Below are 374984 nucleotides of genomic sequence, written 5' to 3'. Positions count from 1 at the left end.
CGTCAAAAAACTTCTCTTGAGAGATAAGGTTGCGTTGTGGGCGCCATGCAGGGGCCTGCCCGGATCCCTGGCGTGGCGCGACCTCGAGCGAGTCCATCTGCAGGCAAAGCTCGACCGTCCGGCGCGAGCGCCGCAGGTCAGATCAGCGATGTCAGAGATGGAGGGATCGCGAGGTCAGCGCGTACTCGGCGCCTCGTCACAGGCGGGAGGGTGGAGGTCGGACTGATCTAGAACGGCATCGCTGAAGTGGGAAACGTGTTTCAATACCGCGTTGAGTCCGTAAGACATGATACCTCCCCGTCCTGCCGTGATTGCTCACGGCAAGGTCCTGCGTGTCCTGACGACAACCGCTCCGGTAATTCCGTCACGGATGCCCTGCCCGTCTGTCCTGTTCGTCCGCTCGACTTCGCTCACCTTGCGCGTCGGGGTAGCTTCGCGACGTCTCTCATTTGCGCCTGGCGCGAGCGGGATGCGAAAGATCCCGCTTGGAGACATTCAGACAAAGAGCTACCGTTCCCATATTGCTATGGGTTTGAACCGCCAATCGCTTGTTGAAGCGTCGCCAACGTGCACATCGCCGCCGATTTGCACGCTCGCCCCGTTTTCCGATACCGCGCTGGTCTCAAGATCGTGGGCGCCGCTGACGACTTAAGGAATACACTAAGCGGAAAGACTCGCAACGAAATTGATTCACACTTGAGGCATCAAAAAACTTGACCAGCGTTAACGCCGCGCGGACTTGTTCACAGGCTTCGAAGCAAGTTTTTGGATTCGTGCACAGATTCGAAAGCGCGGAGCGTCATGTGACAATTCTCGGCCATCGCCAAAAAATTTTTACAAAAGCGTCACGCGCGTGCCGTGTGCGCGAATTTTCCAAATGCTTGTTGATGCTATGTCGATAAGTGATTAGCGAGACATCGTTTTTTGAGTCTCGTTTCACAGGGTAACTCCATCGCGCGAAGCGTCCCGGTGAAATTACGGTGTGCAGAACTCGCACGCGTGGAAATGCGAGTTAGCCCCGCCTCGCAAGGATTTTTCGCACCGCACTGAGAGTTTCCACTGTTGCAAAAACACCCGCAGCTAGAACTACGGGACGCATCATGGTGCGGTGGAGGCGAGTCTTCCAACAGCGAGTGCAACACCGATTGCAACAGCGATTGTCTGTCGAGCGACCGCTTGCGTGAATTGTGACAGCCAACGAAAAGCCCGGCACGAGGCCGGGCTGATGTGACGCGCGCGCTGTCGCTTCAACCGGTCGAATGGATCGACCAGGGAAAGCTGCACCGGTTTACTTGGCGAGCTTGGCGATCTGCGCGGTGAGGCGCGAGACTTTGCGGCTGGCGTTGTTCTTGTGAATGATGTTGCGCTGGGCAGCGCGCATCAAAGCGGGCTCGGCATTCGCCAGCGCCTTCACGGCCGCGGCACGGTCGCCGGTCTTGATGGCTTCCTCGACGGTGCGAACGGCGCCGCGCATCTGGGTGCGGCGCGACTTGTTGACGGCGGTGCGACGGGCGATCTTGCGCGTCGCTTTCTTGGCGGAGGTGGTATTGGCCATGGTCTCAATATCCTTTGCGGTACCGGTCGCGTCTTGGTCGGGTAGCGCCGGCTGCTTGACCGCGGAATCGACGCTCGGATTTAGGGTGTTCGGTTGCTGGGCCGTTCCCGGAACATGAGGCCTCGACGAGCTCTGCGCTCAAGGGGCCTGCAATTGCTCAAAGAACAGCGGCGGCAGGATTGCGCCCACCGCCAGTTGGCGCCCTTATAGAGAGGGTCTGTGGCACCGTCAACGCTTTCCAGGGCTGGAAAACCATCCCCTGGGCGCTCTGAGGCTCGCCGTAACGCCCTGAAGAGGTTGAATTTCTGCCGTCGCTTGGCTATTGGCTGGCTGGCATTATACGGGTCGTCCGATCGGACGATCATCTGGGGTGAGGCATGATCCGCGGCTTTTTCCGACTGATTGGGCTGTTGCTGCTCGCCGGCGGGTTCATCTTCATGGTCTATGACGGCGCCCGCTGGGTGGCCGACCAGACCCTGCGCTTCACCCGCTTCGGCCAATTCTGGAACGACATCAATCAGGCCAGCCAGTCCGCATTCCGGACCTGGGTCGAAGCCAAGGCGCCCTGGCTTTGGACCTCGGTGATCCGCCTGGTGCTGGACCAGCCGGTCTTCGCCGTGCTCGGCATTTTGGGCATCCTGCTGATGATCCTGTTCCGGCCGCGGAAGCCGCTGATCGGGTACTCGCGGGATTGAACTTTCAATTCCCCGACTGAGCGCGGCGCATGCGCCAGAGCAACGACATCGGCACGCAGTACCGCAGCACGGTCTACACTTACTCCGATGCGCAGAAGCCAGCCGCGAACGAGGGTGTCTCTTACCCTCCTCTGGAGGGGGAGGGTCGCTTCGCATGAAGCGAAGCGCAATGCGAAGCGGGGTGGGGTGACGGTCCCTCCACCTCCAACAGTGCCCGAGTGGAGAGATCCACCCCACCCCGTCTCATATCTCGCTGCGCTCGATATGAGCCGACCCTTCCCCTCCAGGGGAGGGTGGCACCGTCACCGCCGCTCAACGCTTTATTAACCATAACCAGTGCATCACTGGAGCTGTCTCGTTTCGAGGGATAGGTCCGGTGCCGGTTGCACGCGCGTTTCGATGGTCGATCTTGGCAGCGTCCCTGACAGCGTCCGCCGCGCTGGCCCTGGGCGGCTGCATGCAGACCACAGGTCCCGTCGCCTACGTGCAGCCGCGTGCCGATCTCGATACCATGGCCTATGGCCAGCCCTACAGCGCACCGCAGCCGGTCGTCGTCGCCAACAGCGGCGGCGGCGCCATCGCCGCGCTCAGCAATTCGTTTGCCGCCTCGCCTGTGCCGATGCCGGTCGGCTATGCCGCGCCGATGGCGCCGGTCCGCTATGACGCCTCCTACCACCTCGACGCCGGCGACAAGCTGCGCGTCGTGGTCTACGGCCAGGAAGGTCTCACCAACAGCTACGCCATCGATGCCGGCGGCTCCATCACCATGCCGCTGATCGGCGCGGTGCCCGCACGCGGCCGCACCACCGCAGGCCTTGCCGGCGAGATCGCCGCGCGCCTGCGTAACGGCTACATCCGCGAGCCTTCGGTCGCCGTCGAGATCGATACTTATCGCCCGTTCTTCATTCTCGGCGAAGTCTCCGCGCCTGGCCAGTATCCGTATGTGCCGAACATGACGGTCGAAAGCGCCGTCGCCATCGCCGGCGGCTTCTCGCCGCGCGCCAAGCGCGATGTCGTCACCGTCACGCACACCGATGCCGGCGGCGCAATGCGCGCCGTCGTCCCGCTCGGCACGCCGCTCGCGCCGGGCGACACCGTGTTCGTCGGCGAGCGCTGGTTCTAGTTCACCGCCGAAAGTCCAGCCGCCCATTCGGAAAACATCCGTCGATGCGTGCCGCATCGACCACGAGGCCGATCCACGGGCGCATGATCGCCGGGTTGGTCAAGTTGATGTACTTCCCGACCAAGTGATTGCCGCTCTCTCGCGCTGCATCGATCAGTCCGTGCCTGCGGCCGCCGTCCCAATCGAATCGCAGATAGATCCGCCCGCCTGCGACACGGACCTCCGCACGACCTTGTTTCCAGGTCTCCGGCGTATCGCCGGGAATGGTCGGATCGGCGCCGCCGTTCCAGCGGCTCGCCCAGGTGCCGTCGAGCGGATCGGACAGCGCCGGGATGGATGCCCAAGGCGTCGCATTGCTGTCCGCAACGTCGCCGGCCAGCGCGGCCGTTATGGCATAGTGCATGACTTCGGAATCGCCGGGCGCCGGGACGTCCATGGTGCCGAACGGGTTGCGGATGACGATGTTCGTATTGGCCTGCTGCATGACGCTCTCCCGGCGTGACTTGGCTTGATCGGCCAGCTCTATCGCCGGGCGGCAGGATGCAGCCACCCGATTCCTGTTTCCGTCATTCCGGGCCTGCACCGCTTCGCGGCGCATCCCGAAATGAGGAAAGGGGAGACTCGCGCGCTACGTCTGCAGATGCTTGGCGAAAAATGCCATGCTGCGCGGCCAGGCAATCTCCGAGCTGGCCTTGTCGTAGCTCGGCCGCTCGTCGCAATGAAAACCGTGCTGCGCGCCAGGATAGACGAACACCTCGACATCCGGCCGCTTCGCCTTGATGGTCTCGACGTCGCTGAGGGGAATGCCGGCATCCTTCTCACCGAAATGCAGCTGCGTCGGCACTTTCGGTGTCTCGTCGGCAAAGCGGACGATGGCGCCGCCGTAATAGCCGATCGCGGCCTTGAGGCCCGACAGCCGCGTCGCCGCGAGAAAGGCGATGCTGCCGCCGAGGCAGAAGCCGATGATGCCGACCGGCCCGACACTCCTTACGGCATCGATCGCGGCCTGGGTGTCGCGCAGCATCGCCTCCCAGTCGGGACTGGCGACGAATTTTCGCGCCTCGGCGATTTCGTTCGGCGTGTAGCCCGACTGGAAGCCCGGCGCGGTCCGATCGAAGATCGACGGCGCGATCGCAACATAACCCTCGCTGGCGAGCCGGTCGCACACCGAGCGGATGTGGTGATTGACCCCAAAGATCTCCTGGATCACCACCACCGCGCCCTTCGGTGCGCCGGCCGGATCGGCGCGATAGGCGCCGAGCCGGAAATTGTCGGAGGCCGTCAGCTTGATGTCCTGTCCCACGCGGGTTGTCCTTCTTGGTTGGTCGTCAATCCACTCTCTCCCCTCATCCTGAGGTGCGCGCCCTTGCGCGCGTCTGGAAGGATGCAAAGGCCGAGATGCAGCAGCGGAGCCTTCATCCTTCGAGACGCTTGCGGCGCAAGCTCCTCAGGATAAGGGAGACAGTCGCACTTCCGCCCTCACTCCCACATCCAGTTCTCGCCGTAATCCTCCTTCCATCCTGCCAGCCGTCCGTGACGGAATTGCAGGAACAGGCGATGGCGGTAGGGGATCAGGCGGCTGCCGCCGATGTTGCGCAGTGCGAGGTAGATCTCATTGCCGGGACGCCCCCGCACATACTGTAGGGGTTGCCCGAGCGCGCGCGCGGTTTGCCCGGCGTCCATGCCGAAGGCGAGCGGTGTGTTGTTCGACAGGGTTTCAACGAAGGGCCGGCGCGGCGGCGTGCCGCCGAAGGGTTCGGCCTGCGCTGGCGCTGACATCGATAGCAACACTGCACCCGCAGCCAACATTGCCCGCTTCATGGCCCGTCCTTGTCCGATCGTCCTATCCCGGCAAGTTCTTCAGGAAAGGCATCACCGCGTCAACAAAAGCCTTGGGCTGATCGATGTTGACGGCGTGGCCGGCCGCGGGGATCACGACCTTTTGTGCGCCGGGGATTTTTGCGGCCATGTAGTCGGACGCGGCGAGGAACGGCGTGTCGTCGGCGCCGACCACGATCAGGCTGGGCACCTTGATGTCGGGCAACAGCTCGATCACGCGGGCATCGCGCTGGGTCAGCATGCCGCGCGCGGCGAGCGCGAGGCCTTTGGCGTTGCGGTGGCTGGCGCTGGCGCGCTCGCGCGTCGCCGATTGCAGCACGGCGAGTCCTTCCTGATCGAGCTTGTCGGCGGTGCCGAGCGCCCGCGCGTTCCAGGCCTCGCGCGCATCGTCCTTCTTGAATCCCGGTCCGGTGTCGATGATCAACAACGCTCGTGTGCGTGTTGGATGGGCGCGGTAGAACGCGAGCGACATGTAGCCACCGAGCGAGAGCCCGCCGATGATGGCGCGCTCGGCGCCGATGGCGTCGAGGATCGCCGCGATGTCGCCGACGGTCAGCGCCTCGCTATAGGCCTTGGGATCGTCCGGATAATCGGACTGGCCGTGGCCGCGCATGTCCCACAGGATCAGCTTGTGGTCTTTCGCGAATGCATCGACCTGGCCATGCCACATCACCGAAGTCGAGGAATAGCCGTGGGTCAGCAGCAGCGGCGGCCCGTCGCCATGAACTTCGTAATAGATTCCGACGCCGTCCCGATCGATCTTCGGCATTGTTTCCGCCCTTTCTTTTTCTCTAGCCGCGATCTCAGTACTTCACCCTCCCTGGAGGGGGAGGGTCGGCTCACATTGAGCGCAGCGAAATGTGAGACGGGGTGGGGTGACAGTCTCTCCATCTCGAACGGTGTTTCTCGCGGAGAGATCACCCCATCCCGCTCGCGCTGCGCGCGATCGACCCTCCCTCCAGGGAGGGTAAGGGTCGCTTGCGGCAGCATTCTAGCGTGCCAAGTTACTTCGAAGAAACTGCCCGAACGCGTTGGCACTCATGTCTGGATGCGCTGCTTGTTGCGTCCACTCGCTGCATCCGCCCCGTTCTCGCAACGCACAACATGCCGCCGCGGCGCTTTCTTCGATCGATTCCAAATTGCAATTGCCTCCGCGCGCGAACGCGATCATGCTTGCGTTCAAGGCAGGCGCCAGCCCGGTGGGCGTCCGCCATTCAAGTGTTGCCGTCGTAAGCGGCTTCATGCACCGGCAGGGGAAGACGCCTATGCCAACTCTCACCATCAACGGGCGGAGTCTGTCCGTGGATGCGGCGAACGACACGCCGCTCCTCTGGGCCATCCGCGAACAATTGCAGATGACCGGCACCAAGTTTGGCTGCGGTGCCGGGCTGTGCGGCGCCTGCACCGTGCACGTCAACGGCGAAGCCGTGCGCTCGTGCCAGACCATGATCGGCGATGTCGCCGGCAAGAAGATCACCACCATCGAAGGCCTTTCCGCCAAGGGCGATCACCCCCTGCAGAAGGCGTGGATCGCCGAGCAGGTGCCGCAATGCGGCTACTGCCAGTCCGGGCAGATCATGCAGGCGGCGTCGCTGCTGGCGAAGAATTCCAATCCGACCAAGGAAGAGGTCGTGGCGCATATGGACGGCAATCTCTGCCGCTGCATGACCTATTCGCGGATCCAGAAGGCGATCATGCGCGCGGCATCCGAGATGCGCACCGCCTCCGCCACCTCCACCGAACGGAGGCCCACATGAATAAGCACGTGAAAACCATCGGCGCCGAGGCGACCGATCTCAGCCGTCGCTCCTTCCTGGTCGGCACCGCCGCGAGCGGTCTCGTGCTCGGCTATGCCGGCGTGCCCGGCATCGGTGAAGCGCTGGCTGCGCCTTCGAGCTTCGAACCGAGCGTCTGGTACGCGATCGCGCCCGATGGTCTCGTCACCGTGACCTGCGGCAAGGCCGATATGGGCCAGCACATCGCCTCCACCATGGCGCAGATCGTCTGCGAGGAGCTGGGCGCGAAATGGAGCGACATGCGGGTCAACCTCGCCTCCAATGATCCGAAGTTCAACGATCCCGTGCTCGGGGCGCAGATCACCGGCGGCAGCTGGTCGACCATGATGAACTTCGATGCGATGAGCCGGGCTGGCGCCGCCGGACGGATGGCGTTGACGGAAGGCGCGGCCGCCGCGATGGGCGTGCCGGCGTCGGAGCTCGTGGTGCGCGATTCCATGATCGTGCATCCGAAGTCGAAGAAGCAGATGTCGTTCGCCGATGTCGTCAAGAGCGGCAAGGCGACCAAGACCTTCACGCCGGACGAGCTGAAGGCGATCAAGCTGAAGACGCCGGATCAGTACGCCATGATCGGCGTGTCGGTGCCGCAGCTCGACATTCCGTCCAAGACCAACGGCACGGCCAAATACGGCATCGACGTGATGCTGCCGGGCATGGCCTATGGCGCGGTGGTGACGCCGCCGGTGCGCTTCGGCGCCACGGTGAAATCGGTCGACGACTCGGCTGCAAAGAAAGTGCCGGGCTTCATCAAGGCCGTCACCCTCGACGACAAGACCGGCACGACATCGGGCTGGGTCGTTGCGGTTGCCAGCACCTATGCCAACGCCAAGAAGGCGGCGCAGGCGCTGAAGATCGCCTATGACGGCGGTCCCAACGCAAAGCTGTCGAGCCAGTCGCTGCTCGATGAAGCCATGCGGCTGCAGAAGCTGGAGGATTCCGGCCAGTTCTTCGTCAAGGACGGCGATCCCAATGCGGCGTTCGGTTCGGCCGCAAAGGTGCTGGAAGCCGAGTACACCACCAGCATCAACATCCACGCGCCGATGGAGCCGATGAACGCCACCGCGGAGTTCAAGGGCGATATCCTGCACATCTATTCCGGCAACCAATTCGCGACGCGCTCCGGCGCGATTGCGGCGGGCGCCGCCGGGATCGATCCGAAATTCGTGGTCATGCACCAGATGTGGCTCGGCGGCGGTTTCGGCCGCAGGCTCGATGCCGACATGATGGTGCCCGCGGTGCAGGCGGCGAAGGCCGTGGGCAAGCCGGTGAAGGTGATCTACACGCGTGAGAACGACATGACGATGGATTTCTCGCGTCCGCTCACCTATCAAAAAGTCAAGGCCGGCGTGGACGGCGACGGCAAGCTGGTCGCGCTCAGCCACGACGTGGTCTCGGCCTGGCCGACCGCGCGCTGGGGAATCCCTGACTTCCTCACGCCCTCGGTCGACAAGAAGGGGCCGCTCGATTCCTTCACGGTGAACGGCGCCGACTTCTTCTACACCGTACCCAACCATCATGTGCGCGCGATCAAGAACGAGCTCGCGCACAATGCGACGCCGTCCGGGCAGCTTCGCTCGGTGGCGCCGGGCTGGACGTTCTGGGCGGTCGAAAGCATGATCGACGAGATCGCGGCTGCGACCGGCAAGGACCCCGCGCAATTCCGCATCGCGCTGCTCGACGGCAAGGGCAAGAACGACGGCGGCGCGCAGCGCTTGCGCAACACGCTGCTCGCCGCGATGGGCCTGTCAGGCTACGGCACCAAGCAATTGCCGAAAGGCGAGGGCATGGGCGTGGCCTGCGTCTCATCGCAGGAACGCGCAACGGCGAGCTGGACGGCGTGCGTTGCTCATGTCGCGGTGGCGCCGTCGGGCGAGGTGACCGTGAAGAAGCTCACGGTCGCAACCGATGTCGGCACGCAAGTGCATCCCGACAACATCCGCGCCCAGGTCGAGGGTGCGGCGCTGTGGGGCCTGTCGCTGGCGCTGTACGAGAAGGCAACGCTCAAGGACGGTGGCATCGAGCAGACCAATTTCGACAGCTACACGCCCCTGCGCATGAGCCAGGTGCCCGAGGTCGCGGTCGCCGTGATCGCCAATGGCGAAAAGGCCACCGGCGTCGGCGAGCCCGCGGTGACGGTGGTGGCGCCCGCGATCGGCAACGCCATCTTCAATGCCTCCGGCGCCCGCGTCCGGGCGCTGCCGATCACGGCCGAGGCCGTGAAGGGCGCGATGAAGGCGTAAGGCGGGTTGAGGGCCGCTTGATACGATCCGCCGGAGGCCAACCTCCGGCGGATTTGTTTTGAGGCCTTCTCCACCATCTCGGTGTCATGCCCCGCGAAAGCGGGGCATCCAGTACGCCGCGGCCTTCCGGCTGCAGCCGCGCCGTCTCGGCGTACTGGATCGCCCGCCTTCGCGGACGATGACAGCGGTGGGCGGGCTTCGAAATTCCCCCTTGTCATCAATGCCTCGCCTACTGTGCATGGGGTTGTTTTCGCCATTTTGACTGGAACCGTCCGCGGGAACCCCAAACCCGTAAAATTGCACTCAGCCCCGCAGGGTTCCATTGAGCACGCCTCTTAAGGGCCGGAGAACCTGATCCGGTTAGGCTGAACCCAAATCCAGTCCCGTGCTTTGGGGAAGCCATGACCGCCTCAGCCAAATCCGCCGCCAAACGCCGGCTTCTGCTCGCCTCCGACCGGAGCGACGGGAGCACCGAGCTCGTCAGCATCCTGAAGGCGGTCGGCGATGTCTCGACGGTCTCGACCGAGGCCATTCCGGAGCAGCCGTCGCGCGACCTGTCCGGTCTCGTCGTCGACATCAATCTGCGCTCGCCCGAGAGCGTGCAGCGGGTGCGCAACAAGCTGCGCGGCGATGCCTATCGTTCGATGCCGCGGCTGTTCGTGCTGGCCGATGCCCTGCACCACGGCACCATGCAGGCCTGGGCGTTGGGGGCCACCGACACCATCTCGCGCCCGCTTCAGCCCGAGGACATTCTCCAGCGCATCCGCGCCGCATTCCCCGATACGGCGGCCTATGACGCGACCGATCGCGGCAAGACGCTCAACCGCGGCGTCGAGGCGGCGCATGGGGTGCTGAAGAAAATGTTCGAGAAGCTGCCGCTCGGCGCGCCCCTGACCTTCGACGACGTCATCGCCGCCGAGAGCAAGATCTTGAAGGCGATCAAGCACTCGTCCTTGCGCGAATGGCTCACCACCGTCGGCTGCCACCATGTCGGAAGCTATCGCCACTGCCTGTTCGTCACCGGCTTTGCGGTCTCCTTCGCCCAGCATCTCGGCATGCGCGAGGATGACCAGCGCCGCCTGACCCGCGCCGCTTTGCTGCACGATGTCGGCAAGGCTTTCGTTCCGTCCCACCTGCTCGACAAGCCCGGCAAGCTCACCGACGAGGAGATGGCCGAGGTCCGCCAGCATCCGCGCCGGGGCTATGACGCGCTCGCAGCTCAAGGCGGCTTCCCGCCGGAGATGCTCGACGTGATCCTGCATCACCACGAATTCCTCGACGGCTCAGGCTATCCCAACGGCCTGTCGTCGAACCAGATCAGCGACATCGTGCGTCTGACGACGATCGTCGACATCTACGCCGCGCTGGTGGAAAAGCGCGCCTACCGCATGCCCTTCACCCACTCGCGCGCATTCGCGATGATGGAAGGCATGGGCGGCAAGCTCGACCAGCAGCTGCTGCAGGCCTTCCGCCCCGTGGCGCTGGGGTCGTTCTGAAGCCGTTGTTGTAATTGTAGAGGCGCGCGACGTACTTACCGTCCCCTGCAGGGGGAGGGTAAGTCATCCCACCATCTTCCTGAGCTCCGCCTTCGCCACCTTCTCCAGTGTCGAGCGCGGCATGTCGTCGATCAGCCTGACCTCGCGCGGCACCTTGAAATCCGCAAGTCCTTTGCGGCAGGCCTCCATCACGCGGTCATGCAGATCGGGTGCAGCACCCGCCACACCGCCCTGCGGGATGATGAAGACCACCGGCACCTCGTCCAGCATCGGATGCTTCTTCGCCACCACCGCGGCCTCGCGCACGCCCGGCACCATCGCGATCACCTGCTCGATCTCGGAAGCCGCGACGTTCTCGCCGCCGACCTTCAGCATGTCCTTGGCGCGGTCGCCGAACTTGATGAAGCCACCTTCCAGCCGCTCGACCCGGTCGCCGGTGAGGAAGAAGCCGTGCTCGTCAAAGCTCTCGCGCGTCGCCTTATCGTTGTGCAAATATTCGGCGAACAGCGACAGGCCGGGGATGCCCTTGATCGCGAGATTGCCGGTGTCGCCGACCGCGGTCGGCCGGCCGTCATCGTCGGTGATCCTGATCTGATATTCAGGCGCGGCGCGGCCGATCGACATCGGGATGTTGGGCTGGTCGACCTCGCCGATGATGCCGTGAGTGATCGTCTCGGTCATGCCCCACCAGCCGATGATCTTGACGCCGAAGGCGGCAAAGGGCGGCGGCTCGTTGACGGCGGTGCCCCACAGGCGGAATTTGTGATCTCCAGGAATCTCCTGCTCGAGCAGCGCCTTCATGCAGAACGGAATGGTCGAGGTCCAGGTCGAGCCATGCTCGCGCGCAACGCGCCAGAACCGGCTCGCGGAGAAGCGCGGCTGGATCACGCAAGTCGCTCCGACCCACAGCGTCGCCAGCATGGAGTAGGCCAGCGCATTGGTGTGGAACAGCGGCAGATAGGTCTGGTGCACATCGCTCGCATGCAGGTCCTCATGCGCGGCGTTGATCTTCGCGCCCCACAGCGCGTTGGCGTGGGTCCACAGCACCGCCTTCGGCCGCGATGTCGTGCCCGAGGTGTACTGCACGCTGCACGGCGCGCGCGGATCGGTCGCGCGCTTCGGGCGATCGGCGCTGTCAGCGAACAGGGATTCAAAACTGTCGCCGCGTGAGACCGCTTGCGCAGGCGCCGCGTCGGCATCATGCGAGGTCACCGCCATCCAGCGGATGTTGCGGCAGTTCTGCGCGACCACGTCGGCATAGGCCGGCTGCGTGATCGCAGCCACCGCGCCGCAATGACCGGCAAAATATTCGATCTCGGCCGGCGCCGAACGGGTGTTGGTGGTCACAGCGATGGCGCCGAGCTCGACACAGGCAAACCAGGCCAGCAGCGCCTCGATGCAATTGTCGAGATGAATGAGCACGTATTCGCCGGGCTTGACGCCGCGCTTGGCGAGCCCGGCCGCGAGCGCACCGACCCGCTCATGAAACTCGCCATAGCTCCAGCGCCGCGGTGGCGCGTCGAACGGCGCCCAGATCAGGAATGGATGATCATGGCGTGTCTCCGCACGCATCCTCAAGAGCCAGGGCACGTCGAGCCCGTCGAACGGTCCTACGATTCCGGTGGCGGTTTGCTGAATTGGCATGGCTCCTCCCCGTGCGCCTGCATCTTGCGTGCGGCCGCCTCTGGATTATTGCGTCTTTCTGCCACCGGATGGCGCGGCGAGCAAATCGGGGAGGGTGTAGCGCGCTCTCCCCGTCATTGCGAGCGCAGCGAAGCAATCCAGACTGTCTCCGCCGAGGTAGTCTGGATTGCTTCGTCGCAAGAGCTGCTCGCAATGACGGTGTTTGGGGGTGGCAGCTGAAGGTCCGACCGCCTCAATCTTCGTACGACGAAATCTCGATCAGGCTGCCGTCGGGATCCCGGCAATAGACCGAGCGCAGCGTGCCGCGCGCGCCCTGCCTCGGGCCAGGCCCTTCCTCGATCGCGACGCCATGGGCCTGCAGATGCGCCACCACCTCGTCTGGCGTCGCCGAGGTCAGGAAGCACAGATCCTCGCTGCCGGCGGTCGTCTGGTCCGCGGTGAACCACTCCACCTTGTCGGTATCGCGCGGACGGACGTTGATCTTCTGGTTACCGAATTGCAACGACGTCCGCGGCGCTTTGCCGCCGCCGGGGTCGAACACCTTGACTTCCATGCCGAGAATCCTGCGGTACCACTCGGCGGTCACAGCGACGTCGGCGACGTTGATCACGAGATGATCGAGTGCGTGAACCCTGACCGTCATGCCTTATCCTTTCGTCCTGGTGCGCCCCCCGCACTTTCCGCGCCCCGCTAGCTTTGTTACAACCGCATCGACGACGCTTTCAAGATATTCGCTTTCAAGAACAACACTGGGAGAACCCTTGAGATGATCACTCGCCGTACCGCGCTGGGCCTGCTTGCCGCCACGCCTCTTGCAGCCAGCCCGCTGTCGAAAGCCTTCGCCGCCGATTATCCGTCCCGGCCGGTGAAGTTCGTGGTCGGCTATCCACCGGGCGGCGCCACCGACATTCTGGCCCGCCTGATCGGGCAGCGGCTGTCGGAACGGCTCGGCCAGCAATTCGTCGTCGAGAACAAGCCGGGCGCCGGCAACAATATCGCCACCGAGTCTGTCGTCAATGCCGAGCCCGACGGCTACACCGTGCTGCTGGTCAATCCGGCCAACTACATCAACAGCACGCTCTACGCCAATCTCAAGTTCAACTTCGTCCGCGACATCGCGCCGATCGCCGCGTTCCAGCGCGTGCCGAACGTGATGACCGTCAACAAGGACGTGCCGGCCAAGACCGTCGCAGAGTTCATCGACTATGTGAAGGCCAATCCGGGCAAGGTGAACATGGCCTCGTCCGGCAACGGCACCTCGGTGCATCTGTCCGGCGAGATGTTCATGGCGATGACCGGCTGCAAGATGCAGCACGTACCCTATCGGGGCGCGGCGCCCGCGATCACCGACATGCTCGGCGGCCAGGTGCAGGTGATCTTCGACAACATGCCTTCGATCATCCAGCACATCCGCTCCGGCTCGCTTCGCGCACTTGGCGTCACCACCGCTCAGCGCTCGCCGCAGCTGCCCGACGTGCCCGCGATCGGCGAGACCGTGAAGGATTACGAGGCGAGCGCGCTGTTCGGCATGGGCGCGCCGAAGAACATGCCCAAGGACATGATCGCCAAACTCAACAATGAGATCAACACGCTCATGAAGGAGCCCGACATGACCAAGCGTCTGGTCGAGCTCGGCGGCGATCCGCTGGTCGAGACGCCCGAGGCGTTCGGCAAGGAGGTCGAAGCCGAGACCGCGAAATGGAAGAAGGTCGTCGAGTTCGCCGGCCTGAAAGTCGAGTAGCGATCTTGTGATGGCTGGAAATGGAGCCCTGCCGTTCGGCAGGGCTTTTTTCTTGCGTCGCCAGTGCGCCGGGCTGGAATAAAACGGCGCCGCGAAACCTGATGAGAGATGGCGCGTATCTCGCGCCGTGAGAAGAGGAGTTGGGATCATGCGCAAGACGCAATTGGCGATGCTGACGCTGGGCGCGACGGTCCTTGCCGGCATCGCGACCGTCACGCCGGCCGCGGCCCGCGACTATCCCTGGTGCGCCCAGGGCGGCGAGTATGACTATCCCGGCGAATGCGCCTACAGCACCTATGAGCAGTGCCAGGCCAGCGTGTCCGGCCGTCTGCTGTACTGCGACCGCAACCCCCGCTTTGCCTATGGCCAGCAACAGCTCCCGCCACCGCGGCCGCACCGGCGCGTGCCGTCGTACTAATCGCACTTCGGACTGATCGCAGCTGATCACGCAGTCGTGCGGACCCGCGCCCACGGGTTCCCGCTTGACGCGTCTCAACTCGCGCCTATACTAAACCGTATGGTTAAGTATCAGGACGAGACGCTGGACCGGACCTTTGCGGCGCTATCCGATCCGACGCGGCGCGCATTGCTGGCGCGACTCGGCAAGCAGGACGGCCTGTCGGTGAGCGAACTGGCCGCGCCGTTTCCGGTCTCGCTGCCGGCGATCATGAAGCATCTCGACGTGCTCACGGATGCGGGCCTGATCGTGCGGGAGAAGACCGGGCGCACCGTCTCCTGCCGACTCACCGCCCAGCCGATGGAGCAGGCGATGAACTGGCTCAGTCGCTACGCGCAATTCTGGTCCGAGTCGTTCGACCGCCTTGCTGCCTTCGTGGAGGAAGACAAATGGCCAACGCTGCCGTCAACACCGATCCCCGCACAGCCGCTGCCCCAACGGAACGTCCAAGCCTCACACTCACGCGCCGGCTCCGCGCCCGGCCGGAAAAAGTCTACGCCGCCTGGACGCAGGCCGCGCAGTTAGCGCAATGGTTCGGACCGCCAAATATGAAGCCGACGACGCTTGAAGCCGAGCTCGACGTCCGCGCCGGCGGCAGCTTTCGCATCAGCTTCACCCGCGATGACGGCGAGTATTTCGAGGCCGGCGGCAGCTATCGCGAGGTCGTGCCGAACGAGCGTCTTGTCTTCACCTGGGCCTGGCATTCAACGCCGGAGCGCGAATCGCTGGTGACGATCTCGTTCAAGCCGGACGGTGCCGGGACCTTGATGGTGTTCCATCACGCCGAATTCTTCGACGAGACCGCACGCGATAACCACCAGCGCGGCTGGAGCTCGTTCTTTGACAAGCTCGATACCTTCGTTGCCTGAAGCCCAGTCAGAGGAGAATGCCATGCAGTCCCATCAGGTCGTCTCACGCGAGCAGTGGATCGCAGCGCGCAAGGCTCACCTGGCGCGCGAGAAGGAGCTCACGGCGGCCCGCGAGCGTCTCGCCGAGGAGCGCCGCGCACTGCCTTGGGTGAAGGTCGACAAGAATTATGTGTTCGACGGACCGGACGGCAGGGTGGCGCTCGGCGATCTCTTCAAGGGCCATCCGCAGCTCGTGGTCCAGCACATGATGTTCGCGCCCGACTGGGATGCGGCCTGCAAGAGCTGCTCGTTCTGGGCCGACGGTCTTGACCGAATGGTGCCGCACCTCGCCGCGCGCGACACCGCCGTGGTCGCGATCTCACTGGCGCCGGTCGCAAAGCTCGAAGCTTTCAGGAAGCGGATGGGCTGGAGTTTCGATTGGGTCTCGTTGGGCGGCAACGAGTTCAACCGTGACTACGGCGTGACCTTCTCGGCGGAGCAGATCGCGACCGGCAAGCCGATGTACAATTTCGGAACCACCGCGATCTACGGGCCCGAGCTGCCCGGCATCAGCGTGTTTTTCCGCAACGAGGCCGGCGAGATCTTCCACACCTATTCCTGCTTTGCCCGCGGCCTCGACATGATGAACGCCGCCTATCAATATCTCGACCTCACCCCGCTCGGCCGTCACGAGGACGGCCTGCCCTACCCGATGGACTGGGTCCGCCTGCGCGACCAGTACGGGCCGCAAGCGAGGGAGACGTGCTGCCACGGGTGAGTTGCCCGCTAGTCGAGTCCACACGAACGGTGTCATCGCCCGGCTTGACCGGACGATCCAGTACTCCGAGACGGCAGTACATGAATCGAGAGGCCGCGGCGTACTGGATTCCCCGCTTGCCGCCTACGCTAAAGCTTCGGCGCCCCTCGATCTCAACCCCGGCGAAGCCTTGGCGTAGCCGGGTCGCGGGGAATGACGGCGGTGGTTGGTGCAGCAGCGTGCGTCAATCGCAAGCTACCGCTTCGCGTCGGCCTGCTCGGTGGCGTTGCACGAGATCAGCATCGTGTAGGGCCGCGCGTTGCCGGCGATGTCGGTGGTCTTAAGCTCACCCTTCGGCTCTGCAGTCTGGTAGGGCACCACGGAATTATCGAGAAAGTCGCGCAGCACGCCCGTCTTGATGGCGAAGTTGATGTTCTCGGGAATGTTGCCGGTCGCAACCGCGATGCGGAGTGCATCGACTTTTCCGGTGACCACGCCCACGACCTGCCCGGCGGCGTCGAACAGCGGGCCGCCGCTGTTGCCAGGCTGCACCGGCGCGCTGATCTGCAGGAAACGCGTGTCGTTGCGCATGCCGCTGAGCGAGCTCACGATCCCGGTCGTCACGGTGAAGTCCGAGGTGAGCATCCCGTGGTAGGGGAAGCCGATCGCGACGACGGAATCGCCCGAGCGGATCGAGCGGTCGCGAATCCGGGCAAAATCCTTGAATGCCGCCGTTGATGGCGCCTGCAACAAAGCAAGATCGTTGTTCGCGTCGCTCGACACGACGCGCAAAGTCATCGCGGCCTCGCCGGTGAGGTTGCCCTTGATGTCGCCGACGCAACCTTTGACGACATGGTTGTTGGTGACGACGTGACCATTGGGACTGACCACGAAACCGGTGCCAAAGAAGGCTCCAGTGCGTCCCTGTTTGGGCGCCGAAGGCGTGCCTTGCTTGTCGCCAGTCACCGAGGGCTTGGCGACAACCTTTGCGAAGTCGCCGGCCTTGTCGAGCCCGTCGGCCTTCACTTTGGTCACGCAATTGGCCAATGCGGCGATCACCGGCCCGGTCGAGGTCAGATCGAAATTCAGAACGGCGCGGCCGGCTGTCGCCACCATCAGGCTCGCCTTCTGGAACGTACGCACAACGTTGAGCGGCATGAGGGCCGTGAGCATGTTGGACCGGTAAGCCGTGGCGAACAGCCTGGCTCGCTCCTGCCCGTCAAAGGTCACGTCGATCGCGGCGTTCTCGCCCTTGTTGAAGCGGTAGCTGGGACTCGCAAAGGCGAGCGACCATGTGCCGGCGGCATTCTGGCTCACGACGAGGATGACGCCGTTCGCATAGGGCGTCGTCGCCGCACAATGGGAGAAGGCGCCCGTCTCGTCATTGCTGAAGGCGCCGCCGATCCAGTTGCCGACATTGACGCTACCGAACGGCCCTGCCGCATGTGCAGCTCCGGCGATGACCACCTGAAATAATGACGCAGCAACAAACGACTTCAGCCACATACCAGCCCCCGGGAATGGTTTTGGTCTCATCTTATCCGGCGGGCCACGCCGAACGCAACCGGCAGTTGCGCTTCCGGCCGATCCCCCGCCGCAACCTTCGCTCTTGCGGTTACTTTGCATTGCTATATACTTTGCAATGCAAAGTACCCGGACGGTAATCCCGACCAGCACGGGCGGAGCGAGGTTTTGGCGTTGCCGATGCGCGATCTCGACAAGGCACTGGCCGACATCGTGGCGATCCGCAGCCAGATTGCGGCCGGCACCGCGTTCCGCGGTTATGGCCCGGCGACCATGGCCGCGACCGGCGCCGTCGCGCTGATCACCGCGATCCTGCAATTCTGGCTGCTCGGCGATCCCACCAGCGAGCCGCTCGGCTTCTTCTTCGGCTGGTTCATCGCCGCCGCGCTCTCGGTGCTGGTGATCGGCATCGAGATGCGCGCGCGCTCGCGCCGCCATCATTCGGGCCTCGCCGATGCCATGATCCACCAGGCGATCGAGCAGTTCCTCCCCGCGGGCGTCGCCGGCATCCTGCTTGCGGTGGTGATGTGGAAGTTCGCGAGCGAGACGCTGTGGCTGCTGCCGGGCCTGTGGCAGATCCTGGTGTCGCTCGGCATTTTTGCTTCCGTCCGCTCGCTGCCGCGCACCGTCGCGCTCGCCGGCGCCTGGTATTTCATATCAGGATTTTCAGTCGTGGTGCTCGCGAGCCGGACCCATACGCTGTCGCCGTGGACCATGGGCCTGCCCTTCGTGATCGGGCAGTCGGTGATGGCGGCCATTCTGTATTTTGCGTCCGGAGACCATGATGTCGAAGACTGACAGCGCGCCCTTCTCCTATGAAGGGCTCGACCGCGTGATCCACGAGAAGGCAAGGCTCGGGCTGCTGACCTCGCTGATGGCACATCCCAAGGGGCTCGCGTTCGCCGATCTCAAGCAGCTCTGCGGCCTCACCGACGGCAATCTCAGCCGGCATCTCGCCGTGCTCCAGGAGGCCGGGCTCGTCGAGGTGACAAAGGGCTATGAGGGCAACCGCCCGCACACCACCTGCCGCCTGACCAAGGCCGGCCGCCGCCGCTTCCTCGACTATCTCGCCGTGCTCGAGCGCCTGGTGCGCGACGCCGCCAAGGCCGCCGGCCGCGAGGCACCGCCGCTCGGCCGCCTCGGCATCGTCTCGACCTGATCCTACCCTTTTTTGACCGGAGACTTTGCAATGCAAAGTAACATGAACGAGAAGCTTCACGTCGGCATCATCATGGACGGCAACGGCAGGTGGGCGACGCGGCGCGGCCTGTCGCGTGTACGCGGCCACGAGGCCGGCGTCGAGACCATCCGCCGCATCGTCGAGGCCGCGCCCAAGCAGGGCATCGGGACACTGACGCTCTACGCCTTCTCTACCGACAATTGGCGCAGGCCCAAGGCGGAAGTCGCCGCGCTGATGACCCTGCTCCGCTTCTATCTCGCCAACGAGGTGCGGAGCCTGGTCAAGAATGGCGTGCGACTTTCCGTGATCGGCCGTCGCGATCGTCTGCCCGACGGCATCGCGAGTGCGATCGCACGCGCCGAGGACGCCACCTCGCTAGGCACCACGCTGCATCTACGCATCGCCGTCGACTATTCCGCGCGCGATGCCATCCTCAACGCCGCGGCGAAGGCGGCGGCGCTGACCAGCCTCACCCGCGAAGCCTTCTCGCAGCTTGTCACCGGCGAGGCCGGCCTTCGCGACGTCGATCTCATCATCCGCACCTCGGGCGAGAAGCGGCTGTCGGATTTCCTGCTGTGGGAAGGCGCCTATGCCGAGCTGCACTTCACCGAGCGGATGTGGCCCGAATTTGATGCCGGCGATCTCGCCGCGGCGCTGGCTTCCTTCCATGGCCGCGAGCGCCGCTTCGGCGGCCTCCAGGCCATCATGCCGGAGGAGGTGCCGAGCCTCTCGCGGGCGTGATCGTGCGGCGGGCCGAGCAAGGGGCTCCGCAGCGCCATCATGCGCGGCGAAGGACGAAGCAAGCCGAGCGCCGCTGCGGGAACTGGACCGGACCACCGAATTCTGATGTCGTAGCGCACCCTCAACGCGGGCATCCGCAATGACCTCCTTCAAAACCATCCGTGCCCGCGCCGAGAAGCGCAAGGGCGGCCCCAAGGCGCTTGAAAAGCTGATGCCCGCCAAGCCCGACCTGAAGGGCCTCGCAAAACTCGGCGACGATCGCATCCTCGCCGAGATGACCAGACGGGTGTTTTGCGCGGGCTTTGCCTGGAGCGTCATCGATTCGAAATGGGATGGCTTCGAAGAGGCCTTCCTGCACTTTGCGCCGGCCAGGCTCAGCTTCCAGCCCGAGGATTATTGGGAAGGCCTGCTGCGCGATGCGCGCATCGTGCGCAACGGCGCCAAGATCATGTCGGTGCGCGACAACGCCGCCTTCGTGCAGGAGATCGCAAAGGAGCACGGCAGCTTCGGCAGGTTTCTGGCGAACTGGCCGCCGTCCAACGAAGTCGGCCTGCTCGATCTCCTCTCCAAGCGCGGCAGCCGGCTTGGCGGTAACACCGGCCAGATGCTGCTGCGCTTCGTCGGCTGGGACGGTTTTGTGACATCAAAGGACGTCGTCGCCTGCCTGCGCGAGGCCGGCCTCGAAATCGCCGAAGAGGTCAAGTCGAAGGGCGACCTTGCCAAGGTGCAGGCGCAGTTCAATACCTGGGCCGAGGAGACCGGCTTGCCCTACACCTATTTATCGCGCATCTGCGCGCTGTCGGTCGGCGAGGTCGCCGAGGCCAGCGAGTAGCGGATCCTCGCGCCGGCCAGATCATGTGCATCCTGTGGCGCTTCTGTGCCGCGAGCGCGGCTGATGAAACTCCGCGATCACGAATTGCATTTCGCTGGAACGTTTGTTTGCAGCGCCTGTTCGGAAGTTGAGCCAGGCGGCACAGGCGCAGGGAACGCTTGCCGCGGCTCAGTTCATAAAACCGGACACGACAGAAACGGAGCAGCCCGATGAAGCTAACGTCCGAACAGGTGAAGCAGACCGTCAATCAGCTCGGTGCTCAGGTGCTGCCCGACGAGCATCCCGCCATGCCACAGCTCAATGGCATGTTCGGCGAGCACACTTTCTTCGTCGATGAGATGGGTCTCAAGGTCCTCGAGCCCACGCCCTCGCTGGGTACGGAGCGGGAGAGCGGCGAAGTCGTCAGCCTCGCCGATTGGGGCGATTCCGACCTGACGCGCCTGATGGCTCATGAGCCCGAGCCGACCGGCGTGATTGTGGTGTTCGAGCATGTGAAGCACTGACCGTCGGCGGCGGTGCGATGGACAGATGGTCGAATGGGCGGATTGCGCTGCGCGATTCCGCTATGAAGCGATGCGCCGCTGCGCTCGAAGATGCGCGGCGGCCGTCAACGCTTGTCCCCGTAGGGTCGAATTCACGCCCGCGTTCGCCCTTGGCGTCTGAGGTTTGCGCGACGCAACAATTGGATGACCTCGGCATCGGAGGTCTGTTCGAAATCCCGATAGTGCATGCCGACGGCAAAAAATGGATCAGGAGTGGTCAGGCAAATGATCTCGTCAGTATCCGCACGCAGGCTGGCAATTGAGTCGCCGGGCGCGACCGGAATTGCAAGCACCAACCACTCGGGTTTCGCGCTCGAAAGGGCCTTGAGCACGGCCTTCATGGTGCCGCCGGTCGCAATGCCATCGTCGACCACGATGACGACGCGGCCGGTGACCTCGAGAGGGGCTTCGCCACTGCGGTAGATGCGACGGCGGCGCTCGATCTCGGCGAGCTGTCGCGACGTTTCGGCCTCCAGATAGGCGCTTGACGGCTGAACCGCGCGAACGATCTCGTCATTCATCACGACCTGCGGGTGGGCGCCGTCCACCATGGCGCCGAGCCCGAGCTCCTCGTGCCCGGGTGCACCGATCTTGCGGACAAGGACCACATCCAGCGGTGCGTTCAGCGCCTGTGCGACTTCGAACGCGACGGGCACGCCGCCACGCGGCAGCGCGAGCACGATGGGGTTCCGGTCCTTGAACTTCGACAGAGCTGGGACGAGCCTGCGTCCGGCTTCATGCCGGTCGGCGAAGACGCTGGACGCGGGGTCCGGTAGCGGCGCGGAGAGGAATCGGTGAAACCATCGTTTCGCATGCTGCACGACTTGGTCAAGCGTGCCGGGTTCTTCGAAGAGGTGGGTCGCTCCAGGGACGACAACGAGCTCCTTTTCGCAAACCAGCTGCGCGAGCGCCGAGCGGTTGAGCGGGATGACCGTTAGATCCGCCCCGCCGACGACCAGCAGCGTCGGCGCATTGACGGCGTGCAGTGCGTCGGCGGCAAGATCCGGACGGCCGCCTCGCGATACCACAGCGGCAACGTCCTGCCGCTTGGCCGCAGAAGCCAGTGCTGCCGCGGCGCCCGTGCTCGCACCGAAGTAACCGATCGGAAGTCTGTCGAGCTCTCGCCTTTTACGGGTCCAGTCGGCGGCTTCGGAGAGCCGTGACGCCAACAGCGCAATGTCGAAGACATTCCGGCGGTCACGTTCCTCCTCTGGACTCAGAAGATCGAGCAATAATGTCGCAAGGCCGGCCTCGCGCAGGCCGGCAGCCACCTGGTTGTTGCGCGGGCTCAGGCGACCGCTACCGCTTCCATGCGCGAAGATCACGAGTCCGGTCGCGCCCTCGGGGACGCCCAGAATCCCTGCGAGTACGTGTGGTCCGATCGAGACTTCGCTGAGTTGCTCTCGTGCGCTTCTCATCCATCAGAATCCGAATGGATAGGTCTCGGCGGCGCCGTAACCGCCCCTCGTCGCAAGCGGGGTGACAGCCCGCGTTTCCTCGAACCAGACGAATGCGTCGAACTGTTCCGGCAGCACCGCTTCGAAATAGTGGCTGAGAAATTCCGTCTCCGGGCGGTACACGACCCCAATGGCCCGTTCGATCCGCGAAGCGGCCAAGGCATCGCTCAGAGCGCTGCGGCCAGGGGTCCGCCAGTCTGTCAACGACCGCGCGAGCCCCGTGCGCCGGAACAGATACTCGTAAGAGTCCTCGCGAGCTGGCCGCACCGACTTGATTTGCATGTCGCCGCCCCAGTCAGTCGCTGCCGCGACCGTACCGCGGTCGGTGCCGAAGCCGATCAACACGGCATCGTCGCCATATGCGTTGCGCGTCAATTCGCCAATGTTGAACTCGCCGGCCCAGCCCATGGCAGTTGCCGCGGCGTTGCCGATATGCGAATTGTGCGCCCATACAACGGCCTTCGCCTTTGGTCCGCGCTGCTTGATCACGTATTGCAGCGTGTCGAACATGTGCCGGTCCCGCAGATTCCAGGATTCCGTCGAACCGCGATACATGATCCGGTAATAGCGTTCGGCCGCGCGCACGATCCGCGCGTTCTGCGCCGCGTCGAAGAACGCTTCGCCATCGCGCTGGGCATATGCAAGCCGATGGTCGAGCAGCTCCCGAAGCTGCGCGACCACGTCACCCTCGCAGGTATCGCGGCCGGACAGGACCGCATGGCCATAGCGGGCCGGATCTGATTGCCAAGGCGTCAGGCAGCCGTAGCGTTCGCGCGCTTCCCGGGCGCGCTCTGGGTCGACGCGATCGAGATAGTCGATCACGGCCGCCATCGAGCTGCCGAGGCTGTAGACGTCGAGACCTCGCAGCTCGACCCGCTGATCCATTGCGCGGCCGTCGTTGTGGATGCGCAGAAAATCGATGAATTGTTTGACCTCCAGATTGCGCCACATCCACACCGGGAAGCGTTGAAATGGCGGCTCCGTGGGCTGTGCGGACGGCAATTGCCGCACCAGATGGTCGAGTGCCGCAACGTCTGGCCAGTCGGCTTCGATTGCCACAATGTTGAACCCATGGCACTCGATCAGCTGCCGCGTGATGGCCGCCCGAGCGCGATAGAATTCCGATGTGCCGTGGCTCGATTCTCCGAGCAATACGATTTTTGCATGGGCGAACCGATCGAAACAGGCCCCAAAGTTCTCCTGTTCGGGCGCGGGAAGGGGCTCGCCCGCCACGTGCAGGAGATCGATCAACTCGCGATCGCTGCTCTCGCGAATGCGCTCGGCGGCGGGCGAAAGCGGCATGTCCAGTTCCTCCAATCATCGCGCGTCGTATGTTGAGCCCGCTGCCAGGCGCTGCAGCCGAGCGGGCCGGGAACAACCGGAGACGGTAATCCACTGTTTGAGGACGCAACTCATGCGCTATTCGGACGTTCCTCCGAATCCACGATGTCGTCATGACCAGCACGGTGGCGGCAACGTGCGCTCGCCGCCCGTTCTTGGTCGCGCGGTGATGTTCACGGAATTCGTTCTCGACGACGGCGCTGGATGCGACTGCCTCGATAAAATCCGGCGCGAAGCGTTGGCGCGGCACACGGTTGCTTTGGCCGAGACTGTGGAAAGGACGCGGCCATGTATTATGCGCTCGAACTTCTGACGGTGATGCTCGCGGCTGTGACCATGAGCCTGACCCTGGCGCATGCGCTCGAACTGCCGGGCAAGCTGCGGCTGAGCCAAGACCAGTACTTTGCGGTTCAGCGACCAACGGCAAGTCAACGGCAAGACAGAAATCGTGCGCTTGCTAGTTCCCGGGCGAGCTGAGGGGCGGGATACGTGACGTCGCCGAGCGCCGGCTGTCAGCCGGTCTTAGTCTCGTCGAGAGGCTTGGCCGAATCTGAGCTGGCGGGCGGCATGAAAGGTCCGGGCGGTCTGGGGCTTGACGAAGAGCGAAACCACCTCGGGATGCTTGGCGCGAATGCGCCGCTCGAGCGCCTCGACACATTGTTCGAGTTCGGGCGTGCGCAGGTTATCGGAAAATTTGAGGCTGAGCGTGACCACGATCTGATCCGGCGCAAGATGAACGGTCAGCGCACCGTTTGCCTTTTCGACACCCGGTTGGTTCGAGGCCAGCGCAAGGATCGAGTTGCTGATCGCCTCGTGGGCGCGCTCGCCGATCAGCAGTTCCTTGTTCTCCCTGGCAAGGATCAGGGCCATGGCGCCGAGCATGCTGCCGATCAGGATCGAAGCCACACCGTCAAGAGCGGGGCTCGCCAGGCGGTCTGCCAAGTAAATGCCAAGGGCTGCGATCGAAATGCCGATCAGGGCGGCTGTATCTTCCAGAAGCACCATAAACGAGGGCGGGTCCTTGCTGCGCCTGATCGCCTCCCAGTAGCTGAGTTCGCCCTTGATCGTCCGGAATGTGGCAAGCGCCAGCAACCATGAGGCGCCTTCGAACAGGGCCGACAAAGCAAGCACGACATAGTTTGCCGTGAGGTTCTCGATCGGGGAAGGGTCTGCGAGATGGGAGATCCCTTCGTAGATGGAAATCCCCGCTCCCAGGGCAAACAGCAACAGCGCGACGACAAAACTCCAGAAATAGAGTTCACGGCCGTACCCCAAGGGGTGCGTTCGGTCCGGCGCGCGGCGGGAGCGGTAATAGCCATAAAGCAGCAATGCCTCATTGCCGGTATCGACAAATGAGTGCGCGCTTTCGCTGAGCATGGAAGAACTGCCGGAGAGCAGGGCTGCCACCAGCTTGGTGACGGCCACCATGAAGTTGCCGAGCACGGCGGCGAAGATGACTTTCTTGGATTTTGCGGATGCGCTGGCGGCCATGGTCAATCACTGGATCGAACGGGCTCGCGTGCGCCCGGTTCCTTATATCCCGCAGCTGTATTTCAGCCGTTCGCCAAAAGCCGGCGAGCAACAATTGTCTAGCCGGTGCGTTCCGCGCGTTTGTGAGGAAGCCAAGTTGATCGTGGCGCCCGCGACCGGTCATGCTGGCGGACAAGACCAAATCCATGCTGCTGTACGAGCTGGCGCGCGCCGCGGCCGATGAAGATGGGCACTATAGCTTCGCTGGGGCACCATGATGTGGCGGCCTCTCACACGCCGTGGGGCGCCGATGCTTGGCTCGCCTCCGAACTTGCGCCATGTCCATGGCATCACGGCCGCCGTTTAGACGGCCTTCGGCGCGCTTGCGGTTTCAATGCGATCGAAAAGCTTGACCGCGGTTAACCGCACAGCGTCTTGCGCGCTTGCCTTTACCGGCAGGAAACGCCGGTCATGTTCCAGTGCCCGGCGACGTTCGCTGGGAGCGCAGACATGGCCATCTTTGGTTTTGGACGACGACGCCCGCCTGACCCGGGAAACATATTGTTCCGCCGGAATTATGGGATGATCCAGAGAACGCTGCGTTTTTCGCGAGGATCGGCGCAAAACCGGATGATCCCAGCAATCTTCGCGTCACGCATGACGATGTGGCGAGGATGATCGAGGAAGGCCGAAAGGCGGTCGACGCTCGCATCCGTCAGGTTCGGACCAAGGCGTTGGCGGAGGGGAACGACAATCTCGATGTGCGGGCGTTGTCGCTCCTTCACGACAATTGCTGGAACGGCGAAGCCGGTGATTTTCTCATCTACCATTTGCGCCTGAACCCATACGACGAATGGAACACGATGCTCGTCGCGGGGGATGTGAGAACTGCGTCCATTCTCGATATGCCGTTCTGTACCGAAGAGATCCTTCAACACCTTGCCAGGACCGGACTGCCCGTCATTCTCGGACTTCGCGACAAGCTTCGCGCGGCGCATGACGAGGTCCAGCGGACGCACGAATTCGGCCGCTTCCAGGAGATCTACGACGACACGGTGACCAGGGTGAAAAGGCTGGGGCAAATGTTCGGGGCCGGTCTCGTCGAGACGTATCAAGCCTGGCGGCAGAGGCAAGCCGATGGTCGGTCCGCGCCTCGTTGAAGAGGCGCGTCGGGCAGAGTGCATTCGATGTGGTCGTTGGCGGCGATATCGGCCGAGCCGTGCAGGAGATGGGACCATGGGACTGAGAAGCTACCTGGCGATGGCACTTTTCATTTGCGGCGCAGCCTGGCTATGGGCGACTGGTTCGCAGCAGGCCGGCGCTCAGAGGCAAGCTGTTGCCTTGCAATACAGTCTGGGTGCCCAACAAATGACCATCTATGACAAATGCATCAGTGCGATGGAGCACAAAGGCCTGCGGGCTGGAGGATCAAAACAGCAGTTTTGTGGCTGCCTGGTGCAACGCGGCCTCAGCAATCTGCAACCGGATGAGTCCGACGTCGTGTTTGGCTGGATCAGAAATGGCACACCCAAGGACGTCATGGTCACGGACCGGCAGAATCGGGTGTTGGCGGCAGCGATGAGCTGCTCCGAAGACGGACGCAGCACGTGGTCGTCGGTCGAAGCAATGCAATCCTGGTGCGCTGAAAAGGACGCCAGACGCGAACTCCCGCAATGCAAGCTCAAGCTGAAATGAGGCCGGAATAGCGACGCTGACCGTGCGCCCGACGAGACGACTAGAACGTCGGGCCAAATTTCGCGGCCAGAGGCGGACTTTGTTAATATTGTTTCACATCACAAACATGCAGACAGGCAATTCTTGGTTTCTCAAGGTGTAGTGTGCGGCGAATTCTCGGCGAGCGGGAGCGCAGCATGGTCGTTTTTGGCAAACGCGGCAGTCAGACCCCGCCCGTGCAACATCTCATCGGGAACGAACATCATCACTTGCTGAGGGCTGTCGGCATTGACCCAAATGGCCCCGAAAACGTCTTTCCTTCACAGCATGATATTGACGAACGCCTCGCCAAGGGACGTGCCGCCCTCGACCGCCGTCTTGAAGAGGTTCACAGAAATCTCGCAGTTCAGGTCGGACCGGAGATAAGCATGCGTCCGTTCTTGCTGATCCCGGAGAGTTGCTGGCAGGGACGGACAGGCGACTTCTTGATGAAGTTCCTGGATTTCAGTCCCTACGACAGTGTGAACGTCGCGTTCCTGCCAGCGGACCAATTGACATCGGCGATCATGGATACGCCATTGCATCCGGGCGCCGAAATTCAGGTGTTTGTCGATGCAGCCAAGACGTTCATCGCCGAATGCGAAAGTCGCGTGGCGCAGGCAGCGTCGAAAGCTGGTCAGACAGGGGAGTTCCAGCTCGTGACCGCCGCCAGGACCGAGGCAAAGAACATGATCATCGCTTTGGCGATGACGTTTGCCGGGAAGCTGCTCGAAGCTCATAAGGCGGCCAAATCAAAGTGAGCGGCAAGAATTACGTCAGGCTACTCGATCACGTCGTCTGCTTGGGCCAAGAGCGTCGCAGGCAGATCGAGCCGACGGCTTTCGCAGCCTACAGATTGAGCACCAGGTTGAACTTGACCCCTGGTAGCTTGGGATGTCCCCGGGATACGCGCCTTTCAGGATCATGTCGATATAGTCCGCGGCGCGGCGGTAGAGATCGGCAAAATCGACGCCATAGGAAATGAGCCCGCCGACATCGACGAAGTCGCGAAATCCATACCGGAGACATGTCCGTGCTCCAGCAGCTTCAGGGCCCCTGGCCTGAGTGCGCGGGAGGACTTTCACCACAGGAGGCGAGCGCAAATGCGACCGCGCAGATCGCTGAGCGCTCCAATCGTTTAATCTGCGACGACCTATGGTCCCGCGCTACCAGTCTGCGGGCGGCACTCTCCCCTGAGATGATCAACCGATGCGCCGGGCGAGATAGGTTCCTATCAGCATAAAGACAATACCGATGATGCGTTGCGTGGTGAGCGAAGACTTCAGCGCGCCAAAAAGGCCGAACTGATCGACCAACGCGGCCGTCACGATCTGCCCGAGCAACACGAAGAACACGGCATTGGCGACGCCAATGCGCGGCGCCGTCCAGGTGATCGACAGAATGTAGAAGGAAACTACTAATCCGCCCGCATAATAGAGCGGCGTCGCCTCGAACCAGCCATGCTTTGGCAGGCCAAGAACAAGCATCGCGATGCCGCAAATGACAGTGCCCAGCACAAACAGGATGAAAGCAGCTGCCCAAGGACTCTCGAGCTCGGTTCCAAGCCTGGAGTTCCACGCGGCCATAATGGGAATGCCTACGCCGGCTGCGAACATGAGAAGCGAAAGAAGAAGAGTGCAAGACGCCGTCATCGCATGGTCCCGTGGAGATATCATCGCATGGCCCTGTGGAACGGCGAAACGATGTTAGTGAGCTTGGCCTTCCAGGGGGCCCTGACTGCCGGGCCAGTTCGTAATTCCGGATAGCCTCGATATTCGATCATTGGTTCAACCTCCTTCGGCATTCCTCCCCATAACGACGACGAGACTGGCCCGTCGTCGGATGCCACGCACCATGCGTATGAGATGCGCCAACCGACCGACCGCCGCAACCGGAAACAGTTCGATCGAAATCGAAGAATAGTCGCTCGATTGATCCTGGCTGGATCCCTATAACATGCGCCATGAGCAGTCCTATCAAACTCGCAGAACTCGGAGGTGTTATCGGTGATCCGGCGCGCGCCGTGATGCTATGCGCGCTTCTCGACGGTCGCAGTCATAGCGCGACCGAATTGTCATTGACTGCAGGCGTCATGCCGCAGACAGCAAGTTGGCACCTAGCGAAGTTGGCAGACGGGCAATTGATCACGGTAGAGAGACGCGGTCGCAACCGGTACTTCCGGCTGACGTCGCCGCTTGTGGCGCAAGCGCTGGAAGCGGTGATGGCGATAGCGATAGCGGGCTCCCGCGCACCACGATCGCATGTCCTTTCGGAGCGCGATCAGGCGTTACGCAATGCACGGACCTGTTACGATCATTTTGCGGGGAGATTGGGTGTCGCGCTGACCGAGGCGTTCATAAAGCGAAAGCTGATCGTCCTCTCGAAGGACGGCGGGCGTATCACCCCACGCGGCGCAAGACTGCTTTCCGGCTTCGGCATCAACCTATCCGCCATGCAACAATCGAAGCGTCCGTTTTGCCGATCGTGCCTCGACTGGAGCGAACAAAAGCCACACCTTGCCGGCGCCGTCGCCGCGGCCTTCGCTACGCGGTGCTTCGATTTGGGCTGGGTGCGGCGTTTACCCGGTACACGGGCTATCGCAATTACGCCCGCAGGCGCCAAGGGCTTCGAGGAGCAGTTCAGCGCGACTGTGTAGAGGTTTTATCTGGCCGAATTGGCTATCCGTACTGTCGCGCACTGCGAGCGAAGGTCTGCTCGGGTCATTCGCGTCGATATTGCCATGTCCGGTGACAGTGCATTCAATTCGACACCTGCGGGTTCGGTCGAAGAACCAGCCAGTTTTGGCGGCGATAGCGTATCTGCGAAGTGGCGCACCCGACACGATTCGAACGTGTGACCTTTGCCTTCGGAGGGCAACGCTCTATCCAGCTGAGCTACGGGTGCTAGCAGGGTTTTACTTAGCCGATTGGCGAGGGGCGGGCAACCGCTTCTCGCCACATCGCGCTAAGCCGATTTTCGGGCGATTCGGCCAGTAGCCGGCTCGCGGCCGGGCCCGGCGAACTCCGCCAGCAGCCGTTCGGCGCTGATGACGCGATTGCGGCCCAGCCGTTTGGCCGCGTAGAGCGCCTCGTCGGCAGCACCCAGCAGCCGGTCCGGGCCGCCGTCGGCTTCGCCCGGAATGTGGCTGGCGACGCCGACGCTGAGGGTGACGTGGTCGCCGGCGCCATCAGCGCCATGGGCGATCCGTAAGCCCGTGACCGCGGTGCGGATGTCCTCCGCGACGGCGCAGGCGGTGTCACAATCCATCTCCGGCAGGATTAGCGCGAACTCCTCGCCGCCATAGCGACTGGCGAGGTCGAGCGGGCGCACGGCATGGCGGCTGACGACGCCAGCGACCGCGCGCAGGCACTCGTCGCCGGTCTGGTGGCCGTGGCAATCGTTGAACAGCTTGAAATGGTCGACGTCGACGAACAGCAACGCCATCGGCTTCTGCGTCCGCTGGGCGCGGGCCCATTCCGCTATCAGCATCTGGTCGAACGCGCGGCGGTTCGACAGGCCGGTCAACCCGTCCTTGGTGGCGAGTTCCTTCAGCGCCATCTCGGCGCGCTTCTGGTCGGTGAGATCGCGCAGAGTTTCGACCACGGCGATCAGATTGCCGGCCTCGTCGTGGATCGGACCGGCATCGATGGCGAGATAGAGCTCGTTGCCGAGCTTCGGCATCACGCACCAGTTCTCCGCGGAAAAGCCGAGCCCGTTATGGCCGCGCGCCGCATATTCCGGATAAAACTCCGGCAGCTGCTCCGGCCGGTCGAGCGCGACGAGGTCGGCAAGGCAAGGGCGTTTTGTCTTGTAGAAGGCCTGCCAGTGCTTGCTGGTGCCGATCACCTCGGAGGCGGCGACGCCGGTCAGCCGTTCGCAGGCCCTGTTCCAGATCACGACCCGGCGCTTCGGGTCGATCACGAAGGTCGGCACCACCAGATGCTGCATCAGCCGCACGGCATAGGAGTCCGCGACGTCGACGACTTTGGTTGAATTTGTCCCCGGCTTCGCCATCACGCCACCGCCGCTATCGGCACGGCCTCGCCCGGGCCGAACAGTTTTCGCACCTCGCTGGCCGGCTTCGGCGCGCTGAACAGATAGCCCTGCATCTCCGTGCAGCCAAGCGTGCGAAGCATCTCGCGCTGGGGCTCGGTCTCGACGCCCTCGGCGACCGTGGTCATGTTGCTCGCGGCGGCGATGTTCACCACCGCCTGCACGATCACCGGCGAGCCGCTCGCTTCCGCGATGTCGGCAACGAAGCAGCGGTCGATCTTGATCTTGTCGAACGGGAAGCGCTTGAGATAGCTCAGCGAGGAATAGCCGGTGCCGAAATCGTCGAGGGCGATGCGCACGCCGATCGCGCGCAGCTGGTGCAGGATCGACAGCGCCGCCTCGTCGTCGCGGATCAGCACGGCCTCGGTGATCTCGAGCTCGAGCCGGCGCGGGTCCAGCCCGGAGGCGGCGAGCGCGCCGGCGATCCGCAGCGCCAGCGTGTCGCATTTGAGCTGCACCGGCGAGACGTTGACCGCGACGCGCACATGCGCCGGCCAGGTCGCGGCCTCGTTGCAGGCGGTGCGCAGCACCCAATCGCCGAGCTCGTTGATGAGGCCGGTATCCTCGGCCACCGGAATGAACTCCGCCGGCGATACCATGCCACGCACGGGATGCCGCCAGCGCAGCAGCGCCTCGCAGCCCGAGACCTCGCCCGAGCGCAAATCGACCAGCGGCTGGTAGTGGATCTCGAAGCCGCCTTTCATCAGCGCCCAGCGCAGATCCTGCTCCATCGCGAGGCGCGCCTTGGCGCTCGCATCCATCTCGGGCTCGAAGAAGCGGTGGGTGCGGCGACCCGAAGCTTTGGCGCCGTACATCGCAAGGTCGGCGTTCTTGATGAGCTGATCGAGATCGGCCCCGTCCTGCGGCGCCAGCGCGATGCCGATGCTGGCATCGGTGGAAAGCTGGTGGCCGAGACAGTGGTAGGGCTGCCGGATCGCCTCGTAGATCCGCGTCACGAAGGACAGCACTTCCGCAGAGGACTGGATCCCGGCCTGGATGACAGCGAATTCGTCGCCGCCGAGCCGCGCGATCAGATCGTCCTTCCTGAGGCAGCCGCGCAGGCGGGTTGCGATCGCCTTGAGCAGCTCGTCGCCGACATGATGGCCGAGCGAATCGTTGATGCCCTTGAATTCGTCGACGTCGATATAGAGCAGCGCGAACTGGCAGCCGCCGCCGACCTTCGCCAGCTCGCGTTCGATCTGCTCGCGGAACAGCACTCGGTTGGGCAGGTCGGTCAGCGCATCGTAATGCGCCATATGCGCGATCTTCTCATTGGCCTGCCGCTGTTCCGTGACGTCATCGATCACGTTGATGATGTAGCGCGGCTCGCCCATGTTGTCGCGGATGCCGATCCGCTTCGAGATGACATGACGGTGACCATCGGTGCGCGTTTTCCATGTCTGCTCCTTGAGCAGCAGTCGATCGGGCGATTGCAGCAGGGCGTCATCGTCACGGGTGACGATGTCGGCGTCCTTTTCCGGCAGGATATCGGCGGCCGTCTTGCTGACGATGGTCCCGCCCGCTTCCGTGAACACGTTCTCAGCAATCCGGTTGACCAGCAGGTAGCGCCGTGTCTGGACGTCCTTCACGGTAATCTGCGAGGGTATATGATCGATGATCTCGCGGAGGAACGTGTAGTTGCGGTCGCGCTCCTGCTCCAGATTGCGCCGCTCGGTGATCTCCTCGATCGTCGCGACCCAGCCGCCTTGCGCCAGCGGCGTGTTGATGACCTGGAAGGCGCGGCCATTGGGCAGTTCATGAAGCCTTGTGGAGACCCGGCCTTCGGCCACGACCCTCATCACGTCGGCGCAAAATGCCTCGACGTCGCCGGTGAACGCTCCCCGCTCCTTGCGGTGCTGCATGGCCTCGTGGATGTGACAGCCGGGCTTGATGACGTCGTGGGACAGGCCGAACATGTCGGCGTAGCGGCGGTTGCTGGTGACGATGTAGCCGCGCGCGTCGTAGAGGATCAGCCCTTGCGACATGTTGTTGAGGGCGGTGTCGAGCCGCTGCCGCTCCGCTTCGATCCGCGCCTGGGCGTCGCGATTCTGCCGGTTGATCTGTCGAATGATCAGATAGAGGATCATCGCGATCACGGCGGCCGACAGCGTCGCGGTCGTGACCATGAAGCCGGTCTGCTGCCGCCAGTCGGCCAGCGCCGCGGCCGTGGTGTTGGTAGCGACGATGACGAGCGGGAAATGCGTCAGCGAGGTGGCCGAGCCCAGCCGCTCCTCGCCGTCGACCGGACTCCTGACGCGAAGCGTGTGCTGGCCGCCCTCGGTCAGGACCTTCTGCATGAGCGGTGCCGTCTTGAAGTTCCTGCCGATCAGCTCCTCGGCATGCGGATAGCGTGCCAGCATCTTGCCTTGGCGGTCGAACAGCGAGATCGCCGTGCCCTCGGCAAGCGCGACCGATGCGAAGTAGTTCTGGTAGCTGTCCGGATCGATCCGGCGGACCATCGCGCCGAAGAAGGTACCGTCGGGGCCGTTCAGCCGGCGCGCGACGATCGTGGTCCATTTGCCGATGATGAAGCTGCGGACCGATTCCAGGATGACCGGCTCGGACATCGGATCGGACTTGAAGGTCTGGAAATAGACGCGCGAGGAGACGTTGATCCTGGGCAGCGGCTGGCTTCGCGACCAGTTGATCAACTCGCCGTCGGCATCGTAGATCGCGATGTCGCCGAGATAGGAGACCGAGCTGATCTTGCTGCGCAGCATCTGGTTCGCGGCGGATCCCGACATGCGTTCGCGGAACATGGCGGCCGAAGTGATCTCCGGCAGGTTCATCTGCCCGATCAGGTCGCCGGCGACGACGTCGGAATCTTCAAACTGCTGGTCGAAGTGGCGCGCGATCAGCTGGACCGTGTTTTCCAGCTCGCGCTCCCGGTTGACGAGGGTCCGCTCGCGGAATTCGCCGACGGCCATGGCGGTCACCGCGAAGATTCCCGTCACCAGCAACACGCCGCATAACGTCAGCCACAGCACCGGCCCGCGCCGAAGCGCCGCCTCCCAACCGCCTCGGGCGGCCAGGGACATTCCGGCTGTGATCCTCGTGAAGACCTGGCGCATTCCCCCTCCCTGAGGAGACAGGAATACACCGCACCAATGGCTTAAACCTTAGCAAAGCCAGTTACCTAAGCATTAATCGGGTTGCGCGGTCACGGTCCTGTGCAGCTGCGCGCGAAGCACGCCGCAGTTGTACGGTTCGCCTGGCAAAAGCGCTGCGCTGCATCACTAATCGCGGCTTAATGCAGAGCGCCTTTGCCGCCGGCATTGCGCAGCCGTCCGACCACACCCGTCGGGAAGAAATAAACACTGGCGATGAACAGCAGTCCCAGCCACAGCAGCCAGCGGTCGGGATGCAACAGTCCCGGCAGCAGCGGAAGGCCGGCTTCGCTCGCCGCCTTGGAGGCGGCGCCCATCAGCGACTGAAGATAGTTCTGGGCGAGGATGAAGATGGTGGCGCCGATGATCGCGCCGTAGATCGTGCCCATGCCGCCGATCACGACCATCAGCAGAATATCGAGCATGATCGAGAAGCTGAGCGAGGTGTCGGGCCCGGCGTAGCGCAGCCACAGCGCGTTCAAGATGCCGGCGCCGGCGGCGACGAGGGCTGCGAGGCAGTTGGCATAGGTGAGGTGGAAGACGGTGCGGAAGCCAAGCGCCTCGGCGCGAAAGCGGTTCTCCCGGATCGCCTGCAGCACGCGCCCGAACGGCGAGTTCACCACGCGCAGCAGCGCGAGGATCATTAGCGCCGAGATCGCGAACACCAGATAGAAGGTCAGGATGCGGCCGTTGACCTCGAAGCCGAAGACGCTTTTCGAGATCAGCACCGTGCCGGGACGGAGCAGTTCGGGCAGCTGGAAGCTGCGGCCGTCCTCGCCGCCGGTGAGCCAGGACAGCTGCGAGGCCAGCACCTGGAAGGCGGAGGCGACCGCGAGCGTGATCATGGCAAAGAAGATCGCGGCGACGCGCAGCGAGAACAGCCCGATCGCGAGCGCGAGCAGGACTGCGAGCGGCAGGCCGACGACGATGCCGGTTGCAACCGCAGCCCAATTCGGGCCCATGCCGTACAACGCGATCGCGATCGCGTAGCTGCCGATGCCGTAGAACATGGTATGGGCGAACGACACCGAGCCGGTATAGCCGAGCAGCAGATCGTAGGAGGCGACGAGGGCGGCGAAGACGCAGATCTTGGCCGCGACGTTCAGCGCCTTGGCGCCAGGAAACAGGAACGGCGTCGCCGCCAGCGCCACGATGATGACGACGAGGAGAAGCGTGAGCGCGCGGCTGCGCGGCGGGTCACCGGAGAGAAGCATCATCGGCTGGTCACCGCATAGAGGCCGCGCGGCCGCCACATCAGAATGGCGACCATCAGCAGGATGTTGGAGACGAGGGCGAGTTTCGGCAGCAGGAAGCCGCCGTAATTGGCGACCATGGCGACCAGGATCGCGCCGATGAAGCAGCCGCCGATCGAGCCGAGCCCGCCGATGATGACGACGATGAAGATCAAGACGGTGAGATCGTCGCTCATGGAAGCGTGCACCTGCTCGCGGTAGAGCGCCCACATCACCCCGCCGAGGCCGGCCAGCGCCGAGCCCGTCATGAACACGCCGAGGAACAGGCGGCGGATGCGATAGCCGAGCGCCTCGACCATCTCGCGGTTCTCGACGCCGGCACGGATCAAGAGGCCGAGCTTGGTGCGGTTGAGCACGAGCTGGATCGCGATGAAGACGGTAAGGCCGATCAGCATCGCCAGCACGCGGTATTTGGCGATCGCGACATCGCCGAGGATGAAGGAGCCGCGCAGCGAGGTCGGCAGCGGCATCGGGATGATCTGCGGCCCCCACAGCGCATAGAGGGTCTGCTCGGCGACGATCAGGCCGCCGGTGGTCATCAGGATCTGCTTCAGATGCTGGCCGTAGACTGGCAGGATCAGCACGCGCTCGACGATCAGGCCGAGCGCGCCTGAGACCGCCATCGACAGCAGCGCGGCCGGGGCCAGCACCGCGAGGTTCGTCCACAGCGAGTCCGCCTGAATGGAGGCCGCGAACGGCGCCAGCACCAGGGTCGCGACATAGGCGCCGACGGCGATGAAGGCGCCGTGGCCGAAGTTGAGCACGTCCATCAGGCCGAACACCAGCGTCAGCCCGGAGGCCATGATGAAGATCATCATGCCCATGGCAAGGCTCGCGGCGGTCAGCGTCAGCCAGGAAGAGGTCGAGCCGATCAGCGGGATCATGAGGAGCGCGAGCGCGACCGGCAGCAGGATCGGCGCGATGTCGCGCTTCGGCTTCGGCAGCGGGTCGGTTGCGGCAAGGTCAGTCACTGATGCGCCTCCAGGCTCAGGCCGAGCAGCCGCTCCTGTAGCGGCACGTCGGCAGCGAGCGCCGCCATCTCGCCGCGATGAACGATGATGCCATTGTCCATCACCAGCACGTTGTCGCCGAGCTCGCGGGCGGCAAAGAAATTCTGTTCGACCAGGAGGATCGTCGCGCCCTTGCGCTTGATCTCTTTGAGGCATTCGATCAGCGCCATGACGATGGCGGGCGCGAGGCCCTTGGTCGGCTCGTCGATCAAGAGCAGCTTGCGCGGGTCGACGATGGCGCGCGCGATCGAGAGCATCTGCTTTTGTCCGCCGGAGAGGCTTCCCGCCCGCGACAGCCAGAATCGGCGCAACGCGGGGAAGAAGCCGAAGATCCAGTCGAGCTGGTTGTCATCGAGCGGCCCGTCGCGCGCCGCCAGCACCAGGTTCTCTTTCACCGTGAGGTCGGAGAACACCGCCATGCTTTCCGGCACGTAGCCGACGCCGAGCCGGGCGATGTCGGGCGTGGCGCGGCGCTCGATGCGCTCGCCGGCGAGGCTGATCTCGCCAGAGGAGGCCTGCCACAGGCCCATGATGGTCCGCAGCGTCGTGGTCTTGCCGGCGCCGTTGCGGCCGAGCAGCATCGTGACCTGCCCCTGCGGGACCGCGAGCTCGATGCCCTGCAGGATGTGATAGCGGCCGATATGGGTGTGCACGCCAGAGAGTGTGAGGAGATCGCTCATGCTGCACTCTCTGCAGTGCTCTTGGGGACGACGCCGAGATAGGCTTCCTGCACAATTGGCGAGGCGATCACCTCGGCAGGCATGCCGTCGGCGACGAGCTGCCCGTTGTGCAGCACGATGATGCGGTCGGCGAGCCAGCGCACCACGTCCATCTTGTGCTCGACGAGCAGAATGATCTTGCTCTTGTCCTGCTTGAGCTGCGCGATCAGGTTGAGCACGATGGGCACCTCGTCGATGCTCATGCCGGCGGTCGGCTCGTCGAACATGAAGACTTTTGGTTCGAGCGCGATCATTAGCGCGACCTCGAGCTTGCGCTGGTCGCCATGTGACAGCGCGGTCGCGGCGACGCCGCGGCGGCTGCCGAGCGCGACCTGGTCGAGGATGCTGTCTGCGCGCACGATCAGATCGCGGCGGACCATCCAGGGCCGCAGCATGTCGTAATGGGTGCCGTTCGCAGCCTGCACCGCGAGGCGGACGTTCTCTTCCACCGTCAGATTCGGAAACAGATTTGTCAGTTGGAACGCGCGTCCGAGACCCGCACGGGTCCGCAGTGGCGCGGAGTGCTGGGTGATGTCGGTGCCGCCAAACAGGATGCTGCCACTGGATGCGCGCAGCTGGCCCGAGATCAAATTGAAATAGGTGGTCTTGCCGGCGCCGTTCGGCCCGACGATGGCGGTGAGCTCGCCCGGACGGAACGTGCAGGTGACGTTGTTGACCGCGACGTGGCCGCCGAAGCGGATGGTGAGATCGCGGGTTTCGAGGGTGAGCGACATAGGGAGTCTGGCGAGTGATGAGATGAGGATGTATCCACGATCACGCTGCGCTCCGTCCCCCGCTTGCGGGGGAGGGTTGGGGAGAGGGTGTCTCCGCGACGGGGACAGTCCCCAAGAGGAGAGAGCCCTCACCCGGCGCTTCGCACCGACCTCTCCCGCTTGCAAGCGGGAGAGGTGAGCCAATCAGCGCTTGTTGCGGATGGGAACGTCCATGTCCTCGATCTTCAGCTCGCGCACCGGCTCGAGGATGGCCCAGGCGACGTTCGGATCGACCTTGACCTTGAAGTGATACATGCTCTGCAGCGCCTGATGGTCCTCTTTGCGGAACACCATCTTGCCCTTCGGCGTGTCGAACTCCATGCCTTCCATCGCGGTGATCAGCTTCTCGGTGTCGGTCGACTTCGCCTTGGTGACGGCGGCGACGACGGACATCGCGGCCGCGAACCCGCCGGCGGTGAAGAAGTCCGGCGGCGACTTGAAGCGCTTCTGGTGCTCGGCGACCAGCCAGTCGTTCACCGGGTTCTTCGGGATGTCGTAGTAGTAATAGGTCGCGCCTTCCATGCCCGGCAGGCTCTTATAGGCGGCGAGCGCCGGCAGGATGTTGCCGCCGGTGGAGAGTTCGATGCCGTAGCGCTTCGGGTCCATGTCCTGGAGCTTTGCCAGCGGGTTGCCGGCACCGGCCCAGATCACCCAGATCACCTTGCGGCCCGGCTTGTCCTTCAGCGCATCGAACAGGCGCTGGCCGACCGCCGTGAAGTCGGTGGTGTTGGTCGGAGCATATTCTTCTGCGGCGAGCGTCGCGCCGGTCTTGGCGAGAGCCTCCTTGAAGGCAGCGACGCCGTCGCGGCCGAAGGCGTAGTCCTGCGCCAGCGTCGCAACCGTCACGCCCTGCTTGCCGATCGCGACCGCGTTCGAGATCGCGTCCTGCGAGGAGTTGCGCGCGGTGCGGAAGATGTAGCGATTCCACTTCTCGCCGGTAATCTGGTCCGCGACGGCGGGCTCGACGATCAGGATCTTCTTGTTCTCCTCGGCGACCGGGAGAATGGCGAGCGCGGCGGCCGACGACGTGGTGCCAATCGCGATATCCGCCTTGTCGTCCTGATAGGCTTCGGCGAGCGCCGCTTTCGACAGGTCCGGCTTGCCCTGGTCGTCCTTGGTGATGATGACGATCTTGCGGCCGTCGATCGTCATCGTGCCCTTGGTGGCGTATTCAAATCCCATTTGCAGGCCGGTCTCGGTCTGCTTGGCATAGGCCTCGAGCGGTCCGGTCTTACCGTAGATCAGCGCGACCTTGAGGTCGTCGGCTCGCGCGGAGGCGCCCGCGGCGAGGGCGAGGATGGTTGTTGTTATGATGAGCGATCGACGCACGATGGTCCCTCCTGATTCAAAGTTTCTCGGCAACAGCGATTTGCACAAGCTTGCGAACATTGCAATTGCACCCTTCGGCGAAGCGCGTCGGCATACGAGCCTGCATCATTTTTGGACCTGCCGCAGCGCGTGGACTGCGCCGGCTCCCTCGAGCTGACGCCAGTCCGACTGCGCCTCGTCCGCGCTCTCGAAAATATGCGGCGCAACACCGCGCTTCTCCAATGCTTCGCCGAGCTTGATGCGCAGGAATCCCGAGGTGGTGTAGCGCGACACCCCGGAATAGAAGCGATCGACCAGGCTGCGGACCATGGCGGAATAATCGTCCATCAGCTCCGGCAGGATGGAAAAGTTGTCATAATTGACGATAGCGTAGACTCGGCGGCCGAGCGGGGCGAGTCTGGCCTCGACGATGGCGGCGATGGTGTCGATTTCGGCCCGGCTGCGCAGGGGATAGCGTTCCAGATTGACGAAGAACAGGTTCTGCTGCTCGTCCAGCGTGAAGCGCTGGTCGAGCGGGATGGTGAGCAGCCGCTCGCGCAGCTCCATCAGGCCGTCGCGGAAGATGCGCTCGTCCATCAGCATTGGATCGCGCGGGATCAGCGGCTTGAAATCCATCAGGCGCAGGATGTCGCGCTCGATGTCGATGCCCGGCGCAACTTCGGTGAGCGCGAGCCCATCAGGGCGGAGCACGAAGACGCAGCGCTCGGTGACGTAAAGCACGCGCTGCCCGCGCGCCGCCGAGACGGCGCCGCTGAAAGTCACGTGCTCGACACAGTCGACGAATTTGCGCGAGCTTGCTTCCTCGAGGATCGACAGCCTGCCGTCGCTCACCGCGATGCGCTGCCGGCCCGCGCCGAAAGTGCCGACGAAGACGACCTCCTTGGCATTCTGGCTGATGTTGATGAAACCGCCGGCGCCCGCCAGCTTCGGCCCGAACTTGCTGACATTGAGGTTGCCGGTCCGGTCGACCTGGGCGAGCCCGAGAAAGGCCGCGTCGAGCCCGCCGCCGTCGTAGAAGTCGAACTGGTAGGGCTGGTCGATCACCGCCTGGGTGTTGATCGCCGCCCCGAAATCGATGCCGCTCGCCGGGATCCCGCCGATCACGCCGGGTTCCGCCGTCAGCGTGATCAGGTCGATGATGCGCTCTTCGTTGGCGACCGAGGCGATGCCCTCGGGCATGCCGATGCCGAGATTGACCACGCTGTTGGCCTTCAGCTCGAAGGCAGCGCGGCGCGCGATGATCTTGCGTTCGCTGACCGGCGTCACCGGCAGCGAGGCGGCCCGGACGCGGATCTCGCCCGAATAGGCCGGATTGTATGGCGTGCCGAACGTCTGCCAATGGTTTTCCGGTTTGGCCACCACGACGCAGTCGACCAAAATGCCGGGAATCTTGACCTGGCGCGGATTGAGGCTGCCGCCTTCGGCCACGCGCTCGACCTGAGCGATGACGATGCCGCCGGAATTGTGCGCCGCCATCGCGATGGCGAGCGCTTCCAGCGTCAGCGCCTCCTTCTCCATGGTGAGGTTGCCGTCGGCATCGCCTGTCGTGGCGCGAATGATGCCGACGTGAATCGGAAACGTCTTGTAGAGCAGGCAGTCCTCGCCGCCGATCCGGATCAGCTCGACCAGCTCTTCGGTGGTGCGCGCATTGAGCTTGCCGCCGCCCTGGCGCGGGTCGACGAAGGTGCCCATGCCGACGCGGGTGATGTGGCCGGGCCGGTGCGCTGCGATGTCTCGGAACAGATGTGTGATCACGCCTTGCGGCAAATTATACGCCTCGATCTGATTTGCGATTGCCAGCTGCTGCAATTTAGGCGCCAGGCCCCAATGGCCGCCGATCACGCGGCGCACGAGGCCCTCATGCGCGAAATGGTTGAGGCCGCGATGCTTGCCGTCGCCCTGACCCGCCGCGTAGACCAGCGTCAGATTGCGCGGCTTGCCTTGCGTATAGGGCGCATCGCCCTCGTTGGAGAGATAGAGCTCCTCCAGCGCCAGCGCGATCTCCTCGGCAAAGCCGATGCCGACGAAGCCGCCGGTCGCGACCGTGTCGCCGTCGCGGATCAGCATCACGGCCTCGGCCGCCGTGACGATCTTGCCCTTCTCGGAATGGGGCAGATACGGCAAGGCAGGATGCTGGCTCACGGCGTTCCCTCCCATGTTTGTCGCGGGGCGCACGCCCCGTCTGTTTTGCTTGGCTCTGCGGCCGTCGCAGGGAGCGGCTCGGCCGCTCCCGCGTGATGATAGTCGCGACTGGCCCTTCAGGGCTATGCGATCTTGCGCGTTTCAGTGGCGAAATAGACCGACACGACGGTGATGAGCGCCAGCACGATCATGTAGAGCGAGACCGGCCAGGTCGCAGGCGCATAGGCCGTCATCAGGCCGGTCGCGATCAGCGGCGACAGCGCCCCGGCGAAGATCGAGGCGAGGTTGTAGCCGAGCGAGACGCCGCTATAGCGCACCTTGGTGCCGAACAGCTCGGACAGGAAGCTCGCTTGCGGGCCGTACATCGCGGCATGGCCGATGGCGAGGCCCAGCACGATCGCGATCCAGGCATATTGCGGGTTCTTGGTCGCCAGCAGCATGAACAGCGGGAACGACATCAGCGCCGAGAACACCGCACCGAAGATGTAGATCGGCCGCCGCCCGACCTTGTCGGAGAGCGCGCCGAAGGCTGGAATGGTGAAGGTCTCGATCGCCGCGCCGATCAGCACGCCGTTGAGCATGTCCTGCTTGTTCATGCCGAGCGATTGCGTGGCATAAGCGAGCACAAAGGTCGCGTAGATGTAGAAGAAGCCGTTTTCGGCAAAGCGCGCGCCCATCGCGAGCAGGATGTTCTTCGGGTACATCTGGATCGCCTCCAGGATCGGCATCTTCACTTCCTGCTTGGTATCCTTGACCTTCTGGAACTCCGGAGACTCCGCGATGGTGAAGCGGATCCATAGGCCGACCAGCACCAGCGCGATCGAGAACAGGAACGGGATGCGCCAGCCCCACGCTAGAAGCTGCGCGTCGGTCAGCATCGCCGACACCACCGAGAAGACCAGCGTGCCGAGCACGAGGCCGAGCGGCGCCCCGAGCTGCGGCCAGCTGCCGTAAAATCCCTTCCTGTCCGCGGGCGCATGCTCGACCGCCATCAGCACCGCGCCGCCCCATTCGCCGCCCAGGCCAAAGCCCTGGATCAGGCGGCAAGAGATCAGCAGGACCGCGGCCCAGATGCCGGCGGTCTCATAGGTGGGCAGGAAGCCGATCGCCGCGGTCGCCGCGCCCATGATCAGCAGCGTCAGATAGAGCATGGTCTTGCGGCCGATCTTGTCGCCGTAATGGCCGAACACGACGCCGCCGAGCGGGCGCGCGATGAAGCCGAGCGCATAGGTTGCGAACGCCAGCAGCGTCCCCATCATGGGGTCGAAGGTCGGGAAGAACAGCTTGTTGAAGATCAGCGCCGCGGCGGTGCCGTAGAGAAAGAAGTCGTACCACTCGATGGCGGTGCCGATCAGGCTCGCGGTGGCGACCGTGACGTGCGAGGGCTGTTTCGCCTGAAGCTGATGGACTGTGATCGCGTCACTCATCCTTGCGTCCTCCCTGGTTTTGCGAATGCGCATGTGCGGCATGCGTCATTGTGCAAAGCGAAGAGCAAGGTCCGCGCCAGTTGCGATGGCCTTGTGCAAAATGGCTGAAAAGCCGGCAATTTCTGCGTCTGGACGGCGAATGGGACGCGACGCGACTCGTCCGGAATCCGAGACTCCAGACAAATTGAGTCTCGAAACTCAGACGGAGGCTGGTCCGGAGGCGAGGCCGAACTTGGCCAGCTTCTTATAAAAGGTCGCGCGCGAGATCCGCAGCATCCGCGCGGCCTCTGTGATCTGGCCATTGCTGGCGGCGAGCGCCTGTTCGAGCGTGTGCTTCTCGAATTCGGCCTCGGCCTCGGCATAGGGCACGACGGCTCCGGCCGGGCGCACCAGTGCTGCGGGCCTGACCTCGGCGCCGACGGGAAGGATGCGGACGAAATCGTCGCCGGTCAGCCGGCCGGAATCGCTGAGGATCAGCGCGCGCTCGAGGATGTTGCGAAGCTCGCGGACATTGCCCGGCCAGTCGTAGCGCGCGAGCGCTGCCAGCGCGCTCGGCGTGATCCTGGCGTTGACGTAATCGCCGGAGGCGCTGATGTCCTCGAGCAGCCGGGCGCAGATCTCGGGGAGATCGTCCAGGCACTGCCGCAGCGGCGGCAGATCGATCGAGAGCACGTTGAGGCGATAATAGAGATCGGGCCGGAACGCGCCGTCGCTGACGCGCTTGCGCAGGTCGACATTGGTGGCGGCGACGACACGCACATCGACCTTGGAGATCTTGTCCGAGCCGAGCGGCTCGATCTCGCGCTCCTGCAGCACGCGCAAGAGCTTGGCCTGCAGCTGCAGCGGCATCTCGCCGATCTCGTCGAGGAACAGCGTGCCGCCGTCGGCGATGCGGAATTTGCCCTCGCGCCCCCTGCGGTCGGCGCCGGTATAGGCGCCAGGCGCGGTGCCGAAGAACTCCGATTCGATCAGCGTGTCCGGGACCGCGGCGACGTTGACGCTGACGAATGGCTTCTCCGCGCGCGAGGAGGCGTTGTGGATGGCCTGCGCCAGCATCTCTTTGCCGGTTCCGGTCTCGCCGGTGAGCAGCACCGTGACGCTCTGCCGTGCGGCGCGGCTTGCGAGCTGCTTGGCCTGCGCGATGCCCGGCGTCGCTCCAACGAAGTCCGAGAAGGTGAAGCGCGCCGCGCGCGGGTTCGACAATTGCCGCCGTGCCAGCCGCAGGTCGCTCTCGAGCTGCGTGACGCGGGCGAGCAGGGGTTTCAGGCTTTCCAGGCGATCATAGAGCACGAAGCCTATCGCGCCGATCACCTTGCCGTTTTCGTCCTCGATCGGCATTCGGGTGACGACCAGCTGCTCGCCGCCGAGCTCCATGATGTCGAGCAGGATCGGCTCGCCGGTCTCGGCCACCTTGCGCATCAAGCTGTTCGGAATGATCTCCTCGATCGGCCGTCCCATCGCCTCGCTGATGCGCTTGAGGCCGAGCGCTGCAAGATATTTCTCGTTGACGTAGACCACCCGGCCGCCGCGATCGATCGCGATCGCGCCCTCGCAGAGGTTTTCCAGCCGCTCGAACAGCGTCTCCATCGCGCGCGCACGAAGATAGGCGGGATCGCGGATGGAGGAGGAAGGGCCAGACATGACATACCTCGGGGAGGTCAGCCTGTGTATTAGCAAAAGGGCAGCAATTTCAAAGGGGGAAATGGGGATTGAGGTGCAGCCACACCCGCCACTGTCATGCTCGGCTTGCCGTCTTCGCTGAAGCTTCGCCGGCCGAGCGTCTGTGTCGGCTCGGCGTAGCCTAGCGGAGCCGGGACCGGGAGCATCCAGTACGCCGCGGCCCATCGATTCAACAACGGCTATCTCTGGAATACTGGTCGCCCGGTCAAGCCGGGCGACGACACCGAGATTGGAGCGGCGCCTTGCCCCTACCGCCGATACCCGCTCGCCCGCGAATAGCCTTGCCGGTTCTGCTGCATCGGCCGGCTGGCCACGCTGCCGCGCGATTCACTCGAGGCGGGCGTTGCGAGCTTCAGCTCCTCCAGGAAGATCGGGCGGGCGAAGTAATAGCCCTGCGCGTAGCGGATCTTGGTCGCGGCCTGGAGGTAGGCCAGCTCCTCGTAGGATTCGAGGCCTTCGGCAATCACGGTCATGCCGAGCGCGTCGCTCAGGGATTCGATCGCGCGCAGGATGCCCTGGCTGCGCGGGCGCTTATGGATGTCGGTGATGAAGGAGCGGTCGATCTTGATCTCGTCGGCGGTGATGTCGGCCAGCGCCGAGAGCGAGGAATAGCCGGTGCCGAAATCGTCGATCGAGATCCCGACGCCGAGCTTGCGGAACATCGGCAGGATCTCGGCCTGGAAATGATTTTTTGCGACGAAGGCGTCTTCCGTCACCTCGATCATGAAGCGCTGCGGAAAGCCGGTGTCGTCGAGCGCCTGCGCGAAGCTGCGCATGAATTCGGGATTGCCGGCCTGCTTGGCGGCGACGTTGATGCTGATGGTCGCTTCGGCGCCAAAAGTATCGTTGATCGGGTCAATCGACTTGACGATCTCGGCCAGCACCAGATGGGTCAGCTCGTCAATCAGCCCGAGCTCGACCGCGAGATTGATGAACGAGCCCGGCGCCTGGATCACGCCTTCGTCGTCGCGCAGGCGCACCAGCGCCTCGATGCCCTTCACCGCCTCGGTGCGGATGTCGACCTTGGACTGGAAGGCGCAGCAGAAGCGCTTTTCGAGGATGGCAAGCCGCAGCGACTGCTCGATCTTCATCCGCGCCAACGCCTCGCGCTCCATGCTGGAGTCGAAGAAGGCAGTTGATCCCTTGCCGTTGTTCTTGATGCGGTACATCGCGATGTCGGCGTTCTGCCGCAGCGTCTCGAAGCTGCTTCCGTGATCGGGATAGAGGCTGACGCCGACCGAGGTGGAGGCGAACACTTCCGAATTGTCGATGAAGAACGGCGCCGTCAGCCGCTCCAGGGTCGACTGCATGAACTCGGCGACTTCCTCCTGGCTCTGGATCGGTGACAGCAGCAGCAGGAATTCGTCGCCGGAGATGCGCGAGAGCATGTCGGAATCGCGCAAGTCGCGGCCGAGCCGCTTCGACAGCTCGACCAGCAGCGCGTCGCCGACGGCGTGGCCGTAATAGTCGTTGATGTGCTTGAAATTGTCGACATCGAGAAAGGCCAGCGCAAAACGCTCGCCACGGCGATCGCGCGCGAGCAGGTTGTTGGCATGATGCTCGATCACGCGCCGCGAGGGCAGTCCGGTCAGCTCGTCGAAATAGGCGGAGCGGAACAGCTGGTCCTCGAAATTCTTCTGTTCGGTGATGTCGGAGGAGGCCGAGATCAAGAGCTCGCGTCCGGCGAGGCGGACGGGACGATGGGTCGTGAGCAGCACCTGCCGCGCGGCGCCCGCGTGCAGGGCTTCTTCGGTGACAACGGCCTGGCCGGCCCTCAGCGCGCGTTCGCAGGCTTCCCGGCGTGGCGCCAGATCGGGCGACGGACGGCTGCCGTCCATGCCGAGCTGGGCGGCCGCGGCATCGTTGACCAGCAAAAGCTTGCCTTCCGCGTCCTGCACGGTCAGGCCGGCCGGCAGCATTCTAACGATTTCCTTGAGAAATCCGAGTTCGGCTTCGCTCGCGCCGTCATATGCGTTGTCGTTCATAGAATTCATGAATCTTGTTGTTTCAGCGCGTCTTTGCAATGGACGCGATCTTGCGCAATTCCATCTTAGGTTTGGTTAAGGGGTCCGCAGAAATACGGGGGTGTTCTCGATGAAACTTGCGGCGATGCGACGCGCGCCCTCGATCGTCATTAACAGAGCGTCAATGCCGCTTGCGAAAGCGCGCGCGCAATGCGCGGTTCGCTTTCGCTTGAACCTGAGTCTAGCCGTTTTGCGGGATGCGGCATTGCATGATGCAATGCAGGCCGGTCTTCAGATAGGCGATCTCGGTCTTGCCCTCGAAGGCGGACAGCGCTGACTTCAGCAATTTGGTGCCGAAGCCCGGCGCCGACACCTCACCGATGCTCGGGCCTTCGGTCTCATCCCAGGTGATGGTCAGGCGATCGCCGTTGACGGTCCACGACACCTGCAACAAGCCGCGCGGCGCGGAGAACGCGCCATATTTGCCGGCATTGGTGGCGAGCTCGTGAAACATCAGGGATAGCGTGACTGCGAGCTTCGGCGGCAGGAACAGCCGGTCGCCGTTGAGGGTGAAGCGGACATGGCCGTAAGGCCCGAGCTCCGAGATCAGGAGATCGCGGATGTCGCAGCCCGCCTTGTCGACCCGCGAGATCAGATCGTCGGTCGCGGCCAGCGAGCGCAGCCGCGGATCGACGCGGGCCCAGACCTGCGGCTGGTCATGCAGCACCTGGTGCATGACGGCATGCACCGTCGACAGCTTGTTCTTCAGCCGGTGCTGGAGCTCGTCGACCAGCAGCTTGCGATAATCCTCTTCCTCGATCAGGCGCCTGGAGATCCGGCGCTGCTCGACCAGAAGCGCGCGGTAGTGCTCGACGCCCCAGATCGTGAGCGCGCAGACCGCCCAATAGAGTGCCAGCAGGGCAAAGCGCGCGCGATCGGCAAAGGCATCGCCGAAATTCAGGACGACGCCGAGCACGCCGCCGGCGATCGCGGTGATGATGCCGATCCGGAAGCCCCCGAACGCGGCGGCGAAGAACACAGCCGGAAAATAGGGCGTGAAGTAGACGTCCGGCCGCACATGCGCGAGACCCCAGCGTGCCAGCGTCGCGAGCAGCAGAGAGGCGACCGCAAAGGTGAGACTCAGAGCGAGCGATGGCGGTGCCACGCCCTGCCAGCCCTTGCGGAATTCGTCGATCAGCTTCCCCATGCGCATCCCGGTCGCGACCTGCGTTCGCGGTGATTGTTACGGATCTGGCCAGCGCAAGCAAAGCTTGCCTCGTGAGCCGGCAGGAACAGTGACCGTCGCGGCACCGACCGTCGCGGCGTCGTCATCGATCGGTGTCCGCCGTTCGGCGTCAATTCATTCGAAAACAGGAACATTCCATCGACAGGCTGGACGGCCAAGTGGCGGTGATCACGGGCGCCACGAGCAGGATCGGATTGCGCACCGCGGAAGTCTTCGTTGCCGAAGGTGCCAAAATTGTGATCGCGGGGCGGCGACTACCGGAAGGCGAGGCGCTGGCGAAGCAGCTTGGAGCCAATTGCATCTTCCGCCAGACCGACGTGACGGTCGAAGCACAGATGCAGCCGGGTGGGCAAAGCGCCTTGTCCGCGCTAGCTCGAAGAGAAGGCGGAAACGCGCCCACCATGTTTTTCGCGAGAAATGATGAGCACGGCGCTTCGCGCCTTTGCCCAAGATATCCAGGTGATTCTCGTGCCCCGGACGCAGCGCAGCGCTTCTTCAGCGGTGCGCTGCAGAGCCGGGGGCCCATCTCTCGAGCTGAATGTTTCTCAAGATTCTGGGTCCCGGCTCGCGCTTCGCGCGTCCGGGACACGAGAGTTGGGCGCCTACACCGCCTTCACCCGCACCCTTAATCCATCCCGCGGCTTGGGAATCGGCCACATCTGCCAGTCCGGCTTGTAGCCTTCCTCCAGCGAGACCTCGATATTCTGCAAGAAGTGCCGCGCGAAGCATTTTGCCTGCATGTAGGCGAAGTGCAGCCCGAGGCACATATGCGCGCCGCCGCCGAACGGCACGAAGGCGAAGCGGTGGCGGTTGCGCTGGGCCTCTTCCGTGAAGCGCAGCGGATCGAAGCGATCGGGCTCCGGCCAGATGTCTTTCATGTGATGTGTATAGAGCGGATTGACACCAACCGCAGTCCCGGCAGGAACCGTATAACCCTTGAAGGTGAAATCGCGCATCGCGCGGCGCGGCATCGAGGGCACCGGCGGCCTGATCCGCAGCGCTTCCTTGAACGCCATCTCCGTCAACTTCATCTTCTCGAAATCGTCGAAGCTGCTCGGCGCACCCGGCGCGAGCCCGAGCGCCAGCACCTCGGCGCGCAGCCTCTCCTGCCAGTCCGGATTCGCGGCGAGCTCGCCGACAAAGGACGTCAGCGACGAGGTCAACGTGTCGTGCGCCGCCATCATCAGAAAGCTCATGTGGTCGATGATGTCCTGCTCGGACAGCAGCGCGCCGTCCTCGTGGGTGGCGCGGCAGAGCTGCGAGAACAGATCGTCGCCGCCGTGATTGCCGCGCCGCAGCGGAATCTGCTCGCGGAAATAGGCGACGATGCGCTTGCGCCCCTTCACGCCGCGCGCCATCTGCGTGCTGGGCAGGGGACGGCGGACCGGCGCGACCGCAGCCGCGACCATGTCGACGAAGGCGCGGTTGATCTCGTCGACCTCAGGCCCGATGTCGGCGCCGAGGAAGGACGCCGCGGCAAGATCGAGCGTGAGCTGCTTCATCGCGGGATAGAGCTGCATCTCGCCAGGGTTCGCCTTCCACTGCGCCACGCGCGCTGAGATGCCGCGATCGAGATCTGACAAATAGGATTTCATCGGCCCCGACTTGAACGCGACCGACAGTGCCTTGCGATGCAGCCGGTGCTCGTCGAAATCCAGCAGCATCAAGCCGCGCGGGAACAGCAGCCCAAGCACCTTGTTCCAGCCATGCGTCGAGGAGAACAGCTTGTGCTGGTCGAACAGCACCAGCTCGTTGGCCTCCGGCCCGAGCAGCACGACATTGGTCTCGCCGAAAATGTGGGTGCGATAAACCGCCCCGTACTTGGCGCCGTTCCGCTCGATATGTCCCTTGGGATCGGCGAGCACCTTGAAGGTCATGCCGATGATCGGCCAGCCTTCATCGCCCGGAATATGCGTCAGCTCGTTGCGCTTGGGCGCGGTGCATTCAAGCGCAGGCGTGGCCACATTCTGCATCGACATGACGCTTGCTCCGGTTGGCTGACCGAACAGCGCGCGAGCGCGGTATGAGCACGGTCCGCGCCAGGCTGATGAGGTCAGCATAGCACAACTGCGGCCAAATGATGTGATGTCGTTCAGGAGCGACGGCGCCGAAAAGTGATGAGTCTTACTTGGTCGGTGCGAGTGAGGGGGACACCTCTCCCGGCTGGGGAGAGGTGAAGCCCGGCCCGCTCGCCGTCAACCCTTACATCGCCTTAAGCTTATCGCTTCGCCGCTTCCTTTTGCAGATCCGGCGCGTTGACGGCGGGAATCGCGACGCGGCCGGGGCCGGTCACCTTCAGCGCCTCGGCGGCCTTCTCGTTCTCCATGATCTTGGCCATCACGGCTTGCCCTGCGCGCTCGAAGATCGCGCGGTTCTCGATCACGAATTTTTGCGACTTGCGCAAGGGCTCGATGTAGCCGTTGATCTCCGGCACGACATAGCGCGCCACCATGTCCCAGCTCCGGCGCGTCGCTTCCGGATTGGCCCAGTCGTGCACGAAGCCGATGATGGCGCCGACGCCGCCGGACACCTGCATCACGTTCTTGATGGTTTTGACGAGGTCATCGGGCGTGCCGATGGTGGAGGCCGCGCCCTCGACGAAGGCGGTCTTGTCCACGGCCTCGTCCGGTGAAGAGAATGCGGTGAGGCCGGGCCGCTGCAGCGTGCCGACATTATATTCGTTGTGCCAGCGCATCAGGCCCGCGCCGGCCTCGCGGCGGGCCTGCTCGCGGGTCTCGGCGATGTGGAAGGTGAGGAGCACGCGCCAGTCGGCGCGGCTTACCGTGGTGCCGTGCTTCTTCGCGGCGTCCTCGGCGAACTGCCATTGCTGTTGCAGCGACATCAGCCCCTGCGTCGTCATCGAGCCGAGCGAGATGATGCCGATGCCGTATTTGCCGGCCAGCGTCATGCCCGACGGCGAGATCTGCGAGGCCACGACGAACGGCATCTCCTCCTGCAACGGCAGCAGCTGGAGCGCGGCGTCGTTCATGGTGAACCAGTCGCTCTTGGCGGTGACGCGCTCGCCGTTGAACAGCCGGCGGATCACGCCGATCGCCTCATCCTGGCGGTCGCGCTGCGTCATCGGGTCGATGCCGAGCGTGTGCGCGTCGGAGGCGAGCGCGCCGGGGCCGGAGCCAAAGATGGCGCGGCCGCCGGTCATATGGTCGAGCTGCACCATGCGCTGGGCGACGTTGAAGGGATGGTGATAGGGCAGCGAGACCACGCCGGTGCCGAGCCTGATCCGCTTGGTGCGTTCGCCGGCCGCGGCCAGGAACATCTCGGGCGAGGCGATCATCTCCCAGCCGGAGGAGTGATGCTCGCCGCACCAGAACTCGTCATAACCGAGCGCGTCGAGCTGCTCGACGAGGTCGAGATCGCGCCGGAACTGGAGCATCGGATGCTCCCCGATCGGGTGATGCGGGGCAAGAAAGGCTCCGAATTTCAGGCGCGCCATGGCGTTCTCTCCGGCTTTGATTTTCTGTTTGTTGATGGCGTGAGGCTACGTGCCGGATGTCGCAAACGCAATCGCGCGATGTCCCGCGCGGCGGAATGCAGGCATGCGTTGGGGTGAGGCGCGATGCTTCGTCTCCCTCTCCCCGTTCTTACGGGGAGAGGGCGGGGTGAGGGTCTCTCTCCACAGACGGGATGTACCCGTGAAGCGATCGTCTCGAAGGATGGCCGCAAAGGAGGTCGGCAATCCCTACCTCCGAGGTAATCGCGCAGATGACGTCGATCTGCGAGCATCGCGTGCAAATAAATCGCGGGAGGTTCGCGCGAAAATGCATCAAACCGTCACCAAGCCTGTCGATTCGACCCGCCGCTGGTGGGTGCTGGCGATCGTCGTCGCCGCTCAGTTCATGTTCGGCGTCGACGCTTTCATCGTGAACGTCGCCATTCCCACCATTGCGGTCGATCTGCATGCGACCCCGGCGCAGATCGAATCCGTGATCGCGATCTATCTGATCGCCTATGCCACGCTGGTCGTCACCGGCGGCCGGCTCGGCGACATCCATGGTACCAAGAACGTCTTTCTCGCCGGCGTGCTCGGCTTCACCGCGAGTTCGCTGTGGTGCGGGCTGGCGCAATCCGGCCTGGAGCTGATTATCGCGCGGCTGGCGCAGGGCGCGACCGCGGCACTGATGGTGCCGCAGGTGCTGGCGACCTTGCATCTGCTGTTCACCGACGAGACGCGCAGCCGCGCCTTCGCCATCTACGGCATCGTGCTGGGGCTTGCGGGCGCTGCGGGCTTTCTGCTTGGCGGGCTCCTCGTCACGATCGATCTCGCCGGCACCGGCTGGCGCTCGGTGTTCTTTGTCAACGTGCCCTGCGGTCTTGTCATTGCCGCTGCCGCTTGGCGCATCATGCCCTCGGTGCCGCGCCGGGCCGGCACACGGCTCGACATCAAGGGCAGTGTCGTGCTGTTCGCGGGACTGCTCTGCCTGATCGGGCCGCTGCTGTTCGGCCACGATGTCGGCTGGGCGCGATGGTTGTGGGCAGTGATGGCGGTCGGCGGGGTGATCCTGTTTGCGTTCCTGAAGCTCGAACATGCCGTCGCGCGCGCCGGCGGCATGCCGCTGATCGACCTGACGCTGCTGGCGGACGCCGCCTTCCTGCGCGGGCTTGGCGCGGCGTTCTTCTTCTTCGTCGCCAATCTCTCGTTCTACCTGGTCATGACGCTGTTCATGCAGCGTGGCCTCAAGATCCCGCCGCTCACAGCCGGCCTGGCCTTCATTCCGCTCGCGCTTGCTTTCGTCGTCGCCTCACGCCACAGCGGGGCGCGTGCGCGGCATCGCGGCACCAAGGTCCTGATCGAGGGCTGCGCGCTCCAGATCGCCGGCCTCGCCGCACTTGCGCTCGTTACTGCCTGTGCCGATGTGCCGACGCCGAGCTCGCTGGCGCTCACCATGATCATCTTCGGCTACGGTCAGGGCCTCGTCATGGCGCCGCTGTCGGGCGCGGTGCTCTCGACGGTCAAACCCGTCGCAGCCGGCTCGGCCTCCGGCGCGTATGGCACGACCGCACAGATCGGAAATGCGGCCGGAGTGGCCGCAATCGGCGCGGTGTTCTTCGCGATGGAGACGCTGCAATCAGCGCGCGCAGGATTTTTCGTCTCGCTCGCACTGTTTGCGGCGTTAATCATGATCTGCGCCGCATTTCTGGCGTGGATGCGCCGCGCATCTGCACGAAGTTGAGGCGGCGCGGTTAATACATGCAGATTTCTGCGGGTGTTTTGCGCGATTCCTTGGACATCGACAGCACACGGCCTTTTTATTTTGCACCGCAGCAACTATTTGGTTTGGGTGAACGTTGAACGTCGCCTGCCAGGAGTTGCCGTGTCGCTCGCCCGAAATGTCGATCTGTTGAGACGTCTGCCAATGGCGGATGGTCTGCGCCTTGCCGAGTTCGGCCGCAGCGCGGACGTGTCCAGCCCGCTGGAAGAAGTCACCGGCTTCGGCAGCAATCCCGGGGCCCTGCGCATGTTCGCGTTCGTGCCGGCGCAGCTGCAGAAGCCGCGTGCGCTCGTCGTCGTGCTGCATGGCTGCGGCCAGACCGGAGCCAGCTATGACCTCGGTGCGGGCTGGTCGACGCTCGCGAGGCACTACGGCTTCGCGCTGCTGATGCCCGAGCAGCAGCGCATCAACAACGGCAACACCTGCTTCAACTGGTTCAATCCGGAAGACACGGCCCGCGACAGCGGCGAGCCGCGTTCGATCCGCGAGATGATCGCGCACATGGTTGAGGCGCATCGCATCGACGCCAGGCGCATCTTCATCACCGGCCTGTCCGCCGGCGGCGGCATGACCTCGGTGATGCTCGCGACCTATCCGGAGGTGTTTGCGGCCGGTGCGGTCATCGCGGGGCTTCCCTACGGCATCGCCTCGAATCTGCGCGAGGCGCTGGACGGCATGTTTCATTCCCCGGCGCGGCCCGCGCGCGCGCTCGGCGACCTCGTCCGCAATGCTTCGGATCATCGCGGGCCGTGGCCGAAGATTTCGGTGTGGCACGGCAGCGCCGACCGCACCGTCAATCCCGGCAATGCCAACGAGATCGTCAAGCAGTGGCTCGACCTGCATGATTTGCCCGAGGTTCCGATGGCCGAGACCAATGTCGACGGCTATCCGCGCCAGGCCTGGTGGAACAAGGACGGCGAGACCCTGGTCGAGTCCTACGCCATCACCGACATGGCGCACGGCACGCCGCTTGGGCTCGCCGACAATGATCAGCGCTACGGCACCGAAGGCGCGTTCCTGATCGAGGCCGGAATTTCTTCGTCCTATCACATCGCAAAGTTCTTCGGCCTCACCGGCTGGATTGCGGACGCGGCAAAGACGAACGCGGAGGCTGCAGCGCCAAAACCGGCGCTGACGCCCGCGCCGCATCTCGCCCGCTCGATCCGCGCCGCCGTCGCGGACCAGCCGACTGAGCCGAAGCGCGAGACGTCCCGCCGCTTCGATCTCGGCCAGATCATCACCCGCGCGCTCACGGCCGCGGGGCTGATGAAGTAGCTGCCGCGAAGAAGGTGCGCCCCCTCTCCCGCTTGCGGGGGAGGGTTGGGGTGGGGGTGTCTCCGCAAGGGACACTTCCGACGACGCGAGAGCTCTCACCCGCCGCTTCGCGTCGAGCTCTCCCGTAAGCTTTGCGGGAGAGGTGAGAAGAGCCCGCGCCAGCTGAAGCGATGGTCTAACCCGCCGTCTGGTCGATCCATTCGATCGGCATCGCCGTCACCTCGCCGCCGGCGACCTTCCGCGTCATCTCCTGATAGTGCTTGAAGAAGTCGCGCGATTGCAGCGCCTTTTGCGCGTCCTCGTCGGTGACGCTGGCGAGATGGAAATAGCTGTTGTCGTCGCGGGCTTTCAGGACGCGATAGCCGATCCGCCCTTTCAGCTCCGGATCGCTATCGACCGTCTTGATGAAGCGGCTGACCTCCCGGTGCCAGTCCTCTGTCGTGCCGGTCTTGAATTGGTATCGGATCATGAAGTGCTTCATGTGACGCTCCCTGTTCGTCGTGTGCGTCATCATCTGCGTGCTGCTGGCGGTCCCGCAAGTATGGACAAAATTGATAGTATGGACTTTTTCGCCGTCGCTCCTAATCTCTGTCCCGCACATGGAGGAGACGACATGGCAAAGATGATTCCGGCGCGGGCCTGTCCAGTCGCGGCATTTCAGAAAATGATCAGCGGCAAGTACAAGCTGCGCATCGTCTGGGACCTCAAGGACGGTCCGCGCCGCTATGGCGAAATCCGCAGCGGCTTGCTGCGCGGCACGAGCGGCAGCGCCGAGATCACCCCGCGCGTGCTCAGCCGCGAATTGAAGGCGCTGACCGCGAGCGGCCTGATCGATCGCAAGGATTTCGGCGAGGTGCCGCCGAAGGTCGAGTATCGCCTGACCCGCAAAGGCAAGAGCTTCGTGCCCGTCGTCGCGGCGATCCGCGAATGGGGCGAGCGTAACTTGAGCGAGGCTGCGGCGTTGGCCGACGCCGCCGAATAGAGCATGATCCGAAAAGTGTGAAGCGGCTTTCCGAACAGATCATGCTCAAACAAAGAGCTACATCTCGCCGGTGATGAACGGATTGGTCATCCGCTCCTGGCCGATGCTGGAGCCGGCGCCATGGCCGCAGATGAAGCCGACATCGTCGCCGAGCGGCAGCAGTTTTGATTTGATCGAGTTGATCAGTGTGGCGTGATTGCCGCCGGGCAGATCGGTGCGGCCAACCGAGCCTGCGAACAAGACGTCGCCGACATGGGCAAACCGCAATTCCTTGTTGAAGAACACCACGCTGCCGGGCGAATGGCCGGGGCAGTGGAAAATCTCGAACGAGAGGCCGCCGATCGAGACGGTCTCGCCTTCGTCGAGCCAGCGGTCCGGCGCGAAATTGCGCACCCCGGTCATGCCGAAGCGCGCGCCGCTCTCGACGACGTTGTCGAGCAGGAACTTGTCCGCGACATGCGGGCCCTCGATCGGCACTTTCAGCGCATCGCGCAACTCCGCCGCGCCGCCGACATGGTCGATATGGCCGTGGGTCAGCCAGATCTTCTCCACGGTGACGCCGGTCTGCTTGATCGCATCGAGAATCTTCGGCACGTCGCCGCCGGGATCGATCACCACGGCCTTCTTGGCCGGCTCGTCCCAGATGATGGTGCAGTTCTGCTCGAACAGCGTCACGGGAACGATGATCGCGCCCGCCTTGGATCGGGTGTCGTTTTGCTCGGTCATGGCAGCACAATGCCGATTTTTGCCATGCCGCCAAGCAAAAGATTCGTGCGGGCGCCCGGGGAACAGTCGCACCAACCGTCACACCGCCGTCCCAATTGCCTTGCCAGTTTGAACCCGGGCGTTCCTGCCGCGTTCTCTCGCGCAGGGCAGAACATCGGGTGGTATCTCCGGCATGGCTCACGGCGGCGAAAACTGGTGGCGCGACGGCATCTTCTATCAGATCTATCCGCGCTCGTTTCAGGACAGCAATGGCGACGGCGTCGGCGATCTCGCCGGCATCTTGCGGCGGCTGCCTTACGTCAAATCGCTCGGCGTCGACGCGATCTGGCTGTCGCCGATCTTCCCCTCGCCGATGGCCGATTTCGGCTACGACATCTCCGACTATACCGGCATCGAGCCGCTGTTCGGCACGATGGCGGATTTCGACGCGCTGCTTGCGGCCGCGCACGACAACGGCCTGAAGCTGATCCTCGATCTCGTGCCGAACCACACCTCGGACCAGCACCCCTGGTTCGTCGAGAGCCGTTCTTCGCGCGACAATCCCAAACGTGACTGGTACATCTGGCGCGATCCCGCGCCCGGTGGCGGCGTGCCGAACAACTGGCTGTCCGAGTTCGGCGGCAGCGCGTGGCAGTTCGACGAGGCGACGGGGCAATACTACTACCACGCCTTCCTTGCGCAGCAGCCCGACCTCAACTGGCGCAATCCGGATGTTCGCGCCGCGATCTACGACGTGATGCGGTTCTGGCTTGACAAGGGCGTCGACGGTTTTCGCGTCGACGTGATCTGGCACCTGATCAAGGACGCCGAGTTCCGCGACAATCCGCCGAACCCGCATTACGTCGAGGGCCGGCCGCCGAACGAAAAAATCCTGACGCAATATTCCACCGACCAGCCCGAGGTGCATGAGGTGATCGCGCAGATGCGGCGCGTCACCGATGCCTATGCGGCGCGCGTGCTGATCGGCGAGATCTATCTGCCGTTGCACCGCCTGATGGCCTACTACGGCAACGATCTCACCGGCGCGCAGATGCCGTTCAACTTCGCGCTGCTCTCGACGTTCTGGAGCGCGCGCTCGATCGAGAAGATCGTCGAGGATTACGAGAAGGCGCTGCCAAAGGGCGCTTGGCCGAACTGGGTGCTCGGCAATCACGACCGTCCGCGCGTCGCCAGCCGCGTCGGGCCCGAGCAGGCCCGCGTCGCCGCGATGCTGCTCTTGACCCTGCGCGGCACGCCGACGCTCTACTACGGCGACGAGATCGGCATGCATCAGCTCGCGATCGCGCCGGAGGACGTGCGCGACCCCTTCGAGAAGAACGTGCCCGGCCTCGGCGTCGGCCGCGACGGCTGCCGCACGCCGATGCAGTGGGACTCGTCCGGCTACGCCGGCTTCTCGGAGTCGAGGCCCTGGCTGCCGCTGCCGGAGGATCACATCCGCGAGAACGTCGTCAATCTCGAGGCCGATCCGCGCTCGATCCTCAGCCTGTACAGGCGCCTGATCGCGTTGCGGAGGACCTCGCCGCCGCTGGTCTCCGGCGACTATCACCCGATCGCTGCGCAAGGCGATCTGCTGATCTATCGCCGCGAAGCCGAGGGTCGGGCGGTCATCGTGGCGCTCAATCTCGGAGCTGAGCCGATCGCGGTGACCACCAGTGCGATCCGCTTCGGCAGCGAGATACTCATCTCGACCTTCCTTGACCGCGAAGGTGAGAAGCTCGAAGGCGTGCTCGATTTGCGCGGCAATGAAGGCGTGATCGTGCAGCCGCTATCGTAGCTGTCGTCGCCGCGAACGCGGGGACCCATACCGCGTGATCTGTCGATTGTAATCGGTAGAAGTACCAAACGACGAGTCTTCGCCACGCTCCTCCCTGTGATTATGGTCCCGGATCTACGCTTCGCTTGTCCGGGACGACAGCGGAGGGTGTTGGTACAGCGGAGTTGTCTGATGAGCGGCTTGTGGAGATGCACCTGCCCCGGCTACTTCTTCCCCCGCACCGTATGCTCGTCGATATCGCTCCGCTTCAACAGATAATCCAGCCCGCCGACGCGGTACCAGCGATACCCGTAGGGCTCCAGCACGACGCGGTGCTGGCCGCGCTTGTCGGCATGGCTGTGGTCTTCGGCGAGCAGATTGATCAGGGGCGCGCCGGCATCGTCCGGCAGCCCGGCGGAGAACGCGATCTCGCGCGGCTTCTCGTCGAGATTGTGCACGAACAGCACCGAATTGTTGCGCCAGTCGTAGCGGATGATGAAGACGGCGGGATCGCGCGTCGAAATCACCGTGAAATCGCCCCAGCCGACCTCCGGCACTTCTTTCCGCATGCGCACGATGCGCTCGGTCCAGTTCAGCATCGAGTTCGGGTCACGCCGCTGCTGGGCAACATTGACGTGCGGATACCCATACGGTCCCTCGTCGATGACCGGGATCGCCGGCTTGTCGCTCCTGGTGAACCCGCCATGCGGCTCGTTCGACCATTGCATCGGCGTGCGCGCGCAATTGCGCTCGGGGAGTGAGAGATCATCCCCCATCGCGATCTCGTCGCCATAGCGGATGACAGGCGTTCCCGGCAGCGTGCACATCAGGCTGTAGGCAAGCTCGAGTCGCCTGCGGTCGCCGCCCAGCATCGGTGCGAGGCGGCGCCTTATGCCGCGGTCATAGAGCTGCATGTCCTTGTCGGGACCGAAGCATTTGAACACGACCTCGCGCTGCGCCTTGGTGAGCCGGCCGAGGTCCAGCTCGTCGTGATTGCGCAGGAACAGGCCCCATTGCGCCGAGGCCGGCCGCGGCTTTGTTGCTTTCAGCGCTTTCGCCAGCGGACGCGAATCGGCCGAGGCCAGTGCATAGAACAGATGCTGGTTGACGTGGAAGTTGAACATCATGTGCATGCGGTCGGCATCGCGGCCGAAATATTCGAGATCGGTTTCCGGCAGCACGTTGGCTTCGGCGAGGATGATGGCGTCGCCCTGGCGCCATTGCAGGAATTCGCGGAAGGCGCGCAGCATGTCGTATTGCTCGACCGGCGTCTTCACCTTGGCGCCCTTGGTGGCGATCACGAAGGGCACCGCGTCCATGCGGAAGCCGGAGACGCCGAGCTGGATCCAGAAGCCCATGATCTTCAAGATCTCGGCCTGCACATGCGGGTTCGAGGTGTTGAGATCAGGCTGGAAATCGTAGAAGCGATGGAAGTAGTACGCGCCGGATTCCTTGTCGCGCGTCCAGGTCGATTTCTGCACGCCGGGAAACACCATGCCCTTGTTGGCATTGGCTGGCTTCTTGTCGGACCAGACATACCAGTCGCGATAGGGCGAGTTCTTGTCGCGCCGCGCCTCCTTGAACCAGTGATGCTGGTCCGAGGTGTGGTTGACGACGAGGTCGATGATGACGCGCATGCCGCGCTGCTGGCAGCCATGGGTGAACTCGACGAAATCGCCGAGCGTGCCGTAGCGGGAATCGACGCTGTAATAGTCTGCGATGTCGTAGCCGTCGTCGTGGCCGGGCGAGGTCTGGAACGGCATCAGCCAGATCGTGGTGATGCCGAGCCCGTGCAGGTAGTCGAGCCGGCGGAGCAGACCCTTGAAATCGCCGATGCCGTCGCCGTCGGCATCCATATAGGTGCCGACCGAGAGACAGTAAAACACGCCGTTCTTGTACCAGAGATCGTCGATCATGCGCGCGCAGCCTCGGTGGTCCCGCCGAGGGTAGCGGCGGCTGCGTGATAAGTGATTTGGGGAGGTGTGGTTCCCGCCTGTTTCCGCACGCTCGCTGTCGTCCTGGACAAGCGAAGCGCAGATCTACCGTGTTGGCTGTCAAGGTGGTCGATCGGCCGTTAGTGTGCGGCATCGTGCTCGGCCGTCAAGGCGGCTTCGCCCCGCCTTGCGGCGGTGGCCTGCGGCCAGCCTTGACGGCCTGTGCGCGCTGCCGCAAGGGCTGCCGTGATCGACGCCTCAATGCACCGCGGCTGCGGTTGAAGCCCGGGCCATTGCGTCCCGCATTTGAGCATTTAGCCGTACCAGCATTTTGCGCATCACGGCGACCATGATCACCTTGCCGGGCTTGCCTCGTGCCCGTAGCCGACCACAGAACTCCTTAATCTGTGGGTCGAACCGCATGGCCGTACGCGCCGGATTGAACAGGATCACCTTGATGGACGTACGCCCGGGCGCCAGTCCCCGGCGCTTGCGAAGGCTTCCGCTCTCATGAACGCGCGGGGCCAGTCCGCCAAGCGCAGTAATCGCCTTGCTGCCGAGCCTGCCGAGTTCGGGCAACTCCGCCAAGAGCCCGCGCGCGGTCTGTTCGGCAACACCAATCTGGCCACATAGAACCTCCTCTCTGAAGGCCAAGTCCACATGCTCAGTCTCGTGTCGGACGAGCTCGGTCGCTATCGCTGCGAGCGCCATGTCAAGATCGGCAATCATACGCTCGATCGAACTGCGGACCGCTTCCAGTGCCGCAGTGGCCAGGCGGCAACTCTCCGCGTGCCGCATGGCCTTGAGCTGCCGCTGCCGCGCCATCAGACAAGCCAGCGTCACGTCTTCCCTGTGCCCAGGCCGCAACTTGCCGGCCTCGAGCCGGTCGCGGCCATAGTCACGCAGCAGCCGCGCGTCGATCCGATCGGTTTTTGCCTTGATCCCTTGTGCCTGGCGGAAGGCTTTCACGCCTTGCGAGTGAACGACGGCCCACGTGATGGCCCTGTCCGCCAGTGCTGCTTCCAGGTTTCGCTCCCAGCCGCCAGTGCGCTCGAACACCACGATATCCCGGGCCGGGTCAAAATGCTCGATCAGCGCGGCAACGCCGGCCGCGTCGTTGTCGTACCGCTGCACACGGTGACGGCCTTCGATCGCTGCATCGAGATACGATTTGCCGATGTCGACACCAATAACCTGCTTGCCGTTCATACCGACCTCCATCATCCTTGAGGGGTCCGGAACGAGCACTGGATTGCAAACGGGCGAATAGCCCTCTCTACCGTTCGTGCCCGGACCCAGAAGCGTCGGCGGGCCTCAAGATCTGCACGATCGTTACGATCTTCCGGGACCGCGAGGTCCCGCCGGCGGCTGACCTTCCAACAGGAAGGCGCCAACAACATGCAATCCGAGATCCATAACCACAGGGAGATGTTTTCCGAAGGCTCGGAGTGACCGGCTTGCCCTGCACTCCGCCCTGTGGTTATGGGTCCCCGCGTTCGCGGGGACGACAGCGAGTGTGAGGCCGCGGCTCGCCTCCATCAAGCAGTGTCCGCCCCAAATGGAATCGGCTATCCTCCCCCGATGGACTACACCGCCCGCAACATCGCCCTCGTTCCGCCGCCCGATCGTCGTCAATCCGAAACCGCGCTCGCCATCGCGCGCGGCACGGCGCGGCTGCTGCGTTCGCTCGGCTTCTCCTGCATCAGCGAACTGCCGCTGCCGTCAGGACGGCGCGCCGATCTCGTGGCGCTGAACGAGCGCGGCGAGATCTGGATCGTCGAGATCAAGTCGTCGGTCGAGGATCTGCGCGCCGACCAGAAATGGCATGAATACCGCGCCCATTGCGACCGGCTGTTCTTCGCCTTCACGCAGGATCTGCCGTGCGAGATCTTTCCTGAAGATACCGGCCTGATCGTCGCCGACGCCTATGGCGCGCACATGCAGTGCGAAGCGCCCGAGCACAAGCTTGCCGCCGCCACGCGCAAGCAGATGACCGTGCGGTTTGCGATGGCGGCGGCCTTGCGGATCAACCGCCTGGTCGATCCGCAGGGCCACGCGGATTTTTGGGAGTAGCGGCGCCGTGCCTCTGCGCTCCATCCGGACCACGAATTCGATCTCGTGTCCCGGACGCGCTGCAGCGTGAAACGCTGCTGCGCAGAGCCGGGACCCAGAAAGACGACAATGTTGTTGAGGCGTGGGCCCCGGCTCTGCAGCGCACCGCTGAAGAAGCGCTGCGCTGCGTCCGGGGCACGAGAGCGTTGAAACCTACCTTGGCGCGCGCTTCGCCAGAATTCGCTGCAACGTACGCCGGTGCATGTTGAGCCGCCGCGCCGTTTCCGAGACGTTGCGGTTGCACATCTCGTAGATGCGCTGAATGTGCTCCCAGCGCACGCGGTCGGCGGACATCGGGTTGGTCGGCAGCTCGGACTTTTCCGCGCTGGTTGAGAGCAGCGCGGCGACGACGTCGTCGGCGTCGGCGGGCTTGGAGAGATAATCGATCGCGCCCATCTTCACCGCGGTCACCGCGGTGGCGATGTTGCCATAGCCGGTCAGCACGATGGCGCGCGCATCGGGACGCTTCTTCTTCAGCGCCGAGACCACGTCGAGGCCGTTGCCGTCGCCGAGCCGCAGGTCGACAACGGCGAATGCCGGCGCCGCCTTGCCGATCTGCGCCAGACCGTCCGAGACGGTGTCGCACGACGTCACCGCAAAGCCGCGTGTCTCCATCGCGCGCGACAACCGCTCCAGGAACGGCTTGTCGTCTTCCACGATCAGCAGCGAGCGGTCGGTCTGGTCGTTCAGTTCGGCGATGGCGTTCAAGGTGTTGTCCTCTCTCCAGCGCGTTGACATATGGCGTCGCAATCGGGCGGTGCCAAGGCCGCAAATAGTCGATCGGGCCTCTCGTGCGACGCAAGGTCGCGGTCTATCCTATTGTTTCTTCGAGTGCCTCGATAGCCTCAAAGCGCTCTCTCTGCCACGTGACCTGGACCACCGCGCCGTGTTCCGGAAAGGTCCGGTTGGTAAACGCGACCTTGGCGCCGGTGCGCTCCAGCAAGGTGCGCGCGATGAACACGCCAAGTCCCAAACCGCTGCGTTCCCCGCCGCCGGCATCCTGGGTGTGCCGCCGCGACAGATAGGGCTCGCCGATTCTGTTAAGGATATCGGGCGGAATGCCGGGCCCGTCATCGGAGATCACGAGCTCGATCGTCTCCTTATTCCACCACGCATTCACCTCGACCGTGGAGCGGGCGAAATCGACCGCGTTCTCGACGATGTTACCGACGCCGTAGAGGATCGCCGGATTGCGCGAGCCGACCGGCTCGGTGGCGGCCGTCACCGCGATCCGCACCTTGATCTCGACGCCGAAATCGCGGTGCGGGGCTACGACTTCCTCGATCAGCTCCGACAGCTTCATGCGGTCGAACGGCGCGCCGGTGGAGGAGAGCTGGGTGATCTTGCTCAATATGTCGCGGCAACGCTGGGTCTGCTCGCGCAGGGTCTTCAGATCGGCGGCAAAGGCGGGATCTTTCACGGTTTTTTCCAGCTCGCGCGAGATCAGGAAGATGGTCGCAAGCGGCGTGCCAAGCTCGTGCGCGGCGGCGGCAGCAAGACCGTCGAGCTGGGTCAGATGCTGCTCGCGCGTCAGCACCAGCTCGGTCGCGGCCAAAGCGTCGGCAAGCTTGCGCGCCTCTTCAGTGACCTGGAACGAGTAGAGGCTGGTAACGCCGATCGCGAGCACGATCGAGAGCCAGACGCCGACCAGATAGATCGGCGGCAGCACCAGCGGATCGTCGGAATCCCAAGGCAGCGGCAGATGGAAGAAGAACAGGATCGACGCGCAGGCGACGGCCAGAAGGCCGAGGCAGAAGGTGAAACGGGCCGGTAGCGCGGTCGCCGAGATCAGCACCGGCGCGAGGAACAGGAACGAGAACGGGTTTTGCAGTCCACCGGTGAAGAACAGCAGGCCGGCCAGCTCCACGATATTCAGCGCGAGCAGCCCGGCCGCCTGCATCGGCTCCAGCCGCTGCATCGGATTAGCCGCGGTCTGAAGTCCCAGATTGAGCGCCGCCGACAGGGCGATGATGCTGACGCAAGGGACGATCTCGACGTTGAACTCCAGTCCCTGTGCCACGATGAAGATCGCGGCGAGCTGGCCGAGCACGGCGAGCCAGCGCAGCCGCAGGATCGTGTCCAGCCGGATATGCCGCTGCGCGGGGCGGAAGTCGGAAGCGGCGATTTCGGTCATATCGGCCAATCGGGCGGTGCCTTCCAAGGTCACAAACGCAAAGCTACAAACGCTCGCTCGCGGAACCACCGGCTTACAAGCCTTGCGCTATCCGCTGCAATAGCAGAAGAACGGCCAGCATGACCGAGAATGGCAAGGCTTCAAGTCCGCCGACTGTCGCGGAGCGCAGCGCCTCCCCGGCGATTGCGGTCGATCATCTGGTCAAGGTCTACAAGCAGACCTGCGCCGTCGACGGTATCTCGTTCTCGCTGCCGCGCGGCAGCATCACCGGGCTGCTCGGCGGTAATGGCGCCGGCAAGACCACGACCATCGCCATGATCATGGGCCTGGTGCTGCCGACCTCCGGCCGCGTCCAGGTGCTCGGCCACCGCATGCCCGAGGAGAGCGCTGCGGTGCTGGGGCGGATGAATTTCGAGAGCCCTTATGTCGACATGCCGATGCGGCTCACGGTGCGGCAGAACCTGACGGTTTTCGGCAAGCTTTACGCGGTGAAGCATCTCACCGATCGCATTGCCAAGCTCGCCGATGATCTCGACCTCACCGATTTCATCGACCGCGCCAACGGCAAACTCTCCGCCGGGCAGAAGACCCGCGTCGCGCTGGCGAAGGCGCTGATCAACCAGCCCGAATTGCTGCTGTTGGACGAGCCGACCGCCTCGCTCGACCCTGATACCGCCGATTGGGTGCGGGCGCATCTCGAGAGCTATCGCAAGGCAAACAACGCCACCATTCTCCTGGCCTCGCACAACATGCTCGAGGTCGAGCGGCTCTGCGACCGCGTCATCATCATGAAGCGCGGCCGCATCGAGGACGACGACGCGCCGGAGGCCATCATGGCCCGCTACAATCGGACCACGCTTGAGGAGGTGTTTCTGGACGTCGCGCGCGGCCGGGTCAACGGCGCGAAGGAGGCGGCGCGATGACCGACATCTCCCTCCACCGCGGCATCTCCGCCCGCCGCATCGGCGCAATGATCCTGCGCTACTGGTACCTGCTGCTATCGTCCTGGCCGCGGCTGCTCGAGCTCTTGTACTGGCCGGCGCTCCAGGTCATCACCTGGGGCTTTCTCCAGCTCTATATCGCACAGAACGCCAATTTCTTCGCCCGTGCCGGCGGCACGTTGATCGGCGCCGTCATCCTCTGGGACATCCTGTTCCGCGGCCAACTCGGCTTCTCCATCTCCTTCCTGGAGGAGATGTGGGCACGCAACCTCGGCAACCTCATGATGAGCCCGCTCAAGCCGATCGAGTTTCTGCTGTCGCTGATGGTCATGAGCCTGATCCGGCTCGCGATCGGAATCATCCCGATGACGCTGCTGGCGCTGGTCCTGTTTCACTTCAACGTCTATGCCCTCGGCCTGCCGCTGATCGCCTTTTTCTGCAATCTGATCTTCACCAGCTGGTCGGTCGGGATCTTCGTCTCCGGCCTGGTGCTGCGGAACGGCTTAGGCGCCGAGAGCATCGTCTGGACCTTGATGTTCGCGATCATGCCGCTCGCCTGCATCTACTATCCGGTCAGCGTGCTGCCGGCCTGGCTGCAATACGTCGCCTGGGCGCTGCCGCCGACCTACGTATTCGAGGGCATGCGCGCGCTGTTGATCGAGAACACCTTCCGGACCGACCTGATGCTGGACGCGTTGGCCATCAACGTCGTGCTTCTGATCGCTTCTTTCGGAGCATTCCTTGCCCTTTTACGCAGCGCCAGGACGCACGGCTCGCTGCTGTCAGGGGGCGAATAGCCTCACTTTCTCGTGGATTCAGGCTGGTTTAAGCGTTCTCGCTACGTAGATGTACGGAACCATGCATTGACGCACTATGACGCATTCGGCAGTATGCTGCGATGCGAAGAGGGATAGAAAATGCCAATTGGTGAGTTCGGCGGCGCGCCGCCCCTGGCTGCAGAAGGCAGTCCGGTCCTGACGACGCCGATGTACTGGATGTACGAGATGGCACAGGCCTCTCTCAATCCGGCGCGTGCGGTCACCGATGCGACCAAGCTGCTGTTTCAGAATCCCCTCAATCCCTGGGCACGCACCGAGATCGGCAAGTCGGTCGCCGCGGCCTGCGAATTGTTCGAGCGCACCACGCGCCGCTATGGCAAGCCGGAATGGGGTCTCGACGACACCGAGGTCAACGGCCTCCGCGTCCCCGTCGAGGTTCGCTCGGTCTGGGAAAAGCCGTTCTGCAAGCTGCTCTATTTCGATCGCAAGTTCGCCCGTCCCTTGCGCAGCCCGCAGCCGCGCGTGCTGATCGTCGCGCCGATGTCCGGCCATTATGCGACGCTGCTGCGCGGCACGGTCGAGGCCTTCCTGCCGGCGCATGAGGTCTACATCACCGACTGGGCTGATGCCCGCATGGTGCCCTTGAGCGAGGGGCGCTTCGATCTCGACGACTACATCGACTACGTCATCGAGATGCTGCACGTCCTCGGCGGCAACACCCATGTCATGGCGGTATGCCAGCCCTCGGTGCCGGTCGTCGCGGCCGTCTCGATCATGGAAGCGCGGCGTGATCCCTTCGTGCCGACCTCGATGACGTTGATGGGCGGCCCGATCGACACCCGCCGCAACCCGACCGCGGTGAACAACCTCGCGCAGGAACGCGGCATCGACTGGTTCCGCAACCATGTCATCACCAAGGTGCCGTTTCCGCATCCGGGCATGATGCGCGACGTCTATCCGGGTTTCTTGCAGCTCAACGGCTTCATCAGCATGAACCTCGACCGCCACGTCGACGCCCACAAGCGCCTGTTCGCCAACCTGGTGAAGGGCGACGGCGATCTCGTCGACAAGCACCGCGACTTCTACGACGAATATCTCGCGGTGATGGACCTCTCGGCCGAATATTATCTCCAGACCGTCGACACCGTGTTCGTGAAGCACTCGCTGCCGAAGGGCGAGATGACGCATCGCGGAACCCGCGTCGATCCGTCGAAGGTGACGCGCGTCGCGTTGATGACGGTCGAAGGCGAGAATGACGACATCTCCGGGCTCGGTCAGACCGAAGCGACGCACACGCTGTGCAGCGCGATCCCCGATCATCGCCGCGTTCATTACGTGCAGAAGGGCGTCGGACATTACGGCGTGTTCAACGGCTCACGCTTCAAGTCGGAAATCGTGCCGCGAATCCATGACTTCATGGTCTCGGCAGCGAATCCGAGCTCGTTGCAAGCGATTGCAGCCGAATAATCGCCGATTTCGGCTTTCCCGTCGAAATTTCAGGTCTGCCGGAGGCTCCGGAAGGCCTTGGTGGGCGCCAGATTCGAGGTATTTAGGTAGCGTTGTAGGAGTGAGTCTGTCCTCACCCCTTGGGGGTGTCGCATGCGTCCAGCGGGGGCGAAAAAACCCGGTTCCAACCCCAGTCTGTAGGGTCTCCCGGACGCCTGACCGCTGTATATTGGGCAAATGATTTGTTTTTGCGCCGAGCGCTTTCCCTGGCGGCGGTTATGGCAGAATCCGGGCGCCCTCCTGCCCCCCGGACTGACAGACATGGCCACACGCGCGCTCCTCTATCGTCGGCCCCACGAACCAAAGACCCTTGTCATCACCCATGGATCGCAATTTTTTGCGATAAGGCTGCGCAGACATCGCCGAGCGCGCCGTTACACGCTCAGAATCCATCCCAGCGACCGCGAAGCCATTCTCACCATGCCGCCGCGCGGCACGCTCGCCGAAGCAAAAGACTTCGCGCAGCGTCACGGCGCGTGGATCGCGGCGCGTCTCGGCCGTCTACCGAAAGCTGCGCCGTTCCAGCCTGGCACAGTGATACCGCTTCGTGGCACGCCGCATCGCATCGTTCATCGCGCGGGTGCGCGGGGCACGGTGTGGACCGAGACGCGCGAGTCCGGTGAGCGCATCCTCTGCGTCGCCGGCGGCCTCGAGCATGTCGATCGCCGGGTCAGCGACTTCCTCAAGCGCGAAGCGCGTCGCGATCTGCAGCGTTCGGCGGAGACCCATGCCGCCGAGCTCGGCGTCAGGGTGAAGCGGCTCTCGATCCGCGATCAGTCCAGCCGCTGGGGCTCCTGCACCTCGGCGGGCTCGCTGTCGTTCTCCTGGCGCCTGATCCTCGCCCCGCCCTTCGTGCTCGACTATCTCGCCGCCCACGAGGTCGCCCATCTCGTCGAGATGAACCACTCGGCCCGGTTCTGGCGCGTCTGCGGCAAGATCTGCCCGTCGATGGAGCGCGCCAAGAAGTGGCTCGACACCTACGGCAATGATCTGCACCGCTATGGGGTCGAGGATTAAGCCTTTAGCTGCTAACGCCGTGACGTGTCATCGCCCGCCTTGTGCGCACTTGCGCACTGGAGCGGGCGATCCAGTATTCCAGAGGCCGTAGTGATCTAATCGATAGGCCGCGGCGTACTGGATTCCCCGCCTTCGCCGGGAATGACAGCGGAGCATGGGACGACGTCAGCGCGGCTCGCTCGATTTTCGCCACACTTCGTGCCGATTGCGCGTCGCGTCGAATTTACCTCACCCCATCAAACGCTTCGCGGCTTCCACCGCGCCTCGCGCGGAAAGCCGTCGGCTACTGTGCATGGGGTTGTTTTCGCAGTTTTGTCTTGAGGCCCTCAAGCAAGGCCTATCTGTTTCCGCCAAACAGCCGGTCCATCAGCCAGCCATCGAGCCCGGCCGCTGCCTCGGGGCGCACATTGGCACGCGTCGGCGGCGGACGATAACCGCCAGCGCTCGCCGGCGCCGGTCCGGGCGCTGCCGGTGTCGGTGGCGACACTTGTGAAGCCGCCTGTGCGAGGTTCGACAGGCCCCAATTGCCTTGCGCGTTCGGCAAGGCCGCCACCGGCACGCCCTCGTGCGCCGTCTTCATGAAGCGCGACCAGACTTCGACCGGCAGGCCGCCGCCGGTCGCCTTCTTGGTCGGCGAGTTGTCGTCATTGCCGAGCCAGACGCCGGTGACGAGATTGGCGGTGTAGCCGATGAACCAGGCGTCGCGGTAATCCTGGCTGGTGCCGGTCTTGCCGGCGGCCGGCCAGCCGGGGATCTCCGCTTTCCTGGCGGTGCCCGATATCAGCGTCTCCCGCATCATCGCGTTCATCATGCCGACATAGCGGGGGTCGATGACCTGGTTGCGCTCCTCGGGCTGGCGCATGTAGAGCAGCTTGCCACTAAGCGTCCTGATCCGCGTCACGACGTGCGGCGCCACCGCGAAGCCGCCATTGGCGAACGGCGCATAGGCGCCGACCAGCTCGACCACCGACACTTCCGAGGTGCCGAGCGCGATCGAGGCGTTGGGCTCGAGCTTGGAGGAAATGCCGAGGCGGTGCGCGGTGCGCACCACGTTCTTCGGCCCGACCTCGAGGCCGAGCCGGATCGCAACGGTGTTGAGCGACATCGCCAGCGCTTGCGTCAGCGTCACCGCGCCAAAATATTCATGGGTGTAGTTCTCGGGCCTCCAACCCCTGACCTCGATCGGCGCATCCTGGCGGACGGTGTCGGGCGTCAGCCCCTGCTCGAGCGCGGTGAGGTACACGAACGGCTTGAACGAGGAGCCAGGCTGGCGCTTGGCGGTCACCGCGCGGTTGTACTGGCTGTCGGAATAGTTTCGTCCGCCGACCATGGCACGCACCGCGCCGTCGGGCGTCATCGCCACCAGCGCGCCCTGGCTGACATTGAACTTCACGCTCTTGGCCGCGAGCTCGTCGATGATGGCGGCTTCCGCGACGCTCTGCAGCTTCGGATCGATCGTGGTCTCGACCGTGATGCTCTCGTCGATCTGGCCGACCAGATCGTCCAGCACCTCGCCGATCCAGTCGGCGACGTAATTGATCGTGCCGGCGCCGGCCGGCTTCACGTTGTAGGAGGGATGTCCGATCGAGGCCTGCGCCTGCGCGTCGGTGATGAATTTTGCATCCGCCATCGCCGCCAGCACGATTTGCGCGCGCGCTTCGGCGCCTTCGGGGTTGCGGTTCGGCGCAAGGCGCGAGGGCGATTTGACGAGGCCGGCCAGCATCGCCGCTTCCGCGACGGTGACGTTCTTGGCCGACTTGCCGAAATATTTCTGCGCGGCGGCTTCGACCCCATAGGCGCCGGAGCCGAAATAGACGCGGTTGAGATAGAGCTCCAGGATCTCGTTCTTGGAATGCTTGCGCTCCAGCCAGATCGCCAGCTCCGCCTCCTGCAGCTTGCGCGCCATGGTGCGCTCCTGGGTCAGGAACAGGTTTTTGGCGAGCTGCTGCGTCAGCGTCGAGCCGCCCTGCGAGACGCCGCGATGGAGCAGATTGGTGACGAGCGCGCGCAGGATGCCGACGGGATCGATGCCGAAATGCGAATAGAAGCGGCGGTCCTCGATGGCGATGAACGCCTTGGGCAAATACGGCGGCAGGTCTTTCAGCGCGACATTGGCGCCGGCCATCTCGCCCCGCTGTGCCAGCATGCTGCCGTCGAGGCCGACGATCTGGATCGTCGGGGGTCGCTTGGGGATCTCCAGCGACTGGATCGGCGGCAGATGGGCGCCGACATAGATCACGACGCCGATCACGGCGATCACGCCCCACAGGCTCAGCACCGCGCCCCAATAGACCAGGCGACCGAGGCCGAAGCCGCCGCGCGCCTTCGACCGACGCTTGGCGCCGCTACGGCCGGCCGGCGCCTTCCGCTCGCGCGGCGGCTCCTCGTCGGACTCGCCGGCTTTGCGCTTGGCGGATGATTTGGCGGATCTTTTCGGCGTGTCCTCGCCGCCGGGGATGCGGTCCGCGGCCGTCAGGCGCAGATCGGCGAGCGCTGCAGGCAAGCCGAACAACGGCTCCTTCCGCCCAGCCTTTTTCTTTCCCCACGCCATACGAAAAACGCCCGGTCAGCCCGCCCCGCCGAGACGCTAGCGGTCGCGGTTTAAGGCCCGGTTACCCCCGGCGTTAACGCGCGATTAGGAGATGCGGCATTCGCCGGCCGCAGTTCCGCTTTCCAGGCTGCAGGGCTAGCATCGCCGGCATCAGGAAGAAGGAGTTCGCATGGGCCACATCGATCCGACCAAGGAGATTTTCGCGCAATTCCGGGACGATGACCGCCCCGGTCCGATCCACATGCTCAATCTGGTGCGGTTGCGGAAAGAGGCGGCCTATCCCGACGGCCGCAAGGCCAGCGGCGCGGAAGCCTATGCCGCCTATGGTCGCGAGAGCGGCCCGGTGTTCGAACGCCTCGGCGGCCGCATCGTCTGGCAGGGCAAATTCGAGCTGATGCTGATCGGCCCGCAGGAGGAACGCTGGGATCATTGCTTCATCGCCGAATACCCAAGCGTTTCAGCCTTCGTCGAGATGATTCGCGATCCCGTCTACCGTGAGGCGGTGAAGCACCGCCAAGCGGCGGTGGAGGATTCGCGGTTGATCCGCCACGCCGTGCTGCCCGTGGGGAAGAATTTTGGGGAGATACCGAGTTGATTCCGGTCGAGCGAATCTTTCTCCACCGTCATGGCCTGGCCTGACCCGGCCATCCACGCATTTTCGCCCCTAAGAACGTGGATGCCCGGGACAAGCCCGGGCATGACGTCGTTGAGACAGGTCAGAGAACTAACCCGCCGGGCCGGCGTCCTCCAGGATCGGGCCGAACAGCTCCCAGCGCTCGCCGTTGAACTTCATCATCTGAAGCTGCTTGTTGACGCGATAGTCGGTGGCTGAGGTATTGGCCTTGATGCCGGGCAAGGCGGTATCGCCGGTGACATCCTTGAGCGAGGCGGCCTGCTTCATGACGTTCTCGCGCGTCAGGTTGTCGCCGCACTGCTGCAGCACGTGGGCGAGCAGCTGGGCAGTGCCATAGCCATAGACGTTGAAGTTCGAGTCCTTGTCGCCGTCTGGATAGTACTTCGCCATGAAGTCGAAATATTTCTTCATGCCGGGATCGTCCTTCCAGGCCGGATCGAGCGGGTCCTTGCCGTAGTTGACGCTGATGACGCCTTTGGCGGCGTCGAGGCCGGCGGGCTTCATCACCGCGCCGACCGAGGTGGCGTTGATGTCGACGATCTGCACCGGATGCCAGCCCATCTCCGCGATCTTCTTGATCGCCTGCGCCGCCTGCTTCGGCGTGGTGGCACTGAAGAACAGGTCGGCGCCGGCGTCCTTGATCTTGAGAATCTGCGAATCGATGGTCGGATCGGACACCTCATACGAGACCTCCGCCACGATCATCTTGGCGGCCTTGTCGCCGAGGCCGGCCTTGATGCCGTTCAGATAGTCCTTGCCGAGGTCGTCGTTCTGATAGAGCACGCCGATCTTGGCGTTCGGATGCTCTTTCAGGATGTACTGGCCGTAGATGCGGCCTTCGACGAAGTAGTTCGGGTTGTAGCCCATGGTCCACGGGAAGTTCTTGGGGTCGGTGAACTTCGAGGCGCCGGTCGCCGCGAACAGCTGCGGCACCTTCTTGGAGTTGAGGTACTTCTGCACGGCCGCGTTGGACGGCGTGCCGATGATCTGGAAGGTCAAGAGCACCTCGTCGCTCTCGACCAGCTTGCGCACCTGCTCGACGGCTTTCGGCGGCGAATAGGCGTCGTCATACTGGATCAAATTGATCTTGCGGCCGTTGATACCGCCCTGGTCGTTGATCATCTTGAAATAGGCAGCCTGGGCCTTGCCGATCGTCGCATAGGCCGATGCCGGTCCCGAGAACGGTACGGTCTGGCCGACCTTGATCTCGGTGTCGCTGGCGCCCGGATCATATTTCTTCTGGGCATTGGCCGCAGAGATCGACAGCGCCAGGGTCAGCGCCGTTGCCGTTGCCAGTTGCAGAACTCCATTCCTCATTCGCAATTTCCTCGGTTTGTTATTGCAGACGGTCTGCCGGCGCGCTGCGCGTCCGATGCCATCGCTGGGGGTGAGTGTGGCGGAACGATTGCTGCGACGCAAGGCGGGCGTTCGTAGGGTGGGTTAGCGAACCGTAACCCACCACTTCTGCGGACGCGGGGGAAAGAGAAGAGGTGGGTTACGCCGAGCAGATGCGCTTTGCGCATCTGCAGAGCAAACCCACCCTACGCAGCCCCTAACCCGACGGTCCGGTATCCTCGATGATCGGTCCGAACAGCTCCCAGCGTTCGCCGTTGAACTTCATCATCTGCATCTGCTTGTTGACGCGGAAGTCGTTCGGCCCGGTGGTGATGGACATGCCGGGCAGCGCAAGGCTCGGTGTATAGCCCTTGATGTTGGCCACCTGCTTCATGACGTTCTCGCGCGTGAGGTCGTCACCGCACTGCTTCAGCACCTGCGTCAACAACTCGGCCACCGAGTAGGCATAGGTGTTGACGGTGTTGAGCTTGTCGCCTTCGGGGAAATATTTGTCCATGAATGCAAAGAAGGCCTTCACGCCCGGATCGTCCTTCCACTGGGGATCGCCGGGGTCCTTGCCGTAATTGGTCGAGATGATCCCCTTGGAGATGTCGAGGCCCGCAGGTTTGAGTGTCGCCGACACCGGGCTCGCATTGATGTCGAGGATGTGCACCGGCGTCCAGCCGAGATCGGCGAGCTTCTTGATCGCCTGTGCCGCGAATTTCGGCGTCGAGGCATCGTAGAACAGGTCGACGCCCATCGATTTCAGCTTGACCACCTGCGAATCCACCGTGGGGTCGGTAACCTCGTAAGAGACTTCACCGACGATCATGCTCGCGGCCTTGTCGCCGAGGCCGCTCTTGAGGCCGGCAAGATAGTCGCGGCCCATGTCGTCGTTCTGGTAGAGCACGCCGATCTTGGCGTTGGGATGCTCCTTGAGAATGTACTTGGCGTAGATCCGTCCCTCGGACACGTAGTTGGGATTATAGGCGATGGTCCAGGGATAGTTCTGCGGATCGTTGAAGCGTGCGGCACCTGTTGAGGCCAGCAGCTGCGGCACCTTCTTGCCGTTGAGATATTTCTGGACGGCGGCATTGGCCGCCGTGCCGATGATCTGGAAGGTAAACAGCACCTCGTCGCCTTCGACGAGCTTGCGCACCTGCTCGACCGTTTTCGGCGGCGAATAGGCATCGTCATACTGGATCAAATTGATCTTGCGGCCGTTGATGCCGCCCTGGTCGTTGATCATCTTGAAGTAGGCGGCCTGGGTCTTGCCGATATTGGCATAGACGGAATAGGGCCCGGAGAACGGCACGGTCTGGCCGATCTTGATCTCGGTGTCGCTCGCGCCGGTGTCGTATTTCTTCTGGGCGAGGGCTGGGCTTACGAAGGCTTGGGTGACAGAGAACGCGAAGGCGAGCGCTGCCGTGGCAGCCAAAAAGGCTCTGCGATTGCTCATGTTGGGATGTTCCTCCTGACGGAATTTTCCGGCCGATGGTCTTTTCCCGTTGGTTGCAACGGTTGCCATCGCTGCCGAAGAGTGTGGAGGAAGGCACGGTGCCGCGCAAGGATCGCGGCGCTGCGCCGAACCGTCTCAGGCCAGGGAACACAGCGTCAGCTTTCGGGTGGACGGTAGCACATGCGGCATGGCACGTGCGATACGTGTTCCGATGCAATGGTGTCGCAATGGCCGCCCGATCAACCAATATGCCTGAACGCTTCGGTCTCGATCGTCTGATGACGCCGATCGGGATCGCGCTGCTGGTCACCGATGCCGAGGGCGCCTTGCGCGCGCTCGACTGGGAGGATTACGAGCATCGCATGCGCGAGCTGTTGCGCCTGCATTACGGGGCGGTGGATCTGCGTAAGCAGCCTGCGCCGGTGGCAATGCGGGCCGCGCTGTCGAACTATTTCGAAGGCGATCTCGGCCAGCTCTTGGCCATCGCGTGGCGCATCGCCGGCACGCCGTTCCAGCAGAAAGTCTGGACGGCGCTCGCGAACATCCCGGCCGGCACGACGATGAGCTACGGCGCGCTCGCCGCCAAGATCGAGATGCCCAAGGCCATTCGCGCCGTCGGCCACGCCAACGGCTCCAACCCGATCAGCGTGGTGCTGCCGTGCCATCGCCTGATCGGCGCGGATGGCTCGCTGGTGAAATATGGCGGCGGCCTTGAGCGCAAGCGCTGGCTGCTGCGGCATGAGGGGGTGGAGGTCTAAGGCCTTCACGCCGCCGGCGCGGCAACCGCCTTGTCGCCGGCCATCACATGGGTCAGCGCGCTCTTGATCGCGGCTTGCCGCGTCGGCGCGTTGATCTGTGCGCCCAGGAGATCGGTGACGTAGAACACGTCGCGGGCGCGCTCGCCGAAGGTCGCGACATGGGCCGAGGCGATGTTGAGATTGAGCTTCGAGATCGCGGTGGTCAATTCGTAGAGCAGGCCGGGGCGGTCGAGGCCAGACACCTCGATCACGGTGTAGCGGTCGGACCACTGGTTGTTGATGGTCACCTCCGGCTCGATCACGAACGGCCGCGCCTTGCTGCGCACGGCGCGCCGCGCCACCACTTCGGGCAGCCGCAGCTTGCCTTCGAGCACGTCCTCGATCATCTCGCCGATGCGGGTGGCGCGCCGGCCTTCGTCCTCGTCGCGGTCGTATTCCCTGGAGATCGAGATCGTGTCCAGCGCGCGCCCATCGGTCGTGGTGTAGATCTGGGCATCGACGATGTTGGCGCCGGCCGAGGCACAGGCGCCGGCAATGATCGACAGCAGCCAGGGATGATCGGCGGCGAAGATGGTGAGCTCGGTGACGCCGCGCACCTCGTCGAAGCCGACATTGATCGCGAGCTTGTGGCCGGCCTGTTCGCTGGAGCGGACGAAGCGGGCGTGACGGATTTTGCGCGCCAGCTCGACCTTGAGCCAGTAGGCCGGATAGTGCCGGCCGATATAGGCGTCGAGCTCGTCCTTCGGCCATTCGGCAAAGGCCATGCGGAACTCGGCATGCGCGGCAGCGAGGCGTTTTCCCCGATCGACTTCCGAGAAGCCGCCGGTCAGCACCGGCTCGGTCTCGTAATACAGCGAGCGCAGCAGCTGCGCCTTCCAGCCGTTCCACACGCCGGGACCGACGCCGCGGATGTCGGCGGTGGTGAGGATCGTGAGCAGCTTCATCTGCTCGACCGACTGCACCACGGCGGCGAAATTCTCGATGGTCTTGCGGTCGGAGAGGTCGCGCGACTGCGCGACCGTCGACATGGTGAGGTGCTCCTCGATCAGCCAGGCCACCAGCTCGGTGTCGGACGGGCTGAAGCCGAGCCGCGGACAGAGCCGGCGTGCGACCTTGGCCCCCGCGATCGAGTGGTCCTCGGGCCGGCCCTTGGCGACGTCGTGCAGCAGTGTCGCGATATAGATCACCGCGCGGTGCTCGGGGCGTGTCTTGCGCATCAGGTCGCTGGCGAGCGTGAACTCCTCGATGCCGCCGCGCTCGATGTCCTGGAGAAAGCCGATGCAGCGGATCAGATGCTCGTCGACGGTGTAGTGATGATACATGTTGAACTGCATCATCGAGACGATCTTGCCGAAGGCGCGGATGAAGTGGCCGAGCACGCCGGTCTCGTTCATCCGCCGCAGCACGATCTCGGCGTTGTCGGAGGTCAGGATCTCCATGAACAGCCGGTTGGCCTCGGGATTTTCGCGCATCTGCGCGTTGATCAGGCCGAGCGAGCGCGTCACGTCGCGCATCGCGTCCGGATGGAAGGCGAGGTTGTTCTTCTGCGCCAGGCGGAAGATGCGGATCAGATTGACCGGGTCGTGCTTGAAGACGTCAGGCGCGGCGACGTTGATGCGGTTGTTGTCGACGATGAAGTCGTCACTCTCGGGCACGCGCCGCTTCGCGGGCGTGGGGCGCAGCCGCGCCATCATCCGGCTCAAGACCGGCGCGGGCTTGGCCTGCTGGTCCTCGAGCTTGGCGCAGAGGATGGCGGTGAGGTTGCCGACTTCCTTGGCGACCAGGAAGTAGTGCTTCATGAAGCGCTCGACGTCCTGCATGCCGGGATGCGAGGTGTAGCCGAGCCGGACCGCGATCTCGCGCTGGAGATCGAACGACAGGCGCTCTTCGGCCCGACCACAGTGGAAATGCAGATTGCAGCGCACCGACCAGAGGAAATCGGCGCAGCGGCGGAAGCTGCGGTACTCCTGCGCGTCGAACACGCCGCGCTCGACCAGCTCGTCGGTGTCGCGCACGCGGTAGACGTATTTGGCGATCCAGAACAGCGTGTGCAGGTCGCGCAGGGCGCCCTTGCCGTCCTTGACGTTGGGCTCGACGAGATAGCGCGATTGGCCGCCGCGGCGGTGCCGCTCCTCGCGCTCGGCGAGCTTTGCGGTGACGAATTCGGACGCCGTGCCCTGCACCACGTCCTTGTCGAAGCGCGCGACCAGTTCGTCATAGAGCGGCTGGTCGCCGGTGAGGAAGCGCGTCTCCAGGATGGCAGTGCGGATGGTCATGTCGCCGCGCGCCTGGCGGATCGATTCGTCGACCGAGCGCGTGGCATGGCCGACCTTCAGCCCCATGTCCCAGAGGCAATAGAGAATGGCCTCAGCCACCTGCTCGCCCCAAGCGGTCTGCTTGTAAGGCAGGATGAACAAGAGATCGATGTCGGACTCGGGGGCCATCAGGCCGCGGCCATAGCCGCCGGTCGCCACCACCGCCATGCGCTCCGCCCCGGTCGGGATCGGCGAGCGATAGAGATGGCGGGTCGCGGCCGAATAGAGGATGCGGATGATCTCGTCCTGGACGTGGCACAGCCGCTCGGCGCAGCGGCGGCCGTGGCGGTCCTTCAGCAGGATCGCCTGCGCCGCCGCGCGCGCCGAGATCAGCTCGGCCTTGAGCAATTGCGCGACCGCCGTGCGGAACGCGTCCTCGCGTCCCTCATGCTTTTCGGCAAGCGCATCGACCGCGGCGGTGATCCGCGCGGTATCGAAGCGATCATCCACCTCTGGCCTGTGCTCAGTCGCGACGCTGTCCATGAATACCCGATATAAGAGGCGCAGAGCGCTGTCACGAAACTTTATTCATGCAGAGATACGTGCCGACCGGCCGTTTTGGAAGGGAGCGCCGGTCCCGGGATGCGTCTATAACGCACTGGATTTGATGTATTTTCAGGCGGTCGCGGCCGCGGTCATAGCAGCCCGTATCAATCATGGGCTGACAGCATCGGGACCGGCCTCTATACCGCTGCCAACCGAGCGAATTTTGGGGAGGAAACGAAAGATGGACGCCACCCAACTGCGCCAGATGCAGGCCCCGATCAAGGAGCGTTACAAGACCGATCCCAAGGCCGCGATGATCACGCTGAAGGCCAAGGGCTCGACCGACAGCGACGGCATCGCCTGCAAGGTCGAGACCGGCCGCGCCATCGCAATGGCCGGCCTGCATCCGGCCACCGGCGGCTCCGGCCTCGAGCTCTGCTCCGGCGACATGCTGCTGGAAGCGCTGGTCGCCTGCGCCGGCGTCACGCTGAAATCGGTTGCGACCGCGATCGAGGTGCCGCTAAAAACCGGCAACGTCTATGCCGAGGGCGATCTCGATTTCCGCGGCACGCTCGGCATCGACAAGGAGACCCCGGTCGGCTTCGCCGAGATCCGCCTGCGCTTCGAGGTCGACACCGACGCGCCGCAGGACAAGCTCGATCTGCTGCTGAAGCTCACCGAGCGCTATTGCGTGGTCTACCAGACCATCAAGAACGGCCCGAAGATTTCGGTCTCGATGCAGCGGATGTGAACTTGCTTACCCTCCCCTGGAGGGGAGGGTCGATCGCGCTCAGCGCGAGCGGGGTGGGGTGGGGTGACGGTCTCTCCACATCGCACGCTGCCCGTGTTGAGAGATCACCCCACCCCGTCTCGCACCGCTGACGCGCTGCGAGCCGAACCTCCCCCTCCAGGGGAGGTAAAAAGAAAAAAATGTCCCCCGATCTCCACTTCATTCTCGTTCTTCTCCTGCGCATGGCTATCGCCGCGGCGTTCGTGGTGTCGGCCTCGATCATCACCGAACGCTCCGGCCCGGTGATCGGCGCGCTGGTGGCGACGCTGCCGATCTCGGCGGGACCGTCCTACGTCTTTCTCGCGATCGACCATGACGCCGCCTTCATTGCGCAAGGCGCGCTGGCGAGCCTTCCGGTCAACGCCGCGACGATCGTCCTCGGGCTCACCTATGTCGTGCTGGCGCAGCGGAACAATCTGCTGGTCAGTGTCGGAAGCGCGATTGCGGTGTGGATCGGCTTGGCCTCCATGATCCGCCTGTTCGACTGGAGTTTGACGGCCGGTCTTGCCGTGAACCTGGTTGCCTTCGGCATCTGCATTCCGCTGCTCGCAAAGTACCGCCATGCGAAGATGCCGCTGGTGACGCGCCGCTGGTACGACATCCCGTTCCGCGCCTCGCTGGTGGCAACGCTGGTCGCGATCGTGGTGTCGACCTCCGGCTGGGTCGGGCCGCGGGTGAGCGGCGTCATCGCGCTCTACCCGATCGTGTTCACCAGCATCATGGTGATCCTGCATCCGCGCATCGGCGGTCCGCCGACCGCCGCCGTGCTCGCCAACTCCGCCTGGGGGCTGCTCGGATTCGGCATGGCGATCGCGGTGCTGCATCTCGGTGCGGCAAACTTCGGCTCCGTGGCCGGCCTCAGCATGGGGCTCGCCACTTGCATCGCGTGGAATCTGACGCTGTGGTGGATGGGGCGGAGGAAGCGGCTGGCGGTGTGAGGTCTCGTAGCCGGCATGAGCGGAGCGATATGCGGGAACAGTCGCCCCGGATGTCGCTCCACTCATTCGGGGTACGCCTCCGTCACTGTTTCGGCAGCTTGGCCTTCAGCGCATAGAGCGCATCGAGCGCCTCGCGCGGGGACATTTCGTCGGGGTGCAGCGCCTTCACCGCGTCCATCAACAGCTCCGCCTCGGTCGGCGGCGCAGCTTCCGCGGCGGCGCGCGAGGGCACCGCGAACAGCGGCAGATCATCGGCGAGCGCGCGGGCGGTCTGGCCGCGGTCCTGCGCCTCTAACTTTGCCAGCACCGATTTGGCGCGCGTGATCACGGCTGGCGGCAGGCCGGCGAGCTTGGCGACCTGGATGCCGTAGGAGCGGTCGGCCGAGCCCGGCAGCACCTCGTGCAGGAACACGACGTTGCCCTGCCATTCCTTCACCCGCACCGTGGCGTTGAACATCCGCGGCAGCTTGGCCGACAGCGCGGTCAGCTCGTGATAATGCGTCGCGAACAACGTGCGGCAGCGGTTGCTCTCGTGCAGATGCTCGATCGCGGCCCAGGCGATCGAGAGGCCGTCGAAGGTCGCGGTGCCGCGGCCGATCTCGTCGAGGATCACCAGCGCGCGCTCGCCGGCCTGGTTGAGGATCGCGGCGGTCTCGACCATCTCCACCATGAAGGTGGAGCGGCCGCGGGCGAGATCGTCGGCGGCCCCGACACGCGAGAACAGGCGGTCGACGATGCCGATCCGCGCGCGCGTCGCTGGCACGAAGCTGCCGATCTGCGCCAACAGCGCAATCAGCGCGTTCTGGCGCAGGAAGGTCGACTTGCCGGCCATGTTCGGACCGGTGAGCAGCCAGAGCTGGCCGGACTTTCGGCCAGGGGCCGGCGACAGATCGCAGGCATTGGCGATGAACGGCTCGCCATTGCGCTTGAGGGCTTGTTCGACCACGGGATGGCGGCCGGCCTCGATCGCAAAGCCGAGCGAGCCATCGACTTCCGGCCGCACATAATTGTCGTCGACCGCGAGTTTTGCCAGCGACGTCGCGACGTCGAGCAGCGCAAAAGCGTGCGCCGCCGCGCGCAGATCGTCGCTGATCTCCAGTGCTTTGGCGCAGAGCCGCTCGAAAATCTCGAGCTCGAGGTTGAGCGCGCGGTCGCCGGCATTGGCGATCTTGGCTTCGATCTCTCCCAACTCGGCAGTCGTGAAGCGCACCTGGCCCGCCAGTGTCTGGCGATGGATGAAGGTCGCGTTCAAGGGCGCCGACATCAGCTTGTCGCCGTGCTGCGCGGTGACCTCGACGAAATAGCCGAGCACATTGTTGTGGCGGATCTTGAGGGCCTTGACGCCGGTATCGTCGGCGTAGCGCGCCTGCATCGAGGCGACCACGAGGCGTGAGGCATCGCGCAGGTTTCGGGCTTCGTCGAGCGCGGGCTCATAGCCCTGGCGCACGAAGCCGCCATCGCGCTTGATCAGCGGCAGCTGCTCGTCAAGGGCGCTGGCAAACTCGGATGCGAGCTCGCGCGATGGGCGCTGCAAGGCCGCCATCACCGCGGCGATCTCCTGCGGCGGCTGCTCGAGCTCGGCAAGACGCGCCAGCACCTGGTCGGCGGCGATGATGCCGTCGCGGATGCCGGCAAGGTCGCGCGGGCCGCCACGGCCGACCGAGAGACGCGCCAGCGCGCGCGACATGTCGGGCGCGCCGCGCAAGATGCTGCGGATGTCTTCGCGCGCGGCCGAGTCGGCAACGAAGGTGCTGACGGCATCAAGCCGCCGCGCAATCGCCGGCGCATCGGTCAGCGGCGCAGCGAGGCGTTGGGCGAGCAGGCGCGATCCGGCCGAAGTCACCGTGCAGTCGATCGCATCGAGCAGCGAGCCGCGGCGCTCGCCGGCGAGCGTGCGCGTCAATTCGAGATTGGCGCGGGTGGCGGGATCGATCGCCATGGTGGCGCCGGAGGCTTCGCGCGCCGGCGGCGACAGCGGCGGGTGCCTGCCGACCTGGGTGCGGTCGACATAGGTGACGGCCGCGGCCGCGGCGGTGGCCTCCAGGCGCGTGAGCTGCGCCAGCCCGTCCATGGTCGCCACGGCAAAGTAGTCGCACAGCCGCTTCTCGGCGGTGGCGCCGTCGAAGATGTCGCGGGTCAGCGGCGTCACCGCCGGCAGTTCGCGCAAGGTCTGTCCGAGTTCGCTGTCACTATAGAGCGCGTCGGAGACGATCGCCTCGTTCGGGTTGATGCGCGCCAGCGTCGCGGCGAGTTCGCCGCCCGAACATTCCATCACGGTGAATTCGGCGGTCGAGATATCGATCCAGGCGAGGCCGAAGCGGTCGCCGCCTGCGGACGAGCGCGCCCGCGCGATCGCCAGCAGATAATTGTTGGCGCGCGCATCGAGCAGCGTGTCCTCGGTCAGCGTGCCCGGGGTGACCAGCCGCACCACGCCGCGGCGGACCACGCTCTTGTTGCCGCGCGCTTTCGCCGCCGCAGGATCCTCGGTCTGCTCGCAGACGGCGACACGATGGCCGGCTGAGATCAGGCGATGCAGATAATCCTCGGAGCGCTCGACGGGCACGCCGCACATCGGGATATCGTTGCCCTGATGCTTGCCGCGCTTGGTCAAGACGATGCCGAGCGTTTTCGAGGCGATCTCGGCGTCCTCGAAGAACAGCTCGTAGAAATCGCCCATCCGGTAGAACAGCAGCAGGCCCGGATGCGCGGCCTTGATCTCGAGGTATTGTTCCATCATCGGCGTGACCCGCGCGGCGGCTTCCGCCGGCGGCGCGGGCGCGTCGTCGGGGGGCGGAGCGGGGATCGGCTGTTGCATCGTCATGGGCGGCGCAACCTACAAAATTTCGGCACCTGCTCCTATCGGTTTGGCCGGGGAGGGCGGGTTTTCCACGCTGTCCGCACCGTGGCATGCGTGGCGAGCGTGCGCGTCCTCCGGAACACGCAGGAAACCGTCAATTGACCTGCCGCGGGCGCCCTCCTAAAACTCCGCGGACATTAAAGAATTTCGGCCGGACCGCGGCATTCAGGGAGAACAACGATGCGTGACGTCTTTATCTGCGATGCCGTACGGACCCCGATCGGCCGTTTCGGCGGCTCGCTCGCGAAGGTACGCACCGACGACCTCGCCGCAGCCCCGATCAAGGCGCTGATGGCGAAGCACCCCAACCTTGACTGGGCGCAGGTGGACGAGGTCTTCTTCGGCTGCGCCAACCAGGCTGGCGAAGACAACCGCAATGTCGCGCGCATGGCGCTGCTGCTGGCGGGCCTTCCGGATTCGGTTCCCGGCCAGACCCTGAACCGGCTCTGCGCCTCCGGTCTCGACGCGGTTGGTGCTGCGGGGCGCGCCATCCGCTCCGGCGAGATTGAGCTTGCGATCGCCGGCGGCGTCGAGTCCATGACCCGCGCGCCGTTCGTGATGGGCAAGGCGCAGGAAGCCTTTTCCCGCTCGGCCGAGATCTTTGACACCACGATTGGCTGGCGCTTCATCAATCCGCTGCTGAAGGCGCAGTACGGCGTCGATGCGATGCCGGAGACCGGCGAGAACGTCGCCGAGGAATTCCAGGTCTCGCGCGCCGACCAGGACGCTTTCGCGATCCGCTCGCAGCAGCGCGCGGGCGCCGCGATTGCGGCAGGTTACTTCACCGAAGAAATCACCCCGATCACCATTCCTGGCGGCAAGGCCGGCCCCGTCACGATCGACAAGGACGAGCATCCGCGCCCCGAGACGACGCTGGAAGGATTGGCAAAACTGAAGCCGATCGTGCGCAATCCCGGCACGGTCACCGCTGGCAATGCCTCCGGCGTCAATGACGGCGCCGCCGCCATGATCCTTGCGTCGGAAGCTGCGGTGAAGAAGCATGGCCTGACGCCGCGCGCCCGCATTCTCGGCCTCGCCTCGGCCGGCGTACCGCCGCGTATCATGGGCATCGGTCCCGTGCCGGCGACCCGCAAGCTGATGGAGCGGCTCGGCAAGAAGATCAGCGATTTCGACCTGATCGAGCTCAACGAGGCCTTCGCCTCGCAGGGCATCGCCTGCATGCGCCAGCTCGGCGTCGCCGATGATGCCGACTACGTCAATCCGCATGGCGGCGCGATCGCGCTCGGCCATCCGCTCGGCATGAGCGGTGCGCGCCTCGCGCTCACCGCCGTGCACGGCATGGAAAAGCGCGGCGGCAAGCTCGCGCTCGCCACCATGTGCGTCGGCGTCGGCCAGGGCGTGGCGGTTGCGATCGAGAAGCTGAACTGACGGTCTCTCCTCTCCCTCGCCCCGTTCTTACGGGGAGAGGGTTGGGGTGAGGGGCCTCCTCCGCGGATGAGATCGCTGTGGGACCTGTACCCCCTCACCCGGATCGCATCTCGCGATGCGATCCGACCTCTCCCCGCAAGCGGGGCGAGGTAAAGAAAGGCAGGGCCGCCAAACCCGCTTCCTCCAATTAGTTATATCCTATAATGATTGGCGGAAGCGTTGCCCGGCCGGACCAAATGGCCGGGGAGGAGTTCGCCAATGACATTCATCTATCCCACCGAGAGCAACAAGGCGCATCCGCTGCCGCTGTCGCCCGACTACAAGAGCTCGATCAAGCGCGCGCCGAACAAGCCCTTGATCCCGATGCGCCACACCCTGTCCGAGCTGACCGGTCCGGTCTACGGCCATGAGACCGTGCGCGAGGGCGACAACGACCTCACCACCCAGCACAGCGGCGAGCCGATCGGCGAGCGCATCATCGTCCACGGCCATGTCCGCGACGAGGACGGCCGCGGCGTGCCCAATTCGCTGGTCGAGATCTGGCAGGCCAATTCCTGCGGCCGCTATGTCCATGTCCGCGACCAGCATCCGGCGCCGCTCGATCCGAATTTCACCGGTGCGGGCCGCACCGTGAGCGATGCTGCCGGCTATTACCGCTTCGTCACCATCAAGCCGGGCGCCTACCCCTGGGGCAATCACCACAACGCCTGGCGTCCCGCCCACATCCATCTATCGGTGTTCGGCCATTCCTTCGTCACGCGCCTGGTGACGCAGATGTACTTCCCGAACGACCCGCTGTTCCCGTTTGATCCGATCTTCAACTCGGTGCCGGACGAGAAGGCGCGGGCGCGCATGGTTTCCTCGTTTGATCTCGAGAACACCCAGCCCGAATGGGCGCTGTGCTACCGCTTTGACATCGTGCTGCGCGGCAAGAACGCCACGCCTATGGAGAACCATTAAGTGCAGGACAATGTGAAGGACAGCGGGATCACGCCATCGCAGACCGTCGGTCCGTTCTTCAAATACGGCCTGACTCCGAACGGCGAATACGCCTGGAACGACGCGTTCACCAACTCGACGTTGACGCCCGATGTCAGCGGCGACCGCATCCGCATCGAGGGCCGGGTGTTCGACGGCGACGGCGTCGTCGTGCCTGATGTCATGCTGGAGATCTGGCAGGCGGACGCGCAGGGCCGCTTTGCCGACCCGCAGGACAAGCGCGCGCTGCCGAACGCCAGCTTCCGCGGCTTTGCTCGCTGCGGCACCGACAAGGATGGCAATTATTCGTTCGACACCATCAAGCCGGGCGTGGTGCCGGATCCCGACGGCAAGCCGCAGGCGCCGCACATCGTGCTCGCAGTGTTCGGGCGCGGCATGCTGCGGCACCTCTACACCCGGATCTATTTCAGCGACGAAGCCGGCAACGCCGATGACCCCGTGCTGGCGTTGGTGCCGGCCGACCGCCGCGCCACGCTGACCGCCGTGCGCGAAGCGGACAGAGCGGTCTATCGCCTCGACCTGCGCCTGCAGGGCGACCACGAGACGGTGTTCTTCGACATGTAACTCCAGTGCCGTCCCGGACAAGCGCAGCGAAGCAGAGCGCTGGTCCGGGAGGAGGGCGGCGGAGGGGCGGGCAGTCCTCCGTATCTGAAGTCACTCGCCCCGACGCCTTTTCCCGTAGTTTTCCGGTGCCCGCGCCGTACAATCTTTGCGTGAAGCAATCCCGTGTTTACCGCAGTCGTTTAGGATCCATTTGGATTTCTGACCGGCACCATTGGATTGTTCCATGAAAATTCGTCTTTCGCTTTCCTCCGCGATCATTGCGTTCGGGATCGTTCTCGCCATCGGCTTCACCGCGGTGGTCTCCACCAGCCTCTATGCCCTGCGCGAGCTCAAGGTCGGCGGCCCGCTCTATTCCGATATCAAGCTCGGCAACGACCTCATCGCCGACATCCTGCCCCCGCCGGAATATGTCATCGAGGCCTATCTCGAGGCCACGCTGGCCATGCGCGAGCCGGACCAGCTGGGGGCCCATGGCGAACGGCTGGTCCAGCTCCGCAAGGATTACGACGAGCGCAAGGCGTTCTGGACCGGCTCCAGCCTGTCGGCCGACCTGAAGACCGCCCTGGTGTCGAAGTCCGACGCCGAGGTGCAGAAATTCTGGAAGGCGTCCGACCAGCTCCTGCCAGCCCTCAAGGCCAAGGACATGGCCGCTGCCGAACGCGCCTATGCGCAGCTCAAGGACGCCTACACCGCGCATCGCGCCGTCATCGACAGCATCGTCGAGAGCGCCAACAAGCAGAATGCCGCCATGGAGAAGCTGGCGGCGGATCGCGACAGTTCGATGCTCTATGTGCTCCTCGGCGTCTCCGCTGCCGTCCTCGCCTTCATTGCCGCGGGCCTGCTCGGCGTTGCGCTTGGCGTGGTGCGCCCGATCGTGCGCATGACGGATACGATGCAGAAGCTCGCGACCGGCGATCTCGCCGTCGAGATTCCGTTCGCGCACCGCCAGGACGAGGTCGGCTCGATGGCGGGGGCGCTCCAAGTGTTCAAGCAGGGGGCGGTCGAGAATTCCCGTCTGCGCGAGGAGCAGTTGCGCAAGGAGCAGGAGGCCGCGCTGGCCAAGCGCGGCGCCCTGCATCAGATGGCCGAGACCGTCGAGCGCGAGACCGGCCGCTCGGTCGACACCGCGAGTGCGGCGAGCCAGGGCGTCGAGCGGGCCGCCTCCAGCCTGTCCGAGATCGCGAGATCGCTGTCCGCGCAGTCGCAGGCGGTGGCGGCGGCTTCCACCCAGGCGCTGGGCAGCTCGCAGACCGTCTCGGCGGCGGCCGAGGAGCTGAGCGCCTCGATCCGGGAGATCGCAACCCAGGTGGCGCGCACCTCGACGGTCACCAAATCGGCGGTCGCCGGCCGCGAGCAGGCGCGGTCGACCATCCAGGCGCTGGCGGGCGCGGTGAAGAAGATCGCGGAAGTCTCCGACCTCATCGGCGGAATCGCCGGCCAGACCAATCTGCTGGCGCTCAACGCCACGATCGAGGCTGCGCGCGCCGGCGAGGCGGGCCGCGGCTTCGCGGTGGTCGCCGCCGAGGTGAAATCGCTGTCGGACCAGACCGCCAAATCCACCGAGGAGATCGGGCGCCTGATTGCCGAGATTCAGGCTTCGACGCAGGCTGCCGTGGATGCCGTCGAAACCATGGGAGGCCACATCGTCGAGATCGACGGCGTGGCGACATCGGTCGCTGCGGCGATGGAGGAGCAGGACGCCGCGACCCGGGAGATCGCCCGGTCGATCTCGGAATCGGCGTCCGCGGCGAAGGAAGTCTCTGCCAAGATCGGCAATGTCAGCCGCGACGCCGCCTCCGTGAACGAGCGCGCCGCGGAGGTCAGGCAGGCGATCGCCGGCATGGCGGCCAATCTCGAACAGCTCCGCTCGGTCGTGGTTCGCACCGTGCGGGATTCGACCGCGGCGGCGTGACGCCGGGCATCGGGCCGTCCGCTGGTGCTGGGACTCGTGATCGTGCAGTATGGCGCGGGGCAGGGGCATCATGGCTATGACACCTCCACGACTGCCGGCCGTGCTTGAGCCGGCCCAACTGACAGCCGCGCTGCGCAAGGCCGGCGTGCTGGATGCTGGTGCCGTCCGAGAGGTGAAGGTGCTGCACCAGCGCGACACCGTCGTGTCGCACATCATCCGCCTCGGCCTCCGCTATGTCGGGGAGTCCTCCGGCGCGCCGCAATCGCTGATCCTGAAGACGGCCCATGCCGCTTTCGCAAAATCGCTTGCCGATGCCGGTCGGCACGAGGTGGCCTTCTACACACAGCTTGCGCCGAGCATGCCGCAGGGGCTCGCGCCGCGCTGCTTCGACGGGAGCTTCGACGAGGAGACCCAGGCCTGGCATCTCCTGCTCGAAGATCTCACCGACAGCCATGTGGTCGCAACCCAATGGCCGCTGCCGCCGTCGCGTGAGCAGGCGATGGCCATCATGACGACACTGGCGCGCTGGCATGCGGCATGGTGGGACCATCCCGGTCTGGGTGACACCGTCGGCAGCTGGGCGAGCGCCGAGGACCGTGCGCAGCACATGGAGACCTTCGCCGGTCATTATGACCGTTTTGCCGATCTGCTCGGCGACCGCCTCGCCGAAGAGCGCCGCACCCTCTATCGCCGCCTGATCGAGCATTCGGCCCGGCTGTCCCAGCGCTATCAGTCACGGCGTCACATCAGCATTGCCCATGGCGATGCTCATATCTGGAATTTCCTGCTGCCGCGCCCGGGCGCCGCAGATACCGTGCGCATGTTCGATTTCGACCAGTGGCGCATCAACGTGCCGACGACTGACCTCGCCTACATGATGGCGATCCAATGGTATCCGGAGCAACGGCAGGCCCTCGAGCGGCCGTTGCTCAATCGCTACCACGAGATGCTGATGGCCAACGGTATCAGCGGCTACACGCGCGGCGCGCTCGATCAGGACTATCGTCTGTCGGTGCTCTGGCAGATCACCAAGCCGGTCTGGCAATGGAGCATCAACATCCCGCCGCTGATCTGGTGGAATAATCTGGAGCGGGTGATGATGGCAGTCGAGGATCTGGGCTGCGAGGAGTTGTTGTAGGAACTCGCGCCCGGTATTCCAGAGACGTTCGTGGGATGCGGAAAGGCCGCGGCTTACGGGATGCCCCGGTGAAGCCGGGGCATGACACCTGTGGCTACTCCAGCACCGCGTGTTCCGGTCCGGCCGCCTGCTTGCGCAGCGTCGCCTTGGTGGAGCCGATCATCAGCGCCAGCGGGATGGTGCAGAGGATGAAGATCATGATGACCTGGTAGTCATGCGCGAACGCGATGATCTGCGCCTGCACGTTCACCATCCGGTCCGCCAGGGCGCGGCCGGCATCGGTCGAGAGGTTGAGCAGGCCGCGGACGTCGGGCATCTGGAGGGCGTGGTTGAACGGGTTGATGTGCTCGGACAGGATCGCGTAGGTCTTGCGCGTGCCCTGCGTCAGCTCGGCAATCACGATGGAGATGCCGACCGAGCTTGCGACGTTGCGCAGCAGCGTCAGCATCGAGGTGCCGTCGGTGCGCAAATGGTTCGGCAGCGTCAGGAACGCCACCGTCGAGAGCGGCACGAAGACGAGGCCGAAGCCGAAGCCCTGGATCACGCTGACGATGACGATCTCCGGAACCTGGGTCTGGTCGGTCCAGCCGGTCATCTGGAACAGCGAGGCCGCCGTCAGCGTCAGGCCGGCGATGATCAGCGTGCGCGCCTCGATGTAGCGCATGATGCGGCCGACCATCATCATCGCGAAGAAGGTGCCGAAGCCACGGCTTGCGAGCAGTCCGCCGGCGGTGATGATGGGATAGCCGATGACGTTCTGCAAGTAAGGCGAGGCCAGCGCCATGGTCGAGTACAGCACGAGGCCCATCACCGTCATGAAGATGCAGCCGGTCAGGAAGTTGCGATCCCGAAACAGCGAGAATTGGATGAACGGCCGCGATGTCGTCAGGGAGTGCGCGAAGAAGTAATAGAAGGCGATGCCCGAGATGATGAATTCGGTCACGATCTCCACCGACTCGAACCAGTCGAGCTGCTCGCCGCGGTCGAGCGCGAGCTGGAGCGCGCCGATCGCAATCGCCAGCGCGCCGAAGCCGAACCAGTCGAACTTGAGGCTGAGGTTCTTCTCGGTCTCGTCCATGAAGACGGCGAGCCCCAGCACGGTGATCGCACCGAACGGCAGATTGACGAAGAACACCCAGTGCCAGGAATAGGTCTCGGTGAGCCAGGCGCCGAGCGATGGACCCATGATCGGCCCCATCATCACGCCCATGCCCCAGATCGACATCGCCTTGGCGCGTTCCTGGAGCGTGTAATAGTCGAGCATCACCGACTGCGACAGCGGCACCAGCGCTGCACCGAACACGCCTTGCAGCAGGCGGAACAGCACCATCTGGTTGATGTCCTGCGCGAGGCCGCACAGCACGGATGCGAAAGTGAAGCCGGCCGAGCAGATGATGAAGATGCGCTTGCGACCGAAGCGGTTGGATATCCACCCCACCGGCGCCGTCATGATCGCGGCGGCGACGATGTAGGAGGTCAGCACCCAGTTGATCTGGTCCTGCGAGGCCGACAGCGTGCCCTGCATGTAGGGCAACGCGACGTTGGCGATGGTGGTGTCCAGCGCCTGCATGATGGTCGCGGTCATGGCGCAGATCGTCACCATGTTCCGGCGCAGGCCGGGCACCATCAGGCTGGCATTGGGACCGGACATCGGATCAGTCCTCCTTGTCCTGAGCCGCTGTCGCCGACAGGCCGAACAGGCCGGCGAGCGAGCGCTTGTGGCCGGTGTCGATGGTGGCATAGACGCTCATGCCGGCCTTCAGCTTCCGCACGTAGTTGTCGGTCTCGTCGAAATAGATCCGGACCGGCACGCGCTGCACGACCTTGACGAAATTGCCGGTGGCGTTCTGCGGCGGCAGGATCGCGAATTGCGCGCCCGTGCCGGGCGAGAGCGAGCCGATCTTGCCCTTGAAGACGTGGTTCGGGAACGCGTCGACCTCGAGGGTGACAGGCTGTCCCTCGGTGACATAGGTGAGGTCGCTCTCCTTCGGGTTGGCGTCGACCCAGGGGTGGGCGGCGTCGATGATGGAAAACACCGGCGTGCCGGCGGCCACGAAGCGGCCGAGCTGGATCTGGTCCACCTGTGTCGCAATGCCATCCATCGGCGCCCGCAGCACAGTGTGGTCGAGATTGCGCTGGGCGTCTTCGAGCTTGGCCTTGGCCTGGACGTAAGGCGGGAATTTTTCCAGCGGCAGCTCGGGGTCGCCGAGCAACTGCGTCTTGGCGTTGGAGAGCTGCTGCTTGATGAACTGCGCCTGCGCGCCTGCGGTCACCAGCGCGTTCGAGGCGTTGTCGAGATCGAGCTGCGAGCCGTAATTGTTCTTCACCAGCGCCTGCTTCCGCTCGACGTCGCGCTGCTTCAAGTCGACGCCCTTCTGGGCGAGATCGAGCATGTCGCCGTAGATCTTGATGTTGGCGATGAGGTTGTCGTAGGTGGTCCGCGCCTGGGCGAGTTGCGCCTTGGCCTCGTCCACCGCGAGGCGGAACGGCACCGGATCGATCTCGAACAGCTCGTCGCCCTGCTTGACCGACTGGCCCTCCTTCACCACGACCTTCTGGATCTTGCCCGAGATGTCGGGCGTCACCAGCACCTTCTGCGCGCCGACATAGGCATCGTCAGTGCCGACATAGCGGCCGCCATTGAGATAGAAGGTGAGGCCGCCGATCGCGACGACGACAGGCAGCACGACCATCAGCAGGAAGCGGCGATAGCGGCGCAGGCCGGCTACGAAGCGGCGGCGCGGGTCGGTGCCGGCCTTCTTGGTCGGCTTGCCGCTGTCGGCCTTCTGCTCGGGCTGAAATTTGAGAACCTGATCAGCCATAGCGCTGCTCCTTACGCGCTTGTTCCGCCCCAGAGGCCTGGATCGCGTTGCGCACGTTTTCCTTGATTGTTTCGAGTTGGGTGAGGAGGCGGTGGGCGTCCGCCGGATTGATGCCGTCGAGCGCGTTCGCCGTGAGCTCGGATTTCAGGCCGCTCATCTTGCCGAGCAACTGCCGTCCGGCTTTCTTGAGAAAAAGGCGGTTGACGCGGCGGTCCTTGGCATCGCTGCGCCGTTCGATCCAGTCGTTGTCACAGAGCTTGTCGATCAGCCGCGTCAGCGTGATCGGCTGCATCTCCAGCAGCTCGGCGAGTTCCGATTGCTTCATGCCCTCGCTGCGCTCGACCTTGGACAGCACCGCCCATTGCGCGCGGGTGATACCGAAGCGCGAGGCCTCCTTGTCGGCATAGACGCGCAGCAGGCGGTAGAGTTCGCCGAGCGTGAACAGGAAGTTCTGGTCGACAGACCCGCGGGTCATAAGCTTGGTCTCCAATGAGCTTGGGATATAATAAGCAAGCTTATGATTATTTCATGGCGGATTAACGCGATGCTGTCCCGCAGCAACAGCATGGCTGGCAGCCGCGCTGCGGTCGCGCTTTGGGTTCCATCGCCAAAATGCTACAACACTGCCGACATGACCCTCGCAAAGCCGGCCTTTCCCGCGCCCGACCATGACCACGGCCGCTGCACTGCGGATGCGCTGGCGCATGCCGAGGCGGTTTGCGGGGCTCGCGCGCAGAAATTCACGCCGATCCGGCGCCAGGTGCTGGGGGCCTTGCTCTCCAGCCACCGTCCGCTCGGCGCCTACGAGGTGATCGACGAACTGGCAAAATCGATGCCGCGGCCGGCGCCGATCACGGTGTATCGTGCGCTCGATTTCCTGATGGCCAACGGCCTCGTGCACCGCATCGAAAGCCGCAACGCCTATCTCGCCTGCGCCGCCCACGACCACGATTCGACCTCGGCGGTGGCGTTCCTGATCTGCGAGCGCTGCGGCCTCGTCGGCGAGATTCCGTCGGGCTCCTTCGCCAAGGACCTCAACGCCGCGGCGCGCAGCTCAGGCTTCGCTCCCAAATTGTCCGTGGTGGAGATCACGGGCGTCTGCACCCATTGCCAGAAAGCTGCATAAAGCAACAACGGCGCAAAGCCGGATCCCAGGAAGACATGTCCGCACCTCAAGCCATCCCGTCCGCCGGTCGCCCCCTCAGTGCCGGCGCCATCGCCCTGATGCTCATGCTGTGCCTGACCTGGGGCTTCAACCAGATCGCGGTGAAGCTGGTGCTGCCGGATGTTCCGCCGATGCTGCAGGCGATGATCCGCTCGATCGGCGCGCTGCCGGTGCTGTTCCTGGTCGGCACGTTTCGCGGCGTCAAATTCTTCGAGAATGACGACACCTGGAAGCCCGGCCTCATCGCCGGACTGATGTTCGGCATCGAGTTCGTGCTGATTTTCCAGGGCCTGCGCCTGACCTCAGCCTCCCGCGCGGTCGTGTTCCTCTACACCGCGCCATTCTTCGTCGCGCTCGGCTCCTACCAGATGCTCGGCGAGCGGCTGGGCGGGTCGCAATGGCTGGGATTGGCGATCAGCTTTGCCGGCGTCGCGCTCGCGATCGGCGTCCCGCAGGCCAATGTGGATACGCACGTTCTGCTCGGCGATCTCATGATCGTCGGTGGCGCGTCGCTCTGGGCTGCGACCACGCTGGTCGCCAAGGGCACGCGACTGCGCTTTGCCGCGCCCGAGAAAGCGCTGGGCTATCAGGTCGCGACCTCGATTCCGATCCTGGGCGCGGCTGCCTGGCTGTTCGGCGAATCCATCACCCACACGCCGTCGCCGCTTACCCTTGGCCTCTTGGCCTTTCAGGCGATCTGGGTGGTGGGAACCACGTTCACGCTTTGGTTCGCACTGGTGAAGACCTATTCGGCCAGCAAATTGTCGGCTTTTACCTTCATCACCCCTTTGTTTGGCGTGGTGGGTAGCTATTTCATCATGCACGACACCTTGAGCCTGGCGTTCGGGGCGGCTGCCGTCCTTGTAATTGCTGGGCTTTTTCTGGTTAACCGTCCGAGTGCGGCCGTTCAGGAGCTCCCTCTCCCGCTGCCGCGAGCTCGTAAGGGAGCGCCTGAACCGGAGGCCGCACTCGATTCATAAGTTCTTGGTATCCTTTTGAATTCGAAGTTCGCTCAGAGGCGCCGCGAGGGAGGCGAACTTCGAATTCAAAGGGATACCGCCAAGTGGCTGCGGCGCCGCGCGATGCATTGCTGAACGCCACCAAAACCTGATATTTGGACCCCATGAACAAGCTCGAAACCTCCATCGATTCCGACCTCGCGGGCCCGGCGCCCCGGCACCAGACCACCCAGGTGAAGGTTGGCGACGTCGCCGTTGGCGGCGGTGCGCCGATCGTCGTGCAGTCGATGACGAACACCGACACCGCCGATATCGACGGCACCATCGCCCAGGTCGCAGCGCTCGCGCGCGCCGGCTCCGAAATGGTCCGCATCACCGTGGACCGCGAGGAAGCCGCCGCCGCTGTTCCGCACATCCGCGACGGCCTCGCCAAGCGCGGCATCACCACGCCGCTGATCGGCGATTTCCACTATATCGGCCACAAGCTGCTCGCCGAGCATCCGGCCTGCGCCGAGGCGCTCGCCAAGTACCGCATCAATCCCGGCAATGTCGGCTTCAAGGACAAGCGCGATACCCAGTTCGCCGACATCATCGAGATCGCCAACAAGAACAACAAGCCGGTCCGCATCGGCGCCAATTGGGGCTCGCTCGATCAGGAGCTGCTGACCAAGCTGATGGACGAGAACGCCGCGTCGCCGAATCCGCGCGACGTGCGCGCGGTGACGCGCGAGGCGATGGTGCAGTCGGCGCTGCTCTCGGCGGCGCGGGCCCAGGAACTCGGCATGCCCAAGGATCGCATCATTCTCTCCGCAAAAGTCTCGGCGGTGCAGGATCTGATCGCGGTCTATCAGGACCTCGCGTCGCGCTCGGATTACGCCATCCATCTCGGCCTCACCGAGGCTGGCATGGGCTCGAAGGGCATCGTCGCCTCCTCGGCCGCGCTCGGCATCCTGTTGCAGCAGGGCATCGGCGATACCATCCGCATTTCGCTGACGCCGGAGCCCGGCGGTGACCGCACCCGCGAGGTGCAGGTCGCCCAGGAACTCTTGCAGACCATGGGCTTCCGCACCTTCGTGCCGCTGGTTGCGGCGTGCCCCGGCTGCGGCCGCACCACCTCGACCACATTCCAGGAGCTCGCCCGCTCGATCCAGGATTTCATCCGCGACGAGATGCCGGCCTGGAAAACGAAATATCCCGGCGTCGAGGAGCTCAACGTCGCCGTGATGGGCTGCATCGTCAACGGCCCCGGTGAATCCAAGCACGCCAATATCGGCATCTCGCTGCCCGGCACCGGCGAAGCGCCGGCCGCGCCCGTGTTCGTCGACGGCAAGAAGTTCCGCACCCTGCGCGGCCCCGGCATCGCCGCCGACTTCAAGGCGCTGGTGATCGACTATATCGACCAGCGCTACGGCCAGGGCGCCAAGGTGCCGGTGACCGCGGCGGAGTGACGTCACTCCGCTAGCGCGACAGCCTCAGCTGTCGTCCCGGACAAGCGCGCCCTAAGCGCGCGCCGATCCGGGATCCATAACCGCGACGTTTCGTGGTCATGGCAGGCTGTCACTCCGAGTCTTCGTCAGCCTTAATCCTGTGGTTATGGATGGCGGATCTGCGCTTGCGCTTGTCCGGGATGACGGCTGTGTTTGCGGCGCAGATTGCGCTTCTGCCACCAAGAGCTACCATGTTCCCAATCAAGACGATCGGGAGACACGCCATGAGCTCACTCGCCGGCAAGCAGGGCCCGCGCTATCGCCACACGGCCGAGGACGGCGCGCCGTATGAAACCATCGCTGTCGAGAAACTGACCCCCGTCATCGGTGCGGAAATCTCCGGCGTCGACATCGGCCAGCTCGTCGATGGCGACGCCCGCTCTATCAGGCAGATGGACGAGATCCATCGCGCGCTTGCCGAAAACCTCGTCATCTTCCTCCGCGACCAGCACATCACGCCGAAGCAGCATTTGGCCTTCGGCCGTAAGTTCGGCGAATTGCATTTCCATCCCGCTGCGCCGCACGAGGATGAAGATCCGGCGCTGATGAAGATCTACGCCGACAAGAACTCGCCGCGCGCCAACGGCGAGGCCTGGCACTCCGACGTGTCCTGCGATCTCGAGCCGCCGATGGGCTCGATCCTCTACATCAAGCAATGCCCGCCGCGCGGCGGCGACACGCTGTTCGCCAACATGTACGCGGCCTATGAGGCGTTGTCGGACCGCATGAAGGCCTATCTCGACGGGCTGACTGCGCTGCATGACGGCGAGCCGATCTATCGCGGGCTCTATGCGAATTACGGCGTCGCCGACCGCCCGTCCTATCCGAGTGCCGAGCATCCCGTGGTGCGCACCCATCCGGTCACGGGCCGCAAGGCGCTCTACGTCAACCGCGGCTTCACCCGCCACATCAACGGCATCCCCCGCGACGAGAGCGACGCGATGCTGGCCTATCTCTACCAGCACGCCGAGAACCCGCTGTTCCAGTGCCGCTTCCGCTGGACCGAGAACGCCATTGCGTTCTGGGACAACCGCTGCACCCAGCACCGCGCGATGTGGGACTACTGGCCGCACACCCGTTCGGGCACGCGCGTGACCGTGAACGGGGAGCGGCCGGTGTAGCAAACAGTGCGGTAGGCTGGCAAAGCGAAGCGTGCCCACCATCCGCAATCTCCGCGAAATCGGTGGACACGTTGCTTTTGCGACTTTGTCAGCCCTACGGTAGATTCTCCGCGTTGACGTCTTCGCGCTGCCGCGCCAATCTTCCCAAAAAATAAATCGGGAGGATCCGCCATGCTCCGCGCCGAGGATAACAAGTTCCTGACCGAGTCCGGTCCCGGGACGGGGATGGGTGAGCTGCTGCGCCGCTTCTGGATTCCCGTCCTGCTGTCCGAAGAACTCCCCGAGCCCGACGGCGAGCCGAAGAAGATCACGGTGCTCGGCGAGGAGCTGCTCGCTTTCCGTGACAGCAGAGGTGTCGTCGGCGTCATCGACCAATACTGCCCGCACCGCGGCGCCAATCTCTGGCTCGGGCGCAACGAGGAATGCGGTATCCGCTGTGTCTATCACGGCTGGAAGTTCGACACCGACGGTCGATGCGTCGACATGCCGACGTCGTATCCGGATCTCAACGCCAAGGACCTGATCCGCATCAAGTCCTATCCGGCGCGCGAATGGGGTGAGATGATCTGGGCCTATATGGGCCCCGCTGACGCCATGCCCGAGCTGCCCGATCTCGAAATGGCGCTGCTGCCGGCCTCGCATCGCCATGTCAGCAAGAAATGGCAGGACTGCAACTGGGTGCAGGCGCTGGAAGGCTCGATCGACACGGCGCATTTCACCTTCGCCCATCTCTCCTTCGACAAGGAGGAGAACGAGATTCTCGACATCAAGAAGCATTTTGTGAATCCGCTCGCGCGGATGTCGAGCGATCACATGCGCTGGATCGCGGAAGACCCGCGTCCCGTGATCAAGATCAGCGCGCACGAGGCGGGGCTGACGATTGCCGGCGGCCGGCTCACCGGTGGCGACAACATCTACTGGCGCATTGCGCAGTTCCTGATGCCGTTCCACGCCTATGCGCCGAGTGCGATGCCGGGCGAGAACATCTTTGGCCAGACCTTCGTTCCCGTCACCGACACCAATTGCTGGATCTACACCTATGCGTGGAATCCGGAACGGCCGCTGACGCAAGCCGAGCGCGACGCATATGACCGCGGCAACGGCGTGATCGCGGAGGTCGACGAAAACTATGTGCCGCTGCGCCACAAGGGCAACGATTATCTGATCGACCGCAAGCTCCAGAAGACCAGGAGCTACACCGGCATCAAGGGCGTCTCTGAGCAGGATGCTGCCGTGCAGGACAGCCAGGGCCCGATCGCCGACCGCACCCGCGAGCATCTGGGCCCGACCGATCTCGGCATCATGCATTTCCGCAAAGTCGTGATGGACCTGGCGCGCGCGCTTCAACAGGGCGAGCCGCCGCCGCAGGCCGCCCATCAGGATCGTTATGCGGTGCGCTCCGGCGCCTGCGTCACGAGCAAAGCCAAGGATCTGCCCGCGGTGATGCTGGAGCGTTTCGGCGATGTCGCGGGCTTCGTCGGCCGTCCCAGGATCGCGGCAGCGGAGTAGCGCTTGAGGCTATCGCGCTGGATCATCGCGGGGCTGGTCGCGTCGATCCTGCTGCCGTCGCTTGTGGCTGTTGATAGCGGTCAAGCCGCTGCGGCGCGAAAGGTTGCGAAACCCAGGCCGAAACCGCAGTCATCGGCCAAATGCGAGATGTCGAAATTCCGGATCGTCGTGGATGTCGGGCACACCCCGGACTCCTACGGCGCATTGAGCGCGCGCAATGATCCGGAATTCGGCTTCAACCTTCACCTCGCAAGACTCATCACGGCCAGACTCACGTCCGAAGGCTTTGCCGCAACCCGCCTGCTCGTCACGGACGGCAAGGCGCGGCCGAGCCTGTTCAAACGCGTCAATGCCGCGAATGACGGCCGGGCCGATCTGTTCCTGTCGATCCACCACGATTCGGTGCCGGATAAATTGCTCGAGACCTGGGAATTCGAGGGCGTAAAGAGCTATTTCAGCGACCGCTTCTCCGGCTATTCATTGTTCGTCTCGCGGCAGAACCCGCACTTCACCACCAGCCTGATGCTGGCGCGGATGATCGGCCGGCAGTTGAAAGAGCAAAGCCTGCATTACGCCAGCCAGTACACCCTGCCGGTGATGGGCCGTTACCGGCATCAGCTGCTCGACAAGGATGTCGGCGTCTACCGCTATGATGGACTCGTCGTGCTGTCGCGGACGCGGAGTGCTGCCGTACTGCTCGAGGCCGGCTCGATCATCAACCGCGACGAGGAGATGGAGATGAATTCGCCGGAGCGGCAGGAGCTGATGGCGCAAGCTGTGGCGGCAGCAGTCGGGGAGTTCTGCGAGAGGCGATAGCTGCTGCTACGCTCGCAATGACGGGCTGCTACAGCGGCGCCCCCCGATACTCCCGGTTTGCCAGGCTCGCCTCCTCCAGATCGAGGTCGCGCTCGATCCGGCGGCGCGTCTCGTCGGTGATCTCGCCGTTGCGCAGGAGATCGTGGATGAATTTGCGCTCGGCGGCGATCAGCTCGCGGGTCAGCGCGGTGCCGGCGGCGGAAACGTCGTGATAGGTGGGATCGAGCGCATCGGGGAGCTGATTGACACGGATCTCGTGGCGCGCGCGCAACAGGCGCATCACCTCGTCGGACACTTCTTTCTCCGCGGTGAGCGCGTCGAGCGATTTCAGTGCGGCGTCGAGGGCCTGGCGGCGCGCGGCGATCTCGGCCTCGTGCTCGGCGACATGCTCGTTGCGCCCAGCCTCGGCGACGCCGAGCCAGTGCACCACCGGCGGCAGCGTCAGGCCGACACCGATCAGCGTGACGAAGATGACGCCGAAGGCGACGAACAGGATCAGGTCGCGATAGGGGAAGGCCTCGCCGCTGGGCAGCGTGAACGGCAGCGCCAGCGCGGCCGCCAGCGACACGGCGCCGCGGACGCCGGTGAATGCGAGCGCGAAGGGCCATTGCCATGGCGGCGAGGGGTCGCGCTCGCGCAGCGACTTGCTGAGCATCCGCGGCAGATAGGTCGCCGGATAGAGCCAGGCGAAGCGGGCGATCACGATGATCAGCAGGACGACGGCGGTCGCGATCAGGACGTCCTCGAGCGGAAACGCCTTCGACTTCTCATAGAGCGCGCGCATCTGGAAGCCGGTGAGCAGGAACAGCAGGCCCTCGATCAGGTAAATGATGAGATCCCAGAAGAAGATGCCTTGCAGGCGCGTCGCCGACGAGATCAGCAGCGGGCCGTTCCAGCTGACATAGAGGCCGCAGGCCACCGTCGCGATCACGCCGGAGCCGCCGACATGCTCGGGCAGCCAGTAGGACACGTACGGCGTGATCAGCGACAGCGTCAGCTCGACCTGCGGGTCCCCGGACCATTTGCGGAAGCGCAGGGAAAGCCAGCCGACGCCGATGCCGAAGGCGATCTCGCCGGCGACGATGAGGGCGAACTCGCCCGCCGCCAGCGGCAGCGAGAAATGGCCGACCATGATGGCCGCGAGCGCGAAACGGTAGAGGATCAGCGCGGTGGCGTCATTGGCGAGCCCCTCGCCCTCGAGGATGACGAGGAGCCGGCGCGGCATGTTCAGCCGGCGCGCGATCGCGAGCGGCGCCACCACGTCGGGCGGCGCGACAATGGCCCCGAGCAGGAAGCCGATGGTCCAGGGCAGGCCGATCAGATAGTGCGTGGCGGCGGCCACCATGGCCGCCGTGAAGATCACCGCGCCGACCGCGAGCAGCACGATCGGGCGCAGATTGTTTCTGAACTCGCGCCAGCTCATCGCGACGCTCGCCGAGTAGATCAGCGGCGGCAGCACCATCAGCAGCACTAGCTCCGGCGGCAGTTCGACCGGTGGCATGCCCGGCACGAAGGCGAGGCCGACGCCGGACAGCATCAGCAGGATGGCGGGCGCGATATTGAAGCGGCGGGCGGCGAGCGCGGTGCCCGCCAGCACCGCGAGCAGGATGAGGAAGGTCTGGAATTTCGCTGCGATCATGGCCTGTCTTGGCCCGGAAGCAATCGCAAGGTCAATGCGGTGCGGCTCACGTCAGCCGTTCGGCCACCATGCGCCCGATGCGTGCGAACACGGCCTCGATCTGGGCCGCGGTCGGCGCCCCGCCCTGGACATAGGTCGCGATCAGGATCGGTGCGTCCGGCTTGGGCCACACGACGGCGATGTCGCCCGCGGCATCCCTGCCGTTGTTGCCGGTCTTGTCGCCGATCTTCCAGCCCGCCGGCAGGCCACCGCGCAGCCGGTTCGCGCCCGTCTTGCAGCCGACCATCCATTCGGTGAGTTGGGCACGCGAGGCCGGCGACAGCGCCTCGCCCACCACCAACCGCTTCAGATTGCCGGCCATCGCCGCCGGCGTCGTGGTGTCCCGGGGATCGCCCGGCGGCGAGCGGTTGAGCTCGGGCTCATTGTGGTCGAGCCGCGAGGTGGCATCGCCGATCGATCGCCAGAACGCGGTGAGCGCGGCGGGCCCGCCGACCCGCGCCAGCAGCAGATTGGCGCAGGTGTTGTCGCTGAGCTCGACGATGGCCTTGCACATGTCAGCGACCGACATCCCGCCGGCCGCGAGATTCTGCTTGGCGACCGGGGCGTACTCCAGCAGGTCGGCCTGGCCGTAAGGGATCGTGGCCGCAAGCTGCTCCTCGCCGCGATCGACCCGCACCAGCACGCAGGCCGCGAGCGAGGCCTTGAAGGTCGAGCACATCACGAAGCGTTCGTCGGCGCGCCAGGCGAGCCTTGCGCCGGTCGCGAGATTTTCGGCGTAGACCCCGACCCGCCCGCCGCTCTCGCGCTCGTAGGACTCGAACTCGGGCCACGCCTCCGCGGCAAGTGCGGGAGACGCGGCCATCCAGCAGAACGAGGCGAGCAGCGAGCGGCGGTCGAGAAGCATGGGGGACTTTCCCTTCTTCGCCTCTCCCCGTTTGCGGGGAGAGGCCGCATCGCATCGGCAGATGCGATACGGGTGAGGGGGACTCTCCGCGAGTCCAATTGTCAATGTGTTCGCGGAAGCAGCCCCTCACCCCAACCCTCTCAGCGCGAGCGAAGCTCGTCGCGGCCCCGTAAGAACGGGGAGAGGGGAGTCGCAGGGCGCCCGCCCCCTCACTCCCTCAGATCATACCGATACGATTTCGACACGATCTGCCAGCCGTCGGCGAGCTTCATCGCGACCAGATAGTCGGTGAAGAAGCGCGGCGGCAGCTGGCAGCGGACCTTGATGAAGGCGGTCTTCTCGTCGGAGCGGTCGATGGTGACGATGAAATCCTCGCGCGGCTTGCCTTCGGCCTTGCCGGAAGGGCGCTTGCGCACCCGGTCGAGCCAGTCCGGCACGGTCAGCACCTGCAGCTCGCCCTTTTCGACCCAGCGCAAATCGGCGGAGGGATGGAAGATGGCGCCGAGCTTGTCGGCGTCGCCCTCGTAGAGGCCGTCAAAATAGGATTGCACGACGGCTTCGACGCTCGAACGGTTCTGGCTCATGGGTCATCCTTTTGCATGATGGCTTGGGACAAACTTAGTCGTACACATCAGAATGCGCTATGGGTGTGTCAGCCATTTGCGCGAAGGCGTCGCCATGCCCGGATCAGAAAATTCGAACGCTCGTATCCTCACCGGCGAATGCTATTGCCGCGCCGTGCGCTTCGAGGTGGCGGATGCGTTCTCCTACGCGATGAATTGCCACTGCTCGAACTGCCGCCGCACCACCGGCTCAGCCTTCAAGCCGTTCGCTGGGATCGAGCAGCACAACCTTCGCCTTGTCCAAGGTGCAGACCAGCGCCTGATCTACGGCGACGACATGACCCATGACGCCCACTGCGCGCGCTGCGGCTCGCTGCTTTATTCCCGGGTCCGCGAGGGAAAATGGGTCCATGTCGCCATGGGAACCCTGGTCGACGCCCCCTCGATCCGCCCGACGGCCCATATTTTCGTCGGCTCGAAGGCGCCCTGGCATGAGATTACAGACAATCTGCCGCAATATCGTGGGCACATCGGCGATTCCTAGCCAGCGGGCCTGTGTCGGCGAACCCCGACCGCGCTGGCGCGACAAACATAGAGGGTCCTTCGGTCCGCTGCCGGCGCCGCCTTCGTGACCTTCATCACAAGCGGTAGCGGCGGGTCCTGCTAAAGCGGCCCCAAAGGGCTCGAACTGCCTCTGAACTTCGGAAGTCGTGTCATGCGCAATCTGCTCAGACTTTGCCCGCTTCTCCTCGCTCTGGCGCTGCTGCTCGGCGCCGGACCCGCTTTCGCCGGAAAGCGCGTCGCGCTGGTGCTCGCCAACTCGGCCTATCAGCATGCGCCCCCGCTCACGAATCCGGTCAATGACGGTGCGGTGATGGCGAAGACGCTGAAGGAGGCCGGTTTCGACATCGTCGAGTCCCGGCGCGATCTGTCGGCGCTCGACACGCGGCGTGTGCTGCGCGACTTCGCGGACGCGACCCGCGATGCCGACATCGCCGTGGTCTATTATGCCGGCCACGGCATCGAGGTCGAAGGCTCGAACTATCTGATTCCTGTCGACGCCAGGCTCGAGCGCGACACCGACGTGTACGACGAGGCGCTCTCGCTCGACCGGATCCTGGTCGCCGTCGAGCCCGCCAAGCAGCTGCGCCTGGTGATCCTGGATGCCTGCCGCGACAATCCGTTCGGCAAGACCATGAAGCGCACGGTCGCCTCGCGCGGTATCGGCCGCGGCCTTGCCCAGGTCGAGCCGACCAGTCCCAACACCTTGATCGCCTATTCGGCCAAGGCCGGCTTCACCGCGCAGGACGGCGACGGTGCCAACAGCCCCTTCACGGTCGCGCTGTCGAAGCATCTGACGACGCCGGGCCTCGACGTCCGTCGCGCCTTCGGCTTCGTGCGTGACGACGTGCTCAAATCGACCGGCAACAAGCAGGAGCCGTTCGTGTACGGCTCGCTCGGCGGCGAGGACGTCCCGCTGGTTCCCGTCAAGGCGGTGGCCGCGGCGCCAGTGGCGCCTGCGCCGAACCCGCAGGCCGACGTTCGCCGCGATTACGAGCTCTCGCTCCAGGTCGGCAACCGGGCGGCATGGGAGGCGTTTCTGGCTCAGCATCCCGACGGCTTCTACGCGAACCTTGCCAAGCTGCAGCTCGAGAAAATCGGTGCCGAGCAGGCCCACGCGGCGGCGACCGAAAAGGCGAAGCAAGCCGAGGCCGAGCGCGATCGTCTCGCCGCGCTCGGCGCGCAGAAGGACGCGCAGGCCAAGGCTGCGGCGGATGCGAAGGCCGCCGAGCAGGCGCAGCTCGTCGCGCAGAAGGCCAAGGAGCAGGCGCAGCAGCAGGCTGCCGCCGCCGAGCAGCAGCGTGTCAATCTCGCCGCGACGGCACCGAGTGCCGCACCAGTCAGCACGGCGAGTCCGGCCGGCACCAATGTCGCCTCGCTGACGCCGGCGACCGCGCCGGCCGATCTCAGCCGATCGGTGCAGACCGAGCTCGGCCGCGTCGGCTGCTTCTCCGGGCAGGCGGACGGCAACTGGAACACCTCCTCGCAGCGGTCGCTCTCGCAGTTCAACCGTTATGCCGGCACCAAGCTCGACGTGAAAATGGCGAGCACCGATGCGCTCGATGCGGTGAAGTCGAAACCGTCGCGGGTCTGTCCGCTGGTCTGCCAGCATGGCTTCAAGGCCGACGGTGACAAGTGCACCAGGATCGTCTGCCGTGACGGCTACGCGGTCAACGACGACAATGAGTGCGAGAAGCAGCGTGCCGCAAAACCGGCCACCAAGCCCGCGAGCGTCAAGCGTGACGACAGCGAAGAGCGTCCCGCGCGGCAGCGTCGTCAGGCCGGCGGCGCAACGGGCCGTTATGGTGCCGCTGCCGGCATCGCGGCTGCCGCCGGTGCCAGCCGCCCCTCGGGTGGCGGGCAGGTCTATTGCAATAACACCGGCTGTCGTCCGGTCAACCGTGGCTGCCATCTTGAATATCGCGGTGGCGGCGGCCCCGGCAACGATTCCAATGCCGAGGTTTGTTACTAGGGGCTAGAAGTCTCCCTCTGTCGTCCCTTCGAGCGCGCGCATTCGCGGGGACGACGATCAGTTCGAGATCGCGCTGGCCGCGATATTCACCGTCAGCGCCAGCAAAGCCGTATTGTAGATGAATGACACGATGCCGTGGGCGGTCGCCGTGCGGCGGATGGTCTTGTCGGTGATGCCGACGTCGGAGACCTGCGCGGTCATCCCGATCACGAACGAGAAATAGACAAAATCCCAATAGTCGGCGTGGTCTTCCTTGTCGCCGCTCGGAAATTGAAGGCCGCCCGCGGGGTGGCGATAATAGTCGTGGGCGTAGTGCAGCGCGAACGTGGTGTGCACGGCGGCCCAGGACAGCGCAATGGTGGTGATCGCGATCGTCAGCTCCGCGGCGCCGCGGTGGGCGCCGAGTTCGGAGACGATCGCAGCGATACTCGCGAATGCGCCAATGGCCGTCACCAGCAGGATCACGAAGCGGCCGTCGTCCTGCATCGCCGCGGCACGGCGGATGTGATGATGATCGTTGCAGAGCATCATCGTGTAGACCAGAACGAGATACACCGCGATCAGCGCATTCCAGCCGAACAACAGCCGCGTCACCAGCCGGTGCGAACCCGGCAGCAGCAGGCAGACCAGAATGCCGACGCCCAGCGAGATGAAGGTCCGCGGCCGCGCATAGATCAGCCGCACCGGCCGCGACATCTGGCGGAAGCGGACGAGGACGGGATCTTCTTTTTCCATGCGGATCGTCCGGTGAGGCCTGAGCGGCATCGCAGGTGCGCTCCCTCCCCCGTTTGCGGGGGAGGGCTGGGGAGAGGGTGTTTCCACAAAGGAGAACCCCCAAGAGGAGAGAGCCCTCACCCGGCGCGCGGGACGATGCTTCGCATCGCCCGGGACGCGCCGACCTCTCCCGCAAGCGGGAGAGGCAAAGGAGCCCGGAACTACTAGCTCTTCCGCTCGGCGACGAAGCGCGCAGCGGCTTGCAGCACGGCGGCGCGGTCGCCGAAGATCGAGACCGCGCTATCGGCGCGCGCGAGCAGGTCGCGCACGCGCTGCTTGGCGCCGTCGATGCCGAGCTGGGTGACGAAGGTGGTCTTGCCGAGCGCGGCATCGGCGCCGGCCGGCTTGCCGAGCGCGGCCGCATCGCCCTCAACGTCGAGCAGATCGTCGGCGATCTGGAAGGCTTCGCCGAGTGCGCGGCCGTAATCGTCGAGCGCCTGATATTCTTTCTGCGAGGCCTGGCCGAGGATCGCGCCGGCGATGCAGCCATAGCGCAGCAGCGCACCCGTCTTCATTTGCTGAATACGTGCGACATCGATCGGTTCATTGCCGCCAAAACGGCCTTCGCCGGCGAGATCCAGGATCTGGCCGCCGACCATGCCGCCGATGCCGGCGCAGCGCGCCAGCGCGCGCGTCAGCAGCAGCCGCACATTGGCGTCGCGGTGGATCTCGTCGCGGGTGATGATGTCGAAGGCAAGCGTCAACAGCCCGTCGCCGGCGAGGATCGCGGTCGCGTCATCGGTCTTCTTGTGCAGGGTCGGGCGGCCGCGGCGCAGGTCGGAATTGTCCATCGCCGGCAGGTCGTCGTGGATCAGCGAATAGCAGTGGATGCATTCGAGCGCGGCACCGGCGAGCAGCGCGGCCTCGCGCGGAACACCGAACACGGCGGCGCTCTCGACCACCAGGAACGGCCGCAGGCGCTTGCCGCCGTTCAGGCTCGAATAGCGCATTGCGTCCATCAGTCGCTTGGGCCGGGCGATCTCGTCGTGCAGGATATCGTCCGACAGCAGGCGCCCGAGCAGGGCTTCGGTATCGTCAGCGGTCTTGTCCAGGCGTTTGGCGAAATCGGACGGGGACGTGCCGGTCATCAAGGAGGGCTCCAGAACCAAAATTCGGCGGACAATCCTTTATGAGCCCGCCCCAGTCAATCGTTTGGAAGGCTCAAAAAGTGCTGGAAAAGGCCCGAATTATCACAGACTTAATGGCTGAGCCCATGGCCGCGTTTCATTTTGCGCCGGAAAGGTTGATTTGCGCATCGTCAAACCCCTTCTCCTGGTGCTCGTGGTCGCGCTGCTCGCGCCTTATGTGATCGCGCCGTTCTATCGCACTGGTCATCCGGTTTCGACGCTGATGGCGTGGCGCAGCTTGCGCGGCGCGCCGATGCAGCGGGAGTGGATCGATCTGGCGAACATGTCGCCTTATCTGCCGCGCGCAGTGGTGGCGGCCGAGGACGCCCATTTCTGCAGGCATCACGGCATCGACTGGGGCGCGCTGCGCGAGGCCATCGACGACGCCAGGGAGGACGGCACCGCGTTCCGGGGCGCCTCCACCATCACCCAGCAGGTCGCGAAAAACCTGTTCCTCTGGCAGGGGCGGGATTTTGTCCGTAAGGCGCTGGAATTCCCGCTGGCGCTGTGGATCGACTTCGTGCTGCCCAAGGCGCGGATCCTGGAGATTTACCTCAACATCGCCGAGCTGGGCCCGCAGGGCCAGTTCGGGGTGGAGGCGGCCAGCGCCTATGCCTTCGGCAAGTCGGCCAAGGACCTCACGCCCCGGGAAGCCGCTCTTCTGGCCTCGATCCTGCCCAACCCGGTCAAACGCAGCGCCCGGACCCCCGGGCCAGGTGTCCGGCGGCTGGCGGCGACCTATATGGCGCGGGGGCAGGCGAGCTCGCTTGCGACCTGCTGGCGTGAAAATCGCTGATTTCGGGCTCATTCCGGGCATATTTTCCGGCCCAAGAGCCTAGCTTTACGGCCAGCCTTCCTCTATAAGCGCGGCCTTGATCGGCATTCAGCTCGCCTCGTATTGCGGGTGCTGAGCCGTCCCGTCGCGGACGATGCCCTGATGACACCAATCCCTAGAGGATATTGAAATGGCCGTTCCGAGAAGAAAAACCTCGCCGTCGCGCCGTGGCATGCGCCGCTCGGCAGACGCCATCAAGAAGCCGACCTATGTGGAAGACAAGGACTCCGGCGAGCTCCGTCGTCCGCACCATCTCGACCTCAAGACCGGCATGTACAAGGGCCGTCAGGTCCTGAAGAAGAAAGAGTCCTGACCTTCAGGACCTTTCTTGGGGCAGGACGATTTGATCTGCCTGATTTCGGCCAATCCATGAGATATGACGGTGACGGCGGCGGAGCCAATGCTTCGCCGCTGCATTGTTCTGTCCGGACATCTTGATCGAGAAGGCATCTTGCCGATGGTCGGCTTCCCGCTGCTCCTGATTCCGCTCGCGGTCTACAACATCATCGCTTTCCTGATGCCGAGCGTGTCCTTCTCGGACGTGCTGTTCAAGGTGCCGATGGTCACGGGCGAGACCTGGCCGGTGACGCTTGCCGATCTCCTGCTTGCGCTCGGCGTGGTGCTGCTGCTGCTCGAGGTGGTCAAAGGCGCGCGGCCCGGCTCGAAATTTCTGATGGATCATCTGCTGTCGCTGATCGTGTTCGGCGCAGCCGCGGCCGAATTCGTGATGTGGCCCAAATTCGGCAACTCCACGTACTTCCTGCTGGTGCTGCTCGCGATGGCGGATTTCCTCGGCGGCATCGCCCAGCGCACGCGTCGCCGTGTCGCCTATGTCACCGAGACGGTGCCGGCGCCACGCAAGGCCAAGCGCCAGGCCGAACCGCCGGTGGACGAGCCCGCGCCGGAGCCCAAGTTCGAGCCGGTGTCCACGCCGCAAGCAGCTCCGGCGGCCCCGCCCGCGTCCTCGGCGCAATCAGTCGCCGAATCCGTATTGATGGACCATCCGGCGCCAAAGCCGGTGCAAGCCACATCCTCGCCGGAAATTCCCTCGCCGCATCTGCAGCCGGGCAACGGCACGCCGTCATCTCCCGACGCGCCGCGCTGATTGAGAGCATCACTTCTGTTACCGCTCCGGCGGTGTGCTCCCTCTCCCGCTTGCGGGGGAGGGTTGGGGTGGGGGTGTCTCCACGGAGGGACTCCCCAAGAGGAGAGAGCCCTCACCCGCCGCGCTCTCAAGCGCGTCGACCTCTCCCGCAAGCGGGAGAGGTGCAGCGAGCGCGAAGCAAGGTTGTCCTTTGGACTGTGTTACGCCACCTGCCGCGTGCGAGCGGTGACGCTGGGAAGCAGGCGCTTGCTGCCATAGGCCGTCTGCGCGTCTTCAGACGACGCGCGGCGGAGCCGGCTCGTCTGGGGAAAATGTTCGGCGTTGGCGATGAGCTGGGCCACGAAACTCGGATCGGGGTGTGGCAGCGGGGCCTTGTTGACCCATTGCAATGTCGGCAGCATCGGCACCAGGGCCGTGCCCGTGCCGTTGCCTGCCTGGTCCGATCGATCAGTACCCAACATCGCCATCACCGTTGATCCGGCGCAGATTGTCGCGTTTCGGGACGCGGCCGCCGGTGCGTGTCATGTACTCGCAAGGCCTATGCCGGGCCGAGCAGTTTGGTTCCGCCGCCCACAGAAACGTGGTTTCCAAATTGTTTATCAACTTTGCCTAGGGTCGGGGGCGAATCTGGCCGTATCCTGTGCCGGCTCAGGACTCCCGCTGTCCCGAAACGAGGCGATTTTGACCCCTGCATTGCCGCAAGCCTCCGACATCCTGGCCGCGCTCGGCCAGGCCGTGTTCGCCTGGGACATCGCCAGTGACGCCATTGCCTGGGGCGAGCAGGTTGGCGCGGTCTTCCCCAACATCCCGGCCGAGCGGCTCGCCACCGGCGCCGAGTTTGCCAAGCTGATCGAACCCGCGCAGACGCTGCGGACGGCCGCGCTGGCGCAGACCTCCGCCGTGCACGGCGCCGACGGCACGCCCTACCGGGTCGAGTACGGGGTGCGCATGAGCGCCTCCGATCCCGTGGTCTGGGTCGAGGAGACCGGCCGCTGGTTCGCCGGCCCCGATGGCCGGCCGGTGCGCGCCATCGGCTCCCTCCGCATCAACAATGAGCGCCACGCCCGCGACGAGGAGCTGACGAGGCTGGCCCGGCTCGATCCGCTGACCGGCGAGCTGAATCGCTCGCACCTGATCGCGGCGCTGGCCGAGGCGATCGAGGAGACGACCCGCTTCCGCTCGACCGCCGCGTTCATGCTGGTCGGCATCGATCATCTCGCCCGCGTCAACGATGCCTTCGGCTTCGACGTGGCCGATGCCGTGATCCTCGATGTCGCCAGGCGCATCCGCGCGCGCCTGCGCGGCGGCGACGTGCTCGGCCGCTTCTCCGGCAACAAGTTCGGCCTGATCCTGAAGAATTGCACCGTCGATGACATGAACGTCGCCGCCGAACGTTTCCTCACCGGCATCCGCGACGAGGTGGTGCCGACCAGATCCGGTCCGGTCTCGGTCACGGCGTCGATCGGCGCGGTCAGCCTGCCCCGCTATGCCCGCAGCACCGATGAAGCGATCAATCGCGCCCATGAGACGCTGGATGCCGCCAAGCGCCGCCGCGCCGGCTCGTTCGCGGCCTGGCGTCCGGATGCCGCGCGCGACGCGCAGCGCCGCGTCAACATCCGCGTCACCGACGAGATCGTCACCGCGCTGAACGAGCGCCGCATCAGGCTCGCTTATGAGCCGGTGGTTGCGGCCACCTCGCGCGAGCGTGCGTTTCACGAATGCCTGGTACGGATGGACCAGGGCGACGGCCAGGTGCTGCTCGCGCCCGACATCGTGCCCGTTGCCGAACGGCTCGGTCTCATTCGCCTGGTCGATCACCGCGTGCTCGAGCTCGTGGTCGCCGAGCTCGCCGCCGCGCCCGGCATCTGCCTCAGCCTCAACATCTCGCCTGATACCACCATGGATCCGGACTGGTGGGCCGGCATCGAATCGCTGATGCAAGCTCATCCCGGCGTCGCCGAGCGGCTGATCGTCGAAATCACCGAGACGGTCGCGATCCAGGACATCGACGACGTCCGCGCCTTCGTCGGCCGCCTCAAGCATTTCGGCAGTCGCATCGCCATCGACGATTTCGGCGCCGGCTACACCTCGTTCCGAAACTTGCGCAAGCTCGGCGTCGACATCGTCAAAATCGACGGCGCCTTCGTGCAGAACATCACGCATTCCGCCGACGACCGCGCCTTCGTCCAGACCCTGATCGACCTTGCCCGCCGCCTCGACATCAAGACGGTCGCCGAATGGGTCCAGGACGAGGACGCCGCCAACATGCTGCGCGACTGGGGCTGCGATTACATCCAGGGCCGCCTGATCGGCCTCGCCTCGTCCGAGCGTCCCTGGGACACGCCGCCGGACAGTGCGCTGCCGGTGGCGGGGTAGGCCCGCTTCATCGCCCCACGAACTTTCCCTTTGAAATCAACCCCCTTTCTACTGTGCATGGGGTTGTTTTCGCGAAATCGAGGTCGGAGGAGGAACAAAGCCCTCACGCCACCTTTCGAACCGCGTTCAGCGTCTCGATGGTGCGGCCGACCTCGGCGGCCGGGCAGGGCTTGCCGAAATAATATCCCTGCACGGCGGTGCAGCCGCATTCGCGGACGAAGTCGAGCTGCTCGATGGTCTCGACGCCCTCCGCCGTGGTCTCGACGCCGAGCACGGAGCCGAGGCTGGCGATGGTGCGGACGATGGCAACGCTCTCCGGACTTTCGCCGAGCGTGCCGACAAAGGAGCGGTCGATCTTGATGCGGTCGAACGGAAATTTGCGCAGATAACTCAGCGAGGAGTAGCCGACGCCGAAATCGTCGAGGCTGACGCGGACGCCGAGCGCACGGAGCTGATGCAAAATCTCGATCGTCGCCTCGCTGTCGTCGAGCAGGGCGGTCTCGGTGACCTCGAGCTCGAGCCGCTGCGGCGGCAGACCGGCCTCGGCGAGTGCGCTCGTGACCATCGCCACCAGCCCGCGCGCGCGGAATTGCACCGGCGAGAGGTTGACGGCGATCGTAACATCCGGCCATGAGGCGGCCGTGGCGCAGGCCGTGCGCAGCACCCATTCGCCGATCGGAACGATCAGCCCGTTCTCTTCCGCGATCGGAATGAATTCGGCCGGCGAGACCAAGCCGCGCGAAGGATGCTTCCAGCGCAGCAGGGCCTCGAAACCGGTGAGCTCGGTGGTGTCGAGCCGCACCTGCGGCTGGAACACCAGATGGAATTCGCTCCGCTCCAGCGCCGTGCGCAGATCGTGCTCCAGGGCATGCCGGCTGCGCGCCTGCTCTTCCATCTCGGGCTCGAACAGCTGATAGGCGCCGCGGCCCTTGGCCTTGGCCTGGTACAGCGCGAGGTCGGCGCATTTCATCAGTTCGTCGGCGTCCAACCCATGATCGGGCGCGATCGCGATGCCGACGGAGACGCCGACATGGATCGACTGGCTTTCCAGCGGCGGCGGGTGACCGATGATCTCGACCAGGCGGCGGGCGAGCTTTTCGGCCGATTGCGGTTGCGGGCCACGCTGAAGGACGGCGAACTCGTCCCCGCCGAGGCGCGCGACGGTATCGTGCTCGCCGACGTTCTCCTTCAGCCGCGCTGCGACCCAGCGCAGCAGCCGGTCGCCGGCGGCGTGGCCGAGGCGGTCATTGACCGTCTTGAAATTGTCGAGGTCGAAGCACAGCACGGCCATGGCGCCGCCGGCAATCGCGACCTGGTTCAGCCCCTCGCCCATTTTCTCGCGGAACAGCGTGCGGTTGGGCAAATCAGTCAGGGAGTCGTGCCGCGCCATGTGCGCCACGCGCGCCTGGGCCTTGTGACGCTCGGTGACGTCCTCATAGGTGACGACCCAGCCGCCGAGCTCTATCCGCTTGTGGTTGAGCTTGATGATGCGGCCATCGCTTAGGTGACGATGCAGCGTGTGCTCGCCCTCGCGCAGCCGTTCGACATAGTCGGCGTAGAGCTTGGCGCCGGTCATGTTCGGATGAATGCCGAGCGAGCAGCTATGCTCCATGATCTCGCGCATCGAGACGCCCGGCTTCACGATGTCGGCGGACAGCCCGTACATCTCGATATAGCGGCGGTTGCAGACGATCACGTGCAGGCTGGCATCGAGCATGCACAGGCCGTGGCTCATGTTGTTCAGTGCCGCGTCGAAGCGACGGTACTGCTCGCTCAGCTCCTCGACCGCCCGTTCGCGCTCGGTGATATCCTCGTAGGTGGCGACGAAGCCGCCGTCGGGCAGTGCGGAGTAGCGCACCGAGATCACGGTGTCGTTGGACATGCGCCGGCGCATCGGCGAAGAGTCGCGATTGACGATCGTCGCGCTGGCGGCTTCCAGCAGTTGTTGCGGACTGTATTCGGACGAGAACGCACCGTTCGCCATGGAGCGCTCGATCAGCTCGGCGAGATGCGTGCCTGGCCTGGTCTCCTCCGGCGACAGCCGGTAGATCTTGCGGTAGGTGGTGTTGCAGACGCGCAGGCGCATGTCGCTGTCGTAAAAGGCGAGCCCGTGCGCCATGTTCTCCAGCGCCGCGTCGAGGATGAAATTCTGCTGCCGTAGCGTCTCCTCGTATTGCAGGCGCTCGGTGACGTCCTCATGCACGGTGACCCAGCCGCCGTCGGGCAGGAAGCGGGAGACCGCCTGCACCATCCGTCCGTCATAGCGCATCACCAGCAGCGTTTTCGTTTTCCTGCTGCGCACGTCCTCCAGCCTGGTGGCATGGAATTCGCCCGCCGGCATGCCCGGCAGATTGCCGCGCGAGAGCCAGTGGTCGATCGCCGTGCTGTGCGCGACGCCCGGTTTCACGACCTCGGGGTCGAGATTGTAGAGGTTCAGGAAGCGTTCGTTGCAGACGACGAGACGGCTGTCGGCGTCATACATGATGAGACCGTGCGACATGTTGGCGAGCGCGTGCTGGCTGCGCTCGGTCTGCACGCGCAATTCCGCTTCGAGCCGGGCGAGGCGGCTGACGTCGTCGCAGATCGTCATCCAGCCGCCGCCGGGAAGCGGCTTCAGATCGAGCGACATGACGAGGCCGCTTGCCAGTCGCTGCTCGGTCCGGAACGGCTTGCCGCCCGAGATCTGGGCGATCCGCGCCGAATACAGCGCGTCGAGCTCCTCTTTGGGAAAGTTGCCGCGGCTTGCACTGTGCGCAAGCACCTCGCGGTAGCTCGTGCCCACCCGCACGATGTCGGCCGACATGTCGAACAGGCTGAGGTAACGCTGGTTCACCAGCACGATCCGGTTGTCGGCATCGTAGACGCAGACGCCCTGCTCCATATGGTCGAGCGCAAGCTGGCTCAGCCCGACCAGGGCCTCCGGGCCCTGCTCGCGGCGTGCACCAAGCTCGTTGTCGCGGATCGACGTCATGGGGGCGGCATGGTCTCGGCGGGCAATACACTTAACGCAACGTAATTCGGCTGCCGAGGCTAGCGAAGAGACGGGAAAATTCCCTTAAGCGCGGTAGTTTACGGAGGGTGACCGGCGATTGCGAAAGGCGTGTGCCGGCACGCGAATGTGGAGGAGCACGCAAGCCAGAGCTGGCCAAGAGCGCGCAGCAAACTCCGCGGTCGTCCCTGCGAACGCAGGGACCCATAACCACAGGGAGAGGTTTGACGAAGGCTGGTCGTGAAGAGGCGTTGCCGCGGTACCAAGACCGGGGCCCACGGACAGATCGCGCGGCATGGGTCCCTGCGTTCGCAGGGACGACAGCTCATTCCTGGCCCGCGTGGCTTCCTACGGCCCGTAGAGCACGAGCTCGGTATCGGTGAGATCGCCGAGCTGCGGCCGGTGCGGGCCCTTGAAATATTTGCGGCCACGTCGCTCGGTATAAATGCCGGCAAGACCGGGAATCGGACCATTGGCGTCGATCGCAACCGAGATCTTGCCGAGCCGCAGCAGCAGCCGGCCGATGCGGCCGGCGCAGGCGGCGTATTCGGCGGCGCTGCGGCAATAGATCAGCTTCATCGCCGGCGGCGCGATGAAGCCGCGGCGGATGCGGACCGGTTGCAGGATGAAGGGGAACGTTCCCTTCGGGGTGCGGCAGACCAGGCTGAGACAGTTGTAGCGCGCATGCCGCGTCAACAGCCCGGTCTCGGCGTCAGAAAGTCCCTCGATGGTCTTGGCGTGCTGCGGAATGACCTCGATCTTGCTCCAGCGCGGGGCGCGCGACAGCGCCGGCACGGAGAAGAAGATGCCGCGGCAATAGGCGCGAAAACCCTGGGTCTCGATGATCGGCCAGGTCCACGGCGCCGGGCTGATGTTGAGATAGGTGACGTCCTTGTGCCGCTGCGCGATCTTGGTCAGCAGCGGCGCGTAGTTGCGGTAGGCCGGATCGACATACCAGCTCGACAGATTGCACTGGACGGCGGTCTCGTCGCCGACCTTCCGCGCCGTGTAGATCAGCAGCAGCACGCCGACCGGCGTGCCGTCATTGTCGAGCATGTAACCGAAGCGCGGATAGCCCTCCGGCACAGGCCGGAAGGCCTGCCGGCGCAGGCCCTGGATCCAATAATTGTGCGAGCGGCCGACGAAGCCGCGCGTCAGCAAGTCCGCGATGGCTTCGACATCGGACTCGGTGATCTCGCGGCATCGGACCTTGGTGTGGATCACGCTCGTCTTGCCCGTGGAAATGGGAGGCCTCGTTTGGTCTATCGTTTCAGCATGATCTTTTCGGAAAACCGCTTCGCACTTTTCCGGATCATGCTCTAGCGCCAGCCTTCGCCGTGAGCGTCAGCCGCAACGTGCGGCTGGAGGCCCATGATGTCCCGCACCTTGGCGGGCCAGGCGGAAAGGTCGGTGCCGTGGGTGTGGAACATGGCGACGGCCAGGCGGTCCATGCCAAAGGCGACGCAGCCGGTATGTGCAGGCTCGCCATTGGCGTCCTGGATGCCCCAGGTCGTGCCGAAATGCTCGCGGTGATAGTTGAAGCTCATGCAGGCGGTCGGCTGCTCTTCCGAGCGCAGCGGGATCAGCAGCTCGAACTTGAGCTGTTGCTGCTTCTGGCTCACCGCCTTCATCTGGCCGACGCGGCCGAAGAAGGGATCGCTCGCATAGTCGACGCGGAAGGTGAGGCCGAGATCGCGGGCGATCGCCTGCGCACGCACCATCCAGCGCTCGCGGAAATCGGCGACATCGTCGGGCGTGCCGATGCAGACATATTCGCGCATCCGGAACGATTGCAGCCGGTCGAGATGCTTTGACGGCTCGCGGCGGAAGCAGTCGGCGGCGACGTCGAAGCGCAGGCCGCCCTTCGGCAACTGGCCGCGGCTCGCCGCGATCGGATAGGCCGGATAGCAGGCGGCGGGCGACAGCACGAGGTCGGCTGGCGAGAGCGAGCTGGTCCAGTCGCCGCCGGCGTCGAAGCGGCTCACCGCGGCATTGATCTCTCGTTCGGTGCCGTGCAGGCCGCAGACGCAGCCGAGCAGGTTCGGAAAGCTCTTGAGATAACCGGATTTCTCCAGCTGGGCGCGGCTCATCACCGGCGGAAAGCGCATCACCTCGGTGCCGGCTTCGCGATGGCTGGTGATCAGCGCTGCGAGCTTCTCGACGACGTCCTCATAGAGCGCGGTGCGGGCGTAGACGCCGTCCGCGCCCATGCGGTGGAACAGCTTGTCGGCGAGATGATCGAGCGGGTCGGCGATCTCAGGCGCGGTCTCGGGTGAGTTGGGGAGGACGGCAATGTTCATGGGATGGTGTCCTGCTATCTCGAAATTGTTCTTGTTGTTTCAGTCATGAAGGCTCGTCGGCACGCCACTCATCAGCGTCGAGGTCGCGGCGTTGGCCAGAATACGGTCGTTATTGATCATGATCGGCGACGACAGCACGTCGCGCAGATGGCGGCCCATGGTGAACTCGCCGTCATTGCGATAGCCGGAGAGGCCAGCGGTGCGCATTGCGTGCATCACGGTCTCGACCGCAAGCTCGGAGGCCTGCACCTTGAGCAGCGTGATCGAGGACTGGAAGTCGAGCGAGCCGAGTGCGCGCTCGTCATGCTCGACGCGGGCAAAGGCATCGATATTCGCGGCGATCAGCGCCCGCAGCTTCGCCAGCGACATTTTTGCGGCCGTGAAGTGCGCTGCGGCCGGCGGCATCTGGCCGCCCGAGGAGCGGGCCGCCTTGCGGATGAAGGCCTGCGCACGCATGACGGCGGCAGCCGCGATGCCGGCCCAGGCCGAGGACCAGCACAGATGCGCGAACGGCGTCATGGTCTGGGCGTGAATCTTGTCATAGGATTCCGGGAAGATGCGGTCGGCGGGGCAGTCGACCTTCAACTCGAAACCGGTCGAACAGGTCCCGCGCATGCCGAGCGTCTCCCAGCCCAGCGTCCGCTTCAGCGAATAGTCGTCCTTGGCGAGCGCCAGCAGCACCTGATCGGAAGCGACGGCATCGGTGGCGCGGCGGGCGATGGTGACGAGGCCGTCGGCCTCGGCGCCGTAGGAGATCACGGTGGCATCGCGCACCAGTGAGACGGTCTCGCCGGTGTGGTCGACCGCAGCCGCGCTGGCGCGGATATTGCCGCCGTTCTGGCCTTCGGTGGTGGAGGAGGCAAGCAGCCACTGGTCGCGCGCGACCCGGCGCATCATGGTTTCCATCCAGGGAATGCCGTGGCCGTGCCTGACGACGCAGGCGACCTTCGTCGTGTGCATCGCGTACACCATCGCGGTCGAGGCGCAGGCGCGGCCGAGCGTGTAGCAGATGTCGGTGACCTCGTGGATCGAGGCGCCAAAGCCGCCGTATTCGGCCGGGATCATGACGCCGAGCAGCTTTTGCTCGCGCGCGACGTCGAAAGCCTTGTGGGGGAAACGGGCGTCGCGATCGACCCCGTCCGCGTCGGCCGCCGCAGCACTCGCGGTCCGGGCGGCGCGCTCGATGAGGGAGGGGCCCTGTTCGAGGAAGCTCGTCTGCGTCTCGTCGACAGTGAGGACTGCTTCACGCACGTTCATGCTCGTCCGCCTCCAGTTTGTCGTTCGGGATCGCCGGCATCATTCGCGATGCCGCGTAAAGCGATCCCCCGACCATCTTTGCTTGTGAGACGAGGCTACGGATTTAATTCAAATTCGTCGATGAAATAGAGGGTAAACAAAGCCCAATTCCGAACGAACAGTTAAGGGCCGGTTGTTTGCATCACCGGGATTTCGGTGATCGCGTTAGGGTTCTGGAAGACCAAGAAATTCCAGACAATCTGAGTCATCGTTTACTAAGAAACGCGAAGTAATGGTGACGCCCATTGCAGGATAGGCGGGCCGTGCCCATCGTAGCAACCGGCCGACCTTTATAGACAGATGGAATCCACCGATGCAGGCCTTCGATACCGATTTGCGCAATCGCATCATCAAGCTGGTGAAGGGCATCCTCGCGCAGAACTCGCTCAGCGCGGACATCACGCCGCAGGCGAAGCTCGTCGACGCCGGCCTCACCTCGATGGACATGGTCAATCTGATGCTCGGCGTCGAAGCCGAATTCGACTTCACGATTCCGCAGTCCGAGATCACGCCGGAGAATTTCCAGTCGGTCGAGACGCTGGAGCGGATGATCGCGACCCAGCTGCGGTTGGCGACCGCGGCGTAGGTCAGGCGCGCCACTCCTTCCCCGGTGTTGTCCCTGCGAACGCAGGGACGACACTGAGTGTGAGGCCACTTTCGCGTCCCTCACACCATCGCCATCTATCCCACCACCCCCGTTCCAAAACCGCCGCAAAACTGGCATAGCTTAACCATGTCGCACGTGGCGAACAGGGTGGAGCAGGCATGGCGCAGGCGGTATTGGGCATCATCGGCGGCTCCGGCATCTATGACCTGCCGGGTCTCGAGGGCGCGCGCGAAGAGGTAATCGGGAGCCCTTGGGGCGAGCCGTCGGCTCCCTTAAGGCGCGGCTCCATCGCAGGTCTGCCGATCGTGTTCCTGCCGCGGCACGACAAGGGCCATCGTCTCTCGCCGTCCGACATCAACTATCGCGCCAATATCGACGTCCTGAAGCGCGCCGGCGTCACGGACCTGATCTCGCTGTCGGCCTGCGGTTCCTTCAAGGAAGAACTGCCGCCCGGCACCTTCGTTCTCGTCGACCAGTTCGTCGACCGCACCTACAAGCGCGAGAGCTCGTTCTTCGGCCGGGGCTGCGTCGCGCATGTGTCGATGGCGCATCCGGTCTCGCCACGGCTGCGCATCCATCTTGCGACGGCGGCCGAAGCCGAAGGCATCGCGATCGCGCGCGGCGGCACCTATGTCTGCATGGAGGGGCCGCAATTCTCCACCTATGCGGAGAGCATGACCTACAAGACGCTCGGTTACTCCGTGATCGGCATGACCAACATGCCCGAAGCCAAACTCGCCCGCGAGGCGGAGATCTGCTACGCGACCGTCGCGATGGTGACCGATTTCGACTGTTGGCATGCCGACCACGATGCCGTCACGGTGCAGGACATCATCCACGTGCTGACCTCGAACGCCGACAAGGCCAAGGCGCTGGTGGCGCGGCTGGCCAAGGATTTTCCGCGCGAGCACGAGCCGTGCCCGATCGGCTCGGACCGCGCCCTCGACACCGCGCTGATCACCGCGCCCGAGGCGCGCGATCCCGAGCTTTTGAAGAAGCTCGATGCGGTGGCCGGGCGTATCCTGCTCGGTTGAAGGGAAAGGCAGAACGCCATGAAGGTCGACGGCAAGCATTTTCGCAGCATCTGGCGCGAGCGTGACGGATGGTCGGTCGGTGCGATCGACCAGCGCCGGCTGCCCCATGAGTTCGTCGTTGCGAAGCTGACCTCGTGCAAGGACGCGGCCGTCGCCATCCACGACATGCTGGTGCGCGGCGCACCGCTGATCGGGGCCACCGCGGCCTATGGCATGGCGCTGGCGATGCGCGAGGACGCATCCGACGCTGGCCTGAAGCGCGCTTATGACACGCTGGTCGTGGCGCGGCCGACGGCGATCAATCTGAAATGGGCACTGGACGAGATGCGCGCGACGCTCGCCCCGATCGATCCGGTCGAGCGGGCGGAAGCCGCCTACGCGCGCGCCGACGAGATCGTCGAGCAGGATGTCGAGATCAATCGCGGCATCGCCGCCAACGGCCTGAAGCTGATCGAGGCGATTGCTGCGAAGAAGCCGGGCGAGGTCGTCAACGTGCTGACCCATTGCAATGCCGGCTGGCTCGCGACCGTCGACTGGGGTACCGCGACCGCACCGATCTATCTTGCGCATGAGCGCGGCATCAAGGTCCATGTCTGGGTCGACGAGACCCGGCCGCGCAATCAGGGTGCTTCGCTCACGGCGTGGGAACTCGGCCATCATGGCGTGCCGCACACCGTGATTCCGGACAACACCGGCGGGCATCTGATGCAGCACGGCATGGTCGACCTCGCCGTTGTCGGCACCGACCGCGTCGCTGCCAATGGCGATGTCTGCAACAAGATCGGAACCTACCTCAAGGCGCTTGCTGCGCACGACAACGGTGTGCCGTTCTATGTCGCGCTGCCGTCGCCGACGATCGATTTCGCGGTCGATGACGGTATCAGGGACATTCCGATCGAGCAGCGCAGCGGCACTGAAGTCACCGACATGACCGGACGCACCGCGGATGGACGGCTGGAGACGGTGCGTATCGTACCCGAGGGATCGCCGGTCGCGAACTACGCGTTCGACGTCACGCCGGCGCGCCTCGTCACCGGCCTCATCACGGAGCGCGGCGTGCTGAAGCCGGATCGCGCCTCGCTCGCCGAAGCGTTCCCGGAGCGGATCGCTGCCGCGGCGGAATAGGCTTGGTCGGCTCTCGTAGAGCAAAGGCGCGTAAGCGCCGTGCCCACCATCTGCTTGTGGTGGGCACGCTTTCGCTTTGCCCACCCTACGGCTTCGCGCCTCGCAACGATGACTTGCCTACCCGAGCTTCAATCCTGTCGCCGCCTCGAGCTCGGCGATCGCCTGCGCACCGCTCGTGACCTTGATCGTGGTCATGCCCATCTCGCGCGCGGGCTTCAGGTTGACACCGAGATCGTCGAGATAGACGCAGTTCCTCGGATCGACCTTCAACGTCTCGACCATCAGCCGGTAGATGCGCGGGTCCGGCTTGCGCAGGCCGATCTTGGCGGATTCGATCACGTGGTCGAACAGCACCATCACCTCGGCGATGTAGAGCGAGCGCCCGGTCATGCTGCCGATGGCGTTGGCCGGCAGATTGTTGGTGATGCAGCCGGTCTTGAACTGCGCCTTGATGCGCTTCAGCGCCTCGACCATTTCCGGCCGTAGATCGCCTTGAAGCAGCGGCAGCACGTCGCGGCCGCGCACTTCAGCGCCAAGAGCAAGCGACTCGGCGGCGAACAGCTTGTCGAACGTGTCGATATCGACCTCAGCACGCTCGAACTTGGCCCAGGCGTTTTCCAGATGATTGGCAGCGTTGGTGCGGCGGATGATATCGACGGGCAACCCACGCTCGGTCTCGTACCGCGCGAATGCCTCGAACGGCGAGCTGGTCAAAACCCCGCCAAAATCAAAGATCACAGCCTCGATCGCCACCGTCCTGCCCTCGTCAATTCCTTTCCAAGAGCGCTAGCATGCGATATCGGCAAGGACCAGTCCGAAGCAATCCGCCGGCCTCATTGCCGCCGCCACAGCGTGTTCCATGAAGAAGCTTGCAACCCTCGTCACAACCGCTCTGCTCGCTACGCCCGCCTACGCCATCGTCGGCGGCGGCACGCCGCAGGTCGACGGCGTTGCACGCGCGGTTGTCACCATCGTCGGCTCGCGCGGCAATTTCTGCACCGGCAGCCTGATCGCGCCGAAGCTGGTGCTGACGGTCGCCCACTGCGTGCAGCCTGGCGCGGACTACAAGATCGTCGATCGCGTCACCGGCGGTCAGCCGCAACTGCTGAACGTGCGCACCGCCGCGATCCATCCGAACTTCAACATGCAGGCGATGCAGGCCCACCGCGCCACCGCCGACGTGGCGCTGCTGCAACTCGATATTCCACTTAAGGGAAAATCGACCGTCGCGGTCGGCGCGCCGACTATTCCGATCCAGGTCGGCGGCCGCTTCGTCATCGCCGGCATCGGCGTCACCGTGCGCGGTGATGGCAAGAGCGGCGGCACCACGCGGGTTGCCGGCCTCGTCGCCACGGGGCAGCCGGGCACGCTCCAGATCCGGCTGGTCGATCCCGTAACCAACGGTGTTCGCGACGGAATCGGCGCCTGCACCGGTGATTCCGGCGGCCCCGTGTTCGAGGACAGACAGAATGGTCCTGTGCTCGTCGGCCTCATCAGCTGGTCCACAGGACCGAACGGCGCCGCCGGCTGCGGCGGCCTGACCGGCGTCACGCCGCTCACGCTCTATCGCGACTGGATCTTGCAGACTGCACGGAGCTGGGGTGCGGCACTGTGATTTGATCGCGACTTGATCTATGCCATCTTGCAGAGAAAGCGCGACGGGCGAGCATGTCCGTCGCGGAGGAAACGCGCCGCCAATCAAAGGCGGCCTGAAAAGACAAGGCATAGAAGCAACAATGAATGTCGCTGTTCGCAGTCACGCCACGGCCAAACAGGCTTCTGAACATTTCGACGTGCTGATCGTCGGCGCCGGCATTTCCGGCATCGGCAGCGCCTATCACATCGAAAAGCAGCTGCCGGACACGAGCTACGTCATCCTGGAGACGCAGGCGACGTTCGGCGGCACCTGGTCCACGCATCGCTATCCCGGCATCCGTTCCGACAGCGACCTCCACACCTTCGGTTACAGTTTCAAACCCTGGGTCGGGCCGCCGATCGCAACCGCCGAGGAAATCCTCGCCTACATGAACGAGGTGATCGAGGAGAACGATATCGCTCGGCATATCCGCTACAAGCACCGGATCAATTCGGCGGGCTGGTCGAGCGAACAGAACCTCTGGACCATCGAGGCGGTGACGACCGATACCGGCGAGCCCAGAACCTTCACCGCGAACTTCCTCTGGATGTGCCAGGGCTATTACCGCCATTCGGAAGGCTATACGCCGGACTGGAAGGGCATGGAGCGCTTCAAGGGCCGCATCGTCCATCCGCAGACCTGGCCCGACGATATCGAGCTTGCGGGCAAGAAGGTCGTGGTGATCGGCTCGGGCGCCACCGCGGCAACGCTGGTGCCGAACATCGCCGACACATGCGCGCATGTCACGATGCTGCAGCGCTCGCCGACCTACTTCCGGCTCGGCCGTAACGCGATCGAGATCGCGGAGGAATTGCGCCGGCTCCAGGTCGACGAGGCCTGGATCCACGAGATCGTCCGCCGCAAGATCCTGTTCGAGCAGGATGCGTTCACGAAGCTCTGTATCTCCAAGCCCGAGCAGGTGAAGAAGGATCTGATCGGCCAGATCAGCGCGGTGCTCGGGCCGGACTACGACGTCGAGACGCATTTCACGCCGAGCTATCGGCCGTGGCGCCAGCGCATCGCTTTCGTGCCGGATGCCGATCTGTTCAAGGGGATCGCCAGCGGCGAGGCCTCCGTCGTCACCGACGAGATCGAATGCTTTGTCGAGAACGGCATCCAGCTCAAGTCGGGCAAGCTGCTGGAGGCCGACGTCATCATCACTGCGACCGGCTTCAATCTTTCAGCGCTCGGCGACATCGCCTTCGAGATCGACGGCAAGCCGCTCGCCTTCGGTGACACCGTCACCTATCGCGGCATGATGTTCACCGGCGTGCCGAACATGGTCTGGGTATTCGGCTATTTCCGCGCCAGCTGGACCTTGCGCGTCGATCTCGTCGCCGATTTCGTCTGCCGGCTGCTCGGCCACATGAAGGCAAAGGGCAAGAAGAAGGTCGAGGTCAGCTTGCGTCCCGAAGACCACAACATGCCGATTCTACCCTGGATCGATCCGGAGAACTTCAACCCCGGCTACATCATGCGCAACATGAACCTGCTGCCCAAGCGCGGCGACAAGCCGGAATGGCAGCACAGCCAGGATTACTGGACCGAGAAGGACGAGATTCCGAAGACGGATCTGGACGACAAGGCGTTTGTTTACGGGTGAGGGTCCGCCATCGTAAGGCGTTCCCCCGCCGGGTGAGCAGTCACCGCTTCTGCTGCTCGGGCCGGCGTGGCGGCCGCGGCGCCACGGGGGTGCCGGCCATCTTGTTGGCGGTCTCGCTGACGTCGAGCAGCGAGCGGCGGATGTCCTCGATGTAAGCCGCCGACTTCTTCCGCATGGTGTCGGCCAGTTCGCGCAGCCCCTGCACCTTCTCGAACAGCTCGTCGGCCTTGCCGTCGACGAAGCCGGGCACCGCGCCCTCGATCTTCGTGACCGCCTTGTCGAACCCCGCAAACGCGCTGTCGACCTTGGCCATGACGGCATCGATCTCGCCGCCCTTGCTCCTGAGATCGGCGGTGGTGGTCTCGAACGTGTGCAGGCCTTCCTTGATCGCGGGAGCGTTGCTCACGATGCTGCGATCGACGCTGTGCAGCGTGTCGACGATGGACTCGGCATCGCTGAGATCGGCGGTCAGCACGGGGATGCCGTCCGAGTCCAGCGGCACCGGCGGCGCGGAGGGCGCGCCTCCGATCAGCGAGATCGCGGCGACGCCGGTGAGGCCCTGGAATTCGATGCCCGCGACGGTGTCCTTACGGATCGGCGCGGTGTTGTCGAGCATCACCAGCGCCACGATCCTGCGCGGACTGTCCAGCTTGATCGACAGGACCTGGCCCGCGGGCACGCCGTCGAAATTGACCGGGCCGCCGCGGCGCAGGCCGCTGGCGGAGCCCCCCTCGAACACCACCCGCAACTGGCTGCGGCTCTGGATGGTGCGCCACTTCTGCACGCCGAGCAGCCCGCCGAACGCCACGGCGATCACCGCCAGCGTCGCGGTTCCGATCACCAGATTGCTCGCGCGTGCCATGAGGCTAAGTCTACGGCCAAAGCGGGCAAGTTGGAAGAAGGCCTCAATGTCCCGCCGCGCGTTTTGCCGCCGCATTGTTCAGCACGATCAGGGCATCGACCGCCACACCCGTCTTCGCGTTGATCAGGAAGGGATTGACATCGATCGAGGCGATCCGGTCGCCGGCATCCGCGATCAAATTGGACAGGCCGACCAGCGCCTTCACCGCGGAGGCCTCGTGCAAGGCCGGCTTGCCGCGATAGCCGCGCATCTTGACGCCGGCCTTGGTGCGGCCGATCAGGAGCCGCGCCTCGGTCTCGTCCAGCGGCGCGCCGGCAAGCGCGACGTCCTTCATCAGCTCGATGTCGATGCCGCCGGTGCCGAACAGCACCACAGGTCCCATCTCGGCGTCGAGCGAGGCGCCGACGACGAGCTCGAGGTCGGCCTTGACCTGCTGCGCGATCAAAATGCCGTCGAGCTTCGGCTTGCCTTTCAGCTTATTCACCCGCGCGGTGATATCGGCGAACGCTTTCTTGACCTCCGCCGCGCTGTTGAGGTTCAGCACCACGCCGCCGATGTCGGATTTGTGCAGGATCTCGGCGCTGACGACCTTCGCCACGACCGGGAAGCCGATCTGTTTGGCGATCTTCACGGCCTCCGCCGCGGTCTGCGCGATGGCTTCCTTCGAGATCGGGATGCCATAGGCCTTCAGCAGCTTCTTCGAGGCCACCTCGTCGAGCGCGGCGCCGTTCGCCGCTTTCAGCGCCTTCTCCAGCACGGCGCGCGCGGCCGGCTTCGAGCTGGAGACGAGGTCGGGGACCTCTTTCCGCAACCTGGCATAGCCGAGCAGCGATTTGATCGCGGTCACCGCGCGGTCCATGCCCTGCATGACAGTGAGATGCGGCAGCGACTTGCGCAAGCCCTTGGTGAACTCGGTGAAGCCGATCGACATCGCGCTGACATAAATCACCGGCTTTGAAGCCTTGCTCGCCATCTCGTTGACGATGCGCAAATTGCGCTCGCGCAATTCGTGCGGCGCCTTTGGCAGCTCGGCATCGATGATGACGATGTCGATATCGGGATCGTCGATCATCAGCTTGATCGACTTCATGTAGACGGAGGGATCGACCACGGCGGCAAAGCCGGCGTCGAGCGGGTTGCCGACGATCGAGCCCGGCCCGAGCATCTTTGCCAGCTCCGCACTGACATGCGGGCTGAGCGGCGCGAAATTCAGGCCTTCGGCGTAGAAGGCGTCGATCAGCATGCCGCGCTTGCCGCCGGATAGCGTGACCGCGGCGAGCCGGTCGCCCTTGGGCACGGCCGAATGGACGAAGCATTCGGTGGTCTCGATCAGCTCATCGAGCCCGCCGACCCGGATCACGCCCTCGCGCGTCGCAATGGCGTCGAAGGTCTCGATCGAGCCCGCGAGCGCTCCGGTATGCGCCATCGCCGCCGCGCGGCCGCCCTCGGACGCCCCGAGCTTGAGCGCGATCACCGGCTTGCTCGCGGCGCGCGCCGCCTTGCAGGCATCGCGAAACGCCTTGGTGTTGCGCACGCCTTCGAGATAGACCACGATCACCCTGATACTCGGATCCTCGGCGAAATAACGCATCAAATCCGGCGTCTCGAGCCCGGCTTCGTTGCCTGTGGTCACCATGTAGCCGACCCCGACGCCGCGATCTTCCAGCGCCTGGCGGATTGCCATGACGATGGCGCCGGATTGTCCGGCGATCGCGACCGCGCCATGTTCCATGGTGACGATGCGGTCGTCGATATTGGTGAAGAGCTTTTCGCCAGCGCTCAAATTGCCGAGGCAGTTTGGGCCGGTGACGGCGAGCCCGGTCTCGCGTATCGCGGCCTGAAGTTCGGCGGCGAGCTTCTGGCTCTCCTCGTCCTGCAATTCGCTGAAGCCGGAAGTGACGATGGTGGCCGAACGCGCGCCGGCCGCCGCGGCGTCGCGGATCACCTGCACGGCAAAGCGCGCCGGCACCAGCACCAGCACGTGATCAGGCTTTTCGGGGAGGCTCGCAAAGTCCTTGTGGCAGGGCACGCCCCAGATGGTCTCGCGCTTGGCGTTGACTGGATAGAGCCCGCCCTCGTAGCCGTATTTGACCAGATTGTTCCAGATGCGCTCGGCATAATTGCCGGGTTTGTCGGTCGCGCCCACCAGCACGATGTTGCGCGGGTGCAGCATGGCGTGGATGCCTTTGACGACATCGCTCGCATCAGGCGGCGGAGCCCATGGCCGGGGAGATGCGGACTCAGCAGATACGCGAGCTTCCATGGCGTGACCTCACCTGTTGTTATTTTTGGTAGCGCGTCACCCCCTTCTATGGCGAGTTCTCTGGAGTGGCAACCATGCGCGTGGAATGCCGCGTGATGGAATGAGCGGCGCATCGCCGCTATCCATCGGCTCCAATCAACACACCATGCAGGACGTAGCGTTGGGGGCCGGACCTAACTGCGTCGAACGGCCAGCACGTGGTGAGCACGAGTTCGAAATCCTGCGCTGTGGCACCGATCCCCGATTCATCGAAGCGGACGACGGCCGAAGCGTCCGCGCGATAGCGGAACCGCCTGCCGTCGCGACGGGTGATCTCGATGACATCTCCGATGGCGACGTTTCGCAGAAAACGGAAATGAGTGTCGCGATGTCCGGCATAGACGGCAATGCCGCGCTCGCCGGCATCGACCGTCTGTTGGATATGGCCGGGTCCGAACGCGAGCGCCTGGCCACTCACACTGTCCAGCACGATCGCACTGGCGCCGATTCGTTTCACCTCGATCCGCGCGACCGGCCACGTGTCGGCCCACGACCACGGCTTGACCATCTCGCCGGTCGCAACGCTGCGGTCGAACGCGCGCTCCAGCAGCACCTGCGCGAGCCAGGCCTTGGCATGGATGTAGGCGCCGTTGCCGAACAGGACGGCGCCGACGATCGCGAGAACCAGGGGCCACATGAGGCGGGGCATTGGTATCTCTGTTCGACATTCCCGAGAAAAAAGGCGCGCGCGGCCGTTGGTGACGGGACGGGCGACCGCGCGCGCTAACAGAGGAGTTCGGGGGGCTCCTCTCTCAAGCAGCGTCGGTGAGCAAGGGCCGACGCCGGTTGAACACGAACAGGATCAGGGCGAGCATGATCAGGATCAGTCCTGCGATCATCTTCAGCTCGGCCGATGTCGCCGTCTTGGGCAGGCGGATCACATCGGGCGCGGCGGGGGTCGGTCGCCTTGTCGAAGGCTGGTTGCGCGCATCCGCATGGCGCTCGCGCAGCTGCGCCGGCGTCAGATGCGGCCGCTCGCCGAAGACTTTCTCGAAATCCCAACCCGCCGGCAGGTTGATCGGCAGCTCGCTGAGCTTGAGCGGCGCGCCCTCGGGGCGGCTCGGCGTCTTGTCGACCGCGATGAGGCTGGTGAGCCGCGTGACGATCTGATGGTCGAGCGCCAGCGCGAGGATCGCCTTGTCGGAATCTTCGGGCGTCATCTCGCGCAGGGTGCGCGCAACTTCGGCATCGCCGATCTTGCGCCTGGCCCAGAGTTTTGACAGGCCCTTGCCTTCGGCTGCGTTTTGCAGCGGCAGCGTCACCGACCAGGGCCGGTCGCCGACGCGGCCCTTGATCTCGATCGAGCCTGCGAGCTTCTCGAGCCTTGCCGCGAGCACCAGCGGTTCGTCGCGATAGACGTCGGGAATGATCGCCGGCGTCACGTCGGCCTTGGCTTCGGAGAATCTGGCGCTGAGGCCGGTGACGGCCGGGTTCTCCAGCTTGGCGAACAGGCTGCGCATGCGCTCTTCGACCTGCTCGACGGAACCGATATGGGTGAAGGCGCCGCGGCCGAGCTCGGAAGCGCGCGTCATCAGATAGGTGTTGGGCGCGGAGCCGATGCCGACCATGAACACGCGCGAGCGGCCACGCATCGCCGTGATGGTTTCGAACAATTGCTGCTCGTTGCCGATCGCGCCGTCGGTCAGGAATACGACCTGGCGGACCATGCTGCTGTCACTGATCCTGTCGGTCAGTGCGGCGCGCATCGCCGGCACCATCTCGGTGCCGCCGCGCGCCTGCAAGGCGTCGACGAACGAGGTCGCCTCCGCGACATGCGCGGCGTCCGCCGGCACGGAGGTCGGAAACAGCACGTCCATGGTGTCGTCGAAGCGGATGACGTTCAAGCGGTCGCTCGGCTGGAGGCGGCCGAGCGCATAGAGCAGGCTGGCCTTGGCCTGCAGCATGGAGGTGCCGCCCATCGACCCGGAATTGTCGATCACGAACACCACTTCGCGCGGCAAGGGTTTCTGCGTCGCCTGCCCGGCGCTCGGCGGCGTGACGAAGGCGAGCAGATAGTCGGCGTCGCCGATATGCTCGCGGAACAGGCCGACCGACGGCGCCTTCTCCGCGGCCGGCTTCCAGGTCAGCTCGAAATCACGGTCGGCGGGGACGGTGCCATCAGCGAGCGTGACGATTCGCGTCGTGTTGTCCGGGCTCTCGATCTTGACGTTGTGGTGGTGGCTCCTGACCTCGCCGACCGCAAAGCCGGCCTTCAGGCGCACCGTGATGCTGGTGGGGTTGACCGGCGCATTCTTGGCCGGATCGAGCACCTGCGGTGAGATGCGGTCACGATCCGCCACGGGGTCCGGCGCCGTCGCGCCCCAGCCTGAGCCGTCCCGGCGGAAGTCGACGCTCTGCACGATCGAGGCCGGATTGTAGCGTGGCGCGACCACCAGCGGCAGGCGCAGCGAATATTCGTCGCCGGATTGGTGCACGGGCTCCTGATATTCGATCTGCACCAGCACGGTTTCGCCGGGACCGATATTGGCCACCGAATTGGTGAAGATGTTCGGCCGCTCCTGCTCGGTGAGCGCGGCCTTCCGGCCGGCGCGGCGCGCCTCTTCGTAGATCACGCGTGCTTGCTGCCGCTCCTTGATGTCGCCGGCGATGATGCGGTCGCCGACCACCATTTTCAGCGTATCGACGGCGCCACCGGCCGCGAGCGGATAGACATAAGCCGCCTCGACCCAGTCTCTGGTCGGATTGCGGAAGATCTGGGTGACGCGGGCGCGCAGCGTCGGGCCTGACACCGTGATGTCGAGGTCGATGCCGAGGCGGATCGCTTCGGTGATGGCGCCATCCTGCTTCAGGAGCAGGGTACCGGACCTGGCATCGGCCGGCTGGAGCAGGCTGGCTTGCTCGGTTGCCGCCGACCATCCGGGCTCGAAGCTCACAAGCAGGGCGACGAAGGCGACCAGCATCACCGCAATGCCCTGCACGAGAAGAAACAATCCGAGCCTGATCAGCCGGCCCAGCATGGGGTGTTCGTCGCTGTCGGCGGTGTCATAAGTGTCCATTTGGCCTGCTCCCGAAGCGTGTTCGCTGGCCCAAAGCATCTGCCGGGAGGGCTTGCCGTCGCGAGCAGAATGATCGGTAATGTTCCGCCGCGGCCGGCCGGCCACGCTGCCGCCGCGGCGACGATGTGCGGTTTTGTGCTGGTCTGTCCGCCCTGCTAGAATGGCGACCCTGGAGCAGGGGCACGATGCAGACGCAGGATAAACTCAACGACAGGCAGCTTTCGGACGAACAGAGCCGCGAGATCGCTGAGACCATTCGCGAGGAACTGGCGAGACGCCGGATCTCCCGGCAGACGCTGGCCGAGCAGGCCAAGCTTAGCCTGTCGACCCTGGAGAAGGTGCTCGGCGGCCGCCGGCCGTTCACGCTGGCGACGACCGTGCGGCTGGAGCAGGCGTTGGGCGTCTCCTTGCGCAAAAACGCCGTCGTGGTGGCGCCTCCGGCCGCGAGCGATGTCGCGCCCGACAGTCTCGGCTCCTATGCGCATCGCGCAGTGACCTGGCTCGAGGACGTCTACATCACGCTGCGTCCGTCGTTCGGCGACAAGGACGCGATCTTTGCCTATCGCACCGAGATCGTCTGGGAGCCGAAGATCTCGTCGCTGGTCTTTCGCGAGGGTGAGCGGACCGATGCCGCCTATGAGCATACCGGCGAGGTTGCGGTGCCGCATCAGTCCGGCTTCATCTATCTCGTCATCATCAAGCACGGCCAGCATCGGGTGATCACGGTGTCGCGGCCGACGGTGAACGGCGAGATGTACGGCATCATCTCGACGCTTCGCGCCGGCCCCGGCTCGCAACTGACCCCGATCGCGGCGCCGATCGCTTACGTGCCGCTGCGGAACATCAACAAGCCGTCGCTGGGGCGGGTCGGGCCCGGCGATGCCAACCACGCATTGTATGCAAAGCATCTGCGGCGCACGGTCGAAGAATCCTTCGCACTGTTCTTGTCAGTATAGTCCGCGCGCAGGAATCCGACGTGCCACCGCATCCGGGGAACGCGTCGCTGCATTCTAAAAAGGAATAGCGGCTGTGCGGCCGCTATTCGACAACTTCAAACGGAAGGTTCGACCGAGCTAGCCTCCGGTTTCGGCGCTGATGATGTCGCCGAACAGCTCCCACTGGCCCTTCTTGAACCGCCACATTTTGAGCTGCTCGATCGGGGCGAAGTCGGTCGGCGAGGTGTTGATCTTGATCCCCGGGATCAGCGTGTCGGGGACGAAGTCCTTGAGACTCGCGGCCTGCTTCATCACGTTCTCGCGGGTCAGATTGTCGCCTGCCTGCTTCAGCACCTGCACCATCGTCTGGGCCGCCGCGTAGGCGTACACCAGATTGGCGTCGGAGATGTTCGCGCCGGGCATGTACTTGTCGATGAAGGCCATGAACTTCTTCATGCCCTCGTCGTCCTTCCACTGCGGATCCGACGCGTCCTTGAGATAGCCGGCCGACAGCACGCCTTCGGAGGCCTCAAGGCCGGCCGGCTTCATCACCGCGCCGATCGACACCGAGACGTCGGTCATCAGGTGCATCGGCTTCCACTCCAGCTCCGCGATCTTCTTGATGGCCTGTGCTGCGAATTTCGGCGTCGCGATGTTGACGAAGACATCGGCGCCGGTGCCCTTGAGCTTGACGATATGGGCATCGATCGACGGCTCCGACGTCTCGTAGCTCTCTTCGGCCACGATCAGCTTCGAGGCTTTGTCGCCGAACACGTCCTTGATGCCGGCAAGGTAATCCTTGCCGAAATCGTCGTTGGCATAAAAGATTGCGACCTTGGCGTCCGGCTTCTCCTTCAGAATGTATTTTGCGAAGATCTGTGCCTCGACCCGGTAGCTGGGCTGGAAGCCCATGGTCCAGGGAAAATTCTTCGGATCGTTCCACTTGCTGGCGCCGGTGGCGAGGAACAGCTGCGGCACTTTCTTGGCGTTGTGGTATTTCTGCACGGCGCTCTGGGTCGGCGTGCCCAGCGCGTTGAAGACCAGGAACACCTCGTCGCTCTCGATCAGCTTGCGGATCTGCTCCACCGTCTTCGGCGGCGAATAGCCGTCGTCATAGGAGATCCAGTTGATCTTGCGGCCGTTGATGCCGCCCTGGTCGTTGATCATCTTGAAATAGGCTTCCTCGGTCTTGCCGATGACGCCGTAGGCGGACGCGGGGCCGGAATAGGCCTCGACATTGCCGATCTTGATCTCGGTGTCGGTGACGCCGGTGTCGTATTTCTTCTGCGCGTAAGCGCCTTGAGCCGAAAGCAATGTCAGAGCCGTTGCCGCGGCGAGCAGGGGGAGTTTCTTGTTCTTCATGGAAATTCCTTTGACTTTCTTTTGAGGTGGGGCAGGCACTTTCAAAACAAAAAAGCGCCCGCGACGGGCGCTTCGATCAGGCGTTGGCGACTTTCTTGTCGATTTCGGAAGGGACCGAAAATTCCTTGCGCAGGGTCGGCTTGTGGATCTTGCCGGTAGCATTGCGCGGCAACGCATCGACGAAGCGGACCTGACGCGGACATTTGAAGCGTGCCAGATTAGCGGCGCAATGCCCGAAGACCTCGGCTTCCGTGAGCCGTTGCCCCTGCTTGACCGCGACGATGGCGAGGCCCACCTCGCCCCATTGCGGGTCGGGAATGCCGATCACGGCAGCTTCCGCGATCGCAGTGAGCTGATGCAGGACGTTCTCGACCTCGGCCGGATAGACGTTCTCGCCGCCGGAGATGTACATGTCCTTCCAGCGGTCGACGATGTAGTAAAAGCCTTCCTCATCGACGCGCGTCGCATCGCCGGTGTGCAGCCAGCCATCGGTGAAGGACGTCTTGTTCGCCTCCGGCCTTTTCCAGTAGCCGGGCGTGATGTTCGGTCCCTTGACCCAGAGCTCGCCGAGTTCGCCAATAGCGGCATCGCTGCCGTCGGGGCGCACGATGCGGACCTCGGTGTGCAGCACCGGCTTGCCGGCGGAGCCTGCCTTGCGCGCCGCATCCTCGCGATCGAGCACCAGCACGGCCGGCGACGTCTCGGTCATGCCGTAGCCCTGCTGCAGCGCGGCGCCCCGCGCCTCCCACACTTTGAGCAGCGGCACCGGCATCGGCGCACCGCCGACACCGCAAACGATCAACCGGGTCAGGTCGGTGGTCGCAAAGGCCGGATGCTGCGCCATGAACTGGTAGATCGCGGGCACGCCGAAGAACACGTTGACGCCCTGCGCCGGATCGTTGATCAGGCCGAGAGCCGTGCCGGGATCGAAAGCGCGCATGATCATCACGGTGCCGCCGGCATGCAGCACCGGATTGGTGTAGCAATTGAGCCCGCCGGTGTGGAACAGGGGCAACACGGTCAGCAGCACCGAGCCCGGCCCGATGCAGGCGGGGCCGCCGAGATTGACGCAATTCCAGAAGGTCATGCCATGGGTGATGGTCGCGCCCTTCGGATGCCCCGTGGTGCCCGACGTGTACATGATGGTCGAGACGTCATCGAGCGTGACCTCTTCAGCGTGGTCGAGCGGCTGCGCGGACGCGATGCCGGCCTCATAGCTGCCGCCGGGGCCGAGCAGCAGGCTGCTCGCGATGTTGCAAAGCTTTGCGACAGCGAGCGCCGTCTCGGCGAGATCGGTGTCGTGGATCATCACCTTCGGCGCGCAATCGCCGGTGATGAACTGGAGCTCGGGAACGGTGAGGCGGGTGTTCAGCGGCACGAAGATCGCACCCAGCCGTCCGCAGGCGAACTGCACCTCCAGCGTATCGGTCGTGTTCAGCGCCAGCACCGCAACGCGGTCGCCGCGCGAGACTTTGAGCGTGTGACGCAGGAATGAAGCGAGCCGCGCGACGCGGGCGTCGAGCTGCGCATAGGTGAAGCGGCGCTCGCTCGCGAGGTCGATGACCGCAGCCTTGTGCGGCGCGCGGCGGCCATGGTGGGCGATCCAGTCGTAATAACGAACGGCCAAAAATCCTCCCTCGGCGGTCTTGCGCCGCCTCGCGTCCCGTTGCCGTGCACCATGCCCGGCATGGCCCTGAGGCCAGCCGGAGTTTGTGTAGTATGTCTTTTTTGATCCGGAGTTGGCCTGCGAGGGGTGAAAATCGTCTTGCGTTGAGTTGCTAGGTCTTGGCCGGCCGTGGAGCGGTTCCTCCGGTCAGCCACTCTGCGCAAGTGAACGTCAAACCTTCCGTCCATGGTGGACGCGACGAAATTCGCCAGCGAGGGGCCAGTTGCGATGAAGAGCCCGTTCTATACCGCCGAGCACGACGCCTTCCGCGACGTCATGCGCCGCTTCGTCGACAAGGAGATCGTGCCGTTCGCCCATGAATGGGATGAGGCCGGCGAATTTCCCCGCGCGCTCTATAGCAAGGGCGCCGGCATCGGCCTGTTGGGCCTCGGATTCCCCGAGGAATATGGCGGGATCGCCGCCGACCAGTTCATGAAGATCGTTGCCAGCCAGGAGCTGGCGCGCGCCGGGGCCGGCGGCGTCAGCGCCAGTCTGATGAGCCACACCATTGGGTCGCCGCCGATCGCGCGCGCGGCGCGCCCCGAGGTCAAGGCGAGGGTGCTGCCGCAAGTACTCGCTGGCGAGAAGATTTCCGCACTCGCGATCACCGAGCCGGGCGGCGGCTCCGACGTCGCGAACTTGAGCACCCGGGCGCGGCGCGACGGCGATCACTACGTCGTGAGCGGCGAGAAGACCTTCATCACCTCGGGCGTCCGCGCCGATTATCTGACTATTGCGGTGCGGACCGGCGGCGAGGGCGCCGGCGGCGTCAGCCTGCTCCTGATCGAGGGCGATACGCCCGGCCTGTCGCGCACCAAGCTGAAGAAGATGGGCTGGTGGGCCTCCGACACCGCGACCTTGCATTTCGACGAATGCCGCGTGCCGGCCGAGAACCTGATTGGCGAGGAGGGCCAGGGCTTCAAGATCATCATGCAGAACTTCAACAGTGAGCGCATGGGCATGGCGGCGAGCTGCACGGCCTTCGCCCGCGTCTGCCTCGACGAAGCCGTCGCCTACGCCAGGGAGCGCAGGACTTTTGGCAAGCCGCTTGCGCAGCACCAGGTGATCCGCCACAAGATCGTCGATATGGCGCAGAAGGTCGCAGCGTCTCAGGCGATGCTGGAGATGCTGGCCTGGCGGCTGGAGCAGGGCGAAAGCCCGGTCGCTGAGATCTGCATGATGAAGAACCAGGCGACGCAGACCATGGCTTTCTGCGCCTCGGAAGCCGTGCAGATCTTCGGCGGCGCCGGCTTCATGCGCGGCATCAAGGTCGAGCGCATCTATCGCGAGGTCAAGGTCAACGCCATCGGCGGCGGCACCGAGGAGATCATGAAGGATCTGGCGTCGAGGCAGATGGGGTTGTAACCCTCGCCGTCATTCCGGGGCGACGCGAAGCGTCGAACCCGGAATCTCGATATTGTAGGACTCATCCCGGCCGCACACTTTCCGGATCATGCTCTAGGGGGAATGCCTGATGATCACGCTCTATCATTGCGACGCCGCGCGCTCGTTCCGCCCGCTCTGGATGCTGGAGGAGATGGGGCTGCCGTATGAGCTGAAGATGCTGCCGTTCCCGCCACGGGTGTTCGCCAAGGAGTATCTCGCGCTCAATCCGCTCGGCACCATTCCCTTCATCGTCGATGGCGAAACGAAGATGACGGAGTCATCCGGCATTTGCCATTATCTCGGCATCAAATACGGCCCGACGCCGCTGATGGTCGGCCCCGAGGATCCCGCCTATGGGGCATTCCTGAACTGGATGTATTTTTCCGACGCCACGTTAACCTTCCCGCAGACGCTGGTGCTCCGATACACCCAGCTCGAGCCGGAAGAACGCCGCAATCCGCAGGTCGCCACCGACTACGCAAAATGGTTCTTGGGGAGGCTGCGCGCGGTCGAGGCAGCGACGGCCAATGCCGAAACCTTGTGCGCGGACCGCTTCACCGCCGCCGACATTGTCATCGGTTACGCGCTCCGCCTCGCCAGCAATATCGGCCTCGCCAGGGATTTTGGGCCAAATGTCGCAGCCTATTGGGCGCGCTTGCAGCAGCGCGACGGTTTCAAGCGCGCGGTTGCCGCGGAGCAGAAGGCCGGCGCCGAGCAGAACGTTGCTCCGCGCATAAGGGCGTAAGGGCGGCTGTCATCTGTCGCCCCCATCTCCAGGTTCCGGTTCGCTCCGACCGACCGCCCTGGAACGACGGCGCATTGCTCCATGACAGCGCTATCGCGCCGTGACAGCGCCCAAATTTCCGCTAAGGTGACCTTCGTCCGCAGCGGCCAAAGAGCCGTGCGAGGAGGATGCCCAATGGAAGATAGCGGTCGCGAATCCGACCATCTGATGCTGATCACGCCGGAGCGGGTATTTTACGCCGGCCTGCTTGGCCGCCCCCGCAAGCGGACCCCGGGCTGCTGCCATGTCTATGTGGCGGTGAAGGGCAATCTGCACCTGACCATCGACGACGTCCTCGCAACAGGCGAATTGTTCGTCACGCTGCCGAACCAGCGGCATTCGATCGCCAGCGATTACCGCACAGCCATCAGCGTGACGCTGGAGCCGGAGAGCATGCCCGATGGCGTGATCGAGGCTCTGGCCCGGCGGCTGATGGGACCGGACCGCGCGGCCTATGCCCGCAAGATTCTCGCCGCCTATGCGCTGCTGCGCCAGCGCCGCTATGGCGACATCACCACCGCCGAATTCGACGAGATGTGCTTTGGCGAGGCGCTGCCGCGCCGCGTGCTCGACCCGCGTGTGATGCGCGCCGTCGCTCGCATCGGGCGCTTCTCCGGCGAGCCGGTGACCGCCGACATCTGCGCGGCCGAAGCGGGCCTCTCCGCCTCGCGCTTCCTGCATCTGTTCAAGGAAGAGACCGGCATCTCATTCCGCTCCTTCCGCGCCTGGAAGCGCGCGCGGCATCTGCTGCATTTCGCCAACCAGGACCTCAACCTCGCCCATCTCGCGCAGGATATCGGCTATCCCGACTCGACCCATTTCAGCCATTCGATCCGCCGCTTCTACGGATTGAAGCCGCGCGCGATCTTCGTCGGCTCGCGCGATCTTGCGATCTATCGCAGCACCGAGACGGTGAGGATGGCCGAGGCGGGTTAGGCTCGCTCTCGTATGGTAGGCAAAGGCGCTCTTGCGCCGGTGCCCACCACCTCTCGGCAACTGGCAAAGATGTGGGCACGCTGCGCTTTGCCGGCCCTACGAGAGCTCGTCTCGAGCTAGCTTCTCCGCGCAAGAAGCCACATGACGCGCATCACATGATCGCGGACGTTGAATTCTCAACGTGCGAGACATTTTTGGCATGAGCGACAAGGCCGTCATCACCTGCGCGCTGAATGGCGTGCTCACCGATCCGAAGCAGCACAACGTGCCCGTCACGCCCGAGCAGATGGCGCGCGAAGCCAAGGCTGCGTTCGATGCCGGCGCGTCCATCATGCACATTCATCTGCGCCAGCAGGCGCCGGACAAGGGGCACCTGCCGTCCTGGGACGTCAGCGTCAGCAGGGAGATCCAGCAGGCGATCCGCGAAGCCTGTCCAGGCGTCATCATCAATCACACTTCGGGTGTCTCGGGGCCGAACTACTCTGGCGCGCTAGATTGCATCCGCGAAACCAGGCCAGAGATCGCCGCCTGCAACGCCGGCTCGCTGAATTACCTGAAGGTCAAAGCCGACAACACCTGGGCCTGGCCGCCGATGATGTTCGACAACGCGGTCGAGAAGGTGAAGGATTATCTCGACGTCATGAACGGCGTCGGCACCATCCCCGAGTTCGAATGTTTCGACGTCGGCATCGTCCGCTGCGTCGGCATGTACACCCAAGTCGGCATGTACAAGGGCCCGCTCGAATATAACTTTGTCATGGGTGTCGCCTCGGGAATGCCTGCTGATCCCGAGCTGCTGCCGATCCTGATCAGGCTGAAGCGGCCCGAAGCACACTTCCAGGTCACCGCGATTGGCCGCGAGGAGATCTGGCCCCTGCACCGGCGCTGTGCCGAGCTCGGCGGCCACCTGCGCACCGGTTTGGAGGACACGTTCTATCTCCCCGACGGCAAGAAGGTCACCTCGAACGGCCAGTTGATCGAAGCGGTCGCCGCCTGCGCCCGCCGCGCCGGCCGCGAGATTGCGTCTCCAGCCGAGGCGCGGAAGATCTTTGGGACAAATAGGTAAGGTATCGCCTCACCCGTCATTGCGAGCGAAGCAATCCAGAATCTTTCCGCTGAGGCAGTCTGGATTGCTTCGTCGCTTCGCGGCTCGCAATGACACGCAGGATCAATTTATGTCCATTCTCGAAAACACCATCTCCCCCGGCAGCACCGTCTACCATGCCAATCGCGACGGCATGCTCGGCCTGATCGACCGCGTGCGTGCGCTGGAAGAGCGCACGCGTGCGGCGTCGGCGGCGGCAAAGGACCGCTTCCACAAGCGCGGCCAGCTGCTGCCGCGCGAACGCGTCGCGCTGGTGCTCGATCCCGGCGCGCCCTTCATCGAGCTGTCGACGCTCGCCGGCTACATGTTCGATGTGGCTGATGCGAACAAGAGCGTGCCCGGCGGCGGCGTCATCGCCGGCATCGGCTTCGTCTCGGGCATCCGCTGCATGGTCAACGCCAGTGATTCCGGCATCGACGCCGGCGCGCTCCAGCCCTACGGCCTCGACAAAACGCTGCGGGTGCAGGAGCTCGCGCTGGAGAACAAGCTGCCTTACGTCCAGCTGGTCGAAAGCGCCGGCGCCAATCTGCTGCGCTACCGCGTCGAGGACTTTGTCCGCGGCGGCAACATCTTTCGCAATCTCGCACGGCTTTCCGCCGCGGGCTTGCCGGTCGTCACTGTGACGCATGGTTCGTCAACGGCGGGCGGCGCGTACCAGACCGGTCTCTCCGACTACATCGTCATGGTGCGCGGCCGCACCCGCGCCTTCCTCGCGGGCCCGCCGCTGCTGAGGGCCGCAACCGGCGAGATCGCGACCGAGGAAGAGCTCGGCGGCGCCGAGATGCACACGCAGGTCTCAGGTCTCGGCGACTATCTCGCCGAAGACGACCGCGACGCGCTGCGCATCGCCCGCGAGATCATGGCAGCGCTGCAATGGGAGCAGCCGGGCCGGACGACTCCGGAGTTCAAGCCGCCGCGCTACGACCAGGACGAGCTGCTCGGCATCATGCCGATGGATCACAAGCGCCCGGTCGACATGAAGCAGGTGATCGCGCGCATCGTCGACGATTCCGATTTCACCGAGATGGCGCCGAATTACGGTCCGGCCACCGTCTGCGGCCATGCCCGCATCGAGGGTCAGGCGATCGGCATCATCACCAATAACGGCCCGCTCGATCCCGCCGGTGCCAACAAGGCGACGCATTTCATTCAGGCCTGCTGCCAGACCCGCACGCCGATCCTGTATCTCAACAACACCACCGGCTACATGGTCGGCAAAGCCTATGAAGAGGCCGGCATGATCAAGCACGGCTCGAAGATGATCCAGGCGGTGACCTCGGCGACGGTGCCGCAGATCACCCTCTATTGCGGCGCCTCGTTCGGCGCCGGCAATTACGGCATGTGCGGCCGCGGCTTCCATCCGCGCTTCTGCTTCTCCTGGCCGAATGCCAAGACCGCGGTGATGGGCGGCGAGCAGGCCGCCGAAACCATGGCGATCGTGACTGAGGCCGCCGCCGCGCGCCGCGGCAAGCCGATCGAGAAGGACAAGCTCGACGCCATGAAGGCTGAGATCATCGGCGTGTTCGACGGCCAGATGGACGTGTTCTCGACCAGCGCGCGCGTGCTCGACGACGGCGTGATCGATCCGCGCGACACCCGCGCTGTTCTCTCTGAGGTGCTCGCGATCTGCCGCGAGGGCGATGCGCGCACGCCGCAAGCCATGCAATTCTCGGTGGCCCGCCCATGAGGAACGGATCAGTGCAGCACCGGCCGTTCTTCAAGATCCTGGTCGCCAACCGGGGCGAGATCGCATTGCGCGTGATGCGCAGCGCGCGGCGGCTCGGCCTCGGCGTCGTCGCGGTCTATTCGGATGCGGATCGCGATGCGCTGCATGTGCGGCAGGCCGATCAGGCGGTGCGGATCGGTGAAGCATTGCCGGCGCAATCCTATCTCAACATCCCCGCGATCATCGCCGCAGCCAAGGCGAGCGGCGCGGACGCGGTGCATCCCGGCTACGGCTTTCTCGCCGAGAACGAGGAGTTTGCGAGAAGCTGCAAGGATGCCGGCCTCGTCTTCATCGGCCCGTCGCCGCAGGCGATCGAGGCGATGGGCAACAAGGCCGGCGCCAAGGAGATCATGAAGAAGGCCGGCGTACCTGTCGTGCCCGGCTATCAGGGCGCAGACCAAAGCGACGACGTCATGCTTGCGGAAGCGAGGAGGGTCGGCTTCCCCGTAATGATCAAGGCTGTCGCGGGCGGCGGCGGGCGCGGGATGCGGCTCGTCACCGACGCTGCTTCGTTCCCGGACGCGCTGCGCAGCGCACGGTCGGAAGCGAAGGCGGCCTTCGGCGACTCCACCGTCATTCTCGAACGCGCGATCCGGAATCCGCGTCACATCGAGATCCAGGTGTTCGGCGACAGCCATGGCAACGCCATCCATCTCGCCGAGCGCGACTGCTCGGTGCAGCGGCGGCACCAGAAGCTGATCGAGGAGGCGCCATCGCCCGCCGTGACGCCCGAACTCCGTGCAAAGATGGGCGAGGTCTCGGTCGCCGCGGTGAAGGCGCTGCGCTATGAGGGCGCCGGCACGCTGGAATTCCTGCTCGATGCGAGCGGCGAATTCTACTTCATGGAGATGAACACGCGTCTTCAGGTCGAGCATCCCGTGACCGAGGCGATCACCGGGCTCGATCTCGTGGAGCTGCAATTGCGCGTCGCGCGCGGCGAGGCGTTGCCGGTGAAGCAGCAGGATATCAAGTTCTCCGGCCACGCCATCGAGGTGCGGCTCTGCTCGGAAGATGCCGCGCACGACTTCATGCCGCAGTCCGGCCGCATGGCGCGATGGCAGGTGCCCGACGGCATCCGCGTCGAGCACGCGCTGCAATCGGGCTCGGAGATCCCGCCGTTCTACGATTCCATGATCGCCAAGGTGATCAGCCATGGCGCGAGCCGCGAGGAGGCGCGAGGGCGGCTGGTCGTCGGCCTCGAGCGGCTCATCGCGTTCGGCGTGACCACCAACCAGGCGTTCCTGATGTCGTGCCTGCGCCATCCCGGCTTTGCGAGGGGCGAGGCGACGACGGCGTTCATCGGCGCGCATCGCGACGAGCTGCTGGCGCCGCAGGCAGACGCTGCATTCGATACGGCGCTAGCGGGACTGCTGCTCTACGTCACCAATCCGCGCGCGCCTGCTTGGCGGAGCGGACGGAGCCTGTCGGCGACGTTTCCTCTACCTGCGAAAATCGAGACTGCGGGCCACACGCATGAGCTCGAAATCACCCGCGAGCGCGACGGCAGCTACACCGTCGTCGCCGATGGCCGGCAAAATAGATTCGAAATCGACCAGCTCGACTCCGACGCGATCCGCTTCCGCCATGACGGCGTGATGGACAGCGCAAAATTCCTGCGCGACGGCGACCGGCTGTACGTCCAGCACCGCGGCATCCCGCTCGCGATGAACGATCTCACGCTCGCTGCGCCGAAAGCTGCCGCAAGCAACGGCCGCGACGGCAAGGTCCGTGCCGCCATGAACGGCCGCGTCGTCGCCGTCCTGGTCAAGCCGGGCGATCGCGTCACCGCGGGACAGCCGGTGATGACGCTGGAAGCGATGAAGATGGAGCACGTCCACAAGGCCGGCATCGACGGCGTGGTTTCGGCGATCGGCGTTGCCGAGGGCGAGCAGGTGACCACGGGCAGGATCGTCGCGGAGATCGAGGCTTAGTCGGCGCGACGAGCTCCGCAATCGTAGGGTGGGTTAGCGAAGCGTAACCCACCACGGTCTAGATCCGCGGATGCGAACAGAGGTGGGTTACGCTTCGCGAACCCACCCTACGGCACCTGCGCACTCCGCCCCGTCCCCTCATTGAGCAGACACGCCACCTGATGCCCATCGCCGGCATCAACCAGCGCCGGCCGCTCCGTCTTGCACCGCTCCATCGCGAACCGGCACCGCGTATGAAATGCGCAGCCGGAGGGCGGATTGACCGGGCTTGGCACGTCGCCATCGACCAGCGGCACCAGTTTCTTCGCCAGCGGATTGGCGATCGGCACGGAGGCGAGCAGGGCCTGGGTATAGGGATGGCGCGGATTGCGAAACAGCTCGTCCTTGTCGGCGATCTCGACGATGCGGCCGAGATACATCACGGCGACGCGGTGGCTGATATGGGCGACGACGGCGAGATCGTGCGCGATGAAGAGATAGGAGAAGCCGTGCTGGCGTTGCAAATCGATCAGCAGATTGATCACCTGCGCCTGGATCGAGACGTCGAGCGCGGAGACCGGCTCGTCGCAGACGATCAGCCGCGGTTCGAGCGCCAGTGCGCGCGCGATGCAGATGCGCTGGCGCTGGCCGCCGGAGAATTGATGCGGGAAATTGCGCATCTGGTCCGGCCGCAAGCCGACCTGCTCGAACAGTTTTGCGACGCGCGCCTCCAGCGCCTTGCCGATGGCGAGGCCGTGCACGGCGAGCGGCTCGCCGACGATGTCGCCCGCGGTCATGCGCGGATTGAGCGAGGCGAACGGGTCCTGGAACACGATCTGCATCGCGCGGCGATGCGGACGCAGTGCCGTCTTGGACAGATGCGTGATGTCCTTACCGCCGAGACGAATCTGGCCCGAGGTCGGCTCGACCAGCCGCAGCACGCTGCGCGCCACCGTCGACTTGCCGCAGCCGGATTCACCGACGAGCCCGAGTGTCTCGCCGGCACCCAGTGAGAACGAGACGCCGTCGACTGAGTGCACGGTGCCGACCTGCCGGCGCAGCACCCCGGCGCGCACGGGGTAATGCTTCTTGAGATCGGTGACTTCGAGCAAAGCCTCGGTCATGCCACCTCCGCAACTTCTTCCGCGCGCCAGCATGCGGCGAGGTGGCCGCCGCCCCAGTCGATAAGCGGCGGATATTCCTCGCAGCGCTTCACCGCGAGCTTGCAGCGCGGAGCAAAGGCGCAGCCTTTCGGCAGCCGCACCAGCGACGGCACGGTGCCAGGGATCTCGTTCAGCCGCTCCTGCGCCGCGACGCCGGACGCTGGCACGGCCGGGATCGAGGCCATCAGCCCGCGTGTATAGGGATGCTTCGGCGCGGCGAACAGCGCCTCGACACTGGCTTCCTCGACCTTCCGCCCCGCATACATCACGATCACGCGCTGCGCGGTCTGCGCGACGACGCCGAGATCATGCGTGATCAGCACGAGGCCGGTGCCGAGCTCCTTCTGGAGATCGAGGATCAGCGCCAAAATTTGCGCCTGGATGGTGACGTCGAGCGCGGTGGTCGGCTCGTCCGCAATCAGCAGCGCCGGCCGGCACGCCAGCGCCATCGCGATCATCGCGCGTTGGCGCATGCCGCCTGAGAGCTGGTGCGGATATTCGCGCGCACGCCGGGCAGGTTCGGGAATGCGCACCAGCCGCAGCATTTCGACGGCGATGTCATGCGCCTGCCTGGCCGGCAGCTTCCGGTGCAGCCGCACCGCCTCGACGATCTGGTCGCCGATCCGCATCACCGGATTGAGCGAGGTCATCGGCTCCTGGAAGATCATGGAGATGCGGTTGCCCCGGATCTTGCGCATCTGCGCTTCGTCCAGCGCGAGCAGATCGGTGCCTTCGAGCGAGACCGAGCCGCCGACGATACGACCGGGCGGATCGGGCACCAGCCGCATCAAGGACAGCGCAGTGACGCTCTTGCCGCAGCCGGATTCGCCGACGATCGCCAGCGTTTCGCCGCGCTTCACCGTGAAGGAGATGTCGTCCACGGCCTTGAAGAGGCCGGAATTGGTGAAGAACACCGTCTTCAGGTTCTTCACTTCGAGCACGAGGTCGGATGTGTCAGCCATCAGCCGCGCTGCCGGGGATCGAGGATGTCGCGCAAGGCGTCACCGAACAAATTGGCGCCGAACACGGCGAGGCTGATCGCGACGCCGGGGAAGATCACTAGCCATGGCGCGGTGCGGACATATTCGGCGGCGGATTCCGACAGCATGCGGCCCCATGACGGATAAGGCTCGGGAATGCCGAGGCCGAGGAAGGAGAGCGAAGCCTCGGTCAGGATGGTCGAGCCGAGTTGGGCGGTGGCGAGCACGATCAGCGGCGCCAGCGTGTTGGGCAGCACGTGATGCAGCGCGATCCGCACCTCGCTCATGCCGATCGACTTGGCGGCTTCGATAAAGGGCAGCTCCCGCAGGGCCAGCGTGTTGGCGCGGGTGACGCGCGACACGGTCGGGATCAGCGGAATCGCGATGGCGATGATGACGTTCGGCAAGGATGGACCGAGCGCCGCCGTCATGATCAGGGCGAGCACCAGCAGCGGCAGCGCCTGGAGGATGTCGGAGACGCGCTGGAACACGAGGTCGACCCAGCCGGAGAGATAGCCGGAGGTGAGGCCGACGATGACGCCGATGGTTCCGCCGAGCGCCGTCGAGCCGATGCCGACTGCGAGCGAGATCCGCGCGCCGTGGATGATGCGGCTGAACACGTCGCGGCCGAACGAGTCCGTACCCATCCAGTGCGCCCAGCTCGGGCGCGCCAGCGCGCGCGCGGCATCGACCGTCAGCGGGTCATAGCGCGCGATAAAATCGGCGAAGACGGCCGTGAGCACGAACACGATGATAATGGTAAGCCCGGCCGCACCCAGCACGTGCCGCTGCGCCAGGAACAGCACGCGCCGCCAGCCGCCGGTCGCATAGGCGCCGGCCCGCCTCAGTTCAACGTCGTAGTCGATTGCGGCCATAGGTCTACCTTCCCCCTCTCCCCGCGTGCGGGATCGCGGCGAGCTTCGCTCGCGCTGAGAGGGTCGGGGTGAGGGGGGCTCTCCGCGAGGGAGGTGGCAGATGGCCTCGCGGAGACTCCCCCTCACCCGAATTTGCGCGTCGCGCAAATTCGACCTCTGCCCGCAAGCGGGGAGAGATGTAGGAGAGCGCACGCGCAGTGTGACCAAAAATCATGCGCCTAGTCCGTGTACCTGATCCGCGGATCGAACACCGCATACAGCATGTCAACGATGAAATTCGCGCTGACCACCACCACCGCAATCAGCATCACGAGATTCTGCACGATCGGATAGTCGCGCCAGCGGATCGCCTCGACCAGGAAGCGCGCGACGCCGGGGATGTTGAACACCGTTTCCGTTACGATGAGTCCGCCGATCAGAAACGCGGCCTCGATGCCGATCACGGTGATGACGGGCAGGATCGCGTTCTTCAACGCGTGATGGTAGTTCACGGCAGCATCGGACGCGCCCTTGGCGCGCGCGGTGCGGATATAGTCCTGCCGCAGCACCTCCAGCATCGAGGAGCGCGTGATGCGCATGGTCAGCGCCGCGCTGCGGAAGCCGACTGCGGCGGCCGGCACGGCGTAGGTCGCGAAGGCCTCGAGCCAGGTTTGCGGATTGGGATTGAAGATCGGCATCTGGCCGAACATTGCCACCGATGCGGTGAGGATGAGCAGGCCGAGCCAGAACGAGGGCAGCGACAGGCCGCTGAGGCTGATGACGCGCAAGGCATAGTCGAGCCGCGTGCCCTGCTTCACCGCGCTGATGACGCCGAGCGGGATGCCGATGGACGCCGAGAACAGCAGCGCGAGGCCGGCAAGGCGTGCGGTGATCGGAATCCGCGGCAGGATCTCCTGAAGTGCGGGCTTCTCCGACACATAGGAGTAACCGAGATCGCCGTGCAGCAGGCCGCTGATCCAGTGCAGATATTGCATCACCAGCGGCTGATCGATGCCGAGCTGCTTCTCGAGATCGACTTTGTCGGCCGGATCGACGTAACCAGCCGCCGCGAACAGGATGTCGACGATGTTGCCAGGCACGATGCGCAGCAGGAAGAAGATGACGACCGAGATCCCGAACAGGGTCACGAGCATCAGGAACAGGCGCCGCACCAGATAGGCAAACATGCATCGCCTCCTGTCGAACCGTCAGCTCGGCGCGCTACTTGTCGAGCCAGACGTCCTCGTAGCGAAAGCCGTTATAGGAGCTGTTCGACATGATCGTGACTCCTTTGACATAGGGCTGCCAGCAGGTGCCGGCGCGTGCATGGAAGATGATCGGGCGGGCGACGTCCTCCTGCAGCTTCTTGTCGATCTCCCAGACCAGCGGCTTGCGCTTGCTGATGTCGGTCTCCTGCGACTGCACGTCGAACAGCTTCTCGATCTCCCTGTTGCAGTAATTGGTGTAGTTCCGCTCCGAGCCGCAGGAATAGTTTTCGTAAAAAGACTGGTCGGGATCGTCGACGGAATTGCCGGTCAGATTGAGGCCGAGCATGTAGTCCTTGCGCGCGACTTTCGGGAACCAGTTGGCGGTTTCCACGACGTCGAGCTCGCCGTCGATATAGATGCTCTTGAGCTGGTCGATCAGGATCACCGCGGGATCGCGATATTCCGCGAGATTGCGCGTCGAGACCTTCACCGCGAGATGCTTGTCCGGACCATAGCCCGCCTTCTGCATCAGCTTCTTGGCCTCCTCCCGGCTCGCGTTCACGTCCGGACCGTAGCCGGGAATGGTCGCCAGCTTGTCCTTGGGCATGCCCCAGATGCCCTGCGGCGGCGGCAGCATGGTGCCGCCGATATCGGCCTGACCTTCGAACAGGATATCGACGAAAGCCTTGCGGTCGAGTGCCATCGCCATCGCCCGGCGAATATCGATGTTGTCGAACGGCGCCGAGCTCGAATTGACGATGATGTTGGTGGAAACGTTGGTCGGCTCGACGACGCAGATCGCGTTCGGCGCCTGCGACTTGATGTCCTTGAGAAGCGGGATGGTGATGTGCGTCGGGAAGGTCATGTCGAACTTGCCGGCGACGAAGGCGAGAATCGCGGTCGAGCGGTTCGTGATGATCGTGTACTCGATGCCGTCGAGATAGGGCAGACCCTTCTTCCAATAGTCCGGATTTTTGGTCAGCTTGATCGATTCATTGGCCTTGAACTCGACGAACTTGAACGGTCCGGTTCCGATCGGGCGCGTGCGCATGTCCGCCGGCGAGACGTGACACGGATAGATCGGCGTGTAACCGGACGCGAGCATCGCCAGCAGCGAGGGCTGCGGCCGCTTCAGATCGAAGGAGACCTCGAATTCGCCATTGGGCGTGACGTCGTTGACTTCGCTGTACCAGGACTTGCGCGGATTCTGCCGCAGCTTCTGCTGCGACTTGCCCATCAGAAGATCGAAGGTGCACTTGACGTCGGCCGATGTGAACGGCTTGCCGTCGTGCCATTTCACGCCCTGGCGCAGCTTGAACGTCAGCTTCTTGTTGTCGCTGCTCCAGGTCCAGCTCTCGGCCAGTTCGGGCCTCAGCGTATCGGGACTGTTCTGCGCGATATGCTGGTCGTAGATGACGAGGTTGTTGAACACCCCCATGAACGGCACGTTGATCGAATAGGTCGCGCCTTCGAGGATGGATGCGTTCGCCGGGCTGTCGCGGTGATACATCCGCAGGATTCCGCCCTGTTTGGGCTCGCCGGCGAGCGTGGCGGTTGAGGCCGTCAGCACAGATAGCGCCGCCATTGCGGCGAGCGCCCACACGCTCCGCATGCTCATCCTCCCTGGACATCGGCCTTTTGTGGCCTGTTTGGTCGGACGATAGCGACGCGAGTCGAGAGAGGCAACCAGTAAGGCCGCACGCGGCCTCGACAATTCGGATGACGGAAGGCCGCAGGGTTTGTGAGAGTGCAGGTGCGAAGGGGCGGTTCCTGTGTGGATGTTGCGGGCAGCCGCATCGACAAACTCAATCCGTCATCCCGGGGCGCGACGAAGTCGCGAACCCGGGACCCATAACCCCGGGGAGAAGTCGCCGCGCGAGCTGCAAACTCCGAGTCTCTGCCAAACTCCTCCCTGTGGCTATGGCTCCCGAATCTGCGCTTCGCGTGTCCGGGACGACAGCCGAGTTTGTTGACTACGCCCTCACACGATCCTTGACGTCTTGTTCCCCCAATACCGGTCCCGCAGCAGCCGCTTGTACAGCTTGCCGGTCGGCAGGCGCGGCAATTCCTTCTCGAAATCGACCGAGCGCGGCACCTTCTGCCGCGAGAGCGACTGGCCGCAGAACGCGATCAGTTCCTCGGCAAGCGCCGGGCCCGGTACCACGCCGGGCATCGGCTGCACCACGGCCTTCACCTCTTCGCCGAGATCGGGATTGGGCACGCCGAACACGGCGGCGTCGGCGACCTTCGGATGGGTGATCAGCAGATTCTCGCATTCTTGCGGATAGATGTTCACGCCACCGGAGATGATCATGAAGGTCGCGCGATCGGTCAGGTAGAGAAAGCGATCCTCGTCGACATAGCCGACGTCGCCGACCGTGCTCATGCTGCCGTCGGGCGAGCGCGCCTCCCTGGTCTTCTCAGGATCGTTGAAATATTCGAACGGCGAGGCCGTCTTGAACCAGACCTGGCCGGGCGTGCCGGTCGGGCACGGCTGCATGTTCTCGTCGAGAATGTGGAGGTCACCGAGCAGCACCTTGCCGACCGTGCCGCGATGGGCCAACCACTCCTCGCTGTTGCAGGCGGTGAAGCCGAGGCCTTCGGTGGCGCCGTAATATTCGTGGATGATCGGTCCCCACCATTTGATCATGTCGTCCTTGACCAGCGCCGGGCAGGGCGCGGCGGCATGGATCGCGATCTCCAGCGAGGACAGGTCGTAGCGCCTTCGCACCTCTTCCGGCAGCTTCAGCATGCGCGAGAACATCGTCGGCACCAGCTGGGTGTGGGTGATGCCCCATTGTTGCACGAGCTGGAGATAGCGCTCGGGGTCGAACGTCTCCATGATGACGACGGTGCCGCCCATGCGGATCGTGAGGTTCACGGCCGCTTGCGGCGCGGAGTGATAGAGCGGGGCCGGCGACAGATAGACCATGCCCTCGCGGTAGTGCCAGAGTTTCGTCAGGAAATCGAACAGCGGCAGATTGTGCTTCGGTGGCTCCTCCGGCAGCGGCCGCAGGATGCCTTTCGGCCGTCCCGTCGTGCCGGACGAATAGAGCATCGCGGTGCCGAGCCATTCGTCGGGGATCGGGGTCGCGGGCAGACCGGCGGTGACGTCGGCAAGCCCGACGATGCGCTCGCTCTCGCCGGGACCATCGGCGACGATGCAGAGCTTGACGTCAGGGCAGGCATTGATGGCCTCACGCGCGATGTCGAGCTTCGCCCTGGACGTGATCAGGATTTTCGACTGGCTGTTGACGAGGAGATAGGCGAGCTCGCCCGGCGTCAGGAAAGAGTTGATGCAGGTATAGTAGAGACCGGAGCGCTCGCCCGCGCCGCAGGCTTCGAGATAGCGCGCATTGTTCTCCATGAAGATCGAATAGTGATCGAGCCGCCTCAAGCCGTGTTTGCGGAACAGATGCGCCAGGCGATTGCTGCGCGCCTCGAGCTCGCGATAGGTGACGGCCTCGCCGGTCGCGGCCATGATGAAGGCGGGCTGGAGCGGGCGCAGGCGGGCGTGGTGACCTGTGTACATCGATCCTCCGGCTGTCGATCATGCGGCGAGAAGCAGGATTTCCCTGACGTCGGCGGGGCCGTCGATCCGGCGCGGGTTGCGCGGAATCCAGTTGGTGCGCATCGCCTGCTCGGCGATCGCATCAAAATTCTCCGGCGAAACGCGCACGTCAGACAGCCTCCGCGGCATGCCGAGCGATCGGATGAAGGCATCGAGCACGTCGGCGGCGTTGTGGCCGGGAAAGCCCATGGCGGCGGCGACGATCATCTGGCGCTCGGCATTGTCGCGCGCGTTCCAGCGCATCACCGCCGGCAGCATGACGCAGGAGGTGTAGCCGTGCGGCACGTCGAAGGCCGCGCCGAGCACATAGCCGATGCCATGACTGGCGCCCATCGGCACGCCGGCCGCGAGCGCGCCCATCGACAGCCAGGTGCCGATCTGCGCATCCATCCGCGCGTCGAGATCAGCCGGGTCCGCTTTCACCCGCGGCAGCGCGTCGGCGAGCATGGCAAGGCCCTTCACCGATTGCGCATCGGCATAAGGATGCGTCTCGCGCGAGCAGATCGCCTCGACGCAATGGTCGACGGCGCGGATGCCGGTGGACAGGAATAGCCATTCCGGCGTGTGCACGGTGATGGCGGGGTCGAGGATGGTCGCGCGCGGCACGGCCAGCGGATGCCGCAGCATCTGCTTCACATGCGTGGCGCGGTCGGTGACGCCGGCAATGGAGCTGAACTCGCCGCCGGCTATGGTCGTCGGCACGCTGACCTGCCGCACGGTTGGTGCCGTCATCTCGGGCGCGACGCCCTTGTGCACGCGGATGCGCTCGATGCCGCCGATATCGTCGATGCCGTTGGCAAGGCAGAGCTGCACCGCCTTGGCGCCGTCGGTGATCGAGCCGCCGCCGACTGTGACGATCAAGTCGGCGCCCACTTCGCGCGCCGCGTTGGCGGCCGCGATCACCGCCTCGCGCGGCGTGTGCGCCGGCATGGCGTCGAACAGACCGGCGCAGCGCGCGCCCAGCGCCTGCTTGATCTTCTCGATTTCATCGGTCTGCCGGTTCAGCGTGCCTGATACCATGAGGAAGGCACGGCGCGTTCCCAGCCGCTCCATCTGCGCGACGACAGCTTCAGCCGCAGGATGACCGAACACGACCTCCTCGATCGCGCCGTAAACGACACGTCCCTTGTGCACGCCTGTCCTCCCCGGACAATTTGTCTTGTTTTGTGGGGAAAGTCTAACCGAGCAAGCCACGTCCGTCATGTGCGAAGACGCTGGCCGCTTACCCTCCCTGGAGGGGGAGGGTCGATCGCGCGCAGCGCGAGCGGGGTGGGGTGATCTCTCCACACGGGCACTGTTCGAGTGGAGAGATCACCCCACCCCGTCTCATGTCTCGCTTCGCTCAACATGGGCCGAGCCTCCCCCTCCGGGGAGGGTGGAGAACGCGGTGCTGTCATCGCCCACCCACATGCACCATCGCTGCCTGGGTGCCCACCCCTCCCTGTCAACCCACCATGCGGCCAGGGCCCCCTCCGTAGCATTGCGCGCGCATTGGTCTTGAAGAGTTCATTATTGCCGCCCATCTTGTGGCGCCGGCCGGTAGGCGGGTAGCCTCTATTTTCTGCGGCTTTGATGCGAGGACCTGGGATGACTGGACCGGACGGAAGCGAGCCATTTGTCAAAACGCACGATTTCGTTCAGCGCCGGCCGTACGCCATCGCCGGCCTTCTCGCCGCTTCATTCGCGCTCGCCAGTTGCGGGCAGCCCGCCTCACAGGCGGCCGCTCCGCCGCCCGCGCCGGTGACTGTCGCCCAGCCGGTCAAGCGCACCGTCACCGATTGGGACGAGTTCACCGGCCGCTTCGAGGCGGTCGAGGAGGTGCAGGTGCGTCCCCGCGTCGGCGGCTTCGTCAACTCGGTCGAATTCCAGGACGGCGCCATCGTGCATCAGGGCGACCTGCTCTACGTCATCGACCCCCGTCCATTCGAGGCATTGGCCGAGCAGGCCGACGGCCAGCTCTCCGATGCGCGCGCCAAGGTGGAGCTGGCCAAGCGGGAGCTCGACCGCGGGTTGAACCTGGTGCAGACCAGCGCGGTCTCCGAGCAGGTCGTCGACCAGCGCCGCCAGGCCTTGCAGGCCGCGCACGCCGCGGAGACGCAGGCTTCCGGCGCATTGAAGGCCGCCCGGCTCAACATCGAGTTCACCCATGTCACCGCGCCGATCACCGGCCGCGTCAGCCGCCATCTCGTCAGCCCCGGCAATCTCGTGCAGGGCAGCGATAACGGCGCTTCGACGCTGCTGACCTCGATCGTGACGCTCGACCCGATCTACATCTATTTCGACATGGATGAGGCAACCTTCATCAAATACAGCAAGCTCTGGTTCGAAGGCCGCCGCCCGAGCTCGCGCGATACCGCGAACCCGGTGCAGGTGACCCTCGCCGGCGAGACCAAGCCGTCGCATGAGGGCTCCATCAACTTCCTCGACAACCGCCTCGACGTCTCGACCGGCACGCTGCGCAGCCGCGCCGTGGTCAAGAACACCGACCTATCGATCCTGCCCGGCCAGTTCGGCCGCGTCCGGCTGATCGGCAGCGCGCCCTATGAGGCGCTGCTGATTCCGGACGCCGCTGTCGCCACCGACCAGTCCCGCAAGATCGTGTTCGTGGTCAAGCCCGACGACACCGTCGAGGCGCGTCCCGTGGTGCTCGGGCCGCTCGACGAAGGCCTGCGCGTGATCCGCGAGGGCCTGAAGGCCGATGATCGCGTCATCGTCAACGGCATCCAGCGTGCCCGCGTCGGCGCCAAGGTTGCCCCGCAGACGGCTCAAGCGCCAGCCGGTGGCAAGCCCGGTGACAAGTCATGAATCTTGGCCGTCTCTCCATCAACCAGCCCATCCTGGCGATGGTGCTGTCGATCGTGCTGCTGATCGTCGGCGCGCTCGCCTATACCACGCTGCCGGTCTCCGAATATCCGCAAGTGGTGCCGCCCACCGTGGTGGTCACCACGCAATATCCCGGCGCCTCCGCGCAGACCGTATCCGACACGGTCGCAGCGCCCATCGAGCAGGAGATCAACGGCGTCGAGGACATGCTGTATCTCTACAGCCAGGCCACCTCGAACGGCCAGCTCACCATCACCGTCACCTTCAAGCTCGGCACCGACCTCGACAAGGCCCAGGTGCTGGTGCAGAACCGCGTCGCGATCGCGCAGCCGCGGCTGCCCGAGGAAGTCCAGCGCAACGGCGTCACCACGCGCAAGAACTCGCCCGACATCCTGATGGTCGTGTTCATGTTGTCGCCCGACGACACCTTCGACCAGCTCTACATCTCCAATTACGCGCTGCTCCAGGTCCGCGACCAGCTGCTGCGCATCGACGGCGTCGGCGACATCCAGATCTTTGGCGCGCGCGACTATTCGATGCGCCTCTGGCTCGATCCCGACCGCATCGCCAATCTCGGCCTGACCTCGACCGAGGTGCTGGCCGCGATCCGGGCCCAGAACGTGCAGATCGCCGGCGGCCAGGTCGCCGAGCCGCCGATCGCCGACCGCGCCTTCCAGCCCAACCTCGTCTTCACCGGACGCCTGAAAGACCAGAAGCAGTTCGAGGACATCCTGATCAAGGCCGGCTCCGACGGCCGTACCGTGCGCCTGCGCGACGTGGCCCGCATCGAGCTCGGCGCGCTGGCCTACTCGACCAACAGCTTCCTGCTGCGCAAATCTGCGGTGGCGATGCTGGTGACGCAGCGGCCGGGGTCGAACGCGCTGGCGACGGCAAAGCACATCTCCGACACCATGACCAAGCTGAAGGAGAGCTTCCCCAGGGGACTCGATTACAATATCGGCTACAACCCGACCGAGTTCATCGCGCAGTCCGTCCACGAGCTGATCAAGACCATCTACGAGGCCATGCTGCTCGTGGTCGTCGTGGTGCTGGTGTTCCTGCAGGGCTGGCGGCCGGCGATCATCCCGATCATCGCGATCCCGGTCTCGCTGGTCGGTACCTTCGCGGTGATGGCGGCGCTGGGCTTCTCCATCAACAATCTCACTTTGTTCGGCCTCGTGCTCGCGGTCGGCATCGTGGTCGACGACGCCATCGTGGTGGTCGAGAATGTCGAGCGCCATCTCGAGCACGGCCTGAGCCGCCGCGATGCGGCGCTGAAAACCATGGAGGAGGTCGGCGGCGCGCTGGTCTCGATCGCGCTGGTGCTGTGCGCGGTGTTCGTGCCGACCGCGTTCCTGGGCGGCATTTCCGGGCAGTTCTTCCAGCAATTCGCCGTCACCATCGCGGTTGCGACCGCGATCTCCTGCTTCTGCTCGCTGACCTTGTCGCCGGCGCTGGCCTCGCAGATCCTGGTGCCGCACGAGGAGAAGCGGCCGCCGGCCGCATGGAACATCGTCGCGCGGGCGTGGGGTGCTTTCACCGGCGTCTTCAACCGCGTGTTCGAGCGGCTGTCGCATGGCTATGCCGGCCTTGCCAATTTCGTGATCCGCCATTCGGTCGTGATGCTGCTGATCTATGTCGTGCTGATCGGCAGCGCCGGCTGGCTGATCGGGACGACCTCGCAGGGCTTCATCCCCGCGCAGGACCGCGGCTACGTCATCATCTCCGTGCAGTTGCCGGGTGCGGCATCGCTGGCGCGGACCACCGAGATTGTCCGAGAGATCGAGCGGATCTCGCTGGACACGCCAGGCATCATCCGCGTCGCCGCCTTCGCCGGCTTCTCGGGCGCGACGCGTACGCAGGCCGGCAATGCGGCAGCGCTCTTCCCTGTGTTCGAGGAGCCCGAGGTGCGGCTGAAGAAGGGCCTGACGGCGAATGCCATCACGGCCGAGCTGCGCAAGCGCCTCGCCGCGATCCAGGGCGCCTTCATCATCGTGATTCCGCCGCCCGCCGTGCCCGGCATCGGCACCGGCGGCGGCTTCACCATCCGCATCCAGGACCGGCAGGGCCGCGGACCGGAGCTGCTGGCATCCGCGACCGACGAACTCGTCGCCGCCGCGCGTAAATCGCCCGCGCTCCTTGCCCCGACGGTGTTCTCGCCGTTCTCGGCCAACACGCCACAGCTGTTCGTCGACATCGACCGCACCAAGGCGCAGAAGCTCGGCGTGCCCATCGCCAACATCAACGACACGATCCAGACCTATTTCGGATCGACCTATGTCAACGACTTCAACCTGTTCGGCCGCACCTATCACGTCACCGCGCAGGCCGATTTCCCGTTCCGGAAAGAGCCGAGCGACCTGTCGCGCCTGCGCACGCGCAACGCCGCCGGCGATATGGTGATGCTCGGCAGCGTGGTCGAGTTTAGGGATATCTCGGGTCCCGACCGTGTCGCGCGCTACAATCTCTATGCGGCGTCCGAGCTCCAGGGCGAGCCGGCGCCGGGCACCAGCTCGACCACCGCGCTCAACGCCATCAAGAAGCTCGCCGCCGACACCTTGCCGAGCGGCTTCACCTTCGAATGGACCGACCTGTCTTATCAGCAGGTCACCGGCGGCAATGCCGGCCTTTATGTGTTCCCGATCTGCGTGCTGTTCGTCTATCTCGTGCTCGCCGCGCAATATGGCAGCTGGACCTTGCCGTTCGCGGTGATCCTGATCGTGCCGATGTGCCTGCTCGCTGCCACCATCGGCGTGCGCATCATGGGACAGGACGTCAACATCCTCACCCAGATCGGATTCGTCGTGCTGGTGGGACTGGCGGCCAAGAACGCGATCCTGATCGTCGAGTTCGCGCGTGACATCGAGCTCGAGGGCAAGCCGCGGCTGGAGGCCGTGATCGAAGCCTGCCGCCTGCGCCTGCGGCCGATCCTGATGACCTCCTTCGCCTTCATCCTCGGCGTGCTGCCGCTGGTGATCTCGTCCGGCTCCGGCTCGGAGATGCGCCAGGCCGTCGGCGTCGCCGTGTTCTTCGGCATGATCGGCGTGACGTTGTTCGGGCTGCTGTTCACGCCGATCTTCTATGTGGTGGTGCGGAACCTGGCCGAGGGGCGGCGCGACAAGAAACCGGAGGTGGTGGCTTAGTGCGCAATTGTGCACTGGCCCGGGACGATGCGGCACGCCGCTTCATACTAACGGCCAACATGCAATGGATGGGCAGGGCCGGGGTTCTTCACTAGTATCCGCGCGATTTCAAAACAGAACACTGCTGGGAGCCAACGAATGAAATCAGCACTTTTGGCCGCTGTCGCAACCTCCGCCCTGCTGCTGGCGGCGCCGGCCTCTGCGCAAGGAACGGGACAAGGCGTCAAGATCGGCATCCTCAACGACCAGTCCGGCGTCTATGCCGATTACGGCGGCAAGTACTCCGTTGAAGCCGCCAAGATGGCGATCGAGGATTTTGGCGGCGAAGTGCTGGGCCAGAAGGTCGAGATGGTCACCGCCGACCATCAGAACAAGCCTGACCTCGCCACCTCCATCGCGCGCCGGTGGTATGATGCCGACAATGTCGACATGATCACCGAGCTGACGACGTCGTCGGTCGCGCTCGCGGTGCAGGAGCTGTCGAAGGAAAAGAAGAAGATCGACATCGTCGTTGGCGCTGCGACCTCGAGCATCACCGGCAATGCCTGCTCGCCTTACGGCTTCCACTGGGCCTTCGACACCCACGCGCTCGCCGTCGGCACCGGCGGTGCGCTGACCAAGGCCGGCGGTGACACCTGGTTCTTCCTCACCGCCGACTACGCCTTCGGCTACGCGCTGGAGAAGGACACCAGCGAGATCGTCACCCACAATGGCGGCAAGGTGCTGGGCTCCGTGCGCGTGCCGCTCAATTCGTCGGATTTCTCGTCCTTCCTGCTGCAGGCGCAGAGCTCGAAGGCGAAGATCGTCGGCCTTGCCAATGCCGGCCAGGACACCACCAACTCGATCAAGCAGGCGGCCGAGTTCGGTATCGTCCAAGGCGGCCAGAAGCTCGCCGGCCTCTTGATGACGCTCGCCGAGGTGCATGGTCTGGGCTTGCAGGCGGCGCAAGGCCTGGTCCTGACCGAAGGCTTCTATTGGGACCACGACGACACCTCGCGCGCGTTCTCCGAACGCTTCTTCAAGCGCACGGGCCGGATGCCGAGCATGATCCATGCCGGCACCTATTCGGCGACCTTGAGCTATCTGAAGGCGGTGAAGGCCGCCGGCACCAAGGATACCGAAGCGGTCGCCAAGAAGCTGAAGGAGCTGCCGGTCGACGACGCCTTCGCCAAGGGCAAGGTTCTCGAGAATGGCCGCATGGTCCACGACATGTATCTGTTCGAGGTCAAGAAGCCCTCGGAATCGAAGAAGCCGTGGGATTATTACAAGCAGATCGCAGTTGTGCCAGGCGATCAGGCCTTCTTCACCGCCAAGGACAGCGGTTGCCCGCTGACGAAGTGACGCTTGTGTCCCGGACGCGCTGCAACGCGTAAGCGTTGCTGCGCAGAGCCGGGACCCATGCTTCTCCAAGTTTGCAGCCAGACTGGGTCCCGGTTCAGCGGCGCAGCGTTACATGCTGCACCGCGCCCGGGACACGAGCACGCGTGATGCCGGCCCTCACACCATCCGCAACACGATCGCCCCCAGCGCGCCCGCCCACAGCGCAATCGCGGCGATGGCCTGGATCGCAAATCCGGGGCCGCGCTTGGCTGTCGCCTGCGAATAGCCGATGAAATAGACGATGCGGCCGATGATCCACACGGCGCCGATCGCGGCTGCAACGGCGTCGCTGATATAGATTGCGAACAGCCAGAGCGACGGCAGGAAGATCGGCATCCATTCCAGCGTGTTCATCTGGATGCGGAAGGCGCGCTCGAAATCCGGATGGCCCGACATCGCCGGCACCTTGACACCGGTCCTGGTGCGCGAGCGCGAGACGTTGATGCTGGTGAAGAAATAAAATGCGATCGCCAGCAGCGTGGCGAGGGCGGTGAGATGATACATCGCGGATCCCTTCAAACAGGTCGCGCTTCAATAGCCGGTCAGTTCAAGATAGCCAATGCCGTCATGCGTGCCGGCAAAGCTGATCGGTCCCTCCCAATAGGAGAAGCCGGTCCCCATCCAGGCCTTCGGGTTGAGCGGCTTGCAGAGGATCGAGAACGAGCGCGAGGGAATCGCGATCTGCCACTCCACCGGCAGCTTGCGTCCGGCGACTTCTGTTGTGGCCTTCGGCATCATCTGAATGTCGCCGGCCGCGATCATCTGCGTCTCCCCGGCAGCATTGATCCAGTTAGCGAACGGATAATCCTTGCCGTCCTTCTGCCGCAGCCGGTACAGCATCAGCTTGTCGCCGGACGACAGATGCAGCGACAGCCAGTCCCAGCCGGTCTGATCGGTGTCGAGCGGCTGGCTGCTCCATTCGCGGTCCATCCACGCCTGCCCTGAGACATCGACCGGTCTGTCGTCGATGGTGAGCGTGCCGCGGGCGCGATAGAACGGCTGGCTGTAATAGTAGGACGCCTGGCCGCGCTCCGACTTGCGGCTGTAGCCGCGGTCGCCCTGCAGCACGACCGGTCGATCGGCCTCCAGCGTCAGCGCGTAGCTGAAGTCGATGCCTGACGCTTTCAGCGTCAACGGCGCCAGGCTGCGATCATCGGTACGCTCAAGACCTTTCATTTCCCAATCGTCGATCCAGGCTGCAAAAGGCTTTGCGGTGACGCCGGCCTGCCCGATCCCGCCGCGTGCAAACACCTCGTTGAAGCGGTGCGTGTCCGCGCGCGTCACCGCGGCATGCGCCATCCAGATCTGCTGATTGGCCCAGCCCTCGCGCTGCGGCCCTGGCTGCGCCGCCTGACGGAACAGCGTCCATTGCAGGCCGCAGGCCGCGCCGCTGCTGTCTGTGAGGTTCGCCGTGAGATACCACCACTCGATGCGAAACTCCGAGTGCGGCCCGTGATCGGCGGGGAAGGCGAACGTCTTTCCCGGCGTGACCTTGGCAAAGCCATCGGCGCTCTCGCCGAGCCCGGCATAGCCTTGTGCGCTCGCACGGCGGGCAGCCGCGAGCGCGGCGATGCCGCCGGCGAAGGCACGCCGCGAGATCTTCTCAGCGCTCATTGGCAAACACCTTGACGAGGCTCGCCGGCTGCATCCGCGCCAGCCGTAGCATCGGCAGCAGCGCAGCAAGCAGCGAAGCGGCCAGCGCCACCGCGACCAGCTCGATCAATTGCAGCGGAAACACGTGGAACGGCAGCCGCCAGCCGAATGCCTTCACGTTGACGATCGCGATCAGGCACCACGCCACCAGCAGCCCGAGCGGCACGGCCAGCAGCGCGGTGAACAGCGCAACCGACAGCGTCTTTGTCAATTCGATCGCGGCGAGGCGCGGCCGGGTGATGCCGATCGCCCACAGCGGCGCGAGCTGCGGCAGGCGCGAATTCGCCAGCGTCAAAAGGCTGGTCAAAAGCGCGATGCCGGCAACGCCGAGCGTGAAGGCATTGAGGGCCGAGGTCACCGCAAAGGTGCGATTAAAGATGCGGATCGATTCCGCTTTCACCGTCGCCTGGTCGGCGACGCTGCGGTCGTCGAGCGCGAACTGCTTCTGCAGCGCTGCGATCAGGCCGGGAATCTTGTCTCGGGGGACAATGAGACCGATCCGTGTCTGCGGCGTCTGTGGAAACTGCCGGATCAGCGCCGCGACATTCACGGCGAGCTGGCCCTTGGGGTTGCCGTAATCGGCATAGATGCCGGCGATGTTGAGCTCCCAGGTGCCGCCTGGCGCCGGTACCTCGATGACGTCGCCGACGCGGACATTCAGCCGCCGGCTCAGCTGCTCGCTGATGAAGGCGGCATTGCCCGGCACCAGCTGGGTCCAGGCGCGCGGCGCGGTCTCCAGCAGTGGCCAGCGCTCACGATAGAGCGCGTGATCGGGCAGGCCGAGCAACTCCACCGGCTGGCCCTGAACCTGCGTCTCGGCGCGACCGCCCGACAGGATCGCCTGCACGTCGCCGCGCTGCTTCAGCCAATTGCGAATCGCGGCGCCTTGCGCATCGTCGGCAGCGCTGATGTAGACGTCGGCGGCGAGCCGCCCGTTGAGCCAGCCGATGAAGGTGCGGCTGAACGTCTCCACCATGGTGGACACCCCGACATTGACGGCAAGCGCGAGCAGCAGCGCCATTAGCGCGAGCGACAGCCCGGAAAGCTGTTGCCGGCTGTCCGCCCAGAACCACAGCGACAGCGGCCCTCGTGCGGTGCGCTGGCCGATCAGCAGGAGGATGTCGAGGAACGCCGGCAGGATCAGCGCCGCGCCGAGCATCAACGCCGCCAGCACGCCAAAGCCTGCGATCAGCGACACGCCGTAGTGAAGCAGCAGCAGCGCGACCGCGAACACGGCGCAGGCGGCAAGGCTTTGCAGGATCAGCCAGCGCCGCTGCCGCTGCTGCCAGGCGCGCGGCTGCGCGGTCGCCAGCACCGGCATACGGATCGCCTTGATCAGGCTGGTTGCGGCTGCCACCAGCGCGCCCGCAACGCTGATGCCGACGCCGGCAAGCCACCATTCGCTGCGCAGCGTCAGCTGCCCAGGGATCTGCGCGCCATAGAGCCCGCGCAGCGATGCCGCGACGTCGGGGAGCAGCGCCGCCGCGATGAAATAGCCGCAGATGAGGCCGATCAGGCCCGCGACCAGCGCCAGCGCCACCAGCTCGATCACCAGCACCGTGTTGACGAGGCGCGCCGAGGCGCCGCAGGCCCGCAAGGTGCGCAGCATCGGCAGCCGCTGCTCGAAGGCAAGGCCGACGGCCGAGTTGACGATGAACAAGCCGACGAAGAACGACAGCAGACCGAAGGCGGTGAGGTTGAGATGGAAACTGTCGGTGAGGCGCTCCAGCTCGGTCTCCGCATTCGGCTCGACCCGCTGCAATTGATCGCCGACGACGCTCGCGAGCGGCGCCGGCTTGCCCTTCGGCTTGCCGATCAGCAGCCGCGACACCTGATCCGGCTTGTTCAGCAGAAGCTGCGCCACGCCGATATCGACCACCAGCACGTCGGGCACGAGCTGCGGCAGCACGCGCAGCGGCGGCAGTCTTGCCCCGCTGCTGATCGGCGGCGCCGCGCCTTCCTGCTCGTGCAAATCGTTCAGCGTCTCCCGCGCCACCAGGGTCTGGCCCGGCGGGGCGACAAAGCTGCTGAGATCGGCGGCGCCGAGGCGCGGCGCGTTGCCGACATCGGCCGGCATCGTCACCGGCTCGATCCCGAGCAGCCGCACCGAGCGTCCGTTGACCTGGACACGTCCTTCCAGCACCGGCGAGACCGGCCAGCCCGCGCGGCGGAGTTTTACGAACAGGCCTTGCGAAAACGTCGCCGCATCAGGCGCCACCAGCATCGCGGTGCGCACGCCGCCGAAGGTCGCGGCGGCGCGGTCATAGGCATTGCGGGCCTGCTGGTTGATCGCCTGCACCCCGCTCCACAGCGCGGTCGCCGCGATCAGCCCGATCAGCAGCGTCGCGAACTGCATCTTGTGACGCCGCCAGTGGCTGAGCAGCACGGCGAGGACCCACAGCGCGCGCCTCATGCGATCCGCCCCGCATGCAGTGTGACGTGGCGATCGAGCGTGCCGGCCAGATGCAGGCTGTGCGTCACCATCAGAAAGCCGCAGCCGGTGCGCGCGACGAGGTCGCGCGTCAGCGCCAGCACGTCGTCGGCGGTGGCTTCGTCCAGATTGCCGGTCGGCTCGTCCGCGAGCAGCAGGAACGGCTTTGTCGCCAGCGCGCGGCCGATTGCGACCCGCTGCTGCTGACCGCCCGACAATTGCTCGGGATAACGCCTGAGCAGACTGCCGAGCCCGAGCCGCTCGATCAGCTCTTTGCTCCAGGCCGCGTCATGCCGGCCGGCGATCCGCGCCTGGAAGGCGAGGTTGTCCGCGACTGAGAGAGACGGGATCAGGTTGAACTGCTGGAACACGAGGCCGATGCGATCGCGTCGCAGCTCCGCGCGCCCCGCGTCGTTCAGCTTGGTGACCTCGGTGTCCGCCAGCCGGATCGAGCCGCCGTCGGCGGTATCGAGACCGGCGATCAGGTGCAGCAGCGTGCTCTTGCCGCTGCCGGACTCGCCGGTCAGCGCGACGCGCTCGCCGGCCTTGAGGTCGAGATCGACGCCGCGCAGCACGTGAACCGGCTCGCCGGCCGAGGCGAATGTCTTGGAGAGATTTCGGATGGTCAGCACGATGAATGGCGCCGGGCGGAATTAACGGAAATGTTGCGTAGCACACTTGCTGCGGAAATGCCCGGGTTGCGTTGGTCTCGCAGCCGTTGTTAGCTCCAAGAAGGCCAAATCAAAAAGTGCCAAAAAAAGACGGGAGACCGATGAGCGCTCAGGGAACGCCCATGGTGGCGAGCAAGACCACGGCATCCAGACAGACGCCAAAGGGCGCCTGGACGGTCACCTTTCTGCTGTTTCTGTTCATGCTGGTGAACTTCGCCGACAAGATCGTCGTCGGCCTCGCGGGCGTTCCCATCATGACCGACCTGAAGCTCACACCGGAGCAGTTCGGTCTGCTCGGCTCCTCGTTCTTCTTCCTGTTCTCGATCTCGGCCATCGTCGTCGGCTTCGTCGTCAACAAGGTGCCGACGCGCTGGGTGCTGCTGACGCTCGCGGTGATCTGGGCGGTGGCGCAGTTTCCGATGGTCGGCACCGTCTCGTTCACCACGCTCCTGATCTGCCGCGTCGTGCTCGGCGCCGGCGAGGGGCCGGCGGCCTCGGTCGCCATGCACGCCATCTACAAATGGTTCCCCGACGAGAAGCGCACGCTGCCGACCGCGATCCTGTCGCAGGGCTCGGCCTTCGGCGTCATCCTCGCCGTGCCTGCGCTGAACTGGGTCATCGTCAACCACTCCTGGCACTATGCCTTTGGCGCGCTCGGCGTCCTCGGCCTGGTCTGGGTCGCGGCCTGGCTCGCGCTCGGCCGCGAAGGCCCGCTGGAGGACACGCAGATTCTCGCGGCCACCGAGGCGAAAATTCCCTACGTCCAGCTGCTCACCTCGCGCACCTTCCTCGGCTGCGTCGCGGCGACCTTCGGCGCTTACTGGGCGCTGTCGCTCGGGCTGACCTGGTTCACGCCGTTCATCATCAAGGGGCTCGGCTTCTCGCAGAGCCAGGCGGGCTGGATCTCGATCCTGCCCTGGGTGTTCGGCGCGACCGTGGTGATCCTCACCGGCTGGATCGCGCAGGTGATGATGGCGCGCGGCTACACCACCCGCGTCGCTCGCGGCGTGCTCGGCTCGGTGCCGCTGGTGGTCGGCGGTCTGATCCTGGCGACGATGCCGCATGTCGAGGGCGCGATCCTCCAGCTTGCGCTGCTCGTGGTCGGCTCGGGCCTGTGCGGCGCGATCTATGTGGTTTGCCCGCCGATGCTGGGTGAGTTCACTCCGGTCTCGCAGCGTGGCGCAGTGCTTGCGATCTACGGTGCGCTCTACACGCTCTCGGGCATCATCGCGCCGAACGTGATGGGCACCGTGATCCAGCGCGCCGGCAGCATGCTCGACGGCTACATGACCGGCTTCACCATCAACGCCGCGATCATGGTCGGCTCCGGCCTGCTCGGCCTGCTCCTGCTCTGGCCGAACACGGAAAAGGCCAGGCTGAGCCGTGGTGTTGCTGCGCAGCCTGCCCCGCTGAAGGGTGCGGTGTCACCGACGTAACGGCGCCCTTTCTTACCCTCCCCTGGAGGGGGAGGGTCGATCGCGCAAAGCGCGAGCGGGGTGGGGTGATCTCTCCACACGGGCACCGTTGGATGAGGAGATACCGTCACCCCACCCCGTCTCACATTTCGCTTCGCTCCATGTGAGCCGACCCTCCCCCTCCAGGGGAGGGTAAGCAGCAACTCCGTGATGTGGGTCCCGGCCCCCGTGCCAGGCCCGGACCACAGTTGAGCTTGCAGCTACGCCTTGCCTTGCGGCCTCCGCTCCGTGAACGGCGACAGCACCACGGTGGCGACCATGAAGATCACGGAGGCGCCGAACACCCAGTGCGGCGCGCTTTGATCCATGATCCAGCCGAACAGCAGCGGTGAGACGATGCCGCCGAGATTGAAGCCGGTGGAAACGATGCCGAAGGCGCGGCCTGCTGCGCCGGGAGGCGCAGCGTTGCGCACCAGCATGTCGCGCGACGGTGCGATCACGCCGGAGAGGAATCCCGCCAGCGTCATCGCGGCGGTCAGGGCCCAGCTGGGCAGTGTGACCAGCGCGATCAGCAGCACGATGGCGGCGTTCACGGCAAAGCAGGCCGCGGCGACCTGGCCGTGGCGCCCGGTGTGGTCGGCGAGGAAGCCGCCCGCGAGCACGCCCGCGGCGCTGGCGCCAAGAAACGCCGTCAGCATGACGTTGGCCGCGGAATAAGAGGCGCCATAGCCGCTCATCAGTGCGACTACCCCGAAATTGTTGATGCCGGCGACCGACAGGCTGAGCAGCATGAACAGCGCGGTCAGCATCATCAGCGCCGGCGTGATCACCGCCTGCTTCGGCGCGTTCTCCGTGCCTGGTTTCTTCTTGTTCGCGCCGGCATCGGGAATGCTCATGGCGATCAGCAGCACCGCCACCAGTACGCCGATCGTGCCCGACGCGATCAGCGCGCCGGCGCCGCCGGACATCGTGACGAGCGCTGCGACGATCGCCGGCGCCACTGCGCCGCCGAGAAAGCCCGCGAATGTGTGCACCGAGAAAGCGCGCCCCATCCGCGCCTCGTCCATGTGCGCGGCGAGGATGGCGTAGTCGGCGGGGTGATAGACGCTGTTGGCGAGCCCGAGCAGCACGGCGCAGGCGATCAGCGCGACGTAGCTGAGATGTAGGCCGAGCAGGATCAGCGCAAAGCCGCCGAGCGCAAGCCCCGCCAGCAGGATCTTGCGCGCGCCAAAATGGTCGACGAGATACCCGGTCGGCGCCTGCGTCAGGCCTGATACCACCGCGAACACGGTGAGCGAGAAGCCGAGCTCGATATAGCCGACGCCGAGCTTTTCCTTCAGGAACGGAAACAGCATCGGCAGGACCAGCAGATGGAAATGGCTGACCCAATGCGCGATCGAGATCCCGGTCAGCGTGCGCAGCGCGCTGTCCGCCTTGCCTTGTTGCGGTGCGGCGAGAACGTCGACCATTGCAGTTCCGTTTCGCGTCCTTCGGGGACGCGCAAACTATCGGCCAGAGCCGTTATTTGTCCATGAACGCAGGCGCATGGCAGGTAGTGCGGGCGGGGCTGCGGCTTCAATGATTGCTCGGGGCACACTGCGCTCCCTCCCCCCTTGCGGGGAGAGGGGTACCACACGGCATACTCTTTCGAGAGTGCGGCGATCCCTTCGCGCCGACGAACGACAGACCGTTTGCTGGGCTACCCCTCTCCCTAACCCCCCGCAAGGGGGGGAACGCACCGTTCGTGCGGCAAGTATCTCGCTCTCACAAAGGCTCGTCATCCGTGCCGTGACGATCCCGCTTCGGCGTGGCGATGTCGCCGTCCTCGTAATGCTCGTCGTCGAGCGGTGGCAAAGGCTTTTTCGCCTTGTTCTCCGCAGGCTTTTTGTCAGTGACTTTGGGCGGCTCGCTTGGCTTGCCGGTCTTGGCCATGGCTGGTCCCGGATGGCGATGCGTCATCCGCTTCTACCCGGGACATATGTGAGGTCCCTGATTTATCTCAAGGCCCTTTATCTCAAGGCCATTGGCGAAGCCGTCAGTGCACCACAGGCCCGCCGGCTTTCTTCCAGGCATCGATGCCGCCGGCGATGTGCGCGGTGTTGGAAAGGCCCGCCTCCTTGGCGGCGGCCACCGCCATCGCCGAGCGTTCGCCGAAGGCGCAGAAGAACACGACGCGGCGTCCCGTCGCGGCCGCGACTTCGCGCAGCATGCCGCCGGGCTTCAGGCTCTCCTCGACCGACGGATAGGGCGTGTGCAGCGCGCCTTCGAGCATGCCGTGCTTCATCCGCTCGTTGGTCTCGCGCAAATCGACCAGCAGGATGTCGGGCCGGCCGAGAATGCGGATCGCCTCGACCGCGCTGAGCGCGCGGCCTTCCTTCTCCAGCTCTTCCTGATGCAGGCCGACATGCATGTTGGCAGGTACCGCCACGTCCATCATCTTCGGATTGGGCAGCTTCAGATTGGCCATCAGCGCGATATACTCGTCGACCGAACGCACCTGGAGCCGCGGGTTGAAGCGCTTCTCCTCGCCGATGGTGGAGACCGTGTCGCCCTTGTAGTCATGCGCCGGGAACACCATCGTCTCATCCGGCAGCTTCAGCAGCCGGTTGAAGATCGACTCGTATTGTGCGCGCGACGAACCGTTCTGGAAATCGGTGCGGCCGGTGCCGCGGATCAGCAGCGTGTCGCCAGTGAAGACGCGGTCGCCCATCAGATAGGAATAGGAATCGTCGGTGTGACCGGGCGTGTACATCACGTCGAGCGACAGGCCCTCGATCGTCACCTTATCGCCGTCGGCAACGCGCATCGCCACCACGTCGGCCTTGGTCTGGTCGCCCATCACGGTCATGCAATGGGTGCGGTCGCGCAGCTCGCCGAGGCCGGTGACGTGGTCGGCATGCAGATGGGTGTCGACCGCCTTGACCAGCTTGAGGTCGAGCTCGCGCAGCAGCTGGCAGTAGCGGTCGACCTTCTCCAGCACGGGATCGAGGATCAGCGCCTCGCCGCCGGGGCGGCTCGCGAGCAGATAGCTGTAGGTGCCCGAAACGCTGTCGAAGAGCTGGCGGAAGATCATGGCAGGACCCGGCGTGGAGTGATTTCGAGGATTCTACTACGGGACGGGTCAGAAAGAGAAGCAACTCACTGTGTGGAGAAGAAAATTTAGAAGAGTTTTGTTGCGCGTGCGGCCGCCACACCCACCGCTGTCATCGCCCTGCCTGACCGGGCGATCCAGGGCGGATTCAACTGGTCGTCGCAACACCTCAGCAAAGGATGTTGCGATGAACAGATGCAGTCGGCGTTCTGATCAGGGTGTGCAGGCAATCCAGCGATTGTCAGGTCGGCGTCGGCAGGTTCTTCGAGAGAATCGTAAGCCGTTCTGGACTGCGATTGCTTCGGGGCGCTCGAGCGAGGATGCTGCGGTTGACGCCGGGGTATCGCCGGCGGTCGGAGTACGCTGGTTCCGGGAGGCGGGCGGCATGCCGCCAACACATTTGTCGCAGTCGTCAAGACCTCTATCAGGGCGCTACCTCTCGTTCGCCGAGCGTGAGGAGATCGCCATCTTGCACGCGCAGGGGCATGGGGTGCGAGCGATCGCTCGTCGGCTCGATCGGCCTCCATCCACGATCTCTCGTGAACTTCGGCGGAACGTGGCGCGCCGCCACGGTGCTCCAGAGTACCGAGCGACCACGGCACAATGGCACGCTGATCGGTCCGCCCGGAGACCCAAGTCGGCGAAGTTGGCAATCAATCCGGCTCTGCGGGACTATGTGCAAGACAGGCTTGCCGGTATGATCGCCAAGCCGAATGGAGAGCCCCTCGTTGGCCCGAAGGTCGTGTGGAAGGGGCGCCGGGCCGTGCATCGGCAGAACCGGCGCTGGGCGAGGGCATGGAGCCCGGAACAGATTTCTCGGCGACTTCGGCTCGACTTTCCCGAGGATGAGACGATGCGCATCAGTCACGAGGCGATCTATCAGGCACTTTACGTGCAGGGTCGAGGAGCTTTGCGCCGCGAACTGACGGCCTGCTTGCGCACCGGGCGGGCGCTGCGGATGCCAAGGGCGCGCGCCCGTAAAGGCAGGAGCTTCATTCCTTCCGAGATCATGATCAGTGAGCGCCCTGCCGAAGCGGCCGATCGAGCCGTGCCGGGACATTGGGAGGGGGACCTTATCCTCGGGCTTGGCAGCTCGGCGATCGGCACGCTGGTCGAGCGGACCACGCGCTTCACGATGTTGTTGCACCTTCCCCGGTTGGCGGGACATGGCGAAGCTCCGCGCGCGAAGAACGGGCCTGCGCTCGCAGGGCACGGGGCCGAAGCCGTGCGCGACGCAATCGCACGCACCATCATCACTTTGCCCGAAGAACTGCGTCGTTCGCTGACCTGGGATCAGGGGGCCGAAATGGCTCAGCATGATCGTCTCAAGATCGATGCGGGTATCCAAGTCTACTTCTGCGATCCGCATAGCCCTTGGCAGCGCGGCACCAACGAAAACACCAATGGGCTATTGCGGCAATACTTCCCGAAAGGCACAGACCTGAGCCTCCATAGTGTCGACGAGATCTCCGCCGTGGCAGCGGCCCTTAATGCCCGACCGAGAAAAACACTGGGCTGGAAAACGCCAGCAGAGGCGCTTGACGCGTTGCTCCCATGAGTCAAAAACAACGGCTGTTGCGACGACCAGTTGAATCCGCCCAGCATTCCACAGAGCTACGTGAGATACGGAGGGGCTGCGGCGCACTGGATTCCCCGCCTTCGCGGGGAATGACACCGAGTGTGGCGAGGCGGCGCGTCCCCAACTCCGGACGGGCTCAGGGCCGCACCACCGTGTACCCGTTCTCCGCCAGGAACAGGATCTGTCCGACCCCGACCTGCACCGGCGTCGCGGCCGGGATGAACTCCGGCCGCTTGCCGGTCTCCCGCTCAATCGTGTCGACCGTGTTGAGGCAGATGTCGAAACGCACGCCCTGTGCGATCAGGCTTTCGACCTGCTTGCGGCGCTCGCTGCCTGACAGCAGCAGATCGATGCCGGGACCGAACGCCACCACCTCGATCGCGACCTTGTCGGGATCGTAGGCTTTCAGGAGATTGTTGGCGACACTGAGCACCAGCGCCTGCTTCTTGGCGTCACTGTCCGAGAGCTGGAGCACGATTTTGTGCTCGGCGAACGGCTTGTCCTGGAGCGGCACCTGCTGCGCAAAAGCGTGCGGCGGTGCAGCCAAAGCGAACAGCGCCAGCAGCAGTGCGGATATGATTTGCGAGCGCATCATCCCTGTCCTGCAATGCCCGGATTGCCCTCGACGCCCTTCAGCGTGACGCCGGTGCCGAGCCGCTCAGGCATCATCCGGCCCGAGCGCAGATATTTGGCGACGATGTCCCACACCGGCGCGCCCTGCTGGCTGTTGACGGAAGCCCACCCGGCGACCTTGTAGCGGTGGTTGGCGCTCAGCAGCTTGCCGTTGTTGAGCTTCAGCTCGGAGATTCGGCTGCCGATCGCAGCTGTCGGCGTGCAGGTGTAGCTGAGCCCGCCGGCGCGCACCATGTCACCGCCCTGCTGGTAATAGGGATCGGCGTTGAAGAGGTTGTCGCAGATGTCTTCCAGCACGTCCTTGATCTCTGCGCCGGTCATCTCCTGCACATAGGTCTCAGGATAGGTGATCGCGGTCTCCGCGAGCACATCCTCCATGGTCAGCGCCTGGCCCGACAGCGCGGTGACGCCCCAGCGGAAGCCCGGCGACAGCGCGATCTCGGCGTCGAGCTCGGTGCGCAGCGCGGTGCAGATCAGCTCGTCGATGGGACCTGCGAAATTGTCGCGGCGATAGAGCAGGCGGTCGGGCGTTGCGATCTTGTCCACCCAGTCGGTCACATGCGGTGCGCGCAGCTTTCCGATCAGTTCGGCCATGGCGGGATCGGGCTTCAGCAGCTCGGAATAAACCGGCAGCAGGTGATATCTGACCTCGCCGACCTTGCCCTTCTCGAGCGCGAGATCGAGCACGCCCAGGAATTTCCCGTTGGAGCCGGCATTGGTGACGAGTGTGGTGCCGCCGGCGTTCTTGACCGGGATCGGCTGCGGCACGGCGTCATGGGTATGGCCGCCGAGGATGACGTCGATGCCGTTGACGCGGCTTGCGAGCTTGAGGTCGACATCCATGCCGTTGTGCGACAGCAGGATGACCGCATCGACCTTGTCGGCGCCGCGGAGGCCATCAACGTGCTTCTGCAGCTCTTCCTCGCGGATGCCAAAGGTCCAGTCCGGCGTGAACCGCTTGGGATGCGCGATCGGCACGTAAGGAAAGGCCTGGCCGATGATTGCGACGCGGCGGCTGCCGAGCTCCTTGATCACGGACGGCTTGAACACGCGTCCGCTCGCCTTGTCGAAGGCGGCGGCATCGTTGAACGCGGCTTCCTCGGTCAGAAAAACGTTCTGCGCCAGGAACTCGCCCTTGAAGCGCGCGAGATTGTCGCGCAGCGCCTGCTCGCCATAGGTGAATTCCCAATGCCCGGTCATCGCCTCGATGCCGAGCAGATTGGCAACCTCGACCATGTCGCGGCCCTGCATGACGTTGGCGAGCCCGGTGCCCTGCCAGAGGTCGCCGCCGTCGACGAGCATGGAATGCTTGTCGCCGGCATCGCTGCGCAGGCGGTCGATCAGCGTCTTGAGATGGGCGAAACCGCCGAGCTTGCCGAAGCGGCCCGCGGACTTCTCGAACTCGACGCAGCTGAAGGCGTAGGCATCGGCGCTGTCGGGCCGAATGCCGAACCGATCGAGAAAGGCGCGCCCAACCAGATGCGGCGGCCGCCCCGCCATCTCGCCGATGCCGATATTGACGCTGGGCTCGCGGACATAGACCGGGTTGAGCTGCGCATGCGTGTCGGTGGTGTGCAGAATCCGCGCATTGCCGAACCGCTCGAGGTCGTAGACGCTCGCGGTCTCGGCGCCGCGCGCGAGCCGGGGCAGGCTGAGCGAGGTGGCGACAGCGGCTGTCCTCTTCAGGAAATCGCGGCGGCGGATGGCCATCCCAGATTCTCCGCGCCTATTCTCGGCTGCGACAGGTCAACGCGCTCAAGCCTACCGGATTTCCATCGCCTTCCAGGCGTCTTTTTCGGACGTCGCCTGGAAGATGGAGGCCTTCGCCAGCGCTTCGGCCTCCTTTGAAGCGGCAATTGCGCGGTCGAAATCGCCGCCGTCGGCCGCCTTCCTGGCGGCCGCCAGCGCCGAGACGGTCACGGTCCACTGGTTGCGCATGCCGGCTGCCTCCTTGGAGGCGGCCTCCGCTGCGGCATAGGCCGCCTTGTAGTCCGCCTCGTTTGCCGCGCGCGCGGCCGGCGCGAAGCTCAGGCTGAGCAGAATGGCAAGGGGAAGTGACGGCTTCATGGCCGCGCTCCCGGGCCGGAAATCGGCAGGCCGTTGGCGACGTACGACAGGAAATATTCGACGTCACGATATTCGTCCGATTGCGGCTCCAGCGGAACCGCGCGGGTCTGGCTGTTGCAGGTGACGAAGCGGCGGCTGATCGTGCCCATGCCGCTCCATTCGGAGCGGTAGATCGGCATCGCGTTCAAGATGCCGAGCGCCGGCGCCAGGATCTCGGCGCGGATGCGCTCGCCCGGGCTCTGTACGTGGCAGCTGGCGCAGGAGAAGTTCAACTGGCCGCGGCGGGTGTAGAAATAGCGCTTGCCATTCTCGAAGGCCTCTAACGCGCGCGGATCATCGGGAATCTTGATGTCCATCGGCTTGCCGCGCGAGGTGTAGGCCATGTACGCCGTCAGCGAGGCCATCTCGTCCTTGACATAGGAGTAGGGCGCTTCGCCATTGGCCTCGCGGCAGCGGTTGAGCGCGAGCTCCAGCGTGACGACCTTGCCCTCCCCAGTGTCGAAATAGGGATAGTTCTGGCGGATGCCGATGCCGCCGTTCGGGAAGCAGTCGGCATAGGTCTTGCCGTTCCTGAACGGCGTCGAAAACATCTCCTTGCCGGCATCGAGCGCGAACTCGTAGGGCGGGAATTCCTCCTTCTCCTGCCACTGCCGCTTCATATCCGCGTTCATGGAATACGGACCGTTGACGAAGTCCTCGTGCTTTACCGTCGGAAACCTCTGGAAGAAAAAGTTCTGGAACGCCTTGGCGTCAGCCACCGGATCGACCTTGTCCGCCGCGATCACGCGCGGCGAGCTCAGCGCGAACGCGACCAGCGCGGCGCTGAGCGAGCCAAGCAGGAGGGCGGAGCGGGCCTTCATCATGCGATCTTTGCGGTGGTCGTGTCCGACGCACCCTTGTTGTCGGTCCAGGAAATCTTGAGCTCGTCGCCCTTCTTGGCGCCCTTGAAGCTGAATTTCACATAGGGGTCCTTGGAGACCGCGGTGCCCCAATTGGCGACGAAGACATCCTTGCCGTTACATTCGAACTTCAGCTTCTGGATGTAATGCGCGGGAATCACCTCGCCCTTGGAATCCTTGACGAGGCCGGTATCCATCGGGTGCTGGATCAGCGCCTGCACCTCGGTGATGTCGCCGCTCGCCGTGGCGCGTACGCGAATGCTGGATGCCATCTTGATTCTCCTAACCGCCGCAGCCGCCGACGGTGACCTTGACCTCTTTGGTCGCGCTGTAGAGCTTGCCGTCGGCTTCCACGATCGCGGTCACGTTGGTGGTCTTGGCCATCTTCAGGCGGTTGGCAACGCTCGGCAGCGTGCCCTCGGGAATCCTGTAGCTTGCTGCGAGCGCGTTCGGATTCTCGGCCACGAACAACGAGATCGAGGTGACTTTGTCGAGCGTCGTCGTCACCGAGATCGGCACCACGCCGCCATTCTCGGCGATCTCGGGCGCGTCAAGCTTGACCTTGTCGGACGGCTCGGCGGTCTTGCCGTAGAGCGCCTTGATCGCGTCGGCCTCGTTCTTCAGCTTGAACGCCTCTTCGGGATATTTGTCGTTCGCCGCCGCGCGCGCAGGCTGGCTGCCGAACGGCAGATTGCCGAGGCCGAGCAGCGCAACGCCGGCTGCGCCCTGAAGGATCAGGCGCCGCGTCGGATGAGGGCCGGTGGTCATGGTCATCTCAAATTCTCCTGGCCGGCCGTTAGAGCGTTTGCAGGAAATCAACGATCGCGCTGATCTCCTGTTCGGTCAAAATCCGGTTCCGGCCGAACGGCGGCATCATGGTCTGCGGGTTGCGCCTGGTCTCGTCGAAGATGATCGCAACCAGCTCGTTGCGATCGGGGTATTTCGACTTGAGGTCTTTCAGCTCCGGGCCGATCGTTCCCGGCAGATCGCCGCCCTTGATGACATGGCAGGTCAGGCAATTGCCCTTGCCGCGGTCGAAAGCCAGCTTCTGGCCCTCGGCGACAGCGGACTGCGCCCGCGCAGGGCCGGCGAGGCCGGCGCCAATGGCGAGCAGGAGGAACAGGACGGGCGTCCGGGGACGAGCGGTCAAGACGTCATTCCAAGGCGTTATGTCGATGGTCGCGTCGCGAAACACACGCGTTCCAAAGCACAAAGGGCCGCGCCTGACAATCAAGACTATGCATGCGACAAATTGGAGTTAATATCTTCCGCATTGCAACCATTGAGACTATTTGTTCGGCAGATACGGCCCGGGGCGCGGGCCTCCAATTTCGAGCGCGTTCGGGCGCTCATCTTGTTTTCATCGCGTTCTCGGTTTTTCAAGGGGACCTGACTTGGCTGACTATGTCGTCGAATTTGGCAAGGATGGCGGACGGATCGAGCCCGATGGGCGGCTCGATGCGCCGGCCTTTCATCGCAATCACGAGCCGCTCTGGGCGGCGCTGGAGAAGCATCTCGCAGGGCTGACGGGCAATGTGGTCGAGCTCGGTAGCGGAACCGGCCAGCATGTGGTCCATTTCGCCCGCCATACGCCGGGCCTGACCTGGTGGCCGAGCGACCTCAACCAGCGGCATCTGAAGAGCATCGAGGCCTGGCGCGTCCATTCGGGCCTGCAAAACATCCGCAGTCCGCTGCGGATCGATCTGACCGATCCCGACTGGTGTCCGGAGATGAAAAGCGGGCAGGCGCCGACAAGTTTTGCGGCCGTGTTCTGCGCCAATGTCATCCACATCGCGCCCTGGAACGTGGCCGAGGGCCTGTTCGCCGGCGCCGGCCGCTATTTGCGTGCCGACGGCAAGCTGTTTCTCTACGGCCCCTTCAAGCGCGACGGCAGGCACACCGCGCTGAGCAATGCCGTGTTCGACACGTCCTTGCGCGAAGGCAATCCCGACTGGGGCGTGCGCGACATCGGCGATGTCGAGACGTTGGCACGAGGTGTGGGCTTGAGGCTCGTCGATACGATCGAGATGCCTGCGAACAATCTGACGCTGGTGTTTGCGCGCTAGGCCACGAAGGCAGTGCGCTCCCTCCCCCGCTTGCGGGGGAGGGCTGGGGACATGGGCGCTAGGTTATGCGTTTGTGTAGATAGTCGCATTGTTTTCTGCGCCGGCGTGGCGGTTCGCAGAAGTGCCGGCGGGCTCGGGTGAAGAGATTACAGAAAGCCTGCCAGAGAAGTGGTCCACGAATGGCGGCACGAACGGTCGCCAGGGCGATCTTCATGAGGCGCCAACGCGATGGGCTTGCTTGTGGTGGTTCCGAACTCAGAGGGGAAAGAGTCCGGGACTTGCCCGGCGATCTGTTCAGCGATGATGGCGACGATCAGTCTGGCGTAGATCCACGCCCGCGCAAGTTCAGGCTTCTTGGCTGGCAGCATGTCGAGCCCGGCTAAGCTCTTGAACCGCTTGAATGCCAGCTCGATCTGCCAGCGGAAGCGATAGAGGGCGAGGACATCGGCCGGTGGGAAGGTGGCGACTGGCAGCGAGGTAAGGAGAAGAATGTACTTCGCCGCCTCGAGACTGCGTGGATCGGGTTGCTTGCCGCGCTTCTTGGCATCCTTGAGCAGGCGCTTTCGCTCGGTTTCGGCCTGCTCCGGCGGCTTGCGTCGCACGACGAGGCGCAGGATCAGCGGCTCCGGCGGTGGAGTCTTTGTCTGGCCCTCGTGGACGCGAACTTGCAGCTCGCTTTCCTGTTCCGACTGAGCCGCGAGAGCGGCAAACAGATCAAAGGGCTCGCCATTGGCCTGCAACAGGCGCAACGAGTTCCAGCCAGTCCGCACGATGAAGTCTGCACCGGCTTCGATCACCGGCCGCAGATCGCGCGGCCTCGCATAATAGCGGTCGCCCAGCACGATATCGCCGTGTGCGTAGGTGAGGCGCTGAAGATTCTCCGCGCCATGCACGTCGGTTAGCTCAAGCTGATCAACCTGACCCGTTGCCAGATCGTAGCCGACGTGCAGCCGCCACGTCGTACGGTCAGCTCCCGGTTCGCAGATCGAGGTTCCGTCGAGTGCACGCAGGCGATACCCAACCCAGCTCCCCGCCGTCATTTTGGCCTGTTCGGCGATCAGCGCAGCCACAATGTCACCAAGCCAGGGCGCGGCTTTACACAGCCGATCGAGCAGTGATGGATCGGACAAACGGACGATGCCGCCGGCTTCCGCCCACACACACGTCTCACGCAGCGACATGCCCAAGCCGCCATAGGCAAGCGCCAACCGCAACAGCGTCTCGGCGTTCTTAATCTCCCGCGCCCGGGTAAAGGCTCCGCGTAACCGCGCCGTGGCTTCCAGGTCGAAGCCTCCCGGAAGTCGCGCACTCACCTCCGGCCAATGATCCAGAATCTCAGGACGAATCTTCATCCCAAGTTTGAATCATATCGAGATTCTTCGTGTCCAGAGCTAAACCTAGCGCCTATGAGGGCTGGGGAGAGGGTGCGTCCGCATCGGGACAATCCCCAAGAGGAGAAAGCCCTCACCCGCGTCGCTTCGCGCCGCGACCTCTCCCGCAAGCGGGAGAGGTGCATCACCAGCACCGCTGATGCTGATTCAACCAAGCGGCCGTCACCTCTCGTCCTTCCACCCGATCTTCTCCTTCAAGAATCGAAAACCCAGCACCTCAAACCCCGCCCGCTCCTTGTTGTCCTTGCCGTAGCCGTGGCCGCCGGCTTCGGGTTCGTAGAACCAGGCTTCATAGCCCATCGCCTGGAGCTTTGCCGCCATCTTGCGCGCGTGGCCGGGATGGACGCGGTCGTCGCGCCGTGTGGTGGCGATCAGGATCGGCGGGTAGGACTGGCCGGGCTTGACGTTGTGATAGGCCGAATACGTCTTCAGCCACTCCCACTCTTCGGGCTTGTCGGGGTCGCCGTATTCGGCGATCCAGCTCGCGCCCGCGACCAGTTTTGTGTAGCGGCGCATGTCGATCAGCGGGATGGTGCAGAACAGCGCGCCGAAGCGCTCGGGGTAACGCACCAGCATGTTGGTGATGAGAATGCCGCCGTTCGATCCGCCCTGCGCGGCGATGCGCTTTGCGCGGGTCACGCCGCGGCGGACGAGATCGGCGGCGACGGCGGCGAAATCGTCGTGCGACAGCTTCTTGCCGGCGAGCCGGCCGGCATCGTGCCAGCGCGTGCCGAACTCGCCGCCGCCGCGCAAATTCGCCTGCACAACGGTGCCGCCGCGCTCCAGCCACAGCTTGCCGAGCGAGGCGTTGTAGTACGGCTTAACCGAATGGCCGAAGCCGCCATAGGCGCTCATATAGACCGGCGCATCGCCGGTCTCGGTCGCGGGACCCGTCTGCACATAGGGAATGCGCTCGCCGTCGATCGAGATCGCCTCGTGCTGCGTCACCACGAGACCATCGGCGGTGAACGTCCTCGGCGCCTGCTTCAGCACAACGGGACTTTCCACGCCGCGCTCGATCAGGAGCAGCGAGGGCGGTGTGAGCGGATCCTGCACATTGGCGAGCAAATCGCCATTGCTTGCGGATTCATGATGATCGAGGCGCCAGACGTCGACCACACCGATCGTGGGAAGCCCCCGCAGCGTCGCGCGGGCCCAGCCGGTCGGCGACGGCGTGCAGACCTCATGCACCGGTCGCAATTCATCGAGGATCGGAAGCACGAGCCTGCCCGCCGTCCAGAACAGGCCCTGCAGCGCACGGCGCGGGCCGGGCTCGAACAGCACGGTGAAATCACGATCGCCTGCGAGGAAGGCCGAGAGCGAGATGCCGAGCACGCTGTCTGCTGCGAACGTCCGTCCTGCAACGGTCCAGGGCTGCCGCAGCTTGATGGCAAACCAGTCGCCGTGTGCCTGCATCCAGATGCCGGTCGGCAGATCCAGCTTCGTGAGCACGCCGGCCGCGTCGCGAAGCCAGATCGCGAAATTGAAGAAGTCGACCTGATCGACAATCCAGGCGCGCGGCTCCAGACCGGTGTCGTCGACGCCGCAATAAACGCGCATCCGGTCGGCCGCGGTCTCGAAGATCACCTCGGCCTGCTCGACCGGCTGGCCGCGCCGCCACAGCCGGATCGTTCTGGCATAGCCTGACGTTGTCGCCTTGTCCGCGCCATAGGCGCTGGAGAGCACCAGCGTATCTGTGTCCAGCCAGTCGACGCTGCCCTTGGCCTCCGGCAGAGTGAAGCCGTCGGCGACGAAACTCTTCGTACCGATGTCGAACTCGCGCAGGGTCACGGCATCGCTGCCGCCGCGCGACAGGCTCAGGATGACATGCTGGTGCTTCGGACTCGAGCTGATCCAGTTCAGCAGCCAATCCTCGCCCTCGCTCGCAGCGAGCTCGTCGATGTCGAGCAGGGTCTCCCAGGCCGGCGCGGGTTTGCGAAACTCCGCAAGTGTCGTGCGCCGCCACAGTCCGCGCGGATGCCCTGCGTCCTTCCAGAGATTGTAGAGATGATCGCCGCGACGTCCCACATAGGGAATGTTGTCGGGACGATCGTAGATCGCCGCGAGGATGTCGCGGTCGTGCGCGAAGGCCGCCCCGCCGAACGCTGCGAGCGTGAGCTCGTTCTGCCGCGCGACGAAATCGAGCGCTTGCTTGCCTTCGATCTCCTCCACCCAGAGCCAGGGATCGTCGTCGGGAGCGCTGAGCGTGGGCCTGTCGTCGACGGACATGAACGAAACTCCCAAGAGAAACTCCCAAGATTCGCGGCGGATAGGATTTGATCGAACGCAAGCCGTCAAGGGCACGTTCCCGTGTCATCGGCGTGATTGCGTCGGAGGCATGGCCCGCGCCCGTTTGCGCCGGTTGCCCGGCCTCCCGCGCCCCTCCATAGTGCCGGGAATCAACGAGACCCTTTAGTGCCCCTGGGCGGAAATGCCGATGCTGGACGTGACGACAGTCAATGAGATCGCCGACGACGCCCGCGCGCGTGCCAATGTGGTGCGCCTTGCCGCGGCGCAGGCGCTGACCGGGGCCAACTCGGCGGTGATCTTCGCCACCGGCTCGATCGTCGGGGCGACGCTGGCGCCGGACATGTCGCTCGCGACCGTGCCGCTGTCGATGTATGTGCTGGGGCTTGCGGCCGGCACCTTGCCGACCGGCGCGATCTCGCGCCGCTTCGGCCGCCGCTGGGCCTTCGTGATCGGCACGGGTCTCGGTGCGCTCACCGGTCTGCTCGGCTCGTTCGCGATCCTGCACGCCTCGTTCGCGCTGTTCTGCATCGCGACCTTCCTCGGCGGCCTCTACGGCGCGGTCGCGCAATCCTATCGCTTCGCCGCGGCCGATGGCGCCAGCGCCGCCTACCGGCCGAAAGCCGTGTCCTGGGTGATGGCCGGCGGCGTGTTCGCCGGTGTGCTCGGTCCGCAGCTCGTGCAATGGACCATGGACGTCTGGTCGCCTTATCTGTTCGCCTTCAGCTTCCTGGTGCAGGCCGCCGTCGCGCTGGTCGCGATGGGCATCGTCGCCGGCGTCGATATGCCGAAGCCCGCGCCGGCCGATCTCCATGGCGGCCGGCCGCTGCTCGAGATCGTCAGCCAGCCCCGCTTCGTCGCGGCGGCGCTGTGCGGCGTCATCTCTTATCCCATGATGAATCTCGTCATGACCTCGGCGCCGCTCGCCATGAAGATGTGCGGCCTTAGCGTGTCCGATTCCAATTTCGGCATTCAATGGCACATCGTCGCCATGTACGGCCCGAGCTTCTTCACCGGCGCGTTGATCGCCCGTTTCGGCGCGCCCGTGATCGTCGCCGCCGGCCTGCTGCTGGAAGCGGGGGCGGCCGGTATCGGCCTCTCCGGCATCACCGCGATGCACTTCTGGGCGACGCTGATCGTGCTGGGTGTGGGGTGGAATTTCTCCTTCATCGGCGCCTCCGCGCTGGTGCTGGAGACGCACCGTCCGCAGGAGCGCAACAAGGTGCAGGCCTTCAACGATTTCCTGGTGTTCGGGATGATGGCGATCGGCTCGTTCTCGTCGGGCCAGCTGCTGGCTAATTACGGCTGGTCCGCGGTCAACATGGTCGTATTCCCGCCGGTGCTGTTCGGTCTTGCCGTGCTCTCGCTGGCATCCAGGGCGCGCCGCCGCAAGGCGCGGCTGGACGCGGCGATGGGCGAGTTCCCGGATGCGATCTGAACTGGCAGGAGCCTGTCAGCAGTGTTGATGCTTCGATCCAGGTCGAAGTGATTTTTGGGTGCGAGATATTAGTTGATGCCTCATGGCCGGGCTTGTCCCGGCCATTCACGTCTTAGGCGCGCGGATCGAAAAACGTGGATGCCCGGCATAGGCGAGCGGAAGCGACGCCGTCCTTCAGACGGCTATGCCCGGGCATGACGGAGTAGGTGGCATGCTCGATAATCCTCAACCGCCCCGGATCGACGAATCCTCCTTCCGCTACGAAGGCTGGCGCATCGTCGCGGTCTGCTTCCTGCTCGCGACCTTCGGCTGGGGGCTCGGCTTCTACGGCCAGAGCGTCTACGTCGCCGAGCTCCAGCGCGCCCACGGCTGGTCGGCCTCGCTGATCTCCTCGGCCACGACGTTCTTCTACCTGTTCGGCGCAGTGCTGGTCGTCTTCGTCGGCGAGGCCGTCAGGAAATATGGGCCGCGGTTCGGTCTGATTGCAGGAACGCTGGCGATGTCGGCCGCGGCGGTTGCGATCGGCGCCGTGCGCGAGCCCTGGCAGCTTTATCTCGCCAATGCGGTGCTCGCCTTCGGTTGGGCCGGCACCAGCCTTGCCCTGATCACCAACATCATCAGCCTGTGGTTCGACCACAAGCGCGGCATGGCGATCAGCCTGGCGCTGAACGGCGCCAGTTTTGGCGGCATCGTCGGCGTGCCCTTGCTGGTGACATTGATCGGCCATATCGGTTTTGCCAACGCGATGTACGCCGCGGCCGGCGCGATGCTGGTGCTGCTCGTGCCGGTGATCCTCCTCGTCGTCGGCCGGCCGCCCGATCTTCATGGCGGCCGGACGGCGGCGAAAGCGAAGCCGCAATCGTCGACTGAGATCCGCAGCTGGGCGCTACGCGACGTCGGCTTCCTCACGGTGACGATTGCGTTCGCGCTGGTGCTGTTCGCGCAGGTCGGCTTCATCGTGCACCTGATCTCGTTCCTCGATCCCGTGATCGGCCGCGAGCGCGCCGCTGTTGCGGTCGCGGTGCTGACGGCGATGGCCGTGGTCGGCCGGGTGCTGTTCTCGCTGGTGATTGATCGCCTCAACCAGCGGCTGGCGTCGGCGCTGTCGTTCCTCAGCCAGGCGGCGGCGCTATGCGCCGTCATCAACCTGCACAACGACTATGTGCTGATCGCGGCCTGCGCAGTGTTCGGCTTCTCGGTCGGCAATCTCATCACGCTGCCGTCGCTGATCGTGCAGCAGGAATTCGACAGCGCCTCGTTCGGCGTGCTGATCAGCCTCAACACCGCAATCAACCAGGTGACCTACGCGTTCGGCCCGGGTGTGGTCGGGGCCTTGCGCGATTGGTCCGGCGGTTATTCACTGCCGTTCTATCTCTGCATCGCATTGGAGGTGGCGGCGGCCGCGCTGATCATGATGCGGGGAAGGCCGCGCGCGAAGACGTCGTAGGTGCGCGACGCTTAAACATACTCCGTCATTGCGAGGAGCCCTTGCGACGAAGCAATCCAGACTGCCGCTGTGGAGAAAATCTGGATTGCTTCGCTTCGCTCGCAATGACGGGGAGAGAGCGGAGTTCACCCCTCCCGCTGCTTCAGCAGCCCATCCACATCCAGCCGCTTCGTGAACATCGCCAGCTTCCCATCCGGCCCGAACGGCCATTGCTCCCGCGGTCTGTCCCAATACAGCTCCACGCCGTTCTGATCCGGATCGCGCAAGTACAGCGCCTCGCTGACGCCGTGGTCGCTGGCGCCATCCAGCGCGATGCCGGCGGAGAGCACGCGATGCAGCGCGTCCGCCAGTGCAGGGCGCGTCGGATAGAGGATCGCGGTGTGAAACAATCCGGTGGTGCCCGGTGGCGGTGGCGAGCCGCCCTTGCTCTCCCAGGTGTTGAGCCCGATGTGATGATGATAGCCGCCGGCCGAGATGAACGCCGCGCCCGAGCCCATCCGCTGCATCAGCTCGAAGCCGAGCACGCCGCAATAGAAGCCGAGCGCGCGATCGAGATCGGCGACCTTGAGATGGACGTGGCCGATCCTGGTGCCGGCGACAACGGCGGATGTTTGCGACATGTGACTGCTCCGTTTCTGAACTCCACTTAAGTCCGGCTTCGGAACGGCGCTACCGGCCCATTCCGAAACCCATCGTTTCCAGATGCGAAACTATGACAGCTCCCGTGCCTCGCCCTCGGGCAGCTCGAACTCGAACGTGTTCAGCGTCATCGACACCATCGTGTAGTAACCGCACAGCCCGATCACCTCGACCACGCCGCGCTCGCTGAGCAGCTTCACTGCCTCGTCATAGAGCCCCTTCTCGACGCCGTGGCCCTCGTGCAGCGACCTCGCGAGATCGTAGATCATCTTCCCCTTGGGATCGTCGAACTCGGGCGTGCGGCGGTCGCGAATCGCGTCGATGATTTTCGGATCCATGCCGCCGGCGATCGCGAGGCGCTTATGCGCATACCATTCGTAGTGCGCAGTCCAGTGCCGCGCCGTCACCAGGATTGCGATCTCCGAGAGCTTTGCCGGGAAGATCGTGTCGTAGCGCAGCACTTCGCCGAGCCGCGTGGCGTGCCGGGCCATGTCGGGGCTGTTGAGCCAGGCCATCATCGGCGCCGGCGGCTTGCCGCGCTTGCCCGCAATCGACTCGTCATAGGTCTGCCGCTGGCTCTCGTTCATTTCGCCAGGCGAAAGGAGTTTTAGGCGCATTGTTGTTTCCTCTTTGTTTTCAAGCTCGCCATGGCGGCGACTATAGCCGAATGCGGGCTACGGAAGTGGTTGAATTCCACCGGGCGATGGCCCAGAGTCGCGTCCAACAAGTCGAATTTGATTGATGGAAACGACCATGAGCGAATCTGAGACCGCCGATCTCGAGACACTCCGCAGCGAGACGCGCGCCTGGCTGGAAGCCAATTGTCCGCCGGAAATGCGCAAGCCCGCAACCTCCGACGCCGACGTGTTCTGGGGCGGACGCAACGCAAAGTTCTCCTCCGAGCCGCAGCGCATCTGGTTCGAGCGCATGCGCGACAAGGGCTGGACCGTGCCGGACTGGCCGAAGGAGTACGGCGGCGGTGGTCTGAATGCCGCCGAGCACAAGGTGCTGCGCGCCGAGATGGCCAGGATCGGCGCGCGTCCGCCGCTGTCGAGTTTCGGCATCTGGATGCTCGGGCCGGCGCTGTTGAAATACGGCAACGAAGCGCAAAAGAAAGAGCATCTGCCGAAGATCGCCGCGGGCGAAATCCGCTGGTGCCAGGGCTATTCCGAACCCAACGCCGGCTCCGACCTCGCTTCGCTCCAGACCCGCGCCGAGAGCGACGGCGACGACTTCATCATCACCGGCCAGAAGATCTGGACGTCGTACGCCAACTACGCCGACTGGATCTTCTGCCTCGTCCGCACCGATCCCACTGCCAAGAAACACGACGGCATCAGCTTCATCCTGTTCGACATGACCTCGAAGGGCGTCTCGACCAGGCCGATCCTCTTGATCTCCGGCTATTCGCCGTTCTGCGAAACTTTCTTCGACGGCGTTCGCGTGCCGAAGTCGCACGTCGTGGGTCAGATCAATCGCGGCTGGGACGTCGCGAAATATCTGCTCCAGCACGAGCGGGCGATGATCTCGGGTATGGGCGAGCGCGGCGTCGGCCGTCCGCTCGGCCAGATCGCGGCCGATTCCGTCGGCACCGATGCGCAAGGGAAGCTCGACGATTCCATGCTGCGCGGCCAGATCGCCAGCTTCGACGTCGATGAAGCCGCGCTCGCGGCTTGCGCCGAGCGCGCCGTCGACCTCGCCAAGGCTGGGCAGGCGCATCCGGCGTTCTCCTCTGCGATGAAATATTACGGCACCGAGCTCAATAAGCGCCGCTACGAGATCCTGATGTCGGCCGGCGGCGTCGATGCGCTGGAATGGGAAAGCGAGCGCTCGCGGCAAGGCGCCCGCCCGCGCGCCTGGCTGCGCACCAAGGCCAACTCGATCGAGGGCGGCACCAGCGAGGTGATGCTCGGCATCGTCGCCAAGCGCATCCTGGATCTGCCGGGGGCATAAAGTGTTCACCTCTCCCTGCAAGGGAGAGGTCGGCGCGTAGCGCCGGGTGAGGGTCAGCCACGGGCACCGAGCGTGTGGCAGACCCCCACCCCGATCCTCCCCCTTTCAGGCGGAGGGAGCCGATGCAATCATCAAATTGACCGTCAAGTTCTGGGATCACCCATGGCCCTCGTCCTCACCGAAGAACAATCGATGCTCCGCGACTCTGCGCGCGGATTGATCAGCGACAAGGCGCCGGTGTCGCACCTGCGCAGCTTGCGCGACTCCAAGGATCCCGCCGGCTTCTCCAAGGAGCTCTGGCACGCCTTCGCCGAGATGGGATTTGCCGGCCTGCTGGTGCCGGAGGAGTTCGGCGGCAGCGGTCTCGGCTTCATGGAGGCCGGCATCGTCATGGAGGAGATCGGCCGCACCCTGATGCCGTCGCCCTTCCTCGCCACCAGCGTGGTCGCGGCCTCGGCCCTGAACCGCGGCGGCAATGCCGCGCAGAAATCGGACGTGTTGCCGAAGATCGCCAGCGGCTCGCTGCTCGCAACGCTCGCGGTCGACGAGGGCGCCAAGCACCGTCCACTGCAGACCAGCTTGCAGGCCGTGCGCGCCGGTAACGGTTTTAGACTTTCCGGCGCCAAGGCGTTGGTGGTTGATGGTCACGTCGCCGACTTGCTCATCGTTGCCGCGCGCACCGCCGGCTCGGCCGGGGAGCGCGAGGGGCTGACTCTGTTCCTGGTCGACCCCAAGGCGAAGGGCGTTGCGATCGAGCGCACCATCATGGTCGATTCGCACAATGCAGCGCGGATCGATTTCGCCAATGTCGAGGTCAATGCCGACAGCGTGCTCGGCGAGGTGGATCAGGCAGCCAGCCTGCTCGATGGCGTGCTCGACATCGGCCGCGGCGCGGTCGCCGCCGAAATGGTCGGCCTCAGCGACGAAGTCTTTGGCCGCACCGTCGAATACCTCAAGAGCAGAAAGCAGTTCGGCAAGCTGATCGGCGAATTCCAGGCACTGCAGCACCGCGCCGCGCAGCTCTACGTCGACATCGAGATCACCCGCGCCGCCACCATGAAGGCGCTTCAGGCGCTCGACGCCGACGTCGCCAAGGCTGCATCAAGCGTGGCCGTGGCAAAAGCCCGCGCCGGCACCACCGCCACCCGCGCGGTGCAGGAGGGCGTGCAGATGCATGGCGGCATGGGCATGACCGACCAGTTCGACATCGGCTTCTTCATGAAGCGCGCCCGGGTGTGCGAGGAATTGTTTGGGGACGCGAATTACCATACCGAGCAGTTGGCGCGGGCGCGGGGGTATTGAGGGTTGACTGTGAGGCGGGAGACGCCACCTCACAGTCAGTGTCGTCGCCCGGCTTGACCGGGCGACCCAGTACGCCGCGGCTTCTCGATTACCAACAACTGTCTCTGGAATACTGGATGGCCCGGCCAAGCCGGGCGATGACAGTTGAGGGTGTAGAGAGGGCTCGCCCCAAGCTCGTCATTGCGAGCGAAGCGAAGCAATCCAGTCTGTCACCGCGAAGGGATTCTGGATTGCTTCGTCGCTTCGCTCCTCGCAATGACGCCGGAGAGAGCCGTTACCGCATCGGCGGCGCGTACTGCACGCCGCCCGCATTCCACAGCTGGTTCATGCCGCGCGGGATCTTCAGCTTGGATTTCTCGCCGATGTTGCGCTCGTACATCTCGCCGTAATTGCCGACATGGCGGATGATGCGGACGGCCCAGTCCTTGGTGAGGCCGAGCTGCTCGCCATAATTGCCCTCGGTGCCGACGAGGCGCATCACCTCCGGCTTTTTCGACTTGAGGGCCTCATCGACGTTCTCCGAGGAGACGCCGAGCTCTTCGGCGTTGATCATCGCATAGAGCGTCCATTTCACGATCATCATCCAGTCGTCGTCGCGCTGGCGCACGACGGGGGCGAGCGGCTCCTTGGAGATCATCTCCGGCAGGATCATGTGGTCGCCGGGCTTACCGAGGTTCAGCCTGAGCGCGTAGAGCTGGGAGACGTCGGCGGAGAGCGTGTCGCACTTGCCGGTGTCGTAGGCCTTCACCACGTCGTCGAGCTTGTCGAACTTCACCTCGTCATACTTCATGTTGTTGGCGCGGAAGTAGTCGGCGACGTTGAGTGCCGTGGTGGTGCCGGCCTGCACGCAGACCTTGCTGCCGGTCAGGTCGAGTGCAGTCTCCTTGTTGCGCGACCGCGGCAGCATGAAGCCTGCGCCGTCGTAATAGGCCACCGCCGGGAAATAGAGGTCGTAATCGAGCTCGCGCGCCATGCTCCAGGTCGAGTTGCGCGAGAGGATGTCCACCTTCCGGCTCTGCAATTCCTTGAAGCGCTCGCTGGCGTCGAGCGGCACGAACCGCGCCTTGCCCGGATCGTTGAAGATCGCAGCCGCCACCGCGCGGCAGAAATCGACGTCGAAGCCGGTCCAGTTGCCCTTGTCGTCGGGAATCGAGAAGCCCGGCAGGCCCTTGTTGACGCCGCACAGCACCTCGCCGCGGCGCACGGTGCGCTTCAGGGTGCGGGTGTCATAGAATTCATAGACGACGGCCAGAACGGCGACCAGCACGGCGACCGCGAGCCCGATCAGCAGGCCGCCTCGAAAACTGCGCATGATGTCTCTCTCTCGAAATAATCGGGAAAAGGAATATTGAAGAAGGGGGAGGACCTAGAGTTCGGGCTTCTGCCGGATCACGACCTTGGTGCCGACAGGGACGCGATCGTAAAGATCGGCGACGTGGTTGTTGACGAGGCGGAAGCAGCCCGAGGACACCTTGGTGCCGATCGTATCGGGACGGTTGGTGCCGTGGATGCGGTAGACGGTGGTGCCGAGATACATGGCGCGCGCGCCGAGCGGATTGCCGGGGCCCCCAGCCATGAAGCGCGGCAGATAGGGCTGGCGCTGGATCATCTCCGGCGGCGGCGTCCAGTCCGGCCATTCCTTCTTGTTGGTGATGGTCACCAGCCCCTGCCACTGAAAACCGTCGCGGCCGACGCCGATGCCGTAGCGGATCGCCCGCCCGCCGGGCTGCACCAGATAGAGGTGCCGTTCGGCGGTCGAGACGATGATCGTGCCCGGCGGTTCGGTGGTGCGGAAATAGACCACCTGCTTCTGCCATTCGGGATCGAGCTCGTAGCTGTCGTCGGCGATCAGGCCCGGCTCGTCGCCGCGGTCCGGCTGCTGGGCGATCGCTTGCGAGGCGGACAGCATCAAGCCGATTGCAGCCACAAGCGTCCCGGTCAGGCGACGAAAATCCGTCATTCAATCTCTCCCCGCTGCCACAGCGCAAATCATTCGGAACCATCTGAACTCAGGGGCAGCTTCGTGGCAAGTTCAAGGCGCGCTCAACTGGTATGTCACGAGAATGCCTTTGGTTTTTTGACGGGCCCCACGCAATGCCACAAACAGGGGATGGCGCGAAAAGCGAAGATTGTCGCGACTGGGCGTGGTGCACTCCCTCCCCCGCCTGCGGGGGAGGGCTGGGGAGAGGGTGTCTCCGCAATGGGACACTCCCCCAGAGGAGAGAACTCTCACCCGCGCCTTCGGCGCGACCTGTCTCGCAAGCGGGAGAGGCTCAGACCGAACTCGCGGTGAGATCAACGTCGACAACTGTCGCGGGATGCCGGCTAGATCCTGTTGCTCTCCGCCCCGATCCCGAGCCGCCGCACGATTTCGGCTCCCACCGCGCGGGCCTCGGGCCGCGAGCCGATGCGGGGGCTGCGAAACCGCCGGCCGGAGTGCAGCCGGATCACGACGATGCAATGCTCGTCCTCGGACCGGCCGCGGCGTTCGACGGTGATCGTCTTCACATCGCGCCCCTCGATATGATCCGTGCGCGGCGTGCCGTCGCCCCACAGGCGTTCGACACGGATGTCGCCCTCGCGGATGATCCAGAACGCGCCGGTCACGAGATTGGCGTATCGATAGACGGCGAACGCCGCGATTGCGCCGAGCGGCAGCAGCAGGATATCGACATGGCTGGGCGGCCATCCGCGCCAGAGCTTATAGGCGTAGGGTACGGCGGACAGTGCGACAGCGATCAGCGCGACGATGCGGATGTCGCGCGCGGAAAACGGCTCGAGCGGCTCGCCGAGATGCATCTCGGGATTGCTGGCATCGAGCGGATTGACGGGTGCCTCGACATTGGGGACGTCGAACTGCGCGGCGATCCGCGCCACGGTGTCGTGGACATGCCTGACGTCGGAGATCGGCGGGGAGGTCAGGCGTTCCCCTGAAGCCAGCGTGAAGACGAGCTGAAAGCGGGCTTTCACCCGCTTGCTGCCGGGGACCTGCAATCCGCTGATGTCGTCCTTCCCGACGACCCGCGTCTGCAGCTTTCCGAACGGACGCTGATGCCCAATCAGGATTTCGTTCGGCGTGATGATCCACACCACCGCTGGCGTCATCATGATGCCGAGGACGAACCCTGCGCCCACGAGCAGCGCGACCACCGAGATAATGATTTCGAGAGGATCGTGCGTGAACAGGCCCGGCGTGAAGCACAGCGCAACCGCGGCCGCAAAGCCGGCCGTGACCAGCCGCTGCGCGATCGAGGCGCCTTCACGAAGGCGGATGTCGGTGCTGGTGATCGCGTCGTCCATTGCGGGCGGCTGATTCCGTCGCCCGCGAAACTCCACGGACGGGTCCGTGGAGTCAAGCTGCAACCGCACGCCGCTGATGCCGCCTCAGCTGCTGGCGTTCAGCAGCTTGGCCACGGTGCGGTCGATCTCGTCGTAACGGCCTTCGCCTGCATGCTGGAACACGATCTTGCCGTTCTGGTCGACGATGTATTGCGCCGGCCAATACTGGTTGCTGTAGGCGTTCCAGGTTTTGGACTCATTGTCCTGCGCCACCGGATAGGTGATGCCGTGGCGCTTCAGCGCCGCCTGCACGTTGGACGCCGAGCGCTCGAACGGGAATTCCGGCGTGTGCACGCCGACCACGACGAGACCGCGGTCCTTGTACTTGGCATAGAGCTCGGTGACGTGCGGCAGCGTGTTGACGCAGTTGACGCAGCCATAGGTCCAGAAATCGACCAGCACGACCTTGCCGCGCAGGTCGGCGAGGCTCAGCGGCTTCGAGTTGAACCAGTTGGTGATGCCGGTGAAGTCGGGCGCGGTCGATTGCGTTGCTGCGGCGACCGTGATCGGCGCTGCGCGCGAAGCTTCGTCGCAGATGCCGGGAATGACGGCGCCGGTCACGGCGATGCCGACCAGGGCGGCGGAGACGGCGAGCAGCTTGAAAGTCATGGACGTGTTCTCCGTTGGGATGCGAGGCGATCAAAGGCCGATCTGGCCGGTGGGATAGAAGCCGGTGAGCCACGCCAGGATCAGCGTGTCGTATTGGAAATAGGCGGCGAGCGCGAAGGCGATCACGACGATACCAAAGCCCTGCTGCAGCCGCGGCGAGAGCCGTGCGAGGCTGCGTACGCGTGTGGTGGCGGCCTGACCGCCATAGGCGATCGCCAGCATCGGGATCGCCGCGCCGATGGCGTAGGCGACCAGCAGCGTGCCGGCCCAGACAAGATTCTTCGAGGTCGCAACCAGCGTCAGGATCGAGCCGAGCACGGGGCCTGCGCAGGGCGTCCACACCAGGCCCAACGTGGCGCCGAGCAGGAGGCCGCCGAGCGCGCCCTCGCGCTTCACGGAGCTCGCAGCGCCAAGATCGAGCCAGCCATTGAGCCGGATCGACAGCCATTCGAACGGCGCCGGCCACAGCATCAGCAGGCCAAAGCCGAGCAGCAGGATCGCGGCCGCCTCGCGCAGCACGTTCGGATCGAAATCGAACAGGCGCGTCAATGCACCGAGCAGCAACGCGACGGCGGAGAAGGAGACGACGAAGCCGAGCGCAATCATCGCCGGCCGCAGTTGCGAGTTGCGCCCGATCGAGGCGCCGAGCAGGATCGGCAGCATCGGCAGCGTGCACGGCGCCGCGATCGTGAGGATGCCAGCGAGGAGAGCGAAGAGGAGGTCGAGCATGGGGCACTCGTGAGGGAGGTCACGAGGATTGTTCGCGATGAACGCTCCGGTCGTTACGCAGCGTCACGTGTTCGTGACGGGAGTGCAGGGCAATGGTGCGCTCCCTCCCCCGCTTGCGGGTAGGGCAATCGCATATGGCGCGGACGATGCGGCGGCATCGGCGCTGGACTCCCTCTCCCGCTTGCGGGGGAGGGCTGGGGTGGGGGTCTCTCCGCGTCGGGATTCCAGGAAATTGCGGAGGACGTCCCTGCGTGGCGAGAGCCCTCACCCGCCGCGCTCTGCGAGCGCGTCGGCCTCTCCCGCAAGCGGGAGAGGCGGGGCAAGCCCGCGGACAGTCCTCGTGAAATCCATATGCGATTGCCCTACGCTTGCGGGGGAGGGCTGGGGAGAGGGTATCTCCGCAACGGGACATCCCCCAGAGGAGAGAACCCTCACCCGCTGCGCGCGGGACGATGCTCCGCATCGCCCGCCGCGCATCGGCCTCTCCCGCAAGCGGGAGAGGCGGGTCCGCCGCGGCCACCGAGGCCCAAAACACAAAACGACCCGGAGGGGGGCATCCCGTCCGGGTCGCTGGAGGTCCTTGGGAGGTTTAACGAAAACCGTATGTGAGCTTTATAGGAGAGAAGTTTTTCCGCCTGATGTTGTGCTTCGTTTCAATTGTTTCGTCGGCGGTAACACTTCCGTGTGGAACAGGCCGGAGTTTCGGCCCTGTCCCATTGAAATCCCTTATCTTACGCAGCGAAACGGTCGACGCCGGCGCCCTTCAGCAAATCGGCCAGTTGCTTGCGGGCATAGAACATGCGGGTCTTCACCGTGCTCTGGGGGATGCCGATGATCCGACCGACCTCCTCCACCGACTTCTCGTGGTAGTAGACGAGATTGATGATCTCGCGATGCGCGGGTGACAGTTTTGCGACGCAGGCGCGCAGGATGGCGCTGGTATCATTGCGGTCGAGCGAGGTCTCGGGCGTGTCGGTATCATCAGGGATCTGGCGCACGTCCTCCTGGTCGATGTCCTCGAAGCGGCGCTGGCGCATTGCGGTCAGCGCCTTGAACCGGGCGATCGAGAGCAGCCAGGTCGAGACCTGTGAACGGCCCTGAAACTGGCCGGCGGTCCGCCACACGTCCAGAAACACCTGGCTGACGAGGTCTTCCGCCGTCGTGGCATCGCGCACGATGCGCAGGATGAAGCGATAGACCCGCACGTTGTGACGGCAATAGAGGATGTGCATGGCCGTCCGGTTGCCGTCGGCAATGCTTTCGAGAAGCATGTCGTCCGAGGTCGCCTGAGCGGCGATGATGCTCTGGCTGGCTTGGGCGTTGATGGCGATGACGTTCGGCATGGACTTGGCTCCCCGTAGCGCCGCAACCGAGCGGCGTTTCCTTGGGCCAAACTGTTAATGAGCCAACGTTTCGGGACGTCTGCACGAAATGCGGAAAATGGTTTCGTGCGGCGCCAAATTGTTTCGTCGCGCCGGGCGCGACGAAACATTCCCGGCAAAAAGTCGTGGAATTTCAATGCACGGAAAATGCGGGGTGGAGATTATCTGGCCAGGGAACGTATTTCGGGGGATTGCGTTTGGTCGCGCGATGCACACCGCCTTTTTGTCCGGAGCGCCCGTCGCCAAGACAGCGGTTTCGTAGGGAAGGCAAAGGCGCGAAACGCCGTGCCCACGATCTTTCGCAGCTTTATCGAGAGACTGGTGAGCACGTCTTCGGCTTCGCCCACCCTACGGCACTTGGACAGGTAGGAACCAATTTCCGGGGCTTGCGTTGCGTGCGCGGCCGCACCTCCGCGGCGCCTTATGCCTTCTCGCCCTGAGGCGAGAATAAATAGCCACCGCCGCGGATGGTGCGGATCACGGCGGGCTTGGTCGGATCGGGCTCGATCTTGCGGCGGATGCGCATGATGCGCAGGTCGACGGCGCGGTCGAAGGCCTCGGCGTCGCGCGCATTGGCAAGCTCGAGCAGGCGTTCGCGCGACAGCACCCGCTTCGGATTGGCCGCGAACACTTTCAATAGCCCGAACTCGGATGCGGTCAGCGGATGCTCGTTGCCTTCGTCGTCGCGCAGCGCCTGGGCTTCGAGGTCGAGCCATTTGGTGCCGAACCGCACCAATTGCTCCTTGTCGGATTTCGCCGCGGCGCTTTCCGCGGCCACGACCTTCACCGGCGCGCTCCGCCGCAGCACCGATCGGATGCGGGCCATCAATTCGCGCAGCTCGCAGGGCTTTGCCACGTAATCGTCGGCACCGAGCTCGAGGCCGACGACGCGGTCGATCGGGCTCGCGGTGGCCGTGAGCATGATGACCGGCACGTTGATGCGGCTCTTGAGGTCGCGGATGATCGAGAGCCCGTCTTCCTCGGGCATGTTGAGATCGAGCACGACGAGATCGGGCATGCTGCCGTCAATCGCCGCGCGCAGCGACTTGCCGCCGTCGCATAGCGTCACGGTGAAGCCGTGCATCTTGAGGTAATCGCCGACCATCTCCCGGGCCGGGGCCTCGTCGTCGACGATCATGATGTGCTGGCTTTGGGTCATGTCACTCAAGTCTTCTTATTCAAGTCTTCTCATTCAGATATTGGCACTTAAATCACGGCGTCTCGGTCGCGGGCAGGGTGATTGTGAAGGTCGAGCCCTTGCCGGGGCCGTCGCTCTCGGCCGTCACCTCGCCGCCATGCATGTCGACAATACGCTTGACGATCGACAACCCAAGCCCCGTCGAGCTCTCGCCCGCGGTCGGCTTGGCGGACAGCCGCTGGAACCGGCCGAACAGGCGGCCGAGGTCTTCCGGTGACAGGCCCGCGCCCTCGTCGCTGACGCGGATGATGGTGTCGCTGCCCTCATGGCTGACGGCGACGCCGATCTTGCCGCCGATCGGCGAATATTTGATCGCGTTGCTGATGAGGTTGTCGATCGCCTCGCGAATGCGGTCGGTGTCGCACATGGTGACGATGTTGGCAGGCGCGGTGACGCTGATCGATTGCTGCTTGTTGACGGCGAGCGGCTGGTTGGCTTCGGTGACCTCCTTGACCAGGGCCGCGACGTCGACCGGCTCGCGGCGGATGGTGATGTCGAAGGCATCGGCCATTGCGTCCGAGATCAGGTGATCGACCATCGTGGTCAGCCGCTTGGTGGCGTCGCGGATGTGGTCGATCTGGGCGACCACGCCGCTTTCCGACGCGCCGGTCGAGATCAGCTCCTTCAGCATCTCGGTACGGCCGAGAATGACGCCGAGCGGGTTCTTCAAATCGTGCGCGACGGTGCCCAGAATCTCGTTCTTGAAGCCGTTGGCGCGCTGCAGCCGCAGCCATTGCGCCGACAGCCGGCGGTTGGCCTGCATCAGCGCCCGGGTGCGCTGGGCGACGCGGTCTTCCAGCTGGGAGTTGGCGTCCTGGAGCTGCTGGTAGAGGATGACGTTGTCGAACGCGATCGAGAGCCGGCTGGAGAAGATCTCGACCAGCGAGCGGTCGGTCTCGGACAGCTCGCGCTCGGCCTGGAGCAGCACCACGACCTCGCGGCCGGATCCGGTGCGCAGGTAAATCACGCTACGGTGGTCGGCGAATTCGTTCTTGCGGCGCTGGAACGCGGCTTCGACCATCTCGCGCAAATCAGGATCGAGCGCCTTCGAGGAGGTGGTGCCGATGAAGCGGCTATAGCAGCCGCTTCCCGCCAGCACCGAGAGCTCGGGATCGACGCCGCCATTGTCGCGCAGCACCAGGATGCCGGCGCAATCGACATTGAGCAGCGAGGCGAGCTGGGTCAGCACGCCCTCGGCGAGCCGCTGCATCGACTTGAAGTCGTACAGGGTCGAGGCGGCGTCAATGATGATCTCGAGTCCGCGCCTCGTCTGCAGCATGCGCTCGAGCTGCTGATAGGAGCGCAGCGCGGCGGTCAGCGAGGTGAACAGCTTGTCGGCGGTGAGCTCGGTCTTGGCCTTGTAGTCGTTGATGTCGTACTGCACGATCACGCGCCGCTCCGGCGCCTGGCCGGGCTGGCCGGTGCGCAGGATAATGCGCACCGTCTCGTTCTTGAGCTCGTTGCGGATATATTCGACCAGCTCCAGTCCGGCGACGTCGGTCTCCATGATGACGTCGAGCAGCACCGCGGCGATGTCGCTATGCGCGGCCATCAGCTTGCGGCCTTCGGCCGCGGAATGGGCGGAGAGAATCTCCAGGCCCTGGCCGTTGAGGGAATAATCCGAGAGCGCAAAACGCGTGCCGTCATGCACGGCCGGATCGTCGTCGATGACGGCGATCTTCCATTTCCGTACGTTCTGGTCCTCCGGTGCGATACCGGTGTCGTCGATCAGGTGGAGGACATCGTCCTGTTCGGCCATTGAGAAGTCCCGTCAGTCTCTGTGCTTTGCGCGCCGCCCCTGGCGACCCGCGGCATGATAATGCGAAAAGTAGTGCCTTGTCCCAGCTTGGATTCCAGCATCATCCGCCCGCCAAGCTGCTGGGTCACGAGGTTATAGACGATATGCAGGCCAAGTCCCGTGCCACCTTCGTTGCGCCGCGTGGTAAAGAATGGGTCAAAGGCCTGGCGCTGCACGTCGGGGGTCATGCCGGCGCCGTCATCGCTGAAGATGATCTCGATGTCCTCGGTGCCGCGCGGCCGCGCCGAGATCGTGATGGTGCCGGCGCGGCCGTCGGCGAAGGCATGGTTGGCGGCGTTGAGGAAGAGGTTGGTCAGGATCTGGCCGTAGGAGCCGGGATAGCCGTCGAGCAGAAGCCCCTCGGGCACGTCGACCTCGAGCGTGATCGGCGAGCGCTTCAGCACGGGCCGCAGGCTGGCGATGATCTGGTCGGTGGCTTCGCTGAGCGAGAATTGCCGCCGCTCGGCATGGGAGCGGTCGACCGCGACCTGCTTGAACGACTGGATCAGCTCGCCGGCGCGGGTGAGGTTGGCGACGAGCTGCTGCGAGGCGTCACGCGAGGACTGCACGAATTCCTCCAGCTGCGAGCGGCGCAAGCCGCCGTCACCCTTGAGCTGGGCCTCGAAGATCTCGGTGCGCCGGGCAAAGCTCGAGGCAACGGTCAGGCTGATGCCGATCGGGTTGTTGACCTCGTGGGCGACGCCGGCGACGAGGCCGCCGAGCGCGGCGAGCCGTTCGGCGTCGATCAGGTTCTGCTGGGCGGTGTTGAGCTCGAGCAGCGCGCTCTCGGCCTTTTCCTTCGACGCCCGCAGCTCGTCCTCGGTCTGGCGTTTCGCGATCGCGTTCTCGCGGAATACTTCCACCGCGCGCGCCATGGCGCCGACCTCGTCGCGGGCTTTGGTGCCCTGCACCTCGCGGTCGAGATCGCCGAGGGTGATGGCGCGCATCGCCGCCATGATCTGCTGCAGCGGCAGGCGGATCGAGAGCGCGATCAGCACGCCGGCGGTGAGGATGATGCCGAGGAAGATCACGGCGATAGAGAGGACGCGGCGAGAGATATCGGCGAGGGTCCGATCAAAAGTCTCCTGCGCTTTCTGCTCGCGCTGGCGCATCTTGGTCGAGAGGTCGTCGATGGCGCCGATCGCCTCGGCCTGGCTGGCGTCGATGGTGTTGCGCAAGAGCTCGGTGCGGTTCGTCAGCTGCTCGGAAAGTTTTGCAAAGCCCTCGCGCAGCGCCGCGGTGCGGGCCCTGAGCTTTTGCAGCGCCATCTTCTGGAGGTCGTTGTCGGCGAGGTCGATCATCACCGGAATGGTCTTCTCGATCGTCTCGGTGTTGCGGCGCGCATCGTCGGCGGCCGCCGGCGACAGCGACAGATAATAGGAGTTGGCCGCGACCAGCATCGCGGTGAAGGCCTCGCGGGACTTGCCGAGCGAGGGCCAGATCAGCGCGTCGCGATGGCCGGTGGCCCCTTCAATGATGGAATAGAGGCCGGCCATGTCCTTGGCCGGGCCCTGCACCTGCTCCTCATAGGTCCTGGCGATGGTGGCCTGCACGCTGCGCAGCTCGCCAAAACCGTTGAGGAAGCGGTCCGTGGTGCGCTCGAGCTCCTCGACCGAGCCCGACAGCATCGGGTCCTTGGCGGCGCGGCCCGTCAGCGTACCCAGCACCGCCTCGCGCAGCAGCAGGATCTCGGCGAACAGGTCCGGGCTCGGCTGGTTGATGTAGCGGTGGATCAGGTTCTGCAGCCGTCCGGTCTCGCTCTCGAGCAGCGCCAGGATCCGGTCGGACTCGCGCACCTGGCGCACGTCGTCCCAGGCGGAGCTCAGCACCTGGGCGCCGTTCCAGATCAGCCCCACCAGCACCACCACCACGGCGGAGTTCAGGGCCGCAATCGACAGGATGCGCCAGCGGATCGGTACCGCGCGAAGCAGGCCGACGAGACGCGCGCGCAGCCGCCCGGCCGGGCCGGGCGCCCGGTCTGCCCGCTCGCTGTGTCCAGGCCTGGGTCCAAGGCTGGGTCCAGGGCTCGGTCCAAGGCTATGTCCAGGTGCAGCCAACGCGGCTCACTCCACCTTGCGAATGCGTTCGATCAGCGCGGCCGCGGCGGGATCGCGGCCGGCCTTGGCGTAGATGCCGGCCATCGCGTCCTCGAACGGCTTGCGGTCGATGCCCTTGATGACGGTGATGCCGGCGGCCTCCGCCTTGCGCTGCGACTGCTCCTCGAGGTCGCGCCACTTCTCGCGCATGAAGCGGCTGGAGCGCAGCGCCGCCTCCCGGAAGATCGTCTGATCGTCCGCGGAGAGGCTCTGCCAGGCCTTGAGCGAGATCACCAGCACTTCGGGGCTCATCGTGTGTTCGGTCAGCGTGTAATAGCCGGCATATTTGTAATGGTCCGTCGTCACGAAGGATGGCCAGTTGTTTTCCGCGCCATCGATCAGACGGGTCGCAAGTCCGGTGAGCACCTGCCCGTAGGGAAGCTCGACCGGCTCGGCGCCGAGCGAGCGGATCATCTCGCTCATCAATTCGGACTGCTGCACCCGGATCCGCAATCCCTTGAGATCGGCGATGCTCCTGACCGGGCGGAGACCGTTATAGATCGACCGCGCGCCGGAATCGTAGAAGGCAAGCCCGACGAAGCCGTAGGGCTCGAAGCTGCCGAGGATCTCGTTGCCAACAGGCCCGTCCAGCACTTTCTGCATGTGCTCGATGGACCGGAACAGGAACGGCATGGCGAGCACGTTCATGGCCGGAACGAAATTGCCGATCAGCGCCACATTGGTCCGGTTGAGGTCGATCGCGCCGGCCCGGGTCTGCTCGATGGTCTCCTTTTCCTCACCGAGCTGGCGGGAGTGGAATACCTTGATCTCGTGCCGGCCATTGGTTCGCTCGGCGATCAGGGCGCCCATGTAGCGCAGCGCCTGGACGGTCGGGTAATCCTCGGTCTGGGTGTCGGCGGCGCGGAATTCGCGCGCAGCAGCGCCCGTCGCGCAGACGGCGAGCAGAAGCGCAACGAAGATCGCCCCGGTCCGCGAGAGTTCGGCACGGTTCAGCACTGGCACACTCAACCCCTCAGTGGTGGAGTCTATGGCGGGACCAAAAGGTTCAATGCAATCTAGCAGATGGTTGAGGGAAGGCCATCCCGCACCAGGCTTGCGTGATGATTGTGCGGCGCGGTCGGCGCTCATTCCCGGTTGAAACCGCAGAGGCCGGGCCTTAAGCAGGGGCGGCCGCTTTGGTCTTGCGATACGGGAAGAGCCATCGTGACTTCAGCATTGCGTCTCATGCAGGCCCTCGCCGCCTCCGCGGTCCTCACGTTCACGTCACAGGCGCAGGCGGCCACCGACATCGCGTGGTGGCACGCCATGTCCGGCGAGCTCGGCAAGCAGCTGGAAAAGCTCGCCGCCGATTTCAACGCCGCGCAATCCGATTACCGCATCGTCCCGACCTACAAGGGCAATTACACGGAGACGGTGACGGCGGCGATCTTCGCCTTCCGCTCGCGCAGCCAGCCCGCCATCGTCCAGGTCAACGAGGTCGCCACCGCGACGATGACCGCGGCCAGGGGCGCGATCTATCCGGTGTTCAGCCTGATGCGGGACATGAACGAGCCGTTCTCGCGCGACGATTACCTGCCCGCTGTCTCCGGCTACTACACCGACGCGAGCGGCAATCTGCTGTCGTTCCCGTTCAATTCCTCGACGCCGATCCTCTACTACAACAAGACCATGTTCCGCGACGCCGGCCTCGATCCGGAGACGCCGCCGAAGACCTGGCCCGAGCTCGGGCTGGCGGCCAAGCGGTTGCGCGAGCGCGGCGCGGCGTGCGGCTTCACGACGTCATGGCCGTCCTGGATCCACATCGAGAATTTCTCCGCCTTCCACAATCTGCCGCTGGCGACGCGCGCCAACGGCTTTGCCGGGCTCGATGCCGAATTGACCATCAACAACCCCGTCGTAGTCAGGCACGTCGCCCAGCTCGCCGAGTGGCAGAAGACCAAGGTGTTCGACTACAGCGGCCGCGGCCAGGCGGCCGAGCCGCGCTTCCAGAACGGCGAATGCGGCATCTTCATCGGCTCTTCGGCGACGCGCGCCGACATCAAGGCCAATTCAAAATTCGAGATCGGCTACGGCATGATGCCGTACTGGCCCGATGTGAAAGGCGCGCCGCAGAACTCGATCATCGGCGGCGCCACGCTGTGGGTGCTGCGCGACCGGCCGCGCGAGGAATACAAGGGCGTGGCGCGATTCTTCGCCTATTTGTCGCAGCCCGGCGTGCAGGCGGCCTGGCACCAGAACACCGGGTACTTGCCTGTTACCCGCGCCGCCTTTGAGCTGACGCGCGCGCAAGGCTTTTACGAGCGCAATCCGGGCACGGCGATCTCGTTCGAGGAGATCACGCTGCATCCGCCGACGGAAAATTCGAAGGGCATCAGGCTCGGCTCCTTCGTGCTGATCCGCGGCGCGATCGAAGACGAGCTGGAGCAGGCCTTTGCCGGCCACAAGATCGCGCAGGCTGCGTTGGAGGCCGCCGCCGAGCGCGGCAACAAGCTCCTGCGCCAGTTCGAGCGCGCCAGCCCGGAGCGGTAGGATGTTGCGTTTAGACATCGCTGCGACTGCGAGTGAGGTGCGCTCCCTCCCCCGCTTGCGGGGGAGGGTTGGGGAGAGGGTGTCTCCGCAATCGAGAACCCCCAAGAGGAGAGAGCCCTCACCCGCGCCTTCGGCGCGACCTCTCCCGCAAGCGGGAGAGGTGCACCGTTTGCTGGGCTTGCGCCGATGACCATCGCTCCATTGCCGGACTTCACCGACGACGAAAGCTTTCGTGCCTTTCGGAACTCGTCCGCGCAATGGCTGCCCGTCGCCATCGACATCGCGCGCAGCCATCGCCTCGATGTCGGCTCGCCACATGTGTTTGCGACCGGCACCAATCTCGTCGTGGGTCTCGGTGAAAAGTTGATCCTGAAGATATTCCCGCGGCTACTCCGCGCGCAATTCGTCTCCGAGCGTGGCTCGCTGACGCAGCTCGCGGGACGTCTTCCTCTGCCGATTCCCGAGATCGTCGCCGAAGGGGAGCGCGACGGCTGGCCCTATCTGATCATCACGCGCCTCGCCGGCACGCTAGGCTCGGAAGTCTGGCCACACCTTCCGGAGGACCAGAAGGAGCGCGTGCTGCGCCAGATCGGCAAGACCATTGCCGCCGTCCAGCGCGCGCCGCTCGGCCCGCTCGCGGAGATCGAGCCGCGCTGGGATGCGTTCATGCGCCAGCAGATGCAGGGTTGCCGCGCCAGGCACACCCGTCTCGGCCTTGCGCCGAAATTTCTGGCCGGCCTCGACGATCTCCTGCGCGATGCGGCCGAGCTGATCCCGATGGATGCGCCGCCCGTGATCCTGATCGGCGAATACATCCCGGAGAACTTTTTGCTCGCCTGTCATGACGATCAATGGTCGCTCGGCGGCCTGTTCGACTTCGGTGACGTCCGCGCCGGATGGCGCGACTATGACCTGCTCGGCCCCGGCGCGTTCATGGCGGCGGGCCGGCCGGGGCGGGTGCGCAGCCTGCTCGAAGGTTTTGGCTATGCGAAGCCGGACTACACGCTGAAGCGGCGCTTGATGGCCCTGATGCTGCTGCACCACGCCAGCGACCTCGACAGCCACATCTGCATCGAGGGCTGGCAGGAGAGGGCGGACGATCTCGTGGAGCTTCAGGATCTGATCTGGGCGGAGTGAGCGCCGCCTTCCGAATGGGCTCTACTCCTTGTCAGCTTATTATTTAGTCAATCTCGCAGCTTTGTATGCAAGCAATAGCATTGCCGCCTCTTGCAGCGTGACGCGAAAATAGGAAAAATAATTCATCATTTCAGTAGCTTGGTGCGAGGATAATGCCTCGTTAAGCCTTGGCACGAACCTTGCGAAGCCAGCTCCAACCAAAGACTTTTGTGTTGGAGCACCTGCCATGAAGCGCCGCGATTTCCTCAAGTCCGTGTCCGGATTGGCCGCAGGCGCAGCGCTTCCGGCGGTGCCGCAGGTGATCTCCTCCGCCTACGCCGACGCGCGCTCGGAGACGCTGCTGATCGTGTCGGAAGGCGGCCCAAACAATCTCGACATCCACGGCGTCGGCACCAACGTGCCCGGCTACGAGGTGTCCTGGAATTGCTACGACCGGCTGATCAGCCATGAGATGAAGAGCGGCCCCGGCGGCGTGCCGTATTACGACCGCGACAAGTTTAGGGGTGAGCTCGCCGAGGACTTTAGGCTCGACGACATGTCGGTCACCTTCAAGCTGCGCAAGAATGCCAAATTCCACGACGGCACGCCTGTCACGGCAAAAGACGTGAAATGGTCGCTCGACCGCGCCGTCAGCGTCGGCGGCTTTCCGACCTTCCAGATGAGCGCGGGCTCTCTCACCAAGCCGGAGCAGTTCGTGGTGATCGATGACCACACCGTGCGCGTCGACTTTCTGAAGAACGACAGGCTGACGATCCCTGATCTCGCGGTCATCGTGCCCTGCATCGTCAACTCGGAGCTGGTCAAGAAGAACGCCAGCGAAAAGGATCCCTGGGGTCTCGAGTTCACGAAACAGCAGACCGCAGGCTCCGGCGCCTACAAGGTGACGAAGTGGACCGCCGGCACCGAAGTGATCATGGAGCGCAACGAGGATTGGGTCTGCGGTCCGCTGCCGAAGATCAAGCGCGTGATCTGGCGCATGGTGCCGCAGGCCGGCAACCGTCGCGCGCTGCTCGAGCGCGGCGACGCCGACATCTCCTACGAATTGCCGAACAAGGACTTTCAGGAGATGAAGGCCAACGGCAAGCTCAACGTGGTGTCGCTGCCGTTCTCCAACGGCATCCAGTATATCGGCATGAACGTCACCAGGCCGCCGTTCGACAATCCGAAGGTGCGGCAGGCAGTGGCCTACGCGCTGCCCTATCAGAAGATCATGGACGCGGTGATGTTCGGCCTCGCCAACCCGATGTTCGGCGCACCCAAGGACAAGCCGACCGAAGTCGCCTGGCCGCAGCCGCACAAATACAACACCGACATGGACAAGGCGAAGGCGTTGATGGCGGAAGCCGGTTACGCCAACGGTTTCGAGACCACGATCTCGTTCGACCTCAATTTTGCCGGCGTCAACGAGCCGCTCTGCGTGCTGGTCCAGGAGAGCCTCGCGCAGATCGGCATCAAGACCACCATCAACAAGGTGCCCGGCGCCAATTGGCGCACCGAGCTGAACAAGAAGGAGATGCCGCTCTTCACCAACGTGTTCTCGGGCTGGCTCGATTACCCCGAATACTTCTTCTACTGGTGCTATCACGGCAACAATTCCGTCTTCAACACCATGAGCTACAAGTCGGCGGAGATGGACAGACTGATCGACGGCGCGCGCGTTGCAGCAGCTGCCGGCGACATGGCGGCCTACGACACCGACGTGAAAGGCTTCATCGATCTCGCCTACACCGACATCCCGCGGATTCCGCTGTACCAGCCCTTCGTCAACGTCGCGATGCAGAAGAACATCAGCGGCTACCAATACTGGTTCCACCGGAGGCTCGACTACCGCGCGATGGCGAAGGGGTGAGGGAACATGGGCGACGTGAGCACGCTCTTCAGGCTCCCTCCCCCCTTGTGGGGGAGGGTTGGGGAGAGGGGTAGCCACGAACTCAGACCTCTCCCGGAGCCACCCCCCTCCCTAGCCCTCCCCCACAAGGGGGGAGGGAACGCAGCGGTGCGTGCGGGGCGGGCGTGCTCACAGACGCAAGGCGGATGGAGCACCGCATGTTCACCATGATCGGCAAGCGGCTGATGTTCGCGATTCCCTCGTTGGTCGGGGTCGTCATCGTCACCTTCCTGCTGACGCGGGCGCTGCCCGGCGATCCTGCCGCCTACTTCGCCGGCCCCGCCGCGACCAAGGAAGCCGTCGAGCAGATCCGGAAAAAACTCGGCCTTGACAGGCCGCTGATCGAGCAGTTCTTCCGCTACACGGGCGATCTCGCCCGTGGCGATTTCGGCAACTCGCTGACCACGGGCCAGCCGGTCGCGGCCGAAATCCGCAATCGTCTGCCCGCGTCCGCCGAGCTGACGCTGCTCGGCCTGATCGTTTCGATCGTCATAGCCATCCCGCTCGGCGTTCTCGCGGCAACGCGGCCGGGATCATGGATTGATCATCTCTGTCGGGTGACGACGACAGCCGGCGTCTCGCTGCCGGTGTTCTTCACCGGCCTCGTGCTGGTCTACGTCTTCTATTTCCGGCTCGGCTGGTCGCCCGCGCCGCTCGGCCGGCTCGATGTGTTCTATAGCGCACCACCGACGGTGACCGGTTTCTATCTGATCGACACGCTGATCGCGCGAGACGTCGAGGCGTTCCGCTCGGCGCTGAGCCAGCTGATTCTGCCGGCGACGACGCTGGCGATCTTTTCGCTGGCGCCGATCGCGCGCATGACCCGCGCCTCGATGCTGGCCGTGCTCGCAAGCGAATTCGTCCGCACCGCACGCGCCAGTGGCCTGTCGCCTGCGACCGTCATCGTCACCTACGCCTTCCGCAACGCGATGCTGCCCGTCATCACCACGCTGAGTATGGTGTTCTCGTTCCTGCTCGGCGCCAACGTGCTGGTGGAAAAAGTGTTCGCCTGGCCCGGCATCGGCTCCTACGCGGTGGAGGCGCTGATCGCGTCGGACTTCGCGCCGGTGCAGGGCTTCGTGCTGACCATGGCGGTGATGTACGTGCTGCTCAATCTCGTCATCGACATTCTCTACGGCGTGATCGATCCGCGCGTGCGGCTGGAGGGCTAAATCATGAGCTCCGTTGCGCCTGCTGTTGAACCTGTCGCTCCCGCCCGCACGTCCGGGCTTGTCGCCATCCTCGACCAGACCCGCTACGTGCTCGGCGAGAACAGGGTCACCGGCTTCGCCTTCGCCCTGCTGATCATGATCCTCATTGCCGCGATCTTCGGCCCCTATGTGGTGCCATACGATCCGCTCGCATCCGACACGGCGGCCTCGTTGAAGCCGCCATCGGCCGCGCACTGGTTCGGCACCGACCAGCTCGGCCGCGACATCTTTAGCCGCGTCATCGTCGCAACCCGGCTCGACACCTTCATTGCGGTCGCCTCCGTCGCGCTGGTGTTCCTGATGGGCGGCCTCGCCGGCATCGCCGCCGGCTATTTCGGCGGCTGGACCGACCGCATCGTCGGCCGTATCGCCGACACCATCATGGCTTTCCCGCTGTTCGTGCTGGCGATGGGTATCGTCGCCGCCCTCGGCAACACCGTGCAGAACATTATTCTGGCCACGGCCATCGTGAACTTCCCGCTCTATGCCCGCGTCGCACGCGCCGAGGCCAATGTGCGCCGCAACGCCGGCTTCGTGCAGGCCGCGCGGCTTTCCGGCAACGGCGAATTTCGCATCCTCTTGGTGCACATTTTGCCGAACATCATGCCGATCATGATCGTGCAGATGTCGCTGACCATGGGCTACGCCGTCCTCAATGCCGCCGGCCTGTCCTTCATCGGCCTCGGCGTCCGCCCGCCGACCGCCGAATGGGGCATCATGGTCGCCGAAGGCGCGGGCTTCATGGTCTCAGGCGAATGGTGGATCGCGCTGTTCCCCGGCCTCGCGCTGATGATCGCCGTGTTCTGCTTCAACCTCCTCGGCGACGGCCTGCGCGATATCGTCGACCCCCAGCGGAGGACGTGATGGCCAATTGCCGTCAAAAAATCCCCAAGGATTCCAAAGCGGTCTCTACTGTGCATGGGGTTGTTTTCGACGCTTTGAGTGGCGGGAGGCCGGCATGACCGCCCAGCGCCTGCTCGACATCCACGACCTCACCGTCGAATTCACCACCCGCCGCGGCATCGTCAAAGCCGTGCAGCACGTCGACATCTCCGTGGGCAAGGGCGAGACACTCGCCATCGTCGGCGAGTCCGGCTCCGGCAAGTCGGTGACGTCCTATGCGGTGATGCGCATCCTCGACCGTGCCGGGCGGATCGCCGAGGGCTCGGTGATGTTCTCGGGCATCGACGTCAAGGCCGCGACCGAAGACCAGATGCGCGATCTGCGCGGCCGCGAAGTCTCGATGATCTTCCAGAACCCGCGCGCGGCGCTCAATCCGATCCGCAAAGTCGGCGACCAGATCGAGGACGTGCTGCGCACCCATGTCCAGCAGGCCCAGGTCGCCGACCACGGAGAGAAAGCGATCGAGGCGCTGGAGCAGGTCAAGATCGCCCGCCCCCGCGAGCGCTACCACGCCTATCCGTTCGAGCTTTCGGGGGGCATGTGCCAGCGCGTCGTCATCGCGCTTGCGCTGGCCTGCAACCCGCAGCTGCTGATGGCGGACGAGCCGACCACCGGCCTCGACGTCACCACCCAGAAGGCGGTGATGGACCTGATCGTCGAGCTGACCAGGCGGCGCGCGATGTCGACCATCCTGATCACCCACGATCTCGGCCTCGCCGCCGCCTATTGCGACCGCGTCGTGGTGATGGAGAAGGGAAGGGTGGTCGAGACCGCGAAGGCCGCCGACATCTTCGCGAGCCCGCAGCACCCCTACACGAAGAAGCTGATGCGCGCCACGCCGCGGCTTGGTGTGTCCTTGCGGGATCTGTTACCAGAGGAGGAGGGCGCTGCCTTCGCCTCTCCCCGCGCGCGGGGAGAGGCCGACGCATCCGGGAGCGCAATTGCGCTCCAGGGTGCGGCGGATGAGGGGGACTCTCCACGCACCGTGCTCGCTGAGGCGGCCCCTCACCCCAACCCTCTCCCCGTGAAGGACGGGGAAAGGGAGAAGAATCAGCAGCCTCTCCTCCTCATCGAAAAGCTCGTCAAGGAATACCCCCGTCAGGGCGCCACCGCGACGCTCGGAAAGCTATTCGGCCGCAAGCCGCCGGCGGAGCCTGACGTCTTCCGCGCCGTCGACGCCATCAGCTTCTCGATCGGCCACGGCGAAAGCGTCGGCCTCGTCGGCGAATCCGGCTGCGGCAAATCGACCACCTCGATGATGGTGATGCGGCTGCTCGACCAGACCTCCGGCCTGATCCAGTTCGACGGCGAGGCGATCTCCGGCATCGCACCTGCCGCCTTCGCCCGCCTGCCGCAGCGCAGCCGTATCCAGATGGTGTTCCAGGACCCGACCGACAGCCTCAACCCGCGCTTCACCGCCGCGCGCGCCATCGCCGATCCGATCATGCAGCTCGGCGGCATCAGAGGGCGAGACGCGCTCCGCGCCCGCTGCGAGGAACTGGCCACGATGGTCGGCCTGCCGCACGATCTGCTGGATCGCTTCCCGCACCAATTGTCGGGTGGCCAGAAGGCTCGCGTCGGCATCGCTCGCGCCGTTGCGCTGCATCCGAAACTCGTCATCCTGGACGAGCCGACCGCGGCGCTGGACGTCTCGGTCCAGGCCGTGGTCCTCAATCTGCTACAGGATCTCAAGCAGCGGCTAGGCATGAGTTATTTGTTCGTCTCGCATGATTTGAATGTGGTGCGATTGCTGTGCGATCGTGTCATTGTGATGCGGACGGGGCGGATCGTCGAAGAGGGCCCTTCCGAGCAGGTCCTCAGCGATCCCAGGGACGACTACACCAAGGAGCTGCTGACGGCGATCCCGCATCCGTCGTTGCCGGTGCACTGATTGTTTGGAAACGTGATGGCCGAGCCGCAAGACAATCATATCCACGACTATATCGACGCCGTATCGAAAGCGCTGGCGCTGCCGGTCGAGGAGGCTTGGCGGCCCGCGGTGCGTGCCAATCTGGAAGTCTCGCTGCGGCTCGGCCGCCTCGTCGACGAATTCGCGCTGCCGGACGAGACCGAGCCGGCGCCGGTCTTTACGGCCTGATGCTGCCATGACCGCCAAGCCAGAGATGACGGGCGCAGAGATCGCCACCGCGGTTGCCGGCCGCAAGATGTCAGCGCGCGATGCCATCGAAGCGGCTCTTGCACGCATCAAGCAGCACGACACCATCCTCAATGCCTTCACCGACGTCACGGCCGAGCGGGCTCGTGCGAAAGCGCGCGCGATCGATGCCGATATCGCCGCGGGCAAGACCGTCGGTCCGCTCGCCGGTGTGCCCTTCGCGGTGAAGAACCTGTTCGATGTCGCCGGACTTCCGACCCGGGCCGGCTCCAGGATCAACCGCGACCTCGCGCCGGCCAAGCGTGACGCCACGCTGATCGAGCGGATGGAAGCGGCCGGCGCCGTGCTCGTCGGCGCGCTCAACATGGGTGAATACGCCTATGACTTCACCGGCGAGAACGTCCATGACGGTCCCTCGCGCAATCCGCACGACACCACGCGGATGACCGGCGGCTCCTCCGGCGGCTCCGGCAGCGCCGTGGGCGGCGCGCTGGTGCCGATTGCGCTCGGCTCGGACACCAATGGTTCGATCCGGGTGCCGTCCTCGTTCTGCGGCATCTTTGGCCTGAAGCCGACCTATGGCCGGCTATCGCGCGCGCGCTCGTTCCCGTTCGTCGCGAGCCTCGATCATCTCGGTCCGTTCGCGCGCTCCGTCACCGACCTTGCGCTCGCCTATGACGTGATGCAGGGCCCGGATGCCGACGACAGCGCCTGCGCGACGCGTGGGCTCGAGCCGACGCTGCCGCTGCTTGGCAATCCGGTTTCGGACCTGCGCATTGCGATCGCCGGCGGCTACTTCCAGAAGAACGTGTTTCCGGAAGCTGTCGAGGCCGTCAGCCGCGTCGCCAAGGCGCTTGGCGCAACGCAGGTGGTCGATATTCCCGAAGCCGCGCGCGCCCGCGCGGCGGCTTATGTCATCACCACCACCGAAGGCGCCTCGCTGCATCTCGATCGCCTGCGCAAGCGGCCGAACGATTTCGATCCGGCGGTGCGCGACCGGCTGATCGCAGGCGCGATGGTGCCGGCGCCGCTGGTCGACCGCGCACAAAAATTCCGCCGCTGGTATCGCGCCCAGTTCGCCGAGATATTCAAATCGGTCGACGTGCTGATTGCGCCGGCGACACCCTGCACCGCGCCAAAGCTCGGTCAGGTGAATTTCAACCTCGACGGCGTCGAGCTGCCGGTGCGCGCCAACATCGGCATCCACACCCAGCCGATCTCCTTCATCGGCCTGCCTGTGGTCGCAGTTCCCGTGCCGCTCGAGCCGCTGCCAATCGGCGTGCAGATCATCGTCGCGCCCTGGCGCGAGGACATCGCGCTGCGCGTCGCGTACACGTTGGAAAAGATGGGCGTCGTCGCTGCGCCCGCGTCGAGAGGACTTTGAGATGGAGGTCGATCTCCCTGACGTGATCGCGGAAGTCAAAGCCGCGTTCGAACGCTATGAGCAGGCCCTCGTCAGCAACGACGTCGCCGTGCTCGGCGAGCTGTTCCGCAATGATTCCCGCACCCTGCGCTACGGCATCGGCGAGAACCTCTACGGCTACCAGGCGATCGCCGGCTTCCGCGCCGCCCGCTCGCCGGTCGGCCTCAATCGTCGCACTGCGAAGACCGTCATCACCAGCTATGGCCGCGACACGGCCGTCGCCTCGACGCTTTTCTATCGCGAGACCTTGCCGGGCAAGGTCGGCCGGCAGATGCAGACCTGGATTCGCTTCCCGGAGGGCTGGCGCGTCGTCGCCGCCCATGTCAGCATCATCGACGAGCCGAAAGAGACCGTATGACGCTTGACGATCTTCCGCGCGGGACGTTGCCGGCCGAGCCGGTGGTGCCACGGGTCGACCGGGCGCAGCCCAGCGTGCACAAGGTCACGCGCGCCGAAGAATTGCGCCTGCAGCTCGCCGACGAGATCGTGCGCGGGACCCTGGCCCCCGGTGCGCCGCTGGACGAGACCGACATCGCGCGCCGCTTCAACGTCTCGCGCACGCCGGTGCGCGAGGCGCTGCGCCAGCTGGTCGCAAGCGGCCTCGTCGAGGCACGGCCGCATCGCGGGGCGGTGGTGGCGCAGCCCTCGATCGAGCGGCTCAAGAGCATGTTCGACGCGATGGCGGAGCTGGAGGCATTGTGCGCCGGCCTTGCGGCCGAGCGCATGTCCGCCGCCGAGCGTCATGGTCTCGAGGCTGTTCACGAAGAGCTGCGAGTTTTGAGCTACGCCGGCAATCCCGATCGCTTCCACGAGGTCAACGAGCGCTTCCACAACGCGATCTATGCGGGATCGCAGAATGGCTACATCGCCGAGATCACGCTCGCCACCCGCGTGCGCGTGCAGCCGTTCCGTCGCGCCCAGTTCCGCAATCTCGGCCGATTGGCAAAATCGCAGGCCGAGCACGACCGCATCGTTGTCGCCATCATGCGCGGCGACAAGCAGGGCGCCGCCGCGGCGATGCGCGCGCATATCGAATTGGTGCGCGGCGAATACGAGATCTACGCGGTCTCGGTCTGAGTTCCGCACCGTTGCACGTTCACCATGAGGTGAAGGCGCGCCGTCTGCTGCCAGGAACCGGGCTTTGCCTCGATTGTTTCCCACCATCGATCCGAAAAGGAGAAACCTCATGGCATCCTCCGAGAAAGATCCTCGCCATCACACCCAGAAGATGAAGCAGCGTCTCCAGGAGACGGTGACGCATCTGCGCGAAGACATCCGCAAGGTCGACGAGCCGCAGCTCGCCGCGATGTTTGAAACCTCGGCCGAAGTCCTGTCCGGCCTTGTCAAGGCATTCGACGATTACGAAAAGAAGAACGAAGCCGCCTGGCGCAAATCGGCGTGAATGAAATCAGTGCCGTAGGATGGGCAAAAGGTGCGAAGCGCCGTGTCCACTACCTATCTCGACGAATGATGAGGGTGGGCACGCTTCCGCCTTCGCTCTTTGAGCTACGGCGGACAAGTTGCTTTGCCCATCCTACGAGACTTGCCTCGCCGCGGCTTCCTTCATATAGGCGCGCCATCCGCCATACGCCGTGATATCGCGGGCGTCACCCAACACTTCCGGCTCGACCAGAAATCCCTTCACGCGGGGGCCATCGGCTAGCCTGATGGTGCCGATCGCCATCGGCGCGGGGATCGCGTTGACGAACTTGCCGAAGGCGGAGGATGACAGTGACCAGATCTCCAGCTCGATCGAGGCGCCTGTCCCGGCCTCGACGCGCAGCAGGCCCGGCTTCGGCGGCGTGGTCTTGAGTGCATAGAGCTTGTAATCGGGGGCGGTCCTGGTCGCTTCGACCAGCTTTGCGTTCAGCGCCGTCAATTCGCCGTTGAGTGCCATGCCGGAGAGATGCGCACCGACCACCGCGATCGGAATTTCGTCGGTGCCCCTTGCTGGCAGTGGCGCGAGCGCAGGTTGCGCCACGCGCTTTGCACCCATGGTCAGCTCCGTATCCGCGTGGAAGACGCGTCCGATGCTGGCGAGCAGCGCATCGCGTCCAGCCGGCGCGAGCAGCGTAATGCCGAACGGAATGCCGTCCGCACGCATCGATGCCGGCACCGCAAGACCGCACAGGTCGAGCAGGTTGACGAAGTTGGTGTAGGTGCCGAGCCGGCTGTTGAGCTCGATCGGATTGGCCAGCACCTGCGCAGTCGTATACGCCGTCGGCGCCGTCGGCAGCACCAGCGCGTCGACGTTTGCGAAGGTGCGCTCGGCGATCTTGCGCAGTCCCTGCAGGCGATACAGCGCGGAGAAGGTTTCTGCGGCCGTGAGCCGCGCGCCCGCCGCGGTGATATCGCGCGTCACCGGATGAATCGAATCAGGCGCGGACGCCAGCAGACCCTTGATCACGAGATAGCGCTCGGCGACCCACGGTCCCTCATACAGCAGCCGCGCCGTCTCGTAGAGCGGCTCGAGGTCGAACTCGACCAGGCCAGCACCGAGCGCGGTCCAGCGCTTCAGCGCCTCGCCATAGGCGGCCTCCGCCGTCTTGTCGCCGAAGAAAATCAGTTGGCCGCTGCGCGGCACGCCGAGGCGCAGGTTCGCCGGAAACGTCGTGATCGCGCCGAGCGGCCGGTCGCGCGAGAACGGATCGGCCTGGTCGGGGCCGGCCAAGACGGAGAGCGCGAGCGCGGCGTCGTCCACCGTCAGCGCGAACACCGAGATGCAGTCGAGCGTGCGGCAGGCCGGCACCAGGCCCGCGGTCGAGATCATGCCGAGGCTCGGCTTCAGCCCGACGATATTGTTGAGCATCGCCGGCACGCGGCCTGAGCCGGCGGTGTCGGTGCCGAGCGACAGCGGCACGAGGCCAGCGCCGACCGCCACGGCGGAGCCCGAGCTCGATCCGCCGGGGATGAGATCCTCGCGGATCGGGTTCTTCGGGATGCCGTAGGGCGAGCGCACGCCGACGAGGCCGGTCGCGAACTGGTCGAGATTGGTCTTGCCGATGATGATCGCGCCCGCTGCGCGCAGCCGTTCGACCGCGGTCGAATCGTGCGTCGGCGTATAGGAGAAGGTGGGGCAGGCCGCGGTGGTGGGAAATCCGAGGGCGTCGATATTGTCTTTCACTGCGACCGGCACGCCATAGAGCGGTAGGCCGGCCGCGTCCTTCGTGGCGAGCTTTTCGGCTTCCGCAATCGCGTCCTGCTCGTCGCGCAGGCTGATGAAGACGGCGGGGTCGTTGTGGTCGCGGATGCGCTGATAAGTCCGCGTGATCGTCTGCGCCGGCGTCATCGTGCCCGCACGATGCGCGGCCACGATCGCGGCGATCGTTTCAGGCTGCTCAGCCCCCATAGCGACAAAACTCCGGCAACTTGTCCTCGCCTGGATTGAAGCAAGCGACGTGCCATTGTGTACATTACCGGGGCAGCGACCAGTGCTCCGGATATTGTCGAGCTATCATGCAGTTATAGGATATTTCGACCAGCCGATGTGTCGCAGCCCTAGCGCCCGTTCGAGGGCATTTGCATATGTTTTGAGCAGCTGGGTCGGGCGGAGCAGGACAGAATCCACAGGAGCTGATCTTGTCTTCGCCCTGCCGGTCGTGTGACGACAACGGTTGCTGTGCTCAACATTACGGCCAAAGCAGCCCGGAACGAGGCTGCGGACGATCCCGGGTCCCGACCGGGCGAGGAGGAAACCCATGACGACGGCCGCCCACCGCGGTGACGCCTCTCACCTGTTCGCAACGCCAAGAACCGTCGCCGAGCACCGCGCCGACGGCAGCATCGTGCTGCGCTCGCCGGAGCCCTTGCGCGAGAGCGCGGGCTGCATCGGCGACTGGCTGGAGCATTTTGCGCGGCAGACGCCCGACATGATCTTCCTTGCCGAGCGCGGCAATGCCGACGCGCCCTGGACCACCGTGACCTATGCCCAGGCGTTGCGGCAGGTGCGTGCGGCTGCGTCCTGGATCCTGGCGCAGGGGCTCAGCGCCGAGCGTCCGCTCGTGATTCTCTCCGACAACAGCATCGACCATGCGCTGCTGGCGCTCGCCGCCCAGCATGTCGGCGTGCCCTCAGCCGCGATCTCGCCGGCTTATTCGCTGATGTCGAAAGACTTCGACAAGCTGAAGAGCATGATCGCGTTGCTCGAACCCGGCGCGATCTATGTCTCCGCGACAAAGCCGTTTGCGGCGGCCCTGGCCGCGATCAAGCCATTCCACAATGCGCAGATCATCAGCGGCAATGCCGATGATGCCGATGCGTTGGCGTTCCGCACCGTCGCGGCGACGCCGGAGACGCCCGAGGTCGCAAAGGCGTTCACCGCAGTGACGCCGGATACGATCGCAAAATTCCTGTTCACCTCGGGCTCCACCGGAACGCCCAAGGCGGTCATCAACACCCAGCGCATGCTGACCTCGAGCCAGCAGGCCAAGGCGCAGACCTGGACCTTCCTCGAGCCAGGCCGCGGCGACCTGGTCATTCTCGACTGGCTGCCCTGGAGTCATACCTTCGGTGCCAACCACAATTTCAATCTCGTGCTGCGCAATGGCGGCTCGCTCTACATCGATAGTGGCAAGCCGGCACCCGGTCTCTTTGCGACGTCACTCGCCAACTTGAAGAGCGTGATGCCGACAGTCTATTTCAACGTGCCGCGCGGCTTTGACATACTGATCGCGGCGCTGCGCGGCGATGACGAGTTGCGTCGCCGCTTCTTCAGGGAGGTGAAGTTCGCCTTCTATGCCGGCGCCGCCTTGCCGCAGAATCTCTGGGACGCGTTAGAGGAGCTTTCCATCGAGACCGTCGGCCGTGCATTGCCGATGGTCTCGGCCTGGGGCTCGACGGAAACGTCGCCGCTCGCCACAGACTGCCATTTCCTGGCCGAGCGCTCCGGCAATATTGGCGTGCCGATTCCCGGCACCGAGCTGAAGCTCGTCACGTCAGGCGACAAGCTGGAGGTGCGGGTGCGCGGCCCCAACGTCACGCCGGGCTATTGGAAGGCGCCGGAGCTGACCAGACAGGCCTTTGACGAGGAGGGCTTCTATCTCATCGGCGACGCGGTGAAATTCGCGGATCCCGTGCGGCCTGAACGCGGGCTGTTCTTCGACGGCCGCGTTGCCGAAGATTTCAAGCTCAATTCCGGCACCTGGGTCAGCGTCGGCACGCTGCGCGTTGCCGGCATCGCCGCACTGGCGCCGCTTGCGCAGGACATTGTTGTTGCCGGCCATGGCGGCGACGAAGTACGCTTCCTGGTGTTCCCGAGCCTTGGTGCCTGTCGGGCCCATGCCGGTCTGCCCGAAACGGCAGATGTGAACGACGTGCTGGCGCATGACAAGGTCAGGGTCGCGATCGCGCAGGGGCTCGCAAGACTGAAGCAGCAGAGCGGCAATTCCTCCGGCCACGCCACCCGCGCACTGCTGCTCGCCGAGCCGCCCTCGGTCGATGGCGGCGAGATCACCGACAAGGGCTACATCAATCAGCGCGCCGTGCTGACACGGCGTGCGGAGGCGGTGGCGCGGTTGAACGATGATGCGGCGGGCGACTGGATCGGTTGCAACGGCTGAGTTGCCTGCTCAACTAATCGCTCCCGTGCCCCGGACGCAGCGCAGCACGCAGTGATGTGCTGCAGAGCCGACCCATCTCTCGTCGTACACATGGGTGCGTGGATCCCGGCTCTGCGTCGCGTCATTTCATGCCGCGCCGCGTCCGGGACACGAGAGCGGCAATGGCCAATAGGCCAGTCAGCCTGCCGCAATATCTTTGTCGATTCTTTTGTTGCCTAAGCAACTAAGTTATGCGAACCCTGCCGGAGAAGAATGACGGCGAAGGAACTGCCGCGTCTGATCTCGGAGGAAACAATGCTCGGTCGCAATGGCACCGTCGGCAGACGCCGGGCCATGCCTGGGAATGAGGGGGGATGGCGCCCGGCGCGCGGCGTGTCAGGCCTCGGTGCTGCCGTCCGTCACCGCGCCGAGATTTTCGTGCAGCCGGCGGAGCAGATCGATCAGCACCTCGCGCTCATCCTTGCTCAGGCACGACAACAGCCGCCGCTCGCGCTCGAACGCCGCGACGATCACCTTGTCATGGGTGGCGCGGCCCTTCGCCGTCAGCGAGATCGAGTGGGTGCGGCCATCGTTCGGATCGGTGCGGATCGACACCAGCCCGCGCTTCTCCAGTCCCGCCAACGTTCGGCTCACCGGGCCCTTGTCGAAGCCGATGACGTGGCAGATGCGCGAGGCCGGGATGCCGGGCTCGATCGCCAGCAGCGACATGATCCGCCATTCCGTGACGTTGACGCCGAACTGCTTCTGATAGAACGCGGTCGCGCTGTTCGAGAGCTTGTTGGCGATGAAGGTGATGAAGGCCGGGACGTAACGGTCGAGGTCGAGCGTCGGCCCTGCCTCGGCAGTCGCAGTTTTCTGGCGGGCTCTGGTCGAAGGCGGCATGTCGGGCTTCTGGCTCGTGGCGTGCCGGCAGACCTAAGGGCAAGCGCCGCCCTTTCACAAGATCAAAATGAGGGAGGACTTCAATGAGCGCATCCGGCTCCCCTGCTTCAGGCGTCCCGCATCTCGACGTCGATCCCTTCGCGATGAATTTTTTTGCCGATCCCTATCCTGTGCATGAGCTGCTGCGGGAGGCGGGGCCGATCGTCTATCTCGATAAGTGGAACGTCTACGGCGTGGCGCGCCATGCCGAGGTCCATGCTGTCCTGAACGATCCCGCGACGTTCTGCTCCAGCCGCGGCGTTGGTCTCTCGGACTTCAAGAAGGAGGCGCCCTGGCGGCCGCCGAGCCTGATTCTCGAAGCCGATCCGCCTGCGCACACCCGCACGCGGGCCGTGTTGTCAAAGGTGCTGTCGCCGACCGTGATGAAAGGGCTGCGCGACCGCTTTGCAGCGGCAGCCGAGAAGCGGGTCGATGCGCTGCTGGAGAAGCGCAGCTTCGACGCGATCACGGATCTCGCGGAAGCCTATCCGCTCTCGATCTTTCCGGATGCGCTGGGCCTGAAGCCGGAGGGCCGCGAACATCTGATTCCCTACGCGAGCGTCGTGTTCAATGCGTTCGGCCCGCCCAACGAGCTGCGCCAGGAGGCCATTGCGCGCTCGGCGCCGCACCAGGCCTATGTCACCGCGCAGTGCCAGCGCGATAACCTCACGCCCGCCGGCATCGGAGCCTGCATTCACGCCCATGTGGACGAGGGTGCGATCACGGCGGAAGAGGCGCCGCTGCTGGTGCGATCATTGCTGTCGGCCGGCCTGGACACCACCGTCAATGGCATCGGTGCGGCGGTCTACTGCCTCGCGCGCTTCCCGGAGCAATGGCAGCGCTTGCGTGCCGATCTCACACTGGCCCGTAACGCTTTCGAGGAGGCGGTGCGGTTTGAGAGTCCGGTGCAGACGTTCTTCCGCACCACCACGCGCGATGTCGAGCTCTCCGGCGCGACGATCGGCGAGGGCGAGAAGGTGCTGATGTTCCTCGCCGCCGCCAATCGCGATCCGCGGCGCTGGGACAGGCCGGACGATTACGACATCACGCGCCGCACCTCCGGTCATGTCGGCTACGGCTCCGGCATCCACATGTGCGTCGGCCAGCTCGTGGCGCGCCTGGAAGGCGAGACGATGCTTACGGCGCTGGCCCGCCGCGTCGCCAGCATCGAGATCACGGGCGAGCCGAAGCGCCGCTTCAACAATACGCTACGCGGGCTGGACAGCCTGCCGGTGACCATCACACCGGCCTGACCGCGGCGGCAAGTCAAAACAGGGGAGGGAGCGATGAAACATCTGAAGTGGACGCTCGCGCTGGCCGCGAGCCTTGCGGCTAGTTCAGCAGGCGCGGAGATTTCCGACAATGTCGTGCGTGTCGGCGTGCTCAACGACATCTCAGGCATCTTCCAGGACACCAACGGCATGGGGTCCGTCGAGGCCGCGCGCATGGCGGCTGAGGACTTCAACGGCGGCGGCAAAGGCATCAAGGTCGAGATCGTCTATGCCGATCATCAGAACAAGGCGGACGTCGGCAATGCGATTGCGCGCAAATGGCTTGATGTCGAAGGCGTCGATGCCATCGTCGACGTGCCGAACTCGGCCGTCGGCCTTTCCATCAACACGCTCTTGCGCGACAGCCGCATGACGTTCCTGGCGTCATCCACGGCAAGCTCGGATCTCACCGGCAAGGCCTGCTCGCCCAACACCATCCAGTGGGTCAACGACGCCTGGGCGACCGGCAACACCACGGCGGCGGCGATGATGTCCCGTGGTGGCAAGGACTGGTATTTTCTGACGGTCGACTACGCGCTCGGCAAGGGCATCGAGGCGGAAGCGCAAAAGTATATCGAAGCGCATGGCGGCAAGGTGCTCGGCTCATCCAAACATCCGCTCGGCACCTCCGACTTCGCCTCCTTCCTGTTGCAGGCGCAGGGCTCGAAGGCGCAAGTGATCGGCCTTGCCAACGCCGGCGGCGACACCATCAACGCGGTGAAGCAGGCCGCAGAGTTCGGCATCCAGCAGGGCGGGCAGAAGCTCGTCGCCTTCCTGCTCTTCATCAACGACGTCCACGGCATGGGCATCAAGGTCGCGCAGGGCCTCCAGCTGATGGAAGCCTTCTATTGGGACATGAACGACGACACCCGCGCGTTTGCAAAACGCTTTGCGGCGCGGCCGGGCATGAATGGCAAGATGCCGAGCGGCAACCAGGCCGGCGTCTATGCCTCTACGCTCGCTTATCTCAATGCGGTCGCGGCAACCGGCAGCGACAATGCGAAGGAGGTCGTGCCCGAGATGAAGAAGTTCAGGGGCAAGGACAAGCTGTTCGGCGACACCACGATCCGCCAGGACGGCCGCGTCGTGCATCCCATGTACCTGTTCGAGGTGAAGAAGCCGGAGGAGTCGAAATATCCCTACGACTATTACAAGCTGGTCTCGACAATACCGGCGGACCAGGCGTTCCGGCCGCTGGCGGAGGGTGGGTGCGAATTGGTAAAGTAAGCCGTGGGCGCGGTCTCCTTCACCCTCCCCTGGAGGGGAGGGGTCGATCGCGCGCAGCGCGAGCGGGGTGGGGTGATCTCTCCACACGGACACTGTTGGAGGTGGAGAGACCGTCACCCCACCCCGCTACGCATTTCGCTTCGCTGCATGCGTAGCGACCCTCCCCCTCCAGGCTAAGGCGTGCACACGATTTTTCTTGCCTTGAGGGAATCGAGTCTGATTCCTTGCGGTGCGGTTTGCAAGAAGGATAACCGCATTGAAGGCAGGAATGGATTGGTCAGTCGGCCGTTTTGGTGACGTTCGACTGGCCAAAAGGGGGCGCTGTTGTTGCAGCGCGCCGTCGAACGCGTCACGATGAACCTGCGCGCAGCCGCCGATGGCCGTGCCGAATGGGTGGGGTTCAGCCGCTGGCTGAACAATCCGAGCGTGACAGTGGATGAGATCGCCGGGCATGGCGCAGAGGTGCTGTCGGAGCGGGTTGCAGGGCTGCATGCGCTTGCGATCCAGGACACGACGGAACTGAACTATGCGAGGCATGCCGGCCGGGTCCGGGGCCTTGGCCCTTCCGGTAACGGGATTGACCCGGGCTTGTTTGTGCATCCGGTATTGGCAGTTGACGCCGGGAGCGGAGCCTTGCTCGGGCTCGCTGGGATGCAGATTTGGACGCGCCGGGGGCCTGCATCGCCTGATTACCGAAACCAGCCGATCGAAGAGAAGGAGTCCTATCGTTGGATCAAGGGCGCTGCGGGCGCCAAGAGTGCGCTTGCTGCGGCGGCGATGATCACGGTGATTGGCGACCGTGAGAGCGACATTTACGAAGAATTTGACCGGATTCCTGACGCTCGGACCCATTTGCTCACGCGCGTCTGTCGCGATCGCGCCTTGGTGGGTGGCGGAAGGTTGTTTGATATTGCCCAGAACTGGCCGGTCCAGCATCGCTTCGATTTGGAGGTTCGGGCACAGCCCGGCCGTCCGGCCCGAACGGCCAAGATCGCACTGCGCTTTGGCGAGGTGACCATCAAGCGCCCGGCCAACTGCAGCGACCGGAAAGCGGCGCATCAATTGACGTTGCGTTTGGTAGAGGTGAAGGAACTCGATCCCTCTGTCGAAGAGCCGATCCACTGGCGCCTTGTTACTACTCATGCGGTGACGACGGTTGAGCAAGCGCTGCAGATTGTCGCTTGGTACCGTCAGCGCTGGCACATCGAGCAGCTGTTCCGCACCAGCAAAAGCCAAGGGCTCGACATCGAGAGCAGCCAGGTCGAGGCGGCCGAGGCGCTGTTCAAGCTCGCCGCCATCGCGGTGATGGCAGCTATCAAGATCATGCAACTCGTCCTCGCCCGCGACGGCACGGTCGACCGTCCGGCCACTGACGTAGTGCCGGCGGACCAGCTGCCGATACTCAAAACCTTGCAGGTCAAGCTCGAAGGCAAAACCGTCAAGCAAAAGAACCCTCATCCCGAGCACTCCATCGCTTGGCTTGCATGGATCATTGCTCGGCTCGGAGGATGGACCGGCTACGCCTCCGAGCGGCCGCCCGGCCCCATCACCATGCGAAGAGGTTGGCACCGCTTCGAGCAGATGGCTCTCGGTTGGAGGCTCCGAGAAGTGTGCACGCCTTAGCCTGGAGGGGGAGGGTAAGAGAAGTCTCGCTACACCACCTTGCTTGATCCCTGCGTGATCAGCCGCGCTGCGCGCTGATCTCGCGCGTAGGTCCACAGCCAGCTCAGCGCAACGCTGAGGCGGTGGCGAAGGCCGATCAGGAAATAGATGTGGGCGATGCCCCAGATCCACCACGCGATGGTGCCGCGCAGCTTGATCTTGCCAAAATCGATCACTGCGAGCCGCTTGCCGATCTGGGCGAGGCTGCCGGCGTGCTTGTAGCGGAAAGGGGCGGTCGGCGCGCCGCGCAGCCGCGCCTTGATCGTTTCGGCGACGTGCTTCCCCTGCTGCTTCGCCGCCGGCGCGATGCCGGGTACCGGCTTGCCGTCCCAGGCGTTGATCGAAATTGTGTCGCCGATCGCAAAGATCTCGGGATGGCCGGGAATCGTCAGGTCGTCCTCGACCTGCACGCGTCCGGCGCGATCGCTTGGCGCGCCCAGCCATTCCGCTGCGGGCGAAGCGCGCACGCCGGCGGCCCAGATCCTTGTCTTCGCATTCAAGCGTTGTCCGCCGAACACGACACCGTCGCGATCGATCTCGGTCACCGCCTGCCCCAGCACGACCTCGACGCCAATCTTCTCGAGCGAGGCCTGCGCATAGGCCGACAGATCATCCGCAAAGCCCGCCAGCACGCGCGGACCGGCCTCGATCAGCACCACGCGCGCCTTGGTCGTGTCGATGTTGCGGAAATCACCCGGCAAGGTGCGGTGGGCCATCTCCGCGATGGTGCCGGCGAGCTCGACGCCGGTCGGGCCGGCGCCGACGATCACAAACGTCAGCCGCGCCGCGCGCCTGGCCGGATCGGTCTCACGCTCGGCGCGTTCGAACGCCACCAGGATGTGCCGGCGCAAGGTGGTGGCATCCTCCAGCGTCTTCAGGCCGGGCGCGAACTGCTCCCATTCGTCATGGCCGAAATAGGCGTGCCGCGCGCCGGTGGCGAGCACCAGCGTGTCGTAGGGCACCTCGCTGCCGTCATCGATCAGCACGCAGCGCCTGCCGGCATCGACGCCGCTAACGGTCGCAAACAGCGTCGTCACCTCGCGCCGATCGCGCATGAGATGCCGGACCGGCCAGGCGATTTCGCTGGTCGCGAGCGAGGCGGTCGCGACCTGATAGAGCAGCGGCTGAAACAGATGGTGGTTGCGGCGGTCGATCAGCGTGATCTCGACCGGCGCGCCCGCGAGCCGGTAGGTCGTCTCAAGCCCGCCGAAGCCGGCTCCGACGATGACGACGCGATGCGGTGTCGTAGTCATGATGCGTCCCCGAATCTCACTGCTGCTCTTACCCATTTAAGTGCGGATTGGCCGCCGCGGTCCAATAGCCGTCATCAATCGCTGCATAGGCCCGGTGTATCGATCAGGCGCGAAAAAGCGCCGCAGGCTTAATAAGGCCTTGGCCGAAGTGAGTAGAATTATATTTCTTGCCATCGGCGATTGGGGCGAAATATGGTGCAGGGGCGGGCATTGAGCCATTGGCGGCGCGACAGATTTTGCGTTCAATAGAGACAGACCCGGGGGCGGCAATCACCCCGTTTCCGGGATCAATAATAAGGAGGGGAGTGGTTATGAAGACAGCATTCTGGCTGGCGGGGGCGGCTGCGCTCGCACTGGCAAGTCCGGCATCCGCCGGCGACACCATCAAGATCGGTTTCGTCTCGACCTTCAGCGGCCCGACCGCCGTGATCGGCAACGACATGCGCAACTCGTTCGAGCTCGCGCTCGATCATCTCGGGCGCAAGATGGATGGCAAGCCGGTCGAGGTGATCTACGAGGACGACGGCCAAAAGCCTGACGTCGGCAAACAGAAGACCGAGAAGTTGGTGCAGTCCGACAAGGTCGACTTCATCGTCGGCTACATCTGGTCGAACGTGCTGCTGGCCTCGCTCAAGACCGCGGTCGACTCCCAGACCTTCCTGATCTCGGCCAATGCCGGCCCGTCGCAGCTCGCGGGCGAGCTGTGTTCGCCTTACGTGTTCTCGACTTCCTGGCAGAACGACCAGACGCCGGCCGCCGTGGGCCTCTACATGAACGCGAACGGCGTCAAGAGCGTGTTCCTGATCGGCCCGAACTATGCCGCCGGCAAGGACATGCTCGCCGGCCTCAAGAGCACCTTCAAGGGCGAAATCAAGGGCGAGGAATATACGGTCTGGCCGAGCCAGCTCGATTTCTCCGCCGAGCTCTCCAAGGCGCGCGCCTCCGGGGCCGAGTCGATCTTCGTGTTCTATCCGGGTGCTGCCGGCGTGCAGTTCCTCAACCAATATGCGCAGGCCGGCCTGAAGAGCACGATGCCGCTCTACACCGCCTTCACCGTCGACGAGCTGTCGCTGCCGCTCCAGAAGGAGAACGCGCTCGGCGTTCCCGGCGCGCAGGAGTGGGTCAACGATCTCCCCAACGAGCAGAACAAGCGCTTTGTCGCCGACTATCGCAAGAAGTATCCTGGCCTGCGTCCGACCTATTACGGCGCGCAAGCCTATGACGCAGCCCAGCTCATCAACAGCGCGGTCGTCGCGGTGAAGGGCGACACCAGCAAGAAGGACGCGATGAAGGCCGAGATGGAGAAGGCTAATTTCAAGTCGCTGCGCGGCCCCTTCAAATTCGGCAATAACCACATACCGATCCAGAATTTCTATTTGCAGGACGTGGTGAAGGGCGCCGGTGGTGAGCTTTCGCTGAAGACCGTTGCCACCATCGTCACTGATGACCAGGACCGCTTCCACGACAAGTGCCCGATGAAGTGAGGTCTCTCCCTCTCCCCGCTTGCGGGGAGAGGGTTAGGGTGAGAGGGAGTCTCCGCGGGGACAGAGCGAGACGAATTCCTCGATGGCTCGCAATGACGTGTTGAGAGAGCGTTGCTCCTAATTGTCATGCGACCCGCGGAGACTCCCCCTCACGCGGAATTCAAGCTGCGCTCGAATTCCGGCCTCTCTCCGCACACGGGGAGAGGCGAAGGCCTACACCCGCGGCATGCTGGCAGGCCGCACCTCGCGGGCCTGTGCTGCCAGCCTGATGCCGGCATTGGCCGCGCCAAAGCCCTGGTAATTCCTGCGCTCGACGATCTCGAAGAAGAACCGCTCGTCGAAGATGTGGGTGTAGACCTGGAAGAACTCGCCGCCGCCTTCGCGGTCGTAGAGGATGTGGTTGGCACGGAGCTGCGCCATCAGCTCGGGGGCGAGGTCGTATTTGGCTTCGATGTCGTCGTAGTAGTTATCGGGGATATCCAGGAAGTCCGCGCCGCGCTTGCGCATCTCCGCGACTGCCACGAAGATGTCGTTGCAGGAGAACGCGACGTGCTGCACGCCTGAACCGAAAAACTCCGAGATGAAGCGCGACGGCAGGGTACGGTTGGCGGAGGAGCCGTTGAGCACGAAGCGCAGGCTCTGGTCCGCATTGATAATGGCCTGGCTCTGCACGAGGCCCCTGGGATCGGCGATCTCCATCTGCGGCAGGCGCTTGAGGTCGAGGATGCCGGTGTAGAACAACAGCCACGACAGCATCTCGTCATAGGGCATCGACTGCGCGATGTGGTCGACGGCGAGCAGGGCGCCGCTGCCGGCAGTGCTGGTGACAGGCTCGAAATCCGTGTCCCAGTTCTTGCCGGCCTGATCGAGGAAATACAGAAGGCTGCCGCCGACGCCGTGGATCGCGGGGATCTCCAGCTCACCCGGTCCGACCGGCTGGTAGAAGGTGCGCGCCTTCAGGGTTTCGGCGCGCTGCATGGCGAGGCCGGCATTGTCGACGTCGATTGCGATGGCGCAGACGCCGGGGCCATGGGTGACGTAGTGCGAATGCGCAAAGCTGTCGGTCTCGCAATTGGTGACGAGCTCGATCTTGCCCTGCGACCAGCGCTCCACCGCCTTGCTGCGGTGCTTGCCGGACTTGCGGAAACCGAGCTGGGAGAACAGGCGGGCGAGATCGCCGGCCTTGGTCTCGTTGACCGCGAACTCGATGAACCCAGTGCCGCCGCTCTTGGCCTTCGGCGCCAGCGGCTCGCCGGCAAATTCCGGCCAGTCCGGCGCGAGCTGGTCCTCCAGCAGGATCAGCGAGCGCAGGCCATCGACTGCCGTCTGTGCGGCCGAGCCGGCGCGGAACTGGTCATTGAATATTTCCAGCGACAGCGGTCCGGCATAGCTGGTCGCTGCGATCGCTGCCATGAACTCGGCGACCGGCAGATCGCCCTGGCCGGGAAAGGAGCGGAAGTGCCGGCTCCACGACAGGATATCGAGTTCGAGCTTGGGCGCATCGGCGAGCTGCACCAGAAAGATCTTGTCGCCGGGGATCGAAGCCATCGCGCGGACCGGGAAGCCGGGCGCCAGCGCGTGAAAGCTGTCGAGGATGACGCCGATCGCGGCATGATCGGCGCGGCGCACGATCTCCCAGGCGTCGCGGTAGTCGTTGACGTGGCGTCCCCAGGCCAGTGCCTCGTAGCCGACGCGCAAGTTACGTTTGCCGGCGCGCTCGCCGAGCTCGCGAAAATCGGCCGCGGCGCGATCGATGCCGCCGAGCGAGTGAGGCGAGACGTTGGAACAGATCAGCAAGAGGTCGGTGCCGAGCTCCTGCATCAGATCGAACTTGCGCTCGGCGCGGGCAAAATTGCGCGCGCGCTGCGGCTCCGGCATACCCTCGAAATCACGGAACGGCTGGAACGCGCAGATCTCGAGATTAAGGTCGCGACAGAGCTTTGCGATGTCGCGCGGGCCTGCGCCGAACGAGAGCAGGTCGTTCTCGAAAATCTCGACGGCATCGAAGCCGGCGGCTGCGATGGCGCGGAGCTTTTCGTCCAAGGCCCCCGACAGAGAGACGGTCGCGATCGAGCGCTTGTTCATGCTGCATTGTCCTCCATGGCGCCGCCGAGGAACAATTGGCCGATGCGTGGATCGTTCAGGATGCGCTCCGCCTTGTCGACCATGCGGGTCTGACCGAGTTCGAGCACGATGCCGAAATCGGAGATTTCCAGCGCCGAGCGCGCGTTCTGCTCGATCATCAGGATGGTGACGCCGCGATCACGCAGGGATTTGAGGATGTCGAAGGTCTGCTGCACCATCAGCGGCGACAGGCCGATCGAGGGCTCGTCGATCAGCACGAGTTTTGGTTCGAGCAGCAGCGAACGTGCGATCTCGAGCTGCTTCTGCTCGCCGCCCGAGAGCGTGGAAGCCTGCTGCGCCGACTTGCGGCGCAGCGCGGGAAACAGGTCGAGCGCGGCTTCGATCCGCTTGGGCAGGTCGAGACCCTTGCCGGCGGCGACGCCGCCGAGCTCGATATTGTGGCGCACCGACAACTCGGGAAAGATGTTGCGGCCCTGCGGCACGTAGCAGATGCCGGCATTGAGCAGCGCGCGCTGGCTCAAATTGGTGACGTCGCGGCCCGCAAAGCTGATCTTGCCCTCGCGCAGCTTGAGCAGGCCGAAGATCGCCTTGAACACGGTGGACTTGCCGGCACCGTTCGGGCCGATGATGGTGGTGATGCTCGCCTGCGGCACGGCGAAGGTCGTGCCGTTCAGGATCGTCATCTTGCCGTAGCCGCCGACGAGATTGTGAACCGAGAGGATCGGGTCGCCCATGGCTCGCTCTCCTCAATGTCCGAGATAGGCTTCGATCACGGCGGGGTTCTTGCGCACCTCGTCCGGCCGTCCCATCGCCAGCACCTTGCCTTCCGCCATCACCATCACGCGCGAGCACAGAGACATCACGAATTCCATGTTGTGCTCGATCACGACGAAAGTCGCGTTCTTCTCGCGGTTGATCGCGACCAGGCGGTCCTTGAGGTCCGCCAGCATCGACGGGTTGACGCCGCCGGCGGGCTCGTCGAGCAGCACCAGCCGCGGCCCGCCCATGAAGGCCATGGCGGCATCGAGCAGTTTCTGCTGGCCGTAGGAGAGGCCGCCGGCAGGTTCGTCGGCGAGATGGTCGAGCTTGAAGAAGCCGATCATCTGGTTGGCGGTATCAGTCAGCCCGGCATCGGAACGGCCGACCAGGCGCGATGCCATGTTGCCCTGGTGCTCCTGGCCTGCGAGGATCAGGTTCTCGCGCACCGAAAGTTTTGGAAACACCTGCAACAGCTGGAAGGTGCGGCTGACGCCGAGCTTGTTGAGTTCGGCGGGGCGCAGGCCCGTGACCACCTTGCCGTCGAGCTTGACCTCGCCGCCCGACGGCGTGAGCTGGCCGAGGATGCAGTTGAACAGGGTGGACTTGCCGCAGCCGTTCGGGCCGATCAGACCGAGGATCTCGCCCTCGCGGACGTCGAAGGAGACGCCGTCGACGGCGCTGATGCCGCCAAAGTTCTTCTTGATGTCGGTGACTTCGAGGACCGCACTCATTGCACCGTCTCCAGGCGTGATTTTGCCACGGCGCGCAAGGCGGACGCGACCTTGGTGCGGCGCGCGGTCATATAGCGGTCGAGGATTCCCAGAATGCCGGTGGGCGACCAGATCAGCAGCAGCATCACCGCAATCGCGTAGAGCATCAGATAGTAACCTTCGGTGAAGCGCAGCCATTCCGGCAGCAGCACCGCGATCATCGCGCCGAGGAAGGGACCGAAATAGAAGCCGGCGCCGCCGACGATCACCATCATCAGGAGGTCGAGCGAGAGCGACAGGTTGAAGGGAACGGGATCGATATATTGCGTCAGTGGCGCATAGAGCGCGCCGGCGACACCGCCGAGCGCCGAGCCGATCGCGAACGCCATCAGCGTGTAACGGCGCGTGTCGATGCCGAGCGATTGCGCGCGCAGCGGATTTTCGCGCAGCGCCATGAAGGCGCGGCCCCAGGGCGAACGGATCAGCCACCACACGGCGACCGACACGATCGCGAGCGAGCCGAGGCAGACATAGTAGAACGGCAGCGGCTTGTTGGTCGCCAGCCCGAAGATGTGCGGGCGCGGAATGTTGGAGATGCCGTAGATGCCGCCGGTGAGCCAGCTCTCGTTGCGGAACACCAGGAAGGCGAGGGTGGAGAAGGCGAGCGTGACGAAGGCGAGATAGTGGTGCTGCACCCGCAGCGCCGGATAGCCGAGCACCCAGCCGACGGCGAAGCTCAAGGCAATCGCGACGACGATTGCCGCCGGCAGCGGCCAGCCATGCGTCGTCATGATCGCCGCCGCATAGGCACCGATGCCGACGAATGCGCCCTGCGCCAGCGAGACCTGGCCAGCATAGCCGAGGGTGAGGTTGAGGCCCATCGCGGCGATGGTCATCACAGCCCACTGGCTCAGGATGAACAGGCCGTAGCGGTTGAAGTTCATGGGGACGACGATCAGGCCCGCGATGACGATGAGGCCGAGCCCGATCTTCAGGGGTTTGGCAAAGCCGGTCATACCGTGCGCTCCTCGGCGCGGCCGAGCAATCCTTGCGGTCGGAACAGGATGACGACGATCAGGAAAATCAGTGGCACTGCGGCGCGATACTGCGTCGAAACATAAGATGCCGCGAGATTGTCGAGCACGCCGATGAGCAGGCCGCCGGCGATGGCCCCGCGCACCTGGTTGAAGCCGCCGACGATCGCCGCGACGAAGGCGGCCTGGCCCAGCACCTCGCCGGAGGAGAACTTTGCGAGATAGATCGGCGTGATCAGCAGTGAGGCCAGCGCGACCAGGAAAGCGTTGATCAGGAAGGTCAGCAGGATCATGCGCTCGACCGGCACCCCGATGATGCGCGCCACCGTTGGATTCTGCGCCGCCGCCTGCATCTGGTGGCCCAGCGAGGTACGGTTGAGCAGCGTGGTCAGGCCGAAGACGGCGAGAATGGCGAGGACGAGCACGCCGATGCTTTGCAGCGAGACCGCGTGGCCGAGGAGGGAGATGTCACCGGTCGGCACGATCGAGGGGAAAGGCGAGGCCTCGGCGCTGAAGAACTGCTTGACGGCTTCCTTGATGCCGATGGCGAGCGCCATGGTCGCGATCGCGAGCGGCAGCACGCCGTGGCGCATCATGGGGTCGACCAGCAGCAGCTTGAAAGCGAGGCCGAGCAGGAGCATCGACAGCAGGATACCGAGGATGATCGCGAGCCAGAACGGCGCGCCGGCATGCATCGCCGCCAGCATCAAGAACGCCGGCAGCATCACGAACTCGCCTTGCGCGAAATTGATGGTCTGCGAGGTCTGCCACAGCAGCGTGAAGCCGACTGCGACCAGCGCGTAGATCGCGCCGGTGGCTAACCCTGCGACCAGAAGATCGAACAGATTGGACATTTTCCCCTCTTTGCTCTTCCCCGCTCCGCTCTCTCGTCGCCCTCTCCCCGCACTTGCGGGGAGAGGGCGGGGTGAAGGGCTATCTCCGCGAATTCAACTGTCACCGCCATTGCGGAGGCGGCCCCTCGCCCCGCCCTCTCCCCGTAAGAACGGGGAGAGGAGATATCTTTCCCCGCATCCACCTTCGCTAAAGCTTCGGCGGGACAAGCGCGGGGAGAGGCGAAGACAGTCACTTCACCTTCGGCAGCACCTGCTTCACCACCTGCTTGCCTTCGACCACTTCGACCAGAAAGCTCTGGCGATCGATGTCGCCGTTCTGGTCGAAGGTGACGTCCATCAGGATGCCGGGCTCGTCCGCGGCCTTGATCGTCAAGCCGTGCAGCGTATCGGCGAATGCCTTGGGATCGACCTTGCCCATCTTCTCGGTGGTGGCTTTCACCATGTAGACCGCGAGATAGCCCTTCAGGCCGTTATGGTCGGGCACGTAATTGTACTTCTTGGAGAACTTCTCGCGGAATGCCTTGATCAGGTCGACCGGCGCGTCGGTGGTGAGGCCGACATGGCCGCGCGCGCCGTTGGCGGCATCGCCGGCGAGCTCGATCACCTTCTGGCCGATCAGCGTGGTCTCGCCCATCAGCGGCGCGGTGACGCCTTGGCGCTTCAGCTCCTTGAGGATGCGCGCGCTCTCTTCCTCGTTGAGGTAGACAAACACGGCATCGGGATTGGCAGCCTTGATCTTGCCGACGTCGGCGGCGAAGTCGGCCTGGCCCGCCTCGGTGGAGAGATCGGCGACGACCTTGGAGCCGAGCCGGTCGAGCTCCTTGACCACGACGTCGCGTCCGCCCCGACCAAAATCATTGTTGACCCAGACCACGGCGACCGTCTTCGCCTTCATCTCGTCATGGATGTATTTTGCGACCTTTGGCATCGAGGATTGCTGGCCGAACGAGGTGCGGAATAGATACTTGTTGCCGGCCTGCGTCAGCTCGGCGGCTTCGCCGCCCATGATCTGGGTGATGCCGGCTTCGGCCGCGAGCGGCGCGGTGACCTTCACCGAGCCGGAATAGCCAGGTCCGAGCAGCACATAGGGCTCGGCATCAAGCGCCTTCTGCACCTGCGCGCGCGCAACGCCCGGGTTGGACTGCGAGTCGGCGTGGGTGACTTCGAGCTTGCGCCCGAGCACGCCGCCCTTGGCGTTGATCTCCTCGATCGCGAGGTCAATGCCGTTCTTCCAGTTGGTGCCGACGGTGGCGCCGCCGCCCGAGAGCTCGGCGACGTCGGCGAGCTTGATCGCCTGCCCGTGAACGCCGGTTGCAGTTGCGAAGGCAAGCAGCGCGCCTGCCAGAATGGTCGATTTCATCGTCTCTCCTCCCATGTCCGTTGATGGTTGTCCGCGGCCTTGTCTCCGGCCGCTTCCGTTACGCTGCGTAATAGGCCGGGCGTCGCGCCGCCATCACCTCGTCGAAAGCCTCTCCCATGATCTCGGTCGACGGGGCAAGGCCGGTGAACAATTCGAAGGCATCGGCGGCCTGGTAGATCGCAAGCTCGCGCCCAGTCATGATCTTCGCGCCGCGCTCTTGTGCCGCCGCAAGCAGCGGCGTGATCAGCGGCGAATAGACGGCATCCGCCACCCACAATTTGTCATGCAGCAGCGCGGCCGGAACCGGCATGCCGCGGTTCGGCAGCATGCCGACCGGTGTGCCGTTGACGAGACCGGTCGCGCCATGCAGCGCATCCTCGACGCTTGAAGCGACACGGGCGCCGCCGCGCGGGGCAAGGAGGGCGGCCAGCGTCGCGGCGCGTGCCGGCTCGCTGTCGAAAATGCGGATGTCGGTGACGTCGCGGCTCGCCAGCGCAAACGCGATCGCCTTGCCGACGCCGCCGGCGCCGATCACAGCGATTGCATTGCCGGACGGCGCCAGCAGCGGCGCCACCGCGCGCGCAAAGCCGGTCGTGTCGGTGTTATGGCCGGTGAGCCGGCCGTCTCTGACCACGACAGTGTTGACCGCGCCCATGGCAGCGGCGCCCGGCGCCAGCGCGTCGAGCAGCGGCACCACCGCTTCCTTGTAGGGATAGGTGACGTTGACGCCGGCAAAGCCGAGCCGCCGCACGCCCTCGAGCATCATGCGGAGCCCGGCCGCATCGGCGCCGGCGACCTCGATGAGCTGGTAATGGCCGCGCAGGCCAAGCGCCTCGGCGGCGCGCTCATGCATGGCGGGGGAGGCGGAATGCGCAATCGGCGCGCCGATCAGCCCGGTCAGGAGTTTCTGGGATGCGGCAGGTCCGCGCTTTGACATGATCGACGATCGCCTGATGGTGAGCGGTGATTTCCGGCCATTAGCCGCGAAATGCGTGCAATTCCAAGGGGGCTTCCAGGTGCGACGATAGCCTTTCCCCTGCCTAACACAATTACCCATTTATCCGGCAAACCTAACACAATGTTATTTCCTCCGTCCGCGCGCCGGGGCGGTCCTGCCGTTGCCGCGGGCCGGTTCGACCGCGCGCATCTCGGCACGCAGGGACTCGATGAAATGTTCGGCATGCAGCGAGAGCGGCGTGCCGCGCTTGACCGCGATGTAGGTGTCGAAGCGCGTCGGCTCGGTGATCTTCAACAGCTCGATTCCGGGATAGCCGCCATGGGCCACCGTGAACTGGTCGATGATGGCGATGCCGAGCCCGGCCTTCACCAGCGCGCAGACGGTGGTGCCGAAGCGCGCGCGGATGGTGATGTTGTAGTCGAGCCGGTTGCGCGCGAAGATCTCGGCCATGATCCGGCCGTAGGGATCGTTGGGATCGATGCCGATCAGCGGGTAGCGGGTGATTTCGGCGGCTGAGACCTGCTTGCGGCCGGCGAGTTCGTGGTCGGGCGGCACGATGCAGTAGAGCTCGCCCGAGGCGAGCGGCATGAAGTCGAGCCCGGAATGCTCGAGACGGTAGCTCATCGCCACGCACTCGCCGCGGCCGAGCATGAGGTAGTCGATCGCTTCCTCGAGCTTGAGGATGTTGATGTCGATGCCGAGATCGGGATAGCGGCGGCGGACCCGCTCGATCGCGCGCGGCACCATCACCTGCGAGATGCTCGGCACCGAGCCGATGCGCAATTCCGACAATCCGCCGCGGCCGATCTTGGAAATGATCTCGGAGAGGTCGTCGACCTTCTTGTAGACGCCGTTGATCTGCTCGAAAATATTCTCGGCTTCCGGCGTCGGGAAATAGCGGCCGTTCTGGCGCTGGAAGAAGCGGATGCCGAGCGAGCGCTCGGTGTATTTGACGAGGCGGCTGATCCCAGGCGCCGAGACATTGAGCAGTTTTGCTGCACCGCCAATGGTGCCCGTCACCATCACGGCGCGGATCACTTCCACCTGGCGCAGCGTCATCATTGTCCTGGCATCCGTTTGATCATCGCGACAGCGATCATCTCACGAGAGCTGCGGTGTCAGCCAGCGACAAGTCGCTACGATCAGAGCAAGGGTGCTTCACCTTCCCTTGGGAGGGGGAGGGTCGATCGCGCGCAGCGCGAGCGGGGTGGGGTGATCTCTCCACGCGAATGGTGCCCGTGTGGAGAGATCACCCCACCCCGCATCGCATTCCGCTTTGCTCCATGCGCTGCACCTTCCCCCTCCAGGCTAAGGCGTGCACACGATTTTTCTTGCCTTGAGGGAATCGAGTCTGATTCCTTGCGGTGCGGTTTGCAAGAAGGATAACCGCATTGAAGGCAGGAATGGATTGGTCAGTCGGCCGTTTTGGTGACGTTCGACTGGCCAAAAGGGGGCGCTGTTGTTGCAGCGCGCCGTCGAACGCGTCACGATGAACCTGCGCGCAGCCGCCGATGGCCGTGCCGAATGGGTGGGGTTCAGCCGCTGGCTGAACAATCCGAGCGTGACAGTGGATGAGATCGCCGGGCATGGCGCAGAGGTGCTGTCGGAGCGGGTTGCAGGGCTGCATGCGCTTGCGATCCAGGACACGACGGAACTGAACTATGCGAGGCATGCCGGCCGGGTCCGGGGCCTTGGCCCTTCCGGTAACGGGATTGACCCGGGCTTGTTTGTGCATCCGGTATTGGCAGTTGACGCCGGGAGCGGAGCCTTGCTCGGGCTCGCTGGGATGCAGATTTGGACGCGCCGGGGGCCTGCATCGCCTGATTACCGAAACCAGCCGATCGAAGAGAAGGAGTCCTATCGTTGGATCAAGGGCGCTGCGGGCGCCAAGAGTGCGCTTGCTGCGGCGGCGATGATCACGGTGATTGGCGACCGTGAGAGCGACATTTACGAAGAATTTGACCGGATTCCTGACGCTCGGACCCATTTGCTCACGCGCGTCTGTCGCGATCGCGCCTTGGTGGGTGGCGGAAGGTTGTTTGATATTGCCCAGAACTGGCCGGTCCAGCATCGCTTCGATTTGGAGGTTCGGGCACAGCCCGGCCGTCCGGCCCGAACGGCCAAGATCGCACTGCGCTTTGGCGAGGTGACCATCAAGCGCCCGGCCAACTGCAGCGACCGGAAAGCGGCGCATCAATTGACGTTGCGTTTGGTAGAGGTGAAGGAACTCGATCCCTCTGTCGAAGAGCCGATCCACTGGCGCCTTGTTACTACTCATGCGGTGACGACGGTTGAGCAAGCGCTGCAGATTGTCGCTTGGTACCGTCAGCGCTGGCACATCGAGCAGCTGTTCCGCACCAGCAAAAGCCAAGGGCTCGACATCGAGAGCAGCCAGGTCGAGGCGGCCGAGGCGCTGTTCAAGCTCGCCGCCATCGCGGTGATGGCAGCTATCAAGATCATGCAACTCGTCCTCGCCCGCGACGGCACGGTCGACCGTCCGGCCACTGACGTAGTGCCGGCGGACCAGCTGCCGATACTCAAAACCTTGCAGGTCAAGCTCGAAGGCAAAACCGTCAAGCAAAAGAACCCTCATCCCGAGCACTCCATCGCTTGGCTTGCATGGATCATTGCTCGGCTCGGAGGATGGACCGGCTACGCCTCCGAGCGGCCGCCCGGCCCCATCACCATGCGAAGAGGTTGGCACCGCTTCGAGCAGATGGCTCTCGGTTGGAGGCTCCGAGAAGTGTGCACGCCTTAGCCTGGAGGGGGAGGGTGCAGAGCGCAGCGCGCTCACAGGCAACGAACTGCGGCGTAACTTCGCGGTCAGCGTGTTTCGACTAAAATCTGCGCGGTCAAATGGAAGGGCGACGGCGCCGCGATCTGCTTGATCGGCGTCGCGTTTGTTGCACCTGCGCTTCAACTCGCCGGTCCCTCCGGCGATACGCTGCCGGGCCGTTCCGCGCGCTCGCCTTGCAGCACCTCGCGCGCGAACTCGATGATCTTCTGCTTGTTCGCCGTATCGCGAACGGCAAAAAACACGCGGTTCAATTCCAGGCCGAGCACGCTGTTGAGGGCGATGTCCTCGTCTTCCATCGTGGTGTTCCCGCTTAGGACGTCTTCAGGTGTATCTTGACGTCACTTCTTCCACAAGTAGATTAAATCTTCAGAGCACACGGCAGCCGGAAAACTACGGGAACGGCGAATTGAGAGTGCCCCCAAATACGTGCTATAGCGGACGGCGAAGGTCAGGAAACGCACTGATGTCCGCCGTCGATTATGGCCGGGAAGCGCTCGACTTCATCGAGGGGCTGGGAGCCTATGCCAGGGTTCCGGACGCCATGAATGCGCTCGAGGGGGCGTTCGGTCGCTTCGGCTTCGAAACCATCATCGTGACCGGCTTGCCGAATCCCGATCAGCGCTTCGCCCAGATGGTGCTCGCCAAGCGCTGGCCGGCTGGATGGTTCAGCCTCTACACCGACAAGAATTACGATCGCTTCGATCCGGTGGTGCGATTGTGCCGGCAATCGGTCAATCCGTTCGAATGGTCGGAAGCGCCCTATGATGCCGATCTCGAGCCGAATGCGGCCGAGGTGATGAACCGCGCCGCCGATTTTCGCATGTCGCGCGGATTCATCGTGCCGATCCACGGGCTCACCGGCTACGAGGCCGCGGTGTCGCTCGGCGGCGTCCATCTCGACCTCAACGCCCGCAGCAAGCCGGCGCTGCACCTGATGGCGATGTATGGCTTCGACCACATCCGCCGCCTGCTCCAGCCGCCGTCCTATCAGTCGACGCGTCTCACTCCGCGCGAGCGCGAGGTGATCGCCTGGGCCTCGCAGGGCAAGTCGGCCTGGGAGATCGGCGAGATCCTGCATATCACGCAGCGCACCGCCGAAGAGCATCTTGCAACCGCTGCGCGCAAGCTCGGCGCCGTCAACCGCACGCATGCGGTCGCGCTGGCAATTCGCCACAAGATCATCAATCCCTAGGCGGCGCACTGGGAAATTTCCCAATATCGAACCCGCCTCTTTTCGCAGATTCTGCCCCCCATTGAGGCTCAATGGGGGTTTTCATGATCCACGCAATTTCCTCGGTCAATCGCCACCTTTACGAAGACGTACTCGAGCAGCACTTCCGGCTGCGCCACGACATCTTCGTCGAGGAGCGGCACTGGGAGACGCTGCGCCGGCCGGATGGCCGCGAGATCGACTCCTATGATGACGAGGATACCGTCTACCTGCTCGCGCTGGAGGGCCGGCGCGTCGTCGGCGGTCACCGGCTTTATCCCACCACCAAGCCTTCGATGATGAGCGAGGTTTTCCCGCACCTGGCGTCGGTTCGCGGCTGCCCCGCGGATCCGCTGGTCTGGGAATGGTCGCGCTATTTCGTCGTCCGCGATCGCCGCGACGGCGCGCTCAATCTGCAATTGATGGCGGCGGTGCAGGAGTTCTGCCTCGGCCAGGGCATCGCGCAGGTCAGCGCGATCATGGAAACCTGGTGGCTGCCGCGGTTCCACGAGGCCGGCTTCGTCGTGACCCCGCTTGGCCTGCCGGCCCTGGTGGAGAACGCTTGGACCATGGCTGCCACCATCGACATTCGTCGGCAGACCGTCGATGCGCTGCATGATCGCATCGGCATGGCTTCTGTCGTGCAACAGGACGGCCCGCGCCTGGACGCCGTCGCCCGTGCCAACCTCTGCGGCCTCGCTGCCGCGCAACGAAAGAGCGCCTGAGATGTCGAACATGATGCGGGACAGCCAGATCATGGCGCAGACCAACGACGAGAATCTCGGCTACATGTCCGACATGGCGCTCGAACTGGCGCAGATGGCGGAGGACTCCGGATTGGCGACGCTGGCTTATCTGTTCCGGATGGCGGCGCTGGAGGCCTCGACAGCCAACAGCGTGCTCGCCGACGCCGATGATCTTCCCCAGCAGATGACGTCGCACTAGACGCATCCTCTCCATTGCAACGACGTTCGCGCCCTCTCCTCGGTTACCGAGGAGAGGGCGATCGTTTGGGTGCGGCAGGTTGCCTCATACCGCCCGGCAACCTTCTTGCAGGGCAGTTCGCGACCGCATGCACCCGCATGCAACAAAGTGCATGTTTGGTGTCGAATCGCTCTTGCCTCGGAACGATACTGCCATTACCCATTTTTCCGCCTTGTAGAGGCAGGGGGGCTCTTTCACTGATGGCGACCGTGTTCGAACATCGGCGCGATTTCGCGTGCGCCTGAAAGAGTTCTGATGCTGCTCGTCGTCGAACAGTTCCTGAACGGATTGCAGTTCGGCCTGCTGCTGTTCCTGCTGGCCGCAGGCCTGACGCTGGTGTTCGGGATCATGGATCTCGTCAACCTCGCGCACGGCTCGCTCTACATGATGGGCGCCTATTTCGCCGCGACCTTCGCGGCGTGGACCGGCAGCTTCCTGCTCGGTGCGCTGCTGGCGTTGGGAGCCACGCTCGTGCTTGGCATCGTGCTGGAGATGAGTGCGCTGCGGCATCTCTACGGGCGCGATCATCTCGACCACGTGCTCGCGACCTTCGGCCTGATCCTGTTCTTCAACGAAGCCGTGCGGCTGATCTGGGGCCCGGCCGGCCTGGCGCTGCCGCTGCCGCCCTGGCTCACCGTGCCGGTGCCGATCCTGCCCGGCATCCACTATCCTGCCTATCGCCTCGCCATCATCGTCGTCGCGCTGATGGTCGCGCTGCTGCTCTATCTCGGCGTGATGCGCACCCGCGTCGGCATGCTGATCCGCGCCGGAGCCTCCAATCGCGAGATGATCGGCGCGCTCGGCATCAACATCAAGCTGCTCTACACGCTGGTGTTCGGGCTCGGTGCAGCGCTCGCAGGATTGGCCGGCATGATGCAAGCGCCGATCCTCACCGTGCAGATCGGCATGGGTGAGAACATCCTGATCCTCGCTTTCGTCATCATCGTGATCGGCGGCATCGGCTCGATCCGCGGCGCATTCCTCGCCGCGATCTTCGTCGGCATGATCGACACGCTCGGCCGCGCCTTCCTGCCCAATTTGTTGCGGCAGGTGCTGAGCGGCGCCGCCGCCTCCACCGCCGCGCCTGCGCTGTCGTCCATGCTGATCTACCTCTTGATGGCGATCGTGCTGGTGGTGCGGCCGGAGGGGCTGTTTCCGGCCAACCGTCGATGAAGGGTTTGAGCGTGAGCAAGGCCGTCACGGCCGTTTTGCTGGCGGGCCTCGTGCTGCTGCCGCTCTATTCGCAGCTCTCTGGCAACATCTTCATTCTGACGCTGTTCACCCGCATCGTCATCCTGGCGCTGGCGGCCGCGAGCCTCAACCTCATCATGGGGTTTGGCGGCATGATGAGCTTTGGCCACGCCGCCTATCTTGGCATCGGCGGCTACGCGGTCGGCATGCTGGCGCAGGAAGGCGTAGGTTCCGGCTTCATCCAATTTCCGGTGGCGCTGGCAGCCTCCGCGATCTACGCGCTGGTGATCGGCGCGCTCAGCTTGCGCACCCGCGGCGTCTATTTCATCATGATCACGCTGGCCTTCGCGCAGATGGCCTATTACGTCGCTTCGGGCCTCGCGCGTTACGGCGGCGATGATGGTCTCACCGTCTACAAGCGCAGCGACTTCTCCGGCCTGATCAATCTCTCGAACCGCACGCAATTCTATTATCTCTGCCTCGCCTGCCTGTTCGCCGTCATCTTCCTGATCTGGCGCATCGTCAATTCGCGCTTCGGCCTCGTCGTGCAGGGCCTGCGCTCCAACGAGCAGCGCATGCAGGCGATCGGCTTTCCCGCCAAGCGTTATCAGTTGGTCTGTTTCGTCATATCAGGCACCATGTGCGGCCTCGCCGGCGCGCTGCTTGCCAACAACACCGATTTCGTCAGCCCGGCGGTGATGTACTGGACCCGTTCCGGCGATCTCATGGTGATGGTGATTCTTGGCGGCATGGGCACGCTGTTCGGCCCCGTCATGGGCGCGGTGGTCTATCTGCTGCTGGAAGAATTCCTGTCGCAGCTCACCGAATATTGGGCGCTGATCATGGGCCCGCTGCTGCTGCTGATCGTGCTGTTCGGCCGCGGCGGCATCATGGGCATGCTGGGGAGGGCTCGCCGTGGCTGAACCCTTGCTCCGCGTCGAGAAGCTGGTGCGCCGCTTCGGCGGCATCACTGCCACGGACAACGTCTCGCTCGACGTTTCGGCCGGCGAGCTGCACGCCATCATCGGCCCGAACGGCGCCGGCAAGACCACGTTGATCAGTCAGCTCACCGGCCATCTCGAACCGCATTCCGGCAGCGTCTCCTTGGGCGGCCGCGATATCACCTATCTGCCGGCCTATCGCCGCTGCGCGCTGGGGCTTGCACGCTCGTTCCAGATCACCTCGCTGCTGCTCGACTTTACCGCCGCCGACAATGTCGCGCTGGCGGCGCAGGCGCATGCCGGCACCTCGTTCCGCTTCTTTGCCAATGCGCGCAAGGAGAAGGGCCTGCGCGACGCCGCCCACGCCGCGCTCGATCGCGTTGGTCTGGCCCATCGCGCCGATGTCGTGGTGTCGAGGCTCAGCCATGGCGAGCGGCGCCAGATCGAGCTTGCGGTCGCGCTGGCGAGCAAGCCGAAGCTTTTGCTGCTCGACGAGCCGATGGCGGGCCTCGGCGTCACCGAGTCCCAGCGCATGGTGCAGCTGCTCCAGGAGCTGCGGAAAGAGGTCTCGATCGTGCTGGTCGAGCACGACATGCCCGCGGTGTTCGCGCTCGCCGACCGCATCTCGGTGCTGGTCTATGGCCGCGTCATCGCCTCCGGCGATCCGGCCGCGATCCGCGCCAATGAAGAGGTCAAGCGCGCCTATCTCGGCGACCAGCATGTGGTGACGCACCATGGCTGACACCTTGCTCGACGTCGACGGCATCGAGACCTGCTACGGACTTTCGCAGGTGCTGTTCGGCTTGTCGCTGTCGGTCAAGGCAGGCGAGATGGTCTCGCTGATGGGCCGCAACGGCATGGGCAAGACCACGACCATCCGCTCCATCATGGGCCTGACGCCGGCGCGGGCGGGCAGCATCCGCTTTGACGGCGCCGAGGTGCGCCAGCTTCCGTCGTACCGGATTGCCAAGCTCGGCGTCGGCCTCGTGCCCGAGGGACGCCAGATCTTCCCGAACCTCACCGTGCGGGAAAATCTCGTTGCGGCCGCCGCCGACCGCTTCGGTAGCCCCAATCCCTGGACGCTGGCCGCGATCTACGACCTGTTCCCGCGGCTGGCCGAGCGCGCGTCCAACATGGGCAACCAGCTCTCCGGCGGCGAGCAGCAGATGCTCGCGATCGGCCGCGCGCTGATGACCAACCCGAAGCTTCTGATCCTGGATGAGGCGACCGAAGGCCTCGCGCCCTTGATCCGCGAAGAGATCTGGAATTGCCTGTCGCTGCTCAAGAGCCGGGGGCAGTCGATCCTAGTCGTCGACAAGAACGTCGACCACCTCGCCCGCATCTGCGACCGCCACACCATCATCGAGCGCGGCAAGACGGTGTGGAGCGGCACTTCGGACCAACTGATGGCTGAGCCGGATCTGCAGCACAAGTACCTGGGGATTTGAGCCCGCGCTCTCTCCCCGTCATTGCGAGCGCAGCGGAGCAATCCAGAATCTTTCCACGGGAATGACTCTGGATTGCTTCGTCGCAAGAGCTCCTCGCAATGACGGGGGAGAGAGCGGTGCGCCTCACTGACAGATCCCGCTGCGGGCCAGCTCAAAATACCTCGAAATACTCCCGGTGCTCCCAATCCGTCACCTCGGACAGGAAGCGGTCGATCTCGGCGTTCTTGATGTGCGTGTAATAGTCCACGAACTCCGCCCCAAGCTTCTCGCGGAAGAACGGATCGTCCTTGAGCGCGCTGACCGCATCGCGCAGCGATTTCGGCAGCAGCGGCGCCTCGGTCTCGTAGGGCGTGTCGGCGGACGGACCGGGATCGAGCTTGCGATCGACGCCGTCGAGGCCTGAAAGGATCTGCGAGGCCATGTAGAGATAGGGATTGGCGGCAGGCTCGCCGATGCGGTTCTCCAGGCGCGTGGCGGCATCATTGGCGCCGCCGAGCACACGGATCATCACGCCGCGATTGTCGCGGCCCCAGATCGCGCGGTCGGGCGCCAGCGAATAGGAGCGGTAACGCTTGTAGCCGTTGATGGTCGGCGTCGTGAACACGGTGGACGCGCGGGCGTGGTCGAGCAGGCCGGCAAGGTACGCCTTGCCGAACGCGCTGAGCGGCTCGGCGCCGTCCTTCGCCATGAACAGGTTTTCGCCGCTCGCGCGCGAGACGATCGACTGATGCAGATGCCAGCCGCTCGCGAACAGGTTCGGCAGCTTCGGCCGGCACATGAAGGTGGCGTGATAGCCGTGTCGGCGGGCGATCTGCTTCACGGCCGAACGGAACAGCACCATATTGTCGGCGGGCTCCAAGCCCTTCTTCGGCGCGAAGGTGAATTCGCACTGGCTCGGCCCGAACTCGACCTCGACGGAACGGAGCGGCAGCCCGAGCGCGACGATGTCGCGGCGCAGGATCTCCAGCACCGGCTCCATCTGGTCGAAGCGCTGCTCGGTGAGATATTGATAGCCGTGGCTAAGCAGGCTCACCGACGGCGGTGTGCCCGGCTGTCCCGCGTCCTCGGCGCGCATATGCGGATCGTCGAGTTTGAAGATGTGAAACTCAACTTCGAGGCCCGCGACGAAATCGTGGCCGCGGCGGCCGAGTTCGTCGAGCACCTTGCGATAGAGCCCGCGTGTCGCAAACGGCACCGGACGGCCGTCGTTAAAATAAAGATCGCACAGCAGCCAGCCCGTCGCCGGCGCCCATGGCAGCACACGAAACGTAGTGGGATCGGCGACCATCAGCACGTCGGCCGCGCCCTCCATCTCCTTCATGCCGAAGCCGCCGCCTGACGTGAACACCGGAAACACCGTTCGGTGCGAGGTGTCCTTGGCAAGCATGGTGGTGGTGATGGAGCAGCCGCTTTCCAGCGACGCAATTGCCTCGGAGGCGATGATGGTCTTGCCGCGCAAAATGCCGTGCTGGTCGGGGAAGGCGAGGCGGATGACTTCGAGATTGTTCTCTTCGACGAGACGGCGCATGCGCGCCGCGGCGTCCTTCTGCTCATCCGACCACAGCGCGTGACGCGCGACGAAAGTCACTTTGCTAGCTCCTTCTCGCTCGATGCAAGCATAGCCCGCGCTGTCATCGTCCGCGACGGCGGACGATCCAGTATTCCAGAGACGGCAACGTATCCACGAAAGGTCGCGGCGTACTGGATGCCCCGCCTTCGCGGGGCATGACAGCGGGGCATGCGGAGCCCTTGTTGTGCCTCGCTGGCAGGATGCGTCACCTTCACTCCGCCGCCGTCAGCCGGTGCACGTTCTCAGCGATCTCCTTCGGCACCGGCGCGGTCCACGGCGCGCCGCGACGGCGCTTGACGTCGACTTCCATCCAGTAGGTTTCCCAGCCCCGAGTCGGGCCGATCCCGTCCATCGTCGCCGGTCCCTGGATGCTGCGCGCATTGGCTTCGTCCAGGAACAGCATCGGCTTCTCGCCGCCCCCGACCTTTTCGATTTCCTGCCGCAGCAGGCGGCGGTACTGCACGATCGCCTTGTCGCTCGAGCCGAGGTGCTCCTTGGTGCGGTCCTGGATCGCGCCCATCGATTCCACCGCCCACTGGTCGTGGACGTTGATGTCGCTGCCCATGCCGGTATAGGTCGCGGTCTGCTGCTCATGCGGATCGAAGCCGTAATCGTTGCTGCGGTTCTTGCGCGACTTGTAATCGGGCAGCTCATAGAGCTCGAGCCGCTGCTCGCGCATCTTCTGCTTGTCGACCGGGTTCGCATAGCTGGTGAAGATTGCGTACCAGTAGCAGTTCTCGTCGTCGATAGGCACGTGCCACTGTGTGATCGTCATCTCCGTGCTCATGGGAATGACGAAGCCGTGCGGGAACAGCTGGTTGGTGACGCGTACGTGCGTGCGCTCCTCGTCGATCTCGCGCAGCGCGATCAGCCGCAGGCCGTATTCGGTGTGCTCGACATTGATGATCGGGCGGTCGTATTCGCGCAGGATCTTCGTCATCGGCAGGTCGGTGCCGGCGGAGGCGCCGCGGAACTGCTTGCCGTAGGCGGTGGAGGTGTCCTCGTCCTCGAAGAAGCGATGCAGATAGGAGGCATGTGCGGGATCGATGCCGACTTCGAGCGCCTGGAGCCAGTTGCAGGCCATGTGGCCCTTGAAGGCGAATGTGTGGGTGCCGGGCGCAACGAAGCAGTCGAGTTCCGGAAACGCCGGCGGCTCGCCTTCGCCGAGATAAGCCCAGAGGATGCCACTCTTCTCCACCACGGGATAGGAGCGCTGGCGGATGTTCTGGCAAAGCTTTGAGTCCTTCGGCTCGGCCGGCGTCTCGATGCACTGGCCGGTGGCGTCGAACAGCCAGCCATGAAAGGCGCAGCGCAGGCCGCCATGCTCCAGCCGCCCGAATGCGAGATCGGCGCCGCGATGCGCGCAATGGCGGTCGATCAGGCCGTAGCGACCGGTCTCGTCGCGGAACAGCACCAGGTTCTCGCCGAGCAGTTTGACAGGACGGATCGGTCGCGCGCCCTCGAGCTCATCGACCAGGGCCGCCGGCTGCCAGTAGCTGCGCATCAGCTTGCCGCACGGATCCCTCGGCCCGGTGCGGGTGATCAGGTCGTTCTGCTCCTGGCTCATCATGGCGAGTGCATCCTTTGTGGAGTGGCGTTTGTTCGCCTATTGAACGAATGGGCGAATTATGACATGCCTTGGAGCGGCGGCAAGCACTATTTTGCAGGAATATCCCGGCACCATGCCCAAGCTGAAGCGGAACGAGACTGACGAGCGCGCGACGGATTTCGTCGAGAGCCTCGATCGCGGCCTGCGCCTGCTGCAGTGCTTCGGCACGACCGCAGGCCCGATGACGCTGAGCGATCTGGCCCGCGCCGCGGACCTGCCGCGCGCGACCGCCCGGCGCATGCTGTTCACGCTCCAGCGCGGCGGCTTTGTTGCCGGTGACGGCAAGTTGTTTTCGCTGACGCCGCATGTGCTGACGCTCGCGGCGTCGTACTTGCGCTCCAACCAGCTCGTCGCCGTGCTCCAGCCTGTGCTCGATCGTGTCGCCACCGCGGCCAACGAAATCTCCTCGCTCGCGGTGCTCGACGGTGACGACATCGTGTTCATCGCCCGCAGCAGCCCGGCACGGATGTTCTCGGGTGGACTCGAAATCGGCTACCGCCTGCCGGCGTTCTGCACCTCGGTCGGCCGCGCCGTGCTCGGCCAGCTCGACGATGCAGACCTTGCCGCGCGCCTGAAAAAGATGAAGCGCGAGGCGCTGACGCCGCAGACGGTGACCGATCCCAAGGCGCTGCTCGCGCGCATCGCCGCCGATCGCGCGCAGGGCTATTCGCTGGTCGACCGCGAGGCCGAGCCGCATTTCCACTCGATCTCGGTTCCCGTCCGCCGGTACGACGGCGTGATCGTCGCCGCGATCAACATGGGCGCCCATGTCGACCGGGTGCCGGCGCAGGAGCTGATCGACCGGTTCCTGCCGCTGCTGCGGGAGGGGGCGGAATCCGTGCGCTCGCAATTGCTGTAGTTCACCCCGCGACCGGCTTCGCTCATCCGAGCGACGGCGCTATAATGCTTAAAACACAGAAATCGAGGAGGACGCCATGCAACACACCATGGTTCCCAGTGATCGCGTCGAGCGGGTCGCCGTTTACGGACGCGACGGAAGCAAGCTCGGCACGATCGAGCGATTGATGCTCGACAAGGTGAGCGGGACGGTCACTTACGCGGTCGTCAAAACCGGCGGGCTGCTCGGCACGCGTCATCATTATCCGGTGCAGTGGGGTGCGCTGAAATACGACCCCAGCCATCAGGCCTTCCAGGTCGCGCTGACGCTGGAGGAACTCAGCAGCGGTCCGTGCGAGTTCGACGGCGACGCGTTCGACTGGGGCGACCGCTCGCAGCCCTACCCGCATCCGAATTACTGGTCGGTCTAGTCATAGGTGCGGCTCAGCCCGGCAGCGGCTCTTCGCCCACCTTGGGCCAATAGGTGCCAAAACTCCAAAGCCCGCCCTCGGGATCGCGGGCTGCGAAATCGCGGGTGCCATATTCGGTGTTGCGCAACTCCATCTCGATTCGAGCCCCGGAGGCTTTAACCTTGTCGTGGAGCGCGTCGGGATCATCGACCGCAAGATAGACCGCATCGGTCCGTCGGCCGCCGAGATCGCCCACGAGCTTGGTGTAGTCGTTGTCCCGATCCTCGCCGAGCATGAGGATCGACGAGCCGAACATCAGCTCGCCGTGGATGACCTTGCCGTCTCTCCGATAGATCACACGCTCGGTGAAGCCGAGCACGTCCTTCAGCCAGGCGATCATGGCCTCGGCGTCCTTGCAACGCATGGTGTGGTAGAGGCGCGGCGCTTCCTTGCCATTCTGCTGGTTCATGAAACTCTCCAGATGGTTTGCGCGACCAAGCTAGTCCGGTTCGCATCGGCCGGCTTGAACAAATGGGACCTAGAGCTTCGGTTCTTCAATCAGAACGGAAGCTCTAGATTCTTGTTTTGACGCGTTTTCTTCACGCGAACCGGCGTCCACTTCGCTCGAAAACGCTTTATCCGCCGGCGTCGCGCAGCAGGCGTGGGTCTGCGCGGTCCAGCCGCGCCGCCCATCCGGTCGGGGTTTCGCCGCAAAACACCCGGAAGTCGCGCGCAAGATGCGCCTGGTCGGCATAGCCTGCGTCTGCGGCGATGGCGGCCCAGCCGTCCAAGGCCTCGGAGCGGGCCAGCCGGCAAGCGCGGTGAAAGCGCAGCATCTGCGCCAGCATCTTGGGCGCCACGCCGATCTCGTTGTGAAAGCGGCGGGTGAAATGCCTGCGGCTCCAGCCGATGTCGGCGGCGATGTCAGCGACCCGCGCCGAGCCCGCGCTTCGCCACAACATGTCGAGCGCCGAAGCAATCGCCGACGACGGTTCATGCACCGCCCGATGCAGCACGAAATCTTCCACGATCTCGAATCGCCGCTGCCACCCCGCGGCCTCGGCCACCTGGGCGGCCAGGCTTTCTCCAGCACGCCCAAGGACGTCGTCGAGGCCGACGATGCGCGCGGTCAGATCCGGCACCGCTCCTCCATAGAAGCGGTAGGCACCGAGCGGGGTGAAATCAACTTGGACGCACTCGGCGCGGCCGTCCGACTCGATCAGGACGGGTCCGGGAAAAAGCCCGGCTGCAAAGCTCGGTCGACCGTCTTCATCCTTCGGCCGGCGGCCAAGCGCGATGCGGAATGGTGTTCCCAGGTTCACGAGCAAGGGCAACGCGAGCGGCGCTGCGTGCCGGAAGCCGGCCAGGCCAACTCCGCGCTCGCGGTAGAACGATATGCTGGACACCAGATGCGCAAGGTGCGCCGATGCCGGCCGGCGGATGACATCGGGAACTACGCTGGCGTCCATCGCAGGTCTCACGGCTTAGGCGCATAACATAGCCATGCGGGCGCGCGTGACCAAGGGGCGCAGAGCGCATGCTGCCTCAGCGATCCGGCGAGGCGACAGCAATCGCCCTACAGCGCCACGCTGCGCAGCCCGAAGCTGCGGGCCTCGTTCTGCAGCACCGGCCGCACCGCGTCGATCAGACGCGCGGCGGCTGCATCGACGCTGAGCCCTGCCGTATCCACCACTGCGGCTGCGCGCGAATACAGCGGCTCGCGGCTGAGCAGGATGTTGCGCAGCTCGGCCATCGCGGAGCGATCGTCGGCCATCGGGCGCAGATCGCCCTGGCGGCGGACACGGGCCATGTGCTCTTCGGGCTCGGCCTTGAGCCAGATCGTGTAGAACGAGGTCAGAATCTGGTCGAAGGTCAAGGGCTCGGAGACGATGCCGCCGCCGGTCGCCAGCACCATCAGCTCGTTGCGCGCGAGCAGCTGTTGCAGCGCCGCCTGCTCCATGCGGCGAAAGCCTTCCTGGCCGTAAAGCGCGATGATCTCGGCGACCGAGAGGCCGTTCTGCTGCTCGACCTCCTTGTTGAGCTCGACAAAACTCCAGCCGACCTTCTTCGCCAGCATCCGCCCAAGCGTCGATTTGCCGGCGCCGCGTAGCCCAATCAGTGCGATGCCGCAGAACGGCGCGCGGCGCGGCGCGGTTGCGCTGCCGCCAGCGAGCAGATCTTTTGCTTGGGCGATTTGCGCGGGCGTCGCCTTGCGCAAGAGATCGCGAAACATTGGCCAATCCGGCGTCGGCTCGTTGCTGGGAAGCAAATCTTCCAGATGCGCGCCCATCGCGTCGGAGACGCGGCGCAAGAGCACGATCGAGACATTGCCCTTGCCGCTTTCGAGCTGCGCGATGTAGCGCTCCGAAATTCCTGATACTTTGGCGAGCACTTTGCGCGACATGCCGCGGAGCGCGCGCATGGTGCGCACGCGCTGGCCGAGCTGTTCGAGAAATCGGGATTCGGCGTCGGGACTTTCGGTCATGAGCCTTCTTTTATAGATTTTTATAGATGTCCTGCGGCGCGCTTTAATGAAACATAATGCCTGCTGGCATTGACAGCAAGCCGCCGCAGTGTCTTTCTATGAATTATAATTCTAAATTCTGGGGAGACGACCGTGAGCGAGGGATCCTACAACGCGGTGACCTGGCTGCTCGACCGCAACGTCGAGGAGGGCCGCGGCAACAAGCTGGTGTTCGACGACACCGTCTCGCGGCTCACCTATGGCGAGCTCCAGCGCGAGACCCGGCGCGCCGCCAACATGCTGCGCCGGCTCGGCGTTCGCCGCGAGGAGCGCGTCGCGATGATCATGCTGGATACGGTCGACTTCCCGATCGTGTTCCTGGGCGCGATCCGCGCCGGCATCGTGCCGGTGCCGCTCAACACGCTGCTGACCGCGGATCAATATGCCTACATCCTCGCTGACTGCCGTGCCCGCGTGCTGTTCGTGTCCGAAGCGCTCTACCCCGTCATCAAGGACGTGGTCGGCCGCATGCCGGATCTCGAGCATGTGGTCGTCTCCGGCGCCAAGCAGAACGGCCACAAGCAGCTTGCGGAAGAGATCTCCGGCGAGAGCGACCAGTTCACCACCGCGGGGACGCATCCGGACGAGCCGGCGTTCTGGCTCTATTCATCCGGCTCGACCGGCATGCCCAAGGGCGTGCGCCATCTGCATTCGAATTTGCAGGCGACCGCGGATACCTACGCGAAGCAGGTGCTCGGTATCCGCGAGAACGACGTCTGCCTGTCCGCCGCAAAACTGTTCTTCGCCTATGGCCTCGGCAATGCGCTGACCTTCCCGATGTCGGTCGGTGCCAGCGTAATCCTGAACAGCGAGCGCCCGACGCCGGCGCGGATGTTCGACCTGATGAACCGCTACAATCCGTCGATCTTCTACGGCGTGCCGACGTTGTTCGCGGCGATGCTCAACGACGAGACGATGAAGGGCGAACGCGGCGGCAATGCTTTGCGCATCTGCACCTCGGCCGGCGAGGCGCTGCCGGAATCCGTCGGCAACAGCTGGAAGGCGCGCTTCGGCGTCGACATCCTCGACGGGGTCGGCTCGACCGAGCTGTTGCACATTTTCCTGTCGAATGCGCCCGGCGACATCAAGTACGGCTCGTCCGGCAAGCCGGTGCCGGGCTATGCGGTGCGGCTCGTCAACGAGGCCGGCCAGGACGTCGCCGACGGCGAGGTTGGCGAGCTGCTGGTCGATGCGCCGTCCGCCGGCGAGGGCTACTGGAATCAGCGCCACAAGAGCCGCCGCACCTTCGAGGGCCCATGGACCCGTACCGGCGACAAATATGTCCGCGACAGCGATGGCCGCTATACTTTCTGCGGCCGCGCCGACGACATGTTCAAGGTCTCCGGCATCTGGGTCTCGCCGTTCGAGGTCGAGAGCGCACTGATCACCCATCCTTCGGTGCTGGAGGCGGCTGTCGTGCCTGAAGCCGATCCTGAAGGCCTGTTGAAGCCGAAGGCCTTCGTGGTCCTGCGCCCCGGCGCGACGATGACGGATCTGCAGGACAAGCTGAAGGAGCACGTCAAGCAGAAGATCGGCCCGTGGAAGTATCCGCGCTGGATCGACGTGGTGGAGTCCTTGCCGAAGACCGCGACGGGAAAGATCCAGCGGTTCAAGCTGCGGGAAGGGGCGAGTTGAGTACGCAGACGGCGGACGCGCTTGCTTACCCTCCCCTGGAGGGGGAGGGTCGGCGCGATCGAGCGTAGCGAGATGCGTGACGGGCTGGGGTGATCTCTCCACTCGGGCAGTGTTCAGTGTCGACAGACCTTCACCCCACCCCGCTACGCATTGCGCTTCGCTCCATGCGTAGCGACCCTCCCCCTCCAGGGGAGGGTGGAGACTTTCTCTGCGGCTAGGAACGAGATTTCGACCATGACCAACCTCACCCCCTCCGGCTTCCTCAGCATTGGCGGCGCCAGCCTCGAATACAAATGGCTCGCGCCGGAGGCCGCCGACGCGCCAACGATCGTCATGCTGCACGAAGGCCTCGGCTCCGTCGGCCTCTGGGGGGATTTCCCGGGAAAACTCCAGCAAGCCACCGGCGCCGGCATCTTCGCCTATTCGCGCGCCGGCTACGGCCAGTCGAGTCCGGCGATGCTGCCGCGGCCGCTCGACTACATGCAGCGCGAGGCGCTGGACGTGCTGCCGAAATTGCTCGATGCGATCGGTTTCAAGCACGGCCTCTTGCTCGGCCATTCCGATGGCGCCTCGATCGCGACGATCTATGCCGGGGCGCACCAGGATCATCGTCTGCAAGGCGTCGTGTTGATCGCGCCGCACTTCATCGTCGAGGACATCTCGGTGAAATCTATCGACGAGATCAAGACCGCCTACGAGACCACGGACCTGAAGACAAAGCTCGCGCGCTGGCACAAGGATGTCGACAACGCCTTCTATGGTTGGAATGGTGTCTGGCTCGATCCAAAATTCCGCGACTGGGACATCTCGGAATATCTCGCCTACATCCGCGTTCCCATCCTGCTCCTGCAAGGTGTCGATGACCAATACGGGACACTGCGCCAGGTCGAGATTGCGCAGGGCGAATGTTACTGCCCGGTCGACGTGAAGATCATTTCAGGCGCGGGGCATTCCCCGCACCGTGAAGCGCCCGCAGCGACGCTCGACGCAGTTGAGCAATTTGCAAAGGCGGCCCTGCGCGATGATCCCGGACTTCAGGGGCGCGCCGCATGACGGTGCGGATGCCAGGAGTTACATGAAGCAAAGTGCATATAATCGCCGTTGAGGGGCTAGACGCGTCCCGCAATATGAATTATTGTGCATTCAACGGTACAACCGAGACAAGCTCAAGGGTGGCCCATGGCCGGGGAAGAACGGCGCCTCGCAGGCGGCGCGACATTCATCGATTTCCAGACCGAACCGTCCCGCTACAAGCACTGGAAGCTGGCGGTCGACGGTGACGTCGCGACGCTGACCATGGACGTCGACGAGAATGGCGGCCTGTTCGAGGGCTATCAGCTCAAGCTGAACTCCTACGATCTCGGCGTCGACATCGAGCTGGCGGATGCGGTCCAGCGCCTGCGCTTCGAACATCCCGAGGTGAAGGTGGTGGTGATGCGCTCGGCCAAGAACCGCGTGTTCTGCGCCGGTGCCAACATCCGCATGCTCGCAGGCTCGACCCATGCCCACAAGGTGAACTTCTGCAAGTTCACCAACGAGACCCGCAACGGCATGGAGGATTCATCCGAGAATTCCGGCCAGCGCTTCATCACGGTGGTGAACGGCTCGGCCGCCGGCGGCGGCTATGAGCTGGCGCTTGCCACCGACCACATTATCCTTGCCGACGACGGTGCTTCCGCCGTGGCGCTGCCGGAAGTGCCGCTGCTCGCGGTGCTGCCGGGCACCGGCGGTCTCACCCGTGTCGTCGACAAGCGCAAGGTGCGACGCGACCACGCCGATTTCTTCTGCACCATCGAAGAGGGCGTGAAAGGCAAGCGCGCGGTGCAGTGGCGCCTCGTCGACGAAATCACGCCGAACTCCAAGCTCGACGCCAAGGTCGCCGAGCGCGCCAGGGAATTTGCAGCCAACTCGAAGCGCAAGGGCAGCGGCAAGGGCATCGCGCTGACGCCGCTGAGGCGCATCATCGACGAGACCAGCCTGCGCTACGGCTTCGTCACGGTCGATATCGACCGCAACGCCCGCATCGCCACCATCTCGATCAAGGCGCCGGAAACAGCTCCCCCGGCCGACATCGACGGCATGATGGCGCAAGGCGCGGCGTTCTGGCCGCTCCAGGTCGCGCGCGAGCTCGATGACGCCATCCTGCACCTGCGCATCAACGAGCTCGAGATCGCCATGCTGGTGTTCAAGAGCCATGGCGACCGCGCCCATGTGCTCGCCTGCGACACATTCCTCGAAGCCAATAAGGCGCACTGGCTGGTCAACGAAATCAGGCACTACTGGAAGCGTGTGCTCAAGCGCATCGACGTCACCTCGCGCACGCTGGTGACGCTGGTCGAGCCCGGTTCGTGCTTTGCCGGCACGCTCGCCGAGCTCGTGTTCGCTGCCGACCGCTCCTACATGCTGATCGGCACGCGCCAGGGCGACAACCGTCCGCCGCCATCGATCGAGCTCTCCGCGATGAATTTCGGCCCGTATCCGATGAGCCACGGGCTGACGCGGCTTCAATCGCGCTTCCAGGCCGATCCGTCCGATCTGGAGCGCGCGGAAGCGACGCTCGGCACCGCACTCGATGCCGAACAGGCCGAAGAACTCGGCCTCGTCACCTTCGCGCTCGATGACATCGATTGGGACGACGAGGTCCGCGTGTTCCTGGAGGAGCGCGCCAGCTTCTCGCCCGACAGCCTCACCGGCATGGAAGCGAGCCTGCGCTTCGTCGGCCCCGAGACGATGGAATCGAAAATCTTCGCGCGCCTCACCGCCTGGCAGAACTGGATCTTCCAGCGCCCCAACGCGGTCGGCGAGGAAGGCGCGCTGCGCCGCTACGGCAGCGGCCAGAAGCCGAAATTCGATATGACGCGGGTTTGATGACTTTCTTGTCCCGGGCGCGGCGCAGCACGAAATGATGCGACGCTGAACCGGGACCCAGACGGATCAGACATAGGTCCCGGCTCAGCAGTGCAGCACTTCGCGCCGCACTGCGTCCGGGACACGAGACCGGAGCAAGGAGCACGGCCATGAACATGAACATCATGAACGTCGACTACTCGACCAAGATTCCGAACAACGTCAATCTCGCCGAAGACCGCCAGGTGCTCAAGGCGCTGGAAGGCTGGCATCCAGGCTACATGGATTGGTGGAGCGACATGGGCCCGGAGGGTTTCCAGGAATCGCTGGTGTATTTGCGCACCGCTTACTCGGTCGATCCGCGCGGCTGGGCCAAGTTCGACTACGTGCGCATGCCCGAATATCGCTGGGGCATTTTGCTGGCGCCGCAGGAAGAGAACCGCGTCGTGCCGTTCGGCGAGCATTACGGCGAACCGGCCTGGCAGGAAGTCCCGGGCGAGCATCGCGCCATGCTGCGCCGGCTGATCGTGATCCAGGGCGATACCGAGCCGGCCTCGGTCGAGCAGCAGCGCCATCTCGGCAAGACCGCACCGTCGCTCTACGACATGCGCAATTTGTTCCAGGTCAATGTCGAGGAAGGCCGCCATCTCTGGGCGATGGTCTACCTGCTGCAAAAGTACTTTGGCCGCGATGGCCGCGAAGAGGCGGATGATCTGCTGCGCCGCCGCTCCGGCGATGCCGACGCGCCGCGCATGCTCGGTGCCTTCAACGAGGCGACGCCGGACTGGCTGTCCTTCTTCATGTTCACCTATTTCACCGACCGTGACGGCAAGATGCAGCTGCACTCGCTCGCGCAATCGGGCTTCGATCCTCTGTCGCGCACCTGCCGCTTCATGTTGACTGAGGAAGCGCACCACATGTTCGTTGGCGAGACCGGCATCACCCGGGTCGTGCAGCGCACCTGCGACGCCATGCGCGAAGCCGGCATCACCGATCCCACCGACATCGCCAAGGTGCGCGCGCTCGGCGTGATTGATCTTCCGACCATCCAGAAGAAGCTGAACCTGCACTACACGTTGTCGCTCGACCTGTTCGGCTCCGAAGTCTCGACCAACGCGGCCAACGCCTTCAACGCCGGCATCAAGGGCCGCTATCACGAGACCCAGATCGAGGATGACCACCAGCTCAAGAACGCCACCTATCCGGTGCTCAAGTTCATCAACGGCGAGATCAAGCTGGTCGACGAGCCGGCGCTGACCGCGCTCAACATGCGCCTGCGCGACGACTACAGCCAGGATTGCGTCAAGGGCATGCTGCGCTGGAACAAGGTGATCTCGACCGCGGGCTACGACTTCAAGCTGACCTTGCCCAACGTCGCCTTCCATCGCCACATCGGCGAGTTCAAGGACATCCACGCTACGCCCAACGGCATTTTGATCGACGAGGCCACCTGGGCCAAGCGCAAGGACGAGTGGCTGCCCTCAACAGCCGACGGCGACTTCATCACCTCGCTGATGCAGCCCGTCACCGAGACCGGCAAGTTCGCCTCCTGGATCTCGCCGCCGAAGGTCGGCATCGACAACAAGCCGGGCGACTTCGAGTACGTGAAGATCGAGTCGTAGGCGACGACGCGGCCTCAAACTCACCTGTCGCGCCGCATGAAAAAACGCCTGGCAACGCAATTGCCAGGCGTTTTGCGTAGATCGGGAGTGGACCGGAGTTGGCGACCGTTATCTTCCCCTAAAGTTCGCCACGCGCCGCTCTTCCGTAGCCTTGACGCCTTCCTTGAAATCTTCCGTCGCGCGCAGGCGGGTCTGCTCGGCGAGTTCGTGATTGGTCGCGGCCATGACGCGATCGGCGAGGCCGGCGCGCATCGTCGCGCGGGTGGAGAGCAGGCCGAGCGGGGAGCATTCGGCAATTTCGGCGGCGAGCTTCATCGCGCCCGCCTTCACCTGGTCCTGCGGCACCAATACGTTGGCGAGGCCCCATTTCACGGCCTCTTCGCCGGTGACGCGGCGGCTGGTGTAAAACATCAGCTCGGCGTTGTTCTTGCCGATCAGCTCCGGCAGCGTCACGGTCAGGCCGAAGCCGGGATGAAAGCCGAGTTTTGTGAAGTTCGCCGAAAAGCGCGCTTCGGGGCAGGTGACGCGAAAATCCGCCGACACCGCGAGACCCAGGCCGCCGCCGATGGCCGCGCCCTGCACGGCGGCGACGATCGGCTTTTTGGCGCGGAAGATGCGCACGGCCTGGATATAGAGATGGTTGATCGGGCCGAGATTGTCGGCGGGATCGCCCTTCTTCTCGGCCTCGCGCGCCTCCTGCGCCTGCCGGGCCGGATCGCCGAAATTGGCGCCGGCGCAGAACGCCTTGCCCTGCGCCGAGAGCACCGAGGCGCGGATCTCGATGTCGCGGTCGAACTCGTCGAGCGCGTCCGCGATCTGGTTGATCAGCGAAATGTCGAAGAAGTTGAGCGGCGGGCGGCGGATCTCGATGGTGCCGACGTGCCCGACCTTCTCGACGCCGATATCTGTGTAGGTGTTCATCTTAGCCTCCAGTATCTCAGTAGCGAAAAACCACCTCTCCCATAGGGAGAGGTCGATTGCGCCAGCAAATCGGGTGAGGGGATCGGCTCTATCGTGGGACCCTAACTCCTCACCCGGCGCTACGCGCCGATCTCTCCCGATGGGAGAGGTGAACGGAGCGTGCGGCCAGGGTCTCGATCCCATCTAGCGCAGGCCCAAGCCGCGGGCGATGATGCCACGCAGCACCTCGGTGGTGCCGCCCTGGATGGTGAGCTTTGGCGCAGTCTTGATGGCGAAGTCGAGCTGCCGCTCCAGGGTCTCGCGGTTGGTCGCGGTCTCCTCGACGAAAGCGGCGAGATCGCGCACGCGATGCGGCAGTTGCTGCTCCCACACCGTGCCGATGTCCTTGACGATGGAAGCCTCGACCACCGGCTCCTTGCCGGCTTCCAGCATGCCGGCCACCGACACCGACATGCGGCGCATGGTGTGGAGCTGTGCGACGAGACGGCCGATACCTTCGGCGCTGCGCGTATCCGGATTGGGGCCGACGGCGCGGACCAGCTCGGTCAAGACGTAATAGGTCTCGAGGAAACGCTCGGGGCCGGAGCGCTCATAGGCGAGCTCGGATGTGGCCTGCTTCCAGGCGCCGTCGACCTCGCCGAGCACGTGGTCGTCGGGTACGAAGAAGTCGGTGAAGACGACCTCGTTGAACTCGTACTGACCGGTGATCTGGCCGATCGGGTTCACCTTGATGCCGGGCTGTTTCATCTTGACCAGGAACTGGGTCAGGCCGTGACGGCGGTTCTCCTTGGTCGGCGGCGAGGTCCGGAAGATCGCGATCATGTAATCGGCGATATGCGCCGACGAGGTCCAGATCTTGGTGCCGTTGATGAGATAGCCGCCGTCGGTCTTGGTCGCGCGCGTCTTCGCCGCGAAAAGGTCTGAGCCGGAGTTCGGCTCACTCATGCCGATCGCAAAGCAGATCTCGCCGCGGCAGATCCGCGGCAGGATCTCCATCTTGATGTGCTCGGGCGCGTATTTCAGCAGCACCGGGCCGCTCTGACGGTCGGCGACGAAGAAGCGCCGCGTCGGCGCGTTGGCGACGCGCATCTCCTCGGTCACGACGTAGCGCTCGAGGAAAGAGCGCTCCTGGCCGCCATATTTCTTCGGCCAGGTCATTCCCAGCCAGCCCTTGGCGCCGACCCGGCGGGAGAATTCCGGCGCGTCGGTGTCCTCGCGATTGGGCTTGTGCGGATCGAAGGTGCCGGCGGCGATTTCCTCGGCAAGGAAGGCGCGCACTTCCTTGCGCAATTGCTCGCACTTTTCGGGCAGGCGGATCGGATCGAAACGGAGGGCAGCAGTCATGTGTTTCGTCTCCCGATTAGCGCGACGCCACGAGCGGCCACAGCTCATCGGCGCCGCGATTTGCAACCAGCTTGCCGAGCTCGACGGCCCAGTGGCTTTCCGAGCCGAAATCATCGCGCCAGGCCAGTGCGCGCAGCGAATAGCGATGCAGGATGTGCTCCAGGGTGAAGCCGATCGCGCCGTGGACCTGATGCGCGATGCCGCCACCCTTCTCGGCGGCCTCCGCGCAGCGGATCTTTGCCGAGGCCGCTTCGAGATAGACCTCGTCGTTGAAGCTTTTTGCGCTGGCGATGGCATCGGCCGCCGAAGTCGCAGCCGCAAGCGCCGCGGCGGATTCGCCGGCAAGGCGCGCGAGATTGTGCTGCACCGCCTGGAATTTCGAGATCTTCTTTTCGAAGGCGACGCGCTCGTTGGAATAGCGCACGGAGATGTCGAGCATCGATTCCAGCGCGCCCGCGATCTGAAGGCTGCGCGCAACGCCACCCATCAGCATCAGATGGCTCTGGTCAAATCCCGTCGGCGCGGCCTTGATGGAGACCGGCTGGGCCTTGTCGAGCGTCACGATATCGCTCTGGTCGTAGCCGACATTGAGTCCGGATTCGATCCGTCCCCTGCTTGCATCGACCAGCGCGATGGAAACGCCGTCTTTGCCATGCGCCAGCACCGCAAAATGCTTCGCCGCTTTGGCAAAGGGTATGCCCCGGCAGCGGCCGGAGAGCGCGCCGTCCGCATCAAGCGTGATGCGATCCTTCGGCGATGCCGGCAGTACCGTCATCTCGCCTTCGGGCGAGGCGATCTTGGCCTGCGCCAGCAGCCAACCGGCAAGCATCGTCTCGGCCAGGGGAACCGCGACCGCGAAGCGGCCAGCCGCGTTGAGCAGTGCAAAGCCGTCGGCCAGGCTGGCGCCGGAGCCGCCGTGATCGTCCGGCACCCAGGACAGCGGCAGGCCGGCTTCGCTCAGCGCCTGCCACAGCGGCGCCTGCCAGGAATTCGTCTTGTCGTTGTTGATGGTTTGCGGATCGGCGAGATCGGCGAAGATTTTCTCCGCGGTCTCGACGACGATATTGTCACTCTCCGCCACAGCGTTCCCCGTGTTTTGCCCTTGGCGCGTCCGGCCCGATGGCGCGGCGCGCAGTGCCTTCTTGCGCCCGATGATCCGAAAAAGCCATGGCTCTGACAAGCGTTGATCGCAGGTCAACCTGCGGCGTGGGCATGGGCGCAAGGGGCAGCAGGAGGCTAATTCCGCTTAGCGGAGTTTGCTCGATTTGCAGGGCGCGGCAAACTCGCTAAACAGGGTGCCAGCAACTGACAGAGGGAAGGAAACACCAGATGGCAAAGGATGGCGTGTGCGCAATCGTGACGGGGTCGGCCTCCGGCCTTGGCGCGGCGACCGCGGAAATTCTCGCGCGCAGCGGGGCGCGGCTTGTCATCAACTATTCCTCGAGCCAGAAGGAGGCCGAGGCGACCGCCGAACTCTGTCGCAAGGCGGGCGCAGCGGACGTGCTGGTCGCGCAGGGTGACGTTTCGAAGGATGAGGATTGCCGCAAGATCGTCGCGGCGGCGAGCGGCTGGGGCCGGCTCGACATCCTCGTCAACAACGCCGGCACCACCAAGCATGTCGCCCATGCCGATCTCGACGGATTGTCGGCGGAGGATTTCCACCGCCTCTACGGCGTCAACACCATCGGTCCTTTCCAGATGGTGCGCGCCGCGCGCAGCCTGCTCGAAGCCGGCGCGAAGGCTTCAGGCCGGCCGTCGGCGGTGGTGAACGTGTCCTCGGTCGCCGGCATCAGCGGCGTCGGCTCGTCGATCGCCTATGCCGCGAGCAAGGGCGCGCTCAACACCATGACACTGTCGCTGTCGCGCGCGCTGGCGCCGTTGATCCGCGTCAACACGGTCTGCCCGGGCTATATCGACACGCCCTGGTTCACCAAGGGCCGCGGCGAAGCCGGCGCCAAGCAGGTGCGCGACAGTGTGGTGGCAAAGGTGCCGCTCAAGGTCGCATCGAGCGCGGAAGACATCGCGCAGCTGGTCTGCTTCCTGGCGATGCCGGCCTCCAGCAACATGACCGGCGAGGTCGTGCGCATGGATGCGGGGATGCATTTGATCGCGTGAGACGCTCCGCTCGTGCGTCAAATCCGGTGTCGTCCCCGCGAAGGCGGGGACCCATAACCACAGGGAAGAATTGCTGCGCGAAGCTGATCACTCCGAGTCTTCGCCAAACTCCTCCCTGTGGATATGGGTCCTGGATCGGCGCGCGCTTAAGGCGCGCTTGTCCGGGACGACAACGGAGTTTGTCGCGCAAGATTCGCTCTTCGCGATGGCAGGCTACCCCTTTATCACGCCGCTCGCCACCAGCCGGTGCCAGATGAACAGCACCACCACCGCGCCGATCGTGGCCATGATGAAGCCGGCGCCCTGGTCGGGGCTGTAGTGGCCGACGGCCTGGCCGACGAAGGTGGCGAGAAACGCACCGGCGATGCCGAGGATGGTGGTGAGGACGAAGCCGCTCGGGTTGTTCGGTCCCGGCGCCAGCCAGCGCGCGATGAGGCCGGCGACGAAGCCGACGACGATGATCCACAACAGGCCGCCGAAACTCATGACAATGCTCCCCTTCGTGAACGTCTAGATCAGAGTTCGATTAAATTCTGGCTGACAGTTCGTTCTCGGTCGGCAGCCGGCCATCGGGCGTCAGATGGTCGACCACCTGCGGCAGATATTGGCTGAGGCCGGAGAGCAGCTCCTCGCCTGACAGGCCGCTCTGGGCGGACAGGCTTTCGATCTGGTCTGCACCGAGCGCATTGGCGAGATCGCCGGGTGCGATCGGCTTGTTCTCGCCCTTGCCGACCCAGGAGTTGGCGGCGTCGCCGTGACCGCTCTGCTGGAGCTGGTTGAGGAGATCGCCGAGCCCGCCGCTGAGCACGGTGCCGGCTGCGCCGCCCGCAAGCAAGCCGCCGAGGCCGCCCTTGAGCAGGCCTCCGAGACCGCCAAGGCCGCCGCTGTCCACGGTGTTCACTGGCGGAGGCGCCGGCGCTGGCGAGGGTTGCGGTGCCGTGCCGGACTGCGTTGCGGTCATGTGCTTGTAAGCCTTCCAGGCGAGCAGCCCGAGCAGCGCCATGGTCATCGGCGACATGCCGCCGGAGGATGGTTGTTCGCCCGTGCGCGATCCATGCGGGCCGTTCTGCATGCCGTTGAGGACGTCGAGTAGACCCATGGTGCTCTCCTTTGGCGTCTCGTTCCGGCGAGCGCTCGCCGCTGACAGCCCCCCGGGGCGAAAACATATGGGGCTCTCATGACGGTTACAAGGCGCATGCGTCGCAACCAATGGGCAGGGGGCGCTACCTCTGCTATCGAAGGCGGGCCGTTAAGGGGAGCAAGCTCTGGTGGTTACGGATCGACCGATCGTGGTGGCCGGCGCGGGCGCCATCGGCTGTTTCGTCGGCGGCATGCTGGCGGCCGCCGATCGCCGGGTCGCGCTGCTGGTGCGGGCACGGGTGAAGACCGAGATCGAGCGGTTCGGCCTGTGGCTGACCGATTTCGACGGCTCCGAGAAAAGACTCGGGGCAGGCCAGCTCGCGCTGTCGGAAGACCCGGCCATCTTCCACAGCGCCGGCATCGTGCTGGTCACGGTGAAGAGCGCCGACACCGCCGATGTCGCGGGCCAGATCGCGCAGCATGCGCCGCAGGACGCCGTCATCGTCTCGCTTCAGAACGGCATCGGCAATGTCGCGGTGCTGCGCGAGCGCCTTGGCGGCCGGCATGTGCTCGCCGGCATGGTGCCGTTCAACGTGATCGCAATGGGCGAGGGGCGCTTCCATCGCTCGACTTCCGGCGACATTCATATCGGAGAGGATGAAGCGAACACCGCCGCAGCGCTCTCGGTGCCCGGTCTCGCGATGCGCGCCAGCCGCGACATCACCGGCGTGCAATGGGGCAAGCTGATCATCAATCTAAACAATGCACTCAGCGCGCTGTCCGACATGCCGCTCGCCGCGCAATTGGCGAACCGCGACTGGCGGAGGCTGTTTGCCGACCAGATGGCGGAAGGTCTGGCCGCGCTGAAGGCCGCCGGCATCACGCCGGTATCGGCAACGCCGATCCCGATGAGCTGGACGCCGACCCTGCTGAGATTGCCAGACCTGATCTTCAACGCGATCCTGGGGCGCACGATGAAGATCGATCCCGAGGCGCGCTCCTCGATGTGGCAGGATCTGAAGCACGGCCGCAAGACCGAGATCGACTACCTTCAGGGCGCGGTCATCGCGCTCGCCGAGCAAAACAACATCGATGTGCCGCTGATGCGCCGCATTGTTGCGCTGATCAAGGAGGCGGAAGCCGCAGGCAACGGCCCGCCCGGGCTGACGCCTCAGCAGATTCGCGGGTAGAGGCTGAGTGCGATGGAGGAAGGCGATGAAGCATTGTCTGATGATCGGAATCACGTTGACCGCGCTCTGCGGCGCTTCCACACTCGCGTATGCGAGGCCGCCGACGGTGATGAACTCGCCCGGCTATGATCGGCGATTGCAGGAGAGCCGGTCGCAGCTGGGTTCACCGACAGTAACGGCGCCGGTGAATCCGCCAGTGGTCAAACCGAAACACAAGAAGAAGCACACGAACTGACGCCGTACTCTCCGCCGTCGTCCCGGATCGGCGCTCCGCTCCAGCAACGCTACGCGTTGTCAGGAGCTGCGCTTGTCCCGGACGACGGCGGAATTTGCGGCGACCACCAGCTCACCCCTTCCTCGCCGGCTTGCTCGGCGTCGGGTTGAACAGCTTCTTCAAGTCGTTGAGGCTTTCCGACAATCGCGGCCATTCGCAGGAGAACGAGCCTTTGGTGCAGGGGGCGCCCTTTCGCTGGCCGACGGTCTGCTGCACCTTCGGCCGCTCCACCGGAATGGGCACGCGCTCGACCTCCGTGCGCATCGCGACGTGTTGGAGCTGCTGCGCCTGCCGCTCCATCTGTTCGCGCTGCTGCCGCGCGGTGGCTTCCGCCGCCTCATTGCTGCGGCGCTGGTTGGCGAGATAGGCGGTGTAGGATTCGTCGATCTTCTTCTGCTCTTCCGGCGTCGGATTGGGGCCGGCGATGTCGAAGGTGCGGTCCTGGAGGAAGTCGTAATAGGAATAGCCGCCGCCCGGCTTGCGGCGGCCGGCGAACTTGGCGTTGCAGTCGGCGAGTGCGGATGTCTTCTCGGCCTTGGTGGCGGCCTTCTCGGCGGCATCGGCGCATTCCTCGAAATCGACCGGCGCGCGCTTCCACCATTGCGCCTGGACATGCGACGGCGTCAGCAGAAGAAATCCTGCTGCGGCAACGAGAAGCGCCGCACGACGCGATGCAACTGCGGACGACATTCTACGAGAGCATTCCCTGCAAAATTCAACCCGAACTGAGTCGGGCCAATTTTTGCCCCTTTATCGCCGGCTTGTCACCCATGGAACCCGGGAATTTCGTGGCTGAAATGCTGACATTTTTTGCTTGACGTGGCCTTGAAGTTACAGCGCCGTAACGGCGCGCTGTTACACTTCGCCGCGCGAGGCGCCTCGTCATGAGGCGACGCCAAGAAGACAAAGTGGGAAACGCCTGATGCTGCTGCCGCTGTCCGATGTGCCGCGCTGGTACGCCGAGCGCAAGCCGAGTGGTACGATTGCAGTCCGTCACGGTGAGGACACGCTGACTTGGGACGAGCTCGAGCGCGGCGCCAACCGGCGCGCGCGGGCGTTCGCCGCGAAGGGCGTCAAGCCCGGCGACTTCGTCGCCATCGGATTGCCCAACAGCAACGCATTCTTCGAGACCTCCTTCGCGGTATGGAAGTGCGGGGCGACGCCGACCTCGCTGTCATGGCGGCTGCCGCGTGGCGAGGCCGCCGCGGTGCTTGAGATCCTCAAGCCCGCACTGGTGGTCGGCGGCGAGGCCGACTGGAATGCGCAGAACCGTTTGCCTGCGGATTTCGCGCCGGAAGGTTTTTCGGACGAGCCGCTCACCCCGCCGGTGGCGCGCTACTGGAAGGCCATGACCTCAGGCGGCTCAACCGGCCGGCCGAAGGTGATCCTCGACCACCATCCGGCCGTGATCGACACCGCTTTTCCGCTGCCGCTCAACATGCCCTTCGGAGTCTCGCTGCTCAATCCCGGTCCGCTCTATCACAATGCGCCGTTCATTGTGTCGCACTACGCGCTGTTCGCCGGCGGCCAGCTCACCGGCCTCGTCAAGTTCGACGCCGAGGAGACGCTGCGCCAGATCGAGCGCGAGCGCGTGCAATGGGTCAACTTCGTGCCGACCATGATGCACCGGATCTGGGCGTTGCCGGAGCACGTGCGCAATGCCTACGATCTGTCGAGCCTTCAGACCGTGTTTCACATGGCCGCTCCGATGCCGCCCTGGCTGAAGGAAAACTGGATCGCCTGGCTCGGGCCCGAGCGGATCTGGGAGCTCTATGGCGGCACCGAGCGTCAAGGCTCCTGCATCATATCAGGCACGGAGTGGCTGACGCACAAGGGCTCGGTCGGCAAGATTGGCGACATGGCGAAGCTTCGCATCATCGGCGAGGACGGCAACGATGTCGCGCCAGGCGAGACCGGCGAGATCTATTTCCTCAACAATGACGGCAAGGACGCCACCTATCACTATCTCGGCGCCGAGCCGAAGCGCCGCTCGGATGGCTGGGAATCGCTCGGCGACATTGGCCGGCTGGATGCGGAAGGCTATCTCTATCTCGGCGATCGTCTTGCCGACATGGTGCTGCGTGGCGGTGCCAATATCTATCCGGCCGAGATCGAGGCGGCGGTCTCCGAGTGCCCCGGCGTACGCTCCTGCGTCGTGGTCGGCTTGCCCGATCCGGAATTGGGCCAGCGCGTGCACGCCATCATCGAGCCGGAGCCCGATGCGGACGGACAGGCGATCGCCGACGGCATGGCGGAGTTCTTGAAGGACAGGCTCAGCCGCTACAAGCACCCCGAAAGCTTCGAGATCGTCAACGTCCCGCCGCGCGATGATTCCGGAAAAGTCCGCCGCACGCTGTTGCGTGACGAGCGCGCGGCGTGGATGAAGGAAGGGCGCGCCTTCCGGATCATGCCGGCGAAGACGCACGCTGAGTAAAGAATTACGGAGGACCTGGGACATGACCATCACCATCGCAGCGAACAGCGTGCCGAAGCCGCCGGCCGGGATCATCGCGGGCTTTCGCGGCGCGCCGACCTCGGTCATCTCGGACAATCTCGCCCGGCTGCCGGGCGCGGTGGGGCTGAAGCCCTATCATCGCGGCGGCAAGCTGGTTGGGACCGCGTTCACCGTGCGCACCCGTCCCGGCGACAATCTCGCCATCCACCGCGCGCTGGAGCTGGTCGGTCCGGGCGACGTCATCGTGGTCGATGGCGGCGGCGACGAGACGCGCGCGCTGGTCGGCGAGATCATGAAGACCATCGCGCAGTGGCGCAAAGCGGAAGGCTATGTCATCGACGGCGCGATCCGCGATGTCGCGGCCTTCGCAGCCGACGACTTCCCTTGTTACGCCCGCGCTGTGATCCACCGCGGCCCCTACAAGAACGGCCCCGGCGAGATCAACGTGCCTGTTACGATCGGCGGCAGCGTGATCTCGCCCGGCGACATCGTGGTCGGCGACGAGGACGGCGTCGTGTCGTTCCCCGCCACTGGTGCAGCCACGCTGCTGGAAGCCGTGCGCGCCCAGATCGCGCGCGAGGAGGAGACCATGAAGGCGATCCGCGAGGGCCGCTACCAGGGGTCTTATGGCAAATCCTGATTGAACAAAAACAAACGGGGAGGGTGGCGTGAGCCAAAAGGACGAATTCCACAATATCGATAATCCCGACGATGGTCTCTTCCGCGAGCTCGCGGCGGGTGTGACCACGCGCATCTTCTCCGGCGCGCAAGCGATGCTGTCGGTGGTGACGCTGGCGCCGCATGCGCAGGGTACGCTGCATCATCATCCCGAGGAGCAATGGGGCGTGCTGCTCGACGGCTCCGCGATCCGCGTCCAGGGCGGCGAGGAAATTCCGGTGACGAAGGGCGATTTCTGGCGCACCCCCGGCAACGTGCCGCACACCATGCGCGCCGGCCCGGACGGCGCCCGCGTGCTGGACATCTTCAGTCCGCCGCGGCCAGAATATAAGAAAGCGGGGTCGGGTTTCGGAACGAGCTAAGCGCCAAAGAGCAAAAGCCGGGCGTAAAAAACAAAGGGAGGATGACCATGACGATCACGCGACGCGCGCTGCTCGCGGCGCCGGCCGTTCTTGCGATGACGCCGGTGAAGGCGCAGGCCTCGAAGATCACGCTGGTGGTGCCGTTTCCGCCGGGCGGCTCGACCGACGCGATGGCGCGGCTGCTCCAGAGCAATCTGCAGACAAAGCTGGGCCGCATCGTCGTGGTCGAGAACAAGTCCGGCGCCGCCGGCGCGCTCGGCGCCGCGCAGGTTGCCAAGGCCCCGGCGGACGGCTCGACCTTCCTGGTCACCTTCGATTCCCATGCGGTGATCCCGTCCATCCTCGACAAGCCGCCGGTCGACGTCGAGCGCGAGCTGATGCCGGTGTTTCTGGTCGGCACCGCGCCTTACGTGATCGCGGCCGGCGCCGGCCGTCCCTACAAGAGCTTTGCCGACGTGGTCGCCGCCTGCAAGGCGACGCCCGGCGCGGTGAAATACGCCTCCGTCGGCATCGGCACGCTCGGCCATCTCGCGATGACCGTGCTCGGCAGCAAGGCCGGCGTCGAGATCATGCACGTGCCCTATCGTGGCGGCGGGCCGGCCATGAACGACGTGCTCGGCGGCCATGTCGATCTCATCGCCGGATCGGCGGCGCTGGTCGCCGCCCAGCTCGGCACCAACATGCTGTGCCCGATCCTGCAGCTCGGTCGCGAGCGCCTGCCGGCGCTGCCGGATACGCCGACCGCGATCGAGGCGGGCTTTCCGGATTTCGAGACGCTGGCCTGGTGGGGCATCTTCGCGCCCACGGGCACGCCGCCGGACGTTGTCTCGGCCATGGCGACCGCGTCCAGGGAAATCCTCAGCGAGCCCGCGACTGCGGCCCAGCTCAAGGAGACCCAGCAGATGACCCTGCTGCTCCAGGACGGCCCCGCCTTCAAAACCTTCTTCGACAAGCAGGTCGCCACTTGGGGCAAGGTGGTGAAGGACAACAATATCAGGGCGTGACCGACCGCCGATTCATGGTCCGCGCAACGGCCGTGCGAAACTGAGCTCATGGCCGTCGGGATCGGTGAGATGGAAATAGCGTTCGCCCCATTCCGCATCACGCGGCGCGGTCGACGGTTGCCACCCGGCAGCGCGGGCCTGCGCGTAAGTCCCGTCGACATCGGCCACGTAAAAGATGACGCGGCCCCACCAGGACCAGCGCTTGTCTTCCGCCTGCGCAGTCAGGTTGAGATAGCCGGTGCCGGCGCGAAAGCTCGTGAAGGCGGCGGCTTCGCCGCCATACAGGAGCTCGAATCCCACCGACCGGTAGAAGTGCACGGCGCGCCCCATGTCATGCGTGCCGAGCGTGATGGCGCTGATGCTTTCGATCATGTGGGCTGCTCCGCAGAGAGGGATCTGGGAAGAGATTGTACAGCCGCTTCGTTCCGCTTGACGACGACTTCGCTCGCGATGCGGCTGGCGAATGGCATCCTGCTCTGCTATGAGGGAGCCGAACCCGCAGCTCCGGGTTCCGCGGTCCCGTAGCTCAGCCGGATAGAGCGGCGGTTTCCTAAACCGTAGGTCGGAAGTTCGAGTCTTCCCGGGATCGCCATTTTTCAGGACCGCGGTTACGGTTTGCCACGCCGGGCGGCGCAAGAATTGCTAGAAGCGAACGACTTCCTTCCTTCCTTCCTTCCTTGCTGGCCGGCTGGCGTGCCCGCTACGCCTGATACCCGATCCGGAGACCATGATGCCTTTCGATTTGATCCTGCGCGGCGGGCGGGTGGTTGACCCCTCCCAGAAGCTCGATGCCGTGACCGACGTCGCTTTCTCCGGCGGCAAGGTCGCCGCGGTGGGCAGCGGGCTCAAGGCCGATCCGGGTACAGCAGTGCGCGACGTCTCGCAGTTCATCGTGACGCCGGGGCTGATCGATCTGCACACCCATGTCTATTGGGGCGGCACCTCGCTCGGCATCGACGCCGAGGAGTTCTGCCGCCTCTCCGGCGTCACCACCGCGGTCGACACCGGCAGCGCCGGACCCGGCAATTTCGCCGGATTCCGCAAGCATGTGATCGAGCCGAGCCAGGTCCGCATTCTCGCCTATCTGCATGTCTCGCATGCCGGCATCTTCGGCTTCTCGCACCGGATCATGGTCGGCGAGAGCGAGGAGCTGCGGCTGATGAACCCGATCGAAGCGGCCAAGGTGGCCGATGCCAATCGCGACCTCATCGTCGGCATCAAGGTGCGGGTGGGCTTGCACTCCTCGGGCACGTCGGGGGCAGTGCCGCTCGATATCGCGCTCGAAGTCGCGAGCGAGGTCGGCATGCCCCTGATGGCGCATATCGACCATCCGCCGCCGAGCTATGAAGACGTACTGGCACGTCTGCGCCCGGGCGACGTGCTCACCCATGCATTCCGTCCCTTCCCCAACACGCCCGCGACCGCGCAGGGCACGGTGAAGAAGGCAGTGCTGGACGCGCGCGAGCGCGGCGTGCTGTTCGACATCGGCCATGGCAAGGGCTCGTTCGCGTTCAAGACCGCGCGCGCCATGCTCGCCAACGGCTTCTATCCGGACACGATCTCCTCCGACATTCACCAGCTCTGCATCGACGGTCCGGCTTTCGACCAGGTCACGACCCTGTCAAAATTCCTGTGCATGGGCATGGAGCTGTCGGACGTGATCGCAGCCTCGACGGTGAACGCGGCGATGGCGCTGCGGCGCCCCGAGCTCGGCAGCCTCAAGCCCGGCAGCGTCGGCGACGCCACGCTGATCTCGATCAGGCAAGGCCAGTTCGACTATGAGGACGTCGTCGGCGAGCACCTGATCGGCGACCGCAAGATCGTGTCCGAAGGCGTCGTCATCGGCGGCCGCTGGTGGCATCCGAATTGAAGCGGCGCTAGCTCTGTTCGGTGCCTCGACATGGGCTTCCTCGACGACAACGCCGAATTCGAAGCGTGGCTGCGCATGCAATGCCGCGTCGTCGAGAGTGATCTCGCCCACAAGCACAAGCGCATGAGGAAGAACGCGTTCATCTTCCTGCGCGCAACCTATTTTCGCTGGGCGCGGCGCATCGAGACAATCTGCCCCGCGTTGAGGTCCGCGCCGCGCGTTCTCTCCGTCGGCGACACCCACACTGAAAATTACGGGACCTGGCGCGATCTCGAAGGGCGCCTCGTCTGGGGCATCAACGATTTCGACGAAGCCGCCGTGATGCCCTATCCGTTCGATCTGGTGCGCCTCGCAACGAGCGGCCGGCTTGCGCAGGACATGGCGATCGACAGCCGTGAGGCTGCGGCCGTCATTCTCGAGGGCTACAGGCTGGGCCTGAAGGAGCCGCGTCCTGCGCTCCTGGACGAGCACCAGACCTGGATGCGGAGCTGTGTCGGCTGCTCCGAAAAAATCCTTGCCGACCTCCGGCCGCGCAAGGCGGATTGGCTCCGCGGCGCGGCAAAGGCCGCGGCCGACGCGGTCGAGCAGGATTTTGCGGAGTGGCGCGCCGCGAGATGAGCGGACGAGACGTGCCGCGCGACAGCGACCTGATCTATAAGGATCTTGCGATCAGCAGCTTCATGATTTCGTTGGTGCCGCCATAGATCTTCTGGATGCGGGAATCGATGAAGATGCGCGAGATCGGGTATTCCTGCATGTAGCCGTAGCCGCCGAACAGCTGGAGGCATTCGTCGGCGGTCTGCACCTGCTTGTCCGAGCACCAGTATTTCGCCATCGACGCCGTGACGGTGTCGAGATCTTTTGCGATCAGCCGCTCGATGCACCAGTCGACGAACACGCGGGCGATCATCGCCTCGGTCTTGCGCTCGGCGAGCGTGAAGGCGGTGTTCTGAAAGTCCAGCAGCGGCTTGCCGAACGCCTTCCGCTCCTTGGTGTACTCGGTGGTGAGCTTGACGGCGCGCTCCATCGAGGCGACGGCGCCGACCGCGAGCGCGAGGCGCTCCTGCGGCAATTGCTGCATCAACTGCACGAAGCCCTGGCCCTCTTCATTACCGAGCAGATTCTCCGGCGGCACGGTGACGTTGTCGAAGAACAGCTCCGACGTGTCGGAGGCGTGCAGGCCGATCTTGTCGAGGTTGCGCCCGCGCTTGTAGCCGTCCGCGCCTGATGTCTCGACCACGATCAGCGAAATGCCCTTGGCGCCGGCCTCGCCGGTGCGCGCGACCACGATGACGAGATCGGCGGCCTGGCCGTTGGTGATGAACGTCTTCTGGCCATTGATGACGTAGGAATTGCCCTGCTTCTTCGCCGTGGTCTTCACGGCCTGCAGGTCCGAGCCGGTGCCGGGCTCGGTCATGGCAATGGCGCCGACCATCTCGCCCGAGGCCATTTTCGGCAGCCAACGCTTCTTCTGCTCCTCCGAGCCGTAATTGAGGATGTAATGGGCGACGATGGCGCTGTGCACGGAGACGCCGGTGGTCAGCTCCGGCACGGTGCTTTCGAGGTCGTCGAGCACGGCCGCTTCATAGGCGAAGGTCGCGCCCAGGCCGCCATATTCCTCCGGCACGCTGGCCAGCAGCGCGCCCATCTCCCCGAGCCCGCGCCAGGCGAAGCGGTCGACCATCTTCTGCTCGCGCCATGTCTCGGCATGCGGCGCCAGATCCTTGGCAAGATATTTGCGGAACTGGTCGCGGAAGACATCGAGCTCTTCGGTCATCCAGGAGGAGCGGTAGGACATGGGTACCTCGGTTGGTGCGGCTTGCCGGCTTGGTAGGCCAGTCGGCCGCGGCAATTATTGTGTTTTCAGGCTGCGCCGGTGACGCTACCAAGGCGGCCAGAAACGCGTCTGTCAGGGTGTCCGATTTTGGCTGTCAAAACTCAAGAGCTTAAGCTCGACATCGCGCGCATCGGTCCAGTCTCGGCAATTCTGATGCAGCCGGCCAATGCGCGCGCCTGCTACGTGCTGGCGCATGGCGCCGGCGCCGATATGCGGCATGCGTTCATGGCGAAAGTCGCGGAAGGGCTTGCGAACCGCGGCATCGCGACGCTGCGCTTCAATTTCCCCTACATGGAGAAGAAGCAGGGCCGCCCCGATCCACCGGCGGTTGCGCACGCCGCCATCCGGGCGGCGGTGGAGGAGGCGGCGCGCCTCTGCCCCGGCGCGATGCTCGTCGCCGGCGGAAAATCGTTCGGCGGGCGCATGACGTCGCAGGCGCAGTCAAAGACTCCGCTGCCAGGCGTACGGGGGCTCGCCTTTCTCGGCTTTCCCCTGCATGCTGACAAGAAGCCGTCGGTCGAACGCGCCGAGCATCTCGCCGGCATCGCAATCCCCATGCTGTTCCTGCAAGGCACGCGCGACGGGCTTGCCGATCTCGGCCATTTCAAGCCTGTCATCGCAACGCTCGGGGCCAAGGCGACGCTGCATGAGGTCGAAGGCGGCGATCACTCCTTCGCGGTGCTGAAAAAGTCCGGCCGCAGCAACGACGAGGCGCTGACGGAGGTGCTCGACGCGCTCGCGGCCTGGATCGATGCACTCGCCTGAGGCGAGCATGATCCGGAAAAGTGGGCAGCGGTTTTCCGAGAAGATCATGCTCAACGAAATAACGTGAAGCGCATCGGGCTTCACGCCGAATAAAGCCCTTTGTCGCGCGCTTTCTGGATCGCGAGCGCCGCGATCAGGTCGAGTGTCGGTGTCGACAGGCCGGCGGTGCGGGCGAAGGCGGCGGGCGCCCTCACCAGCACGTCGATCTCCATGGCGCGGCCCAGCTCGTAATCCTGCAGCAGCGACGGCTTGTGGTTGGGGGCGGGGCCGCTGCGGGTCACGCGCTTGACCTCGGGGATGTAGTGCTGCGCGATGTCGTTGGCCTCGTTCAGCATGCGCGGAATGACCTCGGCAAAAGCGGGGTCGTCGCGCACGCCGCGGGCGGTCTGGCCGGTGAGCAGGCACAGCACCGACAGCGACATGTTGGTCAGCAGCTTTGACCAGATCGCCTCGCGGATCTCGGCGACCGGCGGCGATTCCAGCCGCGCCTCGTTGAGAACACCGCGGAGCTTCGTGATGCGCTCGCAATTGCGGTCGTCGCATTCGCCGATCAGGAGGCGGTTGCGGTCCGGGGTGAGGTTGTGCACCACACCGGGCGCAGTGACCTCGTTGGAGGAGAAGACGACCCCGCCGATGATTCGCTCCTTCGGGATGCAGGCGCGCAGGCGCCCGCCCGGATCGAGGAAGGAAATGTCGGGCGGTGTCGGGTGCCGCGGCGGCAGGCCGATGCCGTACCACCAGGGAATGCCGTTCTGCGCGAACACGATGGCGGTGTCGTCTTGCAGCAGCGGCTTGAGGCTGGAAACCAGCCCGGTCAGCGCGGTCGCCTTCAGCGTCGAGATCACCACGTCCTGCGGGCCGAGCTGGGCCGGATCGCCCGACGCGTTCACCTTGGCGGAGACCTCGGAATCGCCGACGCGCAGCTTGAGGCCATTGGCACGGACCGCCTCCAGATGCGCCCCCCGCATTACGCAACTGACCTCATGACCGGCGCGGGCCAGCCGGACCGCAATGTGGCTGCCGACGGCGCCTGCGCCGAAAATGCAGATGCGCATGGATGTCCCGTCCCTGATCGCCTTGCCTGATCTCTTGGTGCCGTCAGTCGCCAGCATGACACAAGCCGCCATGCGATGGGCGCGACCGCCCTACGCGGAAAGATATGGATCAGGGCCAGCGGCTTCGGCCATAGTGCCCGGCAAACAAATGACCGGAGAATCGCCGATGACCGCCAGCCCCGTCTTGTGGACCCTCGATGAGCGCGGGGTTGCGACCGTCACGCTGAACCGGCCCGAGGTCAACAACGCCTATGACGCCGCGCTGATCGCCGGCGTGCTCGCCGCGATGGACGATCTCGGCAAGAAGCCGAATTTGCGCGTCGTCGTGCTCCGAGGCAATGGCAGGCACTTTCAGGCTGGCGCCGATCTCAAATGGATCAACGCCGTGCGGCCGCAATCGCCTGAGGCGAACCAGGCAGCGTCGCGTGCGACCTTCGAAGCCGTGCAGCGCCTCAATACCCTGCCGATTCCGACCGTTGCGCTGGTGCAGGGCGGCTGCTTCGGCGGCGGCACCGGCGTGATCGCGGCCTGCGACGTCGTGATCGCCGCCGATAATGCCCTGTTCTCGATCACGGAGGTGCGCTGGGGCCTGACCGCCGCCATCATCATCCCGCAGCTCTGCGATGCCATCGGCGTGCGCCAGGTCCGCCGCTACGCGCTGACCGGCGAGCGCTTCGGCGCCGAGGACGCCCGCCGCATCGGCCTCGTGCATGAGGTGGTGCCGCTCGCCGATCTCGACGCTGCCGGGGCCAAGGTCGTCGAGCAGCTGCTCGCCAATGGACCGGAGGCGATGGCCGAGACCAAGAAGCTCGCGCTGGAGAGCTCGTTCGGCGGCATGGCGGCCGACGATGCCGCTTATAGGCGCCTCGTGCAGCTGCATTCTGTCAAGCGCCAGAGCGCAGAAGCGGCGGAGGGGCTGGCCTCGTTCACGGAGAAGCGGGCGGCGAACTGGGGTGGCGCGAAAGGCTAGCGTTGGACTCACAGCGACGTCTTGGGCGGGGTGAGCAGCGCCTGCATGGTGGCCCGGCACGTGCTAGTTCAATCGGGCCCAGCGAGGATTTTCAGGGATAGGACGCGCCATGCGGGCCAATACGATCGAAGAACCAGCGCGCCGCGTGCCGCTCTACGGCGAATATGAAGTCGTCGTCCTCGGCGGCGGTCCGGCCGGCATTGTCGCGGCGGCGTCCGCGGCGCGCGCGGACCGCAGGACGCTGCTGATCGAGCGCTACGGTTTTCTCGGCGGCATGGGCACGGCCGCCGGCGTCACCAATTTCTGCGGCCTGCACGGCAACGTCTATGGCGAGGCCCACCGGCTGGTGCAGGGCATGGCGTCCGATTTGCTGGCGCGGATCGACCGCCTGAACGGGCTCAACACGCCGCATCTGATCCTTGGCAAAGTTTTTGCGCAGGCCTATGACACCGCCGCCTACAAGATCGCAGCTGATCAATTGCTCGCCAGTCACAAGGTGCACATCCTCTTCCATGCGCTTGGCGCCGGCGTGGTGATGGGCGACGACCGCCGTATCGACGCGCTGATGGTCGAGACCAAGGCGGGCCGGCAAGCGGTGCGATCCGAGATCTTCATCGACTGCTCTGGCGACGGCGATCTCGCGGTGTGGGCCGGCGCGCCCTATGAGATTGGCGACGCGGATGGCCATCCGCTTTATCCGTCGATGATGCTGCGTCTGAACGGCATCGACCCTGTCAAGGCGGGCGATGCGTGGCGCACCATCCCGCAATTGATGGAAAAGGCCACCGCCGCCGGCACGCACACATTTCCGCGCAAGAGCGCGATCGTGCGCCCACAGAAATCCGGCATCGAATGGCGGGTGAATTTCACGCAAGTGGCGCGCGAGGATGGCCACGCCATCAACGGCGTCGAGCCCGACGACCTCACCCGCGGCGAGATCGAGGGCCGCAAGCAGGCGCTCGCCGCGTTCGAATTCCTGCGCACCGTGCCGGGCTTTGAAAAGTCCTACATCGTCGATTTGCCGCCGCAGCTCGGGATTCGCGAGACCCGCCGCATCAAGGGCGGCTACCAGCTCAGCGGCGAGGACGTGCTGACTTGCGCCTCGTTCGAGGACTCCATCGGCGTCAATGGCTGGCCGATCGAGGCCCATGTTCCCGGCGATGTCGTCTTCACCTTTCCGCCGATCCCGCAATCGCGCGGCTATAACGAGCTGCCCTACCGGATGCTGGTGCCCGAGGGCGTCGACAATCTCCTGGTCGCCGGCCGCTGCGCCTCGATGACCCATGAGGGCCAGTCGGCGGCGCGGGTCTCCGGTGCCTGTTTCGTGATGGGCGAGGCGGCGGGTTCCGCCGCTGCGCTGGCGCTGTCCGGAAACCGGATTCCACGCGAAATCCCCATTGAAAAATTGCAGGAAACATTGAAACAACAGGGCGCCTTCATCGGGCGGGACCAGCCCGTCCCACAGGGCCTGTAGCGCGCTGCAAGAGAACCACGAGAGGACACGGGATGATCGGAATTGCGCGGCTCGCGATAGCTGGCCTTTTGGCGATCATGACGATGGGCACGGCGCGGGCCGAGGATGCGCTCAAAGCCAGGATCGGCGTGCTCCGCCTGTCGTCGTCCGCGCCGGTCTTCATCGCGCAGGACAAGGGCTATTTTCGCGAGGCCGGCCTGGAGGTCGAGCTGAAATTCTTCGATGCGGCGCAGCCGATCGCGGTCGCGACCACCTCGGGCGACGTCGATTTCGGCGTCACCGCCTTCACCGCCGGCCTCTACAATCTCGCCGGCAAAGGCGTGCTCAAGGTGATCGGCGGCATGAGCCGCGAGAAGCCCGGCTATCCCCTGATCGGCTATTTCGCCAGCAACAATGCCTATGCGGCCGGGCTGAAGACGCCGAAGGATCTCGCCGGCAAGCGCGTGGCGGTGACGCAAGTCGGCTCCAGCTTTCACTATTCACTCGGCCTGCTCGCCGACAAATATGGCTTCAAGCTCGCGGACGTGAAGATCGTGCCGCTGCAATCGTTGTCGAACGCGGCCGCCGCGCTCAAGGGCGAGACCGTCGATGCGGCACTGCTCCCCATATCCACCGCGCGAAAACTGATGGACGAGGGCGGCGCGAAGTTTCTGGGCTGGGTCGGCGACGAGACGCCATGGCAGCTCGGCGCCGTGTTCGCTGCGCCCAAGACGCTGACCAACAAGGCGCTGGTGACAAAATTTCTCGGCGTACTCGCCAAAGCCGATCGCGAATATCACGACGTCATCCTCGCCGCGATGAAGGACGGCGTCGCCCCGATCAACGACAAGACCAAGCCGCTGCTGGACATCATCGCGAAATACACCAATTTGCCGGTCGAGCAGGTGGTCGGTAACTGCGCCTATATCGATCCCGACGGCAAGCTCGACGTCAAGAACGTCGACAACCAGATCAAATGGCTCCAGGAGCAGGGTTTTGCCGACAAGGGCTTCGATGCGGACGCGATCATAGCCAAGGATTATGTGAAGGCGGATTGATGCTGACTCTCGCAGCGAGCTATCCGCCCCCTCCAGGGGAAGGTGAACGCAAGATCGTCTCATGGACCTGATCGCCAACCACATCATCCACCGCTTCGGCGATCTCGCCGTGCTCGACGACGTCTCCTTCACCGTCGGCGCCGGCGAGGTGGTGGCGATCGTCGGGCCCTCCGGTTGCGGCAAGAGCACGCTGCTGTCGATCCTCGGCGGCTTGTTGCAGCCCACCTCCGGCGCACCCGAGCTGCGCGGCGTGGCGCCGGCGGACAGTCTCAATCCGCTCACTTTTGTGTTCCAGGACTTTGCGCTGCTGCCGTGGGCGACAGTTGAGGAGAATGTCGAATTCCCGCTATTGCACACCGAGCTCTCGGCGACGCAGCGCCGCGCGCTGGTCGAGGACGCCCTACGCCGCACCGGCCTCACCGATTTTCGCAAGACGTATCCAAAGCAGCTTTCCGGCGGCATGCGCCAGCGCGTCGGCATTTCGCGCGCGCTTGCGGTCAGGCCTGCGATCCTGCTGATGGACGAGCCGCTCTCGGCGCTGGATTCGCAGACGCGCGAGCTCTTGATGGAAGACTTCGTTCGCCTGCTCGCAGATGGCGGCATGGGCGCGGTCTATGTCACGCATAACCTCGAAGAGGCGGCGCGGCTCGCCGACCGAATCGTGGTGCTGTCGCGCCGGCCGTGCCGCATCCGTGAGGTCGTGACGGTGCCGATGACCCGCGCTGCGCGCGGCGAAACCGCTGAGCGCGAAAAGCTGCTGGCGCTTCAGAACCAGATCTGGTCGCTGATCCGCAACGAGGCGATCGATGCCGAGCGCGAGGTGCAGCATGCTTGATCGCGCGGGTAAGCCCGTGGAGGACCAAGCAACGCGACCCGTTGGCTTCCGCGGCGCCGGCTTCGTGCCGGCCTCGAGCCGCTTCGGCGGCTGGATCGCGCTCGGGCTCGTCATCGCGATCTGGCAGGCGGCCGGCAGCGCTGGCCTGGTCAATCCGCTGTTCCTGCCGGCGCCGTCCGCCATCGTGCGCGCGATCTATCAGCTCGCGATCTCGGGCGCGCTCTGGCAGCATCTTTCGGCCTCGCTCTTGCGCATCGGCGTCGGCTGGCTGCTCGGGACAGCGGCCGGCGTCGCCGTCGGCTTTGCCATCGGCCTATCCAGGCTTGCGCGCAGCGTCGGCATCACCTTCATCTCCGCGTTGTTCCCGATCCCGAAGATCGCGCTGCTGCCGCTGTTGATCCTCTGGCTCGGCATCGGCGAAGAGCCGAAGATCGCCACCATTGCGCTCGGCGTCTTCTTCTCGACCGCGATCTCGGTCTATAGCGGCGTCGATGCGGTGCCGCGCAACCTCATCCGCATGGCGCAGAGTTTCAACGTTCCCTTCGCCACCATCGTGCGCAAGGTGATCTGGCCCGGCGCGCTGCCCGCGATCCTCGCCGGCTTCCGCATCACGGCCTCGGTCGCGCTGCTCCTCGTCGTCAGCGCTGAGATGATCGGCGCCCAATACGGCATCGGCGCGTTCGTGCTCCAGGCCGGCAATCTGATGCAGACCGACCAGCTGCTCGCCGGCGTGGTGATCCTGTCGGTGTTCGGGCTTGCGGTGGGGAAGGTGATCGGCTGGCTGGAGGTCAAATTATTGCACTGGCGGTAAACTCCGCTGTCGTCCCTGCGAAAGCAGGGACCCATACCGCGTGATCTATCGAGGATGGACGGCCGTCGTACCGGCTAAATAGCAAAGGGTCTTCGCCAAACGTCTCCCTGGGGTTATGGGTCCCTGCTTTCGCAGGGACGATACCGATGTGAGGCGCGAACTCCAGATCACGCGTTGCCGCGATCTTCCCTGAACAAATCCAGCTTCTGCTGCACCGGGCGGTCCGAGAAGCTGAACAGCACGGCGTCGTCATCGGCCTCGTGCGTCACCCATTGCCAGCTCGGCACCACGAACAGGTCGCGCGGGCCCCATTCGAAAACGGCATCGCCGATCCGGCTGCGGCCGCGGCCCTCGATGGGACAGAACACGGTGGCGTCGGTCGCACGATAGCGCGCCGTCGTGAATCCCTTGGGCAGAAGCTGGATGAAGGTGCCGATGGTCGGCATCGCGAAATCGCCGGTCTCGGGGTTGCTGAACTTCAGCTTCAGCCCGTGACAGGCATCCCACTCCTGGCTCGCGCGAGCTTTCTCCAGCGCCTCGCGGGTGTAGGCATAGGGATAGCTGAAGATCGGCGAGGTCTTCGAGCTCCGCTTGACGTCGACCGGCAGCAGATTGTGGCCGTAGCGGGCAAAGCTGTCGCCGGCGGGTTTTGTGATCTTCTGCTGGTCGTTCTTGGAGCCTTCCGCGAAGGAGCAGTCGAAGAACTGCACCAGGGGAATGTCGAGCCCGTCGAGCCAGAACATCGGCTCATCCGTCTCGTTGGAATGATCGTGCCAGGTCATCGACGGCGTGATGATGAAGTCGCCAGGCGCCATCGCGGTGCGCTCGCCGTCGACCGCGGTATGGGCGCCCTTGCCCTCAAGCACGAAGCGCAGCGCCGACTGGCTGTGCCGGTGCGCGGGCGCGACGTCGCCGGGCACCACCATCTGCACGCCGGCATAGAGCGAGGTCGTGATCTTCGATTGGCCGCGCAGACCCGGGTTCTCCAGCACCAGCACGCGCCGCTCGGCTTCCTTGGCGGTAATCAATCGGCCGGCTTCCGTCATGTAGTCGCGAATGACATCGAACTTCCACAGGTGCGGCCGGCAGGCGCTCTTCGGCTCCGGCGTGATCAAATCGCCCATCACCGTCCACAGCGCGGTGAGGTTCTCGCCGTCGATCTTCCTGTAGAACGCCTCGCGTTCCGGCGTCTTGGTCACGGCTTCCATGGCGCAGCTCCCGTTCGTTTTGTAGATTGACAGTATACTGACAATCTAGGTAGCGTCAACGTCGCGAACAAGATGAGGGAGGCTATGATGAAGCTGCACGGCTATTTCCGCTCCAGTGCGGCCTATCGCGTGCGGATCGCGCTGAATCTGAAGGGCCTCGGCGCCGAGCACCTGCCGCATCATCTGCGCAAGGGCGAGCAATGCGCGCCCACCTATCTCGCCATCAACCCGCAAGGCCTGGTGCCGGCGCTGGAGGATGATGCGGGTGCAGTGCTGACCCAATCGGTTGCGATCATCGAATGGCTCGACGAAACGCAACCAAATCCGCCGCTGCTGCCGAACGATCCGCTGCGCCGTGCCAAGGTGCGGGCGTTCGCGCTGGCGATCGCCTGCGACACCCATCCGGTGCAGAATTTGAAGGTGCTGGCACGGCTGCGCGAGCTTGGTCTTGCCGAGGAGAAAGTCCAGGACTGGGCCGCGTGGGTCAATCGCGAAGGGCTGTCGGCCTGCGAGACGCTGATCCGGGACGAGCGCGGCCCATTCTGCTTCGGCGATGCGCCGACGCTCGCCGATCTCTGCCTCGTGCCGCAGCTCGCCAACGCGCGCCGCTTCAAGGTCGACGTCTCAGCCTATCCGCGTCTGCTCAAGGCGGAAGCCGCCGCCAAGGCGCTGCCGGCCTTCGCCGATGCTGCACCGGAGAAGCAGCCCGATGCCGAGTAAGCCTCTTCCTCCGATCACGATCGATGCGGTCTATGCCGCGCCGGGCTATCTGTTCCGGCGCATGCAGCAGATCGCGGTCTCGATCTTCATGGAAGAGTGCAAGGCGTTCGATCTCACGCCGGTGCAATACGCGGCACTGATCGCGATCCACACCCATCCCGGCATCGACGCGACGCGGCTGTCGGCGGTGATCGCGTTCGACCGCTCCACGCTCGGCAGCGTCATCGAGCGGCTGCAGGCCAAGGATTTCGTCGAGCGCAAGCCCGCGCCGGAGGACAAGCGGATCAAGCTGCTCTATCTGACGAGGTCAGGCGCTGCGATCCTGCGCGAGATCATCCCTGCCGTTGAGCGCGCCCAAGCGCGCATGCTGGAGCCGCTGAAGCCCGCGGACCGCAAGACGCTGATGGACCTGCTGGCGCAGCTCGTCGATCTCAACAACGAGGCCTCACGGGTGCCGCTGCGTGCCGAGGATGCGCTGGAGCATCTGGGGAAGGCGGGATGAGGGGGGTGCCACATCAGCGCGAGCTTGTCGCCGCGGCCTTTGCCTGGATTGTCGAACAGCACGCGGCTGGCGTTGTAGACTTCCGGAACGGCAAAGCCCTATTTCGCGCGCGCCCATGATGTCGGCGGGCACCTGATCCCGAATCTCGTTGCTCATGCCGGGGTTCCGCCGTTCTTGGCGGACTCGTAGCGCGCCATGAAGGCCGGCGACATCGCACGAAGCCGGGAATCGTCGATGCGGCCGGAGCGGGTGATGTAGCTGTAGGCAAAATCCATCAGGTCGAGCTGCATGTGCTGGGCGAAATGCTCGTACCAGAAGGCGCTGGTGCGCGCGGCGTCGACGAGCTTCTGCACCACCGGCTTGCGCGCGGCCTGGTAGCGGTGCAGCGCCGTCGAGAGGTGCGCATCGGATTCCAGCGCCTTGACCAGCGCGATGGCGTCCTCGATCGCGAGCCGCGTGCCAGAGCCGATCGAGAAGTGCGCCGAATGCAGTGCATCGCCGAGCAGCACCATGTTCTTGAACGACCAGTGCTCGTTCCAGACCCAGGGGAAATTGCGCCAGACCGACTTGTTGGAGACGAGGCAGTGTCCGCCGAGCGTGTCGGCAAACACCTCTTCGCAGACGCCCTTGGATTGTTCGACGTCCTTGTAGGCGAAGCCGTAGGCCTGCCAGGTGGCGTGGTCGCATTCGACCAGGAAGGTGCTCATGTTCGGCGAGTAGCGGTAATGGTGCGCATTGAAAGCGCCGCGGTCGGTCTTCACGAAGGTCTGCGACAGCGTATCGAAGCGCTTCGAGGTGCCGTACCAGACGAATTTGTTGGAGGAGTAGGACAGCGAGGTGCCGAAATCGCCCTCATAGGCGCGGCGCACCAGCGAGTTCAGCCCGTCGGCCGCGACGATCAGGTCGTGGCCGTTGAGCTGGTCGACCGCATGGATCTGCGTGTCGAAGCGCGGCGTGACGCCAACCTCCAGCGCGCGCTGCTGCAGGAACCGCAGCAGCTCGAGCCGGCCGATCGAGGAGAAGCCGACCCCGTCGATGGCGACGTGATCGCCGCGCAGGTTCAGCGTGATGTTCTCCCAGCTCTCCATATGCGGCGCGATCGCGTCGACCGTTTCGGGGTCGTCGGCGCGTAGGAATTCCAGGGCCTGGTCGGAGAACACGACGCCGAAGCCCCAGGTCGCGTCGGCCGGGTTCTGTTCGAACAGGTCGACTTGATCCTCGGGGTGACGCTTCTTCCAGAGATAGGCGAAGTAAAGCCCACCGGGCCCCCCGCCGATCACCGCGATCCGCAACGTCTTCCTCCCTGATTGATAGTATACCTACTATCTAGGGGTGGACTAATGTGCTCCGGCCTCCCCGCCAGCAGAATTATCGGTGCGGCGCGGCATCCCGAAGCCGGCTTCCGGACGCACGTCTTGCGCGTGTCCGAAACGGCCAGCTGCGAATCATAGCCAAACCGCGCCGGCTTGGCTATTCGGGCATCAGACGCAGCGCTTCACGCAGCCCCGTTCCTCGCCCTCTATCGCAAGGAGATTATGCTCGGCTGGTTGCGACGCAACCACGTCAGAGCCTGACCATCCGCTTGCCGCGGTTCTCGCCCGCAAGCAATCCGATCAGCGCCTTCGGCGTGTTCTCCAAACCGTCGATGATGTCCTCCTGCACCTTCAGTCTGCCGGATTTCACCCAGTCCTGGAGGTCGGTGAGCGCGCGGTGGCTGTCCTTCATGTAGTCCATCACGATGAAGCCCTGCATGACGAGCCGCTTCACCACGATCAGGCCGGGCACGCCACGCGGCCCGTGGGCGGAAGGCGCGCCGTCATATTGCGAGATCGCGCCGCAGCAGGCGATGCGGCCGTAATTGTTCATCTGCGGCAGGCACGCCTCCAGAATGTCCCCGCCGACATTGTCGAAATAGACGTCGATGCCATTGGGCGCTGCGGCGCGCAGGGCCTTGAACACCGCGCCGTTCTTGTAGTCGACCGCGGCATCGAAGCCGAGCTCGGAGGTCAGCCAGTTGCACTTGTCGGCGCCGCCGGCGATACCGATCACGCGGCACCCCTTGATCTTGGCGATCTGCCCGACGATCGAGCCGACCGAGCCTGCGGCTGCCGAGACCACGACCGTCTCGCCCTCCTTGGGCCTGCCGATCTCCAGCAGGCCGAAATACGCGGTGAGGCCGGCGATGCCGAATACGCTGAGCAGATGCGTCATCGGTTCCAGCTTCGGCATCTTGGTCAGATGCTTCGCCGGCACTGCGGCAAACTCCTGCCAGCCGGTGTCGCCGAACACGATGTCGCCGGGCGCGAGCTCCGCCGCCTTCGAGCTGACCACCTCGGCGATGCCGCCGCCGGCCATCACGCTGTTGGCCTCGACCGCGGAACGATAGGTCGCGCCGTGCATCCAGGCCCGGTTGGCCGCGTCGAGCGAGATGTAACGCACGCGCAGCAAGGCTTCGCCGTCCTTCGGCTCCGGTATCGCAGCCTCAACCATCCCGAAATGCTCGGGGCCGAGCTTGCCGCTGGGCTTTTCCACCAGAAGAACCTGGCGATTGACGCTGCCGCTCATGACGTTGTCCTCTCCGCTTTCCTGACGATTATTGATGCAGCCGCCGCAAAGAAGACGTGCAGGCCGCATGCGTTGTGCGCTGCATGAAGGCTAGATCGCGGCCTTCCATTTCACAACGGGAACATCCGGCCAACGCGACCACACGCAAAGCGTGTTGCTTCGCCGTCTTATCTGCGACATCATGAAGCGCCGGTGTACGTGGGGGTAAGCAATGTCGAACAGGTTTACGCAATACATTCTGGCGGCGATGGTGCTGGGCATCATCATGGGGGCGGCGATCTTCAACTTCCTGCCCGATACGCGCGCCGACTGGGCTTCCTCCATCAACCTGATTGCCATGATGTTCCTGCGCCTGATCAAGATGATCATCGCGCCGCTGGTGTTCGCGACCCTGGTCGGCGGCATCGCCCATATGGGCTCCGGCTCGAAGCTCGGCCGCATCTTCGCCAAGACCATGGGCTGGTTCATCAGCGCCTCCTTCGTCTCGCTGCTGCTCGGTCTCGTGATGGTCAATCTGCTCCAGCCCGGCGCGAACTTCCCGGGCACGCTGCCCGCGGCAGGGCAATCGACCGGCCTGCCGGTTTCGGCCTTCTCGATCGAGAAATTCCTCACCCATCTGATCCCGACCTCGATCGCGGACGCCATGGCGCAGAACGAGATCCTCCAGATCGTGATCTTCGCCGTGTTCTTCTCGGTGGCGATGGGCTCGATGCCGGAGCGCTCCAAGCCGATCCTGGCGATGATCGACGACGTCGCCCACATCATGCTCAAGGTGACGAGCTATGTGATGCTGTTCGCGCCGCTCGCGGTGTGGGCCGCCATCACCGCCACCGTTGCCAAGAACGGTCTCGGCGTGCTGTGGAAGCTCATCGTTTTCATGGGCGGCTTCTATCTCTCGCTCGCGATCCTGTGGGGCATCCTGGTCATCGTCGGCTTCATCGTGATCGGGCCGCGTTACAGCCATCTCTTGAAGCTGATCCGCGAGCCGCTGATGATCGCGTTCTCGACCGCGAGCTCGGAAGCGGCCTACCCGAAGACGCTGGAGGGGCTGAACAAGTTCGGCGCCTCGTCGCGGATTTCGAGCTTCGTGCTGCCGCTCGGCTATTCCTTCAATCTCGACGGCACGATGATGTACTGCACCTTTGCCAGCATCTTCATCGCGCAGAGCTATCACATCGACATGCCGCTCGGCACCCAGCTCGCGATGCTGGCGACGTTGATGATCACCTCGAAGGGCGTCGCCGGCGTGCCGCGCGCCTCCCTCGTGGTGATCGCCTCGACGCTGTCGCAGTTCGGCATCCCGGAGGCGGGCCTGCTCATGATCATGGGCATCGACACCTTCCTCGACATGGGCCGCAGCGCCACCAACGTGATCGGCAACACGCTCGCGACCTCGGTTGTGGCGAAATGGGAAGGCGAGCTCGGGCCTGAGCACGAGCTGGGTCCCAGCGACGCCGTGCCGGGCGACATGGTGCCGGGCGAAATACCCGCGATGGCCGGCCATTGATGGAGCTGCATCATGCGCCTTTCGATGGCGATACCGGGCGGCCTGTTGCTGGCAGCGTGCCTGCTGGCAACCGGCGCCGCCGCGCAGACCGGCGGCAGCGAAGAAGGGCTTAGCCCGACGCTGTCGGCGATCAAGAGCAGTCACGCCGTGCGGCTCGGCTACCGCGAGAGCTCGCCGCCATTCTCCTTCCTCGACCAGTCGGGTCGCCCGATCGGCTATAGCCTCGAACTCTGCGAGGCCATCGTCGAGGAGATCGGCGTCGAGGTCGACGATCCCAATCTCAGGATCGACTACGTCAAGGTCACCTCCGATGACCGCATCGACGCCGTGCTGCAGAGCAAGATCGACCTGGAATGCGGCTCGACCACGGCCAATGCCGAGCGCGGCAAGCGCGTCGCGTTCTCGCCGCTGATGTTCGTCGCCGGCACCAAGCTGATGGTGCCGAAGGGAGCGGCTGTTTCCGGCGTCGCCGATTTGAAGGGCAGGACAGTCGTGGTGACCAAGGGCACGACCAATGAGCAGGCGATGCACGCCGTCGACAGGAAGCTCTCGCTCGGCCTCAACATCGTGACGGCGCCGGATCACGAGCAGTCGTTCCAGATGGTGAACGACGGCAAGGCGGATGCGTTCGCGACCGACGACATCCTGCTCTACGGCCTGATCGCGCGCCACAAGGCGCAGGAATATTTTCGCGTGGTCGGGGACTATCTGTCCTACGATCCCTACGGCATCATGTTCAGGAAGGGCGAGCCGCAGCTCGCCGCCGTGGTCGAGCGCGCCTTCCGCAGGCTCGGCTCCAACCACGATCTGGTCCCGCTCTACAACAAATGGTTCGTCGCGCGCCTTCCCACCGGCGAACGGCTGAACGTGCCGATCTCGCCGCAACTGGAAGAAGCCTTCAAGGCCATGGACGATTCGGCGAGCGCGAATAACTAGCAGCGGCCTTCCTTACCCTCCCCTGGAGGGGAGGGTCGATCGCGCGTAGCGCGAGCGGGGTGGGTGATCTCTCCATTGAGGCGGTGCCGAGTCGAGAGATCACCCCACCCCGCTGCGCATCCCGCTTCGCTCCATGCACAGCGACCCTCCCCCTCCAGGGGAGGGTAAGACGAGTTGTCCAGACCGGATAGATAGGTAACAGAGTAGACCGGATGGATGGGTGACAGTTCTCTGTCGGCTGGGAGGATCAGCCGATGCCTTGGCGGGAGAGCTGTACAATGGACGAACGAGTTCGCTTCATCTCGGATCAGCGAACCGGCTTGTGGACGATGACGGAGCTTTGCGAGCGCTACGAGATTAGCCGCAAGACCGGTTATAAGTGGCTGGAGCGCTACCGGTTGGAAGGACCTGCCGGGCTGGCGGATCGCTCCCATGCCGCGCGGGTTCATGGACGGGCGACACCACAGCACATCGTGGATGCGATTGTGGGGCTGCGGCTTGAGCGGCCGAGCTGGGGACCGCGCAAGATCGTCAGCAAACTTGAGGCTCGCCAAGGGGACGTCGATTGGCCGTCGGCCTCGACGGCGGGCGGGATTCTCAAACGGGCGGGACTGGTGAGCAACCGTCGGACCCGGCGGCGTGCGCCGCCGCGCATGGGGCAACTGACGGTGCCTCAGCATGCCAACCATGTATGGGCGCTCGATCACAAGGGCTGGATCCGCCTGGGCGACGGATCTCGCGTTGAACCGTTCACGGTGACCGATGGCTTCAGCCGCTATTTGATTAGCCTGGCGGCGACGGGCAGCACGCAACATGCCGAGTGCCAACCGCTGCTGGAGCGGGCGTTTCGCGAGTACGGCTTGCCGCAGATCATCCGCTCCGACAACGGCTCGCCGTTCGCCTCGACCGGAACCACGGGCCTGACGGCACTGTCGGTATGGTGGATCAAGCTTGGCATCCGCCATGAACGGATTGATCCCGGCCATCCACAGCAGAACGGCCGCCACGAGCGTTTTCACCTCACGCTTCTGGAGGCCATGCAGCCGCCGCCGCCGACCCAGGCCGCGCAGGCTCGTCGCTTCGCGGCATTCGTGCGCGACTACAACGAAGAACGACCGCACGAGTCACTTGGCCAGCGCCCACCTGCCAGCGTCTATCAGCCTTCGTCTCGTGCGATGCCGAGGCGGCTTCCGGAGCCGGATTATCCAGCCGAAGCCGCGGTGCGCCAGGTCCGCTCCAACGGCGAGATCAAGTGGCGCGGCGAACTCATTCACATCTCCAGCGCTCTCATTGGTGAGGCCGTTGCCGTCGAGGAGGCCGCCGATGGGCAATGGCAAGTGCGCTTCTTCCACATACCGATCGGCATCATCGACCAGAAAACACGCAGGCTGCGGCGCTGCGCTAGCGCAGCGCCGCAGCCGACCAAACCATGAACGATTGTTACCTATCCATCCGGTCTGTTTTGTTACCCATCCATCCGCTGGACAAGTTGCGGCTCCTAGCTCTCGCCAAACACCCGGTCCAGCGCCGCGTCATACGTCGCTTGCACCAGTTCCGGATGCAGCCGGCCCAGCGCCTCCATCATCACGCCGGAATTGATCTCGAGCACCTTCCACGCGCCATCGACGCAGACCACGTCGATCGACGCAAAGGCGATGCCGATGGCGCTCGCGGCGTCGATCGCGAGCTTCGCGCAAGCCGATCGAACCTCGCCGTCCTCTAGCAGCACCGGCTTTGCGCCGGAATCGAGATTGTGTCGCCAATCCGCGCCACGCTGCTTGCTGTAGAGGACGAGCGGCACGTCATCCAGCAGCACCACACGGACCTCGTCCTCGATTTCGACATAGGGCGAGATCACGAGCCCGGCGCTCATTGAGAAAACCTCGGCAATCGCCCGGCCGAGTTCCGCCTCCGTCGTCACCTTGAAGACGGATCGTCCCGACGTCCCCTCGTTCGGCTTCACCACGACGCCTTGCGGATGCTGCGCGAGCAGGGCCTGCATTGCCTCACGCCCCCCGGAGCCGGCGATATGCACACCCAGCTTCGGATTGAGGAAGAGGTGGTGCGGAATGCAGGGCACGCCCGCGAGCGCCAGTGCCTCGGCGGTGGCCGATTTGTCGTTGGCGAGACGATGGGCGATGGCGCTGTTGAGGCCGATGTCGTAGCCGAAGGCGAAGCGGCGCTCATAGCCCCGGCGCATCGCGATCAGCCAGCCGCCGGGCCGGACATCGACGGCAATGCCGTGGTCTGCGCAATAGCGCCTGATCGCCTGGACGAAGATCCGCTCGCCGCTTGCCATCTGTCTCGATCGTTCCCGCCGCCAGAAGCCGCAAAAATGCGGGAATCCGCGCCAAACGGGGTGAAAATCAGAACTATTCTTAATGAAATTCTCGCGAGCGCGATGGAAATTAAGTGCTGCCATCGAGCCCTGGAGGAAAAAGAAATTGCCCTCAAACAGGGGCGGGCAGCAAAACCGCTAATGATGAGCCCGTTTCTGCCGCAAATGCCGGTTTGACCGGCATCAAATGCATCCGGAACGAGGTTGATTATTGGTCTCAATGGCGTAGATCACACACGCGAAATCCTCCGCCATGACACTGGTGTTCGCCCGTTTTCAGGGCCGGGCAACGCTTTTGTCCTGAAACCGCAATTATTCGGAAAGCGAAAATCATGAGCGCGTTTTACCGAGAGAAGGTTGTTTCCGTCCAGCACTGGACCGACACGCTGTTCAGCTTCCGCGCCACGCGCGACAGCGGCTTCCGCTTCCAGAACGGCCAGTTCGCGATGATCGGCCTCGAGGTCGAGGGCCGTCCGCTGCTGCGCGCCTACAGCATGGCCAGCGCCAACCACGAGGAAGAGCTCGAGTTCTTCTCGATCAAGGTGCAGGACGGCCCGCTGACCTCTCGCCTGCAGAAGATCAAGGAAGGCGACACCATCCTGGTCGGCCGCAAGGCGACCGGCACGCTGATCACCGACAATTTGATCCCCGGCAAGCGGCTGCTGCTGCTCTCGACCGGTACCGGCCTTGCGCCGTTCGCGAGCCTGATCAAGGACCCCGACGTCTACGACCAGTACGAGAGGATCGTGCTGGTGCATGGCTGCCGCCAGGTTTCCGAGCTTGCCTATGGCGAGAAGCTTGTCGCCTCCCTGCGCGAGGACGAGCTGTTCGGCGAGCTGCTCGCGGACAAGCTGGTGTACTATCCGACCGTGACCCGCGAGCCGTTCAAGAACCGCGGCCGCATCACCGACCTCATCAACTCCGAGCAGATCTTCAACGATATCGGGCAGTCGCCCCTCGACATCGCGACCGACCGCATCATGATGTGCGGCAGCCCGGGCATGCTGGAAGAGCTGAAGGTGATGTTCGAAGGCCGCGACTTCATCGAGGGCTCGGGCAACAAGCCCGGCCATTTCGTGATCGAGAAGGCGTTCGTCGAGCGGTAAGCTCCGCTCGCTCAGCTCTCCGTCATGCCGGACTGCTAGTCCCTACCTCCACCGTCGTCCCGGATAAGCGCGCCCAAGCGCGCGCCAATCCGGGACCACAACGGCAGGGAGTGCTCATGCGGGGCCTCGGAGTGACAGCTTTCTCAGCCAGGAAATCCTGTGGTTACGGGGTCTCGGGTCTGCGCCGGCGCTTGGCTGGGCCGACGCCTGAAGTTGTAGCCGCGCCCGGCGGACTCTACTTTCACCTGCTAAACGTCGATTGCATCAGCGCGGGCGGCTGCCCTCGAAATCTCCCGGCAGCTCTGCTGCATTGCAAAACCTGTCCATCGGGCTGATTGATTTTCCTCGGCCGAATTCGCTAGCCTGAAACAATGGCCGCGTCATATCCGTATGACAGGCGCGGGCGTATCGTACCGCCTCATGCCGACGAGAGGATGGGACCGTGGCTGACGACAACAACAAGCAGGAAGCACCCAAACGTCTGGCACTGGCGGAGGAGGGGGTCATGGAGACCCTGCTGCTGCCATTCTCGCCGCGCTTTATCGTGCTGACGATCTGCGCGGTGGTCACCGCGCTTTTGATCGGCATCGGCATCGCCGACCGCAAGATCTTCGACATCCTGCTGGTCCCGATTCTGATCTTCGGCGCCCTGACATTGCTCGGCGTCCGCGATCTGCTCCAGAAGGGGCACGCGGTTCTGCGCAACTATCCGATCTCGGCGCATATCCGTTTCCTGCTTGAAGAGATCCGCCCGGAGATGCGGCAGTATTTCTTCGAGAGCGAGAAGGACGGCATGCCGTTCTCGCGCGACACCCGCGCGGTGGTCTATCAGCGCGCCAAGATGCAGCTCGACAAGCGGCCGTTCGGCACCCAGGAGGACGTCTACCGCGACGGCTACGAGTGGATGCATCACTCGGTCGCGCCGAAGACGCATGCCGAGGAGAAGTTTCGCGTCACCATCGGCGGGCCTGACTGCACCAAGCCCTATTCGGCCTCGGTGTTCAACATCTCCGCGATGAGCTTCGGCGCGCTCAGCCCCAATGCCGTGCGCGCGCTGAACGCCGGCGCGAAGAAGGGCGGCTTTGCGCACGACACCGGAGAGGGCGGTGTCAGTCCCTATCACCGCGAGATGGGCGGCGATATCATCTGGGAGATCGGCTCGGGCTATTTCGGCTGCCGCCACCTCGACGGCTCGTTCGACCCGGATGCGTTCGCGCGCGTTGCCGGCGAAGACCAGATCAAGATGGTCGAGCTCAAGATCAGCCAGGGCGCCAAGCCCGGTCATGGCGGGGTGCTGCCGGCCGCCAAGGTGTCGGAAGAGATTTCCAAGATCCGCGGCGTCGCGATGGGCGAGGACTGCATCTCGCCGGCCTCGCACCGGGCCTTCTCGACGCCAATAGGCATGATGCAGTTCATCGCCGAGATGCGCCGCCTCTCCGGTGGCAAGCCGGCCGGCTTCAAGCTGTGCATCGGCCATCCCTGGGAATTTCTGGCGATCTGCAAGGCGATGCTTCAGACCGGCATCTATCCTGATTTCATCGTCGTCGACGGCAATGAAGGCGGCACCGGCGCCGCGCCGCTGGAGTTCATGGACCATCTGGGCATGCCGATGCGTGAGGGCGTCAATTTCGTCCACAACGCGCTGATCGGCATCAACGCGCGCGACCGCATCAAGATCGGCGCCTCCGGCAAGATCGCCACCGCCTTCGACATGGCGCGCGCGATGGCGATCGGCGCCGACTGGTGCAACTCGGCGCGCGGCTTCATGTTCTCGCTCGGCTGCATCCAGTCGCTGAGCTGCCACACCGACCGCTGCCCGACCGGGGTCGCGACCCAGGACCCGACCCGGGCGCGCGCGCTCTACGTGCCGCTCAAGATCGACCGCGTGCACAATTATCACCACGCCACGCTGCACTCGCTGACCGAGCTGATCGCCGCAGCCGGTCTCGAACACCCGCAGCAGTTGCGCCCGGTCCATTTCAGTCAGCGGACCTCGACCACCAATGTGCAATCCTTCGCACAGTTCTATCCGGCGCTGCGCCCGGGCGAGCTGCTGGAAGGCACCGAGGACCCGCGCTTCCGCGACGCTTGGCGGATAGCGCAGGCAGAGACTTTCCAGCCAGTACTGTGAGGTTCGGCTCCGCCGGATCGATACCGCCGCCTCGTGCGGCGGCGTGAATGCATTGCGCGAAGTACAGAGCTTTAATGTCTGTGTAAGCTTTGGGTGTAAATTGGCCCCATGGACGAGCGACGTGACAGAACCAGACACCGCGTGCTGAAGGCCGGAACCATCGAGTTCGGCGGCGGCGCGATCGACTGCACCGTGCGCAATTTCTCGGACACCGGCGCGGCGCTCGACGTGACCAGCCCGGTCGGCATCCCCGAGCGGTTCACCCTGTTCATCCAGGCCGAGGGAAGGCAGCTGTCGTGCACCGTGGTCTGGCGCAAGGAAAAGCGGATCGGGGTGAGGTTCGGGTAAGGATGTTCCTTCTCCCACAAGGGGAGAAGGGAAGTCGGAGCACGGCCGCCTGCTCACCCCGTTTCCATCTCACTCAGCCGGCTCGCCAGAATCTTGTCGATCCGCCGCCCGTCGAGGTCGACCACCTCGATGTGCCAGCCGCTGAAGTCGAAGGCATCGCCGACATCGGGCAGCACTCTGAATTGTTGCAGCACCAGGCCTGCCACCGTGTTGTAGCGGTGCGGCGGCAGCTCGATGCCGAGCAGCTCGCCGAACTCGTCGACCGGCATCCAGCCGGAGATCAGCAGGGAATCGTCCTCGCGCCTGACATAGGCCGGCTCCGGCGGTCCCTCCTCCGAATGGAAGGCGCCGACGATCGATTCGAGGATGTCGGCGGCGGTCACCATGCCTTCGAACGCGCCGTATTCGTCGTAGACGAGGCCGACGTGAACCGGCGCGGCTTTCAGGATCGCCAGCACGTCGCGGGCATCCGCCGACGCCGGAATGCCGGGCGCCTCGCGCACCAACGCGCGCAAATTCGGCGTGCGGTCGTTCATGTAGGCGATCAGCAGATCCTTGGCCTGGAGCACGCCGATCGGCTTGTCGCGGTCGCCGTCCGAGACCGGAAAGCGCGAGTGCGGGCTTTTCACGATGATCTCGCGGATGGCCTCGGGCGCGTCGTTCAGGTCGATCTCGTCGACGTCGGTGCGCGGCGTCATGACGGCGCCGACCGGGCGGTCGCCGAGCCGCATCACACCCGCGATCATCTCCTTCTCGCCGGGTTCGAGCACGCCGGCGCTTTCGGCCTCGCTGACGAGGTGGTGGATCTCGTCTTCCGAGACCTTCTCTCCGGCCTTGCCGCCGCGGCCGAGCAGGGTGAGGATCAGCTTGCCGGAGACGTCGAGCAGGAACACCAGCGGCAGCGAGATCTTCGCTAGCATGTGCATCGCCGGCGCGACGCGAACCGCGATGCTTTCAGGGTCGCGCAGCGCCACCTGTTTCGGCACGAGCTCGCCGACGATCAGCGTCGCATAGGTGATCAGCGTGACCACGATGCCGACGCCGACGATGTCGGCGATCCCCGCAGACATGCCGAGCTCGGCCAGCCATTGCGTCAGCCGTTGGCCGAGCGTTGCGCCGGAGAACGCGCCCGAGAGCACCCCGACCAGCGTGATCCCGATCTGCACCGTCGAAAGAAACTTCCCGGGATCGGAAGCGAGCGCCAGCGCCCGCGCGGCGCCGTGCACGCCCTTGGCGGCGAGCAGTGACAGCCGGGCCGGGCGGGACGACACCACGGCCAGCTCGGACATCGAGAGCAGGCCGTTGATGACGATCAGGACGACGACGATGACGAGTTCGACCGAGAGCATTGATGTTCCGCGGCAAGGAAATATGGCCGGATGGCAGATCCGGGCCTTGATATAGGCATTTGGCCGGTAAGTGCTGGCGAATTCAGAGCCCTTGGCCGCGAAGCCGCGGCGAGCTGGCATCCCGGGAACTACGGGTCCTGGTGTTGCTTAACGAGGTCTTAGCCGCCCGCCGGCTAGGGTTCCCGGTATTTACGGGATTCGGGGACCAGAATGCGGATTGGGAAGCTTTTCGCGCTGTCGATGCTGACGGTGACGGTTTTTGCGGTCATTCTCGCCGCCGAGGTGCTGGCGCCGCAGACGCGTATCTACGCGGACCGCTCCGAGGCTATCAAGGCGGTGGACGCTTTCGGTGCAATTCTGGTGGTCAGCCAGCACGTTGCGGGCTATCGGGCGCCCTACATCTCGCCGATCTTCCAGGAAAACCCGGCGACGCCGGCGCAGCTCGAAGCCTGCGCGAAGGCGTCGCAGGCGTCGGACACCGCCTTCGAGCATGCCAAACGGGCCATCCTGGCGCTGGACGCCGCCGGACCGCTTTCTGCAGATCTCGACCGCGCCGCGCGCCGGCTGAACGAGATTCGCACGGCGGCGGATCGCGCCATGAGCGTTCCCCTGAGTGCCCGCGACGGCGCTGCCATCAAGGGCTTCCTGCCCGGCATCGCCGAGATCATCGGCATTCTCGAACCGATCATGAACCGGCTCGAAGCCGGCATCGCCAGCGCCGACTCCTCGCTCTCGGCATTGCTGGGTGTAGCCCGGACTGCGCAGGACCTGCGCGTCTCGGCCGGCGGCCGCGCCGCCACGCTGTCTCCGGCGCTGACCGCCCGCCGTACGCTGACGATCGCCGAATTCTCTCTGATGGACCGACTGCAGGGCCGCGTCGAGGCCGATCGCGAGCGCATCGAAGCCGGCATCGACCAGCTCGGCAATCCGCCCCGGATTGCCAAGGCCTTCAAGGACGCTACCGAGGCCTATTTCGGACATGCTGCGCCGGTGGTGGAGAAGGAGATGCCGGCGGCCCGCAGCGGCGGCAAATACAACCTCACCAACGATGAGCTCGCGGCCGCCGTAGTGCCGGCCGTGCAGAAGTTCTTCGGCGTGCGCGACGCGGCGCTGGCGGAGGCGACCGAACGGGCCACGGCGGCGCGCAGCGGCGCGTTGCTGGTGCTCGCGCTGGCCGGCGTTGCGGTGCTGGCGCTGCTCGGCACGCTCGCCGGGGTGACGGCGATGCTGCGCAGCCGCGTGGTGACGCCGCTTGCGAAGCTCGCCGGCGCGATCGGCACGCTCGCCGCCGGCAAGCACGAGGTCGAGATTCCCGCGACCGGCCGCAATGACGAGATCGGCCAGGTCGCCGGCTCGCTGCTGCTGTTCAAGGACTCGCTGATCGCCAAGACTGCTGCCGACGAGGCTGCCGCGGTGGAAGCCGAAGCCAAGCTCAAGCGCAGCCAGCGCATGGACCAGATCGCGCGCGAGTTCGAAGCCATGATCGGCGGCGTGATCAACACCGTGTCCTCGGCATCCGCCGAGCTGGAATCGTCCGCGGGAACGCTGACGAGCACCGCCGCGCAATCGGAGAAGACCACCGCGACCGTCGCGGCCGCCTCCGAACAGGCCTCCACCAACGTGCAGACCGTCGCTGCGGCCGCGGAGGAAATGGCGTCCTCGGTCGACGAGATCAGCCGGCAGGTCCAGGATTCCGCGCGTATCGCCAGCGAGGCGGTGCAGCAGGCGGGCCGGACCAACGACCATGTCGGCGAGCTCGCCAAGGCGGCCGGCCGGATCGGCGATGTGGTCGAGCTCATCAGCCAGATTGCGGGCCAGACCAATCTCTTGGCGCTCAACGCCACCATCGAGGCGGCGCGCGCCGGCGAGGCCGGCCGCGGCTTCGCGGTGGTCGCCTCCGAGGTCAAGGCGCTCGCCGAGCAAACCGCGAAGGCCACCGGCGAGATCAGCCTGCAGATCAGCGGAATCCAGACGGCGACAGAGGATTCGGTCGGCGCGATCAAGGCGATCGGCGATACCATCACGCGCATGTCCGAGATCGCGTCCGCAATCGCCTCTGCGGTCGAGGAGCAAGGCGCGGCGACGCGGGAGATTTCGCGCAACGTGCAGCAGGCCTCGCGCGGCACCCAGCAGGTCTCCGCCAGCATCGTCGATGTGCAGCACGGCGTGAGCCAGACCGGATCGGCCTCCTCCAACGTGCTTGCGGCAGCGAAGTCGCTGTCCGGCGAGAGCAGCCGCCTCAAGGTCGAGGTCGGAAAATTTTTGGACGCCATCCGCGCGGCGTAGAAGGTCATTGTGGAAGCAGGCGGCTTCCCCTAGGCTTGCACCGCTGGGGATGTCGCAGCCTCCCCGTGAAGTGGTGATCCCACGCAAGCGCTGCTCGCTGATCCGTGGAGCGAGCAATGGACGGGATCGAGCTTCCACTTTTCCTTTTGGCCACCTTCGCCGGCGCGTTCGTCGCCGGCCTCTCGGGCTTTGCCTTCGGTCTGGTCGCAGCGTCGCTGTGGCTCTATGTGCTGACGCCGCTTCAGAGCGCCAGCCTGATCGTCGGCTTCGGCCTTCTGGTGCAGGGCTACTCGGTCTGGAAGTTGCGCAACGCGCTCGATTGGCGCCGACTGTGGCCGTTCATGATCGGCGCCGTCGCAGGGGTGCCGCTCGGCGTGTCGCTTCTGACTTGGGCCGATCCGCACAGCGTTCGCATCGCGGTCGGAGCGATCCTGATCGCCTACAGCCTTTATGCGTTATTCCGGCCGCAGCTCAAGGTCGCGACCGTCGTGCCGCCGGCCGCGGACATGATGGTTGGCCTCGTCAACGGCTTGCTCGGCGGGCTGACCGGCCTTGCCGGCATCGTCATCACCATCTGGTGCAATCTGCGCGGCCTGCCCAAGGACATCCAGCGCGCGACCTTCCAGCCGGTGGCGGTCGTGGTGTTCGCCATGGCGGCGCTGCTGCTGGGCGCCAGGGGAGCGCTCACCTTCGAGACGGCCAAGCTGTTCGCGCTCGGCCTGCCCTTCCTGTTTGCCGGCACGTGGCTTGGCCTCAAGCTGTTCGGCCGGATCGACGATGCCATGTTTCGCAAGATCGTGCTCGCATTGCTGTTCGTCTCGGGCGTCGCGCTGCTGTTCTGATCCGATCAGAACTCCCCGTGCAGCCGCCCCGAAAACACCGACACCGGTCCGCGGTCGGCGTTGTAGGCGGGGTTGACGATGAGCTGGTAGTCCGCAGTGAGGGTCACTGCCTTGTTCAACGCGTAGGCATAGTAGGTTTCGAGGATGCGCTCGTTCCGATAGTTGAGCGCACCGTCACCGACGAGCACGCCGAGACCGCCGGCAGCGAGGAAGTCGCGGTAGTCCTGCGAAATCCCGTTGATGGCGCCGCCGACGCCGATCACGTCGTCGGGCCGGCCCCATTTCGTGCCCTTGATCGACAGTCCGGCGGACAGGCTGTGGTTGATGTCGGTGAAGGCCAGCGTTTCGGTCTTGCCGTCGTTCCAGCTCCAGCGCCCGAACAGCCCGAAATCGTCGGTGATCGCCTGCTCGAGATTGACGACATAGCCGACCTTGAGCCGGCCGCGCCGGGTCTGCGCGATGTCGAGATTGAGCGCGGGATTGTCCAGCGTCTCGCGGAAGCTGCCCATGTTGGCGCTGTCGACCCAGCCCATGGTCCTGAGCTTGCCGGGCTGGCCGAGCAGCGAGAAGCGCGTTTCGAGCTCGACCACGTATTGGCCGCGCTCCGGCACCTTGGTGTCGAAGTGGTTTGAATTGGACTCCGCGACCATCAGGAAATAGCCACCGCGCAGCGCCCATTGCTTCTGGTTGAGCTCGGCGGTGACGCCGTAGGTCAGGCCGACCTTGTCGGCCGAATAGTCGAACGCGCCCGGCGCCCACATCGACCAGTTCATGAAGTCCTTGCGGGTGTCCTTGGCGTAGGCATTGCCGTCGAAGATGTCGGTCACCGCGAACTTGCCGGCCTGCACCGTGAGGCGGGATACGTCGACCTTCTGCCCGAACTGCAATTGGCCGCTTGCGAGCTCTTCCTGCTCGCCGCCAAATCCAAATGTCTGGCGCACGAACAGGCGCGAGGTGTTGTAGTGTGGGTAGGGGAAGTTCGACTTCTGCGCTTCGCCATTGGGGAACCCGGCGGCGCCAACGGTGTCGTTCAATCCAAAACCCTGGAGCAGTTCGGGATTGTAGTAGACCTCGCCGCCGTCCCACAGCCGCGCATTCAGGAACAGGCTGTTGCTCCACGTCGCCTTCGCCTGCCTCGACGGCGACAGCGAGTTCGGCCCGCTGTAGAGGGCGGGGAATGACGGATAGCCTTGCGGCAGATAAGTGCTCTGGCCGTGAATCTCCCAGCGATCCGATTCCGGGTCGATCAGGGAGCTTTTCGGATTGTAGCTCGGCATGCCCGGCCAATCGACCTTGCGGTTGAGGCCGAACCTGATCTGCTGGAAGTCGAGCGACGAGGAGCTGTATTGGGCGCCCGTGGAGAAGGCGACATGGGCGCCTTCGAAACGGCTGTAGAGATATTCGAGCCGCGCGCTCCAATGAGGCGCGAAGCCGTATTCGATGCCGGCGCCTGCAATCCAGCCGGGGCGCGTGTTCAGTATCTTCGGCACCGCTTCGCCGGAGGCCGGCGCGTCGAAATAGCGCTCGCCCATCCATGCAAAGCCGCCGGTGGCGTAGAGGAGCCACGGACCGCTGGTGTAGCCGGCGCGGCCGCGCAGGCTTGCGGCGTAGTCCCATTGCTGGGTGACGGTGTTGGCGGGCGTTGCCAGGAAGGAGACGATCGAGTTGGACGTGATGTAGTTGGGAAACGAGAAATCGCCTTCGACGCCGACCAGCCAGCCGGAGTTGAGCCGGTAATTGTAGCCGGCCTGCACGCCGCCGATCATGCCGCTGAAAACGCCGCTGTCGCTGATCCCTGTGCCTTCGTTCAGTGCAACGCGCGACGAACCCCGGCTATAGCCGGCATGCGCGCCGATATAGAGGCCGGTCCAGTCATAGACGGCTTTCAGCGCTGGCGCCTGCAACGGGAGATCGGCCGCGTGGCCGGTGGCGGGAAAAGCCAGCGCGCCCGAGGCAATCGCCGCGGCCGTCCGCAAATACCTGTACTGGTGACCCCTCAACGTCAAAACGCACGCCCCCAAACGCGAATGTATCCTACCCGCCGCGCTATCCCTGCCGATTCGCGGCGATCCTGTCATCAGGTCCTGGTTGTTCACGCAATCGGCCGAGATATCTTGATTCGACGCGATTTCTTCCCAAGTCCTTGTGCCTGCTGCAAACCTTATTGCGATTAATTCGCAATAGCAATTAATGCCGATTGCCGCACAGGATGGTTCGCATCCGCCTGTGACGCGACTGCAACAACATCCCGATGCGCAAAAGAACAGATGGCGGAGGCTTGTCGCGTCCGGTTCGAAAGCACCAAAGGCGCGACCGGCGAGAAGCCATTTCCTGAGCGATTCAGGAGGATCAGAGCTAGCCGAGCGGCCCCTTGGCGAGCCTGTTCACGTCGAATTTATCGACTTCGGCCAGCAGCTCGCAGAAGGCCGTCGCACCCTGGTCGAGCAGTTGCTCACCCTTCTCAGGCTCAGCCAGCGTCGCGTTGCCGACCGCGCCGCTAGCGTTGAGATCCTGCGCCTGCCAGGCGAACGGCGCCGGCCGCTGCGTCGATAGCCAGCGATACTGCTTCTCGATCGCGATGCTGCTCGCGGGAAAATCCGCGATCGCATCCATGCGCACCTGACCCGGATAGCGCGCCAGCATGATCGAGGTCTCGACAGCGCCGCCGTGGATGCCGTGGCGCACTTCCTCGGCCGGGAACAATGTGTCCGCGCCTGACAGCCGCGACCATGACGTCGTCACCACGAACAGCTTTTGGTGCGCGCGCAGATCCTGCGCGACCAGCATCATGGCCGCGCTGTTGCCGCCGTGGCTGGTGATGATGACGAGCTTCTTCACGCCGCGCCGCGCGATGTCCTCGCCGATCCCGGTCCATCGCCTCAGCGCGGCTTCAGTCGGCAGCGTCTGGGTGCCCGGATAGTCGATATGCTCGGTGGAAATCCCGATCCGCTCGACGGGAAGAAAGCTGGCCGGAACGCTTGCGGACAGCAGCTCGCGCACCCGCGCGAGATAAGCATCCGCGATCAGCACGTCGGTCTCGAACGGCAGATGCGGCCCGTGCTGCTCGGTCGCCGCCAGCGGCAGCACCGCGATCCAGCGCGACACATCTGCCGGGGCAGCATCGGCCCAGCGAATCCTGGTCCAGTCGCGGGAAGGCGTCATTGCGATCTCTTTGGAGGTTTCTTTGCCCGAATTTGTCACGTAATTTGGGATATGAGGGGACGCGGGCCTGGCCGGCTCGCGTCCCCTGATATCATGCGGTTTTATCGCGTTGCTTTCATATCGGCCAGCCACGATCGACGGAGTGCCATCATGACCCCCTCTCATCTGCGGCGAGCGTTCATTGCGGGCTTGATGGCCGCTGTGGTGTCGATCCTGCCCGCGCGCGCGGAAAGCCTGGACAAGGTCACCTTCGGCACCAACTGGGTCGCCGAGGCCGAGCATGGCGGCTTCTTCCAGGCGGTCGCAGACGGCACCTACAAGAAATACGGCCTCGACGTCACCATCGTTCCCGGCGGTCCCAACGAGAACAACCGGATGCTGCTGATCGCCGGCAAGATCGATTTCTTCATGGCCGCGAACACGCTGATGTCGTTCGACGCGGTGGCGAACAACGTCCCCGTCGTGACCATCGCCGCGGTGTTCCAGAAGGATCCGCAGGTGATGCTGACGCACCCGGACGTCAAGGTCAGCAAGATCGAGGACCTCAAGCCGCTGACGCTGTTCGTCTCCAAGGAGGGCATGACCAGCTACTTCCAGTGGCTGAAGTCCGAATACGGGTTCAGCGAGAAGAACGTCCGTCCCTACAATTTCAACCCGCAGCCGTTCATCGCCAATCCCAAGAGCGCGATGCAGGGCTACGTCACCTCCGAGCCGTTCGCGGTCGAGAAGGCCGCCGGCTTCAAGCCCAACGTGCTGCTGCTCGCCGATTACGGCTTCAACACCTATTCGACCCTGATCGAGACCCGCCGCGACATCGCCGAGAAGAAGCCGGACCTGGTGCAGCGTTTCGTCGATGCCTCGATGATCGGCTGGTACAATTACATCTACGGCGACAATTCCGCGGGCAATGCCATGATCAAGAAGCTCAATCCGGAGATGACCGACGAGCTTCTGGCCTATTCCGTCGCCAAGATGAAGGAATACGGCATCGTCGATTCCGGCGACTCCCTGAAGAACGGAATCGGCGCGATGAGCGACGAGCGCTACACCTCCTTCTTCAACAAGATGGTGAAGGCGGGCGTGGTGAAGGCCGACCTCGATTTCCGCAAGTCCTACACGCTGCGTTTCGTCAACAAGGGCGTCGGCGTCGAATTGCGCCCGAGCAAGCCGTAGCGCATGCCGAGATCTGATCCAACTGCGGCGGCATTGTCCACCTCTCCCGTAGGGAGAGGTCGCATCGCATCGCCAGATGCGATGCGGGTGAGGGGCTCTGCTCTCTCGTGGGGTCTGATCCCCCTCACCCGCGCCTGCGGCGCGACCTCTCCCCATCGGGGAGAGGTGAAGGACGCCGCCGAACCGAGCCCCACAACAGCCAGCGATCGATGGTAGAGCGCAAAACGTCGTCCGCGGTCGAGACCGGCCTGACGGCGCTCGCCGTCAGCCTGCGCGGCGTGACCAAGGCCTATGACAACGGCGTCATGGCGCTCGGCCCGCTCGATCTCGCCGTGCGCAAGGGCGAGTTCATCTCGCTGCTCGGTCCGTCCGGTTGCGGCAAGTCGACCGCGCTGCGCATCATCGCCGAACTTAGCCCGCCGTCATCGGGCGCCGTGCGGGTGGCCCGTCACGAGAGCGTATCTCTGCCGGGCCATGTTCTGCCAGGTCACGGCATCGGCTTCGTATTTCAGGAGCCGACGCTGATGCCCTGGACCAGCGTGCGCGAGAACGTGCGGCTGCCGCTGAAGCTCGCAGGCGTGCCGAAAGCCGAGGCCCGCGCGCGGGCCGACGCGGCGCTGGCGAGCGTCGGCCTCGCCGATTTCGCCGACGCCTATCCGCGCGAACTCTCCGGCGGCATGAAGATGCGGGTGTCGCTGGCGCGCGCGCTCGTCACCGATCCCGACATCCTGCTGATGGACGAGCCGTTCGCGGCGCTCGACGAGATCACGCGCTTTCGCCTCAACAACGATCTGCTCGCGCTGTGGCGGTCCTTGCGTAAGACCGTCATCTTCGTCACCCATTCGGTGTTCGAATCCGTCTATCTGTCGCAGCGCGTCGTGGTGATGACGGCGCGGCCCGGCCGCATCCAGGCCGACATCCGCATCGACACCGTCGAGCCCCGCGGCGAGGAGTTTCGCACCTCGGTCGCCTATTCCGATTATTGCCGCCGCGTGTCGGCCGCGCTGGCGCCGTCCTATTCGGGGCAGTCGACGCTATGAACGCGCAAGCTGCAATCACGGCAAAATCATCCGGCGTGCAGCGCGCGATGCGTTTCGTGCTTCCTGTCATCGTGTTCGCCGCTGGCCTTGCCGCCTGGGAGCTGGTGGTCCGCATCAGAGAGATCCCGCCTTACGTGCTGCCGGCGCCCTCCATCATCGTGCTGACGCTGGTCAAGGACTGGGCGGTGCTGTCGCAATCGCTCGCCACCACGCTTCTGACGACGCTTGAAGGCTTTGTCGCCGCCAGCATCGGCGGTATCGCGCTGGCGCTGCTGTTCAACCAGTCGAAATGGGTCGAATACTCGCTGTTCCCCTATGCAATCGTCCTCCAGGTGACGCCGGTCATCGCGATCGCGCCGCTCTTGCTGATCTATCTGGAGCAGCAGACCGCGGTCGTGGTCTGCGCCTTCATCGTCGCGTTTTTCCCGGTATTGTCCAACACCACGCTCGGGCTCAATTCGGTCGACCGCAATCTCGCCGGACTGTTCCAGCTCTATGGCGCATCGAGGCCGCAAACCCTGCGTTTCCTGAAGCTGCCGGCGGCCCTGCCTTATATCCTCGGCGGCCTGCGGATCGCCGGCGGCCTGTCGCTGATCGGTGCGGTGGTGGCCGAGATCGCGGCAGGCACGGCCGGCGCCGGCTCCGGGCTCGCCTACAGGATCGCCGAGTCGGGCTACCGATTGAACATACCGCGCATGTTCGCGGCGCTGCTTTTGTTGTCGCTGGCCGGGATTGTCATCTATGGGGTGCTGGCGCTAGTTTCCCACCTCGTTTTACGGCGCTGGCACGAGAGCGCGCTTGGAAAGGACAACTGATGACCACCGGTTCGATTTCGTCCGACAAGATCGACCTTCTGATCTATGGGCCGGTGCGGCCGATCCTCGAGAACGGTTTTTCCGATCATTTCGTCGTGCACAAGGCCGAGACGCGTGGCGATCTCGAGCGGTTGACGCCGGCGATCCGCGAAAAGATCCGCGGCGTGGCGGTGACCTATCACACGGTGCGCGCTGACAAGGACTCGCTGTCGCAACTGCCCGGGATCGAGATGGTGGCGAGCTTCGGCGTCGGCTACGACCATATCGACGCGAAATATGCGGCCGAGCACAACATCATCGTCACCAACACGCCCGACGTGCTGACCGAGGAGGTCGCCGACGTCGCGATGGGGCTTCTGATCGCGACCTTGCGCGAGTTCATCAAGGCCGACCGCTACGTCCGTTCCGGCCTCTGGCAGACGCAAAACTATCCGCTCAGCGTCGGCTCGCTGCGCGACCGCAAGGTCGGTATTGTCGGCATGGGCCGGATCGGCCAGGCCATCGCGCGCCGGCTCGATGCCTCGCTAGTGCCTGTGGTCTATCACTCCCGCAATCCGTCCAAGGACGTCTCCCACAAGCACTATCCTGATTTGATCGAGATGGCGAAGGCAGTGGACACGCTGATGGTGATCGTGCCCGGCGGCGCCTCGACCAACAAGATGATCAATGCCGAGGTGCTCAAGGCGCTCGGCCCGCGCGGCGTGCTGGTCAACGTGGCGCGCGGCTCGGTGGTCGACGAGCCGGCACTGGTCCAGGCGCTCAAATCCGGCACCATCCTCGCCGCCGGTCTCGACGTGTTCGCGGCCGAGCCGAATGTACCGGACGAGCTCAAGACCATGCAGAACGTCGTGCTGCTGCCGCATATCGGCTCGGCCTCGGTGGTGACGCGCAACGCGATGGACCAGCTCGTGGTCGACAACCTCAAGTCCTGGTTCGCCGGCAAGGCGCCGTTGACGCCGGTTGCCGAAACGCCATTCAAGGGGCGCTGATGAGAGCTCTCGGGGTCGTTGCATTCGCCGTCGCAGCCTGCCTGGCCGCGATCGGCGTTGCGCATGCGCAGGATACGTCGACCCTGAAGAAATCGATGCCCGGGCAGTGGGAGCTCTCGACCACCGAGCGCAGCAAGACCTGTGTCGTCACGCTCAAGGCCGACCCGACAAGTGGAGGCTCCAAGCTGGAGCTGGAGCCGGCCTGCAAGGCCGCGCTGCCCTTCACCAAGGACATCGTGGCCTGGAGCGTCAGGGGTCTCGACATCGTCCGTTTGCAGGACGCGACCGGTGAGGCCGTGATCGACTTCACCGAGGTCGAGGCCGGCATCTTCGAGGGCCTGCGCCAGGGCGAGGGCGTCTACATCCTGCAAGACCTCGCCGCCGCGCGCTCGATGGCCAAGTCGATGGACCAGATGATCGGCGACTGGGCCATGGTGCGCGGCAACGGCCAGCCGGTCTGCGGATTGACGCTGACCAACACGGAAGCGGGCCAGGACAATTTCCAGGTCTTCCTCAAGCCGAAATGCGACGCGGCGATCGCGCAGTTCAATCCGACGCAATGGCGGCTCGAGCGCGGCCAGATCATCCTGATGTCGACATCAGGCGAGACCTGGCAGTTCGAGGCCGACGACAACGCGCAGTGGCGGCGCGTCCCCGATACCGCCGATCCCCTGATCATGCTGCGTCAGTAGGCGGAGCCGCAGTTTGCGCGAAGCCATCATGCTCCGGAGCGGAACGGCTTTAGGTTAACTGACGGAGCCGCGGGGTCGGTGCAACCTCTCCCGCTTGCGGGAGAGGTCGGCGCGCCCGGGCGATGCGAAGCATCGTCCCGCGCGCCGGGTGAAGGCTTTCTCCTCTAGGGGGGTCCCGTTGCGGAGACACCCTCTCCCCAACCCTCCCCCGCAAGCGGGGGAGGGAGCGCACCTGCTCCTGGAGAAGCATTCGCGCCTTACCTGTCGCACTACGTCGTCACCTTCGGCGGCGGCGCGGTGCCCTGGGCCCATTTCTCCAGCTTGCCGAGCACGCCCCAGGCGGCGAGCGCCAGCGAGATCGGCATCGCGAACTGGCCGAGGCCCGGCACTGCCGACACGATCGTTCCGAGCAATCCGGCAATGCCTCCGGCGTTGGGGCTCGCCGTCACCGACGACAGCAGCGCGGTGATCACCGAGCCGAAGATGCCGAGTGCGGTCTTCTTGCCGTCGAGCAGCTTGCCGATCGTCTCGCCGAGCGCCCCGTTGACCTGGCCGAGCACGGGCTTGCCGTCCTTGCCGTTGAGCAGGGTGCTGAGCAGGTCGACGACCTGCTTCAACTGATCGACCGGGGCGGGGTTGTTCGGGGTGAGGGGTCCTGGCATGGGTGTTGCTGTCTTGTTGGAGACGAGGGAGAAGAGCCGTTCGAACAGGCTGATCGGATCGTTGGCGGCAGGCGGGATGATCTCCGGCGGAGCGCCCTGTCGCGCGCCGCCGCGCACGATTTGTGCGAGGTCTTCCAGCCGCTTCAGGATGTTGGACAGGTCGCCGGTCTGGCCGCCGATGGCCGGCAGCTGCGCCGCCCGCGTGATGGCGGCAACCGTCACGGTGTCGAGAACGCCGGATTCGGTGATGCCGTGCTGCTGCTGAAACTGCGCCACCGCCGCCTTGGTCTTCGGTCCGACGATGCCGTCCTCGTCCAGCGGAGGATTGGCGCCGAGCTTGTTGAGGCATTGCTGCATCGACAGCGCCATCGACGCCAGCTGCTCCTCGGGCTCGAGATGGCTCAGCATCGCCGGCGCGCCGCCGAACGTGATCGACGCATCCAGCTCCATCATCGCCTTGAGGATCACCGCAGCGCCGAGCTGCGGATCGACCGTGCCCGGCTCGAACGCCCCGTCGCTGGTGAATTTTCCGCCCCTCTGCTCGGGCGGGCCGTAGATGTTCGACCCTGACCAGAGATAGGGCGAGTTGACGCCGCGGCCGCGATAGCCGAAGCCGTTGTACTTCTCCAGCCGGAACATCGTTTTTGCGATGCCCCAGTCGCGGGCGCCGACAAATCCTTCGAGCCTGAGTGCGTCGACGGCGCCTTCGGCGAACGAGGCAAACGGGCCGCGCCCCTTGGGAACGATGGTCGTCACCCGGTTGAGCGCCTGGCCGTTGCCGAGATAGGTGTTGAAGTTGAAGCTGGATTCGCGCGAATGCAGCACCGCCACGAACCACCAGGGCACGTCGGTCTTGGTCTCGATCTCCTTATAGATCTCCTTGTGATTGATGGCCTTGCGCGCCGCCTCGGTCGCGGCGTCGGCGCGCGGCTGCCCGATCCTCATGTTGGACCAGTTTCGTTCGTATTCGTCCTTGATGTTGTCGAATGACACCTTCATGTCCTGCTCCCGTGAAACGATAAAATTGCGCAGATGATGAAATGGCCGGGCGTTCGTGGACGTCAGAGTGAACCGGATGCCGTGAGCACGGCGTGACTTCAGCGTGATCTGGGGCAAATCTGACAGGCCTCGGGCCAAGCGCATGTGAAATGGGTTACAGCCTTGGCGGGAAATGAGCGGCAGGATCGCCATCGCAGCGTGACCGCCCGGGCGGGAACCGGCAGGCCTGTCCATCCGTTACCGACGGAAGCGGTCCGGCAAGGAGGCCTCAATGGCCAAGCGCGTCCTCGCGATCGGCATCGAACCCGGCAATGCGGATTACGGCGCCTTCCCGCAGCTCACGCCGGAGCTCGTGCGCGACTACATCGAGACGCAGCTGCTGCGCCTGCGCGATCTCGGCTTCGAGGTCACGAGCTGCCTGATCGACCTCGACGCGACGGCGGAAGCCGGCGTCACCGCGGCGCTGCGCGATGAGAGCTTCGACTGCATCGTGATCGGCGCGGGCCTGCGCGAGCCCAAGGAGCGCCTGCTGCTGTTCGAGAAGGTGCTCAACCTCGTCCATCGCCTGGCGCCGAATGCGGCGATCTGCTTCAACACTACGCCGGCCGACACCGCCGAGGCGGTGCAGCGCTGGGTCGAGCCGTGACCCCAGCGAGGTCAGCTGAAGCGCGATGACGATTCATCCTGATCTTATCGCGCTTTAGCGGCGGCCAATCGATGCGGGTGCAAAACGTGATCGGCTCTCGGCCGCTCCCTCCTCAGGCGAGGTGGCGCTGCGCTTGACCGTTGCCGCAAGCATCGCATGGACGGGAAACAGCGCCACGCAGGCAATTCCAATCCCGATATGGATCCACCGCGCGGTCTCCCGCGTCTGCTCGCCTCCATAGTAGAGAACGAGGCCAGTCACGGCGAGCAACACAAGCGTGGCAAGCGTGGTGCCGCCGGTCCATCGCTTGCGCCGCCGGTGCCAGCCCGAACGGACGTGCAGCGGCAGCAGCGAGCCCATCACGATCAGCGTTGCATAGGCCGAGATGCCGTGGAGCATCAGCAGCAGCCGTTCGGTCTCGCCGGGCTCTTGCTCGACAAGGTCGTGCAGAACGAACCAGGCGAGGCCAGTCAGCCCGACCGCGGCGATTGCAGTCCAGACGACGCTCTTTTGAACGAGGCTGAGGCGCATGGATCAGGCCGCCACCGATTGGAGATCGTCGACGCTGATGAAGGCCGTCGCGCCAAAGCTGCCGAAGCAGGGATGCCGCGGGTTGCCGGTCTGGACCAGGATTTTCGTCAGCGCGTCCGCGACGACGCAGCTTGGGGCGACGACCGAATAGGCTCGTCTGTCCGGTGGAGAGCCCGGCGACTGGTGCGGCGCTCCGCCGCGATCGATTGTGGCGAGGGAGGAGGAGGTCGCAATGGCGCCGTTGCGCAAGGATCCAACCGGCAGCAGGCCCCCGCCGGGAATGCGCACATAGATCGGCTGGTCGGTGTCGCCCATGACCCGCAGATCGCCGCCGGCATTGACAGTCGCACCTCGGATGCCCGCCGCGCGAAGCGTTGCGATGGCGCGATCCACTGCGTAACCCTTGGCTATTCCGCCGAGATCGATCGCCACTGGCGCGGTCAGGCACACGGATCGATCGGCAGGCAGGCGCACCGCGCCGAAGCCGCCTGGCGAGACATGGTCGAGACCGTCCGCGGGCAGCAGTCCACGCCGTATGAACTCGTGGCCGACCGCGCAGTCGAACAGACCATCGGTTGCGGCATGAAGAACTTCGGCGTGGCGCAGAACGCGCGCCGTCCAGGGATGGACAGTCACGGGTGTACGGAAGGCCGAGCGGTTGATGCGTCCGACGTCGCTATCTGCGTCGTGAAAGCTCATCAGCCGCTGAACCAGCGACACCGCCTCGAAGGCCGCGGCAATCGCCCGTTCGGCAGCAGCTTGCGTGGCCCCATCGACCTCGATCTCGACGAGTGTGCCCAGCAGCGGTCGCGCCCGCCTCATCGCTATTGCCCCTTCAAGCTCTGCGACTGCCCGACGATGCGCCTCACGCCGTCGGTGATGTGCTTGCACGATAAGGTCGCGCCGCTGATGTTCTTGATGTCCACATTGAGCTGCAGCGGCGAACTCGCGTTCTTGCCGACGAATTGCGAACGCCACGAAGCCTCGCGAACTTCGTAGCCATAGGATTCGTTGTATTCGATGATCTCGATGTGCTTGACGGCCCCGCCGGCGGTGATCCCGACGGCGTATTTGATGTATTCGTGCTTGCCGAGCACGCGGTCAATCACGACGATACCGCCAGAGGATGCGCGGAATACGCCGGCCTTCCCGGCGGGCGAAAACGACGCTCCGGGAAAGATCGTCTGCATCGCCTGCTGTTCGCTCATGTACACGGTGGCGCCCGCCGGTGCGATCAAAACGATCGCTGCCGGCGCGGTGAGGAGTGGTGTCCACTTCATGCGTCCTGCCTCGAAATGCCGGAGTTCATTTCATGGCGAACGGTACGCCGAGGCGAAACATCACCTCGTCCCGCGCGTGCTCATCGCCATAGATGCGTCCGTGCTTCACCACCGCGGCCTGGTCCTCATTGTAGGTGATGACCATCGGCAGCTGATGGCGCCAGGCCAGCGTCCACCAGAATTCCTTTTGGCCATAATGGATGACAGGCCCGGCGAAGAATGCGGAATGTTCGGGATTGTTGAACCAGTATCCGGTGAATTCGTTGTGGATGCGCGTTTCGAAGCCGATCATCCAGTTCGGCATCACCAGATACGACATGCCGAATGTCACGTCGATCGGCGAAGCCCTTTCGATCGAGCCGTCGGCGTAGACCTCGCGCTCATGCTTGCCCATGATATTGATAGCTGTGATGAGGCGATCTTCGAGGAAGTTCTTCTGGAGGATGACCCGCCATTCGAGTTCTTTTTCCTTCGGCCCGATCTCGGGCTCGATGTAGAGCGCCAGACCGATCGGATCCGTGACAGGATTCAAGACTTGATAGATCGCCTCGAGCGAGACCGAGTCAAAACGCGTCTTCTCGTAACGCGAATAGGGATCGAACGAGGCATCGAGGAACTGGCTGACGCCGGGACCGCCGGTCGTCCCGTCGAAGCCGTTGCGAAAGGCGTTGGCATAACTCCAGTTGAAATAGCCGGACAGCTGCAACCGGTCCGTGACGCCCCACTCGATCTCCTCTTTATTCTGCAAATAGTGGTATTGGCCCTGCGATTGTCCTGATTGCAGAAACGACTTGTGCTCGTATTCGCCAGTCCCTTGGGGGTGCAGATCGGCGGTGTAGATCCAGCCGAACGGTGATTCTCCAGCATGTGCCTGGCAGGCGCACAGCATCGCAGCTGCCGAGCAGATCAGTCCCACGAAACGCTTCACCGTTGTCCCCATCAAAGAAAAGCCCGGGGTTCGGCTACAGTGAAACACGCCGCTGTGACAATAGGCCTCAGTTCGGAATCGATCTAACGCACGCCAGGCGTGAACCCGGGCGACACTCGACGCGCAGGGCCGACAGTCAGGAAAAATAGGCAGTTAGGCCACAAGACGCCTTGCTCGTCATGCCCGATCCGATCTCTCGGCCTTGAGTGATTCTAATTTCGATCGATTCTAAACAGCGCCGGGACGGTCTCGGCGGTCCGGCTTGCGCGAGCGAACCCTAGATCAAGCGCATCCCGCGCAGGCTGGCGTGGCCATTCTTGCCGACGATGATATGGTCGTGCACGGCAATGCCGAGCGGCTTGGCGATGTCGATGATCGCTTTCGTCATCTGGATGTCGGCCTGTGACGGCGAGGGATCGCCGCTGGGATGATTGTGCACCAGGATCAAGGCGGTCGCCGACAATTCCAGCGCGCGCTTGAGCACCTCGCGCGGATAGACCGGGGTATGATCGACGGTGCCGGTCTGCTGCACCTCGTCGGCGATCAGCTGGTTGCGCTTGTCGAGGAACAGCAGGCGGAATTGCTCCTTGTCTGAGAACGCCATGCTGGAGCGGCAATAGTCGATCACCTCGTTCCAGGACGACAGCGCGTTGCGGCTGTTGACTTCGCCCTTGGCGACGCGATGCGCGGCCGCTGCGATCAGCTTGAGCTGGTTGACCACGGATTCGCCCACGCCCTTGACCTCGCGCAGCCGTGCGACGGGCGCGTGCACGACCTCGGCGAAGGAGCCAAAGGTCTTGATCAGCGTCTTCGCCAGCGGCTTGGTGTCGCGGCGCGGCAGCGCCGGAAACAGCGCCATCTCCAGCAGCTCGTAGTCGCTGAGCGCGTCGGCGCCGGCGCTGTAAAAGCGCTCGCGCAGCCGCTCGCGATGGCCGTGATAGTGCGGCGCGTCTTCCGGCTTGCTCTTGTCGTGGTCGGGCTTGGCGGGCATCAGCCGCCAGCATTGCCGGGGACTATCGCTTTTGCAACCGCCAATTGCGGCGGGATCAGCGGCCCGGCTTCAATCCCGGCACCAGCGCGGCCAGCCGGTCCTTGATCGGCCGGCCGAACATGCCCGCGGGCGGCGGCCCCGGTGGCGGCCCACCACGCATACTCGGCGGCGGCGGAGGACCGGCGTGCCCGACGGTCGCCTCGGCGCGGCGGTCGACGCCGAGCGTCAGCGTCGCGACATAGCGGTCGCGCGCCTCCTTCACCGCGCAGAAGGCGCGGTGCTCGGGGTCGGAGCGTTCGATGACGTGGTCGTTGGCGTTGATCACCATCCGCTGCCGCGCGCGGCCGCCGTAGCCGGGCACGTTGGTGTAGATGAACTCGTTCAGCGCGTCGGGCAGGAAGGTCTGGCCGGTCAGCACCGTGCGCTGGTCGAGAAACACCTTGAAATGGATATGCGTGGTGCGGCCGTCATACCAGCCGGGATAGATGGTGTTGAACATGACCCAGCCGGCCTCATCGCTCATTTGCGTGCCGCGCAGGAATGTCTTGCCGGTCGCATCCACGTTGTGCGCATCGCTCTGGCCGGGGAAGGCGGAGTAGAGCCCCTTGGCGTCGCAATGCCAGATGTCGATCCGCGCGCCCTTGATGGCGGTACAGGGGCCGGCCTCGATCACGCGCAGCCGCAGCGTCAGCGGCACGCCGGGCCTGCCCTCGGCGATGTCGGAGCGAACCAGCTTCGGGTCGGAATAGAACGGCCCTTCCTCGGCCTGCGGCGTCAGGATGCAGGCGGGCTCGCCGTCTGCGACGGCAGCGGCAGCATCCGCGCGGCCCGGCAGCAGACCCGCGGCACTGGCCGATACAAATCCGAGAAAGCCGCGGCGTGTCGATGAGCTCACCCTATCTCTCCTGCTGGTTGCGGGAGATCGTCATCGGCAAACAGGATGGCAAGATCGGGCCGTGAAGATGACCGTCATCGGCCCGGCTGTTTCCAGGTTTGTCGCGCCCTCCGGTCCGGGCGGCCGCCTCGGCAAAAAGGCGGCCGCTGCAGGCTCACTTCGCCGCGACGCACGCAGGACGCTTCAGTTCGACCCGCCGATTCCGGGCGCGGTTGACGTCCGTGGTGTTCGCGACCACCGGCATGGTGTCGCCATAACCGCGTGCCGTGAGCCGATTCGCGGCGACACCATGAGCGATCAGCCAGCCCTTTACGCTGTCGGCGCGATCCTGAGACAGTTTCATGTTGTAGGCGGCGCCACCGACGTTATCGGTATGTCCGCCGATCTCGCCGGCGAGGCCGGTGTCCTGGTGGAACAGCGCGAGCACCTGCTGCAGCACCGGCTCGGAATCGGGGCGGAGATTGGCTTTGTTGAAGTCGAAGTTCACGCCATAGAGCGCGACCTTGCAGGTCGCCGCGAGCTTCTGCAAGCCCGCGCCGGTATCGGCGATCGTGATGTACCAGCGGTCGACGTCGCGCGACAGCTTCGCCCAGATGTCGCGGCCGTTCTTGCCGTAATGGGCATAGAGATAGCCACCGCCATCGCCTTCGTTCTTGTCGGTGACGGTCCAGCCTGCGTTCGTCAGTGCATTGGAATAGACGTTGACGAATTCCAGGTTGGAGATGCCGGGCGGACCGTCATACATCTTCGCCGTATAAGCGCTGCCGACGAGCCGTGGCTCCGAATCTGCGGGCGTCGTCACGTCGAGCGGTCCATCAAAGCTTTGAGTCGTCAGAAGTTTGGCGCCGGGGAGCGGGCTGAGATAGGGAAAATTGTCTTTGTCGCCAAACTTCTCCGGCGCCGCCGTGGGTGGCGTCAACGTCACGCTCAGCGTGGATGCGGCGGTCTGAACGATCACCAGATTGTTGCTGTAGGCGTCGTTGGTGAGGAAGATCGCGACGTAGCTCGTTCCGCTCGCATCCTGTTTGGCGAAGGTGGCATCGACTGAATTGCCTGGATCCTGTTTCAGGTAGACCGTCTTGAAGCCCTGCTGTTCGAGTTGGGGCTTGAGCGCGCGCCATGCCGCTTCGCCGTTCCAGCGTTCCCAGGTCGAGGGCGCCCCAGGCGGATAGAGGCTGGTGGCCCAATGATGTCCCTTGACTTCGCGCTCCTCGTAGTCGTCGCTGTTCGTGCCGCGCGCGATCTTGAAACTGCCGACACCATAGTTCTCGGCCGTCAGCTGGTCGGGATTGACCGAGAACAGCCCTTTGATTGGAAACCAGGCCGGCAGGCTGGGGCCGGTGGCGGCGTTGGCGGAGCCCAGGACGCACGCAAACAGGCCCAGGGCGGCAGTGATCGAAGCAATACGCATCAAAAGTCTCTCCCTTAAAAATGGCTTGGCGCGCACCGCGTGTCGCGGACGAGTTGCGCAACCAAATTGCGGGGGTGTAACGAGCGTCAAAATACGGCGGGGTTTGGGCAGCGACGAGAGGCGGAGCCTCCCGAAGCGGCTGTTGCGCGGCTGCTCGTACGAAAAGCGGAAACGTGCGCTGATCAGCCGGTCTGCTTTTCGCCATGCCGCCTGGATGGCGATGCCGTGACCGCAATCACTCCGGCGAGAATCAGCGCCATTCCGGCAAGGACCGACCAGGTGAAGCGCTCGCCAAGCAGCGCGGTGCCGAGCGCCACTGCAAGGCCTGCGCGCAGGTAGCTTCCGCTGGTGGTCCCGAGCGGGCCCAGCGTTCGGATCAGGCGGAAGTAGATCACCATGGCAAGCGCAGTGCAGACGACCGCGAGGCCGATGACCGCCGCGAGGGCCTGCGCCGTCGGCGCCAGCGTCCAGGGATGCTCGAGGACGGTGGCCGCGGGCAGCATCAGGATGGCGGCGCAGCTCATCGCCCCAGCCGCCGTAACGATGGCGGGAAGGCAGGAGAACCGCTGTCCCCAGATCGGCGCGAGCGCATAGCAGAGACTTGCGCCGAGCACGGCCGCCTGCGCCAGCGGCGCGGCTTCTAAGCCCTGGCGTGCATCGAAGCCGATGGTCAGGATAACCCCGGCCAGACCGAGCCCGACGCCGAGGATTTTCTGGCCATCGATCGTTCGGCGCCCGCGCACCGTCATCATGGCGATCACGAGCACGAAGATCGGCGGGGTCGCGTTGAGCACGCCGGCCAGACCGCTTGCGATATGCGTCTCGCCCCAGCTGATGAGCGTGAAGGGCAACGCGCTTTGCAGCAGCCCCTGCACGAGAAAGGCCAGCCAAACCGAAATTCTGCGTGGAAGGGAATGCCCTTGCGCGGTCGCGATGCAGATCAGGAGAATTGCTGCGATCGTGACCCGCGCGGCAACCATCGTGAAGGGCGGTATCGTCGCGAGCGCCACCTTGATCAGCGTGAACGAGCTGCCCCAGATCAGCGAGAGCAGCAGCAACAGTCCGATCTCCAATGCGAGATCGGTCGGTCCTGGCTTTGCCTGTGCTGCCTGTGTGCTCATGCGATTTGCTCCGAAGCGATCGGCATGATGATCCGGAGCGGCCGGACAGGCTGGCTGAATTCGGACCTCATCGTCCGACGGAGTCCGATTTCGGCTACTCGATGTGCCCAGTGGATACTATTCTTGCCTCATGGCGACAGGCTCGGCGCATCGGCAGACGCTGCCACCGCATCTCGACTGGGAGACCTGCGACCGGGCGCGCCTCGCGCGGGCCCGCGCCTTCGACGGCCTGTTTTTCTCCGGCGTGCGCTCGACGCGCATCTACTGCCGGCCGGTCTGCCCGGTCCGTCCCGCCCGTTCCGAGAACGTCACCTTCTACGCGACAGCAGCTGCCGCCGAGCGGGCCGGTTTTCGCCCGTGCCTGCGCTGCCGGCCGGAAACGGCACCGGGCTCACCGGCCTGGATGGGTACAGCGAGCACCGTCGCGCGCGGGATGCGCCTGATCAATGACGGCTTTCTGGATCGAGCGTCCGTGGGGGAGCTTGCCGAAACCCTGGGTGTCGGGGCGCGCCACCTGCTGCGCCTGTTCATGCGCCACGCCGGCGCGAGCCCGAGCGAGATTGCCGCAACGCGCCGCGTGCAGGAAGCCAAGCGGTTGATCGACCAGACCGATATGACGCTGGCGGAAATTGCGTTTGCGGCAGGCTTCGGCAGCGTTCGCAGATTCAACGACGCTTTTGCCGCGACTTACCGGCGGCCACCGTCGTCATTCAGGCGCCGCGGGTAAGGCGGCCGGCCGCCAATCAGCCGATCTGCTTCTCGCCGTGCCGTTCCGACAGCGTAAAGATCTCGACGCCCGTTGCCGTCACGCCGACCGAGTGCTCGAACTGCGCGGACAGCGAGCGGTCGCGGGTCACCGCGGTCCAGCCGTCGGACAGGATCTTCACATGCGGCTTGCCGAGATTGATCATCGGCTCGATGGTGAAGAACATGCCGGGCTTGAGCTGCACGCCTTCGCCGGGCCGGCCGATATGGATGATGTTCGGCTCGTCGTGGAACATGCGCCCGAGGCCGTGGCCGCAGAAATCGCGCACCACGCTCATGCCCTGCGGCTCGACGAAGCTCTGGATGGCGTGGCCGATGTCGCCGGTGGTGGCGCCGGGTTTTACGGCGGCGATGCCGCGCATCATCGCTTCATAAGTCACCTCGATCAGCCGCTCCGCCTTGCGGGCGATCGGACCGACCGCATACATCCGGCTGGAATCGCCATACCAGCCGTCGACGATGAAGGTGACGTCGATATTGACGATGTCGCCTTCCTTCAGCGGACGGTCGCCGGGCATGCCGTGGCAAACCACATGGTTGAGCGACGTGCACGTCGAGTAGCGGTAGCCGCGATACATCAGCGTCGCCGGATAGGCATTGTTGCTGAAGGCGAAATCACGCACGAACTCGTCGATGCGCGAGGTCGGCACGCCCGGCCCGACGATGTCGGTGAGCTCGTCGAGGCACTTCGCCACCAGCGCACCCGCCTTGCGCATGCCGGCAAAGGCGCTCGGCCCATGCAGCTTGATCTGTCCGGTCTTGCGCAGGGAGGTATCGGTGGCTTCGACGTAGCTCATGCGGATCTGGTCTTTGCGGGCTCGATGCGGCGGAAGGGCTTGATTTCACACCCTAATCTAATGATCGCGGGCATCCATGCAAGCCGAGCTTGCCATCCTGCGCCCGAAACCGGGCCTAATTCGGGACTTCCACGGTGGTTTCCACCGGCAGGGCGCCGCCGCGGACCCGGATTTCGCGGACGGGGTAGGGAACCCGGATGCCCTCGCGCTTGAAGGCGTCCCACAGTGCCAGCATCACGTCGCTCTTGACGTTGTCCATGCCGTCGGGATCCGCGATCCAGAAGGTCAGCGAGAACTTCATCCCGGCCTCGGCGAACTCGGTCAAGATGCTGTTCGGCGGCTTGCCCTTCTGCGCGCGGGGATGGGCGGCGGCGGTCTCGGCGGCGAGCTTGCAGACCAGCTTAGGGTCGGCGTCGTAATTGGTGCCGAAGGCGATCTTCACCAGCGTGTTCTTGTCGGTGTAGGTCCAGTTGACGACCTTCTGCGTCACGAGGTCCTCGTTCGGCACCAGGAATTCGCGGCCGTCGCCGGCGGCCACCGAAATATAGCGCGTCTTCATCGCGCTGATCCGCCCGGTGTTGTCGCCGATGGTGACGAGGTCGCCCGGCTTCACCGACTTGTCGGCGAGCAGGATGATGCCCGAAATGAAATTGGCGACGATCTTCTGCAGGCCGATACCGATGCCGACGCCGACTGCGCCGGAGAACACCGCGAGCGCCGACAGGTCGATGCCGACCGCGCCGAGCGCGATCACGATCGCGACCGCAAGCAGCCCGATGCGGATGATCTTGACCAGCAGCACCTGCACCGACGGCGTCAGGTCGGTGGTCGAATTGATCCGGCTCTCGGCGAAATTGCTGGCGATGTTGGTGGCCCACAGCGCGATCAGCAGCAGCGCGCCGGCCTTGATCACCAAGAGCGGCGTCAGCCTGAGGCCGCCGAGTACGATCGCGAAAGAGTCGAGCAGCTCGACCGTCGTGTCGAGCTGGCCGATGATCGACAATGCAGCGACGAACCACGCGGCGATCGACACCAGCTTGACGATGAAGGCGTTGCGCAGCACCGAGGTCACGAGCCGGATCGCGAGCCACGCCAGCCCCAGCTTGGCGGCGACCATCAACAGATAGCTGCGGCTCGGCCAGGTCGCGTGGTACATCACGAAACGACAGACGATCACGAGCACGGTGAACGCCGCAGTCGAGGCGCTGGACACCATCACGCGGGCGAAGTGCCGGAGCGGCAGCGGCCAGCGCATCGTCATTGAGGTCATGTCGATGCGGCTGCGAATGCCGGCCTCGGCGGCATAGGCGATTCCGGCCGCGGCCAGGATCAGGCCGAATTGCAGGTAGAACCAGGGTGAGGAGATTTCCGCCCCGACGCTGCGCGCAGTGGTCTGCGCGAACTCGATGAAGTCCTTGAGGTCCATGTCCATCGGGAGGTCTCGCCGGGAAGCAGTCGGGAGGAATTGATTCGAGGGCGCCGCAGAATCCCACAAAGGGCGCGGCCGGACCATCGATACACCGCCGAGTGAAGCGCGTTAAGGCCGTAAAATACGGGCAGATCGCCGCGAGCGGAAGAAAATCGGTTGGCGACTGAGTTCGTCGACGATAAGGATGCAATTCCAGCGTTCTTTGCCCGGAAGGTGGATGGCTTCCCTCGACTCTGTCAGCCTCGCCATATTGCTCGGCGCCGTCCTCGTCATGGCCGGCATCCTGTCGAGCCTGCTCGCGCTGCGCTTCGGCGCGCCGTTGCTGCTCGTCTTCCTCGTCATCGGCATGCTCGCCGGCGATTCCGGCCCCGGGCAGCTCCAGTTCGACGACGTCCGCACCACCTATCTGGTCGGCTCGGTGGCGCTCGCCTTGATCCTGTTCGACGGCGGCCTGCGCACCCGCTTTGCCAGCATCCGCACCGTGCTCGCGCCGTCCGTCGTGCTCGCGACCGTCGGCGTGCTGCTGACCGCGCTGGTCACGGCGCCGTTCGCGAAATTCGCGCTCGATCTCAACTGGGTGGAAGCGCTGCTGGTCGGCGCCGTGGTCGCCTCGACCGATGCCGCCGCAGTGTTCCTGCTGGTGCACACCCAGGGCCTGCGCCTGCGCCCGCGCGTCGGCGCGACGCTGGAAGCGGAATCCGGCACCAACGATCCGTTCGCGATCTTCCTCACGCTGATGCTGGTGGAGTACATCTCGCTCGGATCGAGCTCGCCCGGCCATGTGCTGATGGAGTTCGTGCAGGAAGCGGTGCTCGGCGCCGTCGTCGGCGTCATCGGCGGGCGCCTCGTCGTCATCGCGCTCAATCAGGTGGCGCTGCCGCAGGGCCTGCATGCGCCGTTCGTCACGACGGCAGCGCTCGTCATCTTCGGCGGCTCGCAGATCATGCACGCCTCGGGCTTCCTCGCGGTCTATCTCGCCGGCATCATCATCGGCAACCGGCCGACCCGCGCGCATAATTCGGTGGTGACCTTCCTGGACGCCGCGACCTGGCTGGCGCAGATCGTGATGTTCGTGCTGCTCGGCCTGTTGGTGTCGCCGAGCCGGCTCGGCTCCAGCGTGTTGCCGGCGATCGCGGTCGCGCTGGTCCTGATGCTGGTGGCGCGCCCGCTCGCGGTGTTCGTGTGCCTCGCGCCATTCCGCTTCAACTGGCGCGAAAAGATCTTCATCGCCTGGACCGGCCTGCGCGGCGCGGTCGCGATCTTCCTGGCCTCGATCCCGATGCTGGTCGGGCTGTCGAAAGCCTATCTTTATTTCGACGTCGCCTTCGTCGTCGTCATCATCTCGCTGCTGCTGCAAGGCTGGACGCTGGCGCCGGCCGCGCGCAAGCTGCACGTCGCGCTGCCGCGCGCCGAACGCGGCCCGCGCCGCGTCGAGCTCGATCTGCCCGGCCAGCTCGAGCAGCAGCTCGTCGGCTATCCGGTGCGGCCCAAGAGCCTGTATTTCCGCCGCGGCCTGATCCCGTCCTGGTCCAAGCCGACGCTGGTGATCCGCAACGAGAACATTTTGACGCCTGTGGAGGCCGATCCGATCGCGCCCGGCGACTACATCTATCTGCTGGCGCCGCCGGAGAAGGCCGAAGCGCTCGATCGCTTCTTCGTCGACATGCAGCCGAGCACGGCCCCCGATCCGCATCTGCTCGGCGACTTCATGGTCTCAGGCGAGCACACACTGGCCGAACTCGCCGAGATCTACGGCGTGAAGATCAGTGAGGACGAGGGCAAGCTGACGCTGGCCGACTATTTCGACGTCCATCTCGACCGTGCGCCGAAAGAGGGCGCCGAACTGCCGCTGGACGAGATCGTGCTGGTCGCGCGCAGCATCTCCGGCGGCCGCGTCAATGTCGTCGGCCTCCGCCTGCCCGAAGAAGACGAGCCGCCCGCGCCGCTGACGCGCAGCCAGGCGCTGCGGCGCAAGCTTTCGGATGTGTGGACGTCGGTGGCGGGGGTCTGACGCTGCCGTAAGGTGGGCAAAGGCGCGCTCTTGGCGCGCCGTGCCGACGTCATTTCTATTGGTGGGCACGGCGCAAGGGCGCCTTTGCTCACCCGAAGGTTCGTCGTGAGAATACAATCTCGTCGCTTTCGCCGCGACGACATTGTCAGACAACCGCCACCAAATCGCCGCAACCGCCGCAGATTTGCGCGGCTTCGTGACTTTTCGACCCGGAACACCCTGCCGCGTTGCTCGTTCTAGCCGCGTAACGGTCAACGCATCTGACAGGAGCAGTTCCATGCGAAGTTTCATCTTGCCGGCCGTCCTTGCCATCGGCCTCGGGTCGGCGGCGCCGGCGATGGCCTATGACACCGGCGATCAGATCTCGATGCAGGTCGCGCTCGACGTCGCCACCGATCTTGGTGTCACCACGGTCTCGCACACGAACTTCCTCGGCGATGAATGGGAAGTCGACGGCCGCGATCGTGCGGGCCGCTGGATGGAAGTCTATGTCGACGCCCGTACCGGCGAGGTCCGCAACGTCGAGCGCGGCTGGTAGACACAATGCACTCTGTCATTGCCCGCGAAAGCGGGCAATCCAGTATTCCAGAGACGGTGCGTGGATACGGAGAGGCTGCGGCGTGCTGGAGGCCCCGTCAAGCCGGGGCATGACTGCGGTGGTTGACGTAAGGGCGGGGCGATTCGAACCAGCACACTTACTTCGCGGCTACGTCAGCACCTTGACGCCGCCGAACGAGGTCACGCGGCCCTGCTTCAGCATCACGATCTGCGTCGCGAGCTGGCGCAGCTCGGCGGCGTCATGGCTGACATAGACCATCGGCACGTTGGCCTCATCGCGCAACCGCACCAGATAGGGCAGGATCTCGAGCTTGCGGCCCTCGTCGAGCGCACCGAGCGGCTCGTCGAGCAGCAAGAGGCGCGGCTTTGACAGCAGCGCACGGCCGAGCGCCACGCGCTGACGCTCGCCGCCGGAGAGTTTTCCGGGGCGGCGATCCAGAAGAGTGCCGATGTCGAGCAGGTCGATGATGCGCGTTCGCTGGGCCGGATCGGGCGCGAGGCCGTTCATCCGCCGTCCATAGTCGAGATTTTGCCCGACGCTCAGATGCGGAAACAGCCGCGCATCCTGGAACACATAGCCGATGCGGCGGCGATAAGTTGGAACGTGGATACCCGCTGCGGTATCGTCGACGGTCTCGCCATCGATCACGATGGTGCCGCGGTCGGGCCGCAGCAGCCCAGCGATCATGTTGACCAGCGAGCTCTTGCCGGCGCCGGAGGCGCCGAACAGGCCGATGACGCGGCCCTCGCCGGTGAAGGACGCGGACAGCGAGAACTCGCCGAGCTTCTTCTCGATGTCGACCCGCAGCATCGTCAGTTCCCGTGCAGGCGCTGCGTGGCGCGGCGCGCGAACCATTCGGCGGCGATCAGCGCGCCGATCGCCAGCACGATCGAGACAACGACCAGCCGGCCCGCGGCGGTGTCGCCGTCGGGCGTCTGGATCAGCGAATAGATCGCGGACGAAATCGTCTGGGTCTCGCCGGGGATGTTGGAGACGAAGGTGATGGTTGCGCCGAACTCGCCGATCGCCTTGGCAAAGCCCAGCACCATGCCGGCGAGCACGCCGGGCAGCGCCAGCGGCAGCGTCACCGTGAAGAACACTTTCCACGGCGCGGCGCCCAGCGTCTCGGCGGCCTGCTCGAGCCTGCGGTCGATCGCCTCGATCGACAGCCGCATCGGGCGCACCAGCAGCGGAAACGACATCACGCCGCAGGCGAGCGCCGCGCCGGTCCAGCGGAACGCGAACACGATGCCGAGATGATCGGCGAGGAAGCCGCCGACGAGGCCGCGGCGGCCGAAGGTCAGAAGCAGCAGATAGCCCGTGACGACCGGCGGCAGCACCAGGGGCAGATGCACCAGCGCATCCAGAAATGACTTGCCCCAGAAATCACGCCGCGCGAGCAGCCAGGCCAGCGCAATGCCGAACGGCGTTGCGACCAGCGTGGCAATGATGGCGACCCTGAGCGAGAGCAGGATCGCCGTCCATTCGGCGGGCGAGATGTCGAGCACGGTGGCAGGAATTAAGTCGTCGGGCTGACCAGGAATTTGAATCCGTATTTTTCCAGAATGGTCTTGGCCGCCGACGAACGCAGGAGGGCGAGATAGTCGTTGGTCCCGCCCTTCGCCGTCGTGGTCGCAGCGACGGGATAGATGATCGCCGGATGCGAATCCGCCGGGAAGGTCCCGACGATCTTCACGCCGGGCTCGACCCTGGCGTCGGTGGAATAGACGATGCCGAGCGCGGCCTCGCCGCGGGCGACCAGCGTCAGCGCGGCGCGCACGCTCTCGGCCATCGCGAATTTCGGCTCGGCGGCCTGCCAGGCGCCCAGGCTCGTCAGCGCCGCCTTGGCATACTTCCCGACCGGAACGGACTTGACGTCGCCGGTCGCGATCCTGCCGTCGCCGGCGAGCTTGGCGAGGTCAAAACCCTGCGCGATGATGACGTTGTCGATCTTGGAATCCTTCGGCGCGATCAGCACGATGCTGTTGCCGAGCAGATTGACTCTGGAAAGCTCGTTGATCGTCTTCTTGGAAGCGGCGTAGTCCATCCAGTCGGTATCGGCCGAGACGAACACATCGGCCGGCGCGCCCTGCTCGATCTGCTTGGCGAGAACCGAGCTTGCCGCGTAACTCGCGGTGATCTTGACGCCGGTCTTGGCGGTGTAGGCGGCGTCGACCTCGTCGAGCGCGTTCTTCATCGACGCCGCGGCGAACACGGTGATGGTCTTGTCCTCGGCGCTGGCGGGCGAGAAGGCTGCAAGCAAGGCGATGAAGGCGGAAAAAAGCACGGAAAGTCGGGTCATCGGAAGCGCTCCATGCGCGCATGCAGGCGCGCGCCAAAGGCGCACCCAGAACGGCGTTGGTTGAGGTCAGGCGGCGACGGCCGGAAGCGCTGTTCCGGGCAGCCCGACGGACTTACGGTCCCTCGGAATATCGCCGGGCGCGAGCATAACAGGCTGGCGGAACAGGTCAAAGGCGAGCTTTGGTCAGGCCGACCTACTCGCTCGGTAGGATCGCGATCGCCAGCGAATTGTCCTTGGCGTCGCTGACCTGGAGCACGAAAGGCTGCGCCGACAGCTCGTACTTCATGGTCTTGCGGATGCCGTCGCAATCGGTGGCGCCGCTGAAGGCGACGGGCTTGAGGAAATGCCCGTCCTGGACCACGTCGACCCAGGTGCCGGCCGAGAGGCTGATGGTGTAGAGCCCGGCCTTTGCCGCCTTGATGCGCGTGAAGCCGGCAAAGGTGCCGTCCTTCGGCGCCCGCTGCGGCGGCGTTGGCAGCTTTGCCTCCCGAGGCGCGACCAGCTCCAGCGTGATGGCCGATGACGGCAGTGCTGCCTGCTCGGCACCCGATACGAGCCTGGCGCGATCCGGCGCAGTCAGCGCGGCACGCTCGCGCTCGATCGGCCATTTGAACTTGTCGCAGCCGCTCGGCTCTTCGGCAGCGAAGCTCGGAGCGGCACCGAGCAGCAGGAATACGAGCAGAGACTTGCGCATCTCAGTCCACCGCGATCATGACGTCGGACGCCTTGATCACGACCGTGACCTCGCTCTTCGCCTTGATGCCGAGATCGTCGACCGCCTCATTGGTGATCGAGGATGTCACGATCGTGCCGTTGCCGATATCGACACGGACATGGGACGTCGTCGCGCCCTTGGTGACCTCGACGACGGTGCCCTTGATCTGGTTACGTGCACTGATGCGCATGGAGCTCTCACAATGGTGCGCGCAGCGGTACTGCCGCGCGTGCGGATGGGATTGGTGAGCGGGGGGCGGGATGCTCATCCCGGCGGAGCCGCACGCTTACGGCGGGGCGACACCCCCACTGTAGCGCATTTGGACGCCAATGGACCAGCGGGCTAACGAACTTGTTACGGCTTCGCATTGCCCGCATGCAGCACCGCTTTGCAGGCCGCGGGCATCTGCGCCAGCGTCATCGGCGGCTTCGGCTTCGGCGGCTCCGGCGGCGGCTTGGGATGCAGCACGCCTTCGCTGAACCAGTAGGCGAGATCGGACGGCTTGCAGCCCTCGTCCTCGGATTGCGACGGCTGGCCATGGCATTCGCTGGCGCCCGCCGGGCAGCGCATGCGGATGTGGAAGTGATAGTCGTGGCCCCACCACGGCCGGATCTTCGACAGCCAGGAGCGGTCGCCCTTGGCCTCGCGGCACAGCGCCTTCTTGATCGCAGCGTTGACGAAGATGCGCTGCACCGCCGGCTCTTGTGCTGCGTCGCGCAGCACCAGCACATGGCCGGGCGTGAACACTTTTGGATCGATGTCGAGCCGGTCCTCGCGCACCATCATCACCGCCGACATCTCCTCGCGCTCCTCGCGCGAGAGACGGCGGTCCGGCATCGGCGTCAGCCAGATGTCGGCGTCTAACCCGATCTGGTGGCTGGCATGGCCCGATAGCGCCGGCCCGCCGCGCGGCTGGCCGATGTCGCCGACCAGGATGCCCGGCCAGCCGGCGTCTTTGTGCGCCTTGGCCGCCAGGCGCTTGATCAGCGCGATCATGTCAGGGTGGCCGTAATTGCGGTTGCGCGACAGCCGCATCACCTGCCAATTGTCGCCGTTGAGCGGCATCTGCATGGCGCCGCCGATGCAGCCCTTGGTGTAGGAGCCGATGACACGCGCCGGGCCGGCCGAGGGCAGCAGCTTGCGCGCGAACAGCTCCTTGGCGCCGAGCTTGGGATCGTTGGGATTGGCGAGCGGCGGCAGCGGCGTCGGGTTGACACTGCCTTTGTCCTGGGCCAGCGCGCCGCCGGCGGCCAGCAACGTCACGACAAGCAGGAGAGGGGGGAAGCGGCGGAGACTCATGCTGGTCACCTTATAGCCCAACGCCGCGTCAGGGTTAAGAATGAGGCTTTGTCACGAGGGCGTCTTGCGGCGTCTTTAACAGGTGTCACGGACTGGCGACCCCATGCCTGCGAGGCAGAGGGCCTTTCATCATGACATTTTTCATGTACCGCGAGCGGGGAGGGGAGCGGCTTTGCCGCTGCCGTCACTCTCCCGTCAAAATCGCCTTGCCCACATCCTCAAAATGCGTATCTCGCGCCTGGATCTGCTGCGTGATCGCGTGCATGTCGCGGAAGCGGCGCTCGAACGGATTGCTGCGGAACACGGCCGTGGCGCCGGCCATGTGATAGGCGGTGCCGACCACCTTGGCCGATCGCTGGATGGTCCAGGTTGCGGCGAGGCGGACCGCGCTGCGATGCGCCGCGCTGAATTCGCCGGTCGCGGAGAGGTCGCGCCACATCGCATTCGCCGTCGCATAGAGATAGGCGCGCGCGGCGCGCAGGTCCGCCTCGGTGCGCCCGATCAGGCCTTGGACAGCCTGGTTGTCGCGCATGGCGCTCGCCGCGAGCGATTGATGCTTCGCGCGCGCCAGCGCGACGGCTGCATCCAGCGTGGCGCGCGCGACGCCAAGCGAGACCGCGGCGAAGCCCAAGCTGAATGCCGAGCCGGTGCCGATCCTGTAGAGCGGACCCTTCTCGCGCAGCGCCGACGTCACGTCGCGAAACGCGGTGAAGCGCTCGGGGACGAACAGCTCGCGCACCTCATAGGAATCCGTGCCGGTGCCGGCGAGGCCGATCGCCTGCCACACGTCGTGCAGCACCGCGCTGCCGGCCGGAAACAGCAGGGTGCGCACCTCCGGCGAGCCGTCGGCATTTTTGCGCGGCCTGCCGTCGCTGTCGACGATCCGGACATGCGCGCCGAGCCAGCTCGCTTGCCGCGAGCCCGAGGCAAAATCCCAGCGCGCACTGACGCGATAGCCGCCCTCGACGCTGCGCGCCTCATGCGCGATCGCGCCCCAGGCGAGGATGCCGGGAGCCTGGTTGAAGATCTCCTGCGCGGTGTCGTGATCGAGCCACGCCGCGATCATCGCGCAGACCGTGCACTGGCCGAGGCACCAGGCGGTGGATGCATCCGCCTTCGCGATCTCCTCCAGCATCTGCATGAAGCTGTCGATCGGGGCTTCCGCGCCGCCGAGGGTTTGCGGCAGCAGGGAGCGATAGAGCCCGTTCTCGATCAGCGCGGAGACGACCGCCGGCGTCAGCCGCCGCGTCCGCTCGATCTCGTCCGCCTCACGCGCAATCAACGGCGCGATCGCCTGCGCCCGCTCGACCAGACCACCCCCGGGAGTTGCGTTCATTGCTGCGTTTCCTCGCTCCTTCTGTCGTGAGCGGTGAATGCGCGATGGTGGTCTATTTGGCGGGGAGGATCAAGGTCGCATCCCGCCGGCCACGATCCGAAATCGAGCAGTCCATCCGGGCCACGCACTATTCGAGGGAGTTCTCGAGCCATCGCTCCATGATGATCGTGCGTTCGTCACCATAATGACTGTCGCGTACGGCATTGAAGCCCAGCCCCGCATAGAACGTCTCGGCAGTGACCGACGACGGCACGGTCAACGCGACGATGTTCCGCTCCCGTGCCGTCCGCTCGATCTCCGCCATCAGCAGCTTGCCGATCCCTCGGGCCTGAACATCCGGCGCCACGAAAACGGTGCGGACGACGCTTCCGTCGAGGCTCGCCGTTCCAATGACCCGGTCGCCAAGGGTGGCGACGAAAACGGTGCGTTGCGCGATCAGCTGCCGGACGGCGTCCGGACTGAAGCTGCGCTCGATCCTCGCTATGATCTCGTCCGTATAGTCCTTCGCATTGGTTTCGCGCAGCGCTCGCAGGATGACCGCGCTGATGTCGGCGGCGTCATCGTCGCGTGCGGGCCGGATCGTGCAGTCCATGGATCGCTCCGCAATCGGCTTGTCGCGCCATCGCACCTGATGCTACCGTTGGTAGCATATTTGCAGGATATCCTCCAAGAGGGACCTCATGACGAAGCCGCCCCGATGCGATGCTCGCCTCACTACGGCGGCCGGGCTGAAGCTCGAAGACGCCTCCATGGGCGACATCGTCGATGCACTGGCGAATGGGCATGTCACCGCCACGGCGCTGACCGAAGCCTATCTCGCGCGCATCGCGGCCTGCGACCGCAATGGGCTCAAGCTCAACGCCGTGCGTGCGCTCAACCCTGACGCACTCGCGATCGCGGGCAAGCTCGACGGCACGAGGCCATCGGCCAAACGGCCGCTGGCCGGCGTGCCGATCCTGCTGAAGGACAACATCGCCACCGGCGACAACCAGCCGACCACGGCAGGCTCGCTGGCGCTGGAGGGCGCCCGCGCAAGGGGCGACGCCACCATCGTCAAGCTGCTGCGCGACGCCGGCGCGGTGATCCTCGGCAAGGCGAACCTGACGGAGTTCGCCAACATCCTCGCGATCGACATGCCGTCGGGCTACTCGTCGCTGGGTGGCCAGGTGAAGAACCCTTACGTGCCGGCGCTGATGGACGATCGCGGCATCCCGGTCGTGGACCCCGGCGGTTCGAGCTCGGGATCGGCGGTTGCGGTCGCGGCCGGCCTGTGCGCGGCCTCGATCGGCACCGAGACCTCGGGCTCGCTGCTGCACCCGGCCAGCCGGAATGGCCTCGTCACGGTCAAGCCGACCGTCGGGCTGGTCAGCCGGGCCGGCATGGTGCCGATCGCGCACAGCCTGGACACCGCAGGGCCGATGGCGCGCACCGTGCGGGATGCGGCGATGCTTCTCAACGTGCTGGCAGCCGAGGACCCGCGCGATCCAGCGACGCAGCGGCAGAAGCGGCCGCCCGATTACACTGCGGACCTCGCACAGGACGCACTGAAGGGCGCGCGCATCGGCGTGCCGAGCGATCCCAGTGATCCGCTGAACGATCCGTACTACGGCAAATTGTCACCCGACGGCGCTAAGGTGATGACCGACGCGATCAAGGTGATGGAGGATCTCGGCGCCGTCATCGTGCGCGCCAGCATGCCGACGGCCGGCTGGATGAGCGGACCAGGCACGATCATGGCCGTGCTCAATCGCAATCCCCTGAGCGGCAACAAGGGTAATGCGGTCACGCAGCGGATCGTTTTCCTCTACGAGCTCAAGCACGATCTCAATCTCTATCTGAAGGATTGGGCGACCAACACCGAGATCAAGACCATCGCCGATATCGTCGCTTTCAACGAGGCCAACGCCGGCAGGGCGCTGCGCTTCGGCCAGGACCTGTTCCTCGCCGCCAACGACACCAAAGGCGATCTGAGCGAGCGCGAGTACAAATCGGCACGCGCCATGGACCTTCTTACCGCCACGACGCGTGGCATGGACGCCTACATGAACCAGCACGGGCTTGATGCCGTGCTGTTCCCCGGCGCGATGGGCGCCGCGACCGTCGCGAGAGCAGGCTATCCCAGCGTCATGGTGCCTGGCGGCTTCGTCTCGGGGGCCGACGGCAAGGACACACCCGACTATCCGCTCGGCGTCAGCTTCGCGGGCCGCGCCTGGAGCGAGCACAAGCTGCTGCGCCTCGCCTACGCCTTCGAGCAAGCCTCCAACAGGCGCAAGCCGCCGCCGAGGCTGCCCGTGCTTTAGGGCATAAATGAAATCAGGCCGTCCCGAGCACCATCGCAGACGCCTCAGCCGTTCGGCAGCCACCACCCGAAGATCGCAACGGCGAGGCAGGCCGCGAGGCACACGGCCTGGTGGCCCATCTCCATCCAGTACCGGACCGGCGCGGTGTCCCGCTGAAAGACCTGCCGCGACCAGTCCAGCAGCCAGATCACGAGGTCGGGGCTGAAAGCCCTGATCTTCCGCTCCTTATAGCCGTCCCGCAGCATGCGGCCGCAATCGACACAAAGACAGATCGCGATGATCCGGGCGAGGATTTCACACAGGAAGAACCGCATGCAGAGAGCCGCTTCATCGGTGTCGCGCATCGATCGGCGGGATGCACGATCGTGCATCGGTGCGACCCTGGTTTGGTGTGGCCGGCCTTGCGATCGGTTCAATCGCGGAAAGCCAGCGGCCCTGATCGCGGACGGCGATTGGTCCGCCAGCGCTGCGCCTCCATTGAACCTGTCCGGCGTCCGGAAGTACCAACGGCGCGTATGTCCCTAAAACCGCGACGAAGGAACGCGCGATGAAGGCCCTGAAAGCATCGGTCTGTGTTGCGCTCACGGCGTTCGCCCTCAGCCTGTCGCTGGGCGCGCCGTCCCATGCCGAAGAGGAAACAAGATCGATCTGAGGCCGCATGCGCGATTCGATTCTTGCCACCCCCGAACATCGTCCGGTTCGCTCCATCCTGCTCGGCGTGATCGCATTTGCCGTCATGGCGAATGCCTCGCCGGGCGCCGCCAGCGAATGGCATTACGGGTGCCGGGGCGTGCTGCCCAGCGGCGATGCGCCGGTCATCATCTTCAATCGCTCCTCGCTCGTCATGTTGCCGAAGGCGTGGGTCGGCGGATCGCTGCTTGGCTCGGTCAACGATGAGCTCCTGAGCGCGAGCTTTCGAGCCACCGACAACAATACGGGGCTTGTCCCGACCATGGTGTTCACGCGCGACGATCAGGCTGGCCAGAAGCTGACGCTGACCGAGATCTCGTCAAAGACGATTTCGGATGTTCACCGTCCGGCCGGCCGCCAACCGCGCTCCGAGCAGATCACCACCTATCGCAAGGTCTATCGGTGGGTGAGCGACAGCATCTATCAGGGGCCATACGAGATCAAAATGGATTGCGTGAACTACGAGCTCTCGGCGCCAATGCGGAGGCCTTAGCCGCAGCACGCGCTCTTGCCATTCTCCTGAATGGGCGGACACGGCACGGTGCCGTAGGAGCAAAACACGCAACAGTCGCCGGCCTTGGGCTTCAACCTGGTGCCGCATCCGTTGCAATCGTAGAAGAACGTGCACGCGTCGGTCGGCATGATCTCCGTGGCCTTGTGGCTACATGCGGGACAGGTCAGGGTCGATTGTAATTGCATGACCGGGCTTTCTGAGGAGCTTCAAGAATGGAAGATAGCAATTTTTTCATCGTTTGACACGTTGACCTGGCTGGCCATGTCGGCACGGGCCGGTCTCGATCGTCCTTGGGTAGACACGTCGCGGACGTGCTGGAGGTGGACCCGGCACACGTGACGTGATTTCGTCAATCCGAGCCGTCAAAGCCGCACTGGAGCAATACCCATGAGGATCACCGTCGAAACCAGCGTCGCCGCCCCGATCGATCAGGTCTGGCATGCCTACACGACGCCTGCCGACATCGTTTGCTGGAACGCCGCGTCCGACGACTGGCATACGACCAGGGCGGCGGTCGACCTGCGGGAGGGCGGCGTCTTCTCGTCGCGCATGGAGGCCAAGGACGGCAGCATGGGCTTCGACTTCGCCGGCACCTACACGAAAATCGTCGAACACAAGCGGATCGAATATGCGTTCGGCGACCGAAAGGCCGAAGTCGAGTTCCTGCCCGGTCCGAAGGGCGTCACGGTCCGCGTCGTCTTCGACAGCGAGCCGACGCATTCGGTCGAGCAGCAGCAAGGCGGCTGGCAGGCGATCCTCGACAATTTTGCGCGGTACGTCGAGACGAAGCAGAAGACGTCGTGAGGGTGTGCAGGGCGCGGAGCCCTGGCGACCCTCCACCTCTTCGTCTACGATCCGATCGCGCCATTTTCCGGAGACGCAGCGATGCAGACCATTGGCCTGATCGGCGGCATGAGCTGGGAGAGCACCGCGCTCTACTACAAGCTCATCAACGAGCGTGTCCGCGACCGCGTGGGCAAGCTGCATTCGGCCCCGCTGCTGATGTATTCCTACGATTTCCAGGAGATCAAGGAGATGCAGTATGCCGGCCGCTGGCAGGAGGCGGCGGCGAGTCTTGCCGACATCGCGCGGCGCCTCGAGAGCGGCGGCGCGCGCGCGATCGTGCTCTGCACCAACACGATGCACAAATTGGCGCCCGATATTGTGCCGAACCTGACCATTCCCTTCATCCACATCGGCGACGCAACGGCAGAGCGCATCCGGTCCAAAGGTTATCGGCGCGTCGGACTGCTCGGCACCAGGTTCACGATGGAGGAGGATTTTTACATCGGCCGGTTGCGCGCGCATGAGCTCGACGTCCTCATTCCTCCCGCAGACGCCCGGGCTGACGTCAACCGCATCATCTACGAGGAGCTCTGCCTCGGAATCGTCTCCGCTCCCTCACGTCGCCGCTATCAGGACGTGATGGCGGCGCTGGTCGCTTCGGGCGCCGAGTGCATCATTCTCGGCTGCACCGAGATCACGATGCTGGTCGGCGCGGACGACACGCCGGTCGAGACGTTCGACACCACGGCAATCCACGCCGAGACGGCGGCGGATTTCGCGATCGGGTGATCGCGAGGCGATCGATGGCCGTTTGCGGGAAGACGAGGCCGATCTGAAGTGCCGTCAGCGACGGCCGGATCGGTCTCGATCAGGGAGACTTCGAGGACGTCAGTTCGTCCCAGAGAGGCGCGAGAAGCGCTGCGCGGCGCCCCACCAGAAATTCGATCTCGCCCCGCGAGAGCCGCGGGCGCAGCCGACGTGCTTCGCGGAGCGCACCGCTCGCCTCTTCCGTCTTGCCAAGTCCTGCCGCGATCACCGCGAGGACCACACGAGCGACGTAGAACTGCGGATCGCGGCGGCAGGCGGCCCGGATCGCTTCGTGAGCTTCCGCGATCCGACGATCTCTCGCCAAAGCCAGGGCGTAAAAGGTCCCCCAGAATCCCAGCCGATGATCGCGGGGGCTGAGCCGCATTCCATGCTGCAATCTCTCCAGCCCGGTCACGTCCATCGTCTCGGCAAAGCATTGCGCAGTCCCGAGCGCCACCCATGCCTGCGCATTGCTGGGATCGTTCTCGATCGCCCGCTCCAACAGCTCGGTGCCTCTTTGCAGATCGCCCAGCTCGGCCAGGGCGCAGCCGGCATAGCCGAGAACCTCGGACGCATCATGCTCGATCGCCACCGCCCGTTCGGCTTCCTCGCGTGCTTCCGTCACCGCCGCAGTAGCATCGGCGGCGAGGCCCAGCCGCGCGCCCAAGGACAGGAAAAGCGCGAGCTGGGCGCGCGCGAGCGCAAAATCGGGATCCAGAACGGTCGCTTGACGCAGCAACGCGGCGCCCTGGGCCAGCGTTTCTTCGCTCCAGCCTTTCAGGCTGATCATCGCCGCGCCCTGACGGAAGCATGACCAGGCGCTCGGGTCGGCGTCGCGCCGACGCCGGATCAGGGCCACTTCAGCGCGAACCAGCTCCGGTTCGATCCGGCTGGCGATCGCGTGGACGATTTGATCCTGCAGTCCGAGAATGTTCTCCGCCTCGCCGTCGAATCGATCGGCCCAGAGCTGTGCGCCGGTGCTCGCTTCGATCAGCTGCGTGCCGACACGCAGCTGCCGGCCGGCGGGCCTCACACTGCCCTCGACGATGTAGCGGACCCCAAGCTCCCGCCCAATCTGGCGGCTGTCGACCGAGCGGCCCTGGTAGGCAAAGGCGGATTGCCGGGCAATGACGACGAAGCCCGGAATCCGCGCCAGCATCGTGATCAAATCCTCAGTCAGTGCCTCCGTCAGAAACTTGAACTCGCGCTCCTCCGAAAAGCTGGCGAACGGCAGCACGGCAATGGAGGGCTTGTCGGTGATTGCGAGCGGACGGGCCGTCTCGACCGGTAACTTCACCAGCTCCGCCGAAGACGCGTTCGCATCGATCCGGCAGCGCCATGCGCGCACCGGTTCTGCGATGTTTTTCAGGGATTGCGGTCCCATGTCCTCGAAATCGATATCGACCTTTCCGCGAATTTGCCGATGCGCATCGTCCGAGACGCAAACGCCTCCGGGCTCCGCAATCCCTTCCAGCCGGGCCGCGATGTTGACGCCGTCGCCGAAAATGTCGTCGCCGTCGATGATGATGTCGCCGATATTGATCCCGATCCGAAAGCGGATCTTCGTCTGGCATTCCGACATCGCCTGCTGCACGGCGACCGCGCATGTGACGGCATCGACCGCGCTGGCAAACTCAACCAATACGCCGTCACCCGTGGTCTTGACGATGCGGCCCCGGTGGCCGGCGATGGCTGGATCGATGGTTTCGCGGCGGTGGGCCTTCAGCGCCTCCAGCGTGCCGAGCTCGTCTTCGCCCATCAGCCGGGAGTAGCCGGCCACATCAGCGGCCAGCACTGCCGCCAGCCGTCGCTCGACACGCCCACCATTCAAAGGAATTGCTCGCCTGATCCGACCCTAAGCCCGGGATCAAATCATAGGATGATCAGCGTCACCAGCCCGAAAAACGGGTTCCCGAATGGCCTATGGTCTCCGCGAGGCCGGACGCGAACTTCGGAGCGACGCCTATTGCAGCCGTGCCAGTGCATAGGTTCACGATGGAGGAGGATTTCTATATCGACCGGTTGCGCGCATGATCTCGAGGTGCTGACACCCGGGAATTCGGCCCAAAGTGGACAAACTCTTGCGTTACCAAAGCGCGACGAGATCTGGCGGCATCGTCGTCGCGCTTTAGTTGTTGTTTGCGCATGAACTTTCCGGAAAACCGCTTCGCACGTTTCCGGATCATGCTTTGGCACTCCGCCATCGTAACCGGGCAAGCGGCACAGGTGGTTCAACCATGCTCCGGCTCCCTCCGCCGATTTGGACGTTGATCTATCTGATCTCGTGCGCGGTGCTCGGTTGGTCGCTCGGCTGGCCGGCGCTTCCGGGCTTCCCGCTTCCGCTGCTGGGAATAGCTTTGGTCGTGCTGGCGTTCATTCCGCCAGTCTGGGCTTTCGTTCTGTTCCGGCGTGAGGACACCGAGATCCAACCGACGTCGCCGACAAATCGCAAGCTGGTGACCGGCGGCCCCTACCAGTTCACGCGCAACCCGATGTATCTGGGCCTCGTGGTTCTCGCTCTCGGCATTGCGATCTGGGTCGGCGCCTGGCCGATGTTCATTGCGCCCCTCGCGGTGTTCGCGACGGCCAATTGGGTCCATATCCCGTTCGAGGAAGCCAAGATGCGCCGCCAGTTCCAAGCGGATTACGACGCCTACGTCGCGCGCGTGCGGCGCTGGGTGTAAGCAAAAGCCGGGCATCCATGATGCGAGCCATGACTTCGTCGATGGGCCAAATCCGGAAGTCACGCCGTTCGTAAGCTGGCTCCGCGGCGCGTCTGTTGTTCGACAGGTCGCAGCCCCTGCGGCCAAAGGCAATGCAAACGTGGCAGATCCCAACGACAACCGAATTACTGGTTCGCCGCCGCAGCGGCGGTCGCCACATATTTCGTGTAGAATTCGGCGACCCGGCCGCGCCACATGCCGACGAATGCCTCTGACGTCACGTTGTCGACCGATTTCCAGGTGCGCTTGAACGCCGGCAGTGCGTTGCCCCAGATCGCGCGTTTGCACCACCGCTCCCCCTTCTCCTTGCCTTCGCTGGTGGCGCACATGGATTTCCAGGCGGCGCGCGCGGGCTGGCTGATGTGCTCGGCGGCGCCTTCCCAGCCCTGCTGATGGATCAGGTAAAGATCGCTCATGTCAGGCGTCCGGTGCGTGATCCACCCGAACTGGACGCCTTCGCTCATGATCTTGTAGGCGGCGGCAACGGCGTTGTCCCTGGGATTGCGAATCTGCCCGAAGCCGAACTTGCCGAACTCATATTGGCTCAGCTGAAACAGGCCGATATACGATCCGGTGCGTTGATTGGGATTGAAACCGGATTCGATCTTGGCGACCGCCATCATGAAATTGACGTCGAGACCAAACGCGTCGGAAACGCGCTTGATCTCTTCGGCCGGCGTTCCGACCGGAATGTCCTTGAACGCGCGCAAGACGGTCTCCGCCGGTTTCTCGGCGGGCGGCAGTTCGGACCAGACGTAGTAGATCAGATAGCGGAAATCCGGCGTCGACGCCGCTTTCGGAGCAGGGTTGGACGCTTCGTGTTCTGCCGGCAGCGGCTCAACGCTATCCGGTCCCAACGACGCCAATTTTGGCGCGGCGGGTTCATCGGCGATCCCGGCTCCGCTGCTGGGCGGCCCGGAACTTGCTGACGTCACCGAGTCAAGCTCTGCTCTTTCTGCCCGAAGCGCTGTCGCAAGTCTGGCGGATGCCTCGGCGTACAAGGCAGGCGGCACCATGATCGCAGGAGCCGTCATGTTCGCTGCCGCTTCGGGCATGACGTCTGGCAGCGTCGCAGCCGGTCTGTTACCGGCGGCCAGGCAAAGCCCAACGGACGCGATGACAGCCACGATGCAGCCGGTCTGCCAAACCTTCATTGCCCGAAGTTCACGGATCGCCCCTGTACCAAGGCTATGTGCATGCCCCTGCAGCTTAGGTGAGTCCCCCTTCGTAGAACCTTATGGTTTAAATGTGTTGAACAAGCGCAGATTTTCTGCCTCGCCCCTCATCGGACGTGTCCCGCTTTGGGTCGCAAGCCGCTCCTGGCGAGAGACGCTCGTGGGGTCGGCTATGGGGGCAAAAGCTGCCCTCGCCAGCCTGCACGACCTTGGTCGGCTCACCTCCCGGAAGCAGACGTCGCTCCGCTTTGAGCGCAGGTCAGCAACGGGGCCAGAAGCGGACATGCGGTCTGCGTACAGATGGCGCTTTTTTCTTCGCAAAAAGTTCAGCACATGAGTTTGCTAACGGTTCGTGAAAGCATAGCAGCAAAAGCGCACTAGTCCCCGATCACTTGCACAACCGCTGTTTGCTATAGGACTAAGGTAGCAGTCCGACGGTAATCGGCGAATAAATCGGCATGAAGACATTACCCATTTCGATCTTTGCGATCATGGTCGTTTTGCTGAGTGCAGGGCTTATGCTTTTGATCGGGCAGCAGCGACACCTCTTCGACCGGCCGAGCTTCACAAAATCAGTCGAGGTCACTAATCCTGGCCAGGATCGCGCGATCTACTATCGTTTGAAAGTCAATCTTGCCTACAACGGAGAGCCGCTTGACTTCGACATCGTGGTCGGCTGCCGTGTTCGTATTACGACCTACAAGGACAACGAGAGAACGGTAGAGGTCGGCATCGCGCCGATGGCGTATGGCCTCAAGATGAAGGATGGGCACGGGGTCGTGGTACGCCCGCCCGAGGCGTGTCGGGGGGAGACGACTGAAAACGGCAAAGTGCCTGCAGCGCTGCTTCCGCTCGTCGTGACCTACGAAAATGCCGAGGAGCCCTGGTTCGGTCTCGCCTATGCGTCCGAGGATGCCTACGCAAGCCCGATGTCTGAGCTCAAGTTCTTTGGGGCGACCATCAGCAAGGCGACGCGCGAAGAATGGGTGGAATGGCGTCGGACCCAGGCGCCGAAGAATTTCGTTACCTATGAACTCTTGGGGATCAACGAGAAGAATCGTTGGGATAAGCCGCGCTGGAAAGCCGGCTATCGAGCCATGGGGTCGATATGCGTCGGCCTTTCGCGAGTGAAATTGCCTGAGCCGGTGAGCGAAGCCATTCGCGCGTACTGGCCTGCCAGCAAGCCTGACTATTGGTACCCGAACGGAGCCGCATGGGACACGTTCTATTCTGCGGCCGACTACCATGGGGGAAAGGTGCTATTCGAGGGCAGTCCACTCCGCGAACGGTTTCCGGTGGAAGCGGAGTTTTTTCCCGGGCTTCCCCGCCACAAGCCGGGTGCGCTGATCTTTTTCAAGGAGCGCGTTGCCGGCGACGTATATCCGGCAAGCTCCGATCTGTCGATGAACCGGCTCGATGCTGCCGGGCTGCTGCCGGCTGAGATCAGGGCGAAGGCGAGGAAAAGCTACATCGACGTGAATGTGGGCTACAAGCTTAAGGGGTTCGCGTTTTGTGACGTCGTTTGGAACATCGACGGCCTGCCATCTGAGATCAATGATCCCGGCAATCTCAATGCAAACCGAATCGATGGTCAGCAAATCAACGAGGAGCTGAACCGGGTAACCGGTGACTTCGGCCATGCTTTCGAACGCGACGAATATGTCTTCTTTCGCGTGCGCCTTTCGGTAGCGAATATCTTTGGGGGCTTATAGCTATTCTGTTGGCGGCTCACACGCGTCATGTCATGTCCCCTTTCGGGTCACAAGCAGTCTTCGCGGAAAATGCTTGGCAGGTCGGCCTACAGGCCGGAAGCCGACGGCCAAGCGTCTGGATATTGCGATCAGGGACTGTCAATCAATCGGCGCAGGCGATGACGCGTCTCGATGGTCTGCGTCAGCCGCTCCGATTTTCTCATCTTACCCCTGTTTTGCCCGACGGATCAAGCGATTTTCGAAAAAATCGAAAATCTTAATACCGCCAATGCGTCGGCTACTGTGCATGGGGTTGTTTTCGAGATTTCGTCGTCGGACCGGCCTCCGATCCGCCTCAGCTGTCCACCTTCAGCGCGGCAATGAAGGCTTCCTGCGGGATGTCGACCTTGCCGAACTGTCGCATCTTCTTCTTGCCTTCCTTCTGCTTCTCCAGAAGTTTTCGTTTGCGCGTGATGTCGCCGCCGTAGCACTTTGCAGTGACGTCCTTGCGCAGCGCGCGCACCGTCTCGCGCGCGATCACCTTGCCGCCGATCGCCGCCTGGATCGGGATCTGGAACATGTGCGGCGGGATCAGCTCCTTCATCTTCTCGACCATGGCGCGGCCGCGCCCTTCGGCGCGGGTGCGGTGGACCAGCATCGAGAGCGCATCGACCGGCTCGGCGTTGACCAGGATCTGCATCTTGACGAGATCGGCCGGCTTGTAGTCGGTGAGATGATAGTCGAACGAGGCGTAGCCCTTGGAGACCGACTTCAGGCGGTCGTAGAAGTCGAACACGACTTCGTTGAGCGGCAGGTCGTATTTCACCATGGCGCGGGAGCCGACATAGGTCAACTCCTTCTGCGCGCCGCGGCGGTCCTGGCACAGCTTCAGCACGCTGCCGAGATATTCGTCCGGCGTGAGGATCGTCGCCTCGATCCAGGGCTCGTCGATCTCGGCGATCTTGACCACGTCGGGCATGTCGACGGGATTGTGGATCTCGAGCTCGGTGCCGTCGGTGAGCTTCATCTTGTAGATCACGCTCGGCGCCGTCGCGATCAGGTTGAGATCGAACTCGCGCGACAGCCGCTCCTGGATGATCTCGAGGTGCAACAGGCCGAGGAAGCCGCAGCGGAAGCCGAAGCCGAGCGCAGCCGAAGTCTCCATCTCGAAGGAGAAGCTGGCGTCGTTGAGGCGCAGCTTGCCCATGGCGGCGCGCAAGGTCTCGAAGTCATCGGCGTCGACCGGAAACAGGCCGCAGAACACAACTGGAATGGCCGGCTTGAAGCCGGGCAGCATGTCGGCGACCGGCTTCCGGTCGTCGGTGATGGTGTCGCCGACGCGGGTGTCGGCGACTTCCTTGATCGCAGCGGTGATGAAGCCGATCTCGCCGGGGCCGAGCTCGTCGACCTGTGTCATCTTCGGCGTGAAGAAGCCGACGCGCTCGACGTCGTAGGCCGCGCCCGTGCCCATCATGCGCACGCGGCTGCCCTTCTTCATGACGCCGTCGACCACGCGGATCAGCACGACGACGCCGAGATAGACGTCGTACCAGCTGTCGACCAGCAGTGCCTTCAAGGTCGCGTCGCGATCGCCCTTCGGCGGCGGCAGGCGGGTGACGATGGCTTCCAGCACGTCGGGCACGCCGAGGCCGGTCTTGGCCGAGATCATCACCGCGTCCGAGGCGTCGATGCCGATGACGTCCTCGATCTGCTGCTTGATCTTCTCGGGCTCGGCCGCGGGAAGATCGACCTTGTTCAGGACCGGGACGATCTCGTGGTTGTTATCGAGCGCCTGGTAGACGTTGGCGAGCGTCTGCGCCTCGACGCCCTGGCTGGCGTCGACCACCAACAGGGAACCCTCGCATGCCGCCAGCGACCGCGAGACTTCGTAGGCGAAGTCGACATGGCCGGGCGTGTCCATCAGATTGAAGATGTAATCCTTGCCGTCCTTGGCGCGGTAGGACAGGCGGACCGTCTGCGCCTTGATGGTGATGCCGCGCTCGCGCTCGATGTCCATGGAATCGAGCACCTGCTCCTTGCCCGCCATCTCGCGGTCGGAGAGGCCGCCGGTCATCTGGATCAGGCGGTCGGCCAGCGTCGATTTGCCATGGTCGATATGAGCGACGATGGAGAAATTGCGGATGTTGGAAATGGGGACGGTCGTCATGGGCGCGGGATACCACTCACATCCCCGTGCGGCAACCATATTGCTGTATTTTCAGGGTCTTTGTTCACGCCAAGCTGATTCCACGGCAGGCCAAAACGCGCTACGCAACGGGCCATGTCGACCACCTCTCTTCCGACGGCCAGAGCGCGGGCGAAGACCCGCATAAGTACCAACCGCTTCCGGGTCTGGCTGGTCGCCTGCGCGATCCATCCCTCAGCGCGATTGTGGCTGGTGATCCAGCTCGCGATCCTGCATGCGGTGCTCTGGACCTTCATCCTGATCAATCTCAAGGCGGCGCAGGACGTTCACATGGACGTCGCAGAAGCCTATGGCTGGGGCCAGCAATTCCTGTGGGGCTACGGTAAGCACCCGCCGCTGTCGGGCTGGATCGCCGGCCTCTGGTTCAAGGCGTTTCCGGCAACGGACTGGGCGACCTATGCGCTGGCGATGGCGACCGTCGGCGTCGGCATGGTGATCTGCTGGCTGGTGGCCTTGCGCGTGGTGGATGCGCGGCGCGCGTTCCTGGTCGTGGTGATGGTCGCGCTCTACCCGATCTTCAATTTCAAGGGTTTCAAGTACAACGCGGACCTGCTCCAGCTCGTCACGCTGCCGCTGCTGATGCTCGCCTATCTCAACGCGTTCGAGAAACGGAGCTGGCAATCCGGCATCTGGCTCGGGCTTGCCGGCGCGCTGGCGCTGATGACCAAATACTGGGTGCTGACCATGATCGGCGCCATCGGCCTTGCCGCGCTGATCCATCCCGGTCGGCTGCGATTCCTGTTGTCGCCGGCGCCGTGGTTGGCGATCGCGACGATGGTCGTGGCGATGATCCCGCACATCGTCTGGCTGGCGAGCGTGCATTTCGTGCCGCTGACCTATGCCGGCGACACCTACAGCCTCGAGGATGCTGGCCTCGTGCATCAGCTCGTCGCCGGCTATGCCGTGCATAATATCGCGCTGCTGGCGCTGCCCGTGGCACTCGCCGCGCTGGCGATGGCGCTGGTGCCGCCGTGGGTCTCGCTGCTTGTGCGCGCGCCCTCACGCATCGTCACGCGGGCCTGGGCGCGCGGCGCCAATCCCGGCGTCAATGTCGCGCAGGCGCTGAACGTCTGGATCGTCCAGGTCATCGTCGCGGTCGGCCCGCCGCTCGGCGCGCTCGCCTTCAGCATCTACATGAAGACCGATTGGGGCATCTCGCTGTTCTTCCTGGTGCCGCTCGCGCTGGTCGCGATCCCGGCATTGCGGGTGCAGAGCGCGGTGCTGTTCAACATTGTCGCGATCTGGCTCGTGCTCAGCGTCGCGACGCTCATAGCCTCGCCCTGGATCGCCGCGCGCGAGATGGCGGCCAATGCCGGTAACGCGGCGATCTATGGCGCCCGCTCGGATCTCGCACGCGAGCTGACGCAGGCCTGGCACACGCGGTTCGGCTCGCGCTGGGCCGTGGTTGCCGGCACCATGGAACAGATCCAGCCGCTGGTGTTCTACAGCCCGGATCATCCGGCGGCGTTGATGCCGCTGGAGGCTTGGGATTCCGGGCTGACCTCGCGCGATGACGCCAGGAAATATGGCTTCATCGGCGTGTTCGATCCGACCGACGGTCGCCTGCCGGCGTTCGAGAAATGGGTGTCAGAAGTGGCGCCGAATGCCGAGCGCATGGTGATGACGACGCGCCGCTTCACGCACGGCAAGGCCGGCCCGTCGATGAGCTGGAATATCTACATCGCGTCGCCGGCGAAGTGACTCTTCTTTTTTCACCTCTCCCGCTTGCCGGGAGAGGTCGAATTCGATCGCAGATCGAATTCGGGTGAGGGGGTACAGATCTCTCGGCGATCTCACGTGTGGAGAGAGGCCCCTCACCCCATCTCTCTCCCCGTAAGAACGGGGCGAGGGAGCGCAGCCGAGCGTGTGGCTCAGGTCCCTTCCTCGTTGAATTTGCTTTCAACGAGCTCCGTGATCGCCGCGAGCGCGGCTTCCGCCTCGGTGCCGGCTGCGGCCACCGTGATCGTCGTGCCAGGTCCTGCCGCGAGCATCATCAGGCCCATGATCGAGGTGCCGCCGACGGTCTCGCCGCCGCGCGTCACCCACACCTGCGCGTCGAAGCGCTCGACCGCCTGGACGAATTTCGCCGAGGCGCGCGCGTGCAGCCCGCGCTTGTTGATGATCAGAAGCTCCTTGGAGATCGCGCCCGCGGGCACGCCCGTCCCGGCTTGCGGCGCCTCCTCGCTCATTTGCCGGCGAGCACGCGGCTGGCGATGGTGACGTATTTGCGGCCCGCTTCCTGGGCCATCGCGATCGCGTCGGGCAGCGAACGCTCCTCGCGCACCTTGGCAAGCTTCACCAACATGGGAAGGTTGATGCCCGCGAGCACCTCGACCTTGGGCCGGCTCATGCAGGAAATCGCAAGGTTGGACGGCGTGCCGCCGAACATGTCGGTGAGGATCGCAACGCCGTCGCCGGAATCGACGCGGTTAACCGCCTCGATGATGTCGCTTCGGCAGAGATCGGAATCATCTTCGGCGCCGATCGTGATCGCTTCGATTTGCTTTTGTGGGCCCATGACATGCTCAAGCGCTGCCTTGAATTCGTCGGCAAGGCGCCCGTGGGTCACAAGTACTAGACCAATCATCGGAAAACTCCTCGCGGGCGCTTTTGGTGCACCGCACGAACGCGCCACTTTGACCATCCAGAGCCCCTGCGCAAGAGGGGATGTTACGTATCTCCCTGAATCTAGACGGATGGATGAGGGGAGCTGCGCCGGTCTACTCGGTCGCGATAGTGGGGTTCATATGGTTACCATTTCCCTTCAAACAATCGCCTGAGGGATTAGCAGAAGGTTAACTCTTGGTAGTGGTCAAGGCTGCGACAACCAAAGGGAGGGGCGAATAGTCGCCGCCAACCGGGATTCGCGGTATTTCGACACCTAAAATGCGTGTTTTCAGGGATTCGGCCGCAGGCAGGCGTTCGGCGTCCGTGGCGTCCAGATCGACCACGAGGCCGACGGTCGCATGCTCCACGAAGTCGCAGCGGCGGATTCCGAGGCCCCGGATTTCGATCAGGCCGACCAGTATCCTGCTCGGGCGGACCTCAATTTCATCGCCGACTGTCGCCAGATGGACACGGTCATCCCCGACCAGAACGGCCGGTTCGACCACGCCTGATCGCCCCGCCATAATCAGCTCGAAAGCAAGGCGCGACTTCCCGGAGCCCGAGGGTCCGCGGATCAGCACCGCCTGCTGTCCGACCTTGACTGCGGAGGCGTGAACGCTTGCGTCGCCATCGCTCATAGCGCCGGCAGCCTCACCACGAAGCGCGCGCCGGCAACCGTCGGCGCGCCGTCCTCGTCCGGCGGGCCAGCGCGGTTCTCGGCCCAGATGCGTCCGCCATGGGCATCGACGATCTGCTTGGAGATCGACAGGCCGAGGCCGGAGTTCTGGCCAAAGCCCTGGTGCGGACGGTCGGTGTAGAAGCGCTCGAAGATGCGCTCCAGCGCGTCGTCGCGGATGCCGGGGCCATCGTCGTCGACCACGATCTCGATCTCTCCGCGCACGCGGCGGCAGGTGAGGCGCACCTTGCTGCCGGCTTCCGAGAACGACTGCGCGTTCGAGAGCAGGTTGGAGACCACCTGCCCAAGCCGCGAATCGTGGCCGGTCACGGCAAAGGTGTCGGTCGGGCCGCGGCCCTCGAACCGCATCTCGACCGCGACGTCGTGGCCGAGTTTTGTCTCGTTTGCGACGGAGACGAGCGTCGTCAGCAGGCGGCGCAGATCGACCGGGATCGCATCCTGGCGCTGCAGCTCGGCATCGAGGCGGCTGGCGTCGGAGATGTCGGAGATCAGGCGGTCGAGCCGCTTGACGTCGTGCTCGATCACCTCGAGCAGGCGGGCGCGGCTGTTCTCGTTGCGCGCCAGCGGCAGCGTCTCGACCGCTGAGCGCAGCGAGGTCAGCGGGTTCTTCAATTCGTGGGCGACATCGGCGGCGAACATCTCGATCGCCTCGATGCGGCTGTAGAGCGCGCTGGTCATGTCGCGCAGCGCGCCGGAAAGATGGCCGATCTCGTCGCGGCGGCGGGTGAAGTCGGGAATCTCGATGCGCGCCTTGATGCGGCGGCGGACGCGCTCGGCGCTGTCGGCGAGCCGGCGGACCGGCCCCGCGATCGTGCTCGCCAGCAGCAGCGACAGCATGATCATGACGGCCGCGGCGACGCCGCCGACTTTCAGGATGGCGAGGCGCTCGGCGGTGACCATCTGGTCGATGTCGTCGCCCTGGGTCGACAGCATCAGCGCGCCATGGATGGCGCGCGAGCGCAGCACGGGGACCGCGACCGAGACGATCACCTCGCCGCGCGCATTGACCCGCACCATCGAGCGCTTCTGGCCCTGGAGTGCATCGGCGACTTCCACATAGCCCTTGCCGTTCTCGCGCCCGAGCTCGCGATAGAGCGGCAGGTCGCCGCGGTTCAGCCAGGTGCGCACCGGGACCATCATCCGTTCGATCAGGCCCGGCTTTTCCGACAATGGCGGCAGCGGAATGCCGCGCACGGCATCGAGATCGCGGCTGTCGAGCAGCACGGTCCCGTTGGGATCGACGATCCGTGCGCGCGTCTTGGTCGGCGAGATCAGCGTGCTCAGCACCGGCGCCACGCGCTCGGGATTGATCGGAAAATCCAGCGAATCGTCTATTCCGCCGTAGCTCTCACCCAGTTTCAGATCGAGCAGCCGCTCGGGGTCGACCGTGATCGCGTTGGTCTGCACGGTCGCCGACGCGCCGATGGCGCCGGCGATGATCTCGGCCTGCACCAGCAGGCTCTGCGCCCGCGCGTCGATCAGGCCGGCGCGGAATTGTGACAGGTAAAGGATGCTCGCGACCAGCGCGACGAGGCCGGCGAGGTTGAGCGAGACGATGCGCCGGGTCAGGCTCGAGAAGGACAGCGCGAAGAAGAACTGCCCGGCGCGCTTGAGCCAGCTCAGCGGCCGCCAGCCCTGTGCGGCCGGCTTGTCGTCGGCAACGTGCTCCGGAACGCCGTTGGACATGACATCCCCGGCGTTCTGGTTCTCGTCAGGCTGCGTTCGGTCAAGCAATGCTTACGCCCGCGTTAGGACAGCTCGTGTGAAGGGTCCCCGCATTCTAGAGCATGATCCGGAAAAGTGTGCAGCGGTTTTCCGAAAGGATCATGCTCCAACCATAGAGCATGGTCCGGAAAAGTGCGCAGCGGTTTTCCGATAAGATCATGCTGCAACCATGGAGAGCGATCCCGGTCCCGATGGTACGAGAACCGGAGATGCCCTCAGTCTATCGTGAAGGCGCGTTGTGCCTCAGGCTTCCTTGAAACGGTAGCCGACGCCGTAGAGCGTCTCGATCATCTCGAACTCGTTGTCGACGACCTTGAACTTCTTGCGCAGCCGCTTGATGTGGCTGTCGATGGTGCGGTCGTCGACATAGACCTGGTCGTCATAGGCGGCATCCATCAGCGCGTTACGGCTCTTGACCACGCCGGGCCGGGTCGCGAGCGCCTGGAGGATCAGGAATTCGGTAACGGTCAGCGTCACCGGCTCGTTCTTCCAGGTGCAGGTATGGCGTTCCGGATCCATGCGCAAAAGGCCGCGGTCGAGCGCCTTGGCGTCGTTCTCCTTCGGCGCGACGGTCGGGTCCTTCGGCGCCGAGCGGCGCAGCACGGCCTTGACGCGCTCGACCAGCAGACGCTGCGAGAACGGTTTGCGGATGAAATCGTCGGCGCCCATCTTGAGACCGAACAGTTCGTCGATCTCTTCGTCCTTGGAGGTGAGGAAGATCACCGGCAGGTCGGACTTCTGCCGCAGGCGGCGCAGCGTCTCCATGCCGTCCATGCGCGGCATCTTGATATCGAGGATGGCAAGATCGGGTTGCGTGGTGCGGAAACCGTCAAGCGCGGAGGCGCCGTCGGTGTAGGTCATGATGCGGTAGCCTTCGGCTTCCAGCGCGATCGAGACGGATGTGAGAATGTTGCGGTCGTCGTCGACCAAAGCGATTGTGGGCATGAGCCTCTGCTTTCTGCTTTCCGTTTGGGTCGTGGCTTGAAACGGCGAGCAATCCAGTGATGCGCCGCATACATGGGTGCCGAATTTGGCGTTCGAACCTTGTCACCGAGCAATGCAAGCTGGGCTGAAGTGTGACCAAGTTCCACGAAACACGGCAGATTCGCCGCATCCCGACCCATAACCAGGCCCCCGTTTACCCGAAAAAAGGTCCTCCTTGCAACCACCTGAGCCGAGAAAGCCGATGCAACCGACTCCCGACTTCGACCCCGGAAGGCTCGCCAAATCGCTGCTGCGGCGGTCGCGCCAGGGTGCGCTGGCAACGCTGATGGCCGGCAGCGGCGACCCCTATTGTTCCCTGGTCAATCTGGCCAGCCATCCCGATGGCTCGCCGATCCTGCTGATCTCCGGTTTGGCCGTGCATACGAGGAATCTCCTCGCCGATCACCGGGTCTCGCTGATGCTCGACGAGCGCGCCGCCGGCGATCCGCTTGAGGGCGCCCGGATCATGCTGTCCGGCCGTGCCGAGCAGGCCGGTGCCGATAAGGAACTCCTCCAGCGACGGTACCTCAATGCCCATCCGTCGGCGGAAGCTTTTGTGTCATTTAAGGATTTTTCATTCTTCCGGATCCGCCCGACGGGAACCCATCTGGTTGCCGGTTTCGGCCGGATTGTTGACCTCGAGCCCGAGCAGTTCCTCACCGACCTCACCGGCGCAGAGGACCTGCTGGCGGCTGAGGAGGGAGCCGTGGAGCACATGAACGCCGACCATCGCGATGCCATGGGCCTCTATGCAACAAAGCTCCTCGGCGCTCCCGCCGGTGACTGGCGCTGCACCGGCTGCGACCCCGAGGGTCTCGACATGCAGGATGGCCAGACCGTGCTGCGGCTGGATTTTCCGGAGCGCGTGAGCGACGGCACGGCACTGCGTAAGATGCTGGTCCGCCTCGCTGGCGAGGCGCGGAAAAAGGTGGACTGAAGCGCAACTCTTTGAACGGCGCCGCCCATCGTCGCGACCCAACACCGTATTGGTTCAAGGCCGTATTGGCTTATGGTTCGCAGCGAGCGGGTTCATGACACGCCGTCGTTTGACGTTGGTTGCGGGTTTGGCGCTCGCGATCGCAGGAACGCTTGCGACGCCAGCTCTTGCCCAGAAAGGTCTTGCCCAGAAAGGTCTCGCCGCGGAAAGCGCGCGGATCAACGCGCTCATGAGCGCCGGCAAGTATTCGGAAGCGCTTCCGCTTGCGCAGGGCATGGTTGCGAGCCTGGAGAAGAGCGATAACGGCCGCGAACTCGCTGCCGCGCTCAACAATCTCGGCCAGGTCTATGCCGGCCAGGGCCGCGACGGCCTGGCCGAGCCGCTCTACAAGCGCGCCATCGCGCTGATGGAAAAATCGCTCGGCCTCGAGACGTCGCTGCTTTCGGCCGAATTGACCAACCTCGCCGCACTCTATCAGCGGCAGGGCCGCTTCACTGAAGCGGAGCCGCTGTTCAAGCGTGCGCTGGCCGTAAGCGAAAAGGCCTGTCGCGCGAGCATCCCGATGTCGGCCGGGCCCTCAACAATCTTGCCACACTCTACGTGAAGCAGGAACGGCAGGCCGAGGCCGAGCCGTTGTTCCAGCGTGCGCTCGCGATCTATCAGAAGGCGGCCGGGCCCGAACATCCCGCGGTCGCCACGGTCCTGAACAACATCGGCCAGGTCGATCGCGACCTCGACCGCGATGCCGAGGCCGAGGCGCGGATCAAGCACTCGCTCGCGATCCGCGAAAAGGCGCTGGGACCGGATCACCCCGACGTCGCGCGCTCGCTGAACAATCTCGCCGGTCTCTACGAGCATCAGCGCCGCTATGCCGAGGCCGAGCCGCTCTATCGCCGCGCGCTGGCGATCCGCGAGCGTGCGCTCGGGCCGGATCATCCTGACGTCGTCACCTCGACCAGCAATCTCGCCTATTTCCTCGATGTCTCCGGCCGCACGGCCAATGCGCTGCCGCTCGCTGAGAGGACGCTCGCGACCAACCGCGCGCAGTTGCGCGTGGTGCTCCCGATCCTGTTCGCCGCGCGTCAGCAATCCCTGTTGGCGGAGGACAAGGCGCTGGAGGAGGCGCTCGCCGCGATCCAGCGGGGCACGCAATCCTCCGCAGCCTCCGCCGTCAACAAGCTCGCCGTCCGGCTCGCCGCTGGCAGCGACCGGCTCGCCGAGCTGGTGCGCCGCGACCAGGACCTCACCGCTGAATCCGAGGCACTCGACAAGGCGATCATCGTCGCGGTCTCGAAGCCATCGGGCCAGCGCGACCTCGCGGCCGAGCAGCGCAGTCGCGCCCGGATCGCGGCGATCGCGAACGAGCGCGCGGGCTTGCAGAAGACGCTCGCCGTCGAGTTCCCCGACTACGCCTCGCTGTCCAATCCGTTGCCGCTAACGTTGAAGGACATCCAGCTGCTGCTGTCGGCCGATGAGGCGATGGCGCTCTATTCCGTCGTCAACAGGCAGAGCTATGTCATCGCGATCACGCGCGAGGGCGTCGACTGGAAGGAGATTCCGCTCGGTGCGGACGCGCTGACGCAGAAGGTCACGGCCTTCCGCAGGGGGCTCGACGTCGGAAAGGCGCGCGATGCCTCCGGCAAATCGGGGCTGTTCGATCTTGCGCTCGCCAACGAGCTTTATGTGGCGCTGCTCGGCCCGGTCGAGGCGCTGACGAAGGACAAGCGCAACCTGCTGGTGGTGCCGTCGGCGGCGCTGACCGCGCTGACCGCGCTGCCGTTTCATTTGCTCGTCACGGAGAAGCCGCAGGCGGCAATCCCGGACAGGCTCGAAGGCTATCGCAGCGCCGCCTGGCTGTTGCGCCGTCAGGCCGTTTCTGTGCTGCCGTCGGTGATCAGCCTGAAATCGCTGCGTGCCTTCGCCCGCAGGGATCAGGGTGTGAAGCCGATGACCGGCTTTGGCGATCCCGTATTCAACCCTGCGCTGGAAGGCCCGGCCGATCGGCGCGCAACCGGCAAGATCGCCGCACGCAGCATTGCGACCATCGCCTATACCGACTTCTGGCGCGGGGCCGGCGTCGACCGCGCCCGGCTGGCGCAGGCGCTGCCGCAACTTCCTGACACCGCCGACGAGCTGAACGCGGTGGCGAAGGATGTCGGCGCCGCGGAGGCCGATATCCATCTCGGCCGCGATGCCAGCGAAACGACGCTCAAGCGTGCAGCGCTTGCTCAATACGGCATCATCTACTTTGCCACCCACGGTCTCGTTGCCGGCGACGTCAAGGGATTGGGTGAGCCCTCGCTTGCGCTCTCCATTCCCGATCAGCCCACCGAATTCGACGACGGCCTGTTGACCGCGAGTGAAGTCGCCCAGCTCAAGCTCAACGCGGATTGGGTGGTGCTGTCGGCGTGCAACACGATCGCCGGCGACAAGCCCGGTGCCGAGGCCTTGTCGGGGCTGGCGCGATCGTTCTTCTATGCCGGCGCCCGCGCGCTCCTGGTCTCGCACTGGGCGGTGGATTCGGAAGCCGCGACCCGCTTGACCATTTCGACGTTCGAGTTGCTCAAGAGCGAACCAGGGATCGGTCGTGCCGAAGCCCTGCGCCGGGCGATGTTAACCTATGTTGATGACGCTTCGTCGCCACGCAACGCCTATCCGGCGATGTGGGGGCCGTTCGCGCTCGTCGGCGAGGGCGCGGTGCGGTAGGGCGGGCGCGGCCTTGTGCATCGCAAAAACTCCAGACACGCGGAATTCTGCATTTGGTTGCGCGATCATCTGCGATTTCGTGGTGCGCCTGCTCAGGGCTGACATGCGCTGCGTTTGGCGCGGTCCTTGAATAAACCAAATCCTGCGGGATCAGCTTGGCAACGCCAGCGTTCATCAGTATTACGTCGTTCAGCCGAGGCCGGACGGCCTGTTATTCACGGTGACCGCGATGGTGCCAAAGCTTGGCTGCGCTGAGTGTCGCGGGTTCTAGGAGGATCTTTTCGTGCAAGAGACGGGCGTGCGCAACGGTGCCTTCGGCGCCGACAAATTCGGCTTAAGGAATCTCAAGCAGGTTCACTGGAACCTCGGTGCGCCGCAACTCTACCAATACTCGCTCTCCGCGGGCGAGGCGGTGCTCTCCGCCGACGGCGCGCTCTGCGCCGACACCGGCGAGTTCACCGGCCGCAGCCCCAAGGACAAGTTCACGGTGCGTGACGCCACCACCGACAAGAAGATGTGGTGGGCCGGCAACCAGTCGATCACCGCAGAGCAGTTCGAGGCTCTCTACCAGGACTTCCTCAAGCACGCCGAAGGCAAGGCGCTGTTCGCGCAGGACCTCTACGGCGGCGCCGATCCGGCCTACCGGATCAAGACGCGGGTCTTCACCGAACTCGCCTGGCACTCGCTGTTCATCCGCACGCTCTTGATCCGCCCCGAGGCGGTCGAGCTGTCGAGCTTCACGCCGGAGCTCACTATCATCGACATGCCGAGCTTCCGCGCTGATCCCAAACGCCACGGCTGCAGGTCGGAGAACGTCGTCGCGATCGATTTCGCCCGCAAGATCGTCCTGATCGGCGGGTCTTATTATGCCGGCGAGATGAAGAAGTCGGTCTTCACCACGCTGAACTATTATCTGCCCGAGCGCGGCGTGATGCCGATGCACTGCTCGGCCAATGTCGGCGCGAAGGGCGATACCGCGATCTTCTTCGGGCTGTCAGGCACCGGCAAGACCACGCTGTCGGCCGACCCGAACCGCACGCTGATCGGCGACGATGAGCACGGCTGGGGCCCGAACGGCGTCTTCAATTTCGAAGGCGGCTGCTACGCCAAGTGCATCAAGCTGTCGCAGGAAGCCGAGCCCGAGATCTATGCGGCCTCGACGCGCTTCGGCGCCGTGCTCGAGAACTGCGTGCTCGACGAGGATACCCGCGTGGTCGATTTCGACGACGGCTCCAAGACCGAGAACACGCGTTCGGCCTATCCGCTCGATTTCATCCCGAACGCCTCGCGCACCGGCCGCGCGCCGCAGCCGAAGAACATGGTGATGCTCGCCGCCGACGCCTTCGGCGTGCTGCCGCCGATCGCCAAGCTCTCGCCCGCGCAGGCGATGTATCACTTCCTGTCCGGCTACACCGCCAAGGTTGCCGGCACCGAACGCGGTCTCGGCAACGAGCCGCAGCCGGAATTCTCGACCTGCTTCGGCTCGCCCTTCCTGCCGCTCGACCCGTCCGTCTACGGCAACATGCTGCGCGACCTCATCGCCCAGCACAATGTCGATTGCTGGCTGGTCAATACGGGGTGGACCGGCGGTAAGTACGGCACCGGCTCGCGCATGCCGATCAAGGTGACGCGCGCGCTGCTCACCGCCGCGCTCGACGGCTCGCTTCGCAACGTCGAATTCCGCACCGACAAGTACTTTGGCTTCGCCGTGCCGACCGCGCTGCCCGGCGTGCCGAGCGAGATCCTCAATCCGGTCAACACCTGGAAGGACAAGGACGAGTTCGACAAGACCGCGCGCGCGCTGGTCGGCATGTTCCAGAAGAACTTTGCCAAGTTCGAAGCCCAGGTCGACGCCGAGGTCCGCGCCGCCGCGCCGGACCTGAAGCTCGCGGCGGAGTAGGTTCGCTCTGTCTTCAATGCAAAAGGGCGGCCGCGAGGCCGCCCTTTTTGTTTGTGGATCTTCGCCTCTCCCCGCGGGCGGGTGAGGGGGACTCTCCGCGAGTCCGTCTCTCACTGTATTTGCGGAAGCAGCCCCTCGCCCCAACTCTTTCCCCGTAAGAAAGGGGAGAGGGGGAGGAGACAGTCACGCCTTGAAATACGCGATCTGCGTGGTCGTCGCGAGCAGCCTGCCGTTCGGCGACCACAGCTCGGCGTTCTGGTCGGCGTAGCTCTTGTGCATGATCTTGGAATCGGCCGTCGCGAGCACGCGGGTGATGTCCTCGGCCGCAAGCTCCTCGCTGTCGGTGTGGAAATACGTCGTCAGGGACACCGTGCCGAACGGCACCAGCTCGCGCCGCGCGTGGAAGATGCGGCCGAAGAACGCATCCGACATCGACATCAGCGACAGCATGTCGAGCTTGCGCGGAATGCGGTCGCTGATCCAGAGCTTCGAGTACGTGCTGGCGAACTCCGCCTGCGGCGGGCCGAGCCGCATCTCGCCCTCGACGAAGCGGAAATCGTACTGATTGGCCCAGGAGGCCGCGAGCTTGGGGTACGGCAGCGTCTGTTCGAACGGCTTCGCATCCGGATATTGCGCGACCCTGTGCTCCCAGGACGGCCGGCGCTCGGCGAACACGGCGGTGGCGAGTGTTGCGACCTCGCCGCCGCCCTGCGACAGTTCGACGCTCCAGTGCTGGCTGGAGCGGTTGGCCTTCACCAGCCTGATGTCGAGATCGAACGGCCCCTTTGCGATCGGCGCGCAGTAATTGACGGTCAGCGCCAGCGGATCGCCGGCGCGCTCTGGATGCTCGATCAGCGCGCGCAAGATGGTCGCGGCCGTGGCGCCGCCGAACGGGCCGACAAAGGCCCAGTAATCGTCGCTGGTGTGCCCCTGCCAGCGCGAGTCGCCGGCGGTGATGCGGGTGGCATCGTCGAAGGGGTGCGGGAGCTTGGCGTGCATTGTCTGATCCGGCTTTCGATGACGGACGTCATATCACGTCAGCCGCCGGCTTGTGCAATAACCTCGCAGGTAATCCCGATTTCACGGCGCGATAAAATCAAGCCGTGGCGCCGCGCTGGTCCTCCGCTTCCTGGAACGGCGGCGTGATCGGGTTCACCGGCACGTTCCAGATCTCCTCGGCGTATTCGCGAATGGTGCGGTCGGACGAGAACCACGCCATGCGCGCGACGTTGAGGATGGAGGCGCGGGTCCAGGCCGGCGCCACCAGCCAGCGCGCATCGACCGCGCGCTGCGCCTCGTAATAGGAATCGAAATCGGCGCTGACCATGTAATGGTCGAGATAGCGCAGCGCATGCGCGATGGATTCGAAGCGGCCGGGATCGCCGGGCGAGAACTCGCCGCTACCGATCGCGTTGATGGCGCGCTGCAGCTTCGGCGAGTTGCGGATCACGTCGGAGGCATCCAGCCCCTGCTTGCGGCGGATCATCACGTCGCCGGCCTCCATGCCGAAGATCGCGATGTTCTCCGCACCGACCTGGTCGCGGATCTCAATATTGGCGCCGTCGAGCGTGCCGATGGTGATGGCGCCGTTGAGCGCCAGCTTCATGTTGCCGGTGCCGGAGGCTTCCATGCCCGCGGTCGAGATCTGCTCGGAGAGGTCGGCCGCGGGAATGATCACTTCGGCGAGGCTGACATTGTAGTCGGGCAGGAACGCGACCTTGAGCTTGCCGCCGATCGCGGGATCGTTGTTGACGACTTCGGCGACGTCGTTGATCAGCTTGATGATCAGCTTGGCGTAGCGATAGCTTGCCGCCGCCTTGCCGGCGAAGATTTTCACCCGCGGCACCCAATTGCCGCTCGGATCGTCCTTGATCGCCTGGTACAGCGCGACCGTCTCGATGATGTTGAGCAGCTGGCGCTTGTATTCGTGGATGCGCTTGATCTGCACGTCGAACAGCGCGCCGGGATCGACCATGATGCCGAGCCGCTCGCCGATCAGGCGCGCCAGCGCCGTCTTGTTGTGATGCTTGACGGCACGGAATTTCTTCTGGAACTCGACGTCGCTGGCGCGCGCCTCGATCAGCGAGAGCTGGGTCGGATCGTCGAGCACGGCCTCGCCGCAGGTCTCACGCAAGAGCTCGGTCAGCTTCGGGTTCGCCAGCATCAGCCAGCGGCGGAAGGTGATGCCGTTGGTCTTGTTGGTGATGCGGCCGGGATAGAGATGGTTGAGATCGTGGAACACTGTCTCGCGCATCAGGTCGGAATGCATGGCCGAGACGCCGTTGATGCGGTGCGAGCCGACGAAGGCGAGCTGGCCCATGCGGACGCGGCGGCCGCTCTTCTCGTCGATCAGCGAGACCGAGGCGCGGAAATCGATGTCGCCCGGCGCGCGCGCTTCGGCGAGCGCCAGATGCTGGACGTTGATGCGGTAGATGATCTCGAGATGCCGCGGCAGCAGCCGCTCGAACAGCTCGACCGGCCAGGTCTCGAGCGCCTCGGGCAGCAGCGTGTGGTTGGTGTAGGAGAGGGTGGCGACCGTGATCTTCCAGGCCTCGTCCCAGCGGAAATTGTGCAGGTCGACCAGGATGCGCATCAGCTCGGTGACGGCGAGGCTCGGATGGGTGTCGTTGAGCTGAACCGCGACCTTGCTCGACAGGCTGCGGAGCTGGCCGTCGGAGGCGAGATGGCGCTTGACGAGATCCTGGAGCGAGGCCGAGACGAAGAAATATTCCTGCCGCAGCCGCAGCTCGCGGCCCGCCGGGCTCTCGTCGTTGGGATAGAGGAATTTGCAGATCGCTTCGGCGCGCGATTGCTCGGCGCTGGCGCTGACATAGTCGCCCTTGTTGAAGGCATCGAGCTTGAGCGGATCGGGCGAGCGCGCCGACCACAGCCGCAGCGCGTTGACGTGCTGGCCGCGCCAGCCGACGATCGGCGTGTCATAGGCGATCGCCTGCACGGTCTCGGACGGATGCCAGATCGCGCGGTCGCGGCCCTTGTCGTCGACATGCTCGACGACGCCGCCGAAATTGATATCGTAGATCACCTCGGGCCGCTGCAATTCCCAGGGATTGCCGAAGCCGAGCCATTCGTCCGGATATTCCTGCTGCCAACCCTGATTGATGATCTGGCGGAACAGGCCGTAGTCGTAGCGGATGCCGTAGCCGATCGCGGGGATCGACAGTGTCGCCATGCTTTCCATGAAGCAGGCAGCGAGCCGGCCGAGGCCGCCATTGCCGAGCGCTGCATCCGGCTCGCATTTGCGTAAGTCCGGCAGCGACACGCCGAGATCGCCGAGCGCGACCTCGAAGATCTTGAGGAGCCCCATATTGTTGAGCGCGTCGGTGAAGAGACGGCCGATCAGAAATTCGAGCGAGAGATAATAGACGCGCTTGCGTCCCGCATCGTAGCTGCGCTTCTCAGCGCTGAGCCAGCGATGCACGATGCGGTCGCGCAGCGCCAGCGCCGCGGCCTGGTACCAGTCGTGCTTCGTCGCCATGCCGGCATCCTTGCCGATGGCAAGGCGCAGCTTCGCCAGGATCGCGCCCTTGATCTCGGTCAGCGCGAGTTCGTCGATGGGCTGCCCGGGCGCGGGAAAACCGGGCTGGAACGATGAATCTTGCAAAGCCGTCACTTCCTGTCGAAAAACCACCACTCACCCTACGCGTCTTGCTGCTGCGCGGGAACCATTGCCGGCGCGACCGTGCACTGCGCTGGCGTAAAATTATGCAAGGAATGGGCCGGTTTGGGAACCCGGGCCTGCACGGAGAAGATTGGATTCCGTGGTAGAATGCGACCAGATTCAGCCGTCAGTGTGGAGGAGACGCCGATGAAACCGCTGATGCGAATGCTGATCGAAATCGCCGCCGCGGCCTTGCTCGTGGTTTGCATCACCGTCTCCAGCGCCGCGTTCGCCGCCGGCAAACCCGGCCGCAGCGCCGACGGTTTGAGTTGCGGCTTCGCCGTCTCGCAAAATGCATCGCCCAAGGCGCGCTGCGCCGCCATCAAGCGGCAATGCGGCGGCAAGTTCTACGCCAATGCGTGCGGCGACAGGCTGATGTCGGCAGTGAAGTAAGCCGGACGTTGCGCGCGCTCAAGCGGCCTTCGCCTGCACATGATCGCAGAACTCGGCGAGACGATCCGCAAGCCGCAGCGTTGCCGGGCTCGCATCCGGCGCCGCCATCAGCGCGACCTCGGTCTTGTTGATCGGCGCAAAACCGTCCTTCGCGGTCAGCACGCGATGATCGGACTGGATCGACATCTCGGACAAGATGCTGAGACCCATGCCGGCGGCAACCGCAGCTTGAATGCCGGCGAGGCTCGATGACGAATAGGCCATGTGCCAGGCGCGCCCGGCGCTTTCCAGCGCGTGGATGGCGCCGGCGCGATAGAGGCAGCCGGCCGGAAAGCCGATCAGCGGCACCGACGACACGGTGATATCGACCGGGTGGCTCTTGCTGGTGACCCAGTGCACTTGCTCCGGCCACACCGCGATCGCGCCCTTCTCGCCGGCCGCACGCTTGAACAGTGCCAAATCCAGCTCGCCGCGTTCGAGATCGCGGGACAGGTTCTTGCTCTGGTCGGCGCGCACATCGAGCCGCAGGCCCGGATGCGAGCGCGAGAACGCGCCCAGCAGCTTTGCCAGCCGATACGCCGCGAAATCCTCGGGGATACCGAGCCGGATCGCGCCTTCGCCGCCGGGCTCGCGCAGCATGTCGCGCGCTTCTTCCGCGAGCGAGAGCAGACGGCGCGCGTAGGACAACAGCCGCTCGCCGGCCTCGGTCGGGCGCACGTCCTTGCCGTCGCGATGCAGCAGCACCTGGCCGACATCCTCTTCCAGCCGCTTGATCTGCTGGCTCACGGTCGACTGCGTGCGGTGAACGCGCTCGCCGGCCCGGGTGAAACCGCCGGCCTCGACCACCGAGACGAAGCTGCGCAGGAGCTCGAGATCGAGCATCGCCGCCTCCATTCGAAAATCAACTGATGGGCAGTTAATCATTTAATTTCCAAATGGCAAGCGGCCTCCCTAGATCGAAGGCTCAGGAGAAATGTCATGTTGCTCGCCCCCTCGATATCCGTCCCCAGCCGCCGCTTCAACGCGCTGCCGCTTTATATCGGCTTGTTCTGCCTGCTCTGGAGCTACGCCTTCATCGCCGGCAAGATCGGCGTCACCCATTGCCCGCCGCTGATCCTGCTCGCGGCGCGCTTCTCGCTTGCCGGCGTTTTGATCCTTGGGGCCACGATGGTTCGCGGCGACTGGTCGCTGTCATGGCGCGACGCGGCGATTTTCGCCGTGCTCGGCATCGCCAACAACGCGCTCTATCTCGGGCTCGGCTACACCGGTCTTCAATCGGTCTCCGCCGGCCTCGGCGGCCTGATCGTGTCGGCCAATCCGGTGTTTACGGCGGGTTTCGCCGCCCTTCTCCTCGGCGAGGGCATGACCTGGCGCAAGGCGAGCGGCCTCTTGCTCGGCATCATCGGCGTGACGCTGATCGTCTGGCATCGCCTGTCGGTCGGCACCGACTCACTGCACGGCATCATCTTCACGCTGGCCTCGCTCGCCTCCATCGTCGCCGGCACCATTTTGTTCAAGCTTCTCGCGCCGAAGGGCAGCCTGTGGATCGGCAACGGCGTGCAGAATCTCGCCGCCGGCGTCGTGCTGATTCCGGTCGCGCTGACCTTCGCCGACGTCCACGCCATTGACTTCACGCCGAGCCTGATCGGCGCCTTCGCCTTCCTGGTGCTCGGCGGCTCGATCCTCGCCTACTGGCTCTGGTTTCATCTCCTGAAAGTGTGTGGCGCCACCGCCGCCAGTGCCTATCATTTCCTGATGCCGCCCCTCGGCATGCTGTTCGCCTACCTCGTGCTCGGCGAGCACATCGAGACGCGCGACCTGCTCGGGATCGTTCCGGTGGCGCTCGGCATTTACCTGGTGACGCGACCGGCCAAATCGTAAGGAAAGCTCATCATGCCCATTTCCATCACCCTGATCGGCGGCCCGACCGCCCTGATCGAGATCGACGGCTTTCGCCTGCTCACCGATCCGACCTTCGATGATGCGAACACCGCCTATCAGCTGCCGCATGTGAAGCTGGAGAAGACGATCGGTCCCGCGCTGAAGGCCGATGCGATCGGCCCGGTCGATGCCGTGCTGCTCAGCCACGATCAGCATTCGGATAATCTCGACAATTCCGGCCGCGAGTTTCTCAAACATGTCAACCGCGTGCTGACGACCGAGGCCGGCGCAAAGCGGCTCGGCGGCCATGTTGAGGGTCTCGCACCCTGGGCGACCGCGCATCTGAAGGACGGCGACGGCAACACGCTGACGATCACCGCGACGCCGGCGCGTCACGGCCCGGCCGGAATTGAGCCGCTGTCGGGCGACGTCATCGGGTTCGTGGTGTCCTCGAGCCGCAAGGACACGCATTCCATCTATATCAGCGGCGACACCACCTGGTTCGACGGCGTCGCCGAAGTGGCGCGCCGCTTCAAATGCGGCGTGGTGATGCCGTTCGCCGGCGCCGCGCAGACGCGCGGGCCGTTCCATCTCACCATGGACACCAACGACACCATCGAGACCGCGCGCGCCTTTCCCGATGCGATGATCGTGCCAGTTCATACCGAAGGCTGGACGCATTTCCGCCAGAACGGCGAGGATCTGCGCAAGACCTTTGATGCGCTCGGTTTCGGGACCCGGCTGCGCCTGCTGGAGCCGGGCGTGCCGACAGTGATCGAAGCGCCGTAGCCTCAGCTGTCATGCCCCGCGAAGGCGGGGGATCCAGTACGCCGCAGCGGTCGTTGCAAGAGCGGGCTCTCCGACGAGGGTCTCTGGAATACCGGATCGCCCGGTCAAGCCGGGCGATGACGAGCGGAGAAAGTGGCGCTCCTCGCAATGACGAAGGCTAATCCTTCCGGAACACGATCGACGCCATCCATCCCGTCATCAGCGCCATCGCTGCGGTGACGAGGCCGTAGATCAGCCCGTGCTGCCGCGCGCTGCTCGCGACGAACTGCTCGAAGCCGACCTTGACGATCTCGAACGCGGTCTCGGTCTTGGTGACCAGCACGCCGTTCGCGAACAGCTTGATCTCGACCTCATAGGTCCCGATCGGCACCTCCGCCGGCAGCGGAATGCCGGTGCGGAACAGCGTTGGCGTCAGGAATGTCACCGCGCTCGCATCCTCACGATAGAGGCCGCGCTGGGTGCGCAGGCGGATGAAGGCGGAGCGAAACGCATCGTTCGGCACCACGTCGGCATAGTCGCCGCCGACGCGCTGCGTCAGCAGCACGTTGTTCAGCCCGATCTGCTGCCGTCGCGCGATCTCGGGCGAGGTGATCACATCGAACGGACGGTTGGCGAACAGCGCCAGATAGCTCGGCACGTCCAGAAACTGGCGATAGTCCGTGTTGATCCAGATGCCGAATCTGCGCTCCTTGCGCCGCGTCACCATGTCCGCGCGCGGGCCCATCACGGTGATGACGAGATCGTAAGCGGTGCGGTCTGCGGGCGTGGTGCCGTCCCTCTCGACCGAACCGAACAGCACCAGCTCCTCGCCGGAATAGTTCGGGGTCACCGTGACGCGGTGGTTGGAGACCGACACGATCAGCCGCTCGGCATGGGCGGCCGAGCCGAGCAAGGTGACAAGAACGAATGCGAGGAGCGCGCGCATCATCCGCTTACCCCGAGCTCGCGGATGGTGAAGAGGTCCGCAGGCCGGATCACCAGCTCGATCGCGAAGCGGACGCCGACCGAGAGGATCAGCAGGCCGAGCAGCAGCCGCAGCTGCTCGCCGCGAATCTTCTGGCCGGCGCGGGCGCCGAACTGCGCGCCGGTGACGCCGCCGACCATCAGGATCAGCGCCAGCACGGCATCGACGAGGTGATTGGTCACGGCGTGCAGCATGGTCGCGAACAGCATGGTGACCAGCGTCAGGACCATCGAGGTCCCGATCACAGTCGAGGTCGGCACCCTGAGCAGGTAGATCATGATCGGCACCAGGATGAAGCCGCCGCCGATGCCCATGATGGCGCCGATGAAGCCGATCATGATGCCGACGATCACCACGGGGATCACCGACAGATAGATCTTGGAGCGCTTGAACCGCATCTTCAGCGGCAGGCCGTGAATCCAGTTGTGCGCGCGCCGCGGCGGCACCGCGCCGCGCCGGGTCCGCATCAGGGCGCGCAGGCCTTCGGAAAACATCAGGCTGCCGACGGTGGTGAGCAGCACAACGTAAGAGAGCGCGATCATCAGGTCGAGCTGGCCGAGCGCGCGAAGCTGCGTGAAGGTCCACACACCGAGCGCCGTGCCGGTCACGCCGCCGCAGAGCAATACGCTCGCCAGTGCCGGATCGATCGCACGCCGCCGCCAGTAAGACAGCGCGCCTGAGAAGGACGAGGCCGCGATATGGCTCGCCACCGAGGCGACCGCGACCGCCGGCGTGATGCCGATAAAGATCAGAAGCGGCGTCATCAGAAAACCGCCGCCGATCCCGAACATGCCGGAGACGAAGCCGACCGCGGCGCCCATCGCCAGCACCAGGAAGACGTTGACCGGCAGATCGGCGATCGGAAGGTAGAGCTGCATTGAGCACACCGGCGAGACGGATCGATTAGCGCGGAATGCTCGCGGGAAGGACGGAACGATTGCCGCGTCTCTCAATAGCGGAATTCGCGCGCGGGCGGGACCTTGAATTTTGGGCGTGGTGACTGGATCAAGAGGTCGTAGCGAGGATGGAGGTGCGCTCCCTCCCCCGCTTGCGAGAGCTTTGCATAAAGGGCGAATCTGCGATTCTCTAGGGCCGAAGTTCGGAGGGGGCTCGGAATGGCATATCGACAGGTTGGGCAACCGGGCTTCGCGGATGCGCTGGTATCGCGGCGAGGAAAAGGAAGCCCGGTGCTGAGGCGGATTTCCGAGCTGGTCGACTGGGCGGCTGTGGAGCGCGTGCTGCGCGGCCTTCCGGAGCCGGAGCGTGGCTCGCCGCCCTATCCGCGGCTGGTCATGTTCAAGGCGCTGCTGCTGCAGCAATGGTATGGGCTGTCCGATCCGGAACTCGAAGAAGCACTCGATGACCGCGCCTCGTTCCGCGATTTCTGCGGCTTTGTGCTGAGCGACGAGACACCCGACCATACGACGATCTGGCGCTTCCGTGAGACTTTGCAGCAGGCCGGTCTGGACGAGAAGCTGTTCGCCGAGATCCTGCATCAGATCGACGCGCGCGGGCTGGTGCTGCGCCGGGGCACGTTGATCGACGCGAGCCTGATCCCGGCGGCGGTGAAGCCGCCGAAGCCGCCAGAGGATCCGCAACCGCCCGGCCCGGACGGTCTGGCGCCGAGCAAACTGGTCAACAGCAAGCGCGATCCTGACGCGCGCTGGACCAAGAAGGGCGGCAAACGATACTTCGGCTACAAGGCACATGTGGGCATCGACCAGGGCTCGGCGATCATCCGCCGCAGCAAGCTGACCGATGCTGCGGTCAACGACACGGTGCCCGCCGACGAGTTGATCTGCGGTGATGAGAAGGCGGTGTATGCCGACCAGGCCTATGACAAGCACGAGCGCCGCAGCGGCCTTCGTGCGCGAGGCATCAAGCCGCGGCTGATGTTCCGCCCCAACAAGCATCATCCGCTGACCGAGCGGCAGAAGCGCTTCAACGACGCTGTGGGAAAGCGGCGCGCGCCGGTCGAGCAGGTCTTCGCCCGCCTCAAGGGCGGCTACCGCTGGGCGCGCGCCCGCTATCTGGGCCTGGCGCGCAACCAGACGCATCTGCGCCTGATCTGCCTCGCCATGAATCTCAAACGATGGGCGGTGCTGTCTGCTGTGGGAGCTGCAGCATGACCGTCGTCGCCCGAAGCCATCCGTCGGCCACCAAAACGCAACCGTTCCATGCCGTGCGCCGTCAGACGCTGCGAAAAAAAAGCCCGGCAGCGGGAACTACCCCCGCACATCTAATTAAGCAAAGCTCTCGCTTGCGGGGGAGGGTCGGGGAGAGGGTGCTTCCGCAGTGAGATTCCCCAAGAGGAGAAAGCCCTCACCCGGCGCTCGCGGGACGATGCTTCGCATCGCCCGGGACGCGCCGACCTCTCCCGCAAGCGAGCTCGAGGCTCGACCGACTTTACCTAAGGCTATTCCGCTTAATGCGCCGCGGAGGCCGCGCGCTTGGTTGCGACCTGCTTCGGTGCGGGTTTTGCGCTCGCCTGCGGTGCAGAGTCCCAGCCGCCGTTCGGGGCCGGAACGTTGACGGCATCGTCGGGCTGCGGCTCGGCGCTGAAGGTCTGTATCGCGAGCTTGGCTGCGGCGAGCGATTGCGGGTCGAGGCGCTTCGCCACATCGTCGCGCTTGGTTGCTGCGTCCGCATCGCCCTGGCCGGCCGCCAGGCTGAACCATTTGTAGGACTCGGCGAGGTTCTGCTCGACGCCGATGCCGCGGGCATAGAGGATGCCGAGGTTGAACTGGCTGTCGGCGACGCCGCGATCGGCCGCCTTCCGGAACCACTGCGCCGCGCTCTTGTAATTGGCGCCGCGTCCGCCGCCGTCGGCATCGAGCACTGCAAGATTGTGCATCGCCTTGGCGTTGCCGCGCTCGGCGGCCTGGGTGTAGTAGTGGCGGGCGATGTCGGCGTCCTTCTTCACGCCAAGACCCTTCTCGTAGAGCGTGCCGAGGCGGAAGGTCGCGGGCACCACGCCGGCCTGCGCCGCGCGGTCGTACCATTTGGCGGCTTCGTCGTAGTTCGCAGCGACGCCCTTGCCTTCGGCAAAGCGCACGCCGATCTCGTAGGCTGCGGTCGCATCGCCCTTCATCGCGGCGGTGCGCAAGCCCGGGCCGCCGATGCCGTCAGGCAGTCTTTCGCTTGGCGGCACCTGGATCGTTCCGAGCTTGGCCCGGCTCGTGCCTGATAGTGCACCGGTGACGTCGCTCGATGCCGGCGGCGGAGGCGGCGCCGCGGGAGCCGGCGGGATTTCGACCGAAGCCGTGCTGCCGGAATTGTTCGCTGGGGCCGGGGCGGCATTGTTCTGCGATTGCCGGCCGATCGGCGTCGGCGAGGTCATCGATGGCGTGACCTGCTCCGGTGTGGTGGGCCTCGTCTCGAGCGGCGGCGCCTGCGGCGCGGGCGGCGGCGAGGAAGTCTCCATCGCCTGCGGTGCCGGCGGCGGGCTGCCGCCATCGAGCAGGTTCATCGCCATTTTGAAGGTGCCGAGCACGATCACGACCACGCTCGCGCCGACCAGCAGCGAGCGGATCTTCGAGGTAATGGTCGAGCCGCCTTCCTGACTTGTGCTTTGGCCCTTGTCCTTCGCACGGGCAGCGATCGCGGCCTTGACGCCGCGGGCGGGCTTTTCGGGCGGTTGCGCGGCGGCGGCCTGCGCCGCGCGGCGAGCGGCCGCGATGAAGCTCGACGACGACACCGGCTCCTTCGGTGCAGCCGGGATTTCGCTGATCGCGCTTTCGGACGCGGCAATGCGCTCCGAGGGCGTGGCGATGCGGCCGCTCGGCCGTGTGCCCGGCTCGAGCGGATGATCGGGGGGCAATTCCGGCGCAATCGCGGCGCGCGCCGGCGCCGTGTGCGGCTCCAGGATTTCGCTGATCGCACGTGGCGGCAAAGGTGGTGCGGCTTGTGGTGCGCCTTGTGATGCGACTTGGGGCGCCGTCGGCGGCGCGGCGGCGTGGAATTCGCGCGGCGCGGCGGCGAAGGTGGAGTGCGGCGCCTGCTGCGCGGCAGCCGGGTTCGGCAGCTCCGGCTTTGGATCGTATTTCGGCTGCTGCTGCGCTTGCGGCCGCGGCTCGCGCGCCATCGGCGCGGGCTCCATGGGCGCAGCCATCGGCATCGGCATGGCCATCGGCTGCGGCGCGGGAGCCGTGCGCACCGCGCGCAGATCGCCCTCGATCATGGAGAGGCGATCGACGACATGGCCGAGCGCGCTGTGGACGGCATCGAGCGAGTCCTGGGTGCTGCGGTTGGTTTCGGCCTGGCTGAAGCGGATGTCGGAAAGCTCGCGCTTGACAAGATCGACCATGCCGGAATCGGCGGGCGGGGCCGAATTGCGGCTCTCGGCCAGCGCGGAATAGGTCGCCTGCTGCCGTTCCAGGTGCCTGAGGATATCGTGCAGCCCGTCCTCGACGCGACTCAAATTCCCGTTGCGCGGATCGGCGGCGGCCTCGATCCGCTCCAGCAGATACGAGACCCGCTGCTCCAGATGCGCGAAGGTCGAGGCGGAATCGTTGCCGACCTGCATGCGGTCGAAGCGGTCCGACAGCGCGCGGATCGCGGCTTCCAGTTGTTCGTTGCTCTCGGACGGCTGCGGCCGCTCGCGCGTTTCCAGCGCGGCGGTGAGCGCGGCGATGCGCTGCTCGAGCACCGCAAAGCTGTCGTTGTGGCCGGAAGAGCGGGTGATCTGGTCGACCTTGGACGACAACAGCTGCACGTCGTCGGACAGCCGTGCCAGCGCCTCGTTGGAGGCGACATTGGAGACGATGGCGCGCAGCGCCGAGATCGCGTCCTCCAGCTGACGCACCGTCGAGGGATCGTCATTGGCGCGCAGGATCAGGTCGAGCTTGGCGCCGAGATTGCGGATCGCCTCGTCATAGCCGGTGAGCTGCTCGGCCGGCGTCAGCGTGCGCAGCACCTGCTTGATGTCGGACAGCGCGCGCTCGATGCCTGACAGCACCTGGCCGTCGGTGCCGTTGGAGCGGGTCTCGTCGATCCGACGGTGCAGCGAGCGGATCTCGTTCTCGATCGATTCGATCGCGCGGCGCGGCATCGCCTCGGTGATGGCCTGACGGATCTCGGCCAGCTCGCCGCGGAACGCGTTGATCGCCTGCTCGGTATTGTCGGGGCGCTGCAGCGATTCGATCTGGCTCGTGATCTTGAGCAGATGGCGCTCGAGCGAGGAGAAATCCGGTCCCGGCTGCGGGGGTGGCGGAGCGTAGGCCGGGGCGGGCGCCGCCATCGGAGGCGCGTAAGGAGCCGGATTGGGCGCGATCGACGGCGCAGCGCGCGGCGGCATCTGCCGCGGCGCGAAGCCGTCGAGCTCGCTCTGCCGCGCCGTGATTTCGGCAACTGCGACATCAAACGAGGCGGGGCTCAGGGGTGGTGAGCTGCGATAGACCTGCGCGGCCGCGCGCTCGACCGCATCGGCCTGGCGCTGGCGCGTTTCGACGGGTGAGGGGGCCGGTCGCGGCGGCTGGGGCTGCTGCGGCTGCGGCCGGGAGATTTGCGACAGCCGCGCGTCGAGCCGCGAGATCGCATCGTTGAGCTGGCGCGCGACGCCCTGCTCGCGCGAGACATCTCTTTCACGAGAAGAGTCTTGGCGCGGCGCGGGCTTCGAGATCCGCTCGATCTGCTGGGTGATGGCGTCGAGCCGCTGGTGGATGTCCGCGACTTCGCGGCTCTCCTGACTGGCTCCTTGGCCTGGCATTTGCGCCGAGCGCGGATCGGGACGCAGATCCTGGCGTTGATCTTGCCGTTGATCCTGACGCTGCTCGTAAGGCGCGCGAAAGTTCGGCGGGGCAGTCTCGCCGAGCGTGGAATTCAGCCAATCGTTGAGTGACATGCCGGCGCCGCGCGCAGCAGCCTCGGCCCGCTCCCTGACGGATGGATCGATGCCGTCAACACTCCACGATACGCGCGAATTCATGACTCTGTCCGGTTCCGACGTCAGCGCCCCACCCGGCGCCTCCAGCCTTCCCTCGCGTGCCGGTTGCAAAGACAATCGGATTTGGCGCGGGTCGTCTGCCTCGAAAACCGACTTTTTCCTGTTACGGTAAATAACGGGTTAAGGAACGTCTCGCCGGTGTCTTAAAGTTGGGCGGCGGGAACCTGGCTTGCCGGCGTGGGCCGATGAACGCGCTCCAAGCCGGTGTCATGCCCCGCGAAGGCGGGGCATCCAGTACTCCGAGGCAGCACGGCTGGAATCGAGCCGCTGCGGTGTACTGGATCGCCCGCCTTCGCGGGCGATGACAGTTGAGATCGTCGCCATCGCCCCCCCAACAAATATTTTCGCCTCAGCCATCACCGATCCGTCTCAGGGATAAGAGAGCGCCGCGACCGGCGCTTTTGCCCGACCGGATTGTTGCTGACATGAAATGGTTGCTCGTGGCCGCGATGGCGGCCGGACTGGCGTCGCAAGCTGTTGCCGCCGATGCCCCGGCGGCACAGCCTGCGGTGAAGGCGCCGGCGCCTGCTGGCTTCAACTGGACCAGTTGCTATGTCGGCGTCCAGGGCGGCGGCTCGTGGGGCAAGAGCGAGCATGTCGCGCGCGCCGGCGATGCCGTCGGTCCCACGATTACCGGCACCTTCAATCTCACTGGCGACGTCGCGGGCGGCGCATTCGGTTGCGATTTCCAGATCGAGAAGACCGTGCTCGGCTTCGAGAACGACGCCTCATGGACCAACAAGCACGGCTCCGCGCCCGACAGGCCGCCGTTCAACGTCGCGACGACGAGCACCACGCGCGAGAGATGGATCGATATGTTCCGCGGCCGCGTCGGCTACGCAATCGATCAATTTCTGATCTACGGGACCGCCGGCATTGCCTTTGCCGGCACCGAGGTCGCCGTGTCTAATCCGGCGGGGCAGGTCACGGACTCCAGGATCCGTACGGGGCTCGCAGCCGGACTCGGCGGCGAATGGGCGGCCTGGACCGATAGCTGGGGCGCGGTGAGCTTCAAGCTCGAATATGTTCACGCCGATTTCGGCAGCAAGCGATATGTCGATCCGGCCGTCCGTACCGGCGCATTCACGGTTACCACCCGCGATGTCAGGCTGACTGACGACATCGTCCGCGCGGGCATCAATGTCCGGTTCAATTGGGATGACAAACCCGTCGTAACAAAGTTCTAGGCTCGCCCCGGCGCCTAGCCCTTGCCTTCGCGCTTGCCGTCCTCCAGCGGCACCACCGTGCCCTTGCCGCTCATCGCCGACAGCGCCTCGAGCGCCTCCTCGCAGAAATCGGCCACCATCTGCTCATGGCGGGCGCCGAGGCGGAGCAGCAGCAAATTGCCGAGGTCGAGCCTGCCCTCCGCTGTGCCGTCCGGAAAACGCTTCTTGAGGATGCGCTCGTAATTGGCGTGACGGTCGCGATGGTGCTCCAGCCGGTCCATCAGATCGGTGCGCATCGGCTCGATATCGATGCTGTCGAGCGCATGCAGCCGCACCAGCAGGTCGTCCTTGATCGAGGGTGGTGTGCTTGGCCGCGCGGCCCAGTGCCGCAGCGCTGTTCGCCCTTCCGGAGTGAGCGTATAGATGAGCTTGTTGGGTTTGCCGGACTGCACGACCTCGCGGCCCTGGATGTAGCCGCGGTCGCGCAGCTTGGAGAGCTCGCGGTAGATCTGCTGGTGGTCGGCCTTCCAGAAGAAGCCGATCGAGGAGTCGAAGGTCTTGGCGAGTTCGTAGCCCGTCATCGGACGTTCCGTCAGGCATGCGAGGATTGCGTCGCCCAGTGCCATGGCACCAGCTCCTTCCAGAGGTTCCGACCAACTGACTTGACTTTATGCGCATCGACGCATATGCGTCAATGTGCATATGAGGCGCCAAGGTCGGGGTTCAACATCCGACCCGAAAATCCCAGCATAATCAGCCTTCGCGCTACTGTGCATGGGGTTGTTTTCGCGTTTTTGCTTTGGCCTGTAGGGAGGCACCCGAGAATGACCGGCCTCGACTCCTGGTACGCCTACATGAAGTCTCATGAGCACGCCGCGCTCTGGGACCTTCTGCATCCTGACGCCGTGTTCGAAAGCCCCGTCGTGCATTCGCCGCAGCGCGGGCGCGACATCACCTTCAAATATCTCTCCACCGCCGAGAAGGTGCTCGGCGGCCCCGGCTTCGCCTATGTCGGCGAGTGGACAAGCGCCAATGGCGCGGTGCTCGAATTCAAAACCATCATCGACGGCATCGAGATCAACGGTGTCGACATCATCACTTTCGATGCCGAGGGACGTATCACCCATTTCAAGGTGATGGTGCGTCCGCTCAAGGCTATCAACATGCTGCATCGCCTGATGGCGGAGCAGCTGGCCGCCGCTCAATCCTAAGCCAACATCATCAGACCGCCTGCCGGGAGACCTCCATGCCGATCTACAAAGCCCCCGTCGAAGACGTGAACTTCCTGCTCAACGACGTCTTCCAGATCGACCGCTACGACAATCTGGCCGGCTTCTCCGATGCGTCGAGCGATGTGCGCGAGGCCATTCTGGGTGAAGCGGCCAAGCTTGCCGAAGAGGTACTGCAGCCGCTCAATCGTGTCGGCGATCTCGAAGGCTGCAAGCGCGCTGAGGACGGCAGCGTCACCACGCCGAAGGGTTTCAAGGAGGCGTTCAAGCAGGTCGCGGAAGGCGGCTGGCTTGGCCTGTCGGCGCCGACCGAGTATGGCGGGCAGGGCCTGCCGGTGACGCTCTCCCAGGCCGTCAACGAATTCCAGATCTCCGCTAACATGGCGTTCTCGATGTATGGCGGTCTCACCATGGGCGCGACCGCGGCGCTGCTGGTGCACGGCACGCCCGAGCAGAAGCAGACCTATGTGCCGAAGATGGTCGCCGGCGAATGGACCGGCACCATGAACCTGACCGAGCCGCATTGCGGCACCGACCTCGGCATGCTCCGCACCAAGGCGGTGCGCCAGGGCGACGGCAGCTTCAAGATCACCGGCACCAAGATCTTCATCTCCGCCGGTGAGCACGACCTCGCTGATAACATCATCCACCTCGTGCTCGCCCGCATCGAGGGTGCGCCCGCCGGCATCAAGGGCGTCTCGCTGTTCGTGGTGCCGAAATTCCTGGTCAATGCCGACGGCTCGGTGGGGCAGCGCAACGGCGTCGTCTGCGGCTCGATCGAGCACAAGATGGGCATCCACGGCAACTCCACCTGCGTGATGAACTACGACAACGCCACCGGCTGGCTGATCGGCGAAGAGAACAAGGGCATGCAGGGCATGTTCGTGATGATGAACGAGGCCCGCCTCGGCGTCGCCGTGCAGGGCCTCGCGCAGTCCGAGGTCGCCTATCAGAACGCGGTCGCCTATGCCCGCGAGCGCATCCAGGGCCGCGCCCTGACCGGCGCCAAGGCGCCCGACAAGCAGGCCGACCCGATCATCGTGCATCCCGACGTCCGCCGCACGCTGCTCTCGATCCGCGCCTTCAACGAGGCCGCGCGCGCCTTCGTGATGTGGACCGCGCTGAAGAGCGACGTCGCCCATCGCTCCGAGGATCCCAAGGATCGCCAGGCCGCCGACGACCACATGGGCCTGATGACGCCGGTGCTGAAAGGCTTCCTCACCGACTACGGCTTCGCCAACGCAGTGCAGGCGCAGCAGATGTACGGCGGCCACGGCTACATCGCCGAGCAGGGCATGGAGCAGTTCGTCCGCGATGCGCGTATTGCCATGATTTACGAAGGCGCCAACGGCATCCAGGCGCTCGACCTGGTCGGCCGCAAGCTGCCGCGCGACGGCGGCCGCGCCATCATGGCCTTCTTCGGCGAGGTCATGGCCTTTGCCAAGGAGAACGGCGGCGACGAGGCAATGAAGCCCTTCATCACCCCGCTCTCGGCTTCGCTCGGCCATCTCCAGCAGGCCACCACCTGGCTGATGCAGAACGCAATGGCGAAGCCGGACAATGCCGGTGCTGCCGCAACCGATTATCTGCATCTCTTCGGCTTCGTCGCGCTCGGCTACATGTGGGCGAAGATGGCCAAGGTCACTCAGGCCAAGATTGCCGAGAGCGGGGCGACGCCCTATCTCTCGACCAAGCTCGTCACCGGCCGCTTCTTCATGGAGCGTATGCTGCCGGAGACCGCCGCCAATCTCGCGCGCATCCAGGCCGGCTGCGCCACCATCATGGAATTGCCGGCGGAAGCTTTCTGAAGCCGCTTCCGCCGTCCACTATCAAATCGAGATCACCACATCAGGAGGGCGTCATGCCTGAGGCATTTATCTACGATCACGTCCGCACCCCGCGCGGCCGCGGCAAGGCCGACGGCGCGCTGCACGAAGTCACCGCGCTCGCGCTTGCGACCGTGCCGCTGAAAGCGCTGAAGGACCGTAACAACCTTCCCGAGGACTCCGTCGATGACGTCATCCTCGGCGTGGTCGATCCGGTCGGCGAAGCCGGCAGCGACATCGCGCGCTTTGCCGCGCTGAAAGCCGGTCTCGGCGAAGCGGTGCCCGGCGTGCAGATCAGCCGCTTTTGTGCCTCAGGCCTCGATGCCGTGAACTTCGCCGCAGCCCAGGTGATGAGCGGCCAGCATGAGCTGGTGATCGGCGGCGGCGCCGAATCCATGAGCCGCGTCGGCATCGGCGCCTCCGGCGGCGCCTGGCCGATGGATCCCTCGATGGCGGTGCCGGCCTATTTCATGCCGCAGGGCGTGTCGGCCGACCTGATCGCGACCAAATACGGTTTCTCGCGCGACGACGTCGATGCCTATGCGGTGCAGAGCCAGCAGCGTGCGGCGAAGTCCTGGGAAGAAGGCCGCTTCGACAAGTCGATCGTCCCGGTGAAGGACATCAACGGCCTCACCATCCTCGCCAAGGACGAGCATATGCGTCCCTCGACGACGATGCAGTCGCTGGCGCAGCTGCAGCCCTCGTTCACGATGATGGCGCAAATGGGCGGCTTCGACGGCGTCGCGATCCAGTCGCACCCGGAAATCGAGCGCGTCAATTACGTGCACCATGCCGGCAATTCGTCCGGCATCGTCGACGGCGCCGGCGCCGTGCTGCTCGGCAGCAAGGAGGCGGGCGCGAAATATGGCATGAAGCCGCGTGCCAAAATCCGCGCCTTCGCCAACATCGGCTCGGAGCCGGCGATGATGCTGACCGGCCCGGTCGACGTCACCGAAAAGCTGTTCGCGCGCTCTGGCATGAAGAAGTCGGACATCGACCTGTTCGAGCTCAACGAGGCCTTCGCCTCGGTCGTGCTGCGCTATATCCAGGCCTTTGACATCGACAACGCCAAGATCAACGTCAATGGCGGCGCCATCGCGCTCGGCCATCCGCTGGGTGCGACCGGCGCGATGATCCTCGGCACCGTGCTCGATGAGCTCGAGCGCACCGATAAGTCCACCGCTCTCGTCACGCTGTGCATCGGCGGCGGCATGGGCACCGCGACCATCATCGAGCGCGTCTAAGGGTAGGGGAGCAACCAACATGGCTTACAAGAACTTCAAGGTTGAGACCGATTCCGACGGCATTGCGCTCGTCACCTGGGATATCCCGGGCCGTTCGATGAACGTGCTCGACGAGACCTCGACCAACGAGCTCGACGCGATCGTCAAGGCAACCACGGCCGATGCCGCCGTGAAGGGCGTCGTCATCACCTCCGCCAAGGACGCCTTCTGCGCCGGCGCCGACCTCTCCATGCTCGAAGGCATGAACCAGGCCTACGCCAAGGTCTTCAAGGAGCACGGCGAGACCGCCGCGAACCAGATGCTGTTCGACCAGAGCCGCCGCTTCTCGCAGGTGCTACGCTCGATCGAAACCTCCGGCAAGCCGTGGGCGGCCGCAATCAACGGCCTCGCGCTCGGCGGCGGCTTCGAGATCACGCTGTGCTGCCACTATCGCGTGGCAGCCGAAAATCCCAAGACGCGCCTCGGTCTGCCCGAGGTCAAGGTCGGCCTGTTCCCCGGCGCCGGTGGCACCCAGCGCGTGCCGCGCCTGGTGCCGCCGCAGGACGCGATGACGATTTTGCTCAAGGGCGATCCTGTTACGGTCGAGAAGGCAAAGCAGCTCAACCTGATCCACGCCATCGTTCCCGCCGCCGACCTGATCAAGGCGGCGAAGGACTGGATCAGGGGCGGCGGCAAGGCCGTCGCGCCCTGGGACGAAAAGGGCTTCAAGCTGCCCGGCGGCCCGGTGTTCTCCAAGGCCGGCATGATGATGTTCCCGGCCGGTAACGCGATCTATCGCCGCGAGACCTACGATAACTACCCCGCCGCGCGCGCGATCATGAGCTGCGTCTATGAGGGCCTGCAGTTGCCGATCGACGCCGCGCTGCGCGTCGAGTCGCGCTACTTCACCTCGGTGCTGCGCTCGAAGGAAGCGGCGGCGATGATCCGCAGCCTGTTCCTGTCGATGCAGGAGTTGAACAAGGGCGCCCGCCGTCCGAAGGACGTGCCCGCGACCAAGGTGAAGAAGATCGCCGTGATCGGCGCTGGCTTCATGGGCGCCAGCGTCGGCTACGTCTCGGCCCGTGCCGGCCTCGATGTCGTCCTGATCGACCGCGACCAGGACAGCGCCGACAAGGGCAAGGCGCATGCGCAGAAGGTGATCGAAGAGCAGATCAAGAAGGGCCGTGCCAAGCCTGGCGATGCCGAGGCGCTGCTCGCGCGCATTACGCCGACCGCGGACTATGCGGCTCTGAAGGACGTCGACCTCGTCATCGAAGCCGTGTTCGAGGACCGCAAGGTCAAGGCCGAGACCTTTGCCAAGGCGCAGCAATATCTCAAGCCGGACGTGATCTTCGCGTCGAACACCTCGACGCTGCCGATCACCTCTCTTGCTGAATCCTTCAAGGATCAGGGCAAGTTCGTCGGCATCCACTTCTTCTCGCCGGTCGAGAAGATGATGCTGGTTGAGATCATCAAGGGCAAGAACACCGGCGATCTCGCGCTCGCGACCGCGCTCGACTATGTCCGCCAGATCGGCAAGACGCCGATCGTGGTGAACGACAGCCGCGGCTTCTTCGCCAACCGTTGCGTCGGCCGCTATGTCGCCGAAGGCAACGAGATGTTCCTCGAGGGCGTGCCGCCGGCGATGATCGAGAACTGCGCCAAGATGGCCGGCATGCCGGTCGGCCCGCTCTCGCTCTCGGACGAAGTCGCGCTCGATCTTGGCCTCAAGATCATGAAGGCAACCGAGGCCGACCTCGGCCCCAACGCCATCAATCCCGATCAGAAGAAGCTGATGGTGGAGATGGTCGAGAACCAGGGTCGTCTGGGCCGCAAGAACAGCAAGGGCTTCTACGACTATCCCGAGAAGGGCAAGGGCCAGAAGAGCCTGTGGCCGGGCCTCTCGGCGCTCCAGCCGAAGCAGCTTGATCCTGACACGCTCGACATCGAGGAACTGAAGCAGCGCTTCCTGGTGGTGCAGGCGGTGGAAGCCGCGCGCACCGTCGAGGATCACGTCATCACCGATCCTCGCGAAGCGGACGTCGGCTCGATCCTCGGCTTCGGCTTCGCGCCGTTCACCGGCGGCACGCTGTCCTATATCGATTTCATGGGCACGAAAAACTTCGTCGAACTCTGCCACAAGCTAGAGGCGAAGTACGGCTCGCGCTTCACCCCGCCAAAACTGCTCGAGGAGATGGCGGCGAAGGGCGAAACCTTCTACGGCCGCTTCGCGCCGAACAAGGCGGCGGCCTGACGCGGCTGTAGCCCGGATAGAGCGAAGCGAATCCGGGCAGCGCAGAAATAAGAAGGCCGGATCACCCATCCGGCCTTTTTTCCAATTTACGGGCGGCTGGGCGGCCCGGCGCCGACCAGTCAGCGCGAAGCGCCGCCCGAGGAGAGGCTTTGCGAAGTCCAGGGGTTGTTGTCGCCTGGTTTTGTCGTCCTTTTGTGGGATCGATCACAAAATTGGTGACACCACCTGTGCCATGCTTCGTCGGGGCTGTGTCACCTCAGTGTCATTTCTACGTCAAACCGAAGCTTTCTGCTGTCGATGGCACCAGCCTTGCCTGAGCGCGTTATCGGGACTGTTGCCGGGGGCCAAGACAACAATCAGCAATGAAAGTGTTCTGCATGAACTCTCCGTCGTTCCGAAGGGGCGCGGTCGCTTCCGAGTTGACCGCGACACACTCATTCCTGCCCTTGTTCCCGCGTCTGCTGCCGCGGCAGACGGCTGGGCGTCTACGGCGCAAGGGACCGCTCTGGGTGGCCTTGGCGCTGCTCGTTCTCGCCGGGGATTCTCTACTTGCCTGGCTTGCTTGGATCGCCGTCGACTTCGTCCTGAATTAGCGGTTCGCGCTTGTACAGGAGGAAGGTCGCGGCCAGATAGGCAAGCTGGGTCACGACAAGGCAGGCAACGATAACTGAGATGCCTCCGACGGGCCCAAAACCGGCGGAATGAAGAACCACCGCCGCCGAGACCGCGATCAGAACCGAGACCGGGATCAGGCCTTGGACCTTAAATGTCAGGCCAGTTGCCGTTCCTGCCATCGTGCTCAGCACAAGCAGGATGAGAATGATCGTCAACTTCTACTCCAACTAGAATACAGCAAAGCTGTATCTGAAGTTTGACCGGTTCGTGATCAGTAACAAGGCAGGACTACTTACGTTTAAGAACGGCGGTTCGCAAAACCGACACCGCACCGGTAGAATGATCTGCTTGCCCGCTTCGACACGAGCGAAAAACGGTATTGCCTTATAGTCTGGCGGGCGCCAGCCCCGCTGCGGGGGCATATGCGACACCTCCGAAAAATTTGCCCGCCAAGCTCGAGCGGTGTCACTCGGAGAACGAAAAAGCCGGATGAATCATCCGGCTTTTCGTCTGCGCAGGTCTGGCTTCAGGCGGTCTGCGCCAGCCCTTCCTTTGTCAGCGCTTCCTGCACCTTCGGCCGCGCCCCGACGCGGGTCTTGTAGGCCGTGAGGTTCGGCATCGCAGAGAGATCGAACTTCATCCGGTCGCCCCAGGTCAGCATCGTGAAGAGATAGCCGTCCGCGACCGTGAACTGCTTGCCCATGAGGTAGTCGCGGCCGGCAAGCTGGCTGTCGATATATTTCAGCTTGCCCATGACGCGATCCTTGAAGAAGGCCTTGGCCTCGTCGTTCAATGCCGGCGCGAACAGCGGGCCGAAGCTCTTGTGCACCTCCGAGGTGAGGAAGTTCAGCCATTCGAGCAGCTTGTAACGCTCGGAACTGCCATGGGCCGGCGCCAGCGCCTTGGCGGACGCCCGATCGGCGATCATCTGGACAATCACCGGGCCTTCGGTCACGATCTCGCCGCTGTCGAGGCCCAGCGCAGGGACTTGGCCCTTCGGGTTCAGCTTCAGATAATCCTCACCATTTTCGAGCTTCTTGGCCCGGATATCGACCTTGACCAGCTCGTAGGGCAGGCCGGCTTCCAGGAGGGCGATATGGGGGGACAGGGAGCAGGCGCCGGGCGAATAGTACAATTTCATGGGATTTCCTTCTCTTGACGCTTGGTTGGAGCGAAAGAACCACTACATGCGCCTGCATGAAATAGTCAAGATTGATGCAGGTGCATAGAATAGGGTAAGAGACGGACGACAAGCTTGAGCGGGACCATGAAACGCAAACCATCGACCGAGGCGACGTCCGCCTGGATCCGCCTGATGCGGGTGCAGAGCCGCGTGCTCGATTGCGTCGAGCAGGATCTGAAGAAGGCGGGGTTCCCGCCACTGGCGTGGTACGACGCGCTGCTGGAATTGTCACGTGCGCCTTCAGGCGAGCTGCGGCCGGTAGAACTCGAGCGGCAGATGCTGATCCCGCAATACTCGACCTCGCGCCTGATCGACCGCCTGGTCGACGAAGGCCTTGCCTCCCGGCGCGAATGCAAGATCGACAAGCGCGGCCAGTTCGTCGAGATCACGGAAGCCGGCCGCGAATTGCAGAAGCGGATGTGGGGCGCCTATTCGGCCGCGATCGAGAAATATGTCGGCTCGAAACTGTCCGATGCCGATGCCGCCAAGCTCAGCGGTCTGCTCGACCGCCTGGGCTGCTCGTGCGGCGAGATGAAGCTGCCGCCGGTCGCCAACGTCAACGAAACCTCGCCGACGCGATGAACGCGCGGCAAATCAGCACGTCCGCGCGCCCGGTGGGTTCGCGGGCCATCCCATCACCCGCGCGCATTCGGTCGAAGCGCTTTTGATTAGAGTTTGATATGGCGCGAGACCAGATCGATATGACGCCGCTGCAATCGCGCGACGAACTCGTCGCGTGGTTCGAGGCCGGCTGCAAGGACCCGTCCGAATTCCGCATGGGCACGGAGCACGAGAAGACGCCGTTCACGCTCGAAGGCCATCGCCCGGTGCCTTATGAAGGCGCGCGCGGCATCGGCGCGCTGCTCGAAGGCATGAAGCTCCTGCTCGGCTGGGAGCCGATCATGGAGAAGGGCAACATCATCGGCCTCTACGACGTCACCGGCGGCGGCGCGATTTCGCTCGAGCCTGGCGGACAGTTCGAGCTGTCGGGCGCACCGGTCGAGAACGTGCATCAGACCCAGAGCGAACTGATGGCGCATCTCGCGCAGGTGCGCGAGATCGCGACCCCGCTCGGCATCGGCTTCCTCGGCCTCGGCATGACGCCGTCCTGGTCGCGCGCCGACATCCCGGTGATGCCCAAGGGCCGCTACAAGATCATGACCAATTACATGCCGAAGGTCGGCCAGTACGGCCTCGACATGATGTACCGGACCTGCACGGTGCAGACCAATCTCGATTTCTCCTCCGAATCCGACATGGTCAAGAAGCTGCGCGTCTCGCTCGCGCTGCAGCCGGTCGCAACCGCCTTGTTCGCCAATTCGCCGTTCACTGAAGGCAAGCCGAACGGCTTCCTCTCGTTCCGCTCCGAGATCTGGCGCGACACCGACAATGCGCGCGCGGGCATGATGCCGTGGGCGTTCGAGGACGGCATGGGCTTCGAGCGCTACGTCGATTACGCGCTCGACGTGCCCATGTATTTCGTCAAGCGCGGCGAGGAGTATATCGACGTTTCGGGCTCCTCGTTCCGTGCCTTCTTCGATGGCCGCAACAATAACCTTCCCGGCGAGCGTCCGACCTTGTCGGACTGGGCCAACCATCTCTCGACGATCTTCCCCGAGGTGCGGCTGAAGCGCTATCTCGAGATGCGTGGCTCCGACGGCGGCCCGTGGGGCCGGCTTCCCGCGCTGCCGGCGTTCTGGGTCGGGCTGCTCTACGACGACGTCTCGCTCGACGCCGCCTGGGACATGGTGAAGCACTGGAGCGCGCATGAACGTCAGGCCTTGCGCGACGACGTGCCGCGCTTCGGTTTCAAGGCGCGCCTCAAGGACCGTTATCTGTTCGAGATCGCCAAGGAGTGCCTTGTTCTGGCACATGCCGGCCTGCGCCGACGCGCCCGGATCGACCAGCTCGGCCGCGACGAGACCCGGCACCTGGAGCCGCTGGACCGCATCATCGACTCCGGCCGCACGCCCGCCGAGGAGATGCTTGAGAAGTTCAACGGTTCCTGGGAGGGCTCCGTGGAACCGGCCTACGCGGATTACGCTTTCTAGTTCGGTAGGCCAGCGACCGGGATTTCGGCCGTTCATCGCCCATACAGGTTTGCGGCGATCAAATGACCGGCCGAAAACCTGAACGTCGTCAATAATTCGAAAGCTGTCTGATGGGGAAAGGCCGCCTGTCCGGGGCCGTCATGGCAAGCGTCGTGGCAGGCGTCACGCTGCTTTCCCTCGTGTTTGCGGGCTGGCCTGTGCGCGCCCAGACGGCATTTGACCGGCCGGGCGGCGACTATTTCAGCACACCGGTCACCTCAGGCGATCCCGAGGATTGCGCGCTGCTCTGCGAGCGTGATCGCCGCTGCCGCTCCTGGAGCTTCAACTATCCCGACGTCGAAGGCGGCTCGGCGGTGTGCTGGCTCAAGAACACCGTGCCGACGCGCGTTCCGGGCAATTGCTGCATCTCCGGTGTGCGCGGCGCCGGCGTGATCGAGCCGCGCATCGAGGGCGTGGAGACGTCGATCGACCGTCCCGGCGGCGATCTGCGCAATTTCGAGCTCAAGGTTGGCGAAGGCGAGGAGGCCTGCAAGGCGGCCTGCACCGCCGACAACAAATGCCGCGCCTTCACCTATGCCCGCCCCGGCTACACCGGGCGCGAGGCGCGCTGCTTCCTGAAAAAGGAAATCAAGCCGCCGCGCCGCAAGGCGGGATTCACGTCGGGCGTGGTAAGATAGGCAAGGCGCCGTGGGTGGGCAAAGCGAAGCGTGCCCCCCATCTTTCCGCGATCGCGACGAGAAGTCGTGGGCACGCTTCGCTTTGCCCACCCCATGAGATATCACTCCGCGGCGACCACCGTGATCTCCGGCCACAGCGCCCTCCACCGCGCCACCTTGGCGGCGTAATTCGCCGCGGAGAAATTCAGCGCCCGATTGGGCCGTGCGATCAGCCCTGCAATGTCGTCGAAGCCGTGCGGTGCGTAGATCTCATGGCCGTTGTCCGTGCGTCTGATGCCGACTTGCGTGTTTTGCGTCAGGAAGCGGTCGATGCCCTCGGTCGAGCAGGTCAGGGGCGGATAGGGCAGGCCGTGCTTGGCCGGATACCACAAATGCACGCGCGCCTGGTTGCGGATCTCGATCCTGGCGCCGAGATGCCCGAGCCGCGCATGCACGTCCCGGATCACCGCGTCCTCCGCTTCCCATGAGGTATCAGGGTCGAAATAGAAGACGTCATAGTCGGAGATGCCGTGGTCGATCGCGCGTTTCGTGAGCACGTTCCACACGGTTTGTGCCAGGCACCCCGCGACCAGCCATGCATCCGGCAGCGCGAGGCGATGGAGTTCGTCGACGATCGCGGCATTGACCGGATTTGCCAGCGCCAGCGCGAGAAAACGCGCCTCGTCCATCGCGCCGCTCATGCGCCCTCGCGCCCATCATATTGGGCACGCGCCGCCTTCGAGGCCAGTGCGCCCCAGCGCCGCCGCAGGAGCGGCTCGACGATGGCGCGCTTCGCCTTCGACAGGCGGATCAGCACGACCGGATAGTCGGCGTAGTGATCGGTGAAATAGAAGATCTTCGGCTGCCTCTCGACCAGCATGGCGCGCTCGTCGATCGGGACATCCGGCATCACCAGGCTGTCGCCGCCCTCCTTCAGGCGCGCCAGCAGCTTCTTGCGCACTTTCAGGGCCGGCGTGGTATAGGAAGTGCCGTCCTCGACCTCCGGCCACGTCAGCGCAAATTTTCTGACGTCGTCGAAGGTCATGAGATCGGCTCAGTGCACGGCGGTGAAGAACCGCGCGAGCCGGAAGCCGGAGAGCCAGGTCCACACCGGCTGGCCGCGCATGCCGAGATCCCAGGAGCCGAGCACGGCATCGGCGCGTCCGACCAGATTGTCGATCGGCAACAGGCCGACGCCGCCGGAGCGCAGCGGCACGCGGCTGTCTGCGGAATTGTCTCTGTTGTCGCCGAGCACGAAGAGGTGGCCGGGCGGCACCTTCACCTCGGGCGTGTTGTCGAGCGGGCCGTTGTCGCGCATCTTGAAGATCAGATGCGAGACGCCGTTCGGCAGCGTCTCGACATAGCGATAGGCCGGCTCGCTGCCGCCATTGTCGTCCTCGGCAGCTCCAACGCCATCAGGCTTCAGCTCGGCGGGACGGTCGTTGATGAAGAGCTGGCCCTGCCGCATCTGGATGCGATCGCCGGGCAGACCCACGACGCGCTTGACCCAGGCCTGCGAGCGGTCGCCGGGCCAGCGGAACACCACGACGTCGCCCTGCTTCGGCGTCTCCGCGAACACGCGGCCGGTCTCGGGCAAGTTGATCTGGATCGGCAGCGACGAGGTGCCGTAGCCATAGGGGAATTTCGAGGCGAGCAGCGCATCGCCGATCAGCAGCGTCGGCTCCATCGAGCCCGACGGCACGTAGAACGGCTCGGCGAGCGCGCCCTTGGCGATGAATACGGCGGCGACGATGCCGGCGAGCTGCATCAGCTGCCCGCCCCATCCGCTGCTCTTCCGCTTGGGAGCGGCAGTTACCTTGTCAACGCTCATGCGCCTGTTCCACCTACCGTAATGCGTTCCATCAGAAGCGAGGGCTGGCCGACGCCGACCGGTACGCCCTGACCGTTCTTGCCGCAGGTGCCGACGCCGGTATCGAGCGCGAGATCGTTGCCGATCATGCGGATGCGATGCAGGTCGGTCGGCCCGTTGCCGATCAGCATGGCGCCCTTCAGGGGCGCGCCCAATTTGCCGTTCTCGATCTTGTAAGCCTCGGTGCACTGGAACACGTATTTGCCCGAGGTGATGTCGACCTGGCCGCCGCCGAAATTCGCGGCGAACACGCCGTTCTTCACGGAAGCTAGGATCTCGGCCGGATCGCGGTCGCCCGCCAGCATGTAGGTGTTTGTCATGCGCGGCATCGGCACATGGGCATAGCCCTGGCGACGGCCGTTGCCGGTCGGCTTCATGTTCATCAAACGCGCGTTCTGTCGGTCCTGCATGTAGCCGACCAGGATGCCGTCTTCGATCAGCACGGTGCGATTGGTCGGCGTGCCCTCGTCGTCGATCGACAGCGAACCGCGGCGCGAGGCAATGGTGCCGTCGTCGACAACGGTGACACCCTTGGCCGCGACCTGCTGGCCCATCAGGCCCGCGAACGCCGACGTCTTCTTGCGGTTGAAATCGCCTTCGAGGCCGTGGCCGACCGCTTCATGCAGCATCACGCCGGGCCAGCCGGCCCCGAGGACGACGTCCATCTCGCCGGCGGGGGCGGGGATCGACTCTAGATTGACCAGCGCCTCGCGCAGCGCGCCGTCGGCGGCCTCGTGCCAGGACTGGGTCTCGATAAATTCGGCATAGCCGGCGCGGCCGCCATAGCCCTTGCTGCCACTCTCCTGGCGGTCGCCCTGGCCGGCGACGACGGAGATGTTGACGCGCACCAGCGGGCGGATGTCGCGATAGTTCTCGCCGTCGGGCCGCAGGATCTCGACGACCTGCCAGGTCGCACCCAGGCTGACGCTGACCTGTCGCACCCGCGGATCCTTGTCGCGCAGGTAAGCGTCGATCTCGGCCAGCAGCTTGACCTTGGTCTCGAAGCCCGGCGCATCGAGCGGATTGTCGTCGCCATAGAGCCGCACGTTGGTGCGCGGAGGCGGTGCGGCAAAATTGCCTGAATAGCCGCCGCGCACGGCCCCGACTGCGTCGGCGGCGCGAATCAGCGCCGGCAGCGACACGTCGGAGGAATGCGCGTAACCCACCGCGTCGTCCTTGACGGCGCGCAGGCCAAAACCCTGCGAGGTGTCGTAGGTCGCCTGCTTCAGCCGCCCATTGTCGAACATCAGCGCTTCGGTCTGGCTGTATTCCAGGAACAATTCGCCGTCGTCGGCGCCGGCAAGCCCGCGCGCGACCTCGCTGCGAACCTGGTCGCGGTCGAGATTGGCGCGGTCGAGCAGGGAGGTCGTGGCAGGGTTGGTCATGCGTCCGTCCATTATCGGGGGATGTTGGGCAAGATAATGGTTTCCCGCGCGTTCCGCGAGGCCTGGGCTGTCACATTACGGAAACGATAGGTACGGCCTGCCCTTAAGCCGGCTTTCAGGATTCCGGGCTATCGAGGACGAATCCTGGGGCGGAGCGCCGGCAAGAGCATGTGGAATTCGCTGCTTGTGTTCTGGGATCAGTATCACGGCCTGATCATCGGCTTTGGCGCGCTGGGGCTGGTCCTGCTTTTCAATCAGTTCGTCTACCGCCGCTATTGGACCTCCTATCCCACCCGCGAGGCCTATGTCGCAGCTCACCCGGGCTGCGACACGGTGGACGGCATCCTCTGCGCGACATGTCGGCGAAAGGCACTGGCCGGGCCGGTGGCCGGGAGAGGCCGCATCTACCGCTGCGGCTGGTGCGACACGGAGCTTTATCGCATCGACCAGGGGTGAGGGCGTCTACGGTAGCTTGTCATAGCCCTCGCCGAGCCCGTTCAGGCTGAGCGGGAAGCCGATGCCTTCTTCCGGCGTCTCGAAGATGATGAAGGTTGCGGTCTTGGCCGAGCGGAGCTGGCCCAGCAGCTTGTCGTCCATGACCACCTCGGCGACGCAGCCATTGGGCAGGCAGCGGACGAAGCCGGCGCGGCCGACGTCCTGGTTGTCGAGCTTGAGGCCGAGGCCGGACGGCAAAAGGACGCCGAGCGGGGCGACCACCCGCATCAAGCGGCCCTTCTGGTCGGCGGTCTTGAGCACGATCACGGTCAGGCCTGCGTTGGAGCGGTCCTCGGCCACTACGCTCTGGATCAGGGCGCATTGCTCGGTCTGGGCGCCCGGCGGGGTGTCGCAGCGGATCTGCCAGTCGCCATGGACGGAGCGCACCGCGCCCTGCGCATGGGCAAACCCCGGCAGCGCCAGCAGGACGAAGGCAGCCAGCAGGGCGGCCAGCACCGTGAGGCCGTTAGCCTGCGTTGCGGTCCGCCTTGCCATGCATTTCGAAAGCCCCATCGGGTCGGTCCCTCTGCTCGCCTTGGTCGCGCGCCTGGCGGACTGATACGCGAATGACGGCGTCTTGAAGGCGATTCGCAAGCAAATCCGCGCCGCCCACACCGCCATCGCCCGCACGAATCAGGTTCCTGCGCGGCTGCTCGCCAGTGCCTACCGCCGGCAATGCTGCTGTCAAGCCGCGGCGTCCCGGGAAATGGTACTTTTGTCTGATCTTGCTAGGAAATATCTTGCGGGTGGCGCTTGGCAGAGGGGGCTCAAGACTGCATTGCGATAGATCGAGAATTATGGTTTGAGAGGCTTGATTTCGGCGTTCTAGCGATCTGGCCCCAATTCCTCTTAGAGGTATTCTTGCGCGGCGGTTTGTCAGACGGGCGGATCGAATAAGCGTTTCCCGGAAATAGGGGAATGCACTTGGGGTTTCGTAAGGGGAGCGCGACGGCATGAGGATGTCGATGGGCCGGGTCGGCCGGCACTTGCTGGGATTGGCCGTGGCGGGTCTGACACTGGCGACGGGCGGTGCCGCATATGCCGAACTCGGGCAGCCGGCGCCGTGGGAGTGGACGCTTCAGCAATCCGCTTCCCCGGTGATGGACAACATTGTCTGGTTCCACAACTTCCTGTTCGTGCTGATCACACTGATTACGCTGTTCGTCCTGGCGTTGCTGGTGATCGTGGTCATGAAGTTCAACGCGAGGGCCAATCCGGTGCCGTCGCGGACCACCCACAACACACTGATCGAGGTGGCGTGGACGCTGGTTCCAGTGCTGATCCTGGTTGGTATCTCGGTGCCGTCGTTCCGCCTGCTGTTCCTGGAGCTCGACGTGCCGAAGGCGGACCTGACCATCAAGGCCACAGGCAAGCAGTGGTATTGGTCGTATGCTTACCCCGACAACGGCAAGTTCGAGTTCGACTCGCTGATGGCGCAGGACAAGCAGCCGCGGCTGCTGGGGGTCGACAACGAGATGGTCGTGCCGGTGAACAAGGTGGTTCGTGTCCAGGTCACCGGCGCAGACGTGATCCATGCCTTCGCGCTGCCGGCTTTCGGGGTCAAGATCGACGCCATTCCGGGGCGGCTCAACGAGACCTGGTTCAAAGCGACCAAGACCGGCATGTTCTATGGCCAGTGCTCGGAGCTCTGCGGCAAGGACCACGCCTTCATGCCGATCGCGATCCGCGTCGTGGAGGACCAGGAATTCGCCTCCTGGGTCGAGACCGCGAAGAAGAAATATGCGAGCGGCGGCACCAACGCTTTCGCATCCGCTGCCGGCCCGACGCAGTAAGCGCCGGGCGAAGGCTCAAGGGACTGAAAGCGACATAAAGGGCGGGACCTCCAAAGGTCCGAACGGGACGCAAGGCAGGATTTGAAAATGGCAACGAGCGCAGCGGCACACGGCGATCACGCGCAAGCCCACGGACATGACGAACACGCCCATCCGACCGGATGGCGGCGCTACGTCTATTCGACCAACCACAAGGACATCGGCACGATGTACCTGATCTTCGCGGTCATCGCCGGCATCATCGGTGCCGCGATGTCGATCGCGATCCGTGCCGAGCTGATGTATCCGGGCGTGCAGATCTTCCATGAGACGCACACCTACAACGTCTTCGTGACCTCCCACGGCCTGATCATGATCTTCTTCATGGTGATGCCCGCGATGATCGGCGGCTTCGGCAACTGGTTCGTGCCGCTGATGATCGGCGCGCCTGATATGGCGTTCCCGCGCATGAACAATGTCTCGTTCTGGCTGCTGCCGGCCTCTTTTGCGCTGCTCCTTCTGTCGACCTTCGTCGAGGGCGAGCCGGGCGCCAACGGCGTCGGCGCCGGATGGACCATGTACGCGCCGTTGTCGACCTCGGGTCACCCGGGCCCCGCCGTCGACTTCGCGATCCTGTCCCTGCATCTGGCCGGCGCCTCGTCGATCCTCGGCGCCATCAACTTCATCACGACGATCTTCAACATGCGCGCGCCGGGCATGACCCTGCACAAGATGCCGCTGTTCGTGTGGTCGATCCTGGTGACGGTGTTCCTGCTGCTGCTGTCGCTGCCGGTGCTCGCCGGTGCGATCACCATGCTGCTCACCGACCGCAATTTCGGCACGACGTTCTTCGCGCCCGACGGCGGCGGCGATCCCGTGCTGTTCCAGCATCTGTTCTGGTTCTTCGGTCACCCCGAGGTGTACATCCTGATCCTGCCCGGCTTCGGCATGGTCAGCCAGATCGTCTCCACCTTCTCGCGCAAGCCCGTGTTCGGCTATCTCGGCATGGCCTATGCCATGGTGGCGATCGGCGGCATCGGCTTCGTGGTGTGGGCGCACCACATGTACACGGTCGGCATGTCCTCGGCGACGCAGGCCTATTTCGTCGCGGCGACGATGGTGATCGCAGTTCCGACCGGCGTGAAGATCTTCTCCTGGATCGCCACGATGTGGGGCGGCTCGATCGAGTTCCGCGCGCCGATGATCTGGGCGGTGGGCTTCATATTCCTGTTCACGGTCGGCGGCGTCACCGGCGTCGTGCTCGCGAACGCTGGCGTCGACCGCGTGCTGCAGGAGACCTACTACGTCGTCGCACACTTCCACTACGTGCTGTCGCTCGGGGCGGTGTTCGCGATCTTCGCCGGCTGGTACTACTGGTTCCCGAAGATGACGGGCTACATGTACAATGAGACGCTGGCTAAGGCGCACTTCTGGGTCACCTTTATCGGCGTCAACCTGGTGTTTTTCCCGCAGCACTTCCTCGGCCTGTCGGGCATGCCGCGCCGTTATGTCGACTATCCGGATGCCTTCGCGGGCTGGAACCTGGTCTCCTCGCTCGGCTCCTACATCTCCGGCTTCGGCGTCCTGATCTTCCTCTACTGCGTGATCGACGCTTTCGCCCGCAAGGTGCCGGCGGGCGACAATCCGTGGGGTGCCGGCGCGACCACGCTGGAGTGGACGCTGCCTTCGCCGCCGCCCTTCCACCAGTTCGAAGTACTGCCCCGCGTGCAGTAAGCGATTCTTCGGCGGCGCCCGTCACGGGCGCCGCCGCTCTATAACGAAGTGAGTTAGATTAGTGTCCGTGCTCGACCAGACCGCCATCGACGTCAATCCCCGCATCTCCGAAGCGGAGGTTGGCGATTACGTCGCGCTGCTCAAGCCGCGCGTGATGTCGCTGGTGATCTTCACCGCGCTGGTCGGCATGGCAATGGCGCCCGGGCATTTCCATTGGGTGCTGGCGATCACCTCGCTGCTCTGCATCGCGGTCGGCGCCGGCGCCTCCGGCGCGCTCAACATGGCGCTCGAAGGCGACATCGACGCGAAAATGTCGCGCACGGCGAACCGGCCGATCCCGCGCGGCCGCATCACCCGCCCCGAGGCGATGGCGTTCGGCATGACGCTCGCCTTCTTCTCGGTGATGACCCTCGGCATCCTCGTCAACTGGATCGCGGGTGCGCTGCTCGCCTTCACCATCTTCTTCTACGTCGTGATCTACACGATCGGCCTGAAGCGCTGGACCGCGCAGAACATCGTGATCGGCGGCGCCGCCGGCGCGCTGCCGCCGGTGGTGGCCTGGGCCGCGGTGACAGGCACGGTCGACGTCGAGCCGCTGCTGCTGTTCGCTATCATCTTCTTCTGGACCCCGCCGCACTTCTGGGCGCTGGCGCTGTTCCGCTCCGACGACTACGCGCGCGCCGGCATCCCGATGCTGCCCAACGTCGCCGGTCCCGACGCGACGCGGCTCCAGATCCTGCTCTACACCATCGTGCTGATCGCGGTCGCCGCCGCGCCCTGGGCGCTCGGGTATTTCGACGCCGTCTACGGCATCATCTCGCTGATCCTCGGTGCCGGCATGCTGGTGCTGGCGATCAACGTCTATCTACGCCGCGAGCGCAGCCAGTCGCTGCGCGCGACGCGTAAACTGTTTGCTTTCTCGATCCTATATCTGTTCGCGCTGTTCGCGACCCTGCTGGCCGAGGTCGTGTGCCGGGCGCTTGCTCCGATGGTTGGGGGCGCATGAGGCGGGAATGGCTGACAAACCCGAGCCAGATGGAATCGTCCTCACCGAGGCGCAGAAGAAGAGCCGTCGCCAGCGCTCGATTGCCATTGCCTTGGCGCTCGGCGTGCTCGTGGTGCTGTTCTTCGCGGTTACCATGGTCAAGGGACCGGCAGTGCTAGTCCGGCCGATGTAGCAAAGATGGATCACGAGCCGACCATATCGCAGGACGTCAGCGCCAAGCGGGCCAATCGTGGGCCGGCCAAGCGCCGCGGGCTGGGTCGCGATGTGCTGGTCGCCTCGATCTGCGGCGGCGTGGTCGCGCTGATGGTC

The 374984-nt window shown here is 64.7% G+C and carries 332 protein-coding genes, 2 tRNA genes and 3 pseudogenes (1 of these 337 running past the window's edge); 168 read left to right on the top strand and 169 right to left on the bottom strand.

Translation table 11 applies throughout. From position 1 onward, the window contains the following. Positions 1-1288 precede the first annotated feature (1288 nt). Entirely contained in the window at positions 1289-1555 is a 267-nt protein-coding gene (gene rpsT, locus JJB99_RS35970; RefSeq protein ID WP_027549990.1) for a 30S ribosomal protein S20, read from the bottom strand. 377 nt (positions 1556-1932) lie between these two features. On the opposite strand from rpsT, the gene JJB99_RS35965 reads away from it, so the two are divergent. The 3 genes from JJB99_RS35965 to JJB99_RS35955 all read left to right on the top strand — a co-directional run bounded on the left by JJB99_RS35965 (position 1933) and on the right by JJB99_RS35955 (position 3373). Then, a complete protein-coding gene (locus JJB99_RS35965; protein WP_027563964.1) occupies positions 1933-2250 on the top strand; it encodes a hypothetical protein in 318 nt (105 codons plus the stop codon). A 29-nt stretch (positions 2251-2279) separates the two neighbouring features. Then, complete coding sequence (locus JJB99_RS36855) at positions 2280-2408, top strand: peptide-methionine (S)-S-oxide reductase (protein WP_200496807.1); 129 nt, start codon at positions 2280-2282, stop codon at positions 2406-2408. Positions 2409-2626: 218 nt separating this feature from the next. Then, positions 2627-3373: a polysaccharide biosynthesis/export family protein gene (locus tag JJB99_RS35955; RefSeq protein WP_200496806.1), complete on the top strand. Its 747-nt coding sequence runs from the start codon at positions 2627-2629 to the stop codon at positions 3371-3373. 1 nt (position 3374) lies between these two features. Here the strand turns inward: JJB99_RS35955 and JJB99_RS35950 are convergent, their stop codons facing one another. The 4 genes from JJB99_RS35950 to JJB99_RS35935 form a co-directional block, all read right to left on the bottom strand. After that, positions 3375-3857 (bottom strand): hypothetical protein, encoded by a 483-nt coding sequence (locus JJB99_RS35950; protein WP_200500447.1) that lies wholly within the window; start codon positions 3855-3857, stop codon positions 3375-3377. A 144-nt stretch (positions 3858-4001) separates the two neighbouring features. Further along, entirely contained in the window at positions 4002-4676 is a 675-nt protein-coding gene (locus JJB99_RS35945) for a dienelactone hydrolase family protein (RefSeq protein WP_200496805.1), read from the bottom strand. A gap of 176 nt (positions 4677-4852) precedes the next feature. Continuing rightward, on the bottom strand, positions 4853-5194 hold the full coding sequence (locus JJB99_RS35940) for a hypothetical protein (RefSeq protein WP_200496804.1): 342 nt from the start codon (positions 5192-5194) through the stop codon (positions 4853-4855). A gap of 22 nt (positions 5195-5216) precedes the next feature. Beyond that, positions 5217-5981 carry an alpha/beta fold hydrolase gene (locus JJB99_RS35935; protein WP_200496803.1) on the bottom strand — a complete coding sequence of 255 codons (765 nt, stop codon included), beginning with the start codon at positions 5979-5981 and terminating at the stop codon, positions 5217-5219. Positions 5982-6477: 496 nt separating this feature from the next. On the opposite strand from JJB99_RS35935, the gene JJB99_RS35930 reads away from it, so the two are divergent. From JJB99_RS35930 to JJB99_RS35920, 3 genes are all read left to right on the top strand, one after another. After that, on the top strand, positions 6478-6969 hold the full coding sequence (locus tag JJB99_RS35930) for a (2Fe-2S)-binding protein (RefSeq protein ID WP_200496802.1): 492 nt from the start codon (positions 6478-6480) through the stop codon (positions 6967-6969). Next, positions 6966-9248 (top strand): xanthine dehydrogenase family protein molybdopterin-binding subunit, encoded by a 2283-nt coding sequence (locus JJB99_RS35925; protein WP_200496801.1) that lies wholly within the window; start codon positions 6966-6968, stop codon positions 9246-9248. The genes JJB99_RS35930 and JJB99_RS35925 overlap by 4 nt, the downstream gene beginning before the upstream one ends. A 401-nt stretch (positions 9249-9649) precedes the next feature. After that, the gene (locus JJB99_RS35920; RefSeq protein ID WP_200496800.1) at positions 9650-10744 is read left to right on the top strand and encodes an HD domain-containing protein; all 1095 of its coding nucleotides are present in this window, start codon (positions 9650-9652) and stop codon (positions 10742-10744) included. Positions 10745-10807: 63 nt separating this feature from the next. Here the strand turns inward: JJB99_RS35920 and JJB99_RS35915 are convergent, their stop codons facing one another. Further along, a complete protein-coding gene (locus JJB99_RS35915; protein WP_200496799.1) occupies positions 10808-12388 on the bottom strand; it encodes an AMP-binding protein in 1581 nt (526 codons plus the stop codon). A 232-nt stretch (positions 12389-12620) separates the two neighbouring features. After that, on the bottom strand, positions 12621-13031 hold the full coding sequence (locus JJB99_RS35910) for a VOC family protein (protein ID WP_200496798.1): 411 nt from the start codon (positions 13029-13031) through the stop codon (positions 12621-12623). 123 nt (positions 13032-13154) lie between these two features. Between JJB99_RS35910 and JJB99_RS35905 the strand changes: the two genes are divergently transcribed. The 5 genes and pseudogenes from JJB99_RS35905 to JJB99_RS35885 all read left to right on the top strand — a co-directional run bounded on the left by JJB99_RS35905 (position 13155) and on the right by JJB99_RS35885 (position 16212). After that, a complete protein-coding gene (locus JJB99_RS35905) occupies positions 13155-14129 on the top strand; it encodes a Bug family tripartite tricarboxylate transporter substrate binding protein (protein WP_200496797.1) in 975 nt (324 codons plus the stop codon). A 148-nt stretch (positions 14130-14277) separates the two neighbouring features. Next, positions 14278-14547, top strand: coding sequence for a DUF3551 domain-containing protein (locus tag JJB99_RS35900; RefSeq protein WP_200496796.1), 270 nt, complete (start codon positions 14278-14280; stop codon positions 14545-14547). Positions 14548-14646: 99 nt separating this feature from the next. After that, complete coding sequence (locus tag JJB99_RS35895) at positions 14647-15111, top strand: ArsR/SmtB family transcription factor (protein ID WP_200496795.1); 465 nt, start codon at positions 14647-14649, stop codon at positions 15109-15111. A gap of 11 nt (positions 15112-15122) precedes the next feature. Further along, positions 15123-15455, top strand: a pseudogene (locus JJB99_RS35890) (SRPBCC family protein); the annotation flags it as partial. 22 nt (positions 15456-15477) lie between these two features. Beyond that, on the top strand, positions 15478-16212 hold the full coding sequence (locus tag JJB99_RS35885; protein WP_200496793.1) for a DUF899 domain-containing protein: 735 nt from the start codon (positions 15478-15480) through the stop codon (positions 16210-16212). Positions 16213-16446: 234 nt separating this feature from the next. Here the strand turns inward: JJB99_RS35885 and JJB99_RS35880 are convergent, their stop codons facing one another. After that, positions 16447-17697, bottom strand: a complete 1251-nt coding sequence (locus tag JJB99_RS35880) for a S1C family serine protease (protein WP_200496792.1) — start codon at positions 17695-17697, stop codon at positions 16447-16449. Between the two features lie 198 nt (positions 17698-17895). Here JJB99_RS35880 and JJB99_RS35875 point away from each other — a divergent pair, with 198 nt between their 5' ends. From JJB99_RS35875 to JJB99_RS35855, 5 genes are all read left to right on the top strand, one after another. Continuing rightward, positions 17896-18513 carry a hypothetical protein gene (locus JJB99_RS35875; RefSeq protein ID WP_200496791.1) on the top strand — a complete coding sequence of 206 codons (618 nt, stop codon included), beginning with the start codon at positions 17896-17898 and terminating at the stop codon, positions 18511-18513. Continuing rightward, a complete protein-coding gene (locus tag JJB99_RS35870; RefSeq protein WP_027542101.1) occupies positions 18500-18874 on the top strand; it encodes a winged helix-turn-helix domain-containing protein in 375 nt (124 codons plus the stop codon). The genes JJB99_RS35875 and JJB99_RS35870 overlap by 14 nt, the downstream gene beginning before the upstream one ends. Positions 18875-18904: 30 nt before the next feature. Further along, the gene (locus tag JJB99_RS35865) at positions 18905-19636 is read left to right on the top strand and encodes a di-trans,poly-cis-decaprenylcistransferase (RefSeq protein ID WP_200496790.1); all 732 of its coding nucleotides are present in this window, start codon (positions 18905-18907) and stop codon (positions 19634-19636) included. Positions 19637-19775: 139 nt separating this feature from the next. Continuing rightward, positions 19776-20468, top strand: coding sequence for a DNA-3-methyladenine glycosylase I (locus JJB99_RS35860; RefSeq protein ID WP_200496789.1), 693 nt, complete (start codon positions 19776-19778; stop codon positions 20466-20468). 209 nt (positions 20469-20677) lie between these two features. Beyond that, positions 20678-20971: a hypothetical protein gene (locus JJB99_RS35855; protein ID WP_200496788.1), complete on the top strand. Its 294-nt coding sequence runs from the start codon at positions 20678-20680 to the stop codon at positions 20969-20971. A 131-nt stretch (positions 20972-21102) separates the two neighbouring features. Here the strand turns inward: JJB99_RS35855 and JJB99_RS36850 are convergent, their stop codons facing one another. Both JJB99_RS36850 and JJB99_RS35845 read right to left on the bottom strand, forming a co-directional pair. Continuing rightward, complete coding sequence (locus JJB99_RS36850; RefSeq protein ID WP_349628999.1) at positions 21103-22428, bottom strand: phosphoribosyltransferase; 1326 nt, start codon at positions 22426-22428, stop codon at positions 21103-21105. Positions 22429-22431: 3 nt separating this feature from the next. Next, entirely contained in the window at positions 22432-23718 is a 1287-nt protein-coding gene (locus JJB99_RS35845) for an erythromycin esterase family protein (protein WP_246775105.1), read from the bottom strand. 378 nt (positions 23719-24096) lie between these two features. On the opposite strand from JJB99_RS35845, the gene JJB99_RS35840 reads away from it, so the two are divergent. Further along, entirely contained in the window at positions 24097-24285 is a 189-nt protein-coding gene (locus JJB99_RS35840) for a hypothetical protein (RefSeq protein WP_200496786.1), read from the top strand. A gap of 45 nt (positions 24286-24330) precedes the next feature. On the opposite strand, the gene JJB99_RS35835 is transcribed toward JJB99_RS35840, so the two are convergent. Further along, positions 24331-25299, bottom strand: a complete 969-nt coding sequence (locus JJB99_RS35835) for a cation diffusion facilitator family transporter (protein WP_200500445.1) — start codon at positions 25297-25299, stop codon at positions 24331-24333. A 653-nt stretch (positions 25300-25952) separates the two neighbouring features. On the opposite strand from JJB99_RS35835, the gene JJB99_RS35830 reads away from it, so the two are divergent. From JJB99_RS35830 to JJB99_RS35820, 3 genes are all read left to right on the top strand, one after another. Next, positions 25953-26438, top strand: a complete 486-nt coding sequence (locus tag JJB99_RS35830; RefSeq protein WP_200496785.1) for a hypothetical protein — start codon at positions 25953-25955, stop codon at positions 26436-26438. Positions 26439-26514: 76 nt separating this feature from the next. Next, the gene (locus tag JJB99_RS35825) at positions 26515-26973 is read left to right on the top strand and encodes a hypothetical protein (RefSeq protein ID WP_200496784.1); all 459 of its coding nucleotides are present in this window, start codon (positions 26515-26517) and stop codon (positions 26971-26973) included. 176 nt (positions 26974-27149) lie between these two features. Continuing rightward, positions 27150-27752, top strand: a complete 603-nt coding sequence (locus JJB99_RS35820; RefSeq protein ID WP_200496783.1) for a hypothetical protein — start codon at positions 27150-27152, stop codon at positions 27750-27752. 441 nt (positions 27753-28193) lie between these two features. Here the strand turns inward: JJB99_RS35820 and JJB99_RS35815 are convergent, their stop codons facing one another. Continuing rightward, the gene (locus JJB99_RS35815) at positions 28194-28643 is read right to left on the bottom strand and encodes a DMT family transporter (RefSeq protein WP_200496782.1); all 450 of its coding nucleotides are present in this window, start codon (positions 28641-28643) and stop codon (positions 28194-28196) included. Between the two features lie 311 nt (positions 28644-28954). Between JJB99_RS35815 and JJB99_RS35810 the strand changes: the two genes are divergently transcribed. Further along, a complete protein-coding gene (locus JJB99_RS35810; RefSeq protein ID WP_200496781.1) occupies positions 28955-29647 on the top strand; it encodes an ArsR/SmtB family transcription factor in 693 nt (230 codons plus the stop codon). A gap of 171 nt (positions 29648-29818) precedes the next feature. On the opposite strand, the gene JJB99_RS35805 is transcribed toward JJB99_RS35810, so the two are convergent. The 13 genes from JJB99_RS35805 to JJB99_RS35745 all read right to left on the bottom strand — a co-directional run bounded on the left by JJB99_RS35805 (position 29819) and on the right by JJB99_RS35745 (position 47655). Beyond that, positions 29819-29895, bottom strand: a tRNA-Arg gene (locus JJB99_RS35805). Between the two features lie 60 nt (positions 29896-29955). Beyond that, positions 29956-31005, bottom strand: coding sequence for a sensor domain-containing diguanylate cyclase (locus JJB99_RS35800; RefSeq protein WP_200496780.1), 1050 nt, complete (start codon positions 31003-31005; stop codon positions 29956-29958). Next, a complete protein-coding gene (locus JJB99_RS35795) occupies positions 31005-34115 on the bottom strand; it encodes a bifunctional diguanylate cyclase/phosphodiesterase (RefSeq protein WP_200496779.1) in 3111 nt (1036 codons plus the stop codon). Before JJB99_RS35795 ends, JJB99_RS35800 begins: the two co-directional genes overlap by 1 nt. Before the next feature lie 176 nt (positions 34116-34291). Then, a complete protein-coding gene (locus tag JJB99_RS35790; RefSeq protein ID WP_200496778.1) occupies positions 34292-35368 on the bottom strand; it encodes a branched-chain amino acid ABC transporter permease in 1077 nt (358 codons plus the stop codon). Continuing rightward, positions 35365-36375 carry a branched-chain amino acid ABC transporter permease gene (locus JJB99_RS35785; protein ID WP_200496777.1) on the bottom strand — a complete coding sequence of 337 codons (1011 nt, stop codon included), beginning with the start codon at positions 36373-36375 and terminating at the stop codon, positions 35365-35367. The genes JJB99_RS35790 and JJB99_RS35785 overlap by 4 nt, the downstream gene beginning before the upstream one ends. Then, complete coding sequence (locus JJB99_RS35780) at positions 36372-37094, bottom strand: branched-chain amino acid ABC transporter ATP-binding protein (protein WP_200496776.1); 723 nt, start codon at positions 37092-37094, stop codon at positions 36372-36374. Before JJB99_RS35780 ends, JJB99_RS35785 begins: the two co-directional genes overlap by 4 nt. Continuing rightward, a complete protein-coding gene (locus tag JJB99_RS35775; protein ID WP_200496775.1) occupies positions 37091-37867 on the bottom strand; it encodes an ABC transporter ATP-binding protein in 777 nt (258 codons plus the stop codon). Before JJB99_RS35775 ends, JJB99_RS35780 begins: the two co-directional genes overlap by 4 nt. Positions 37868-38050: 183 nt before the next feature. Continuing rightward, entirely contained in the window at positions 38051-39235 is a 1185-nt protein-coding gene (locus tag JJB99_RS35770) for a substrate-binding domain-containing protein (protein WP_200496774.1), read from the bottom strand. A 105-nt stretch (positions 39236-39340) separates the two neighbouring features. Continuing rightward, entirely contained in the window at positions 39341-41377 is a 2037-nt protein-coding gene (locus JJB99_RS35765) for an acyl CoA:acetate/3-ketoacid CoA transferase (RefSeq protein ID WP_283816008.1), read from the bottom strand. A gap of 122 nt (positions 41378-41499) precedes the next feature. Then, positions 41500-42804, bottom strand: coding sequence for an MFS transporter (locus JJB99_RS35760; RefSeq protein WP_200496772.1), 1305 nt, complete (start codon positions 42802-42804; stop codon positions 41500-41502). 198 nt (positions 42805-43002) lie between these two features. Then, positions 43003-44445 carry a sigma-54 interaction domain-containing protein gene (locus JJB99_RS35755; protein WP_200496771.1) on the bottom strand — a complete coding sequence of 481 codons (1443 nt, stop codon included), beginning with the start codon at positions 44443-44445 and terminating at the stop codon, positions 43003-43005. A gap of 287 nt (positions 44446-44732) precedes the next feature. After that, entirely contained in the window at positions 44733-46469 is a 1737-nt protein-coding gene (locus tag JJB99_RS35750) for a putative bifunctional diguanylate cyclase/phosphodiesterase (protein ID WP_200496770.1), read from the bottom strand. Between the two features lie 220 nt (positions 46470-46689). Next, positions 46690-47655 (bottom strand): sensor histidine kinase, encoded by a 966-nt coding sequence (locus JJB99_RS35745; RefSeq protein ID WP_200496769.1) that lies wholly within the window; start codon positions 47653-47655, stop codon positions 46690-46692. A 176-nt stretch (positions 47656-47831) separates the two neighbouring features. Here JJB99_RS35745 and JJB99_RS35740 point away from each other — a divergent pair. Beyond that, positions 47832-48101, top strand: a pseudogene (locus tag JJB99_RS35740) (SDR family NAD(P)-dependent oxidoreductase); the annotation flags it as partial. A 195-nt stretch (positions 48102-48296) separates the two neighbouring features. On the opposite strand, the gene JJB99_RS35735 reads toward JJB99_RS35740, so the two are convergent. Further along, the gene (locus tag JJB99_RS35735) at positions 48297-49673 is read right to left on the bottom strand and encodes a cytochrome P450 (protein ID WP_200496768.1); all 1377 of its coding nucleotides are present in this window, start codon (positions 49671-49673) and stop codon (positions 48297-48299) included. A gap of 239 nt (positions 49674-49912) precedes the next feature. Next, positions 49913-51148, bottom strand: coding sequence for an LLM class flavin-dependent oxidoreductase (locus JJB99_RS35730; RefSeq protein ID WP_200496767.1), 1236 nt, complete (start codon positions 51146-51148; stop codon positions 49913-49915). A gap of 325 nt (positions 51149-51473) precedes the next feature. Between JJB99_RS35730 and JJB99_RS35725 the strand changes: the two genes are divergently transcribed. Then, entirely contained in the window at positions 51474-52886 is a 1413-nt protein-coding gene (locus JJB99_RS35725) for an MFS transporter (protein WP_200496766.1), read from the top strand. A gap of 141 nt (positions 52887-53027) precedes the next feature. Next, complete coding sequence (locus JJB99_RS35720; protein ID WP_200496765.1) at positions 53028-54200, top strand: extracellular catalytic domain type 1 short-chain-length polyhydroxyalkanoate depolymerase; 1173 nt, start codon at positions 53028-53030, stop codon at positions 54198-54200. Between the two features lie 175 nt (positions 54201-54375). On the opposite strand, the gene JJB99_RS35715 is transcribed toward JJB99_RS35720, so the two are convergent. Next, on the bottom strand, positions 54376-54681 hold the full coding sequence (locus JJB99_RS35715; RefSeq protein ID WP_246775104.1) for a hypothetical protein: 306 nt from the start codon (positions 54679-54681) through the stop codon (positions 54376-54378). Positions 54682-54813: 132 nt separating this feature from the next. On the opposite strand from JJB99_RS35715, the gene JJB99_RS35710 reads away from it, so the two are divergent. After that, positions 54814-55182 carry a winged helix-turn-helix transcriptional regulator gene (locus JJB99_RS35710; RefSeq protein WP_200496763.1) on the top strand — a complete coding sequence of 123 codons (369 nt, stop codon included), beginning with the start codon at positions 54814-54816 and terminating at the stop codon, positions 55180-55182. A gap of 57 nt (positions 55183-55239) precedes the next feature. Here JJB99_RS35710 and JJB99_RS35705 read toward each other — a convergent pair whose 3' ends face one another. After that, entirely contained in the window at positions 55240-55908 is a 669-nt protein-coding gene (locus JJB99_RS35705) for an MBL fold metallo-hydrolase (protein ID WP_200496762.1), read from the bottom strand. A gap of 172 nt (positions 55909-56080) precedes the next feature. Between JJB99_RS35705 and JJB99_RS35700 the strand changes: the two genes are divergently transcribed. Next, positions 56081-57682 carry an alpha-amylase family glycosyl hydrolase gene (locus JJB99_RS35700; protein ID WP_200496761.1) on the top strand — a complete coding sequence of 534 codons (1602 nt, stop codon included), beginning with the start codon at positions 56081-56083 and terminating at the stop codon, positions 57680-57682. Between the two features lie 203 nt (positions 57683-57885). Here JJB99_RS35700 and JJB99_RS35695 read toward each other — a convergent pair whose 3' ends face one another. After that, positions 57886-59577, bottom strand: coding sequence for an alpha-amylase family protein (locus tag JJB99_RS35695; protein WP_200496760.1), 1692 nt, complete (start codon positions 59575-59577; stop codon positions 57886-57888). 276 nt (positions 59578-59853) lie between these two features. Continuing rightward, positions 59854-60804, bottom strand: coding sequence for an IS110 family transposase (locus JJB99_RS35690; RefSeq protein WP_200496759.1), 951 nt, complete (start codon positions 60802-60804; stop codon positions 59854-59856). Between the two features lie 372 nt (positions 60805-61176). Here JJB99_RS35690 and JJB99_RS35685 point away from each other — a divergent pair, with 372 nt between their 5' ends. Further along, the gene (locus JJB99_RS35685) at positions 61177-61668 is read left to right on the top strand and encodes an MmcB family DNA repair protein (protein WP_200496758.1); all 492 of its coding nucleotides are present in this window, start codon (positions 61177-61179) and stop codon (positions 61666-61668) included. Between the two features lie 192 nt (positions 61669-61860). Here JJB99_RS35685 and JJB99_RS35680 read toward each other — a convergent pair whose 3' ends face one another. Both JJB99_RS35680 and JJB99_RS35675 read right to left on the bottom strand, forming a co-directional pair. Next, the gene (locus tag JJB99_RS35680) at positions 61861-62415 is read right to left on the bottom strand and encodes an ActR/PrrA/RegA family redox response regulator transcription factor (protein WP_177234308.1); all 555 of its coding nucleotides are present in this window, start codon (positions 62413-62415) and stop codon (positions 61861-61863) included. 103 nt (positions 62416-62518) lie between these two features. Continuing rightward, positions 62519-63841: an ActS/PrrB/RegB family redox-sensitive histidine kinase gene (locus JJB99_RS35675; RefSeq protein ID WP_200496757.1), complete on the bottom strand. Its 1323-nt coding sequence runs from the start codon at positions 63839-63841 to the stop codon at positions 62519-62521. 119 nt (positions 63842-63960) lie between these two features. Here JJB99_RS35675 and JJB99_RS35670 point away from each other — a divergent pair, with 119 nt between their 5' ends. The 4 genes from JJB99_RS35670 (at position 63961) to JJB99_RS35655 (ending at position 68084) form a co-directional block, all read left to right on the top strand. Then, positions 63961-64764, top strand: coding sequence for an ABC transporter ATP-binding protein (locus tag JJB99_RS35670; RefSeq protein ID WP_200496756.1), 804 nt, complete (start codon positions 63961-63963; stop codon positions 64762-64764). Further along, a complete protein-coding gene (locus JJB99_RS35665) occupies positions 64761-65579 on the top strand; it encodes an ABC transporter permease (RefSeq protein ID WP_200496755.1) in 819 nt (272 codons plus the stop codon). The genes JJB99_RS35670 and JJB99_RS35665 overlap by 4 nt, the downstream gene beginning before the upstream one ends. A 120-nt stretch (positions 65580-65699) precedes the next feature. After that, positions 65700-67028, top strand: a complete 1329-nt coding sequence (locus JJB99_RS35660; protein WP_200496754.1) for a polyhydroxyalkanoate depolymerase — start codon at positions 65700-65702, stop codon at positions 67026-67028. Between the two features lie 216 nt (positions 67029-67244). Continuing rightward, entirely contained in the window at positions 67245-68084 is an 840-nt protein-coding gene (locus JJB99_RS35655; RefSeq protein ID WP_200496753.1) for a M48 family metallopeptidase, read from the top strand. Positions 68085-68421: 337 nt separating this feature from the next. Here JJB99_RS35655 and JJB99_RS35650 read toward each other — a convergent pair whose 3' ends face one another. Beyond that, positions 68422-70635 (bottom strand): transglycosylase domain-containing protein, encoded by a 2214-nt coding sequence (locus JJB99_RS35650; RefSeq protein ID WP_200496752.1) that lies wholly within the window; start codon positions 70633-70635, stop codon positions 68422-68424. Positions 70636-70804: 169 nt separating this feature from the next. On the opposite strand from JJB99_RS35650, the gene JJB99_RS35645 reads away from it, so the two are divergent. Then, positions 70805-71230, top strand: coding sequence for a DUF1330 domain-containing protein (locus JJB99_RS35645; RefSeq protein ID WP_200496751.1), 426 nt, complete (start codon positions 70805-70807; stop codon positions 71228-71230). A 129-nt stretch (positions 71231-71359) separates the two neighbouring features. On the opposite strand, the gene JJB99_RS35640 is transcribed toward JJB99_RS35645, so the two are convergent. Both JJB99_RS35640 and JJB99_RS35635 read right to left on the bottom strand, forming a co-directional pair. After that, entirely contained in the window at positions 71360-72586 is a 1227-nt protein-coding gene (locus JJB99_RS35640; RefSeq protein ID WP_200496750.1) for an ABC transporter substrate-binding protein, read from the bottom strand. Between the two features lie 235 nt (positions 72587-72821). Continuing rightward, on the bottom strand, positions 72822-74063 hold the full coding sequence (locus tag JJB99_RS35635; protein ID WP_200496749.1) for an ABC transporter substrate-binding protein: 1242 nt from the start codon (positions 74061-74063) through the stop codon (positions 72822-72824). 227 nt (positions 74064-74290) lie between these two features. Here JJB99_RS35635 and JJB99_RS35630 point away from each other — a divergent pair, with 227 nt between their 5' ends. Next, positions 74291-74821, top strand: coding sequence for a methylated-DNA--[protein]-cysteine S-methyltransferase (locus JJB99_RS35630; RefSeq protein ID WP_200496748.1), 531 nt, complete (start codon positions 74291-74293; stop codon positions 74819-74821). 5 nt (positions 74822-74826) lie between these two features. On the opposite strand, the gene JJB99_RS35625 is transcribed toward JJB99_RS35630, so the two are convergent. Further along, complete coding sequence (locus tag JJB99_RS35625) at positions 74827-77619, bottom strand: [protein-PII] uridylyltransferase (RefSeq protein ID WP_200496747.1); 2793 nt, start codon at positions 77617-77619, stop codon at positions 74827-74829. Between the two features lie 244 nt (positions 77620-77863). Here JJB99_RS35625 and JJB99_RS35620 point away from each other — a divergent pair, with 244 nt between their 5' ends. Together JJB99_RS35620 and JJB99_RS35615 are read left to right on the top strand one after the other, a co-directional pair. Then, entirely contained in the window at positions 77864-78373 is a 510-nt protein-coding gene (locus JJB99_RS35620; RefSeq protein ID WP_200496746.1) for an OsmC family protein, read from the top strand. 179 nt (positions 78374-78552) lie between these two features. After that, positions 78553-79350, top strand: a complete 798-nt coding sequence (locus JJB99_RS35615; RefSeq protein WP_200496745.1) for a hypothetical protein — start codon at positions 78553-78555, stop codon at positions 79348-79350. 82 nt (positions 79351-79432) lie between these two features. On the opposite strand, the gene mutS is transcribed toward JJB99_RS35615, so the two are convergent. Next, on the bottom strand, positions 79433-82171 hold the full coding sequence (gene mutS / locus JJB99_RS35610; protein ID WP_200496744.1) for a DNA mismatch repair protein MutS: 2739 nt from the start codon (positions 82169-82171) through the stop codon (positions 79433-79435). A gap of 216 nt (positions 82172-82387) precedes the next feature. Between mutS and pcaF the strand changes: the two genes are divergently transcribed. The 5 genes from pcaF to JJB99_RS35585 all read left to right on the top strand — a co-directional run bounded on the left by pcaF (position 82388) and on the right by JJB99_RS35585 (position 88209). After that, the gene (gene pcaF, locus JJB99_RS35605) at positions 82388-83596 is read left to right on the top strand and encodes a 3-oxoadipyl-CoA thiolase (protein ID WP_200496743.1); all 1209 of its coding nucleotides are present in this window, start codon (positions 82388-82390) and stop codon (positions 83594-83596) included. Positions 83597-83854: 258 nt separating this feature from the next. Then, positions 83855-84556: a protocatechuate 3,4-dioxygenase subunit beta gene (pcaH, locus tag JJB99_RS35600; RefSeq protein WP_200496742.1), complete on the top strand. Its 702-nt coding sequence runs from the start codon at positions 83855-83857 to the stop codon at positions 84554-84556. Then, positions 84557-85159, top strand: a complete 603-nt coding sequence (gene pcaG / locus JJB99_RS35595) for a protocatechuate 3,4-dioxygenase subunit alpha (protein WP_200496741.1) — start codon at positions 84557-84559, stop codon at positions 85157-85159. Positions 85160-85382: 223 nt separating this feature from the next. Then, a complete protein-coding gene (locus JJB99_RS35590; RefSeq protein WP_200496740.1) occupies positions 85383-87071 on the top strand; it encodes a methyl-accepting chemotaxis protein in 1689 nt (562 codons plus the stop codon). A gap of 49 nt (positions 87072-87120) precedes the next feature. Continuing rightward, positions 87121-88209: a phosphotransferase gene (locus JJB99_RS35585; RefSeq protein ID WP_200496739.1), complete on the top strand. Its 1089-nt coding sequence runs from the start codon at positions 87121-87123 to the stop codon at positions 88207-88209. Positions 88210-88303: 94 nt separating this feature from the next. On the opposite strand, the gene JJB99_RS35580 is transcribed toward JJB99_RS35585, so the two are convergent. The 3 genes from JJB99_RS35580 to JJB99_RS35570 are packed head-to-tail and all read right to left on the bottom strand — an operon-like array spanning position 88304 to position 91506. Then, entirely contained in the window at positions 88304-89860 is a 1557-nt protein-coding gene (locus JJB99_RS35580; RefSeq protein WP_200496738.1) for an MDR family MFS transporter, read from the bottom strand. Positions 89861-89864: 4 nt separating this feature from the next. Next, positions 89865-91031 carry an HlyD family secretion protein gene (locus JJB99_RS35575; protein ID WP_200496737.1) on the bottom strand — a complete coding sequence of 389 codons (1167 nt, stop codon included), beginning with the start codon at positions 91029-91031 and terminating at the stop codon, positions 89865-89867. Further along, the gene (locus tag JJB99_RS35570) at positions 91024-91506 is read right to left on the bottom strand and encodes a MarR family winged helix-turn-helix transcriptional regulator (RefSeq protein ID WP_200496736.1); all 483 of its coding nucleotides are present in this window, start codon (positions 91504-91506) and stop codon (positions 91024-91026) included. Before JJB99_RS35570 ends, JJB99_RS35575 begins: the two co-directional genes overlap by 8 nt. 156 nt (positions 91507-91662) lie before the next feature. Between JJB99_RS35570 and JJB99_RS35565 the strand changes: the two genes are divergently transcribed. From JJB99_RS35565 to JJB99_RS35540, 6 genes are all read left to right on the top strand, one after another. Further along, positions 91663-92157 (top strand): Fur family transcriptional regulator, encoded by a 495-nt coding sequence (locus tag JJB99_RS35565; RefSeq protein ID WP_200500444.1) that lies wholly within the window; start codon positions 91663-91665, stop codon positions 92155-92157. Between the two features lie 35 nt (positions 92158-92192). Continuing rightward, positions 92193-93176 carry a DMT family transporter gene (locus tag JJB99_RS35560; RefSeq protein WP_246775355.1) on the top strand — a complete coding sequence of 328 codons (984 nt, stop codon included), beginning with the start codon at positions 92193-92195 and terminating at the stop codon, positions 93174-93176. A 143-nt stretch (positions 93177-93319) separates the two neighbouring features. Next, positions 93320-94603 (top strand): flavodoxin-dependent (E)-4-hydroxy-3-methylbut-2-enyl-diphosphate synthase, encoded by a 1284-nt coding sequence (ispG, locus tag JJB99_RS35555; protein WP_200496735.1) that lies wholly within the window; start codon positions 93320-93322, stop codon positions 94601-94603. Positions 94604-94866: 263 nt separating this feature from the next. Then, on the top strand, positions 94867-95763 hold the full coding sequence (locus tag JJB99_RS35550) for a TauD/TfdA dioxygenase family protein (protein ID WP_200496734.1): 897 nt from the start codon (positions 94867-94869) through the stop codon (positions 95761-95763). A 171-nt stretch (positions 95764-95934) separates the two neighbouring features. Then, entirely contained in the window at positions 95935-97272 is a 1338-nt protein-coding gene (locus JJB99_RS35545; RefSeq protein WP_200496733.1) for a Rieske 2Fe-2S domain-containing protein, read from the top strand. 3 nt (positions 97273-97275) lie between these two features. After that, a complete protein-coding gene (locus JJB99_RS35540; protein WP_200496732.1) occupies positions 97276-98088 on the top strand; it encodes an N-acetylmuramoyl-L-alanine amidase in 813 nt (270 codons plus the stop codon). Positions 98089-98116: 28 nt separating this feature from the next. On the opposite strand, the gene JJB99_RS35535 is transcribed toward JJB99_RS35540, so the two are convergent. From JJB99_RS35535 to JJB99_RS35525, 3 genes are all read right to left on the bottom strand, one after another. Then, complete coding sequence (locus JJB99_RS35535) at positions 98117-99727, bottom strand: Na+/H+ antiporter (RefSeq protein WP_246775103.1); 1611 nt, start codon at positions 99725-99727, stop codon at positions 98117-98119. Positions 99728-99773: 46 nt separating this feature from the next. Continuing rightward, positions 99774-100631, bottom strand: a complete 858-nt coding sequence (gene bla, locus JJB99_RS35530) for a class A beta-lactamase (protein WP_200496731.1) — start codon at positions 100629-100631, stop codon at positions 99774-99776. 209 nt (positions 100632-100840) lie between these two features. Further along, a complete protein-coding gene (locus tag JJB99_RS35525) occupies positions 100841-101215 on the bottom strand; it encodes a nuclear transport factor 2 family protein (RefSeq protein WP_200496730.1) in 375 nt (124 codons plus the stop codon). Positions 101216-101309: 94 nt separating this feature from the next. Between JJB99_RS35525 and JJB99_RS35520 the strand changes: the two genes are divergently transcribed. Together JJB99_RS35520 and JJB99_RS35515 are read left to right on the top strand one after the other, a co-directional pair. Next, on the top strand, positions 101310-101738 hold the full coding sequence (locus JJB99_RS35520) for a GFA family protein (protein ID WP_200496729.1): 429 nt from the start codon (positions 101310-101312) through the stop codon (positions 101736-101738). Between the two features lie 171 nt (positions 101739-101909). Next, the gene (locus JJB99_RS35515; RefSeq protein ID WP_200496728.1) at positions 101910-103727 is read left to right on the top strand and encodes a caspase family protein; all 1818 of its coding nucleotides are present in this window, start codon (positions 101910-101912) and stop codon (positions 103725-103727) included. Between the two features lie 57 nt (positions 103728-103784). Here the strand turns inward: JJB99_RS35515 and JJB99_RS35510 are convergent, their stop codons facing one another. Next, positions 103785-104462: a DUF1345 domain-containing protein gene (locus JJB99_RS35510; RefSeq protein ID WP_200496727.1), complete on the bottom strand. Its 678-nt coding sequence runs from the start codon at positions 104460-104462 to the stop codon at positions 103785-103787. 203 nt (positions 104463-104665) lie between these two features. Continuing rightward, positions 104666-105589: a polyprenyl synthetase family protein gene (locus JJB99_RS35505; RefSeq protein WP_200496726.1), complete on the bottom strand. Its 924-nt coding sequence runs from the start codon at positions 105587-105589 to the stop codon at positions 104666-104668. Positions 105590-105749: 160 nt separating this feature from the next. Between JJB99_RS35505 and mtgA the strand changes: the two genes are divergently transcribed. From mtgA to JJB99_RS35490, 3 genes are all read left to right on the top strand, one after another. Next, positions 105750-106424, top strand: coding sequence for a monofunctional biosynthetic peptidoglycan transglycosylase (mtgA, locus tag JJB99_RS35500; RefSeq protein ID WP_200496725.1), 675 nt, complete (start codon positions 105750-105752; stop codon positions 106422-106424). A 169-nt stretch (positions 106425-106593) separates the two neighbouring features. Continuing rightward, on the top strand, positions 106594-106776 hold the full coding sequence (gene rpmF / locus JJB99_RS35495; protein WP_007598106.1) for a 50S ribosomal protein L32: 183 nt from the start codon (positions 106594-106596) through the stop codon (positions 106774-106776). 144 nt (positions 106777-106920) lie between these two features. Next, positions 106921-107568 carry a hypothetical protein gene (locus JJB99_RS35490; protein ID WP_200500442.1) on the top strand — a complete coding sequence of 216 codons (648 nt, stop codon included), beginning with the start codon at positions 106921-106923 and terminating at the stop codon, positions 107566-107568. A 200-nt stretch (positions 107569-107768) separates the two neighbouring features. Here JJB99_RS35490 and JJB99_RS35485 read toward each other — a convergent pair whose 3' ends face one another. Continuing rightward, a complete protein-coding gene (locus tag JJB99_RS35485; protein ID WP_200500441.1) occupies positions 107769-108029 on the bottom strand; it encodes a hypothetical protein in 261 nt (86 codons plus the stop codon). 220 nt (positions 108030-108249) lie between these two features. On the opposite strand from JJB99_RS35485, the gene JJB99_RS35480 reads away from it, so the two are divergent. Continuing rightward, positions 108250-109944, top strand: a complete 1695-nt coding sequence (locus JJB99_RS35480; RefSeq protein ID WP_200496724.1) for a bifunctional diguanylate cyclase/phosphodiesterase — start codon at positions 108250-108252, stop codon at positions 109942-109944. A 103-nt stretch (positions 109945-110047) separates the two neighbouring features. Here JJB99_RS35480 and JJB99_RS35475 read toward each other — a convergent pair whose 3' ends face one another. The 4 genes from JJB99_RS35475 to JJB99_RS35460 all read right to left on the bottom strand — a co-directional run bounded on the left by JJB99_RS35475 (position 110048) and on the right by JJB99_RS35460 (position 116490). Further along, a complete protein-coding gene (locus JJB99_RS35475) occupies positions 110048-112915 on the bottom strand; it encodes a PAS-domain containing protein (RefSeq protein WP_200496723.1) in 2868 nt (955 codons plus the stop codon). A gap of 366 nt (positions 112916-113281) precedes the next feature. Then, positions 113282-114157 (bottom strand): acyl-CoA acyltransferase, encoded by an 876-nt coding sequence (locus JJB99_RS35470; protein ID WP_200496722.1) that lies wholly within the window; start codon positions 114155-114157, stop codon positions 113282-113284. Positions 114158-114252: 95 nt separating this feature from the next. Further along, the gene (locus JJB99_RS35465; RefSeq protein WP_200496721.1) at positions 114253-115233 is read right to left on the bottom strand and encodes an amino acid--[acyl-carrier-protein] ligase; all 981 of its coding nucleotides are present in this window, start codon (positions 115231-115233) and stop codon (positions 114253-114255) included. A gap of 39 nt (positions 115234-115272) precedes the next feature. Then, entirely contained in the window at positions 115273-116490 is a 1218-nt protein-coding gene (locus tag JJB99_RS35460; protein ID WP_200496720.1) for an acyl-CoA dehydrogenase family protein, read from the bottom strand. Positions 116491-116842: 352 nt separating this feature from the next. Here JJB99_RS35460 and JJB99_RS35455 point away from each other — a divergent pair, with 352 nt between their 5' ends. The 3 genes from JJB99_RS35455 to mtnA all read left to right on the top strand — a co-directional run bounded on the left by JJB99_RS35455 (position 116843) and on the right by mtnA (position 119295). Next, positions 116843-117115: a phosphopantetheine-binding protein gene (locus JJB99_RS35455; protein ID WP_200496719.1), complete on the top strand. Its 273-nt coding sequence runs from the start codon at positions 116843-116845 to the stop codon at positions 117113-117115. A gap of 179 nt (positions 117116-117294) precedes the next feature. After that, entirely contained in the window at positions 117295-118170 is an 876-nt protein-coding gene (locus JJB99_RS35450) for an S-methyl-5'-thioadenosine phosphorylase (protein ID WP_200496718.1), read from the top strand. Positions 118171-118188: 18 nt separating this feature from the next. Then, positions 118189-119295, top strand: coding sequence for an S-methyl-5-thioribose-1-phosphate isomerase (mtnA, locus tag JJB99_RS35445; RefSeq protein ID WP_200496717.1), 1107 nt, complete (start codon positions 118189-118191; stop codon positions 119293-119295). Between the two features lie 117 nt (positions 119296-119412). On the opposite strand, the gene JJB99_RS35440 is transcribed toward mtnA, so the two are convergent. Next, on the bottom strand, positions 119413-120048 hold the full coding sequence (locus tag JJB99_RS35440) for an HAD-IA family hydrolase (RefSeq protein ID WP_200496716.1): 636 nt from the start codon (positions 120046-120048) through the stop codon (positions 119413-119415). A 106-nt stretch (positions 120049-120154) separates the two neighbouring features. On the opposite strand from JJB99_RS35440, the gene JJB99_RS35435 reads away from it, so the two are divergent. Together JJB99_RS35435 and JJB99_RS35430 are read left to right on the top strand one after the other, a co-directional pair. Beyond that, positions 120155-120910 (top strand): S1 family peptidase, encoded by a 756-nt coding sequence (locus JJB99_RS35435; protein ID WP_200496715.1) that lies wholly within the window; start codon positions 120155-120157, stop codon positions 120908-120910. 121 nt (positions 120911-121031) lie between these two features. After that, positions 121032-122534, top strand: coding sequence for a flavin-containing monooxygenase (locus JJB99_RS35430; protein ID WP_200496714.1), 1503 nt, complete (start codon positions 121032-121034; stop codon positions 122532-122534). 40 nt (positions 122535-122574) lie between these two features. Here JJB99_RS35430 and JJB99_RS35425 read toward each other — a convergent pair whose 3' ends face one another. The 4 genes from JJB99_RS35425 to JJB99_RS35410 form a co-directional block, all read right to left on the bottom strand. Next, the gene (locus tag JJB99_RS35425) at positions 122575-123396 is read right to left on the bottom strand and encodes an MlaD family protein (protein WP_200496713.1); all 822 of its coding nucleotides are present in this window, start codon (positions 123394-123396) and stop codon (positions 122575-122577) included. Positions 123397-123439: 43 nt separating this feature from the next. Beyond that, a complete protein-coding gene (locus JJB99_RS35420; RefSeq protein ID WP_200496712.1) occupies positions 123440-125659 on the bottom strand; it encodes an acetate--CoA ligase family protein in 2220 nt (739 codons plus the stop codon). Between the two features lie 118 nt (positions 125660-125777). Next, on the bottom strand, positions 125778-126347 hold the full coding sequence (locus JJB99_RS35415; RefSeq protein WP_200496711.1) for a class GN sortase: 570 nt from the start codon (positions 126345-126347) through the stop codon (positions 125778-125780). 103 nt (positions 126348-126450) lie between these two features. Next, positions 126451-128715: a marine proteobacterial sortase target protein gene (locus tag JJB99_RS35410; protein WP_200496710.1), complete on the bottom strand. Its 2265-nt coding sequence runs from the start codon at positions 128713-128715 to the stop codon at positions 126451-126453. A gap of 185 nt (positions 128716-128900) precedes the next feature. Between JJB99_RS35410 and JJB99_RS35405 the strand changes: the two genes are divergently transcribed. Further along, positions 128901-129671, top strand: a complete 771-nt coding sequence (locus JJB99_RS35405) for a helix-turn-helix domain-containing protein (RefSeq protein ID WP_200496709.1) — start codon at positions 128901-128903, stop codon at positions 129669-129671. A gap of 117 nt (positions 129672-129788) precedes the next feature. Here the strand turns inward: JJB99_RS35405 and JJB99_RS35400 are convergent, their stop codons facing one another. Both JJB99_RS35400 and JJB99_RS35395 read right to left on the bottom strand, forming a co-directional pair. Continuing rightward, positions 129789-131012 (bottom strand): ABC transporter substrate-binding protein, encoded by a 1224-nt coding sequence (locus tag JJB99_RS35400; RefSeq protein ID WP_200496708.1) that lies wholly within the window; start codon positions 131010-131012, stop codon positions 129789-129791. A gap of 76 nt (positions 131013-131088) precedes the next feature. Then, complete coding sequence (locus tag JJB99_RS35395; protein WP_200496707.1) at positions 131089-132639, bottom strand: acyl-CoA synthetase; 1551 nt, start codon at positions 132637-132639, stop codon at positions 131089-131091. Positions 132640-132906: 267 nt separating this feature from the next. On the opposite strand from JJB99_RS35395, the gene JJB99_RS35390 reads away from it, so the two are divergent. The 6 genes from JJB99_RS35390 to JJB99_RS35365 all read left to right on the top strand — a co-directional run bounded on the left by JJB99_RS35390 (position 132907) and on the right by JJB99_RS35365 (position 140546). After that, entirely contained in the window at positions 132907-134043 is a 1137-nt protein-coding gene (locus JJB99_RS35390) for an acyl-CoA dehydrogenase family protein (RefSeq protein WP_200496706.1), read from the top strand. A gap of 109 nt (positions 134044-134152) precedes the next feature. Next, positions 134153-134809 carry a glutathione S-transferase family protein gene (locus JJB99_RS35385; protein WP_200496705.1) on the top strand — a complete coding sequence of 219 codons (657 nt, stop codon included), beginning with the start codon at positions 134153-134155 and terminating at the stop codon, positions 134807-134809. Between the two features lie 174 nt (positions 134810-134983). Beyond that, positions 134984-135784, top strand: coding sequence for an AraC family transcriptional regulator (locus tag JJB99_RS35380; RefSeq protein WP_200496704.1), 801 nt, complete (start codon positions 134984-134986; stop codon positions 135782-135784). 199 nt (positions 135785-135983) lie between these two features. Continuing rightward, positions 135984-136850 carry a 3-keto-5-aminohexanoate cleavage protein gene (locus JJB99_RS35375; RefSeq protein WP_200496703.1) on the top strand — a complete coding sequence of 289 codons (867 nt, stop codon included), beginning with the start codon at positions 135984-135986 and terminating at the stop codon, positions 136848-136850. A 109-nt stretch (positions 136851-136959) separates the two neighbouring features. Then, a complete protein-coding gene (locus JJB99_RS35370) occupies positions 136960-138576 on the top strand; it encodes an acyl-CoA carboxylase subunit beta (protein WP_200496702.1) in 1617 nt (538 codons plus the stop codon). Continuing rightward, positions 138573-140546 carry an acetyl/propionyl/methylcrotonyl-CoA carboxylase subunit alpha gene (locus JJB99_RS35365; protein WP_200496701.1) on the top strand — a complete coding sequence of 658 codons (1974 nt, stop codon included), beginning with the start codon at positions 138573-138575 and terminating at the stop codon, positions 140544-140546. Before JJB99_RS35370 ends, JJB99_RS35365 begins: the two co-directional genes overlap by 4 nt. Before the next feature lie 107 nt (positions 140547-140653). Here the strand turns inward: JJB99_RS35365 and JJB99_RS35360 are convergent, their stop codons facing one another. The 7 genes from JJB99_RS35360 to JJB99_RS35330 form a co-directional block, all read right to left on the bottom strand. Beyond that, positions 140654-141649: an ABC transporter ATP-binding protein gene (locus JJB99_RS35360; RefSeq protein WP_246775102.1), complete on the bottom strand. Its 996-nt coding sequence runs from the start codon at positions 141647-141649 to the stop codon at positions 140654-140656. After that, positions 141646-142650 carry an ABC transporter ATP-binding protein gene (locus JJB99_RS35355; RefSeq protein ID WP_200496700.1) on the bottom strand — a complete coding sequence of 335 codons (1005 nt, stop codon included), beginning with the start codon at positions 142648-142650 and terminating at the stop codon, positions 141646-141648. Before JJB99_RS35355 ends, JJB99_RS35360 begins: the two co-directional genes overlap by 4 nt. Further along, entirely contained in the window at positions 142650-143543 is an 894-nt protein-coding gene (locus JJB99_RS35350; protein WP_200496699.1) for an ABC transporter permease, read from the bottom strand. Before JJB99_RS35350 ends, JJB99_RS35355 begins: the two co-directional genes overlap by 1 nt. A gap of 218 nt (positions 143544-143761) precedes the next feature. Further along, entirely contained in the window at positions 143762-144709 is a 948-nt protein-coding gene (locus JJB99_RS35345; protein WP_200496698.1) for an ABC transporter permease, read from the bottom strand. Between the two features lie 34 nt (positions 144710-144743). Continuing rightward, a complete protein-coding gene (locus JJB99_RS35340) occupies positions 144744-146342 on the bottom strand; it encodes an ABC transporter substrate-binding protein (protein ID WP_200496697.1) in 1599 nt (532 codons plus the stop codon). Between the two features lie 369 nt (positions 146343-146711). After that, positions 146712-148262, bottom strand: coding sequence for an AMP-binding protein (locus JJB99_RS35335; RefSeq protein ID WP_200496696.1), 1551 nt, complete (start codon positions 148260-148262; stop codon positions 146712-146714). 18 nt (positions 148263-148280) lie between these two features. Next, complete coding sequence (locus JJB99_RS35330; RefSeq protein ID WP_200496695.1) at positions 148281-149435, bottom strand: iron-containing alcohol dehydrogenase; 1155 nt, start codon at positions 149433-149435, stop codon at positions 148281-148283. Positions 149436-149888: 453 nt separating this feature from the next. On the opposite strand from JJB99_RS35330, the gene JJB99_RS35325 reads away from it, so the two are divergent. The 3 genes from JJB99_RS35325 (at position 149889) to JJB99_RS35315 (ending at position 155608) form a co-directional block, all read left to right on the top strand. Then, entirely contained in the window at positions 149889-151106 is a 1218-nt protein-coding gene (locus tag JJB99_RS35325) for an efflux RND transporter periplasmic adaptor subunit (protein WP_200496694.1), read from the top strand. Next, complete coding sequence (locus tag JJB99_RS35320) at positions 151103-154267, top strand: efflux RND transporter permease subunit (RefSeq protein WP_200496693.1); 3165 nt, start codon at positions 151103-151105, stop codon at positions 154265-154267. Before JJB99_RS35325 ends, JJB99_RS35320 begins: the two co-directional genes overlap by 4 nt. Before the next feature lie 138 nt (positions 154268-154405). Further along, on the top strand, positions 154406-155608 hold the full coding sequence (locus JJB99_RS35315) for an ABC transporter substrate-binding protein (RefSeq protein ID WP_200496692.1): 1203 nt from the start codon (positions 154406-154408) through the stop codon (positions 155606-155608). Between the two features lie 156 nt (positions 155609-155764). On the opposite strand, the gene JJB99_RS35310 is transcribed toward JJB99_RS35315, so the two are convergent. The 4 genes from JJB99_RS35310 to JJB99_RS35295 are packed head-to-tail and all read right to left on the bottom strand — an operon-like array spanning position 155765 to position 160363. Next, positions 155765-156151 (bottom strand): MAPEG family protein, encoded by a 387-nt coding sequence (locus tag JJB99_RS35310; protein WP_200496691.1) that lies wholly within the window; start codon positions 156149-156151, stop codon positions 155765-155767. Positions 156152-156178: 27 nt separating this feature from the next. Continuing rightward, a complete protein-coding gene (locus JJB99_RS35305; RefSeq protein ID WP_200496690.1) occupies positions 156179-157261 on the bottom strand; it encodes a lipocalin-like domain-containing protein in 1083 nt (360 codons plus the stop codon). Next, entirely contained in the window at positions 157251-159713 is a 2463-nt protein-coding gene (locus JJB99_RS35300; RefSeq protein WP_200496689.1) for an FtsX-like permease family protein, read from the bottom strand. Before JJB99_RS35300 ends, JJB99_RS35305 begins: the two co-directional genes overlap by 11 nt. Further along, positions 159710-160363 (bottom strand): ABC transporter ATP-binding protein, encoded by a 654-nt coding sequence (locus tag JJB99_RS35295; RefSeq protein WP_200496688.1) that lies wholly within the window; start codon positions 160361-160363, stop codon positions 159710-159712. Before JJB99_RS35295 ends, JJB99_RS35300 begins: the two co-directional genes overlap by 4 nt. 140 nt (positions 160364-160503) lie before the next feature. Here JJB99_RS35295 and JJB99_RS35290 point away from each other — a divergent pair, with 140 nt between their 5' ends. Beyond that, complete coding sequence (locus JJB99_RS35290; RefSeq protein WP_200496687.1) at positions 160504-161838, top strand: MFS transporter; 1335 nt, start codon at positions 160504-160506, stop codon at positions 161836-161838. Between the two features lie 239 nt (positions 161839-162077). Here JJB99_RS35290 and JJB99_RS35285 read toward each other — a convergent pair whose 3' ends face one another. From JJB99_RS35285 to JJB99_RS35275, 3 genes are all read right to left on the bottom strand, one after another. Continuing rightward, positions 162078-163286: an MFS transporter gene (locus tag JJB99_RS35285; RefSeq protein ID WP_200496686.1), complete on the bottom strand. Its 1209-nt coding sequence runs from the start codon at positions 163284-163286 to the stop codon at positions 162078-162080. A gap of 295 nt (positions 163287-163581) precedes the next feature. Continuing rightward, a complete protein-coding gene (locus JJB99_RS35280; protein WP_200496685.1) occupies positions 163582-163749 on the bottom strand; it encodes a hypothetical protein in 168 nt (55 codons plus the stop codon). Positions 163750-163852: 103 nt separating this feature from the next. Then, positions 163853-164890, bottom strand: coding sequence for an MBL fold metallo-hydrolase (locus JJB99_RS35275; RefSeq protein WP_200496684.1), 1038 nt, complete (start codon positions 164888-164890; stop codon positions 163853-163855). A gap of 205 nt (positions 164891-165095) precedes the next feature. Between JJB99_RS35275 and JJB99_RS35270 the strand changes: the two genes are divergently transcribed. Then, positions 165096-166466, top strand: a complete 1371-nt coding sequence (locus JJB99_RS35270; protein ID WP_246774998.1) for an IS30 family transposase — start codon at positions 165096-165098, stop codon at positions 166464-166466. Between the two features lie 157 nt (positions 166467-166623). On the opposite strand, the gene JJB99_RS35265 is transcribed toward JJB99_RS35270, so the two are convergent. The 7 genes from JJB99_RS35265 to soxX are packed head-to-tail and all read right to left on the bottom strand — an operon-like array spanning position 166624 to position 171236. Next, positions 166624-167082 carry a hypothetical protein gene (locus JJB99_RS35265; RefSeq protein WP_200496683.1) on the bottom strand — a complete coding sequence of 153 codons (459 nt, stop codon included), beginning with the start codon at positions 167080-167082 and terminating at the stop codon, positions 166624-166626. Next, the gene (gene soxB, locus JJB99_RS35260; RefSeq protein WP_200496682.1) at positions 167079-168830 is read right to left on the bottom strand and encodes a thiosulfohydrolase SoxB; all 1752 of its coding nucleotides are present in this window, start codon (positions 168828-168830) and stop codon (positions 167079-167081) included. The genes JJB99_RS35265 and soxB overlap by 4 nt, the downstream gene beginning before the upstream one ends. 51 nt (positions 168831-168881) lie before the next feature. After that, positions 168882-169187, bottom strand: a complete 306-nt coding sequence (locus tag JJB99_RS35255) for a hypothetical protein (RefSeq protein ID WP_200496681.1) — start codon at positions 169185-169187, stop codon at positions 168882-168884. Beyond that, on the bottom strand, positions 169184-170047 hold the full coding sequence (soxA, locus tag JJB99_RS35250) for a sulfur oxidation c-type cytochrome SoxA (protein ID WP_200500440.1): 864 nt from the start codon (positions 170045-170047) through the stop codon (positions 169184-169186). The genes JJB99_RS35255 and soxA overlap by 4 nt, the downstream gene beginning before the upstream one ends. Then, complete coding sequence (soxZ, locus tag JJB99_RS35245; protein ID WP_200496680.1) at positions 170047-170358, bottom strand: thiosulfate oxidation carrier complex protein SoxZ; 312 nt, start codon at positions 170356-170358, stop codon at positions 170047-170049. The genes soxA and soxZ overlap by 1 nt, the downstream gene beginning before the upstream one ends. Before the next feature lie 10 nt (positions 170359-170368). Further along, a complete protein-coding gene (gene soxY / locus JJB99_RS35240; protein WP_200496679.1) occupies positions 170369-170860 on the bottom strand; it encodes a thiosulfate oxidation carrier protein SoxY in 492 nt (163 codons plus the stop codon). A gap of 22 nt (positions 170861-170882) precedes the next feature. Then, complete coding sequence (soxX, locus tag JJB99_RS35235) at positions 170883-171236, bottom strand: sulfur oxidation c-type cytochrome SoxX (protein ID WP_200496678.1); 354 nt, start codon at positions 171234-171236, stop codon at positions 170883-170885. Positions 171237-171480: 244 nt separating this feature from the next. Between soxX and JJB99_RS35230 the strand changes: the two genes are divergently transcribed. Continuing rightward, the gene (locus JJB99_RS35230; RefSeq protein WP_200496677.1) at positions 171481-172152 is read left to right on the top strand and encodes a DUF938 domain-containing protein; all 672 of its coding nucleotides are present in this window, start codon (positions 171481-171483) and stop codon (positions 172150-172152) included. A gap of 146 nt (positions 172153-172298) precedes the next feature. Here the strand turns inward: JJB99_RS35230 and JJB99_RS35225 are convergent, their stop codons facing one another. After that, positions 172299-173504: an IS4 family transposase gene (locus JJB99_RS35225; RefSeq protein WP_200495226.1), complete on the bottom strand. Its 1206-nt coding sequence runs from the start codon at positions 173502-173504 to the stop codon at positions 172299-172301. A gap of 201 nt (positions 173505-173705) precedes the next feature. Next, the gene (locus JJB99_RS35220) at positions 173706-175772 is read right to left on the bottom strand and encodes a prolyl oligopeptidase family serine peptidase (RefSeq protein WP_200496676.1); all 2067 of its coding nucleotides are present in this window, start codon (positions 175770-175772) and stop codon (positions 173706-173708) included. 208 nt (positions 175773-175980) lie between these two features. On the opposite strand from JJB99_RS35220, the gene JJB99_RS35215 reads away from it, so the two are divergent. Both JJB99_RS35215 and JJB99_RS35210 read left to right on the top strand, forming a co-directional pair. Further along, positions 175981-177228 (top strand): MFS transporter, encoded by a 1248-nt coding sequence (locus JJB99_RS35215; RefSeq protein ID WP_200496675.1) that lies wholly within the window; start codon positions 175981-175983, stop codon positions 177226-177228. A 211-nt stretch (positions 177229-177439) separates the two neighbouring features. Then, positions 177440-178675, top strand: coding sequence for an MFS transporter (locus tag JJB99_RS35210; RefSeq protein ID WP_200496674.1), 1236 nt, complete (start codon positions 177440-177442; stop codon positions 178673-178675). A 125-nt stretch (positions 178676-178800) separates the two neighbouring features. On the opposite strand, the gene JJB99_RS35205 is transcribed toward JJB99_RS35210, so the two are convergent. Together JJB99_RS35205 and JJB99_RS35200 are read right to left on the bottom strand one after the other, a co-directional pair. Next, positions 178801-179295, bottom strand: a complete 495-nt coding sequence (locus JJB99_RS35205) for a VOC family protein (RefSeq protein ID WP_200496673.1) — start codon at positions 179293-179295, stop codon at positions 178801-178803. Between the two features lie 90 nt (positions 179296-179385). Then, the gene (locus JJB99_RS35200) at positions 179386-179931 is read right to left on the bottom strand and encodes a carboxymuconolactone decarboxylase family protein (protein ID WP_200496672.1); all 546 of its coding nucleotides are present in this window, start codon (positions 179929-179931) and stop codon (positions 179386-179388) included. 136 nt (positions 179932-180067) lie between these two features. On the opposite strand from JJB99_RS35200, the gene JJB99_RS35195 reads away from it, so the two are divergent. Beyond that, positions 180068-181267: an acyl-CoA dehydrogenase family protein gene (locus JJB99_RS35195; protein WP_200496671.1), complete on the top strand. Its 1200-nt coding sequence runs from the start codon at positions 180068-180070 to the stop codon at positions 181265-181267. A 162-nt stretch (positions 181268-181429) separates the two neighbouring features. Further along, positions 181430-182569: an acyl-CoA dehydrogenase family protein gene (locus JJB99_RS35190; RefSeq protein WP_200496670.1), complete on the top strand. Its 1140-nt coding sequence runs from the start codon at positions 181430-181432 to the stop codon at positions 182567-182569. Positions 182570-182843: 274 nt separating this feature from the next. Here JJB99_RS35190 and JJB99_RS35185 read toward each other — a convergent pair whose 3' ends face one another. The 10 genes from JJB99_RS35185 to JJB99_RS35140 form a co-directional block, all read right to left on the bottom strand. Beyond that, positions 182844-183881, bottom strand: coding sequence for an amino acid ABC transporter substrate-binding protein (locus JJB99_RS35185; RefSeq protein WP_200496669.1), 1038 nt, complete (start codon positions 183879-183881; stop codon positions 182844-182846). Between the two features lie 54 nt (positions 183882-183935). Then, positions 183936-184529 (bottom strand): L,D-transpeptidase, encoded by a 594-nt coding sequence (locus tag JJB99_RS35180; RefSeq protein WP_200496668.1) that lies wholly within the window; start codon positions 184527-184529, stop codon positions 183936-183938. A 365-nt stretch (positions 184530-184894) separates the two neighbouring features. Then, positions 184895-185869, bottom strand: a complete 975-nt coding sequence (locus JJB99_RS35175) for a hypothetical protein (RefSeq protein WP_200496667.1) — start codon at positions 185867-185869, stop codon at positions 184895-184897. 84 nt (positions 185870-185953) lie between these two features. Beyond that, entirely contained in the window at positions 185954-186517 is a 564-nt protein-coding gene (locus tag JJB99_RS35170) for a thioredoxin family protein (protein ID WP_200496666.1), read from the bottom strand. 30 nt (positions 186518-186547) lie between these two features. Next, a complete protein-coding gene (locus JJB99_RS35165) occupies positions 186548-187246 on the bottom strand; it encodes a cytochrome c biogenesis CcdA family protein (protein ID WP_200496665.1) in 699 nt (232 codons plus the stop codon). A gap of 731 nt (positions 187247-187977) precedes the next feature. Beyond that, the gene (locus JJB99_RS35160; RefSeq protein ID WP_200496664.1) at positions 187978-188589 is read right to left on the bottom strand and encodes a sigma-70 family RNA polymerase sigma factor; all 612 of its coding nucleotides are present in this window, start codon (positions 188587-188589) and stop codon (positions 187978-187980) included. Between the two features lie 460 nt (positions 188590-189049). Next, on the bottom strand, positions 189050-189787 hold the full coding sequence (locus JJB99_RS35155) for a response regulator (RefSeq protein WP_200496663.1): 738 nt from the start codon (positions 189785-189787) through the stop codon (positions 189050-189052). Between the two features lie 52 nt (positions 189788-189839). Beyond that, positions 189840-191585 carry an ATP-binding response regulator gene (locus JJB99_RS35150; protein WP_200496662.1) on the bottom strand — a complete coding sequence of 582 codons (1746 nt, stop codon included), beginning with the start codon at positions 191583-191585 and terminating at the stop codon, positions 189840-189842. After that, positions 191555-193576, bottom strand: a complete 2022-nt coding sequence (locus JJB99_RS35145; protein ID WP_200500439.1) for a sensor histidine kinase — start codon at positions 193574-193576, stop codon at positions 191555-191557. Before JJB99_RS35145 ends, JJB99_RS35150 begins: the two co-directional genes overlap by 31 nt. A 111-nt stretch (positions 193577-193687) precedes the next feature. After that, a complete protein-coding gene (locus JJB99_RS35140) occupies positions 193688-194683 on the bottom strand; it encodes a TRAP transporter substrate-binding protein (protein WP_200496661.1) in 996 nt (331 codons plus the stop codon). Positions 194684-194905: 222 nt separating this feature from the next. Between JJB99_RS35140 and ugpB the strand changes: the two genes are divergently transcribed. The 11 genes from ugpB (at position 194906) to JJB99_RS35085 (ending at position 206290) form a co-directional block, all read left to right on the top strand. Beyond that, a complete protein-coding gene (gene ugpB, locus JJB99_RS35135) occupies positions 194906-196210 on the top strand; it encodes a sn-glycerol-3-phosphate ABC transporter substrate-binding protein UgpB (protein WP_200500438.1) in 1305 nt (434 codons plus the stop codon). A 186-nt stretch (positions 196211-196396) separates the two neighbouring features. Continuing rightward, the gene (locus tag JJB99_RS35130; protein WP_200496660.1) at positions 196397-197347 is read left to right on the top strand and encodes an aminoglycoside phosphotransferase family protein; all 951 of its coding nucleotides are present in this window, start codon (positions 196397-196399) and stop codon (positions 197345-197347) included. Positions 197348-197573: 226 nt separating this feature from the next. Then, positions 197574-199196, top strand: coding sequence for an ABC transporter substrate-binding protein (locus JJB99_RS35125; protein ID WP_200496659.1), 1623 nt, complete (start codon positions 197574-197576; stop codon positions 199194-199196). A gap of 197 nt (positions 199197-199393) precedes the next feature. Next, on the top strand, positions 199394-200407 hold the full coding sequence (locus JJB99_RS35120) for an ABC transporter permease (protein ID WP_200496658.1): 1014 nt from the start codon (positions 199394-199396) through the stop codon (positions 200405-200407). 3 nt (positions 200408-200410) lie between these two features. Beyond that, complete coding sequence (locus JJB99_RS35115; protein ID WP_200496657.1) at positions 200411-201310, top strand: ABC transporter permease; 900 nt, start codon at positions 200411-200413, stop codon at positions 201308-201310. A gap of 94 nt (positions 201311-201404) precedes the next feature. Then, positions 201405-203240, top strand: coding sequence for a dipeptide ABC transporter ATP-binding protein (locus tag JJB99_RS35110; RefSeq protein ID WP_200496656.1), 1836 nt, complete (start codon positions 201405-201407; stop codon positions 203238-203240). A 15-nt stretch (positions 203241-203255) separates the two neighbouring features. Then, a complete protein-coding gene (locus JJB99_RS35105) occupies positions 203256-203447 on the top strand; it encodes a DUF4089 domain-containing protein (protein WP_200496655.1) in 192 nt (63 codons plus the stop codon). A gap of 7 nt (positions 203448-203454) precedes the next feature. After that, the gene (locus JJB99_RS35100; RefSeq protein WP_200496654.1) at positions 203455-204849 is read left to right on the top strand and encodes an AtzE family amidohydrolase; all 1395 of its coding nucleotides are present in this window, start codon (positions 203455-203457) and stop codon (positions 204847-204849) included. 1 nt (position 204850) lies between these two features. Then, complete coding sequence (hpxZ, locus tag JJB99_RS35095; RefSeq protein WP_200496653.1) at positions 204851-205246, top strand: oxalurate catabolism protein HpxZ; 396 nt, start codon at positions 204851-204853, stop codon at positions 205244-205246. Then, positions 205243-205965 (top strand): GntR family transcriptional regulator, encoded by a 723-nt coding sequence (locus tag JJB99_RS35090; protein ID WP_200496652.1) that lies wholly within the window; start codon positions 205243-205245, stop codon positions 205963-205965. Before hpxZ ends, JJB99_RS35090 begins: the two co-directional genes overlap by 4 nt. Before the next feature lie 109 nt (positions 205966-206074). Next, the gene (locus JJB99_RS35085) at positions 206075-206290 is read left to right on the top strand and encodes a hypothetical protein (protein WP_200496651.1); all 216 of its coding nucleotides are present in this window, start codon (positions 206075-206077) and stop codon (positions 206288-206290) included. A gap of 132 nt (positions 206291-206422) precedes the next feature. On the opposite strand, the gene atzF is transcribed toward JJB99_RS35085, so the two are convergent. After that, positions 206423-208237: an allophanate hydrolase gene (atzF, locus tag JJB99_RS35080; RefSeq protein ID WP_200496650.1), complete on the bottom strand. Its 1815-nt coding sequence runs from the start codon at positions 208235-208237 to the stop codon at positions 206423-206425. Positions 208238-208586: 349 nt separating this feature from the next. Between atzF and JJB99_RS35075 the strand changes: the two genes are divergently transcribed. Continuing rightward, entirely contained in the window at positions 208587-210446 is a 1860-nt protein-coding gene (locus tag JJB99_RS35075; protein ID WP_200496649.1) for a feruloyl-CoA synthase, read from the top strand. A 375-nt stretch (positions 210447-210821) separates the two neighbouring features. Here JJB99_RS35075 and JJB99_RS35070 read toward each other — a convergent pair whose 3' ends face one another. Then, positions 210822-211328 (bottom strand): MarR family winged helix-turn-helix transcriptional regulator, encoded by a 507-nt coding sequence (locus tag JJB99_RS35070; RefSeq protein ID WP_200496648.1) that lies wholly within the window; start codon positions 211326-211328, stop codon positions 210822-210824. Positions 211329-211411: 83 nt separating this feature from the next. Here JJB99_RS35070 and JJB99_RS35065 point away from each other — a divergent pair, with 83 nt between their 5' ends. The 3 genes from JJB99_RS35065 (at position 211412) to JJB99_RS35055 (ending at position 215488) form a co-directional block, all read left to right on the top strand. Beyond that, positions 211412-212620, top strand: coding sequence for a cytochrome P450 (locus JJB99_RS35065; RefSeq protein ID WP_200496647.1), 1209 nt, complete (start codon positions 211412-211414; stop codon positions 212618-212620). Positions 212621-212653: 33 nt separating this feature from the next. Continuing rightward, on the top strand, positions 212654-213865 hold the full coding sequence (locus tag JJB99_RS35060) for an ABC transporter substrate-binding protein (RefSeq protein WP_200496646.1): 1212 nt from the start codon (positions 212654-212656) through the stop codon (positions 213863-213865). 324 nt (positions 213866-214189) lie between these two features. Then, a complete protein-coding gene (locus tag JJB99_RS35055) occupies positions 214190-215488 on the top strand; it encodes an IS4 family transposase (protein WP_200496377.1) in 1299 nt (432 codons plus the stop codon). 29 nt (positions 215489-215517) lie between these two features. Here JJB99_RS35055 and JJB99_RS35050 read toward each other — a convergent pair whose 3' ends face one another. Beyond that, a complete protein-coding gene (locus JJB99_RS35050; RefSeq protein ID WP_200496645.1) occupies positions 215518-216780 on the bottom strand; it encodes an NAD(P)/FAD-dependent oxidoreductase in 1263 nt (420 codons plus the stop codon). Positions 216781-217091: 311 nt separating this feature from the next. On the opposite strand from JJB99_RS35050, the gene JJB99_RS35045 reads away from it, so the two are divergent. Then, positions 217092-218264, top strand: a complete 1173-nt coding sequence (locus JJB99_RS35045) for an ABC transporter substrate-binding protein (RefSeq protein WP_200496644.1) — start codon at positions 217092-217094, stop codon at positions 218262-218264. Between the two features lie 213 nt (positions 218265-218477). Here JJB99_RS35045 and JJB99_RS35040 read toward each other — a convergent pair whose 3' ends face one another. From JJB99_RS35040 to JJB99_RS35005, 8 genes are all read right to left on the bottom strand, one after another. Further along, positions 218478-220349 (bottom strand): bifunctional sugar phosphate isomerase/epimerase/4-hydroxyphenylpyruvate dioxygenase family protein, encoded by a 1872-nt coding sequence (locus JJB99_RS35040; RefSeq protein WP_200496643.1) that lies wholly within the window; start codon positions 220347-220349, stop codon positions 218478-218480. Then, a complete protein-coding gene (locus tag JJB99_RS35035) occupies positions 220346-221083 on the bottom strand; it encodes an ABC transporter ATP-binding protein (protein ID WP_200496642.1) in 738 nt (245 codons plus the stop codon). Before JJB99_RS35035 ends, JJB99_RS35040 begins: the two co-directional genes overlap by 4 nt. Positions 221084-221095: 12 nt before the next feature. Beyond that, entirely contained in the window at positions 221096-221839 is a 744-nt protein-coding gene (locus tag JJB99_RS35030) for an ABC transporter ATP-binding protein (RefSeq protein WP_200496641.1), read from the bottom strand. After that, positions 221836-222834, bottom strand: coding sequence for a branched-chain amino acid ABC transporter permease (locus JJB99_RS35025; RefSeq protein WP_200496640.1), 999 nt, complete (start codon positions 222832-222834; stop codon positions 221836-221838). The genes JJB99_RS35030 and JJB99_RS35025 overlap by 4 nt, the downstream gene beginning before the upstream one ends. Continuing rightward, positions 222831-223706, bottom strand: a complete 876-nt coding sequence (locus tag JJB99_RS35020; protein WP_200496639.1) for a branched-chain amino acid ABC transporter permease — start codon at positions 223704-223706, stop codon at positions 222831-222833. Before JJB99_RS35020 ends, JJB99_RS35025 begins: the two co-directional genes overlap by 4 nt. A gap of 229 nt (positions 223707-223935) precedes the next feature. Then, positions 223936-225066, bottom strand: coding sequence for an ABC transporter substrate-binding protein (locus JJB99_RS35015; RefSeq protein ID WP_200496638.1), 1131 nt, complete (start codon positions 225064-225066; stop codon positions 223936-223938). Between the two features lie 58 nt (positions 225067-225124). Next, positions 225125-226003, bottom strand: coding sequence for a shikimate dehydrogenase (locus tag JJB99_RS35010; protein ID WP_200496637.1), 879 nt, complete (start codon positions 226001-226003; stop codon positions 225125-225127). Between the two features lie 144 nt (positions 226004-226147). Beyond that, positions 226148-227086: a LysR family transcriptional regulator gene (locus tag JJB99_RS35005; protein ID WP_200496636.1), complete on the bottom strand. Its 939-nt coding sequence runs from the start codon at positions 227084-227086 to the stop codon at positions 226148-226150. Positions 227087-227483: 397 nt separating this feature from the next. On the opposite strand from JJB99_RS35005, the gene JJB99_RS35000 reads away from it, so the two are divergent. Continuing rightward, positions 227484-228782, top strand: a complete 1299-nt coding sequence (locus JJB99_RS35000) for an IS4 family transposase (protein ID WP_200496377.1) — start codon at positions 227484-227486, stop codon at positions 228780-228782. Positions 228783-228940: 158 nt separating this feature from the next. Here JJB99_RS35000 and JJB99_RS34995 read toward each other — a convergent pair whose 3' ends face one another. Further along, positions 228941-229117, bottom strand: a complete 177-nt coding sequence (locus JJB99_RS34995; protein ID WP_200496635.1) for a hypothetical protein — start codon at positions 229115-229117, stop codon at positions 228941-228943. A 167-nt stretch (positions 229118-229284) separates the two neighbouring features. Here JJB99_RS34995 and JJB99_RS34990 point away from each other — a divergent pair, with 167 nt between their 5' ends. From JJB99_RS34990 to JJB99_RS34960, 7 genes are all read left to right on the top strand, one after another. Continuing rightward, entirely contained in the window at positions 229285-230013 is a 729-nt protein-coding gene (locus JJB99_RS34990; RefSeq protein ID WP_200496634.1) for a helix-turn-helix transcriptional regulator, read from the top strand. 83 nt (positions 230014-230096) lie between these two features. Continuing rightward, entirely contained in the window at positions 230097-230756 is a 660-nt protein-coding gene (locus JJB99_RS34985; RefSeq protein WP_200496633.1) for an acyl-homoserine-lactone synthase, read from the top strand. A 1-nt stretch (position 230757) separates the two neighbouring features. Beyond that, on the top strand, positions 230758-230976 hold the full coding sequence (locus tag JJB99_RS34980; RefSeq protein WP_200496632.1) for a hypothetical protein: 219 nt from the start codon (positions 230758-230760) through the stop codon (positions 230974-230976). 294 nt (positions 230977-231270) lie between these two features. Further along, positions 231271-232188: a branched-chain amino acid ABC transporter permease gene (locus JJB99_RS34975; RefSeq protein ID WP_200496631.1), complete on the top strand. Its 918-nt coding sequence runs from the start codon at positions 231271-231273 to the stop codon at positions 232186-232188. After that, on the top strand, positions 232185-233129 hold the full coding sequence (locus JJB99_RS34970; RefSeq protein ID WP_200496630.1) for a branched-chain amino acid ABC transporter permease: 945 nt from the start codon (positions 232185-232187) through the stop codon (positions 233127-233129). The genes JJB99_RS34975 and JJB99_RS34970 overlap by 4 nt, the downstream gene beginning before the upstream one ends. Next, a complete protein-coding gene (locus JJB99_RS34965; RefSeq protein WP_200496629.1) occupies positions 233122-233889 on the top strand; it encodes an ABC transporter ATP-binding protein in 768 nt (255 codons plus the stop codon). The genes JJB99_RS34970 and JJB99_RS34965 overlap by 8 nt, the downstream gene beginning before the upstream one ends. Beyond that, positions 233882-234595, top strand: a complete 714-nt coding sequence (locus tag JJB99_RS34960) for an ABC transporter ATP-binding protein (protein WP_200496628.1) — start codon at positions 233882-233884, stop codon at positions 234593-234595. The genes JJB99_RS34965 and JJB99_RS34960 overlap by 8 nt, the downstream gene beginning before the upstream one ends. 151 nt (positions 234596-234746) lie before the next feature. Here JJB99_RS34960 and JJB99_RS34955 read toward each other — a convergent pair whose 3' ends face one another. Then, positions 234747-236183: a glutamine synthetase family protein gene (locus JJB99_RS34955; RefSeq protein WP_200496627.1), complete on the bottom strand. Its 1437-nt coding sequence runs from the start codon at positions 236181-236183 to the stop codon at positions 234747-234749. 193 nt (positions 236184-236376) lie between these two features. Next, entirely contained in the window at positions 236377-237735 is a 1359-nt protein-coding gene (locus JJB99_RS34950) for an aromatic ring-hydroxylating dioxygenase subunit alpha (protein ID WP_200496626.1), read from the bottom strand. Positions 237736-237847: 112 nt separating this feature from the next. Here JJB99_RS34950 and JJB99_RS34945 point away from each other — a divergent pair, with 112 nt between their 5' ends. Continuing rightward, positions 237848-238633 (top strand): IclR family transcriptional regulator domain-containing protein, encoded by a 786-nt coding sequence (locus tag JJB99_RS34945; RefSeq protein WP_200496625.1) that lies wholly within the window; start codon positions 237848-237850, stop codon positions 238631-238633. Between the two features lie 76 nt (positions 238634-238709). Continuing rightward, positions 238710-239042 (top strand): PRC-barrel domain-containing protein, encoded by a 333-nt coding sequence (locus JJB99_RS34940; RefSeq protein ID WP_200496624.1) that lies wholly within the window; start codon positions 238710-238712, stop codon positions 239040-239042. Positions 239043-239055: 13 nt separating this feature from the next. On the opposite strand, the gene JJB99_RS34935 is transcribed toward JJB99_RS34940, so the two are convergent. The 3 genes from JJB99_RS34935 to JJB99_RS34925 form a co-directional block, all read right to left on the bottom strand. Beyond that, positions 239056-239490 carry a VOC family protein gene (locus JJB99_RS34935; protein WP_200496623.1) on the bottom strand — a complete coding sequence of 145 codons (435 nt, stop codon included), beginning with the start codon at positions 239488-239490 and terminating at the stop codon, positions 239056-239058. A gap of 166 nt (positions 239491-239656) precedes the next feature. After that, entirely contained in the window at positions 239657-240490 is an 834-nt protein-coding gene (locus JJB99_RS34930; protein WP_246775101.1) for a helix-turn-helix domain-containing protein, read from the bottom strand. A 107-nt stretch (positions 240491-240597) separates the two neighbouring features. Further along, positions 240598-241506, bottom strand: a complete 909-nt coding sequence (locus tag JJB99_RS34925) for a helix-turn-helix transcriptional regulator (protein ID WP_200496621.1) — start codon at positions 241504-241506, stop codon at positions 240598-240600. A gap of 132 nt (positions 241507-241638) precedes the next feature. On the opposite strand from JJB99_RS34925, the gene JJB99_RS34920 reads away from it, so the two are divergent. The 4 genes from JJB99_RS34920 to boxB all read left to right on the top strand — a co-directional run bounded on the left by JJB99_RS34920 (position 241639) and on the right by boxB (position 247649). Further along, a complete protein-coding gene (locus JJB99_RS34920) occupies positions 241639-243180 on the top strand; it encodes a benzoate-CoA ligase family protein (protein ID WP_200496620.1) in 1542 nt (513 codons plus the stop codon). 234 nt (positions 243181-243414) lie between these two features. After that, entirely contained in the window at positions 243415-244233 is an 819-nt protein-coding gene (locus JJB99_RS34915) for an alpha/beta fold hydrolase (RefSeq protein WP_200496619.1), read from the top strand. Between the two features lie 126 nt (positions 244234-244359). Beyond that, complete coding sequence (gene boxC / locus JJB99_RS34910) at positions 244360-246048, top strand: 2,3-epoxybenzoyl-CoA dihydrolase (RefSeq protein WP_200496618.1); 1689 nt, start codon at positions 244360-244362, stop codon at positions 246046-246048. A gap of 149 nt (positions 246049-246197) precedes the next feature. Continuing rightward, positions 246198-247649: a benzoyl-CoA 2,3-epoxidase subunit BoxB gene (boxB, locus tag JJB99_RS34905; protein ID WP_200496617.1), complete on the top strand. Its 1452-nt coding sequence runs from the start codon at positions 246198-246200 to the stop codon at positions 247647-247649. Positions 247650-247757: 108 nt separating this feature from the next. Here the strand turns inward: boxB and JJB99_RS34900 are convergent, their stop codons facing one another. From JJB99_RS34900 to JJB99_RS34890, 3 genes are all read right to left on the bottom strand, one after another. Next, the gene (locus JJB99_RS34900) at positions 247758-248570 is read right to left on the bottom strand and encodes an enoyl-CoA hydratase/isomerase family protein (RefSeq protein WP_200496616.1); all 813 of its coding nucleotides are present in this window, start codon (positions 248568-248570) and stop codon (positions 247758-247760) included. 183 nt (positions 248571-248753) lie between these two features. After that, entirely contained in the window at positions 248754-249914 is a 1161-nt protein-coding gene (locus JJB99_RS34895; protein ID WP_194405659.1) for an acyl-CoA dehydrogenase family protein, read from the bottom strand. A 16-nt stretch (positions 249915-249930) separates the two neighbouring features. Next, positions 249931-250995 (bottom strand): acyl-CoA dehydrogenase family protein, encoded by a 1065-nt coding sequence (locus tag JJB99_RS34890; RefSeq protein ID WP_200496615.1) that lies wholly within the window; start codon positions 250993-250995, stop codon positions 249931-249933. 248 nt (positions 250996-251243) lie between these two features. On the opposite strand from JJB99_RS34890, the gene JJB99_RS34885 reads away from it, so the two are divergent. Next, the gene (locus tag JJB99_RS34885) at positions 251244-252029 is read left to right on the top strand and encodes an SDR family NAD(P)-dependent oxidoreductase (protein WP_200496614.1); all 786 of its coding nucleotides are present in this window, start codon (positions 251244-251246) and stop codon (positions 252027-252029) included. A gap of 213 nt (positions 252030-252242) precedes the next feature. On the opposite strand, the gene JJB99_RS34880 is transcribed toward JJB99_RS34885, so the two are convergent. Both JJB99_RS34880 and JJB99_RS34875 read right to left on the bottom strand, forming a co-directional pair. Further along, on the bottom strand, positions 252243-252515 hold the full coding sequence (locus JJB99_RS34880; protein WP_200496613.1) for a GlsB/YeaQ/YmgE family stress response membrane protein: 273 nt from the start codon (positions 252513-252515) through the stop codon (positions 252243-252245). Positions 252516-252555: 40 nt separating this feature from the next. Further along, entirely contained in the window at positions 252556-253128 is a 573-nt protein-coding gene (locus tag JJB99_RS34875) for a YidB family protein (protein WP_200496612.1), read from the bottom strand. A 169-nt stretch (positions 253129-253297) separates the two neighbouring features. Between JJB99_RS34875 and JJB99_RS34870 the strand changes: the two genes are divergently transcribed. Both JJB99_RS34870 and JJB99_RS37085 read left to right on the top strand, forming a co-directional pair. Beyond that, positions 253298-254299, top strand: coding sequence for a 2-dehydropantoate 2-reductase (locus JJB99_RS34870; protein ID WP_200496611.1), 1002 nt, complete (start codon positions 253298-253300; stop codon positions 254297-254299). A 25-nt stretch (positions 254300-254324) separates the two neighbouring features. Beyond that, positions 254325-254534 carry a hypothetical protein gene (locus JJB99_RS37085; protein WP_433995744.1) on the top strand — a complete coding sequence of 70 codons (210 nt, stop codon included), beginning with the start codon at positions 254325-254327 and terminating at the stop codon, positions 254532-254534. A gap of 111 nt (positions 254535-254645) precedes the next feature. Here JJB99_RS37085 and JJB99_RS34865 read toward each other — a convergent pair whose 3' ends face one another. After that, positions 254646-255263, bottom strand: coding sequence for a hypothetical protein (locus JJB99_RS34865; RefSeq protein WP_200496610.1), 618 nt, complete (start codon positions 255261-255263; stop codon positions 254646-254648). A 232-nt stretch (positions 255264-255495) separates the two neighbouring features. Between JJB99_RS34865 and JJB99_RS34860 the strand changes: the two genes are divergently transcribed. Genes JJB99_RS34860 through JJB99_RS34845 form a run of 4 tightly spaced genes read left to right on the top strand, consistent with a single transcriptional unit; the run spans position 255496 to position 259072 of the window. Further along, a complete protein-coding gene (locus JJB99_RS34860) occupies positions 255496-257007 on the top strand; it encodes an AMP-binding protein (protein WP_200496609.1) in 1512 nt (503 codons plus the stop codon). A gap of 22 nt (positions 257008-257029) precedes the next feature. Next, the gene (locus JJB99_RS34855; protein ID WP_200496608.1) at positions 257030-257668 is read left to right on the top strand and encodes an RraA family protein; all 639 of its coding nucleotides are present in this window, start codon (positions 257030-257032) and stop codon (positions 257666-257668) included. A 28-nt stretch (positions 257669-257696) separates the two neighbouring features. Beyond that, a complete protein-coding gene (locus JJB99_RS34850) occupies positions 257697-258068 on the top strand; it encodes a dimethylsulfonioproprionate lyase family protein (protein ID WP_200496607.1) in 372 nt (123 codons plus the stop codon). Positions 258069-258115: 47 nt separating this feature from the next. After that, positions 258116-259072, top strand: a complete 957-nt coding sequence (locus JJB99_RS34845) for a tripartite tricarboxylate transporter substrate-binding protein (protein WP_200496606.1) — start codon at positions 258116-258118, stop codon at positions 259070-259072. A gap of 12 nt (positions 259073-259084) precedes the next feature. On the opposite strand, the gene JJB99_RS34840 is transcribed toward JJB99_RS34845, so the two are convergent. Then, a complete protein-coding gene (locus JJB99_RS34840; RefSeq protein WP_200496605.1) occupies positions 259085-259444 on the bottom strand; it encodes a VOC family protein in 360 nt (119 codons plus the stop codon). 143 nt (positions 259445-259587) lie between these two features. On the opposite strand from JJB99_RS34840, the gene JJB99_RS34835 reads away from it, so the two are divergent. From JJB99_RS34835 to JJB99_RS34825, 3 genes are all read left to right on the top strand, one after another. After that, positions 259588-259664: transfer RNA gene (locus tag JJB99_RS34835), tRNA-Arg, on the top strand. A 138-nt stretch (positions 259665-259802) separates the two neighbouring features. Then, a complete protein-coding gene (locus JJB99_RS34830) occupies positions 259803-260942 on the top strand; it encodes an amidohydrolase/deacetylase family metallohydrolase (protein WP_200496604.1) in 1140 nt (379 codons plus the stop codon). Between the two features lie 30 nt (positions 260943-260972). Next, positions 260973-261560 carry a DUF2252 family protein gene (locus tag JJB99_RS34825; protein WP_200496603.1) on the top strand — a complete coding sequence of 196 codons (588 nt, stop codon included), beginning with the start codon at positions 260973-260975 and terminating at the stop codon, positions 261558-261560. Between the two features lie 34 nt (positions 261561-261594). Here the strand turns inward: JJB99_RS34825 and JJB99_RS34820 are convergent, their stop codons facing one another. After that, positions 261595-262740 (bottom strand): acyl-CoA dehydrogenase family protein, encoded by a 1146-nt coding sequence (locus JJB99_RS34820; RefSeq protein ID WP_200496602.1) that lies wholly within the window; start codon positions 262738-262740, stop codon positions 261595-261597. A gap of 126 nt (positions 262741-262866) precedes the next feature. On the opposite strand from JJB99_RS34820, the gene JJB99_RS34815 reads away from it, so the two are divergent. Continuing rightward, positions 262867-263544, top strand: a complete 678-nt coding sequence (locus JJB99_RS34815; protein ID WP_200496601.1) for an alpha/beta hydrolase family protein — start codon at positions 262867-262869, stop codon at positions 263542-263544. An 80-nt stretch (positions 263545-263624) separates the two neighbouring features. Here JJB99_RS34815 and JJB99_RS34810 read toward each other — a convergent pair whose 3' ends face one another. Beyond that, on the bottom strand, positions 263625-264599 hold the full coding sequence (locus JJB99_RS34810; protein WP_200500437.1) for a ketopantoate reductase family protein: 975 nt from the start codon (positions 264597-264599) through the stop codon (positions 263625-263627). A 166-nt stretch (positions 264600-264765) separates the two neighbouring features. On the opposite strand from JJB99_RS34810, the gene JJB99_RS34805 reads away from it, so the two are divergent. The 5 genes from JJB99_RS34805 to JJB99_RS34785 all read left to right on the top strand — a co-directional run bounded on the left by JJB99_RS34805 (position 264766) and on the right by JJB99_RS34785 (position 269726). Beyond that, entirely contained in the window at positions 264766-265569 is an 804-nt protein-coding gene (locus tag JJB99_RS34805) for an enoyl-CoA hydratase-related protein (protein ID WP_200496600.1), read from the top strand. A gap of 109 nt (positions 265570-265678) precedes the next feature. Next, entirely contained in the window at positions 265679-267043 is a 1365-nt protein-coding gene (locus JJB99_RS34800) for an FAD-dependent oxidoreductase (protein WP_200496599.1), read from the top strand. Positions 267044-267075: 32 nt separating this feature from the next. Beyond that, on the top strand, positions 267076-268080 hold the full coding sequence (locus tag JJB99_RS34795; protein ID WP_200496598.1) for an ABC transporter substrate-binding protein: 1005 nt from the start codon (positions 267076-267078) through the stop codon (positions 268078-268080). Positions 268081-268141: 61 nt separating this feature from the next. Beyond that, on the top strand, positions 268142-268915 hold the full coding sequence (locus tag JJB99_RS34790) for an ABC transporter ATP-binding protein (RefSeq protein WP_200496597.1): 774 nt from the start codon (positions 268142-268144) through the stop codon (positions 268913-268915). After that, positions 268908-269726: an ABC transporter permease gene (locus JJB99_RS34785; protein WP_200496596.1), complete on the top strand. Its 819-nt coding sequence runs from the start codon at positions 268908-268910 to the stop codon at positions 269724-269726. The genes JJB99_RS34790 and JJB99_RS34785 overlap by 8 nt, the downstream gene beginning before the upstream one ends. A 167-nt stretch (positions 269727-269893) precedes the next feature. On the opposite strand, the gene gtdA is transcribed toward JJB99_RS34785, so the two are convergent. Next, on the bottom strand, positions 269894-270934 hold the full coding sequence (gene gtdA, locus JJB99_RS34780) for a gentisate 1,2-dioxygenase (RefSeq protein ID WP_200496595.1): 1041 nt from the start codon (positions 270932-270934) through the stop codon (positions 269894-269896). An 87-nt stretch (positions 270935-271021) separates the two neighbouring features. On the opposite strand from gtdA, the gene maiA reads away from it, so the two are divergent. Beyond that, a complete protein-coding gene (gene maiA / locus JJB99_RS34775; RefSeq protein ID WP_200500436.1) occupies positions 271022-271654 on the top strand; it encodes a maleylacetoacetate isomerase in 633 nt (210 codons plus the stop codon). Then, positions 271644-272156 (top strand): MarR family winged helix-turn-helix transcriptional regulator, encoded by a 513-nt coding sequence (locus JJB99_RS34770; RefSeq protein WP_200496594.1) that lies wholly within the window; start codon positions 271644-271646, stop codon positions 272154-272156. Before maiA ends, JJB99_RS34770 begins: the two co-directional genes overlap by 11 nt. 152 nt (positions 272157-272308) lie before the next feature. On the opposite strand, the gene JJB99_RS34765 is transcribed toward JJB99_RS34770, so the two are convergent. Continuing rightward, entirely contained in the window at positions 272309-273448 is a 1140-nt protein-coding gene (locus tag JJB99_RS34765; RefSeq protein ID WP_200496593.1) for an FAD-dependent monooxygenase, read from the bottom strand. Positions 273449-273719: 271 nt separating this feature from the next. Further along, on the bottom strand, positions 273720-274721 hold the full coding sequence (locus JJB99_RS34760; RefSeq protein WP_200496592.1) for an NADP-dependent oxidoreductase: 1002 nt from the start codon (positions 274719-274721) through the stop codon (positions 273720-273722). Between the two features lie 211 nt (positions 274722-274932). On the opposite strand from JJB99_RS34760, the gene JJB99_RS34755 reads away from it, so the two are divergent. The 3 genes from JJB99_RS34755 to JJB99_RS34745 all read left to right on the top strand — a co-directional run bounded on the left by JJB99_RS34755 (position 274933) and on the right by JJB99_RS34745 (position 278597). After that, positions 274933-276228, top strand: a complete 1296-nt coding sequence (locus JJB99_RS34755) for a dicarboxylate/amino acid:cation symporter (RefSeq protein WP_200496591.1) — start codon at positions 274933-274935, stop codon at positions 276226-276228. Positions 276229-276240: 12 nt separating this feature from the next. Further along, a complete protein-coding gene (locus JJB99_RS34750; protein WP_200496590.1) occupies positions 276241-277164 on the top strand; it encodes an amino acid ABC transporter substrate-binding protein in 924 nt (307 codons plus the stop codon). A 278-nt stretch (positions 277165-277442) separates the two neighbouring features. Then, a complete protein-coding gene (locus tag JJB99_RS34745) occupies positions 277443-278597 on the top strand; it encodes an IS481 family transposase (protein WP_200493737.1) in 1155 nt (384 codons plus the stop codon). Positions 278598-278662: 65 nt separating this feature from the next. Here the strand turns inward: JJB99_RS34745 and JJB99_RS34740 are convergent, their stop codons facing one another. Continuing rightward, positions 278663-279463, bottom strand: coding sequence for an ATP-grasp domain-containing protein (locus tag JJB99_RS34740; RefSeq protein WP_200496589.1), 801 nt, complete (start codon positions 279461-279463; stop codon positions 278663-278665). A 36-nt stretch (positions 279464-279499) separates the two neighbouring features. On the opposite strand from JJB99_RS34740, the gene JJB99_RS34735 reads away from it, so the two are divergent. From JJB99_RS34735 to JJB99_RS34720, 4 genes are all read left to right on the top strand, one after another. Next, positions 279500-279679, top strand: coding sequence for a hypothetical protein (locus JJB99_RS34735; protein ID WP_200496588.1), 180 nt, complete (start codon positions 279500-279502; stop codon positions 279677-279679). Between the two features lie 155 nt (positions 279680-279834). Then, positions 279835-280608 (top strand): ferredoxin--NADP reductase, encoded by a 774-nt coding sequence (locus tag JJB99_RS34730; protein ID WP_200496587.1) that lies wholly within the window; start codon positions 279835-279837, stop codon positions 280606-280608. A 505-nt stretch (positions 280609-281113) separates the two neighbouring features. Next, positions 281114-282739 (top strand): FMN-binding glutamate synthase family protein, encoded by a 1626-nt coding sequence (locus JJB99_RS34725; protein ID WP_200500435.1) that lies wholly within the window; start codon positions 281114-281116, stop codon positions 282737-282739. A gap of 108 nt (positions 282740-282847) precedes the next feature. Continuing rightward, the gene (locus JJB99_RS34720; RefSeq protein WP_200496586.1) at positions 282848-283087 is read left to right on the top strand and encodes a PilZ domain-containing protein; all 240 of its coding nucleotides are present in this window, start codon (positions 282848-282850) and stop codon (positions 283085-283087) included. Positions 283088-283140: 53 nt separating this feature from the next. On the opposite strand, the gene JJB99_RS34715 is transcribed toward JJB99_RS34720, so the two are convergent. After that, entirely contained in the window at positions 283141-284436 is a 1296-nt protein-coding gene (locus JJB99_RS34715; protein ID WP_200496585.1) for a hemolysin family protein, read from the bottom strand. Positions 284437-284646: 210 nt separating this feature from the next. Here JJB99_RS34715 and JJB99_RS34710 point away from each other — a divergent pair, with 210 nt between their 5' ends. Continuing rightward, positions 284647-286722: a methyl-accepting chemotaxis protein gene (locus JJB99_RS34710; protein ID WP_200496584.1), complete on the top strand. Its 2076-nt coding sequence runs from the start codon at positions 284647-284649 to the stop codon at positions 286720-286722. A 116-nt stretch (positions 286723-286838) separates the two neighbouring features. Next, a complete protein-coding gene (locus tag JJB99_RS34705; protein ID WP_200496583.1) occupies positions 286839-287564 on the top strand; it encodes a sulfite exporter TauE/SafE family protein in 726 nt (241 codons plus the stop codon). A 5-nt stretch (positions 287565-287569) separates the two neighbouring features. Here the strand turns inward: JJB99_RS34705 and JJB99_RS34700 are convergent, their stop codons facing one another. Together JJB99_RS34700 and JJB99_RS34695 are read right to left on the bottom strand one after the other, a co-directional pair. Continuing rightward, complete coding sequence (locus JJB99_RS34700; RefSeq protein ID WP_200500434.1) at positions 287570-289540, bottom strand: carbohydrate porin; 1971 nt, start codon at positions 289538-289540, stop codon at positions 287570-287572. Positions 289541-289919: 379 nt separating this feature from the next. Further along, entirely contained in the window at positions 289920-290726 is an 807-nt protein-coding gene (locus JJB99_RS34695) for a creatininase family protein (RefSeq protein ID WP_200496582.1), read from the bottom strand. A gap of 150 nt (positions 290727-290876) precedes the next feature. Between JJB99_RS34695 and JJB99_RS34690 the strand changes: the two genes are divergently transcribed. From JJB99_RS34690 to JJB99_RS34670, 5 genes are all read left to right on the top strand, one after another. Next, a complete protein-coding gene (locus JJB99_RS34690) occupies positions 290877-291899 on the top strand; it encodes an ABC transporter substrate-binding protein (protein ID WP_200496581.1) in 1023 nt (340 codons plus the stop codon). Between the two features lie 209 nt (positions 291900-292108). After that, complete coding sequence (locus JJB99_RS34685) at positions 292109-292939, top strand: ABC transporter ATP-binding protein (RefSeq protein WP_200496580.1); 831 nt, start codon at positions 292109-292111, stop codon at positions 292937-292939. Further along, positions 292936-293754, top strand: a complete 819-nt coding sequence (locus JJB99_RS34680) for an ABC transporter permease (RefSeq protein ID WP_200496579.1) — start codon at positions 292936-292938, stop codon at positions 293752-293754. Before JJB99_RS34685 ends, JJB99_RS34680 begins: the two co-directional genes overlap by 4 nt. After that, positions 293754-294743, top strand: a complete 990-nt coding sequence (locus tag JJB99_RS34675; protein WP_200496578.1) for a 2-hydroxyacid dehydrogenase — start codon at positions 293754-293756, stop codon at positions 294741-294743. The genes JJB99_RS34680 and JJB99_RS34675 overlap by 1 nt, the downstream gene beginning before the upstream one ends. Beyond that, complete coding sequence (locus JJB99_RS34670) at positions 294743-295435, top strand: AprI/Inh family metalloprotease inhibitor (protein WP_200496577.1); 693 nt, start codon at positions 294743-294745, stop codon at positions 295433-295435. Before JJB99_RS34675 ends, JJB99_RS34670 begins: the two co-directional genes overlap by 1 nt. 269 nt (positions 295436-295704) lie before the next feature. On the opposite strand, the gene JJB99_RS34665 is transcribed toward JJB99_RS34670, so the two are convergent. Beyond that, positions 295705-297096 (bottom strand): peptidoglycan-binding protein, encoded by a 1392-nt coding sequence (locus JJB99_RS34665; protein WP_200496576.1) that lies wholly within the window; start codon positions 297094-297096, stop codon positions 295705-295707. Positions 297097-297367: 271 nt separating this feature from the next. Here JJB99_RS34665 and JJB99_RS34660 point away from each other — a divergent pair, with 271 nt between their 5' ends. After that, the gene (locus JJB99_RS34660) at positions 297368-297742 is read left to right on the top strand and encodes a hypothetical protein (RefSeq protein ID WP_200496575.1); all 375 of its coding nucleotides are present in this window, start codon (positions 297368-297370) and stop codon (positions 297740-297742) included. Positions 297743-297796: 54 nt separating this feature from the next. Here JJB99_RS34660 and JJB99_RS34655 read toward each other — a convergent pair whose 3' ends face one another. From JJB99_RS34655 to JJB99_RS34620, 8 genes are all read right to left on the bottom strand, one after another. Further along, positions 297797-298273, bottom strand: coding sequence for a hypothetical protein (locus JJB99_RS34655; RefSeq protein ID WP_200496574.1), 477 nt, complete (start codon positions 298271-298273; stop codon positions 297797-297799). A gap of 3 nt (positions 298274-298276) precedes the next feature. After that, the gene (locus JJB99_RS34650) at positions 298277-299095 is read right to left on the bottom strand and encodes an FAD:protein FMN transferase (RefSeq protein ID WP_200496573.1); all 819 of its coding nucleotides are present in this window, start codon (positions 299093-299095) and stop codon (positions 298277-298279) included. 2 nt (positions 299096-299097) lie between these two features. Further along, a complete protein-coding gene (locus JJB99_RS34645) occupies positions 299098-299553 on the bottom strand; it encodes an FMN-binding protein (RefSeq protein WP_200496572.1) in 456 nt (151 codons plus the stop codon). Positions 299554-299578: 25 nt separating this feature from the next. Then, a complete protein-coding gene (locus JJB99_RS34640; RefSeq protein WP_200496571.1) occupies positions 299579-300481 on the bottom strand; it encodes a DUF6662 family protein in 903 nt (300 codons plus the stop codon). Positions 300482-300758: 277 nt separating this feature from the next. Beyond that, positions 300759-301472, bottom strand: a complete 714-nt coding sequence (gene radC, locus JJB99_RS34635) for a RadC family protein (RefSeq protein ID WP_200496570.1) — start codon at positions 301470-301472, stop codon at positions 300759-300761. 55 nt (positions 301473-301527) lie between these two features. Then, the gene (locus JJB99_RS34630; protein WP_200496569.1) at positions 301528-302367 is read right to left on the bottom strand and encodes an intradiol ring-cleavage dioxygenase; all 840 of its coding nucleotides are present in this window, start codon (positions 302365-302367) and stop codon (positions 301528-301530) included. Positions 302368-302521: 154 nt separating this feature from the next. Continuing rightward, complete coding sequence (locus tag JJB99_RS34625) at positions 302522-303778, bottom strand: OmpA family protein (protein ID WP_200496568.1); 1257 nt, start codon at positions 303776-303778, stop codon at positions 302522-302524. A 182-nt stretch (positions 303779-303960) separates the two neighbouring features. After that, the gene (locus JJB99_RS34620; RefSeq protein WP_200496567.1) at positions 303961-304899 is read right to left on the bottom strand and encodes a DMT family transporter; all 939 of its coding nucleotides are present in this window, start codon (positions 304897-304899) and stop codon (positions 303961-303963) included. Between the two features lie 130 nt (positions 304900-305029). On the opposite strand from JJB99_RS34620, the gene JJB99_RS34615 reads away from it, so the two are divergent. After that, complete coding sequence (locus JJB99_RS34615) at positions 305030-305626, top strand: Ada metal-binding domain-containing protein (RefSeq protein ID WP_200496566.1); 597 nt, start codon at positions 305030-305032, stop codon at positions 305624-305626. A 16-nt stretch (positions 305627-305642) separates the two neighbouring features. On the opposite strand, the gene map is transcribed toward JJB99_RS34615, so the two are convergent. Continuing rightward, complete coding sequence (gene map / locus JJB99_RS34610) at positions 305643-306461, bottom strand: type I methionyl aminopeptidase (protein WP_130217839.1); 819 nt, start codon at positions 306459-306461, stop codon at positions 305643-305645. Between the two features lie 115 nt (positions 306462-306576). Next, positions 306577-307893: a mechanosensitive ion channel family protein gene (locus JJB99_RS34605; RefSeq protein WP_200496565.1), complete on the bottom strand. Its 1317-nt coding sequence runs from the start codon at positions 307891-307893 to the stop codon at positions 306577-306579. Between the two features lie 214 nt (positions 307894-308107). Between JJB99_RS34605 and JJB99_RS34600 the strand changes: the two genes are divergently transcribed. Both JJB99_RS34600 and JJB99_RS34595 read left to right on the top strand, forming a co-directional pair. Continuing rightward, a complete protein-coding gene (locus JJB99_RS34600; protein ID WP_200496564.1) occupies positions 308108-309901 on the top strand; it encodes a potassium/proton antiporter in 1794 nt (597 codons plus the stop codon). Between the two features lie 277 nt (positions 309902-310178). Further along, the gene (locus JJB99_RS34595; protein ID WP_200496563.1) at positions 310179-310439 is read left to right on the top strand and encodes a PepSY domain-containing protein; all 261 of its coding nucleotides are present in this window, start codon (positions 310179-310181) and stop codon (positions 310437-310439) included. Positions 310440-310607: 168 nt separating this feature from the next. Here the strand turns inward: JJB99_RS34595 and modC are convergent, their stop codons facing one another. The 8 genes from modC to JJB99_RS34555 form a co-directional block, all read right to left on the bottom strand. Further along, a complete protein-coding gene (gene modC, locus JJB99_RS34590) occupies positions 310608-311270 on the bottom strand; it encodes a molybdenum ABC transporter ATP-binding protein (RefSeq protein WP_200496562.1) in 663 nt (220 codons plus the stop codon). Between the two features lie 2 nt (positions 311271-311272). Then, a complete protein-coding gene (gene modB / locus JJB99_RS34585; RefSeq protein ID WP_200496561.1) occupies positions 311273-311968 on the bottom strand; it encodes a molybdate ABC transporter permease subunit in 696 nt (231 codons plus the stop codon). 11 nt (positions 311969-311979) lie between these two features. Beyond that, positions 311980-312762, bottom strand: coding sequence for a molybdate ABC transporter substrate-binding protein (gene modA / locus JJB99_RS34580; protein WP_200496560.1), 783 nt, complete (start codon positions 312760-312762; stop codon positions 311980-311982). 193 nt (positions 312763-312955) lie between these two features. Beyond that, positions 312956-313456, bottom strand: a complete 501-nt coding sequence (locus JJB99_RS34575) for a hypothetical protein (protein WP_200496559.1) — start codon at positions 313454-313456, stop codon at positions 312956-312958. Position 313457: 1 nt separating this feature from the next. Next, a complete protein-coding gene (locus JJB99_RS34570) occupies positions 313458-313667 on the bottom strand; it encodes a TOBE domain-containing protein (protein ID WP_200496558.1) in 210 nt (69 codons plus the stop codon). 164 nt (positions 313668-313831) lie between these two features. Further along, positions 313832-314776 carry a penicillin-insensitive murein endopeptidase gene (mepA, locus tag JJB99_RS34565; protein WP_200496557.1) on the bottom strand — a complete coding sequence of 315 codons (945 nt, stop codon included), beginning with the start codon at positions 314774-314776 and terminating at the stop codon, positions 313832-313834. Between the two features lie 184 nt (positions 314777-314960). Further along, complete coding sequence (locus JJB99_RS34560; protein ID WP_200496556.1) at positions 314961-316112, bottom strand: acyl-CoA dehydrogenase family protein; 1152 nt, start codon at positions 316110-316112, stop codon at positions 314961-314963. 127 nt (positions 316113-316239) lie between these two features. After that, the gene (locus tag JJB99_RS34555; RefSeq protein WP_200496555.1) at positions 316240-316704 is read right to left on the bottom strand and encodes a GNAT family N-acetyltransferase; all 465 of its coding nucleotides are present in this window, start codon (positions 316702-316704) and stop codon (positions 316240-316242) included. Between the two features lie 88 nt (positions 316705-316792). Here JJB99_RS34555 and JJB99_RS34550 point away from each other — a divergent pair, with 88 nt between their 5' ends. Next, positions 316793-318412 (top strand): amidase family protein, encoded by a 1620-nt coding sequence (locus tag JJB99_RS34550; protein WP_200496554.1) that lies wholly within the window; start codon positions 316793-316795, stop codon positions 318410-318412. Between the two features lie 44 nt (positions 318413-318456). On the opposite strand, the gene JJB99_RS34545 is transcribed toward JJB99_RS34550, so the two are convergent. Next, positions 318457-318783 (bottom strand): hypothetical protein, encoded by a 327-nt coding sequence (locus JJB99_RS34545; RefSeq protein WP_200496553.1) that lies wholly within the window; start codon positions 318781-318783, stop codon positions 318457-318459. Between the two features lie 287 nt (positions 318784-319070). Between JJB99_RS34545 and JJB99_RS34540 the strand changes: the two genes are divergently transcribed. Beyond that, the gene (locus tag JJB99_RS34540; protein ID WP_200496552.1) at positions 319071-319595 is read left to right on the top strand and encodes a hypothetical protein; all 525 of its coding nucleotides are present in this window, start codon (positions 319071-319073) and stop codon (positions 319593-319595) included. Here JJB99_RS34540 and JJB99_RS36620 read toward each other — a convergent pair. Then, on the bottom strand, positions 319592-319801 hold the full coding sequence (locus JJB99_RS36620; RefSeq protein WP_246775099.1) for a GDCCVxC domain-containing (seleno)protein: 210 nt from the start codon (positions 319799-319801) through the stop codon (positions 319592-319594). The two genes, JJB99_RS34540 and JJB99_RS36620, sit on opposite strands and share 4 nt — an antisense overlap. A 202-nt stretch (positions 319802-320003) precedes the next feature. Between JJB99_RS36620 and JJB99_RS34535 the strand changes: the two genes are divergently transcribed. Further along, positions 320004-320420 (top strand): SRPBCC family protein, encoded by a 417-nt coding sequence (locus JJB99_RS34535; RefSeq protein ID WP_200496551.1) that lies wholly within the window; start codon positions 320004-320006, stop codon positions 320418-320420. 81 nt (positions 320421-320501) lie between these two features. Then, entirely contained in the window at positions 320502-321191 is a 690-nt protein-coding gene (locus tag JJB99_RS34530) for an aspartate/glutamate racemase family protein (RefSeq protein ID WP_200496550.1), read from the top strand. Between the two features lie 79 nt (positions 321192-321270). Here JJB99_RS34530 and JJB99_RS34525 read toward each other — a convergent pair whose 3' ends face one another. Further along, the gene (locus JJB99_RS34525) at positions 321271-323004 is read right to left on the bottom strand and encodes an adenylate/guanylate cyclase domain-containing protein (protein WP_200496549.1); all 1734 of its coding nucleotides are present in this window, start codon (positions 323002-323004) and stop codon (positions 321271-321273) included. Positions 323005-323446: 442 nt separating this feature from the next. Here JJB99_RS34525 and JJB99_RS34520 point away from each other — a divergent pair, with 442 nt between their 5' ends. Beyond that, positions 323447-323893, top strand: a complete 447-nt coding sequence (locus JJB99_RS34520) for a methyltransferase family protein (RefSeq protein WP_200496548.1) — start codon at positions 323447-323449, stop codon at positions 323891-323893. A gap of 164 nt (positions 323894-324057) precedes the next feature. On the opposite strand, the gene JJB99_RS34515 is transcribed toward JJB99_RS34520, so the two are convergent. Next, entirely contained in the window at positions 324058-325059 is a 1002-nt protein-coding gene (locus JJB99_RS34515; RefSeq protein WP_246775098.1) for a transglycosylase SLT domain-containing protein, read from the bottom strand. A gap of 506 nt (positions 325060-325565) precedes the next feature. Here JJB99_RS34515 and JJB99_RS34510 point away from each other — a divergent pair. Then, positions 325566-326819 (top strand): hypothetical protein, encoded by a 1254-nt coding sequence (locus JJB99_RS34510; RefSeq protein WP_200496546.1) that lies wholly within the window; start codon positions 325566-325568, stop codon positions 326817-326819. 334 nt (positions 326820-327153) lie between these two features. Here the strand turns inward: JJB99_RS34510 and lepA are convergent, their stop codons facing one another. After that, positions 327154-328965, bottom strand: a complete 1812-nt coding sequence (gene lepA, locus JJB99_RS34505) for a translation elongation factor 4 (protein WP_200496545.1) — start codon at positions 328963-328965, stop codon at positions 327154-327156. A 114-nt stretch (positions 328966-329079) separates the two neighbouring features. On the opposite strand from lepA, the gene JJB99_RS34500 reads away from it, so the two are divergent. After that, positions 329080-330705, top strand: coding sequence for a glycosyltransferase family 39 protein (locus tag JJB99_RS34500; RefSeq protein ID WP_200496544.1), 1626 nt, complete (start codon positions 329080-329082; stop codon positions 330703-330705). Between the two features lie 170 nt (positions 330706-330875). Here JJB99_RS34500 and JJB99_RS34495 read toward each other — a convergent pair whose 3' ends face one another. From JJB99_RS34495 to JJB99_RS34475, 5 genes are all read right to left on the bottom strand, one after another. Next, the gene (locus tag JJB99_RS34495) at positions 330876-331193 is read right to left on the bottom strand and encodes an HPr family phosphocarrier protein (RefSeq protein ID WP_200496543.1); all 318 of its coding nucleotides are present in this window, start codon (positions 331191-331193) and stop codon (positions 330876-330878) included. After that, positions 331190-331591 (bottom strand): PTS sugar transporter subunit IIA, encoded by a 402-nt coding sequence (locus JJB99_RS34490; protein WP_024339151.1) that lies wholly within the window; start codon positions 331589-331591, stop codon positions 331190-331192. Before JJB99_RS34490 ends, JJB99_RS34495 begins: the two co-directional genes overlap by 4 nt. Positions 331592-331799: 208 nt before the next feature. Further along, positions 331800-332249: an HPr kinase/phosphorylase gene (locus JJB99_RS34485; RefSeq protein WP_200496542.1), complete on the bottom strand. Its 450-nt coding sequence runs from the start codon at positions 332247-332249 to the stop codon at positions 331800-331802. Beyond that, a complete protein-coding gene (locus JJB99_RS34480; protein ID WP_200496541.1) occupies positions 332246-334042 on the bottom strand; it encodes a sensor histidine kinase in 1797 nt (598 codons plus the stop codon). Before JJB99_RS34480 ends, JJB99_RS34485 begins: the two co-directional genes overlap by 4 nt. A gap of 234 nt (positions 334043-334276) precedes the next feature. Then, on the bottom strand, positions 334277-334978 hold the full coding sequence (locus tag JJB99_RS34475; RefSeq protein ID WP_008542552.1) for a response regulator transcription factor: 702 nt from the start codon (positions 334976-334978) through the stop codon (positions 334277-334279). Between the two features lie 241 nt (positions 334979-335219). Here JJB99_RS34475 and JJB99_RS34470 point away from each other — a divergent pair, with 241 nt between their 5' ends. The 3 genes and pseudogenes from JJB99_RS34470 (at position 335220) to JJB99_RS34460 (ending at position 340560) form a co-directional block, all read left to right on the top strand. Beyond that, complete coding sequence (locus JJB99_RS34470) at positions 335220-335954, top strand: HugZ family protein (RefSeq protein WP_200496540.1); 735 nt, start codon at positions 335220-335222, stop codon at positions 335952-335954. A 94-nt stretch (positions 335955-336048) separates the two neighbouring features. Further along, positions 336049-338660, top strand: a pseudogene (locus JJB99_RS34465) (CHAT domain-containing tetratricopeptide repeat protein). 283 nt (positions 338661-338943) lie between these two features. Then, complete coding sequence (locus JJB99_RS34460; RefSeq protein WP_200496539.1) at positions 338944-340560, top strand: phosphoenolpyruvate carboxykinase; 1617 nt, start codon at positions 338944-338946, stop codon at positions 340558-340560. A gap of 183 nt (positions 340561-340743) precedes the next feature. Here the strand turns inward: JJB99_RS34460 and JJB99_RS34455 are convergent, their stop codons facing one another. Continuing rightward, the gene (locus JJB99_RS34455; protein WP_200496538.1) at positions 340744-341559 is read right to left on the bottom strand and encodes an acyl-CoA thioesterase; all 816 of its coding nucleotides are present in this window, start codon (positions 341557-341559) and stop codon (positions 340744-340746) included. 97 nt (positions 341560-341656) lie between these two features. Beyond that, positions 341657-344182 (bottom strand): glycogen/starch/alpha-glucan phosphorylase, encoded by a 2526-nt coding sequence (locus JJB99_RS34450; protein WP_200496537.1) that lies wholly within the window; start codon positions 344180-344182, stop codon positions 341657-341659. A gap of 204 nt (positions 344183-344386) precedes the next feature. On the opposite strand from JJB99_RS34450, the gene JJB99_RS34445 reads away from it, so the two are divergent. Continuing rightward, positions 344387-344632 carry a hypothetical protein gene (locus JJB99_RS34445; protein WP_200496536.1) on the top strand — a complete coding sequence of 82 codons (246 nt, stop codon included), beginning with the start codon at positions 344387-344389 and terminating at the stop codon, positions 344630-344632. An 18-nt stretch (positions 344633-344650) separates the two neighbouring features. Here the strand turns inward: JJB99_RS34445 and JJB99_RS34440 are convergent, their stop codons facing one another. Then, positions 344651-345514 carry a LysR family transcriptional regulator gene (locus tag JJB99_RS34440; protein WP_200496535.1) on the bottom strand — a complete coding sequence of 288 codons (864 nt, stop codon included), beginning with the start codon at positions 345512-345514 and terminating at the stop codon, positions 344651-344653. A gap of 96 nt (positions 345515-345610) precedes the next feature. Between JJB99_RS34440 and JJB99_RS34435 the strand changes: the two genes are divergently transcribed. Together JJB99_RS34435 and JJB99_RS34430 are read left to right on the top strand one after the other, a co-directional pair. After that, on the top strand, positions 345611-346513 hold the full coding sequence (locus JJB99_RS34435; RefSeq protein ID WP_200496534.1) for a DMT family transporter: 903 nt from the start codon (positions 345611-345613) through the stop codon (positions 346511-346513). Between the two features lie 12 nt (positions 346514-346525). Further along, positions 346526-347302: an MBL fold metallo-hydrolase gene (locus tag JJB99_RS34430; RefSeq protein WP_200496533.1), complete on the top strand. Its 777-nt coding sequence runs from the start codon at positions 346526-346528 to the stop codon at positions 347300-347302. Between the two features lie 157 nt (positions 347303-347459). On the opposite strand, the gene JJB99_RS34425 is transcribed toward JJB99_RS34430, so the two are convergent. Next, entirely contained in the window at positions 347460-348230 is a 771-nt protein-coding gene (locus JJB99_RS34425; protein ID WP_200496532.1) for a TIGR02186 family protein, read from the bottom strand. Beyond that, on the bottom strand, positions 348227-349144 hold the full coding sequence (locus JJB99_RS34420; protein WP_200496531.1) for a sulfite exporter TauE/SafE family protein: 918 nt from the start codon (positions 349142-349144) through the stop codon (positions 348227-348229). The genes JJB99_RS34425 and JJB99_RS34420 overlap by 4 nt, the downstream gene beginning before the upstream one ends. Before the next feature lie 237 nt (positions 349145-349381). On the opposite strand from JJB99_RS34420, the gene JJB99_RS34415 reads away from it, so the two are divergent. Further along, positions 349382-350395: an IS5 family transposase gene (locus tag JJB99_RS34415; RefSeq protein WP_200496530.1), complete on the top strand. Its 1014-nt coding sequence runs from the start codon at positions 349382-349384 to the stop codon at positions 350393-350395. Between the two features lie 296 nt (positions 350396-350691). Here the strand turns inward: JJB99_RS34415 and JJB99_RS34410 are convergent, their stop codons facing one another. Continuing rightward, the gene (locus JJB99_RS34410) at positions 350692-354192 is read right to left on the bottom strand and encodes a tetratricopeptide repeat protein (RefSeq protein WP_200496529.1); all 3501 of its coding nucleotides are present in this window, start codon (positions 354190-354192) and stop codon (positions 350692-350694) included. Between the two features lie 443 nt (positions 354193-354635). On the opposite strand from JJB99_RS34410, the gene JJB99_RS34405 reads away from it, so the two are divergent. Continuing rightward, on the top strand, positions 354636-355397 hold the full coding sequence (locus tag JJB99_RS34405) for an outer membrane protein (protein WP_200496528.1): 762 nt from the start codon (positions 354636-354638) through the stop codon (positions 355395-355397). Positions 355398-355411: 14 nt separating this feature from the next. Here JJB99_RS34405 and JJB99_RS34400 read toward each other — a convergent pair whose 3' ends face one another. Beyond that, positions 355412-356002: a PadR family transcriptional regulator gene (locus tag JJB99_RS34400; protein WP_200496527.1), complete on the bottom strand. Its 591-nt coding sequence runs from the start codon at positions 356000-356002 to the stop codon at positions 355412-355414. Between the two features lie 198 nt (positions 356003-356200). Between JJB99_RS34400 and JJB99_RS34395 the strand changes: the two genes are divergently transcribed. From JJB99_RS34395 to JJB99_RS34380, 4 genes are read left to right on the top strand one after another with little or no spacing between them, the layout of a single operon-like run. Beyond that, positions 356201-356587, top strand: a complete 387-nt coding sequence (locus JJB99_RS34395; RefSeq protein WP_200496526.1) for a nuclear transport factor 2 family protein — start codon at positions 356201-356203, stop codon at positions 356585-356587. Positions 356588-356622: 35 nt separating this feature from the next. After that, a complete protein-coding gene (locus tag JJB99_RS34390) occupies positions 356623-358413 on the top strand; it encodes an acyl-CoA dehydrogenase C-terminal domain-containing protein (RefSeq protein ID WP_200496525.1) in 1791 nt (596 codons plus the stop codon). A 53-nt stretch (positions 358414-358466) separates the two neighbouring features. Beyond that, entirely contained in the window at positions 358467-359675 is a 1209-nt protein-coding gene (locus JJB99_RS34385) for an acetyl-CoA C-acetyltransferase (RefSeq protein WP_200496524.1), read from the top strand. 19 nt (positions 359676-359694) lie between these two features. Then, positions 359695-361908 carry an FAD-dependent oxidoreductase gene (locus JJB99_RS34380; protein ID WP_200496523.1) on the top strand — a complete coding sequence of 738 codons (2214 nt, stop codon included), beginning with the start codon at positions 359695-359697 and terminating at the stop codon, positions 361906-361908. A 545-nt stretch (positions 361909-362453) separates the two neighbouring features. On the opposite strand, the gene JJB99_RS34375 is transcribed toward JJB99_RS34380, so the two are convergent. Together JJB99_RS34375 and gstA are read right to left on the bottom strand one after the other, a co-directional pair. Next, positions 362454-362738 carry a hypothetical protein gene (locus JJB99_RS34375; protein ID WP_200496522.1) on the bottom strand — a complete coding sequence of 95 codons (285 nt, stop codon included), beginning with the start codon at positions 362736-362738 and terminating at the stop codon, positions 362454-362456. A gap of 311 nt (positions 362739-363049) precedes the next feature. Continuing rightward, on the bottom strand, positions 363050-363664 hold the full coding sequence (gene gstA, locus JJB99_RS34370) for a glutathione transferase GstA (protein ID WP_200496521.1): 615 nt from the start codon (positions 363662-363664) through the stop codon (positions 363050-363052). Between the two features lie 126 nt (positions 363665-363790). Here gstA and JJB99_RS34365 point away from each other — a divergent pair, with 126 nt between their 5' ends. The 3 genes from JJB99_RS34365 (at position 363791) to JJB99_RS34355 (ending at position 366434) form a co-directional block, all read left to right on the top strand. Beyond that, on the top strand, positions 363791-364288 hold the full coding sequence (locus JJB99_RS34365) for a MarR family winged helix-turn-helix transcriptional regulator (RefSeq protein ID WP_200496520.1): 498 nt from the start codon (positions 363791-363793) through the stop codon (positions 364286-364288). 98 nt (positions 364289-364386) lie between these two features. Then, a complete protein-coding gene (locus JJB99_RS34360) occupies positions 364387-365757 on the top strand; it encodes a glutamate--cysteine ligase (RefSeq protein ID WP_200496519.1) in 1371 nt (456 codons plus the stop codon). A 110-nt stretch (positions 365758-365867) separates the two neighbouring features. Next, positions 365868-366434, top strand: coding sequence for a PAN domain-containing protein (locus tag JJB99_RS34355; protein WP_200496518.1), 567 nt, complete (start codon positions 365868-365870; stop codon positions 366432-366434). 101 nt (positions 366435-366535) lie between these two features. On the opposite strand, the gene JJB99_RS34350 is transcribed toward JJB99_RS34355, so the two are convergent. The 4 genes from JJB99_RS34350 to tldD are packed head-to-tail and all read right to left on the bottom strand — an operon-like array spanning position 366536 to position 369668. After that, positions 366536-367102: a nucleotidyltransferase family protein gene (locus JJB99_RS34350; protein WP_200500433.1), complete on the bottom strand. Its 567-nt coding sequence runs from the start codon at positions 367100-367102 to the stop codon at positions 366536-366538. Positions 367103-367110: 8 nt separating this feature from the next. Then, positions 367111-367458, bottom strand: a complete 348-nt coding sequence (locus JJB99_RS34345; protein ID WP_200496517.1) for an MmcQ/YjbR family DNA-binding protein — start codon at positions 367456-367458, stop codon at positions 367111-367113. Between the two features lie 9 nt (positions 367459-367467). Continuing rightward, complete coding sequence (gene lepB, locus JJB99_RS34340; RefSeq protein ID WP_200496516.1) at positions 367468-368244, bottom strand: signal peptidase I; 777 nt, start codon at positions 368242-368244, stop codon at positions 367468-367470. After that, positions 368241-369668, bottom strand: a complete 1428-nt coding sequence (gene tldD, locus JJB99_RS34335; RefSeq protein WP_200496515.1) for a metalloprotease TldD — start codon at positions 369666-369668, stop codon at positions 368241-368243. The genes lepB and tldD overlap by 4 nt, the downstream gene beginning before the upstream one ends. A 168-nt stretch (positions 369669-369836) precedes the next feature. Here tldD and JJB99_RS34330 point away from each other — a divergent pair, with 168 nt between their 5' ends. After that, positions 369837-370124 carry a hypothetical protein gene (locus JJB99_RS34330; protein ID WP_246775097.1) on the top strand — a complete coding sequence of 96 codons (288 nt, stop codon included), beginning with the start codon at positions 369837-369839 and terminating at the stop codon, positions 370122-370124. Between the two features lie 6 nt (positions 370125-370130). Here JJB99_RS34330 and JJB99_RS34325 read toward each other — a convergent pair whose 3' ends face one another. Further along, the gene (locus tag JJB99_RS34325) at positions 370131-370676 is read right to left on the bottom strand and encodes an invasion associated locus B family protein (protein ID WP_200496514.1); all 546 of its coding nucleotides are present in this window, start codon (positions 370674-370676) and stop codon (positions 370131-370133) included. Positions 370677-371116: 440 nt separating this feature from the next. On the opposite strand from JJB99_RS34325, the gene coxB reads away from it, so the two are divergent. The 5 genes from coxB to JJB99_RS34300 form a co-directional block, all read left to right on the top strand. After that, entirely contained in the window at positions 371117-371956 is an 840-nt protein-coding gene (gene coxB / locus JJB99_RS34320; protein ID WP_200496513.1) for a cytochrome c oxidase subunit II, read from the top strand. An 87-nt stretch (positions 371957-372043) separates the two neighbouring features. Beyond that, complete coding sequence (gene ctaD / locus JJB99_RS34315; RefSeq protein ID WP_200496512.1) at positions 372044-373669, top strand: cytochrome c oxidase subunit I; 1626 nt, start codon at positions 372044-372046, stop codon at positions 373667-373669. Positions 373670-373730: 61 nt separating this feature from the next. Further along, positions 373731-374675 (top strand): heme o synthase, encoded by a 945-nt coding sequence (locus JJB99_RS34310; RefSeq protein ID WP_200496511.1) that lies wholly within the window; start codon positions 373731-373733, stop codon positions 374673-374675. Positions 374676-374682: 7 nt separating this feature from the next. After that, positions 374683-374847 (top strand): hypothetical protein, encoded by a 165-nt coding sequence (locus JJB99_RS34305; RefSeq protein ID WP_018644977.1) that lies wholly within the window; start codon positions 374683-374685, stop codon positions 374845-374847. A gap of 5 nt (positions 374848-374852) precedes the next feature. Continuing rightward, positions 374853-374984: the beginning of a cytochrome c oxidase assembly protein gene (locus tag JJB99_RS34300; RefSeq protein ID WP_200496510.1), read on the top strand. It continues 522 nt past the right edge of the window; the window shows 132 of its 654 coding nt (coding positions 1-132); its start codon is at positions 374853-374855; its stop codon lies off the right edge, out of view.

The organism is Bradyrhizobium diazoefficiens, assembly GCF_016616235.1.
GTDB lineage: Bacteria > Pseudomonadota > Alphaproteobacteria > Rhizobiales > Xanthobacteraceae > Bradyrhizobium > Bradyrhizobium diazoefficiens_H.
This window is presented reverse-complemented; position numbering and strand designations above follow the sequence as displayed.

Excerpts from the sequence above, each read along its gene's own strand:
- JJB99_RS34665 (WP_200496576.1), bottom strand. The coding sequence starts at position 297,096 with ATGAAGGTGTCATTCGACAACATCAAGGACGAATACGAACGAAACTGG.
- JJB99_RS35795 (WP_200496779.1), bottom strand. The coding sequence starts at position 34,115 with ATGCGCCAGGTCTTCACGAGGATCACAGCCGGAATGTCCCTGGCCGCC.
- JJB99_RS35220 (WP_200496676.1), bottom strand. The coding sequence starts at position 175,772 with ATGTCCGTCGACGACAGGCCCACGCTCAGCGCTCCCGACGACGATCCC.
- JJB99_RS35090 (WP_200496652.1), top strand. The coding sequence starts at position 205,243 with ATGACGCTTGACGATCTTCCGCGCGGGACGTTGCCGGCCGAGCCGGTG.
- JJB99_RS34770 (WP_200496594.1), top strand. The coding sequence starts at position 271,644 with ATGCCGAGTAAGCCTCTTCCTCCGATCACGATCGATGCGGTCTATGCC.
- JJB99_RS34980 (WP_200496632.1), top strand. The coding sequence starts at position 230,758 with ATGTCGAACATGATGCGGGACAGCCAGATCATGGCGCAGACCAACGAC.
- JJB99_RS35895 (WP_200496795.1), top strand. The coding sequence starts at position 14,647 with ATGGTTAAGTATCAGGACGAGACGCTGGACCGGACCTTTGCGGCGCTA.
- JJB99_RS34975 (WP_200496631.1), top strand. The coding sequence starts at position 231,271 with ATGCTGCTCGTCGTCGAACAGTTCCTGAACGGATTGCAGTTCGGCCTG.
- JJB99_RS34825 (WP_200496603.1), top strand. The coding sequence starts at position 260,973 with ATGGGCTTCCTCGACGACAACGCCGAATTCGAAGCGTGGCTGCGCATG.
- JJB99_RS34485 (WP_200496542.1), bottom strand. The coding sequence starts at position 332,249 with ATGAGCGATGGCGACGCAAGCGTTCACGCCTCCGCAGTCAAGGTCGGA.
- JJB99_RS35065 (WP_200496647.1), top strand. The coding sequence starts at position 211,412 with ATGAGCGCATCCGGCTCCCCTGCTTCAGGCGTCCCGCATCTCGACGTC.
- JJB99_RS35830 (WP_200496785.1), top strand. The coding sequence starts at position 25,953 with ATGATCGAGGAAGGCCGAAAGGCGGTCGACGCTCGCATCCGTCAGGTT.
- JJB99_RS34645 (WP_200496572.1), bottom strand. The coding sequence starts at position 299,553 with ATGAAGTGGACACCACTCCTCACCGCGCCGGCAGCGATCGTTTTGATC.
- JJB99_RS35340 (WP_200496697.1), bottom strand. The coding sequence starts at position 146,342 with ATGCGGAGCGTGTGGGCGCTCGCCGCAATGGCGGCGCTATCTGTGCTG.
- bla (WP_200496731.1), bottom strand. The coding sequence starts at position 100,631 with ATGCTTCTCGACCGCCGCTCGCTGCTCGCCTCGTTCTGCTGGATGGCC.
- JJB99_RS35930 (WP_200496802.1), top strand. The coding sequence starts at position 6,478 with ATGCCAACTCTCACCATCAACGGGCGGAGTCTGTCCGTGGATGCGGCG.
- JJB99_RS34690 (WP_200496581.1), top strand. The coding sequence starts at position 290,877 with ATGACCCCCTCTCATCTGCGGCGAGCGTTCATTGCGGGCTTGATGGCC.
- JJB99_RS34570 (WP_200496558.1), bottom strand. The coding sequence starts at position 313,667 with ATGCGCATCAGTGCACGTAACCAGATCAAGGGCACCGTCGTCGAGGTC.
- JJB99_RS35865 (WP_200496790.1), top strand. The coding sequence starts at position 18,905 with ATGCAAAGTAACATGAACGAGAAGCTTCACGTCGGCATCATCATGGAC.
- JJB99_RS34325 (WP_200496514.1), bottom strand. The coding sequence starts at position 370,676 with ATGGGGCTTTCGAAATGCATGGCAAGGCGGACCGCAACGCAGGCTAAC.
- JJB99_RS35835 (WP_200500445.1), bottom strand. The coding sequence starts at position 25,299 with ATGGCCGCCAGCGCATCCGCAAAATCCAAGAAAGTCATCTTCGCCGCC.
- JJB99_RS35565 (WP_200500444.1), top strand. The coding sequence starts at position 91,663 with ATGACCCTCGCAAAGCCGGCCTTTCCCGCGCCCGACCATGACCACGGC.
- JJB99_RS35710 (WP_200496763.1), top strand. The coding sequence starts at position 54,814 with ATGGCAAAGATGATTCCGGCGCGGGCCTGTCCAGTCGCGGCATTTCAG.
- JJB99_RS34420 (WP_200496531.1), bottom strand. The coding sequence starts at position 349,144 with ATGCAGCTCTACCTTCCGATCGCCGATCTGCCGGTCAACGTCTTCCTG.
- JJB99_RS35700 (WP_200496761.1), top strand. The coding sequence starts at position 56,081 with ATGGCTCACGGCGGCGAAAACTGGTGGCGCGACGGCATCTTCTATCAG.
- JJB99_RS35075 (WP_200496649.1), top strand. The coding sequence starts at position 208,587 with ATGACGACGGCCGCCCACCGCGGTGACGCCTCTCACCTGTTCGCAACG.
- JJB99_RS35790 (WP_200496778.1), bottom strand. The coding sequence starts at position 35,368 with ATGATGCTTCTCTCCGGTGACCCGCCGCGCAGCCGCGCGCTCACGCTT.
- JJB99_RS35365 (WP_200496701.1), top strand. The coding sequence starts at position 138,573 with ATGAGGAACGGATCAGTGCAGCACCGGCCGTTCTTCAAGATCCTGGTC.
- JJB99_RS34660 (WP_200496575.1), top strand. The coding sequence starts at position 297,368 with ATGGCCAAGCGCGTCCTCGCGATCGGCATCGAACCCGGCAATGCGGAT.
- JJB99_RS34625 (WP_200496568.1), bottom strand. The coding sequence starts at position 303,778 with ATGCGTATTGCTTCGATCACTGCCGCCCTGGGCCTGTTTGCGTGCGTC.
- JJB99_RS35675 (WP_200496757.1), bottom strand. The coding sequence starts at position 63,841 with ATGACCGAAATCGCCGCTTCCGACTTCCGCCCCGCGCAGCGGCATATC.
- JJB99_RS35060 (WP_200496646.1), top strand. The coding sequence starts at position 212,654 with ATGAAACATCTGAAGTGGACGCTCGCGCTGGCCGCGAGCCTTGCGGCT.
- JJB99_RS35535 (WP_246775103.1), bottom strand. The coding sequence starts at position 99,727 with ATGATCGCAGCGAAATTCCAGACCTTCCTCATCCTGCTCGCGGTGCTG.
- JJB99_RS35085 (WP_200496651.1), top strand. The coding sequence starts at position 206,075 with ATGGCATCCTCCGAGAAAGATCCTCGCCATCACACCCAGAAGATGAAG.
- JJB99_RS34530 (WP_200496550.1), top strand. The coding sequence starts at position 320,502 with ATGCAGACCATTGGCCTGATCGGCGGCATGAGCTGGGAGAGCACCGCG.
- JJB99_RS34970 (WP_200496630.1), top strand. The coding sequence starts at position 232,185 with ATGAAGGGTTTGAGCGTGAGCAAGGCCGTCACGGCCGTTTTGCTGGCG.
- JJB99_RS34830 (WP_200496604.1), top strand. The coding sequence starts at position 259,803 with ATGCCTTTCGATTTGATCCTGCGCGGCGGGCGGGTGGTTGACCCCTCC.
- JJB99_RS34410 (WP_200496529.1), bottom strand. The coding sequence starts at position 354,192 with ATGAATTCGCGCGTATCGTGGAGTGTTGACGGCATCGATCCATCCGTC.
- JJB99_RS34655 (WP_200496574.1), bottom strand. The coding sequence starts at position 298,273 with ATGCGCCTCAGCCTCGTTCAAAAGAGCGTCGTCTGGACTGCAATCGCC.
- JJB99_RS35650 (WP_200496752.1), bottom strand. The coding sequence starts at position 70,635 with ATGGCGTGGGGAAAGAAAAAGGCTGGGCGGAAGGAGCCGTTGTTCGGC.
- modC (WP_200496562.1), bottom strand. The coding sequence starts at position 311,270 with ATGCTGCGGGTCGACATCGAGAAGAAGCTCGGCGAGTTCTCGCTGTCC.
- rpmF (WP_007598106.1), top strand. The coding sequence starts at position 106,594 with ATGGCCGTTCCGAGAAGAAAAACCTCGCCGTCGCGCCGTGGCATGCGC.
- JJB99_RS34790 (WP_200496597.1), top strand. The coding sequence starts at position 268,142 with ATGGACCTGATCGCCAACCACATCATCCACCGCTTCGGCGATCTCGCC.
- JJB99_RS34605 (WP_200496565.1), bottom strand. The coding sequence starts at position 307,893 with ATGGACATGGACCTCAAGGACTTCATCGAGTTCGCGCAGACCACTGCG.
- JJB99_RS35915 (WP_200496799.1), bottom strand. The coding sequence starts at position 12,388 with ATGCCAATTCAGCAAACCGCCACCGGAATCGTAGGACCGTTCGACGGG.
- JJB99_RS34810 (WP_200500437.1), bottom strand. The coding sequence starts at position 264,599 with ATGCGCATCTGCATTTTCGGCGCAGGCGCCGTCGGCAGCCACATTGCG.
- JJB99_RS35900 (WP_200496796.1), top strand. The coding sequence starts at position 14,278 with ATGCGCAAGACGCAATTGGCGATGCTGACGCTGGGCGCGACGGTCCTT.
- JJB99_RS34620 (WP_200496567.1), bottom strand. The coding sequence starts at position 304,899 with ATGAGCACACAGGCAGCACAGGCAAAGCCAGGACCGACCGATCTCGCA.
- JJB99_RS35810 (WP_200496781.1), top strand. The coding sequence starts at position 28,955 with ATGAGCAGTCCTATCAAACTCGCAGAACTCGGAGGTGTTATCGGTGAT.
- JJB99_RS35430 (WP_200496714.1), top strand. The coding sequence starts at position 121,032 with ATGAATGTCGCTGTTCGCAGTCACGCCACGGCCAAACAGGCTTCTGAA.
- JJB99_RS34795 (WP_200496598.1), top strand. The coding sequence starts at position 267,076 with ATGATCGGAATTGCGCGGCTCGCGATAGCTGGCCTTTTGGCGATCATG.
- JJB99_RS35685 (WP_200496758.1), top strand. The coding sequence starts at position 61,177 with ATGGACTACACCGCCCGCAACATCGCCCTCGTTCCGCCGCCCGATCGT.
- JJB99_RS35510 (WP_200496727.1), bottom strand. The coding sequence starts at position 104,462 with ATGGAAAAAGAAGATCCCGTCCTCGTCCGCTTCCGCCAGATGTCGCGG.
- JJB99_RS35525 (WP_200496730.1), bottom strand. The coding sequence starts at position 101,215 with ATGAGCCAGAACCGTTCGAGCGTCGAAGCCGTCGTGCAATCCTATTTT.
- JJB99_RS34575 (WP_200496559.1), bottom strand. The coding sequence starts at position 313,456 with ATGCGCAAGTCTCTGCTCGTATTCCTGCTGCTCGGTGCCGCTCCGAGC.
- JJB99_RS34915 (WP_200496619.1), top strand. The coding sequence starts at position 243,415 with ATGACCAACCTCACCCCCTCCGGCTTCCTCAGCATTGGCGGCGCCAGC.
- JJB99_RS34855 (WP_200496608.1), top strand. The coding sequence starts at position 257,030 with ATGACCATCACCATCGCAGCGAACAGCGTGCCGAAGCCGCCGGCCGGG.
- JJB99_RS35875 (WP_200496791.1), top strand. The coding sequence starts at position 17,896 with ATGCGCGATCTCGACAAGGCACTGGCCGACATCGTGGCGATCCGCAGC.
- boxB (WP_200496617.1), top strand. The coding sequence starts at position 246,198 with ATGAACATGAACATCATGAACGTCGACTACTCGACCAAGATTCCGAAC.
- JJB99_RS34540 (WP_200496552.1), top strand. The coding sequence starts at position 319,071 with ATGCGCGATTCGATTCTTGCCACCCCCGAACATCGTCCGGTTCGCTCC.
- JJB99_RS34860 (WP_200496609.1), top strand. The coding sequence starts at position 255,496 with ATGCTGCTGCCGCTGTCCGATGTGCCGCGCTGGTACGCCGAGCGCAAG.
- JJB99_RS35115 (WP_200496657.1), top strand. The coding sequence starts at position 200,411 with ATGAGCTCCGTTGCGCCTGCTGTTGAACCTGTCGCTCCCGCCCGCACG.
- JJB99_RS35045 (WP_200496644.1), top strand. The coding sequence starts at position 217,092 with ATGAAGACAGCATTCTGGCTGGCGGGGGCGGCTGCGCTCGCACTGGCA.
- mepA (WP_200496557.1), bottom strand. The coding sequence starts at position 314,776 with ATGAGTCTCCGCCGCTTCCCCCCTCTCCTGCTTGTCGTGACGTTGCTG.
- rpsT (WP_027549990.1), bottom strand. The coding sequence starts at position 1,555 with ATGGCCAATACCACCTCCGCCAAGAAAGCGACGCGCAAGATCGCCCGT.
- JJB99_RS35400 (WP_200496708.1), bottom strand. The coding sequence starts at position 131,012 with ATGAAGAACAAGAAACTCCCCCTGCTCGCCGCGGCAACGGCTCTGACA.
- JJB99_RS34425 (WP_200496532.1), bottom strand. The coding sequence starts at position 348,230 with ATGATGCGCGCGCTCCTCGCATTCGTTCTTGTCACCTTGCTCGGCTCG.
- JJB99_RS35465 (WP_200496721.1), bottom strand. The coding sequence starts at position 115,233 with ATGAACATTGCCGTCCTCCCCAACTCACCCGAGACCGCGCCTGAGATC.
- JJB99_RS35570 (WP_200496736.1), bottom strand. The coding sequence starts at position 91,506 with ATGACCCGCGGGTCTGTCGACCAGAACTTCCTGTTCACGCTCGGCGAA.
- JJB99_RS35490 (WP_200500442.1), top strand. The coding sequence starts at position 106,921 with ATGGTCGGCTTCCCGCTGCTCCTGATTCCGCTCGCGGTCTACAACATC.
- JJB99_RS35800 (WP_200496780.1), bottom strand. The coding sequence starts at position 31,005 with ATGGCGAAGCCGGGGACAAATTCAACCAAAGTCGTCGACGTCGCGGAC.
- JJB99_RS35110 (WP_200496656.1), top strand. The coding sequence starts at position 201,405 with ATGACCGCCCAGCGCCTGCTCGACATCCACGACCTCACCGTCGAATTC.
- JJB99_RS34680 (WP_200496579.1), top strand. The coding sequence starts at position 292,936 with ATGAACGCGCAAGCTGCAATCACGGCAAAATCATCCGGCGTGCAGCGC.
- JJB99_RS35420 (WP_200496712.1), bottom strand. The coding sequence starts at position 125,659 with ATGGAAGCTCGCGTATCTGCTGAGTCCGCATCTCCCCGGCCATGGGCT.
- JJB99_RS34875 (WP_200496612.1), bottom strand. The coding sequence starts at position 253,128 with ATGGGTCTACTCGACGTCCTCAACGGCATGCAGAACGGCCCGCATGGA.
- JJB99_RS35180 (WP_200496668.1), bottom strand. The coding sequence starts at position 184,529 with ATGACGGATTTTCGTCGCCTGACCGGGACGCTTGTGGCTGCAATCGGC.
- JJB99_RS34305 (WP_018644977.1), top strand. The coding sequence starts at position 374,683 with ATGGCTGACAAACCCGAGCCAGATGGAATCGTCCTCACCGAGGCGCAG.
- mutS (WP_200496744.1), bottom strand. The coding sequence starts at position 82,171 with ATGACGATGCAACAGCCGATCCCCGCTCCGCCCCCCGACGACGCGCCC.
- JJB99_RS34600 (WP_200496564.1), top strand. The coding sequence starts at position 308,108 with ATGGCTTCCCTCGACTCTGTCAGCCTCGCCATATTGCTCGGCGCCGTC.
- JJB99_RS34785 (WP_200496596.1), top strand. The coding sequence starts at position 268,908 with ATGCTTGATCGCGCGGGTAAGCCCGTGGAGGACCAAGCAACGCGACCC.
- JJB99_RS35355 (WP_200496700.1), bottom strand. The coding sequence starts at position 142,650 with ATGGCTGACACATCCGACCTCGTGCTCGAAGTGAAGAACCTGAAGACG.
- JJB99_RS34705 (WP_200496583.1), top strand. The coding sequence starts at position 286,839 with ATGGACGGGATCGAGCTTCCACTTTTCCTTTTGGCCACCTTCGCCGGC.
- JJB99_RS34900 (WP_200496616.1), bottom strand. The coding sequence starts at position 248,570 with ATGAACACCTACACAGATATCGGCGTCGAGAAGGTCGGGCACGTCGGC.
- JJB99_RS35190 (WP_200496670.1), top strand. The coding sequence starts at position 181,430 with ATGGCCCTCGTCCTCACCGAAGAACAATCGATGCTCCGCGACTCTGCG.
- JJB99_RS34555 (WP_200496555.1), bottom strand. The coding sequence starts at position 316,704 with ATGGACTGCACGATCCGGCCCGCACGCGACGATGACGCCGCCGACATC.
- JJB99_RS35625 (WP_200496747.1), bottom strand. The coding sequence starts at position 77,619 with ATGGACAGCGTCGCGACTGAGCACAGGCCAGAGGTGGATGATCGCTTC.
- JJB99_RS35670 (WP_200496756.1), top strand. The coding sequence starts at position 63,961 with ATGACCGAGAATGGCAAGGCTTCAAGTCCGCCGACTGTCGCGGAGCGC.
- JJB99_RS35950 (WP_200500447.1), bottom strand. The coding sequence starts at position 3,857 with ATGCAGCAGGCCAATACGAACATCGTCATCCGCAACCCGTTCGGCACC.
- JJB99_RS34985 (WP_200496633.1), top strand. The coding sequence starts at position 230,097 with ATGATCCACGCAATTTCCTCGGTCAATCGCCACCTTTACGAAGACGTA.
- JJB99_RS35855 (WP_200496788.1), top strand. The coding sequence starts at position 20,678 with ATGAAGCTAACGTCCGAACAGGTGAAGCAGACCGTCAATCAGCTCGGT.
- JJB99_RS35320 (WP_200496693.1), top strand. The coding sequence starts at position 151,103 with ATGAATCTTGGCCGTCTCTCCATCAACCAGCCCATCCTGGCGATGGTG.
- soxB (WP_200496682.1), bottom strand. The coding sequence starts at position 168,830 with ATGGCCATCCGCCGCCGCGATTTCCTGAAGAGGACAGCCGCTGTCGCC.
- JJB99_RS34400 (WP_200496527.1), bottom strand. The coding sequence starts at position 356,002 with ATGGCACTGGGCGACGCAATCCTCGCATGCCTGACGGAACGTCCGATG.
- JJB99_RS35040 (WP_200496643.1), bottom strand. The coding sequence starts at position 220,349 with ATGAACAAGCGCTCGATCGCGACCGTCTCTCTGTCGGGGGCCTTGGAC.
- JJB99_RS35375 (WP_200496703.1), top strand. The coding sequence starts at position 135,984 with ATGAGCGACAAGGCCGTCATCACCTGCGCGCTGAATGGCGTGCTCACC.
- JJB99_RS35725 (WP_200496766.1), top strand. The coding sequence starts at position 51,474 with ATGCATCAAACCGTCACCAAGCCTGTCGATTCGACCCGCCGCTGGTGG.
- ctaD (WP_200496512.1), top strand. The coding sequence starts at position 372,044 with ATGGCAACGAGCGCAGCGGCACACGGCGATCACGCGCAAGCCCACGGA.
- JJB99_RS35405 (WP_200496709.1), top strand. The coding sequence starts at position 128,901 with ATGCAGACGCAGGATAAACTCAACGACAGGCAGCTTTCGGACGAACAG.
- JJB99_RS34805 (WP_200496600.1), top strand. The coding sequence starts at position 264,766 with ATGACCGCCAGCCCCGTCTTGTGGACCCTCGATGAGCGCGGGGTTGCG.
- JJB99_RS34560 (WP_200496556.1), bottom strand. The coding sequence starts at position 316,112 with ATGAACGCAACTCCCGGGGGTGGTCTGGTCGAGCGGGCGCAGGCGATC.
- JJB99_RS34940 (WP_200496624.1), top strand. The coding sequence starts at position 238,710 with ATGCAACACACCATGGTTCCCAGTGATCGCGTCGAGCGGGTCGCCGTT.
- JJB99_RS34430 (WP_200496533.1), top strand. The coding sequence starts at position 346,526 with ATGCCCATTTCCATCACCCTGATCGGCGGCCCGACCGCCCTGATCGAG.
- radC (WP_200496570.1), bottom strand. The coding sequence starts at position 301,472 with ATGCCCGCCAAGCCCGACCACGACAAGAGCAAGCCGGAAGACGCGCCG.
- JJB99_RS34670 (WP_200496577.1), top strand. The coding sequence starts at position 294,743 with ATGAGAGCTCTCGGGGTCGTTGCATTCGCCGTCGCAGCCTGCCTGGCC.
- JJB99_RS35425 (WP_200496713.1), bottom strand. The coding sequence starts at position 123,396 with ATGGCACGCGCGAGCAATCTGGTGATCGGAACCGCGACGCTGGCGGTG.
- JJB99_RS35315 (WP_200496692.1), top strand. The coding sequence starts at position 154,406 with ATGAAATCAGCACTTTTGGCCGCTGTCGCAACCTCCGCCCTGCTGCTG.
- lepB (WP_200496516.1), bottom strand. The coding sequence starts at position 368,244 with ATGAGCGTTGACAAGGTAACTGCCGCTCCCAAGCGGAAGAGCAGCGGA.
- JJB99_RS34715 (WP_200496585.1), bottom strand. The coding sequence starts at position 284,436 with ATGCTCTCGGTCGAACTCGTCATCGTCGTCGTCCTGATCGTCATCAAC.
- JJB99_RS34345 (WP_200496517.1), bottom strand. The coding sequence starts at position 367,458 with ATGACCTTCGACGACGTCAGAAAATTTGCGCTGACGTGGCCGGAGGTC.
- JJB99_RS35175 (WP_200496667.1), bottom strand. The coding sequence starts at position 185,869 with ATGGACGACGCGATCACCAGCACCGACATCCGCCTTCGTGAAGGCGCC.
- JJB99_RS34650 (WP_200496573.1), bottom strand. The coding sequence starts at position 299,095 with ATGAGGCGGGCGCGACCGCTGCTGGGCACACTCGTCGAGATCGAGGTC.
- JJB99_RS35585 (WP_200496739.1), top strand. The coding sequence starts at position 87,121 with ATGGCGCGGGGCAGGGGCATCATGGCTATGACACCTCCACGACTGCCG.
- JJB99_RS35485 (WP_200500441.1), bottom strand. The coding sequence starts at position 108,029 with ATGTTGGGTACTGATCGATCGGACCAGGCAGGCAACGGCACGGGCACG.
- JJB99_RS34820 (WP_200496602.1), bottom strand. The coding sequence starts at position 262,740 with ATGTCCTACCGCTCCTCCTGGATGACCGAAGAGCTCGATGTCTTCCGC.
- JJB99_RS35345 (WP_200496698.1), bottom strand. The coding sequence starts at position 144,709 with ATGTTTGCCTATCTGGTGCGGCGCCTGTTCCTGATGCTCGTGACCCTG.
- JJB99_RS34470 (WP_200496540.1), top strand. The coding sequence starts at position 335,220 with ATGCAACCGACTCCCGACTTCGACCCCGGAAGGCTCGCCAAATCGCTG.
- JJB99_RS35715 (WP_246775104.1), bottom strand. The coding sequence starts at position 54,681 with ATGAAGCACTTCATGATCCGATACCAATTCAAGACCGGCACGACAGAG.
- JJB99_RS35165 (WP_200496665.1), bottom strand. The coding sequence starts at position 187,246 with ATGCTCGACCTCCTCTTCGCTCTCCTCGCTGGCATCCTCACGATCGCG.
- JJB99_RS35560 (WP_246775355.1), top strand. The coding sequence starts at position 92,193 with ATGTCCGCACCTCAAGCCATCCCGTCCGCCGGTCGCCCCCTCAGTGCC.
- JJB99_RS35360 (WP_246775102.1), bottom strand. The coding sequence starts at position 141,649 with ATGACCGAGGCTTTGCTCGAAGTCACCGATCTCAAGAAGCATTACCCC.
- JJB99_RS35335 (WP_200496696.1), bottom strand. The coding sequence starts at position 148,262 with ATGTACACAGGTCACCACGCCCGCCTGCGCCCGCTCCAGCCCGCCTTC.
- JJB99_RS34895 (WP_194405659.1), bottom strand. The coding sequence starts at position 249,914 with ATGACTGCTGCCCTCCGTTTCGATCCGATCCGCCTGCCCGAAAAGTGC.
- JJB99_RS35655 (WP_200496753.1), top strand. The coding sequence starts at position 67,245 with ATGATTTGTTTTTGCGCCGAGCGCTTTCCCTGGCGGCGGTTATGGCAG.
- JJB99_RS34695 (WP_200496582.1), bottom strand. The coding sequence starts at position 290,726 with ATGACGCCTTCCCGCGACTGGACCAGGATTCGCTGGGCCGATGCTGCC.
- JJB99_RS35935 (WP_200496803.1), bottom strand. The coding sequence starts at position 5,981 with ATGCCGAAGATCGATCGGGACGGCGTCGGAATCTATTACGAAGTTCAT.
- JJB99_RS34960 (WP_200496628.1), top strand. The coding sequence starts at position 233,882 with ATGGCTGACACCTTGCTCGACGTCGACGGCATCGAGACCTGCTACGGA.
- JJB99_RS35410 (WP_200496710.1), bottom strand. The coding sequence starts at position 128,715 with ATGGACACTTATGACACCGCCGACAGCGACGAACACCCCATGCTGGGC.
- JJB99_RS34730 (WP_200496587.1), top strand. The coding sequence starts at position 279,835 with ATGAGCGCGTTTTACCGAGAGAAGGTTGTTTCCGTCCAGCACTGGACC.
- JJB99_RS35030 (WP_200496641.1), bottom strand. The coding sequence starts at position 221,839 with ATGAGTGCGGTCCTCGAAGTCACCGACATCAAGAAGAACTTTGGCGGC.
- atzF (WP_200496650.1), bottom strand. The coding sequence starts at position 208,237 with ATGGGGGCTGAGCAGCCTGAAACGATCGCCGCGATCGTGGCCGCGCAT.
- JJB99_RS34475 (WP_008542552.1), bottom strand. The coding sequence starts at position 334,978 with ATGCCCACAATCGCTTTGGTCGACGACGACCGCAACATTCTCACATCC.
- JJB99_RS35150 (WP_200496662.1), bottom strand. The coding sequence starts at position 191,585 with ATGGCCGAACAGGACGATGTCCTCCACCTGATCGACGACACCGGTATC.
- pcaF (WP_200496743.1), top strand. The coding sequence starts at position 82,388 with ATGCGTGACGTCTTTATCTGCGATGCCGTACGGACCCCGATCGGCCGT.
- JJB99_RS35035 (WP_200496642.1), bottom strand. The coding sequence starts at position 221,083 with ATGGGCGACCCGATCCTCTCGGTTCACAATCTCGTCGGCGGCTACGGC.
- JJB99_RS35200 (WP_200496672.1), bottom strand. The coding sequence starts at position 179,931 with ATGCGCCTAAAACTCCTTTCGCCTGGCGAAATGAACGAGAGCCAGCGG.
- JJB99_RS35310 (WP_200496691.1), bottom strand. The coding sequence starts at position 156,151 with ATGTATCATCTCACCGCCCTCGCCACGCTGCTGGCGATCGCATTTTAT.
- JJB99_RS35390 (WP_200496706.1), top strand. The coding sequence starts at position 132,907 with ATGAAGAGCCCGTTCTATACCGCCGAGCACGACGCCTTCCGCGACGTC.
- JJB99_RS35755 (WP_200496771.1), bottom strand. The coding sequence starts at position 44,445 with ATGTCTGGCCCTTCCTCCTCCATCCGCGATCCCGCCTATCTTCGTGCG.
- map (WP_130217839.1), bottom strand. The coding sequence starts at position 306,461 with ATGAGCTACGTCGAAGCCACCGATACCTCCCTGCGCAAGACCGGACAG.
- JJB99_RS34380 (WP_200496523.1), top strand. The coding sequence starts at position 359,695 with ATGGCTTACAAGAACTTCAAGGTTGAGACCGATTCCGACGGCATTGCG.
- pcaH (WP_200496742.1), top strand. The coding sequence starts at position 83,855 with ATGACATTCATCTATCCCACCGAGAGCAACAAGGCGCATCCGCTGCCG.
- JJB99_RS34880 (WP_200496613.1), bottom strand. The coding sequence starts at position 252,515 with ATGAGTTTCGGCGGCCTGTTGTGGATCATCGTCGTCGGCTTCGTCGCC.
- JJB99_RS34755 (WP_200496591.1), top strand. The coding sequence starts at position 274,933 with ATGTCGAACAGGTTTACGCAATACATTCTGGCGGCGATGGTGCTGGGC.
- JJB99_RS34510 (WP_200496546.1), top strand. The coding sequence starts at position 325,566 with ATGAAGACATTACCCATTTCGATCTTTGCGATCATGGTCGTTTTGCTG.
- JJB99_RS34710 (WP_200496584.1), top strand. The coding sequence starts at position 284,647 with ATGCGGATTGGGAAGCTTTTCGCGCTGTCGATGCTGACGGTGACGGTT.
- JJB99_RS34930 (WP_246775101.1), bottom strand. The coding sequence starts at position 240,490 with ATGGACGCCAGCGTAGTTCCCGATGTCATCCGCCGGCCGGCATCGGCG.
- JJB99_RS35620 (WP_200496746.1), top strand. The coding sequence starts at position 77,864 with ATGGACGCCACCCAACTGCGCCAGATGCAGGCCCCGATCAAGGAGCGT.
- tldD (WP_200496515.1), bottom strand. The coding sequence starts at position 369,668 with ATGACCAACCCTGCCACGACCTCCCTGCTCGACCGCGCCAATCTCGAC.
- JJB99_RS35015 (WP_200496638.1), bottom strand. The coding sequence starts at position 225,066 with ATGAAATCGACCATTCTGGCAGGCGCGCTGCTTGCCTTCGCAACTGCA.
- JJB99_RS35545 (WP_200496733.1), top strand. The coding sequence starts at position 95,935 with ATGCTCCGCGCCGAGGATAACAAGTTCCTGACCGAGTCCGGTCCCGGG.
- JJB99_RS35450 (WP_200496718.1), top strand. The coding sequence starts at position 117,295 with ATGGCGCAGGCGGTATTGGGCATCATCGGCGGCTCCGGCATCTATGAC.
- JJB99_RS35735 (WP_200496768.1), bottom strand. The coding sequence starts at position 49,673 with ATGTCGATGCAGAATGTGGCCACGCCTGCGCTTGAATGCACCGCGCCC.
- maiA (WP_200500436.1), top strand. The coding sequence starts at position 271,022 with ATGAAGCTGCACGGCTATTTCCGCTCCAGTGCGGCCTATCGCGTGCGG.
- JJB99_RS35705 (WP_200496762.1), bottom strand. The coding sequence starts at position 55,908 with ATGACCGAGCAAAACGACACCCGATCCAAGGCGGGCGCGATCATCGTT.
- JJB99_RS35160 (WP_200496664.1), bottom strand. The coding sequence starts at position 188,589 with ATGCCGAACGTCATCGCCATCAACGCCCAAGCCAGCCAGAGCATCATC.
- JJB99_RS35325 (WP_200496694.1), top strand. The coding sequence starts at position 149,889 with ATGACTGGACCGGACGGAAGCGAGCCATTTGTCAAAACGCACGATTTC.
- mtnA (WP_200496717.1), top strand. The coding sequence starts at position 118,189 with ATGAAGGTCGACGGCAAGCATTTTCGCAGCATCTGGCGCGAGCGTGAC.
- JJB99_RS36850 (WP_349628999.1), bottom strand. The coding sequence starts at position 22,428 with ATGAGAAGCGCACGAGAGCAACTCAGCGAAGTCTCGATCGGACCACAC.
- JJB99_RS35515 (WP_200496728.1), top strand. The coding sequence starts at position 101,910 with ATGCGCAATCTGCTCAGACTTTGCCCGCTTCTCCTCGCTCTGGCGCTG.
- JJB99_RS35020 (WP_200496639.1), bottom strand. The coding sequence starts at position 223,706 with ATGTCCAATCTGTTCGATCTTCTGGTCGCAGGGTTAGCCACCGGCGCG.
- JJB99_RS34950 (WP_200496626.1), bottom strand. The coding sequence starts at position 237,735 with ATGATGAGCCAGGAGCAGAACGACCTGATCACCCGCACCGGGCCGAGG.
- JJB99_RS35580 (WP_200496738.1), bottom strand. The coding sequence starts at position 89,860 with ATGTCCGGTCCCAATGCCAGCCTGATGGTGCCCGGCCTGCGCCGGAAC.
- JJB99_RS35910 (WP_200496798.1), bottom strand. The coding sequence starts at position 13,031 with ATGACGGTCAGGGTTCACGCACTCGATCATCTCGTGATCAACGTCGCC.
- JJB99_RS35885 (WP_200496793.1), top strand. The coding sequence starts at position 15,478 with ATGCAGTCCCATCAGGTCGTCTCACGCGAGCAGTGGATCGCAGCGCGC.
- JJB99_RS35385 (WP_200496705.1), top strand. The coding sequence starts at position 134,153 with ATGATCACGCTCTATCATTGCGACGCCGCGCGCTCGTTCCGCCCGCTC.
- JJB99_RS35880 (WP_200496792.1), bottom strand. The coding sequence starts at position 17,697 with ATGTGGCTGAAGTCGTTTGTTGCTGCGTCATTATTTCAGGTGGTCATC.
- JJB99_RS35615 (WP_200496745.1), top strand. The coding sequence starts at position 78,553 with ATGTCCCCCGATCTCCACTTCATTCTCGTTCTTCTCCTGCGCATGGCT.
- JJB99_RS34800 (WP_200496599.1), top strand. The coding sequence starts at position 265,679 with ATGCGGGCCAATACGATCGAAGAACCAGCGCGCCGCGTGCCGCTCTAC.
- JJB99_RS35460 (WP_200496720.1), bottom strand. The coding sequence starts at position 116,490 with ATGAACGTGCGTGAAGCAGTCCTCACTGTCGACGAGACGCAGACGAGC.
- JJB99_RS34405 (WP_200496528.1), top strand. The coding sequence starts at position 354,636 with ATGAAATGGTTGCTCGTGGCCGCGATGGCGGCCGGACTGGCGTCGCAA.
- JJB99_RS34735 (WP_200496588.1), top strand. The coding sequence starts at position 279,500 with ATGCGGGAATCCGCGCCAAACGGGGTGAAAATCAGAACTATTCTTAAT.
- JJB99_RS35205 (WP_200496673.1), bottom strand. The coding sequence starts at position 179,295 with ATGTCGCAAACATCCGCCGTTGTCGCCGGCACCAGGATCGGCCACGTC.
- JJB99_RS35415 (WP_200496711.1), bottom strand. The coding sequence starts at position 126,347 with ATGCCCCGCCTCATGTGGCCCCTGGTTCTCGCGATCGTCGGCGCCGTC.
- coxB (WP_200496513.1), top strand. The coding sequence starts at position 371,117 with ATGAGGATGTCGATGGGCCGGGTCGGCCGGCACTTGCTGGGATTGGCC.
- JJB99_RS35780 (WP_200496776.1), bottom strand. The coding sequence starts at position 37,094 with ATGAGCGATCTCCTCACACTCTCTGGCGTGCACACCCATATCGGCCGC.
- JJB99_RS34990 (WP_200496634.1), top strand. The coding sequence starts at position 229,285 with ATGTCCGCCGTCGATTATGGCCGGGAAGCGCTCGACTTCATCGAGGGG.
- JJB99_RS34350 (WP_200500433.1), bottom strand. The coding sequence starts at position 367,102 with ATGGACGAGGCGCGTTTTCTCGCGCTGGCGCTGGCAAATCCGGTCAAT.
- JJB99_RS34675 (WP_200496578.1), top strand. The coding sequence starts at position 293,754 with ATGACCACCGGTTCGATTTCGTCCGACAAGATCGACCTTCTGATCTAT.
- JJB99_RS35920 (WP_200496800.1), top strand. The coding sequence starts at position 9,650 with ATGACCGCCTCAGCCAAATCCGCCGCCAAACGCCGGCTTCTGCTCGCC.
- JJB99_RS35475 (WP_200496723.1), bottom strand. The coding sequence starts at position 112,915 with ATGACGTCGATCCGCGACAACGAGCTTGGTGCACGCCGCGAGCAGGGC.
- JJB99_RS35010 (WP_200496637.1), bottom strand. The coding sequence starts at position 226,003 with ATGTCAAAGCGCGGACCTGCCGCATCCCAGAAACTCCTGACCGGGCTG.
- JJB99_RS35370 (WP_200496702.1), top strand. The coding sequence starts at position 136,960 with ATGTCCATTCTCGAAAACACCATCTCCCCCGGCAGCACCGTCTACCAT.
- JJB99_RS35305 (WP_200496690.1), bottom strand. The coding sequence starts at position 157,261 with ATGAGCGCTGAGAAGATCTCGCGGCGTGCCTTCGCCGGCGGCATCGCC.
- gstA (WP_200496521.1), bottom strand. The coding sequence starts at position 363,664 with ATGAAATTGTACTATTCGCCCGGCGCCTGCTCCCTGTCCCCCCATATC.
- JJB99_RS35630 (WP_200496748.1), top strand. The coding sequence starts at position 74,291 with ATGGCCGCCCGATCAACCAATATGCCTGAACGCTTCGGTCTCGATCGT.
- JJB99_RS34550 (WP_200496554.1), top strand. The coding sequence starts at position 316,793 with ATGACGAAGCCGCCCCGATGCGATGCTCGCCTCACTACGGCGGCCGGG.
- JJB99_RS35050 (WP_200496645.1), bottom strand. The coding sequence starts at position 216,780 with ATGACTACGACACCGCATCGCGTCGTCATCGTCGGAGCCGGCTTCGGC.
- JJB99_RS34595 (WP_200496563.1), top strand. The coding sequence starts at position 310,179 with ATGCGAAGTTTCATCTTGCCGGCCGTCCTTGCCATCGGCCTCGGGTCG.
- JJB99_RS35435 (WP_200496715.1), top strand. The coding sequence starts at position 120,155 with ATGAAGAAGCTTGCAACCCTCGTCACAACCGCTCTGCTCGCTACGCCC.
- JJB99_RS35280 (WP_200496685.1), bottom strand. The coding sequence starts at position 163,749 with ATGGCCAAGACCGGCAAGCCAAGCGAGCCGCCCAAAGTCACTGACAAA.
- JJB99_RS35125 (WP_200496659.1), top strand. The coding sequence starts at position 197,574 with ATGAAGCGCCGCGATTTCCTCAAGTCCGTGTCCGGATTGGCCGCAGGC.
- JJB99_RS34750 (WP_200496590.1), top strand. The coding sequence starts at position 276,241 with ATGCGCCTTTCGATGGCGATACCGGGCGGCCTGTTGCTGGCAGCGTGC.
- JJB99_RS35575 (WP_200496737.1), bottom strand. The coding sequence starts at position 91,031 with ATGGCTGATCAGGTTCTCAAATTTCAGCCCGAGCAGAAGGCCGACAGC.
- JJB99_RS34365 (WP_200496520.1), top strand. The coding sequence starts at position 363,791 with ATGAAACGCAAACCATCGACCGAGGCGACGTCCGCCTGGATCCGCCTG.
- JJB99_RS34885 (WP_200496614.1), top strand. The coding sequence starts at position 251,244 with ATGGCAAAGGATGGCGTGTGCGCAATCGTGACGGGGTCGGCCTCCGGC.
- JJB99_RS35225 (WP_200495226.1), bottom strand. The coding sequence starts at position 173,504 with ATGAAGATTCGTCCTGAGATTCTGGATCATTGGCCGGAGGTGAGTGCG.
- JJB99_RS35730 (WP_200496767.1), bottom strand. The coding sequence starts at position 51,148 with ATGGCGCGCCTGAAATTCGGAGCCTTTCTTGCCCCGCATCACCCGATC.
- JJB99_RS35965 (WP_027563964.1), top strand. The coding sequence starts at position 1,933 with ATGATCCGCGGCTTTTTCCGACTGATTGGGCTGTTGCTGCTCGCCGGC.
- JJB99_RS35550 (WP_200496734.1), top strand. The coding sequence starts at position 94,867 with ATGAGCTCACTCGCCGGCAAGCAGGGCCCGCGCTATCGCCACACGGCC.
- gtdA (WP_200496595.1), bottom strand. The coding sequence starts at position 270,934 with ATGGAAGCCGTGACCAAGACGCCGGAACGCGAGGCGTTCTACAGGAAG.
- JJB99_RS34490 (WP_024339151.1), bottom strand. The coding sequence starts at position 331,591 with ATGATTGGTCTAGTACTTGTGACCCACGGGCGCCTTGCCGACGAATTC.
- JJB99_RS34355 (WP_200496518.1), top strand. The coding sequence starts at position 365,868 with ATGGGGAAAGGCCGCCTGTCCGGGGCCGTCATGGCAAGCGTCGTGGCA.
- JJB99_RS34740 (WP_200496589.1), bottom strand. The coding sequence starts at position 279,463 with ATGGCAAGCGGCGAGCGGATCTTCGTCCAGGCGATCAGGCGCTATTGC.
- JJB99_RS35285 (WP_200496686.1), bottom strand. The coding sequence starts at position 163,286 with ATGGTCGACGTTCTCGCCGCACCGCAACAAGGCAAGGCGGACAGCGCG.
- JJB99_RS35695 (WP_200496760.1), bottom strand. The coding sequence starts at position 59,577 with ATGATCGACGATCTCTGGTACAAGAACGGCGTGTTTTACTGTCTCTCG.
- JJB99_RS35455 (WP_200496719.1), top strand. The coding sequence starts at position 116,843 with ATGCAGGCCTTCGATACCGATTTGCGCAATCGCATCATCAAGCTGGTG.
- JJB99_RS35350 (WP_200496699.1), bottom strand. The coding sequence starts at position 143,543 with ATGGCCGCAATCGACTACGACGTTGAACTGAGGCGGGCCGGCGCCTAT.
- JJB99_RS35185 (WP_200496669.1), bottom strand. The coding sequence starts at position 183,881 with ATGCGCAGTTTTCGAGGCGGCCTGCTGATCGGGCTCGCGGTCGCCGTG.
- JJB99_RS35665 (WP_200496755.1), top strand. The coding sequence starts at position 64,761 with ATGACCGACATCTCCCTCCACCGCGGCATCTCCGCCCGCCGCATCGGC.
- JJB99_RS34760 (WP_200496592.1), bottom strand. The coding sequence starts at position 274,721 with ATGAGCGGCAGCGTCAATCGCCAGGTTCTTCTGGTGGAAAAGCCCAGC.
- JJB99_RS34455 (WP_200496538.1), bottom strand. The coding sequence starts at position 341,559 with ATGCACGCCAAGCTCCCGCACCCCTTCGACGATGCCACCCGCATCACC.
- JJB99_RS34415 (WP_200496530.1), top strand. The coding sequence starts at position 349,382 with ATGGCATATCGACAGGTTGGGCAACCGGGCTTCGCGGATGCGCTGGTA.
- hpxZ (WP_200496653.1), top strand. The coding sequence starts at position 204,851 with ATGGAGGTCGATCTCCCTGACGTGATCGCGGAAGTCAAAGCCGCGTTC.
- JJB99_RS35070 (WP_200496648.1), bottom strand. The coding sequence starts at position 211,328 with ATGCCGCCTTCGACCAGAGCCCGCCAGAAAACTGCGACTGCCGAGGCA.
- JJB99_RS35745 (WP_200496769.1), bottom strand. The coding sequence starts at position 47,655 with ATGGGGAAGCTGATCGACGAATTCCGCAAGGGCTGGCAGGGCGTGGCA.
- JJB99_RS35105 (WP_200496655.1), top strand. The coding sequence starts at position 203,256 with ATGGCCGAGCCGCAAGACAATCATATCCACGACTATATCGACGCCGTA.
- ispG (WP_200496735.1), top strand. The coding sequence starts at position 93,320 with ATGAACAAGCTCGAAACCTCCATCGATTCCGACCTCGCGGGCCCGGCG.
- JJB99_RS35170 (WP_200496666.1), bottom strand. The coding sequence starts at position 186,517 with ATGACTTTCAAGCTGCTCGCCGTCTCCGCCGCCCTGGTCGGCATCGCC.
- JJB99_RS35775 (WP_200496775.1), bottom strand. The coding sequence starts at position 37,867 with ATGTCGCTCACCCTCGAAACCCGCGATCTCACCATCCGCTTCGGCGGC.
- JJB99_RS34725 (WP_200500435.1), top strand. The coding sequence starts at position 281,114 with ATGGAGACCCTGCTGCTGCCATTCTCGCCGCGCTTTATCGTGCTGACG.
- JJB99_RS35840 (WP_200496786.1), top strand. The coding sequence starts at position 24,097 with ATGTATTATGCGCTCGAACTTCTGACGGTGATGCTCGCGGCTGTGACC.
- JJB99_RS34720 (WP_200496586.1), top strand. The coding sequence starts at position 282,848 with ATGGACGAGCGACGTGACAGAACCAGACACCGCGTGCTGAAGGCCGGA.
- JJB99_RS35195 (WP_200496671.1), top strand. The coding sequence starts at position 180,068 with ATGAGCGAATCTGAGACCGCCGATCTCGAGACACTCCGCAGCGAGACG.
- JJB99_RS35820 (WP_200496783.1), top strand. The coding sequence starts at position 27,150 with ATGGTCGTTTTTGGCAAACGCGGCAGTCAGACCCCGCCCGTGCAACAT.
- JJB99_RS35940 (WP_200496804.1), bottom strand. The coding sequence starts at position 5,194 with ATGAAGCGGGCAATGTTGGCTGCGGGTGCAGTGTTGCTATCGATGTCA.
- JJB99_RS35660 (WP_200496754.1), top strand. The coding sequence starts at position 65,700 with ATGCCAATTGGTGAGTTCGGCGGCGCGCCGCCCCTGGCTGCAGAAGGC.
- JJB99_RS34440 (WP_200496535.1), bottom strand. The coding sequence starts at position 345,514 with ATGCTCGATCTCGAGCTCCTGCGCAGCTTCGTCTCGGTGGTCGAGGCC.
- JJB99_RS34865 (WP_200496610.1), bottom strand. The coding sequence starts at position 255,263 with ATGTCGTCCGCAGTTGCATCGCGTCGTGCGGCGCTTCTCGTTGCCGCA.
- lepA (WP_200496545.1), bottom strand. The coding sequence starts at position 328,965 with ATGACGACCGTCCCCATTTCCAACATCCGCAATTTCTCCATCGTCGCT.
- JJB99_RS35155 (WP_200496663.1), bottom strand. The coding sequence starts at position 189,787 with ATGACCCAAAGCCAGCACATCATGATCGTCGACGACGAGGCCCCGGCC.
- JJB99_RS35635 (WP_200496749.1), bottom strand. The coding sequence starts at position 74,063 with ATGAGCAATCGCAGAGCCTTTTTGGCTGCCACGGCAGCGCTCGCCTTC.
- JJB99_RS35760 (WP_200496772.1), bottom strand. The coding sequence starts at position 42,804 with ATGAGTGACGCGATCACAGTCCATCAGCTTCAGGCGAAACAGCCCTCG.
- JJB99_RS34395 (WP_200496526.1), top strand. The coding sequence starts at position 356,201 with ATGACCGGCCTCGACTCCTGGTACGCCTACATGAAGTCTCATGAGCAC.
- JJB99_RS34330 (WP_246775097.1), top strand. The coding sequence starts at position 369,837 with ATGTGGAATTCGCTGCTTGTGTTCTGGGATCAGTATCACGGCCTGATC.
- JJB99_RS34495 (WP_200496543.1), bottom strand. The coding sequence starts at position 331,193 with ATGAGCGAGGAGGCGCCGCAAGCCGGGACGGGCGTGCCCGCGGGCGCG.
- JJB99_RS36855 (WP_200496807.1), top strand. The coding sequence starts at position 2,280 with ATGCGCCAGAGCAACGACATCGGCACGCAGTACCGCAGCACGGTCTAC.
- JJB99_RS35905 (WP_200496797.1), top strand. The coding sequence starts at position 13,155 with ATGATCACTCGCCGTACCGCGCTGGGCCTGCTTGCCGCCACGCCTCTT.
- soxA (WP_200500440.1), bottom strand. The coding sequence starts at position 170,047 with ATGAAGGCCCGCTCCGCCCTCCTGCTTGGCTCGCTCAGCGCCGCGCTG.
- JJB99_RS35025 (WP_200496640.1), bottom strand. The coding sequence starts at position 222,834 with ATGACCGGCTTTGCCAAACCCCTGAAGATCGGGCTCGGCCTCATCGTC.
- JJB99_RS34445 (WP_200496536.1), top strand. The coding sequence starts at position 344,387 with ATGAAACCGCTGATGCGAATGCTGATCGAAATCGCCGCCGCGGCCTTG.
- JJB99_RS34840 (WP_200496605.1), bottom strand. The coding sequence starts at position 259,444 with ATGATCGAAAGCATCAGCGCCATCACGCTCGGCACGCATGACATGGGG.
- JJB99_RS34520 (WP_200496548.1), top strand. The coding sequence starts at position 323,447 with ATGCTCCGGCTCCCTCCGCCGATTTGGACGTTGATCTATCTGATCTCG.
- JJB99_RS34535 (WP_200496551.1), top strand. The coding sequence starts at position 320,004 with ATGAGGATCACCGTCGAAACCAGCGTCGCCGCCCCGATCGATCAGGTC.
- JJB99_RS35640 (WP_200496750.1), bottom strand. The coding sequence starts at position 72,586 with ATGAGGAATGGAGTTCTGCAACTGGCAACGGCAACGGCGCTGACCCTG.
- JJB99_RS34745 (WP_200493737.1), top strand. The coding sequence starts at position 277,443 with ATGGACGAACGAGTTCGCTTCATCTCGGATCAGCGAACCGGCTTGTGG.
- JJB99_RS34615 (WP_200496566.1), top strand. The coding sequence starts at position 305,030 with ATGGCGACAGGCTCGGCGCATCGGCAGACGCTGCCACCGCATCTCGAC.
- JJB99_RS35120 (WP_200496658.1), top strand. The coding sequence starts at position 199,394 with ATGTTCACCATGATCGGCAAGCGGCTGATGTTCGCGATTCCCTCGTTG.
- JJB99_RS36620 (WP_246775099.1), bottom strand. The coding sequence starts at position 319,801 with ATGCAATTACAATCGACCCTGACCTGTCCCGCATGTAGCCACAAGGCC.
- JJB99_RS34390 (WP_200496525.1), top strand. The coding sequence starts at position 356,623 with ATGCCGATCTACAAAGCCCCCGTCGAAGACGTGAACTTCCTGCTCAAC.
- JJB99_RS35590 (WP_200496740.1), top strand. The coding sequence starts at position 85,383 with ATGAAAATTCGTCTTTCGCTTTCCTCCGCGATCATTGCGTTCGGGATC.
- JJB99_RS35215 (WP_200496675.1), top strand. The coding sequence starts at position 175,981 with ATGCTGGACGTGACGACAGTCAATGAGATCGCCGACGACGCCCGCGCG.
- JJB99_RS35275 (WP_200496684.1), bottom strand. The coding sequence starts at position 164,890 with ATGATCTTCCGCCAGCTCTTCGACAGCGTTTCGGGCACCTACAGCTAT.
- JJB99_RS35645 (WP_200496751.1), top strand. The coding sequence starts at position 70,805 with ATGGGCCACATCGATCCGACCAAGGAGATTTTCGCGCAATTCCGGGAC.
- JJB99_RS35520 (WP_200496729.1), top strand. The coding sequence starts at position 101,310 with ATGCCCGGATCAGAAAATTCGAACGCTCGTATCCTCACCGGCGAATGC.
- JJB99_RS35860 (WP_200496789.1), top strand. The coding sequence starts at position 19,776 with ATGACCTCCTTCAAAACCATCCGTGCCCGCGCCGAGAAGCGCAAGGGC.
- ugpB (WP_200500438.1), top strand. The coding sequence starts at position 194,906 with ATGCAGGCCCTCGCCGCCTCCGCGGTCCTCACGTTCACGTCACAGGCG.
- JJB99_RS35255 (WP_200496681.1), bottom strand. The coding sequence starts at position 169,187 with ATGAAGCCGTCACTTCCCCTTGCCATTCTGCTCAGCCTGAGCTTCGCG.
- JJB99_RS34545 (WP_200496553.1), bottom strand. The coding sequence starts at position 318,783 with ATGCACGATCGTGCATCCCGCCGATCGATGCGCGACACCGATGAAGCG.
- JJB99_RS34995 (WP_200496635.1), bottom strand. The coding sequence starts at position 229,117 with ATGGAAGACGAGGACATCGCCCTCAACAGCGTGCTCGGCCTGGAATTG.
- JJB99_RS34845 (WP_200496606.1), top strand. The coding sequence starts at position 258,116 with ATGACGATCACGCGACGCGCGCTGCTCGCGGCGCCGGCCGTTCTTGCG.
- boxC (WP_200496618.1), top strand. The coding sequence starts at position 244,360 with ATGGCCGGGGAAGAACGGCGCCTCGCAGGCGGCGCGACATTCATCGAT.
- JJB99_RS35100 (WP_200496654.1), top strand. The coding sequence starts at position 203,455 with ATGACCGCCAAGCCAGAGATGACGGGCGCAGAGATCGCCACCGCGGTT.
- JJB99_RS34925 (WP_200496621.1), bottom strand. The coding sequence starts at position 241,506 with ATGACCGAAAGTCCCGACGCCGAATCCCGATTTCTCGAACAGCTCGGC.
- JJB99_RS35925 (WP_200496801.1), top strand. The coding sequence starts at position 6,966 with ATGAATAAGCACGTGAAAACCATCGGCGCCGAGGCGACCGATCTCAGC.
- JJB99_RS35270 (WP_246774998.1), top strand. The coding sequence starts at position 165,096 with ATGAACAGATGCAGTCGGCGTTCTGATCAGGGTGTGCAGGCAATCCAG.
- JJB99_RS35290 (WP_200496687.1), top strand. The coding sequence starts at position 160,504 with ATGAGCGCTCAGGGAACGCCCATGGTGGCGAGCAAGACCACGGCATCC.
- JJB99_RS35130 (WP_200496660.1), top strand. The coding sequence starts at position 196,397 with ATGACCATCGCTCCATTGCCGGACTTCACCGACGACGAAAGCTTTCGT.
- modA (WP_200496560.1), bottom strand. The coding sequence starts at position 312,762 with ATGACCCGACTTTCCGTGCTTTTTTCCGCCTTCATCGCCTTGCTTGCA.
- soxZ (WP_200496680.1), bottom strand. The coding sequence starts at position 170,358 with ATGGCATCCAGCATTCGCGTACGCGCCACGGCGAGCGGCGACATCACC.
- JJB99_RS35380 (WP_200496704.1), top strand. The coding sequence starts at position 134,984 with ATGGAAGATAGCGGTCGCGAATCCGACCATCTGATGCTGATCACGCCG.
- soxY (WP_200496679.1), bottom strand. The coding sequence starts at position 170,860 with ATGACCATGACCACCGGCCCTCATCCGACGCGGCGCCTGATCCTTCAG.
- JJB99_RS35750 (WP_200496770.1), bottom strand. The coding sequence starts at position 46,469 with ATGAACGACAACGCATATGACGGCGCGAGCGAAGCCGAACTCGGATTT.
- JJB99_RS34360 (WP_200496519.1), top strand. The coding sequence starts at position 364,387 with ATGGCGCGAGACCAGATCGATATGACGCCGCTGCAATCGCGCGACGAA.
- JJB99_RS34685 (WP_200496580.1), top strand. The coding sequence starts at position 292,109 with ATGGTAGAGCGCAAAACGTCGTCCGCGGTCGAGACCGGCCTGACGGCG.
- JJB99_RS35265 (WP_200496683.1), bottom strand. The coding sequence starts at position 167,082 with ATGATGCGCTCGCAAATCATATCCGCACTGCTGCTGGCGCTGTTCGCT.
- JJB99_RS34385 (WP_200496524.1), top strand. The coding sequence starts at position 358,467 with ATGCCTGAGGCATTTATCTACGATCACGTCCGCACCCCGCGCGGCCGC.
- JJB99_RS34435 (WP_200496534.1), top strand. The coding sequence starts at position 345,611 with ATGTTGCTCGCCCCCTCGATATCCGTCCCCAGCCGCCGCTTCAACGCG.
- JJB99_RS35690 (WP_200496759.1), bottom strand. The coding sequence starts at position 60,804 with ATGAACGGCAAGCAGGTTATTGGTGTCGACATCGGCAAATCGTATCTC.
- JJB99_RS35870 (WP_027542101.1), top strand. The coding sequence starts at position 18,500 with ATGTCGAAGACTGACAGCGCGCCCTTCTCCTATGAAGGGCTCGACCGC.
- JJB99_RS34500 (WP_200496544.1), top strand. The coding sequence starts at position 329,080 with ATGTCGACCACCTCTCTTCCGACGGCCAGAGCGCGGGCGAAGACCCGC.
- JJB99_RS35210 (WP_200496674.1), top strand. The coding sequence starts at position 177,440 with ATGCTCGATAATCCTCAACCGCCCCGGATCGACGAATCCTCCTTCCGC.
- JJB99_RS35005 (WP_200496636.1), bottom strand. The coding sequence starts at position 227,086 with ATGATGACGCTGCGCCAGGTGGAAGTGATCCGCGCCGTGATGGTGACG.
- JJB99_RS37085 (WP_433995744.1), top strand. The coding sequence starts at position 254,325 with ATGAAGCATTGTCTGATGATCGGAATCACGTTGACCGCGCTCTGCGGC.
- JJB99_RS34935 (WP_200496623.1), bottom strand. The coding sequence starts at position 239,490 with ATGAACCAGCAGAATGGCAAGGAAGCGCCGCGCCTCTACCACACCATG.
- JJB99_RS34945 (WP_200496625.1), top strand. The coding sequence starts at position 237,848 with ATGCCCAAGCTGAAGCGGAACGAGACTGACGAGCGCGCGACGGATTTC.
- JJB99_RS35505 (WP_200496726.1), bottom strand. The coding sequence starts at position 105,589 with ATGACCGGCACGTCCCCGTCCGATTTCGCCAAACGCCTGGACAAGACC.
- JJB99_RS35815 (WP_200496782.1), bottom strand. The coding sequence starts at position 28,643 with ATGACGGCGTCTTGCACTCTTCTTCTTTCGCTTCTCATGTTCGCAGCC.
- JJB99_RS35300 (WP_200496689.1), bottom strand. The coding sequence starts at position 159,713 with ATGAGGCGCGCGCTGTGGGTCCTCGCCGTGCTGCTCAGCCACTGGCGG.
- JJB99_RS35825 (WP_200496784.1), top strand. The coding sequence starts at position 26,515 with ATGGGACTGAGAAGCTACCTGGCGATGGCACTTTTCATTTGCGGCGCA.